Source organism: Enterococcus sp. AZ103 (assembly GCF_051714685.1).
Taxonomy (GTDB): Bacteria; Bacillota; Bacilli; order Lactobacillales; family Enterococcaceae; genus Enterococcus_A; species Enterococcus_A alishanensis.
Window position 1 is genome coordinate 403,700 of the sequence record NZ_JBIOSI010000001.1, and the last position, 461,373, is coordinate 865,072.

The following is a 461,373-nucleotide window of genomic DNA, read 5'->3' on the forward strand; positions in this document are numbered from 1 at the left end:
TGCTGTGTAATGTCTGAGAAGCTACTTGACCTAGCGATTCACCGTTGATAATTACTAAACCTTTTCGCATTTCACGAATGGCATCCGTTATTCGCAACATCATACGACGGGTAATGGTCATCCAATAACCTTGAGGCGTATGTTTTTTAATTTCTTCTTGAATTTCTGTAAAAGGAACTTCAATAAATTGGATGCTACCAACATATGGTGTTAGTTTTTCTGTTAAATCTTTGGCCTTTTGTAAAGCTTGTTCGCTGGTATACGGTGGCGATGCAAAATGGACCGCTTCAATTTCGACACCACGTTTCATTGCTAAATATCCTGCCACTGGCGAATCAATTCCACCTGACAACATCAACATTCCACGACCGCTTGTTCCCACTGGTAAACCGCCAGCACCTTTAATTGTTGCAAAGGACAAAAAGGCTGCATCACGACGAATTTCCACACGTAAATTAATATCTGGTCGTTTCATTTGAGCTTTGATGTCTGGAAAAACATCTACGACTGCTTGACCTAAAAATTGTTGTAAATCATGGGTATTCATTTCAAAACCATGATCACTTCTTTTAGCTGTGATTTTAAAAGTTTCTTCACCAGTATAAATTTCTCGCATAATATCTTCTGCTACTGCTCTTAATGCTTCCGGTGTTTTTTCAACCCGGATACTAGGAGAAAAATTTTGAATTCCAAAAACTTTTTGTAGCTTTGGAATCACCAAGTTAGAATCTTCTCCATTTAAAATTAAATGCATCCGATCACGGTCGGCATGAATTTTTAAAGCAGGAAACTCAATAAGCGCACCGCGAACATTTTGTGCCAGTTGCATAATAAAACTCCGGCGATTTTTTCCTTTTGTTGATAGTTCACCGTAACGAACCATAATTTCTGTATATTGCAAGAGAATCCCCCTAATTAATTTTGTTGAATTTTTCGTAGATATGATTGAAAACCACCATAAATTGTTCTATTTCAGCCATCGTATTACTTTCATCTAAGCTGACGCGAATTGCTGTTGTCGCCAATTCATGTGGAACCTTCATGGCGCCTAAGGTTGAACTATCAGCTTTTTTCTTGCTAGAACAAGCACTGATAGTCGAAACAAAAATTTGTTTTTCCTCCAAAGCATGAACCAATACTTCCCCACGAATATCTTTAATCCCAAAAGTTAAGATATGGGGCGCGGCATGTTCATCTCCCGAGAAAACGGTGACTTTATCATAGCGCTTCAATGCAGCTTTCAAAGCTTGACGCAAGCTATTCAAATGATCTGGATACACTTTTTCTAAATGAATCCGTAGCGCTTTACTCATGGCAACAATTCCCGGTGTATTTTCGGTACCACTACGTTGCCCATTTTCTTGTCCGCCGCCATTAATTAAGGGCATTAATTTTCGGCCAGTTTTCCAATAATTAAAACCAACACCACGAGGACCATGAAACTTATGGGCTGAAAAAGTAGCAAAATCTACCCGTGGTGTTAGCCACAAGCTTTGATCAACTTTCCCAATAGCTTGCACAGCATCAACATGAAAGTGAATGGTTGGAAAATCTGCCAATAGCTCACTAATTTCTTGAATCGGCTGTAACGCGCCCATTTCATTATTCACGGCCATCACTGATACTAGAATAGTTTCTGGACGAATCAATTTTTTCAATTCAGTAATCTCCACTCGGCCAGATGAATCTACTGGTGCAACACTGACATCAAATCCTTGCGTTGCTAATTGTTCCGCCGTATTTCTAACAGCCGAATGTTCAACACTGGAGATAATCAAATGATTACCAAAATCTTTTTTGGCCCACGCAGTACCTTTAAGGACCCAGTTGTCCCCTTCTGTCCCACCACTAGTAAAGAAAATTTCTTGTGGTTTGACTTGAATTAATTCAGCAATTTGTTTACGAGCTTGTTGCAGTAAACGATGCGCTTGACTCCCCAAGTCATGTAAACTTGAGGGATTTCCTATGATACGTTGACTCGTTTTTACATATGTATCTAAAGCTTGGGGATAAATCGGCGTGGTAGCACTATTATCAAAATAAATCATTTATTTACCTTCCTTCAAAAATTCTTTCTCATTATAACGGGTAATTCACTCAACGTAAAGCGCAGATGTCTTCATAAATTAAGGACAAAAAAAGCAGTTTAACCGAATAAAATAAAAAATTCTGTTTAATCCCTCTCCTGCCAATAGATTAATTCCTCCGGTGAAAAATAGAATTGCTGATCTGAGCCAAAACGTACCAGGATTTGATTTTTCTCTTGATAGAAATAGACAATTGTCCCATACTCATTTTTCATTGGTCCGGTTACTGGTGTAACGCCATCGCCAATTTTAAAACTTTTCATCAATATTTCTCCTCATTATTTTTATTGTTAAAAAAAGAAGCTGGAATGAAATCATTCCAGCTCCCTAATTTTAAGCTAAATCACGATTATTAAAGTAGAAATCCTCAATTCGTTTAAATGCGCCTGGTTCAACTCTTTCTAAAGCTGTGCCAATTTCATCTAAAGCATCTTGATAGCGGAATTCCTTATTAAATAAATCGTAGCTAATTTCGATCGCTTCTTTCACATCCGCATGGGTGTGGCGGTAACGATTCGCATATTGCATCATTTGTTCAGTCAGCGCAGCTGCGTCCACCAAATCATTGGTTTTTTCATCCAATGAAATCATATCTTCATCACACAGAGCAACAAGTTTGTTGATGTCTGTCATGTTGATACGGATTTGGTTAAGCGAACGGCTTAACTCTTCCACCCGATCAGTCGCAATGAAGAAAAATTCTAGATAATCTGAAGGTAACCCTGGCAAACGTTGGTGTTCAACATAACGTTTAAAACCTCGAAGACGGAATTCATATTCCTCAATCCGGTCTTGTGCCACTTTTTCCCCTTTACGCAACTCCTGTAAGTCATTACCAATCTCAACTTGCTTCGCTTCAATATCTTCCAACACTTTGTAAGCATCTTGATAGAAAACTTCCACTTCAGAAAAAGCGATTTGATGTTTATCAATCATTGGTTCTAAGTTACGATTGCGACGTTCAAGTTCTTCGATTTCTGTTTGGAAACCGCGTGCCCGACCTAACTCATTGTTGTTTAAGGTATAGCTTTGGGAAGTGTGATCCAGTTCCACCATCAATTGATGATTGTTAGCTGCTGCATGTTGGATAAATTCAGCAATTAATTTGCGGTTTTTTTCCACATATTGGCGAGCGTTGAATTCTTTTTCAAGAATACTATATAACTCGTCGATTTTTTCAGCAGTTTCTTTGTTGGCTGTTTCCACTGTTTCCAGTTCAACTTTTTCTAAATCTTCCAACGCATGAGTGACTCTTCTGCGAATCTGCTCAAGTCGTTCTTCAAAGTCTTCTTCTGGTAAAACAACATCTTCATCCATCATCGTTTGATAGGTTTCTTCGAGTTCGTCAATTTGTCCTGGGAATGTTGCACTTAATTCTTCAAATATACTAGGAATTTTTTGGATCGTGGCTTGCACTTTGTACGTGTTGGCCTCAGCATCGTCTAGTACTTCACGGGCTTCAACTGGGTCACCTGATGTATTTAAGGTAACAAATTGGGTAAATTCAAGTTCGACATTTTTGACTTGTTTTTGAATCTCAGGTAAAGCTGGACCAAATTGATCATTGTTTTCCTGTAATTCTTTTTTCAATTCTTCAAAAATATCTAAGGCTTGTTGGACCGCTAATGAATTGCGCTCTTCAGTTTCACGGAGTTCTTTCAAACCCAGCTGCACTTCTTCAGCACTGGCTTCCATCTCATCCATTGTTTTTTCAGCAGCTTCAATTGCTGCTTTACTTTGGAATAAGCGGAAAGTCTCATTTTGGCTTTCGACTTCAAAGATTTGGCTTTCTAATTCAGCAAAATCATTGATGTAAACGTCGTTCCATTTTTGATTCCATTCGCGAAAGGTATTTTGACTTTGGCCTACAAGATGCATCTTTCTGACCTCATCAATTTCTTCCACGATCGGTAAATCAAACCAAGCTTCTTTGCGTTCCTCCAACTTTTTCAGTCGTTCTTGGTTTTTCTTGCGCATAAAATACCCAACCAAGTATAAAGCGGCCGCTATGATAGCTAAACCAATGATGATACCAATAATCAAATTGCTTCCCATGAATGATTTTCCTTTCAACTCATAATAAAAAGATTATTGTTTAGTATAATTGATTCCTATGTTTTTTTGACGAAAACATCTAGCTTAGATTATAGCATAAACTTTGCAAGCCTACACTAATACTTTTCAAATATTCTTCATTTTTTTATGTAAAATCTTTTGAGATAACGATTCTTTTCTGAAATTTTTTTAGTCTATTCGATTAAATAAACAAATATTTTTTCATTTTTCCTTTAAAAAGAACCTTGAAGTCATCGGGCTTTTCGGCTATGATTAAGCTTACATTAAAATAAGAGGTGATTAAAGTGAAAGTAATCAAATTTGGTGGGAGCTCGGTCGCTTCAGCCACACAATTAAAAAAAGTCTTAGCTATTGTGAAGAATGATGTCACGCGACGTTTCGTTGTTGTTTCAGCACCAGGCAAAAGAAATAATGAAGACCAGAAAGTCACCGATTTATTAATCGCCTATTATGAAGCTGTAAAAGTCAAAACAGATACAACTGAAATCACCCAAGCTATCTTACGTCGCTACGGTGTGATGGCGGAAGAATTGGAAATATCAGAAGAATTATGCCAACAATTTCAAGCTGAATTAGCTGAGTTGAAAAATAATTTTGATGAAAACAATCCTTATACGCTAGACGCTTTCTTAGCAACTGGTGAAAACTTAAATGCGCAATTAATTGCTAACTTTTTTAAAAATAGTGGCCTAGATGCCCGCTACATTAATCCTAAAGAATTAGGCATTCAAGTTTCTGCACAACCTCATAATGCCAGAATATTAGAAAAATCCTATGAAAAAATCTACCAATGGCGCGACAGTAAAGATATTTTAGTCATTCCGGGATTTTTTGGTTTTACCGAAGAAGGTCAGATCTGTACCTTTTCTCGAGGTGGTTCCGACATTACCGGTTCGATTGTTGCCGCAGGCTTAAAAGCGGATTGCTATGAAAACTTTACCGATGTCGATGGGATATTTGCCGCCAATCCCAAGTATATCCATGACCCAGAATTAATCGACGTTTTAACTTACCGGGAAATGCGCGAATTAAGTTATGCAGGCTTTAAAGTTTTCCACGATGAAGCCTTAATGCCTTCTTATCATGCAAAAATTCCGGTTGTGATTAAAAATACCAATAATCCTAATTGTACTGGAACAATTATTACTGAATCTTACAACAAAGCGAAACACCATAATGAAGTAGTCGGTGTTGCTAGTGATGGCGGTTTTTGTAGTATTACCATTGCTAAATATTTATTAAACCGAGAAATTGGGATTGTTCGTAAAATCCTCCAGGTTTTTGAAGATTTAGATATCAGCTTTGAACATATGCCATCAGGAATCGATGATATTTCGATTGTTTTACGAGAAGAACAATTGACTCCTGAAATTGAAAAAGCATTATTAGAAAATATCGAAAATGCTATTTCGCCAGACCTAATGGAAATAGAACATGATTTGTCCGTGCTTGCGCTAGTAGGTGAAGGCATGCGAGATCGTCCAGGTACTACAGCAGAGAGTGCAGCTGCTTTAGCTAGAAAAAATATTAGCTTGCGAATGATCAGTCAGGGCGCTGACGAGCGGAGTATCATTTTTGTTATCCGAGGAGATCAGGAAAGACAAGCTGTACGATCCATTTATTACACTTTTTTTGATTAAAAAAAGACTTGGCAGCTGATTAGCTAGTCAAGTCTTTTTGTCTGTTTAATTCTTTAGAAATAAGTGGTTCTGGCGCAAAATCTTCTGCCCAATTTTCAGGTTTCATGACTTTATGAGTCACTGGATGATAATGGGCTTTGCCATCTGGAAATAATTTACCCATATTTGCTCGATGAACAATTTCAAAAATTGGTTGTGGGTCAACGCCCATCAAAGCAAAAGAACCATAAGTAAAATACAACAAATCAGTTAAGGCATCCACTTCTGCAACCAGCGGATCTGGTACGGCTTCAGCTTTGTTTAAGATTTTAGTTTTAGCTGTCTCAATACTTTGATGAAGCTCCTCGGTTAAGGCTGAAAAAAGCTGTTCCTCTCCAGCTGCCGCGCCATATAAATATTCAACGATTTCTTCTACTTTAAAACCTGCCCGAAAACTTGCAGCACTACTTTGATAAGCTTGCGGCTTGTTAGGTGGATGCGGTTCAAATTGCTGATGAAATTCTTGGGCCATTTCATAAGGTGTTTTCATAATTTCTCCTTCATCAAATAATATCAAAATGTTTTAATGCTTTTTCAATACCATCTGCTTCATTGGTGTCCGTTACATAATCTGCACTAGCTTTCGTTTCTGCCTGACCATTACCCATGGCAACACCGATTCCAACATGGGTGAGCATTTCTATATCATTAAAATGATCGCCAAAAGCCATCACTTCTTCCGGTTGAATATCAAAAGCGGTTAAAAATTTTTCAATCCCATGATATTTTGAGCCATTCTTAGGAATAATGTCTATCGAATAAGGATTGGAACGCTGAAAGGAACAGTTAGGCAATAATTCAGCCAATTTTTGATTTTCTGATTCGGCAGCGAACAAGACACATTGATAAATCGGTTCCTTTAAAATTCCTAGTTTGGCAAAACGCTCTCTTTTGCGATTCGAGCTGAACTTTTGCATAAATTTCCTCGTCATTCTTACTGGAAACCAAGAAGGTATAAAACCTGCAATTTTTTTCACAGCAGCTGACTGAGAGAATTTCATAATACTACTGCCTTCAACATGATGGCGCCCGCCAAAAATAATCTGTCGCCGTTCACGATCAGCAAAATCAACGATTTCATCCAATACCCCTTGGGAAAAAGGCTCGGCAAAAATAGTTTTTTCTTTGGTAAATACAATTTGTCCATTATAGGTCACAAACATATCCATCGGTAAGTGATCAATGCGTTCTTCAATATCTACCGGTCCACGTCCAGTCGCAATCCCACATAAAATACCTTTTGCTTGAGCTGCGGCAATCGCTTTTCTAGTACTATCCAAAGCTTTTGATTCAGTTGTTACTAATGTCCCATCAATATCAAAAAAAATTGCTTTAATCATGTTCATCCCTTTTTCTAAAATAAGCCTAACTGACTAGGATTTAAGGCTTGATAATCTAAATTTAGTATCTCTTTTAATGTTAAAGCATTTCCGGCCGCATCGCCACCAGAATTATTATTAAAAATAATTGCCACTTCATCCACTTCGGCTGCAACTTGTTGAATTTTCTCTGCCAAGTCATTTAATTCTGTTTGATTATAGCGATAAAGAGTTCTTTTTTTACGCCATTCAGGACTATTATCTTTCCAAAAAGTTTGATTTCTGCCATGAAAACGAAATAGTACGAATTCTGGATTGGTAATCGTCAGATCCAACGGAACTGTATCTAATAATTTCGGTTCATCCACCATTACTAAACTATATTTTAATTTCTTCATGAGCGCCATAGTTTTATCGTGAAAGCCCTCTGTATACCAGCTAGCATCTCTTAATTCTACTGCTATTGGTAATTCCTGAAACATTTCTCGTAACCCTTCCAAATAACGCACGTTTTCTTTCGTTAATTTAAACTGCGCTGGAAATTGTGCCAAAAAACAATAAAGTTGCCCATTTTTTATGATAGGTGCCATCACTTTTAAAAATTGCTGGTAAATATCTTGCAGGCTTTCTTCTGGCGCCAAATCTTTTTGTTTGGTTAATGGACTAGGTAATTTTATAATAAAGCGAAAAGTCTGAGGTACTTGCGTCAGCCAATTTTCAACGGTTTTTGCTGCGGGAATCCCATAAAAACTGGTATCTAATTCCACCAAAGGTAAAAAACCAGCGTATTCAAACAGGCTGCTTTTCTTTTTACCAGTTAAAGTATCATGTTCACTAAAAGAAGTTAAGCCAATTCTAATCATATCTCTCTCCAATTATTTTTTTACTAGTATACAATATCTTTAGAAGATAGAAAAATTTATAAGAAGGTGATCAATTGAAAAAGATTTTGATTTTACATACTGGCGGGACAATCTCCATGAGCCAAGATGATCATGGTACCGTTCGTCCAGATGAAAAGAATCCTTTAGTCGCTGCCGGTCATGAGATGAATGTTCCTAATAATATTGAGATTGTGGTGGAAGAGTTCTCTAACTTACCCTCTCCCCACATTACTTTAGAAATTATGTTGCAGCTAAAAGAAAAAATTAAAGAAGCTAAAAAAAATGGTTTTGACAGTGTAGTCATTACTCATGGCACTGATACATTAGAAGAAACCGGCTACTTTTTAGACCAAACGATCGGCAAATTAATGCCGGTCATTATCACTGGTGCGATGCGTTCAATTAATGAATTAGGTTCAGATGGTTTGTATAATTTTGCTAGCGCTATTCGAGTGGCTGCTAGTGACGACGCACAAGGCAAAGGTGTGATGGTGGTAATGAATGATGAAATTCACTCTGCTCGTCACGTAACCAAGACCCACACAACGAATGTGGCGACATTTCGGACACCAACTTTGGGGCCCATTGGTTTAGTCACCAAGACCCACATTTTATTTTTACAAGAATTACCAGATACCACCCACTATGATATTCAAAGTGTCGACAGCATGATTCCAATTATCAAAGCTTATGCTGGGATGCAAGGTAAATTTTTTGAAATATTAACCCAAACTGATTGGGTGGACGGCTTAGTAATCGAAGCTTTAGGTGCTGGTAATCTACCACCACAAACTTTAGGCGCACTGGATACCTTGATTCAAAAAAAGCTACCGGTGGTTTTAGTTTCTCGTTGTTTCAACGGCATTGCAGAGCCAGTCTATGATTATCATGGCGGCGGTGTGGAACTTGCCGAAAAAGGTGTAATATTCTGTCCTGGAATCAATGGCCAAAAAGCCCGCATCAAATTATTAATTGCTTTGAATGCTGGCTTAAACTTTGAAGAATTAAAAGCTTATTTAGAAGAATAAGAAAAAAGCCTTCTGAAATTCAGAAGGTTTTATCTTTTTTTCCATAAAAAGTTCGCTTCACAAGCTAATTGATCGCCAAAACGAATCGCATGACGGCTTCGCAATGCCTCTTCTTCTACTAAATCATAATAACTATCGATATCTACACCGTATAAAACTTCTTTATCAAACTTCAGATTAGCATAAGTCGGACGATATGTTTCCATAAATTCTCTACCTAACACATCAATTAACCAATTAAAATAAATAGCATTATTCACATGATGGTTGCTATCCAAATCATAATAGCGAACATGATAAGGACGGCTGACTTCTGATTCAACCTGCTCAATCTTTTCCCAGCGGTGAATTTTCTTAATTTGTTCTGATTCGAAAGGTGCCATTAATTCAGCGGAAACACTGGTGATTTTCCGTGCCTTCACGTCCATTAAGGCAAAAGCCATATTAATTTGCACCAATTCTTCACCGGCTTCATTGTATATCCAAAAAGAACGATAACAGAAAAATTTATTAAAAGCCGTCGGTTCAGTCACAATCTTGATAGTTTGATCGACTTTCGGCAGTTGTTGAATGATCACTTCAGTCTGGGTAATCACCCAAGTAATTCCTAGCGTATTGATGTAATCTGAGCCTACTCCTAGAATATCACTTTGTTCTGATGATACTTTTATCGCTACACTAATCATCATTGGAAAAGTCATTTCTCCGTTGAGATCACATTCATAATAACTGACTTGATGCATGGTTTCGTGTTTCTTACCCACCTAAATTTCCTCCTAAAATTTTATCTACAGCTCCGCCATAGCTTTCGCCAAACATATTTAAGTGAGCCAATAAATAGTACAGTTGATATAATGGCAAGCGTTCTTCAAAACCTGTCGTCAACAAATATCCTGCTTGATAAGTTTCCAAAAATTCATTGCGAAAACCACCAAATAGTTGCGACATGGCGATATCTAATTCTCGATGTCCAAAATATACTGCTGGGTCAACAAAAATAGGTTGTCCCGCTTGATCAAAGAAAGTATTGCCACTCCAAAAATCCCCATGTAACAAGGATGGTTTGAAGGTTAAATCGCCCCAATTTTTATAGGCAACTGCCTTTAAATGTGCATAATCTGCCGCTCTTTCCGGTGTCCAATGATTACGGTTTTTAGCAATTTCAATCTGGACTTCTAAACGATTTTTAAAATAAAAATCCCACCAGTTTGCTTCCGGATGATTGATTTGTGGTAATAAACCAATAAAATTATCCTCTGACAAACCGAACGAATCTGATTTGACTTGGTGAATTTTGATTAAATCTTTTGCCAAATCTCTTTGATCACCATTTCCTGGTTCAATCCATTCCAATAAAAGAAAGGCATTCCCTTCAAAATCGCCAACTTGAAAAACTTTTGGGACCCGCACGATTTGTCCTAGCTGTTCAAGACCAAAAACTTCCGCTTGAAAAAAGGCAGCATCAACATGGGGATGATATTTTAAAAAATAATCGGTCTTTCCATCGGTAACACGATAGGCTTGATTAATATCGCCACCAACAATTGGTAACGATTTTTCTTTTAACCCTAATTGCTTTAAAATCGGATCCATTTCAAGCCACCTCTTATTCTAAATATAATCGCTGTAAATCTTTCAGATCTGCTGCATGTAAGCCAATACCATCGATTAAGAAATTGTCTACTGTACCATAATTTTCATCAATCAAATTTAGGCTTTTTGTTAAATATTCCTTGCGAGCCATTGTCATATCTTTAACGCTGGCTAATAAAGCGTCAGGCACACCATTTTCTTTTGCATGTTGCAACATGTTATCAGTGAAGCCCTTTAAAAATTCATTGGTAGCTAAATAATCGGTCATGGCAGTATCACGGTCTACACCTAAGCCACTCAATAACAATAATGCTCCAAAACCAGTCCGGTCTTTTCCAGCAGTACAATGAAATAAGACACTTTCATTAGGATTTTCATTGGCTAACACAATCTCAAAAAATTTGTGGTATTGTTTTCTAACATAGTCATCTAATACAAAACTTTCATAGGCATCCATCATTTGTCCAAAGGCTGATTCACCGTTTTCCATGCGCTTCAATAAGGCTTGCGGAGAGGCGGTTGACTCTTCCTTCTTCTCTTGTTTTTCTGGAAAAATTGGCAGAAAAATATTTTCCGCTAAAGTAACGTCTTTGTCTGGTTGAGAAGAACGTTCATCCGTTGAACGAAAATCGACAATCTTACGAATACCATATTTTTCTAAATAATTTTGGTCAGTTTCATCTAATAAATTAATCGCAGCTGAGCGAATCAACTTTTGACTAGCCACTTTTTTTCCATCTTTATTGGTATAGCCACCCAGTTCTCGCATATTTTCAGCATGTTTTACAGCTAAGGGTTTTCCCATTTTTATTCCCCCTCGGTCAAATTTATTTTCTTTAAGTATAGCATAGAAAATTATTTTCGCTGGTGAAAACAAAAAGACCGACTCCTCTAGAGAAGTCGATCTAGTATTTTTAGGCTAAGGCACCCATCGGATCCCACGGTGCTAAAACTTTGGGCTCTGCTTCAAAAGCAGCCCGTTGTTCTGGTGATAAGAATTCTTTTCTCACAACGATTTGATAGGTGTATTCGCTCATCCAGTCATCACTCATGACAAAATAACCTTTTTCACCGACTTTTTCGCCCCAGCTATTTTCTACTTTCCATTTCGCTGATTCACCGTTAATTACATCCACACCGGTTAGAACCATCGCATGAGTCATCATACTTTCACCATAATCTAAGCGTTCTGCTTTCGTCATAGCAAAATCTGTATCGAATAGATCATCCATGTCAAAAATGTCCAATGCCATGATACCATCTTTGCTGACAGAAGACTGACCCACATCACAACCAAACCAAACTGTTTCGCCTTGTTCCAATTGTTGTAAGGCTAATTTTTTCAATTCAGGCATTTCCAAGTTAAGATACTTCACTTGTTTACCACCGACTACATTACCTAGCATGTCGACAGTGTAAGATTGGTTAAATGGTTTATCGTCAGTTGGTGCATGGATAATGCTGACATATTCGTCTAAATCCACATCAACATATTTCTTATAAAAACTTTGTGGCGTCATGCCTTGATCAATATGGTAATTTTTTTCTTCATCCCGATATTCAAAATCAAATTCCTCTGGTGGTGTACCTAGAGAAATGGCCAAGAAATTATAAACTTCTTGTAACATCGCTTGGCGATTGTCTTCAATTTGTTCTGGAGAAGCATTTTCAGCCACCAATTGACGTAAGATTACCGCGTGTTTCCGCAATAATTTATTTAAGTAATTATTTAAATTGCGTGAATTGATACTGTTTTTACTTTCTGGCATCACAGCTTTTGGTACAACACCATATTTTTGGAAAATAGAAACAATCATGTCCCATTGCCCGCCATCTTGTTGCGGTGTTTGCATCAAAAATGCAACTTCTCTGCTTGCCGTTGGTTCTTTGGCAGTATTTAAAATATTTTGATAGAAATAATTAGCCTTCTCATATTTGTCCCAAAAGAAAGTATAATTCTGTGACAATTCAAAATCCTTCAGTTGATAACTAGTAATCATTTTGTGGCGGAAAGTATTCAAAGCGGCAAACATCCAGCAACGACCTGATTGTTTTTGGTCAGATACTTTTCCGGTAGTTAAATCAATGGAGAAGACTGGTGCATTTTTTACGTGAGCGCTGACATTTTCAGCTGACTCCACAATCCCATTTTTAACTACACCCCGTTGTAACGCGACTTGTTTACGATTCATTAAAAATTCTTCACGAAATGTTTTTGTAAGTTCTTGATTAATTTCTGTCATGTCAAAAACCTCCTTGCTCTTATTCTACGACTAAAATGCTTGTGAAACAATCCTAACACTCTTGCTTTAATGCCCACAAAAAAACAGTTGAAAAAGTTTCTTCCAACTGTCTCATTTGTTCTATAATCCATTTTCTACAAAATCTATCATTTCATCTACGCTGTCTTCTGCTTGTGCCCAAACGCCAATTTTATCTGCAAAGCCATGACCTAAGCCACGATATTCGATGATTTTCACTGGTACGTTGGCTTTGTTTAATTTTCTAGCAAAGGCTTCATCTTCAATACGTAAATAATCAAATTCTCCCACTATCAAAAGAGTCGCCGGCAAATCTTGTAGCTCGCCTAAATAAGGACTTAAATAAGGATCTTCCAAATTTTCTGCTTTTAACATATAACCTAAATTGTCCGATGCCGTTAAACGCAAAGCTTCCAGAGATACTTCAATCAAATCTTTTTGTTCAGTAGCTGGTTTAAAATCAAAAGCTTGGTAATTTAGATTTTCATCTTCTTTAGTGGACATATTAACACTAGGATAATACAGAACTTGTTGATGGACCATTTTTGTTTGCTGGTCGCGATCCATCATGCTACAAACCGCTGCCAAATTTCCGCCAGCTGAGTCACCAGCAATAGTAATTTTTTGGGGATCGCCTTGATATGTTTGAATATTTTGATAGACCCAAGTTAAGCCTTCAAAGCAATCTTGTAAACCCGTCGGAAATGGATTTTCCGGCGCCAAACGATAATCGATTTGCACTGCTAAAAATCCAGTCTTCTCAACGAACAATTTACACAATTCTTCCACCACTTCTGGTTGCCCCGCAGAAAAACTACCACCATGAATATAATATAAAACCGGTGCGTTTGGTTTCGTATTTTTTCGATACAAACGTAAGGGAATTTGATTATCGGTGGTTAAGTGAATCGTCTCAATGCCATCAGTAATCGGCAGACTCTTAACCCCATTATTCACCATGCGAGTCAAAGTACCGTCGGGTTCACCACTGCGTTGCCCTAATTGACTCATAAATGCTAAAGTTTCTGCGCCACCGTCCTTTTCAAAGCCAGGCAAAATTTCCGCGTAGTATTTAGGATCCAAAACGCCTTTCGCTGAAACATTGGGAATCGGCTTAATCGTTTTTTCAAGTCCGTCTTCTACGATTATTTCCGTTTCTTTTTTTAAAGTAGCTAAATTTAAATTTGTATATTCTCTTTTCAAAAAACTCACCTCATTAAGCTTGTTCGCGTTTTTCTAAGTCAGACATAACTTGTGGATAAATTTTATCTAATTTGTAGAATAGATAAATGATTGGAATAACAATCAATACTGGCAATGGTAAATATAAATATAAAAAGTTAATCGCGTCGATTGCTTTTGTTGCCTGTTCAGCTGCTACACCATTGTAGCCAGCTGCGCCTAAAATTCCTAAAGCAACCGCTGGCGCCAAACCCGCGCCCACTTTTGCACCAAAAGTAGTAGTAGAATACAACATTCCTTCAACTCGCGTACCGGTTTTCCACTCACCGTATTCAATCGTATCGGCTACCATGGCAAAAATAGTTCCCATCAAAGTGGATAATGCCAGACCACGAACGACTGAACAAACAAGTAACCAAGTGATATTGGTTGGATTGATAATCATTAAAACTTGTACGACAACTAAACCAACGCCACCGATTAATGAAAGATTTCTTTTACCAATTTTACGAACAAAGATTGGTAATAAGACCATCGCTAAAATGGCTGGTAATAAAGTTGCAGATAGTAACAATCCACCTAAGTTTTCGTCACCTAAAATCCATTTGCCATAATATGAAGCCGTCAACATTGATAAATTAATAAAGAAAGATAAAAACACCCAAACAACGACTAACAATAACCAATAGTTATTTTTGATAATAATTTTGAAAGAAGCGATAAACGATAAATTCGTTTTTTGTTCTTCAGAAACGGTCACGCGTTCTTTGGTATTACTGTAACAAAATAGGAAAATAAGTGCTGCTAGCACGCCATAAATAGCGCCAACGATAATCCAGCTCTTTTGATAGCCAGAACCACCTACAAAGTTCACCAATGGCAAAGTAACACCAGAAATGACCAACTGACCAATCTGTGCCATAAACATTCGAAAAACATTAATCACCATACGTTCGTCTTGGTCGCGAGTCATTAATGAATTCAACGTTCCATAAGGCACATTAATCATGGTATAAAAGAACGTACTCACTAGGTTATAAGTAATCGCAACATAGATATATTTGCCGATAGTTCCCAAATTCGGTACGGCAAACATCATAACTGTGGCAATCCCAATCGGAATCGCTAACCACAAAATCCAAGAGCGCGCCTTACCGTGTTTGGAATGCACGCGATCCATCACAAAGCCCATCAAAATATCACTGGTACCATCTAAAAGTTTTGATGCTAATAAAATACCGCCAATAATTCCGGGATTCAAACCTAATGCATCGGTATAAAAGAATGTTGCATACGTAGTAGTTAAAACTAAAACCAAATTACTGGCTAAATCCCCACTACCATAAGCAAGTTTCTCGAGAAAACTAATCTTCCCTGGTTGTTTTGTTTGTTTTTGACTTAATTGCATTTTTTTCACTCCTCCTGATTTAATTGCTTCAATAATTGCGTCAGATCATCTTCACTTACTGCGCCTGCCAATTTAAAACTGCGTAAAGGCATGGTTTCAATACTGGCCATCAACATCTGATAAAGTGCTGGATCTCCTCCAATGGCTTGTTCTAAATTACTAATTAAACTTTGGTAAATCATTTCACCGCCGACTGTTTTCACATCAGCTAATGTGCTATCCACTGTCAATTTTTGACTAGCCGCCATGGTTGGCATTTTTTCAGCTGGAAATAATTCCGCAAAATCTTTTTCCGTAATCGCAAAAGGATGCTCATTTGAATGATTGCTAGGATGAATTTTTTCACCGGGAATTTTTACATCAGTAACGGCTGAAAGAGCTAACTGCATTTCGGCTAAAATATTTCGACTAGAATTCGCTAGATAAATCGTATATTGATCTTCTACTACCTGCCATTTTTTTTCTGAAACATCAAAATAAGCAAAATCGTCTCGCTGCAATTCAAAATGAATACTTTTTTTCTCGCCAGCGGTTAAATGGACTTTTTGGAATGCTTTTAAAGTTTTTTCAGCTGTTGGAATTTTTTTGCTGCCACCTACATAAACCTGTAGAACCTCTGCACCGGCAATCGAGCTTGTGTTTTCAATTTCTACGGTGACTTGAATATTGTTATTTACTTTTTCTATTTCTGGTGTGGCAACTTTAAACTGACTATAAGAAAGACCAAAACCAAAAGGATAAGCGACTTCCCGTTTATTCGTGTCATAAAAGCGATAACCGACATAAATGCTTTCCCGATACTGACTATTTTTAACATCTTTGGCAAAGGTCAGTGCACTAGGCGTATCGCTATATTTTTTAGGCCAAGTTTCCGCTAATTTCCCTGACGGATTTGCTTTACCTGTCAATAAATTTGCAACGGCTGAACCGACTGCTTGACCGGCAAGGTAAGTTAATAAAATACTTTTGACTTTTTCAGCCCACGGTAAAATGACTGGTCCACCACCCATTAAAATTACTGTGATATTTGAATTTACTTCCGCAATTTTTTCAATTAAATAATTCTGATTCTGTGGTAAATCTAAATGTTGGCGGTCATAACCTTCCCCTTCAAAACTATCTGGTAACCCGGCAAAAATTACTATATTGTCAGCTTTTACAGCATTTTCTAAAGCTTCAGCTAATAATCCTTCTTCAAATAATTCCTCTGAATCTAGTTGATAGCCTTGACTATAAGTCACATCATTTCCAGTAATAAAATCAATCGGACAATCTAAACGAGTTGGGTTAATTTTGCTTGAACCAGACCCTTGAAAACGTGGTGTTTTTGCTAAAGCACCGACGACAGCTGTTTGATTAAAATTAGTTAGTGGTAAATGATCATCTTGATTTTTTAACAAAACCGCAGATTCTTCAGCAATTTTTCTAGCTATTTGATGTTGTTGTCCCTCAGTAAAAGTTGATTGATGGATATTTTGTTGCGTTTTTTTGACAAAAGTTAAAATAGCGGTTACTGCTGTATCTAATTTTTCGATAGGTAGTTCACCAGATTCGACTGCAGCGATTATTTTTTCAGCATTGGCTTCATCTTGGTAAGGCATTTCTAAATCCATGCCAGCTAACAAAGTCGCTACTCGATCACTGGTACCTCCCCAATCTGAAACGACCATGCCTTGATAATTCCAATTTTTTCGTAATTTTTCTTGCAATAATTCTTGGCTTTCGCTGGTATAAATCCCGTTCAATCGGTTGTAACTAGTCATCACACCCCACGGTTGACTTTCTTTGATGACCGCTTCAAATTGTGGCAAATAAATTTCTGCCAAAGCCCGCTCATCAATCACAGAATTATTAATCAAGCGTGCCGTTTCTTGACTATTGGCAGCAAAATGTTTGATACAAGCGCCAACACCCTTTGCTTGCAACGCTTTAACTAAAGGAATCGTCAGTTGACTCGTTAAATAAGGATCTTCACTCAAATATTCAAAATTTCGTCCGCCTAATGGATTCCGTTTAATATTTATTCCCGGACCTAATAATAAACCGACCTTTTCTGCCAGTGCTTCATTAGCAATCGTGTCGCCTAATAATGCAGTTAATTCTGGATCAAAACTACAGCTATAACTAGCTGCAGTCGGAAAACAAGTCGCCGCTTTACTATCATTAATACCTAGATGATCCGTCGCATCTTCTTGAATCCGCAAACCATTTGGTCCATCTGCCAACAATACCGCTGGGACTTCCGCTGCTGGTAAACTTTTCGTATGCCAAAAATCTTGTCCACAGACAAAATCAGCTTTTTCTTTTAAACTCATTTGTGGGATAATATCTTTAATCTTTTTTTTCAAAATAAAAACTCCTTTAAAAAATAATCGAGGTAAACTCATGGCAAATATCAATCACGAGGAAGATTTTTCCCTCACTTTAAAACGTGTTGCTAAAAATTTTCAGTTCCAACCAATCAAACTAGATAAGCAACCTTCTGATCAGTTTTTCTTTGAACAGCGGGAAAATTTGAACACCCACGACTATTCAGAAAGTTTCAATCTCTTACTAAAATTAATCAAAAACGGCGATACGGAAAAAATTGCTGAAGTTTTAAGTAATCCAGATCCTTCACTACGAGTAGGAAAAATGTCTGCCGATCCTTTACGTCAAGCCCGCTATTCTTTTGTCGTTTTAGTGACATTAATTTCACGGTTGGCGATTGAAGGGGGTATCGATAGCGAAAGCGCATACAATTTGAGCGATTTATACATTCAAAAAATGGATTTACTGACGACTTCTCAAGAAATTGCTGAAATCACCTATAGTATGATTTACGATTACACTTCTCGCATCAATCTCTTACGTTATCCGGCAGAATATACCCAGCTGACGCGTATGACGATTGATTATATTTTAGGTCATTTGCATTATCCGATTCGGATTGAAGAGCTGGCTAATTACGCTTCTGTCAGTAAAAATTATTTGTCGACAAAATTCCATCAAAATACTGGCATCACCATCACTGATTTTATTTTAGAAGCCCGTTTGAAAGAGGCTGCTGAGTTATTGCGTTTTACCCAACAAACGATTCAGGAAATCAGTATGAGTGTTGGTTTTTCGTCGCCCAGTTATTTTGCCAGTCGCTTTAAAAAAATCTATCAAATCAGTCCCAAAAAATATCGTGAACGTTTTCAATAATTATCTTGTCTAAAAATTATCAAATTATCTACGCAAATTATATAAATATTTTACGATTGCTATCATTATTCTATTTTAATAACGCAAAAAAAAAGCTGTGATGTTTTTAAACATCACAACTTTTTTAATCATCATAAGCTTCATCATCAACATCGACACCAACCACATCGCCAGTCAACGCATTAATTGTTACTTCTGTTTCATAAGTACCATCAATAACTTTGACTTCCCAAGTCGTACCGTCAGTAGACGTTTGATCTAGCGCCCATTCTTTTGCTTCACCACGCTTGGCTTGGTCTTCGGCGATTTTACTTGCTTCATCACGGGTGATAATGCCGTCTAAATTCAACGTATATTCAGCTTCTAGCATATCTTCTTGATCTTTCGGATCGGTTTCATGACCTACAACACTTCCTGTTTGTGCATCAATTTTCAACGTGTAATCAGTCGTGTCGTCAAAACCTTCCACTGTATAAACATATCCTGCGCGAGAAACTTCTAATTCCACTTGATTTAATTCTTTGCCTTCAAATTGTTGATTGAATTGTTCAATTGCTTCTTCTTGAGTTACTTTAATTTGACTCGTATTTACAGTTGCCATTTGTTTTGTTTCACTTGCATTACTGTTTGCGTAAACCAAACCTCCTGCAATTCCTACTACTGCGACTGCTGCAACACCTGCGATAATTTTTTTCGTATGTTTAATCATTTTAAATTCCTCCATCTCTTTGATGACTTTATCTTATCAAGTTCCGAAAAGATAAAAACCAAGATTTAAGTGAAGGTAAATGAAGAATTCTTCATTTTAGAGAATAATCGTAAAAATCGTTCCCTGTCGCTGATTATCTGTCACAATAATTTCTCCTTGATACTTTTTAACTAGGGCATAAACAATCGATAAACCAATTCCTGAACCTTCAATCACACTAGAATGGGCATCATCTACCCGATAAAAACGTTCAAAAATTTTAGTCTTCTGATCATCTGAAATCCCAATTCCTTGATCAATCACCGCTAATTTAATTTTCCCATCAACATTTTTTAAAGTTACTTCGATAGGTTGTTTGTCTGGCGAATATTTCACAGCATTTTCCAATAAGTTTTGCAAAATTTGATTTAAATCATTTTTGACAAAGGTACCCGTAACATCCGGTGCGATTTGGTAACTAATCACGTGATCACTAATCGTTTGGATTTTTTCGATTGATTCCTTAACTAACTGAGATAAATTAACTGTCTCGGTGGCTTCGTCTTTTTGGCTACGACCTAATGTTAATAATTGATTACTCATGACTTCCATCCGTTTTGATTCTTGGTCAATAAAGGCCAATGATTTTTCCACTACTTCTGGATGTTCTTGACCACGACGTTTAATTAGATTAACATGCCCACGAATTGCTGCAATCGGCGTCCGCAATTCATGAGAAGCATCAGTAACAAACTGACTTTCTCTTTCCATAGCTGCTTTTTGTTTGATTAACAACTGATTAAAACTTTGGGTCACCGCCTGCATTTCCACTGGCTCATTAATTTCGGTCACTTGGGGTAAATCTTCGGTTTCTACTAAATGAATTTCATTTGCTAAACGACTTAATTTTTGGCTCCATTTGCCCACTACGTAATAAATCAAGGTTGCACCAACAACGATCGTCACGACATTAAGGAAAATATTTAGCATCACCATGCTACTGGTAATATCTAAAATCGTTTCACTATTGACAGCGACCTCAATTTGTCCACCGTTATATTTCTCACTCTGATAAAGATAAATCCCTTCTTCGCTGGATAATAAATCACTAAAGAAAGGCAGATAGCGGCCTCGTGACAATTCGGAAAAAATTTCTTCGGCATCGTCAGAATAGTAAGTCGTGCCATCAGTTAAAATCACCCGCACCGCATCCTCATCGTCACTGGAAACTGTCGCATCTAAAATTTGCTGCAAATTATCTTGGCTGCCCTTTTGAATCGCTTCAATCATATTGTCGCTACGATCTTCTAAATATTCATAAGCCGAGAAAAATGAAAGTAAGACAAAAAATAAATTGCCAATAATTAGCAGTAGTAATAACACGCCTGTTAAATTTCGGGTTAATTGTTTTTTAGCAGTAATTTCTTTCTTCTTTTTCATTCTCCCGCCCTCAAAACATAGCCAACACCACGAACCGTCTGTAAATAGTTCTCGTCGTCGACTGCTTTCAATTTATTTCGCAATGTTCGAATATAAACGTCTACGACATTGGTTTGACCAAAATAATCATAGCCCCAAACTTCATTTAATAATTCATCACGGGTTTTTACGGCTTCGGGTTCTTTCATTAATTCATATAAAATACCAAATTCTTTGGGCGTCAAATCAATTATTTGCTCATTCAATAAAACTTGGTGTTTCGCCACATCCATCGTAATGCCATGATATATTAAATGTTGCTCCACTTGCTTTTGTTTTTCTAATCGTCGCTCAATTACCCGAATCCGAGCAAATAATTCTTCTATTTCAAATGGTTTGGTTAAGTAATCATCCAATCCTGTGTCTAAACCTTGGACAATATCTGTGGTTTGGTCTCTTGCCGTCATCATAATAATCGGCACTTCTGATTGTTTGCGGATTCTTCTGGCAACGGTAATTCCATCAGTTTTTGGTAGCATCCAATCTAATAAAATTAAATCGATCGCTTCAGGGTTTTCAAAAAAGATCGTTAGCGCCTCTTGCCCATCGCTAGCCCAAACAGTTTCATAACCCTCAAATTTTAATTCTGTTTCAATAAAATTTGCCAAACTTTCTTCGTCTTCCACGATTAAAATTTTCATACTGATCCAACCTCCTTAGTTCTTCTCACTTATAGCATACTAGATTATCACAAATAATCCGTCTTTTTTTTAATAAACAAGATGAAGATTTCATCATTTAAGCAAAAAAAGACAATCCATTAAGGACTGTCTTTAAAAAAAGCAATTAATTTTCTTCTTGTTTCACTTTCTTTTTCTGCCGGTCAGTGTAAATTTTTCTAAATAAGACGATTAATGCCGATAAAGCAAATAAAATCATTAACGCACTCACCAACATACCAGCGCCGCCAGTTAACATGCCGCCCACATAAGAATAAATAATCGTCGCCGGTAACTGCCCTAGTCCTGTCGCAATTAAAAAACTCCCAAAGGACATCGCCGTCAAACCCGCCGCGTAACTAACAATATCAAAAGAAATGAAAGGCAACAGTCGCGCAATTAAAATACTCAAGCGACCATATTTTTCAAAAAAAGTATCAATTTGTTGCAAGCCACCCTTACTGGTTAATTTCTCAACCACATCCCGCCCTAAAATGCGGGCAATCCAAAAACACAAGGCAGCTCCGGCCATCGAGGACACCCAAGAAAGGATCGCACCTTGCCACCAACCAAAAAGATTGGCATTGGCAAAGGTGATCAAAAATGCCGGTAAAGGTGCTGCCACTGACTGAAAAATCATTAAGAAAAATGAAATCAGCACGGCATAGCCACCATATGAAGCTATAAATTGCCGTACCACGGTAAAATCTCCACTGGCAAACATACCGACAATTTGGCGTACTATTTGATTCACACTAGGTACAAGAAAATAGATCAGTACCAAAATAACGACAACACCAACAACAATCAATTTACTAACTAAACTTTTTTTTGTTTCCTTTTTCATAGGCTCTCCTTTTGTAAACGTATTTCAAACGCCACAAAAAAACCATCCATCGACTACCTATTACTACAAATATACTTACAACAATTGGCAAAGGGATTTTTTGTGGAAAAACTTAGAAACTCTAAGTGTATGGTAACTCAATTTTTTCTCATAAAAATCCCTCCCAATCTAAAATAAAGCGCTTTTTTCTTATTATAAGTATAGCAAAACAAAAAACAGCTATCAATGAATCTTTCTATTTGAAGTCAACTAAAAATAACTAATTTATAAGCCTTTGAAAACTTCCAATTAGGACCAAATTTTTTAAATTTAAATTTGATTGACTTTTAAAAAAAGCTTTTATATAATTATTTGTGCAGCTTAATAAGATAACAAATGCCGCCTTAGCTCAGCTGGTAGAGCGCCACCATGGTAAGGTGGAGGTCGACGGTTCAAGCCCGTCAGGTGGCTTTACAAAAACCAATCCTTTGCAGATTGTTTTTTTTGTATCCAAGCAAATTATTTTTTTCTACCTGGCATTTCTCGTATACTGAAATAAAAAAAGCAGGAGATTCCTATGGACTTACAAGTATCCATCGAAAAAAACGAGATTAACATTATTCATCAAAATATAATGATTAGCATCAGCTCAAACCCTAGCAATATACCTCTCAACCATCTATTGCTTTACACTAAAAATCGTCAATTAAACGGAATTGGTATCGACAATCATCAGCCAAGTGTAGATTTTGATACGCTGATTACGATTAGCTGTGACTTTGATTTTCCATTAGCCGACTATGGTGAGTTTTTCTATCAACAGTTAACTGATGCAAAATTAACGATTGCCCGCGAGTTTCCAGCGAAAAAGATTCCACAAAATTATATCAATCAATTAGACGACTTTTACGAATCGGTTGCAACAATTTTAACGGCTTTTGGTTATCCTATGAAAAAAATCAAAAAAGCACCCGCAAAGGCGCAACATCGCTGGCGTAAAGAAATCAGTACCGTTGAATTTTTTATTGATTATAATGAAGCAAAAGGCACTGCCATTTGGCAAAAGCGCAAAGAGTTAAAACTTTTAGCCGGCGCAACATTAAAAAAAGAACCCCCTTTAAACAAAGACGGTTCTCTTGGTTTTGCTGCCAAATTCACTCAGAGCTTGCGAGCAGAGCATGCTAAACAAATAAAAAATTTTACTACTACCGAAGATATTATTTTCAAAAGCGTCAATGAGATAGGAAACTTCTTATATTTTGCCGGTACCAACAGCTGGCTCATCTTAAAAGATGTTAACGGTAAAACGATTGATGACTACACATTAGTTAAATAATCTTTCGGCTTAAACCAGTCCTTCAAAAAATGACTGGTTTTTTATTTGATTTTTTTTATCGCAAAAGGTAATTCAGTGACAGACTCGATAATTTCATCAGCTCCGGCAGCCGTTAGCTCTGTACGATCACCAAAACCATATAATACACCAATTGTTTTTAAATGGTTTTCCCTTCCACCAAGGATATCAAATTCACGATCACCCACCATTATTCCCTCTGTCGTGTCCAGCTGATCCAACGCATACTCGATGACTGCTGTTTTACTTGATAATTTCCCGTCCATATCGGCACCAAAAACACCTTCAAATTGATTTAATCCTAGGTTTTTAATAATTTGTTTCGCATATTTTTCAGGTTTTGAAGTGGCTACAGCCAATCTATTTTCTTTTGCCAAACTAGTCAATGTCTCAGCAATATTGGGGTACATCGTTAATTCCTTCAAACCAGCAACCGCAAAATGCTCACGATAAGTGGCAATCGCTTGGTCGATTTCCAGCGGATCAGTCACTTCTAAATATGTTGATAAAGAATCTTTCAAAGGTGGTCCGATAAACAAACGTAAAGTTGCTTGATCTAATTTTTTTAAGCCTAACCGATCAATCATATAGTTTAAACTATTAATGATTCCTTCACTGGAGTCTACCAAGGTGCCATCCAGATCAAATAATATTGTATTTTTCATAAGAGCGCCTCCTTGTTTTCATCCTAGCGATTTTTACTTGAATTATCAAGCGGAGTTGAAATTCTTGCTTTAAAAAATTAATCCTGTATACTTACTTTTAGTAAGAGTTAATCAGACAATCAAGGAGGATTTTTCAATGGATACACAAATTAGAGGATTACACCACGTTACTGCAATGACTTCCAGCGCCGAAAAAAATTATCGTTTTTTCACTGATGTACTAGGTTTGCGCATGATTAAAAAAACAGTCAATCAAGATGACATCAGCGCTTATCATTTATATTTTACTGATGATATCGGTGGTGCCGGCACAGACATGACTTTCTTTGACTTCCAAGGACTACCAAAAGGCCAAAAAGGAACGAATACGATTGCTCGAACTGGCTTCCGTGTAGCAACTGATGCTAGTTTAGCTTATTGGGTAGAACGTTTTGATCGTTTAAATGTTGAGCATGGTGAAATCAAAGAACGTTTTGGTAAAAAGTATTTGGAATTCAGTGATTTTGATGATCAATTAATGCAATTGGTTTCCGATGAACATAACAAAGGGGTTGCAGCAGGTATTCCTTGGAAAAATTCAAATGTTCCCGCTGAACACTCAATTATCGGCTTAGGCCCAACCATTGTAGTTGTTTCAAACTTTGATCATATGAAACTTGTCTTGAAAAATGTTTTAGGCTTTGAAGAAACAGCTTCAGACGGCACGATGCATTTATTTGAAGTTGGCGAAGGCGGTAACGGGGCTACTATCATCGTAGATCATCGTGAAGATTTGCCACCAGCAATGCAAGGCTTTGGTAACGTTCATCACCTAGCTTTACGAGTTGCCGACGATGAAGCTTTACGTTTTTGGATTAAAAAAATTAATGAATTAGAATTCCCAAATTCAGGTTTTGTTGACCGCTTCTATTTCCAATCTGAATATTTCCAAGCAGCACCTGGAGTTTTATTTGAATTAGCAACAGATGGTCCTGGCTTCTTACAAGATGAAACTTACGAACACGCAGGTGAAATCTTATCATTACCACCACACTTACAAAGTGAACGGGAAGAAATCGAAGCATATGTACGACCGTTTGATACATCCGACGCCAATACAAAACGTCAATAAAAAAAAGGCTGGACCATTTATACTGGCCCAGCCTTTTTTAGGAGGAAAAAGATGATTGAATATGAAGCAAATAACTTAACTACAAAACAGCATTATAAATTTTTAACTGGTAGTATTATCCCACGCCCAATTGCTTGGGTCACAACATTTAATAAAGCAAAAGAGGTAATAAATGCTGCCCCTTTTAGTTACTTCAGTGTCATCGCCAAAGATCTACCCTTGGTCAGCCTGTCAATTAATCGACAACCCAATCAACAAATGAAAGATACTGCCAAAAATTTATCTGAAACAAATGAAGCAGTTATTCAAATTGTAAACGATGACGTCCTAGAATTGATGAATGCAACAGCTGCGACCTTATCAGAAACAGAAAGTGAATTATCAAACCTACCCGTCACTATGATCGACAGCAAAAAAATAGCCGTTCCAGGCATCCAAGAAGCGCCAATTCGTCTAGAAGTAAAAGTCCATCAATACATTCCTATTACTAATAATCAAACAATTATCAGCGACTTATTCATCTTAGAAGTATTGCACTATTCATTTTCAGAAGATGTTTTCGATGCTGATAAAGAATACATTTTACCTGAAAAATTATCTCCAGTTGCCCGATTAGCCGGAGAAACATATAGTCATATTTCAAATCTTATCGATATCAAAAGACCTAAATAAATATAAAAACAACGCTTTGCATTGACAAAGCGTTGTTTACTATAGTTATTTAATTTAGTTGCTAATTTTTTCTCTCAAATCAACAATCTGTACGTTTCCATCAATCATACCACTTGGACCTTTTAACTTAATTAATGACATTCTGGGGTCATAATCCAAAATTAAATTGTCTTCCAAATACATTTCAGAATGTTTTTTTATTGGCATTTCACCAATATCACTAGAAATTACTTCAGTATAATCGGATTGATCTTGACCTTTTCCTAATACCAACAATCTGAAACTTATATTTATAGCACAAGTTCCAAACTTAGAGTATTTGCCCACACCATCATCTAAATCGAGAACAATCGTCCCGTTTTTTTGATAGTCTTTCAACTGGTCTATTAATGATTCAGAAATTTTCATGTACATAATTTCATCCCCTTTATGTAAGAAGAATAACATCAAATCAATCTAAACCACAGAAATTTGCTCACAAAAAAAACAATTCAATTTATGAATTGTTTTAATGACTCCGGCAGTAGGACTCGAACCTACGACATCATGATTAACAGTCATGCGCTACTACCAACTGAGCTATGCCGGAATAAATTACGCGTGGCGACGTCCTACTCTCACAAGGGGCAACCCCTCACTACGATCGGCGCTAAAAAGCTTAACTTCTGTGTTCGACATGGGAACAGGTGTATCCTTCTTGCTATCGCCACCACACTATTTAATTGAGTAAACTTCGCTCACTCAAAACTGGATCAAAAAACATTCCTTACTTTAAAACTACCAAGTCCATTTTGTTTTGGTTAAGTCCTCGATCGATTAGTATCAGTCCGCTCCGTACATCACTGCACTTCCACTTCTGACCTATCTACCTGATCTTCTCTCAGGGATCTTACTTTCTTTAAGAAATGGGAAATCTCATCTTGAGGTGGGCTTCACACTTAGATGCTTTCAGCGTTTATCCCTTCCCTACATAGCTACCCAGCGATGCCTTTGGCAAGACAACTGGTACACCAGCGGTAAGTCCATCCCGGTCCTCTCGTACTAAGGACAGATCCTCTCAAATTTCCAACGCCCGCGACGGATAGGGACCGAACTGTCTCACGACGTTCTGAACCCAGCTCGCGTGCCGCTTTAATGGGCGAACAGCCCAACCCTTGGGACCGACTACAGCCCCAGGATGCGACGAGCCGACATCGAGGTGCCAAACCTCCCCGTCGATGTGGACTCTTGGGGGAGATAAGCCTGTTATCCCCAGGGTAGCTTTTATCCGTTGAGCGATGGCCCTTCCATGCGGAACCACCGGATCACTAAGCCCGACTTTCGTCCCTGCTCGACTTGTAGGTCTCGCAGTCAAGCTCCCTTGTGCCTTTACACTCTGCGAATGATTTCCAACCATTCTGAGGGAACCTTTGGGCGCCTCCGTTACTCTTTAGGAGGCGACCGCCCCAGTCAAACTGCCCATCTGACACTGTCTCCCATCACGATTAGTGATGCGGGTTAGAGTGGCCATAACACAAGGGTAGTATCCCACCATTGCCTCCGTCGAAACTAGCGTCCCGACTTCTACGGCTCCTACCTATCCTGTACATGTGGTACAGACACTCAATATCAAACTGCAGTAAAGCTCCATGGGGTCTTTCCGTCCTGTCGCGGGTAACCTGCATCTTCACAGGTACTAAAATTTCACCGAGTCTCTCGTTGAGACAGTGCCCAAATCGTTACGCCTTTCGTGCGGGTCGGAACTTACCCGACAAGGAATTTCGCTACCTTAGGACCGTTATAGTTACGGCCGCCGTTTACTGGGGCTTCAATTCGTACCTTCGCTTACGCTAAGCACTCCTCTTAACCTTCCAGCACCGGGCAGGCGTCAGCCCCTATACTTCATCTTTCGATTTTGCAGAGACCTGTGTTTTTGATAAACAGTCGCTTGGGCCTATTCACTGCGGCTGATCGTTAGATCAGCACCCCTTCTCCCGAAGTTACGGGGTCATTTTGCCGAGTTCCTTAACGAGAGTTCGCTCGCTCACCTTAGGATACTCTCCTCGACTACCTGTGTCGGTTTACGGTACGGGTCATTGTTTTCTCACTAGAAGCTTTTCTTGGCAGTGTGACATCAGAAACTTCGGTACTTGTATTTCCCTCCCCATCACAACTTGTCCTTAGAAAGATAAGCATTTGACTCATCTTAAGACTCATTGCTTAGACAGACATTTCCAATCGTCTGATTTCTTAGCCTACTGCGTCCCTCCATTGCTCAAACAAAAACAACGAGTACAGGAATATCAACCTGTTATCCATCGCCTACGCCTTTCGGCCTCGGCTTAGGTCCCGACTAACCCTGGGCGGACGAGCCTTCCCCAGGAAACCTTAGTCATACGGTGGACAGGATTCTCACCTGTCTTTCGCTACTCATACCGGCATTCTCACTTCTAAGCGCTCCAGCAGTCCTCACGGTCTACCTTCAACGCCCTTAGAACGCTCTCCTACCATTACACCCTAAGGTGTAATCCACAGCTTCGGTAATATGTTTAGCCCCGGTACATTTTCGGCGCAGGGTCACTCGACTAGTGAGCTATTACGCACTCTTTAAATGGTGGCTGCTTCTAAGCCAACATCCTAGTTGTCTGTGCAACCCCACATCCTTTTCCACTTAACATATATTTTGGGACCTTAGCTGGTGGTCTGGGCTGTTTCCCTTTCGACTATGGATCTTATCACTCACAGTCTGACTCCCAGAGATAAATGTATGGCATTCGGAGTTTATCTGAATTCGGTAACCCGAGATGGGCCCCTAGTCCAAACAGTGCTCTACCTCCATCATTCTTACTCTGAGGCTAGCCCTAAAGCTATTTCGGAGAGAACCAGCTATCTCCAAGTTCGTTTGGAATTTCTCCGCTACCCACACCTCATCCCCGCACTTTTCAACGTACGTGGGTTCGGTCCTCCAGTGCGTTTTACCGCACCTTCAACCTGGACATGGGTAGATCACATGGTTTCGGGTCTACGACCACATACTCATTCGCCCTATTCAGACTCGCTTTCGCTACGGCTCCGTCTCTTCGACTTAACCTCGCATGGGATCGTAACTCGCCGGTTCATTCTACAAAAGGCACGCCATCACCCATTAACGGGCTTTGACTTGTTGTAGGCACACGGTTTCAGGATCTATTTCACTCCCCTTCCGGGGTGCTTTTCACCTTTCCCTCACGGTACTGGTTCACTATCGGTCACTAGGGAGTATTTAGCCTTGGGAGATGGTCCTCCCGGATTCCGACGGAATTCCTCGTGTTCCGCCGTACTCAGGATCCTCCTAGGTGTGATTCAAATTTCATCTACGGGGCTTTTACCCTGTCTCGCAGACCTTTCCAGGTCCTTCGATTATTTCAATCAACTACCATATCGGAGTCCTACAACCCCAAGAGGCAAGCCTCTTGGTTTGGGCTTTTCCCGTTTCGCTCGCCGCTACTCAGGGAATCGATTTTTCTTTCTCTTCCTGCAGGTACTTAGATGTTTCAGTTCTCTGCGTCTACCTCCATTCAGCTATGTATTCACTGAACAGTAACATCCTGTTAAAGATGCTGGGTTTCCCCATTCGGAAATCTCCGGATCAAAGCTTACTTACAGCTCCCCGAAGCATATCGGTGTTAGTCCCGTCCTTCATCGGCTCCTAGTACCAAGGCATCCACCGTGCGCCCTTATTCACTTAACCTTATCAACCTTGCGGTTGGGTCTTTATCTTCCCTCTAGCGATAGAGTTCCAATAAATAAAAAATAAGCAATTGAACTATTAAAAAACTCATTCAACGCGGTGTTCTCGGTTTGTTTTAAAAATTTTTGGTTTGTTTTTTGTATCCAGTTTTCAATGAACGAATATGATGACCAATGTCATCAATGGAGCCTAGCGGGATCGAACCGCTGACCTCCTGCGTGCAAAGCAGGCGCTCTCCCAGCTGAGCTAAGGCCCCAAAAGTATCTAATTTTTAAATAGACCTCTCAAAACTGAACGAATAAAGATAAACTTGTGTAGTCTCCGTAATTTTCCTTAGAAAGGAGGTGATCCAGCCGCACCTTCCGATACGGCTACCTTGTTACGACTTCACCCCAATCATCTATCCCACCTTAGGCGGCTGGCTCCATAAAGGTTACCTCACCGACTTCGGGTGTTACAAACTCTCGTGGTGTGACGGGCGGTGTGTACAAGGCCCGGGAACGTATTCACCGCGGCGTGCTGATCCGCGATTACTAGCGATTCCGGCTTCATGTAGGCGAGTTGCAGCCTACAATCCGAACTGAGAGAAGCTTTAAGAGATTAGCTTAGCCTTGCGACTTCGCGACTCGTTGTACTTCCCATTGTAGCACGTGTGTAGCCCAGGTCATAAGGGGCATGATGATTTGACGTCATCCCCACCTTCCTCCGGTTTGTCACCGGCAGTCTCGCTAGAGTGCCCAACTAAATGATGGCAACTAACAATAAGGGTTGCGCTCGTTGCGGGACTTAACCCAACATCTCACGACACGAGCTGACGACAACCATGCACCACCTGTCACTTTGCCCCCGAAGGGGAAGCTCTATCTCTAGAGTGGTCAAAGGATGTCAAGACCTGGTAAGGTTCTTCGCGTTGCTTCGAATTAAACCACATGCTCCACCGCTTGTGCGGGCCCCCGTCAATTCCTTTGAGTTTCAACCTTGCGGTCGTACTCCCCAGGCGGAGTGCTTAATGCGTTAGCTGCAGCACTGAAGGGCGGAAACCCTCCAACACTTAGCACTCATCGTTTACGGCGTGGACTACCAGGGTATCTAATCCTGTTTGCTCCCCACGCTTTCGAGCCTCAGCGTCAGTTACAGACCAGAGAGCCGCCTTCGCCACTGGTGTTCCTCCATATATCTACGCATTTCACCGCTACACATGGAATTCCACTCTCCTCTTCTGCACTCAAGTCTCCCAGTTTCCAATGACCCTCCCCGGTTGAGCCGGGGGCTTTCACATCAGACTTAAGAGACCGCCTGCGCTCGCTTTACGCCCAATAAATCCGGACAACGCTTGCCACCTACGTATTACCGCGGCTGCTGGCACGTAGTTAGCCGTGGCTTTCTGGTCAGATACCGTCAAGGGATAAACTTTCCACTCTTATCCTTATTCTTCTCTGACAACAGAGTTTTACGATCCGAAAACCTTCTTCACTCACGCGGCGTTGCTCGGTCAGACTTTCGTCCATTGCCGAAGATTCCCTACTGCTGCCTCCCGTAGGAGTTTGGGCCGTGTCTCAGTCCCAATGTGGCCGATCACCCTCTCAGGTCGGCTATGCATCGTTGCCTTGGTGAGCCGTTACCTCACCAACTAGCTAATGCACCGCGGGTCCATCCTCCAGTGACGCAATTGCGCCTTTCAAAAGAAAACCAGGCGGTTTTCTCTGTTATGCGGTATTAGCACCTGTTTCCAAGTGTTATCCCCCGCTGGAGGGTAGGTTACCCACGTGTTACTCACCCGTTCGCCACTCCTTTTCTTTCGGTGGAGCAAGCTCCGGTGAAAGAAAAAGCGTTCGACTTGCATGTATTAGGCACGCCGCCAGCGTTCGTCCTGAGCCAGGATCAAACTCTCATTAAAAAGTTTGCACAGTCTTGCGACTGTTAGCTCAATTGTATTAATTGACTTGTTGCTAGCATATTGCTTGCTTTGTATTGTTTGTTCCTATAAATAGGAACGCCCTACACATTTGGTTCGTCTTATTCGTTCAGTTTTCAAAGGTCTATTTCTGTTGCATCAGCAACTTTTATATCATAACAGCTGACCAAATGAATGTCAACAACTTTTTGAAATATTTTTTTCGAAACTTTTTAAATCATTTCAAATTGTTTGCCTTCGTCATTTGACAGCTTAGTTAGATTATCATTTCATTTACAGTCCGTCAATAGTTTTTTTCTGAAAAAATAAAAAAATCTGAAAAGAAATTTTTCTTTCCAGATTTCACAGTATTTTATTTAAATAATGGTACGCCTTCAATTTGTACACTGCTTAAAATTTCTCTCAAACTATCTGGTGTTTCCCAAAAATAATCTTGGGGTAAAGCGGTGGTTGTACCTTGCATTTCAAATACATAAAGCGGCATGCTTTGTCCTCTACTTTGCGTATTTGTTAGCTCCATTAAATTAATATTGTTGACATCAATTAGCAACTTTTCCTTCAAAAAGTTCAAAAAGCTTGCTAAAACAGTGTTTCCAGTTTGGGTATCCGTGCGAGCGAATTCTTTCGTACTTCCATCTTCGTGAACTAAAAAACGTTTTGAACCATCTTCCAGATGTAACATAATCGTTCCAGATATTTGTTTTGTCACAATATTCACCTCTAAGTTTTACTGGTTAAAACATTGTAACATCTTTTCTGAAAAAATGGAATTTCCAAATGAAAAATATCATTGGTTTCCATCTTTTATTTTCGCAGCAGCATTTTCTTGTAATGCTTCATAGGTTTCTTTTGTCCAGATAGGCATGTTTTCTGCTAATGAACGAAAACCGATATGCTTGTTACGGTTGGTAAAGTATCTTTTTCGATGCAAAGATGGCGGTGCTGGATGCATCATTAAAGTTCGTAAAGACAAACTGATTTTTTCAGTATACTCGTCAATATCAATGATTTGAACCTTGACTGTCTCACCGACATTTAAATATTGATGAATATTTTTAGTGTAGCCAGATTGGATTTCGGATACATGAATTAGTCCTTGTGTCTGATCATCTAATGATACAAATGCACCGTATGGCTGAATACCGGTAATTTTTCCTTTGATAACTTGTCCTATTTTATAACTCATTTGATTCCCTCTCTTCGCTTTTTCATTATACTTGAAAAGTTTAATTTATTATAGTTTTTTAGAAGAAAGCATTTTTTATTACTATTTCTTGCTTGTAAAACGTATACTGTTAATGAGAGAGATCATGTTACGAATAGGAGGATTTTTTTTATGGTAAATTTTGATCAAGAAATTAATCGGACCGGAACACAAAGTATTAAATGGGACGAAATTAATAAGATGCACAATGAAAGTGGCTTACTTCCTTTGTGGATTGCCGATATGGATTTTAAAGCTCCTGAAGGGGTGATTGACAGCTATCAAAAATTATTGAATCACGGAATTTTTGGTTATACGGCAGCCAGCGATGATTTGTTTTCCGCTTTGATAAATTGGGAGAAGAAAAGATATAATTTATCATTAACCACTGAGAATATTTTACTTTTCACTAGTGTATTAGCAGGAATTACAACGGCGATTCAAACCTTCACACAAGCAAATGACGCTGTTTTGATTCACGATCCCGTATATCCACCCTTTGCTGACATTGTAAAACGAAATAAAAGAAAATTGGTCCGTAGTCGTTTAATTGAAGAAAAGGGACAATTTAAAATGGATTTTTCTGATATGGAAGAAAAATTCAAAAAGCAAAATATCAAAGCTTTTATTCTATGTAACCCCCATAATCCCGGTGGACGTGTCTGGTCGAAAGCGGAACTTACACAATTAGGCGAACTATGTAAAAAATATCATGTTATCGTGTTGGCAGATGAGATTCATCAAGATCTAGTATTTGAACCAGCCGAAATGACTTCATTTCTGACAGCCGGTTCCTTCGATGACTTTGCGATTAAATTTACTTCAGTCACTAAAACATTTAATTTAGCTGGCATCAAAAGTGCTGTAGCCATCGTTAAAAATCCTGCCTTGAAGACACGCTTGGAACAATATCAACAGATGAACTTCCAACACGAGGTCAATACTTTTGGAATGGTGGGCATGCAAGCCGCCTATGAAACCGGTGGAGAATGGCTAGCCGAATTGCTGCTTTATTTAAAGAAAAACATTGCTTATACTTTAGAATTCTTTGCTGAAAATCTTCCAAAAGTCAAGATCATGCAGCCGGAAGGAACCTATCTCTTGTGGTTAGATTTTTCTGAGTATGGTTTAACTGATGAGGTATTAGAAAATAAATTGGTTCATGAAGGGAAAGTCGTTTTAAATCCGGGGATTAGCTATGGTTCTGGTGGCGCCCATCATATGCGTTTGAATGTTGCTTGTCCGCTAAAAACATTGCAAGCAGGTTTAGAGCGCATCAAGAAATATTTGTAAAAATTAATTCATCTAAATAAAATGCCCCTCAAAAGCTGACTTAAAAACCAACTTTTGAGGGGCATTATTTTTTATTCTACTTCGATTGATTCGATGATTACATCGTTGACTGGTTTATCTTGTGGTCCACGTTTCACTGCACCGATGGCGTCGACAACGTCCATTCCATCAATGACTTGACCGAAAACAGTATGGCGACCATCTAACCAAGGTGTTCCGCCATCTTTATAAGTTTCGACAATTTCATTTGGGAAACCAGCATCAGCCAATTGACCTAACATATTATCTGGTACATTTTGGTTGTTTACGATGAAAAATTGGCTACCATTAGTGTTTGGGCCAGCATTTGCCATCGATAATGCACCACGAACGTTAAATAATTTTTGTGAAAATTCATCTTCAAATTTTGCACCATAGATACTTTCACCACCCATACCAGTACCGGTTGGATCGCCACCTTGAATCATGAAATCAGGAATAACACGGTGGAAAATTACGCTATCGTAGTAACCTTTGTTAGCTAATTCAATAAAGTTTTGAACCGTTCTTGGTGCTTCGTCGATAAATAATGCGACTTTAATATCTCCCATATTGGTTTTGATTGTTGCTTTTGGACCAAAATGAGCATCAATGTTTAATTGTGGAAACAAATTAATTTCCTCCTTTAATTTTACTGATTATATTTTATCAGATTTTCGCCAGATTTCACATTAATTCATTTCTCATAAAAGATTTGTTACAATAAGAGCTCGAAAGGAAGTTTGTTATGGAAATATATGATGTAACAATTATCGGAGCCGGACCAGTCGGTATGTATGCCGCTTTTTACGCTGGAATTCGACAAGCAAAAACTAAAATCATCGACTCTTTACCACAGCTTGGCGGACAATTAACCACACTCTATGCCGAAAAATATATTTATGATATCCCAGGATTTCCTGCAATTAAAGCCGGTGACCTGATTCATAATTTAGAAGAACAGCTACAAACTTTTTCTCATACTTATTGTTTAGCTGAAGAAGTCCTACATTTAGAAAAAAAAGAAGATTACTTTATCTTGACCACCAATAAAGACGTTCATTATAGTAAATCGGTCATCCTTGCCTTAGGAAACGGTTCTTTCCAACCGCGAAAATTACAAGTGGAAAAAGCGGATTACTTTGAGAATAATGGGATTGCTTACTATATAAATGATTTGATGCAATATGCTGGCAAGAAAGTTGCGATTGCTGGTGGAGGTGACTCGGCGATTGACTGGGCTTTAATGCTAGAACCAATTGCTGCAGAAGTCTCCTTAATTCATCGCCGCCCAGAATTTCGGGGGCATGAACACAGTGTGACAAAATTAAAAAATTCAACTGTTAAGCTATATACCTCGTATTTAATTAAAGAACTCCATGGTGAACAAAATTTAACGGGAATTACTTTGCAAAAAGCTAAAACAGATGAGTTTGAAACTTTAGACGTCGATACTTTGATGGTCAATTATGGTTTTACTTCTTCATTGGATCATTTGACAGTTTGGGGAATTGACAATTCTCGCCGTGGGATTGAAGTGGCTTCAAATATGGAGACTTCCTTAAATGGCGTCTTTGCTGCTGGTGATATTGTCGACTATGATGGCAAGGTAAAACTAATTGCTACTGGTTTTGGTGAAGCACCGACAGCCATTAACAATGCGCTATTTTATAATGATCCTAAAACAAGACGTCAACCCGTCCACAGTACCAGCTTATTTCCAAAACTAAAAGAACAGGAGAATTAATATGGTTTTTGAGACAGATCATTTAGAAGAATTTGCTCGCGGTTTATTGGTAGAACGAGGTGTTTCAATCAACGACATCGCCGAATTGGTTTTCTTTTTACAAAAAGATTATGTGGTGGATTTAACCCTTGAACAATGTGCTTACAGCGTTGATCGAGTGTTGACTAAGCGAGAAGTCCACAATGCGATTATTACCGGTGTGCAACTGGATAAATTAGCCGAAGAAAAAAAACTAGACTCACCCTTGCAGGAAATCATCGAGGAAGATGAGGGCTTGTATGGCATTGATGAAATCATGGCGTTATCGATCGTCAATGTGTTTGGTTCTATTGGTTTTACTAACTATGGCTATATCGACAAAGTCAAACCAGGGATTTTAGAAAAATTAAACAGCCATGATGGTGTTCATGTTCATACTTTTTTAGATGACTTAGTGGGCGCAATTGCGGCGGCGGCGGCCAGTCGTTTGGCCCATGAAGAACCACAAAAATTAGATGGCTCAATGAAATAAAACGAGACAGCACTAGATTTTTTCTAGCGCTGTCTCATTTTTATTTTACTGGTATTTGAATTTCCGTCAGCCATTCTTCAGTCGATTCTTTATTCCAGATACCGTCAATATAATTTTCTCGTGGCAAATCAGCTATTTCGAAACCATGGGCTTCAATATAATTCAATATCGCTGCGTAGGCTTGTGGTAGATTTTCATAAGCGCCTCGATGCATCGTACAAACGGCTCGTGGAACTTCTTTGATCATCTTAAATTTCAACTCGCCAAAATCTGGCTTCATTTCGGTGACCGCTTCACAAATTTCGTAATCAATTTCACTTTCACGATATTCCTGATCGTGGTAAATGTTGAAACAATATTCAGGAATCCGACATTCGCAGCCAGCTTGTTCCATTAAGCGCCCCATTTCTGGCACAACGGTTAAAAGTTCCTGATAAGTATTGACTGTTCTGCGAACGGAAGCAATAATCACTTCTGGCAGCGCCTTTACCACCATGTGATAAGTCTGCAAATAATCTTGTTGCATATAGCTTTCAATCATCGATAACATTTGAGTCTTCTCGGCAATTTCACGTAAAAGTTGTACCTTTTTGTGCTGCAACAGATTATTCTCTGCTTTCCCCTGGGTGCTGGCTTGAATTTCTTCAATCGAAAAACCAATCTTTTTTAGTGCCAATAATTGATGCAACTGTCCTACTTGACCTGCACTATAATAGCGATAACCATTATCGGGATCAATAAAACGTGGCTTCAACAAGCCAATATCATCATAATAGCGCAATGTTTTAATCGTCACTTGATTCATTTTAGAAAACATGCCGATCCGATATAATTTTTCTTCTTCCATCTCATCTACTCCCAACGAAAAATTTTGATTGCCACAACGAAGGTAATAATACCTAGAAGGACTAGGTAGCTAATGATCATCCCTTGATTTTCTAACGGCTGCGCTAAAGTGATACTCTTTAAAAGTTTGATACCTTGGGTTAAAGGTAAAACAGAAGCGACCTGTTGAACCACTTTAGGAAATAATTCAAAAGGAATCACCGCTCCCGATAAAAACAACATTGGAAAATAAACAAAGGTACAAACAACATTAGCAATCTTCAAATTTTTACACAAGCTAGCAATCAATAAACCTAAACCATACATACTGAACATCACTAAAAAGTAGCCGCCAATTAATTTTAGCCAACTGCCCTGCATTTGATAATTCAAGAAGACAATCCCTACAAATATCACGATAACCGCTGAAGCAATCGCGGTCAAGGCTGCTACGATAAATTGCGCCAATATAACTACCAGCGGAGAAACCGGAGTCACAAAAAAGTGTTTCAAAATCTTTTTGTCCCGATAATCACAGATCGTCAGCGGAATCCCCATAAAAGCTGTTGCACAAATACCGACAGCCAACAAAGAAGCAAAACTACTGTCTAAAAAAGTATAATCCGCACCGTTTGCCGAATGATTACCAGCAATCATCGCAATCAAAAGTAATACACAAACAGGCATACCAATCCCAAAAATAATGCCATCCAGCGTTCGCGTCGCTAATTTCCCTTGAATTTTTGTTAAGGTTAATAAACTATGCATGCTTGTTCCCTCCCATATAAAAAAGATACGCCTCTTCCAAATTGTCATACATTGTTTGTTGAATGACTTCCTCCACTTCACCTGTGATCACTTTTTGCCCATCCTTTATTAAAAATACCCGATCACACAACATTTCAGCCTCTTCCATATAATGAGTTGTCAAAATAATCGTCAAGCCTTGCTTCTTTAGATCTAGCAACGTTTGCCAAACCTCTCGCCGCGCTTCAGTATCTAAGCCAGTCGTTAGCTCATCTAGAAAAATCACTTGCGGTTGCGGAATGAGGGCTAAAATAATTGAAAGCTTTTGTCTTTGTCCACATGATAAATCTGCTACTTTTTGTTTCAAGAATGGTTCAAGACCAAATAATGTCAGCAATTCTCGATAGTCTCTCGGCGCTTCGTACAAGCTAGCCATCTCTTCACACAATTCCTGCACCCGAATCATATCCTGATAACTGGATGATTGTAGCTGAACCCCGACCTTTTGAAAAACAGTCTGACGATTCTTTCTAGGATTGCTACCGAAAATTTTAGCTTCTCCAGCATCCAGTTTGCGAATCCCTAGGAGACATTCAATTGTAGTAGATTTCCCAGCACCATTAGGTCCCAACAACCCAAAAACTTCTCCCGCCTTGACTGAAAAGCTTAAGCCCTTTACAACTGTTTTCCCTCCATATTTTTTGGTTAGATTTTTTGCTTCGACACAGATTGTCATCATCGACCGCCCCTTTCATTTACTAGGATATAATCTCCCCTAAGTGGAGGGTCAACCGATTTTTGAAAAAAAAAAGCAACGAAAATTCGTCGCTTACAAGACATCTCTTTTTAAAGAACGTTTGCCAATGAAAATCTGCACCAAGAAAAATACCTCTAGTAATACAAAAAATAAAATAAAACAATACATAAAGAAATCTTCTGGTAGCACATTGATAATCGGATCAGTCACCGGATTAAATATCCAGTCATCATTACTGAAAAATGTTTCATGGAATAAGACAAAGAACTGATTAAAATTCAACGCGCCAACAGCTGCAATTACCAAAGGAATGACAAAAGCAATTTTAAAGGGTCGCTGCATGGTCCATAAACGCTTCGTCTTCACTAAATGACGCAAATAAAAAATACTGGGAATGATGGTCACAATTAACACACCATAATTCAGTAGAAATAACTTTTTCACATCTACAAAATGCACGGCACCACTTTCAGAGACTGGAAAATCAGACATCTTTAATTGATCTACCCAAGGTAAATTCAAATAATGCATCAGCTGATCGAAGTTTTTCATCAGTTGATCTTTTGAAAAAGTTACATAGTCCAACACATTTAAATGATCTACCGAAAAGCTATATAACCAACGAGCATTAATCGTTAAAGTAATCGCTAAAGTCAACAAGGTAAAAATCCAACAAATTAAACCTAATCGCTCCAGCCATTTCCAGCTATTCAAATGACCACTCGTCTAAAGAATCCACTACATATGTCGGTGCTTCTGGTAAAGTGGCTACTTCAGCTTTTTGAGTGAAGCCTGATAGGACAAGGAGTGAATCAACTTGATTATTGATTCCTGCTAGGATATCCGTCGTGTAGTTATCCCCTACCATTAAGACTTCTGATTTTTTTAAATTAAGAATTTCGATGGCTTTATCCATGATGATGGCTTCAGGCTTACCGATGTAAGTCGCTTTTTGTTGCGTCGAAGCTTCCACCATGGCAATCACAGAACCAGCACCTGGTAAAAGTCCACGTTCTGTCGGAATGTTTTTATCTGGATTGGTGCCGATAAATTTCCCGCCTTTTTGAATGGCTAAAGTAGCTTTGACAAATTTCTCATACGTTAATTCTGTATCTAGGCCAACCACTACGTAGTCTGGAGTTTCTTCATCCCAAACAAAACCAGCCGCCAAAATCGGCTCAACCAAACCGGGTTCACCGATAATATAAACCATGTTGCCCAAATGTAAATCCTTCATATAATCAATCGTTGCCAAGGTAGCGGTATACACCGTTTCTTCCGGTACATTAATCGCGAATTCATTTTTCAAACGACTAGCCACCATCGCTGGAGTTTTCGTTGTGTTATTGGTTAAAAATAAAAACGGAATTTCTTGTTTTTGTAAGCTTTCTACGAAGCGGCGTCCCGCTGGAATCGGCTCTGTTCCGCGATAGATGGTTCCATCTAAATCAATTAAATACCCTTGATATTTCACATACTCACTCTTCTCTTTGTCGAATCACAAAACGACCTTGGTTATCTTGTTCTTTTGGTTTACTAGTTGTTTCTTTTTTCGGTTTGCGATTTTTAATCACTGGTTTTTTCTTGGATTGATTACTAACGGCCACCTTTTTTTCTTCTGTGTAGGCTTGGTTAGTCACTTTTTTATTTTTTGGTCGTTTACGTTTCTTACGATTGGCATTACTTCTTTTACCACCAGTCCGCTCAATCACAAAAAAAGCACAGCCAAAGTTACAATATTCATATAAATAGTCTTCTAACGTATCAATCCGTTGTTCGGGATTGCTTTTACGATCATCACTTCTAAAGAAACCTTTTAAACGTAATTTTTCATAGCCCCAGTCACCTACGACATAATCATAGCGACTCAAGACATCGCTGAAGCGTTCACCTAACATGTCGGCATCAAAGCCGTCACGATAATTTTTTACTAGTTGATATTGGCGTTCGCCTACCAGTAGATTTTTGTCGTCTACCATGGTTACCAACTCGCCTTTTTTCTTTTCTTCAACGGGGGTTTCTACGATTTCTTCAAGTACAGATGTCATTTCATCTGTGACATTTTTTTCTTTTGTTTCTGACATCTTCTCACCACCTGAAAGTTATTATACCTTGTTTTTATTGGATTGGGTAGTGACGATGGAGATAGTCTCCCAGAACTGTCCGAATAAAAGCCGGAAATAAAAATTGATAATCACCAGCAATTTCAATCGTTGGGAAAAAGGGGACAAACATAAAATGATCCACCGTAACAATACTATACGTACCAGCTGGATCCACCAGCTCACCCAAATAACGGACTTGATGATTAACGGCGTCATATTCGATACCGTCATAAACCAAATGACCAAAAACCTTTCCACGAAAGCCCATGCCCATCACAGGAAATTGAATTAGAAAATGACGATTCTTTTCCATTTCAAAAATCAAACGAATCAAATCACTGCCGCTAAAAGTTACTTTGATTAAATGCATCGGATGAGGCAAAGCTTCGTGAAGCTGATCTTGGTTGACGACCCCTTTAGGTAAATCTGCTAAAAATAAACCGGTGTTCAAAATAGCCGCCTCTGTATTTGCGGATTCTTCCACTGCCTTCAAAGCATATTTAATCATGGGATGATCGCCAAAAGGTTTTTGGGTCATCTCAAAAGGAATCTTGGCGACGGTCTTTTCTGCTAATAACTGATGCCCTTCTGCAAAATAGCCAGCAATTTCTTCTTCATCCTCTGGTAATGCCAACATATCAGCTGTCGCAAAAGTATCGGCTTTGGTCTTAACAATCTTATGATCATCATCTAAGTAGAGATCGACTTCACCGACATACTGACCGAATTTTCCAGCAGCCGCTAGCTGAACATTGCCGATTTTTTCGCCTTTTTCAAATAAATGATGGGTGTGAGAACCTAAAATCACATCGATTTGAGGAAATTCTACCGCAATGCGGCGATCGACACTAATCCCTAAATGGCTCAGCAAAATTAGTACATCCACTTTCGGACGCATATCTGCCACCAAGCGGGGTAAAATATCCGTTTCTTGGCGAATATCCCAGCCATTGGGATTATAAGTCAGTGGAAAAGGCGCAGTAAAAGCGATTAAGCCAATTTTGGTCCCTTTTTCTGTCGTCATTATTTTACTTGATTGCGCCCACTCCGGCGGTTGTAACGTATTTTTATCAAATAAATTATCTAATAAAACATCAAAATTTGCTTCATCATATAGATGGTTTAATTCCGCTTTTGAATTGCCCACCCCTTCATTATTACCGATGGTGGCAGCATCATAATGAATCTGATTCATTAGGTGGACATTCGCCTGACCATTGGTTGCTTCAGTTAAAGGATGCCAGCGATCCACAAAATCACCTAAATCCACGGTAATAATTGGACCATCGGTAGTTTCCGCTTGTTTACGACTCAATAAAAAGCGGCGAATTTTAGGCCAATTTTCTAAATGGGAGTGCAAATCATTCGTATGTAAAATGTTAATTTTTTCCATAACAAGCCTCTTTCTCACTAGTTTAAACTGTTTTTATAGTACCATAGAGTTATAAAAATCCCGAAGTAAAGGAGCCATTGCCATGAAATTTTCTTCTATTCTTGGTCCGATTTGGTTAGATGCTGATGAAACTAGCTTGACGCAGGTTTCCTACAGTGAAATTCCTGAAACTGCTGAGGCTAATCAAGCGATTCTATTGCAAGCCAAAGATGAAATCATCGCCTACTTAGCTGGCGAACGAATTGACTTTAGCGTACCAATAAAATTTTTAAGTGGCACACCTTTTCAACAAGCTGCTTGGCGGGAATTACAAGCCATTCCTTATGGAGAAACCCGCAGCTATCAAGAACAAGCGACAAATATCGACCGACCAAAAGCTGTCCGAGCGATCGGTCAAGCCAATCGCAACAATCCCCTGGCAATCATTGTCCCTTGTCACCGCGTCCTAGGAAAAAATGGTCAATTGACTGGCTATTCCGGTTCTGGTGAAAAAGGTTTAGCCATCAAAGCCCAATTATTAAAGATCGAAAAAAGCCGAGAAAGCTAATCACTTTCTCGGCTTTTTCTAACTACTAGAACCTGAGCTGCTATTCGCCGATTCATCTGCTTTTACCCGATCAATGGCAATCACAATCGACAAGATCATAATTAAATAGTCTTCATCAAATATCTTAATTTCGTAGGTATCGCCCCACGAAACCCATTTTTTGTGAATTTCTGCCAAGGTTTTTCCTTTACGTTCAACGCTAAAATCCATGTCCCACCAATTGCCATCAACACTGACACCGTCAGCATTGATTTCATACTTAGCTTTTAAAAAAGTCAGTTTCTTTTGAATCTCCACCATTTCTTTACCGTCAATTTCAACAAAGAATTTTGGTAATAGGCTGATGGTTTTCTTAGTGATCTTACTGACTTCTCGGCCTTGTTCATCGGTAATTTCAAAAGTTTTTGGAATCTTCATAAAGCTACCATTCACGTAAAATCGTGGTTGCTGATTTTCATCAGTGACAGTAAATTTTTCGCCAATACTAAAGACTTTTTGCTTAATGTATAAAGTTTTCATTGGTCACCTCGCTAATTGTCCACATCGCCAGTATTAATCACTGGTTGAGTTCCTTTATCGGTAATAATAGACACCAGTAAATTATTAATCAATTGAATTTTTTTATCGTCGCTAAAAGCGATTTGTTGACCAGCTTCGATTTGTTCTAAAGCCATTTGCGTCATGGTCACTGCACCTTCCACGATTGTTTGTCGTGCAGATAAGATTGCTTTGGCTTGCTGACGTTGAAGCATTGCGTTGGCAATCTCAGTAGCATAAGCCAAATGATTCAAGCGGGTTTCCACGACTTCTACACCAGCAATTGCTAGACGTTCTTGTAATTCAAAAGCCAATTTTTCAGAAACTTCTTCAGTATTTCCCCGCAAAGTTAAATCATTTTCATCAAAGGTGTCGTAAGGATATTGAGTGGCAATATGACGAATCGCCGTTTCACTTTGGATTTCAACAAAATCCAAATAATAATCCACATCAAACAAAGCTTTCGCCGTATCGACTACTTTAAAAACAACCACTGCTGAAATCTCAACTGGATTACCATCAGAATCATTAACCTTCAACAATGAACTATTAAAGTTACGTACCTTCATTGAAATATTGGTTTTTTGGGTCAAAGGAGTTGTGATAAACAAGCCATTATCCTTAATCGTGCCTAAATATTTTCCAAAAAATAAAACTGCTTTGGCTTGATTCGGTCCGACAATCGTTAAAGAACTTAAAAATAGAACTGTAATAATCCACAAAACAATCCCGATAACTACCAAGCCGCTACTTTCACTCAAGGTTCCCCGTAAAAACAATAAGCCCCCGGCAACAAATAATATTACCAAGCCTAACAAACCAACATATCCATTCATATGAAAAGCTTTTTTCTCTTTCATTTTCAAAACCCTCCTCTTAAGTTGCCCTTAATTCTACGCCTCTTTCAAGTGGGTTTCAAATTTTTGTACAACAAAAAAGCACCTTCCAACGAAGATGCTGAGTCAACAATATAATCAGGCACATAGCAGATCCTGCTTAGTGCTGCTTCCTTCCGGATCTGACACAATTCACAAGCCTGCCATTGCCCTAGCCTTTCGGCAAAAGTTAGTATAACAAAAACTACTCTTTTTGACCAGTCTTTTTTTTCTTAGCTCTAATTTGTCTAAAAAAATTGGTCAATAAAGTGCCACATTCTTCAGCTAAAATATCGCCTTCTACATACGCTCGATGGTTAAACCGCTGATCTGTCAACAAGTTCATCAAGGTTCCGGCAGTTCCACCTTTCGGATCAGCTGCCCCAAAATAAACTTCCTCCACTCGTGCCAAAATCATTGCGCCACTACACATGGGACAAGGTTCTAGTGTCACGAAAAGTTGGCACTCTTCTAGGCGCCAGCTTTCAATTTTTCGGCAAGCCTCTTGAATCGCAAACATTTCAGCATGGCTGGTGGCATCTTGACTGTGCTCTCTTAAATTATGTCCGCGACCGATAATCTCACCTTGATACACGACGATTGCTCCGATGGGAACTTCGGCGATGGCTTCCGCTTTTTTTGCTTCCTTAATCGCTTCCATCATAAAAAACTCTTTTTCTACTTGATTAAACGAACTGATTCTTTCCATAAAAACTCCAATAATCATTTTCTTTTACTATAACAAAAAAACCAATGGAAATTATCCACTGGTTCAAAATTTTACATCATTTTATCGACAAATTGGAACAAACGATCTTTTAAATCTTCTGTACTGTCTTTGATGGATTCACCATAAACAGATACACGTTTTTTGCCGACCTTTATCTTCGCTAGGATATTCATCAGATTTTCTAAATCTTCATCTGATAATTTATCCACGATTCCTAGAAGTCTTTCGCTACCATCGAATTTATCATTGACGAACCGTTTCACTTTACAACGGTTTGACAGATGATGGGCTTTTTCAATGACCTTCCCAGAAACCACTGCAACACTTGCGACACCGACAACAGCTAAAGCACTGACACCAATTTTGATTTTTGTTGAATTTTTCATAGTTTTCGCCCCTCTTTTTCATCATACCACAGGTTTGAAATTTGTAAAAAAATTCAGTGTTAATTTCGGCGATTGTTGCCGCCAAATAATATGACTAGCCGCAATAACTGCAAGAAAGTCGCCATCGCACCAGCGACATAAGTCAAAGCTGCCGCAAATAGTACTTTTTTGGCTGCTGCTAGTTCTTCACTATCTAACAAATCCCCTTGACCTAAAATTTTCAAGGCTCTTCTTGAAGCATCAAATTCCACTGGCAAAGTGATTATTTGAAATAATAAAGCCAATGAAAAAGCAAAAATCCCGATATTGATCAAGGTTTGATTCCAGCTCATAAACACGCCGATTAAAATCAAAGGAAAGGCCAAGGTCGATCCTAAGTTTGCAACAGGAACGATCGCACCACGAATCTTCATCGGTATATAATGTTTAGCATCCTGAACCGCATGACCGCACTCGTGAGCGGCTACACCAATCGCTGCAACTGATGTTGATTGTGCGGTTGATTCCGACAAACTCAACATTTTATTGCCACTATTGTAATTATCAGTTAAATCTCCCGAAATTTGGGTCACACCGACATCATTGATTCCTTGGTTTTGTAAAATATAGCGAGCAGCTTCTGTCCCAGTCACGCCTTTGCGACTACGAACTTCATCGTATTTTGCATATGTTGATTTTACATAAGCGGAAGCAGCACCGGTAATGACTAAACCAATAATCACTAAAATAAAGGTTGGATCAAAAAGACTAAATAATCCATAACCACCGTACATAACTTGTCACTCTCCTATTCTTCACTAATACTCTGACGACTAATTTATCATTTTTTAGTGAACTTATTGTGAACTGTTTCCTAAGAATTGCTTTGTTTAAAGTCCCGACACAAGGCTTGAATTTCTTGATAAATTTCTTGGGCTTCTTTTTTATCATGGGCATTGGCACCACTGGCTAATGGATGTCCACCACCGTGATGTTTTTTGGCTAATTGGTTAATCACTGGTCCTTTAGAACGCAATCGCACACGATAATAACCTTCCGGCTGTTCTACAAAAACACCCCAAGCCAAGACTTCATCAATCACACCTGGTAATGGTACCAGCGCTGAAGTATCGGCATCGGTAATCCCATATTCCGTCATGATTTCTTTGGTTAAATAGACATAAGCTGCCCCATTTTCATCAACGGTTAAATGTTGATACAGATAACCTGAAAGTCTCGCTACACTAAAGGAGATTTGCTCGATTTCACGATTTAGTTTTGCGGCATCAATCCCATAATCTAAAAGCTCCGCGGCTATTCTTAAAGTATGACTAGTGGTCGCTGGGTATAAAAATCGTCCGGTATCACCAACAATTCCCGCATAAAGTAATCGCGCGGCATTTTCCGACATATTTAAATCTGTTTGATTAATCAAATCTGCAATCATTTCACTACTACTACTGGCACTCGTCTTAACCCAATGGATATCTCCATAAGGTTCATCATTGGGATGATGGTCAATTTTTATTAAAAAATCCCCAGTATGATAACGTTGATCGCTAACCCGCGGAGTATTGGCTGTATCAGTCACAATCACTAGGGCAGTTTGATAATAATCATCAGGAATTTCTTGCATTTCCGCTAAAAATTCTAAGCCTTCTACTGGTCCACCGACTTGATAGACTTCTTTATTCGGAAAAGTAAAACGAATCGCTTCTGCCAATCCGACTTGTGAGCCTAAAGCATCTGGATCCGGCCGTTGATGACGGTGAATAATAATCCGTTGATATTCTTTTATCTTGCTAAAAATCTCTTCTAAAATTTCCATACGTTCTCCATTCTGTCTCAAAAAATATTAACTCCGTTCCATTACTTGCATCACAACAATGGCTTTAGCTACAATCATTTTATCAATATACACTTCGACATCTAAACGCCCCGAACGACGTCCTAATTCTAAAATTTTCTGATGGATTTCAATCTCACTTTCCAACTGAATCAAGCGTAAATAATGTAAATTAATCTGTTCAATCATAGTATTGCGGCGTTGGTCCATAAAAATCGAACGTTGGGCTACATTGGCGACTAACTCACTTAATACGCCAAACGAAATCGTTCCGACACTATTAACCATCTGAGGTGTCACATCAAATTTGAAGTAAGGTGTTTCTAAAGAATTGCCCTCGCGGTCGGTATCGATTGTTTGTAGATCCCCAATAATTTGATCGGAAATCGTATTAGACATTTGCGGCTGTCTTTGGACTAGCTGCATCGCCTTCATGACATCTTGCCGAGAAACCATCCCAATGATGGTTAAATCATCTTTTACTACTGGCATCATTTCTAAGCCATCCCAAATCATTTGATGGCTGACTGAAGCGACACTGGTATTTCCTTTAACGGTCAAAGGGTCTCTCGTCATGACTCGATCGATTAATTGATTTTCCGGTTTTCCAATCACGTCTTTTGCGGTAACGACACCCATCACTCGCAAGTTTCGGTTCACTACTGGAAAACGTGAATGTCCCACTAAATCAGATGTTTGATTATAATCAGCAATCGTATCGCCTAATTGTAAATAAGAGGTTTTTTCTAATGGCATAAAAATATCACTGACTTGCATGATATCTTTTTTGATTAACTGGTCACTCAAAGCCCGGTTAATCATTGTCGCTACCGTAAAACTATCGTAAGTAGTCCGTAATACGGGTAATTCTAATTCATCGGCTAAAGCAGCAATCTCTGCTGATGTATCAAATCCACCGGTAATTAAAACAGCGGCACCATCTTTTAAAGCCAAACGCTGCGCACCTAGACGGTTCCCCACAATCAGTAAAGCGCCTGGCGTAATGTAGCGTTCCATAGCTTCTTCTGTCATGGCACCAATCACAAATTTATGTAAGTCTTTGTCTAAACCACTGGCTCCGCCTAAAACATCCCCTTCGATAATTCTGACTACTTCACCAAAAGTTAAACGCTCAATATTCTTTTTAAGTTTTCTCTCAATCCGAATCGTTCCTACCCGTTGAATGGTTGAAACCAATCCGATATTTTCCGCATCTTTAATAGCACGGTAGGCTGTTCCTTCACTGACTTGTAAATTTTTTGCTATTCCACGGACTGAAATTCTTTCGCCGACTGGTAAGCTTTCTATGTGTTCTAAGATTAAATCGTGCTTTGTTGCCATAATCCACCCCTGATTTCTATTTCATGAAAATAGTACAGCTTTGCGAATATAGTATAACAGAAGTAATACAAAAAAAGAAGTTAATCGCCATCGATATGGTAGCGATTAACTTCTTTTTAGACTTTTAATAAATCAACCACCGACGATTGTAACAGTTCTAATAAATCAGTCACAGCAATTTCAACAGCGTGACCTAATTCACCACTGGAAATAATGACTGACGGATAATCCTTGATACTTTGGTCAATTAACAACGTATATTCAGGATGGTGCATTTGGATACCAATCGGTGTGTTGGCTCCGTGAACATAGCCGGTATGCTCTAAGACAAAATCCATTGGCGGAAAACCAATTTTGCGATTTCCCGTTGCTTTGGCTGCTTTCTTATAATCTAATCGGGCTTGCCAAGGTACTAAAGCGATCACGACACCGGTTTTATCCCCTTTCAAGACTAACGTTTTAAAGATTTTTTCAGCATCCTTTGGCACTTCAGTTAATTCTTCATCTTCAACTGGTAGTGTGATTGCTGTGAAAGGAATCTTTTTTTCAATTAAATAAGTTTCAACTTCATTGGCCATCTTTTCCACCCTTTCTAAATCTGAAAATTGATAAAATCAATGCGACAAAACACAAAACAAAGGAAGCAGTGAAAGTGACGCGCATCCCAAAAATAAAAATGTCGGGACGATTGGTCAGATAAGTCGTTACTTTTTGACCATAAGCTGCGCTCATGCCGCTATACAAAATCGTGGTAGATAAAGAAACCCCGATCACCATCCCCAAATTACGAGCAAAAGAATTCAAACTACCAGCTACGCCTAGATTTTCTTTGGTGACACTACTCATCACCATTGTATTATTAGGTGACTGGAATAATGAGTTACCTAGACCCATCAACGCAGTGGTAATGATGAAATACCACAACGCCGTTTTAACATCCATAAAGTTATACATCAATTGCGCTGCCGATAGTAAAACCAAACCCGTTAGGATTAACATTTTAGGACCGATTTTATCAGTCAAATAGCCACTCAAAGGAGAACCAATAATCATCAATCCAGGAAAGACCATCATTAATAATCCAGCAAAGCTCGCACTTAAACCGCGGGCATCTTGTAAATAAAACGGCAACACGACGTTGATAAAGAAGTTTGATGAAAAAATCAAGACAGCTGTAATCAAACTAATAGTGAACATTTTATTTTTAAAAATACTAAAAACAATTAATGGATTGACTTTTTTCTTTTCAATTTGGATGAATGCTACAAAAGCAATCACCGCAACAACCACTAAACTCACTGGTAAAGCGTGTAAATAACCGACTTCTTGTCCGATAAACACTCCGCCAAAAAAGGTCATGATGGTTACAGAAAAAGTCACAAAGCCCAGCCAATCGATTTTTTTGCGGGACATCGTTAAATCTTTTGGTAAGAAATAGTTACCAACTAAAATAGTAATCAAACCCACTGGAACATTGATCCAAAAAATGTATGACCACGGTAGCTGAGATAAAATCAAACCACCTAGTCCCGGACCGGCAATCGAACCTAACGAAACAAATGCTCCGATGGAACCTAGTGCGCGACCTCGCTCATTCATTGGAAAAATTTCAGTAATAATACCTGAATTGGTCGCCATCGTCATGCTAGCGCCGACTGCTTGAACAATCCGTCCAAACAATAAAAAGGCCAACGAATGATTGAATCCACATAATAATGAACCAATCGTAAAAATAATCGTGCCTACTCGATAGACTTTAATTTTACCGAAGCTATCGCCGACTTTCCCAAATAATAATAGACAAGAACAGACCACCATCAAATAAATTGAGACAACCCATTCCGCTTGATTCATTGGTACCTTTAAATCTTTCGACATGGTAGGTAAAGCAATGTTTACGATGCTGCCATCCAATGTCGACATAAAAGTAAATAATGCAACTGATACCAAAATCCACCAACGATTTTTTTGGACTTTGGTATCTTCTTGATAAGTGCCCATGAAAAACTTCCTTTCAAATTCATTCCCTTTCATATTATCGCTAAATTTCTAATTATTGCTAGTAATAAATTGTGAAAAACAAAAAAAAGCAGGAGAAAACGGATTCTCCTGCTTTTTGTTAACGATAAATCGCCAACGATTGATATGGTTTTAAAACTAATTCTTTTGTCAGTTCTGTCGCTGGATAATTATTAATCAGGACTTCACCCTTCATAAATTTTTCTGGGAGTTCAATCACGACTTCTTCAGCAAAAAAGTTATTTAACACCAGTAATTCTTGGTCTTGATAGCTACGAAGATACCCATAAATCGCCGGATGCTCTGCTAAGAAGGCTTGATAGGTTCCTTCCGAAATAACTGGATACTCTTTTCGCAATTGAATCAGTTGCTGATAATAACTAAAGATTGATCCTTCTTTCAGCTCTTTTTCTACGTTGATGCTGTCTGCCGTTTTTCCTAGCGATAGCCACGGTGTTGTCTCTGAAAAACCGCTGTAAGTGGTTTGATCCCACTGCATTGGCGTCCGAGAGTTATCACGGGATTTAGCTTTGACGATTTCAAACGCTGCTTTTTCCGTTTTACCAGCAGCGATTAATTCTTGATAAGCATTTAAGCTCTCTACGTCGACATATTCTGTCATAGAATCAAAATCAGGATCTAGCATGCCGATTTCTTCTCCCATATAAATATATGGCGTACCACGATTTAAATGGATCGCACTGGCTAACATTTTGGCGCCTGCAACCCGATATTCTGCCACTTCGATAAAACGATTCAACGCTCGTGGTTGATCATGATTATTCCAGAAAAGTGCATTCCAACCGTTTCCAACACTCATTTGTGTGCCCCAGCTATGGAATAGCTCCTTTAATTTTTCAAAGTCAAAAGGCATCTGGGTCCATTTCTTACCGTCTTGATAATCAACTTTCAAGTGATGGAAATTAAAGGTCATATTTAATTCTTCCCGTTGGGGTTCTGTGTACAAAATACAATTTTCAATTGTCGTTGAACTCATCTCTCCAACAGTGATCACTTCAGGATCATGACCAAAAGTAGCTTGGTTCATCATATGAATAAATTCGTGATTAATCGGGCGATCGGTATAGGCTGGCTTGCCATCATTTTCGGGACAATCCTGTAAGACTTGATCTTTACCAATCACATTAATCACATCAAAACGGAATCCTTTGACGCCTTTATCCAACCAAAAACGTAAAACGTTGAATAGTTCATCCCGTACTGCTGGATTATGCCAATCTAAATCAGCTTGCGTTTCATCGTATAGATGTAAATAATATTGATCGGTATCACCAAAAGGTGCCCAAGCATTGCCACCAAATTTTGATACCCAATCCGTTGGCTGATCTCTTAAAATAAAGTAATCCTGATATTTTTTTTCACCCGCCAAGGCTTTTTGAAACCACTCATGATCTGTCGAAACATGATTGAAAACCATGTCCAGCATAATTTCAATACTCAAGGCTTTTGCGGCTGCCATCAAGTTTTCAAAATCTTCCATAGTACCAAACAACGGATTAATCGCCGTATAATCTGCAACATCATAGCCATTATCATTTTGTGGGCTAGGATAGATTGGGCTCAACCATAACATATCCACCCCTAATTTTTTTAAGTAAGATAATTTTTTTTGAATCCCTAACAAATCGCCGACACCATCTTGATTGGTATCTAAAAAGGATTTGGGATAAATTTGATAAATGACTTTGTCTTTAAAACTCATATTTTCCTCCAGTTTTTATAAGGCAGTTGCCGTTAAGATTTTTTCATCAGTTGTAACTGGTCCATCTGCTACCAAAGAATCCACTTGGAAATCCGTTCCGTTAGTAACGATGACTGGTGTTTGAATTTCATAACCAGCGGCTTTGATAGCTGCAACATCAAACTCCATTAATAACTGACCTTTTTTAACAGGGTCTCCTTGACTCACATGACTAGTAAAATATTTTCCATCTAATTGAACAGTATCGATCCCGATGTGAATCAATACTTCAGTGCCTTCTGTGCTAATCAAACCAATCGCATGTTTAGTCGGGAACAATAAACTAATGTTGCCATCAAATGGCGCATATAATTTCCCTTCACTTGGATCAATGACCACACCTTGTCCCATCAATCCTTCAGCGAAGACGGGATCTTTGGCGCTACTTAATGGTGCTAAATTACCAGCCAATGGTGAAAATAAATCAACGATAGCGCCCATTTTTTTAGGTGCTTCATTATCTAAAGTTGGTACATTAGCTGCTTCAATCCGGTCAATTTTATTAAAGATACCCATTCGACGAAAAGCAATCGTTAAAATAAATGGAACGACAATGGCAATCACCATGCCTATTGCAAAAATTAAATAGTTTTGCGGTAGAATTGCTAGAATTCCAGGAAGTCCGCCGACACCGATAGACAAAGCCCGAACTTTAAATAAAGTAATAAACAAACCAGCAATCCCACTACCAATCATGGCAGCTAAAAATGGGTAAGCATATTTTAAATTGATCCCAAACATCGCCGGCTCAGTGACTCCTAGCCAAGCAGAAATGACTGAAGGAATCGATACTTGTTCTTCTTTTTTGTTGCCGCGGTGTTCAAATACAACAGCTAAAACAGCGGCCCCTTGGGCAATATTTGATAAACAAATCATCGGCCATAAATTCGTTGAACCAAAATCAGCAATTAGCTGCGTATCAATCGCTAACGTCGTATGATGCAATCCCGTAATAACCATCGGTGAATACAGCGCCCCGAACAATCCACCAAACAACCAACTAAAGTTAGAAGTTAACCCTGCATTCACTACATTTGAAATAGCAGTTCCGATTTGCCAACCAATTGGTCCTAAAACTAAATGAGCAGCCATGATAGTAGGAATCAATGATAATAATGGAACAAAAATCATTGATACAGCTTCAGGAATATGTTTTCTGAAGAAACGCTCTAGATAAACTAGTAGGAACCCAGCTAACATTGCTGGAATGACTTGCGCTTGATACCCAATTTTATCAACTGTAAAGAAACCAAAGTTCCAAGTCCAATCGCGGGCAATTTCTGCGGCAGTCGTACCGTTTACCGCATAGGCATTTAATAACTGTGGTGAAACCAGCGTAATCCCTAAGACAATCCCAAGAATTTCGGTAGCACCCATTTTGCGGGCGATACTCCAAGTAATCCCCACTGGTAGGAAATGGAAAATCGCTTCTCCTGGCAACCATAAGAAACTATTAATACCACTCCAAAATTGTGAAACTTCAACAATTGTCTGACCATTCAGCCAGCCCATCGGTACCGCTTCTAAAATATTACGAAAACCTAAAATCAAACCACCGACAACAATGGCAGGTAATAATGGCGTGAAAATTTCTGCTAATACGGCAATTCCCCGTTGAACTAAATTTTGATTTTGTTTAGCTGCAGATTTAGCAGCTTCTTTGGAGATGCCTTCGATTCCTGATACACCTTTAAATTCATTGTAAAAAACCGAAACATCATTTCCGATAATGACTTGAAATTGACCAGCGTTGGTAAAAGTTCCCTTCACACTAGGAATTTCTTCAATCTGTTCTTCGTTTGCTTTTTTAGGATCATTTAAAACAAACCGCATCCGAGTAGCACAATGTGTGACTGCTGAAACATTTTCTTTTCCACCAATTGCTGCCAGCAAGTCTTTTGTATCCTTTTCATATTTCCCCATCTTTTTTCCTCCGAATTTAGTTAACTTGTATGGACAAGTTTTTATTATGGATTAAATATAAACGCTGTCTCTTGATTTGTAAAACGCTTACAGCTTCGACTTCTTTTCAATTATTAGTAAATTCTCATTTAATTGAAAATCTTTTTAAACATTACGCAATTTGTCGGTATTAAGTTTACCAACAGGTTGGTAGTATCCCCTACAAGTTTCGGCTAAAATAAAAATTTCCTCATTTATATTTTTAATTCTATTTTGCCATATAAAAATTTTACTTGTATAATAACATACATATACGGACAAGTTAGGAGGATTGGATGAAAAGTTATGAAGTAATTTATCAGGCGATTGAACGAGGTATTTTAAAAGGAAATTATGAGGCAGGGACATTTTTACCTAGTGAAAATAAATTGCGAGAAACCTATCATGTTTCCCGCGATACGATTCGTAAAGCCTTGTCACTTTTAATGGCTAATGGCTATATTCAAAAAATCCAAGGTAAAGGGTCTCTAGTCTTAAAAAGGGAACAATTACGTTTTCCAGTATCTGGTTTAACGAGCTACAAAGAATTGCAAAACTCTTACGGCTACGATAGCAACACTGAAGTCGTCAGTCTAAAAAAAATCACGATCGATGAAAAAAACAGTCGCATAACTGGTTTTGAGGAAGGTGCGGTTTGTTGGGAATTAATTCGGACGCGGGCAATTGACCAGAAAAAAGTAATCCTCGATAAAGATTTATTGCTAACTACGCTCGTACCGGAATTAGACACTGAAATTGCTAAGGATTCAATTTATCGCTTTTTTGAAAATCAATTAGGCCTAAATATCGCTTTTGCTGAAAAAGAAATCACCATCGACGCGTTAACCGACGAAGACCGCAATCTATTGGATCTGAATCAGCATGACATCAATATTGTTTCGGTAAAGAGTCGTGTCTTCACCAATGATGCCAAGCATTTTCAATATACCGAAAGCCGCCATCAAGTGGATAAATTCCGATTCTTTGATTTTGCCAGACGCCATCCTTCAACCATGTAAAAAATCTTATTGAGTATCTCTCTACTCAATAAGATTTTCTGTTTATTTTAAAGATCGTTTTATAAAACTTTGCCCTCGTTCAGTTGCGGGACAATCAAAGAATCGTTCTGGCGAACTATCTTCCACAATTTCACCGTCTACCATAAATAAGATCCGATTGGCGACTTCTCTAGCAAAACCCATTTCATGGGTAACGATAATCATGGTCTTGCCTTCTTCAGCCAAATCTTGCATCACATCTAAGACATCTCCGACCAATTCAGGATCTAAGGCAGAGGTTGGTTCGTCAAATAGCATAATTTTAGGATCCATAGCTAAACTGCGGGCGATTGCTACCCGTTGCTTTTGTCCACCTGACAATTCATCAGGAAAATCATCCGCCTTATCTGCTAAACCGACTTTTTCCAGCATGGCTAAAGCTTGTTTTTTGGCGAGGGGTTTGTACATTTTTTTAACAATTTCCAGTGGCATCAGCACATTTTCTAGGACAGTTTTTAAAGGAAATAAATGAAAAGATTGAAAAACCATCCCAATTTCTTCTCGCATCTTTCTGACATCATATTCTGCAGTGATAGTATTTTCCCGATTATAAAAGATTTCGCCTTCGCTAGGAGCTTCTAACTGATTGATACATCTTAAAAATGTACTTTTCCCAGCCCCTGATGGCCCTAAAATGCAAGTCACTGTCTGAGATTCAATCGCGACAGAAATATCTTTTAGAACAGCTTTATCTGGTCCGAAATCTTTATTTAAATGTTTAATTTCAAGAATTGACATGACGCTTTTCCTCCTTTGCCAGTAACTGAATTTTTTTCAAACGGATACTTTTCTTACGAGCGGGTAAGTTTAGACGTTTTTCTAATTGCTTTTGCCCTAAAATCAACAGACTAATTAAGGCTAAATAAAAGACTGCTAGCACGCTATAAGTATTCACATAATCAAAACTCAAAGATGCATAGTTCATCGCTTGCTGAGTCATTTCACCCACTGCTATCACGGTTAATAACGAGGTATCTTTGACTGAAGTAATAAATTGATTGCCTAGTGCAGGTAAAGCAGAGCGAAATGCCGGCGGAATAATAAAATGAAACAAAATCTGACCATCTGTCATTCCAAGAGAACGTCCTGCCTCCCATTGTCCCGGATCGACACCAGCCAATGATCCTCGGACAATTTCCGAAATAAAAGCACCAGAATTTAAAGCAATCACAATAATTCCTGCAGACGTATTATTTAAATCGATATTCAATAAGTTGGGAATAACAAAATAAACATACAAAGCTTGCACAATCAATGGTGTGCCACGAATTATCCAGATATAGACACTCGCTATGCCGCGTAGTATCTTATTATTGGCATTTAATGCGATACCGGTAAGGCTACCGATTAAAAAGCCAATTCCGATACCAATAATTGCAACTAACAGTGTTAAACGTAAGCCATTCAATAAAAGGGGTACTAAAGTTGTTAAGGTCAAATTCATCTAATCATCCTCTATTCTAACCATTTTTCTTGCAGTTTAGCTAAGGTACCATTTTCTGCTAATACTTCTAATGCTACTTCAAAATTTTCTTTGTAAGGACTATCTTGCGCTAATGCCACGGCATAAGGCGCTTCTTCTTTATTAAATTCATCACCCACACCAGCTAATGTTGTATCAGGATTGGTTTTTACGTAATAAGTTACATTTGGTGCATCTTGAATCACCGCATCGACTTTATTTTGATTTAAAGCTTCGTAAGCTCCGGATATTTTGTCATAAGTTAAAAGTTCAGTATCAGATAGATTTTTTTGTGCATAAGTATGAGAAGCAGTCCCTTTTTCAACTGCCACAGTCTTTCCTGACAAATCATCGACCCCAGTAATTCCTGTATCAGCTTGATTATTTATCATGACCTTTTGACCAGAATTTAAATAAGGTTCTGTAAAATCCATCACTTTTTGTCGTTCCGAAGTCGCACATAAGGCAGCTGCCGCTACATCAATTTTCCCTTGGGTCAAAGAAGTAACTAAAGGTGCATAATCTTGGACTTGATATTCTCCACCCTTCACTTCATAACCTAGTAAAGTTTGCAGTTCATTTAACAAGTCAATATCATAGCCAGTCAAAGTTGTCCCATCTGCTTCATAATAAGAAAAAGGTGCAAAGACGCCTGAAGTCCCAATCGTAATCTTTTCTCCTTCCATCGATGCTTCAACATTTTCTTTGGTAATTTTTTCACCGCTATTTTCACTATCTGCATTTCCCGCACTACAACCAGTAACAAATAATGCCGCGCTAAATATAATAAAACCACTCATCATCTTTTGAATTCTTTTCATCGAAGGTCCCCTTTTCCTCTTTAAAAGTATTTTTTAAATTTATGTTAGATATTATAACACGAAATATTCGTTTTTCTAGTAATTTTTCCATCATTTTGCCATTTTTTTTAGTCTTCTACTTAATATCATTTTTTTATTTTTTTGAAATAAGCATCATTAAGCGGTATATAAGCATAAATAGAATGTATAGAATAAAAAATAATTCCTTGACTGTCTTTTTAAAAGATGTTACTTTTTTTAACATAAAAAATATTTTTCTCATGAAAGGTTGGATGATGATATGAAATTGAGGGATACTTCTTACACCGCAGAAGAAATTATGGCTTTAACAGACAAATATTTGATGGAAACTTATGAACGGTTTGATTTTGTGGCTGAATCAGCCAGTGAAATGTATCTTTACGATGATGCTGGACGAGCATTTTTAGATTTTTATGGCGGCGTCGCTGTTAACAGTGTCGGTAATTCTAATCAACGTGTCATTTCAGCGATTATCGATCAAGCCCAAGATCTTTCTCATACTTTTAACTATCCTTATACGATTCCTCAGGCTTTATTGGCAAAAACGATTTGCGAAGCCATCAAGATGGATAAGATTTTCTTTCAAAATTCAGGAACTGAGGCCAATGAAGCCATGATTAAATTAGCTAGAAAATACGGTACAGATCATTTTGGACCAAATAAATTCCAAATCATTACCGCCACAAATAGCTTTCATGGTCGTACATTCGGCTCATTATCTGCCACCGGTCAACCAGATTCAGCCAACCAATTAGGTTATTTGCCTGGTGTGCCAGGATTTTCTTATGTTCCTTTCAACGATTTGAAAGCTATTAAAGAAAGCTATAACGAAAATGTCATCGGTATTATGTTAGAACCTATTCAAGGAGAAGGCGGCGTTAACCCAGCAGAATTGGAATATTTACAAGGTGTTCGTAATTTTTGTGACGAAAAAAATATTTTACTTTTATTAGACGAGGTCCAAACTGGTTGGGGGCGAACGGGGGAATTAATGGCTTACATGCATTATGATATTCGGCCTGACATTGTTTCGATGGCCAAAGCTATGGGTGGTGGAACGCCAATCGGAGCCATTTGCGCCACAAAAAAAGTGGCAACAGCATTTTCTCATGGCGCTCATGGTTCAACTTTTGGCGGTAGTCCACTATGTTGCGCCGCTAGTTTAGCAGCCGTTAGCGAGATTATTGAGAGAAATCTTGCTATCAATGCACATTTAGTTGGCAAAGATTTTATGGCTAAATTAACTGATTTACCTGGCGTAAAAGAAGTGCGGGGGCGCGGCTTAATGATTGGGATTGAATTTAAAGATCCGATTGCTTATGACGTAAAACATCACGCCTTTGATCACCGGTTATTAGTCACCGCAATCGGTGAACATACAGTTCGTTTAGTGCCACCTTTGATCGCCACTGTAGAAGACTGTAATGAGGCTTTAGCAATTTTGATGGAGTCCAGCCATACTGCCTTGGAAAAACTGGAAGAAAAAAGAAAATCAGCCTAGCAAAAACACCTGTGACTTCAAAATTGAAATCACAGGTGTTTTATATTTCAAATTGATAACCCCGCGAGGCTAACGGTGTGGAAAAAACAATTTGGGTATTGGTTGGTCCGAAATGTTGCATTTGATTCACAAAATGATCCAGCTCTTCCGTGTTACAAAATATAACCTTCATCAAAATCGAATAGGATCCCGTCACACAATCACATTCTAAAATATTAGGAATCTTTTCAATGTAAGGATAAAATTCCGTTTTGTCTTGCGGATCCAGATTCAAACGAACATAGGCTTTGATCATCAAACCATTTTCGGCATAATTCAACTGCGCTTGATATTGTTGAATAAGCCCTGCCTCTTCCAGTTGGCGTAGTCGTTGAGAAACTGCTGGCCCACTGATAAATAATTTTTCTGCCATTTTTTTAATCGATAGACGGCCATCTACTTGCAAAAGATTCATGATTCTCTGATCTAATTGATCCATTTACTTCACCTTCACTTTTTTATTTTACTTTGTTTAACAAAGCAGTTTGTTTAAAATCCCGATTTAAACAAACAATTGCTCAATTTGACTAGTCAGCCAAACTCTTATGTGATATTTTATCACATATAGTAAAGGAGTGGTATTCGATGATGCGAATGGAAGAGGACCAATTTGGAAAAATGCCGATTTATCAAGAAGCTTATTATGGTATTGCTAGTTATCGACAACGTAGAAAAAAAGAATTGGCAGTTGATCAAAAACTGATTCAAGTTTATGGTGCAATCAAACAAGCCGCAGCTTTTGCTAACTTTAAAACAGGAAAATTAGCAGCAGCAGACTATCTTTTATTAGAACAAAGCAGCCAAGAAATGAAACATGGACAATTTAATCAAGAAGTCCTTGTGGCGGCAACAAAGCAAGGCACGGCTGAAGCATTAAATCAAAATATCAATGAAATTTTAGCCAATCGCAGTTTGGAGCTGGCTGGTAAAAATAAAGGTGCCTATCAAGACTTCCCCCTTGATCAGGTTAACCACAATCAGGCCAGCCAAATGCTGTATACCACAGGTGTAATTCTAGCTAGTCGGGCTTATCAACAGCAATTAGCTGAAAAACTCCATCAGTTTTTTATATACGTAAATAAATTACCAGAAATGAATGCCACGACCTTAGCAGAATTGCAAAAAGCTTTGCACTTCTTACAGGATGCTCGTTTCGAGACAACCTTTATTCCGATAATTCACCTGAAACAAGCAGATCCGATTTGGTCAACGATTTATTTAGAAAAATTAAATCAAGTGAGAGAAATTAAGCTAAAATTTCCTGCTGAACAAATCGTGGATTACACGCCATTGCCTTATTTAGCCGTTTTGGCAGAAGTTACCGAAGCAGTCTTAAACTTTTTGACTACTCACATTACTTCTAATATCGGTGTGATGCGCGAACTAAGTCTGCCGTTTGAAAATATTGAAGCCCATAGCTATCACCGACTATTTGCTATTCATGATGATTTTTCTCAAGTATTAACCACTTTGATTTCCGAAAATTTGTTCCAAACAGCAACCGATAAAATCGCCAAACTAGGTCTAATCAGTTGTCTCCATCAAGTCAATTTTCTTAAGAGTCAAATTAGTGATTTACAAGACGAAATCATTCAGCAGCAACAAAAGAAATCTAGTTAAAAAAGAGAGTCAAAAGTTTTTCAACTTTTGACTCTCTTTAAGCTTTCATAACCCCTAATAAAACCCCACCGAGGATAATTGCGAGACAACCGCAAATGACGTAGACCATTTCTTTTTTTGTTTTTCGTTCTCCCAATAAGAAGATACCTCCCAAAGTTGAGATGATAATCCCCATTTGTGACAAAGAAAAACCAATTGCTAAACCAATGCTACGAACGGTCAGTAACATACAAATATTTCCGACACCCCATAAAAGACCGGTTAAAATATTCCGGGCCACAAAACGATCGATTTTTACTTTTTTAAAGGCAAAGAAGCTAGCACCAATTAACATGCCGCAACTTTGAGGTAAAACAATTGCTAAAGGATCTAAGTGGGCCCAAGTAATCACAATCGTATAAGCACCAAAACCAATAGTTGAAAAAATTACGGCCCGAATGCCACGACCAAAATTTAACATCCCGTCACTGGTTGCCACACCTGAATCATCATCTTTACGGGCAGTTAAGTAGGCGCCAAAAATTAATAATGCTAAGGCACTAAGACCTAAAATATAATCTCTGCTACCCCGCCACTCGCCAAAGAAAACGGCACCGGCAATCGTATTTAAAATCAATTGAAAACCAGTCGATACAGGCAAACCGACAGAAATCCCCATATATTTCATGGCATGAAACTGACCGTTTTGCCCAGCACTCCAAAAAGCACCTGATAAAAAGCCGACCAAAAATATCCATGGACTCACAGTCACGCCACTAATGAAAAATACTGCAATGGCAAAAACAAAGGCACCAATTGTCATGCCTAAGGTTTGTTGGTTGGCGTCGCCACCTAATTTTCCGCTTACCAAGCCAATACTTCCCCATGCAATCATGGGCACTAATGCAATTAATACTGCCATTCATCTACTCCTTAACGTTCTTCTTGAAAATAACTTAACTGAGGAAAAAATAATGTCATGGTGGTTCCGACATTTTGTTGAGAAGTGGCTGACAACTCTACGCCTATTTTTTGACTTAATGTTTTAGCCAAATACAAACCAATACCGGTTGAATGCTGTTGTGCTCTACGCCCATTCTCGCCGGTAAAACCCTTATCAAAAATTCGTCCTAAATCCTCTTTTGGAATACCAATCCCAGTATCACTTATTTTGAGTGTGACCCCTTTTTCTTGCGGGACAATTTCGATAGTGATCTTTCCATTAGCTGGTGTATATTTAATCGCGTTACTTAACAATTGACGAAAAATAAAACCTAGCCATTTGCTGTCTGTTAAGACTTTTGCATCATTTTCCGGCATCACCAATTGTAAACTGTTTTGAATAAAGTAATTGGCTTGACTAGAAATAATTGGCTGAATCATTTTCTTCAGACTATATTCCTGAATCAAATAATCATTGATAAACTCATCTGAACGAGAATAAAAAAGCACTTGCTCGACATATTCATCAATTTTTTGTACTTCATTTTGCAAAGTAACAAATTGTTGGTCCTCAATCTCAAACTCGATACGCTGCAACAATAGATCAACAGCTGCCAGCGGAACTTTAATTTCATGAATCCAAGAATCCATATAATCCTTTTGTTCACTTTGGCGAGCGACAACCTGTTCTAAGGTCTGATGATGCTCACTGACTTGCTGATTCAAATAACTTTGCAGCCATCTTTCTTCATTGGTTTGCGCCTTTTCAACAAAGTGCTGCAAACTATCCTCTGCTTGAAATTGGTCATACCATGGCTTCTTACGATAATAATCAATTGCTAAAAAAACCATCAAAAAAAAGAACTGCAACACAAATAAATAAAACAGATTATCCCAAAAATTATTGACCTCTGGTGTCAGCCAAACCATTAGGACTAACAATAGACTCAACACCAACCAGCCAATAAAGATCAAATAGCGGTCTTTCAAATACTTCAAAAAAGTCATGATTTTCTCCTAAGGCACGATGTAGCCTTGACCTACTTTCGTCACAATATAATCCTTGATTCCAGCATCTTCAATTTTTCGACGGAGACGATTGATATTTACCGTTAACGTATTATCATCTACAAATCGCTCGTCGTCCCATAATGCCCGCAATAATTTATCCCGGCTCAAGATTTTTCCATGTTGCTTCATTAAAATATACAATAACCGGTATTCATTTTTTGACAGATCAATCATTTCACCATTAATTTCCATACTGCTATTGTCTAAATTCAAGGTGATATCATTGTGGCTCATGATTTCTCCGCTCTCGGCATAATTGTATGAACGACGCAATAAAGCATTGATTTTAGCCATTAAAATATCCACTTGAAAAGGTTTCGTAATATAATCATCGGCCCCCATATTCATCGCCATAATTTGATCCATATTGGTATTTCGCGAAGAAATAAAAATAATCGGTACTTTTGAGACTTCACGAATTTTTTGACACCAATAATAACCATCATAAACCGGTAAGTTAATATCTAATAAAACCAACTGAGGTTCTTCAATTTCAAAATCTGCAAAAACATCATTGAATTGCGTGACTTGAAAAACATCATAGCGCCACTTTATTAATTCATCGCGAATCAAGCCAGCGATGACGGCTTCATCTTCCACAATCATAATTTTCGCCATTTTCTTTCCTCCTATTTCATATTCATAGTATCAAAAAAAAGCCAAAAAAGAAAAGGAGTGCCTAACACTCCCTTACCTTATTTTTCAGTAAAATCAATAAAACCTAGATTATCATCAATTACGCCAACTTCTCCACTTAAAATGAGATTGTCTAAACGTTCATTTAATTTGATCGTCATTAGCTCTTGCAAATCTTCCTTTGAATAACCTTTAATCCAAAAATCACCGATATTTGTAGGAATTGTTTCATCGTATCCGGCTTTATCCATATCTTTAGAAATAATATTGATACTAAACTGTGTTTGCATATGAATCATCGCATGTTGCGAATAAGCCCCCACACCATCTTCAAAGGTTAATAAAACCAATTTATCTGGTGACAAATGAGCGGTAATTTTAGCTTTTGCACCTTCATCTAGCGTAATTTTCATAAAATCCCTCTTTTCAAATCTTATGATGAATCGCCTAACAAAAAAATGCAAGAAAATTGCTTTTTAGCCTTTGATGATTGCGTCTAATTTAGTTAAATCAATCTGTTTGTCTGATGCTAAAATATCTCGTAAGATTGGTAAGATTTTTTCAATTTGTCCAGCTTGATCATTTTCAACTTGTAAAACCAATAACGGCTCATGGAGACTCATCCGCAACAATAACCAACCTTGACCAAAAGGTGCGCTGACACTAAATCGTACCCCTTCTTCATTTTCTGGATTCACGGTAAAACCCTCAACTTTTGCCAACTCATTTTTGAAGGTTTCAATCATTGCTACGCCGGTATTTTTATAATCTTCTCCAGCAATCTTGAAACGAACTTCCAATGTTTCTTCTGGTTGGACCAATTCAGCCATTAAATCCGTTAACGTTTGACCATCTTTTTGTAACTGAGGTAACAACATCAAAATTTTGGCAATAACATAGGCACCATCATCTAAGAAATAATTTTCTTTAAAAGCCGCATGTCCACTTGTCTCAATCGACAATGGTGTATTGATACCAGATGCATTTAAATCCATTCCTTTATTAATTACATTGCGGTACCCTGAAATATAGCGGTATTGTTTGCCGCCTTTTGCCTCAATGAAATCTTTCAAATGATCTGTCGTTGGAGAATTGGTCACAATTGTTGCACCCGGTTCTGCTTGTAAAACAATCGCTGCTAAAACGGCAATCAAATTATTGCGATTAATCATTTGACCATCTTTTGAAACGATGGCAGAACGATCCACATCAGTATCAAAAATGACCCCTAAATCAGCTTCATTTTCTAAAACAGCAGCTTTGATACTAGCCATCGCTTCTTTGTTATCAGGATTTGGGATATGGTTAGGGAAATTGCCATCTGGTTCTAAAAATTGTGAACCCGTTGTGTCGGCGCCTAAAACAGCTAAGACTTTCTCTGCAAAATAGCCTCCAGCGCCATTACCAGCATCCACAATAATTTTAAAATCTTTTAGTGGTTGATCGGTCTCAGAATCAATTCCAGCTTTGATTTTTTCCACTAAATCTTGGGCATAGCGAGACAGCAAATCAGCTTGGCTCACTTTTCCATCGCCGCTTGGTAAACTTTCCGTGTGAGCTAAAATATAAGCGATATCTTCTTTTTCAGCACCACCCGTTTGACTAAATATTTTGATCCCATTGAAATAATAAGGTAAATGACTGGCTGTTAGCATAATACCAGCATCTACAGCAAATTCATCAAACTGAGTCGCCATAAATAATGCAGGTGTGGTAGCCAAACCAAAATCCAATACTTCTACACCAGCGGCTACAAAAACATCTATCATTGCTTGTTTTAAGCTGGGTCCAGTTAAACGACTATCATGACCGATCCCAATTCTAAAAGGTTTTTTAACCCCTTTATTTTCTAGCCAATGAACAATTCCGTTTGCAACTAAAGCGGCTTCATTTTCTCCCAGATTTTTTTCCAAATCCTCTGTTGTGATTGCAATTCCACGAATATCTGAACCATTTTGTAAATCTGCTAAAGTCATCTGCGTGCCTCCTAGGCATTTTTTCTTTTAAGTATATCATACCAAAAAAGCCAGGAAAACATTTTCTGTTCTCCTGACTTGATTTGTTTTAAGTAAAAGGCCGGAATTTTCTTCGTTGCCAGCGTCCTCGCCAATTCACCACGTGATGCATCATGCTAGTTAAGAAATTAAAGAACCAGAATCCGCCAAATGCCAATGGAATGACAAAGAATAAATCACGGTCCAATAACTGGTCAAAATTAAAGAAATCTCTAAATACTAAGAAGCAAGCCAAGTATAGTCCTGACATGACTACAATTAACAAGACTTTATTTTGATCAAATGGTTTTGAAACGGTGTAAAGTACAAATAATCCTACGCACCCAGTAAAGAAAACGGAAATCGTTGAAGTAGACAACGTCGTTAAATTAAACGACCAGCCAGCCAATTGTGCCAGCATAATTCCTACGACCACCGTAACCGCTCCAGGAACCGAGACACGCAAAATATTATTTAAGAAATCGCCTTTGATTCGTTCGTAGCTAGGTTTCAAAGCTAAGAAGAAGGACGGAATACCTACTGTTAACGCGTTTATTGGCGTTAATTGAATCGGTTCAAATGGATACGGCCACGTCACTAGCATGAAAATCACTGCCAAAATGACGGAATAAATTGTTTTGACTAGATACATCGAAGCTACACGCTCGATATTGTTAATCACGCGCCGGCCTTCTTTTAAAACATCCTGCATCTTTTTAAAATCAGAATCTAGTAAAATGACATCTGATGCGGCTCGGGCAGCACTACTGCCATTCGCCATCGCCACACCAATATCTGCTTGGCGAAGTGCCAAGACATCATTGACCCCATCCCCAGTCATACAAACCGTATGTTTTTGTTTTTGTAAAGCTTCCACCAAACGCTGTTTTTGTTCTGGTGATACTCGGCCAAAGACAGTATTTTCTCGTGCCAAGGTTTGATAGCTTTCACTACCTAATAAACTCGACATATCAACATAACTATCAGCATCTTTAATGCCAGCTTTTTGTGCAATTTTAGAAACGGTTAATGGATGATCTCCCGAAATAACTTTTAAAGTCACATCTTGTTGTTCAAAATAGCCGAAAGTTTCTGCTGCATTTTCTCGTAAATTATCTGAAATAATTAAAATTGCTAATAATTCGACTGGTTCAGTTAATTCAGTTGTTAAAGTTTTCGGATAACTCGCTAAAACTAGAATCCGATAGCCTTCTTCCATAAAAGACTGGGCATGTTCATAGACAATCGCCGGTACCCGAGTAAAAACAAATTCTGGTGCACCAATCACATAACTGCCATCATCTTCGAAACTAACGCCGCTCCATTTACGAGCAGAAGAAAAGGGGATAATTTTTTTCTTGTACCAATTACTTTTTTGCTTGAAGCGTTCTCGTAAAGCATTGGCTGTCGCATTCGTATCTGGTAATTGGGTCATTAAGGCATTCATAATTTGTTCAAAACGTTGCCCACTAACTTTTTCTAAAATGGCTTTTTCAAATTTCAAGGTACCATCTGTAATCGTCCCAGTTTTATCGAGACAAATCGTATCTACTCGCGCCAAGGTTTCAATTGAAGACATTGATTGCACCAAGACTTTTCGTCGCGCTAGATTGGCTGCTCCGACGGCAAAGGCAACACTCGTTAACAACATCAATCCTTCTGGAATCATGGAAACTAATGAAGCCACTGTACCTAAGACCGCTTGCTTGAAAGAATCTGTACTTAAATATTGAGAATACATCATCCCTAAACCGACAGGTACGATTAAAACCGTTAATACTGCAATCATTCGTCCTAAAATTTTAACTAAATCCGAAGAAGTATTTTTTTTACTTTTGGCTGCTTGGGTTAATTTTTGGGCAAAATTATCTTTTCCGACAGCTGTCGCTTCATAAAAAGCTGTTCCCGCTGTCACAAAGCTACCACTAAAAACTTTGTCTTCTATATTTTTTGAGACCCGATCACTTTCACCAGTTAGTAAAGATTCATCGACCTCTAAACCTTCTGTCTGAATAATTTTGCCATCAACTGGAATTTGATCGCCATTTCGTAGGAGTAGCGTATCGCCTAAAACAATTTCATTTTGATCCACCAAGGTTTCATAGCCATCTCGAATAACGGTAGCTTGAGCTTTGGCTAAGACTGACAACTTATCAATGGTGTGTTTGGCTTTTAATTCTTGGAAGACACCAATACACGTATTGATAATTACTACACCAAAGAACAGCGCATTTTTAGGAGAACCAACAAAAATAACCAATGCTGCTAAGACTAAGTTCAATAGGTTAAATACGTTAATCGTATTTTCTTGAATGATTTGGCGGTCAGATTTCAAGAGATCTTCTTTGACTTGGTTAGTCTGACCGGCAGCCGTCTTTTCCTTCACCTCATCAGCTGACAGTGAAGCAATATCGATTTTTACACGTTCTTCTGTTTCTGTTTTTTTCTCTACATTTTCACTATCCATCTTCATGTCTCCATTTTCTTAAACATCTTTAGGAACATAAAAACTACGATTATCCATACCAAAAATTCTTTCCGTATATGTTCCCGGCTCCGCATTTTTGACCGCGCTAGTCATCATCTGCATTGAAGCATCAATATTATCAATTTGATGTAAGATTTCTGCTTCCATAATTCTTGGTCGTACCGGAGAACCATATTCCAATAAGCCATGATGAGCTAAAACCATATGCCGTAAAACTACGACATCTTCATCAAATTCGCTAATCTTTAATTCTAGACAGGCCTTCGTAATTTCTTCGTCCACCAATACTAAATGACCGATTAAATTTCCTGCCACCGTATATTCAGTAGCTGCTGCACCGGTTAATTCCAACACTTTTCCTAAGTCATGTAAAATAATGCCCGCATATAACAATGATGCGTTAATTTGTGGGTATTCTTTGGTAATAGATTTACCCAAGCGCAACATAGTCAAGGTGTGAAAAGCCAATCCACCAGAAAAAGCATGGTGGTTACGCTTTGCCGCTGGAAAGTCGAAAAATTCTTTTTGATATTTGTTCAACAAAAAGCGGACAATTCGGTTCCAATGAGCATTCGTGATTTCAAACAAGGTTTGATTGAATTCTTCTTCCATTTCTTCTCGTTTGACAGGTGCCTTTTCCATATATAAGCCTGGATCACTCGGTTCATCTGGACGCGTCAGCCGTAAATGTAAAATTTTGACTTGAGGATTGCCTTGGTAGACTTCTCGTTTACCATTCAAAGCCACTACTAAACCAGCTTTAAAGCGGGTAATTTCATCTTCTGACGCATCCCAAAATTTACCATCAATGCTGCCAGAAGTATCTTGGAAAGTAAAGGCGATGAATTTTTTCCCATTTTTTGCTAATCGAACATCGGCATTTTTAATTAAGACATACATCTCAAAAGTTTCATCTACCGTCAACTCTTTAATTTTTTTCATGTCATGCTCCCTTCAATTCCCAAACTGTCTGATGGAGTTCTTGATAATAGCTTACCATTTCTTGATCAGATGACAAACAGATCACTTGATATTTTTGACTAAATTTTGCTAAAAGTTCGGCTAATTGTCGTTTTCTTTGGTGATCATAATGTAACCAGCCGTCATCAATTATAATTGGCCCCACTGGATCTGCTGATTCGACTGCCAAATAAGCAAAACGAAAAGCCATAATAAGCTGATCTTTAGTACCTGTCGACAATTGATAAACTGAACGTTGATTGACTGTCAATGTTCCCTCATAAAAATCTAAACAGGCTTTTTTACCAGTTAAAATTTGGAAGTATTCCGCTGCTTTAGTAACTAACTCCGGTAACTGCTGTTGAGATAACTCTGTCGCGATATCTTGCAGCAACTGTCCTTCAATTTTTGCTATCGCATATTCTTTTAACAAGTCGCTGATAACTGCTTGTTGCTGACTTTGTTGCTGGTACAACTGATCCAGCGTACCATCCTTTTGCATCTGTTGAATTTCAATTCTCAAGCGTTGTTCTTTTTCTTGGGCTTGTTGCAACTTCAACTGAGTTTCCTCTAACTGTCGTTGTACAGCTATCATTTGTTGATTTATTTGTGTCAACTCCACTGTTTCTGGAAACAATGGCGCTACTGTCTGACTTAAATCTTGTAAACGTTGTTGCTGCTGCATAATTTTTTGTTGCTGCGCCAAATAATCATTAATCTCAGCTGGATAGCTTAACCCGCTACTCTTTAACAATTGCTGGTGCTGATTTAACAACAATTGTTGCTCTTTTTGATTTTGATGAATCCGTTGCTGTAAGACTGCATTTTCTTGATACGTTTCCGCAAAGCGAATTTGTTCCATTTCTTGCGCAAAATCATTCAATTGTTGAAATTGGGCCACTATTGGTTTATCTTGCAGCGGTAACCACTCTGTCAGAAATTGAAATTGTGCAGTTAGCTGTACCAGCTGCTGATTAATTTCTTGATTGCGTTTTTTTAAGTTGGTTTGCTTTTGTCGTTGACTTAAAAATTGCAGCGCTTTTTGATTACTGGCTAATAAACGAACTTCTTCCAATTCTGTTGAAAGATTTCGCCGCTTTAATTCCTGCTGAGCATTTGCTGCTAAATTACTCTGTTGTTCAGCTAAAATAGCGACTTGCTTTTTCACAGTCATTAGCTGTTCATTGATTAAATCCAATTGATTTAAGCGATCTTGCCAAGTTTCTTTATTCCCACTAGCGACTTTCGGCTTAATTGCAAAAATAATGGCAACTAGTGCCATTGCAATAAACACAAAGCGAACAGGAGACGGTAAAAATACCGCGGCTAGCACACTCACACCAGCTAACAAAAATCCCCATGGTTGTTTTTTCTTAGGTTTAAAGACTTCAGGATGTTTTTTCTCGTAAGCATTTAGCTGCTCTTCCGCTGTTTGTTGCTGTTCTGTCAGTAAATTTAGCCGAATTTGATATTCTTGTAATTCTTGATTCACCGCTTTTACTGGTTTTAAGAAGTTTAATACGGCTGTGTCATTTTCAAAAGGTTCTGGCAGATTTGTCTGCCAGAAAGGATCGGTTGTTTCTCGCAGCTGTTGCTGATTATGACTTTGTTCATCCATCAGACGATTAACTGGCAGTTGTTGCGCCAATAATTCTTTGATTTTTGTCTCATTTTCTAAATAAAAATAATAGCGAGCTGACGCTTGATTACCACTGAATTTTTGCAAAGCTTGATGGAGTTGTTCTTGCTCTTTCATTAATTGCTGGTAGGTTTGATAATACTCCTGCAAAGCCGTCTGTTCAGCTGGAGTGCTAGTCAAAGAAAGATCTGTTTGTTGCAATTGACGTAATTCTTGATAATTATCAAAGTTCAGTCTTTGTTGCTCAAGTGTTACTTGTTTTTTTCGCAACTCCTGGTCAGTGGTTGATAAATGCGTTACTTGTTTTTTAGCTTCATCAGCCGCGACTACCAACTCTTGGAAATTTTTTTCCTGTTGCTCTTTTTGTTGGATCTTTTCTGTTAGTTGTTCCAGTTTTTCCAAGGCAAGATTTAATGGTAATTTGCGTCCTCTTGGTCGATAAAGGGTTTCGGCTTGTTGCTGTAACTGATTTTTTTGAGTGAACAATTGATTGCTACCTGATAATCCTAGAGAAATCAGCGCATCATGCAATTTATTTTCTTGCAGCTGCTCTAATTGTTGCAACTGTTCCTGTTGAAAAGTAAATACATCTTGAAATAAGTTGATGTTTAAAGGATACAACAGTTGCACTAAACGCCCCTCATCTCCGACTGTTCCATCAGCAAAACGTAATTGTGCTTTGCCTTTATTTTTATTTTTAAAACGTTCAATTTGGATTTCTCCTAAAGTGCTATGGACAATCGTCAGCTTACCACCAAAACCACTTCCGTCAGTAGGTGAATAATCAGCACCTTTTTTCTTCTTTGTTGGAAAACCAAAAAGCATTGCTTGAATAAATTGATATAATGTGGATTTTCCTGCTTCATTTAAACCAAAAACCAGCTGATTATTCGCTTCAAAGAGAAATTTCTGCTGTTTTAATTTACCAAAACTAGTAATTTCCGCTTTTTTAATCCACATCTTTTTCCCTCCTGAAGCGATAGGCCTGCTTGATTTTTTCTTGAACATTTTGTAACACTTCTGTTTGGAAATCAGCTGTCAAAAGTCCCTGTAATTTAGGATTAACTTCCGCTAACTGTTCTGTAAAAACTGCCTCCGACTGATAAGTTGTTAACAATTGATCCACTAAGCACTCATCGACTGCCAAATAATGTCGCTCATTTGTCGTGGAGGTGAATGCAACCTCAGTCACAAAAATTTCTGCCGGTAAAGAAGTGTTTAAGGTTTCCAATAATTCGCCAGAGGCTAATTGATATTGAATTTCTTCTGCCAGTGTCGGATTATCGGTTAATTTAAGTTGAATTAGGGTCGGTTGCGTCATCGCTATTTGACTCACTAAATAAGGTAATAATTGATTACTACGACGAATTTCTTTTAAGGAAATAGTCAGTTCCTGCCACACAACAGGTGCGACTGGTACTTTTTGTAACTTGATTTTTCCTGCCAGCTCCTCAACTAACAATACACCTGCTAGATTTTTCTCTTTTTTAGTATGACCTAATGGTGTTCCCGAATAATAAGCTGGAGGCATTTCAGAAACCATTTGTGGTACATGAATATGGCCCAGTGCCCAATAATCATAACCTTTTTCCGCTAGCTTTGAGGTAGTAAAAGGCGCATAAGGAAATTGACCTCCATGATACATACCGATATGAAAGTTACTTGTTTTTCTAGGAAACTGATCAATTTTTTCAGCTTCAATGATGGGACCTTCAAAACTAAAACTGCTAATTGCAATTTCTTGTCCGTTTTTTAATTGTAGTTTTTTAGTGGCTACTGTTTCATCAGTAAACAGCTGCATATTTTCAGGGAAATCAAACCAATACCGTTGACTTTGATAATAATCGTGATTACCAAAGTTCATCACCACTGGAATATTTTTTTCCGCTAAACAATTCATTTGAGCAAAAAAATGTTGTTGTGTTTTCAGAGTAGGACGGTGTTGATGAAAAGTATCCCCCGCCAATAAAACAAAATCCACGTCCTCAGCAATCGCCAAGTCGACGATATTTTCCAACATTTTTTGATTTGCTTCCATTAAATAAGGTTGAAAGGCATTTTTTACATTGGTTAACCCTTCAAATGAACGGTCTAAATGCAAATCTGCCCCGTGTAAAAATTTCATCCTATCCTCCCCAATCTGATTTATTTTACCACAAAAAACGAAAACTTGTTCGTATTTTTATTGAGAAAAAAACCGCTAAATTTAGCGGTTTTCTGACAATAATTCGAATAAATGATTGTTTACAGCACCTAGATCCGTTTGGTTAGTATTTCCCAACAGCACAACATAAATTTTCCCATCTCGACTGATACTATTCATCGTATTGAATCCACCGATAACCCCATGAGATGTATATTTTGTCGGTTCAGCATAAAATCCTGCTCCGTAAGTGGAGCTGCTGCCAGAAGTTAACATCTCCGTACGTTCTTTTTCATCGATTAAAGTTCCCTTCATCAAAGCTTGATCGAATAAATATAAATCTGTCGCCGTCATAAACATATCCCCTGCACCAAATAATTGACTCATATCTGGCATAACTTGTTGATCATACTGACCATCTTTTACCCGATAGGAAGTTACAGGTGCCGGTAAATCTCTTGGTGCTTCACCAAAACCAGCATGTTGCATCTTGGCTTTGTCAAAAATATGTTCTTGAATATATGTTTTTAAATCCATCTGACTAACAACTTGTACAATATAGCCTACCAAAGCATAATTACTATCTGTATACGACCAATTTCCTGGTTCTTCTTTAATTCCTTTGGCTGCAATTTCTGACACAACTTGTTGTGGAGTAACTGCTAGACTGCCTTCAGAACGACCATTAATACCACTAGTGTGATTCAACAAATTTTTTAAGGTAATTTTGTCTCCATTCGGAAAATCAGGAATATATTTTCCAATCGGATCAGTAATTTTTAATTTGCCTGCTTCTTCTAACTGTAATAAGGCCGTAGCCACAATAGCCTTTTGCGCAGAACCAATATAATAACCGTCTGCCACTGTATTTTCTTCTCTTGTTTCACGATTGGCTAAATCAAAACTTTTACTCAACAAGACTTGATTATTTTTCACAACCAAAACGGTGCCAGAAAAATGTTGTTGCGTCAAATAATCACTTAATTCTGGTGCTTTATCTACTGCTGCAATCGTATTGTCTTTTTCTTTTTTTTCAACCACTTCAGACTTAGGTACACTCTTCTTCTCTTCCGTCTGCTCAGTTTTCGCTAAGGTGACTTCCTTTTTGGGATGATATGCAAAAAACATCCCCGCTAAAAGAATCATCCCTAACAAAGTCAATGTCGTCAAAAAAATTTTTATCCCACGCATAATCTAGCCTCTTTATACTATTTTCCTTATCCTATCACAAGAAAAATTTTTAACAGCCCAAAAACCATCGAAGTGACGAAAATGTTCGTTAAAAAACGCCCTTACCGTAGTAAGAGCGTTCACTTTAAATTTCTGGATAATTTGCTAGTACATATTCTTCTGCCGCTTTACTCCAGATACCATCGGTTTGACTTAAGATTTCTGCCAATGGACTATTTTCTGGTAATTCTGCCAGATTAGTTAAATCAGCTTTTTTGTGGGTATAAACTAATTTTTTTCCACCACCGATAGCTGGTTGATCTAATGTAGTTTCTGCCACTGCATTTAAACCTAAGATATGAGTCACTACATTGGCAACTTTTACTTGTTTATTTTCAATCAAAGCCACCGCTTTTCGCATGTCTTCTGTATTTCCACCAGATGTACCGACAAAATGCGTTGCTGAATAATGAACATCATAAAAGTTCACCGTTGCAGTAAATTCTTTATCCTGTGGTCCGGCAAAAAAGTTTAAACAGCCGTCAGGATTCAATGCTTTAGTCGCTTCCGTCAACACTTCTCCGATAGGTATCATCACAAAAATATCATCAAAGCCGCCGCCAACAATTTCTGATAATTTTTCTGCTTGATTAGGTAAATCTTTTACATTTACATAACTAACTTCAATACCATTTTGACTAGGATACAATTTAGCTGCACGATTTAATTTATCGTCATGTTGATCAGTCACTACAATTTTTTTAGGTTTGACTGGTCCATTTAGTGCATAATCAATCGCCAATAATCCCATTGGACCGGTTCCACCCATAATTAACAAATTTCCATCGGGTTTGATTCCCATGTGGTGTTCATAGCTACTATTTTTAGTATGATAATTTGCTTCAAAAGCACCGATTACGCAAGACAACGGTTCGATTAATGACCCTTCAAAATAAGTTTCTCCATTATATGGAATTAAACAATCCTGATTCATCACATCTTCTGAAATAACAATATACGTCGCATCACCACCCGTATAAGGATAAGAATAACCAGGACAATCTGGTCGATCTGGCAGTTGTAAATTTGCCTGAACAACGTAACGTTCACCTTTTTTATATTTGTGAGACCATTTACCCCCAACTTCTAGAATTTCCCCACAAAATTCATGTCCAATAATAATGGGGTTTTCAGCCAAATCGTTCGGTGATTTTTTATGATCTGCTCCTTGATTGGCCAGTTTCCAAGTGGACATACAAATACTGTCTGTCACAACTGAAGCTAAAATCTCATTTTCTTTAATTTCAGGTAATTCAAATTCTTCTAAACGCAAGTCCTTTTTTCCATATAAGCGAACTGCTTTTGTTTTCATGACTAAATCCCCCATTTTTTTATGCTAAAATACCTAACCAGTAACCAATAATCCCGACAGCAAATAATGTAAAAATCAAAACAATCGGACTGACTTTTTTCTTTAATAAATACATCATTAACAAAGTTAAACCTAATGCCGGCAAACCTGGCACCAAATCATCTAAAACATTTTGAACAGTTGTGATTACCGTATTGCCATCGGTACCTGGTGTTCGAGAAACCACCAATGGAATATTAATTGTTGTCCATTTAGTTACCAAGACACCCATAATAAATAGTCCTAAAATAGTTGCACCCTCGGTTAATTTTTGTAATAAATTTCCCGATAAATCTTTAACAATGTCCATTCCTTTGCTGAAACCATAAGTTAAACCAAACCATTTCATCGATAATCGAACAGCGTTAAAGGCCACGAAGAATAAAATTGGTCCCATAATATTTCCGCTTAAGGCTAACGAAGCACCCAATGCTGCTGTAATCGGCCGTAAAGTTCCCCACACAAGTGGATCGCCTACCCCTGCTAAAGGCCCCATCAAACCAACTTTCAAACTATTAATGGTACCCGCATCAATATCTGCCCCAGTTGCTTTGGCTTCTTCCATCGCCATCGTCACACCAATTACTGGTCCACAGACAGCTGGTGTCGTATTAAAGAAGGTCATGTGTCGCTGCAAAGCTTCAGCCTGCTCTTCTTTCGTGTGATAAACTCGTTTGATTGTCGGAATCATATCAACACAAAAAGCTAATGCATGAATTCGTTCGTAGTTAAAAGAAGCTTGTTGGAAGTTTGAAAAAACAAAAGTTGTCATTAAATCTTTTTTAGTTAATTGTGATTGCGAATAAATATTTTTTTTAGTTTTTACTGTTTCGGTTATCTCCATTTGATCTTCCTCCTAGTCTTCTAACTCATCGTCAGCTAATTCGCCTGCGACAACGGCTGCTACGTAATTTCCTTGTACTTCATTTTTCTTGAAGTTAGGATTTAATTGAATGTAAATCAAAGCTGTAATTAATCCGACAACCCCAAATGCCAACAAACTAAAATCAAGATAACCAGCTAAAACGAAACCTAGATAGAAGAATGGCATCAAATAAGCAACGCTCATCATATTTAAGACCATCGCGTAACCTACCACTACGATAAAGCCACCGGCAACGGCCAAACCACCAGTAATAACATCTGGAATCATATCTAACATTTTAGTCACCATCTGCGCATTAACGAAGGTCGCCACGATAGTAGCTGGAATTGCAACCCGTAACGCTTGTACAAATAAGGCGCTAAAGTGTATGAAAATAATTTTATTAAAATTGGCTTTTTCAGCTTCTTTGTCTGCTGCGTGTTGGAATGCAACTGTGATAGTGCGGGCAATTACCGTCAAGACTTGACCAGCTGCTGCGACCGGTAAAGCAATCGCAATGCCGGATTGAATATCTTGCTGCCCTACTACTACTAAAATCGTTGAAATGACACTAGCCAGCGCAGAATCGGGTGATTGAGCTGCTCCGATATTCATCCAACCTAGCGCAATTAATTCCAGCGTACCGCCTAAAATAATACCTGTTTGAACATCCCCTAAAATTAAACCAACTATCGTACAAGCAATCAGTGGGCGATGTGTCTGAAATTCATCTAGCACACTGCCCATTCCGCAGATACATGAAAAAATAAAAATAAGTACAATTTGTAGAGTTGATATTTCCATTTACACTTCCTCCTCTGATTAAAGCCCCGCTTCTTTTAATTTCCCTTCAAAATCTCCTTTTGGATCAGTTGCCACCACTCGTAAATCTAGTTCAACACCCATCTCTGCTAATTTTCTAAAGGCTGCCACTTCTGTTTCATCCACTGAAACAGCTTTTGTAACTTGTGTTCTACCTGTTTTAAATTGCATTCCGCCGATATTAATTGATTGAATTGGAATTCCCGCTTCAATCATAGTTACCACTTCCATTGGATTGGTAAATAAATAGAAAACCGTCTCGTCAGCATATTTAGCATTGTTGTATACTTTTACCGCTTTTTCCGGATCGACAATGTTCACCTTAATTCCCGGTGGTGCTGCTTGTTTCACTAAGGTTTTACGAATATCATCTTCACTAACCTCCTGGCTGACTACAATAATGCGACCAGCTCCCGCTTCTTTTGCCCAAACAGTGGCAACTTGCCCGTGGATCAGGCGATCATCAATTCTTGATAGTTTAATTTTCATTTTTAAAAATCCTCCTCATCTTCGATTACTTGTTGACTAAAAGCTTGAACTGTTTGACTAGGAATAGTCGTCAGGTGAGTAACAATTTCTGATAACTGACTATTTTCCAGCATACTAGCTGCTTCTAAAACTAAAGGTAATGACATTCCAGATACAATTTCAATTTTTTGATCGGGCTGTTCTAACACTAATCCACAACTGGCGTTATACGGTGTCCCACAAAATAAATCACATAGAATTAAATAATTGGCTGCGTCCGTCATTGATTCTTTAATTTTTTCCTGTAAGGTCTGTAAACCATCGCCATTTAGAAACTCGACTGTCTGAAAATCTTTTAATTCACCAAAAATCATTTCGGCTGAATTTTTCATTTCATGTGCCAATTTTCCGTGGGCAACTAAAATGACTTTATTCATAATTAAACTCCTTATCCTCTGGTTTTTCCTCCAGCTACATTGACGGTCACTCCAGCGATGTAACTTGAACGATTGGACATAAAGTAAGCAACTAAATCAGCAACTTCAGATAATTTTCCATCTCGTCCTAAAGGAATTGTTTTGGTATTGGTATAGCCTGCTCGTAATTCTTCTACTGTAATACTTCTGGTGTAGGCTAAGGCCGTCTCATAATCAATGGTTCTTAAACCTGTTTCTTCCATAATGCCAGGAGCAATTCCGACTACTCGTACACCTTTTTTTCCTAATTCTTTCGCCCATGACCGTGTCAAACTATTTACTGCCGCTTTGGTTGAAGCATACACACTTTGACCTTCAGAACCCTCCAGACCAGATTCAGAAGACATATTGATAATCACGCCATCACCTTGTTTCACTAAAACCTTACCGACCGCTTGTGCCATTAAATAAACACCCTTTAAATTAATATCAACCATCTTGCTAAAAATACGTTCATTCACTTGAAACTTACCATCGTCTGTTAATTTTTCATCTACCAAAAGTGCTGGAATATTTACGCCTGCATTGTTAACTAAGGCATCAATTCTTCCAAATTTTTCCACGGCTAGATCAACTGTTTGATTGACTGAATCAGCTAGAGTCACATCCGTTTGGCTAAATAATAAATTTTCATGGCTAAACTTGCCTGCTTGAATATCGGCATTTACCACGTTAACCCCTAACTCGCATAATTCTTCGACAATCGATGCACCAATTCCTGAAGAACCACCTGTCACAATCGCTGTTTTTCCACTAATTTCTAACCAATCCATTTTTTCGCCCACCTTTTTAACATTTGTGATTTCGTTTTAACATTTGTTATAAGTTAGTTTAATCCCTTATGTAATCGTTGTCAATAACTATTTTCACTTTTTTTATTCTTAAATCACAAATGTGCAGATTTAAGCAAAAAAAATAAGCGGTTTTTAAACCACTCATCTCTTTAAAACTTCTTTGGCTGTTTCTTCGGTAGTCACTAATACATTAATGTAGCCACCCTTTAAAGCTGCAGCGATAGAATCGGCTTTTTCCACTGATTCAGCAACACCAATCCGATAGGCAGCACGTTTTAAATCTGTGCCATCAATGCCAATCAGACGCTCATCCAATTCATTTTCAATATGTTCACCAGTAATATTATAAAACCGAGATACTACATCACCAATAACTTTTTTTCCTTCCAAATAAGCTAGCACATCTTCGCCATAAAATTGTTTCCAACTTTCGCTAGCTTTTAAACTAGGTGAGCCAATTCCTAAAATAGCAATATCAATTCTGCGCCAATAGGTAATTAACTCTTGATTAAACTCATTTTCCATCAACGCTTTTTTTAGTGAGACCGTCTCAGGAAAAGCTGGCGAATCAATTAGTAATGCGCGTCCATTTAATTTTTTTGAGGCTTCATAAGTGATAGTGTTAACGTGAAAATCACTACTTAATCTGCCAGAGGGCCCACCAATCATAGGTACACATAAAATATTTGAAGCATGATGATCCGTCAACCCCGAAGGAATGGCAGACATGGTCTCGCCCCACGAAAACCCGATAATCATATCATCAGCAATAATTTCCTTCAAATAGGAATCCAAACCGTCAGCCAATAAAAGATCTTTTTGTCCGCGGCTTAAGTCGTTCGCCGCTGGTACAATGATCGCTTTTCTTAATCCAAATTTCTCTTGTAACTCTTTTTCAATGTGATAGGAACCAGCCTTATCATAGTTGATGGAGATATTCACGATTCCTTCATTTCTCGATCGTTTTAATAAACGGCTAATGGTACTACGGTGAATATTTAGTTCTTTAGAAATTTGATTTTGATTTTTATCTTCTTGGTAATACATTTCGGCAATTCTAACCAATAATTTATCTTCTTCCGTACTCAAAACGACATCCCACCTTTTCACGTTTGTGCATAATTGTAACTAATGTGATTATACCTTTTTATTGCACAATTGTGAAGTTGTTCGAACTGCCAAGCCTTTTTTTATCATTTAGTTAACTGATTCAATTCTTCCACTATCTTTTTATTTTGAAATTTACGGTAAAAATAAAAACCAATTACGTGTAAAACTAGACTAATCAATAAAAATAATCCCCAAAATGGCAAGATAATTTGAAACATTTCCACTGAGAATAGATAAACTGCTAAATAACCAGCAGCAAAATTTATCAAAGTTGTAATCACAATATTCACCGGTGCCGACCATGTCCCAAAATTCCAAAGATAAGGATAAATTACGCCAAAAACACCACCGATAATTATTGCGATAACAATAATATGCCAAAAATAAGAAAATTGTACTCGTGGATTGCCAAAGCCGAGATTGATGATGATTAATAACCATACCGTAGTTAAAAACGCTGCTTGCATAAACTGATTTTTTAAATTTTTCATTGTAATGCCTCCTTGATTTGTTTTGCGTAATGACGACTGACTGAAAAAGTTTGTCCATTTTTAGTAAATACTTCTAGCCTGGCATACTGACCATTTTTGAAACTAGTCACTTGCGCCAAATTTAAAATGACTGAGTTATTAATCCGAAAAAGTTGAACTGCTTGTAAATCAGTAAAATCTTTCAAACGACCTTTCAAATAAAACACTTGATCATCATTTGTATAAACTTTTGATAACTGGTCCATCGCTTCAATCATAAAGATCGTTTGAGAATCTATTTTAAAGCGTCGTTCATTTACTGGTTGAATGACTTCTAATTCAACCGTTTTTGTAAACAATGACTGAAGTTTGTTGGTCAACTTTTCATTGACTGGATGTAGTGTTACTCCCAGTTCTTCTTTTGGATAGTTTTTATCCCACAACCAATTAATTTTCATCTTGCTCCCCCTCTGTATTGATAATTTAGCATTAAACTAAACCAGAAGCTTCTGTTTTTTAGTTTGTTGCAAAAGATGCTTCCTTTGTTGCAACAAAAAAAGACTAGAACAAAAATGTCCTAGTCTTACAAAAGTTTTGCTTAGCCTTGGTAAAGATCACGAATCGGTGTCATAATGATGCGATTTAAGTCGTTGATAATTACGCTGAATGCTTGTTCTTTTTCCATCAAGCTGTTGATTAATGCTTCTTGTTGGACTTTCATTGCGATTTCTTGCGCTTTGTCTGCATCTTCATCAGTGAAAGCTTCACCATTCATTTGTTTTTCTTGTAAAATTTGTTGCATTTCTTGGAATTCTTTGAATAAAGCGAAAGCTGCTTCGTCTGCTTGTAATGTTGCAAAAGCTGCTTCTAATGCTTTAAATTCGTCTAATTCTCGTAATTCTTGTTCTAATCCATTTGCTGAATCATAAATGTTTGCCATGCTTATATCCACCTTTTCTTAAAGAAATTTACACTTGATTGTAACATGAAACTGCTTTATCGGCTAATTTCCTTGTATCCTTTGCCAAAAATTATTGATTCCTTGACGAGCCTTGTCGACAGCCGAATCAATCCCTTCACTAGCTTTATCGCCGAATTCTTTTATTTTGTTTTCCCAATCAGTCGTTCCACCATCAGTAGTATTTGGATCAACGGCTTGTTCATTGACTTCATCAGGTGTCATTACTTCACCGCCAGTCACGTATGCATCTGCTACTTCAAAATTGGCTGTCTCGACATGAGGTAAGATGCCTTCTGCTTCTGATTTGAAAATTTGACCGACTTGTTGTCCACTTGTACCGGTTAAGTAATGGGATTCACTAACATTTTCATAGCCTAACCAAGTCGAAATCACCACATTCGGTGTATAACCGACAATCCATTGGTCGTTAACTTTAGTGGCATCAAAGTTTGTTTCTGTCGTACCCGTTTTTCCTGCCACAGTATAACCATACGGTGCAGCCTCTACGCCGGTTCCGTTACTAAAGACACCCAACAACATACTGGTCATTTCATTAGCTACTTTTTTCGACACCACTTGTTCGTATTTCGGTTTCGTATTATCAACAATCACTGCGCCGGTCGAATCAATAATTTTAGTAATTAAATAAGGATCATACATTTTTCCTTCATTCGCAAAAGCACCATAAGCTCGAGCCATTTCAAGGGGCGAAGCACCAGTTTTTAATCCACCTAAAGCCAAGCCATAATATTTATCGGAATCATCTAAATCAATCCCAAATTCTTCAACTTTATTAAAGCCCTTCTCAATCCCCATTTCATGCAGCAACCAAACGGCTGGAATATTCAAACTTTGAGCTACCGCTTGATACATAGCGGCTTCCCCAGAATAGGTGCCATCATAATTTTTCACATCATAATAATCTAATGGTGAGTCTTGTAAAGTACTGCTAGGAGTATAACCAGATTCTAAAGCTGGCGCATAAACACTCAGTGGTTTCAAAGTTGAACCTGGTGAACGGCGCATTTGAGTAGCAAAGTTAAATTCTCTAAAGACGTGCTCGCCACGACGACCAACTAATGCTTGAACGCCTCCGTTTTGCGGATTTAAGGCAACTGAAGCGGATTGTGGTGCAACACCATCAGCAGCAGCGGCAGGAAAGTTATAATCATTATCATAAGTACTTTCCATTTGTTTTTGATAATCTTGATCCAACGCAGTATAAACTTGATAACCGTTGTTTAATAATGCTTTTTCGCTAATGCCATATCGATCAACGGCTTCATTAATAACCGCATCAAAATAAGATGGGTAAGTATATCCGGCCTCTTCAGATGAATAAGTATCATTTAACAAACTACCTAAATCAACACTAGCTTGCTGAGTTTGTTCTTCGGCACTAATTTTGCCGTTTTCTGCCATTAAACTTAAGACCGTATTGCGGCGATTGGTGGCATTTTCTAAATTATCGATCGGATTGTAAATACTTGGTCCCTTCAACATCCCGGCAATTGTCGCGGATTCTCCCACAGTTAATTGACTAGCATCTACACCAAAATATTTGTGGGCTGCATCTTGGACACCCCAGACTCCGTTACCAAAATAAGAATTATTTAAATACATCGTCAGAATTTCATCTTTGCTGTATTTTTTTTCGATTTCCAGTGCCATGAATAATTCTTTGGCTTTTCGCTGAAAAGTTTGATCTTGACTGAGATAGGCATTCTTAGCCAACTGCTGCGTAATAGTGGAACCACCGCCAGTAATCCGACCACTAGTCACAATTCCTAAAGCCGCTCGGGCGATCCCTTTAATATCAAATCCATGATGCTCGTAAAATCTTCGGTCTTCAGTCGAAACCACCGCATTTTTTACTGAGTCAGATATTTGATCTGCTTCAACATAGGTTCCTTTTTGACCGTATAAAGTCCCCGCCTTTTGACTATCCTGATCATAAATCACCGTGGATTGTTTTAAGCTAGACTCCAAAGTTTCTACATCAACTGACTTAGCTAAAACAAAAAGGTAAATACTGGTAACTAATATCCCTACCAATGCTAAAAGCAGCAAGATTTTATTGATATAAAACTTTTTCCAAATTCGTTTGCGCCAATGGTGAAAAGTAATTAAATGTGGTTTCAACCAGCGCCAAAAAATCCCTATACCACGTCCGATAGCGCTAAAAAAAGCTTTTAGTTTGTCTAAAATCGTTTGAAAATCCATCAATCGATCTCCATTTCTATAAGTTCTATTCAAAAGTGTAGCATATTTATGTTTTGTTTGACCTGAGTCTTAAGACCGAGAGTCATAATGACACGATTTTACCACGAGAAAAGTAGAAAAAATTAATATTTTCCTTAAATAATCGTTAAATGATACAATATCCAAGATATGAGGTGAAATAAAATGGAATTTACCATGACATTAGCAGCAGATTTTAAAGCTATGACGGTCAAAGAATTATTGGAAGAAGAATGGCTGGTTCCTAGAAAAGTCCGTCATTTTATCCGAATTCGAAAAAGTATTTTAGTCAATGGACAACCAGTGCATTTCCAAGACCAAGTAAAAGCCCACGACCAAATTGATTTAGAAATTGCTGACAGCGATTATCCTGTCCGTAACATTTTATTAGGCGATGCCAAACTAGTGCAGCCTTTATATGAAAATCAACATTTCATCATTGTAAATAAACCTGCTGGTATGAAAACTCATCCTAATCAGCCAGCAGAACAAGATACTTTATTGAATCATTTAGCTGCTTATTTAGCGCCAGATTTCCAGCCCCATGTGGTCCATCGCTTAGATAAAGAAACTAGTGGCGCTATCTTATTTGCAAAAAATCAATTCGTACTACCAATTTTGGGGCGATTATTAGAAAGCAAACAAATTTATCGTCGCTACCAAGCGCTTGTTTGGGGAAACATCACCAATGATTTAACAATCAACCAAAAAATTGGGCGTGATCGTCACGACCGTCGGAAACGCCGAATTGATCAAAAAAATGGACAACCAGCCATTACCCACGTCACAGTCGCCCAACATTTAAAAAAACAAACTGCAATTTATTGCCAGTTAGAAACTGGTCGCACTCATCAAATTCGCGTGCATTTGGCTAGTATCGGGCATCCTTTAGTTGGGGATCCGCTATACAGTAAAGACGCCACTGGTCGTTTAATGTTACACGCCTGGCAACTTCATTTGACTCACCCTTTTACCCAAGAAAAAATTTCTGTTACGGCGAGACCAGGAATTTTCGCGGAGGAAAGCATATGAAAAATAAGCTAATTTTAGTTATCGCACTGTTCCTATTCGCCGTCGGTTTTGATTATGAATTATTAGGGTTAGCTGCCTTACCAATTAAGAATCAACAATATTTGATTTTGCTCATCTCCTTTTTATTAGTGGCACTTTTTTTAATTCCAGCGACTTATTTATTTTACCGGTTAGAAAAGAAATTTAAATTACCTTATTATTTTTTTCCACTAGCTCTTGTTTGTGGCTATTTCATGCCTGGTTGGTTGGCAGCTTACGGCAATCAAGCTGGTGTCGAAATTTTGCATCTGGTTTTTGGTAATGGAAAGTTTATTAAAGCTTGGCAAGATGCATTAACTGCACCGATAGTAGAAGAAAGTGTTAAATTTTTAGTGGTCTTTCTTTTATTGAAATTGTTAAAAGTTAGACGTTCGGCAGCTGTCTTTATTTTAGGTATGGCGGTCGGATTAGGCTTTCAGTTTTCAGAAGATGTCTCTTATTTAGTTAATCAAGCTAGTCAGGATTTTTCGCAAATTTTTGCCGTTGCCTTTTCACGCCTTTCTGGTGCCTTAGCTTCTCACTGGATTTATACCGGACTCGTCTCTTTAGGTGTATTCACTATCTATAGTAAAAATCGTCTGTTTAGTAAAAAATGGGGCTTTTTCTGGGTAATCGCAGCCGTATTGCTACACTTTGTTTGGGATACACCAATAAATGATTTCCAACTTGGTGAACTTTCTATCGTTGCTGACAGTTTAACCGCCTTTAGTTTATTTTTAATTTTTCAGATTATCTATCAACTTTGGCAACAAGAAAAAAGCAGTTTAATTGGTTGACAGAACTGGCACTTCCTATTATTATTTTTATTCTGTATGACAAATTAATAAAGTAATAAGGGAATGGTTTTACATGAAACAACGACTACTAGAAAAATGGCAAGAACGCAAATGGCTCTTACTTAGCACTGGTTCGATTGCCATCATTGATGTATTTTATGCTTACTTAACCCACTAAAATAAAACAGCTGTAACGAAACAGATTTTTCTGTCCCCGTTACAGCTGTTTTTAAATGACTTTTCGTTCAAAAGCATCCTCAGAAATACCTTCTGCTAAAACTTTTTTAGACCATTCTTTCGCCGAAAAGAGCGAATGATCGCGATAATTGCCACAACTTCTGATATCGACGCCTTGCACGTCATCCCAAGTCACTTTGTCGGCAATTTCAATCAAAGCTGCTTTAAATGCCAGCGCCACTTCTTGCGCAGTCGGTTCTCCCCAAGTAATTAGATGAAAGCCTGTCCGACAGCCAAACGGTGAACAATCGATCACACCTGATAATCTTTCCCGTAATAAATCTGCCAATAAATGTTCAATCGTATGAATCGCCGCTGTTGGTAATGCTGTTTCATTCGGTTGCGTCAATCGTAGGTCAAAATTAGAAATTTTATCTCCTTCTTTTCCTTGCGACACCGTAATCAGACGAACATAAGGTGCTTTAACTTTTGTATGATCCAAACCAAAACTTTCAACTTCTGCCATTTGCCGATACCTCCTCATCAATCTTTAATTTATAATTTCTCATGATTTAGAGATTCTTTCAAGTAATTTATTTTATGCATTCAACAAATAGTTATTTGATTCTTTTAGGTATTAAGATTTTGAAGCTCATGGCTCAATTCTTTTGTGGCATGATAAATTTTTTTATAAAGTACATAATACTTTTTATAAACATTGACTGTTTCAGTTGGAAAATAACTTGGACCATATTGAACAAAAGTTTGAATCATTTCATTAACTGAATTAAACCAGCCGCATCCCAAAGCTGCTAGCATTGCTGCACCTAGACCTGGTCCTTGTTCCGTTTGCAGGGTGATAATTTCTGTTTCAAAAATATCCGCTTGGATTTGTAGCCATACTTTATTTTTAGCACCACCACCAATTGAAACGATTTTTTTTAAACGTTTTTGTTGGATGCTTTCCATAATCATTTGACTATCTTTCAAAGAAAATGTTATCCCTTCAATAACGGCACGAACAAAGTGCTCCTGATGATGCCGATTATCTAATCCAATAAAACTTCCACGAATTTGACTATCCACATAAGGTGTTCTCTCTCCCATGATGTAGGGAGCAAACAATAACCCCTCAGATCCTGCTGGAACATTTTCAATTTCAGCTAAAAAATCAGTGAAGATTTCTTTTTTTGCAAAGTTTTGTTTAAACCAATTTAAACTTTGACCAGCTGCTAAAGTAACACCCATTGAATAGTAAGCGTTTGGTATAACATGATTAAAAAAATGTAATTTCCCTTGATAGTCGCGAATATTCTCGCCTTCAAATGTAAGGAATACACCCGATGTGCCGACACTCACTAGACCTTTATCTTCAGAATCTATCCCTGCACCAAGAGCTGCACAAGCGTTATCTGCTCCTCCTGCAACTATTTTAATCTTAGGAGACAATCCTAATTCTTTAGCTAAATCTTGACGAATTGTACCAATAATTTCTGTAGCATCTACAAGTTTAGGAAAAATATTTTTAGGTAACTCAAAAATATCTGCAATTTTCCAGTCCCATGTCTGATGAATCACGTCCAGTAGCAATGTACCTGCAGCATCAGAAAAATCGGTTTGAATATTGCCAGTCATCCAATAACCTAGATAATCTTTTGGTAGTAAAAAGGTTGCTACTTGTTCCCAAATATCTGGCTCGTGCTCTTTAACCCATAACATTTTAGGTAAGGTAAATCCTTCTAATGGGCGATTCTTAGTTTGTTCTAAAACAAGTTCCCCCGCATGCTCCATAATGTATTGACATTCCTTTGTTGTGCGAACATCATTCCATAAAATAGCAGGTCTTAGAATATTTTGTTTTTTGTCTAATAAAACTAAGCTATGCATTTGTCCTGAAAAACTAATTGCACTAATTTTATCCATGGCTTGCGGTTTTTCAGAAATAAGTTTTTGAATCACTGTTTTAGCTGCAGCAACCCATCCTAAAGGATTTTGTTCGCTATATCCAGCATGAGGATTACTCAAAGGATAATCTGCACTAGCTGAAACAATCATTTCTCCCTGTTGATTCACTAATAATCCTTTCAAGCTACTTGTTCCAAGATCTAAACCTAATACATATGTCAATGTGCTCTCCCCTATTATTTATTTGTATTTAAAAATTCAAACACAGTTTTGCTAGAATATGTTTTATTTGGTTCTAAAATTATTTTTGGATCAGCTTGATGAATAGCATCTGGCAGGTTTTGTGTTTCTAGGGTCACACCGCTGTGTTTAGACAGCCAACCATTCTCTGCTAAAAATATCTGATTCGGTAGCTTATTTCCCGTATAGACTACAATACTTTCTTCTGAAGTTGTTAATTTAATCATTATTCCCGTTTCTTCATTTTCTAAGATTGCCCCTTCAGGAGAATCAGTATTTATCAGGTAGGCTAAATCAATTCCTTGAGAACCAAGTGTCAATTGTTCATGCTCATCATTAAATGTCTCTTCAAGTCTTCCACCTTGCAACTGTAACCTTTGATTCCCTTCAACCGTGAGATTTAATAAATGACCTGTCGGTAATGTTCCTTGTTTAATTTCCTGAACTTTCTCTGCATTTATTTTTAAGCTGTGATTTTTGACAGATTCGGTTCTCGGATTAAGATTAAAATAGGTATGATTTGTCGGATTAAAAATTGTTTTTGCATCGGCTTTTGCTTGATATAAAATTTTAAAAGAATTGTTACAATCTAGTGAATAAGTCACTGAAAAATCAATTTTCCCAGGATAGCCTTTTGTTTGATGGTTAGTTAAGTAAAGAATCAACTGATCCCCCTGTTCATTTGTTGCTGTTTCTACTTGATAAAATTGTTTATGGTAACCACTAAAGCCACCATGCAAATGATTATCACCTTCGTTTTTTTCTAGTTGATAGCTAGTACCATCTAATTCGAAAGTGCCAGCTGCAATTCTGCCAGCTACAGGGCCTATGACCGCACCAAGAAATAAAGGATTTTCGTAATAATTTGAATAGTCAGCATAATTGAGTACACAATTAAACTTGTCGCCATTTTTATCAGGAACCTTAATACGTGTAATGACTGCACCATAGTTTAAAACAGAGATACTCATCCAGCCGTTGTCTAAGATGTATTCCACTAAATCGTCATTTATTTGTTTTTGAAAAATCGTCATTTTTATTCTCCGTTTCTGGAAATTAGCTTATTCCTTCACTTCATTTTTAATTTTCAAAACTAAGTCAACAATTTCTTTAAAATTTTGTGGATCATGACCAAAACGCCCAACAAAAACACCATCAACATTTTCATCTTTTACGATCGCTTCAGTATTCTCTTTACTTACCGAGCCACCATAAATAATTCTAACTGCTTGAGCAACTTCATCACTGAACAAATCAATCATTTCTTCACGAATAATTCGATGGGCTTGGTGCACATAATCTGCTGAAGCAGCCTCTTTTTGACCAATCGCCCAAATTGGCTCATAAGCTAGAATAACTTTTTTTAACTGTTCCTCAGGAATGTCTGACAAATCGGCCCTTAATTGTCTATTTAGTTGTTCTCGTAATCGTTTTTTTTGTGTTTCGTCTTCACCAATACATACTACTGGTGTAACTTGATTAGCTAAAGCCAATTTAATTTTTTTAGCAATACACTTATCTGTTTCGCCTAGCTCTTGGCGTCTTTCAGCATGACCGACTTCAACAAAATCGGCTTGCCAATCAATTAAAGACTCGATTGATAATTCTCCTGTCAATGCACCATTAGCAATCGGTGCAATATTTTGTGCACCAAAATGGATTTCTGTATTAACTAGATAATTACTAGCTACAGCTAATGTTCCCATGCTTGGAAAAACAAATAAATCTGCCTCAATAGTTCCAACACACGATTTTTTTAACTCGCCCAGATATGTCTCCATGTCCGTTTTTTTATTTTTGTATATTTTAAAACTAATGCCAATCGCAGGTTTCCGCATAAATTTACCTCACATTTATTTTTTTGCTTCATATTGACTGATTTGATTAATCTTTGGTTCTGATCGTGTTCCTGGTTCAAAGGTGTGAGATAGGTACTCTGCTAACAATAATTTAGCTGAGTCAATTCCTTGAACAAATGCTCCAAAAGTTGCTATTTGCGCATTATTACTTAATTGTGCCCGTTCAGCTGAATATATATCAGTAATTTGAGCAGCACGAATACCTGCGACTTTATTAGCAGCAATCGCCATACCAATACCTGTTCCACAGCATAGTACACCACGGTCAATTTCTTTATTTTTAATCGCATGAGAAACATCAAAAGCTACAGCTGGATAATCCACTGAACTATCTACCGGTACACCGAAATCAACTACTTCATAGCCTAATTCCTCAGCATATTTTTTTAAATCATCTTTAAATTCAACGGCGTTATTATCTGCGCCAAAACCAATTTTCATTTGTCTTCCCTCCATATTTTTTTCTATATCAGTATTTTCAACACTTTTTAAATAATCATACATAGCTGTAAAAATAATATTAACTGAAGTAGCGCCAGCATCTTGATAACCAACCGTTCGATCACCTAAAAATTTTGATCGACCAAATTTCGCAGGATATTTTTTTGTTTTTTCGACACCGACAGTTGCACTTTCACTGGCTTTTTCCAAAGCAATCATGAAATCAGCTGTTTTGTAATTATTTAGCGTTTCTGTTGCAGGGATTAGTGCATCTAACATGGTTTTATCTCCAAGCTCAGCTTTCCCTCTTTTTTGAATGTCCTTAATTGCTTGCGCCATACCGTCATGTAAATCTTCTACTGAAATTGTTTTTTTATCTTTTGTCGTTTTAGCCAGTCCAAGAAATAAAGAGCCAAAAATTACTCCAGAAGCACCTCCCATCGATCCCATCATTGCCATACCAGCTTTTTTAAATATGTCACCAACAGTTGCTTGCTGTTCTTCATGTAAAGTTACTAAAATGGCCTGTGCACCGTTCCTCATTCCAATCCCATGATCACCATCGCCAATCTTTTGATCAATTTCACCTAGCTGTTCTTCATTTTGAATCAAAGCACTAGCAATTTGTGAAAGCATTTCATAAACTTGTTGTATGTTTAACTGCTTCATTGTTTTACCTCTCTTTTAAAGAAACAAGGACTATCGGCTGCCACTTGGTATAACTCAGCCAATTCCTGATTTAAACTTTGAATTGTAATAGAAAAACCAGCCATTTCTTGTGTAGTACAAATATTTCCAATTACTGTATCCACTGTTTTCAAGCCCTTTTGGCTTAACAGTTGTTGAATTTCATTATTGATAATATATAACTCCATCATCGTCGTAGATCCCAGGCCGTTGACACAGACAATAACTTCTTTTTCTGGATAAGTTGCGAGTTCTCCTTCTAAAGCTACAAACATTTTTTCTACTAATTCTCGTGCTGGTAATAGTTTCATTCGTTCCAGTCCCGGTTCCCCATGTATTCCTAAACCAAATTCGATTTCATCTTCAGCTAATTCAAAATTTGCTTTTCCATTCATTGGATTTGTTCCTGGAGCAATCCCTACACCAATTGAAAAAGTTCGTTTATTTGCTAACTGACCAAGCTGATGGCAGCGTTCTAATGAAAAACCTTGGCTAGCAGCGGCGGCAACTTCTTTAATAACAAATAAGTCTCCAGCGATTCCTCGACGTTCTGTTCGTTTCTCATAAGTAGCTGAAGCCACATCATCAATAATAGGTAAATTACATACTTCTATTTCTTCAAGTTCAGCAAGTTCTGCTGCTACTTCGAAATTTAAGACATCCCCTGCATAATTACCAAACAAACAAATAACTCCAGCTCCTTGATCAGCCTCTTTAATTGCCTCAAGAACTGTATCAGGAGTGGGAGCTGTGAAAATATTTCCAACAGCTACAGAATCAGCAAAATTTTCACCAATCAATCCAAAAAAAAGTGGTTCATGGCCACTACCGCCACCCACAACCACACCTACTTTACCTGGTGTTTTATTTTTTTTATAAAGTACTCTTGGGTTATCATCTGATTGGATGATTTGGCCTTTTTCAGCGGCTAAAAAACCAGCCAACATATCTTCAATCAATGTTTCCGTTGTATTTATAATTTTTTTCACAAAGCAAACTCCTTTACTCACTGAATTCAATTAAAGCGCCTTATAAAATGTCCTATCTGTCCATTTTAAAAGCGCTCTAAGTTTATTTATCGATCTCTGACATTACGTTTAACAGAAGGATTCGTAAAAAGATCATATTCATCGTAACTAGGCGATGAAAACTCACTAATTACAGCTCCCTCATTTCCAGCCTGAAACCAATGCTTAATTTTAGGATCAATCGTATATTGTTCCCCAGGTAATAAACGAATTTCTTTTCTAGCTGTATAATATTCTTTACTTGATTCAGGGATAGTTACGCTAATTTTACTAGTATCTATGGTTTCTTCCGCTTCAACATATAAGTAAACTTCTCCCCAACGACAACGAAAAGTTTCTTGCTTTCCTTCTAGTCCATTTTCTAAGTTAGGATGCAAATGTTCTGGGCAAGTTTGATTAGGTAAGAGGACCATTTCTTTTGCACAATAACGTTTATTATTAACATAAAGAATCAGATTTAAGGCTTCTTTTTCGATATTATTTAAACCAAAATCAGCATAGTCAATTGATGCTAATTCCTCGTCAGTTAAAACAATTTGAGACTTTTGATAAAGATCTTTTACTCTTTTTTTATAATCTTCAGTTACTTCACTCATTAACTATTCCTCCAATTATATTAGCTAATTTTTAATTCACTAAAATCAATATCTTTTTCATCTTCTTCAGTCAGCTCTTTGACATCTTCATAAGCAACTGGTCTTTTAAGAACAAATAGAATAATTGCATCAACTAAAGAACCAATTAGCAATGCTGCTAACCACGAAAGGGGATGTGTCATTGTTACCATCGCAAATAAACCACCATGAGGAACGGGAGAACCTGCATTCCAGATCATGCTCAACGCACCACCCACTCCTGCACCAATTCCTGTTGAAACAATACAACGCCATAAATCATTGAAAATAATCGGGTAACACCCTTCAGTAATCATGCAGACCCCCATTGGGAAAGCTGTCTTCAGTGTTTCAACCTCTGTTTTTGTATAGATATTTTTACCCACGATTTTTTGAAAGAAGTAAGCCATGGTCATGCCAAATGGTGTGACCATCGAAGCTAACATTAAAACCGCCATTGGTTCATTGATACCATTGGATTGTAAAGACAATAAGAAGGCAAATACGACTTTATTAATTGGTCCACCATAATCCACAGCTGACAATACGCCCACGATTAAACCAAACATTAATTTTTGATTAGTGTCTAATCCCAGTAAAAAATTATTTAACGCTTCAGTCAATGCAGCAATTGGAAAACCTAGAATATAATACATCACAAAACCAATCACAATTGAGGAAATAAAAGGAATAATCAACATCGGTTTTAATCCGTCTGCCCACATAGGAACTTTCAATCGATCTTTTAAAAATTTAGTAAAATAACCCGCAATATAACCACCGATAAAACCACCAATAAAACCTGCATTCATATTAATTGATATCATACCCACTAAAAACCCTGGTGCAATTCCGGGTTTGTCTGCAATCGAAAATGAAATTCCAGTTGCAATTACGACTGGTAACATGCCTAAAACTAATCCACCCATTGTGTACATTACGTCAAAAAAATTGTAAGGGTTATCAATACTTTCAATTGTTACGCCTCCCAAAAGACTACCAATTGCTAGCATGAAACCTGCACTAACAACTACTGGAATCAGATATGAGATTGCCGTTAGTGCATGTTGCTTAACGTTTGTAAAGAGTTTCCCACTCTGCTTGACTTCTGCCATTTTTTAAACTCCTCCTTTAACCACTTCTTCGACTTTTTGAATAAATTTGTTAGGAGATTTAATCACTAATTCAGTTGGTACTTCAATTATTTTCATCCCTTCAAAACGATCCTTTCCACTCACCTTTACATCAGCAGCAATGACCGCAACATCCGCTTCTTTTAGTACTGCTTCTGGAATAGCATCTTCTGTCCCAATAGTCCCTTGTGTTTCAATATGAATTTCATGTCCCGCCTTTTCAGCTGCGTTTACTAACTTTTCTCTAGCAATATAAGTATGGGCAATTCCCGCAGTACACGCTGCTATACCTACTATTTTCACAATATATTCCTCCTATATCTTATAAAAATGCTTGTTTTACTTCTTCAACCGTCGTCGTACTCATCAATTGTTCAACTACGTTATCATTACCTAACTTTCCTGCCAATGCTGCTAACATTCTTAGATGTTCACTTTCACCACCATCTCCAGCCTTTACACAGAACAAACAAACAATTCTTACAGGTTTATCATCTAAACTTTCCCAAGGAATTTCATTTTTGAACATTCCAATGGCTATACCATTTTTGATAACGCTTTCACTTTGTCCATGAGGAATAGCTATTCCATTTCCTATACCTGTTTTACCAAGTGATTCTCTGTAATAAATATCTTTCTCAAATGAGGGAATACTCGAAATATAATTTTGATCTGACAATAACTGTGCCATCTGTGTTATCGCCTCTGCTTTTGTACTACCAGTAAGATTCACAGCTATAATTTTCTCATCTAAAATATTGTTTAAATCTACTTGTTGCACGTTTGAACCCTCCTTTTTTAAGATTCTTCTACGTCAAGTGGTAAACAGCGCTTGACGTAGAAAGAACAAGCTTAATTAGTAATATAAATCTAACTTATTGTCTGACTTGAATAAATTAATCTTGTGTAAAGCAGTTTCTTTAGCAGCTAAATTACAGTCGGGGAACACCACATTAGGTTCACGAATTTCTGCATTTCCACTATCCAAAACTTCTCTTAATTTATCGGCAAAAGAAATTTTAATATCAGAAGAAATGTTAATTTTAGCGATACCTAAATCAACAGCTTGGCTTATTTCTTTATCTGGATTGCTTGATCCTCCATGAAGAACCAACGGAATATCAACAATTTTAGCAATTTCTGCCAAAATATCTAAGCGTAACTTAGGTTCTACATTTTTTGGGTAGATTCCGTGAGCAGTACCAATCGCAATTGCTAAAGAATCAATCTCAGTCCGTTCAACAAATTCTTTGGCTTTTGTCGGATCGGTGTAAATAATTTCACTTACGCCACCCTCAACCGTGTTTCCCGTATCACCGATTGTTCCTAATTCTGCCTCTACTGAAACCCCAACTGCATGAGCAGCTTCAACGACTTTTTGAGTCATTGCAATATTTTCTTCAAAAGGTAAATGAGAACCATCAATCATAACGGAGGTAAAACCTAATTGAATAGCATGAATGACTTGTTCAAAAGATGCACCATGATCTAAATGAATTGCTACTGGTACTTTACTGTGATTTGCTTCGTAGATTACCTGACTAACAAAGCTGTCTCTGAGAAACTCTAATTCTAACGGATGAATTGCCATCATAAAAGGAGATTTTGCTTCTTCACAAGCTTCCATCACCGCCGTTAGCAATTGACCACTTCCTGCATTAAAAGCTGGAACTGCAAAATGATTTTCTTTTGCAACATCTAACATTTGTTTTCCCGTAATTAACATGACAGTACCTCTTTCTTTTTTTTGTTTTTTCATTCTTTAATTTTCTTTTTATTTCTTTTTACACCCATAATATACAACTGAACACAAAAAATGTCAATGATTAATTTCTATTTTTTTCTTTTGTTTTTCTTTTGTTTTCTTTTGAAATGATTTATAATAACGATGAAGGAGTTGATAACTCATGTTAGCTACCGAACGTGAATCGCTAATCAGAGAAAAAATCATAACGAATGGAATAGTTTATGTGTCGGACTTAGTAAAGGAAATGAACGTAACTAGTCCAACAATTAGAAATGATTTAGACAAGTTAGTAAAAAAATATGATGACTTAGATCGTATTCATGGGGGAGTCATTTACAAATCGAAAGAAGAAAATTCTTTATCAGAAGTTATTACAGGTTATAGTGAACGATCTTTTGAAAACATTTCACTAAAAAAAACCATCGCAAAACGGGCTTTACTATTGATCGAGAACGGAGACACCTTATTAATGGATTCTAGTTCCACATGTTTTGAATTGGCCTCACTGTTGGCTGAATCAAATAAAAAAGTTACTATCATAACAAATGGCTTGTCTACCGGCACAGTTTTAAAACAAAATCCCAAATTAACTGTCTTAGTCATTGGTGGTTTGCTGCACCCTAGCTCGAATACTATTTATGATGAATTCAATAGCCCCATTTATACCATGTTTAATATTGATAAGTATTTTTTTTCTGCATCAGGTCTTTCTATCAAAAGTGGTTTTTCTGAATTTAATATTATGGAGGTTAAAAATAAGAAAGCAAATGTTGATAAGTCTCGCATTTCAATTGCATTAGTAGATAGTACAAAATTTGATAAAGACTCAACCTCAACCTTTTGCACGCTGGCTGAAGTTGATTATTTAGTCACCGATGATCAACTCGAGAACAATCTTGCGAATGAGTACCGCAAAGAAATCAATTTGCTAATTGGTTAACTGTTACTAATTTGATATTTAACATGGACTGACAATAGCCTCTGGTTTTATATAATAAAAAAAAGCTCTCGACATTTTTGTCGAGAGCTATATTTATTATCTTTATCTTAATACCAGCCGTTTGCTTGCCAGAAAGCTTGTGCGCCTGTCCATGAACCGTAACGAGAAGTTACATATTGGTCAGCTACTGCTTCTTGGTTTGCTGCAGAATAGTCACCATTTAAGTATGAGTTAGTTAATTGGTAACGTCCAATGTATTGACCGTTAGTTGCAGTATATGAACCGCCTGATTCTTTTTGTGCAATCCATTCTTTTGCTGCTGCATCCGAACCAGATACAGTGGCAGCTGGTGCTGCTGTTTCAGCAACTGCTGGAGCTGCTTCTTCTACTGCTGGAGCTGGTGTTGCTTCTGGAGTTGCTTCTTCTACTACTGGCGCTGGAGTTGCTTCAGTCGCTGCTGCAGTATCAGTTGCTGGTGTTGCTTCAGTATTGCCTGAGTTAATAGTTAAAGTTTGACCAGCATAAATCATGTTTACATCAGTAATGCTGTTTGCTTCTGCAATAGTGTTAACTAAGCTGTTATCACCAGCAATTTTTTGAGAAATTTTTGATAATGTATCGCCTGATTGTACTGTATAGTTTTCAGCGGCTTGTGCTTCTGTTGAAACTGCTAAACCAGCACCTGCTGCCAATACTGAACCAAATAAAAGTGTTTTTCCTAAATTCATGAATATATATCCTCCGTTGTTTGAGTAAATTCTGTCTTATCGACTACGTTAGTAACTTTAACAGCTTTTTGTATTTCGTGGGTAAAAATACAATGACATTTGGTTACAGTCTGATGTAACAATGTAACAAAAAACTATTTCAATCTTCTTTCTGTCACAATTGATTTTTGCGGATTTTTCCTAAAATGCTTGTAAAATAAAGGAGAAAGCGGATTTTTCAGGATTTTCATTTTCTGCTTAGATTACGAGAATGTATCGGTGCAATATTTCTGTAAAAAAACGAGAGAAAAATTTATAAAACGCGACTTATAGTTTTTTTCATACTGAAAATAATTATTGAAGAATTTTAGCTTTTTGATGATATTTATAAAAAAAGACCTACTTATAACCTTTACTTTACCTAAAGAAAACTAAATTTAGGCTAATACCCACTGTTTAAATATTACAAATTAATCAAATTTACTTATTTGCACCCAAAAAAAAGCGGCTGTAATATTCGCCGCTACTTACTTAATATGGAATTTTTTACGCCACTGTCGTACTTCTGGTCCAAACAGTTGATCCAGCAAGCGAATTTTCAAAGATATAAAAAAATAACTGAAGGCGGCCACCGCAATAACTACAACAATATTTATTACTGCTTGCCAGGGTTCATTAAAGTTTAAGCGTTTCAACAAAAAATGAGCACAGCCTGTCGCCAAACCAAAACTAAACAACGTCAAAACAAGAATCAATAGGATTCGTCGCCCTAGCATCTTGTAATTAGCCGGATTTGATTGAATTAAATAAGCGCTCATTAAAAGTACACTAACTAAACAACCTACTAATGAAGCAGACAATGGTCCGAAAACTTCTAGTAAATTAATGGCTGGTAATTGAAGAATTAATTTTACAATTAAACCAATTAGCCAAAAAACAATCACTTGTACTTCGCCACCGGTTGCCTGTAGAGCACCACTAACTAATACAAAAAAGCTAAATACTAACTGAACAATCACAGCTAAAATAAATACTTGACTGGCTAAAGTCTCTTTTTGATAAAACAATTGGTACAATGGCCCACCTAATAGCAGTGCGAGCAAACTAGGCAGCAATAAAAAATAAAATCCCAGCTGAAAATTCACGCTAATTGCTTCACCACGAGGTCGCCAATTGGTTAAAAGGGATAAATTAGCCACCACTATTAATTGTGCCAATGCGGGTAAGAAATTGAGCAAATGCAGTGGCTGACTAGTAAACAAACCTTGCAAATGTAGTAGTTGTTCTTGACTATAATTAGTAAAGCTTCTCATTTGATTCATAAAAGTCACTTGATCAACTAACCGATAACTTAATAGTGCTACCAGTGTCACGGCATAAGGAATGACTTTTTTAAAATCAAAGGATAAAACTTCCTTTTTTTCCAGATGTACTTTAGGTTCCAATATTTCCACCTGATGACGTTCTCTTAATAGTAGAAAAATAAAAATAAAGCAGGCGGCTAATAAGCCAGCAAATTGTGCAAAAGCCGCTTGGACTAAAGCAGCGTGATTATTTTCTTGCCAAATCAACTTAATGGTAAAGCCGCTAATTAATAAATAGATCGTGGTAATCACTGCTTGTGTCGTAAAGGAAAAATAAAAAGCTGGTTCCTTCGTTTGAAAATAGCTGCGTAAAACTTGTAAGCTAGGATAAATCAAGACACTAAAAGCCATCACTCTTAAGACGGAAATCGTATTTGCTAACCCGCCAGAAATATGAACCAAGACGGGCGCCAATAACCATAAAGCAGCTGCTAATAGGACACCCGATAAAATAGCAATTTGTAAATACCAATATAGAATTTTACGTCGATTCAAATAAGCATAACGAGATAAATTACGATAAACCATTCCAATTACCGGAATACTTGCTAAAAACATGAAAAACAGTCCCCAGTTTAAAACCACTTGCCACAAACTGAAACTAACTTGGTTTCGCTCACCTAGCCAGTAATACCAAAAAAACAACCCGATTAAGTAAAATAAATTGGAAAAGACAGTTTGGGTACTTGTTAAGGTGAAATTTTGAATAATCTTGATTTTTGATGAATCATTGTTTAACATCTTTCCCCTTCTTTCTTTTCATTGTTTTTATTTTAGCTTAAGCTGGTCAATTTTACACGGGTCTTTTTGGGATATGCTATAATGTCTGAGAATAAAAATGATGGAGGTTTCAAAATGGGACTAACTTTAACAGAAGTCCAAAACCTATTGGCAAAAGAAAATTTATTACGTGAATTTATTACCCCTGATACTTGGACACTTGAAGCGCCGATGCAACATATTTTCCGCCATCTTTCTTACAATTCTAAAGATGTCGATGTGGAAACTTTATTTTTTTGCAAAGGCAATCATTTTAAAAAAAGCTATCTAGAAGATGCTTTAACCCATGGTTTGCAAATTTATATTGCAGAAAAAGATTACGAAGTCGCTGCCCCTTTAGCTATTATCGTAACAGATATTCGTAAAGCTTTGGCTGTTTTAAGCATGGCATTTTATGACTATCCCCAAGAAAAATTAACTTTGATTGGCATTACTGGTACAAAAGGAAAGACCACCGTCGCTTATTTTACGAAAGAAATCTTAGCTGAAAGTACCGGGCAGAAGACTGCTTTACTTTCTACGATGAATACTACTTTAGATGGTGAAACGTATTTCAAATCAGCTTTAACCACACCAGAATCACTTGATTTATATCGGATGATGGATGAAGCCGTAAAAAATGGCATGACCCATCTGATTATGGAAGTCTCTTCTCAAGCCTACAAAGTCGATCGAGTTTATGGATTAACCTTTGATTTGGGCGTCTTTTTAAATATTTCACCTGATCATATTGGTCCGATTGAGCATCCTACTTTTGAAGATTACTTCTATTGTAAACGACAATTGGTAAATCATTCAAAACAAGTCATTGTTTATCGTGAGATGGATCATTTTAATTTGATTGCTGAAATGGCGAAACAAAATAATATTCCTTTGATTACCTATGGTGGTCAAGATGCCGACTATCAAGTAACACCGACAGATTCTTTACATTTTAAATTAACTAGTTCTGCTGATCAATTAAAACTTGATGGTACTTATGAAATCAAACATGCTGGTGATTTCAATAAAAACAACGGTGCTGCGGCTGCCATTACAGCAAGCTTAGTCGGTGCCAACCAAACAGCAATTCAATCTGGTTTGAAAAAAGCATTGGTTCCTGGGCGAATGAATTTACTACTTAAACCAAATGGCGCCCATATTTATATTGATTATGCTCATAATTATTTAAGCATGCAAGCAATCTTAGCTTTTGCTAAAAAAGACCATGGCGGTAAAGTAATTGTGGTTACCGGTTCTGCTGGTGGGAAAGCCGAATCTCGCCGGGAAGATATCGGAAAAGCCATCGGTGAACTAGCCGATGTGGTTTATTTAACGACTGACGACCCCGATCATGAAGATCCTAAGGCGATTGCTAATCAGATTCTTCGAGGGATTAATCAAACGTTATATCGCCGTGATTTAACTATTAATTATGAATTTGATCGTAGTCAAGCAATTGTTCAAGCAGTTAAAGCTGCTGAAGTTGACGATGCCGTCATTATTGCTGGTAAAGGAACTGAAATCTTTTTGACTATTGCTGGTAACAAGCAGCCTTATGAAGGCGACTACCAGATCGTTGAAAGAATTCTAAGAGAACAATAAAAACATCGTGATTTTTTTAACTGTTGCTTTTATATCAAGGAGGAGGACACATTATGTATTTTTCCGTTGATCCAAAAGTTTTTCAACAATTACCCAACGCTGTTTTCGCTGTGGTCATTGCTCGGGGCATAGACAATGCAAAGCCGCAAGCAGATATTCAACAGCTACTCGCAAAAAATATTCAGCTTGGCGAAGCGTATTTTGCTGATAAAAATCTAAAAGAATCACCTGAGATTGTTCCTTATCGTGAGGCTTTCCGAACATTAGGCATCAATCCTAATAAATTCAAATGCTCAATCGAAGCCTTGTTAACGCGAATCGCCAAACAAAAAGGACTACCTGTTATCAACCCTGCCGTTGATTTAGGTAATGCCGTTTCTATCAAACATTTTTTACCTATTGGTGCCCATGATTTAGCGACTATCAATGAAGGCTTAGAAGTGCGTTTTTCTCAGCCAGAAGATACTTTTATTCCTTTTGGCGGAACTGAATTTGAAGTGCCTGATGAAGAGGAATTATTATATGTCGCAGATCATCAGATCAGAACCCGTCGATGGACTTGGCGGCAAAGTGAAGTAGGAAAAATTACGGAACAAACAACCGATATTTTGTACCCGATTGATGCTTTTGCAGGAATCAATGATGAAAAAGCACTGGCATCTGCGAATGATTTAGTCACTTATCTGCAACAATACTTTGATTGTGAAGCACAATTTGGTTTTGTCGATCAAAAAAAACCTCGTTTTGACTTTTAAAAAAACCGTTCAAAGGTAAGCCCTTAAGCTACTTTTGAACGGTTTTTTGATTAATTTGCGACAATATTTACTAATTTATTCGGTACTACAATCACTTTGCGGATCGTTTTACCATAAATATTACGTTGAATTGCTTCATCGGCCATCGCAATTTTTTCCAATTCTTCTTTGTTGGTATCTAAAGCTACTTGGATTTTACTGCGTAGTTTGCCATTAACTTGTAAAATGACTTCCACTTCATCTTCGACTAGCGCACTTTCATCATAAGTAGGGAATGGCACATAAGAAATGCCACCTTCATGACCTAATATTTCCCATAATTCTTCTGCGATATGTGGTGCAATCGGTGCTAATAATTGTACAAAGCCTTCCACATATTCATAAGTCAATGCTTCCGCTTTATAAGCATCATTTACAAAGACCATCAATTGTGAGATTGCTGTATTAAAATGCAATTGCTCATAATCTTCTGTGACTTTTTTAACTGTTTGATTATAGACTTTGGTTAAGCTACCATCATTAAAGTTCGTAATATGATCCCGCATTTTGCCTTCTTCATCGACTAATAAACGCCATACACGGTCTAAGAATTTACGACTGCCTTCTAAACCATTTTCACTCCAAGCGATCGAAGCATCCAAAGGTCCCATAAACATTTCATACATTCTTAAAGTATCGGCACCATATTTGTCGACCACATCATCAGGATTGACTACGTTACCCCGAGATTTAGACATTTTTTCATTATTTTCTCCAAGGATCATTCCTTGGTTGTATAATTTTTCAAATGGTTCTTTTGTTTGAACCACACCGATATCATATAAGAATTTATGCCAGAATCGCGCATACAATAAATGTAAGACTGCATGCTCCGCTCCACCAATGTACAAATCAACTGGCATCCAGCGTTTTAGTTTTTCTGGATCAGCGATCATTTCTTTATTATGAGGATCAATAAATCTTAGGTAGTACCAAGAACTACCGGCCCATTGTGGCATCGTATTGGTTTCACGACGACCTTTTTTTCCAGTTTCAGGATCAACCACATTCACCCAGTCAGAAATGTTGGCCAAAGGTGATTCACCAGTGCCACTTGGTTGGATATTTTCAGCAATAGGTAATTCCAATGGCAATTCTTCTTCCGGAACTACTGTAGTCGTGCCATCTTCCCAATGAATAATTGGAATTGGCTCACCCCAATAACGTTGACGAGAAAATAGCCAATCTCTTAAGCGATAGCTAATTTCTTTTTTACCGACACCTTTTTCTTCTAGCCAAGGAACAATTTTATCAATCGCATCTTGCTTGTTTAAACCATCTAAAAAGTCAGAATTAATATGCTCACCGTCACCAGTATAAGCTTCTTTTTCAACATCGCCGCCAGCTAAAACGGGAACGATTGGCAAATCAAAGGTTTTAGCAAATTCATAATCTCGTTCATCATGGGCTGGTACCGCCATAATCGCACCAGTTCCATAAGAAGCTAAAACATAATCCCCAATCCAAATTGGCATTTCTTTTCCATTAACAGGATTGATTGCGTACGCACCAGTGAAGACACCAGTTTTTTCTTTAGCTAAATCCGTCCGGTTCAAATCAGATTTTTTAGCTGCTTCGGCAATATAAGCATCTACAGCTGCTTTTTGGCCAGGACTAGTAATACGTTGTACCAAATCTAATTCAGGTGCTAGAACAGCATAAGTTGCCCCAAATAAAGTATCTGGACGAGTCGTAAATACGGTAAATTCTTCTTTCGTGTCTTTAATATTAAAAGCTACATTGGCTCCTACAGAACGGCCAATCCAGTTCCGTTGCATTTCTTTAATGCTTTCTGGCCAATCTACCAAATCTAAATCATCTAATAAACGGTCAGCATAAGCTGTAATTTTTAACATCCATTGACGCATTGGTTTACGGACAACATCATAGTTCCCTCGTTCACTCTTACCATCAATGACTTCTTCATTTGAAATAACTGTTCCTAATTCTGGTACCCAGTTAACTGCGACTTCTGCTTCATAAGCCAAGTCATGTTCATACATTTTTTCAAAAATCCATTGGGTCCATTTGTAATAATCAGGATCAGTCGTGTTAATTTCACGATTCCAGTCATAACTAAAACCTAGTGAATTAATTTGGCGTTTAAACGTTTCAATATTTTTCTTAGTAAATTCTGCGGGATCATTGCCAGTATCTAAGGCATATTGTTCTGCCGGTAAACCAAAAGCATCCCAGCCCATCGGATGTAAAACATTAAAGCCTTGTGCTCTTTTTAAGCGAGAAACAACATCCGTTGCCGTATATCCTTCTGGATGTCCGACGTGTAAACCTTGTCCTGATGGATAGGGAAACATATCTAAGGCATAAAATTTTGGACTGCCAACTTCATCTTTTGTGTTAAAAGTATTATGTTTAGCCCAATACTTTTGCCACTTGCGTTCAATAGTTTTGTGATTGTAACTCATCATGTTCCTCCTTATAATAAAAAAAGCCCCATAGAAGCAACTTCTATAGGACGTTATTAACGTGGTACCACCTATTTTTATCTGCCAATGCAGACCTTAAATGACGATAACGGGTCTCCCCGGAAAAATCAGCTCTAAGGTAAGTTCGAATTTCAAACCTGTGCACTCACAGCCCCGTACACTCTCTGAAAAGTTGGCCTTCTACTACTCCTTGTCAACACTTATATGAAATTAATTTAATCTTAGCAGATTCAAATAGTAAATTCAATTTAATTCCATCGATAAAACCTAAGAAAAATCCATTTTTCTGCTATAATAGTCTCGTTTAGTAAGAAAACATCATGAAACGATGTATTTTAAGGAGTTCCTATGAAAAATAAAATGTACTATCAATTAGCCGGCAGTTTTACTTTACTGTTTTTTGTGGCTTTGTGTTATATCCTACGTTTTTATCCAGATACCTTGACAGGTTTTGATCGTGGCATTATTTCAGTTGTCCACAGTTTATCCCCAGGTGCCGACAGCTTTTTTATCTGGCTAACTAAATTTGGCAATCCAGTATCAGTAGTGATTTTAACTATAGTCTTTCTTGGACTATTTTGGTTCAATCGACAAAAGTTAACAGCCTTATGGTTTGGAATAAATATTGTTGGAATCTGCGGCATCTTAAATCCTGTTATCAAACAATTTTTCAAACGTCCACGTCCAACTATTTTACCCCATCTGGTTGAAGAACACAGCTATAGTTTCCCCAGCGGACATGCGGTAACCAGTATGATTTTATTTGGCACCTTGATTTTTGTCATGCCACTATTTTTCAAAAATACTTCTTTACGATTAGTAGCGCAAATTGTTTTAGGACTGTTAATTTTGGGAATTGGTGTCAGTCGAATTTACGTTGGCGTGCATTATCCTAGCGATGTGCTTGGCGGCTTTTTACTAGGGATTAGCTGGCTATTATTTAGCTTTCCTTATTATCGTGAAAAAAAACTGATTTATGATATGAAACAGATTGGAAGAAAATAAAATGTTTGAATATAGTGATGATCCAAATAAACGATACCATTCTTGGAATTATGCGTTACGGCAAGAATTCGGTGGAAAGATTTTTAAAGTGCCGATTGACGGAGGCTTTGATTGCCCAAATCGAGATGGCACTGTTGCCCATGGCGGTTGTACATTTTGTAGCGTTTCTGGTTCTGGTGACATGATGGTCGCCCCGACTGATCCGCTACCAGCACAATTTAGTAAAGAAATCGACATGATGCATTTAAAATGGCCTAAAGTCGATCAATATATTGTTTATTTCCAAAATTTCACCAATACTCATGCACCAGTAGAAGTTATCCGTGAACGCTTTGAACAGGTAGTGAATCTGCCGGGTGTTGTTGGTTTATCTGTCGGTACTCGTCCCGATTGTTTGCCGCCTGAAGTCGTTGAATATTTAGCTGAATTAAATCAAAGACTTTATCTATGGGTGGAATTAGGATTACAAACAACTTATGAGGAATCTAGCAACTTAATCAATCGTGCCCATGATTATCCCACGTACATTGATGCTGTCGAACGTCTACGTAAGCATAATATTAATGTCTGTACCCACTTAATTAACGGATTGCCAGGCGAAAATTTAGAAATGATGCGGGAAAATGTCCGCCGGACAATTTTAGACTCAGACATTCAAGGCATCAAATTGCATTTATTGCATTTAATGAAAAAAACGCGGATGTTGCGAGATTATTCAGAAGGTCGTCTCCAACTGATGAGTAAAAGAGATTACGTTTCGGTCATCTGTGACCAATTAGAAATGATTCCGCCAGAAATTATTATTCATCGTTTGACTGGAGATGCCCCTTGGGATGCATTAGTCGGTCCCATGTGGAGTCTGAAAAAATGGGAAGTTCTTAATGCGATTGATGATGAAATGACACGTCGCGATTCTTTTCAAGGAAAATTTGCCGTTCGAGGTGCTTTCTCATGTTAAAAACAGCTTTGCATTTCAGCCACCAGTTATTAACCGACATTGTGGAAAAAGGTGATACGGTGATTGATGCTACTATGGGTAATGGCAATGATACTCTTTTTCTCGCCAAACTTGTGGATAAAACTGGCAAAGTTTATGCTTTCGATGTACAAAAACAAGCTGTCGAAAATACTGCCGACAGGTTAGGCACAGCTTATCCCCAAGCCAGCTTATTTTTAGCCGGACACGAAGAAATCAATCAAAAGTTATCCCCTGTGGAAAAAATCAAAGCAGCGATTTTCAATTTAGGCTATCTACCAAAAAGTGATAAATCCATTATTACTCAAGAAGACACAACTATTCCTGCGATGAAAGTCGTTTTAAATCGCCTTTTACCCACAGGTCGAATGATTCTAGTGATTTATTACGGCCACCCCGGTGGAGAACAAGAAAAAAATGCTGTACTAAATTTTTGTAGCCAACTGCCACAAGAAGATTTCAGTGTCTTGACTTATCAATTCATCAACCAAAAAAACAATCCACCGATTTTAGTTTGTGTGGAAAAAAAATAAGCCTCGAGAATTAATTTTCTCCAGGCTTTTCTTCTAGCATCCAAACCAATACTCGCTGAATCCATTGATCCCAAAAGACCCAATCATGTTGACCAGGACCATCTTCAAAAGTCACTGGCATCTCCGCCTGCCTCATTTTATGAGCCATATATTGACTAGCTGGATGCAAACCATCTTCGGTACCACAAGCTAAGAAAAAGCGTGGACTCATTTTCCCACTGGCAATAAAATCCTTCAACATTTGACTAGGATTATTTTTCGAAGTCATAAACTGATCAAATGGCCCTAAAACACCTTCCCAATAAGCAGCATCTCGAACTGCTAAAAAGTTCTCGATATCATTAAAATAGACTGCTCCTGATAAAGAAGCCACAGCAGCAAAATTATCTGGTTTCAATAGACCTAATTTAACTGCGCCATAACCACCCATTGAAAGTCCAGCTGCAAAAGTCTTTTCTCGTTTATAGGTAATCTGTGGAAAAAATTCATGAACGATTTTCGGTAATTCCTCTGAGATATACTGCCAATATTTCATATCGTAAGTGGTATCCGTGTAAAAACCTAAATCCGTTGAGGGCATCACCACAGCAATTTCATGATGACTAGCATAACGCTCAATCGAACTTTTTCTTAGCCAAATACTGTGATTTTGACCCATCCCGTGTAATAAATAAAGCACTGGAATATCCTCTGTCACACCGCGGGTTGCTGTACCAGCCGTTTTTTTAGTGGCTTGTGGTAACAACACATTAAAAGAGACTTCCATTTCTAAAACATTTGAATAGGCACCAATTTCTAATAAAGCCATCTAACAACCTCCAATTTATTATAGTTTATCACTTTTCAGTGATTTGCCCATCAATAAAGTCAAAGCTAAAGCCATAATAATCAAGACAAACCCGCCAATATAAATAAAATGTAAACTTTCAAATAATATTCCCCTTAAAATTTCCCGTAAATCAGTGGCAATTTGCATCGCTGTATGAGGATTGATTAATTTGTTCATAATGTCTGGATCCAATTGTTCCCCAATTTGAGGCAATCGTCGAGCAATATCCCAATTCATTAAAATACCGAAGATTGAAATCATAACTGTCTGTCCAATCGTCCGTGATAAAGTATTAAAAGATGTAGCCACCCCAACATCCTTTGCTGGCACACTACTTTGCGCTTCCACCGTTGTTGTTGTCATGGACAAACCAAAGCCTAAGCCAAAGATTGATGAAACTACAAAAAATAAAAAGAAAGGTGTATTTTGCGGAAACATTACCATCATGATTGCACCAGCCAAGATAATCGTCAAACCAATCGTTAAAACTTTGCGGGGCGAGTATTTTGCTAACAATCGTCCTGATAGAAAAGAACCAATCATCCAAACTAAGGATAAAGGTGCCAATACCAAACCGCCAATCGCCGCACTTCTACCAGCAACTCCTTGCATCCACATAGGAATATAGACATCCAAACTCATAATAAAACCACTCATTAAAGCTGCTACTGCATTAACCACTAGAAAATTTCGATTTTTAAATAAAACTAAATTAATCACCGGATCGTCGGCAGTTTTTTCTACCTTACGAAAAATCAAACCAAAAGTCAGTGTCAAAATAAATAATAAACCGACTCTTAAAGACAATCCATCGTCACCTAAAAATTGAAAACCCAACAATAAACTCACTAAAGTCAACATTAAAAAAAGACTACCTAAGACATCCATTTTTTGCTTAGTTTGCTGACGCGGTTTTTCCACAAAATAATACTGCATCATAAAAATCACAACAATTCCAATCGGTACATTGATAAAGAAAATCCAATGCCAACCGATTGTATCAACAATCAAGCCGCCAGCCAAAGGTCCCACAACACTAGAAATACCCCAAGCTGCACTATTTAAGCCTAAAACCTTAGTCCGCTGTTTAAAATCATACATATCAGCAATCATAGTCAAAGAAACCGGCATAATCGCTCCAGCACCAAATCCCTGTAATCCACGTGCTAAAATCAAGGTTTCCATCGTATTAGACAGTCCCGACAAAGCAGAGCCCAATACAAATAAACTAATTCCAAAAATCATAATTGACTTACGTCCAATCTTATCTGCCAATTTCCCATAAATCGGCGTAACAGTCGCACTGGTCAACAAATAAATAGTAAACACCCAATTCATAATTTCAATTCCGTGCAAACTTCCCACAATCGTTGGCATTGCTGTCGTAACAATTGTCCCTTCAATGGCCGATAAAAAAGTTACAATAAAAATCCCAATCGTCACCATTTTTACATTTGTTTCTCGTTTCATTTTATCCTCCTAAAAATCCCACAAAAAAAGAGAGTCTCCGTTAATATCTTAACAGAAAACTCCCCTTAGATAATCTTATAAATTTAAACTTTTTTTCAATCCGTCGACTTTATCCAATTTTTCCCATGGCAAATCGATATCTGTCCGACCAAAATGTCCATAAGCCGCTGTTTGACTATAAATAGGACGTTGCAGATCAAGCATTTCAATGATGCCCGCCGGACGCAAATCAAAATTCTCCCGAATCGCTTCCGTCAGTTTTTCTTCAGAAACTTTACCCGTTTCAAAAGTATTCACTGCAATAGAAACAGGCTGTGCCACACCAATCGCATAGGCCAATTGTACTTCAACCTTATCAGCTAGACCAGCAGCAACAATATTTTTTGCAATATAACGAGCTGCATATGAAGCTGAGCGGTCTACTTTCGTAGCATCTTTTCCAGAAAAAGCACCACCGCCATGACGAGAATAACCGCCATAAGTATCAACGATAATCTTACGTCCAGTCAGGCCAGCATCCCCTTGAGGACCACCAATCACAAAACGGCCAGTTGGATTAATAAAGTATTTGGTTTTTTCATCTAACAATTCAGCTGGAATTACATAATTAATCACTTTTTCAATCACATCACGCCGAATTGTTTCATTATCAACCGCATCATTATGCTGTGTGCTAATAACAATTGCATCGACACGACTAGGTTTTCCATTTTCATCGTATTCAACAGTTACTTGAGATTTCGCATCCGGTCCATAATAAGAAACCTCACCCGATTTTCTCAAATCTGCCAATCGTTTCACTAAATGATGACTTAATGAAATAGGTAAAGGCATTAATTCAGGTGTTTCATCCACTGCAAAACCAAACATTAAACCTTGGTCTCCAGCACCGATGTCATCTAAATCTTCATCTTTATCCCGAGTCTCTAGGGCATCATCAACCCCTTGAGCAATATCCGGTGACTGTTCATCGATTGCAACTAAGACTGCAACATTGTCGCCATCAAAACCAAATTTCGAACCAGTATAACCAATTCGTTTGATCGTTTCTCTGACAACTTTTTGGATATCTACATAAGCTGTTGTAGAAATTTCTCCAAAAACTAAAACAAGCCCAGTTGTCACTGATGTCTCGCAGGCAACTCTGGCTTCCGGATCTTTTGCTAAAATAGCATCCAAAATTGCATCACTGATTTGATCAGCAACCTTATCTGGATGTCCTTCTGAAACAGATTCAGAAGTAAATAAACGACGTTCTTTCATAATAATCATTCCCCCTAATTTTTTTCGGTTACAAGGCACCTCTGAAACTTTTTCAGAGCCTATCGGGAACTTGCAACGAACCTATTGTAACAGAAAGCACTAACAAGTCAAAGCTTTTTTGATTACACAAAAAAAAGACGCTTAAACGTCTTTCGAACAAATGACCCGTACGGGACTCGAACCCGTGTTACCGCCGTGAAAGGGCGGTGTCTTAACCGCTTGACCAACGGGCCTAAATTTTAAAACGGAGAAGGAGGGATTTGAACCCTCGCGCCAGTTTCCCGACCTACACCCTTAGCAGGGGCGCCTCTTCAGCCACTTGAGTACTTCCCCAAAAATCATTAGAAATGATTTTTTAATGGGCCTAAATGGACTCGAACCATCGACCTCACGCTTATCAGGCGTGCGCTCTAACCAGCTGAGCTATAGGCCCATATAATAAAACTAGCAAAGCGGGTGACGAGAATCGAACTCGCGACAACAGCTTGGAAGGCTGTGGTTTTACCACTAAACTACACCCGCATGGCGGTCCCGACGGGATTTGAACCCGCGATCTCCTGCGTGACAGGCAGGCATGTTAACCCCTACACCACGGAACCAAAAGGCTAGTTTTATTAAATTGCGGGAGCAGGATTTGAACCTACGACCTTCGGGTTATGAGCCCGACGAGCTACCAGACTGCTCCATCCCGCGATAATATTAAAAAAGGAGGATAAGGGATTCGAACCCTTGCACGGTTTTACCCGCCTGACGGTTTTCAAGACCGTTCCCTTCAGCCGGACTTGGGTAATCCTCCAAGTATAACTATGAAACAAATGACCCGTACGGGACTCGAACCCGTGTTACCGCCGTGAAAGGGCGGTGTCTTAACCGCTTGACCAACGGGCCATAAAAATATCGATGGGCCTAAATGGACTCGAACCATCGACCTCACGCTTATCAGGCGTGCGCTCTAACCAGCTGAGCTATAGGCCCCAATCAAAAAACTAAAAAAGCGGGTGACGAGAATCGAACTCGCGACAACAGCTTGGAAGGCTGTGGTTTTACCACTAAACTACACCCGCAAAGCTATTATGGCGCGGGACAGAATCGAACTGCCGACACATGGAGCTTCAATCCATTGCTCTACCAACTGAGCTACCGAGCCGTAAAAAGCGGTCCCGACGGGATTTGAACCCGCGATCTCCTGCGTGACAGGCAGGCATGTTAACCCCTACACCACGGAACCGTATAATTTAGTTTAATTGCGGGAGCAGGATTTGAACCTACGACCTTCGGGTTATGAGCCCGACGAGCTACCAGACTGCTCCATCCCGCGATAATATTAAAAAAGGAGGATAAGGGATTCGAACCCTTGCACGGTTTTACCCGCCTGACGGTTTTCAAGACCGTTCCCTTCAGCCGGACTTGGGTAATCCTCCATAAGAAAGTCACGATGGACCTTGTAGGACTCGAACCTACGACCGGACGGTTATGAGCCGTCTGCTCTAACCAACTGAGCTAAAGGTCCAAGCTCGAAAAACAATCGCGGCGGAGGGGATCGAACCCCCGACCTCCCGGGTATGAACCGGACGCTCTAGCCAGCTGAGCTACACCGCGAAAATAAAATGAAAATGGAGCCTAGCGGGATCGAACCGCTGACCTCCTGCGTGCAAAGCAGGCGCTCTCCCAGCTGAGCTAAGGCCCCATGACAATGGTATTTCTATTAATCGGGAAGACAGGATTCGAACCTGCGACCCCTTGGTCCCAAACCAAGTGCTCTACCAAGCTGAGCTACTTCCCGAAATACGCGCCCAAGAGGAGTCGAACCCCTAACCTTTTGATCCGTAGTCAAACACTCTATCCAGTTGAGCTATGGGCGCATCATTATTCGTACTAATGCCGAGGACCGGAATCGAACCGGTACGGTGATCACTCACCGCAGGATTTTAAGTCCTGTGCGTCTGCCAGTTCCGCCACCCCGGCATGTCCCTGGTCTTTTCAGAGAAAGCGGAAAACGGGGTTCGAACCCGCGACCCCCACCTTGGCAAGGTGGTGCTCTACCACTGAGCTATTTCCGCAAACTTTCGTTGCTTTTCTTAAAAAAGTGCCGGCTAAAGGACTTGAACCCTCGACCCTCTGATTACAAATCAGATGCTCTACCAACTGAGCTAAGCCGGCGTTTTATTTAATGCGGGTGAAGGGACTTGAACCCCCACGCCCGAAGGCGCTAGATCCTAAATCTAGTGCGTCTGCCAATTCCGCCACACCCGCATATCTTTATGAGCCGTACAGGGCTCGAACCTGTGACCCTCTGATTAAAAGTCAGATGCTCTACCAACTGAGCTAACGGCTCATATGGAGGTTAACGGGTTCGAACCGCTGACCCTCTGCTTGTAAGGCAGATGCTCTCCCAGCTGAGCTAAACCTCCATAAATCAAAAAATTCGCGTGGCGACGTCCTACTCTCACAAGGGGCAACCCCTCACTACGATCGGCGCTAAAAAGCTTAACTTCTGTGTTCGACATGGGAACAGGTGTATCCTTCTTGCTATCGCCACCACACTATTTAATTGAGTAAACTTCGCTCACTCAAAACTGGATCAAAAAACATTCCTTACTTTAAAACTACCAAGTCCATTTTGTTTTGGTTAAGTCCTCGATCGATTAGTATCAGTCCGCTCCGTACATCACTGCACTTCCACTTCTGACCTATCTACCTGATCTTCTCTCAGGGATCTTACTTTCTTTAAGAAATGGGAAATCTCATCTTGAGGTGGGCTTCACACTTAGATGCTTTCAGCGTTTATCCCTTCCCTACATAGCTACCCAGCGATGCCTTTGGCAAGACAACTGGTACACCAGCGGTAAGTCCATCCCGGTCCTCTCGTACTAAGGACAGATCCTCTCAAATTTCCAACGCCCGCGACGGATAGGGACCGAACTGTCTCACGACGTTCTGAACCCAGCTCGCGTGCCGCTTTAATGGGCGAACAGCCCAACCCTTGGGACCGACTACAGCCCCAGGATGCGACGAGCCGACATCGAGGTGCCAAACCTCCCCGTCGATGTGGACTCTTGGGGGAGATAAGCCTGTTATCCCCAGGGTAGCTTTTATCCGTTGAGCGATGGCCCTTCCATGCGGAACCACCGGATCACTAAGCCCGACTTTCGTCCCTGCTCGACTTGTAGGTCTCGCAGTCAAGCTCCCTTGTGCCTTTACACTCTGCGAATGATTTCCAACCATTCTGAGGGAACCTTTGGGCGCCTCCGTTACTCTTTAGGAGGCGACCGCCCCAGTCAAACTGCCCATCTGACACTGTCTCCCATCACGATTAGTGATGCGGGTTAGAGTGGCCATAACACAAGGGTAGTATCCCACCATTGCCTCCGTCGAAACTAGCGTCCCGACTTCTACGGCTCCTACCTATCCTGTACATGTGGTACAGACACTCAATATCAAACTGCAGTAAAGCTCCATGGGGTCTTTCCGTCCTGTCGCGGGTAACCTGCATCTTCACAGGTACTAAAATTTCACCGAGTCTCTCGTTGAGACAGTGCCCAAATCGTTACGCCTTTCGTGCGGGTCGGAACTTACCCGACAAGGAATTTCGCTACCTTAGGACCGTTATAGTTACGGCCGCCGTTTACTGGGGCTTCAATTCGTACCTTCGCTTACGCTAAGCACTCCTCTTAACCTTCCAGCACCGGGCAGGCGTCAGCCCCTATACTTCATCTTTCGATTTTGCAGAGACCTGTGTTTTTGATAAACAGTCGCTTGGGCCTATTCACTGCGGCTGATCGTTAGATCAGCACCCCTTCTCCCGAAGTTACGGGGTCATTTTGCCGAGTTCCTTAACGAGAGTTCGCTCGCTCACCTTAGGATACTCTCCTCGACTACCTGTGTCGGTTTACGGTACGGGTCATTGTTTTCTCACTAGAAGCTTTTCTTGGCAGTGTGACATCAGAAACTTCGGTACTTGTATTTCCCTCCCCATCACAACTTGTCCTTAGAAAGATAAGCATTTGACTCATCTTAAGACTCATTGCTTAGACAGACATTTCCAATCGTCTGATTTCTTAGCCTACTGCGTCCCTCCATTGCTCAAACAAAAACAACGAGTACAGGAATATCAACCTGTTATCCATCGCCTACGCCTTTCGGCCTCGGCTTAGGTCCCGACTAACCCTGGGCGGACGAGCCTTCCCCAGGAAACCTTAGTCATACGGTGGACAGGATTCTCACCTGTCTTTCGCTACTCATACCGGCATTCTCACTTCTAAGCGCTCCAGCAGTCCTCACGGTCTACCTTCAACGCCCTTAGAACGCTCTCCTACCATTACACCCTAAGGTGTAATCCACAGCTTCGGTAATATGTTTAGCCCCGGTACATTTTCGGCGCAGGGTCACTCGACTAGTGAGCTATTACGCACTCTTTAAATGGTGGCTGCTTCTAAGCCAACATCCTAGTTGTCTGTGCAACCCCACATCCTTTTCCACTTAACATATATTTTGGGACCTTAGCTGGTGGTCTGGGCTGTTTCCCTTTCGACTATGGATCTTATCACTCACAGTCTGACTCCCAGAGATAAATGTATGGCATTCGGAGTTTATCTGAATTCGGTAACCCGAGATGGGCCCCTAGTCCAAACAGTGCTCTACCTCCATCATTCTTACTCTGAGGCTAGCCCTAAAGCTATTTCGGAGAGAACCAGCTATCTCCAAGTTCGTTTGGAATTTCTCCGCTACCCACACCTCATCCCCGCACTTTTCAACGTACGTGGGTTCGGTCCTCCAGTGCGTTTTACCGCACCTTCAACCTGGACATGGGTAGATCACATGGTTTCGGGTCTACGACCACATACTCATTCGCCCTATTCAGACTCGCTTTCGCTACGGCTCCGTCTCTTCGACTTAACCTCGCATGGGATCGTAACTCGCCGGTTCATTCTACAAAAGGCACGCCATCACCCATTAACGGGCTTTGACTTGTTGTAGGCACACGGTTTCAGGATCTATTTCACTCCCCTTCCGGGGTGCTTTTCACCTTTCCCTCACGGTACTGGTTCACTATCGGTCACTAGGGAGTATTTAGCCTTGGGAGATGGTCCTCCCGGATTCCGACGGAATTCCTCGTGTTCCGCCGTACTCAGGATCCTCCTAGGTGTGATTCAAATTTCATCTACGGGGCTTTTACCCTGTCTCGCAGACCTTTCCAGGTCCTTCGATTATTTCAATCAACTACCATATCGGAGTCCTACAACCCCAAGAGGCAAGCCTCTTGGTTTGGGCTTTTCCCGTTTCGCTCGCCGCTACTCAGGGAATCGATTTTTCTTTCTCTTCCTGCAGGTACTTAGATGTTTCAGTTCTCTGCGTCTACCTCCATTCAGCTATGTATTCACTGAACAGTAACATCCTGTTAAAGATGCTGGGTTTCCCCATTCGGAAATCTCCGGATCAAAGCTTACTTACAGCTCCCCGAAGCATATCGGTGTTAGTCCCGTCCTTCATCGGCTCCTAGTGCCAAGGCATCCACCGTGCGCCCTTATTCACTTAACCTTATCAACCTTGCGGTTGGGTCTTTATCTTCCCTCTAGCGATAGAGTTCCAATAAATAAAAAATAAGCAATTGAACTATTAAAAAACTCATTCAACGCGGTGTTCTCGGTTTGTTTTAAAAATTTTTGGTTTGTTTTTTGTATCCAGTTTTCAATGAACGATTTGAGAGTAGACCTCTCAAAACTGAACGAATAAAGATAAACTTGTGTAGTCTCCGTAATTTTCCTTAGAAAGGAGGTGATCCAGCCGCACCTTCCGATACGGCTACCTTGTTACGACTTCACCCCAATCATCTATCCCACCTTAGGCGGCTGGCTCCATAAAGGTTACCTCACCGACTTCGGGTGTTACAAACTCTCGTGGTGTGACGGGCGGTGTGTACAAGGCCCGGGAACGTATTCACCGCGGCGTGCTGATCCGCGATTACTAGCGATTCCGGCTTCATGTAGGCGAGTTGCAGCCTACAATCCGAACTGAGAGAAGCTTTAAGAGATTAGCTTAGCCTTGCGACTTCGCGACTCGTTGTACTTCCCATTGTAGCACGTGTGTAGCCCAGGTCATAAGGGGCATGATGATTTGACGTCATCCCCACCTTCCTCCGGTTTGTCACCGGCAGTCTCGCTAGAGTGCCCAACTAAATGATGGCAACTAACAATAAGGGTTGCGCTCGTTGCGGGACTTAACCCAACATCTCACGACACGAGCTGACGACAACCATGCACCACCTGTCACTTTGCCCCCGAAGGGGAAGCTCTATCTCTAGAGTGGTCAAAGGATGTCAAGACCTGGTAAGGTTCTTCGCGTTGCTTCGAATTAAACCACATGCTCCACCGCTTGTGCGGGCCCCCGTCAATTCCTTTGAGTTTCAACCTTGCGGTCGTACTCCCCAGGCGGAGTGCTTAATGCGTTAGCTGCAGCACTGAAGGGCGGAAACCCTCCAACACTTAGCACTCATCGTTTACGGCGTGGACTACCAGGGTATCTAATCCTGTTTGCTCCCCACGCTTTCGAGCCTCAGCGTCAGTTACAGACCAGAGAGCCGCCTTCGCCACTGGTGTTCCTCCATATATCTACGCATTTCACCGCTACACATGGAATTCCACTCTCCTCTTCTGCACTCAAGTCTCCCAGTTTCCAATGACCCTCCCCGGTTGAGCCGGGGGCTTTCACATCAGACTTAAGAGACCGCCTGCGCTCGCTTTACGCCCAATAAATCCGGACAACGCTTGCCACCTACGTATTACCGCGGCTGCTGGCACGTAGTTAGCCGTGGCTTTCTGGTCAGATACCGTCAAGGGATAAACTTTCCACTCTTATCCTTATTCTTCTCTGACAACAGAGTTTTACGATCCGAAAACCTTCTTCACTCACGCGGCGTTGCTCGGTCAGACTTTCGTCCATTGCCGAAGATTCCCTACTGCTGCCTCCCGTAGGAGTTTGGGCCGTGTCTCAGTCCCAATGTGGCCGATCACCCTCTCAGGTCGGCTATGCATCGTTGCCTTGGTGAGCCGTTACCTCACCAACTAGCTAATGCACCGCGGGTCCATCCTCCAGTGACGCAATTGCGCCTTTCAAAAGAAAACCAGGCGGTTTTCTCTGTTATGCGGTATTAGCACCTGTTTCCAAGTGTTATCCCCCGCTGGAGGGTAGGTTACCCACGTGTTACTCACCCGTTCGCCACTCCTTTTCTTTCGGTGGAGCAAGCTCCGGTGAAAGAAAAAGCGTTCGACTTGCATGTATTAGGCACGCCGCCAGCGTTCGTCCTGAGCCAGGATCAAACTCTCATTAAAAAGTTTGCACAGTCTTGCGACTGTTAGCTCAATTGTATTAATTGACTTGTTGCTAGCATATTGCTTGCTTTGTATTGTTTGTTCCTATAAATAGGAACGCCCTACACATTTGGTTCGTCTTATTCGTTCAGTTTTCAAAGGTCTATTTCTGTTGCATCAGCAACTTTTATATCTTATCAGATTTCAAAATTAAAGTCAAACACTTTTTTGAAATATTTTTTAAGATTTTTTTGAATTGCTTCAATGCGACTTTGTTAGAATAGCTGATTTACAGCCGTCTGTCAACAAGTTTTTTAAACTTTTTTTGAGCGACTCGCGCTCTTTTTAAGACATAAGATAATATACCAACATAATGCCTTAGGGTCAATCAAAATCTATACTTTTTTTGATATTTTTTTAGATGCGATTACTAATAAAAAAGTTCGATAAATCGTTCGGAAAAACATAAAAAAAAGCCCGAATTTTCTTTTTTAGAGAAAATTCGAACGTGTTTTTTTCTAGCGCATGGTTGGGAAAAGTAATACATCACGGATTGATTGGACATCAGTTAACAACATTACTAAACGATCAATCCCAATTCCTAATCCACCGGTTGGCGGCATACCATATTCTAAAGCTTCTAAGAAATCTTCATCCACACCATGGGCTTCATCATTTCCCTGTTCTTTTTCTTTTTCTTGTTCTTCAAAACGTTGTCTTTGGTCAATTGGATCATTTAATTCAGTAAAGGCATTGGCGAATTCGCGACCAACAATAAATAATTCAAATCGATCAGTAAAACGCCCATCTTCCGCATTTTTCTTTGCAAGCGGCGACACTTCTACTGGATGCCCAAAAATAAAGGTCGGTTGTTCCAAAGTTTCTTCAACAAAAGTTTCAAAGAATTCATTGATAATGTGGCCGACTGCCATGTTATTATTGATTTCTACATCGTGGGCTTTAGCTAGTTCACGAGCTTCTTCAATCGACATTTCTGGCCAAAAATCAACACCAGTTTGTTCTTTTATTGCATCTACCATATGGATTCGTTTAAATTCTGAACCCAAATCAATAGAAGCACCATCATAACTGATCGTAGTTTCTCCCAAGACATTTACTGCGACATCACGAATGATGCCTTCTGTTAAATTCATAACATCTAAATAATCGAAATAAGCAGTATAAACTTCCATCATAGTAAATTCAGGATTGTGTGTTGTATCTAAACCTTCATTTCGGAAGACCCGACCAATTTCATAAACTTTTTCCATACCACCAACGATTAACCGTTTCAAATGTAGTTCCAAAGCAATACGCAGATATAAATCAATATCCAAAGCATTGTGATGAGTAATAAATGGACGAGCAGTCGCACCACCAGCTTCATTGTGTAATACAGGTGTTTCGACTTCAATATAACCTAAACCATCCAAATAACGGCGGATTTGACTAATTATTTGACTGCGTTTTGTAAAGCGGTCAAAGCTTTCACGGTTTGAAATCAAGTCTAAATAGCGTTGGCGATAGCGTTGTTCGACATTGGTTAGACCATGATATTTTTCTGGTAATGGACGTAAAGCCTTTGTTAATAGTGTGATTTCTTGGGCTTTAATAGAAACTTCACCGGTATCAGTTTTCATAATTTCACCAGTCACACCGAAGAAATCACCTAGATCGCCTTTTTTAAAAATAGCATAGGGTTCTTCGCCAACTTCATCTTTACGGACATAAATTTGAATTTGGCCTTCACGGTCTTGTAAATGAGCAAAGCCCACTTTCCCTTTACCCCGTTTGGTCATCATGCGTCCAGCAACAGTTGCTGTTAATTGCATTTCTTTTAATTCTTCTTTGGTATCTTTATCATATTTTTCGTGTAATTCTTTTGAGTTTGCTGTGCGTTCAAAACGTTTACCAAATGGATCGATGCCTTCTGCTTGCAAGTTTTCCATTTTTTCACGGCGCACTAACATTTGGTCGTTCATTTCAGTTGTATGTTCCTCAGCCACGGATATTCCTCCTTAAAAATAGTTGTTCTTTCCTATAATGCCAATCAATTTAAAAAAAATCAAGGCGTAAGAGAGATTCTCTTACCCTTGATTGGTGATTTAGCCAATTTTTAATCGTGCTTCACTAACATCAGCAAAATTATCTAGTAAATCCAGCATCACTTGGCGGTCTTCCGTTTTATTAATTTCCGCTTTGACTTTAGCAGCTCGAGAAATGCCTTTTAAATAATAGCTAGCATGCTGACGAAACTCACGACAAGCGATTTTTTCACCTTTTAAATTGATTAACCGTTCTAAATGTAGTTTTGCTGTTTCGATTTTTTCTCTTGGTGTTGGTTCAGCGATTAATTCACCTGTTTCCAGATAATGTTGGGTGCGATGAATCATCCAAGGATTGCCTAGTGCTGCTCGCCCAATCATTACAGCATCAACACCAACTTCTTCAATCATTCGTTTGGCATCTTCGGGAGTTTTTATATCGCCATTTCCCATGAATGGAATGGAAATCTCGTTGGCAACTTCTTTTAAAATTTCCCAATTGGCTTTCCCTTCATACATTTGTACACGGGTACGGCCATGCATTGCAATAGCGGAAGCACCGGCTTTTTCTGCTGCCAAGGCATTCTCAACTGCAAAAACGTGTTGATCATCCCAACCAATCCGCATCTTGACCGTCACTGGAATATCCACTGCCTGAGAGACAGCTTCTACCATTTCATAGACTTTATCGGAATCTAATAACCATTTAGCACCAGCTTCAGCTTTAATTACTTTATTGACGGGACAGCCCATATTAATATCGATCATGTCAGCTTTCGTATTGGCTTGAACAAATTCCGCTGCCTCTACCAAAGAATCCTTACTACCGCCAAAAATTTGAACACTTAAAGGATGTTCTCGTTCATCAATGTGTAACATCTCTAACGTTTTTTTATTTCTAAAGTGAATTCCTTGGTCACTAATCATCTCCATCACCACTAGACCAGCACCAAATTCTTTGACAGTCACTCGAAACGCTGCATTAGTAATTCCAGCCATCGGTGCCACTACGACCCGATTAGGAATCTCTACGTTACCGATTTTCCATGTACCACTCAACGGTTTCACTACGCTTCCCCCAGTGCTGCTTGTTTCAAGACTTCTAGATCAGCTTCGCTATATTCATATTTGTCGCCACAAAAACGGCAAACGGCTTCCGCACCATGATCTTCATCAATCATCGCTTGAATTTCATCGGCTCCTAAAGTAATGATCGCCTTCGCAAATTTTTCTTTGGAAGAATCACATTTGAATTGAACAGGCATTTTTTCCAAGAAATTAATGTCATCGGTTGCTAATAAATTTTGTAAAATTTCTTCGGGTGTTTGACCTTCATCCAGCAAATTAGAAATCCGCGCTGTTTCATTTAAACGGGCTTCAATTGTGTCGATGACTTCATCTGTCACTCCCGGCATCATTTGAATCATAAAACCGCCAGCAGTTTTAATCGTGTCATCGGTATCAACTAATACAGAAACACCGACAGCAGATGGCGTTTGTTCAGAGACGGCTAAATAATAAGTAAAGTCTTCGCCAATTTCACCAGAGACAATCGGTACTTGACCAGAAAAAGGATCTTTTAAGCCCAAATCTTTAATGACAGTGAAGAATCCTTGCGTTCCTACTGCCCCACGAACATCAATCTTACCAGCTTCATTCAATGGCAAACTAATATGGGGGTTATCGATATAACCTTTTACATCACCTTGGCCGTTACTATCCACCACAATCTGACCCGCTGGACCATCACCTTGCACTTTAACGGTTAATTTATCGTCTCCTTTTAACGTTGCACCTAACATTAACGCACCTACCATCGTTCGTCCCAGTGCGGCTGAAGAGGTATTCCAAGTATCGTGACGGCGTTGAGCTTCTGCTACAGTCGAAGTTGCATCCACTGCATAAGCTCTCACATAGCCATTATATGCTAAAGCTTTTACTAAATAATCTGTCATTATATTCTCCTTTGTATGTAAACAAGATTCGCCATTCATCTTACTAGGTGTCGCCATTTTTTTCAACTGACGAACTTCTTTCTTAATAGAAGTACAAAAAAAGACGAAGGAAAATTTCCTCCGCCTCATTTTAATTATTGTTGATCATCACTAGTATCATCTGGTTCAATTGGGCCTGCTGGTTTTTCATCAGAAGCTTGTTTTTCAGCATCCTTTTGTTCCAAGGCGCGTTTAGCTTCTTCAAAAGTTGTTGCGTCAGCTTTCTCACTTGGATATAAGCTGTCGTTTTCAGGCATCTTGCCATCTTCAAACAATGATTTGATTGCTTTGGCATCTAATGTTTCGTACTTCAATAGCATTTCTGCAATTAAAGCATGTTGTTCGCGATGAGATTCGATGATTTCATGTGCTTTATCATGAGCATCCATCAAGATCTTACGAACTTCTTCATCAATTTCAAAAGCAACTTGTTCTGAATAAGCTTTAGTTTGTCCATAATCACGGCCAACAAAGACTTGATGATTGCCTTCGTATTGAACTGGACCAAGTTTATCACTCATTCCGTATTCAGTCACCATGCTGCGGGCTAAACCAGTTGCTTGTTCAAAGTCATTAGAAGCACCTGTTGATTGTACGTTGAAGATGATTTCTTCAGCTGTCCGACCACCAAGTAAACCAACGATTTGTTCAAACATGTCATCTTTAGTCATTAACATTTGATCTTCTTTTGGTAAAGCAATCATGTAACCACCAGCGCGACCACGTGGAATAATTGTTACTTTATGAACGACACGGGCACGGTTTAACACCATCCCAATGATGGTATGACCGGCTTCATGGTAAGCCACCATTTTGCGTTCACGTTCACTAATCACACGATCTTTCTTCGCTGGTCCAGCGATTACGCGATCTTCCGCTTCATCTACATCAGAAGCATCAATTTTTTTCTTGTTACGACGTGCAGCTACTAAAGCCGCTTCATTTAAGACATTTTCCAAATCCGCACCGGCAAAACCTGGTGTTTGTTGGGCAACGACTTTCAAATCAACATCGTCTGCTAAAGGTTTGTTACGAGAATGGACACGTAAAATGGCTTCCCGACCTTTAACATCTGGACGACCAACTAAGATTTGACGGTCAAAACGTCCTGGACGAAGTAAGGCTGGATCCAATACGTCTGAACGGTTCGTTGCAGCAATAACGATGACACCTTCGTTGCCACCAAAACCATCCATTTCAACTAGCAATTGGTTCAAGGTTTGTTCACGTTCATCGTGTCCGCCACCCATACCAGCGCCTCGTTGACGACCAACTGCATCGATTTCATCGATAAAGATAATCGCTGGTGCATTTTTCTTCGCAGTTTCAAATAAGTCACGTACTCGACTGGCACCGACCCCAACGAACATTTCCACAAAGTCAGAACCAGAGATTGAATAAAATGGTACGCCTGCTTCACCAGCAACTGCTTTAGCTAATAAAGTTTTACCAGTTCCGGGAGGTCCTTCTAGTAAGACCCCGGCAGGAATGCGGGCACCTAATTCAACGAAACGACGGGGATCTTTTAAGAATTCCACGACTTCTACAAGTTCTTGTTTTTCTTCTTCTGCGCCGGCTACGTCAGAGAAACGGACGCGATTGGCTTTTTTATCGGCTTCTTTGGCTTTCGATTTACCGAAGTTCATCACTCGGCCATTGCCGCCACCGCCGCCACCTTGTTGACCCATAATCATGTAGAAGAAGAAAATCATGATTAAGATTGGTAGGAAGCTGACTAATAATGTCACCCACATGCCGCTAGATGATTCTTCAGCTACATCGGCTTTGACATTTTGGTCACTGGCTGAACTAGTAATTTGGTCTAAAGTGGAGTCATTTGGTAAAGCAATTGTTGTAAAGCGAGTAGTATTAGAATCAGTTGATCCGATAATACTTAAACCGCCGCTGTTTTCAACTTTTTGGCTTTCTTTATACTCCCCAGTAATCCGGTACACACCGCCAGCTGGTTGGATCGTAAAGTTTTTTACTTTTCCATCTTCTAATTGTTCTGTGAAGGTAGAATACTCGATATCTGACGAAGATGAGCGATTGTCTCCAAATAAGAAATAGACAACCATCACCATTGCCAAGATTACGAGGATGTAATAGAGGGCGTTTTTGACCCCCTTATTATTTTTGTTCATAGGGTTCCTCCTCGAAGTTCTGATTCAAATTTGTTTTATCAATCCTGACCAATACAGTATATCATATAGTCTTTCTTAGCTGTCACTAATTTGATTGATAAACTTCTGGTTTTAAAACTCCAACATATGGTAAATTACGATAATCCTCAGCGTAATCTAAACCATAGCCGACAACGAATTCATTTGGTACATCAAAACCAACAAAATCGGCAGTAATATCTACTACACGGCCTTCTGGTTTATCTAACAAAGTCACAATTTTTACCGATTTGGCTTTACGATATTTAAATAAGTCTACTAAATAACCTAAAGTCCGACCGCTATCGATAATATCTTCTACAATTAAAAGGTCGCGACCTTCAACATTTGTATCTAAATCTTTGACGATTTTCACCTCGCCAGAAGAAACCGTTTGATTGCCGTAACTTGAAACATCCATGAAATCCATTTCCATATGAATGTCCATCTCCCGGCAGATATCTGCCATAAATGGTACAGCACCTTTTAAAATGCCAACTACCAGAGGGTTTTTATCCGCATATTCAGTGGTTAATTCTTTTCCTAATTCGACACAACGCTTTAAAATATCATCTCTAGAAACTAAGACTTTTTCGATATCGTTTGCTAGCATGCGTGTTCTCCTTTCATTCTCAAACTTAATCAAAATAATCAAGTATGTAGAGTATTTTATCAGTTTCCAAACTATTACTCAAACAAGAATTAACAAAAGGTAAAATTGCTAATATTTCTCCATTGGCATCTTCCACCAACCAGGCTTTCTCCCGTAAATCCACAGAAATTTTTTGATCAATAAAATAACGTGAAACCTTTTTTCGTAAATCTTTAGTTAGTTGAATACGATCGCCGGTTTGACGCTTGCGAATCGTTAGTGGAAAAGCCGTAGTTGCTGGTAAAAAAACTTGAAAGTTAGCCTTTTCAGCACTTATTTGCGTCTTTTTCCGTAAATTAAAACATGTACCATCTGACAACTTTTTTTCTTGGTGGAGGCCGATTTGAAAACTTTCTGTCACAACCATTTGTTTAGGCGTCAATGAAAATTGCTGATAACTTCTACGAAACTGCCAATCATCGCCTAAATCTTGCGACCATTGACTCGGTCCATCGTTAATTAAGGCCAGCATTTGTTGTAACTGTTGTTGAGAAATAAGTAAATTTGTATCTTCGGCAATCATTTGAAAGAAAAATTGCAAAAAATAATAACGTGAAGCACTTATTTCAGGCAAATCTGATAACTTAAAATTCCAACCTTGATCAGTTTTTTTAACGTTGTTTAAATTTTCTTTTAGTCCCCATTTCAGAGCCGTTTCAGCATCATTTAACTGTTGCTGGAACTGTTGAATGTGGCGTAAAAATTGTGGGTTTTCGGCTTTCAAAAGCGGAACTACCTTTTGTCGAATCCGATTGCGAAAATATTGTTCACTTTGATTACTAGCATCTTCAAAATAAACCAGTTGATTTTCTTTCGCATAGGAAATTAACGATTCTTTAGGTTCATTTAGTAAAGGTCGTAATAATCTCCCTTTGGTAAAAGGTTGAATTCTCTGAATACCCGCGTGAGCTTGTAAGCTACCACCACGAACTAAGCGCATCAACATGGTTTCAGCTTGGTCATCACTATGGTGAGCCGTCACTAAAAGATCATAGTTCTCTTTTTCCATCACATCTGCGAAAAACTGATAGCGAAATTTGCGGGCGCCAGCTTCCATGCCTTTTTCAACTGGTTGTTGCCACAGTGTTTGATAGAAAGGTAGTTTTTTTTCGCGACAATAATTTGCCAAAAATACTGCTTCTATTTCGGATTCTGCTCGCAACTGATGATTCACATGAGCAACTCCTATTGGCAATGCAAGTTTCTCCAATAGATCAAGTAAAACCATCGAATCCACACCAGTTGAAACAGCTACTAAAATTTTTTGAGCTGTAAATAATTCTGGGTTTAATTTTTTTAAATTTCTTTCCATCATATCCCTCAATTACAAAAAAAGCCGAGACAAATTTGTCCCGACTTGATTGATTCACTAGCTACGACGACCGCCACGGCCACCGCGTTTTCCTTCTGTATTACGGCGCAATGATAATAAGCGATCATCGCTGTCTTTCAAAAAGGAACTCATTAATGTATCGAAGTCTTCTTTTTTGTTGCCAAAATCTTTGTTATTGCCTTTTGAAAAGTTACCTTTATTTTGTGGTTTGCTAGGTCGTGTATCGCGACGTTCTCGGTTGAAAGTTTTTTTCTCAGGTTGCGGTCTTTCTGGTTGATCTTCCGCTTTGCGAATTGATAAACCGACTTTTCCGTCATCACCAACTGAGGTCACTTTGACCGTCACTTCATCACCAACAGTTAATACATCGTGAATATCTTTAACAAAACCATTTGAGATTTCGCTAATATGGACTAACCCAGTTTTCCCTTCACCTAAATCAATAAATGCACCAAAATTAGTGATGCCAGATACTTTCCCTTGTAGTTTTGCTCCTACTTCGATTGACATAAAAAGATTGTTCCTCCTACTTTATTTCCCAATTTATTATTCACTGCAACATTGCAGTTTCAGACTTTTGTTTTATTTTGCTGAGCTGTTACTTGAACTATCAGTCGATTCTTCTGGTAAAACAAAAATCAATTCACCATCTTTTGAGTAGTAGTAACGACTACGGGCCAATTTCGCAACATAATCGTCATTTTTTAATAAAGCGACTTCTTGTTGTAATGTTTCAACTTTATCATCTAATTTAACTGACTCTGCCTGGGTAGTTACTTTGATATCTTGTAATTCACTCAATTTTTGGCGCTCACTAAAAATCTGAACACCCATCACAATAAAAATAACCGCAGCAACCGCAAAGAAAACAGCTAAACGTCGCCGTTTAAAAATTAATTGACGGTGTTCTTTTTGAAACTTTTGAAATTGTTTTTTTGCGTAGGGATTACTAATCGTGGCAAGTTTTTTCTTTTCTTCTGCCATATAACGACTCCCTTTCGATTAATTTTCTCAACTATTATAACAACATTAAAGTTCATTGTCTATGTCATTCGTTGACTAATTCTCGTTATCTTCTCTACGTGTTTCGCTAATAATGCGATACATTTTCGCGGCATCTTCTTTTTTAGTTGATTCGTGTAACGCTTCCACAGCTACCTCTAACACTTTATTTCCAAATTGAATTTTAATCGTATCATCAACTTTAACATCACTAGAAGACTTAGCTAGTTTTCCATTTACATAGATTCGACCTTTGTCTGCTACTTCCTTTGCAACAGAACGCCTTTTAATAATTCTCGAAATTTTTAAAAATTTATCTAAACGCATGTAATTTCCTACTTTCTTAAACGTAATCGCAATATTTTTTTACCAAATGGCAACATTAACCATTCACGAATACTCAACAAGTGTAACCGAATCGCTGCAAAAACAAAAGTCCCTCCACCGAGCATCACACCAATTAAGCAAATAATTAAGGTGGCTAGCCGTGATTCAACTTGCCCAAATAATATTTGTAAAACACCATAATAGCCAAATAGGCTAGCTGCCATTAGTAATAAGCAATAAATCAGATGCCGCAAAAAGCCTTGCTGATTTAAGTACTTCAAATTACCTAAAGCTGATTTTTTCTGCAAAAATAGCAGTGCTGCCAATAAACCTAATAAGGTAGCCAAACTAGCACCTGCATTTCCCCAAAGTTTAGTCAGCCAAATAGTCGTTAATAATTTAATCACTAAGCCAATTCCTGCCGCTTGAAAGGAGCTGCTATAAGAATTTTGGGCTTGGGCAATACTTTGATAAGCTTGAATCATCGCCATAAAAAAAATGGCAAAGACAAATATCACTAAAGTTAAATTGCCACGATAATCTTTAAACAATGTGTAATTCACATAAGGCAAAAGTAACGCTAAGCCTAGCGAGGCTGCTGCTGCAATCCCACAAGTCAACCGTAGAAAAGTACCACTGGTTTGTTTAAATTTATTTTTTTCCTCACCAGATAAGTACTTTGTTAATAAGGGTAAAAAACTAGCACTTAAGGCTAAAGCGACTACTAAACCTAATTGAACCAAGGGCTGACCGCGATCATAAATTCCTTTAGCAACTTGTGCAGCATAGTCGGTTAAACCGTGATCAACCAAAGCTTTTTTAACAGTGAAAGAATCAATCAATTGAAACAAGATTAAAAATCCACTGTAAACAGTCATTAATCCCCCTTCAATCGTCATTCGTTTTATTAACTGCCAAGGTGCCGCAGCTTTTTTAAAGCCAATCGCATGACTATTTAATTTTCTTTGATAATAAGCTAAAATCAAACAACCACAAATACCGCCAAAAACTGCTCCCGACATTGCAAAAACACCGGTCTGATAAACATCCCAAGCATATTTTTGAAAACACCAAGCAGCAGCTAAAATAATACTGACCCGAACGATTTGTTCCACCACTTGAGAAATGGCTGTTGGTACCATCTGCAAACGTCCTTGAAAACCGCCACGAGTAATGGACAAATAAGGCATTAATAGAAAAGTAAATGAAACCACTTGAATCAAAGGCGTTAATTGTTGATCACCCATTAGGCTTGCCAACATGGGACTCGTAAAAAAGACCATCGTCCATAAAAAAATCCCTAGACTACTTATAATCGGAAATAATTCTTTTAAAGCAGTTGCTTCATCCTTTATGCTGTTTCTTTCGGCGACATATTTCGAAATAAATTGAGGCAAACCAGATAAGGCTAGTGTCATCGCCAAACCATAAATTGGATAGACTTGTTGATACACATAAAAGCCTACATCCCCTGCTAAGTTTTGGTACGGTACGCGATAAATTGCACTTAAAATCTTGGCGACAAAAGATGCTAACGTCAAAATAAAGGCGCCTTGCATCATATTTTTCATGTCTTTATTCACCAAGGCGACCACCACCTACTCTTTGTACTTTTGTTCTCGTAAAGCTGCGATAAACAAGCCAATTTCCCGTAACCAGACAGCTTGATCCATATTTTTATCAATACTTAATTTAATGACCATCTGCTCTTTTTCAACGCCCAGAGTCGCTTTTAATTTTGTCGCCGAGAGAGCCTCAAAAATTTGTTCAACTTGATAAGCTTTGGTACCTGCTTTACTCAAAGCAATCCGAATCTGATTGTCATTTTTCACGATACTTTCCACCAGTGCCCGGTCGCCGTCCATCTTAATTTGACCAATTGTCAATAAGTGGGCGACCTCATCAGGATAATCTCCAAAACGATCAATCATATCTTCTTCTACTTCATTTAGCATATCGCTACTTTCCAATTCACGAATCCGTTTGTAGATTTCAATTTTTTGTCGTTCGTCTTCAATATAGTCACCAGGAATATACGCATCAATGCCCAAATTAATTTCAACTGAAGTCTTTTCAATTTGAACATTTTTTCCTTGTTTACGACTGACTGCTTCACTGAGCATTTGTGAATACATATCAAAACCAACGGCATCAATAAATCCATGCTGTTGTGCGCCTAATAAATTCCCAGCGCCACGAATCGATAAATCCCGCATGGCGATTTTAAAACCAGAGCCCAACTCAGTAAAGTCTTTAATCGCTTGTAGTCGTTTTTCACTGACTTCATTTAAGACTTTTTGCTGTTCATACATGAAGTAAGCATAAGCTACTCGATTACTCCGTCCTACACGACCACGTAATTGATACAAAGTAGATAAGCCCATATAGTCGGCGTTTTCAACAAACAAGGTATTCACATTAGGGATATCCACACCCGTTTCAATAATCGTCGTCGTCACCAAAATATCATATTGGCCATCGATAAAATCAAGCAAGGTATTTTCTAACTGAACTTCCGTCATCTGTCCATGGGCAAAACTAATTCTGGCATCAGGAACCAACATTTGCAGCTCTTCGACTTTTCGTTCAATTGTTTCCACCCGATTATATAGATAGAATACTTGACCACCACGTGCCAACTCCCGTTCAATCGCTTCTCGAATCGCCCCCGGGTTAAATTCCATTACATATGTTTGGATCGGATAACGATTTTCTGGTGGCGTTTCAATGACAGATAAATCTCTCACACCTAGCATAGACATATGCAAAGTTCGGGGAATTGGCGTAGCTGTTAAAGTTAAAACATCGACTTGAGAGCGTAATTGTTTTAAACGTTCTTTATGTTTTACACCAAAACGTTGCTCCTCATCGACGATTAGTAAGCCTAAATCGGCAAACTGGATATCTTGTGACAACAAACGATGGGTACCAACCACAATATCAATTTGACCTGTGCGTAGTTTTTCAATCGTTTCATTTTGTTGTTTTTTTGTGCGGAACCGACTTAATACAGCAACATTCACTGGGAAATTCTCAAAACGTTCCAGCATGGTTTCATAATGTTGCTGCGCCAAAATCGTTGTGGGCACTAAAAAGGCTACCTGTTTATTTTCTTTGATGGCTTTAAATGCTCCCCGCAAGGCCACCTCAGTTTTACCAAAGCCGACATCTCCTACTAACAAGCGATCCATTGGTCGTTTCTTCTCCATGTCGTGCTTAATTTCGGCACTAGAGCGTAATTGGTCATCGGTTTCGGTATAAGGAAAAGCATCTTCGAATTCCTTTTGATATTCATCATCTGGACCAAAAGCATAGCCAACTTCAGCCTCACGTTTGGCATACAATTCGATTAAATCATCGGCAATATCTTCAATTCGAGCAGAAACCTTACTTTTGGTTTTGCCCCATTCACTGCCACCAAGTTTATTAACTTTTGGCGGTTTTGCTTCAGAAGAAACATATTTTTGGATCAAGTTTAACTGAGTAACTGGAATAAACAATTTATCATCTTTTTGGTAAAGAATCGTCATGTAATCTTGGTGAACGCCATCGATTTCAATTGTCTCCATACCGATATACTTACCAATCCCATGATTAGCATGAACAACAAAATCTCCGGCTTTTAACTCATTATAACTTTTCAAACGCTCTGCATTAGAAATCGTCTGACGGCGTGCCCGTTTTTTTGTTACCTTTTGGAAAATTTCTCTTTCTGTTACGACCACCAGTTTTTCTTGAGGTAATTCAAAACCACTTAAAACAGTTCCTTGCATGATTTGAGTCTGTTCAACTAACAAATCATCTGGTGTCGTTTGAAGGGCTTTGATTTCAACATCATGAAATTCTTGGGTTAATTTTTCTTTACGTTCATCATCGGAAACATAGAAAATTACCGTTTGGCCTTGTTTTTGCCAACGGTCTACCTCAGTTTTTAGTAAGTGCATTTGTCCAAAAAACTGTTGCATCGAACGATATTGAAAATGATGCAATCCTTCAAAACGCAGATTGCCCATTCCTTTTTGAAAGAGTGAGAAGAAAGTGGTCGTCAAGTTTGTTTGCTTTAATAAATCAAGTAAATTCTCACCAAAAACTTGTTCTGAAAACACACGCAATTCAGCAATTTTTTGGGTTTGCCATTCAGCTTCTTCTCGTTCGATTTCACGATTGGTTTCCAATAAGCGGGTATAATCATCCACATAAAGGAAACTTTCTGAATTAAAATAGTCCAATAATGAATTTTTCTTACTATATAATAGGTCAGTATAGAAACGTGCATTTTCTGTTGGAATCCCGTCTTGCCAGCTAGCGATCAGTTGACCATAATAATCACTTAAAAAATCCTTATCATTTTGATCTTTCGTAACTACTAAGCGGTTCGATAACAACTGATTAACTTTTTCAGCGCCTTGCTTCAAATCTTCATCTGAAAAAACCAATTCCGTTGTCGGTGCAATCAAGACTTCTTGTAAATTCTCCACTGAACGTTGTGTATCAGCTTCAAAATATCTCAAGGAATCTATTTCCACATCAAATAACTCAACACGAACAGGGTATTCGGTAGTTAACGGGTAAATATCAATAATACTTCCCCGCATACTGAATTCACCGGGTTTTCCAACCATACTTTGACGTTCGTAACCCATTAAAACCAATTTTTGCGGTAAATTTTCTAAGTCAATTTCACTACCAATTTCCCATTTAAGCTGGCTAGCTTGCCAAGTTTCTGGGGTGGGTAAATATTTCCGCAAGGCAGCAGCTGGCACAATATAAATACCCTTTTCTTGCTGACTTAATGCCGTTAGGGTTGCCACCCTTTCACTTCGAGCTTCTGGTGAAGCAAAAGCCATCTCAGCTGACAACACTTCATCCACTGGGAAAACATGAACATCCTCAGTCAATTGGCGTAATTCTTCCGCCAATTGACCGCTGTAATACAAGTTAGGCACAACAATTATTATTTGATTTTGGAAAGTTTGAAAACTTCCTGCCATTACTAAAGCTTTAGCTGAACCAGACAATCCAGTGACTAATTGACGTTTGGCTTTTGCGGCTAATTGTTGTTGCCACTCTTTAACCAAAGAACTTTGATTAATAAATTCTACTATATTCATAAAAGGACTCTCCTAGTTAAAACGATTCATCGTTTGGACGAAGTCGTCAGTCTCTATGTAATCTTCAATTGCTTCTTTAGCCCGCATAACTGTATCAGTGATAATAGCTGTTTCTTCATTATTAAAAGAGCTTAATACATGATTGACAACTGTCTTATTATTCGACCGTCCAATTCCAATTTTCACTCGATCAAAAACAGATGTCCCTAAATGAGAAATTATACTTTTTAAACCATTATGTCCACCGGCACTACCTTTTTGACGCAAGCGTAATTTTCCTAAAGCCAAATCCAAGTCATCTGATACAACCACCAACTCTTCTGGATAAACACCAAAGTACGTCATCAACGGTCCCACCGCACGACCAGATTCATTCATAAAGGTTTGCGGCTTCACCAATAAAATCTTTTCACCATTAATAAAAAAGTCAGCTACTTCTGCTTTAAAAGTATTCTTTTTAAAAGTTGCACCATGAGATTTAGCTAATTCATCTACCACCATAAAACCCACATTGTGTTTGGTATTTTCATATTTCCTACCAGGATTTCCTAATCCAACAATCATTTTCATTTATTTTTCCTCACTATCTTAAACATGACAAAAGGCTGGATAATCAAAATGATTATCCAGTCTACTGGTTCATTATAGCACAAACTGCCACTTTTTGACGGTAAACGCTCCTGCTAAAATAGGTTTTTTTTACTAGATTTTCCAAAAACTTTATAATTCTTCTATCCCTTTTAATCGATACTAAAACGGTTTCTTATGAAACAGCAAAAAAAACTGTACTAATTGATGTGTTATTACGTGACAAATTTCATAAACTAGTGTTATTATCACACCAGTGAAAAGTTTATTTGAAGGGATTGGTCTAAATGACTGCCAACACAGTTAAAAAAGCACATCAAAAAGTGATCTTAGTAGGGGATGGCGCTGTCGGGTCAAGTTATGCGTTTGCTTTAGTCAACCAAAACATCGCACAAGAAATTGGCATTATTGATATTGATAAAAACCGCACAGAAGGAGATGCTATTGATTTATCACATGCATTAGCTTTTACTTCTCCTAAAAAAATATATTCAGCAAGTTATGCTGATGCCCATGATGCCGATTTAGTTGTCATCACAGCTGGCGCGCCACAAAAACCAGGTGAAACTCGTTTGGATTTAGTAAACAAAAATTTACGGATCAACAAAGGTATTGTAGAACAAATTGTTGCTTCAGGTTTTGACGGTATCTTCTTAGTTGCCGCAAATCCAGTCGACATTTTAACTTATGCCACTTGGAAATTCTCAGGTTTTCCTAAAGAACGCGTAATCGGTTCTGGTACTTCATTAGATACTGCTCGTTTCCGTCAAGCCATTGCTGAATTAGTCGACGTGGATGCACGTAACGTCCATGCTTACATTTTAGGTGAACATGGTGATTCAGAATTCCCAGTTTGGTCACACGCAAATGTTGCCGGCTTGCAAATTTACGAATGGATTAAAGACAATCCAGAAGTTAATGAAGAAGAATTAGTCAACCTATTCTTTGGTGTTCGAGATGCAGCTTACGAAATTATCGAGAAAAAAGGCGCAACTTTTTATGGAATCGCCGTAGCTTTGGCAAGAATTACTCGCGCTATCTTAAATGATGAAAATGCAGTTTTCCCATTGTCTGTTTATTTAGAAGGGCAATATGGACAAAATGATATCTTTATCGGAGCTCCCGCTGTTGTTAACGCCAAAGGAATCCAAAATATCATTGATGTACCATTAACTGATTCTGAACAAGAAAAAATGGATGCTTCGGCAAAACAATTAAAAGAAATCATGGATAAAGCTTTCGCTGATTTAGAAAATGAAAGTAAATAAATGAAGCTATTAGAAACTGTTGAGAAAATTCTCAACAGTTTTTTTAAATTTTACATTTAATTCAGACAGATGGCTCGCTTTTTCATATCAATATGTTATAGTAAATTGCGTACATATCTTTTTAGAATAAGGAGTTATTTCTAATGAGCCGAGCAGAAAAAAGAAAAAATTCAAGAGGCAAAAAAGGACTAATCATTGGATTAGGTTTAGTAGCCGTTGTGATTGTTGGTGGTTACTCCATTCGCAGCGTCCATTATAGTCAAAGATTTTTACCTAATACTGAAGCTAGTGGCGTTGATATCAGCAATTTAACTGTTGACGAAGCCAATCAAAAATTAGAAAAAGAACTTTCTGATACAGCTTTCATGATCAAAATTGATGGTAAAAATTGGAAAGAAATTAACCGTGACGATGTTGGTTGGAAATCTGATTATACTTCTGATTTGCAAAATATTAAATCAGAACAAAATCCATTTTCATGGGGCACTCAATTGGTTTCAGCGGCTAGTACCACTGATCTAGAAAATACAACAGTAGATTCTGATCAATTAAATGCCGTTGCTGCAGTAGTTAGAAATGATATACAAGCAACGAATGAAAGCCGCACACCCTCGACTGATGCAACCATCAATCAAAACGATAGTGGTGACTTTGAAATTGTTGCCGAAAAACAAGGAACCCAGATCGATGTAGATAAGGCTGCCAAAGCTTTCGAAAGTGCCGTTGAATCTGGAAAATCAACTATTGATTTTTCAAATTACTATACCAAGCCAGCTGTTACTAGCAATTCAACTAAGTTAAAGAATACTTTATCTAGCATTGATAAAATTGCTAATGTCAAAGCAACTTACAGCATCAATGGAGAATCGATTCAGATACCGTCAGAATCAATTAAAAGTTGGTTAACTACTGATGAAGCTGGTAACGCAACATTGGATCAAGAACAAGTCACAAACTATGTCACAGAATTAGGCAACAAATATAACACTAGTACGAACCCAACTAAATTTACTAGCACTAGACGTGGCGAAGTAGAAGTCCCGGCTGGAACTTACGGTTGGACGATTGATACAGAAGCAGAAGTAACTGCTTTAACTGATCAAATTTTAGCAGGCGAAAGCTTCACTCGTTCACCAAAAACAAATGGTTCGACAACCGCTGATCATAAATTAATTGACAACACTTATGTTGAAGTCGATTTAGAAAATCAGCACATGTGGTTCTATCAAAATGGTGAATTAAAACTTGAAACTGATATTGTCAGCGGAAAACCAACCACACCAACTCCTGCAGGTGTAAATTATATTTGGAGCATGGAAACCAATACAACTCTACGAGGCACAAATGATGATGGCAGTAAATATGCCAGCCCAGTAAGTTATTGGATGCCAATTGATTGGACCGGTGTTGGTATTCACGATTCAGACTGGCAAAGTGCTTACGGTGGTAGCCGTTGGTTAACTTACGGATCTCACGGTTGTATTAATACCCCACCAGGTGTAATGAGCCAATTATTCGGGATGGTTTCTGTCGGTGTACCAGTCTTAGTCTTTTAAAAATAAACGCTTAGTCCATTGTGACTAGGCGTTTTTTATTGCTGCAAAACACAATAAAAGGACTGATCAACGACCAATCCCTTTTGCCTTATTTATTCTGCTGAAGTAAAGACCTCTGACACATCATCGTCATCTTCCAGTTTATCAATTAATTGTTCGAGTTTTTCTTTTTGCGCAGTTTCTAAAGCAACTGTCGTTTGCGGCACCATTGTTAATTCTGCTTGTGCCAAAGTTAAACCGTCAGCTTCCAACTGATCGCGCACAGTCGTAAAGTCTTCAGGTGTTGTATAAATTTCAAAAACCTCTGGCGATACTTCCAAATCTTCCCCACCAGCTTCTAACACATCTTCAAACATTTGATCTTCATCAATAGCTAGTCCCTCACGCTCAATCACAATATATCCTTTTCGATCAAACATATAACTAACCGAACCCGTTTCACCTAAATTGCCACCATTTCTGGTGAAAGCTACTCGTACATTGGTTCCGGTCCGATTACGATTATCTGTCAAAGTGTGAACTAAGACGGCTACACCTCCAGGTCCATAACCTTCATAAGTAATTTCGTCATAATTTTCATTATCGCCAGCAGAAGAAGCTTTTTTTATTGCACGATTAACATTATCGTTTGGCATATTCGCCGCTTTAGCTTTATCCATTACCAATCTTAATGAGGGATTATCGGACGGATCAGGACCACCAGCTTTGGCAGCCATATAAATTTCTCGCGATATTTTTTGGAAAATCTTCCCTCTTTTGGCATCTTGTGCATTTTTTCGCCCTTGAATATTGTGCCATTTGCTATGTCCTGACATACTTCATTCCTCCTAAATTATTCATCTTAATAATTGTCTCGCGAACCAGCATTTCCGTCAAGAATAAATCATTTTCTTCGTTGTTTGAAAGATAATATTATCGTAAGAATGACCGTTGCTGTTAATGCACCCACCGCATCCAGCATAACATCTTGAAATAATGGTGTTCGTCCACCAGTTAGCATTTGGTGAAATTCATCTGTTGCTGCATATCCAGTAGCTGCCAATGTAGCAAAAATCAGACTTAAGCCCTTAGCGGAATTTTTCAAATTTGGATATAATCCTAAATATAAGCTACCACCTAATACAAAATAAGTGAAAAAATGCGCGCCTTTTCGAATGAAAAATTCGATAAATTTACTATAACCTTGTGCCTGAATACTTACTTCGCTATCTCCGTACTGAAATGCAATTTGGCTCAGTTGAGTTTTAAAAGGTTGCGTAGTTAAAAATTGCTGAATCGTCGATACTTGACTTTGTTCTTGATAAGTCATCGATGAACTATAAAATAAAATTATCATTACTGCTAAAGCAACAACAAAATAAAGTCGCCCATTACGATGGTTTTTTATAAATAATTCCTTCACTTGATACTCCTTCTAAGATACAAAAAAACTGAGCCAAGAAGACTTGGCCCAGTTTGTATAGTTTTGAATTAACCTAAAACATTCACAGCAAAGCTTGGTGCATAATAAGCAGTGCTTCCGATTGTTACGCTTTCGCCTGGTTGAGGTGCATGGATATATTGTCCTCCACCTAATGCGATTGCTACGTGGTAAGAACCACCTTGGCTACCCCAGAAATATAAATCTCCCGGTTGAGCAGCACCTACTGAGATAACTGTTCCAGCTGATTCTTGAGGAACTGTCCAGCCACCGATACTCATGCCAACTTGTGCAAATACGTAAGAAGTGAAACCTGAGCAGTCAAATCCTGAAGGAGTTTTTCCGCCCCATACATAAGGAACACCGATATATTGTTGTGCAATTGAAGTAATTGATGCGCGTGATGCACTTGCTCCAGTACTTGGTGCTGGTGTAGGAGTTGTTGGTGCTGGCGTTTCAACTACAGGTGTTTCTACTGCTGGTGTTTCAACTACAGGCGTTTCTGTAGTATTTGTATTGTCATTGCTTACTTCTGGTGTTGAAGGTTCAGTCACACTCGGTGTAGTTGGTTCAGTTACACTTGGTGTTGTTACTTCAGTTGCTGGTGCTTCAGTTGTAACAGAAGTAGAGCTTTCACTTGATGCTTGTTGTTGTGCTGCTTCAGCTGCTGCTTGCGCATTTGCTGCCGCTTGTTGTTCTGCTGCAACTTGTTGTTGCTCAGCAACTGCTGCTTGTTGTTCTGTTTGTAGGCTTGCTTTTTCATCTTCTGCTGTTGCTTGATCAGCAGCATAAGTTGTTTGTTGTACTTTCAAATCAGCTTGCGCTGAGATTAAGTTACCTTTTTGTTGTTCTAATTCAGCTTGGTTAGCTTGAATTTGTTGTAATTGTTGTTCGTTTTCAGCTTGCTTTTGTTGAACTGCTTCTTTATCCGCTTTTTGTTGTTCAACTAAATCATTGTTCGCTTTAACAATTGTTGTCATCGCTTGAATGCGACCAACAGCATCTGAGAATGATTCTGCATTTAATACCACGTCAACTACATTTGTAGAATTTTGTCTTACTTGGACTTGACGTGCTTGTTTTTGGATCATTGCAGAACGTTTGTCAATGCGCTCTTGTAAAGTAGTAATTTGGTCTTGCAAGTCTTGAGAATTTGCTTGCAATTCTGATTGTTGGGCTAATAAATCTTGTGCCTTTGTATTAATGTCTGCAACGTCTGATTCTAATGAACTGATTTGAGACTGAGCGTCAGTCTGTTGGTTTTGTAAACTAGAGATTTTTGAATCTTGATCGGCTATTTTACTATCAAATTCATCGGCTGAAGCTGCATATGGAGCTGCTAGGGCACTTAATGTTACTGTAGTTAGCATTAATGCTGATAACAAACTTTTTTTCACTTTATAAATCCTCCGACTACTGTTTAAGTTTTTTATTTTTGAATTTTATTAGACTTTTTTTCTAACACAATGCAAAGGATACCACAGCTTTGTGTCATAGAGATAATAGCTTTGTTACAAAAGTGTTTCATTTCAAATATAAATTGTTGAGGGTTTGTCACAATAAAAAAAACAAAGGATTGCCCTTTGTTTTTTTCTCTTCATACGATTTGATCAATGACTGCTAAATCAGAAATTGGCATCCTCGTCTGGGTTATTTAAAATCGCTTCGATTGGAATAATTACAATAATAAAAACCACAATGTTGGCAATCAAACTTGGCCACAAATTTTGAGTAATAAAGTACAACAGATTCACTGAGACCAACCTAAAAACTAGCTGCAGCAATAACAACGCCACATTCCAAATTGTCACAAAAATAATCATACCAAAAAACATGGTAAAAATATTTTGATGAATTATCTTGCCAAATTTATACATTAACCAAACAATAAGTGGCATCACAGCCGCATAAATACCAATCATACCTGTGTAATAAATATCGATAATCATTCCGATAACAATCATAGTAATGATTAAAAATTGTTCGTTGACTAATTTAGAAATAACTAATAAAAAAACCAAGGTAAGATGAACACTTACTAAATAGCGGTTATCAAAAAAACTAGCTATTACTGATGAGATATGGGCATCTAGCAGTAGTGAGAGAAATAAAATGAATGGAGCTAAAATTTTTACTTTGTCTTGTCGAATCATTCGCTAGCATCCACCGATCGTTGAATAATTGTCACTACTGAAAAATCAAACATATCGGCATAAGGTTTGATATAAATTTCTTTTGCCAAACCATAACCAGTCGTTTTGACTTCGGTTACTTCACCAATTGGCAAGTTCGCTGGCGAGTTACCTCCCAAACCTGACGTTTGCACGATATCCCCTTTTTTAATATCAGAAGTTTCTGTTAAGTCATCAGCGATCAACTCTTGTTTTTTCTTACGATAGCCAGACAAAACTCCATAACTATCACCATCATCCGTTGAAATTTTAACTGGGAAACGATTGACGTCATTGCTGTCAGTCGTTAACAACTCCACTTTAGAAGAATTTGCACTAGCTTCTACTACTCTTCCTACTAGTCCCGCTTGAGACATTACCGCCATATCTTTTTCAATACCATCGGTGGTTCCTTTATCCACCACCAAATTATCTTGCCACGAATTTGGTGAGCGGGTAATGACATTGGCAGTTACTTTATCGTAATCGCTCAAAGTTTCGTTTAATTCTAATTCATCTTGTAATTGACTAATTTCTTTTTCTTGGTTCTTATTACGCTGTTCTAATTCTTCGTATTCATCAATTTTTTCTTTTAAACGTTGATTTTCAGTATATGTTTCAGTCAAGTTTGAGACTGTGTCGATTCCCTCAACAATCCAACGACCAGGCGCAGAGATAACTTTATCGACCGCACCGACGATGTCATTGACACCAGATTGGAGCACATTTGTTTTAGAACTTTTCGAGCGCGAATACGCCGTCAAGCTTACTGTTGCAATCACCACGATGATAATGATCAAGATGATGATGATATTTTTATTTGGATTGAACTTTTTCACGTAGGCACCTCAAGATATTATAAATATAGATTAAATTTTACCACTAAATTAGGCTTAACTAAAGGATTGACAGTCGCCTTTAAAGAATTTTATTATCTCAAAAAATAAAAAAAGATTGAGCAAAAATTCTCAATCTTACGCGTCTTTATTTTGGGTGATCGCCACAATTCCACTAGTAAATGAAACCGTTGCGGGTTTTCCAATAAATTCGTTGCTTCCTAAACTGATCGGAATGGCAAAATTAGTTTGAGTCAAAGTATATTTGGCCTCATTGATTATTAAATTATCAACAGCAGTCAAACAAATAATACCTAGATATTTGGTTTCAGGTAATTGCTGAATCAAATGTTCGCCTGGCGGTAAATAAGAAAAATGATTTTGTTTATCTTGAATGACTAATTGTTGTAGAAACGGAAAAAAGCGTGGTTCCAATCCTAACCACAAATTCGACAACAGATGATCTAAGCGGCCACCCGTTGCGCCGATTAATTTAATTTTAGCGTTTGGAAATTTTTCAAAAACCTTGCTCACAGCTAATTGCGTATCCGTTTCATCTTTTTCTGCCGGCGAAGTAAGAATCTCTTTGGCTTGCGCAAATACAAACCCCTGCTCTTCTTCGGTCAGTGAGTCGAAATCACCAATTGTTAGATCAGGAATGATATTTCGCTCTAGTAAAAATAAATTTCCGCGGTCAATTCCTACAACATAATCAAACCCATCAACGGAAAAAGCTGGCCAGTCTTCCGGACTTCCGCCAGCTACTAATAACACATTCATTACTGAATCACTTCTCTTAAATCATCAATCGCTTTTTTAATATCTTTAGCGCCGTAGATGTAAGAACCTGCTACAAAAACATCGGCGCCCGCTTGGCGACAAAGTTTTGCTTCTTCTACTTTGATGCCACCATCGACTTCGATTTCATAATGATAACCTTGTTCTTTTCGCAACGCCGCTAATTCGGCAATTTTATCTAATTGATTTTCAATAAAGCCTTGACCACCAAACCCTGGGTTAACAGTCATAACTAAAACTTGATCACAGTCAGCCAAAACGTATTTTACATCTTCCACTGGTGTACCTGGATTCAGCACTACTCCTGATTTAACACCAGCTTGTTTAATCATTTGAACAGCGCGGTGTAAATGAGGTGTTGCTTCTGCATGCACCATGATAATATCTGATCCTGCTTTAGCGAAATCCTCAATATATTTTTCTGGATCGCTGATCATTAGGTGGACATCCAATGGTAATTTGGTAATTGGGCGTAACGCTGCAACCACGCTAGGACCAAAAGTAATATTCGGTACAAAATGACCGTCCATTACGTCGACATGAATATAATCCACACCATAACCTTCCACAAGTTTTACATCTTCTCCCAATTTGGCAAAATCCGCGCTTAAAATCGATGGTGCAATTTTCATAATACCTACTCCTTTTTCTTTTTATATACTGGACGTCGTTTTTCGATGTCCTGTAAAAATTGTAAATAATTATCATAACGAGATTGGGCAATTTCCCCCTGCTCTACTTCGGCTTTGACCGCACAACCTGGCTCTTTCACATGACGACATTCTCTAAACCGGCAATTGACAGAGGCTCGCACAAATTCAGGAAATTCTTTAGGTAAAGTTTCAGAGGTTAAATCCAAAAACTCAATCGAGCTAAATCCCGGTGTGTCAGCTACTAAGCCACTAAATATAGCTAGTAACTCAACATGTCGAGTAGTGTGTTTACCCCGTCCCAGCGCTTCCGAAATTTCTCCAGTAGCCAAATCTAACTCGGGCACCAATTCATTTAAAAGAGTTGATTTTCCAGCACCTGATTGACCCATAAAAACTGTCAGTTTATTTTTAAATAACGATATTAATTTATCTTTTTCATCTAGCCCCGCGATTACAGAGTAACCAATGCCTTGATAGAGTTGCTTAATTTGATTAACTAATGGCTGATCTTTAGCCAAATCAACTTTTGATAAATATATAACTGGTTCGATATTTTTTTCCTCTAAGGTGACTAAAAAACGATCCAGTAAATTATAAGAAAAATTCGGTTCAACTAAACTAATAACTACGACACCCAAATCAACATTTGCCACTGGTGGTCTGACTAATTCATTTTTTCGCGGTAAAAGTTCCAGCAAATATCCCTCACTGTTTTTTTCACTACTAAAAACAACTTCATCACCAACCAGCGGTGTCAGCTTTCTTTTTCGGAAATTTCCTCGACCTCGCGTTTGATAAGTTTGACCATTACTGTATACATAATAAAAACCACTTAGCGCTTTGCGAATCTGTCCTTCGATGATATCGCCTCCGTTCTTTTCACTTCGTATTGTATCATAGTTTGTTGATTTATTATTTGAATTTAATCATTTAAGTAAAAAATACCTTCCGCCAAATCAAGGCGAAAGGTATTTTAAAAGAAATTAACTACTGCTTGAAGAACTACTTCCACTGGAGACAACGACATTAATTGTTTCTCCTGATTTAATTGTGGCACCACCACCTGGGCTCGTTCGAATAACATTGCCTACTGGAACTGAGTCCGAGGCTTCTTCACTAATTGAAGCAGTTAAGCCTAAACCTTGTAAATAACTTTCAGCGGCTGCGCGACTAGAACCGACCAAATCTTTTAAGGTAAGTTCGCCTGAACCGCTTGAAACGACAACATTTACTGTGCCGCCCTTTTGAACAGTTCCACCACCGCCAGGGCTCGTCCGAATGACTATACCAGCCGCAACAGAATCAGAAGCTTCTTCACTGATTGAGGCGTTCAGACCCAAACCTTGTAAATAACTTTCAGCAGCCGACTGACTAGAACCAGTTAGTTCATTAATCGTGATGTAGTTTGAACCAGAGCTCACTTTTAAAGTCACTGTATCTTCAGCTGAAACTTTACTACCGTTTACTGGCGATTGACTAATTACTTGTCCAACAGGCACCGTTTCACTACCTTCATCCGTTCGATTAATCTGACTATCACTCAAACCTAATTCGATTAATGCTGCATAAGCTTCATCGTAGGTCATCCCTTGATAATTGCCTAGTTTATATGTTTTAGGTCCACTAGAAACTCTGAAAGTTATTGTATCTTCCTTAGGATCTAGCTTTTCTCCCGCTTTTGGTGATTGACTAATAATATCCCCTTCAGCAACTGTATCACTAGCGCTACGTCTAACTTTGATATTTCTTAAAACAAAACCACGTTTTTGCAAGTCACTTTGAGCAGAGGTTAAAGATTCTCCCTTATAATCTTTCAAAGTAATTTTTTTCGAGCCTGTACTAACAAATAATTGAACTTCAGAATTACGATTGACACTTGTTCCAGCTTCGGGACTAGTGCGAACTACATTGCCTTCGTCGACAGTATCATCAGCGATTTCTATAACTTCACTGTCGACCGTAAGATGAGCATTTTCTAGGGTTGAGGTTGCTTGCTCGACCGTCATATTCTGTACTTGCGGTACCGAAATATCTCCTCGGCCAAAAGCAAAATAACCAATCCCTAGCAGGGCTATTAAAGCGATAATCCCACCAATAATCAATCTTTTTTTCCGTTTATTTTTCTTTTTAGGCTTATTGTTCTTTTTTGGTTTTGTCGATTTTTCCAGTTCAACTTTAGGTTCTGGCATTACTTCAGCTTCGGCTTCAATTGGGGTAATTGCTTTCGTTTCCCCCATCATTGCCATCGGTGTCCAAGGCATTTGGTTGAGCCCCGCACTAGTTAATGCTACTGACAAATCAGCTGCCATCTCATCCACCGTTTTATAACGATCTGCTGGATCTTTAGCAGTTGCTTGTAAAACAATATTTTCAAGAGATTGAGGAATTTTAGGGTCCAATTGTTTTACTGAAGGAATCGGTTCTTGAAAATGTTTTAAAGCAATTGTTACCGCTGATTCCCCATCAAAAGGTACATTACCAGTAATTAATTCGTATAAAATAATCCCTAATGCGTAAATATCTGATTGTTTGGTAGCCATACTTCCACGGGCTTGTTCTGGTGATAGATAATGCACTGAACCCAGTAAAGAATTGGTCTGAGTTAATGAAGTCTCTGACAATGCAATGGCGATTCCAAAATCAGCAATTTTCGCGACGCCTTCTTCATCAATTAACACATTTTGTGGTTTTAAATCCCGATGAATAATGCCGTGTTCATGAGCCAAACTAACTGCTGATAAAATCTGCTCCATGATATCCACAATTTTTGCATAAGGAATTGGGCTGTGGGTTTGAATATATCGCTTCAAATCCATTCCTTGCACAAATTCCATAACTAAATATTGCATGCCACCCTCTTCATCAACGTCATAAACACTGACAATATTCGGATGAACTAATTCGGTTGCAGCTAAAGCTTCCCGCTGAAAACGTCTGATAGCTGTCTGGTCATTTTGAAAATCAAATCTTAGTACTTTGATTGCAACGTCACGATCTAATATTAAATCATGCGCTAAAAATACATTCGCCATGCCTCCACTACCAATACTAGCCAAAATTTTGTAGCGTCCATTGACTAGCGAGCCGATGTTTATCATGACTGATCCTCCTTCTCAAAGTGAATCAGCAAAACAGTAATATTATCAGAACCGCCCGCTTCATTAGCCGCTGAAATGAGACTCTTGGTTTTTTCTTCGATTGTCAAATCACTCGTAATCGTCACTAAAATGTCTTCTTCACTGACCATATTAGTCAAACCATCTGAACATAATAACAAGTAATCGCCTGTCTGATAAGTAAACTCAGAAACATCCACTTCCACACTTCCGAAAACACCGATGGAACGAGTCAGAATATTCTTTTGTGGATGGACCGCCGCCATCTCTTCAGTAATTTCTCCTGACTTCACTAACTCATTGACTAGGGAATGGTCATCCGTTAGTTGAACGATTGTGTCTTCGCTAATTTGATAAGCGCGACTATCTCCCACATGAGCCAAGGTAAAGCCATCTTCAAATAAAGCAGCTGAAACAATTGTTGTTCCCATTCCCTTGAGACTTTCATTAGTGTTTCCTTCATGATAAATTGTTTCATTCTCTTTTTGAATTTCGGTTACAAACCATTCATTGATTGTCTGATCATCAGAGATATTTGATTGGCTCCATGCTTCTCCTAAACCATCAACAATCATCTTACTGGCAACATCGCCAGCTTGATGCCCGCCCATACCATCAGCTAAAATTGCTAATTTCAGATCTGCCTGATTAGTAAAAACATTCGCGTAATCTTGATTAGTGTGGCGTCTTTTGCCAATATCTGATTGAAATTGAATTTCCATAACAGGTACTTCACCTCTACTCTTTTTTTTCATTCCGCAAATAAAAAAGCCGTCAGTCATAAAATCTTGTGGGTACAAGGTTAACATTTGATCTTTGATTTGCTCAGCAAGTGTCTCATTCACAGCTAAATCAATCTTCTCGAATTCTGGATGATCTTGCAAAAAGCCAGCAACCACTTGTTGATTTTCTTCAGGTGCAATTGTACACGTACTATAAACTAAAATACCATCAACTTTTAAAGTTGGCGCACAGCTGTCTAAAATAGCCCGTTGAATTTTTGGTAATTGGACAAAGTCGGCCGATTTTTTTTGATATTTCAAATCGGGTTTACGACGCATTAAGCCTAAACCTGAACAAGGCGCATCAATTAAAATACGATCAAAAGATTCTCGCTGAAACCGATTTTCCACCTCTCTTGCATCCATCTCGATTGTTTTAATTTGCTCTGAGACGTGTAGACGTTCGGCATTTTCTCTTACTAATTTTAACTTATGGGCATGAATATCTAAAGCGGTAATTTCTCCAGTGCCATCTAACAGTGCTGCAATATGGGTGGTTTTTCCTCCAGGTGCAGAACAAGCATCTAGAACTTTTTGCTCTTTTTCCAATTCCATTACTGGTGCAACCAGCATTGAGCTTTCATCTTGAACCGTTATCAGGCCTGCTTGGTATAATTCACTACCTGCCAAAAAGCCTTTTTCAGCAACGATTCCGTAAGGTGAAACCAAGCTTTCCCAAGCATCAATGCCTTCTTCCGCTAATTTATTCAAAGCCGCTTCCCGACTAATTTCCCTTAAGTCTACTCGAGCACTAACATGACTAGGTTCTAATAATGACAAACCTAACTCTCTAGTCTCTTCTTTGCCGATTTCTTTAATGAATTTTTCGACTAAAAAGCGAGGCATACTGATTTCAGTCGCCAAACGCTCGATTGGATCTTTGATCGCTTCAATCTCTGGAAAGCCACGTCGCTGCATGCTACGTAATACACCGTTAACGAATTTACCAATTCCAGCATTTCCCTTGGCTTTGGCAATTTCGACGGCCTCATTTAAAATGGCATGGTCTGGTACCCGATCCAAATAAATCATTTGATAAGCAGATAATTGTAATAATTGATTGACCCAAGGTTCAACTTTTTTTGCTCGTTTGATGAAAGGGGCCACAAAATAAGCCAACGAAATTTGACGGCTTAAAGTGCCGTAAACAATCTCTGTTAACAAAGCTGCATCTCTTTTATCAACTTGATTTTTTTTAATTAATTCATTTAATAATAAATTAGAGTAGGCACCGCCATGGTTGATTCGCTCTAGAGCTTCCAAAGCGGTAAATCTAACGGAGTGCAATAATTTTTTAGGAACTTTTGCCATTATTCTACCTTTTGTCCTTCTTGAACTTTTTGTCCACTACCATTTAAAAACGCTTGAATTGTTTGTTGCGCCTTGCCTGCTGGTTGTAATTCATCGATTTGTAAAACGGTCCCTTCACCACTAGCTATTTTCAAAGCTTTTTTACTCCGTTCGATAATTGTACCAGGAGCTTGATCGGTTTTTTCAGCTGTGATTGTGGCTTTAAAAATTTTCCAGTGGGTACCTTGGTAAGACGTATAAGCAACTGGCCAAGGATGCATGCCGCGAATTTGATTATTAATTTCAGTTGCTGTTTTTTGCCAATCAATCACTTCTTCTTCCCGCGTAATATTTGGTGAGAAAGTCACTTGGCTTTCATCTTGCGGAGTAGGTTGCAAAGAACCAGCCACAATCTTTGGTAAAGTAGCTAATAATAACTCTTTTCCGACACTACTTAATTTGTCAAACATCGTACCAACATCATCTTGATCAGTAATCGGAATACTTTTTTGACTGTAAACACCGCCAGCATCCATTTTTTTGATCATTTCCATGATGGTTACACCGGTTTCTTTTTCGCCATTAATGATGGCGTAATGAACTGGCGCACCACCGCGATATTTTGGTAATAAAGAAGCATGCACGTTGATTGCACCAATTTTTGGGACTTTCAATAGTCGTTCTGGTAAGAATTGACCAAAAGCAGCTGTCACGATTACATCCGGCTGCAATTGTTCAATCTGATCTAATTCTTCTGAACCACTAATTTTTTCTGGCTGTAAAACCAATAAATCGTGTTTCAACGCAGCCTCTTTAACAGGCGTCGCAGTAATTATTTTTTTACGTCCCACTGGTCGATCTGGTTGCGTGACGACGGCTAAAACCTCATAGCCTTCAGTCAACAAACCTTCTAAAATAGGCACAGAAAAAGCTGGTGTACCCATAAATACTATTTTAGTCATCTTCGTGTTCCTCCATATATTTTTCTAAATCGGCTGGCGCAATTTTTTCAATCATTTGGTCGATAAACAATTTACCATCTAAGTGATCAATCTCATGTTGGAAACAACGAGCTAGATATCCATAAGCAGTCACTTCCATTTGATCACCCTCACGATCGTAATAACGGATCGTAATTTCATCTGCTCGCTTGACCGTTCCAAAAGTTTCTGGAATCGATAGACAGCCTTCTACATCAATTGTTTCCCCTTTTTTTTCGATAATTTCAGGATTAATCAGATCAAAGCGGTCGCCCTCTTCGATTTCAACTACCGCAATCCGTAAGTTACGTCCAACTTGTGGTGCCGCGATGCCAATCCCATCATGAGCCAGCATTGTTTCATACATATTATCTAATAAATCAATCAATTCGTCCGTCATATAAGGGACTTCTTCCGCAACTTTTCTTAATTTATCATCCGGATGCAGTAAAATTGGTAAACGCATATTTTCTCCTTTAAATAAAATACATCGGTTCATTGTCTAAGGCAATTAACAGTCCTTGTCGTTGATCCTTTTGACTCGTCTGTAAAATGTCTTCCAGCACCGCATGTAAATTAGGTTCGTGTTTATATTTAATAATCATTTGGTAATAGTAACGATTTTTAATCCGCATAATAGCCGCCGGAGAAGGTCCTAGCACAATACTTTGAGGACTAAGCGAACTTTTTAGTTGTTCCGCCAATTGGAAAGCCTTTTGGGCTGCTTTGATTTCTTCTTGGTGAGAAACGGTTACTTTGACAGTGAAATAATAGGGCGGATAAGCTGTCTGATGGCGCATCCGCATTTCCATTTGATAGAACTTTTCATAGTCATGTTCTTTTGCCAACTGAATTGTATAATGCTCCGGATTAAAGGTTTGAATGACTACTTCACCGGCTTTTGCACCCCGGCCTGCACGACCGCTAACTTGGGTAAGTAATTGGAAAGTCCGCTCGCTAGCTCGAAAGTCAGGTAAATTTAAAGCCGTATCGGCATTCAAAACACCTACTAACGTTACATTAGGATAATCCAGTCCTTTCGCAATCATTTGCGTCCCTAGTAAAATATCAGCCTCTTTATTTTCAAAAGCAGTTAAGATTTTTTCGTGAGCTCCTTTACGGCGTGTCGTATCGACGTCCATTCGTAAAATTCGTGCCTCTGGAATGAGCTGTTCTAACTCTTCTTGGACTTTTTCGGTACCTGTACCAAAATAACGAATTTTATCTTTGCCACAATTGGGACAGCGATGAGGAATTCCTTCTTCATGTCCACAATAATGACAACGCATCGTTTTCGTATCCATATGTAAAGTTAACGAAATATCACAATTGGGGCAAGGTAAAACATAGCCACAATCCCGACACATCACAAAGGAAGAATAGCCACGGCGGTTTAATAGTAAAACACTTTGTTCACCCTTAGTTAAGCGATCTCGAATTTTCATTTCTAAACTGGCTGAAAACGCCGAATTCAAGCGATTTTTCATTTCTTCCCGCATATCAATAATTTCTGTTTGCGGTAAGGTAGCTTGCGGATTGGCTCTTTTGGTTAACGTTAATAATTGATAAACACCTTTTTGGCTCCGGGCCCGCGATTCTAGTGAGGGTGTTGCTGAACCTAAAATGACAGGACAATGATGAAATTTTCCTCGCCAAATAGCTAAATCTCTGGCATGATAGCGAGGTGTTTCATCTTGTTTATAACTTGTTTCATGTTCTTCATCAATAATAATTACACCCAGATTGGTTAGCGGAGCAAAAACTGCTGAACGAGCGCCCACAACAACTTGAGCTTCGCCCCGTTCTAGTTTACGCCATTCATCATACTTTTCACCTTGTGATAAACCACTATGTAAAACTGCAACAGCTGAGCCAAAACGCGATTTAAAGCGGGTCACCATCTGAGGTGTCAAAGAAATTTCCGGTACTAACATCATGGCTGTTTGTTGCTTTTTCAAAACATCAGCAATTACTTGTAAATAAACTTCTGTTTTACCACTACCGGTGACTCCTTCTAGTAAAAATGTCCGGTGTTCCTCTGTTTGAACCTTCTCAGTTATCGCTTGATAAGCAGTTTGCTGTTCATCATTTAATTTAATCGCCGTGGTTTTTTGAAAATCTCTTTCAGCAAAAGGATCACGATAGGTTTCGATTTCTTCAAAAGCCAACCAGCCTTTTTCTTCAGCTTGATTTAAAATACTCAAACTAAAATTTTCTTTAACCTCTTTGACAGCAATTTTCTCTGCTTCTGACAAATTAGCTAAATAATCTAACAATGCCAGTTGTTTTTTTGCACCTTTGCGGATCGTTGCAACCAATTCGTCTTTTGCTGATAAATCAAAAGTCCGTTTGAGATAACGTGTAGTTTTTACTTTATTTTTGGTATGAACTTCATACCGCAGTTCAACCAAGCCATCCTCTCGTAATTGAGCCATTTCTTTTAACCAACCATTATTTTGTGCTTCATCAAAATCAATAAAATCGCCGTTATTGAAATATTTTGCCTTTAATTCAGCAGCATCATTCAATAAGTATAAGCGTTTTTGGTAATTGGCTTTCATAACACTTGGCAACATGGTTTGTAGACAAGTAATTTTAAAAGCGAAAGTTGTTTCTTTCATATAGTCAGCTAATTGTAATAATTCTTCAGTTAAGACTGGCGCTAAATCTAACACTCGGGTAATTTCTTTTATGTTATCTGGTAACGGTTGTGGGGCTGGTTGAATCCCAATAACAAATCCTTGGAGTTGTCTAGAACCAAAACCAACTTCTACCCGCATACCTGGTATTACTTTCATTTGAGGCGGAATCAAGTAACTGAAAGGTTGATCCGTCTGCATTGCTGGGACATCGACTATCACATCTGCTAAATTCATTTTTCCGCCTCCATTCTTATGTAGTGTACTAAATAATTACAAATTTTTCGTAAAGTTGTGAAAAACTTTTTTTCATAAAAAAGGGAGCTGGAATATTTTAACAACATCCCAGCTCATTCTTTGATTATTTTTCGTTGTTTACACGGTTTTCAACTTCACGTTGTTCCCGTTCACTTTGTAAGCGGCGTTCTTCTGCTTCTAATTTCATTCGTTCACGTTTAATTTCTGGATGCGGATCATTGATTACTGTGCCAGCATCAATTTCTTCTAATGCCTGGCCGACACTTTTAACAGATTCGAATGATTCAACCGTTGGCTGTGCTCCGGAATCTATTTCATGAGCTCTTTTACTAGCAAGAATCACTAATGAATACTTTGAATTTACTTTATCTAATAAAGTATCGATGGAAGGTTTTAACATCATAAGCTTTAAATCTCCTTTAACATTTTAATATATTTTCCGATTACCCGATCAACTCGGTAATGTTCTGCGACAATAATATCTTTGATTCGGTCAACTGCTAAGGGTACTTGATCATTGACCACAGCATAATCATACAGAGACATCATCTCAATCTCTTCACGAGCAGCTGCCATTCGTTGATCAATTACTTCTGGGCTGTCCGTCCCGCGTCCAACAATACGGGCTTTTAATTCTACTAAATCAGGCGGTGTTAAAAAAATAAATACGCCGTCAGGAACTTTTTCTTTGACTTGTCCGGCTCCTTGGACTTCAATTTCCAAAAAAACATCTTTGCCTTCGTCTAAAGTTTGATTGACATAATTTAGTGGCGTACCGTAGTAATTGCCGACATACTCTGCATATTCCAGCATTTCGCCAGCTTCAATAAGTGCCTCAAATTCTTCTTTCGTACGAAAATGGTAATCAACTCCGTCTACTTCTCCCGGCCGCATTTGGCGCGTCGTCATGGAGACAGAATATTGAAAATCATTGTCGTCTCGTTCAAAAATTGCTTTTCTGACAGTGCCTTTTCCGACACCAGAAGGTCCAGACAAAACAATTAAAAGTCCTCTTTCAGACATAAAAACGCCCTTTCATAGTCTTTTTTAGCTAAGTTGTATTGTGCACTTTTTTTTCAAAGATTTCAAGTGGCATTTTGCTGTAAAGAGCGTCCTTTCGGAAAACTTACTCGACATTTTGAATTTGTTCACGTATTTTTTCTAGAATCGTCTTTAATTGTACCACAATATCTTTGATTTGAATGGGACTCGACTTAGAACCGATGGTATTCACTTCACGATTAATTTCTTGTAATAAAAAGTCTAACTCACGCCCAACAGGGATGTCTTTTTGTAAAAGTTCCGCTAATTTAGTCAAATGAATAGTTAGACGATCCAATTCTTCGTGAATATCTCCTCGTTCCAATAAGATAGCCAATTCAGTCAACAAACGATCTTGATCGACTGTATTTCCAAGATATTCCTGCAATTTGGCTTCGTAACGCTTTTGATAATCTGCTTCGTAAAGGGTGACAAAAGATTTTAATTCTTCTACTAACTCAAAAACCTTTTGCTGATAATCTACTAAGACTGCCAAAATACCAGTACCTTCTTGGCTGCGGCTGGCAATCAGTTGATCAAAAGCTTGCTCTGCAGCTTCAATCACTAAATCTGCTAACGAATCTGAGTCCGTTTTTTGTTCCTCCAGCTTGATATAATCTGGTTGACCCACCAGCTTGATTAAAATATCTTCTGTCGATAAATTAATCGCCCCTATATGTTTCGCACCTGTTTGCATTTTTTCAATCAATTCTGTAATCAGTGACCAATCAATCGCAACTTGTTTGGTACCGCTATTGATTGGTGTTAAATTTAAATATAGTTCCACTCGTCCTCGCTGCACTTTTTCTTTGGCAATTTGCCGCAAAGCCGCTTCGTGAGGATTTAATTCTTTAGGTAGCCGAATTTGTAAATCTAAAAATCGATTGTTAACACTTTTTATTTCTAAAGATAATTCGTAAAAATCATTGCTAACAACTGCTTGGCCGTAGCCAGTCATACTTTTCATCAAGATAGCTCCTTACATTTTAGTTAACTGCTCTTTTAGTGCTTCGAATTCTTCATTGGATAAAGTAACTCCCTTACCCATTTTTTCATGATTTGGTGCCCAATCTCTTAAATCAAACTTCGGTGGTCGCCCATTCCAGCTAATTAAATTTAGCTCTTTACGCCAGCCTTTGGGATTTTCTGATAAAACCACAATTTCTTCTACAATTTCATAGCTAAAATCTGCCATGAGCATTCCTCCTCAAATAAAATTCTATAATTCTTCAATCATCAACGCGATCAATTGATAGCAATCAAAATAATTGGTTCTTTGGGCTCTGCCAAAATGCCAGCGCACCCGATCATTTAATTTTGCGCCAACTTCCAGTTGATTTTTAATCGCTTTTTTAAAGGTATCTATATCATACACTTTAACTGGATCAACTTGTAATCTGGCGGCTAAATATTCTAAAATAACCAGACTGATTTCTTCAATCTCGGTTGCCTCACCAAAAAAATCACTGACTTTTTTTTGCAGTTCATTCAGAGAAACAATTGGCAATTGCTGGTTGGCTTTTTTCAAAAAGTCGCGACTAGCTTTTACAAAGTCTGTTTCTAAAGTAAAACAATAACGTCGGCCTTTAAAATCACCTAAGCTTCGTTTTGCTTCTAAATAGCCTAGTTGCAAATTCTTTTGTGCCGTATTTTTTTGGAAGATTAAAAAATCACCTAAATTCCAATGACTTTTCAAACTGACATCGACAATCTCTTTTGAAAAAACCGGACGTTTGTTAAATCCTGGGCCTTTTACATCGATACTAATAAGCCTTGTAGCACCTAAAGAAACTGCCACATCCTGCGGTAGATTATTACGATAGCCACCATCAATATATTTATTGCCGTCAATTTCCGTTATAGCCATGACTGGAAAAAAACTAGAGGAAGCCAGCATCCACTGAATTTCTTGCTGTGGTTTATCTAACAAATTGACGATTGTTTCTTTAAACTGCGGAAGTTTGGTTGTCACAACATAAACAGGACATTTCAATGGTCCCTTGGCTAAGAATTTTTCCAACAGTTCTTTTAAAGGTGCTGTTGAGATCCCTCGTTGTTCCAATGACGCACTCACCAATTGCTGAATTTGTTTTCTTTGAGTCGCATAATCAATCTCTTCCGCTTTTTCAAAGGCTAACTCTAGGACTTGCTGAGTAGAAATTTGTTGCCATAATTTTTGTGCTGCTGAAAAATCCCCTTGCGCAATCAACGCGCCGTTCAAGGCACCAACTGACGTTCCCACAATAAAATCAAACTTGATTCTTTTTTCCAACAACGCTTGCCAAACACCTATTTGATAGGCTCCTCGGGCACCACCGCCCCCCAAAACTAAAGCCGTTTTATCAAACAGTTCTTTTTGATAGCTCCCATTAACAAAAGTATAATTATAGTTTTGCAGTAAATCTGTCACAACGATCTCTTCTGCTAGTTCCAATGAAATTTTTGAAATAAACTGTCTGCGAGCAGCTTGTTCAATCTGTTGCAACCCCTCACTAAGATTGAGATTGGCTAAAATTAAAATATTTTCAATTTTCCAGCTTTGAGCAGTTTGTTTTACCACTAGCCAAAGATCTTTATTAATAGCAAAGGCCTTCTCTTGTTTCACTGCGACTGAAAAAGCTTCCCGGCCTTTTTGATGAGAAGAAAAAAAAGGTAAAAGTAGTTTTGCTTCAGAAAAGCCAGTCATTATTAATTGCGAACCAAATACCTGCTTCATTTTTCTCCTCCTTTTTTAGTTAATTATAGCAAAAAAAATCAGAAATTTAGTTGGGCTAAATTTCCAATTTTTTTAGAAAGTTTTTTGTTCCATTTCAAATGCTCGCTTCATTTTTTTGGTAGCTTTTTTTATTGGAGTGGTTTTCTTTAAATCCCCTTGAACAATAATTCGAGTGACACCATTCATCTCACCACAAGTAATCAAAGTAATTTGTTTCTTGCCAGGTGTTGTCTCGATGTACTCTACTTGAGTTGGCTGAACTCGTACTTTCAGACTCACCTTATATGTATAAATCTTTTTTAAATCAGTAATATAAACGATATTTCCGGCTTCAACATTTTCCAACGGAGTAAACAATAAATCCTTCCGCGAAGCCCGGTGACTGGCTAACACATAATTGCCTTTTCCCATTTTTTGATCTTCGGCCAGCGTTCCCGCGCCATAAAGCAGCGCTTCATTAGATAAACCTTTGAAGATTGGCAAACTTATTCCAACGTTGGGTACGGCGATACCACCAATTACCGGCAAACGTTTATTACTTAGCTGCGCCCGCAAAACAGCTTCTGTACTAGCAGGTTCAACCGCATCAAAGTCAAAAGACGCATTAGCATTTTCATTTTTTCTTAGTTGGTCTTCATCGAGGTTGGAAATACCATAACGATCCCCGTTTAATTGAATTAAAAAATCTTTGATTTGATTATTAAAAATCAAAGCCAATCCAACAATAAATAATAAAACTAAAAAGCTATTTAATAGCCAATTTCGCTTTTTCTTCTTAGTTTTCGTCATTTTCCCACCTCATTTCGATTTAATCATAACATATTTTTTCAAGTTGTCCTATAGTCTACGACTTAAAATGAAAGCGATGTTTTATGAAAATATCATCGTTATCTTTTCAAAACAAGTAAGAATTTCACTAATTAATTCACACGGATTCAGCTCTTTTTTCTCTAATTTAAATATATTTGTAATGTAATTTTAAAATAAAAGTTACAAGCTTTTTTTTGATGCATGAGGTAAAATAAAATTAACGAAAGAAAAAGGAAGCGTGAAGAGTGTGGCTGAAATGTTATTTGTATATATTGATACAACCAGTAATGCTGTTTTTTCTAAAGGGCTCTCACCACAAGATTTTGTTGAAGGGATCGTCCACCAGCCGGAACATCTATTACTGTTAAATCCTGCAGCAAGCGCCGGCGAATTTGATTCTCACACCGGGTTAAAAATTATTAATGGTACTAATGCTGTCAGCAATTTTTTTAGTATCCGTCAATTGAATAGTCCCAGTGCAGCAAAATGGATTGATTTCACTGATCCAGCACTGCTAAAAGAATTATCTCCTTTAGAGATTTCTGAGTTGTTGTATTTTGGTCATATGAAGACCCACTTACATTCACCTTTTTTTTACAAACTTCAAAATAACTTTGTCTATTTTAATTTTGGTAACGATACAATGCGGGTTTATTATCGCTATTTAGATGAGTTCTATCGGATTTTGGCCAACAAGCTTAGTAAGATCGTTTTAGAAAAAAACAATTTTCGTAGAACACTTTTTGCTCGTGGTCCACAAGTTGCAAAATTGGATGGCGAAATTTTAAAACAACTTTATCCTTTCTTTCAAGAAGGAGCAATTTTTAATATTCCGCAAGAGCCAGTTGAAAACCAACAATTCCACATTCCGATTTACTTATCAGATGAAAAAGGCTGGCGCCGTAGTCAAATCAACTTACGGAAAGAACAAAAAGTAGCTGAATTAACTTATGATTTAAATAAAAAAATCTGGCATTTAGAGGTTGAAGATGATGATTTAGCCTTTTCATTCCACTAAAAACAATCTGGAAAAATATTTCTGGATTGTTTTTTTGCAGCAAAAAAACGCCATCTGATGGCGTTTTTCCAATTAATTAGTAGTTTTTTCTAATTTAGCTGCAGACTTTGGTAAAAATAATTGTGGTGTTTTTTTGGCAATGATGACAATGACGATGCTAGTAACCGTTCCTGTGGCAATAAAATTGATCCCGTTAGTGACGAAAGAAAATAGTACTGGTCCCATACCCCAAACAGCATAGCTGCCCCAAAAGACAACACCGGCAATAAAATGCCAAAAGAAACGGGCAAAACTTCCAGCAAAACTTCCTAAAATGACACTTCTTGTTACGCCACGACTATCTTCAGCAATTAAAGACTGTTTTAAAGAGTCTGAAAAAAGTCCCGCAAAGCCTGCAAAAGTAAAGGCAATCGGATATTCAATCAAGACTTGCGGTACGCTTAAGAAAAAAACATTCCCCATTGGAAAATGTAAAATCCCCCAAATGAATGCTGCGATTAAGCCAGCCTTCAAGCCTCTTCGTAAAGCGAAAATAGTTAATGGAATCATTCCTAACGAAACCGTTAAGCTACTACCAATGTTGGTTGGTACCATCGACAATAATAGTGATAATGCGGCAAAAATTGTAGCTTCCATCATAATTCTAGTTCTTTCATGCATAAAAAAACTCCTCCTTTTTTGAACATACAGCTCACAAAGGAGAAGCAACAGCTATTACTTCTTCACAATTCCTACGTTCGAATTACCGAAACAGGTTCTAGGGTTTAGAGTAGACTCAATCTCAGCCCGAAGGCTCCCCTTTGCGAAAGTATTATTCTATTTTGACAAATTCATTGTAACATAAGTTGAAAATTTCACCAATATTTTTACAATTAACGGGAAAAAGTTTTTTGATCATCACTGTCTAAACGAGTTGTCACTTTTTTTACATCTGCTAAATTCAACATTAATAATTGCTGATCAGTAGTTTTTAACATAAAAGTTTCTCCTCTAACATGGCTTGGCAGCCAGCCAGAAACAGTTCTAAATTTTTTATTCTTTTTAGGTGCTTCAATTTGTAAAATCACATAGCTTTTCTGCAGAGACGCTAACTGTAACTGACGAAAAATCGTCGAAGTTGCTTCAGCTGCCTGCTTCTTTTCCGCAGTGTCATTGACAAAATCTGAAATAAAACGCAACGGAGTGGCAGAAAGTTTTTTGAAAAAATTTTCTTTTTCGGATTTTTTCATCTAGTTAACCTCCTCTAAAAAGTTACGATTATTTTAACATGGATACTTATTTTTTTTCAAGATTTCTAAGCCTGATTAAAAAAACTTAACCAAGGCTTTAAACCTGCCGTAATCAATCCGTATGTCTCCTCAAAATCACCAGTGTACCATGGGTCTGGAATGCTTTGGCCTTGTTTTTCTGGCAAAATATCTAAATATAATAAAATTTCAGCTTTACTATCAGCTGGCGCCATTTCCTTTAAATCAGATAAATTTTCGTTATCCATTGCAATAATATAATCAAAGCGATCAAAATCAGTTAGTTTTATCTGACGAGCCACAATCCCTTTAGTTGAAATATTGTGTTGTTTTAATATTTTTTGTGTCCCACGATGCGGGGGATTTCCTACTTCCCAAGAACTGGTGGCAGCAGAATCAACTAAAAAATCAGCTTGCTGTCTTTCTTTCACAAAAGCATCACGAAAAATCGCTTCGGCCATTGGTGAACGACAAATATTTCCCATACAAACAAATAATATCTCTTGCATATCTTTCCTCCATTTTTTTATTTCGTGCTATCATGAAAGCAATTCAATCAAAGCGAGGTCCTTTTCATGAGTCAAATTTTTATTTCTGCAGAAATCCCAGTCGCCGGCTATCAAGTCCTCGATCAAGCCAAAGTTGACTATCGAGTTTTTCAAGGTGACGGTTTAATTTCAAAAAAAGAATTACTAGAAAATGTAGCTGATATTCAAGTTTTGATTACGCCACTTTCAACTACTGTTGATCAAGAAGTGATTGACGCGGCACCCCATCTAAAACTAATTGCTAACTACGGGGCTGGATTTAATAATATTGACAGTGCTTATTCTGCCACAAAAAATATTTACGTCACCAATACACCGCTAGTTTCTACTAACGCCACTTCTGAGTTAGCTGCTGGTTTAATTATCGCTTTATCCCGTAGAATTGTCGAAGGTGATGACTTGATGCGGCACGAAGGTTTTTCTGGTTGGGCACCTTTATTTTTCCGCGGTCATGAATTAGCTGGGAAAACTTTAGGCATCATTGGTATGGGACAAATTGGACAAGCTTTAGCTGAAAAAATGCTGGCTTTTGGCATGAACATTATTTATACCCAACGCCATCCATTAACTGATGCGCTTGAACAAAAATTACACGCCCGTTACGTCAGTCAATCTGAAGTGATTGAACAAGCAGATATTATTTCAATCCACGCACCGTTGACTGATCAAACACAACATTTATTCAACCAAGCTACTTTTGCGAAAATGAAAAATTCTGCCTTTTTGATTAACGCAGCCCGCGGGCCCATCGTTGATGAAGTAGCCTTAGTGGAGGCACTTAAACAAAATGAAATCGCCGGTGCTGCCTTAGACGTTTTTGAATTTGAACCAAAAGTTACCGAAGCTTTAAAGGATTTTAAAAATGTCATTTTGACTCCTCACATCGGCAATGCCAGCTTTGAAGCCCGTGATGCCATGGCAGAAATTGTGGTTCAAAATGCCCTAGGTGCTTTAAATAATCAACCCATTAAATATGTCGTCAATGACGTAAAATAATTGCCAAAAAAGTGATTAGGACTATCTTAATCACTTTTTTCTGTCTCTGATTGATACAATCGATAAGCAAAAAATTCAATATCTTTGGCGAAACGAAAAAGCTGGGCGGCAATTTCCATCGGTGTCGCCTGAACCTTTTTCAATAACCAATCAACTAAGATGCCCCCACAACCGTATGCTAGAAAACGCGAATAAAAATCTTTATCAGCTGCACTCAATTGGGCTTCATGATCGACGTCTTCAAACAAACGGACAAATAATCCTTGAGTCAAAGCGGTAAATTCTCGAACCAATACCTCAGAATCACTAGTAACAGTTTTAAAATAAAAAGTTTGATACTTTTCCATTGTTCGCAACATCTTTAAAACGGCCTCTTCCCAGTTGTCTAAAGATAAATCATCCGCTTGTAAATAATTTAACCCTGTCACAAAATAGCTATAATGCAATAAATCCTCTTTATCTTTGAAATGATAATAAAAGGTTTGTCGATTTAATCCCGTCGCTTGTGTAATATCTGAAATCGAAATTTTTGCAAAATCTTTTTTTTCGATCAGTGTAAGTAATGCTTGTGCTAATTTATCTTTGGTCTTTTTTCCTTCAATCATCCATTCACCTGCTTAGTTGGGATAAGGATAGTTAAAATGCTGATAGGCAAGTTCAGTCGCTACTCGACCACGAGGAGTCCGTTTGATAAAACCCTTTTGAATTAAGAAAGGCTCGTACATATCTTCTACCGTTTCTCGTTCTTCACCAATATTTACAGCAATCGTACTTAATCCCACTGGACCACCATGATAAAGTTCAATCATCGTTTTCAATAATTTTTGATCAACTAAATTTAAACCAGCTTTATCCACTTGTAGTAATTGCAACGCCTGATCAGCAATTTCTTGATCAATAACACTATCTGACTGAACCTCTGCGTAATCCCGAATTCTTTTCAACAAACGATTGGCAATTCGGGGAGTTCCCCGTGAGCGACGGGCAATTTCCACCGCACCGGTATCAACAATTTCCGTTTGAAAAATATCAGCTGAACGTAAAACGATTTCCCGCAAATCACTTTCCTGATAATATTCCATGTGACTGATAATCCCAAAACGATCTCGTAAGGGTGCAGATAACATACCTGCTCGCGTCGTTGCCCCTACTAATGTGAATGGCGGTAAAGGAAAATGCACTGGATGTGCCGTCGGACCTTGCCCTACCATGATGTCTACATAATAATCTTCCATAGCTGAATATAATGTTTCTTCTGCAATGCGAGGTAGCCGATGAATTTCATCAATAAATAAAACATCTCCAGGTTCCAATTCATTTAAAACCGCTACTAAATCCCCTGGACGCTCAATCGCAGGTCCACTAGTTGAACGGATTTGTACGCCCATCTCATTGGCAATCACCATCGCCATAGTCGTTTTACCTAAACCAGGAGGTCCATATAATAAAACATGATCTAATGCTTCTTCACGATTTTTAGCTGCTTCAATATAAATACTTAATTCTTGTTTGACTTTATCTTGGCCGATATATTGCGCCAAATACTGCGGACGCAAAGATTTTTCCAGACTTTTATCACCAGTTTCTAGCTCTGGGGAAACGATCCGTTCTTCTTCCACTACTGATCCTCCTGACAATTATTTTTTCATCATTAATTTCAATGCTTGTCGCAAGTACTCGTCTGTGCCAGAAAGTTCTTCTTTCTCTAAGACTTTTTGGACTTTGCCGATTTCTTTGGCAGAATAACCTAAAGCGGCCAGAGCTTCCATCGCTTCTTCCAAATCATTGCCAGTCATTTTCATAAACAGTTGGCTATCATTTAATAATTCAGCTAATTTGCCTTTTAAATCTAACACAATTTGATTGGCAGTTTTTTTACCGACGCCGGGGAATTTAGTTAAATAAGTAATATCCCCTGCTTCGACAGCGCCAATTAATCCTTGCTGATCATCATTTGCTAAAATAGCTAGCGCACTTTTCGGTCCAATGCCAGAAACGGAAACTAACCGTAAAAATAATTGTTTTTCTGCTAAATCTTCAAATCCATATAATAATTGCGCATCTTCCCGCACAATTTGTTGTAAATAAATCGTCACCACTTGTTCTAGCTTACCGGTATAGCGATAAGGATTGGCTAAATAAATGAGATAGCCTAAACCATTGACCTCTATTACAACATAGCTTGGTGTAATTGCCGTTAATTTTCCCGTAATATATTCGTACATGACTATTCCTTTCTGCACATATGTTCTCATTATTCTAGCACAAAAAATCATGAAAAGAAAAAAGCTGTGACCGCAGCCACAGCTTTCATTATTTGACGATATCTTTATATTCTCCGTAACCGGCTTTTTCCATTTCCTCCAATGGAATGAAACGTAAGGCTGCGGAATTAATGCAGTAACGTAATCCGCCTTGATCTTGGGGACCATCATTGAAGACATGCCCTAAATGCGAATCAGCATCTTTACTGCGGACTTCTACTCGGTGCATACCATGAGAGAAATCAGCTTTTTCTTTGACACCGCGTTTTTCAATTGGTTTTGAAAAGGCTGGCCAGCCACAACCAGCATCATATTTATCACTGGAAGAAAACAAGGCCTCACCACTAACGACATCTACGTAAATGCCTTTTTGATAAAAATCATCGTATTTACCAGTAAATGGTTGTTCAGTCGCACTTTCTTGAGTCACTGCGTATTCGATATCTGACAAATTTTTCTTTAATTCATCTTTATTCATTGCAATCCCTCCTTAGTGACACCAATCATAATCCTTTTTTAAAAAAAATCGAGTTATTTGCTTAGACCTCAAAATTTTTTAACATTTGATTTACTTCACCGACCGGAAAACCGACAATCGCATAATAATCGCCAGTAATTTTTTCAACGAACACGCCAGCTTCATGTTGAATGCCATAGCCCCCAGCTTTATCAATATAGTCATCCGTGTCTAAATAACGATATATTTCTCCATCCGTTAAAGGGAAAAACTTCACCTCGGCTTGCGTTAATTTTTCAGCCATTTGTTCACCTTGACGTAAAATTACTGAAGTATAAACTAAATGACTGCGATTACTTAACATTTTCAACATTTTATAAGCATCAATTCGATCTTTCGGCTTACCCAAAATAATGTCGTCCGCCACCACAACTGTATCACAAGCAATTACTAAATCTTCGGGATGCTCAGCAGCAATTGCGGCTGCTTTTTCTTGCGCCATCTTCATGACATATTCTTTTGGTCCGTATAAATCTTTAACGTCTTCATCGATATCCGCTGGTTGAACTGAAAAATCCGAAACTAGCCAACGTAATAATTCTTGGCGACGTGGAGACTGTGAAGCTAAAATAATCATAAGTTTTCCATCCTTTTTAATGGGGATCTTGAATTCGTTTAAACATATGCTCCATATCTGTATTACTAAAATGAATCAACACTGGACGACCGTGGGGACAATTAAAAGGATTTTCACATTCTGCTAAATCTCTTAATAGAACTCGCGCTTGTTCTGGATTTAGATGGTGATTGGCTTTAATTGAACGTTTACAGCTCATCATAATCGCTGTTGCTTCACGGAATTTTTTTACACTGACACTACCAGTAATCAGCAACATATCGATCATCTCACGAATAATACTTTCTTCTTGTCCGGCAGGATACCAAGTGGGATGTGCTCGCACAATAAAACTATTAGCGCCAAATTCTTCCAAATAAATTCCAACATCTTGTAATAATTCCAACTGTTCCTTTAATTTAATTGCATCACTGTTAGGATAATCTAAAACAAACGGAACCAATAATTCTTGTAAATCATTGCTGACATCACCTATTTTTTCACGGAAGTATTCATACTTGATTCGTTCTTGTGCTGCATGCTGATCGACAATGTATAACCCATCCCGACTTTGTGCAAATAAATAGGTACCATGCATCTGACCAAAATACTCTAACATCGGAAAACGTTCAGTTGGTACTTCTTTATCTAATTTTGTCATTGCTTGTTCGACTAATTTTTCACCAGCCGCTGTATTTAAATCAAATTCAGGATGCTCAAAATTTTCTTCCACTTCAATCTCAGCTTCAGAAAAATCAGTTGACTCATTTACTGGTACCGGTTCATCTGTTGTTTCAAAGACTGGCGTTTTTTCTGGTGCAATTGTCGTTGTTTCTTCAACAGTGACTTTCGGTTGTTCCTGCTCCACATAAAAAATGCCGGTAGTCGGATCAAAACTAAGATCGCTTTTCTTTTTTTCACTCGGTTTTTCCAGCGGCAAGTTTATTTGTTCCGTTTGAATTTGTTCGACTTTTCGTTTAAAGGTCGCATTTTCTGCCACATCAGGGATTAAATTAATCTCTCGTAAAGCTTCCGCGATGCTTTGAATGATCAGTGCTGTTAGTTCTGTTTCTTTTGACAAACGAACTTCTTGTTTTGTTGGGTGCACATTGACATCCACTAACAGCGGATCCATCTCAATTTCAATCACGGCAATCGGAAAACGGCCCACCATTAATTTAGATTGATAACCACTGACAATCGCTTTATTTAATAGGAAATTTTTAATGTAGCGACCATTAATCATGACCGACAAATAATTGCGGCTTGCTCGCGTGACTTCTGGTAAAGAAATATAACCATTCAGTTTAAAATCCAAATCTTCAGCTTTAATCGGGATCATTTTTTTTGCAGTTGCTACTCCATAAATACCGGCAATTGTCTGTTTCAAATCTCCTTGACCACTTGTCGTCAACATTTTATGACCATCATGAACTAAACGAAAGGCAATTTGCGGATGACTCAGTGCCATCCGGTTCACAATATCACCAATATTTGATAATTCTGTTTGTAAGCTTTTGACGTATTTCAAACGGGCTGGTGTATTGTAAAACAAATTTTCCACAGTAATTTTGGTACCCGTTCGCGTAGCAGTTGGACGTTCTTCTTCAATTTTACCGCCTCGTAAAAAGATATACGAGCCCACTGTTTCATCTGCCGTTGCTGTTTCTAAGGTTAATTCAGAAACAGAAGCAATCGAAGGTAAGGCTTCTCCGCGAAAACCTAATGATCGAATTCGAAACAAATCATCACGACTATGAATTTTACTGGTGGCATGACGTTTAAAGGCATTTTTTACATCCTCTTGCGGAATACCTTCACCATTATCGGTAATTTGAATTTTTTTCAATCCGGCTTCTTCCAACAACAAATCAATTTGTGTAGCTCCAGCATCAATCGCATTTTCAATTAATTCTTTTACTACTGAGGCTGGGCGTTCCACCACTTCCCCGGCGGCGATTTGATTGGCTAGTTGTTCTGAGAGTTCTTGAATTTTTGCCATGAAAACCCTCCTATTTTTTAAATCCGTTTTTGCAACTCAATTAATAAAGTAAAGGCATCGATAGGGGTCATATTTAATAGATCTGCTTTTTTCAATGCATCCACTACACTAAGTTCAGCCGTCGAAACTTCGCTAAATAAAGATAATTGCTCATTTTCGGGTGTTTCTTCAATTTTTTCTACCGGACTATCAGCTTCTAGCATAGTTAAAATAGTGGTTGCCCGTGACAATAGTTCTGTTGGCATTCCAGCAATTTTTGCTACGTGAATCCCATAACTCTTATCAGCGGGACCATCCATCATTTTATGCAGGAAGACCACCTCGCCATTTTGTTCTACTGCACCTACATGAATATTTTTTAAATGAGGCAAGGCTTCTTCTAAAACAGTTAATTCATGATAATGGGTTGAAAATAAAGTTTTTGCCTGTACATTTTTATGGATGTACTCGATGATTGCTTGCGCCAATGCCATCCCATCATAAGTAGCTGTTCCACGACCTAATTCATCAAATAAAATCAAGCTGTTGGGTGTCGCATGGCGTAATGCTTGATTGGCTTCCATCATTTCCACCATAAAGGTTGATTGACCGGCAATTAAATCATCACTGGCACCGATCCGAGTAAATATTTGATCAAAAATCGGCAGTTCAGCTTTTTCCGCTGGAACAAAACAACCCATTTGGGCCATAATAACCGTCAACGCCAATTGTCGCATATACGTACTTTTCCCAGACATATTTGGACCAGTGATTAATAAAATCATTTCGTCTTTATTCATTTTAACGCTGTTAGGAATATACTCTTGATGTCCTAAGACTTTCTCAACGACGGGATGACGACCTTCAATAATTTGCAACTCGTGACTGGCAGCTTTCATTTCTGGTTGAACATATTGATAACGTTCACTGACAGTCGCAAAGCTTTGTAATACATCGGTGGCACTGATACTTTTTGCTAATTTTTGTAATTGGGTAATTTCTTTTTTTACTTCTTCTCGGACACCTAAAAATAGATTGTATTCTAAAGTCACCGATTTTTCTTCGGCTTCTAAAATCAAAGTTTCCAGACGTTTTAGTTCTGGTGTGATAAACCGTTCTGCATTGGCCAGGGTTTGTTTACGCTCATAGCGACCTTCTGCTAAATTAGCAAGATTAGATTTTGTAATCTCAATATAGTAACCAAAAATACGATTATAACCAACTTTTAGATTCTTAATGCCCGTTTCTGCCCGCTCTTTGGCTTCTAATTCTGCCAGCCAAGTTTTGCCATTTTTCATCGCTTCACGATATTCATCTAGCTGCTGATTAAAACCATCTTTAATCACATTTCCTTCTGTGATTTGCAGTGGTGCATCTTCGTTAATGGCATGATTGATTAAATCCACCAGTTCTTCCATCGGATTCATATCAACCAATAAGTCATTCCATTCTCCTTGGTTAATCCCTGTTAATAATCCACGAATTTGCGGAACTTGGGCTAAAGAAGTTTTTAGCTGTAATAAATCGCGGCCATTAACACTGCCAAAAGCAACTCGACCTGCAAGTCGTTCTAAATCATAAACTTTAGTCAAGGCTTCTAATAAATCCATCCGTTCAAAATATGCATTCAATAAAGAAGCCACCATTTTTTGGCGAGCATCAATCTGACGTTTTTGAATCAAAGGACGGTCAATCCATTGTTTTAATAATCGTCCTCCCATAGCCGTTTTGGTTTCATCCAATAACCATAAAAGAGTGCCTTGTTTTTTTCCAGTTCGAATTGAACGTGTTAACTCCAAATTGGTTTTAGAGAAATAATCCAATTTCAAGAAATGTTCTGGCTGATATTCCTCAGCTTTTTGCAAGTGACCTAGGCTACGTTTTTGCGTCACGGCTAAATAAGTCAGCAAGATACCCGTAGCTTCTTTTTCCCATTCATCTTGAATATCTGCAGTTAGAAAATTAAACTCGGCATTATCTTCGACCGTTTCCTGAATAGAAAAAACTAGTCCCAATCGTTCTGCCAAATTTTTCTTCAAGGTTTCATCAATTTCAGTGCCTAAGACAATTTCTTTTGTTTGTAGAGCTGTGGCTTCATTCATGACTGCCTCGTTATCGGCTAGTAGGGCAGTTTTTAATTCACCTGTCGATAAGTCTACATAAGCAAAACCAAATCTATCTTTTTTCTGAATTAAAGCCGTTAGAAAATTATTGGTCTTTGCTTCAATTCCTTTACCTTCCATTAAGGTTCCAGGAGTTATTAATTGGACAACTTCCCGTTTCACCATGCCCTTGGCTTCTTTGGGATCTTCCATTTGTTCGCAAATAGCGACTTTATATCCTTGTTCGACTAGAGTATCTATGTATCCTGCCGCTGAATGATGGGGAACACCGCACATTGGAATTGGATCATCAGCGTTACGATTACGACTAGTTAAAGTTAATTCCAATAATTGTGACACATCTATCGCATCTTGATAAAAAAGCTCGTAAAAATCACCCAGTCGATAAAATAAAAAGGCATCAGGATATTGGGCTTTGATGGCTAGATATTGCTCCATCATCGGTGTATTTTTTGTTTTTTGAGGCATTAATACTCCTCCTCCATTGCGTCATTGACTTCTTTTTGAATCATTGTGGTTAAATGTTGTAATAAATCATTGGCTTCATATAAAGCATCCCGATAAGCAACTACTTGTGGATGCGTATCAATCTGTTTTTTCAAATCATCTGCTCTTCTAATTGCTGCTTGTTCGGCTTCTGGTTTGCCATAATGAGCAAACTGAACCGCTTCTTTTTGAGCTGCTTCCATCGCGTCTTCTAGTGCTCGTAAATTTTTATTTTGATCGACTCGCTGTTTTATTTGCTGGTAGTTTTGAATGATTTCATTTTCTTGTAAAAGGTTGGTCAACTGTTCTAAAACTTCATTTACTGCTTGCTCATCTGCTAAACTCATCGCTTACTCCCTAAACGGATGGTCTTCATTAATTAAAATATTTTCAATTTTTTTAGCACGACCATCTTTATCTAAATCAATTACACAGCCGGACAAAACAAATCGGCCTTCTTCTACTACTTCAAAACGTTTTGGCAAAGCTGTCATAAATTTCTCAATCACCGGCCCACGCTTCATTCCTAAAATACCATCATAGGGTCCAGTCATACCCACATCCGTTAAATAAGCCGTTCCTTTTGGTAAAATTCTGGCATCATTGGTTTGGACATGAGTATGGGTACCAACAACGGCAGAAACTTGCCCATCTAAATACCAACCCATCGCTTGTTTCTCACTAGTCGTTTCTCCATGAAAATCAATAAAAATGTATTCTGTCCGCTTGCGAGCTTCAGCCACCAATTCATCGGCTTTTCTAAAAGGATCATCCAAATCGTTCATGAATACCCGACCTTGCAAATTAATTACCGCTAGTTCTAATTCATTTATTTTAATAAACACAATTCCTTGACCTGGCGTTCCTGCTGGAAAGTTTGCTGGTCGAATCATTTTTTTTGCATCACCAATAAATTCAAAAATATCGCGATTATCCCAAGTATGATTGCCTAAAGTCACCACGTCGACACCATCTTGTAAAAACTTTTTATAAATTTTTTCAGTAATCCCCCGACCGCTAGCTGCATTTTCGCCATTGACAATTGTTAATTGCGGATGGTATTTCTTTTTTAACCGTGGTAAATATTCTGTTATGGTGTTACGACCTAAAGAGCCTACAACATCGCCAATAAATAATAAACGCACATCTTTTCCTCTTCTCTAGTTAACTTCTTGCCCCATTATAAAGGTTTTTCTTTTTAAATAAAAGGCAACCAAAAAAAGCAACCGAGTGATTAACAAACGGCTGCTCTTACTTTACTTAAACTAATTCTAACTCTACTAATGCGTTCCAAATACCATCATGGTCATTTGTGTCGGTCACAATATCCGCGGCCGCTTGTACGTTTGCACTAGCGTTACCCATCGCCACACCGAAACCAGCTGTCCGTAGCATTTCAATGTCATTGTTACCATCACCAAAGGCAATCACATTTTTTTGTTCAATGCCAACTTTTTTTGCTAAAGCTAAAATGGTTTCTGCTTTAGAACCTCCGCGAGGAACAATATCCACACTATTTTTATGCCAACGAACGAATCTAAATTCTGGAAATGCTTCTTTAAACTCGGCATCGCTTGATTCATCAAAGTATAAACAACCTTGATAAACATTATGTTCAGTTAAAAAATCTGGATCTAATGGTGGTAGCGGTCCACCAAAAGATTTCATCGCATCTGATAGTAAAGGGAAGTTGTAATCTGTCACACGTCCCACTGAATCTAAACCAAATAAAACCGTATCAATTTGTTTTGAACTAGCGTAATCAATCAAACGTGTCAAAGCCTCACGATCTAATAGATGTTGATAGACTTGTTCATGCTCTAAGAAGGCCGCTGAACCATTACAAACAACATAATTACCACAAGCTAGTTGATGAATCACTTCGTTAGCTAATAAACGAGAACGTCCTGTTGCGATTGTTACTAAATGTCCAGCTTTTCTTAATTCACGAATTCCTTTTAATGTACTATTCAACGGTTCCTTTTGACTATTTAACAACGTACCATCAATATCCAATGCGATTAATTTTCGTTCCATCATTATTCCCCATTATATGTATTTACCTAGATAGGCAATTTCCATTGTATGAAATTTTAAAGCAGATTGCAAAATATATTGTACAATAATCTTTATTATACCCCGATAAATCTGTTTCTTTTAAAGAATATCCTTGACTCTCCACTAGAAAATCGCTTATACTGGAACTTGTGTAAAATAATGCAGCAGAAAAGTAATAGCCCGTCCCCAGTTTCTTGCCGTACTCGGTTCAATTGCGTAACCGCGGCTGCAAAGGTGAAGATTGAAGAAGGAACTGCACGGATATGAATTTTTCAACGGATTATTTTACTCCAAATAAACTTATTGGAGGAATTTTTCAATGTCTCGTTATACAGGACCATCTTGGAAACAATCTCGTCGCCTAGGTATTTCATTATCTGGCACAGGTAAAGAATTATCACGTCGCCCATATGCACCAGGTCAACATGGACCAAACAGCCGTGGTAAAAAATCAGAATACGGCTTGCAAATGGCTGAAAAACAAAAATTACGTTTCACTTACGGTTTAAATGAACGTCAATTCCGTAACATGTTTATGCGCGCTAGCAAAATCAAAGAAGGTAAACACGGTGTTAACTTCATGATCTTACTAGAACGTCGTTTAGATAATGTTGTTTACCGTCTAGGTTTAGCAACTACTCGTCGTCAAGCTCGTCAATTAGTAAACCACGGTCACGTGACTGTTGATGGCAAACGCGTAGATATCCCTTCATACGAAGTGGAAGTTGGCCAAGTTATTGGTATCCGCGAAAAATCTAAAAACAATTCTTCTATTAAAGAAGCAGTTGAATCAGCTTTAGGTCGTCCAGCTTTCGTAAGCTTTGACGATGAAAAATTAGAAGGTTCATTATCTCGTTTACCAGAACGTGAAGAACTAAACCCAGAAATCGACGAAGCCCTAGTCGTAGAATACTACAACAAATTACTTTAAGATTTCATGCAAAACATCCCAAATCCTCTCGAGGATTTGGGATGTTTTTTTGTTTTAAAAATATCTGAAATATTGCTGTTTATTATATCGGATATTATAATAAAAGAATTCAAACGGAGAAAGTTTATAGTTCCAAATATCTATACTAGAACGGAGGCTTATCTTGGAAGAACGAGTGAAACATCTTCAGTTTTTAAAAAGAGCAATTGAATTGTCAAAAAAAGCACGAGCACATGGAAATACGCCTTTTGGTGCACTGTTGGTGGACGACCAAGGAAATATTCTATTAGAACAAGAAAATATTGAAATTACGGAACATATTTGTACTGGACATGCGGAAACGAGTTTAATGCAACGCGCTTCCCAACAATATGACAAAGATTTTTTATGGAATTGTACAATGTATACGACTGCCGAGCCTTGTGCAATGTGTGCTGGTGCCACTTATTGGACTAACGTAGGTACAGTTGTTTTTGGGATGACTGAAAGAAAGTTACTGGAATTAACTGGCAGTAATGAACAAAATCCTACCTTTGATTTGCCTTGTCGCGATGTTTTTGCAAAAGGACAAAAAGAAATTACCGTCATTGGACCCTTTCCCGAAATCGAGAGAGAAGCTGCGGCTGTCCATGAAGGCTATTGGCAATAAAATAATTGATCCTCTCTCGCTATTTTTTTAGCGAGAGCTTTTTTTGGTTATGAAAAATTAAAAAAAATTTTCTTTACATATCGTTAACCTTATTTTATAATTTGGTTAACGTTTTTCAGAAAGAAGGTTATCATTTGAAATTATCCACTCGGGAACTTGTATTAGCAGGATTATTTGCTGCAATAATTAGTATTTTGTCACAATTTACCATTCCTTTAGGCACCATTCCCTTAACTTTACAAACTTTTGCAGTCGGTTTTGCCGTAACTTTGTTAGGGAAAAAAACTGGTACCATTGCTGTACTTATTTATTTATTACTAGGATTGATTGGCTTACCTGTATTTGCTGGAGGTAATGCTGGATTTGCAGTCTTATTTGGACCGACTGGTGGCTTTTTAATTGGTTTTATTTTTAGTGCCTTTGCTACTGGCTGGATTCTTGAAAAAACGCATTTAAATTTTTTCAACGCTATTTTGGCAAACTTGGTGGGTACTTTTATAACGCTACTATTTGGCGCTGCCTGGTTAAAAGTTAGCGGCAGTATGACTTGGACCGGAGCTTTCGCCGCTGGCTTAATTCCTTTTATTCTCCCTAGTATCATTAAAGCTTTTGCGGCTGGTTATTTGGCTGTAATAATTGGACGTAGACTAAGTTACACTCGGATGCTTTATCAATAAAATTTTGCTCCTGCTTTTGTAGCGGGAGCTTTTTTCCTGTAAAATACTCTACAGGAGGTTGTCATGTCTAAAAAAATTAATGGGTTTCACTTAAAAATTATTGCAATCATCGCCATGACCTTAAACCATATCGGGACTGGTTTTCATTTGGGTCAGTATTCTCAAGCCGGCTACTTTTTCACTGAAACAATTGGTAAGCTGACTTTTCCCATCATGGCGTATCTACTGGTGGAAGGATTCCACTATACCCGTAATCGAAAAAAATATGCTTTACGGCTAGCGGCTTTTTGGCTAATTTCGATTGTTCCTTTCCAGCTGCTTTTTCATCCAACTCAGCCTTTTTTAGTTACCAGCTTAGTGAATAATATCTTCTTTAGTTTGTTGATGGGCTTGTTGCTGATGATGGTCACAGAAAAAATCGAGAGCTCTGCTATTCGCGGTTTGTTAGTTTTCCTTTTTGCTTTTGCGACAATGGTATCTGATTGGTCAATTATTGGCGTTCTGATGATTTACGGTTTCTATCGGATCAAGGATCCTAAAAAGAAAATCATTATCCCTGTCCTTTATACGACTGCTGGTTTAGTTTTTCTATACTTCAGTGCCTATTTAGTTGAGCCGGCAACAGTACCGTTGTATATTGTCCTCTCGGGATTAGGTATTTTATTAGTTATTCCGTTGCTACTTTCTTATAATGGTAAGCGAGGATACTCGCCAGCTTGGGTAAAATGGGGGTTTTATCTTTTTTATCCAGCCCACCTATTACTATTAGTCTTGATCCGTTTTTGGCTAAGTTAAAAGGAGCGAATTTATTTCGCTCCTTTTTGATATTTCTGTAATTGTTGCGATTGACGTCTTTTACTAGATCGATAGATTACTTGTAAAATACCAGAAACAATCAATACTAAAATAAGTAAGATAAACAGCTGCCAAGGTAACTCAACTTTGAACTGTTCCAACAAATCATTGGTAGCGGCAATACCATTCAATAGTCCCGCTATCGCTACAAAAAACCAAGCAGTTGCCTTGTTCATAAATGGCTGCATCACAAAAAAGTTTTTTTCACTATCAATACTATCTCTCAATATCCGCTTTATTCGTTGCCGTTCCAAAAAAATTTTATATGGTGGCAGCAACCAATACCAAAGAGAAATATCTGGGTACTTCTTCCCTTTTTTCATGAAACGCCTGAGGGCTTTTTTTTGTTCCGTAATTTCTAAAACGCCTTGGTACATCGGGAAAATGAACAACAACCAATCTCCTAAAAAGGCCAATAATGCCATCACTTGATCTTTCATGCTTTTCTACTCACTTTCAGTGCTGACTAATTGATAAATAGGCAATAATGCTTGATAAGTTTCTAGCATATATTTTTGTGCTTCCTCCGGTTGCTGCCATAACTCGCTTTCTTTCGGAATTATTCGTCCAATTTGAAACTCACCTTTTTTAACATCACGAAAACGAATCAATGTCTTTTCGATATTTTCAATTGTTGCCGGTAATACTTCTGGCTGAGTATGGTCTTTTGAAACGACAAAATCAGCTGGTAATTTCGTAAACAACTCTAAATGATCCAGCATTTTTTGGGCGATTACTTTTTCGTTTTTTGGCTGATCAATCAAAGATAACCACATAAATACATACTCCGGCCAAATACCTAATTGAAAATGAGGCTCCATTTTATAACCGCGTTTTTTTCGACTAATGGCTGACCATGTATTTTCTGGAGGATAAACACTACGACGACGGTGCTGAGCGATATGAATATACAGCTCCTCGTTAATTACAGGTTCCAAATTAACTTTAAAATATTCATTTAGTGTTTGAAAAACTGGCTGGATTTGACTGCGAATAACGGTCATTCGTTCATCTAATCCGTCCACTTCGAAAACTTTAAAACTTTCTTGATTAAACATTTATAGACTCCTCCAACTTATTTCTGATTTCGACGATACAAATAGTATAAACTCCCAAACAAAAAACTCAATGCTAACCAAATACCTAACAAACTGACTAAAAATAAGCCCTTATTACCAATTAAACTGGCAGAAAAGTTAGGTTGAAACAGCAATCTGCGACCTATGACCAATAATAAAATAATCAACAAAAGGACGGCTGCTTTTTTAAGTGAATTGAAATACATGAATGTCTCCTTTTTCTTCCATTATAGGCTAGAGTTTTTTTATCGGCAAAAGTTTTCATTGTTTTATTTATGAACATTTTTTCACAAAATTATTTATTCTTTTACGAAAACGTTTTTTTATCCGATTAACTCTTTGTTTTACTCTTCACCTATCATTTTTTAATTGTTTTTTTATATATTTTTATTTGCCATTGGCGTCAATAAAGCTTATAGTATAAAATGGAATTTTCATAATATTTTCATGATTTATTTTAGGAGGAAAAAATGGATTATTCACTGACAACGCGCTTAGCAGCCGAATTTATCGGAACAGCGCTTTTAGTAATGTTAGGTAATGGCGCAGTAGCAAATGTTGACTTAAAAGGAACTAAAGGACACGGTAGTGATTGGATGCTGATTGCTGTCGGTTATGGTGTCGGGGTAATGTTACCAGCAATGATGTTTGGTGCGATTAGCGGCAATCATATTAACCCTGCGTTTACTTTAGGTTTAGCAATGAATGGATTGTTCCCTTGGGCAGAAGTTTTACCTTATATTGGTGCGCAACTTTTAGGAGCTTTCATCGGACAATTAATTGTGGTTATTACTTACAAACCTTATTTTGATCAAACGACGAATCCTCGTCATATTTTAGGAACATTTTCAACAATTGACAATACCGACTCAAAATTATTTGGCTTCATCAATGAATTTGTCGGTTCATTTATATTATTTTTGGGCGCGTTAGGAATAACAAAAGCTCCTTTCTTCCAAGACAATCTGGGAACAGCTCATTTGGCTTTAGGTTTCTTAGTTTGGACTTTAGTTGCCTCTTTTGGCGGACCAACTGGACCAGGTCTAAATCCTGCCCGCGATTTTGCACCACGGGTTTTACATGCTATCTTACCATTGAAGCACAAAGGTAGCTCGAATTGGGACTACGCTTGGGTACCAGTCGTTGCACCAATTGCTGCATCTATTTTAGGTATTTTCATTTATAAAAGTTTATTCATGTAGTCTTAGGATTTTCCTAAGGCTTTTTTATTTGCTGTCATTATGATAATTTTAATAAAGAAAAAGGAGTGACGCAGATGGCTTTAACCAATCAAACTTCAAAAAAAGAAGTCAATCAAATTTTTGATGGGATCGCTAACAATTACGATAAAATGAATAACCTGATAAGTCTTGGCATGCACGACCGTTGGCGAAAAAAAGCCAATAGTAAACTTGATTTAGTTGAAGGGGCACAAGTTTTAGATGTATGTTGCGGGACCGGTGATTGGAGCTTGTCTTTAGCCGAAATGGTAGGAGCTACTGGTAAAGTGACTGGTTTAGATTTCAGTCGTGAAATGTTAAAAATTGCACAGCAAAAAATAAAAGTCAAACAATGCAAAAATGTCACATTAATAAAAGGCGATGCCCAACAACTGCCTTTTCCTGATGATAGCTTTGATGCTTGTGTGATTGGCTTTGGATTACGAAATGTTCCTGATGCTGGATTGACTTTGGCAGAAATGCGAAGAGTCGTCAAACCAGGCGGAAAAGTCATTGTCTTAGAAACCTCGCAACCGCAAAAAATTGTCATTCGTTTCGGGTGGAAATTATATTTGGAAAAAATCATTCCTTTAATGGGCAGCTTGATTCATCAAATGTCGGCTTATGATTATTTACAAAGCAGTACACAAAAGTTTTTGACTCCCGTTGCCTTAGATAAATTATTCCTGCAACAAGGCTATCAAAAAGTACAGCATCAAAGTCTAGCTTTAGGTGCTGCTATGATTCACACAGGAGAAAAATAAAAAAGCCCCAACACCTAAATGTTGGGGCTAAACCAGTATCTAAAAAGATAGAAAAAGATTTCTCCACAAAAACTTTTTCCGACACCCTGCAAATCCGGCAGGTGAAATAAATTTCGTGTGCCTCTGGGTAAACGAATCAAAAATGATTCATTCGGCTCATCGCATGAAGCTAATATTAACAGATTGCCCAACAATTGCAAGCTTTAAAAAGCTTTATGTATGATATAAACAACTAAATAGCCATAACTAGCTACCGACCAAATTTTAAAGGTCAAAACAATCTGCAAATAATTTTTCAGTGGTAAATCTGTCATCCCGGCAACCAGACACATAATATCATCTGGTAAAAACGGAAAAATAAAACAAACAATCAGTGTTCGTTTAATTTTTTTTTCGTGTTTTAAAAGTCCCGTTTCAAAAGTTTGATAATTTTTTGGCGATAAAACAAAGCGAGCAAATCTTCGCCCAAATCGACGGATAAGTAAGAATAACAGCACCTCACCCACCACTAGTCCAATGTAGCTATAAATAATTCCCGGTAGATTGCCAAACATCCACATCCCTACGACGGTCGCAATCCCCCCAGGTAAAAATGGAACAATCGGCTGAATCACTTGGATAATAATAAAGACTACTACCGCAAAATTGCCAAACTGTTTAATAAAATTTTGTAAATCTTTCGCAGTAGTAATACCGCTGTTACGAACATATAACAAAATTACCACGAAAGCGATCAAGCCAATCACTGGCAATATTTGAATCAGCTTCTGAGACCATTTCGTACTCCTTGAATCCATCCATTATTTCTCCTGTTTCTCACTAAAAAATTCACCGATTTGATCGATGTAAGTCAATGATTCTTTTAGGGGATAAACCACAAAATCATGCATCATATCGGGAACCACCGTCAATGTCATCTCTGTATTTTCACTCCGTTTAATTCGCTCTTGCAAACGTAAAACATCAGGATATAAAATTTCATCCGTTCCAGCAATTACAAACAACCGACCCAAATCGTCAAAATTGCCATAAATTGGTGAAACCCGCGGATCAGTCACTGCCCAAGTTCCAGCATAGTTTTCCCCAGCTTCAGTTAACAAGTCTTTTTCTAACAAAACATCTTTTTCTTGCAATTCATTAGATCGCGGATCACTAACTGTTGCATCTAACCACGGAGAAACCAAAGCAATTTTTTCCGGACGCTGTTCCAAATCGATGTCCCGTAATAATTGTGCCAGACTCATTGCTAAACCGCCACCAGCCGAATCACCAAACAAATAGAACTTGTCATCTGGATAGAGAAAATTTAAATGACGAAAAGCTTTTTCTGTCAACGGTAAAGTTTTTTCAGCAGTATTTTCTGGTGCTAAAGGATAGTCAAAATAGCTGACCTTTAAATTATATCTTTTTACAAAACGTTCTTGTAAATTTTTATGAAAAGGTGAAGCTTCTAAAGCATAACCGCCACCATGCAAATAAAAGACGTGGCGCTTCGTCGGATGGGCCGGTAATAACGTAATCAACTGATGACCATCAAGACTTTGAACCTTTTGCGGAATATCGATCCGCTTTAATTGTTTGGCGATAATATTGCGGCGCTTAGGTGGATCAATCATAGAGATTCCTACAATTTTTTTCATATTTAAGACTTTAAATAAGCCTTTAACAAATTTAGCGGAATAACGCATTGCATACCTCCTGACAATCAACTAGAGTATTTTTTAGCCGCTCGTGCTAAAATAGTAAAAGAAAAATGTTTCTTCATTTTACCATACTATTAAAGGGGAAAGGAGAATCTGCTATCGAAAAAAATGGACGGGATTTGTCGTTTGATAATATTCGTGGTGTCTTAATTTCGTTGGTTGTTTTAGGACACGCGTTAGAATATTTTCGCTTAGATAGCCCGATTGGTGAATTTTTTTACGTCTTTATTTACCTATTTCACATGCCAGCTTTCATTTTTATTTCTGGCTACTTTTCAAAAAATTTAGCTAAGGGGCGAAAAACTGCGGTTGAAGCTTTTTTAATCCCTTATTTATTATTGAATTTAGTTTTAAGCATTATTTTATTACTGATGGGTAAAATTCAAGCCATCATGATACTAAGCCCTGGATGGACCCTCTGGTATTTGTATTGCATGTTCATCTGGCGATTATTATTGCCAGATTTAGTGAAGGTGCGGCGCATTTTATTGTTAAGCTTTATCGTTGGTATTTTTTCTGGGTTCCTCACCGAATTTGGAACGTATATGGCCATGGCAAGAACATTAAGCTTTCTGCCTTACTTTTTAGCCGGTTATTATACTACTTCAGAAAAAATCGCCCGTATTCGCAATATTAAATGGAATAAGCCCATCAGTGTCGGCGTGATTATCGCTGGTATTGTAATTGCTTATTTCTGGGTGCAAAGTCATCTACCACCAGAAATTTTATGGGGCGATCGCGCTTATAATCTTTTTACCTTACCGCTGTATCAAAATTTAATTGCCGATATTTTATTGTATATTGTTGGTTTTGCCTTTATCTTTGCCTTTTTAAGCTTGGCTAATAACAAACCCCACTTTTTTTCTTCTTGGGGGCAAAAAACCTTGGCAATTTATCTGTTGCATATTTATCTCGTCGCACCCTTAGTCCAATTTACTCAGAGTGTCCGTAATCCTTGGATCCATCTCGGTTTGATCGTAGCTGGTTCTGCCGGTATTTTATACATTTTATCGCGACCAAAAGTAACCGTTACCTTAAACAAAACGATTGCTCGTATTTTACATTTTATTATGCCCGAAAAAAAAGAGTAGCTGATGAATTTTTCATCAGCTACTACTTTTTATCTTAAAATATCAATTAAATCTTTCTTAGCTGCTTCTGATGCTGGCATAACTGAGAAGATTAACCCAATTCCACCAGAGACACCAACTGCTAACGCAACTGTAAAGAAGTCTACTGAAACAGAAATATCCATTGCACTACCAATTGCATAAGCGACAATCATACCTAATAGATAGCCAATAAAACCACCTACTAAAGTTAAGGTCACTCCTTCTAGTAAGAATTGCGTGCGAATCGCACCTCGTGTAGCGCCTAAAGCACGGCGAATTCCGATTTCCTTGGTTCGTTCAGAAACTGAAATGTACATCATGTTCATAACACCGACACCAGCAATAAATAATGAAATACCTGCTACGGCACTAATGAATAAAGTAATCGTATTTAAAACACTACTGATGCCATCCGTCATCATCGCCATATCAGAAACACTGTAGGTTCCTTGATCTCGCAGGGCACCATTTTTTTCTAAAAGTTTTACGGCTTTATCAGTTACTTGAGAAGGTTTGGCTGCTGAATCCAAAGTTAAAACAACCGCGCTAGTTTCTTGAACGTTTTGGAAGAATTTTTCGTAGGTTTTTTTAGGCATCTCAATGCTGGCTTCCTCTGCCGAAAACATCGTCATCCCCGCACCTGTCGGATACACACCAACAATCGTATAAACCTCCCCGTTAATTTCCAGTCCACGACCAACGGCAGAATTTGCATGGCTAAATAAATCCTTGGCCGTATCGGCATCAATTGTAATTACTTTGTTGCCCACTTGATTATCATAACTAGTTAATTTACGACCACTTTGGACACTTTTCCCATTACTGGTAATGGCACCGATTCGTTTATTACGAGTTTTCCCACGAACATTAATATCTTGATAGATATATTCCAAATCTGTTTTAGGATAGCTAACTTTTTCCACACCATCAATTGTCTCCAACAAAGAAAAATCTGAACTTTGAATCAAATCCATATTGGAGTAATATAACGCTGGATCATCAGGTGCAAATTGTAAATTAATTTCAATTTCTTCAGACTCGTTAGGTGTCAAACTTTCAATGGTATCTTTTTCAAAACCACGACCGATTGACAAAATTGCTATTACCGCCGCAATCCCAATCACAATCCCGAACATTGTTAAAGCACTTCTTTTTTTATTTTTAAAGATCGATCCTAGAGATGACCGCCAGTTTACATAAAGTTTCACTCATGAATCACCGCCCGATCTTCAATAATTGCCCCGTCACGAATACTAATCAGACGGTCACAGTAAGGAACAACCTCCGGATCGTGGGTCACTAGAAAAATTGTCGCACTTTCTTTGCGATTCAACTCACGGAAAAGTTCCATAATCTCAGTTGAGGTATGCGTATCTAATGCACCGGTTGGCTCATCAGCAATAATAAAACTAGGCTGATTTATCAAAGCCCGCGCAATTGCAACCCGCTGTTGTTGCCCCCCAGAAAGTTGTTTGGGATGTTTATCAGCTTTATCAGCAATCCCAACTTTAGCTAAAGCATCCATAACTCTTTCTTTAGTCTCATGAAACCCGTAGCCATTATACAAAAGTGGCAATTCAACATTCTCATAAACGGTATTATTTTCAATTAAACTAAAATTCTGAAAGACAAAACCGACGATTTGATTCCGAACTTTTGATAGCCGATCATCAGAAGAAGTTACTAAGTTTTCTCCTTCAAACAAGTATTCGCCGTCAAATTTTGTATCAATAAAGCCCAATGTGTTAATCAAAGTCGATTTACCCGAACCAGATGGGCCCATGACAGCAATCATTTCACCAGCTTCAACCGACATATTAATATCTTTTAAAACATGTAGTTCCTCTTCATCATTGCGGTAATACTTGTTAACGTGTTTTAATTCAATCATTTTAGTTCACCGCCAATGTTTGACCATCAGAAATCTCACTATCGGGATTTGACACAATACGGTCATTTTCTTTCAAACCGCTGACTACGATTAAATAGCCGTCTCTATCTTCTGTTTCGACTTTTGTTCGTTTCGCTTTGCCATCTTTAACTAAATAAACGTATTGTTCGTCGTCAGCATTTACTACAGCTTTTCTCGGCAGACGAATCTCATCGACTGGTAAAGAAATTTGTACATTGTAGCCATACTGAAGATTTTCAGCTGGTTTTACGGTAAAGCTATAATTTGAAACACTACTACCAGAACTTGCTTGTGTTGTAGTAGCTGGTGCCTGTTCAGGTAACTGCCCAACTCGAGTGATTGTCCCGGCAATTTCTTGATCGGTTACATTCGGACGAATGATCACACTCTGATCTTGTTGCAAACGTGAATAATCATATTCTGTTGCCGTTCCTTCGATTGAAACTTCATCGCTGATCACTTGAACAACTGGTGTCGTAGCATCATTTTTTCCTTTTTCATTGACGTAGACCTTACCAGCTGAATTACTAGTCACCGTTTGTGTCACTTTTTGTTGTGCTTGAGCGACACTTTGGTTAGCAGAATTAAGATCAACATTAGCTAGATCCAATGCTTGACGAGCTTGTAAAACACCATCTTGTGCTGTTTCCAATGATGCTTGATATTGGTCTCTTTCTTGCTTGTACATTTCTTTTTGAGTAGGGTCACTCGTCACATTATAATTATTAGTAGCTTCGTTTACTTGTTGTTGTGCACGGGCTTGTCGCGTTTGAGCTGCAGCTAAACTTTCTTGGGCACTTGTAACTGCTTGGGTCAACTTAGCAATCGTTTCGCTTTGTTGTTCTGCTTGGTTTTGATATTCTTGATTTTCATAAGTTAATAAAACCGTATTTTCTGCAATTTCTTGTCCATCAGTTACATTAATCGTAGTAATTTTTCCTAAACTTTGGTCCATATAATAATCTTGAGTAGTGGTTGCTTCCACCACACCTTTAAAGGTCAGATCATCTGCTTTTTTCAGCTCCACAGTATCATAAGTGTCTTCTGTGGTTTGACTGCGGGTCTGAGAGAAGATTACAGCCCCAATCAACAAGACTAATAAAACCACTCCCCCGATGATACTGTAACGAATTTTTTGTTTTTTCGTTAATGGTTTTTTTAATGATGGTCGTTTAATTTTTTTCATGTTTTACTCCTCTGGTTCAATTTTAAACAATTGGATGATTACAATGACTGCTGGGACTAATAAAATAATTTGAAAAATAAGACTAGGAAGCACTGAAGCAATTGAAGTCTGAGCGCCAGTAATATTCACATTTGGTTGTGTTAAATAAGTGATTACAGTATTGATTATGCTCCAGCCGATCTTTAAATAATATGGCCATTTAGCTGGTGCATTGCCTTCTTTCAATGTTTTGTTTGCTCTCACAAATAAAATGACAATCACAATTGATATTATTACACTAACAATCGTAATCACTTTTGTCATGGGACTTTGGAGGTATTTATACAATATTTCTCCAGCACTACCTAAACTGTAATACATATCACGATTAGGATTTATTACTGTTGGTAAACCTATCAAACTAATAATTGTTACAATTAATTCGATTACCAATAAAACCATATTCCAAGTTTTTACCTTTTTTAAATGTTTTTGCAACTCTTCCATTTATAAACTCCCCTTAAAAATATTTAATATTTTCCTATTTTACCACAACATTCTCGTTAAAAATAATCAATATTCAGACAATAAAATAAAGATAACAAAAAAACAGACCCCAATTTGAGATCTGTTAAAATTTATTTGCTTATTCGAAGTTTCTTTCTACTAAAGATTGGCGTAAAATTTCTTCCACAGCAGCTTCATCTAATGGTACATAACCATTTTTATCAATGCTACTATGAGCTACAGCTTGTTTGGCCATCAAACTAAATTTCTCATCATCAATACCAACTTCTGGTAATGTCATCGGAATTTTACATGCCTTAAAATAATCATATAACTTTTGAATACCCATTCTTGCAGCCATCCGATCAACGCTTTCTTCAACACCGAAAACATTACGGGCAAACTGAGCCAATTTGCCAGCTGTTTGCTCATTTAAGACATATTCCATCCAACGAGGGGTAATAATTGCTAAGCCGATCCCATGCGTAATATCATAAAAGGCACTTAATTCATGTTCAATTGCATGACACGACCAAGACCCTTGTTTTCCATTACCAGTCAGGCCGTTTAATGCTAACGAACTTGCCCACATAAGATTTGCTCGCGCATCATAATCATCTGGATATTTCAAAGCGATTGGACAATTTTTTATCACTGCACGCATAATTCCTTCAGCTACAAAATCTTGCACATCGGTTCCCTCAGTTTTATTAAAATAATTTTCAATTAAATGACTCATAATATCAGCCGAACCTGCTGCGGTTTGATATTGATTTACGGTAAAGGTATTTTGTGGATCTAAGAAAGAAGCTTTCGGCAACATCGATGGACCGGCTGTTCCTAACTTTTCCTTGGTTTTCCAGTTAGTAATTACAGCATTAGTATTCATTTCCGAACCTGTCGCCGCCAAAGTCAAAATCGTCACTAAAGGAAGTGCTGGACCTGCAAAACCTTTTCTTTCCAACACTAAATCCCAAGCACTGCCTTGATAGAAAGCTGCTGCCGCAATTACTTTAGCAGCATCAATAACAGAACCGCCGCCAATCGCTAAAATCACATCAACCTTTTCTTGACGACAAATTTCTGCTCCTTTTTCAACCGTTGTCACCCGTGGGTTAGGTTCAACACCCGCTAATTCAAACACTGTATTGCCGTTTTCTTTTAGTTCGTTAGCCACTTTATCGTACAAACCATTTTTCTTAATACTACCGCCGCCATAAACAATCAGAACTCTTTTCCCAAATTCGTTTAATACTGTTGGCAGTTCGTCTAAGCGATCTTTTCCAAAACGGATATCAGTTGTTACATGAAAATTAAAATTTTCCATGGTTGTTGCCTCCTCTTCAAATTGAAAAACTGGATTCATTGATTTCTTTAAAATTGTATCATACATCCAAAATTTTCAACAAATTAACCAAATAGATTTTCGTGGAAAAAATCTGTAATTTGGTCCATCGTTTGTCCTTTAACCATATGCCGCTCATCGGCACTTTCAAAAATCACATTTTCTTGTGGATTTCCCGATACAAATGTTGCTACATCCTCATAAGGAATTTTTTCATCTTCTCGACCATGCCAAAATAGTAACGGACGACCAGCTAAGCTTTCTGGTTGTTGTGACAAATCATACTCTTCAATCCAAGCCAATAATTTTCGATAATCCTTTGGTAAATAAAAACCCAATTGACTGGCATGTTCTTCAATCCGTGCACGATATGTCAAAGGTGCTGGCGAGCCCATTACGCAAGCTGCGACATTTATCTCCGGATGTTGAGTTAATAACATGCAAGTAGTCATCCCACCCATCGAAACACCACCAACGCCAATCTGTGCTGTAACTAAATCTAATTTTTTAAAATAATCCACTATGTAACCAAACTCAAACAAATTACCTTGAATACTATCAAAAAAGGTCAGCGATGGAATCTTAGAAACTGCTTGTCTGCGTTCACCATGATTAGGAGCATCAGGTAAAAGCACTCGCATTTTTTGTTTAGCAAGTTTTCGTCCTTGAGTCAGAACCAATTCTTTTGCCGTTTGCCAGCCATGATAATAAATCACTAATGGCAGCGGTGTGTGAACATACTCTTCTGGTACTACTTCTAGTAAAGGAATATTTCCCACCATTCGTCTGCGTACAGCAATTTTCATATTATATTTCACCTCTTCGTCTTCTTTTAAATTGTAACTAAGAATATCGATTAGGACAAATCTTAGCGCAGATTACAAACTCCTGCTATACTGGGACAGGATTTGATGAGGTGAGAAAATGACAAAAAAAATGACAACCGCAAAAGCACAAAATTTTAACTGGATTAATTTAGATTCTGATACATTTGGTGAGGATTCAAAAGTTTATCAAGAATACGGCATTGACGAAGAGGTCTTAAATTATGCCCTCGATAAAAATGAACGTGCACGGGTAGAATATGACGATCAGCTACAAATGTTTATCTTGATCTACAATGTACCGAAATTGAAAAAAATTTATAATCACTATGAGACGGTTCCGCTAACTTTTTTAGTTCGAGGACAAAATCTAATCACTATTTCCAACCAAGAAAATGGTTATTTGGTCGAAACTATCAAAAATTTATTGATGAAACATCCAGATTTGTCTTTGTATAAATTTCTTTTTACGATTTTATTTATTATTTCTGATTTGTATTTTCCAATGGTAGAAGAAATGAATGCTGATCGCCAATTGATTAGCAATCGCTTAAAAGAAAAAACTAGCAAAAATAATTTGCTAGCTTTATCCGATTTAGAAACCGGGATTGTTTATTTAATTTCAGCTGCTAAACAGAATACGGTTCTGCTAGAACAAATCAAAACCAATCCTATTTACCATTCGATTAATGCCATCGAAAGAGAACAACTAGAAGACACTTTAATCGAAGCTAAACAACTAGTTGAAATGACTGAATTGGCCTCAGAAATTTTACACGGTATCTCTGGAACCTATAACAATATTTTGAATAATAATTTAAATGACACTATGAAAATCTTAACTGTCTTGTCTTTATTATTGACCATTCCCACCATCGTTACTGGTTTTTTTGGCATGAATGTACCCTTGCCCTTTGAGCATGATTTGTCCGGTTGGTGGTTCATTATTATCATTAGTGTTGTTGGCTGGTTTGGTTTTTCCTTTATTTTGCGGCAGATCTTAAAATAAACCAGATCTGCTATTTTTCTTTGTGAATTTCTTCGTAGAGTGAAGCACCACTAAACATTAAATATAGAAGATTTTGTGGGTCTTCTATTTTCACACCATAAGAGCTTAGTAAAACTAACAACTGTGGTAAAAAGTCCCGTGGTTTACTTAAGATACTTAAACTATAGGTTTGATTATTTTTTGTCGTAATAACTAAATCAATCGGGTCGGAAAACCAAATATCAAATGCTGAAAAACGGGGTCTTTTGGTGTAAGACAAACAGGCAGTATCAATTTCTTCATAAGGAATAATTATTTTCTTCTCTGTATTAGTCAATCTTTGATATTGAACAACTAAAGGCGTGTAAGAAAATTCGTGAACCACTATTTGTTTTGCTTCTATCACCCAATAGTTTCGAATCAAGGCCGCCAAGCCAAAAATAGAAAGCAACAACATCAATACTAACCAGATAAACCACAAATGCGTAAAATCAAATTGCATAAAACTAGCTGTAATAAATCCAGCAATTAAAAGAAAAAATAACAAAGAAACCCCGCTAAAAAAATGACCCACTGTATAAGGTAGTTTTAATTGGTCAATTAGTTCATCATAAGATACATCTAGTGTAGTGCATAATTTTTCCAGTTCAACCTTGGTTGGAATAGCTTGATTTTTTATCCATTTTTCAACAAATGCTACTTCCACATGTAAATCACTCGCCAATTCCTCAGTTGAGAGATGTAAAACTGCTTGTCTTTTTAAAATCAAATCTCCTAACATCTTTTCCCCCTCCTTTATTCAATTAAATAATAAGCCTATAAGATAAAAAAACCAATCAACTGACAGTTGATTGGCGATTTAATCAGCTTTATGGAATTCTTCATAGAGAGAAACATCTTTTAACAATAACTCAACAATCTCGTCATCGTCCTTGACCTTCACGCCTCGATGCTCTAAAAACATCACAAATTGAGGTAGATAATCTCGAGGCTGATTCAACAAATCAAACGAAACAAACTTGCCATCTTTTTTTGTAACGTCTAAATACATCGGATCCGCACTCACATCTACAACGGAAAAACGAGCTTTTTTAGTATAACGTATCTTAGCTTCGGCCATCTCAGTATAGATGATTCTTGTTACTTTAGCTTTACGCATTATTAATTGAAACATTCCCCAAAAAGGAACGCTTGAATAACCTACTTGATAAATTTCCTTTTGATCAATCACCCAATAATCTCGAATCAAAAACGGAAGAATCATACCAGAAATTATGATAAAGTAGATCACACCCGCTAACCATAAATCGATTCGGAAACCAATCAAAAAACCCGTGACTAATACATCTAAAAGCAAAAAATTTCGCAATCGTTTCATAGTAAATTTTTTCCCCACGACATAAGGCTTTTTAAAAAAGGGACTCCCCCGTAAAAGCTCATCAATCGAAAGGTTAAACACTTCACTTAACGCGATTAAATTATCAATCGAAGGCACAGCTAAATTTTTTTCCCATTTCGAAATAGCTTGTGGCGTCACAAAAAGCTGCTGCGCCAATTCAACTTGGGTCAAGCCAGCTTTTGTCCGATATATTTGTAACAACTCCCCTAAACGCACAACTATCACTCTCCTGCTTTCATTATAAACTTTTTTATCCCCTAAAAGTAAAAAAAGACTGGATCAAAAGTTATTTAACTTTCAATCCAATCTAAAGGTTATATTAGTGCTTTCCCAGTCATATCTTCGTAATCTTTTTTCATGATTTCCCAAGATTTTTCAATCTTATCATCTAGTCCAAATAAACCGCTGCGACCAACAATATAGATGTCTGGTCCGGCTGCATCAATTCGTTTGAATGATTTCCGATTTGATGAACCGTCCATTTCGATAACATATTTGTAACCTTTTTCTTCTCGTAATTCCCGTAAAGCAACAATTTTATCTAAGGTACTTTCGATAAAGCGTTGTCCAGCAAAACCTGGATCAATTGTCATAATGGTAATTTTATCCAACAATTCGATATATGGAAAAATTGTTTCAATCGGTGTTTCTGGATTTAAAACAATTCCTGCTTTTAAACCTGCATCATGAATTTGATCGATTAAACGAAATGCCATGCCATCTAAAACTTCAGCATGCATACAAATCCATTCACATTTTTGAGCAACTAATTGATCTACCCAAAAACTTGGATTTGTCACCATCAAGTGTGCTGACATTGGTAAACTACTGATTTTGCGTACTTCATCAATAAACCACGGTGATAAAGTAATATTTGGCACATAATGACCGTCCATAATATCAATGTGATAAGAATCTACCTTATCATTTAGAAAAGTAATTTGTTCTTTAAATTTATCTAAGTCCATCGTCATTAATGATGGTGAAAATTCTACTTTGTTCATACTTAACCTCGCTTCATTTTTTTAGAAAATTTGAATATCGTCTAAACTAATTTCATCTTCTTCCACTTCTACCGCTGTATCTAATTCTTCTAACGGTACATTTTTCTTAATCACCGCTAATGCTACAGCGGTCACTACAATATTTACTAAGAGCGCCATCACGCCAGCCATTGGACGCGACATGGTTGGAATCATCAAGACACCACCAAATGGAACTGTTGCATCGGCACCTAAGACCATTGATACGGCACCACCTGCTGCACCACCGATTGCAGTTGCGACAACACTACGAACAATATCATTCATTACTAAAGGAATAACACCTTCGACAATATTGATTACACCCATCGGTACGGCAGATTTTAAAGTTTCAACTTCCACTGAAGAATAAATATTTTTTCTAAATAATTTCGCAATAAAATAAGCTAAACCGAAACCGATTGGTGTGGCAGTATTGACTAGTTGTAATGCAGTAATTGGTCCATTCAACCCTTCTGCTTGCATCGTTAATACAAAAGCGAAAACTGTTTTGTTGATTGGTCCACCGTAATCGACACCACTTAAAATCCCGACAACTGCACCAAAAATTAATAATGACGAAGAACCTAAACCATTTAATAAGTCCGTTAATAAATTAGTAAATGCGGCAATTGGAATCCCGATAATGTATACCATGATTAATCCGCCGACAATTGATGTTAAAAATGGTACTACTAAAGTTGGCATCAAACCTTTTGCCCAGTTTGGTAATTTTACATATTTTAAGACGGCCAATACTAACCAACCCGCCATGTAACCACCAATGATACCGCCGATAAATCCAGCGCTGATTGCGTTTGCTGTCAAACCGATGATAAAACCTGGTGCAATCCCTGGTTTCGCTGCAATCGAATAAGAAATTCCGGTAGCAATCACGACTGGTAATAATCCTAAACCAGCTGCTCCCATCGTTGCTAAAGCATCCCAGATTGAAAATTCTCCTTGTACTAAAGCTGATTGGTTACTTCCGCCAAAAGCCATCCCAATGGCAATTAGAAAACCTGCGCCACAGACAATCGGGATTAAATAAGAGATCGCCGTCAGCAAGTGTCCTTTTAAATTTAACCGTTTGATAAGTTCCATTTTTGTTTCCCCCTAGAGTATATTATGCTTGTGCCACCACTTCGGCCGCCTTTTCAATAAGTTTGTTAGGTGATTTCACGGCAATTTCTGTTGGAACTTGGATAATGCGTTTGCCCTCGAAACGTTCCCGACCAGAAATTTTTACATCTACCGCTAAAATAACCACGTCTGCTTCATTGATTTGTTCTGGTGATAATTCATTTTCCACACCAATTGTTCCTTGCGTTTCCACTTGAATCTCATAACCGGCTTTTTTTCCGGCATTTTCTAATTTTTCTTGCGCAATATAAGTATGGGCAATTCCCACGGTACATGCTGCTACTCCGACAATTTTCATCAATGATTCCTCCAATTTTTAGACAAAGGCCGTAACGATTGCGTCTTGATCTTTGGCTTGTAATAAGTTTGCTACGACTTCATCATTACCTAATTTGCGGGCAAACATTGCTAATAATTTTAAGTGATCTTTAGCGGCTTCAACGTCATCTCCAACAGCAAATAAAATAATTCCTTTAACGCCTTTGCCATCTAAAGTTTCCCATGGAATTTCTTCGTTGTTAATACCGATTGCAACACCAACGTCTTTTACAAAAGCACTTTTTCCATGAGGAATTGCGACATAATTTCCGATTCCTGTTTGGCCTTCTGCTTCTCGCGCGTAAATATCTTTGATAAAACCTTCGATGTCGGTAATGTTGCCATTGGCCAACAATAATTCTGCTAATTCATGTAAAACTTCATCTTTAGATTTTGCATTCATATTAGTTTTCATCAAATTTTTGTTTAAAATTTCGGTCATTTCCATTTTGTTCTCCTCCTAATAATTATCCCGCAACAACTTCAGCGGCTTTCTCAATTAATTTATTTGGTGATTTTACTGCTACTTCAGTTGGTACTTGGATGATGCGTTTGCCTTCAAAACGTTCGCGACCAGAAATTTTTACATCCACTGCTAAAATCACGACGTCTGCTTCTTTAATTTGTTCATCTGACAATTCGTTTTCCACACCGATGGTTCCTTGTGTTTCTACTTGAATATCATAGCCGGCTTTTTTACCAGCGTTTTCTAATTTTTCTTGTGCGATATATGTATGGGCAATTCCCACGGTACATGCTGCTACTCCGACGATTTTCATAAATGATTCCTCCTAAATTTCTCCAACTATTTCAGTTATTTGTTTGATATGATTGGCTGCCAACAAATTTTCGACAAATTCATCATCAGCTAATTTTCGAATAAATAAAGCAATTCTTTTTTTGATTTCCACCGCTTCATTTTCTTTTAGCAAGATGGCAATCACAAATGCTACGTCTCCTTGTTTCTCCCAGTCAAAAGTTTGCTGCAACTTCACTAATAAAACTTGGCTCGTTAAAATATCAGGACTTTCAATATGGGGCAAAGCAACTTTTTCCGCCACCATAATACTGCCTAAATCCACCCGCTCTTTTAACTGTTGACTGACTTTTTCAGGCGCAGTAGTCGCAGCTTTCTGACTTAAAAACTGATAGATTTCTTGAACATTGCTAAACGTATCAATCATTGCTACTTGATATAATTTATTTTCGCTCATGATAAATCTCCTCAATTTTATTTTTCAGCCGTTCTTCATCTTCCTTTGAAAACATCGCACTAACTAATAAATTATTGATGGGCACTTGCTGATTCAAATCAATCGTGGATAAAATCAATTCCACGCCGGCATAATTTTGCGAAGTTTGATCGTAATCTCTCGTGGCCAAAACATCGACAATTTCCAACTCAGGAAACTTCTTAGCAATTTTGACTCGTAATAATTCCGAAGTTCCAATCCCAGTAGTACACATAATCAAAGTTGGAATCGGTCGCCGATCAGTTTCTAACACTCGAGCAAAGTACAACGTGATAAAACCATTTTCATCATCATTGATGGTTGCCAGTTGAAATTTTTGACTCGCTAACACTGAGACTTCTGTGACTTGCTGAAAAATATTGTCGTAGACACTTTTAATTTGGTCTAATAAGCCATTTTTCACACGGATTTGATTTTCTAAACGATTCAACATCGGTTTTATGTGATTAGCAAAATCATTGAAAAATGTTTCATTCACCATCGCAATTCCTAAACGTTTGGTCATCTCTTCCAAATAGAAATAAGTCACGTCGTTCACTTTGTCAGAAAAATGATTGTTTTTCTTATTATTCCCTTCAATTCTCGAAGAAACCAAGTATTGATAGAGATGATAAATTTCATTTTCCGGTAACGGCTCATTGATATATTTGCTAATGTTATCAATCACCGTTTCAGCAATTTTCTTTAACTCAGGATCTTTTGCCATCTCTTGTTCTTCTTCAGTCGTCACTTCTCGTTTAACAATTTGCGAAGATTTACGAGAACGACTGACTAAAATATACAAGTGAGAAAAAATATTCACGTTATAAGGATAAGGAATTTGCAATTTCATCTTGCGCAGTTGATCCAAGATATACAAAACATCATAACTATTGAAGTTTAAACTTTGATTGTTGCGCAATTCTTCAATATCAACAATGTTCATGTTTTGAATCACATCGCCAATCGCTTTGCGGATATTTTTCTCTTCTCCGACGATCGCCAACTGCCGATTTTTTCGCTCCAAAACTAAATCATACTGCGCCAACTCATTCGTCAAAATCTGTTCATCACTGGCCACCACTGAATCACCGACATAATACTCATCGAATAACTCATAAATTTTTTTCGGATGCGGTGCCGCTAATAACAAAGCTTCTAGCACGCGTTCTCTCCGTTGTTTCGGCGTGAAGTCTATTTGCTTTTCACTTTTTACCACTGGATTGCCTAAATATTTTTCATAGTTTAGTTTAAATCCGCGACCTTTCTCAGAAAAAATCATGATATCATCAGTGACTTCATCATTAATTTTTTTGACTAAGCGATAGACCGTTTTAGGTGAAATATTAAAATGTTTGGCAATCTCTTCCCCCGTCACAAAATCTGACTTGTTAGAAAGATACAATAATAGCTGCTTTTCGCGATTTCCTTTTTTACTCATAACTATTACTCCTTCGATATCTTTATAATAAAGCACTTTCAAGAAAGCGTTTCACTTATAAATGTCCAATGCACTGGACATTTTTTTAGCGGACAAAAAAATACTAAGAGTAATAGGTTTGTCCCCTACTACTCTTAGTATAGTTTTTTTTATTCACCAATCAATGTTTCTAAACCAACATGCATCATATCTTTAAAGGTATTTTGGCGTTCTTCTGAAGTAGTTTCCTCACCAGTCAGCATATGATCACTAACCGTCATGATGGCTAAGGCTTGTACATCAAACTTAGCAGCTAAGTAATATAAAATTGCTGCTTCCATTTCCACACCTTTGATACCGTAATTCGCTAAATCAAAAGTTGGTTTCAAATCATCTTTGTAGAAAGTATCTTCTGATAAAACATTTCCCACATGAGTTGTAAAACCTTGCTCTTTAGCAATATTATAAGCTCTTACCATCAAATCAAAATCAGCAATCGGGGTAAAATGGAAGCCTGGAAAATGCTTAGCTACCATTGATGAACTCGTTACCGCGCCTTCAGCAATAATCAAGTCTCGCACATGAACATCTTTTGATAAAGCACCACAAGTACCTACGCGAATTAATTTTTTCACGCCATAAGATTCAATTAGTTCCTGTGCATAAATTCCTGCAGAAGGCATCCCCATACCTGTTCCTTGAACAGAAACTCGTTCGCCTTTATAGGTACCAGTATAACCTAACATCCCTCGCACATTATTATAAATTTTTGCATCTTCTAAAAAGTTCTCTGCAATAAATTTTGCTCGTAATGGATCTCCCGGCAATAAAATTTTATCTGCTACTTCTCCAGCTTTCGCCTCAATATGAACGCTCATCGTATTCCTCCTAAAACTATTTTTAATCATGATTTAGCTACATGATTTTTTAAAGTTCCTGCAATGTTTCTTTCACTAAGAATTTGAAATCTTCTTTTACTCTTTCAGTTGTTTCGACAACTTCTGCATGATTTAAATTAGCTTGCATTCCTGCAGCCAAGTTCGTAATACAAGAAATCCCCAAAACTTTCAAACCACTGTGAACTGCAACAATCACTTCAGCCACGGTAGACATACCCACAGCATCAGCACCCATCGTGCGAGCCATATGAATTTCAGCTGGTGTTTCATAAGTTGGCCCACTAAAACCCATATAAACCCCTTCACGTAAATTTAAGCCCACTTTTTTGGCAGCTGCTCTAGCTACGTCTTGGTATTCTACTGTGTAAGCATGGCTCATATCAGGGAAACGAGGACCCATTTCATTATCGTTGGGACCAATTAAAGGATTGGTTCCGGTGAAATTAATATGATCATTAATCAACATTAAATTCCCTGGCTCAAAGTTTTTATTTACCCCGCCAGCTGCATTGGTTACGATTAATGAGTGAATTCCTAACGCTGCCATCACTCGCACAGGATAAGTCACACTTTCCATTGGATAACCTTCATAAAAATGGAAACGTCCTTGCATCGCTAAAACTTTTCTGCCTGCTAAGGTTCCATAAACCAACTGCCCTGCATGTCCTTCAACCGTTGAAATTGGGAAATACGGAATATCGCTATAGGCAATCTTCACCGCATCTTCAATTTCATCAGCTAATTCCCCTAAGCCAGAACCTAAAATTAAACCAAATTCAATTTCATTAACGCCTTTTTCTTGGATATAACTGGCTGTTTGCTGCAGTTTTTCTTGTAAACTTGTCATATAAGTCAGTCTCCTTTTTTATTTTAATAGTTTTAAGAAGCTTTCGCCATTTTCAGTTGCCGGTACATCAAAGTTTTCAGCAATTGTTGCTGCAATATCAGAATAATAACCTTGTGGTAATTGGCCCTTTTCTTGCATTTTTTTGCTGTAAACTAACAATGGTACATATTCACGAGTATGATCTGTTCCAGGGAAAGTTGGATCATTCCCATGGTCAGCTGTAATTAATAATAAATCATCCTCTTCTAGTGCATCCAAAATTTCTGGAATTCTTAAATCAAAATCTTCAATCGCATGTGCATAGCCGACAACATCCCGACGATGACCATATAAAGCATCAAAATCTACTAAGTTGGTAAAACTTAAGCCTGTAAAATCTTCCTTCATGACCTTCAATAATTGATCTACTCCGTCCATGTTACTTTTCGTACGGACAGAATCCGTGATTCCTTGACCATTGAAGATATCATTAATTTTCCCTACAGCAATTACATCTTTACCATTGTCTTTCAATGAATCTAAAACAGTTTTACCAAATGGATCTAAAGCATAATCATGACGATTACTTGTCCGAGTAAAATTACCAGGTTCACCTAAGTAAGGACGGGCAATAATCCGACCAATCATATAAGGATCATCCTTTGTGATATCTCTAGTATATTGGCAAATCCGATACAGTTCTTCTAACGGAATAATTTCTTCATGAGCAGCTATTTGCAACACTGGGTCAGCAGAAGTATAAATAATTAAATCCCCAGTTTTCATTTGTTCTTCACCATAGTCAGCAATTACTTCTGTTCCACTATAAGGCTTGTTAGCGCCCATAATAATTCCTCGTCCAGAAAACTCAGAAATTTTGTCTAATAATTCTTGCGGAAAACCTTCAGGAAATACACGAAATGGTGTTTGAATATTTAATCCAGCAATTTCCCAATGACCAGTCATCGTGTCTTTACCAACCGAAACTTCTTCTAATTTAGTCGCATAACCGTCGTGATCAGTAATATTTTTTACGCCATCTAATGGTCGAATTGAACCTAATCCAAGTTGTTCTAAATGAGGAATGTTTAGCCCCGCTTCTTTGGCAATATGACCTAAAGTATCGCTACCAACATCATTAAATTTATCAGCATCTGGTGCTTCACCAATTCCAACAGAATCCATAACTACTAAGTGCATACGCTTAAACATATTCTTCCTTCTTTCTCATTTTTATTTACAAAAAGGGCGACACTAAGCAACGCTGTCCCTTAGTCCCACCCTTAAAAACAAAACTTATTTTGATTTAATATAGTTCACACCGTCTGCTTTTGGTGCAGCGGCTTTACCTAAGAATAATACTAAAACGATAATCGTCAAAACATAAGGGGCTGATTGTAAATACACATCTGGAATTTGTGAAATCACTGGTAAATTTGATCCAGCAATACTCAAGTTTTGGGCAAAGCCGAAGAAAACAGCCGCTCCCATCGCACCTAACGGATTCCATTTACCAAAGATCATCGCAGCTAGTGAGATAAATCCTTGGCCGGCAATCGTTGTTGCGGCAAAACGTCCAGCGATTGATTGAGCGAAAACAGCACCACCCATACCACCTAAGAAACCAGAAATTAACACACCTGAATAACGTAAGGCGTAAACATTCATCCCTAAAGTATCTGCTGCTTGTGGATTTTCACCAACTGAACGTAAGCGTAAACCAAAACGTGTCTTGAAGATGACAAACCAAGCTAAAACAGAAATAGCAATTGCAAAGTAAGCCGGTAAACTAGTTGAAGCAAAGAATAAATCTCCGATTACTGGAATCTTACTTAACACAGGAATATTTGTATATCCAAATTGATGTGAAATTGTATCAGTTTGTCCTTTATTATAAAGTACTTTAATAAAGAATATTGTTAAAGGTGGCGCCAATAGATTCATTACAGTCCCACTAATGATGTGATCTGCTCGGAATGAGACGGTTGCTACTGCATGTAGTAGCGAGAATAACATCCCTGCCAAACCGCCGACTAATACTCCTAGCCAAGGGGTCCAGGCTCCAAACTGACCAGCAAAACTTAAGTTAAAGACAATCGAACTAAAGGCACCAAAAACCATAATTCCCTCTAGACCAACGTTAACGATCCCGCTCCGCTCAGAGAAAACACCACCGAGGGCTGTTAAAATTAACGGTGCAGAATAAACCAATGTTTGCGTAATTAATGAACTAAGCATTTGTAAATTCATTATAATTCGCCCCTTTCTTTATTCTCATGTTCTTTCGCGGTCTCGTCCTCATTTAGAATTTCCTTAACAACGGCTTCTTCCTTTTTACCGCCAGAAACTCTAGCTAAACCTACTTGAACGATATATTTAATTGCAACGAAGAAGATAATAATTGGAATAACACTATTTGCTAATTCACTTGGTACACCAGCGAACTGCATTCCTTGACCACCCAGTTTTAAAACACTGAATAGTAAAGCCGATAACAAGATTCCGATTGAGCTACCATTACCCAATAGCGATACGGCCATCCCGTCAAAACCAATACTAATCGAAGAACCTTGGACAAAGTAATTCATGAAGGTTCCTAACCCTTGAACCACGCCACCTAAACCAGCTAAAGTACCAGAGATAACCATCGAAATAACGATTGTACGTTTGCTACTCATACCAGCATATTCAGAAGCAAATGGGTTCAAACCAACGGAACGAATTTCAAAACCTAAAGTTGTTCGTTTCATCAAGAACCAAACCAATACTAAGAATACTAAAGCTAAAATGAAACCTGTATTTACCCGTGAACCACCAAAAATATTTGTTAACCACTGTGCTCGAAGCGAGCCGTTGGCACCGATAATTTTGGTTACCCCTTTATTAGAAATAATATCAGGATTCATGACGTTATTAACAATGTGATTGGCTACATATAAAATCACATAGTTCATCATGATAGTAACGATAACTTCACTTGTGCCAAAGAAAGCACGTAAAACACCAGGAATTGCTGCAGCTAGCGCACCCGCTAAAGCACCAGCAATAATTGCTAATGGTAATACAATAGCTTTTGAGGTATCTGGCATGCTTAAAGCGACCCAGATACTAGCAACCCAGCCACACAATGCTTGACCTGATAGCCCGACGTTAAAAAATCCCGCTGAATTCGCTACTGAGAAGCCTAACGCTGTAAAAATCAAGGGGCCTGCGCCAACAAGAATTTCCCCAATGGACATCTTGCTCTGGAAAGCAGAGTTAAACATTGCCTGATAACCCGTTACCGGATTAAAGCCAAAGATTAACATCAATACTGCACCTAAGGCAAAACCTAAAATAACTGAAATAACTGGTACTAAAATATTTCTAATTCGCTCTTGGCGATCATTCATTTGACTCACCCGCCTTTAATTCTTTCCGTGCTTCTTCTAAACTATAACCAGCCATTAATAAACCAAGTTCGTTTTCAGAAGTCTCTTTCGGATCAACAATCCCGACAATTTCACCGGCATGAATTACAGCGATACGGTCAGATACGTTTAAAATTTCATCTAGTTCAAAACTGACTAACAGCACACCTTTATTTTTATCCCGTTGTTCGACTAATCGATTATGAATATATTCAATCGCTCCGACATCTAATCCACGAGTTGGCTGTGCCACAATTAATAAATCTGGGTCACGATCAACTTCTCGAGCGATAATCGCTTTTTGCTGATTCCCACCTGATAATGAACCGGCAGGCGCTTTTTCACTTGTTGTACGGACGTCGTATTCTTCGATTAAACGTTTGGCGTATTTGTCAATTTCACCGTGATTTAAAACACCCATTTTACTAAATGGTGCATGATAATATGATTGCAATGTAAGATTTTCAGATAATGGCAATGGTAAAATTAATCCGTATTTGTGTCGATCTTCTGGCACGTGTCCTACACCTGTTTCGGTGATTTTACGAGGACGTTTATTAGTAATGTCTTCGCTACCTAAAGTAACTGTGCCGCTTTCTACTTTTCTCAATCCGGTGATTGCTTGAATCAGTTCGCTTTGACCATTTCCATCGATACCAGCGATTCCGACCACTTCACCACGACGAACATCTAAGCTTAGGTTTTTTACCGCTTCTAAACCACGACTTTCTTTCACTGATAAATTCTTAATCGAAAGAATAACTTCACCTGGTGTTGCAGGTATTTTATCTGTTTTAAAGGAAACTGAACGACCAACCATCATATCAGCCAATTGTTGTGAAGAAACATCTTTCACATCTACCGTCCCGATTGATTGTCCACGACGGATAACAGAACAGCGATCTGCCACTTTTTTGATTTCATCCAACTTATGGGTAATCAAGATAATCGATTTGCCTTCTTTTACTAGGCTACCCATAATTTCGATTAATTCATCAATTTCTTGCGGTGTTAATACAGCTGTCGGTTCATCAAAAATCAAGACATTGGCTCCCCGGTATAAAGTTTTCAAAATCTCAACCCGTTGTTGCATCCCAACTGAAATATCACGAATATAAGCATCAGGGTCTACTTGTAAACCATACTCTTCAGATAAACGTAAAATTTCCTGACGGGCTTTTTTCTTGTCTAAAATGCCCAAATGCGTCAGTTCACTACCTAAAATAATATTTTCTGTTACTGTAAAAGCTTCTACTAACATGAAATGTTGGTGAACCATCCCGATTCCTAACTGGTTCGCCTTGGTTGGACTAGAGATATCTACTTTTTGTCCATCCATCAAAATCTCACCTGAAGTTGGTTGCAATAAGCCTGACAATACGTTCATTAAGGTTGATTTCCCGGCACCATTTTCTCCTAACAGTGCATGAATTTCGCCTTTGCGAACTTTTAGATTGATATTGTCATTGGCTTTAAACGTGCCAAATTGCTTGGTGATATTGCGCATTTCAATGACATACTGTTCTTCTGTCACTATTTTTCACATCCTATCACTTTTTAGACCTGAGCAAACAGATTTACCTAAAGGGATTCTTCCCTTAGTCAAACAGTAATTACTTTACTGCTTGACTAAATAAAGAATAAGGAAAGGAGACAAAAACTGGTAAAGCTTTTGTCTCTTTTTCCAAAAGTACATAAATTATTTTCCTGGTGTTTCTGGTACTTTTACTTCACCATCAGCAACTCGTTTTTCAGCTGCGTCAACTGCAGTTTTAACATCGTCAGTTAAGAAACCATCAGTAAGTGATACCCCACCGTCTTTTAGACCATAGTTTAAGTGTTCGCCGCCAGGGAATTTATCGTTTAATGCGCGAGTAGAAATATCTTGTACTGAAGTACCTACACCTTTAAGTGTTGAAGTTAAAGTGAAGTTGCTTTCTGTACCTTCTGAATCTGTGTATTTACCATCATCTTGTTGGTCGCTATCAACACCGATAACCCAAACTTTTTCAGCTTCTGGCACTTTTTCGTTACGTGCTTTTGCTTCTGAGAAGACACCCGCACCAGTACCACCTGAAGCATGATAAATAATGTCAGCGCCATTGTCGTACATGTTAGCAGCTAGAGCTTTACCTTTTGAAGGATCTCCAAATGATGCTGCGTACTGTACATCAACAGAAATATCTTTACCTAATTCTTTAGCTGCATCAGCAACACCTTTTTCAAAACCAGCTTGGAAACGGTCGATTACTTGACCTTCTTCACCACCGACAAAACCTAGTTTATCAGTTTTAGTTGTATATGCTGCTGCAACACCCGCTAAGTAAGCTGCTTCGTTGTCTTTAAATGTTACAGAAACAACGTTGTCTTTGTCTTCGATAACTGAATCGATAATCGCAAAGTTTGTGTTTGGATTAGCATCAGCTGCTTGAGTGATTGGATCTGCTAATAGATAACCTACACCAAAGATTGTATGGAAGCCGTTTGAAACAGCTGAATCAATATTTGTTGTATATTGAGAAGCATCATTTGATTGGATATAGTCATATCCGCCAGTACCGCGACTAATGTCATGTTCTTTACCCCAAGCTTGCAGACCTTCCCACGCGCTTTGGTTAAATGATTTGTCATCTACACCACCGATATCAGTTACAATTGCCACACTGTGTTCTGCATCTGCACTGCCTGAACCGCCACCTGATGAATCAGTTCCACTGTCGTTACCTCCGCCACAAGCTCCTAGTACCAATAAAGATGCTAGAGCCACAGCGCCTAGACCAAATAATTTTGCTTTTTTCATTCCTGTAAAGCCTCCTAAATAAATTATGGTTTTTTTCAACAGTCAAAAGACTGAATGAACATGGTTTATAAATCCTTTTCAGTAAACATGTATGGTAAAAGTTGTTCTACGGTCATTTCTTTTTTTACCCCATGATCACCGATTAAAGTTACGGGCATCTCTGGTGCACAAAATTCTGCCATCACTTGTCGACAAGCACCACAAGGAGAAATCGCTTCTGGTGTATGTCCTGCTACTACTAAATGTGAAAACTCTCTTTCGCCTTCAGAAACAGCTTTGAAAAAGGCGGTTCTTTCAGCACAATTACTCAATCCATATGAAGCATTTTCAATGTTTAGCCCTTGGTATATTTTTCCATCTTTTGTTACTAAACATGCGCCTACTGGAAAATGCGAATAAGGTACATAAGCTTTATCCAGTGCTTCAACGGCTACGTCAATCCATTCTTGTTTCGCTGTCATCTTTTATCTCCTAATAACCTGAACCAGATAATCCGTTCATGATCGCAACTCCTGAGCTAGCACCTAAGCGTGTTGCACCAGCTTCGATCATTGCCAAAGCTTCTTCTGCATTATGGATACCACCAGAAGCTTTCACACCCATTTCAGGGCCAACAGTCGCTCTCATTAATTTTACATCATCAATTGTTGCACCACCAGTTGAGAAGCCTGTTGAAGTCTTAACAAAGTCAGCACCAGCTACTTTAGCTAATTGACTTGCTTTGATTTTTTCTTCATGGTTTAACAAACTAGTTTCAATAATAACTTTTACTAAAGCTTTATCTTTAGCTACCGCCACCACAGCTTCAATATCTTTTTGAACTTTATCATAATCTTGATCTTTTAAAGCACCGATATTGATTACCATGTCAACTTCATCTGCACCATTTTCAATGGCATCGTTGGCTTCAAACGCTTTTGTTGCAGTTGTGTTGGCACCTAAAGGAAAGCCGATTACTGTACATACAGCCACTGGTTCACCTTTTAATTCTTTGGCTGCTAGTTCAACCCATGTTGGATTTAAACAAACAGAATAAAAACGGTATTTCTTTGCTTCTTCGATAATTTTTAACACTTCAGCTTTGGTTGCATCTGCCTTTAACAACGTGTGGTCAATCATGCGATTTAATTCCATAAAAACGATCCCCTATTCTGTAATAATTGCATGAATCAATGTTGGCTCAGTGAACTGGTCGCTAATTTTAATGTTGTCATATAGCAATTCTTTCACGTTCTCGACATTTTCTTCATTTGCATAAATTGTCAGCAAGCTTTCTCCTGCTGCAACTTTGTCACCAATTTTTTTGTGAAGCTTAATACCCACAGCATGATCAATCGCATCTTCTTTGGTTTTACGTCCAGCACCCAGTAACATAGCTGCGATCCCAATTTCATTTGCGACTAACTCTTCTACATAGCCAGACATTTTTGCTGGCAAGGCAATTTCATATTTTGCTGTTAATAGTTTTTCTGGTTGATCGATTACAGTTACGTCTCCACCTTGATCAATCACCATTTCACGGAATTTTTCTAAAGCCTTACCTGATGCTAAAGCTTCTTCCAACATTTTTCTAGCATCTTCTAGGCTGTCTGCTTGCTTGGCGAGTACGACCATCTGACTACCTAAGACGTAGCACATCTCAGTTAAGTCTTCTGGACCTTGACCTTTCAAAGTATCGATTGCTTCAACAATCTCAAGACTATTTCCAATCGCTTCACCCAAAGGCTCTGACATATCAGAAATTACCGCCATTGTCTGACGGCCAGCTAGATGGCCAATTCTTACCATGGTTTTGGCTAAGCGTTTGGCATCATCAATGTTTTTCATAAAGGCACCTTCACCAGTAGTCACATCTAAGACAATTGCATCCGCACCAGCCGCAATTTTTTTACTCATGATTGAGCTGGCAATAAGTGGAATTGAATCCACAGTCGCAGTTACATCTCTTAAAGCATATAGTTTTTTATCTGCCGGTGCGAGATTCCCAGACTGACCAATGACTGCTACTTTACTTTTATTTACAATATCAATAAATTCTTGTTCAGATAATTCAATCTTGAATCCTGGAATCGATTCAAACTTATCTAAAGTTCCTCCGGTAAAACCTAACCCACGACCTGACATCTTCGCAACTGGGACACCGACACTAGCAACGAGTGGCGCTAAAACTAAAGTCGTCGTGTCACCTACACCACCTGTTGAATGTTTATCTACTTTGATTCCTTCAATTGAGGACAAGTCAATAATTTCTCCAGAATTTGCCATTGCCATTGTTAATGAAGTAATCTCTTCATCAGTCATATCTTGATAAAATATTGCCATCAACAAGGCGCTCATTTGATAATCAGGAATTGATTCCTCGGTATAACCCGAAATAATAAAATCAATTTCTTCTTTGGTTAAGGTCTGTCCGTCACGTTTTTTTTCGATCAAGTCAACCATTCTCATTTTATAAATCCTCCAAACTTAGTGACATTATACAACAAAAACGCAAAAGGTAAACCACTTTAGTAAAACAGTTTACTAAAGAACAAAGCGCTTTCGGAAAACGCTAACAACGTTATTGTATAGAGGGCTAGGTGATTTGTCAAGCCTCATCTAATTTTTTTACACTCTCACGAATAATTAATTTAGTTCGAAAGATTTTATTCGGAATTCGCTGTGAAGGGAAATTAATCGCATCTACTAAAAACTTTGCAGCTGAAAAACCAATTTCGAAACTTGGTTGAAAAACCGTTGTCAAAGGTGGAACCATATATTCACTAATTTCTAATCCATCGAAACCAACCACTGAAATATCTTCAGGAATTTTCAAACCAGCTTCATAAATTGCTTGATAAGCACCAATCGCCATTTCATCATTGCCGCAAAAAATAGCAGTAATTTCTTTATTTTTTAAAACTTCTCTGGCAGCGTGATAACCACCTTCAATAGTTAAATTACCTGTCGCAACATAACTTTTCTTGAAGGGTAATTGATTTTCAAAAATAACTTGCTTATATGCATTTTCCCGTTCAGAAAGCTGGTAATAGCCTTCATTTTCTTTTAGCATACCGATATGGCGATGTCCTTGTTTAACTAACATACGAACCACTTCTTGTGCTCCGGCATATTCTTCCACCAACAGTTGTCCCCAATCACGGTCATTAAAACCACGGTCAATTAAAACCACTGGATGATTACGATAAAATTCACTATCTAAAGCTTGCTCCGGTGACAATTTATGCGGCGTTGCAATTAAAATACCGTCCACCGAACGATGAGATAATTCGTTCAATAACAATCTTTCTTGTTCACGATCATGACGGGAATTGCACAAAATGATCATGTATCCTAAAGGATTTAAATAACTTTCCACCCCTTCAATCACTTTCGAGAAAAAAAAGTCAGTCACATCTGGAACAATCATGCCAATTGTCTTAGAATGACGGTTAATTAAATTAGCCGCAAAAAAATCGGGTTTGTAATCATATTCTTCAACGATATCCAAAACTTTCCGGCGTGTCTTCTCGCTAAAGCGATTACCTTTATTATTTAAAATTTGCGAAACAGTGGTGACAGAGACGCCTGCCAATTCAGCAATTTTTTTAATTGTGATTTTCATAGAGGACCTCCTTTGCTTTTCGTCATCAGTTTAGCAAAGCTATCTACGATTTGAAAGCCTTTTTTTACACAAAAATAAGGGCAGCTAAGCTACCCTCATTCCTTGATACTTTTTAAAATAAAATAACCCTTATCTTTAGCAATTGTTTCGACATTTCCAAATACTTCAGCCATTTTATTTTTGGCGCTAGGCGCCCCTTGTTTTTTTTGAATCACAATAGTCAAGCTGCCTTGCGGTTTTAATAAATCAAAGGCCCCGCTTAAAATTTCGTGGACTACTTTTTTTCCGGCACGAATTGGTGGATTGCTAATAATTGCAGCATATTCTTTTTGGTGTAAATCGGCATAGATATTGGATTGATGAATATCTGCAGTCAGTTGATTTTTTTCAGCATTTTGTTTTGCTAGTTCGACTGCTCGATTATTTACATCAATCATTTCTACTGGAAGTTTTGTATCATAGACCAAAGCTAAACCGATTGGACCATAACCGCAACCAACATCTAAAATAGTACCTGCTGGTAACTCGTTAGCATCAAAAGATTCAATCAATAAACGTGAACCAAAATCGACAGTTTCGCGGGAAAAAACACCACTATCCGTTACAAATTGAAATTCTTTTCCTAATAATGGAAATGACCAATACTTTAATTGATGCTCTGTTTCGGGATTTTCTGAATAATAATGATTTGTCATAAAATTTTTATCCTAATAATTTATTTTTTATATCACGGGCAATTAAGGCACCGATAAAATCATAGCCTTCTTCTGATGGATGCAAGCCATCACTACCTAAAAATTCAGTTGGCACCGGATAAACAGTCATATGATGATATAAATCAATCATATTCACACCCATTTCTCCAGCAGCCTCTTTAAGCGCAGCAACATATTCTTGTTGTCGTTGATTATTGCCATCGGCACAAACTTGCTCATCGACATAACTTGGTGAAAGTACAATAACTTTTTCTGCTGGAAATTTTCCAATAATTTGTTTCATCGTCTTAGCATATTCTTCAGGCGTGGCACTTTGATTTAATGAATCATTTGAACCCAACATGATAGCAACAAAATCTGGGTTTTCTGCCACTGCTTGATCTACTCGATTCAAACCTTCTGCTGAAGTTTCTCCTGGAACACTTAAATTAACGATTTGATAGCCAGGAAAGCCCATGCCAGTTAATTCTTTAATAGTAATTTCGTCTAGCATATTGGTACTGGCACCTTCATAATAGCCTGCTGCCAAACTGTCACCGAATAACACAATCTTTTTCATCGTTACGCCTCCTAGAAATTTACTTTAATGATACCATGAAATGAAAAAAATCAAAGCGTCGACTCTCTCAGTATTTTTTCTGAATCAGTCGGCAAAGTTCGGCGTTTTATGATAAAATAAGCCCAGTATTCGAAGTTAGGAGAAGCAAATGAATGGAAAAGGTAATTACTATCAAATTCCCCGTGAAAAATGGCAAGATTTTTATTCTGGCGACACGCCCTTAACACAAGAAGAACTAGATAGTATTAAAAGTTTAAATGACCGGATTTCTATGCAAGATGTAGCGGATGTGTACATTCCTTTATGTCATCTGATTCATCTATACATGAAAGATTTCGAGTCGTTGACTTTAAGTAAAGGTTTATTTTTACATCGTTACGTAAAAGTTCCACCATTTATTATTGGGATTGCCGGTAGTGTAGCCGTCGGAAAAAGTACAACAGCACGCTTGCTGCAAACTTTGTTAGACCGACTATTTCCCCACAGTTCTGTTCAGTTGATTACAACTGATGGCTTCTTGTATCCTAATGCAGAGCTGGAGAAAAAAGGCATCATGGATCGTAAAGGATTTCCTGAAAGCTATGATATGGAAAAACTAATTGATTTCTTGAATGCAGTCAAATCTGGCGAAAAGAATATCGAAATTCCGAAATATTCCCATAACGTCTATGACATTATTGAAGACGAAGTGGAAATCATCGACCAACCGGACATTTTAATTGTTGAAGGGATCAATACTTTACAATTGCCAGCTAACCAACAGATCTATGTTAGTGACTTTTTTGATTTTTCAATTTTTGTAGATGCAAAACCTTCATTAATTGAAAAATGGTATTTGGAACGCTTTGAATCCTTGTTGGATACAGCTTTTCAAGACCCTACCAATTACTATTATGAATATGCGATTGGTGACCGCAAAGAAGCCTTAGCTATGGCTGAAGGTGTTTGGCAAAATGTCAATTTGAAAAATCTGATGGAATACATCCTACCGACACGTGGTCGAGCAGACGTGATTCTCCATAAGACGATTCATCATAATATTGATGAGATTTTTATTCGGAAGTACTAAACTTTGCAAAAGAGCATCTGCTTTTTTAGATAAAATAATGAAAGAATAGAGGTAATAACTGTGACGAACGTTTCCGCAGAAATGACAGACGTTGAAAAAATTATTGTACTAGATTACGGTAGCCAATATAACCAATTGATTACGCGCCGCATCCGTGAATTTGGCGTTTTTTCTGAACTACTAAGCCATCGGATTACTGCAGCTGAAGTCAAAGCTATGAATCCTAAAGGTATCATCTTATCTGGTGGTCCTAATAGTGTTTATGACGAAGGAGCTTTTTCAATTGATCCAGAAATCTTTGAACTAGGCATTCCTGTTTTAGGTATTTGTTACGGCATGCAACTGATTACTTATCAATTAGGTGGAAAAGTTGAACCCGCTAAAAACCGTGAATACGGAAAAGCAACTTTAGAAGTATTAGACCAAGAAGCTATTTTGTTTGCCGGCACACCAAAAGAACAAACTGTTTGGATGAGCCACGGTGATTTAGTCACAGAAGTCCCAACTGGATTTGAGACAGTCGCAACTTCTATTGATTGCCCAATCGCTTCAATTCAAGATACTAAACGCAACTTTTATGGTATCCAATACCACGCTGAAGTTCGTCATTCAGAATATGGAAATGAATTATTACGCCATTTTGCTTTTGACGTTTGTCACTGTAAAGGCGACTGGAGTATGGATAACTTTATCGACATGCAAATCGCAAAAATCCGTGAACAAGTCGGCGATAAAAAAGTCTTATTAGGCTTATCTGGCGGCGTTGATTCAAGTGTTGTCGGTGTTCTTTTACAAAAAGCCATCGGTGATCAATTAACTTCTATTTTCGTTGACCATGGTTTATTACGTAAAAATGAAGGCGACCAAGTAATGGAAAGTCTAGGCGGAAAATTCGGCTTAAACATCATTAAAGTCGACGCGAAAAAACGCTTTATGGACAAACTTGCAGGTGTTTCTGATCCAGAAACTAAGCGTAAAATTATCGGTAACGAATTTGTTTATGTGTTTGATGATGAAGCAACAAAATTAGCTAAAGATGGCGTTGGCTTCTTAGCACAAGGAACTCTTTATACCGATGTCATTGAATCTGGGACTGAAACTGCCCAAACCATTAAATCTCATCATAACGTTGGTGGATTACCAGAAGATATGCAATTTGAATTAATCGAGCCTTTAAATACTTTGTTCAAAGATGAAGTCCGCGAGCTAGGAACACAACTTGGCATGCCTGACGAAATCGTTTGGCGCCAACCTTTCCCTGGTCCAGGCTTAGGTATTCGAGTAATCGGTGATTTAACTGAAGAAAAACTAGAAATCGTTCGTGAATCAGATTGGATTTTACGAGAAGAAATTGCTAAAGCTGGACTTGACCGTGACATTTGGCAATACTTTACTGTCTTACCAGGCATTCGTTCTGTAGGTGTTATGGGAGACGGCCGTACGTATGATTACACCATCGGTATCCGTGCGGTCACTTCAATCGATGGGATGACAGCTGACTTTGCAAGAATCCCTTGGGACGTCTTACAAAAAATTTCCGTACGAATCGTTAATGAAGTCGATCACGTGAACCGGATTGTGTACGATATTACGAGTAAGCCACCAGCAACTGTGGAGTGGGAATAGAAGAACTAGATGGGATGAACAAAAAAACTGTGATATAATGCTATTTTCAATTTTTTAGAGATAGTTCATATTGTCTTAAACAACTTGAACTGTCTCCAAAAATGTCTCCAAAATAAAAAGAGTTTGTCAGTGACAACTTGACAAACTCTTTTTATTTTTTTGAAATTACGAGCAGTTGTGTAAATACTTCTAACAATTGTACCCTATCTTCAGACTTTTGTAATAGTTCCAAGAATAAGGAAAGTTTTTCATCATTTCCCTGCGAATAAGGTAGAAAAAAGTCGCTTAAAGAAATTTCTAAAGTTTCTAGCAACTTAATTAATGTATCCAAAGATACTTTACGCTTATTATTTTCTATTAAGTTAATAAAAGGTAGACTAAGCTCACTTTTTTCAGCTAATTCTTGCTGAGTTAAATTCTTTCTTAACCGTAGCTCACGAATTCTATTACCAAAGTCATCAGCTATATCACTCACAACCTCACCTCCAAACCCACGTCTTCATTTTAATTGCAAACCCATCCTCCTTTATATAGACAATTGTATTTATTTATTTATATATATTCACTTGTAGATAATTAGATGCTAAAATATATGCATTAGATAAAAGTAAATAGATATCTCATTTCTTAGTTCTATGGGGGGTAACAACTATGTTAAAAAACAAAAAATTAATAGGTCAATCAGCTTTTCTGTTAGGTGCTATCGCACTTGGCATGACTTTACATTCTACCGAGTCAGATGCCGCACAAACTATGTTTCGTGTATACAATCCAAATTCAGGAGAACATTTCTATACTGATAACTTGAGCGAGCGAAACATGCTTGTAAAAGAAGGTTGGAAAAGCGAAGGCGTTGGTTGGTACGCACCAGACAGAGGTGATGTCGTATACCGAGTTTATAATCCAAACGCCGGTGACCACCATTACACTTTAGATGCAAATGAGAAAAACTATTTAGTATCTAAAGGTTGGCGTGATGAAGGTATCGGATGGTATTCAGACTTTAACAAATCAGTTCAAGTTTACCGTTCATACAATCCAAACGCTTGGTCAGGAACTCACAATTACACAACTAGCTTAGCTGAAAAGCAAAACCTAGAACGTGTTGGTTGGCGTGGTGAAGGTGTAGGTTGGTACGGTGTACCTAAGGATGATACAAGTATTGATGACAATGAAGGTTCAGGAATTTCTGATATTGGTTTACAAACTGAAATTTCTAAATTAGTATTTCAAAAAATCAATGCTTATCGTGCTGAATTAGGTAAGCAACAATTACAAACCTCTTCATTACTACAAGGTTGTGGAAATATTCGTGCAAATGATTTAACTGAACGATATGACCATGTTAGACCTGATGGAATGCGTGTTAATACTTTTGTAAATGAAAGTATGGATTATAAATCATCAGGTGCATTTACAGGTGAGAATATCTTTACTTTTCCTTATGAAGTTCGTACAGCTACTCCTGATGAATACGCAACAAAAGTATTTGAAGGTTGGAAGTCAAGCGATGGTCATAACAAAAACATGATTAACGGTAATGCTAATGACGGTACAATTGGTGTAAAAGTATTAAAGGACGGTACTAATTATTGGAATACTTATGTTGTACTAATTACTGGGTATAACAAAGACTATGTTTCTGAAACACCCGAAGTTACAGAATAATTGAATTAAATTTAACAAACGTAAGGAATGGTCATGAGACCATTCCTTACGTTTGTATTACAAAAAAGACTATCTTCAAAGTCTATGGATACTTCTGAAGCAGAATTAACAAAGCAACATATCGTTTGTGATATAAACTTCTTTTTCAAAAAATAAATTTAGGAGGGACCATTATGAACTCAATCAAAGAAGAAATTGCTAAAAAAGGGGCGGATTACCTTATAAAACTTTTTTTAGAAAGGGAGATTAAACATTTAGAGACAATAACAAAACGTTCAAAATATGCTATTGAGAAAATTCTTGAATGTAGAGAGTTGAAGACCAAAAATAAAGATTTAGAATATCAATTAATGAAATTAGATGAAGAAAACAAGTTGTTGAAAAAAATTAAATAACGAAAAATTAGAAACAGTGAATTTATATAATAAATTAAATTCATACTACAGATTATTTTAAAAATAGATTTGTTGAGGATTTAAATTAAAGCTCTCTTTTTAAAAAAATAGTAGCCTAATGACAAATAAATATCATTTTTTTCAAAATACGTGAAAATTAATAGTCACTTTTTTTCAAAGGATGTGAATACTATATGATTGATAAAATTTATAATATTTACCTTGTATATGTTCAAACCATCGAATTTGAAGAGGTAGCAATGCCTGAATTAATAGTTTTCAACAAATTAATTCATTTTATACAAAATGGTGAATATACTGAACGGCGTAATAAAAGTATAATTTTAGATCATTGGTTTAAATTTAGCAACAAAGAACTAGCAGACTTTCTCAACGTGTCAGTATCTGCCATCTCCTACGCAAAAAAGGATATCACTTATGATTTAATTAACTCTATTGGCAGTGACATAGTTAGCTTACTTGAAAATAAACAATTCGGCAAAATTAATAGTATATTAGATACAGAAGTAACTTATTTAAAAACCAATACACTTATTCCAATGGAACTGAGCAAAATAATTTATAGTCAATATAATAAAAATTTAAACAAGAGTCAAAATTCCTATCAAGCTGTTTTAAGTACCCTGTCAAATCAGTTACTGGGGCGTTCAGATTACTCGACCGAATTAAATTACTGTATCCAACTAATCCATCAGTTGTTTCTTCCTAGATTAGGTCAAACTATAGACTACTTCAATATCGAATATCTTCACGGACTTGTGGATATTTTACTAGGTAGAGAAGGTACTTCAGAAGCAAGACATGCACTGATCTATTTATTAAATACTGAGTCAAAATTAGAAAACCATTTAAGAATTGGATTAGCTTTAATTTTTAATAACCAGATAAAAAATCTTATCATTAGTCAAACAAGTGAAAATTATCAAGTTTCCAATGTAACAAAAAAAGAAATACATGAGAATCAAAATAAGAAAGAAACATTTGATTTTGATGGAGTGCAACCTATTATTAGTGAAGCTGTATTAAGAGCTAAATTATCTAACAAACGTTTACCAGTTATTGGTGGAGTAGCGATACCTAGCGTAGCTATCAATTTACCCATATTTAAGGGATTATCCAACGAAGCATTGCTGTGGGGTGCAGGCACGACCAAAGAAGATCAACAAATGGGAGTGGGTAACTATGGATTAGCAAGTCACCATGCTTATGAGGATGACTTATTATTTTCATCTCTAGGAAAAGTTAGTTTGGGCGTAACTGTCTACTTGACTGACTTAGAAAATATTCATGAATACAAAGTCACTTCAAAAGAAAAAGTTGATCCGACAGCAGTTCAATGGCTAGATGAAGTACCCGATAAGTCACTCGTTACTTTAGTTACATGTGGAAATGTTAGCGGAGTAAACAGAGTAATAGTTCAAGGAGAGCTACAACAAATAGTTCCTGTATCAAATGCTAATAAAAGCATGGTCAATGCTTTTAACTTGGAAGAAAAGACCTGTTAAAATTATATAAATCACATTATACTAAGTAAAAATTTAACTATCCGGTGTATTATATGCATAGAGCATTAAAAAGCAATTGAAGTTTACTCCATGATTAATAAAAGTATGAGAATATTTTATTAAATTTCAGTGAATGAATTTCTTTATATTGGAGGAAAATAATGAACAATAATTTTATTCACATTGTCAACGCTACACAAAATAATTTAAAGAATATATCGGTAAAGATCCCTAAACATAAACTGACTGTAGTAACCGGTGTATCTGGATCGGGAAAGTCTTCTTTAGTTTTTGATACATTAGCTGCAGAATCGCGAAGAGAATTGAATGATACTTTTTCTAGTTATATTCAACACATGTTGCCTAAATATGGTCGGCCAACTGTTGAAAGAATTGACAATTTGCCGGTAGCAATTCCTATAGAGCAAAAAAAATTATCAGCGAATTCTCGTTCCACCGTTGGAACATACACAGAAATTTATACTTTTTTGCGATTATTATTTTCTAGGGTTGGAAAACCATTTATTGGATATTCAGATTCCTTTTCATTTAATCATCCAGATGGTAAATGTCCTAAATGTGATGGATTAGGTTATGTAACAGAAATGGATATCCACAAGTTGATTGATTTCAATAAGTCGTTAAACGAGAGTCCAATTGATTTTCCAACATTTGGCTTTGATGCTTGGCGTTGGAAACGGTATGCATACAGTGGTTTATTCGATTTAAACAAAAAGATTAAGGACTATACACCAGAAGAACTGGAGCTATTATTATATGCACCTCAGCAAAAACTAAAAAGTCCGCCTAGCCGCTGGCCAAAAACAGCTTTATACGAGGGTATTATTCCTAGAATGAATCGTAGTATTTTGCACAAAGATGATGCTAAACGGCATAAAAAAAAGATTGATTCTTTTGTTACAACTAAATTCTGTCCTGCATGTCATGGCAGTCGGGTTAATGAAAAAGTTAGAAGCTGTAAAATAAACGGTAAAAATATTGCTGATACGGTTAGTTTTCCCTTAGAAACTTTAATTGATTTCCTAAATTCGATTCAGGATGAATTAGCCAAAGAAATTAAAGTAGAAATAATTAGCCGTTTAAGATCGCTTAATAATCTGGGATTAAGTTATTTAACACTGGATCGCTCAACGGGGAGTTTATCTGGAGGAGAGGCTCAACGAATTCGTATTGCAAAATATATTACTAATGCATTGAATGATGTGTTATATGTTTTAGATGAACCAAGTGCAGGTTTACATCCAAAAGATATTGATCGAATTAAGCTGGCCTTAGGTACTTTAAGAGATAAAGGAAACACGATTGTTTTAGTAGAACATAATCCGCAATTAATTGAAATTGCTGATTACATCATTGATGTAGGGCCTGGGGCAGGAGAATTCGGTGGGCAAATTCAGTTTGCTGGACCTTATACTGAGTTTGTAAAACAAGATACAGCTACAAGTGTGGCACTAAGAACCAAGGTTGCTTTAAAAACAAAACCACGTAGAGCAAAAGATTATTTAGTAGTCAACAGTGCAAAGGAACATAATTTAAGAGGATTTTCAACAAGCATTCCTTTACAAACTTTGACTGTTTTATGTGGTGTAGCTGGTTCAGGTAAATCATCATTGGGGGAAATAATACGCAAAACTGCGATTGATAAACAATTAGAAGTAGTTGCTATATCACAGAAGAGTATAGGCATTAACTTACGATCGACTCCATTAACTTATCTGGATATTTTTGGTAAAATTCGTCAATTATTCGCGAATGCAAACAATGTTAGCTCAACTTTGTTCAGTTATAATTCTCAAGGAGCCTGTCCCCATTGTAAAGGAAAAGGGGTTGTTACATCAAATATGGCTTTTATGGATGATGTTGTCACTACTTGTGAAGTCTGTAAAGGTTCACGATACAAATCCGAGGTATTGAACTACACTTATCGAAAAAAAACTATTGTAGATATTTTAGATATGACAGTTATGGAAAGCTGTACTTTCTTTCAAGATGCTTCATTTGAATCAGATCTACAAACACTTATTGAAGTTGGCTTAGGGTACTTAAGACTGCATCAATCTCTGACTACCCTTTCCGGAGGTGAGCTACAACGATTAAAGCTAGCTAATCAGTTACACAAAAAAGGGGCTTTTTATTTACTAGATGAGCCTACGGATGGACTACATTTAAAAGATATTGAATACTTAATGGAATTATTCAATCGATTAGTTGAAAAAGGTAATACTGTCGTTTTATTGGAGCATCATCTAGATGTTATTAAGCAGGCAGATTGGATAATTGAGCTAGGTCCCGAAGGCGGTACCAAAGGTGGTGCATTAATATTTGAAGGTACTCCATTAAAATTAGCCGGTTCGAATGACAAGATTACAGGTGTTTATATGTAAAAAATGACTCAAAAAATCTAATGCCCACTAATCCAAGTTTATTTTGTTTAAAATAGCCTGTCGACTATAAAGAATATTTATTTTAGTAATAGTGATATACTTAACATAACTTTGAATATTAAAAGCAGACCCACCTGGGTCTGCTCTTTTCTGTTTATTTACGTAAATCGCATTAATCAAAGGAACAAGTCCATCAATGATTTGGTTAGCTTCTTTTGTAAATTTAATTAAGGAAAGCAGATAGGTATCATTACTTTTTAATCAGTTCATGAAGTTTTGAATAATGCAAAAAGAAAAGCGCAGAAAGAAGTAATCTCTAAGTGCAGTTGTTGTAATTGAAAGAATTTCGTATGCGGTATTAATATCCTATCCTTTCCGTTAAAAAGCAATCCTGCTTCATTTCTTCTCTTCCACAACATCCAAAAGGGCGCCATTTCCTTATAGACAAAGTCTTCGGATTCATACTAAAATTTAGAAAGCAAACTGCTCTGCTATAAAATTAATTACTTTTCTAATTTTGCATTTTTAAGAATTTCGGATAATTGTTCTGGAGAAATAGGTTCATCAGAGGTAGTTGTTTCATCTAGATGGGAAAGATCTTCCATATACATTTCATTAATTAAGGAATCGTCTATATCGAATAGCTCGTCCAAAACATTTATTTGATTATCAATAACGGCTATTGAATCGTCTGTATCTACCTCTAAAGATGGATCATTCTTTTCCTGGGTTTCTGTCTCTTCAAAGAGATCAAATAATTGTTCTGAAGGATCGATACCGTAGATAGCTGTCGTCTCATCAGGAAGAGAGACCCCCTCAAGGTATCCTTCACTAATCATTGAACCATCTGTGTTCTTTGACTCTTCTAAATCTGTTACCGGCTCGCTCCCTATAAAGTCCCAGATTCTTTCAAGAGGTGATTTAGCTGTACTACTAGTTAATTCTAAAGAGCCCCCTATGGAATCAATTGATATTTTTTTATGTTCCCCCAGCGGTAATAAAGTAGTGTCCATATAAGAAAATTCTGATTGAACAAATGACAATAAATGTATTTTTTTAGTGGAGGTGTTTTTTAATACCTTGATTAGTTGAACATCAAAAAAATAGTTCAATATGAGACCCAAAAAAATAAATAGTAAAGCAGAAATACCTACAGATTTTATCATATAAGGGAATAACCCGAATAAACAAACCATACTAAATATAAATCCTAAATTAATTAATATAGTAAACATCTTTATTTGATCTTCTTCTTTACTTAATTGAACGCTTACTTTCTCAATAATTTTTTTGAGTTCTGTATGCCCTAACTGCTCATCTATAAGCAACTGACTTAGTTGATTTTCATAGCGGTTACTTCTTCTTTTTATTAAAAACCGTCTGACTAAATAACATAAAAAAGGGGCTAAAAGAAGAATAGACACTTCATATAGAATAAGTAATTGTTGACCATTCAAGTATCTAATTGAAGTAAATAAAAAACTAGTGATTACATAACATAATCCAAACAACCCCATAAGAAAACAGACAAATGAAACGGTAGGAAAGTACCAAAAGGATTGAACCCCATATCTGTACACTTGTTTATAGATCTGATTAAACTCTGTTTCCTTCATATTTATAATCTCCATTCCAATTGGCATGTGAAATAAACTATGTAGGCTACTCATTCTAAACCAAGCAGCCCCATAGTTTACTTTGTATGCTTATTTTTTCTAATCTTCTCTAACAAAGTGTAATAGCTGTTTTTCCATTTTTTCATAGATTGTTTGGCACTCTTGTTGTGAGACTACTAAGCTTTGATAAAATTCTTTTGATTCATCTTTTTGTTTTTGTACTTTTTTTTCTGCGGCCAACATGATTTCCTCTGCCTGTTTTTGTGCATCTTGAATGATGCCGTCTCCTTGCCTTCTGGCAGAAAGTAAAATTTTGCTGACCTCTTCTTGATGGAATAATTTATCTTTTTCTTGTTGCTTTATCTTATTGTCTAATTGTTGTGTCTTTTGTTTTTCCTCCTCATAAGTGCTTTGTAGTTCTGCCATTTTTTTATTTAATTCATTCAATTGTTCACCAGTAGCTATCAAATGATTATTTTGATCTGATAATTGTTTATTTAGTTCATGTTCAATAGCCGCTTTTTCTAGACTTTTTTTGTGTAAAGATTCTACAGTATTGGTTAATTCGATATTCTCTCTTTTTAAAATGTCAGAATGCTCATGTTCCTTCTTGACTTGTTCCTGCAACTGGATAATATTTCCGTGTGCAGTATATAGGGCTTCTTTTAATTGACTGAATTCTTTCTCAACTTCTTCATTTGATGTGTTTTCTGTAGAAGATATCAATTCTTCTATCTTTGTTGTTAATGTTTTATTTTGTGAAATGAGCCCTTCTTTTTCACCTAATAGCTGCTGCTGCCTTTCTTTTAGTTCTTCCATTTTATTTGATAACATTAAGATTGCACTTTTTAATTGTTTCTTTTCATGTAATAGTTCCTGATTTGCTATATCATCTTGTTGTTCTTCTGAAACTTGTTTCAACAGTTTCTTATTTTCTGTTTCTAACTGCTCTTTTTGCAACGTTAATTTCTTTGTAATGGTGGTAATTTCAGACTGATTATTCACCATGTCTTGTTGTATCTTTTCTAAAAATTCTAGTTGCTTTCGTAATTGCCGATTCTCATCTTTTAATTTTTGAATATCGCCTTTTTCTTCTTTATTTTTCATAGGTAATATTTTGGGAACTGTTGCGTTTACTTGCTGATTCTTTTCGTCTATAGGTTTGCTCACAACTGCGATAGAACTAGCTTTTTCCGCCATTTCTTTCTGCGATTCATTTTTTTCCTCTTCTTGTTCTTCTTCAACTTCCTCAGATAATTCATTTATCTCTTGCAATAAACTTTTACTAAAGAACCAACCGTCCTTTTTCTGTTTTCTTGTCATGTCCACATCATTACTCCTTTTATTTATCAGTTGTTTCATCAACTAATTTAAACGATTGTTTATCATCCTTACGATCATACGTACAGCTATAAACGGTCGTATTTTTTTCTGAACTATTATTAATCTGAAAATGTACCTGTGTCAGTTTAGGAACATCCTTTGCTTCTGCCACAAACTTCTTCATATTTTCCTCAATAATCTCTTTACTAGATGATTGGTTTAAATCACCCACCAGAGATAAACTAAGCGTTTTAGTTGGGATATTTATAGATAATATACATGTAGAATAGCCAAAATAAGGAACTAATTTTTCACTCAAATCATTTTCAATACTTGACTGTAATTGATTTTCTTTTTTGTCTTGAAATAATTGCTCCCAAGAATAATCTACTAAATTTAAGCCTTTTTTAGGATAGTTTTCCACTGGTATTTTTGTAACAAGCTGCTTTTGTTCCTTTTTCAATGCGTAAGTTTCGTCATTTAATCGTCTACTCTCTGCCTGTAGTACTTCCACGTTCCTCTCTGTCTGAAAGGAGTACATAGATACACATAAGATGACTAATCCAATAAGAAATCCGTTGACTAAAAAAACTTGGATGTGTTTTGATTGTTCTTTTTCCTTAATATATTGCAGCTTTTTCTTCGCTTGATTAGATAAAACTCCCTGTTGCTCCACTTTTCGAATGCGTAAATTAATAAAGAACCGATAACCGTTCAACATTAATATAATCAAAACTAAAAACACAATAGCTACTTTTAGAATAATCGATAGAAACATACTGACTCTCCTTTCTTAGTTAATTGGTCGCAATTTGTAAAATGGATAAAGGCTGTACTGTACTTTTCCTTCTATATCTGATAACTGAACGAGCCCGAAAGAGCGACTATCTTTTGATACAGCTGTATGATCTCCTAAAACAAAATAATAGTCCTTAGGAATTGTTGTTTTTCCTGAAAGTTGATAGGCTACTCTAGGATCTATCTCAAAGATATAAGTCGTTGAAAACTCTTTATCTCCTATACTTAAGATTAAACGATTTCCTTGGATGAGTATGGCATCTCCAGGTAGTCCTATAATTCGTTTAACAAACATTCCAGATTCCTTTGGTATAGAAAAGCCAATAATTGAATAGCGACTAATAGGTGATTTTTTATTAACTAACACATAATCTCCATCCTGTAGGGAACCTTCCATAGAGGTTCCCGCCACAGGATGAATTAAATAATTTGTATGCACCCAAAACACCATAATAGCAACCATACAACAACTAAAAATAACTAAAAGTGTTTTTTTTAAAGACTTCTTTTTTGTCTTTCTTGTTCTTTTCATTGTGGTTTTATATAGGAAACTAGCTGAGATTTGGCTAAATTATTCGGGATAACTCGGTAGGATATGACTGTCCCTCCTATAACATTACCTTCAGAAATTAAAATACCCTGATCCGTTACAGCTTCCACAAAAGCAACATGTCCATATCTAGCATCTGAACCAGCTGTCCCAGGACTAAAGGATATTAAATAACCTACTTTAGGTGTCTGAATAACTTCATAGCCTAGCGAACGTCCTTTTGTTCCCCATTCTCCTCCATTTCCCATATAGTCATCTACGTGACCGCCTAACTGAGTTGCACGATTATAAGCGTACCATGTACATTGCCCCACAGGATATGAACCTGAAAGATTGTAGTTTTTTCCATCATAGTCTGGTAAAGTCATTTTTTTTCGATAAGCTTCAGGAATACTGTCTTTACTTTGTAAGACAACGCCAGTGGCTGCTCCTTCTTCTGGGAGTTTTTCATCATACTTTGTTAAATGATAAGCTGAAATGATAGAGCTAATCTTATGGTGATATAAAGTATCTGTTGCGTACTTCCCAGTAAGGGATTGCGCAGCTCTTAAATAATTTTTAGACTCTGATCGCCAAACTTCTTGATAATAATTAGAATTCTCAGAGATACCTTCTCTAATAAGCGTCACATAATCTCCAAGGGATTCTGAGTAACTAGGATATTTCCGAAATGCTGCAGAAATTGTGTAAAGTTCACCTGCTCCATTATCTTCTTGTGTTGCCAAGTTAACTGTCTGACCTTCATAACTTCCTTTTACACCAAATAAATTGTAGTTAGGTGCAGATGATAAGCCACTTGATCCAGAGCCACTCTCTAAAATCGCTTGTGCAATCATGACAGAGGCAAAGACATCATATTTTAATCCTAATTTTTGTGCATCATTTCCTATCTGCTCAATAAATTGTTGTGTATTTTCTGAAATATCTATTTTAATATTTGATGGGTACGATGATAATATTTCTTTCCCATAAGTTGTTTGATTGAACTTGGTCATTCGTTTACCAACAATAGTTTCCTCAGATTTTCTTTCAGATAATAAAGCAACCTCCACACTATTTTTTATTTCTTCTGTATCTTCTTCTTTCGCATTTTCTGTTTTAACAGTTAAATAGTGGTCTTCCCCTAAATACATCCCTATCGGTTTGTTTTTTACCAATAAAGTATCTCCAGGTTGTAACTCTTCTAAATGGTCAATTAATTGGCTCTCTATAGCGGTGAATTCTTGATTGAATAATTGAACATACATTTCAGACAATAACTGCTCATTTGTATAATTTTCTTCCTTTTCTCCCAATTGTCTCAATCCTTCATACACAAGAAGTCCTTGATTCTCGTTATTAAAAGAAGAAAGTAGTGGGAGTTCATAACCATTTAAATCAGATTCAGCCACTTGACTCACTTTTAAATCTTCATTTAATGTCACCTCATGTTCTCCTAATGGGTTTGTATTCCCAATAGTAGGTACTGGTGAATAGTTTGTTGATACTGATGGTTGATACGGATAAGGAACAATATTTGGTTGTTCTACACTGGGAACTACTGCTGTTTCATCTTTTCCACTTTCCTGATGAGGTTTTGTTGTGCTTTCTGTAGTACTGGAACTACTACTCGGCTTTGTTGTACTTTCTGTAGTGCTGGAACTGCTACTCGGCTTTGTTGTACTTTCTGTAGTGCTGGAACTACTACTCGGCTTTGTTGTACTTTCTGTAGTACTGGAAATGCTACTTGATTCCGTTGTATTCTCCATAGCGCTAAAACTATTATCTGAATTTACGGTGCTTTCAACACTAGATTGTGGCACTGATTGTTCGGGTGTAACTTCTTTCACCGCTTCAGAAAAGGAGATAGAACTTTCCTCCCCTGAAGGTGTCGTTGACTCTACAGTTTCTTCCAAAATGGTGGCTTCAGTTGTCTCTACACTTATTTGGCTACTTTCGCTTATTTCTATCTCATCACTTGCTTTAAGACTTTCTCCCTGGGCCATATAAATAACCCCTCCTAAAGCGACTAACAATAGACTACTTCCTAAAATTATTTTTTTCATTTCTATCTCCTATCTTATTAGTGCAAAAAATAGTATGGGTAAAACTAGGAAAATAAACATTGGTACCATAGTTTGAAGAGGTTCTGATACAAATTTCCCAGCAATCATCATGGCAAATTGATTAAAAGGAGATACTGGTTGTTTCTTTACTAACTCTTGGGAACTGGCTCCTTTTTCTTTCCTAAGTCCTAATTCCTTCAATCTTTCTTTAGAGACGTCATTCACAGATTCTTGAGTGACTAATTCTCCTTGGACAACTTCTCGATAAGTAGTCCCTATGTTTCCTTCACAGCGAAGTAACGTAATTAGTGGTGCGCCATTGACGTTTTTTTCCACTACACCTACTTCTGTATCCTTAATTACTTCATTACGTACTACTTTATACGTATAAACATTTTGAAAATCGGTAGCATAAATCAAATCACCCTCATTTAATTGCTTAATACGATGAAGCAAAACATCCTGATCATAAATATTATGGGCAAGTAAAACATAATTATCCTTACCTAACTGTTGATCAGAACGATAAGTAGCTGCTCCTGTCAAAAGATTCTCATTAGTCAAACCCGCCAGAATAGGCAAATCAATAGATACCTTAGGTATCGCTAGCTTACCTACCCCCCAATTATTTGTAGATTCCATTAACATACTTTTTGCTTTTGCATAATCTGATACATTGACACTGGCAATTTGCCGCTCTTCATAGTTTGCCCGCTGAATTTTATCCAGATTATAATTACTTAGACTCTCCGTTTCACCAATCTCTATAGGTGCAACGGCTGTATCTTCTTGCATGGTGAGATAACCATAAGTCGCAATTCCTAAAATCGTTAACATAAATAAAAAGATGAGAATAAAGTATGACTTTGTTATTAAGAACAAACGTTTCAACCGTTTTCGGCCTTTATTCACTTTCTCCGGGTTCAATGAACGAAATTGTTTTAAGTAATGGCGATAAAGAATCAATAAAAGTAAAAATAGGAAGAAATTAAATAGGAGAGCAAATAAAACAATGTTTTGATAGCTCCATAAATTTCTTTTTTTCACCTGTTGTTTTAACGCTTTTTGATAAGGAATACGGTGGCCGGTTACTAATAAACGATAAGTGTTTATTCCAGGCGGCGTACACGTCAATAAAGTAACCTGATCCTTGCCTGGATTAATATGAACCTTCTCAACTTCATTTGGCAATATTTCTTCAAATGAGTCGATTTTATAAGCTAATTTTTTCCCTAAAATATTAATGTAGAAAATATCACCTTTTTCTAAGCTTTTAATATCACTAAAAAGCACCTGATTTTTAACGCCACTATGACCAGTAATCACCGATCGCGTATTTTTTCCACCAATCGGAATTGAACTATCTTCATAGTGACCCAAGCCTTTATCTAAGGTTTTATATGACGTGCCGTGATAAAAAGGCATTTGTTTAATAGATATCGCTGGAATATCTATGGTTCCCATCACTTTAGAGGATTGTTTAATGACCTGTTGATAATCAATTTTCGGCACTTCATTTCCTTGTTGCTTTTGAAATATGTAATGATTATATTGTTGTGCCAATTGATATTGTTGTGCTCTTTCTTCTTTTGTTAAATGTTTTAATTCCTCATTATATGAACTTGATGCAGAACTGCGTTCACGGTTTGCCAACAGGTTCCCTACAATCGGATATAATAAAACGAGAACACCAGAGACAATCATAATGATGGCAAATACCATTAATCCAGATATTTTCTTTTTAGGTTTTGTTCCTTCTTGTTTAGCCACAGATGGTCTCCTAACTTTTTAGAAAATTAGGAGTAACCTTTCGGTTACTCCTATTGTTACTATTTGTAATGATTTTTTTTTCTGATAGTCCACAACCCTAACATTCCCATGATTATAAGAAATCCTAAAATCATAATTAATGATAAATATGTGCCTATATTGCCACTTGTTTGAGGTAGTCGACCAGAAGCTGTATTCCCTCCTCCAGTTTTTGTTCCTGTAGAAGGAACCTTAGTATCAATAACACTGGATTTTGGATAAAGATAAACATCATTTAATGCCGGACCTGAACGTTGTGGTAACGGAAGTTCCAAAATAACTGGATCCATCACTTTAGCTAATAAGCTATTGCTTTGCTCTTCTACCCTGTATGTTCCTTGCGCCAAGTGGCTAACTTTAGCTAATCCATTACCATCTGTCGTAATAGTCGTTGAAAAAGCATCTGTTCCTTCTACTGGTTGAAAATCTGTCGTTTCCTGTACAGGAGAAACACGCGTAATAACATAACTAATACCGGCTAAAGGTGCTAGACTATCTGAGCCAACTTCTGCTTTTGTCCCATCTATAGGAAAGGCCTCTGTCTGTTTACTGTCAGTAATTTTATATTTGACAATCGTAATAGATAAGTCCGTTTCTTCAGCTTGAACCTTTTCTGAAGCGAATGTCAGACAACTGATTGGAAGAAGAAAGAGTGTCAGTAACCCTAAAATCATTTTTTTTCTCATCTTATTTTCTTCCTTTCATTTTTCTGGGACGATAGTAGAACATTACCACTAGAAATCCTACCAAAGTAACACTTGTAGCGACAATCAGAAGAAGCATGAATACACTATTTCCTCCAGTAAATGGTAAGCCTGTTTTTTCATTATTAGCCACGTACAGGGGAATCGTTTGATCTCCTTGACTAACGGTTATTTTAATTGGGTCTTTTAATTTTTCATATCCACTAGGTGCTTTTGTCTCTACTAAGGTATAATCTCCTGGAAAAAGTTTATCGAAAATAATCATTCCGTCTGCATTCGTCGTAGCAGTATCAATTTTTTCTTCTTGATCTCCTGTATAGATATCAAACACAGCACCTGATAATGGTGTACCACTATCCTTTTCCGTATCACTTAACTTACCATCTTTATTGGCATCAACTGCTGTTCCTTCAATATATTTGAATAATCGAACATTTCCTGGACGAATCAAGCCAATATTTACATCTGTCACATGGTAAACAGAATCATCTACCCCATAGACCGCAGCTAAATCATTGATTATAGGTAATAGATAATCGGGTGTTTTATAATTTGTTGGACTAGCTTTTGAATTTAACTTGGGATCACTTCCTACTAATTGTTTGGTGACTTTTACTTCTTTTCTAGTCACCATGCCATCCACCATAAATTCTGCGACATAGTCCCCTTCCGGTAAGTTTTTAAAGATATATTTCCCATTAATATCTGTTTTGATTAAGGAATTGCCGGAGGCATCCACAAACTTCTCACCTGTGAGGCTTTCCTTAACTAACTCATCTTTATAACTAGTATTATCTTTGCTGGTGCGATAAAGTTTGACAGGAATATCTTTAGCATAATCTTCTGGTATGGTACTAGAAGTTTGATTCCCAATTAATCCATCTAAACTATCGTCATACCAAGCGACGCCAGAGATATCTCGACCGATCACGCGAACCCCTCGGTTTACCCCCTGAACAAATTGATTCAAACTAGAGTTTAATGATGGAGAGTTCACATAAATATCTCCCGCCTGTTGTTTATCTGGTCGTAAGGTAATTTTGAAGGATAGTGTCTCTCCAGGCTCCAGTTTGTCATAGGTAAACATAATCGCTTTCGCATTTTTTACGACAGATAAATCACTGCCAATGGTATACCAACCGGAATTCAAAGCAATGCTATTGGGATCTCTATCGACAGCTACGGCGTTATTGGTGTATCGTTTTGTTCCTGTCGTACTGCCGGATACTTGATCAACATTCACTACAGAATAGCTACCATTATAATTCGTCCCACGGTCGTCCCCTATAAAAGGTAAAACATCCAATACCCGTATATCACTCATGGCCACGGTTGAGTGGTTTTTAAAGGAGACCGTATACGTAAAGTCTGTTGGGTGGGTATCACTACTATTGGCAGGGTCCACTTGATTTCCTGCTTCAATATATGGTTTATCTACCACTTTATCGACGGTGATGGTCCCTGAGTTGGTGACAATCACACTCGTTCCTGCCGTTCGTTGACTTTCTGTAGAAGAATCTCGAATGGTATCATCCTTTTCTAGCCAAATATCACTGACCACAGAAGCTTTTAACGTGGCAGAATTTAAGACGAAATTCAACTGAGAAGGGATGATTGATGTATCAAAGGTTATCTTAGGATTATAGGTACTCCCTGCTGCATAATCTAATTCCCAAGTCAGTATCCAACTACCGTCGGAATTTTTTTCCATCCCACTGGGGTCTGGTAAGGGGTTTCCTTGATAGTCTATCGCCGTGCCATTGGTATATTGGACTTCTTTTGGAATCGTCACTTTAAATTGAACCTTATGATTTGAGTCTGCGCCACTATTTACATTCCCATCAACCGTCCATCGAATCGGCTCTGATGGAATATAAGCGGTTTTATTGGCACTAATAGTTGGACGAATAGTCATGGATCGAATGTATAAGGAGTCTGTCCATCCTTGTTTAGGTGTCATTCCTGTCTTTATGACCCCATCATCTGTATAAGTAGGTGCTTGATAGTTTAAATCACTGGAGGTAGATGGATAATACTGAACTTGTTTTCCATCTGAATCATAGACAAACGCATTGGTGAATAACCCATTGGGATTACCAGAAGCATCTTGAATACCTACTTTTCCATTAGCAATTAATGGAACTAGTCGTCTTGGCAAAACCGCTCCATTAGGTGAGTCAATCGTATAAACTGTCTTTATTGCAGAAATTTCACCATTAGCTTGTGCGGTAGCCACATCTGGATACCATGTATATTCTTTGTCAATTTGGTTCTGTGTACGATACATAATATCAGGAGAATTGCTTCCTACTCCATAATATTGTTCTGAGATTTTGCTTCCTGTAGTGCCATCATCGAAAGTAACTAATCTACTTGAATCATATTGAAAACTGTTACTATTCCACCTACCATATTGAATCATTTTCTTTGAACGATAATCTGTTGAACTTGTATAGATGCTTCCCCAAATATTACTTCCTTGAGTAATCGATCCGTCACCATTAGAGGCATAATTCACAGTATTTGACGGAGCAGTGCTTAAACCTGTTTTGTATCCATTTAAGAAGTCACTATAATTCTTCATGGATCCAGGCCATTCTTTGTTCCACGATACTAAAAGGCTAGCATCAACATCTTGTTCAACTCCTTCGTATTTTACTTTTGAGACACTTAAGGTATAGTCCATACTGACTGAGGTAGCACCAGTCCCTGTTTGTTTCTCTAAATATTCATAAGGAAATAGTACCTGCATAGCTATGACCGAAAAAGGTTCCGCATTAGAAGACATTTGATTTCCATCTAAAAACCACTTGTTTTTCCCTACACTAGCTGGTGTATAATCAGTATTTGTAATTTTCATGGTATTACTTGAAGCTATATTTTCTGCTTTTGGAAGACCAGTGTCATAAATACCTATTAAAGTACTAGATTGTTGAGTGGGAGGATACGTTTTTCGAGTATAACCTACTGGAGCTTTTACACCCTGACGAGACATTGGTTTATAAACAGAGGCATAAGAACTATATTCAGAAGTATATTTGGGATTATTAGATAGCCAATTGTTTAAGCCATCATACATGATTACTTCCATGGGATCCGTATCCGTTCCAATAGACAAATTTTTACTTGTTCCATTTCCTTTGTATACCATCTTTTGGCTAAGTGAATACTCTATTCCACCTACTGGGTAAGTGCTTCCTTTTATGCTGTAAGTTGTTGAACCAGTCCTTCCCGGTAAAGGCTTTAACTGCGCATAAGCTGCCACATTTCTTATCATTGTATCGGGTTTATCTTTGCTCCCAGTGGCTCCTTCGAAAGAAGCCATTGAAGGAGTTGAAGCCAACTTTATATCCACATAAGGCTTCGCTGTGATCTTTGCTTCTGCTCCTGTAGCCATCTCTGGAATCACACTACTATCCACTACTTGATTAACAGCTACCGTTGTCCCATCAGTTTTCTTCGCACTTACAATAGTTATAGAAAACTGTGGTTGTATTAAGTCTCCATTAACGCCTCCATAGGTGTCGACATTCTCTGTAAACCATCCTTGTCCTGTCCCTGCTAAAGTTGTCGTTACACTATGTTTAGAAGTTTTTGAACCATTTGCTTCTGTCGTGACTGTCCCATTAGTAATTTCTGCAGTTTGTCTTAACTTACCAGAAGAATCTTTTCTCCACGCATTCGGTAAGACCGTATCTAAACGAACCTCTAAAGATTCGTAATCTGAACTAACTGGAATACCATAATTAATCGTATATTGGACGGCATCGAAGGTACGAACTAAATCATTGTCTTTCCCACTGTCATATCCATCCCCACTTTTTGTATCAAAGGGGGCAACACCTGTTTCTTTTCCTACATCTACAGTCACTTTAAAAGGGGTATCGTTACTAACTGCCCGTGATTCTAATAGGGCATCGTTTGATAATTCTTCACCTGCTTCTTCAGGAGTACCTTCTTCTGTAATCTCATCTTCAGTTTCTTCTGAAGGATTTTCCGGGGGCACTTCAGGAGTCACAGGATTGGCTTCTATCGATTCTTTTTTTACAAATTTCATTAAGGTTTGTTGATTCTCAGGCGCAAATGCTTCTTGAATAAATAGTTCCATTCCTTCTTCATTGTGTTTCGTCACCCGAATTTTTTGTCCTTGATTGGCTTCTAATTTCAAATATAAATCTTTGTTTCCGTTCCCATTGTCCACTTGCAAGTAAGGAACTAATTCCACTTTAGGGATCTCAGAAGAAGTTGTTGTTTCCCCCGTTTGTTCTGTTTCTTCGGCTATTTCAGTTAATTGAGACTGCCAACTCTTGAGGGTTTCTGTTTGCGCAAATTCTTCTTGGCTCATCTCAGGAAGAGAAACTTCGTTTCCTGACTCACCAATAGGAAGAACTTCGAATTGTTCATTTATTGGAATCTTAACTATCGTGGTTGTAGTCGATTGTAAAGTCAAATCGGTTGACTCTTCTTGTGTTTCATAGCCTGTCGCAGGAGCGGCTTCTTCTCCTACAGTAATAGATACAAAAGGATTTTCATTAGAGGCTTTTAGTCGATCGCCACGAGGAATCATTACTACCAATATACCTATAATCACTAGGAGGGGTAAGACGATTACTCCTACTCTTTTAAGATTTAATTTCTTCCGCATCATTTTCTTACCTTTCTTCCTTTCTTCCTAAAGAGAAACTTTAGATAACATTATTTCCTTCCTCGCTATAGCAATAATTCTTTCTATAGGGGCTAAGAGATTTCAATAGATAAACTATTAATGACATACTTTTTTTATTGTGACGTCTTATGATTCATTAGTTTTCTATGGCTAGATCACTCAAAAATAAAAGACGTATATTTTCATTAATTATTTAAGACTGTTGACTGAATAACTGAATAGATATCATAGCTGAATCAATACACAGTATTCTTTCCATTACATGCTGTTGAAAATGTTACGCATGAACTATTTTTTACGAAGAATAAGATAGTCGATTGTACTGTTTATAAGAATGTGTATCTTTGTATAGCATCTTTAATCGTTTTTTTTTGACAAAAAATAATTAAGGATAGTGAATATACTCACTATCCCTAAAAGGTATTATTTAGGAATAAGAAAAATATTTCTGAAAAATATTCTTTTTACTTTTCCTTTCAACTCTTAAATTATACAGCGCGACGTTTCTTTTCAATTACTACTGCTGCAGTACCTACAGTAATCGCCCCTAAAGCAATCACAATCAATAAAGTCATACCAGCGCCACCAGTAAATGGTAAATCACTTTTCTTTTTATTCTCTACATCTACTACAAGATTTGTATCTGTATCTAATTTGACTGTCACTTGTACTGGTTTTTTCAATAATTCATATCCTGACGGTGCTTTTGTTTCCACAATCCAATAATCTTTTTGAATTTTGTCTTTTGCCCATGTCGCTTCACTATCGATATTTGGATCTTGTTTGCCATCGCCATTAGAATCTGTAAACCAATTAAGAGCTAGTCCATCAAATTGTGCTACTCCGCTGGCATTAGAAGTTGAAATAAGGTACGTAACACCACTCGGTAAAACAGGATCTGATGATCCATCATCTTTTAATGTGTAAGATTTACCATCTGAAGCCAGATATTTTTTAGCATTGGCATTCGCTTCACTATCTGCGATATAAAATTCAGCACCTTCTAATTTAGTATCCTTAGATTCTGCTGTTTTATTAATCTTAAATCCACCATTATAAGATTCTGGTTCATTACTTTCTTTATCCACTGGTTTTTGTCCAGGTATTAAATAATTCAATTGGTATTTATTTGAAATTGTTCCGTTAAAATCTTTATTCACGTGGGTTTTATAAACCACTCGTAGATAAGGCATCTTCTTCTCAGTTAATTCTTTCATCCCTGCTTGTGTTAAGTCTACAACTACCTTTTTAGCATCTCCTGCAGTTGTGTTAGTCACAGGGTCTCCAGCTGCCACCTTTGTACCATTTAAAGTAACTGTATACTGGTTGTCATTTGTTAAAGTAGTCCATGAAGAGCCATCAGTAGAAGATTGTACTTCAATATCGTCTAGTAATAAGGCCGTATTTAAATCATCGGTTACAGTTACATAGTTGGCATAAACTTCGTCTCCTATTGCCACTGGCTTATCTGAAGTTGTTCCTGATGTTGGATCGTATACATCAGTAATAATCATTTCCTTATCTGCTTTATAATACAAACCATCAGGTAGCTTAGTTGTTGCTTCCCATTGGAAATTATTACCCGCTTTAATCGAATATCCTTGCCCTTCTTCGATCGTCTTATCTAATTCAGCATCTGTCACAATATTTTTGGGATAGACATTCACGTCGTAAATAAGTTTGCTTGTATCATCTCTTTTTGTTTGTGGTAACCACACGAAGAATGGATCCATTGGCTTCGCCACTTCACCAGTTTTACCTTCTGTATCTGTATAACTATATTTACCACTAGAATCTTTCACTTCTCGAACCAAATAGATGCCATCTGCTTCTTTTTTATTGGTTAAATCTTTACTTACATTAAATGTTAAGCTACCGTCGGCAGCCGTCTTGCCAGTCATTTTCGTAAAGCTTGAGTCTACTGTATAATCGGTTCCCTCTTTTTGTTTTAATGGGTCTGTTAACGACACGCCATCTTTCGGTATCACACGGACCAATTCAAAATTGACATCCTTCATCACTTTTTTTCCATCTAAATCAGGTGCTGAACTAGGATCCAAAGTCTCTCCATCTCCTCGACCGCCTAAATCAGAATTACTTTTAATTTCATATTTCCATACTGTAATTGTCCGATCTGTTGTTGTATCTGAGCTGGCATTACTGCTAATTGTTTGTTCTGCATAAGCGCTTGCACCTAATCCTATAGGTAAGCCACCACCTAACATCACCAATGCAGCTGTGGTCACTACTAATTTTTTTGTGAAACGAATTTTTTTATTCATTTTCCCACTCCTTTTATTATTTATATTAATAAGACAACCTACTGTTATTCCTTCGTGTATGTTGTTTATAAATATCGATCTTTCTAAAACCTTTAAATGACTTTTAAATCAGTATTTAATTCTTTGTAATGTACTTTATAAAACTCTTCATTTAAGCAATAACCTTTTCCCCAATTCGTCATAATGGCATCTGCGAAGTCAAACACTTCCTGTATTTTGCGATTTAATTTTTTTATTCGTAAAGAAAGTTGACTCAAAGTAGAATTATTGCTTTTATGCCAAACAACATCAGACAGTGCTTGTCTCGTAACAGGCTTATTTTGCGAATCTATCAATGTACCAATGATTAACTGATCTTTAGGAGATAACTGTTTATAAAAAACATCAAAGGTCGTTACATAACTATTCTGATTTCCTAAAGCAGTCACGTTGGCACTGTATTTAAACATCATTTCTCTCATTTCAGAAAGCGAAGCTCTCGCTGAAAAGCAGTGGATAATTCCTTTATTGAGCCACTCCTCTTCCTCTTCTACAGATAAAAAGCCATCTATTTTTAATAAAACAACGTGTTTATCCCTACTTAATTGAACACTCATTTCTTTAGCTTCTGCTTGAGGAATTGTTTCGCTAATAATAATCACTGGAAATATGTCTATCCAAACAGGTAAAGATCTATTTTTTTGCCAATAAATAAATAAGTCGTTGGTTAAGAAAGCTTCGTGACTTAAGCGACGTAATTGTTCATAAAGAATCATTTCATTTTCTACATTTTCTGTTAAAACAAGCGTTCTAACCATCTCACTCCCCCCTCTACTTTTTTTTCATTTAAAAGCGTATAATGAATTACTTAACAATTTTTCATACTTGGTATAGAGAATTCTAAGTACAAGACTATAAACCTTGATATCAATAGTTTTTGAATAAGCTCATTGACGACCATTGACGGCTATTACGGAATAACGAGGTACTTTTTATCTTGAAAGCTAGCGATAACATAAACGGAAAATGTCACAGTCTTAAAAGAGGAAGAATCTAAAAAAAAACAAAAAAAGCCCCCCTCAGTTTTCTCATTTCATTTTTTAAATGAATATTGAAGAAAAATGACGTTAGGCGATTTGTTCTTTTTTTAAGATTGCTTGTTGGCGACTTTTTAAATTTGCATCAGTATAGACATCCAGGGTCATTTGAGTAGATGCATGACCAAGAATTGCACTTACTGCTGTGATACTCGCATTAGCTTCAATACACCTCGTAGCAAAAGTATGACGCAATTGGTGAAAATGAATATTTTTCAAGTCACATTTCGTTAAAATTTGGTGGAAATAGTAAGTAATTTGCCTAGGCTCTTGAGGTAGTTCCCGAGAGGAACAAACGTAAGGTCCCATTGCTTTTCGTGCACCCTTTTTTAACCATTTGTAAAGATTTCGACCGATAGGAACAACCCGTATTGATTGTGCACTCTTTGCCGATGTAAATAATAAAGTTGTTTTCTGTTGTTCCTGTTGTAAAGGAACCCGTTGGTAAGATTGAGTAACACGAAGTGTTTTTGCCTTAAAATCGATATCTGACCACTTTAAAGCTGATATTTCTCCAATCCTTAACCCAGTATGTAGCGCTAAAATAATAGGTAATCCCTTAGACAAGGGTAGTTGCTTTGCAGCAATTTCAACCTTTTCTTCTTCCTCAGTAGACAGAGATCGAATCATCTTTTTTTGTTTTTTTGGTAAGTCTATATGGTGACAAGGTTGTTGATTAATTTTTCCTTTTGTAAGAGCATCTTGTAAGCTCTTTTTAACAATTTGATAGATAACGTGAATGGTTGAAGCGCCAAGATTTTGGTCACTTAAGGTATCAATAACTTGTTGAATACTCTCTTTTGTTAACTGATTTAAAGGCATATTCCCTATATGAGAGAAGACATAACGCTTTAACTTATAAAAATATGTGGCATAGGTACTTTCCTTTAGCGTCTTTCTTCGTTCTTTTAGCCACTGATAGACCCATTCTTCATAGGATTGCGCACTTATCCCATTTTGTTGACAGACCTTTTGATAAGTCAATTTGTAATAATAAAGCTTCTCCTTTACTTCTTTATAGCTGCGTCCATAAATATAGCCATAATGGATTTTCCCATTTTCTTTGATTCCTTTTTTATATCGGCCTTCCCACCGTAAGTCTTTTCTTTTGTAGATATTTTCGCCTCGTTTAGGCATTAAAAAACACTCCTTTTTTTGACGGCTTAATTGACGGTTGTTAAAAATATTAAAAAAACAAAAAAAATCGAATTTATTTGTTAATTTTCAACTAACAATTATTTTTATTTGAAAAAAGATTGAAATAAATATGAATTTTGGTTACTATACAATTATAGTCCTGCATTTTAATCGCATTTTAATCGCATATATTGATTTATACTTGGTATTCTCTATACCAAGTATAAAAATAGTGAAAAAAAATAAAAAACTTGCACAAAAATCTACTCTTAGAAAGAGCAGATTTCTGTGCAAGCTTTTTCATATCTATGACACCTATAAACAGACTAACTAAATAACCATTGTGATAAATCAACTTCAAAAATACTTATAAAAATCAAACGTAAATCTTACACTATTTTAAATAACAATTAAAAATAGTATAAGGTGCCTAAAGGAGTAATAAAATCCATTTATATCAAAAAAAGATGCCTCAAATTTGAATACCAACATTACACGCCTGGCTTGTATAACTTTGGTTATGCCCTTTTTTTCAGAAATTTCTCGGTTAGGGTTTGTTCTATCCGTTTTTAATATACGCATATTAAAATTTGTTTATTTGAAAATCTACATTTAAAATACACGAAGCTGTCTTGATTTAATGAACATAAATTTTGGACACTAGAGTAGACTAATACATTTAGAGTAAAATAAAAAGGGCAAAACTCTTAAGTTTCAGTCCATTTTTTACCACATATCTATAATTCCGACTAATCAGAGTTTAAATAGAATTTAACAAATTTTTTAGTCACTGTTTCAAATTCAGATTTACTCATAACATTGATATATCTATGTTTATACAAAGCTTGTATAGGAACTACTCCTGAATTTTTTAATAAACGGATCATTAATTCAAATGCTTGTTTTTGTTGATTGGTTAAAGGAATCATAATACACATTCAATCCTATCGTTTACAAATTTTTTAGATAAAAGTGTTTTTATTGTTATTCTACACGAAAAACAAATTTTAAGCTTTATATTTAATAGAAAAGTAAAATAGGCAATTGAGATTATTACTATATTAACAACAAAAAATCCGTTATAAGTATACCTATAATGGACATAGACTATAGATAAAGAGGAAAGAAACCTATAAGTTTCTTTCCTCTTAAGGAATAAATTTTATTTTTTATTCAGATACCTGTGCAGTATCTTCTTGTGTAATGGTAAAAGAGGCAACTTGTGATCCATCAGGATTTAAATAATTAACTTCTATTTTAGCATCAGGCACAAATCCTTTTAAACTGTCTAAGGTAGGCTTCATCGCCTTAACTAAAGTAGGTTTCATTGCTTCAGCATCAATAGCCACTCCAGGTGCTTGAGCAAAAGTGTAGTTATATATTACAGTACTATCAGGACCTTCTTCTATTGTGATATCTGCAACGGAATCACCAGCTTGTGCCTTCAAACTTGGTAACTGTGATTGTGCTGCTTCAATCATCAAACTAAGGTAGTCTGACGAACTACTTTCTGTAGAGGCAGTAGTAGAACTCGTAGTAACGTCACTACTTTTACTATTTTTTTCCGAAATGATTGTTGAAGTACTAGAACTTGACGGACTTGTTTCCTTATTAGAGCACGCTGTTAAACTTAATAATGTCACAATCCCTAAAAATATTACGCCTATTTTTTTCAATTTTATTCTCCTGTTTTCTCTATTTTTTTACAAATTAGTAAATAATCACAAACTCCCAATATTTTTGTGGTCATTTACCTATGAATATTTTAGATTATCTGGAATTTCATTACAATAAAAAGTGCAAAAATTATTTTTATAAAAATATCGTGTATCTACATTTTTCTAATAATTATAGAAGTTCTCCTTAAAATGAAAGAAAAAAACAGGAACCCATAGAGGAACCTGCCTTGGCTTTATAATTATTTTTCTGTAAAGATTGCAGTCAATATAGAATTTTTACTGCTTGTAGTAAATATATCTGTAGGTAAAAAAGCACTGATAGTTATAAATATAGATAATAGCATAGTGAGAAATGTAATTATTGGTGATCCAGAAAAGTTTAGACTAGCTAAAGATGGGGTTACATCCGAATAACCGCCATACACAGAAGCCATACTAGATACTGAGTTTAATACAGATGAATATAAATTCATACCCCAAGTATAACTAAGTGCATAGTATACAATGTATAAGACTAAAATTGCTTTACTTTTCAAGCCAGTATCTCTTAGTCTTCTTACTGACAACGCGATAGAAGGAATGATAATTGCTAATGAAAATACTAATATTATAAATAGCATAAAACCATTGATAGGTGATTCATAATATTCTCTATTACTAGAAGAAACAACGGTAATAATCGTTAAAATAAGATAAACAACTAAAACCCCCAACATTGCAAACCAATAACCTCTACGTGTAGACCGTCCTCTAAAGTCAGCATATCCTTTAAAAAAATCACTGAAAGCTTGAGAAAATGATACTTTTCCTTGTTCTGATATTCTTTTCATAATAATCTCCTTTCAAAGATATAATATTATCAGAAAAATTTATTTCAATCTATCTAAATTTGAATCATTTACAAGATGCTGCTTCAAAATGACTCAGTTAATTAATGTAGCACTTAAAGGCTACAGATTAAAAATTCAATTAAAGGGAATATATAAAGCATCACGTCACAATAAAAAGCGTTACCTATGGGTATACCCATAGGTAACGCTTTATTCTATATTCCATTAAAGAACTACTGGATACCATACCAACCAATACCTTCATCTCGCCATCCAATTTTAATCAAACTGTTTTGTTCTGATAAGCTAGAGGTGTAGTTGTGTGTTCCTGTCCTAGCATTTGGATTATAGGACCTATAAAGTGGTACGGATCTATTGATATCAGAATACCAACCTGTCCCTTCGTCCTTCCAACCCGCTTTGATAAGAGACTCTCTTTCAGAAGTTGAAGTTGTATAATGGTGATCTCCAGAGTTTAAGTTGTAAACTCTATACACATTAATGCCCGAGGTAGGCGCTTGCCAGCCGATACCTTCATAAGACCATCCACTATTTTCTAAATTGTTTCTTTCTATGACTGAATTCGTATAGAAATGTTCTCCAGAATTAGGGTTATACAAGCGATACATACTTTTTACTTTAGAATTTTCACTTGAGTTATAAGGAACAAGCGTTTCATATTTACCTACATCCGTTAAATATGAAGAAGTTACAACTACATTATTACTATTAGTTAAAGTAAATTTTTGAGTCTCATTTATACGGACATATTCATTTGGAACATTACCATATCCAAAATTCATATATGGTGATAGAGATAGATAAACAGAGAAGTCACTCCCACCATTCCTTGAGACAGCTGTACCCGCAGGATATTTATATCCTGTAGAGTCCTTTAAATCAATTGTTGTAACTCCTATATCTACTTGCTTAGTAACATTTGCAGCATATGTCTTCTCGATGTTGACAAATAAACTCAGAAATAATATCAACATAGAAATTAAAGTAATTTTTTTAATCTTTATCATACAAATACCTCCCCAAATTTCAATTAAAATGACGTAAACCTACAGAATAATAATTTCATTAAGTCTTACCTGCACGTATCCCAAAAGTAATACTCAGAAAATACTAGATACTATTATTTTATTTCCAAATTATATTGCTTTCATCAATGACAATCTGATAACTACCACGGTCTTCTGTATGTGTAATAGCAGGGTGTGTCACATTTTTATAAACATCACGAGTTGCAACGTTGTTTAGTTTTCCTTCTGAATCAAGTTTATCTGCGTAGTCAGTAATAGCTTGCTGTTCTGCATCACCTTCAGTAGTCCCAATTTGATGATACGACTTGAATTGTTTTCCATCTGGGAATGTGTATAAAGTATAAGCCCAATCATTTGTTGTGTACTCTGGTTGGTCAATAACGGTTACAATATTAGGAACCCAAATCTCTTTTGTTCCGTATTCCCAATCTCCTTGTTTTAAAGAGTACCAACCGACACCTTCATTTTTCCAACCTTTACTTACTAAAGACTGTATTTCATTTTGATAAGCTGAATAGTGGTGTGAACCAGCTTTGGCGTTAGAATTGTACGAACGATAAATTGGATAGGTTCTAATTTCAGAAGAATACCAACCAACACCTTCGTCTTTCCAGCCATTTTTCACTAAATTATTTGATTCATCACGGGATGTTGTATAATGATGGTCACCTGAGTTAGGATTATATACTCTAAAAACTGCATTTTTGCTTTTTTTAGGCGCATTCCAACCGACACCTTCATCTTTCCAGCCAGCCGAGATTAAACCTATTTTTTCATTGTTATTTGCCGTATAAAAATGTTCTCCTGAGTTAGGATTATACACTCTAAACATTTTTTGAATACCTTCATCTGCTGCGAACACTTGTGAGCCGAAACAAGCAAGTGAAAATATTGTTACCAAACTTCCCAAAACTATCTTCTTCATTTTCTCTCCTCTAATTGAAAATATTACCAGTAGCATAGTCCAACGTATAACCATCTTCCACATTAAAGATAAACACATTGTAACTGATCGTGCTGTCTTCCACGCTTTGCGCTTCCATATGCACCCCACGACAAAGTAACTCATTGTCTTTGAAATAAGGCGTCACACGGTACCGTACATGATTTTTCGTCTGTCTCATATAGTCTGCTACTTGATTCTCATATTGTACCATGGTTTCTTGGTTCATTTGTTCTGTCCCTGTAAAAAGGTTCTTCCAGTTGTCATTTTCTCCAGCCAGCTGATAGCCAACTAAATGTGATCGATTATACAAATATTTATCGATCGATAATTTTCTTTGTTTCCACCCAGTAGGATAAACTGACGAAATATCTCCTCTTTTTTCTGTAGGCATTAAATCCTAACAAGGCATTTGCAACACCAACACGATTCAAATTGTCGAAGTTTGAAAAAGTCTGCCATGATCCGTTAGCCAGGGACAAATCTTCCTGATTGAAATTCGGTTAATTATTGCAATGTTACTATCTTCAACGTATGTAACTTCCGTATCATCTGGCAAATAAGGGATAGTAAGTGTAGAAGTACCATTTTGATTCATCGCTGAATTGCTGATCTCAGCGTTTATAGTTGTATTGGTCTGGTCTTTAAGTGTCTCTTCAGTATCTAAGTAATTACTTCCCTCCATGCAAACAATCCTACAGCTAATGGGATCAATACACCTAATAGACCCTTACTGTTCTATCTTTTTCCACAATACAGTGAAATAATATAGGCTATTTTGGTTCCTATAATAAAAATACGAGCAAGACAGGCGATATAATCTATAAAATGAGCCCTTTTTGAATGTGACGTAACAATGATTTCTGAGAGGAAGTTTTTTTGTTAGAAAACAAGTGAAATTCTCATTTATTTTTCATTTTTAAAAAGACAAATGAAGAAATCTCACGTATAATCAAAATTCATAGAGGGAGGAATTAAATATGGAAAATAAAAATAAAGCACAGCCATGGTATAGTCTAGCATTTATTTGGGGTGGTTCTATGGTATGTGTCCCAAGTTTACTAATCGGCAGTACATTAGTTTCAGGTATGAGTTTGGGGAAAGCTTTATTAGTTGGATTAGTCGGTTATGCAATTACGGTGATTATTATGGTTCTTCAAGGTTCCCAAAGTGTGGATTTGCATAAACCAACTGTTCAAATTGCAAAACAAGTTTTTGGTGAGGTAGGTTCTCAACGAATCATATCAATTGTACTAGCCATTGCTTGTTTAGGATGGTTCGGAATTCAAACTAATGTTGCAGGATCTGCTTTTGCTAATCTCTTGGCTCTCTATGGAATTCATATTTCTATCCCAGTTTCTTCAATTATTTGGGGAGTTATCATGCTGGTTACTGCAATTTACGGTATTCAACTGATTCGTTTAATTAATTACATTGCGGTTCCTTACTTGGTATTAGTTTGTTTATATGGCTTGTTTGAAGCCCTGTCTTCAGGACAAGGGACACAACTTTTACAAACATATCAGCCCAGTACAAACCTTTCTTTTTTTGAGGGATTAGCAATTACTATCGGATCTTTTGCTTTAGGCGCTGTGATTGCTGGAGATTATTCACAATACTCAGAAAAGCGATCTGATGTTGTTAAAGCTGCTGGTGTAGGAATTATTCCAGCCGGTGTTCTGATGATTGCAGTAGGAGCCATTTTAGCGATTGTCAATAGAACATCTGATATTAGCAGTGTTTTTATGAATATTGGTTCTCCTCTGATAGGTGGAATCGCTTTAATTTTAGCTACTTGGAAAACAAATGTGATTAATGCTTTTTCGGGTGGTTTAGCAATTATAAATGTTTTTGGCATATCAAAGGAGAAAGAAAAAATTGCGGTTGCAGTTGCTGGAGGTATTGGAACATTGCTAGCAGTTGTAGGGATTTTGAATTATTTCGTTCCGATTATGTCTATTCTTTCAGCCATGATTCCTGCTGTTGCAGGAGTAATGATTGCTTCTTATTGGGTTATTCAAAAAGGGAATCCAGAAAAATGGGCACCAGTTTCAGGAATCAACTGGTTAGGAATAAATTCATGGTTAATTGGAGCAATAATCGCAGTTATCCCTGTGTTATTAGGTTTTTTCCCTTCTTTGCCGCAATTTCCTAATCAGCCGCTGATAGGAATTGTATTATCTTTCATCTGCTACTTAGCAGGATATAAATTTTTTGCAAAAAAATCAAATAATCATCATGTGAATACAAGAGAAATGGAGGAGTAAATATGCGTTATTTAAATGAAAAAGCAGTTGAGAATATTGCTGTAGGAGCAGCTTTTTTAGGGACAGGTGGGGGTGGCGACCCTTACATTGGTAAAATGATGGCTTTATCTGCAATCAAGCAACATGGTTCCGTCCAATTAATTTCTTCAGAGGAAGTTACTGATGATGATTTTTTTATCCCTTCAGCAATGATGGGGGCACCATCAGTACTAATTGAAAAATTTCCTAAAGGAGATGAATTTCTCCGGGTATTTCAAAAGTTAAGCAGCTATTTAAACATTGAAAAAATTTCTGGAACATTCCCAATGGAAGCGGGAGGTGTTAACTCTATGATACCTATCGTCGTGGCAGCGTCACTAGGTATTCCAATTGTAGACTGTGATGGAATGGGTCGGGCATTTCCCGAATTACAAATGACGACCTTCAATTTGGGAGGTGTATCATCGACACCGATGGCCATTACTGATGAGAAAGGAAATATCGGTATCTCAGAAACGATAAATAATAAGTGGACCGAAAGACTTGCAAGGGTTCAGACAGTTGAAATGGGTGCTAGTTCATTAATTAGTATCTATCCGTCAAATGGACGTCAACTAAAAGACCATGGCATTCACGGGATTGTAACTTTGTCGGAAAAAATTGGTGAAGTGATTTGTAGCAATGAATCAGAAGAGACGATTAAACTTAAAAATTTATTAGATTTAATTAATGGAGTTGAACTGTTTCAAGGGAAAATAATGGATGTCATTCGAAATGTTAAGAACGGGTTTAACCTTGGCGAAGCAATGTTAGAGGGGCTACATGAAAATACCGGTTCATCAATGAAAATTAGTTTCCAAAATGAAAATTTAATTGCTGAAAAAAATGGTGAAGTAGTAGCTATGACGCCAGATTTGATTTGCATGGTTGATTTGGAGACTCTGATGCCTGTAACAACTGAAACACTGAAATATGGAAAAAGGATTCGAGTAATAGCTTTACCGTGTCATGAAAAGTGGCAAAGTGCAAAAGGAATTGAACTTGTTGGTCCACGTTACTTTGGGTATGATTTAGACTACATACCATTAAAAGAATTAGTTACAAGAGGAGGGAGTCAGTATGTATAAAATTGGAATTGATGTTGGAGGAACGAATACTGACGCAGTAATAATTAATGAAAAATTGGAACTCGTACATGGAGTGAAAGTTCCTACTAGTAGTGACATTCAATCAGGGATTGAAAATGCTTTGCAAAAAGTAATGAGTGAATCCGAAATTACGCCAAGAAAAATAAGTCATGCAATGCTTGGAACAACTCAATGTACAAATGCAATTGTAGAACGAAAAAAGCTATCCAAAGTAGGTGTCATTCGTTTAGGATATCCAGCTACCGCATCAGTAAAACCGTACACAGCCTGGCCTGAAGATATGGTAGATACTCTAGGTGGAAAATATGAATTGTTGCATGGTGGATACGAATATGATGGACAGATTCTTTCAGAGATAGATGAGAACGAAGTTAAAAAAGTTTTGGATAGTTGGAAAGGTAAAATTGAATCCTTAGCTATTGTGGGTGTCTTCTCTTCCTTAAAGGATGATCAAGAATTATTAGTAGAGAAATGGGCCAAGGAAATTTTAGGTGATGAAATACCAGTTTCTTGTTCATCACAAATTGGATCTGTGGGTTTTTTAGAAAGAGAGAATGCAACTATTTTGAACGCCGCTTTAGATAAAGTCATGAAATTAACGAGCCAAGGGTTTAAAAAAGCTTTGGAAAAGGAAGGCATTCGAAATGCAAAGGTATTTCTTTGTCAGAATGACGGGACGCTTATGTCGCTTGAATATGCAAACCGTTTTCCAATTCTAACGATTGCATGTGGACCGACTAATAGCATTCGAGGGGCTTCTTACTTAGCTAAAATCAATAATGCCATTGTTTTAGACGTTGGTGGGACAACCTCTGATTTTGGAGTACTAGCTGCAGGATTTCCTAGAGAATCTTCTTTAGCAGTTGATGTTGGTGGAATTAGAACAAATTTTCGGATGCCGGATATTGCGTCTATCGGGCTTGGTGGAGGAAGTATCGTGAGACAAGTTGGAGATCAAGTTACTATCGGACCAGATAGTGTAGGATATCGAATAACCGAGGAAGCCCTTGTGTTTGGAGGAAATCAATTAACGGCGACGGATATTGCTGTAAGATTAGGTATTTCTGATATTGGGGACGCGTCTCTTGTCGCGAATATTCCCAAGGAATTTGCGGAAAAAGCATATGAAGAGATTAGAACAATGGTAGAAGAAGCTATTGATAAAATGAAAACAACCTCTGGAGATGTTGATGTGATTCTAGTTGGTGGAGGATCAATTATTATTCCTCAAGAATTAAACGGGGTCGCGAACGTTTATCATAACCCACATGGTGGAGTAGCAAATGCAATTGGTGCTTCCATCGCTCAAATAAGCGGACAATACGAGCAAATATATATTTACTCAAAGCTTCCACGTCAAGATAGTATGAGTGATGCAAAAGAAAAAGCGACTTATCAAGCAAAATTAGCCGGAGCAATAGAAAATACAATTGAGCTGGTTGAAGTAGAAGAGACACCCTTAGCCTACCATCCGGAAAACGCAACACGCTTACGTGTCAAAGTAGTAGGGAAAATGGAATAGTTTTTATTAATTCTTTTAATAGATTATAAAGAAATTTATTTTTTTGACAATATGATTTTAAGTACTACAAGTAGCCCTAGTAACAATCACTGACAGGGATTTTCTTGTCATATACAAAATCCATAAATCTTGATTTCTAAATAGTTTTAACCTTTTATATCTTTGTACAATAATGAAGAATTTTGAAATTCAACAAAGCAATATTGTAACAAAAATTTCTAGTGTTTTTTGCAAATATAGATAATAACAAAATATGTAATAAGGGGCAGAAAACTGAGAGTTTCTGACCCTTGTTTTTTTAAATTGATATATTCGAACGGCGTCAAAAACTTGTGTTCAGAAAGAAAGTAAAAATTTTGTCGGTTCATGGGTATTCTATAGTAAGTACTAGTGACCAAGATTATAAAAACAGATTGCAAAACTAGAAAAAGCTTGGACGATAAAAATCTTTATCGAAAAATATACTGGAACGAAAAAAGAAGATAGAAAAACAGTTAAAGAGATAATTTCTGTTGTGCAGAGTGGTACCCAGTTATTAGTCACTAATATAGATTTTCTTACAAGAAATATTGTTGCTTTGAATTAGATTATTTCTTCTTTCAATCAATCTATTGTCACCGTCATATTTTTAGAAAATTCATTGATATAAAAGACAAGTTGAGAAGAAAACAAATATTTCATTGTCTAAGCTAAAAAGGATTAAAAAACAGACGTAAACTGAATCTCTTAAAAAGAATTTATTGTAAAAATATATATTTCACTATATAATTCGAAAAAACTTATTTAGAGGTAAAATATATAGACTTAGAAGTCGGTGAACATTATGAAGGAAAGGATTCTCACAATGTTTGAGTTTCTGTAACCCTCATCAAAATTTTAGAGAAGACCTTTGTTGTCAGTTCCGGTACAGAAAATTTTCTTGTTAAAAAGACAAACACTAAAACAAGGAGCATTTTTAAATTACCTCAAGTTTTTATCATTAAAGTTCATGTACTAAAACCTGAGCCATTTGTTCATTAATAGGTTCGAATCCGATAAATTACAATGATGGTGGATAATAATTTACAATTGTCTAGTTTTAAAATAAACTAACCTATATAAACTAGTAATTTTAAAAATTTTGATTTAGAAATGAGGTCTATCATGAAAGACAAGATTTTAGTTTTAGTTGAAAGTTCAGGCAATCCCAAAGGTGCTTTAAAAAAAGCAATTAAATTAGCTAATAAAGACAAAAGTGAATTGCATGTCTTAATATATAACACAACTTTAAAAGAAACTATGGCATTAGAAGAAACTGAAGAAGATTCTTACTACTCAGGGGCTTTCGTAGCTCAAAATGGAAAACTAATCGAAGAAATTGCAAATGAAAATAATGAAGAAACAAAAGAATTCCTATCACAAATAAAATTAGATGAACAAGATGATTTGATAATTTCATATGTATTCAATGGTTTAAAGAAAACAATTGTCAACTATGCACAAGAAAAAGCAATTGATTTAATTATTTTAGGACAAGACGAAGAAATTTATGGGCATTTAGCTTTAGGTTCTTTAATAAAGCACATAATTAAAAATTCACAGAGTGACTTATTAATCATAAATTAAGGTATTAAATCTATTTTTTACTAATAAACAATAAAAATAAAGGAGGATCGTGATATATGCCTACAAATTATAAAGAAATATTGGTTCCAGTCGATGGATCAAAAAACTCCCAAGATGCTTTAGAAGAAGGAATTAAGATTGCAGAGATGAACTCTGCTAATTTAACGGTTTTATTCGTGCGAGATAAAACAAGCACTTCTGAAAATCCATATGAAGCGGAATTAGCTTATGAAGACCTTGGCGAAGAAGAAAAAATAATTATGAATACTTCAAATGAATTGATTAAAAATCATGATAATACTTCTTCAAAAATTTTGGTAGGTTATACTAAACCAGCTATAATTAAATATGCAAAAGAAATAAATAGTGACCTTATCATCATGGGAGCAACAGGAAAACATTCTTTTGAAAAATTATTGTTAGGTTCAGTAACCTCTTATGTCCTTAATCATTCAAACTGTAATGTTTTGGTGGTAAAATAGTTACGTATTGTATAAAATAACTAATTCGGATAAACATTTAAGACACACGAACTGTAAACCAAAAAAAATTTAACCATCCAACATTAATGAAGGCTATCTCGGGATCCTTAAGATAAAATCATAACTTGTAGTTCTCGTTTGAAACGAGAACTATTTTTTTTAATCTAATTTTGTAGACTTTTTTCTAATTACTGTGGTTACTCCCCCCATACTTATAATGGACAGACTCGAATTTAATGTATATACACGCAAAATGATTTATTCAAATAGTTTTTATAATGAGTAATCGAGTACTTAAAAGCGCCTAAACTACTCGCAACCCTTGATATAAAAATCTTTTTTATTTTGATAACCTCAGTTAAGAAGACTATTATTTACTCAATCTGATGAAAGAATTTAATAATCAATTAAAATGACGCAGAACGAGTAGAACAAATGTTGATGGTAACGCTATGAAGAAGCTCTTGGTTTTTATGGCGCAATTACAAGAATTTATTGATACGTCCATGACTATATTATTGATTAATTAAACTATATATATTGCCATCTAAGCTACCCCTTATCTGTATATTAATAGCTCCAAGTAAATCACACTTATTAGTAAAAGAATATTCTCCATTATTAATAAATAATTCTGTTAACCCCTTATCTAAAAACAGTCTTAATGATTGAACTTTTATATCTTTTACTTTTTGTATTCCATGTCTGATACTATCTTTAAACATTATAATTAGTTCATTTTCTTTGAAAATGATGGAAAACAAAACATTATTTTTTTTTGAGCTCACATTTATCTCAAAACTATCCTGGTGATTCGTTGCATCTAATTCAATCGTGTCAGGTAATTTAACGTGGTCATGTAAATCATATTGGTTTAAGCGCAATTTTTTCATCTCTTCTATAGGGAAAAAATGCAATTTTTTATTTATATATTTTATTTCTCGTGGTAGAGTTAAGGCCCCTACTTGGGGGTTGTTCTCTTTTTCTTGCAGACCAGGCATACCAAACCACGCAATCATTAATTGACGTTTTTTTATTGGATCATAAAACGTCTGAGCAGCATAGAAGTCTTGACCTTGATCTATTTTTTCCATATGATAGTCCGTTACTTCAGATTTAAATAAAAAATTATTTTTTATCCACATGCTACAAAACTCATTAGTCCCAGTGTTCTTCAATCCTTTTGGGGACACCAATAAAAATTTTTCATTTGACAACTCAAAATAATCTGGGCATTCCCACATAGTACCATCGCCATCTCTTGCTTTAATCAAGATACCTTTATAAGTCCATTGATCCATTTCTCCATTAGATTCATATAATTGAACTTGTCCAAAACCTTCCTTTGAAGATTCACCTCCTACAATCATGAATAGAGAATTTTCAACTTTATAGATTCTGGGATCTCTGAACCGTTGCGTATTATTTTGAGGTCTATTAGAAATAATTGGATTAGATTTTAACTTTTTAAACTGGATACCGTCATTTGAAATAGCCACGCACTGTTTTTCTTCATATGTAGTTCCCATATTTTTATGACCAGTATAAGCTAGGTATAACTGTTCTCCTTGGACGTATGCTCCCCCAGAGTAACAGCCATTCTGATCATAGTCCTTATCTGGTGATAAAGCATAAGGAAGGGCCTTCCATTTGATTAAATCTTTTGATATAAAGTGACCCCAATAAATATCACCAGGTCGATTGTCATGTGGGTTAATCTGATAAAACACATGATAATGATTTTTATAAAAAATTAGTCCGTTAGGATCATTCATCCATCCATTTTGGGGAGATAAGTGATAGGCATATCTATAATTAATTATATTATTATCCATTTATATTCTCCTTATGTGAATTTAATACAGCCAGTAATAAATTTTTAAAGATCTATTACTGGCAACTTTTTTATTCATCATCATCATTAATATTTGATTCCTTTATCTTTTGTGAAAACAAGTCAACCTTACCAAGCGTAACTAATTTGGGCAATACATCAGTCAAACTAGCTCCTTGCTCCTGATAATTTACTGCTTCAATCATTATTGGCATATTTACACCAGTAATTATGTCAAAATTACTTGATAGTAATATTGCTCTTTTTGATAATTCATTAAAGGGTGTTCCATACAAAAGATCAGAAAAGAATAACACATCTTGTTGTCCTAATTTTTGAAATAATTCATCAAGCTTTTTTTGAAAAGGGATTAAACCATTTTTATCTAATGTTACCACAATGACATTTGATAAATCATTATAAAAATAACTTAAAGAATTTTTTATTCCATTACCAAATTCACCATGACTGGCAATTACTATTTTATACATTTATATCCCACCTAAATAACATCCTTTAAAAATACCTTACTGTCTCCTGGTACCATAATCGTTGTAATTTCAACACCTTTGTTTAATAATTCTTTAAAAGCTGATTCTTCAGACTCGTTTATACTCACAGTGGGTCTAATATGCCGGGTACCCTCTCTAACAGACATGTTCCCTACATTAATATTAGTAATGTCTAATCCCATATTAATTAAGTTTAGCGCATCCACAGGGCTCTTCATTACAATCAATACTTTTTGCCCTTTATATTTACCACTGTTTATATTATCAACAGCTTTTTGTTTTGTGATTATAGAAGTGGAAACATTTGGAGGGGCTGCCATTCGTAATACTGTCTTTTGTACATCATTATTCGCCACTTCATCGTTAATGACCATAATTCTTGTCGCTCCAAGCTCATTAGTCCATTGTGTTGCTACTTGGCCATGAATTAACCGGTCATCTATTCGTACATGAATTATTCCTTCCATTATTACCATCTCCTAAACTTATTTTAAAATACCTAAAACATATAAAATAACTGATATAGCCATAATTAATAAAATAATATAAATCGGCTTTACTTTCTTTCCTAACAAATAATAAACTGCAAAAACAAGAACTGCTGGAATTAGTCCTGGCATAATTTGGTCTAATATTTCATTGCCAGTCATTTTTAATGAACCTTGCTTGAACGTAAATCCTATATTCGATTTGATTGCTGTTGGAATTAATGCCCCAACGACCATTAATCCTAAAACAGAGATGCTTTCAGTAATTGCTTTTAATTTAGTCTCAATTGAACTAAGTAGGCTAGTTCCTGACTTAAGGCCACCTTTGAATAATGGAATACCTAGTACTTTTAATATCCAAGTTACTATAAGCCAGATTGCAATCCCTACCATGCTACCATCTAATGCCATATTTGCCGCAATAGCACCAAATATAGTCCATGGAATAACAACAAATACACTGTCCCCTAGCCCAGCCAGTGGTCCCATTAGCCCTGTTTTTAAAGCAGCAATAGTATCAATTGAACTAGCCTTCTCAACTTCCTCTATCCCAATATTGACACCCATAACATAAGGCGCAACATATGGGTTAGTATTAAAAAATTGCAAGTGTGTTTTGACAGCCTTTTGTAGTCCATCTGGATCGTCTTTATAATTCTCCTTCAGGAAAGGCATTAAGGAGTAACAATAAGACATTCCCATCATTTTTTCATAGTTTAATGACGCACCACCGTTTAACATCCATCTAAACAATACTCTATTTTTAGTTTTTTTACTTACTTGTTCACTCATCTTCATCCATTCCTCCTGCTGTTTGTGTCATAGAAATTTCTGAACTATTCTTCTTAAATAGAATTAATGCTATTGCTGCACCTGCTAAAGCAACTCCTAAAATAGGCATATTTAAATATACTGCACCTACAAATCCTATAATAAGATAACCAAAATATGCCTTGACTGGTAAATATCTTAATAATAGGCCAATCCCTAGAGCTGGCAATAATCCACCTGCTACAGTTAATCCTCCTGTTAACCAATCTGGAATGTATTCAATTATTTTACCAACTACTGTGGGTCCAACAATTACTGTTAATAAAACTGGGATTCCTGACGTTAACATTGTATTGAATACACCACAAAGATGCATCAATTCAACTTTTTTATAGTTTCGCTGATCTGCGTACGATTCTGCTTTATTTTGGAAATAAATATTAGTAGTCCATTTAAGTACATCTAGTTGAACCATCAACATAGCAACTGGGATCGCTAAAGTTATACCTATTGAGGCATTTTGACCTGTCGTTATGGCAATATACGTTCCCACAAGTGATGCTGTTTGATAATCAGGAACAGAAGCTCCACCAAAACTCGAAATACCCAGTGTCATGAGTTGTAATGTTCCACCAATATATAATCCTGTTGTAATGTCACCTAATATGGCACCAACTATCAAACCAGCCGTAACGGGTTGAGATGTCCCTATCATTGTTCCATTCTTATCATAGTTAATAAAAAATCCATATATTACGATTAGTGCTATTTGCCAAAACTGTACATCCATAATCTTTTCCTCCTTGTTTGCTTTATACATTATATTAAGCAAATTAGATGCCAACTTTTATTTCTTACTAAATTGCTTAAATTTAGGGCTTTACACGTAAAAAAGCTAGTGTTTTTTTCCCGTCAACACTAGCTTTTTTCTATAAACACTATTAGTTTAAGCTCAAAATAGTCTGTATATATTCATATTCTTTATCTGGAATTACTATATTATACTTTTCTTTTATTGGTTGGAAGATACTATCAGCTTTTTTCAAAAAGTTGATAGTATCTTCAGAATAATAATTGTTCTTGATTTCTTTTGAAGAGTCTCCAATTAGTATACGCTCAATCATTGATGAGAGATGTAAAAATAAATTAATACGTATAAAATTTTCTAATTTTATATCAAATGATTGTTCTAAACTTGAGATAACTATCTCAATCTCATTTATAACCATATCAGGATTTAAAAATCTCAGTCTTTCACTTGCGCCCTCAATGGAAAATAATTTTATTATATCTTTAGTGATATTATCTAGCTGATCAATTGTATATATTTCATTGAGTTTATTCAATGAATCTGAACCATTCACTATATGCTCCAAATTAAAGCATTGGATACCGGGAATATTAATACTAGTAGTACAGACAATTGCACTCGTATTTTTAAAGGAATTAATATTGGATTTCTTTTCTAGGTCTAAAATCCTGTCAAAATCCAGAGTGATTATTTCCAATGGATTCTCTGTTTTTTGCGACACAAAAATATCTTTCACTTTTCTAGATATTCCTTCTCCAGACATACACGAAATAACAATATTGTTTAGTTGAGATAACCCTTCAAAATATTGTGGACGAATATTAAATTCACTGTAGTCTATGGAAGTGTAATAGTCCATTGGCTTATTCTGTAATAAAGAAAATCCTAAGTGTAACGCTACTGAAGTAGAAATGTTATTTAAAATTAATAAATCACCTGAAACATTATCCTTGATTTCCTCGTACATCTTCTCCAATGACCCCATATCAACTAATAATAGCAATCCATCTCGTGTATCTCTATCCGTAACATAATCATTTACTAATTTAACTATCTCTTGAGTATCAACTTGCATGGGCATATCAATGGCGTCAAAAACATAATCTCCTATTAAGTTATTTAATTCTAAAGCCATATTCGATGCAATACTATTTCCATGCATGACAATTAATGCATTTTTTTTACTTTTTATTGGCTTAGCATATTTTAAATACTCTAACATCATTCGTTTCATTTCATAGTTTTTTTCTTTCAAATGTAAACAATTTAATACATATTCTATTATTTGATTATACTTTTCATATGTTTGGGACAATCCTTTTAATTTTTCATCTTCTATCCCACTAAAAACAGTTATAATATATGCAATATCTTCAATATGATCTATTGAAAAAAGAATACCAAATTTATTTCTATTCAATAAGCTATTTTTCAAAGAAGATACATTTGCATAGTAATCACTAAATAAAAGACTGAAGTCATTTTTTATGTTTGAAGAGTACTTCAATATTTTTAAATCAAAATTACTAAAATCTTTATCATATGAATTTAAAAGAGGTATATTTTTATAACCAGATGTAAATGATATATGTAACATATCAGTCAGTATCGTTTTACTATCAAAAGGGACTTTTATAAATTCCAAATCTTTATTTTCGTTATATGATGTTGCACAATACACTTTCACTTTATTTTGTATGGCCCCTACATTTCCATCTAAATTTAGATCAATTAGTTTTTGAAACAACTCCGGTTCAATATAAATATCTTTTGCTATTCTTTCTGACTCAGATTTGAAAAATTGAAAGACTAGCTCTATTCTCTCTTTCCTAGTTCTTTCTGTGAAATCTGGTATAGTAATTTCTAATGGAATACGTCTTCTAAAGGTTTTTAATAATTTCTGATCAATATCTTCCGTAGTAGCTAGTATTAGACGAATATCAACCGAATGCCAATGTTCATCATCACCTAATTGTCTGTATCTTTTCTGGTCAATTAATAAAAATAATTTTTCTTGGTTTTCTTGTGATAGGTTATGTACTTCATCTAAGAAAAGATATCCTTTATCAGCAAGTTTGAGTAATCCCAGTTTATTCTCATCAGCTCCAGTATATGCTCCTTTAACATGTCCAAATAACATAGAGGATAATAGCTCTGGATTATTAGCATAATCAGCACAGTTGAGAGTAACAAAAGGAGCATTTTTTTCTAATATTTTACTATTCTTAGCATATTTATATATCAACTTGGCAATCATACTTTTCCCCACACCACTATTTCCCTTTAGTATGATTGGAATACCATTGGGTGGATAATTAGCAGAGGCTTTACATTGTTTTAAAATATGTGCCAGACTACCATCGTTACCAACTAATTGACTAAATGCATCCTCTTCTTCATCATACCAAAACACCACGGGCCTCGAGTTGCTTTTTTTTAGGTATCCCTCATTGACTAATTGATTTAAATAATTCGATGACATACTTCTAGAAACCATTAATATAGCTGAAAATTCATTGGTATCAAACATTTGTTTAGGCTGAAAGTTTTTTTGTACTATATCAAATAAATTCGTTAGTTTTTTCATCTTATCACCTCTTAAAATTTTCAAACACTCATAAATATTGGAACATATTTTTAACATAATATATGATTTTATCAAAAAAATCACTATACTAAAAATTAAAAATAGTAATTAATATTCACTCATGAGTTACAGTGAAAAAATTTTCAAAATGGCTCTAGAATAAGTTTGTCGATAAAACAAAAAGTGTAACTTATGAGTATACCCAAAAGTAACACTCTTGTTTCATTAATTATTTTTATTTTAGGCAATTGCTTCTAAATATCGATTAGCTCGAATAATGACAGATTCATAAAAATAGCTATTTACTTCATCATACCAAAAAACTCTAAAACCCACTAAAATGTTTTCATTAGAATAAACGGTTTTTAAGTTATTTACTCTTTTGTATTCCTCATTCAATTTTGATATATCTTTAGCTAAAACATCAGACAGTACATTTAAATTTGTATCATAAACTACTTTATCAAAAGGCATTGAAAAAGTATTTCTAATTAATATGAACATATCTTCTTGTTTAGAAGGATCATCTACAGTATTAATATAATTAATATCATCTAATAAACTACGAAATTTTTCTTTATGAATTTCGTCTATAACTTGCTTGCTAATTACCTTATTTTCTTTCATTAATTTACTCTCCGTTCTCGACTATTTAAAATGGTAAATCATCATCCGAAATATCAATTTGTGACCCACTAAATGGATCAGAATTGCTTGCAGCTGGCGCTTGATTAGAATTTTTAAAATTATTTGGATTTTGAGAACGTTGCCCTGTTGAGTTTCGAGGCTCTAACATTTGAAAATTCTCTACTAACACTTCAGTTACGAAAACCTTTTGTCCTTGTTGATTGTCATAATTACGAGTTTGAATGCGACCAGTAATACCCATGAGTGAGCCTTTTTTGGCAAAGTTAGCTATATTCTCTGCCTGTTTACGCCAAATGACGCAATTAATAAAATCAACTTCACGATTCCCACTTTGGTTCGTAAAATTGTGATTCACAGCCAAGGTAAAAGTCGCTACGGCAAGTCCAGTATTGGTATATCTTAAATCAGGGTCTTTGGTTAAACGACCCACCAAAACTACCTTGTTGATCCTGCTGTCAAATCCTTATACTTTGATTTTTTTTTGCAAAATTGCTTCAGTTAAAGTTTTAGAAAAGTTCAAGTGCAAATCTGAGCCTAATTTATCCGCCCATCGTGGAATAGTTAAAGTTTTTTTTATAGAATCATTACTACCAAGATAGTCTGATAAATCAACAGCCACCATTGAAATAAAAGATTTTTCAGAGTCGTAAACTAAAGTAAAATGAAGGTAGAGGGAAATTTTTAGGACTGTTTGAGCGGCAAAACTTAGTGGGCATGATTTATTATTCTGAGTATCAAGGAACCATTTATATTTTCTATTTTGCAATTGATCAACAGCTCCAGTCTCACGGATATGGAAAAATCATGCTAGATTATATGTTTGAAACCTTTCAGCAGCACAAAATTATCTTACTTGTTGAAAAAATTAATTCGAAGGCTGAAAACAATGAACAGCGAATTAGAAGAAAAAAGTTCTATCTTAAAAATGGCTTTACCAGCAATCAGCAATTCTTACAAACTTTGGGACTTAATTTTGAGTTAATCCATCGCGAAGGAAATACCGCATATGTGGCTGACTATCAAAAAATTCGAGAATATTTTTACAGTGCTGCAAAAAATGATTAAAACATTAGCTAAGGTTTATTAAATTCCCTTCAAAAAAATGACTCTCACATAGCCAATACCAAACGATTCATTTAGTAATTTTTTTCACAAAATTACCACTCTTGAATTAGCCTTTTTGAATTGACTAAACTCCGTAAAATAATCTCAAAACATCTTATTGAATTGATCAACAAATCTGATATAATTCCTATTGTATAAATAAAAATACAAAATAAAATAGTTACAAAATTAAGAAGTAGGCCATTTTATGACCTACTTTAAATTTATATACATTTGTCAGAATTATTTGACATTAAAAAAGGGGGAAGTTTTATTGGAGAAGGAAAAACATTTAGAAAGTCTCGCTACAACAGAGACTAAGTTCAATCGGGAATTAGGCATTTTTGGTGGTGTTAGTATCATCGGAGGAATCATGATTGGTTCCGGTATTTTTTATTTGGGTTCGTATGTTTTACAACGGACAGGTATGAGTTTAGGTCTAGCTTTGCTTGCTTGGATTGTCGGTGGGTTAGTCACTTTATTGGCTGGTTTGTGTTATGCAGAATTAGGCGTAAGTATGCCTCGTGCGGGAGGTTCAACCGTTTACTTAACAGAAGCTTTTCATCCAGCTGTTGGATTTTTGAGAGGTTTTACTGATTGGTTGATTGGTGGTCCAGGTTCTATTGCGGCGATGGCAATTGCATTACCGACAGCCATGAGAAGTTTTTGGACTATCTCTGATATGCAAATTAAACTGATTGCAACCGCTCTAATCATTATACTGACTGTTTATAATTTATTTGGAATTAAACAAGGCGCTTTCTTACAAAATATTTCAATGGTCGCTAAATTAATTCCAATTTTGGTTATTTTGTTTGCTGCCTTATTCTTAGGTAGAGAAAGTCCAGATTTATCACTAACTCCTGTCACAAATCCTGATGCTTCTTTTTCTAGCATTATCGGCATGATTGCTTTTGCAACAGTTGCCAGTCTATGGGCATACGAAGGTTGGACCAATCTGAATTCCATGACTGAAGAAATGAAAAATCCTAAGAAAAATTTGCCAAAATCATTAATTATCGGCATTGGTGGCATAACTGTTTTGTATACCTTATTTAATTTTGCTATTTATAAAGTGTTACCTTACGATGTGATTGTCAATAATATTGCTGATGGAAACCTATATTTAGGCACAGAAGCTGCCATTAGTGTTTTAGGAAACTGGGGCGGTATTATTGTATCTTTAGGGATGGTTTTAGCTATGTTTGGTGGCTTGAATGGCTTAACAATTGCCCAACCTCGAATGTATTATGCAATGGCTGTTGAAGGACATTTTTTCAAGTCCTTTGCGAAGTTACATCCAAAATATAAAGTACCTACTGCTGCTATGTTGGCACAAATGGTCCTATCGATAGTACTAGTTTTTTCACGTAATTTAGATCAATTAACCTCTTTGGTTGTATTTACAGCAATGCTATATAACTTATTAACAATTATTGCTGTATGGGTAATGAGAAAAAGATTCCCAGAGTTACAAAGACCTTATCGAGTGGCTGGTTATCCATGGACCGTCTTGATCACAGCTATTTTATTTATTGGATTACTAATCAACACTTTTACAGAAGATATCCAAAATGCTCTTTTAGGCATGATTGTTCAAGTGATTGGGATTTTAGTTTATTGGTATTTCGATCGACAACTTAAAAGAAAGAAGGCTTAAGCTATGCGTAAATTACTAGTCGGCGGCAAATTTTATATTAATAGAGATAAATTTGCTGAAGCAGTATACATTGAAAATGATAAAATTATGGCTGTGGGCACCACCAATTATTTAAAAACATTGCCTTATGATGAAATAATTGATTTAACTGGAAAGACAATTTTACCTGGTTTGAATGATTCACATTGTCACATTTCCAGCGTCGGTGCAGCTTACTTACAAGTTGACTTATCTGATTGTCATTCAATTGATGAAATCATAGCCTTGACTAAATCTTTTATCGCTGATAATCCTGAGCTCACTAAGCACGGTGTAAGAACTATGGGTTGGAATCAAGATTTATTCACTTCAGGCGAGAAAAGATTACTAAATCTTCAGGACGTTAATCAAATCTCAACTGAAATCCCTGTTATTCTAGAGCGTGTTTGTGGTCATATTTGTGCTGTTAATTCTAAAGCATTAGCTCTGAAAAACATTACAAAAGATACACCGGCACCTCGTGGTGGAACGATCGAATTAGATGAGAATGGCCAACCAAATGGTATTTTAACTGAAAATGCTGTTCAGTGGATTGAAGAAGTCATTCCAAATTATACCCCTGAAGAAAAAGTGAGCTTCATGGCTCAAGCATTAAATTATGCTGCCAGTGTTGGTCTCACTAGCGTCCAATCAAACGATGTCGCTGCTCCAAACACTTACGGAGACTTTCAATCAATCCGTGCTATTTATGAACAACAATTAACTAAAGTACGTTATCGTCATCAAATTTGTGCCTATTCTCCAGAAGAAATGGATTTCATCCTAAATAAAGAAGCATTAGAGCCAATTTATCAGGGAGGATTTTTAGCATTAGGTCCAATTAAAATGTTTAAGGATGGTAGTCTTGGAGCTAAAACCGCTATGATGCGTGACGGTTACATTGACGAACCGGATAATCATGGCGTTTGTGCTTTAGAATATGATTTACAAGTTGATTTGGTTAAGGCAGCTAGTCAACACGGATTGCAGGTGGTTACACATGTTATTGGTAATGGAGCCATTGCTGAAACTATCTCAGCTTATCAAACCGGATTTATCGATGGAAAAAATAAATTGCGTCATGCTTTGATTCATTGTCAAATTACTGATCAAGCATTGCTAAATGAAATCGCCCAGCAAGATATTGCTGTCTTTTTCCAACCCATATTTTTGGATTATGACATGCAAATTCTTGAAGATCGTGTTGGGCAAGAACTAGCTAGTACTTCCTATGCTTTTAAAACCTTGGAAAATCTTGGTGTGCATATTGGTTATGGTACAGATGCTCCTGTTGAAGATTTAAATCCTTTTCCTAATATTTATGCCGCAGTCGCCCGCAAAAATAAAAATAATGAACCCGTTGACGGATTCTATCCAAAAGAATGTGTTGATCTTTATACTGCCATTGATGCATATACTATTGGCTCCAGCTATCTGGAATTTAAAGAGGATGAAAAAGGACGAATTGCAGAGAACTATTTAGCAGATTTTACGGTTTTAGATGAAGATATATTCAATATTCCGCTGGAAAAAATAAAAGATATTCAACCAAGAATGACTATTATTGGTGGAGACATTGTTTTTGAGCGTGAGTAATTTCTAAGCTTTACAAAGATAAAAACATCATTAAGAGGGATCGGAAACTTTTTTAAAAGAGTTTCAGTTCCCTCTTGTTATACTTTTTTACTCACTTCCAAAACCTCATTTTACTGATAGTTACAAACATACAACCATAAAAAAATTGTTTCTTGAATAGAAGTCCGGTTTTTATCTTTTATTTTGCTCTTGTAAAGGGCCCTTTTGGTGCAATTAATTCCAAATTTGTACCATCTGGGTCAGTAAAATAAGCAACTCCTGTTCCAAAACCAGCTTTCAACCCATCCTGTGCTTCAAAATAAATCGGCTCACCTTCTGGCTCAATATCAATTTCTTTTAAGCGAGCCATTGCAGCTAGTAAATCCTCTACTTCAAAACACATATGCATAGCGCTAATTTGATCATTTGAATAGTTGGCGCGACTAGATTGAGGTGTGACATATTCTAAAAGATCGATGTTCACATTTCCTAATTGCAAATTCGCATACTTAATTAACGTATCTTTTAGTCCTTGTGACTGAGCCATCCGCTCGCCGCCAATTTGATCTTGATTGGCAATTTTTTTCCCCGTTAAAGCTTCATAAAATATAATTGATTTTTCTAAATTACTGACGGTGATCCCGATGTGATTCACCAGTGAAAAACCTTGATTCATCATTTTATCCTCTCCTTTTTTATTAAAAATCAAATGTCATTGGATCAGGACCACTACGTAATCCTTCATCTAACTGATTTAGCTTTTCGATATCTTCAAGTTCTATATTAAAATCAAAGATTGCTGCATTATTTTTCATACGCTCTTGATGAATTGATTTCACTACAAGTAAAATTTCCTGTTGTACATCCCAACGCAAGATAATCTGTGCTGGTGATTGACCATATTTTTGAGCCAATTCAACGATTAGCGGATGATCAAGTAACTGACCTTGCATCAAGGGTGACCACGCTTGAATTTTAATCTTGTTTTCTGCAGCAAAATCACGCAGTTCTGTCTGTGCCAATTTAGGATGCAATTCAATTTGATTAATCACCGGCACAACTTTTGCGAAAGATAACAAATTCTTTAAATGGGAAATTTCAAAGTTACTCACACCAATGGCCTTAATTTTCCCTTCAGCATATAAATCTTCCAATGCTAACCAAGATTCTTTATATGCATCCTTTCCTGGCCAATGTATCAGAAATAAATCTAAATAATCTAACTGTAATTTTTCCAAAGACTCTACAAAAGATTGCTTCGTTTCTTCATAAGTTAAACGCGCATTCCAGACTTTCGAAGTTACAAATAAGTCTTCGCGTTTTAAACCAGTGGCCGCTAGTCCAGCTTTAATTCCTGCTCCTGTGCCTTTTTCATTGCCATAAATTTGTGCGGTATCAATCAGACGATAGCCATTTACTATTCCGTTTTTTACTACTTCCGCCGTTTCTTGATCAAAAATTTGAAAAACACCTAAACCCAATCCTGGAATTTTAATACCATTATTTAATTCAACTGTATCTGATAATTTTTGAATCATGTCATTTCCTCCTTGCTGAATACAGGAATTAATATATAATGAGAGTATATTTTTGTATAGTACGCACTTTAAAGTGATATACGCACTAAAAAGTTCCTATTGTGAAATGAAAGGATTTAAATAGATGATGACCAGCGAAAAAATTTACAATATAGGTGTAGAAGCCACTATGGAAGCCATTGGTGGAAAATGGAAACCTATTATTTTGTGTAACTTGCGCCACGGTGCTTTGCGAACGAGTGAATTAAAAAAGAAAATTCCCGGCATTAGCCAAAAAATGCTGACCCAACAATTAAGAGAATTAGAAGAAGTTGAGATCATAAACCGTAAAGTCTATAACCAAGTGCCTCCAAAAGTAGAATATTCATTAAGTGAATACGGCGAAACTTTGGGCACCGTATTAGACAATTTGTGTAATTGGGGAGAAATGCACATCAATACTTTACAAAATCAAGGTAAAGCTGTTCGCTTAATTTGTGACTAGTTAAACCTGTCTAAATTGGCAGGTTTTTTTAGTTTATATTATCTGCGAGAACAATCATTCGCCAATAATTTCAATCCATAGTAAGATAACAATTGTTATACATAATAAAAATTTCGAATAAAAAGGAGGAAATACATATGAAAAAAATTGGATTTTTGAGTTTTGGTCATTGGATGGATCGTGGTTCATTGGTTAAAACGGCTAGTGAAGCTTATCTACAATCGATTGATTTAGCTGTTGAAGCTGAAAAAATTGGTGTGGATGGTGCTTGGTTCCGGGTGCATCATTTTGCACCGCAAATTGGGTCACCTTTTCCATTACTTTCTGCAATTGGCGCTAAAACCAGTACAATTGAAATTGGTACTGGCTTGATTGATATGCGTTATGAAAATCCTTATTACATGGCAGAAAATGCTGGTTTGACAGATGTTATTACTGAAGGTAGAGTGCAATTAGGTGTAGGGCGTGGGTCACCTGAGCAAGTTTTAGATGGCTGGAATTATTTTGGTTACGACTACAGTGAAGAGGAAATTAAAGACATTGCTCGTCAACGTACTTTAGACTTTTTGAAAATTATCGAAGGCAAACCTTTTGCCGAACCAAATCCAATGCCGATGTTTCCCCAAGACCCGGGAAAATTACGAATTGAACCTTATTCAGAAGGATTAGACAAACGCATTTGGTGGGGAGCTGGTTCACAAGAAACTGCCATTTGGGCAGCGCAACATGGAATGAATTTGCAATCTTCTACTCTAGTCAATCATGAATCTAATGAACCTTTCCACATTCAACAAGCCAAACAATTACGGGCTTATAAAGAGGCCTGGAAAAAAGCGGGACATGATTTTGAACCACGTACTCTGGTGACTCGTTCAATCCAACCGATTACGACTGATTTAGATCTCAAATTATTTGGCCGTGACAGTGAACAAGAAGATCAAGTTGGCTTCTTAGCTTATCATCAAAATCCATCCATTTTCGGACGCACCTTTTCTGGTGAGCCGGAAAAAATTGTAAAAGATCTGGCTGAAGATGAAGCAATTAAAGAAGCTGATACTGTATTAGTAACCATTCCTAATACTTTGGGAGTCGAATATAATCTTCATTTACTAAATACTATTGTAAAAGACATCGCACCTGATTTAGGTTGGCGTTAAACAATGATAAATCTCACTCAATCTTGGGTGAGATTTTTATTTTTACAATTTTTTTTAGCCTAAATAAAAATAATTTTACGAAAGCGTTGACATTGGTAGTTATATACCTTAAACTTTTTTTAAATACCAAAAAATATTTTAGCAAGAGAAAGGAATTATTTATGACCAAAGACAACGTAGTATTAGCAAGAAACACTCAAGAGGCACCAATCGACAAATTTGCTTCACAGTCAGTAGCTTTTTCTCATTACAACAATCTTTCCGCTCAATTACCGATTGATCCTCAATCTGGCAAATTAGTAGCTGGTGGTATCACGAAACAAGCTGAACAAGCATTTAAAAATGTTGCTGCCATTGTTCAAAGTATCGATCATGTGATGAGCGACGTCGTTCGTTTAACTATTTTTGTTAAAGATTTAAGAGATTTAGATGCAGTTGATGCAGTCTATAAAAAATATTTCGCTAATTACCTACCTACTCGAACTGTTGTAGCAGTTGACGCATTACCGTTAGATGCCTTAGTTCAAGTAGAGGCGCTACTTTCAAATGGCGAAGGCACTATTCCAAACGCACCACAAGCAGGTGATTTAATTAAATTAACGAATCACACTGAAAATGCCCCAGCTGATGTATTGTCTAGTCAAATTGTTGCTTTTTCTCATTACACAAATCTCTCTGCACAATTACCAATTGATCCAGAAACAGGTCGGATAGTAGCTGGTGACATCAAAGTTCAGACAGCTCAAAGTTTGAAAAATATTAAATCAATTTTAACTAGCGTAGATGTTCCGGTAGACGATATTGTTAAAATTACTATTTTCGTAAAAGACTTAAGCCAAATGCCAGCAGTTGATGAAGTGTATAAAACTTTCTTCCCAGATTCAGCTATTGCTAGAACGGTTGCTTATGTACCAGCACGGACAGTTGCTGTAGTCAGTGATCTACCGATGGGTGCAGATGTTCAAATTGAAGCGGTGGTTTCTTACGGTGATGGCACACCGCCACAAGCAATTGAAGATCGCCATGGTTTAATTTTAGAAGCCAACAATACAAATGACGCTTGGAAATGTCCATTGGCTACGCAATCAGTTGCTTTTTCTCATTACAATAATATTGCTGCTCAATTGCCAATTGCACCAAATACAGACGATGTTGTCTCTGGCGGTATCAAAGCACAAACTGAACAGTGTCTGAAAAATATTAAAGCTGTCATCGAAAGCGTCGACCACGTGATGGCTGATACTGTGAAAATCAATATTTTCGTAAAAAATCTTGCAGATATGGATGCTGTTAATGAAGTGTATCAAAACTTCTTCCCAGAAGGCACACCTGCTCGCCGAGTAGTCGGTGTTAGTGAATTACCAAAAGGTGCTTTGATTCAGATGGATGCAATTGTTGGAAATGCTGAAGGCACACCGCCATTGGTTTAGAATTTATCTACTTCTAAAAAAAATTAAGAGGCATCTTATTCAGAGATAGAATAAGATGCCTCTTTTTAGTTGGTATTTATCAAAATAATTTCGACTTTATGGCAAAGTAATGACCTCTTCTGTTTCAGCATCGAAAAAGTGTGCTTTATTCATATTAAAAGCCAACTCAATCATCTCACCTGGTTTATGGAAATCACGAGCGTCTACTTTAGACACAAATTCTGTCGCACCTGTTTTGGTATACAACATTGATTCGGCTCCAAGTAACTCAGAAACCACGACTTCTGTTTTTACCACTGATTCTGGCGAAGCATCAATCACGACTTGTTCACTTTGAATAGCTTCTGGTCGAATACCAAAAATTAAGGATTTACCTTCATAACCTTTTTCTTTTAAAATTTTATTTTTTCCTTCTGGGATACGCAAATGCAAACCCTGTTCGTCATTAATGAATCCCGCTTTTAAATTAACCGAAAAGAAATTCATTGCCGGTGAGCCAATGAAACCAGCTACAAAAACATTTTTAGGTGTATTGTAAACTTCTTGTGGTGTGCCAACTTGTTGAATAATACCATCTCGCATAATCACAATTCGATCAGCCATTGTCATCGCTTCAGTTTGATCATGGGTGACATAGATAGTGGTCGTTCCCAAACGTTGATGAAGTTTGGCAATTTCAGCACGCATTGACACACGCAATTTAGCATCTAAATTTGATAAAGGTTCGTCCATTAAGAAAACTTTCGCATCTCGGACAATAGCACGACCTAAAGCGACCCGCTGACGTTGCCCACCAGACATGGCAGCTGGTTTTTTCGCTAAATATTCAGTCAATCCCAGAATTTCAGCGGCATTTTCCACACGTTTTTTAATTTCTTCTTTATTATATTTTCGCAATTTCAAACCAAAAGCCATGTTATCAAAAACAGTCATATGAGGATACAGAGCATAGTTTTGAAAAACCATGGCAATATCACGGTCTTTGGGTGCAGCATCATTCACCACTAAATCACCAATCATTAATTTTCCTTCGGTAATATCTTCTAAACCAGCTATCATTCGTAAGGTGGTCGACTTACCACAACCTGATGGTCCGACAAAAACAATAAATTCCTGATCATTGATTTGCAAATTAAAATCTTTTACGGTGGACTCGGTTGCCCCATCATATTTTTTATAAATATGTTCCAAAGTTAACTGTGTCATTGTCTATTTCCTTTCTTAACCAGTCGTTTTCTAGCGCTAAATTGAAAGTGTCTGTCCATTTTGATAAATCATAAACTCTCTTGTCGACAAATCAGCTATTAATTTAACTTGCTGCGTTTGTGTTCTATTTTGACGAATAATTTCAATTTTTTGATCTGTTGGAGTTTCGACGGTAATGGTTCCATTCAAATCAAAGGCGTCATCAGTATTGCGAAATGCCAATAATTTCAATAATTTTTGCACAACTGGTCGCTGTACTTCAGTAGAAATTTCATTTAAATCATAATAATGACGATTAATATTTCGACCTTCTTTGGTTGCTTCTAACAAGGCGATATCATTTTTACCTGCCAACAAACCGACATAATAAATTTGTGGAATTCCTGGGGCAAAAATCTGTAATGCTCGTGCTAATAAATAACTGTCATCTTGTTCGCCTAATGCACTGTAATAAGTACTATTGATTTGATAAATATCTAAATTATTGTAACTGGCCGAAGAATAGATTTTTTTAACGTTGGCGCCGACCTCGTAAAGCTTCTCAGAAGTATAATTTAATTCCTGATCCGTCAATAAATCTTTGGCATCTACTACGCCAATTCCATCATGAGTATCGAGCGTTGTAAATTGTTTCATTGGACTTTGTCTCAACCAAGCCGCTAATCTTTCTGATTTACCACTATAGATCCCATGTAACACTAACATTGGCAACGCAAAATCATAAATGAAATAATCGTGTTGGGCAATTTTAAACTGAATCGAATAATGTTCATGAATTTCTGGCAACAACTCAATCTGGTATTTGTGTGCTTCTTGCCGCACTTCTGCTAATAATTCCCAAATATCTGGTTCTACAAAGAAATCATTGGTATCCAATTTTTTTATAGCATATGCAAATGCGTCCAAGCGAATGATCGAACAGCCATGACTGGCCATGTCTTGAATCGTTTGACGAATAAATTGTTTCGTCACTTCTCTGGTTACATCTAAATCAATTTGTTCTTCACCAAAAGTATTCCAAACCTCTTCCACGCTACCATCTGCAAAATGAACCGCCTGAAAAGGTGCTTTATCTTTACGTTTGTAAATCAAATCAATGTCAGCTTCTGTCGGTCGATTTTCAGGAAAGAATTGATTGATTCGAATAAACATCTCTTTATATTTAGAATCTTCATGCTTATTTTTAAAGTCTTGGAAAAAAATTGATTCTCGAGAAATATGGTTGATCATAAAATCAAACATCAAGTAATACTTTTCCCCTAGTGCTTCAATTTCTTCCCAAGTTCCAAAACTTTCATCTACCACGGTATAATCTCTAGGTGCAAAACCACGATCACCAGTTGAAGGGAAAAATGGCAATAAATGAATTCCGCCAATCGCTTCAGCTAAATACTTGTCCATTACTTGCTCAAGTTCACTTAAATTTTTTCCCAGGCTATCTGCATAGGTAATCAATATTGCTTTATTTTCAATCGCCATTATTTTGACTCCTCTGACTTTTTACCTAACACTAGACTCCCGTAAGGCACCAGCTTTATTTGTTCTAGATTAGTTTGATAAGCTTGATTTCCAATTAATAATTCATAGCTTCCATCTAATTTGACGGTTTGATGATTCGCTGAAAAGTTAACAATAACTAATACTTCTTCCTCAGCTGTACTACGTTTATAGGCAATAATTTCTTCTTGCGGAACTTCGTAAGGAACAACTTCACCAAAAATAATTGCCTCTTGGTACGGTCCTGCTTGACGGCGCAGTGCGATTAATTTTTGATAAAAGGCTAAAACTGACTGGTCATCGTTTAATTCTGCCTCTACATTAATCGTTTGGTAATTTGAATTGACTTTTATCCATGTTTGCTCGGCCTCAGAAAATCCAGCATTTTTTTGATCGGACCATTGCATCGGTGTGCGGTTATTATCACGACTCCGTAGATACATGCCTTCAAAAGCTTCTTCAGGACTCATACCAGAAAGCATTGCTCGACGATATTGGTCGTGGGTGGCAATATCATCATAATCACTCATCTCGTCCATCCGAATATTGGTCATACCGATTTCTTGTCCTTGATAAATAAAGGGTGTGCCTTGCAGCATCATGAATAATGTAGCCAGCATTTTTTTACTGTGATCATTTTGATATTCATTAGGTAAATATTTATTGATTGAACGTGGCTGGTCATGATTTTCTAAATATTTTGCCCCCCAACCAAATTTTTGAGTCGTTAATTCATTTTGTAAAATATTTTCTTTTAATTCTTTAACAGTCCAATTACTTTGTAAAAACCATTCTCCTGTTTCAGGAACATCGATATCGGTATAGCTAAAATCAAAAATCATTCGAAAATAACCATCTTCACCAATATAACGACTCAATTGATCTTCTGGTACATCAGCTTCAGCAACTGTCAGCGCATTATATTTTCTGAAAGTTCGTTGGTCAATTTCCGCTAACCATTCTTCAATCCCTGGTTGGTTCAAAATCCAATGACCGATAAAGGCTAACCCATCTTCACCGTCAACCGGTAATTGTCCATACTCAATTCTTTTTTTCAGATTTAAAATAGCATCGATTCGAAAGCCACCTAAACCTTTTTCTAACCACCAGTTAATCATATTGATACATTCTTCTCGTACTTCGGGATTTTCCCAATTTAAATCTGGTTGTTTTTTTGAAAAAGCATGTAAGTAAAACATATTTTCTTCATTTGGAACTTTTTCCCAAGCAGAACCACCAAAATAAGATCGCCAATTATTAGGGGCTTGTCCATCAATCCCTTTTCGGAAAATATAATAATCCCGATATTTACTGTTTGGATCAGTTAGAGCTTCTTGGAACCACGCATGTTCATCCGAAGTATGATTAACCACTAAATCCATTAAAATTTTAATTCCTCTTGCATCAGCTTGTTCGATCAATTGATCCATGTCTTGATTGGTACCAAACATTGGATCAATTTGATAATAATCGGCAATATCATAGCCGCCATCATCCATCGGTGACTGGTAAACCGGACAAAGCCAGATAACATTCACGCCTAATTCTTGAAAATAATCTAGATTGCTAATAATTCCTTGAAGATCACCTACACCATCACCATTTTGATCCATAAAGCTACGGGGATAGATTTGATAGACAATCGATTTTTTCCACCATTCTTTTTCATTCATATCAATTCGAGTGAAATTTGCTTGTTTGAAAGTTTGCATTTCAGTCATAAATTTCTCCTTTTAGCCTTTTACGGCGCCATTGGTAATACCTTCGACATAATATTTTTGTAAGTAGATAAATAGTAACGTAATCGGTACAGCAATTAATAAACAACCGGCAGCAAATGTGGTATACATCGTATTAACCGTCGTTTGATTAATCATGGAATACAATCCAATGGATACGGTATATTTTGGTACATTGTCTCCCATAATTACTTTCGCGAAAATGAAATCCATCCACGGTTGCATGAAGGCCATCAATGCAGTATATACAATGATTGGTTTTGACATAGGTAAAGTAATTTTAGTGAAAATTTGAAATTTTGTTGCGCCATCAATCATCGCCGATTCATCCAAAGATTTTGGAATCGTATCGAAAAAACCTTTTGCAATATAGAAGGTTAACGCCGCTGTTGATGAATAAATTAGCACTAGTGCTAGTAAAGTTTGTGTCAGATCAAAAGCTTTCAAAATATAATAAACGGCAATCATGCTCATAAAAGCTGGAAACATATTCAAGACCAGAGCTGTCTTTAGAATGGTCTTTTTTAAACGAAAACGTAAACGCGATAATACATAAGCCATCGAAACAGTAATAAAGGTACTTAATAAACAAGAACAAATCGATACGATTAAAGTATTCTTCAACCACAGCATGAAAGGAAAATTGGCATTGTTGCTAAAAAGATATTTGAAATTTTCCAAGGTGTATTCTTTGGGGAAAATATATGAAACAAACTGCCCACTCTCGCTACGGAAGGCGGTTAAAATCAACCAGAAAATTGGAAACATCCAAACTACTGCCAGCAGAACCAACAATAAATTGGGCCATAATCTATGTTTTTTCATTTAATTACTTCCTTCCTTATAAGCATTGGTTCTGGTATAGGCAAACAACGAAAATACAGCACTTAACACAAATGTAATAATCCCAATAACCGACGCCAAATTGTAATCTGCTGATTCCACAGTTAACTTGTATAACCAGGTCACTAACAGATCGGTGTCGCCAGCGCCATAATAATTACTATTTGACGGACCGCCACCGGTTAATAGGTAAATTACATTGAAATTATTGATGTTACCGATAAATTGCTGAATCAAACTTGGTAGCATCACAGCTAAAATTTGCGGAAAAGTAATAAAGCGGAAAATATGAAAGCTATTAGCTCCATCAATCCTAGCAGCTTCTAGTTGATCTTCTGGTAAATTAATTAAGATCCCAGTAGAAATCAACATTGTTACGGGAATCCCAATCCACATGTTAACGACAATAATTGAGACTTTTGCTAATAATGAATCGGTTAAAAACGGTATCGGCTCGGTGATCCAACCCCAATTTTCCAACAAAGTATTGATTGGTCCGGCCGCGTGCAATAAATTTTGCATCACTAACAAAGAAACAAAAGGTGGTACTGCCATAGTAATAACAAAAATGGTCCGCCAAAACTTTTTAAATTTGACACCTTTTTGATTAATTAATAATGCCAACATGACGCCAAAGAAGAAACAAGTAATTGTTGCAAAGAAGGCCCAAATTAATGTCCAACCTAGCAATGGAAAGAAAGTTCCAGAAATATCTCCATTTAAGACATTTTTAAAATTGACTAACCCTACCCAACCAAACAAATTTCGTGGCGGTAAGTGATTGTGATCATAATTTGTAAATGCTAAGAGAATCATATAAATAATCGGCATAACCGTGAACACAATCGCACTAATAACCGGAATCGATAATAATGTTAAATGGAATTTCCCATCCAATAAATTTTTTACGTCTTGAATAAAAGAAGGTATCGCCAACTTTTTTTCTTTTAATTGCTGTGCCTGGAAAGCACTTTGAATATTTGAGCGGTAAAAGAAGAAAAATAAAACCACTACCATACAAGTCATAATGCTGTAAATCAACATAATCATGGAATTATCTCCAGGCGTTCTAACAAATATTCCTAAATTTCGATTGAAATTCCATGCTTGCTTTTGCGTCCCTAAAGTTAGCATTCCTTGTAAAAACCAACGACCTTGCGTCAGCATAAAAGCTATAAAACTAATTTCTCCTAATAAATACAACAACCCTTTAATGCGTTGTCCTTTTTCAAAGTTGCCAAAACCCATCAAGATAAAAGAAAGTCTGGTTCCGCGATCTCCTTGAGAAAAGATATTTTTTAATTTCATACTTTTTTGCATCCCATAACCTCCACTATTCCTTTTCTGGTGTGATTTCATCAACTAATTTATCTAATGATTTAGGAAAATCCGTCTGCGGAATTTTACCTTTATAAGCGTCCACCAATAATGAATTCATATGTTGCCAAAAGACATTCATTTCAGGGATTTTCGGCATTAAGACTGAATGTTCTTCTGTTGTCATTTCAATCACCGCCTCAGCTACGGGATCATTTGCGACAGCTTCATTTTTTCGTGCCATTTGATTGCTTGGAACTTTTCCTAGTTCTTCAAAAGCTTTTACTTGTACTTTTTCACTCGTTAAGTAATTAGTTAATGCCATCGCATCTAACGGATATTGGGTGAATGCGTTAATACAAAAAATATTACATTGTTGAAAAGCATACAAAGGAACTTCACCGTTTCCTAAGTCAGCACTTGGATACGCAGCGACGCCCATATTTTTTCCTAAAACTTCTTCAATTGCTTCAGTATTCCAAACACCACTGAGGACAGCATTAATTTTTCCAGATCGTAGTGCATTGATTTCATCAGCGTTAACAGGGACAACATTTTTATTTTTTTGTAAGTTAGCAATCCATGTCAGGGTTTCTACGCCTTCAGGAGAATTAAAAGTCGTACCATAAGGATCTTCGCCATTTTCACCATATAAGCTAGAACCGTTGGACATAAACCAAGGTGTCTCACGAAAATCTGCACCGGCTTCCTCTAAGTTAATCCCAATTTTTCCTTTAGTCGTAATATCATTAAAATTTTGAACCTCTTCTTCTGAGAAAACTCGTTTGTCATAATACATAAACATTGATTCAGAAGTTGTCGGGAAGCCATAAATTTTGTCCTGATAAGTTGCTGCTTGCACTGATGTTGGCGTATTTTCTTGTTTAATTTCATCGGTATACTTCGTTAATTGATAGACTGCACCAGATTCAACCATTTGTCCCAATCGATCATGAGGTGTCACAAAAATATCGGCTGCTGATTCAGGATCTTTTTGTAAATATTCCTGCGCTCTACCTGATTCAGACTCAATGACAGTAATATCGTATTTTTTTTCGGGATGTGCTTTTTTAAAATCATCCACCACACTACGATAATAATCACCTTGATTCAAATCTACCCAAACTTTTAACTTTACTTCTTTAGCATCAGTTTTAATTTCTGGTTCATACGTTTGATTTCGTTGTCCGCAGCTACTTAAACCAATTAATAATCCAAAAAATCCAATCATTGCGACCCACTTTTTCATGATTTCCTTCCTTTCAGTCAGCTGATCTTTATGAATTGACAACCGTTTTCATATCAAAGCAAAACAAATTGACAACCGTTTTCATATTTGGAGAATAACAGCAATTTTTCTATATGTCAACCGTTTTCATAAAAAAGAAAAAAAGATGATTCCTGTTTAAGTTGTTCCACGAATCATCAATTTTGTTGAAAAATTTGGTATTTCAGGTAATTCTTGATTGTGTAAATGGGCTAGCAAAACTTTTGCTGCATGTTCACCGATTTCTTTAATTGGTTGGTGAATAGTTGTTAAAGCAGGATTTAACACAGCAGCAATCGGCTGATCATCAAAACCAATTAAGGCTAAATCGGCTGGTATGTTCAAGTCATTTTTTAGTGCTTCGCTTAGTATTCCCGCTGCTACCTCATCTCCGTTAGTAAAAACCGCATCTGGTAAGGATTTTTTTTGATTCAATCTTTGCTTCAGCCAGTTTTCTCCGTCTTCAATATTTAACATTTTAGGGAAAAATAAGTTTTCGTCAAAAGTCAGTCCTGCCTCTTCTACTGCTTGCATAAAACCAATGAAACGATGGTCGTGCTGATTTTTTACTCCTCCACTACAAAAAGCAAGTTTTTTGTAGCCAGTATCAATCAAATATTTAGTTCCTTCATAGGCTGCTTGTTGCTCATTAATTTGAATAATTGGCAGATCTTCATCTCCCAAATAGCGATTACATAAAACAATCTTGCCATTTTTTATTAATTCCACTACTTCTGGCTTATCATTCTCCAAGTTAGCCATAATTAAGCCATCAAGTTGTTTCTTTTGTAACATTTCTATATATTTTAATTCTTTTTTTGAATTTTCCAAGGTTTGGAGAATCACGACTTGGTATCCTTCATCAGATAAATAGCGTTCAATCGCATCAACTAAGTAGGCAAAAAACGGGTTTGTGATAAAAGAAATAACCACACCAATCATTTTTGTTCCTTGGCCTCTCAGTTGTTGAGCAATATTATTCGGATAATAATTCAATTCCCGCATAGCAGTAAAAATTTTTTCTTTGGTTTTGTCAGAAACATAAGGATGTCCATTAATCGCCCGAGAGATTGTTGTAATGGAATACCCCGTTTTCTTTGCTACATCTTCTATTTTAGCCATAATAATCTCCTAAAAATTACTTTGTTCAGTTGTTCTACTTAACTTTGTAAAATACATCAAATTTTGAAAAGTTATCTATTCTACAGACTTTATAGTCAAATCAAATAATTCTGTTATGGATGACAAGCGATATTTTCCAGCGCTCTCATCTTCTCTTCTATCAAAATAGCATTGTTTTCCGCATTTTCCAATGAAATTAATAGCGTATCACAAACTGAATGGATATAGTCGTTATCACTTAACCGATTTAAAGTCAGTTGAATTTCTTGTTGGGTTAACATGTGTTTCTGCTCTAACGCTTGCATAAATCGTAGAATGGCACTTAAAGAGTAATTTGCGTTACGTAGTGTTCGGATGATTTTCAGCAACGCGATGGTTTGTTCATCGTAACTACGATAATGATTTTTCTGACGGGGCACAGTGATTAAACCATTCAATTCCCAATTTCTCAGTGTATCAATAGTAATGTCTAAATAATCGGCCGCTTGTTTACGCGTAAAGGTTTGCTTTTTATTATTTTTCAATTTTTGCAAATCAACTGAGGTGAGTCGAATGGCTTCTTCTGCTTTAGATTGCTCTGTTTCAATGAGCTGAAAATATTCTGTCAATAATTTTCTAGCTTGCTGAAAATCATAGCTAGCCAAGCTGTGAATCACTTCGGTAATTTTCTTTCGCAAATTGCCGTGAATAATTTCTACTGAAAAACCAATTCGCGCAATTTGAATAAGTTGAATGTGATACTCCGTATAAATCCGATAACCATTTTTTTGTCGCAACGGTGCTGGAATCAATTGCCACTCTTCATATTTCCGTATTGTATTAGGATGAAGTTTGACTGCTCTTGCGACTTCACTTGTTGAATATTTTTTCAAATCAATTAACCCTCCACTAAACCACCAGAGTTCTCTTGTCATGATAGCATGAAAAAGGAGGGATGCGTATGACTTTATTAACTGAGAAAAAATATTTAAATAAAGTAATTCAAACGGTGCAAGAGAAAATAATGCAGCTAGAATTGTCTTTAGATCAAAGTGAACAAGAATATCGGGCGGTAAAAAAATACACGGTTGATTACAGCCACGAACTGGATAAATATGAGGTTTATAATCATCATCAAAACCTAAAATTCATTGATTCGCGTAATATTTTAGAAAGCCAACAAATCGGCAAATTAACTTACCAAGAAAATAGTCCCTACTTTGCTAAAGTGGTTTTTCAATTTGACGATGATCCAGTCCCTGAGGATTTTTATATTGGTCGTTATGGTTTATCCGATGAACTGGGAAATCAATATGTTTATGATTGGCGGGCGCCTATTGCAACTTTGTATTATGACTTTGGTTTGGGCAAAAGCGGTTATCAAGTTGGGAAGCATTATTTTAGCGGTGAAAATTTAAAAAAAATACAATTTGATATTCAGTCTGGTGAGTTAGTGAATCTATTTAATGTTGCAGAAGGAATTAGTGATGTGTTTTTGACTGAAACATTAAGCAAAACCAGTAGTCAGCAAATGAAAAATATCATTCAAACGATTCAAAAAGAACAAAATACTATTATTCGTCAACCAAAAGATGTCGATATTATCATGCAAGGTGTGGCTGGCTCAGGAAAAACTTCGATTGCTCTGCATCGCTTGGCTTATTTACTCTACCAAGAGCGAGAAACCTTACAAGCTGAAAATATCCTGATTTTATCTCCAAATAAAGTTTTTTCTAACTATATCGCTAATGTCTTACCTGAACTTGGAGAAAATGATTTGCGGCAATTAACTTTTGAAGAATTGGCGCAAAATATCCTACAATTACCAGTCCAACTAAGTTATCAGCAAGAATTGGCAACTGTTCTAGCGGAACCTGATTCAGCTTTTTCACAAGCATATTATTACAAACAATCGACTGACTTTGAAAAAGATTTAACTGCTTTTTTAAATGCCGAAAAAGCCAAACTTTGGCAGACAGATTTAAAAGTTGGAACTAACGCTATTTCAGCCGAAGAACTAGAGACTCTTTTTGCTGAATCCCTACCTTTAATGTCACTAATTTCAAAAATAAGTCGTTCCTTTACACAAGGTCAAAAAAAGCTACAAACCAATCTGGAAAAAAGCTTAACAAAACGTTTAGCTTATCAAAATGAAGTAGCCACCTATTTGAAATTCACTCAAAAAACTGCGGAACAATTAAATGCTAGTGATTTATATCCAATTCTCTACATCAAAGATTTTTTTGAAGGCTTAACCGTCGATACCTCGGTAAAATATTTAGTCGTTGATGAGATGCAAGACTATACCCTTTTACAATTTACAGTTCTGCAAAAGCTTTTTTCTGCCAAAAAAATCTATTGCGGCGATATTTATCAGATTCTTATTCCAAAAGATGCTGGTTTTTTAACTGATTTGTCCGAATTATTAACTAAGCCAAAAACTTTTTTCTTGAAGAAAAGCTATCGTTCTTCTTTTGAAATTATCCAATTTGCGCAACAATTCGTTCCAGAAGATACTTTGGAAGCTATTCAACGGCACGGAGAATCAGTAATCATTGAAAACAGAACCGATTCTTTCAACCAGCAAATAAAATCCCAAATAAATAGATTTCTTAAAGGTAAGCTACAAACTTGCGGAATCATTTGCCAGAGTACAGCCGACATAGAGCATTTACAATCTGTTTTAGCCGATTACAAAGTTCAGACAATTTCTGCTGAATCTACCGCCGTTACACAACCAATCGCCATAACTTCGCTACAATTTGCTAAAGGTTTAGAATTTGATTCGGTGATTTTACTTGTTTCTGATAAGCAGCAACAACCTGCTTTTATGTATATCGGGGCCACGAGAGCTTTGCATGAATTAATCATTTATAAATAACTCTTGCATCATTTAATTTACAATATAAAAAGACAAACAAGCAGCAAAAACAAGCTACTTGTTTGTCTTTTCTTATTTATTTTCAGCTTTAAATTTTTCGACAATTTGCATCAATTCTTTGGCATGTTCCGTTAAAACATCGAATTGTTTAGATTGGATAAATTTCTTGTTTGTTAAGTAGCCACTGATTCCAGAGCCAGAAAAGCCAGCTGCTAAATAGTCCTTCAAATTATCCGGTGTAACTCCTGCTGTAGCAATTAATTTAACATGATTAATCGGCCCTCTAATGTCTTTGACATAACCTAAACCTAATGCCCCCACAGGGAATACTTTGACAAAATCTGCGCCAGCTTCATGAGCAGCCAAGATTTCAGTCGGCGTCATTGCCCCTGGCATAGAAACCATCCCTAACTCTTTCGTTCTTTTGATAATAGCTGGATTTGTATTAGGAGAAATGATGTATTTGGCTCCCGCTTGATAGGCTGTTTCGACTTGCTCTAAAGTAACCACCGTACCTGCACCAATCACCATAGAATCATTAAATTTTTGAGACAATTTAGCAATTGCTGTGCTGGTTTTACTTAGACAATCAGGATCTCCTTGATCAAAGGTGACTTCTACTAGCTTTACGCCTCCTTTTTCCAATGCTGAAACAAGTTGGAACAACTCTTCACCGTAAGTTCCTCTGCAAATGGCTATAATTTTATTTTCTTCAATTACATTTATGATATTTTCTGTCATTTTACTTTCTCTCCAGTGAGCTTCATAGATTTTTTAACGACTTCTTTAGTTTCGGTTTCGAGACTCGGTTTCAAAAATCCTAAAATCCCAGCTGTTACTAATGAACCAATTACGATAGCTGCAACAAACCAGATTTTATTTTCAACAACTGGTAAAACAATAAAACCACCATGAGGAACAAAACATCTCACATTACCAATCGCACCGATCACACAACCCACTGCTGTTCCAATCATCGTTGAAGGTAAGATTCGTTTGATATCACTTACTACAAAGGGAATGGCTCCTTCAGTTATTCCGATACAACCCATAATTCCCGCTGCCACAGCAGCGTCACGATCGCCTTCAGTAAATTTCTTTTTAAAGAATAACGTTGCTAGAAAAATGCCAATTGGTGGAATAGCTACAGCAATTCTAAACATGCCATTTGGTTCGTAGACGCCTTCATTCATTAAAGCTAGGGTAAACATCGAGACTGATTTGGTAATTGGACCGCCCATATCTACTTCTCCAAACAATCCGATAAAAACTGCTAATAAGATGGCACTACTACCATTTAAACTACTCATAATATTTGTTAAGCTGTTCATTAAAAATGCTAACGGACTAGCAATTACGTAGATATACAGCATACCCAGAACCAGTACGGTGATTGTAGGAATAATTAAAATTGGTAAAATGGTTTTAATAGTTTTGCTGACTTTCCATGTCTTAATCCATTTAACAAAATAACCGGCTGCAACACCTAAAAGCATCGCTCCTAAGAAACCAGATTTCACTTCAACTTCATTGATCATTACTGGATTATTGGCTAGAAATCCTAAAATCATCCCTGGCGCCAGACCAGGTTTACCAGCGATAGAATAAGCGATGTATCCTCCTAAAATAGGAATCATCATAGCAAAAGCTGCTTTTCCAAGAATATTAATATTTTGCATCAATTCGCTAGTTACTACAACACCAGTCTCACTTTTTTCTCCTGTTGCTAAAGATATTGCCAGCATGATACCACCAGCTACAACAGCCGGCATCATAAACGACACGCCACTTAAAAATGATTTCTGAATTTCTTTTAATATTGGTTTTATATTCATCTGCCTAACTCCAGTCTATGCTTGATTATTGACTAACGCTTCAGCTGCATCTAATACTTTTTCTGGATGAGAAATGGCTTCATTGACATCGGCATTTAAAACTAAGCGGTCTTCAAAACGTTCTTCATTTTCAATAAACACGGAAACTGCCAAGATGATAACATCTGCTTCTTCTACTTCTTCTTCACTCACTTCATTTTCAATCCCAATACTTCCTTGAGTTTCGATTTTGATATCATACCCTCTTTTTTTACCTTCTTTTTCTAAAGCCTCTTGTGCCATATATGTGTGGGCAACTCCTGTTGGACATGCTGATACGCCTACAATTTTCATTTTATTTTCCTCCTATTTGATAATGTTATTTTCTATATTATTTAGTAATGCCAAAATAGATTGCTTGTCTCCATTGATTAATTCTGCTCGAAATTGTTCATCCATTAATCTTCGACTAATTTCAGCCAAAATTTTTAAATGTAATTTGCTTTTTTGTTCTTCTGGAACACCTAGTAAGAAAACCAAGCGAACCGAATTACCATCTTCATCCCACTGGATTTGGTCCTTTGTTCGCATAAAACAAACAAATGGAGTCCGAACTTCAACTGATTTTCCATGGGGAATACTGACGTCGAAGCCAACTGCTGTCGAAAATTCAGCTTCCCGATGATTTACAGCTTCTAGGTAATTATCCTTATTTTCTAAGTAATTCAAGCGCTTGGCTTTTTCAGATAAGAACTCGATAATGGATGCCTTATTGTCTAATGGCGAATCCAGCACGACTAAACTTTCATCAATCAAAAATTTTTCCTCCTAATTCAATAAATACTGCTTTTTTACTTTTATTAAAGAAAAGCAGCTCAATCGTTTTTTTAGATTCGACGATACTGTATAGTTCTGACAACATACTTTTGACTGATTTCAAATCTTCCTCAGCAATACAGATCATCAAGATGGTATTAATCATTCGGGTATGCCAACGAATTGATTTTTCTAAGGTCATCACAACTAGTCGACTTTCTTTTACTACTTCTGGTGGTGGATGGGGAATTGCGGCTCCCGTAGGCAAATCAGTCACACCTAACTTTTCCCTTTCCCAAATTGATTTTTCAAAATCAGCTGTCACCAGATCAAATTTCAATAAATCCTGTGATATGCGCGCAATGCATTCTTCCTTTGAAGAGAAGTTTTTATTTAAATAAATGAGACGAGCATCGATTATTTTTCCTAATGAGGCAAATTTTTTCACAGGTTGCGGTTCGATTTGATCATAAAACAAATCTAAATACATAGAAGAAACTTTCTTTAAATCTTCTTTACTCATCAAAGCCGAAACATAGACAACCGGCACACTACTTTGATTAATTTTGACTGGTGAGATAACTAAATCAACATTTGATAAGTCTCGTTGATAAAAAGTTCTTAAGGAAACAACTTCTAATATATCTTGCGGAAAAAGAATTCTTCTCATTCGATTAGCAATCAATTCTGAAGTCCCAATACCTGTTGGGCAAACAATCAAGATTTTTTTGTTTTTTGACGCTCGATCAATCGCTCCTTGAAAATGAATCATGATAAAAGCAATTTCATCTTCTGGGATTTGAATAGCTAATTCAGTTTCGACTTTGGTTAAAATTAGCCAAGTTGTGCTATAAAGGACCGAATATTCTGATTTTATTTCAGCTAAAAGTGGATTTTTAACTGGAATATTCATCTTCAAACGATAAATCATTGAAATCAGATGGTACATTAAATTACTGTATAACTGCTGATCGTTCGTTAAATCAATTTTTACTGAAATGCTCATATCGGCAATAATTTTTTTAACTAAGGCATCATACTGTTCCTTCAAAATAAAATCTTTTAACTTCGGTTCAAAGCCGTGAGCAATTAATTGTTTATTCAAATAGTCAAAGTCATTTTCAGTCATCTTAAAATCGGTTTCGCTTTGCAGTTGATCCACCAGCTCTTTAGTGAGCAGATATGTTTTCAGAGATTCAACATCTTCAAACAAAAAATAGTCTTGTTTTTCCAAATGGAAACCATTTTTTATGCGAATCAATAAGATACTTGTCGATAGAATCAAGGATTGAAAATAGTTATCCGATAATTTCTCAATGTTAAAATTTTGGTTGTGTTGTAATAAAAATGTGATTTTTTCGACCATTTCCCTTGCTAAAAATTGATAACATAATTCAGGAAATTTTAGCCTAAAATCATTGGCTTGATCCGCTTGTTCAATAATTGAATAGGCAAAGTTTTTAATCGCTTTTTGAATATTAGATTCTTTACCGACAATCCTTGTTCCTAAATTATCAGAAACTAAAGTCACATCTGAACTCTTAATCATCCGCTCAATTTGTAAAAAATCATTGGCAATTGACGTCTTGCTAACTAAAAATTTTTCTGAAAGTAATTGGTAAGACAAAGTTTCGCTGTGAATCAATAAATCTTTAGCAATCAATATTTGTCGTTCAAAAGGTGAATGATTCCACTCATTGATTTGATATTCCGATTGATTGCTGACTGCCTCTTCCAAATAGTCTTTATTAGTCAAAAAAATTCCTTTACGGGGAACTTTTTCAATTACTGCCTTTTTTGAAAGGACAAAAATTTCTAGTTGCTTTAAATCTTTATGGGCGGTTCGTTCGGAAATACCAAGAATCGCCGCATAATCTTTAATTGGTACAAATGATTCATTTTTTAATAATAAGTTTAAAAACTTACTTTGGCGTTGTGTTAATCCATGCATGATTAGCCTCCCGGAGTAAGCGTTTTCTCTATATTTGTATCCTAGCATTTCTTTTTAAAATCGGATATGACAGAATGATGCAACATTATTATTGAACCTTACTGAACACCTCTCAAACCAATTTAAGAAAAATTGATAACAAAAAAAGAGTGGATTGCTCCACTCTTGATAGATTGGCTAGCATTGTTAAATTTATTTCAAGCCATCACTAAAACCTTTCAATTCCGCTTTCAGCTCTTCTGACAATTGATTGTAGTCGGTCCCGTCAATCACACCTTGCAAAGTATATAAATGAACTAAACAAACTTCTGGAAAGGCCATCTTCAGTCGGACAAAGGCTTCTTTACTACCCATCTGTTGTAGATCTTCGGCTGTTTGAACACCGATATGTTGCAACTTACGAGACATTTCTTTCCCAATATTATTTAATGCTGTCAACTCCATTTAATTCCCTCTTCCCCTTTGATATCTCTGATAAACATTTCGCGGCACTTGACGAATATAATCCATTCCTTCAGCAACTGGCTGACTTCCCAGCAACAAGGTAATGCCAAAACTAAAAATTAAAATAAACAACAAGCCAATAAAATTAATTTGCAGCCCTCCAAAATCAAAAGAACGAAAAATTCTAACGATAAAACCATGTAATAAATAAACATTAAAGGTATGACGTCCTAAATCTGTGAAAAATGTTTTTTTCGTTGGAACAAAACTTAGAAAACTAAAAATGCCAATCACTCCCAGCAGTAAAACTATTCCGCGAACAAGCGCGCCTAACTCTGGAAAAGAAAGAAAATCTTCATAAGGTTTTGAACCGAAGAGCCAATATTTATTGATACTTTCATTAACATAAATAAAGCAAAAAACGAAGACAAGCCCAATCGCAGCTTTTATCCTGGCTGAGTTATTTTGTACCTTCTTAAAGGCTTTTGGTGAAAGATAATAGCCTAATAAAAAGAAAGGAAAAAATACCAATGTCCGCTGCATAGTTAACTCGCGGTTAATAAATGGCAAGTAACCAGCAATCAATGCGATTAAAAAGCTCAAACTAAGTCCAATCGGCGGTTTTAAACGACCAAATAAAAATAATAAAGCATTCCAAAAGAACATCGAGACTAAAAACCACAATGACCAGTGAGGAACGGTGAAATTAACATTAAAGGAACCGGCATTGCCAAAGAGCCAGTAATATAACGAGTAAATTATTTGAAAAACCAAATAAGTGACAATAAAAGTTTTAAAGCTTTTCCATAAATAACCTGGGCGGCGATAATTTTTCGAAAAGAAACCAGAGATCAAAATAAAAGCCGGCATATGAAAAGTAAACATTGTATAGTACATGTCGTGAACAAATCCGTCGTCTCCAATAAACGGTTGAATCAAATGCCCAAAGACAACTAGTACCATTAACATAAACTTTGCATTATCAAAATAACTGTCCCGTTCTTTCATTCGCTTTCTCCAATCAATAGTCTTCTATTTTATTATAATACATGAGCAAAAAAGCCGCGACTAACATTTATAGATAGTTGCGACTTATTTATAATTATTTACGAAAAAATGTCAAAACTTTGTAAAAGTTTTTTTAAGTTCTCCGCATCCCATGGCAAATATTCTGCAATAGTTAACCCGACAATCTCGCTTTCTTGTTGGATGGCTGCCATCGTCTCGCCAACTTCTTTTAAACTCATTTTTCCTGACTCAGAAGGAAATTCACTAACACCCGGCTCAGTAAAATACAATGATTTAAAAATTGCTGGATCCAACACATCTAAATCAAAGTGGACCCCTGTTTTGGTGAAACGACCTTTTTTTAAAAGAAAAAAAATAAAAAAAGTATCTTCTACTTATCCCACGTAATAAAAAGTAACATAAAATGTTCTTTTTTTAGAAAAACTTTTTGTTCATGTAACAAAATATCACATGAACTATTGAAAACTTGCTTGAAAATTTATATGATAGAAAAAAATATCCAGAAACAGTTACCTGCCGGGGTAAGTGTTTTACATGGAATTTGCTTAGCACTGGTAGGCCTCTGAGTGCGAGAGGTCTATCAGTCTTTTTTTTAAACAGAAAGGATGAGAAATTATATGAAAATGATTCGTGCGATTGTACGTCCAGAAAAAGCAGATGAGGTTTTAAATCAATTAGCGGAGGCGGGTTTTGTTTCAGCCACCCGTTTTAGCGTTTTAGGTCGAGGGAAACAACGGGGCTTAAAACTGGGAGATGTCTACTATGATGAAATTCCCAAAGAAACTATTGTGATTGTGGTGGAAGACACGGATGAAAAAACAGTGATTGATGTCATTCAAAAAGTTTGTCGTTCAGGTACAGATGGTTCTTTCGGAGATGGCAAAATTTTTGTTGTACCGGTGGAAAAAGCGATCACCGTTAGTAGCGGCGTAGAAATTTTATAACGAAAGTTTTTTATAAAGGAAACTAAGGAGGAATTCAATGAAGTTAGTCACAGTTATTATTCGAGATAATCAATATTATGCTACGAAAGCTGCTTTAATTGCTGAAAATTTTTTCGCTTTAAATAGTCATCGGGTCTTAGGTCGTGGTAAGGAACAGCAAAATTATGCAGTTAATCAAAGCGTCAACAGTAAAAAAATCGTGGATTATCCTTTCGTTAGTAAACGGATGATTGAACTTTATGTAGAAGAAAAACATGTGGAACGTTTAATTGCGACGATTTTAAAAGTGAATCAAAAAGGTAACAAAGGTGACGGGAAAATCTTTGTAACACCTTTAGAAGAAGCGATTCGTATTCGCACAAACGAAACTGGCATCGAAGCGTTAGCATAAAAAATGAGGAGTGAGTCTATGAAAAAAATAATGAGTTGGTTAACGATAATTGGTTTAGCAGGTTTTTTAGCCGGTTGTAGCAATAATACAGAAGGTAGCAGTGATTCTTCTAGTTCAGGTTCAGACGATACGATTCAAATTGGTGTCAGTGCTTTTCCAGGTTGGTACACATGGTATGCAGTGGAAGGTTTTAATCAATTTGAAAAAAATGGTGTCGATGTCGAATTGGTTTGGTTTAATACTTACAGTGATTCGTTACAGGCGTTTAACAGTGGCAATATCGACGGTGTCTGTGCCGCTTTGAGTGATACGATCTCGCCAGCGTTAAACGATGTCGATTTTAAAGTTGTTTTAGTCAATGATAATTCGGCCGGTGCTGATGGCATCGTCGCTCAGTCAAAATATGAATCGTTAAAAGATTTACGCGGTCAAACGGTTGCGACTGAAGTTGGTACGATTGAACATTTCTTCTTATTAAGTGCTTTGGAAACAGTTGGCATGGATGAAAATGATATTAATTTAACTAATATGACGGTAGAAACTGCTGGCCCTGCGGTAATTGCCGGACAAGTTGAAGCAGCAAGTTTATGGGAACCTTCATTAAGTTATGCCGCATCTGAAGGTGACACTAATTTATTATTTGATTCTTCTGAAACACCTGGATTAATTCCTGATACTTTGATGATGAGTGGCGATATGTTGGAAAATCGTTCTGATGATGTTCAAAAAGTTGTCGATGCTTATTTTGATGGCATGGCAGATTATGTTGAAAATCCTGATGAAGCATTAGGGTTTATGGCAGAACAGGCTGACATCAGTACAGATGAAATGGCAGCGGCGATGGCTGGCGCTAGATTATTTTCAGTAGCTGATAACAACTCAGCTTTCCATGATGAAGCAGAAGATTATACTTACTTGCCTTACACAGCTGAAAAGACCGCTGAATTTTTATTAGAACAAGAGATGGTTTCAAAGGAATTAAGTGATCCTACTAGTATTTTTGATTCAACTTATATTGATGCTCTTTACGAAGAAAATCCTGATTTAGCAGTACCAGATACTCAAGCTGAATAGTGAGGAGAAACTTATGGAAATAAAAGTAACCGCCAGAACTGGCACAAAAATAAAATTAAGAACAACTATTTCAAAACAAAAATATTCTTTATTAGCCGCCGCATCTTTTATCGTGGTCTTGGCTTTGTGGCAAGTTTTAAGTACTAGCGGTTTAGTCAGCCAGATATTTTTGCCAACCCCTGCAGCGGTAGTAGAAGTATTTATTACTAGTTTGCAAGATGGTAGTTTGGCGACAGATACGTGGATTAGTTTTTCGCGGATTATTCAAGGATTTTTATTAGCGATTGTGATTGGGGTGCCGATTGGAATTTTAGTCGGCTCCTTTGCTAAAGTGGAAGCCTTCGTTTTACCTTTAACAGAATTTTTTAGATATTTACCGGTCCCCGCCTTTGTTCCTTTGATTATGGTTTGGGTGGGAATCGGTGAAAATGCAAAAGTTGCCGTGATTTTATTAGGGATTTTATTTCAATTGATTCCAATGGTAGCTGATAATGTCAAAAGTGTCCCGTCAAATCTAATCAATGCAGCCTATACTTTAGGGGCAAAATCTAGCACCGTGATTTTTAAAGTCATCGTGCCAGCGATGTTACCGAAGTTAATGGAAAGTTTGCGGATGATTATGGGTTGGGCTTGGACGTATCTAGTGGTGGCGGAATTAGTCGCAGCTAGTTCAGGTTTAGGCTACAACATTTTAAAAGCCCAACGCTTTCTAGATACACCGTCGATTTTCATGGGAATTTTAGTGATTGGCGTCTTAGGTTTAATCACGGATCGGCTCTTTGGTTTATTAAATAAAGTGCTATTCCGTTGGGTAGAAGAATAGGAGGACAATCATGGCAGCAATCACAGGTGAATTTGGTTTAGAAGCAAAGATGGCCAATAGCAAAATTTCTTTTGAAGGCGTCAATAAAATTTATCGCGCCAAAAAGAAACAAGTGGTGGCTTTACAAGATATTGATTTAGAAATTTTAGACAATGAGTTTTTATGTGTAGTCGGTCCTTCCGGCTGTGGCAAATCAACTTTGTTGCGGATGTTAGGCGGCTTGGAAGAAATTAGTTCCGGCAGTATTGTGTTAAACGACCAATCATTGGTGGGGCCAGGTGCTGATCGCGGCATGGTTTTTCAAGGTTATTCACTTTTTCCGTGGCTAACCGTTGAAGAGAATATCGCCTTTGGGTTGAAACTTAGTAAAAAACCTAAAAAAGAAATCAAAGAAATTGTCGATCGTTACATTCAAGTCATCGGTTTAGAAAAATTTCGAAAAAGTTTGCCGAAAGAATTATCTGGTGGAATGAAACAACGGGTAGCGATTGCTCGCTCGTTAGCCAATAGCCCAGAAATTTTATTGATGGATGAACCTTTTGGTGCGTTGGACCCTGAAACCAAAAATAATATGCAGTTGTTGATGCGGGAAATCTGGGAAGTTGAACGGCCGACGATTTTGTTTATTACCCATGATATTGAAGAAGCTGCTTTCTTAGGTCAACGAGTAGTGGTGATGAGTGCTGGTCCAGGTGAAATCAAAAAAACAATTCCCGTTTATTTACCTTATCAGCGGAATCTACAATTAAAAGAAGCCCCTGAATTTATCACAGTTAAAAAAGAAATCGATCAAATTATTCATGGCTAACCGTCGTTTGATTGACGGCGCCAAGTTTAAATCCAATCCTTAAAACGAAGGAGACAAATCTTATGACTTTTGTAGCAACGTTAAGTGAGAAATTATCAGAAAATTGCGACTATAAAAAAGAAATTTTAGCTGGTGACGGCTTCATGCAGGAAATAAAAAAAGGTGACACGATTCGAATCGTTGATCAAGCGGGAAATCAAGCCGCCGATACGTTGTTTTTTTTAACCGATGATCCGGCTGATCACTACAGCGCTAGTATGACGATTCAGCAACAAGCCAATCTTTATTTAACCACCGATAGTATTTTAATGAGTGAATCAGGACGGGAAATGTTAAAAATCACCGCCGATACTTGTGGGCAACACGATACGATTGGCGGCGCTTGTTCTTGTCAAAGTAATACAGTTCGTTACCAACGGGAAAAAGTTTATATGCACGCTTGTCGCGATACTTTTATGTTGGAGATGAGTCGCTTTGTCAGCTCATATCCATTCAGTAAACATGATTTAGCGCCAAATATTAATTTCTTTATGAATGTTCCAGTGGCACCAGATGGTGATTTGGATTTTAAAGATGGCGTGTCAGGTCCAGGTTTTTATGTCGAATTAGAAGCTTTGGAAGATGTGATTGTTTTAATCAGTAATTGTCCACAGTTAAACAATCCGTGTAACGATTATAATCCGACACCGATTGAAGTTTTGATTTGGGAGGGAAATAAATGAGCAATCAATTATTGTATCGCAAAGAATTATTACCAGGAGAAAAATGGTCAGAATATATCGGCGCAGGGAAATTCATTCGCCTGATTGCCAAAGACAGTACTTGTAATGTTGTTATGGGAGCGTATCAAGCCCAGCATCTCGAAGAAAAATATAATATGCCAGATTCATTAAAAGCCCAACATACTTTTTTCTTAAGTACAAACGATTTATTAATGAGTGACAATGGCAAGATGTTGTTGAGTTTAATAAAAGATACTTTTGGCTGGCATGACACGGTTTGTGGACACACCTTAAACCGCAGTATTCAAAAACAATATGGACCTTCCAGCTATCAGACGGATCGCAATCAACGGCTGCGAAACAGCTATGATAATTTTTCGATTGAACTTTTCCGTCGGGGATTACAAAGACGGGATCTTTCTTCAGTGGTGAATTTATTTTCTAAAGTAGTGGCGGATGATGCCGGGAATTTAACTTATCAAAGTCAAAATACTTTAGACAAAGAAGTGATCTTGCGAGCTGACGCGGATGTTTTATTATTGTTGTCTAATACGCCGCATCCGTTAAATTTAACCGAAGAATATCCAGCCGGTGAAGTTTTATTAGAGATTTATCAAGGGGAGCCAGCTGATTTAATTGATCCAGTGGTGACTAAGTGTGGGGAAAACACACGGGCATTTGAAAATAATTTAGTTGAAAAACAAATCAAAGGGTGATAGCGATGTTTAAAAAAGTTTTGATTGCCAACCGCGGTACGATTGCCGTTCGAATTATCCGCACATTAAAAAAAATGGGGGTTACAGCCGTAGCCGTCTACGCCCCCGCCGATGAAAAAAGTTTACACGTGGAGTTAGCTGATGAAAGTTATTTGTTGAAAGGGCAAACGGTTAGCGAAACCTATTTAGATATCAAACAATTATTAAAAATCGCCAAAAAAAGTCAGGCGGAAGCGATTATTCCTGGCTATGGTTTTTTAAGTGAGAATGTTGATTTTGTGGAGCAATGCGCTGCCAATAATATTGTCTTCATTGGTCCAGAGAGTCAACATATCCGCGAATTTGGGATGAAACATTTGGCCCGTGATTATGCCAAAGCCGCAGATGTTCCCATGATTGAAGGAACTGATTTATTAACCGATAAAAATACCGTCGAAAAAAAGGCCCAGCAAATTGGTTTTCCTTTGATGTTAAAAAGTACCGCAGGCGGTGGTGGTATCGGGATGAAAATTTGTCGCGATCAAGCTGAACTGTTAGATTCTTACGATGCGGTGGTGAATCAAGCCCAAGCCAATTTTGGTAACGGCGGTGTCTTTCTTGAAAAATATATTGAGAATGCGCGCCACATTGAAGTTCAAATTTTTGGGAATCGTTTCGGTGAATTGGTGACAGTTGGGGAACGCGATTGTTCGCTGCAACGCCGGAATCAAAAAGTCATTGAAGAATGTCCGGCTTTTGGTATTTCAGAAACTGTCCGGAAAAATCTACACCAAGCAGCAAAAAAATTAGCGGATTCTGTTCAATATCGTAGTGTTGGAACGGTGGAATTTTTGTATGATACCGCCACTGAAAACTTCTATTTTTTAGAAGTGAACACGCGTCTACAAGTGGAACACGGCATCACTGAAGAAGTTTTTGGTATCGACTTAGTGGAGTGGATGGTGAAAGAAGCCGCCGATGGTTTTGCTGAGTTGGATCAAATAACTTTAAGTCCTAAGGGTTCAAGTTTTGAAGCACGGGTCTATGCAGAAGATTTTTATCATGATTTTCGTCCTAGCATGGGAGAGATTGATGAAGTCATTTGGAGTCCGGAAGCGCGGATCGAAACTTTCATTCAAGACCACAGTACGATTAGTCCTTTTTATGATCCGATGTTAGCCAAAATTATTGTGAAGGCTGAGAATCGTGAGTTGGCACTAAAAAAATTACAAACTAGTTTAGCAGAAACTAAAATTTATGGCTTAGAAACAAATCTGAATTTCTTACAAGCTGTTTTACAAGAAAAAATAATTAAAACCGGTCGGACAACCACTAAGACTTTAGAAAAATTAAGTCTCGAAGTGCCAGCACTAGAAGTTTTGGAACCAGGATTAAGCAGTACTTTGCAAGATTATCCTGGGCGAATTGGTTACTGGGGTGTTGGGGTGCCGCCGTCAGGTGCGATGGATGCACTTTCCAGCCGACTGGCCAATAAAATTTTAGGCAATGACGAAACGGTTCCAGTGATTGAACTCACTTTATCTGGTGGTCGTTGGTTATTCCGCGGCGCAACTGAATTTACTTTAACCGGCGCTGATTTTCAACCAACTTTAGATGGTAAAAAAATTCCGATGTATCAAAAAATTTCGGTTCAAGCCGGACAAGTTTTGAGTTTTGGTGAAGCGCAGTTTGGCATGCGGAGTTATTTTGCGATTAAAAATGGTTTTGAAGCAGCCAAAGTTTTAGGAAGTGCCTCTTGTTTTACTTTAGGGAATTTTGGCGGCAAGAATGGACGTGCTTTACAAACGGGGGATATTTTAAATATTTTACCGCCAACTCAAGAATCAATTGCTAGTCCAGCTTTAGCATTCAATTTGCCACAACAAAATAATTGGCGCTTGTATGTAACACCTGGACCGCATTCTTCTACGGAATTTTTAGCGGCAGATTTTCTAAAAAGTTTTTGCGAAACAAAATGGGAAGTTCATTTCAACAGTTCGCGAACCGGTGTCCGTTTAGTTGGACCGACGCCAAAATGGAGTCGGACAGATGGCGGCGAAGCAGGTCTGCATCCATCAAATATTCACGACAATGCTTATGCGATTGGCACGATTGATTTAACTGGAGATATGCCGATTATTTTAGGACCGGATGGACCCAGCCTCGGCGGTTTTGTTTGTCCAGCCACCACAATCACTAGTGATTTATGGAAAATTGGGCAATTAAAACCTGGCGACACGGTTCAATTTGATCTAGTTGATTTAGCAACTGCCACCGTGTTAAATGCCCAACAAGAAAAATTATTAGCTGAACCTTTGACGGCGGCCAGTGTCGCTAAGTTATACCGCAATCAAAAACCAAATCAAACTGCAGAACTAATCCATAAACCAGAATATCCGATTTTCTATCAGAAAAAAAATCTAGCCGGCATCGAAATGACGATTCGTCTATCGGGGGATCAATATTTATTATTGGAATACGGCGAGATGGAACTGGATTTTATTTTGCGGGTGCGGATTCACGCGTTATATCGTGAATTGAAAAAGATCAACCTGCCATTGATTAATTTGACGCCGGGAATTCGCAGTCTGCAAGTTCACGTCGATGTCAAAAAAATTAATCTAGCTACCGTGATGGAAAAAATTATTGCCTTAGATCAACAATTGCCTGATTTAGAAAATGCGGTCTTTCCGTCACGAGTTGTTAAATTACCGCTGTCGTGGAATGATCCTCAAGCAGTCAAAGCGATGGAACGTTACCAAGGAAATGTCCGCGCAGATGCGCCGTGGTGTCCGGATAATATCGAATTTATTCGCCGCATCAACGGTTTAAAAAATAAAATGTCAGTCCAAGATACAATTTTATCAGCGAAATATATGGTGTTAGGTCTAGGGGATGTCTACTTAGGTGCTCCGGTTGCTGTGCCATTAAATCCGATTCATCGTCTAGTGACCACTAAATATAATCCGGCCCGTACTTGGACACCTGAAAATGCGGTGGGAATCGGCGGCGCTTATCTATGTGTTTACGGTATGGAAGGTCCCGGCGGTTATCAATTATTTGGTCGCACGATTCAAATGTGGAATTTACAAAAAGAGACGGATTATTTCAGTAAAGAAAAACCGTGGTTGTTAGATTATTTCGATCAATTGCAATTTTTCTTAGTCTCACCAGAAGAATTGTTGCAGTATCGTAAAGACTTTATTAACGGCAACTACCAAATCGAAATCGAAGAAACAGAATTTTCCATCAAGGATTATTTGGCGCAATTAGATCAACATGCCGAAGAAATACAAACCGTCAAACAGCGACAACAAACCGCTTTTGAAGCAGAACGAGAAGATTGGCGAGAAAAAAGCTTGTTGGAATTTGTACCGGAACAACACGAAGAAACCAACCAGCTAGAATTAGCAATCCCAGAAAACAATCAAGTCTTAAAATCATCAATTCCCGGCAGTGTCTGGAAAATTTTGGTGGATAAAGGTGACTACGTAAAAAGTGGCGAACCAATCGTTATTACTGAAAGTATGAAAACAGAAGTCGCATATGCAGCACCTTGTGATGGGAAAATTTCCGAAATTTTAATCAAGCAAGGAGATATTTTACAGTCAGGAACATCATTGGCATTTATCGAGGGGGTATAGCATGAAAAAATTAACAATTCAGCAGCTGCATAGAGGCTATCAGACTAATTTATTCAGCGTCGAAGAGATTGTCGATCAGATTTTGTTAAAGGCCGAAACCTACAGAGATTATAATATCTGGATTCATTTGTTAAGCAAAAAAGAAATTATGGACTACGTAGAAAAACTTAAACAATTTTCACTGATAGAAAAACCATTGTGGGGAATTCCTTTTGCCATCAAAGATAATATCGATCTAAAAAATATTCCTACCACAGCAGCTTGTCCCGAATTTTCTTATATTCCCGAAAAATCAGCGACGGTGGTAGCGCAATTAATTGAAGCCGGTGCGATTCCCATCGGCAAAACCAATCTCGACCAATTTGCCACCGGATTAGTCGGCACCCGCTCACCTCATGGGGCCACCAAAAATTCTTTGAACCCAGAATTAATCAGTGGTGGTTCCAGTTCTGGTTCAGCAGTCAGTGTTGCGTTGGGTCAAGTTTGTTTTTCTTTAGGGACTGATACAGCTGGATCGGGTCGCGTCCCGGCTGCCTTAAATAATATCGTCGGCTACAAAGCTGGCGTTGGACATTATAGTACGGAAGGTGTAGTTCCTGCCTGCGAATCAATTGACTGCGTGTCGGTTTTTGCTAATAACATGGCTGATATTAATCTAGTTGATCGCCAGATTAATCAACAGAAAAAAATTCCGACGCTAACAAAACCGAAAAAGATTTTAATTCCTGATAAGCTAGAATTTTTCGGTCCCTTTGCCAAAACATACGAGCAAGCTTGGCATAAGACGGTTACTTTTTTCAAAAAGCAAGAGAACACTGAAATTTTTCCTATGGCAGAAATTCAAAAAGTTGCCAAATCTTTGTATGAAGGCCCTTTTGTCACAGAACGAACCGTTGCAATTGGTGAATTTGCTTCAAAAAATCCCCAAGCTATCGTCAAACCGCTAGCTGAAATTTTACGGATCGCAGAAGAATCTGAGTATAGCAGTAATGATTTATTTGAAGGGCTACACTTTAATCAGAAAATTGCTAAGCAAGTCAAAAAAAAGTTAAAAGATAGCTTTTGGTTGTTACCTACCTCCACTGGAACCTGGCACATCGATGAAGTCATTAAAGATCCTATCACCACCAATAGTTTGATGGGACTCTACACCAACCACTGTAATTTATTGGATTTAAGTGCGGTTGCTTTGCCAATGCCCACGGAAGGACAGCTACCGTTTGGCATTACTTTTTTTGCGACACCGGAAAATGAAGAACCTCTAAAAAAATATGCAGCCCAAATCGAAAATGCGTCAAAATATATTGAACTGGTTGTCTGTGGTTTGCATATGCGCGGTTTCCCTTTAGAAAAAGATTTGCGGATACGAGGTGGTGAATTTGCTTATGAAACAACGACGACTGAAAACTATCGACTTTTTCAGTTAGACACGGTTCCTTGTAAACCCGCTTTAGTGAAAAGTCAAGGTATCGGCGAGAAAATCACTGTAGAAATTTGGCGCTTGCCACAAGATTCACTAAGTAGTTTTATCGAAACAATCGCTTATCCATTAGGAATCGGTAAAGTGGTTTTAGAAAATGGCAATGAAAAATTAGGCTTCGTTTGTCAAAATTTAGAACAAACTGATTTTTTAGATATCACTGAATATAAATCTTGGCGAAATTATCAAAAAAGGATTTAAATAAATGAAGAAGTTTGCAGTCTATGAAAGAAAAAATATGACAATAAAAGATATAGCCAAGTATTCAGGTGGGCAATTGTTCACAATCAAACGCCAATTTAGCAATTAGAATCATGCTACTTAGAAAAGTTGAAGCTATTCAAGCTTCTAAACTCTAACGAGTGAATCATTTCGAAAATACACTACTGAAGTTATCGGAAGCTTTTATCTATCAACAGCATCTAACAGTATTTTTTTCGAAAAATCAACTCTTTTAAAGCAGACTATGGTTTAGATGCATTAATTATTGATGTAAAAAAATTTGAAGAAACTACTACTATCGCTGAAAAATTTATTTGTGCTAGAGACGATCACAATCATCATTTCATTTTTGACGAGTAAACTTCTAAATCAAGATTTAAATGAACAAACAAAAAAGACGACCAACATCGTCTTTTTTGTCCGTTATAAAATCGATTTTAATCCATCAACAACGATACGCGATACATACCTTCTCTCGAAGCGTATTCAAATGCCGCTTGAATATCTTTTTGTAAAAATTTTATTTCAATCAATGGGCTAGGGTCGATTAAATCAAGACTTAGTAATTTTGCTGCTAAACAAAAATCGGTTACTTCCGCCACATAGGCGCCAATCAATGCCCAGCCCAACAACCTGCTCTTTATTTGCCTTCAAATAAATGTTTCTCTCTGATTCCCATCATTCCTCGCACTTTCAGCACCAATTGCAAAATCCAGGCCACTTCCGGCTCGTCAATTTCCAAATCAGTAATGTCACGAATTTTATTTAAACGATAAATTAATGTATTACGATGAATATGTAGCTCTTTAGCAGTTTGATTAATATCATTTCGCTGGTATAAATAAATTTCTAGTGTTTTAACTAATTCTGTTTCATGGGCATGATCATAAGAAAAAAGCTTCCTTAACGAAGTGGGAACGATACTTTCCCAAGAATATTTCTCCAAAGGCTGTAACAATAAAATTTCTGGCAATGATTTTGAAAAATAAGTACATTCTCGATTCCTGTTTAAAATTGCTGCTGTCTCAAAAGCCAATTCTGCTTGTTGAATATATTTTCTCCGTTGATTCAAACCTGTGAAAACATCACTGGCCCCGCAATAAAGATTGTACTGGTGGACAATGCTCAATAAATTTTCTTCAAATTCTACTAGTTGCAAATGGTGAAAAAGTATATATAAACGATGTTTTTTCACTAAAAATAAAACATTGCTACCGTCTTTGACAATCCTGCTTTTAATATGAGACAGAATCTGTTCTTCCTGATTTTTTTCTGCTAAAACTACAATACAATATTGCGGTGTTAAGCGTAACGTATCGACATATTCTGTTAGTTTGTTAATTTGCGGATAATTGGCTGTATCAAAAAATTTTTGCGCCAATAATTCTTTCACAGGATTGATAGCATGTTTTAGACGAAAGTTTTTAGAACGCATCAAAATCGTACAAAACCGACACAATAAATCATTCAATCGCAAAGAAAATCTTAGCAATTTTTCTTCCATAAACAACACACTAACAAAACCTTCTAAGTTGTCATCAATATAAATTGGTCCGCTAGTTTGCGGATAGTCTTTACAAACACCCCAATTAATATTTATTGCCTGTCGCGAACCAGTAATCGCTTGCATCAAACCATCTTCAATATAATAAGCCATAATAGTGTGGTCGGTAGGTTCTCCATGCTCAATAATTTGTTGCCAAAAAGGATCTGTGACTTTTTGGTCTCCTGCCGAAGTAATCCAACGATAGCCTGGATCTGCAACAATCAACGGCAGGCGAAAAGTTTGATACGTATAATCAATCAATTCTTCAATTGTCGAACCTTTGGCAATATTTTCAATCATTTGATTGGTATACTGCGTTAAACTTTTTTCACTGTATCGCGCCATCTTGCTCTCTCCTGAAATTTTATTTAATTAATTTTATCATCTATTGGCATTTTTGACGATAAAGTACCGGAAAAATCATTTATTTTGCCGATGGTTTTAGTCCGTCTGCATGTTATCATTTTCACAATGATTAAATAAAAGGAGTCGACACTTATGGAAAACTTTGAATTAAAAAAATTTAAGATTGAGCATTTATTCACTTACTCAATTGATGTAAATGCAGACATGTTTATCCAAAAATTGCCAACAGGCGGTACTCGTGTCACTGGAACAATCGCTGGTGGAAAAGTTTGGGGACCGAAAATCCAAGGGAAAATTTTACCAGTCGGTGCAGATTGGTCAACCGTTTATCCCAATGGCATTGTTGATGTAGACTGTCGCACCATGATTGAAACAGGTGATGGTGCCAAAACATGTTTTACAAAGGACGGATTGATTTAGGGTCAGAAGAAGCAGCGGCAGATTATGCTAACGGAAAATTCCCTGCTGTGATGGGCACACAACCGATGCCGGTTTTAGATACTGATGATGAACGCTATGATTGGTGTAATCATTATGCTTGTTTTGGCATCGGTCGGGTAGATTTCACGAATGACCCGATTGTGATTCAATATGATGTTTACCGTTACTATGCAACACCATTTGCTGAAAATTAGTTTGAAAGGATGAAAAAAATGAACTATGATGCATTATTTACCCCATTTAAAATTGGAAATATGGAAGTTAAAAATCGCATTGTCATGTCACCGATGGGAACCAACTCCGCATTTATTAACGGACGAAAAGATGAACAAGAAATTGATTACTTTGTAGAAAGAGCAAAAGGTGGCGCCGGCATGATTATTTTAGGTTGCCAGCCTTTGAATGAAGAAATTGCCCAAGGTTCAATGGAAGGAACGCTGGATTCTTTTAGCGTGTTACCGGCTTTAACATCTTTAGTTGATTCAGTTCATCGCTATGGAACCAAAGTGGTCTGTCAAATTACTTGTGGAACTGGACGGAATGCCTTTCCTGATACTTTAGGTCGCCCGCCAATGTCCGCTTCAGCAATTCCCTCTGCTTTTGACCCGAATGTTCCTTGTCGCGCGATGACAAAACAGGATATTCAAGATGTGATGGACGGTTTTACTTTTGCGGCTGGTTTAGCAAAAGATGCTGGTTTTGATGCGATTGAAATTCATGCCCATGCTGGTTATTTAGTTGATCAATTCATGTCACCTGTTTGGAACAAACGAACGGATGAATATGGTGGTTCACCAGAAAACTTTGCCCGTTTCCCAAGAGAAATTGTGCAAGCGATTCGCAAAGCTGTGGGTAATCAACTACCGATTTTATTCCGTATTTCACTAGACCATCGTTTTGAAGGTGGCCGGACGTTGGAAGATTCAATTCCATTGATTCAACTTTTAGAAGAAGAAGGCGTTGATGCGTTTGATATTGATGCTGGTTGCTATGAAACACTAGATTATATTTTCCCACCATCTTATCTAGGGGAATCTTGTATGTCTTATGTTAACGAAGCAGCACGCCAAGCCGTTAATGTTCCACTATTAAATGCCGGTACTCATAATCCTGAATCAGCAGTTGAAATCATTGAATCAGGAAATATTGATTTTGCTATGATTGGTCGTGGCTTGATTGCTGATCCAGATTTACCTAATAAATTATTAGCTGGACATAGAGAAGATGTTCGACCGTGTATTCGTTGTAACGAAAATTGCATCGGAAGAATTTGGAACAACCATACGAAATTAAGTTGTTCTGTGAATATTCAAGCGATGGAAGAAAGACGTTTCAAACTAGAACAAGCCAATGAAGTCAAAAATATCGTGGTTATCGGTGGCGGGGCTTCTGGTATGGAAGCAGCTCGTGTGGCTGCCACTCGTGGTCATAAAGTGACTTTATATGAAGCAAGTCATCGCCTTGGGGGTATTATGCGGGATGTTGCTACTGCGAAATTTAAAAATAATATCCAATTATTAAGTGATTGGTATGAAACACAATTAACTAAATTAGGCGTCGATGTGCAATTAAATACTTTTGTTTCATCAGACGATGCTATTTTAGCTGAATGCGATCAAATTTTTGTTGGTTGTGGTGCCGAACCAATCGTGCCAAACATTCCTGGAATTGATTTACCCATCGTTGAAACTATGGTTGCGGCTCATCGTGACGAATCATTAATCAAAGGTGATAATATTATCGTTTGTGGTGGTGGTTCAACTGGTTGTGACGGCGCATTGGAAATGGCAAATGAAATGGGTAAAAATGTTACCATCATCGAAATGAAAGATGAAGTCGCTCAAGATGCGATGTTTATCAACCGCATTTCATTGCTGAACGCTTTAAATGCTAACAATGTTACCATGCTAACAAAAACTGTCGTTCAATCAATTGAAGAAGATGGTGTCATTGTTGAAAAAGCAGATGGCTCAACTGAAAAAATTTATGCCGACACCGTCTTAAATGCTTTCGGGATGAGACCTTTGTTAAATACCGTTAATGGTATCAAAGAAAAATACCACACGAAAACTCGCGTGGTTGGTGACAGTCAAAAAATCGGAAAAATCGGTGATGCGATTCGTGCAGGCTTCTACGCCGGTAGTGCTGTCTAATTAAAAAAAGCAATTAGTACCTTTTCGATACTAGTTGCTTTTTTTCTTCGTCATTTTATATAAATAACATAATTAATCATCAGAATTCTTCCATAAATAACCTTTTCCCCATACAGTTTGCAAGTGTATATTCTCACCAAACTTATTTTTTAATTTATATTTAATTCGAGTTGTAATATTTGATAATTCGGACAAACGAGAAGCACTGACTTCATTCCACAAGATTGTACATAGTAATTTTCTTTCTACTACTACTCCTTCATTTTCGATTAAATAGTCTAGTGTTTTTCTTTCCGTTTTGCTTAAATTCAAGTCGGAAATAATATCAGTGCTCACTTCACTACTCATTTCTTTTGATTTAACAACTTCTTCTAACAATAGTCGGAGTCCTTCCAATGTAAAGTTAGTTTGAATATTTAAAATTTCTCTACCATGAATTTGTTGCTTAATCATTTGGTCGGATTTACGCATAAAATACTTACGTTGGAAAGCTGTTTTTTGAATCGCATAAGCCACTTCATCATCTGATAAAGTTTCACTAAAAATAACTATTGGAAAATATTTTAAAAAATCACTACCTGATTGTTCTAGAAACTTTTCATAATTGTTCAATGTTAATGAAACAGAACAAAAAACCTCATGCCCCAACAATTGTAATGCTTGCTCCATCGGTCTCTCAGTCTCAAAATTTTTACTTAAAATCAAAATATTAGCCATCATTTTCTCTCCTATTTTATAAATGTATTATCATAATATATATTAATCATATTTATTAACAAATTTCAATAAATATTATCGAAAAAAATATATTAGTTAGTTTCCTTTTTTTGATATTTTTTCAAGATAAGATAATTTCGATTTGATAAAGAAGCATTAATAATAATTTATTCCTCTTTAATTTAGTGAATAATTATGGTTTCTCAATAAACCCTCCAGACAGTTCTCTTTACATATTAATATCACAAATTATGTATTTATAATTTTTATAACTCTATTCTTTCAAATTCGTATAGTTATCTACTAAAAATTATTTTTTTACACTGTTTAATATATTCATAATTCATACATTTCTAGTTTTTTTTCTTTTTTCATAAAAAATATAGACAAAAAAACTCCTTAATGTTAACATATATTTGCAAAGATTAATTTAATATATCTTTAAAGGTTATATTGAGTTATCTTATTGGCTGTATTTTGCTTAAACTAAGTTAACGAATAGCAGCTTGCACATTAAAGATTACGGAGGTATAGAATGAATATCAAAGAAAAAAAGGCGTTTAAGTTAGGTGTAGTGGCGGTTGCCAGTTTAACTTTCGGCGTTGCTACTGCCGTGCCTGTCTTGAGTACCCATACAATTATGGCAGAGGCAGCAGTAATTAATGGGAACATTAACGAGAAAACAGATTTCTCAACTGATTTCCCAACCATTGCTAGTTTTGGTTCACACACTGGTAACTTCACAGTGCAAAACTCATCATTAGCAGAGTTCCAATTAATTTTGAAAGGGAACAAAACAGCAAAAATTCAAGTTCCTTCTCAATTAGCAGGTTTAGTAAGTGCAACAGGTGATGCAGGAGTTACAGTACAAATGGGGCTGGATTTGTCTGAAAATATCCCGTTAATCGACCAATTCTTGAATACAACTGATGAAAAATTAAGAGCCCTTATGCAATTAATTGACGATCAAAGTATTCTTGGTTGGAGTGTAAATGCTGAAGAAGTTTACAATGCAATGGACGCAATTGGTCAATTACGTAACCTTGATGTTGCTGCAACATCATCAGCTATTGGTGTTTCTCAAGATGGCAGAGTATTATCTGCACAATTTGATGATGCAACAGTTCGCTTTATTGCAAACAAAATCAATGATCTTGTTACTGCATTACAAAATGCAATTAATGCATTCCAAGTGAACAATCCTAGTTTCCCAATTATGACAATTATTATTAACACTATCTTTGAACCAATTAAGAAACTTGCAAATGGTGTGTTAGGTTTATTACCTACTGGTGCTAACGCAGTTGCTGATTTCGTTAAATTGATTGGTGATGCAGCAGTCTTGAAATCATCAAGCGTAACTTTCCCAGTTGCAATGAATACTGATGAAAATTGGTTTAAAACAAACGCTCCTAATGGTTTAACTGTTGATTTCACTGGTGCTGTTGACGAACCAGAAATTATTTCATTTGATATCTTTGAAAAACAAGGCAATAACACTGTGCCAATTACTTTCGCTGATATTGTTGCTCCAAATGCACCAATCGTTGGCACTGTTACTGGTACTGAAAAAGCTGGCTATTCATTTGACGTAACTGCTGAATCTGGTTCAATCGTTACAGTTACTGATAAAGATAATAAAACTGTTGCAACTTCAAGCGCTGTTCCTGGAACTGTTGACGGTAAAACAACTGGTCGCGTTTCATTCAAAGACTTAAAAGTTGATGCAGGTAGTGTATTAACAGTAAAAGCAACAGATAAAGCTGGTAACATCAGCGATGCTGCTACAGCAACAATGCCTGGTACTAAAATTACTAAAGTACCATTATACCGTGCTTACAACCCTAACTCTGGTGAACATTTATACACCATAGATAAAGGCGAGTTTGATGGCGTAATCGCTGCTGGATGGAACGATGAAGGCATTGCTTGGGTATCTCCTTCTCAAGGTGATACAGTTTACCGTGCTTACAACCCTAACTCTGGCGAACATTTCTATACGAAAGACGCTACTGAATTTGCAGGAGTTGTTGCTGCAGGTTGGAACGATGAAGGAATCGGCTTCTACTCTAGTACAGAAAAAGATGCTAAATACTCTATCTACCGTGTATTCAATCCAAATGCTACCGGACCAGGTTCTCACCATTATACAAAATCTGAATCTGAAAAGAATGGTCTTGTCCGTGAAGGCTGGGCTGATGAAGCTGTTGGTTTCTACGGTATCGCAGAATAATAAACGCTTTAACAACCTTTGTATTCATTAGAATTCTAAAAAACACTTCAACGCTCTTTGTTGAAGTGTTTTTTTGTCCTTTAATTTTATTGTTTTAATCATTTTCTCTTCTACTATTTCATTCCTATCTTCCTGCAACATAATAATTAGACGAAAAAATACATCATGTAATAAAAATATTAATTAATTAAATATAAAAATATATGAACAAAGATTGATAAACGTTCAATCACGTCATTTAGCATTGATGGTAAAATATTTTTACGTTATCCATTAGAGAAATATTAATTAATTCTTATACTCCGGTATTATTCACTGATATGGTTTGCCAATTTTATTCTTTCCATATAGCATATAGAAGCCCCAAAAAAATCTCATTCTAATAAAAAAATGTTTATTTTGAATCCCAATAACCAATAACGATGGTTATTGAAACCAAAAATCAATACTAATCATTTATAATAAATGCTAAAATACAGTATAATCTAATAATAAAGTTACAAAACTCGACTATTATGGTTGATTGTACTTACGAAAGGAAATTTTTTATGAATATTTTATTACTTACAAAAAGCGTGTCGTTTGAACAATCTTTCTCCCAGCAGCTTAATTTCATGGGCCATGAAGTTTTTAGTAGTAACCAATTGTTAAAAAGTCTAGAAGAAAGTTGGCCAGTCAAAAGTATTTTTGATTACTTTGATGCGATTATTTTTAGCGAAACAGTCTCAAATGAAGAGGTCCGTAGTATTCTATCGGAGCAGAAAGAAATATTTAAGGATGCACTAGTTTTTAGAAAGACAAGTCAAACCCTGAACGACGAAGAGCAACAGTTGTGGAAACACATTGGTATTTTTGGCTTTATTTCTAAGGATACCTCATTTGAAACGATTCGTGATTTATTATTTTTAAAAGAAAAAAACAATTTAATAATGGGTTCTTTTCAACAAGAATCGTCAGCAACATTACAAGATGATGACCCAAATAAATTTCTAGAATTTACTTATACGAGTTTGTCTTCGCAAGAGCGAACGGTCTTCAATATTTTATGGCAATCAAAAGATGAATACGTGACTCGGGAAGAACTTGCTCAAAGTATTTGGGGTGGTGAGTTAACAAAATCTAAGGAAAGTCGGTTATCAGGAATCATTAAAAACGTAAATAAAAAATTGGTTGAAGCTGGATTTTTTGAATATCAAATCACTACTTCTTGGGGTAAAGGGTACAAATTAGGCAATTCTTATCGCTAATTTTTTATGCAACCTTCCAAAAAAAACTGCTGACTCGCTATTTTAAACGAGTCAGCAGTTTTTTGGCTAAAACATGAATTCATTTTCCCAATCAAAATCGCCTGAGCTTTCATAATTTTCTGGCCAGTGAGCACTCCATTCTGGGACACCAGGCTGCTCCACTTTATCGGCACTTGGCGTATAAGGCTTTAAATCTAAAAACTGGCGTACCATCAAACGCATCAATATAGGGCACGATAATCCGTCCAGTTGTTTCATCGATAGATAAAATATCGACAACCGTCATCGCAATCGGATTCGGACGAACTGGTGAACGTGTAGCAAAAATCCCCATCGTATCTGGTGCATTCTTATATGGTTTAGGAACTTCTAACATGCTACGCGCCTCGTCAGAGTCCATCTGATTGGGCCACCAAAGTACCACCAAATGACTAAAGCCGTTTAATCCACTTAATCCTGCTACATATTCTGCCGACAATTGAATGGCTATCTCTTCTTGATCGTTAACCACCTGACCAATTGATTTTACTGAAAAATTCTTCATTCAAATTCCCCCTTCTTATTAATTTCAGTTTAGGGTCTGACACCATGTGAGGGTCAATAATAAATCCAACAATTTTAATTGCTGGATTTTTCTTGAATCGGTATTTGAATTTCAATTAAATAATTGTCGGGGTTTTCTTCATTCCAAGGACCGCGATGAACGATTTGACGGCTATGATTTCCCATTTGATATTGTTGATGCTCCGTCAGCCAACCGGCAAAAGCCAAATAAAGATCATTTATTTTTTCGAAAGAACCATACACCATTGAGGAAGCCATTAAAGGGACTGCTTTTATTTGGTGACAACTAAACGGTGAGGGGCATGCGATTAGTTGATCAGTAACGAGACAAATTTCCATATCAACATCTTGATTTTTATATTCCGGGTCATGATAAATCGTTAACGATTCCTCACCGCTAGACAATGAAATTTTTTGTTCTTCGATAAACATACCCAATTCTTTCCAGAGTAACCCTTCCTGAAAATAATCTTTGACTATTTTCCTTAAAGACAAGACTTGATAGCTAGGAACAGATCTAATTGTAATATTGGAATGAAGCTCGATTTTTTCTTTCACTAAGTCTTGTTTGGCGATGGCTAGTTTAGTTAGTCGTTTTTGCTCTAGTGATAGTTGTTTTTCAAGCATTAGTTGTTTTTGATCGAGAAGTTTAGCAATATTTTCCGGCTGCCATTTTTTTACGGCTGTACTAATTTCTTTTACATTAAACCCTAAATCCCGCAAAAATATAATTTGATTCAGCATAGGAATTTGCTCAGTAGCATATAAGCGATAGTTATTTATTGAATCAATTGCGGCAGGTTTTAATAATCCAACCTCATCATAGTAACGTAACATTCGAATCGATACGTGCGTTAATTTGGAGAACTCACCAATTCTAAACAACGTTATCCCTCCTTCGCTTATTATTTCCTTTAAATTTTATCAAAAGGCAGTTAAAACTACCAATCAGATTTTTTAATATAATCAGCTGATAGTGTTAAAATGAAGGAAAAACTAGGAGACTTTCAGATGAACAGGCCCTTATCAAAAAGAGAATTAGCGACACTACTAATTATTCCACTAGAGTTATTAATTGGCTGGTTACTTAGTTTAACCGACTTGATCAAACTACCAGTAGCTGGTCCACTTTTAGTTTTTGGTATATTCTTTTTAGGCTTTTTAGCCGCGATTTTATTGAATCGGACGTTTTTGAAAAACAGCTGGCAGCAATACAAAGAAAAACTATTCAGGAATTTTATGTTGAGTGTCTTGTTTGCAGTTATTTTTGGTGTGATTCAGCAAGTCGGTCGAGGACTAGTGCAGCCAGCAAGTATCCATGGCAACTTACTCACCATGACTATTTTGCCGACTTTGATTGGTGCATTAATCCCTATGATGGCACCTTTTACTGAAGAATTGGTCTTTCGCCACATCTTGTTTTTCAAATGGACAACTTCAAAAACTATGACGATTCTCATGCTGTTTGTGTCTTCCATTTTATTTGGACTAGCGCACTTTAACAACTTTCAAGGTCAGCTTATTTATACTTTACCTTTAATGGCTGGCGGGTTCTTGTTTGCCCTTTTCTACTATTGGAAGAAAAATATTTGGTTTAGTTTGATGGCGCATTTTATTTACAATGCAGCATTTTCATTTATACCAGCCGTTGTTATTTTATTTTTCCAACTTTTTACTAACTAAATAATGATTAAGATCAGCTGGAACAATCAACAACACTTGATTATTCCAGCTGATCTATTTTTATCTCAATTCGTATAAAAAAATAATTCCTCAGGAAATGCCTGTCTTTCTACTTCAGTCAAGTTTCTTTCCACAATGACAACATCTAAATTCTGATAATCGACATAAGAATATAATCCAGTATTCTCTAGTTTTGCTGAATCTGCTAAAACGATATTTTTTTTGCTTTGCTCCACCATTATTTTTTTGATTTCCAATTCTTGATAAGAACGAATGGTTGGACCTGTCGCTGAGAATCCATCACAGCCAAGAAAAGCAACATCTAAATTCATTTCTTTAATAGCTTGAATTGCCCAATCTCCTACATACGAATTGCTTTTCTTTCGATACAATCCGCCTGTTAGTAAAATTTGATTGTCAGAATTAGCTAGTACTTGACTGATTTGAAGTGAGTTAGTAACGATTGTCAAATCATCTCGCATCACTAATAATTTAGCCAGCTGTAACACAGTGGTGCTGGTATCTAGTAATATTGCCGCATTCTCTGGAATAAAATTTAAAGCCATTTCTGCGACTTTAATTTTTTCTGGTAGTTGGGTATTTTCTTTAACAGAAAATTCATTTTCAAAAAAAGTATTGGCCTTTGTTACTAAACCGTGCTTCTTCTCAATTAAATTTTTTTCATCTAAAAAACTAACATCTTTACGAATGGTCTCCGTCGTTACCCCCAATTCATCTGCTAGCTGATTGATACTAATTTCTCCTTTGGTAATTACTTCATGTAAAATTTTATTTTTACGCTCTTCACTGGTTAACTTCATTTGTTTTCTCCTTGAAATCATTTTGTTTATTATAGCATATCCAACTTATAAATTGGTATTTATCGATAAAACCAAATTTTTGCTTGAGTTTTTTCTTATCAGCGTTTATAATTTGTTTAATCACAGAAAACAAACTTAAGGAGTTGGTTTTAATTGGAAAAACAAATTTATAAAATCTCACCATTCCTCGAACCAAGAATTTGGGGTGGCGATCGCATCTTAAAAAACTTCAATTATCAAACGGATTTATATCCTATTGGTGAAGTTTATAATGTGGTGGCTCTTCCTGGTGAGGCCGATTGCAAAGTTGAAGGAACAGATCTCACTTTGTCAGAGCTTTATCGAGATTATCCAGATTGGTTCAAATGCGATACTGAACAATTGCCGATTCGCGTGAATTTATTGGATCCACTGGCTGACTTATCTGTCCAGCTGCATCCTGATGATGCTTACGCATTGGTTCATGATCATTCTCGTGGCAAACCAGAAGCTTGGGTCATTTTAGATACACCAGAAGATGGAAAAATAGAATTTGGTCACCACGCTCACACTAGAGAAGAATTTAAAACTTTAGCAGATGCTCATGATTGGGGAAAATTATTAAAATATCTTCCAGCTAAAAAAGATTATTTTATTGATATTCCAGCTGGGACATTACACGCTATTGGTCGAGATGTACTAACTTACAATATTTCCCGCAATGCTGATTTAACTTATCGTTTATTTGATTATGATCGGATTGATCCTAATACAAAAGAACATCGTGAATTACACATCGATAAAGTTGTAGACAATGTCTTAGTTCCTGATACATCAAAAGGTTTTGTTTGGTATGAACCTTATTTAAAATCTAATTGTGAAGTGACTGATTATTGGGATGAACCTGGTTTATATGGTTTAAGTCGTGTAAAAGTAAAAGATTTTGGTTTTTATGATCTAGCTCGTTTTGCTTTTATTACTGTTGTTGACGGTGAGGGAACAATTAACAATACACCAGTGATAAAAGGTGAAACAGTCTTAATTCCAGATGGTATTTCACAGTTAAAATTTACTGGTTCATTAGATATGTTTATTGCTAGTTATAAAAATTTAGCGGAAACGAGGGAATAAAAAATGGAAAGCTTTCAAATAGCTGTACAAGCAGCCAAAGAATTAAGCGAAACTTTAAGTAAGGTTGATAAAACTGAAGTTACTAAACTAGTGCAAGCCATTCGCCACAGTAAGCGTATCTTTTTAACTGGAGCAGGTCGTTCTCGCTTGATGTTACAAGCCTTTGCTATGCGTTTAATGCATATCGGATTTCAAGTTTATATTGTTGGCGAAGTTACTACACCCGCCTTTTTAGCAGGAGATTTATTAATCGCAGCAAGTGCTTCCGGCGAAACCAAATCTATTTTACAGACAGCACAAAAAGCCAAAGAATATCAAGGGCAGGTTGCTGTCTTCTCGATTTTCCCTGAATCTAGTTTGGGGGAAACAGCTGATATATTAGTAAAAATTCCAGCATATACTGATAAATTACCATCTTCGGCAGAAAACAAAATGGGTATTTTACCTGGTGGCAGTATGTTTGAAGAAGCCGTTTTGCTTTTAGGAGATGCCCTCATTGTTGAACTTGCTAGCGAGCAGCAGGTCGACACTTCAAAAGCTTTTGCCAATCATGCCAATTTAGAATAGGAGAAAAAAATGAAATTACAACTTGCGATTGATGAATTGAACCTAAACGAAGCCTTGGAACAACTAGAATCGTTAGCCCCGTATATTGATATTGTTGAGGTAGGTACGCCCTTCTTAATTGATGCAGGTCGTGAAGCCGTTCGTCAAATCAAACAAAAATTTCCTCAACTAGAAGTTTTATGTGATGCAAAAATTATGGATGCCGGCGCCTATGAAGCCGAACTCGCTTATGATGCCGGGGCTGAATATGTCACTGTGCTAGGCATCACTGATGATTTAACTATCCAGGGTTGTGTGGATCAAGCTAAGAAACAAAAGCGGAAAGTCATGGTAGATATGATTTGCGTCACTGGTTTTGCCAAACGAATTCCAACATTAGAAAAAATCGGCGTCGATATCATTGCCGTTCACACCGGTGCAGATCAACAACACGCTGGTCGAACACCATTAGAAGATTTAATCGAAATGAAAAAATATACTAAACATACAAAAATTGCTGTCGCTGGTGGAATTAATAGTCAAACCATTGCTGAATATGTTGCTTTAAAACCAGACATCGTCATTGTCGGCAGTGGCATCTTAAATGCAGAAGACCCTGTCAAAGAAGCAAAGTTAATTAAAACTGCTTTAAAATAAAAAAAGGCTGTCCATCTGAAAAATAGATGAGACAGCTTCTTTTTTACTATAAATTAATCGCCTCGCCACCAGTTACACCGTAAATCTGAGCGGTGACATAGCTGGCTTTATTGGAAGCTAAAAACACATATACGGGAGCCAGCTCAACTGGTTGTCCTGCGCGTTCTAATAAACTAGATTGACCGAACTCAGGCAAGGCGCCTGCTGGTTGTCCTTGATCTAATTGTAATGGTGTCCAAATTGGACCGGGAGCAACGCCATTCACGCGAATTCCTTTAGGTGCCAATTGTTTGGCTAAACCAACCGTAAAATTAGCAATCGCACCTTTAGTTGAAGCATAATCCAATAGGTTTTCACTAGGATTAAAAGCTTGAACAGAAGTCGTTGTCACAATTGCACCACCCGCTGGAATATAGGCTTCCACCGCTTTAACAATCGCAAACATCGCAATAATATTAACTTGATAAGTATCTTTGACCTGTTGCATTGGTAGGTCTTTTATTTCCATCCGAGAAATTTGTTGTCCAGCGTTTAGGACTAAAGTATCTAGTCCGCCTAGCTCATTAACAGCTTGACTGACGATTTCTTCTGGCGCTTGCTCATTTCTTAAGTCTGCAGGTAATAAAACTATTTTACGACCGGCAGCTTCAACATATTGTGCTACTTCTGCAGCATCTTTTTCTTCACCTGGTAAAAATTGTAAAGCAATATCGGCACCTTCTCTTGCAAAAAGCAATTGCTGCTGCCCTGCCGATACCAGAATCTCCACCAGTAATTGATACCCGTCGATTTTCTAATTCATGATTGCCTTGATAGCTTTCTTCACCACAATCTGGTTTTGGTTGCATCTTTTCACCTAAAGCGGGGGTATCTTGTTCTTGATTGGTAAATTTATCAGTATAATATCGTTTTCTTGGATCAATTAAATTTGGTTCAGTCATTTGGTAAACTCCTTTGGTTTTCTAAATATTGAAAAGCTGTTTCTTCAGCGTATTTTTTATAGTATTTTTGCGTAAAGCAATCGAAATCTTGGTCCCATGGTTTTACATGTCCAGAATAATGAATGATGGATGGATGCTTTCTTGTTTCTTCATATTCCCGCTCACCTTGCGCCAACGGATGGACCACGTCTTGATTCATAATATAACCTTGGGCGTTCCATCTAGGATGTAAGATTAACCATTGATCATGTAAGATAGCATTTAAAGCATCTTGATCGTGGAACCGTAATTTTTCAGGGTTTTCACTAATAAAATTCAAAACTTTACTAGTCACCTCGTTTTTCAACCATTGTTTGATATTAATAAACATAAAGCCAGAATTAAAATAACGATCTGATAAAGTTGGAATTTGCATTTTTGCCAAACGATTATGAAATCCAGCATCTTCTACTGCCGCTAAAATCGTATCATCTAGTTTTAGCTGCCATAATTTCGTAATATCATCTAAAACGATCATGTCACAATCTAGATATAGGATACGGTCGATGCCCGTCCCACGAAATAATTCGGGAATAGCAATCCGGTAATAGGCTGTTTTCGGTATTCGCTCACTCACAACTACGTTTTCGAAAAACTTAGGATCAATTTTCATGAAATCCACAGTTGCATGGTTGCAATAATTTTTTACAGATAGTCGTAGCAACTGACGATTGTTAAAATCAAGTTCATCATCAATCACGTAAAAATGAAAAAAATCCTTCGATGACTGAACTTGGTCTAAAATTGAAACAAATAATGCCGCTAAGTGAGGGGCAAAATCTGAATTAGTACTAGCTACAATAACTCGCTCATGCTTATCCATTTACCTTTCCTACTTTCTTCATCCGGTTGTCAGCCAACTGGGTTAAATATTGTTGCGTGTATGGATGACCAACCAGGGTATTCCATGGCTTATCGTGTCCAGTAAAGTGAACAATGGCCGGCTGCAGGTGACATTCTTGATACCAAGTTTGATAATGGCTATCAGGGGCAGGAAATTTGTTAAAAATTAAAGCTGTTTGGGCATTCCATCTAGGATGGAGCGGTTGCCATTTGCCGTGTAAAACAGCATTCAGTGCATCTTGATCATGATAGACAATCCGATCATTAAAAATTGTTAAAAAATCAATGGTCTTTTCGGTAATCGCCTGAGCATTCCATTGGATAACATCAATCAATAAAACACCCGAATTAAAATAGTACCCATCGACATCGCCGATTAAACGTTTTAAACCGTTTACTTCACCTACATCAATTACTGCACCGACGATATTACCATTTAAGGGCTGATCATATAATTCAGCGACATCTGCCAAACATAATACATCTGCATCTAAATATAAAATTTTATCGTATGGTCCTCCGGCTAAAAGTTTCGGTAACGAAATGCGTAAATATGCTGTTGTTGTAATGTGATCACTAACTAAAAAGTCTTGATAAATATTTCGATCAATCGTTAAAAATTGAATGGTTGCGTGGTTTGTCTTACGGCTAATCACCGTTTCAAAATGACGCTTACTTGTTTTAGAAAGTCCATCGTCGATAACATAAAAACAAAGCGGACGGTTTTCTGGATTATTTTCAACAACTGAAGTAAGCATGACACTAAGGTATGGCGCATAATTTTCATCAGCTGCAGTGACTATCGGAATAACACTATTTTGATTTTCCATTTCAACCTCTCCTTTCATTTCAATGAACTTTTCACATTTAACTAGCTCATATGCCTCACCCTAGTCTCGTTACGAAAACTTTACAAAAATTGTTTACTTTCATTTTTTTATATGATTGAAAAAAATGATTTCTATCGAGAAATAATCCTTATTTAATAAGGATAAAATCAACTTTTAGGAGCTATTTATCAAAAAAAGTAAATTTTTTTGTAAAAATGATTCTATTCAATTATTACTAAAAACCTTCATAGAGATGTTAAAATAATTGATGAGGTGATTGTTATGTCATACACACTTGATTTGGAAGAAAAAATTGCCGTATTACCATTTTTCTTGAAACATTACCCTGCTAAAAACCGATCCTTTCTATTAGAAGCGCAAAAAATAATTCAGCAGCAGATCCAAGCAAAAATTTGGCTACAGCAAAAAAAACCTGTCTTAAAACAAGAAAAATTGGTACCTATATTCTCTTTACAGCCTGAAATAGCAGCCTTGAATAATTTAGTTAACGAAAACATCCCTGCACTTAAAAATTATTTGCTCCACGCAGAAGATTATTTTTTGACTCTCGGTGTTCTGCCTTGTTTAAAACAATTAGGATGGCCAGCTATTAGCCAAGCCGCTTATCTGACAACAAACCAAGAAAATCCCAGTTTGTTAGTTGGTTCAGAAACTTTTTTATCCATGTGGAATGCCTGGAATACGCAACAGCAAACGAAAAATGCTCGAAACAAACTAACGGTCTTACTAAAATGCTTAGACTTTCCCCCAGAGTTAACGCAGGAATCTTCGGTCATTCAGCATTTACTAAGTCATTTTAGTTCTGAATTGGCACCAGATAATCCTTTTTGGCATAGTTTAGCATCGGAAGTCCAGATTGCATTTCCTGCACCTCTGACATTGACTGATTCGTTAGGAAAACAAATCCATCAATTACGCTATCTCATTTCATTACAACAAACTGAATTTATTCGCCGACAAAAATTTGGTTTTAGTGATCAAACCAAGTTGGCCTATTTTTTAAGAAATCGAAACTTCTCACTTTCAGACTCTGATCGTTTGCATCAAAAAAAGGCTCACGCCGGTTTAGGAGCCTATCCTAGCGGGTATGATGGAGGGAATTTTAAGTTGTTAATCGCTTTTCATAGTGAATTTATTATCAACCGTGCTGGAAAATTTCAAAATATTTTAGATCTCGATAATTTAAATGGTGTAGTCAACGGAGCTAGTTTCAATTATGCTAATAAAAACGATAGGACTCATACTAGATTAGACGTAAAATTTGGCAAGAGTGATCCGCAATTTCGCAGAAAAATTTTAAAAAAGAATCAATACAAAGCACCTACAAAAACCAGTGGGAATTTTTCTTATACTAATAAAACAGGTGCTTACGCCATCAATGGCCGTTCCTCCAAAGAAAATAGCCAGCTATTAAAAGAACATTTCAAAAAATTTATGAGGTGATATGATGATTATCAGAAAATATCAAACCAATGATTTAGACGAGCTTTTTGCTTTAATGACCCGTGAAGGACCGGAATGGACCTACAATACGCCAGAAAACCAACAAAAATACGCCCACGCTTTAGACCGGTCAATATCTTTTGTCTTAACAGATCAACAAAAAATTTACGGCTATATTCGTGGACGTAATGATGATGGATTTGGTTTATATATTTTAGATTTGTTAGTTGATCCAGCTTATCGCGGTAATAGCTACGGTCAACAATTAATCGAACATTTCCAGCAAGAATTTCCAGAAGAATCTTTGTATGTGACTAGTGATGCCGATCCTTATTATTTAAAGTTAGGCTTTAAAATTGTCGGCTCTGTTTTAGAAAAGTAAATACTCTTCCACCTTACTGATTAGTTGCGGCCAACTGCTTTTTAAGATTTCCGTTGCTATTTCAGTCGGGATTTTTTTGTTTTCTTTAACCGCTAAGATTTGCTGCTCCAAGGCTGCACCTAAGGCTTGATAAAATTGCGGTAAATCTTCAGCTACTGGTTCATCCTGATTGTGCATCCGAGGTAACGGTACATAACTAATAATCCCGCTATCATTCACTGTTTTACCTAATTGTTCCTGCAAAGCCGGAATCTCTGTCACAACTACCCGCAAGTCGCAAGCCAGTGCTTCAATCGCTACTAAGCCCAAACCTTCAAAAAAAGAAGGTAAGACAAAAATATCGCCTTTACGAAATTCGTCAGCCAATAACTTTTGGTTGGCGACATTATATAAATGCAACTGTGGATTTCCGATATAAGGTGCTAAATGCTCCTGCGCATCTTCAGCCGCATGACCAATTAAATGCAAATGAACTTCGGAATGCTGTTGACTGATTTTTTCAAAGGCTTGTGCCAAAGCAAAGGTGCCTTTTGCTGCGGAAATTTTACCAGCATATATTAAATCAATGGTTTCTTTATGTGTCTTTTCTACTGGATAGAAAATTTCTGGATCAAATCCGCCACCTAGTACGGTAATTTTTTCTTTTGGTATCTGATAAACCGTTTGAATATCTTGAATTTGCAGATGACTCAGTGCAAAGACACGGTCCAATTGATCTAAATTAGTGACGTACCTTTCTAACAAATGGGGATGTTGGCGCGCTTGGCGAATGTCGGTTCCATGACAAAAAGCAAAAATTGGTAATTCAGGAAATTCTGCTCGTGCCAACGATGTTAAAAACCATAAATGATGACAAAAAATCACATCAGGTTGAAATTCAGCAACAGCTTGTTTGACAATTTTTCGAAAAGACTTTTGCCAAGCAGCAATCATCTCTTCTGTCATCTCTCCATAAATCGTACTTTCATACGGCATGATATCGCTCATTCCAGGTAATGAAAAAGCCAGATCTTGATTAGGGAATTTGACTGTATATTGTTTCTCTTGTGGAATTAAATCATAGCTAAAATCACCAAAAGTGCCATATACACAAGCTTGATCATATTTTTTTAACCCTTTAATTAAATTGGAAAAGTAAACACCGCTCCCAGTTTTAGCCGGCAATTGTGCTTGTACATGTAATATTTTCATTTATTTACTCCTGTCTGTTGCTATTTTTTGACTTTGATAATTCACACACACTCTTTGTCCGATAGAAAAATAGCTGCCATTATTTAAAGTAGTGACTATTAATTTATTTCCTTGAACCAGGACCTCGTAATCAATGGTTGCTCCTTGAAAACGCTGCTGAATAATTTCTCCTTCACCTTCTTTGTCAGCTACTAATTGGATCTGTTCAGGGCGCACATATTGCTGCTGACTCAATAAGTTATTTTCTCCAATAAAGGTCAGGGCAAAGGGATTTTGTGGATGATTATATAATTCTTCTCCCGCCGCAATTTGTTGAATTTCTCCTTGATTCATCAATAATATTTGATCAGCAATAGCAAAAGCTTCTTGTTGATCATGAGTGACAAACACCATTGTCATGCCCAATTCCTTTTGTAATCGACGAATCTCTGCCCGTAAAGATATCCGTAATTTTTCATCCAAATTAGATAGAGGTTCATCTAGTAATAATAGTTTTGGTTCAACAATTAAGCTACGACCCAACGCTACCCGTTGTTGCTGTCCACCACTTAAATCTTGAATTTTACTTTCAGCATAATCACTTAAGCGTAGCAATGCCAACATTTCTTCAGCTTTTTTTCGAGCCTCTCCTTTTTTTATTTTTTTGAATTTTAGTCCATACATTAAATTTTCAAGTACATTTAGATGAGGAAACAGACTATAAGACTGAAAAACCGTTGTAATGTCCCGCTCTTCTGGTGAAACTTCAGTAATATCTTCTTCCGCTAATAAAATCTTCCCACTATTTACTTTTTCAAAGCCATTTAAACAACTAAGTAAAGTACTTTTCCCACAACCACTGGGACCTAACACTACCAGCATCTCCCCTTGTGGCAAGGTAAAAGATATATCTTTTAGAATCTTAGTATCACCATAAGATTTATTTAGCTGTTGTACGGAAAGAAACATGCCGTTTCCTCCTTCCATTTAAATTAAAAATAAGAGCTATCAAACCTGCTACCACTAAACAAATAATGATAATCAGGCATGCAATCACTGATGCCACACCATAAAGTCCTCTTTGCACCACATCAAACATCACCAAAGTTAACACTTTTTGTCCCGGTCGAATCAAGAAAATAATCGACCCGATCGTTGTCATAGTGGCAATAAATCCATTGATAAAGGTCAAGGCAAACCCTTGTTTAGTCATTGGAAAAAAGACATCTTTCCATTCATTTAACGTATGTCCGCCTAAATCATGAACTGTTTTATAATAAGTCGGATCAACTTGGCTAACACTAGCGCTAGCAGCTTTTGTAGCAAAAGCCAATTGTTTAAAAATCACATTAATAATGACAATCATACTGGAACCCGTCCATGAAAAAGGTTCTCCGGAAAAAGCATAAAGATAACCTAATCCAAAAAAAGTACCCGGCAATAAATAAGGCAAGGTCCCGATCATTTCGATCCCTTTCATCAGTTTACTATGGCGGACCTGACTATAATAAATAATCAAAAAACTCAGTAGACTGCCAATAAAACCCGCCAACAGGGAATACACAATCGTCCGAATAATTGTGTCACTAATATAGACGCGTGTATCTAAAATCGGCTGTAAAGACCAATAAAAGTTTCCCATTCGTTTTACCGTTACGGCATTCACCACAATCGTTACATACTGCAAAATGAGCAATAAATAAAATACACCTGAAACCAAACTACTACCATAAAAAAACAACCCTTTGCGCGGCAAAGCCAAACTGCCTTGTTCTTGACCATGGCTTTGACTTGCCACATTCTTTTCAAAATGATTATAAATAAAAAAGACAATTAATGCTGGCAGACACAATGTTAAGTTAATCAGCGCCGCTTTATGAATATCTCCTTGGCTAATGACGGCAAAATATCCTTCACTTGCCAACACTCGAAAACCGCCACCGATAATTGTCGGTGTCTGAAAATCCGCCAAACTGCGAATAAAACTAATTAGTGCCACTACAATAATTCCCGGTCGCAACAAAGGAATAATCATATCCTTCACCACTGCATCTGATTTTGCTCCTAACGAACGGACACTTTTAATCATCGAAGTATCGATATTTTTTAACATCCCAATCAAAACTAAGGCATTCAATGAAGCAAAACTAATTGTCTGCATCATAATAATCCCTTGAGGACCGTAAGGATTATAGCTTAATTGCAGCAAGTCATGGGTAATAAATCCCCGTCGGCCAAATAAAGTAATATAAGCCAAAGAAGTCACAAAAGGCGGGGAAACCATCGTTGCCAACAAACCGATGCGAAAAATCTTTTGCATTTTCTCACTCAGAAATAAAAAGCAAATCGTCAAGCTTAGCACAAAAAATAATGACGCTACTGTCGTTAAAGTTGCCACAAACAAAGAGTTTTTTAACAACATCATATTTTCGCTTAAATATTCAGTAATTCCAAAAGAGCCACTCGTAAAAGCTTCAGCAAAAATTTTTATGTAAGGATATAAAATAAATAAAAGGACACCCGCGACAATCAATAGATAAATGATCTCTTCACTGATGCGGTTAATCATTTTATTCAACTTCATCTGGCATCCCTCCTAGTATAGTATGTAAATAGTCTGTGACATCATTCAATCATGCCACAGACTATTTTTAATTATTTATTTGCAGCCATTTCAGCCCATTGGTTTAAGATAGCTTCTCGATCAGAACCAAAAGTAGTCAAATCTTCATCGATTAAATCCTTAGATTCCAATCCTAAATCATAGCCATCAACCCCTGGCATAATAATTTGGTCGGTATCTTTACCATCTAGTTCAGCCAATTCTTTCATATTTTCTGGTTGCAACATGAAATCAATAAAGGCTTCAGCCATGTCTTTTCCAGGGGCATCTTTGAAGACTGCTACACCTTCTGGGACCCAAGGAATACCATCTGATGGATAAACTACTGAAAGATCATTTTCTTCTGCCGCATCAAAGGCAGATTTATCAACTGGAATTAAACCAATCCCAAATTCACCAGCAGTAACTTTTTCTTGTGGATCTTTACCCCGCTGACCATAATAAGGAATATTTTCATTGACACTTTCCCAATATTGCCAGCCAGCATCATTACCATCTTTATCTAAGATACCTTTAACAATCGCATACATTGTTCCTGAAACAGCTGGATCACTCATAATGATTTCATCTTTATATTTTTCATCGGCTAAATCTGCCCAAGTTTCTGGTGCCGCTAAGTCTTTTTCTTCCAACACATCATTATTGATCAATAATCCACCCACAGTTAAGCCTTTAGACAACCAATAATCTTCTGGATCACGGTATTTTTCATCGATTGATTCAACAGCATCCGATTGATATTGTTCCAACAAACCATCTGTCTTCGCTTGCATGAAAGCATCTAAACCGCCTCCAAACCACAAATCAGCCATTGGTTCACTACTTTGATCCGCTTGTATTCGTGATAACACTTCGCCACTAGACATCGATAAAAATTCTACTTTGGCTCCAGTTTCGTCTGAAAACTTATCAAACAATTCTTTGTAAGCATCAGAAGTTGTTACAACATTTAGCGTTTGACCTTCAAATTGTTTTTCACTTTTGGCAGTTGATGAGCCGGTTGTATCTGTACCACTAGAATCATCACTAGCGCCACAAGCTGATAAAGCAAACAAACTAAATAATACGGTAACTAACACACTTAATTTCTTCAAATTTTTTCCTCCTTTAAATTTAGCAAAAATGCACGTAAGCGCTCTTATTTGCATTTTTATGAACAAATAAATTATAACGTACTTCAGTTTCTTAAACAATCGTAAAAAATAACGGTTTCAAAAGATAATAAGCAAAATCTCTTAGTAATAAAATGAGAAATGTTATACTGATTGTCAGTTACTCAAAAGAAAGTTAGGAAAAATAATGAAAATAACACTACTATCCGCCTCAATTACCGGTAGTAAAAGCCGGTTAGCCTTAGAAGATGCTAAAAAATATTTACTCAAACACGCTCCCGCTGCTGAAATTACTTTGCTGGATTTAAAAGAAATGACGATTCTCTTTGCCGATGGTCGTAATTATGTTGACTATCCTGCAAATACGGGGATTTTAACAAAAAATTTAATGGATGCAGATATTATCGTAATTGCTACACCAACATTTCAAGCTTCAATTCCTGGTACTTTGAAGAATGTTTTCGACTTATTACCACAACAAGCTTTCTTTCATAAAATTGTTAGTCTAATTATCAGTGCCGGCTCACCAAAACATTTTTTAATGGCTGAAAATCAATTAAAACCGATTTTACACTATATGAAGGCTAATACATTACCAAATTATTTATTTATTGAACAACAAGATTTTGCTAATGGAACCATCATCAATTCTGAGGTTCATCGTCGTTTAAATAACTTGATGGAAGAAACAATTGTCCTATTCGATGCTTACCAGACGATCTGGCAAAAACAAAAAAATTAACATAAAATTGAGCTTGCATTCGCTGCAAGTCTTTTTTTTCATTCTAAATGACAAATAACACAGAATTATTTAATTTTTTATTCATTTTTTGATATTCATTTCCACATTTTTCTGATAAAATGCTATTCAATAGCTCATTTTTTGAGGGGGAGAAATGATGGATGCAAGTTTAGATATAAGAACTGGTGTTAAAGAGACGATGCCTACGGTTTTTGGATACATCGGGATTGCTCTTGCTTTTGGGATTGTTGGTAAAGCAGCTGGACTCAGTCCGCTAATCGTCTTATTGATGTCGATGTTTATTTATTCAGGGACTGCTCAATTTGTTGTGGTTAGTATGTTCATTAGTCATAGTCCATTGCTATCGATTGTATTATCCACACTGTTAATTAGTTCTCGAATGATCTTAATTAGCGTAACTGTCGCTCCATATTTTAAAAATGACAGCCTGTGGAAAAACATTTTATTAGGAACTTTTTTAACTGATGAGAGTTTTGCACTAGGGATGAATAAATTAAATTTCACCAATCATACTTTGAGTTTTCAGTGGTTAAATACAGCTAATGTCATTTCATTTTTAACTTGGTGTTTTTGGAGTTTTGTTGGTGCCATTATGGGAAATTTTGTTGGTAATCCAGAAGCTTTGGGATTGGATTTTGCGATTGTGGGGATGTTTATTGGCTTATTGTACATGCAAGTCATTGCCGATCGCTCATTGAATCGTAAATTACAGCTAATTGTAATTGCCTTTACTTTATTTTTAACCTATATTGGCTTTATTTTTATTCCTAGTAGCTTATTGATCTTAGTAGTGACCTTAATTGGTTGCGGATTTGGGGTGGTGATTAAACGTGCCTACTTTTAGCTTTACTCTACTCACTATTTTCAGCTGTGGCATTGTCACTTGGCTTTCACGGGTATTACCTTTTATTTTGTTAAAGAAGTTTACTTTGTCTAAAGGCGTTGCCGAATACCTTAGTTTTGTGCCGATTGTCATTATGTCGTCTTTGTGGTTTAGCAGTCTATTTGTTCAAAACTTAGGCCACTTACCCACAGTCAATGTGGAAAACTTATTAGCCTCTCTCCCCACCTTAATTGGCGCCGTAATTTCTAAAAATCTACTGGTGATTGTGATCGTCGGTGTTGTTTCACTTGCAGTTATTCGTTTAGGAGGATTTTAAAAATGACGGAATTAATATTCAAACCTTATGACCCAAAAAATCTAAGCCAAATGACCGATATTTGGAATGAAGTACTGTTAGCAGGAGATGCTTTTCCTGGTGAAGAGCTCTATTATGAAATAGATTTCCACGAATTTTTGCTGGAACAAACCGCCACCACTTGTCTATTTATTGATGACAAATTAGCTGGCTATTATATCCTGCATCCCAATAATATCGGGCGGTGTAGCCATATTGCTAATGCCAGTTATTGTATAGTACCAGAGTTTCGAGGACAAAAATTAGCTGATCCTTTAGTCAAATACTCCTTAAAAGAAGCTCGTGAATTAGGCTTTGCCGGTATCCAATTTAATGCTGTTGTAGTTTCCAATCAAGCCGCCTTAAAAACTTACACCAAAAATGATTTTAAGTTGATTGGTACGATTCCCGCCGGATTTTTATTGAAAGACGGCACTTATTCAGACATCCAAATTCTTTATCATCAATTCAAATAGTTATCCACTGTGGAAAAAGGAAGTTGAGGAATTATTCAGCTTCCTTTTTCAAGTTATCCACAATCTTTCGAATCGATCGCCGACTCGGATAAAAGCTTCGTTCACCATGTGAATTTCTCCTAGTAGCTTCTAGATCAAACAACCCTAAATCGGAATAGTTTTTTAAATCCTCTGATGTTTTTCCCAATCGATCAGCCAATGTCCACATCTCATCCAAGTCTTGATTTTGTTTTTTATTATAAGCACGTGTTGTAAAAATAAGTATAAACCAATAAAAGATTTGTACGACCCAAGATATTTTTCCAATCCCTATTCGTAGCAAAATTGCACCTAAGACAAAAAGTCCGACAATCAGCCAAATGTACGTACTTTTTTTCATTTGCTTTACCTCCTGTTAAGAAAATCATAACACAAAAAAACTCTTCTGAATTTTCATTCAGAAGAGTTAATTTTTTATAGATTGTTTAAAGCATCTTCAGCAGCCATTTGTGCTTCAATGTCAGAAATTGAATAGACATTTTCGCTAGCAACAACGACTTCTTTTGGCTCCATGTTACGGTATGTTGCCATACCAGTACCGGCAGGAATAATCTTACCGATGATAACATTTTCTTTCAATCCAAGTAATGGGTCTTTCTTACCGCGAATTGCAGCATCGGTTAATACCCGAGTTGTTTCTTGGAATGAAGCAGCTGACAAGAAGCTGTTTGTTTCTAATGACGCTTTAGTAATACCTAATAAGACTGGACGACTTGTTGCTGGTACGCCACCAGTAATAATGGTTTTGTAGTTTTGATCTTTGAAATCAGCAATATCTAGTAAAGTACCTGGTAAGATGTCAGTATCACCTGGATCCATGATCCGGACTTTACGTAACATTTGACGAACCATTACTTCGATATGTTTGTCGCCGATTTCTACCCCTTGCATCCGGTATACACGTTGTACTTCACGTAGCAAGTAAGTCTCAACTGAAATCACATCCCGCACTTGTAATAAGTGTTTAGGATCAATTGAACCTTCAGTTAGGCGAGCGCCACGATGGATCATGTCGCCTTCTGCCACTTTCATACGAGCAGTATATGGAACTGTGTAAGTCCGAGTATCAGTTTCACCTTTGACAGTAACTTCTTTTGTCCGGGTTGAGGCTTCTTCAACGATTTCAGTTACTACACCAGTAACTTCAGTAATCACAGCAAGACCTTTTGGATTACGCGCTTCAAAAATTTCTTGAACCCGAGGAAGACCTTGAGTGATGTCGTCTCCGGCAACCCCGCCGGTATGGAAAGTACGCATGGTTAACTGAGTACCTGGTTCACCGATTGATTGGGCAGCGATTGTACCAACTGCTTCACCAACTTCAACATCATCACCAGTTGCCAAGTTACGACCGTAACAATGTTTACATACACCGTGTTTCGTATTACATGTAAAGACTGAACGAATCGTCACAGTTTCAACACCAGCATCAAGCACAAGCTTAGCATCTGCTTCGCTAATCAAAGCATCTGCGCCTAGCAATACTTCGCCAGTTTCTGGATGACGAACAGTTTTTTGAGTATAACGACCCACTAAACGTTCTTCTAACGCTTCGATAATTTCGTTACCTTCACGAATTGTAGAGATTTCTAGACCACGGTCAGTACCACAATCTTCTTCTCGTACGATTACATCTTGGGCAACGTCAACTAAACGACGTGTTAAGTAACCTGAATCGGCAGTCTTCAAGGCAGTATCGGTCATCCCTTTACGCGCCCCGTGAGTAGAGATAAACATTTCCAAGACTGAAAGTCCTTCTCGGAAGTTTGAGATGATTGGTAATTCCATGATTTGTCCATTCGGAGCGGCCATCAATCCACGCATCCCAGCAAGCTGAGTAAAGTTGGAGATGTTACCACGGGCTCCAGAATCTGACATCATGAAGATTGGGTTTTTCGCATCTAATGATTCCATCAGTTTTTGTTGGATTTCATCTTTTGCAGCATTCCAAACGCCAATTACACGTTCATAACGTTCATCATCAGTAATCAAACCACGACGGAATTGTTTCGTGATAGTACCCACTTGTCCGTGAGCATCATCAATGATTTGATGTTTTTCAGCCAAGGCAGAAATATCAGCAATCCCTACGGTCATCCCAGCCATTGTTGAATGTTTGTATCCTAAATCTTTCATGCGGTCAAGCATCATTGAAGTGTCTGTTACTTTGAAACGTTTGAAGACTTCAGCAATGATATTACCCAGATTTTTCTTCTTGAATGGTAAGATGACCTCTTGTTCAGCAATTGCTGCTGGAATATCACTACCACGTTCAACAAAATATTTATCTGGTGTTGCTTGCGTTAAGTTTGCATCAGTTGGTTCATTTAAATAAGGGAATTCTTGTGGCATAATATCATTGAAGATAATTTTACCAACGGTTGTAATTAATAACCGTTCTTTTTGCCATTCTGTAAATGGTTTGTCCCCTAAAGTATTTGGATCAACAGCTACACGTGAGTGTAAATGGACATAACCATTGCGCCATGCTAAAACAGCTTCATTCATGTCGCGGAAGATCATGCCTTCGCCTTCGCGGCCTTCTTCTTCCATTGTTAGGTAGTAGTTCCCTAATACCATATCTTGAGATGGTGTAACGACTGGTTTACCATCTTTTGGATTCAGAATGTGGGTAGCAGCTAGCATTAACATCCGAGCTTCGGCTTGAGCTTCTTCACCTAAAGGTAAATGCACCGCCATTTGGTCTCCATCGAAATCGGCATTGTAGGCTTCACACACTAATGGGTGCAAGCGAATGGCGCGACCTTCAACCAAGATTGGTTCGAATGCTTGGATACCTAGTCTGTGTAGCGTAGGTGCCCGGTTAAGTAACACTGGATGTTCTTGAATAACTTCTTCTAATACATCCCAAACGACATCTTCTTGACGTTCGATTTTACGTTTTGCATTTTTGATATTTGAAGCAATTTCTCGTTGTACTAATTCTTTCATCACGAAAGGCTTGAACAATTCGATTGCCATTTCTTTTGGTAAACCACATTGGTACATTTGTAAAGTTGGTCCTACAACGATTACTGAACGTGCTGAGTAGTCAACCCGTTTACCCAGTAAGTTCTGACGGAAACGACCTTGTTTCCCTTTCAACATATGAGAAAGAGATTTCAATGGGCGGTTACCTGGACCAGTAACTGGACGACCACGACGACCGTTATCGATTAAAGCATCAACGGCTTCTTGTAGCATCCGTTTTTCATTTTGAACAATGATATTGGGTGCATTTAAATCTAATAGACGTTTCAAACGGTTATTCCGGTTAATTACTCGACGATACAAATCATTTAAGTCAGAAGTCGCAAAACGACCACCTTCTAATTGCACCATTGGACGTAAATCTGGCGGGATAACAGGGATAACATCCATAACCATCCAGCTTGGACGATTACCAGAAGAACGGAAAGCTTCTAAAACATCTAGACGACGAATTGCTCGAGTCCGTTTTTGTCCTTGAGCTGTTTTAAGCTCTTCTTTTAATTCAGCAGATTCGCCTTCTAGATCAACTTGATCTAACAATTGTTTGATTGCTTCTGCACCCATTGCTGCGTGGAATTCTTGACCGTATTGGTCACGTTTTTCGCGGTATTCGCGTTCAGTTAGTAATTGTTTCTTTTCTAAACTAGTATTACCAGCATCAATAACCACATATGAGGCAAAATAGATAATTTCTTCTAAAGCACGAGGACTCATATCTAAAATAAGACCCATTCTTGAAGGAATTCCTTTAAAGTACCAAATGTGTGTTACAGGTGCAGCTAGTTCGATATGACCCATCCGTTCACGACGAACTTTTGAGCGTGTAACTTCTACACCACAACGATCACAAACAATACCTTTATAACGAATTCTCTTATATTTACCACAGGCGCATTCCCAGTCTTTGGTTGGCCCAAAAATTCTTTCATCGAATAAACCTTCACGTTCAGGTTTTAAAGTACGATAGTTAATGGTTTCAGGTTTTTTAACCTCACCATATGACCAGCTTCTGATTTTTTCAGGAGAAGCCAAACCTATTTGCATACTCTCGAATTTATTTACATCGATCAAAAGGGTTTCCCTCCATTTCATTTTAAGGCAGGACTAAATCTTTTGGTTTAGTTCTAACGGTTAAGTGGCAGTCGGCTTCGCAAGGAAACCGACTGACCGGCTATTTTATAAGTCTTCTGCAGTTTCGATTTCTTGGACTAAGTCAGATTTTTCTTCAGCCACCTGTGCTTTTGCTTGTTGTTCTAAATCTTTTGCTGTTTGTTGTTGCTCAGCAAATTTAGTCAAAGCATCGACAGTGATTAAATCATCGTCATCATCATCCATGTCACGAAGTTCGATTTCTTTGTCTTCGATATCTAAAACTTGCATATCTAAACCAAGGGCTTGTAACTCTTTCACTAATACGCGGAAAGATTCAGGTACACCTGGTTTTGGAATTGGTTCACCTTTGACGATGGCTTCGTATGTTTTCACCCGACCAACTACATCATCTGATTTGTAAGTCAAGATTTCTTGTAATGTATAAGCAGCACCGTAAGCTTCTAGAGCCCATACTTCCATTTCACCAAAACGTTGTCCACCAAACTGTGCTTTACCACCCAATGGTTGTTGGGTAACAAGTGAGTAAGGTCCAATTGAACGAGCATGCAATTTATCATCAACCATATGGGCCAATTTAATCATGTACATAACACCGACAGAAATCCGATTATCAAAGGCTTCACCAGTCCGACCATCATATAAAACAGTCTTGGCATCGCCAGCTAGACTTGCTTCACGAACCGTTTCCCAAACATCTTTATCCTGCGCGCCATCAAATACTGGTGTCGCAACGTGGATACCTAATGAACGAGCAGCCATTCCTAAATGCAATTCTAATACTTGTCCGATATTCATCCGAGAAGGAACCCCTAATGGATTTAACATGACATCGACTGGTGTACCATCTGGTAGGTAAGGCATGTCTTCTTCCGGCATAATCCGAGAAACGACCCCTTTGTTACCATGACGTCCGGCCATCTTGTCACCTTCATGGATTTTACGTTTTTGTACGATATAAACCCGAACTAACATATTTACACCTGGAGATAATTCATCGCCAGCTTCACGAGTAAAGATTTTCACATCGTGAACGATCCCGCCGCCGCCATGAGGCACACGTAATGAAGTATCACGAACTTCACGGGCTTTTTCACCGAAGATTGCATGCAATAGACGTTCTTCAGCAGATAATTCCGTAACCCCTTTAGGCGTCACTTTACCAACTAATAAATCACCATCATAAACTTCAGCACCAATGCGAATAACACCCATTTCGTCTAAGTTTTTCAATGCGTCTTCCCCAACGTTCGGGATTTCGCGAGTGATTTCTTCAGGTCCTAATTTTGTATCTCTGGCTTCTGATTCATATTCTTCAATATGGACAGAAGTATAAACATCATCTTTTACTAAACGACGGCTCATAATAATCGCATCTTCATAGTTGTAACCTTCCCAAGTCATGAAGGCTACGACAACGTTTTGACCTAAAGCCAATTCGCCATTTTCCATTGAAGGGCCATCAGCTAAGATATCACCAGCTTCAACTTCTTCACCAAGGCCAACTAAAGCACGTTGGTTATAGTTAGTGCCTGAGTTTGAACGACGGAATTTAGTAATGTCATATTTATCTAATGCATCGTTTGCGCGACGCACACGAACTTCACTCGCATCAACGAATTCAACGACACCATCGTGTTTACAAATTAAAGCAGCGCCTGAGTCATGAGCTGCTTTATATTCCATACCAGTCCCAACCCAAGGAGAACGAGGGTTAATCAATGGCACAGCTTGCCGCTGCATGTTGGCACCCATTAAGGCACGGTTTGAGTCATCGTTTTCTAAGAAAGGAATACACGCTGTCGCTACCGCAACTACTTGTTTTGGTGACACATCCATGTAATCGATCTTATCTACGGTTACTTCTAAGTTTTCTGAAGTGGCACGGGCCATTACGATATCATCCACAAAAGTACCATCATCATTTAATTTACTGTTTGCTTGAGCCACTACGTAGTGATCTTCAATGTCAGCAGTTAAATAATCAATTTTATCGGTTACGCGACCAGTTGAACGATCTACGCGACGATATGGTGTTTCAATAAAACCAAATTTATTTACTTTAGCGTATGAAGCTAGTGAGTTGATCAACCCAATGTTTGGACCTTCGGGTGTTTCAATTGGACACATCCGGCCATAGTGGGAATAGTGAACATCTCGTACTTCATAACCCGCACGGTCCCGAGTCAAACCACCAGGCCCTAAGGCTGATAGACGACGTTTATGCGTCAATTCACCTAATGGGTTCGTTTGATCCATGAACTGTGACAACTGAGAAGAACCAAAGAATTCTTTGATACTTGCGACAACTGGGCGAATATTAATTAATTGTTGCGGTGTCAAAGTTTCAGTATCTTGAATTGACATTCTTTCACGTACTACACGTTCCATCCGCGCCAAACCAATCCGAAATTGGTTTTGTAATAATTCCCCAACCGAACGAATACGACGGTTACCTAAATGGTCGATATCATCCACATTGCCGATACCTTCCATTAAGTTTAAGAAATAACTCATTGAAGCGATAATATCCGCTGGACGTACTGTCCGAACAGAAGAATCAGGATAGCCATTTCCGATAACTGTAATGACTCTTTCAGGATCTTTTGGAGAATAAACTTTAATTGGTTGAACCACCATGTCGTCAGTTACAACAGCATCATCTGATGGGAAATAAGTTACTTTATTTAAACCATTTTCCAAATGTGGTCCTAATTCATCCATCACTTGGTGGGTTAAAACAGTATCTTTTGCAACGATTACTTCACCTGTTTCAGCATCTACTAAAGTTTCCGCTAAAGTTAAGTTTAATAAACGTGTTTTTAAATCTAATTTTTTATTTACTTTGTAACGACCAACATTCGCTAAGTCGTAACGCTTTGGATCGAAGAAACGGGCTGTTAACAAGCTTCTTGAGCTATCAGCTGTTTTAGGTTCACCTGGACGTAAACGTTCGTATACATCTTTCAAACCTTCTTCAGTTCTTGAATCACTAGGGTTTTTGTGTAAATCTTTTTCAATCGTATTGTGTAATGATTCGCTTTCGCCGAAGATTTCCATGATTGTATCATCAGAACCAAAACCTAAAGCACGAACCAAAGTTGTTAATGGAATTTTACGCGTACGGTCAATTCTTACATAAGAAATATCTTTTGCATCAGTTTCCATTTCCAACCATGCACCACGGTTAGGAATGACAGTTGAACCAAAACCTTCTTTACCATTTTTATCCACTTTTCCATGGAAATAAACACCTGGTGAACGAACTAATTGTGATACGATTACCCGTTCTGCTCCGTTAATAATAAATGTGCCTTGTTCAGTCATTAATGGGAAATCACCAAAGAATACTTCTTGGGATTTGATTTCTCCAGTTTCACGATTGATTAATCGTAAAACAACATGTAATGGTGCTGAATAGTTTGCGTCATGTTGACGTGCTTCTGCAACAGTATATTTAGGCTCTTTCAAATCATAATCTACAAATTCAAGTGACAAGTTTCCGTTAAAGTCATCAATTGGCAAGATGTCTTCAAACATTTCTCGCAAACCCTCATCTAGGAACCATTGGTATGAATCTGATTGGATTTCAATCAAATTTGGTAATTCCAACACTTCACTGATTCGTGCGAAGCTTCTGCGTTCTCGGTGTTTCCCGTATTTTACTACGTGTCCAGCCAAGTTCTTCACCCCTCTTAAAAAGTCTGAAAACTAGCTCGAAAATTAAGTTACATTTTAATTACAAAAATTAAAATTATGTAACAACAGACATTTTTTGCGGCTTTTAGGCGAAAAAAAAACCAAAAATAGAACGTTCTTCGGTTGAAGCTTCTACTTTTGTTTTCCCTATAGAGCCGGAACGGACAATATTTCGCTCCTGCCTTAATCATTTCAAATAGTTTTTGCAACTTCGAATGATACAGCATACGAACAAAAAAGTCAAGGGCTGATGAAGGCCCTTGACTGACTTTTGTCTATTATTATAGATTGGTGTTTTTTTTTAGATCTTCTATAATGAAAAGTAAATTATTTTAAAAGAGGGTGTAATTATGAAAAAAACGATTAATGTTGTAGGTGCAATTATTTTTAAAGATAATAAGATTCTTTGTGCAAAACGTGGACCTGGAAAATCCTTAGCTAATTTCTGGGAATTTCCAGGTGGTAAAATAGAATTAGATGAATCTCCAATAGCAGCTTTGAAAAGAGAACTAAATGAAGAACTACAAATCTCGGTATCTGTTGATCCAGAAAAATTTGTTTCGACAAGACATGAATACGATTTTGGTATCATTCATTTAACAACTTTTATTTGTCACTTAACTACTGGGGAACCAAAATTAACAGAACATATTGAAATTAGATGGTTATCTGTGAAGCAGCTGACCCAATTGGAATGGGCCCCTGCTGATATACCAACTGTAAGCAAACTCATAAAAGATAATACTTAAGGAGATTACCAAATGGATGTTTTAGAACAATCTTTAAAAAAAGGGTTTATTAATAAAGAAATAGAGAGTTCAAAATATGACCCTCAACTGATTATTAATCAACCCGCTAAAAATAATTATGTCTTGAATACTATACAAAATGAAATCGACACATGTACTAATTTTTTCTTTTCAATTGCTTTTATTACACAAGCAGGCATAAATGGATTGAAATCTCATCTTTCTGATTTAAACAGACGTGGTATTACTGGAAAAATTTTGACTTCTACCTATCTGCTTTTTAATCACCCTGACGTTTTCGAATCCTTACTAAATATTCCTAATTTAGAAGTTCGAATATCAAAAAAAGTGGGATTTCATGCTAAAGGTTACTTATTTGATCAAGCAGATTATCGTACTTTCATTATCGGTAGCTCAAACCTAACAATGAATGCTTTGAAACAAAATTATGAATGGAATATTCGTCTAACTTCTTATGAGAATGGTGATATTATCCATCAAGTTACCAATCAATTAAAAGAAGACTGGGCTACTGCCGTACTGTTAACTTCTGATTGGATAAAACAGTACAGAGTAATTTATAAACCAGTAAATTACTCATCCGATTTCTCCACTACTCAGGATCAGACTCTAAATTCTAATGATTACATTGTTCCTAATCAAATGCAAAAAACAGCATTGACTAATTTAAAAAATCTAAGAAAATCTGGCGCTGAAAAAGCTTTGATTATTTCTGCAACAGGTACTGGAAAAACATACTTAGCAGCTTTTGACGTTTTACAATTTCAACCTAAAAAAATGTTATTCATTGTTCACCGCGAACAAATTTTAAATAAAGCAAAAGAATCTTTTGAAAAAATCATTGGTGGAGATTCATCCGACTACGGTGTTTTGTCTGGTAATACAAAAGAATTGGATGCAAAATATCTCTTTGCGACTATCCAAACTATCTCAAAACCTAAGTATCAAGAACTCTTTAATAAAAAATTTTTCGATTATATTTTAATTGACGAAGTTCATAAAGCTGGTGCAAAAACGTATTTATCGACTTTAAATTATTTTGATCCTGATTTTCTTTTAGGTATGACAGCTACGCCTGAGCGAACAGATAATTTTAATATTTTTGAGTTATTTGACTATAACATCGCCTATGAAATTCGTTTGCAAGAAGCTTTAGAAGAAGATTTTTTATGTCCTTTCCATTATTTTGGGGTAACCGATTACGAAAAAGATAATGAAATTATTTCAGAAACCTCCGATCTAAATTTGTTAACTACATCAGAGCGTGTAGACTTTTTAATTGAGAAAATTAATTACTACGGCTGTTCCCATAATGACCCAAAGGGATTAATCTTTTGCAGTCGAAAGGAAGAAGCAATAAACCTTTGTAATCAATTTAATCAAGCCGGGATTAAGAGTAGCTATCTTATCGGTGACAACTCTATTTTAGAAAGAGAAATAGAAATAGAAAAATTAGAAGCAGGTTTAATTCATTATATTTTTACTGTTGATATTTTTAACGAAGGAATTGATATTCCAAAGATAAATCAAGTGATAATGCTGCGGAATACAAAATCAAATATTATTTTTATCCAACAACTTGGTCGCGGATTACGAAAAGATTCTTCGAAAGAATTTGTAACAATCATTGATTTTATCGGAAACTATAAAAATAACTATATGATTCCAATGGCTTTGTCCGGTGATCTTTCTAGAAATAAAGATTCATTACGAAAAGATACTTTCGACACAAATTTTATTACTGGAATCTCTTCAATAAATTTTGAAGAAATTGCTAAAGAACGGATATACAAGTCAATCAATCAAGCTGCTCTGGATTCAATGAAAGAGCTGAAAGAAATTTTTCAGAGTGCTAAATATCGCTTGAATAGAACGCCAATGCTAATAGACTTTTTAGATTTAGAAAGTATTGACCCTTATGTTATTGCCGCTAAGTACAAATCTTATTATAATTTTTTAGTTAAACTAAAGGAGCAAAAAGAAGTTTTATCAGATCGAGCAGTTCTTTACCTAAATTTCTTGACAAGCGAATTATTACCAGGGAAGCGGCCACATGATAGTTTATTATTAAAAAGATTATTAGTAAAAAAAAGAATGACTTTAAAACAAGTTTCACAATTGTTTTCTAGTGAAAATTTAGTATCTTCAGAAGATCTTGTATTATCAACGTTGGATACTTTATCCTTAAACTTTTATACAGGAACTTTTAAAAAAAATTATGAACAAGCTACATTTATCTCTTTTGATCAAGAAAACGTTTGGCTCACAACTGATTTTCTAGAAGAGCTACACAATAAATATTTTCAAGAATTACTCATTGATACACTAAATACCGCATTAAAAAAGTCTAAATCTTTTAATCAATCACAATTATTAACACCTTATCTAAAATATCGTCGTAGAGACGTTTTAAGATTATTAAACTGGTCTACACAAATGGTTGATCAAAATATTGGTGGTTATACGTATAAAAATAATAAGTTCGTAATTTTTGTTACTCTAGATAAAGGGGCTTCTTTTAAAGGGGCCTTAATGGCCTATGAAGACGAACTTATTGACGAACAAACAATGCGGTGGTTTACAAAATCTCCAAGAACTTTAAATTCCCCAGAAGTTAAAATTTTGAGTAATCCAATTGATTGGGATTTTTTTGTTTTTGCAAAAAAATCTGATGATGAAGGTACTGAATTTTACTATTTAGGTAAAGTATCACCAGTCCTTGATTCCATTCAACAACTTAAGAAACCACTCCAAGAAGGGAAAGAACAAAATGTTGTCGAACTAGATTTGAAATTTCATCAGCCCATTGAAACAACGCTTTATAAATACCTACAAAAATAAAAATTTAATCTAGTCATATTTTCTTATTAGAACATATGACTGGACTTTTTTATTTACACACATTATTTTCTTTACTAGAGAAGGTGAAGAAATGAATCAACTAGTCAGTGTGATTGTTCCGGTTTACAATATTGACGCGTATTTAGCGAAGAGCGTTGCAACTATTCTGTCGCAAACTTATTCGAATATCGAAATTTTATTGATCGATGATCATTCAAAAGATAATAGTTTTTCAGTCATGGAAAATTTGGCTGCTCAAGATGATCGCGTAAAGATTTTTCGTTTGGATCATCATCGTGGTGTTTCTAGTGCTCGCAATTTTGGTATTAAAAAAGCAAAGGGTACGTTTATCAGCTTTGTTGATGGCGACGATTTATTGGCACCTCAGTTTATTGAAGCTTTAACTGAACAGATGAATGATGAGATTGCCTTGGCTACGGTGGGTTATCAATGGGGCTATCGTAATGCTGCTTCATCAGAAAAGGTCCAGTTACTTAGTCGAAAAGAAATCTTCACTGCGGTGAACTCTTTTGACAGTCCAATTGGTGGTTATATTTGGAATAAATTATTTCGTCATGCTGTTTTATTAGATGAGAAAATTCTTTTTGATGAAAAAATAGCTTTGGCAGAAGATCTATGGTTTACTGCTGAATATATTGCTAAAGCGCCCCAAGCTACCTTTAGTTTTCTACCACAAATGCTTTATCAAAAGGTCAATCGACCTACAAGTACGATTCATCAGGCTAGTCGGGATATGCGTCAAATGGAACAGATTATTCGCCGCAAAATTGATACTCTGGGTAAACAAATCAAAAACTGATTTGGGTCTTGACTCTTTTAGTAAATTGTTTTACTTTAAATAGTGAATAAATCGTACAGATAACACAGCGATAAGTTGTGTCGAGAGAGAGGCGGTTTCTATTAATTTAGAAGCCGACTCTCTTTTTTTATGAAATTTTGAGGTGATTGAATGAAAGAGAAAAAAATCCATTTAACGATGGCGGTTTTGGCAACCGGAATAATGTCTTTTGCCGGGGTTTTGATTGAAACTGCTATGAATGTTACTTTCCCCACATTGATTAAACAATTTGGCATTTCTACTGGGACGGTGCAATGGGTAACCACTATTTATTTATTGGTGATTGCCATTATGGTGCCGTTGGCGAATTTTTTATTGAAAAACATGACCTTACGTCGCTTATTTTTTATCGCTAATGTGATTTTTATTTTAGGTATCGTGACCGATTTCTTGGCCTTTAATTTTCCAATTTTATTGTTGGGACGGATTTTACAAGGAATTAGTACGGGAATTGCTTTGCCGTTAATGTTTCATATTATTTTGAAATACTCTCCGCTAAAAATGCGCGGAACCATGATGGGTTTAGGGACACTAACAACCTCGATCGCCCCAGCGATTGGCCCAACCTATGGTGGTATTTTAACTTCGGCGTTATCTTGGCATTATATTTTTATTTTCCTAGTGCCGGTGCTGTTACTTTCTTTAGTTTTAGGCTTAATTGCCATTCCTGATTTACCAATTGAAAAAAGTGGAAAATTGGATTTAGTTAGCTTGTTAGGTTTGGCTTTATTGTTTAGCGGAAGCTTAATTTTCTTAAATCAAATTGGTAGCTGGTTGAGCATTATTCCTTTAGCTGTCGGTATCTTAGGCTTAGTAATCTTTTATCGCCAAGCAACTCACACAAAAGAACCTTTAGTTAGTTTGAAAATTTTAAAAAATTCAGCTTTTCGGACCTTTTTATTAGCCTTTTTAGTTTGTCAGTTTTTACTATTAGGTGTTTCTTTTGTTTTACCAAACTTTGTTCAAATCGTTTTAGGTAAAGATGCTTTTGTGGCTGGTTTAGTGATGTTTCCTGGAGCAACCGTTGGGGCTTTATTAGCACCCATCTCGGGACGGATGCTCGATCAGTTTGGTCCAAAAAAACCAATCTTAATTGGTTTGGCGCTGGCTGCTATTGGCTGGACGGGATTAACAATTATTTTACGGGCACCGATTTTGTTAGGATTAGTTGCAGGACATGTATTTTATATGATCGGTATAGGTTTTGCTTACAGTAATTTAATGACCAGCGGCATGAGTCAAATTGATGATGCTGATTTTGGCGATGGCAATACAATTTTTAATACTTTACAACAATTTGCTGGTGCTGTAGCGACAGCAATTGTGGCTACCATTATCAATTTTGTCCAAAATCATCAAGCTGATTTAATCAGTGGAACTATTTTAGGTTCTCAATTGGCATTAGCCTTTTTATTAGTCTTATTATTGTTAGTTTTTGTTGCTGTTTGGCGAGAATTTCAGCGTCAAAAAAAATAACTATTTTCGAGCCGCATTTTTTCCAAAAATTTCATGAAAGTGCTAGTATACAGTCATCATAAAGGAGACGATATTTATGGCTACACTTACACAAGAAATGAAAGATATGATTGGCGCACAATTAAGTTTTATTGCAACAACTGATGCAACAGGTTATCCTCAAATTGGTCCTAAAGGTACCTTACGTGTTTTAGATGACCATCATTTGATTTATAACGAACACACTGGCAAACAAGCTTGGCAAAATGTTCAAGTCAATCCGCGAGTAGTTGTTGCGACAGTTGATCATCCTAAATTTAAAGGCTTCCGTTTTGAAGGTCCGGTAGAAATTCACACAGATGATGAAATTTTTGCATCCGCGAAAAAATTCGCAGCTGATTCAGGGCATTTACCTGAACCTAAAGCAGCGATTGTTGTCGACATTACCAAAATCTATTTGTTAGATGCTGGTCCACACGCCGGAGATTTGATTGAAGGCTAAATAGCGGTACACTAGACGTAGACGATTTTAATCGTTTGCGTCATTTTATTTCATTTAGAAAAGAGGAATTTCATGAAAAATTTTACGACAATTCACCATGTGGCAATTATTGCTTCTGATTACAAAAAAACCAAACAATTTTACGGTGAAATATTATCGTTGCCACTGATTAGAGAGCATTATCGGAAAGAGCGCAACGACTACAAATTGGATTATCAACTAGACAACGATGCAGAATTAGAAATATTTGTAGTCGAAAATCCGCCAAAACGTCCTAGTTTTCCTGAAGCTAATGGTTTACGACATTTGGCCTTTAAAACTGAAAATATCGAAGCTGCCGTTGCATATTTAGAGGAAAAAGATGTTCGTTGTGAGCCTTTGAGAGTGGATGATTTTACTGGAGAGAAAATGACTTTCTTTTTTGATCCTGATGGCTTACCGCTGGAATTACACGAATAAAAAAAGGATGCCCACCAGTCGGGGAACTGGTGGGCTAGGAGTTAAAAATGAAAAAAAGTGTTAGGGTTTGTTTGTTGGTATGCTTATATATTAATCACAAATTGTGAATATCTTATGAATAAAACTAGGAAATCTTGGGGTTTATTTATAAAGATAAGTTCCTGCTTGTTGCGGAACCACTTCCATATGCCAGCTGAAAATTTGTTGTCCACTATTTTGTGGTGTACCGCCGCCATTGACTGCCGCCGATATAATTTCACCTCTTTCAACGAATGGGTGCAGATAATGATTAAAAGCTTCTTCTAGGGGTGAATTTTTTGTCACACCGACACTCGATTGACTACCTTGACGGTGACTAGAAATATTAAATAGTGGTAGCTCTCTAGTCTCTTGATTTAAGAAATCTTGCATCGCCAGAACTGCTTGATCTAATTTTTGATTTAAGGCTGGTGAAAAATCTTCACTAATAAATTGGATCGTCAAGGGTAAATTGGTTTGCTGAATCACAGCTACTTTATATTTATATGTCATATACATCACCTTTCTTTGTTGTATTCTATTAAACACGAACTTCAAGAATAATTTTTAATCAAAGATAGGGGATTATATGAATGATTGTTTAAGAAAAGGTAAGCAAGTCAATTAAGACAAAAGGATGCCCGCCAGTCGGGGAACTGGCGGGCTAGGAGTTAAAAATGAAAAAATATAGGGTTGTTTGTTGGTATGCATTTATAATAGTCGGAAAATGTGACGAAGTGATGAATAAAATAGGTAAAAAATAGAAAGTTTATTCGACGAAAAATCGGAATTGACAATTTTTTATTTAAGAGTAGAATAATAAAAACATTAAAATTTATAACTGATGACGAGGAAAGTAAATTTTTGCCTTGCTTAAGAGAAGCTCTGGTTGGTGCAAAGAGTCAGCAAAAAGAAGATTGAAAATGGCCTCTGAAGTTTTTTTGGCGATAAGTAGTCAAAAACGTCTGGTCTGCGCTAACAGACCGCTGATTGATTGATCAGGCAGAGGGGATTTTTCCCGAACAAAGGTGGTAACACGATATTTTCGTCCTTTTACTAGAAATAGTAAGAGGACTTTTTTTATTTTAAAAACAGAAAAGAGGAATTTATATGACAAAACAAACTATTCCATTCACCGTTGACCATGTAGGTAGTTTTTTACGTCCCCAAGCAATTCACGCGGCCCGTCGACAAGTAAAAGCTGGCACCTTATCACAAGAAGGACTACGAGAAATTGAAGATGCTGCCATTTTAGAATTAGTCGCGCAACAAAAAGCCGCTGGCATAAAAGGGATTACTGATGGTGAATTTCGTCGTGGTTTTTGGCACATTGATTTTCTAGAAAATTTAAATGGTGTGACTGGTTACGTGCCAGAAGCTGGCTACAATCAAACTTTTAAAGGTAAAGCAGCCCCTTCTTACAATATTCGGGTCACTGGACCGATTTCCTTTAATCAAGAACATCCTTTTTTAGCAGATTTTGTTTTCTTAAAAAATGCGGTAGAAACAGATGGTGAACATTTGGCAAAAGCGACCATCCCTAGTCCGACAATGATTTTACGCCAAGAATTATTAGCCAATGATGGTTCCGGTAAAATTCATGAAATCTATCCGAATTTAACCGATTTTTACACTGATTTAGCCACGACTTACCAATCAGCTATCCAAGCTTTTTATGCTTTAGGTTGTCGTTACTTACAATTTGATGATACTAACTGGGCCTTTTTAGCTGATGCTAATAAGCGGAATGAGTTAACGAAAAAAGGCATCAATCCCGATGAAATTGCTGATATTTGTCGCGATATTATTAATCAAGCATTGACGAATAAACCAGAAGATTTAACAATCACCACTCATATTTGTCGCGGCAATCACGCTTCCTCTTGGCTGTTTTCTGGTGGTTACGAACCAATTGCTGAAGCTTTATTTGCTACAAATTATGATGGTTTCTTTTTAGAATATGACAGCGATCGTTCTGGTGATTTTTCACCTTTACGCCACTGGCACTCACCAAATAGTAAAGTTGTTTTAGGCTTGGTGACTTCAAAATTCCCTGAACTAGAAGACCGACAAGCGATTGAAGCCCGAATTAATGAAGCAACTGAATTTATTCCATTGGAAAATTTAAGTATCAGCCCCCAATGCGGCTTTGCTTCGACTGAAGAAGGCAACCATTTAACAAATGAAGAACAATGGGCCAAAATTCAACTATTACAAGAAATTGCCAAAGATATTTGGTAAGCAAAAACAGCTTGAGGACAACACCTCAAGCTGTTTTTTATCTTTGAATAAAGTAACTGATCAAAGCAAAAATGAAAATGTGGGCAGGATAGAAAATGTAAAAGAAATTCCGCATACTCTTCCCTTTTGTTCCGTCATATAAAATAATCGGGATAGCAGAAAGTAGCATCATCCATTGATAATTATCCGTAAAAGGATTGCCCCCGCCAGCAAAATATGAAATCGCCGCAATCATGACTAAACTCAAGACCTGCCAGATTTTCTTACCGTGGAATAAATAAAACAATACTGCTAATAAAACAAATAAAATACCGCCTTCAGCTAACAATAAACTTGGTAAAAAGAAGCCCGAGAGTATCACAATCCAGTTAACTATTGTTGAATCTCCACCAGTAAAAATGCCTAAAAAAGGAAACACACTAGTTAAAATTGGTAATAAAAATAAACCAATACCACTTAAAATATCTTTATTGGATTTATTTTTAACACCTGATTTCAAAAATTCAATACTTTGCATATAAATTGTACCGACTAACAAGGTGCCAAAAATATTATTAATCACAATCGCATTACCTATTGCAAAATATGTATTTAAAATCCAATCACCAACACTCATAATCCAGAAGCCGATTAACAAACGAAACATATATTTTTTTCGATTACTAGTATGGATAAATCCTTCTGAGCTTTCAAATAAGAAAAGCGGTGCTGCGATTCGACCAATCCAATGAAACCACAATGGAATGCCTAAAAATGAGAAAAACTGTCCCAAATGATCGAAGACCATCGTAATAACACCGATGACTTTAATTTGAAACCCATTTACTTTTGTCTTCATATAAATCCCCTTTTATCTTTTTTTCTATCTTAAAGGAAATTCTTTTTTACGACCATCGAGACAGCTAACAACCGTCTTACATTTTTGTTCGCAAAAAAGACTATCCAAAAATTCGGATAGCCCTATCTATTATTTTCTTTTTAAACGAATCATTTTATCAATTTCAGTGATGACTAAAATAATCACACCAGAAGCAATCGCAATCCCCCAAGCAGTCCATGACATACTTGCTGTATGGAAAGCCTGCTGCATAAATGGTACGTAGGTTAACAACAGCTGCAAGATCAGCATAATCCCAATAATCAAAAATGCTTTCGGATTACTAAAAAAGGACTTCGATATCACTGGTTGACTGGTACGAATATTAAATAGATAGAAAATTTTACTCAAGACAACAATATTTACCATCATCGTACTAGCCACAACTTGACTGACTCCTTGATCCAATAGCCAATCATGAGCGACTATACTGATTAAAGCCATAATCACTGAGACATAAGCCATCTGCCAAATATCATGACGATTCAACAAACTACTACCGGTTTTTCGTGGTTTACGTTTCATTAAGCCAGCTTCTGCCGGTTCGAAAATAAAGGCAAACTGAATGGTGATTGCCGATACCATGTTAATCCATAATAATTGAGTGGGTTGTAAAGGCATCTCTTTTTGCATCAAAATTGTAAAAGCAATAATCAACCCTTCTGCAAAGGAAGTAGGCAATAAAAACAAAATACTTTTCTTAATATTGTCATAAATCCGTCGCCCTTCACGAATCGCCACCGACATTGTCCCAAAATTATCATCAGTCAAAATCATATCGGCGGAATCTTTGGCTACGTCAGTCCCTTTCATCCCCATTGCTACACCGATGTCCGCCCGTTTTAAAGCTGGTGCATCGTTGACTCCGTCACCAGTCATGGCAGTTACCTTGCCGCTATCTTGGAGGGCTTCAACGATATCCATTTTATTTTTTGGCGTGGTGCGGGCAAAAACTTGATTATTTAAAACCGCTTGTTTAAAATCTTCACCGGTTAATTCATCTAATTCGCCGCCAGTAATGACTTTAATTTTAGGCGCCAATCCTAATTTTTCACCGATTGCCTTAGCAGTTAAAGGATGGTCACCGGTAATCATTTTGACTGCAACACCAGCATCGTTCATTTCTTTCAAAGCTGGAATAACTTCTTCTCGTGGCGGATCGATAATTCCGGCGACACCGATTAGACAAATCCCTGCTTCTAATAATTCATGGGTAACTTCCGTCACACTGGCTGGCATTTTTTGGTACCCAACCGCCACCACCCGTTTGCCTTCTGCCGATAAATCAGTGACATGTTTTTGCCAATAATTTTTATCAAAATCACTTTCTGATTCTTCCGCCATCACAAATAATTTATCTGGCGAGCCTTTGATAAATAAGATTTTTTCACCTGCAGGATTTTCGACTAATTTTGCCATGTAACGATAATCGGAATCAAATGGCAGCATGTCAATCTCTTGATATTCAGGTGCGTCACAGCCTAATGCTTTATAGTATAAAGTTAAAAATGAGCCATCAGTTGGTTCACCATTGATTTGCCAGCGTCCGTCTTCTTCTACCAAAACAGTGTCATTGGCTTCATAACCAGCCTCAAGAAAAAGTGTTAGTTGTTGGCTGATTGTCGCTTTTTGACCTTCTTGCAAAATTTCACCGGTTGGCTGATAACCATCACCAGATACTTGATAATGACAATCGCGGAAAATAATATCTTTAACAGTCATTTCATTTTTTGTCAGCGTACCAGTCTTATCAGTAGCTACTACGTCAACTGAACCTAACGTTTCAACTGCCGGTAAAGTTTTAACAATTGTGTGTTTATTTTTTGCCATGTCACTAACACCCATTGCTAAAACCACTGAGGTTGTTGCTGGTAATCCTTCTGGAATTGAACCAACAATCATTGTCACTACCGCTAACGATAAAACGGAAAGGGAATAAGTTTTCAAAAACAAACTCACAATAAACAAAACAATCGCGACACCCATAATCACATAGGTAATCCCTTTTCCTAAGCCATCAATTTCTTGCATCAATGGCGTTTTACGATCATCAGCATTATTGACTTCAGTGGAAATTTTCCCGATCTCCGTTTGAGCGCCGACAGCAACTACAACACCCTCACCACTACCAGAAGTGACTGAAGTCGAAGCAAACGCTAAATTATTTTGCTCAGCTAAGGGAGTTTCACTATTTTCCAACGCTTCGATTTCTTTTTCAACGGAATCGGGTTCACCTGTCAACGCTGATTCTTGAATGCGTAGATTATCAGCCTCAACAATTCTCAAATCTGCCGGCACATTGTCCCCAGCTTCTAAGAAGACTACATCGCCTACAACAATGTCTTCTGCTGGCACATCGGTTCGAATGCCTTCACGATAAACCGTTGCCTCTGCTGACATCATTTCCTTAATTCGTTCTAATGCGTCAGAGGCGTTGGCTTCTTGGAAATAACCAATCAAAGCATTGACGATGACTACAATAGCAATAATCATCGCATCAGAACGGTGCCCCATGATTAACGTTAACAACGCTGAAATCATCAAAATACAAATAATCATATTGTTAAACTGTCGTAAAAACAAACGCCATTTTGGTGTTTTTTTACTTTCAATTTTGTTGGGACCATATTTGGCCAATTGTTCTTTGACTTGTTGTTCTGACAAACCTTCTGTTAACTCATTAATCTGATATTTTTCTAAAGTTTCTTCTACATTTAATTGAAAATCTTTTTTATTCATGTGTCTCTCCATCCTATTTTTTAAATTCAAACAAACAAAATAAGCCCCTTAAACCACACTTAATAAAAGTGCCGATTAACGCGCCAAAGCCTGTCTATTCACGTAAAAAATAAGTTAAAGCTACTAAGATTTTCTGCTCACCGTCGGGGGAGTCACTACTCATGATTTTACCACCTCCAAATTTTTTTGATGACTAAATCATAACAGCAGTTCTGGCCAAATGTCAAATTCAGAGAAAACATTTTAAAAAAATGCTCTCTCTAAAAAGTAATCTCAAACACCGAAATTTCTGGTATCACAACAAAACGAGCGTGCACTGAGGTCGTACCAATTCCAGTGTTAACATACAGTTTGGTGCCGTCAGCTAAAGTATACAAACCACGAGTATACTTTTTGGCTAACACATTGGTAACTTGATAAAAAGGTAACCAAACTTGTCCACCATGACTGTGTCCAGCCAAAACTAACTGGGTATCCGTTCCAATAAAATCATCCGCCACGTCTGGTTCGTGAGTCAGTAAAATCGAATAATCGACTTGTGAACGATAACTTAATGTAGCATCGACTGATGGATTTCCTAACAACGAATCATCCAATCCGCCAATAAAAACTTGCTTCCCATTTACATCAATCGTTTCGCCATCATTTTGCAAGACAGTAAAATCGGCACTATTCATCACATAGCGATAAATATTGGCGGCACCCCCACCATAATCATGATTGCCCCAGACAGCATACTTACCAATTGTTGCTTGCATATTTTTCAGCTGTTGAATAATTTCTGTTTCATTGGCATATTGACTGTAATTATCAAATAAATCACCGGTAAAAACAATGATATCTGGCTTTTTTTGATTTACTTTATCGACAATTTTGGTTAAACGATTGGCTTGATAACTTTCTGAAACTTGAATATCTGATAACTGCAGAACTTTTAATTCAGTCTTCGCTTCCCCGTAAGACAAAGGAATATGATGAACCACTGATAACCGAGGTTCAATTTTAAAAGCGTAAATCGGAATGAATACGACGATTAAAAAAAGTAACAGTAGGATTTTTTTGATTATTTTTCTTGTCTTCATTTATTTCTCCCGACTGGCACGATCGTCCCAATGTTTTCAGCTAATTTTTGATAAAGGATCACAATTGATAATCCGATAGTCACAGTTAAAGCGATCGCTAGTATTTTAATAATTAATTGTCTTTTTTGTTTGTTGGTCATGTTGTCATCTCCTCTTTAAAAAGAATAAAGAAGAAATGTGCAAAACTTGTGCAAAAAAAGAAGCAATGTCAAAAACATTACTTCAAAGGTAGTTTTATTACTGCAATAAATTGATTGTCTGCTTGCCTTAATTCCAACTGTCCACCTAAAGCGACCAAAGCTTCTTGGACAATCGACAAACCTAAACCTGTTCCAGCTAGATGCTGATTACGAGAAGTTTCTCCTACCACAAAAGGATCTGCTAAATGCGCCAACAGCTCAGCTTCAAGATTATTGGCATTATTCTTGAAGGTTACATAGTAAGCCCCGTTTTTTTCTTTGCCACTAATTTCCAATCTTTTATCTAAACTATATTTCATACCATTCGTAATCAAATTCAATAAAATAATTCGCAACAATTCTAGATTCGTTGTTAACTGACAATCTGCAATCTTTACCGTAAATTGAAATTTCGGATCAATTTTCTGGGCTTGTTGGATTTCTTGCAGGATTACTGGCTGAATCGCTACTTCAGTCATCGTTAAGGCTTCTTTCTCCTGTTGACTAAAGTTAAGTATTTGGCCAACCAGTTGATTCATTTGGTGAATCTGCTGATCTAAATCAGCTAAAAAAGTTGGACTAGTGATACCCATTTTTTCACTATCCACCAGTAGCTGCATTACCGACATGGGAGTTTTAATTTCATGAGCTAAATTACCGGCAAAATTTTTTAATTGCTGATTGCGTTTTAGTAGGCTGGTTTCATGTTGTTGCAGTGATTGATTCATTTGATTAATTGACTGACTTAACAATTTTAACTCATTGGTTTCTTCCACTGGGGTTTCCGCAAAATCTAGTTGCGAGATTTGACTCGTCCGCTGAACCAACCGATTAACCGGTTGAATGATTTGTTTGCGGACAATCAAGTACAATAAACCACTTAAAATCAATAAAAACAATACGACAGCCAATAAAACCAACGGTAACATAATACTCAATGCCTGACGGAAATTAGGAATACTCGTCCCCACCAAATACAAGGTTTGCCCTTTGTGGAAATAACGAGTATAAAAATCGGTTCCTTGGCGACTCTGATTATACAATCGTTGCACCGCTTCTTGTTGGGTCAACTGCGCTAAAGAAGCTTGATCCACCCAAAATTTATTTAAAGAAATACCTTGTCGCTGTAATTTAAAGCTGATCGCATCATTCAAATCGGTCTCTGAAAAAGATTGATATTTCGGTATTTTGACAATTACGACGGCGGAATCCAGCTGAGCCTCTTGATTATTTTGAATCATTTCTTCGGCTGTTTTTACTGGCTGTTCCATCTTCCAATAATAATAAGTAGGGAAAAGATAGCGATAGAACAAACCAAAAACTGCCAACATCAAAACAAAGACTACTAAAATGCGCTTCATCAATGCCACCGTCAAACTATTTTTCGGGAATTTCAAAACGATACCCCCTGCCGTAAACTGTTTGAATCAGTTCTTTACCGAACTTGTCCCGCAAAATCCGCACAAAACTATCAACCGTTCTTACGTCATTTTCATTATCCATGCCCCAGACCGCTAATAAAATTTGTTCTCGTGATAAGACTAGCGCTTGATTTTGATAAAAATAGTAAAGCAATTCATATTCTTTTTTACTCAACTTTATTTCTTGATCTTTAAATAAAACTTGCTGCTTATCAGGAACCACAACCAATTTCTGGTTAGGAGTTTGACCTAAAATACCTAGTAATTTTGCAACCCGCGCTAATAAAACTTCTGCATGAAAAGGTTTGGCTAAATAGTCGTCTACACCCGATACTAGGGCTTCAACTTCATCATTGGGTAAATTTTTAGCCGTCAGCATCAGAATTTTGATGGTTGTTTCTTGTTTCATCTGTTTTGCTGCCGTTAAACCGCTGATTTTTGGCATCATCCAATCCATGATGACCAAATCAAATTTTGTTTGATAAAAATAATCCAATGCCTCTTCACCATCCCGTGCTTCCACCACTTGATAACCTTGATGTAGTAAAATACGACTAATGAGCTGACGCATCTGATCTTGATCTTCACATAATAATATTTTCATTTTTTTCCTCGTATCATTAATTATCCGCTTATTTTATCGGATTTTTATTCCAGTAGATAGTCCCTTTACAAAAAAATAAAAACCTTCTCGCTCTTGAGAAGGTTTTGACTTAAATCACTTGATCCATTTGCTGCAAAGTCTCTTTGACTTCACCTAGCAACTGTAATTTTCGAATTTTGCTAACAGCTTGTCGTTGCTTTAACATGGCATAATCTTTTTCGCGAATCACTGACAATTGTTCGCGATAAATCATTGCTGCGGCCAATAAAGCTGGTCGACAATCAGCATCGATTAACGGCATCATCACTAAAGAATCATCATATAGAGTTTCGGCATAATTAGCCAATTCTTCCCAGACAGTTACTAAAGCTTGCGTTGGTTTGCTATTGTTAAACATCTTTTCCGTTACGCCAAAAGCCGCTAACTGATCTTGCGGTAAATAAATTCGGCCCATCTGATAATCCTCACCAATGTCTCGTAAAATATTGGTAATCTGCATAGCTTCACCTAATTTTTTCGCTGGTTCTTGAATCTCAGCTGCATGACTAGAAAGAATTGGCAACAGCATCAAACCTACGCTACCAGCAACATAATAACAATATTCTGTTAGCTCAGCTAAATCTTTCGGTTGCTTAAAATCAATGTCTCTTCTTTGACCAGCAATCATGTCATAAAAGGGTTGAATATCCATCGGAAAAGTCGCAAAAACAACCGCTAAAGCCCGCCAAATGGGATCATCAGCTACTATCCCATTTTCAAAATCAACTAATTGATCAGCTAATACTTGCAATTGGGCTTCATCTTGCGCCAAATCAATCAAATCATCGGCCCGTCGACAGAATGCATAAACCGCATAAACACTTTGGGCTTTTTCTTTAGGTAATTGGGAAAAAGCCGTGTAAAAAGTTTTCGAATGTTTTTTGATAACTGTCTCGCAATAGGAAAAATCTTGTTTGTGGGCGCTAAAATTGGTTGAATTATTCTTCATCCTTTAACAACTCCTCTACTGCTAATTTGGCACTTTGCATCACAATCGGCACGCCAGCACCAGGATGGGTACTACTACCACAGAAATATAAGTTTTCCGCGTAGGCAAATTTATTATGGGGACGATAATAATTACTTTGCTTCAAAGTTGGTTTCAAGCCAAAAGTGGCGCCATTATACGCATTGAAATTTTCCTTAAAATCATCAGGCGTGTAATACGATTCTGAAATAATATGTTGATCAATATCAGTAAAATCGGTTTTAGTTTTGATTTTCGCAATAACTTTGTCACGATATTTTGCTACGGCTTCATCTGACCAATCATCATATTTCGACAATTCTGGTACCGGAACCAAGACATACAAACCCTCTTGATTTTCTGGTGCTAAACTCTTATCCATTTTAGAAGGTCGGTATAAATAAAATGAAGGGTCTTCTGGTAAATGACCTAGCTCAAATAAATCATCAACATTTTGTTTAAAGTCATCAGCAAAATAAATACTATGGAGATTTTTACCGGCATATTCTTTATCCAAACCTAAATACAGCAAGAAACAAGAACAAGAATATTCCATTTGCTGAATTTTTTTATCAGTATATTTACCGCGTTTTTTCTCGTCAGGAATCAATTTCTCCATCGCATAAGGAAAATCAGCTCCACAAACTACCGCATCCGCTGAAATTTTTTCACCATTTACTTTTACCCCAGTCGTTTTTTTATCTTCGATTACAATTTCTTCTATCGGTGTATTGTAATGAATCGTGCCGCCTAATTCCGTCAATAATTTTGCCAATGAGGTCGCTAAAGTGAACATGCCACCTTTAATAAAATAAACGCCATAAAATAATTCAATCATGGGAATAATGGTATAAAGTGACGGACCTTGATACGGCGAAACGCCAATATATAACGTTTGAAAAGCCAATGACTTTCGCAGCCGTTCATCTTTTACAAACTTAGAAATTGAACTATATGCATCGTTAAAAGTCCGTAATTTCAAACCCGACCATAAAGATTTTGGATTATAAAAATCCCAAACACTACGAAACGATTTATTAATAAAAGTATCTTTGGCAATAATATAACGTTTATATATATCTGCTAAAAAGGCAAAATAACCTTGTGCATCTTCTTCTGAAATGCTTTCTAACGTCTTCGTCAATTCCACCAAATCATTGGATAAAGTCAACGGTTCTTCTTGGGAAAAATACAGTTTCAACATCGGCTCCACTTTTTCCATCGGAATATAATCATCTGGATTAACGCCAGCAAAAGTAAAGACCTCTTGATAAATGTCCGGCATCATAACAATCGTCGGACCTACGTCAAAAGTAAAACCATCTTTTTTAATTTGATTCATTTTTCCGCCAGGTTGACTATCTTTTTCAAACAATTCCACTTGATAGCCTAATTTTTGCAAACGAACCGCTGCACTAAGCCCCGCTACTCCTGCACCAACCACGATTATTTTTTTCATTTTTTCGAACTCCTTAAAAATTTATCATTTGATTAAAATTATAGCAGTTTTCATCAATATTGTTTGTTTTACTGCTCTAAAAGAACTTTTTAAAAAAAGAAAAAATACCTAATCACAAACCGAAAGATTGTGGTTAGGCACTTTATCACTTTTTTTTATGGCATAGAATTTTTGATTGTATTTTTTATTTAAATAATTTTGAAGCCAATAGATTTTTCAACTCAAAGCCAGTATTCATCTTCGAATAAATTGAACACACTACAAATAAATCCTTGTCAGCAAATTTGACAATTTTATAACGCCCAGAAGAAGCAGGAATATGATGATGTCCATGAATTGCACCGATAATCCGATAATCAGCAAATAATTGTTCAATCGCCGGATCTGAACAAGCATAATCTTGATTGTAAGCCTCACTAGTAGCTGAAAGCATACTTAACTCATTAAACAACGGCGCATGAGAAACAATCACCGTTAGAATTTGATGATCCTCTGCCAGTAATTGCTGCAATGTTTCCAGAATAAACTTCTGCTGCTCCTTCTTGCGATCAACCAACGAAACTGGAATCGTTAAACCAATATAGCACGTCCCCTCATGAATCACACTGCTATTATGTAACACCGTCATTTGCGGAAATCTATTTTCAAGCTCAGCTTTTACTACTTGATAAAATGCATGATCTCCCGTCGGCAATAAATACCACGCTTCATCAGGATCAATTAAAAGCTGTTTGAACCATGCATAATTTTTAAATGGCTGCCACTTTTCAGCCGTCGGATCTTCATTCAAAACATCGACAATATCATGATGACCAATCAAATAAATCCCGCGGATCTCTTTATCCGTTACTTGTGAATCAGAATTATCACCAACTAAAATATTAAAATGCTGATTACTAAAAGGCAATTTGCCATCTGTTGCGTGAACATCAGAAACAACATTTATCAAATTGGCATTTTCAGTCTCATGAACATTTTCAAAATGAGTCGTTAATTCATCTGGATGAACACTATGAGCAATATAGTTTTCCCGCACTTTAGCTAGTTCAGCACCATATTCTGAGCGTAACAATGGTTTGATGTTAACCTTTGGTACTTGATTTTCACCAACAATTGAATGTTGTAATTCCTGCGGCAATAAAGCCAAAGCAGAAGAAATATCAGAATCAAAAGCCAATAACTGCTGCTGTTTCGCTTCACTTTGCGCTTCAGTAGCCAATAACTGGACACTTTTCCCATCGGTCATCAATGGCAATGACTGAGTCAGCTGAACCACAAAATTCAAATACTCCGCCAAATAACCAGCAATCCCCGTCTTCACATTCTCACTAAATAAAAATTTCCCCGCCAAGTTCGCCGACAACGGTCCCGTCTCATCATGCTGCAACAAACGCCCCAAAATCTGAATCTCCAACAAAGGATTATCCAAAATAGCCTGATACGCCTCAATCACTTCAGACGAATCAGCATCGACTCTTTTTCCCGTCACTTGAAAAATACTCAACGATAAATATTTCTCCAAGTTCGCCTTGTGAGACACAACATATTTCCGCACTTCCTCCGGATGAAGCAAATACTGAATCGCTCCCCGCTGAATATAATTTCTCGCTGTATCATAAGGAATCGCCGAATACACCAAATCCCCTCTTGAAGAAATAGCCAAACTGTTTTCCCCCACATTACAAGTCAGTTGAAAATAATCATTTTTAAATAATGTCTTGTTGACGGGACGACGGGCGTTTTCTGGGTAGAGAGCGAAACGGGTGGTGAGTTCGGGTGGAAGAGGTTGGATTATTTCGGATGGGAGGAAAGGAGATACATTCCTTTTTATTAAAGCATCGTTTGGTTTTTTTGAGTTCATTAGGTGATCTCCTTTACTAGTCATTCAATAATAACGATCATCTTGAAAAAAATTTTCCAATTAGTTTAAAAATAGCATTGAACAATTTCTTCAACATTTGATTTAAAACAGTGTCTCTCAGAATTTTTCATTTGTGCTTTGAACCAGTTGCTTATTTCTGGAATATTTTTAGCATCATATTCATCAAATAGCTCTTCCCAAATCTCGAATAGCAACAGACCAATTTCAAAAAGCTCGCCTTCCTCATCTTCGATATCAATAAATCCAATTTCATTTAAGTATGAGAATACTGAATTCAAATTAATTACGTTTATGTAGGTGTTTTCTTCCAATCAAAATAGGTTCTTCGATTAATACTATTTTACTACATCAATAAATCAAAAAACACCTAGCTTATAAGCTAAGTGTCAGTAGTTGATACTCATAATACAGTGATCATATAAAAACTGTTTAATTTTTGATCGATCAGCAGTTTCGTAAAATGCAATCTAAACCCTTCCTAATTCCTAGTCGCCAGATTCTAATCTATCTAGTTTTTTACTGCCAAACCATAAAATAATTCCAAATAAAATCACTACAGCTCCTACTATTCCGTAGTTTCTTTGGAATAAAATTGGATTATTCGTCTCTATTAATGAATATATTTTAGGATATATCATCGTAGAGAAGAAAACTGCTACTGGCCAAAAACCTAATAAAAATCCCATCAGTTTTGCTGGGGCTAATTTAGTTATAAAGGCGTTCCCTAAAGGAGAAAAAACCATTTCACTGATTGAGAATAACAATCCAATTATCACAAACCAACCAAAAGAAGCATTCCCATTTCCAATTAAATCGGCTACAACCATGACTACGTAAATTAAGCCTGCAAAAATTAAACCTAATGCAGTTTTTTTGAACATACTTATATCACCTTTTGGACGATTTGCCATCCTAGTCCAAAAACGTCCTATTATGGGACCCATGATTATACATCCTAATGCATTTATGGAGTCAACGTAAGATGTTGGAACTTGGAAACCAAAAATAATCCAATTTGCTCGCTCCAGAAATCCTGGCCCATCTCCATAACCAAAATAATAATATACAGGCATAAAAGCCATATACCATACCGCCCAAAAAACGATCGATAGTAATGTCACTAAAACAATTGCTAATATTCTTTTCTTATCCCCAGAAGACAAAGAGGCTTGATCATTATTATTTTTTCCTGCAGAATCATATTTTCTTTGATCTATTTTAAATGGGTATTTACCTGCATCACCTAATGATTTCATATTTAAAATAAACCATAGCGCATCAATAAAAAGAATGATGGCACAGACTAAAAATACTAGATTATATCCGATTACTGGAATTAATAATACTAAAAATGTTGTTCCAATAAACATACCTATGTTTACAAATGAATATTGAATTGAAAAAGCTTCGTTCAGCTCTTTTTCATCATTAAATAATAAAGCATTAACTCCAGATAAATTTCCTTTAAATAGTCCTGTGCCTACAGAAACAAACGCAATCATTAACCAAACCATCGACAAAGAGTTAGCTTGCCATGTAAATAAATATCCGACACCCATTAAAATCATTCCTATAGCTACACACAATCGAGGGCTTATCCAATAATCGGCTAACCAACCACCTAGCATCGGAGTTATATAAGTCATCGCTACGAAAGCGCCGGAAACAGCAGCGCCTTCTGCCGTAGTCAATCCTAACCCTCCAGCACTGACTTTTACAGCAATCCATATCGCTAACATATATTTAACTGTATAAAATGATATTCTTTCAAAAGAGAAACCCAAAGAACATACATAGAATCCAAACGGTTTTTTTATAATTTCCACCTTCTAACTCTTAAAATTTAAATTGTAGATTAATTATGATCCTGCATTTAAAATGCCAAAAGTTTCAGGTATAGTACTACCACCATCAATTACAATACCCTCTCCTGTTATATATGATGATTTATCTGATGCAAGAAATGCTGCTAGATTCCCGATGTCATCAATCGTCGCAAGTCTCTTTAATGGCACTGGTTCAGCCATATCTTTCAAAGCACTTTCTGGATCATCTGGTCTACTAATCTTTGCAGATCTTTCAGCCATTGGTGTTCTTACGTATCCAGGCATGATTGCATTAACAGTTATTTGATATTTAGCAGCTTCCACAGCTAACGCTCTTGTAAAACCTAAAATTCCTGATTTTGTTAGAGAATACGCACACATTCCTTCATCGCAAACGATTGGACCTGTTACTGATGAAGTATTTATAATACGTCCATATTTTTGTTCTTTCATATATTTATAAACGACTTGTGTCATGTTCCAAACACCATAGATATTCACACCGAATATAAAATCTGTAACATCTTCTGTTTGATCTTCAAACTTGGCTCTTTTGTTTACTCCGGCATTATTGTGCAATATATCTATTTTCTTATATTTCTTAATTATTCTTTCGATAGTCTCCTCAACGTTACTCTTATTTCTAACATCAACAATCATACCTTCAGCTTTGTATCCATCCTTCATGATTTTTTCAGCACTGGAGAAAACGTTCTCATTAATGTCTAAAAGAATCACTGTTGCGCCATCTTCAGCCATCATTCGTGCACTTCCATAACCTATTCCCGATGCCCCTCCTGTAATAACTGCAATCTTATTTTCTAAATTCTTCATACAAACTCTCCTTTTCTTATTTGTAAGTTATTTCACAATACAACTTATTATACATCTTTATTATCATATATCAATAATAATCAATTTCTTCATATATATATTTCGTAAATTTATCTCAGTCAATATATATATATTATTTACATGCAAGAATAATCAAAATTAATTTAAGTAAAAAAAGACGCTTCGCAAAATGAATTGCGAAACGCCTGAAATTGTCGATATATAAAATATATTAACGTTTTGAGAATTCTATGATTGGAAACGAAGAATACTCAATACCTATTAATCCTTTTATATCAATAATTACTAAACATAAAAATACTTACTCGATGATAAAAATCCATTGGTTTGGATAAAGTTAACACCAAGTAACACCATAAAATAGACTAGTCATTCTTTAAAATATTACTCTTATGATAATATCGAAATATAAGTATCAAGTCTATCTTCAATAATTTCAAATTGAGAAGATATTATATCTTCTTTTCGGATTAAATATCTAAAAGGAAACATAGATGCATGATTGTTAATTTGTTCAATAGTTAATGTATCACCAACGTAATTTTGTATAACTACAAGTACCAAGAGATTTAGTTGAAACTCATTACTAATCTCTAATAAGTTCTCCTTAAAAACATAATGATTCTTACTACTTCCTTCTGATAATATCTCCCAACTCTTCAAACCATTTAAAACAGCATTGACTCCCTTATAAACTGACTCTGCACTTCCATATGAATTTCTCATTTCAGATAAAATTATGCTAGATTTAAAAGTATCAGACATTTTTAAGTACTTCCCAACAAAGATGGTCGTTTCACTAAAGAATGGAAATGCTAAAGAAGTCATCAAATATTGATAGATAATCTTATTATTTTTATCTGATACATTATATTTGGCTAATACTTCTTTTTGAAAAGTAGATGGTTCTTTTTTACCACCTGACCATACTCTAGTTAAATTATTTATTATCTTTCGGCGACCTTCCTTACCTTTAAACTCTTTGGCTAAAACATCATCTAATATTTCAAATGTATCAGGTATCGAATACTTAACTAAAAGCTTAGCTGTTAAATCTAAATGATCAAATCTCAATGGGCGAAATAAACCGACTGTTTTCCTCATTCTATTCATTCCTTATCTTGTTACTTTAACAAATGGTACATATACTTCTTCAATACTTGTCCCACCGTGCCCGACAATTTTATCATTTTTAGTGATAAATGCATAATTTTCTTTCGCAATTAAAGGATAATAATTCTGCGGTAAAAACTGGCTATCCCAATTCTCACTTACTCCAAAATAATCTTCTCTAGTTCTATTTCGTATACTTTTATCATCATATACTCTGACTCTTTCTCCTTTTGAATTTGCTAAGATACCTTGGTTAATCCTTCCAACACCTTGGGATTCGATATTTCCATGATCTGAAGTTATATATACTTCAAAATCATTCTCAATCAAATCTTTTAAAAATGATACTAAGAAGTCTTTATTCAACCAATAATTTAATTCAGAATGAACTGACCATAAACCTTGTTGAGCAGCATGCATAAATCTGTCTATACTATCTATCACACAACCAACAATTTTTTTATTTCTTAGTATATGTTGTAAATCCATTTCCAAATAATTATCACTTCCTAGAGCCCTTTGATAAAAAATATCAGACTTGTCAAACCCTTTATCTATCCAGAAATCCTTCCATTGTTTTTCTTCATAATTTGTTGTATTAATAGTATCGCTAAAATTCAACGGTGGTTTTCCAGAAAAAATAGATTGTCTTGATACTGAAGTTATCGAAGGAATCCATGCTAAAGTTGGAGATACTTCTGTTTTAAATTGATTATTTATAAGATAGGCGTTTATTATATTCCACTGAGTAAAACTCATTCCATCCATTACAATTAATGCCTTTTTCTGATTATAGTCACTATGATTCATAAAATCAGGAATTTGATGAACCATTTTTGGTTTAGGATACGATGGTAAGGAAACTGTTTGATCAAAATTTTGAATTAACCAATTCTGAAATTTTGAATTAACATCATTAATACTTGAAATTTGTTTGTCATTTAAAGTATTATCTCCACTTCTCCATTGGCCAATAATCATAGCTACTAACCCAAAAGTTGTAATATCATTAGCTACAGGTAAAACATATTCTTCACTGTCCTCACGTGATTGTTCTTTAGATAACAATCTCTTAGTTTCCTCATAATTTAACGTTTTATTTTGAAATGAGTCAATATCCACTAATTCAGATATCCCGATTTTACACTCTTTAATTGCTGAGTAATCCAAAAACGTTATTACATCTTTTAAATTAATTTGTACCTGAAAAGATTTATAGTAAACATCGTAAGATATTTCAGAATAATTATCAGTTCGAATAATCAATGTATTAGTTCTTTCATACTTATATTTAGTTTCATAGGCATATCGAAAAATAATTGGATCAAGAAAATCGATATAGTCAATATTGTTCCGACTAAACATGTCTATTACACTCGAATCATCCAAGATTTTATCGATATCTTTCACGAGATATATTTCTCCTATTCTAGGAAACATGTTTCTTATCTTATCTTCCCAATCCATCATATAACCTCCTAAATATCTAATCTCATTAATGCATGAGTGAAGAACATTAATAATTTATCATCTTCTTGAATAATTTTTTCTGGTAAATATTCTGCTACATCTACAATTTTTTGATAATCTTTTTCGCTCCAAGCCTTTTTAAAACCTACTCGAATAGCTTCAGAACGGAAAAGTTTTAATTTTTTCTTACTCCCACTAACTTCTTCTACGTAATGATTAAATTCTCTTAACAAGCTCTTTTCTCTTAATTTTTCTAAATCGGCTTGTTTATTTGGATCAGGAACATACCATCTATTTTTAGCCTTACTCTTTAGCTTATCGTCTTGATTTTCTAAACCACGCATATCATGATAATTTTTTCTTAAATAGGCAGCAATTTGATCTGGCACAACATCTTCACTATCATACAACAAGAAATTTTCTGTCAAAAGTTTATCTAGTTCAGGTAGCTCCTCATGTTTTGCAATATATTGAATTTCTTTCATAAATTGAGGATGAATATCCTGTCTACTTTGTGGTTTCTTCATTAACTGTTGACGTAACCATTCGATTGCACTACTTTCATCTGAGACGAATAATGACTGTTGCGAAAATTCTTTCGCTAATATTCTTTTTTTATCGTATTCAGCTACTTGTGACTCTAAAAAGACCATTCCATCTCTAACAACATATTTCTGAGTGATTTTTTCTTGAAATTCAACTGACGAAATAGGTATTTGAATCCCTTTTTGTATATAATATGCAACCATTCGGTCGAAAATTATTCGAGGAGTTCTTTCAACATTCAATACAACATTCCCCTTGGTTCCATTAAAAACAGTAAGTTTTTCTAAATGTTGACTTATAAAACTCCATAATGACGCCTCTTCTCCAGCTCTAATCAAGTTCTCCGCTGAATCATCAGGCTTATATGCAGATATTACCAAGTCTTGTTTTACAGCTGTGGTTGTAATCATAGAATGAAATCCTCCCCTTTTTTTATCAAGAGCATCTACACTTGCAATGATAAAACCTGATGACTGTATCACATATTGTAAAGCATTCCATATTTTGGCAGAAGTATTTGAAAATTCAACAGTTATCCATTTTTGCGGTTTTAATAAACGATAAAATTCTTTAAACGAATCTCCCATCAAACTCACATACTCTAAAATATCTTTTCCTATTGCATTATTCTCAACTGCTTCTTTTTTGTTATTTGTAAATACAGATAACCAGGCTTCCCTGATAAAATTTAATTCTGAATACATAATATTAGCTCCAAACGGTGGATCAATAAATATATAATCAACACTATTATCAGGTAAATTAATACTTGTTGAACTCTGTGTGGATATTATTGTTCCCTCATAGGATGTCCAGGCTTTATTAATTTTTTTAAGCTGAAATTCAAGTTGTGATAATACATTATTTTCTACAGATAGAGGGGGAAAGTACATGGCATTTGCCATAGGACCAACCAATGCTCTACTCCCATGTTGAGGCATAAATCGATTCATTTTGGTTAGTTTCGGCAGTGTACTTCCCAATAAAAATTGTGCATCACTATTATTAGATTGTGTAATGTAAGAATCTAATATACTTAAAATTCTATTCGTATAAATTTGATGAACATATTCATATCCAATCTTTATAGGTCGCTTTATTTCATTTCCTAACCTCTCATCAAATTTTTTTAAAGGTACTGTTTTATTTTCGCTAAACGTTTCAAAATACTCTATTACTTCTTTATCATACCAATCGGGTTTTTTATTAAATCTTTTTTTATTTACAGTATAATTAATCTTCACAGGAATTATATCAGGTATATTAACGATCTTTCCTATCAAGTTATCAAATACCTTCTTTTTTTTCAAAGTTAAGTTTTTCTTCTCATGTTTTGAATTACAATCCGGACAAGTTAACATTTTTGAAACAATGGTTTCATCTTCTGAAACCGCGCCTTCCCAAAACGAAAAAAGATTACTACATGTTGAACATATGTACTGTTCACTCCACACAATATAGTTTACTTCGCCAAACTCTTGCTTATTAGAATTATAGAAATTTTCTAAACTATTAAAATTACTTGGTTTTTCTTGGTAACTAGACTGTGTTGAAAAACACCAGTTAAATTCTCCTCTTAATTTAGAAATTAATTTAGCTACTTCTGCGTCACCCGCTTCTGTTTTTTTCTTATTGTAATTATAAGCTATGAAAGTTGCTGCCGGAGATAAATCGATATTTACTGCATTCCTTTTTCCAACCTTATCAACACTATATTTTTCAGTTAAAAGTTCCATAACTAATTCTTCATCTTGACACATTTCAGATGCTACACCTGTCATTCCGCTTCCACAAAAACCATCTAGTACTATATCACCAGGCTTTGTATAATGTAATAAGTATCTCATAATAGCTTTATAAGGAACCTTCGTATGATAACTGTGAGCATTATATATAGCATCATTTTTACCTTCAGTTATATCAACAGATAATGGTTCATTTACCACACCAGATTTATTTTTCATTCTATGAATGTACACATACTCATTCATCCACGGATTTGGGCACGCTGTATAATACGGTGGATCAGATAACTCAATAATATCTTCATCCTCACCAATAGGAAATCCTTCAATATCTTTTAAGTCAGGTAATTTTTTACGCAACTCATTCCTAAAATACTCTCTTCTCTCATCCTCATTCTTAAATGTCATTCCTAAACATTCAACAGGTCTGTTCTCTTCTTCAAATAATGAACCTTGATCCATAAAATCATCATCCTTTATACATTATTCTCACTTTATCTTTATCTTTGCCATCAATAGCTGTCTCTATTAATTCACGAATTCTACCTTCCAGTTCATTAATACTCATAGGACTACCGTTTCCAAGCATTTTTATAATATCTTCTTTAGATAGTTCTACTTTTTCAAATCCATCAAAAAGGTTCTTTATCATATCTATAAATTTCTGATCTAATGGTAATGGTAGTTCTTTGTTAGATATTAACAATTCAACGGATTTTTGCTCATCATTGGTTAAAAGTGATAATCCTTCTTGGATAGAATCCTGTTTTAAATTGTCTACTAAAATATTTAGCCAGTTGTCATAAATATCAGTTAACTCATCCATTGCATTCTCAATGATATCTCTTGAATCACGTCTATCTACACTTAATAAAAAATTACAATGTGGGCAAGTCGGACTCATTTCTAAATCCGTTTTCTTTAATTGATAACACGTTTTTGTTTTTTCCAGATTTTCTTGCCAAATATTTAACTGCTCTCCTGGTAGTAAAGATATGCTTGATTGTAGGCGTCGAAGCATATTTAACTGTGGGGATCGTAATATTTCTTGTTTTTTATTATCTTCAGTCGCTGTTAGTCTTGATTGTTCATGAATTGTATAGTATTGCGTAATATACTCTTCCTTTAATTGACGTAATTCAGAAAGATTAGACATATATGATTGTCCATCAGAAATATTTGAACGTAATTTAGATACAGTATCATCAATAGTTTTAGACCAATCTGAATTTTGTCCATAACTATATTTTGCTTGATCAAGATAATTTACTAACTGACTTACTTCATCTACATTTTTTTTCAAAATATTTAATGATTCAACAAGTTCTTTATTTTGTTTTTGCTTTTCTATTTCAGAAATAGATACATTTAAATTTTTCATTTTAGGAATACTATTATAGCGTAGTAGTTGTTCACAAAATAATTTAAACGACTCTAATTGATCTGCATATTCGCTTCTCGTATTGTTATCTAAAACATCTAAATTACCAACAAGATATCCTATTGATAGGTCACGTTTAACTTTTAGTACTTCTTCAATAAAAATATTCAACTTAGAATTCATTCGGCGGATTGATCCTTCTAATACTTCTTCATTATTATTTGGAGCTGATTCACCAAATAAATTTAAAATTTCATTGATTTCTATTAAAGGTAGTCCTGATGGCTTTTTAATATATGAGAATTTAGTTAACTTCTCCATAGATAATACTGCAAATTCTGAAAAATTCATTGCTGTATATGTTGTTCCATCAATATTGACTTCAATTTTCCCTGTACTTAACAACGCACCTAGTAAAACGACAACTAATTCAGGTTCCAGATCAAAGGATTTTGATAGTCGACGATCCTCAACGCCACGAACAGCATTAATATTAAACAGTTCATCATTGTTTAATACTTTACCATTTCCTTTTATTTCTAATGTTTCAATTATCCAACGTGCATAAGCTGAATTTGTAACAGATTCACTAGTAATTGTCTTTTGATTACTTAGAAGAACTAAGCCTTCTAAAACTGACTCACCTTGAGTACTGTTTCTACCATTTATTCTTTGTAATGCGTCAGAAGCAACAACTTTAATATTATTACTAGAAATAAATCCTGGTCTATAATTTCTAAAACTTGGGTATTCTGGATATTTCTCAGAAAAATGTTCTGCAAGAAATTCCTGTGCAGAAAAATTGACTAAAGACTTTACGTTATCTTCTTGAGGTAAGAACATTCCAAAATCATTTAAGTATCCTGTTTTTCCTTTATAAGTTATTTTAAATGCATCCACAAAGTGTTCTGTTAACCATTTATTTAGTTTTTTAAAATAACTATCTATTTTGTCTTTATATAATCTTTTTTGAGCTGAAGTGGTTTCATTATATAACTCGTTAGCCGCAGCATAATTCAATAAATTCATTTTAAAATTTTTATCTTCTAAACTAAGTTCAAAAAATACCTCATCTGATTTCAATTCATCTTTATATTGAACTTTTTCAAACGGTCTCAACATATAGACATAAAAATCACGTTCTGGTTGAGCTGTAGATCTTTCGTTAGGTGACCCAAAGAAAAGATAGCCTCTTCTCATTACCCTTCTTTGTTCCCAAGGTAACTCATGTTGCCAAATACGATAGCCTGAAACGTAAGTGTTATCATCCAATGCAACAGCATTTTGTAAAATTTTATAATAGTAACTATCTAAAGTAGCGTTTTCTATGATTTCTGTTCGTTCACTAATTAAACTTTCTATATCAATATCTTTCTTTAAATCAAGATAATATTGTCCATTCTCTTGATTTACTGAAATATACTGATAGCTTACAGTTTCCATGATCATTTTTATTGCAACAGACACACTTGTTTCTAAAAATGCTGATGGATCATCATCTTCCAATAAAAAATCTAATTGTCCTGGAATTACAAGAAATAGATCATCTTTCAAAGTTGATGCTGTTAATCCCACAGGACTATATATATCATCCATTGTTAGTCTATTCAACGCCAACCCATTAATAACTTGAAGTGAAACATCTTTATACATCTGCCCTTTACGATCACTAGGAAATGATGAATTGACTTTATCTTTTAAAATAGCTGTTTTTTCTAAAACTTCCCGAACAGATGGGATAGTTTTGTTAGATGGATCTTCTTCAATAAAAGACCAATAATTATCGTATGCGATTACTCCTGTGCTATCTACAGGTACATCGTGATCAATTATTTTCTGAATTTCCATAGTAATGGTTTTTAATGCTACTCGTTTTTCAATATTGTGAACTTTCTCAAAAGCAGTTAAGTAACTTGGATGAATCGGATAAAGATCCACAAACTTATCCATATCTTCAGCTAGTCTACTGTATAATTTAGTGAAACTAGTTAGATGCTCCCTAACAAGAGCTTTTTGCTTCTCATCTTTCTTTAAAAGTCTTTCAGATATGACATATGAAATATCTTCTTTCACAATTCTTACTTGTTCAAAGCGCTCTTTTACACGTCTCAAAGAATCCGCTACAAAACTAAATCTTGGATTATCAAAAAGCATTTCTTGAATACCCGCAATAAATCGAAATCTTGTATTGTGTGCAATTTCACCAACTTCTCGTAAAAATCCTAAATCTAAAGTTAACTCTTGCTCTTTTCTTCCTCTTAAATAATCTAGTAACTCATCAACTACTAGTAATAAACCTTTGTCAGGATATTTTTCATTAAAAAGTGACATCATCTCTAGTAAAGAATTTTTATTACTAACAATTTGATCTGCATTAGGAAATTCGAAAGTAATTCCTAACTCCAATAATCCGAGTTCCAATTGTTGTGTTATTATTTCTCGTAATGACATTTCTGTACTTCCGATTTCAAATCGAATAACTTTAAATTTTCCTTCAATCTCCTGTGCTTTTTCAGCAACGGCTTCATTTTGAAGGTGCTGACTTGAATCACTATACTCAGCAATTGTAGAGATAACACTCATTAAATGAGATTTACCACTTCCGTAATTACCTACAATCATCAATCCTTTATTATCTGCGGGTTTGGAAAATTGCAACTGATTAATAATAGTATTATTAATTGTATCAGCCATTCTGTCGGATATAACAAAGGTATCTAATAAGTGAAGAGCTCTATCTTTATTGTTTGCATCTGTTAGTTGGATGACTGAATCTATTGGTTCAAAATTAACTAAATCTCTATATTTCATTCTTCATTCTCCTAATTGATAATCATTTCATTTTTATTTATCTGTGTTTCCTGATATTCAGCATGTTCTGGAACAGCATAAATTAATCTATTGTTTTCATAAGAGTAACGCCAAATAACAATAATTGTTTTATAACGACTCAGTTCTCTAAATAATTCTATTGGTTTAACTTTTAATATTGGACTAAATAATATCTCAAAATTATCAATAATAATAACCTTTTGAGGATTATTTCTAATAACTTCAGTGATAATTTGCTGTGTTTTTATAGCTTGTAATTTAGAAGGTATATCTAATAATTGCTCTGATATGATTACATTGATATTAAGTATAGAAGAATCTATTTCTTCAAAAAGATGTTTAATCTCGGTATTATTCCATAACAAAACCATGAATTGATTATAATCTAAATTCTTTTCTTCTATTTTTTGTTCAAGCATCTTTACTAACCATTCAATATCTTCCATCTAACCACCACCTGTAAGATTTACTTTTTAAACCACATGTACTTATTATAACATCTGAAACGACTAATATAGTTTGTTTTAGAATATTACCTTCTTAAGCTGTTCAAATTTTTCTGAATAATAATTTAGATGAAAGCAATCTAACCTATATATCCAGTATAATTTTTATCTAATTCCTATGTTGTCTAATGAGCTTAATAATAATTCATTATCATAATGTAACTTTTCTACTTGCTCTCTAAGTGTAATTCCAAATATATATCTAAACTGTGCTGCTTCTGAAATGATACTATTATCTTTTGAGATTTCTATTTCAAGTTTTTCTAACTGATACTTCTCATATGAATAAATTGAAGATGAAATACTTTTTATTTTATCTTCTGTAAACATAAAATCTTTATATTTATCACTCAGCTTTTCTTTTTCTTTCTTAATATTCAAATCAAAAATAAAGGAATTACTTAACTCGGATTTTATCTTGAAGAATTTTTCAAATAATTCCTTTTCCTTTAAACTACTAATAATTTGATCTATTGCTTCTGGATAAGTATTTTGCCATTTAATAAAAAAGTTATCAATATTAAAATATCGCTCTATTTCAACATCTTTAGCTCTATTATGTGTAATTACTAAATTTTCTATTTTTTCATTGAAGTCCTTCAAAAGAATATCTGAATTTTGTAAAATATCATAATCATATTTAGTATTCGATAAATTTTTAGTTATTTCTTTGGGTGAGTGAGGTTTTAAATACACTATTTTAGTAGGATACTCTCTTCTCTCTAATTCATGCTTCAATGCAAATAAATACGATTCATTCATAATATATGCAGTATTTCCCCTAGTATCTAATTGAGATACTTTCTCATATACTTCTCTCATAAAAACTTTCATTGCAGTATATTCATCTTCCCCTAACCGTTCATCCCACGTAGAAAGAATCATACTACTTTCATTATTAGGAAACAACCTATCATATTTTGGAAAAACATGAAGCTTCTCTGTGTACTCTTCCTCAATAATATCGTCTCTTTCTGAATCATAATACTCTAAATAAAAGGTTTCTTCCGCAGTCCACCCGTATAATTTCTTCATAAATATTTCCTCTTCAGTAATCCCAACTTCTCTTTTATCCATTTCTAAATATGTCCCTATAATATCTGAGCGTAAGATTTTTTGAATTTGTCTTCTTTTTATCTTTAAATAATCACCATCTTTATCATAGTCAGAATTCCAATGTTTTCTTAATTCATTTTCGGCTTGTTCGTATGTAAACCACTTATTGGCTTTAACAAACTCTTCTATCTCTTTTTTGTTCATCACTTCTGCTCCTATTCAATTTCATTTTTCTTATGAAGACCATAATACACATGTAGACTAATAATTTAATAATATAAGTATACAAGATAACCTCTTGTACACAAATTATTAAAGTCCTTATAGTGCGCACTAAACGGACGGATTGAAACAAATATGATGACTAGACAACAACAGTCTTGTCTTTGCTAAATATTGTTTATCCGTTTATTTGGTGTGCTTTTTTCACCAAAGGTTCAATTACTAGCTCGTGTATGTTTCTTTCTGTCCGCTAAGGCGGAAAGGACATAATCATGTCAAAAGTAGATAAAAATAGAAATCAAAAGATTCAAGAAGCAAGTCGTAACAATAACTGGGAAGAAGTATCTCGATTACTTGATCAACCGTTAGAAAATTCTCTACGGAAAGATCGTCAGTATAAAACAGTCAGTATGAATAATTATATTTCTTACAATGGCAGTTCGAAGGAATACGGTGATAATATTGCTGATACTAACCCCAACCCATTGGAGCATTTAATTGTCCAGGAAAACAATCAACAACTAGAAGAAGCTCTTTCAAAGTTGTCAGAACAAGAGCGACAAATCATTCTAGGTTATCATGTGTTTAATAAATCGTATTCTAATCTTGCGAAAGAATTGGGTATTAGCGATAAGACAGTGAAGAAACGACTTGAATCAACATTACAAAAAATGAAGAACATTCTTTTAGAAGAATAATAAAATACTTAATGCTGAGGATTCCGAATCCTCAGCATTTTTTCTCCTTAAATAGTGAGGAGGTAATTCTACTGTAACAATAAGCTCAAATAAAGTGAGTTAATAATCTTATAAAGAGGTAAATATTATGAAAACACGATACAAAAAAGGTGGCTACTCATCCCAAGTAGCAAGTGAATATATCAACAATAAACAACCCATTCGTTCACTGAGCACTGAATTAGAAAAGCAATTTCGATTTGAAGATGGTAAACCTACGAAAGAAATCACTGGCTATAAAGCTTGGTTTACTCAAGAAGGTCTCCCACCTTTTGTTGTGAAGTTCACAGAAGAAATCAAGCTTCCTGACTATTTATCACTACTACAATTCAATAATTTAGAAGCCGTTGAAGTCAATTATAATGTCTACTTCCGAGCAACAGGCTTTACGGAGGTAAAATAATGACTAAAAAGGAACTTGAACAATATCTGTTACAAAGCTTAAATATGGCATTAGGAACATTAATGCAAGGTGAAACTAGTTATACTAATAGTTTTGACTGTCAAGTGATGGAAGAAGGGTTTCTCTTTCTTCCCCGCTTGCCGGCAGGATACATTATCGATGACGATTTGTATCAAAAAATATTTTTGATTGCAAATGCATCTCTATACCCTCGCTTTACTTTACTAAAACAGAATTCAGCTTATTTTGTTCCTAGAAAAACAAACGATATTCACATACAACGTGGGCTATTCTTCCCTTGGAAAAAGGGTATCTCAGAACGACTAGTTATACCAGATTTGGACCATTTCGCTTCTTCCATAAAGGATACAAATATTCCAATCATGAAAAATTATTCAGTTTCCTATGATAAAATTACATCGATGTTGATTGCAGGAAACTCTGGTTCTGGGAAGTCATATGCTTTAACTTATTTTTTAAGCATATTACAAAAATTTTCTGATCTTATTCTTGTAGATCCTAAATTCGATACTCCTAGTCGCTGGGCACGAAACCATAGTGTTCCAGTAATCCGTCCACAACAGAATCGTTCAAAATCAGATTTTGTATCAGAGATCAATGAAAATTTGAGTAACTGCTTGAATATCATTCAAAAGCGTCAAGAAATTCTGTATGAGAATCCTGACCATGAATTCACTCATTTAACTGTGGTGATTGACGAAGTCCTGGCATTATCTGAAGGAGTTAACAAGACCATCAAAGATTCATTTTTTTCTTTGTTGTCTCAAATTTCTTTATTAGGTCGTGCAACCAAAGTTCATCTTTTGTTAGTAAGTCAACGCTTTGACCATACTTCGGTTCCAATCTCTGTACGTGAACAGGCAAATGTACTTATACAAATCGGAAACATCAATAAAAAAACAACACAGTTCCTTTTCCCCGACTTAGATCCAGAAGGTATTGTGATACCCATTGGTAAAGGAACCGGGCTAATTCAAATTATTGATAACGAGCATCCCTACCAAGTATTACCTTTATTATGCCCAACCTATTACACGAAGCGAGGTATTTTATAATGAAAAAGTCTTATTTTATGCGAAGTTTAAATTTAACTATTTTCTTATTTATTACTGCATCACTTGCTCTATTCTTAGGAGTTTCAGCTAAGTTTATTATTAGTTCTCTTGCCAAAAATGATATAGTATTTATTCAACAAGTTTTGAATATTATAAAACAAATTAGTCGATTTTTAGTAAGTATTGCTCTTTTAGAAACTTGTGTTGTGATTTTAATTACAACAATTGAATTAATTCATAGATTTAAATCTGATAAAATTATTTATTACTTCAAATCAGTCTATAGTACTATACTATTCCGTCGCTTCTTAACTCAAACTGAAAGAACCGAAAGAGTATTTACTATCGAAACTCAAACTATCTCCACATATAATCCTATTAATCGTACTTTCAATCGCGCTGTTAATAAATGTGTTGTGGATATTCGCCAAGACAGTGTAATTATATTTATTAAAGCTCCAAATAATCAACAGGCACAAAAGTTACTAAAGGAAATGGAATCACAAATAAAAGAAGAGATTGCAAATCGAAATCCTAATTATTATTTCTCTGCACCCACTAGAGTAAAAAATGCTCTTTGGTTCGAAGGTAAAAAAAGATAAAAAAGTTGGCGCCGTGGCTCACGAAGTGAAAGCCACAGGCGCCTTTTATTAACATTTTAATTCCTATAGAAGGAATGGGGATACTACGACCCCCATTCCTCCAATAATCAATAATCAAATTTTATTAGATATTCCGAATATCTATCCAACTTTCTCCTAATTATATAGAGGCATAAATTTAACAGAAAGAGGACAATAACATGACTAAAGAACGACGCTCAAATAAATGGGCATTCCTGATATATAAAGAAAGTGCTCCTGATAACTATTTGGAGATTCTTAATGGATTGCATGTACCTTTTGTACTTAGTCCTTGGCACGACAAAGATATTTACTCAGATACAGGTGAGCTTAAAAAATCTCACAAACATGGTGCATTTTACTTTGATTCCTTAAAAAGCTACACACAAGTGTCTGAAATGGTAAGTGACAAATTAAATGGTCCCGCTCATGTAGAAGTTGTCATGTCACCTAAAGGGATGTTTGATTATTTCACACATGCAGAGAATCCTTCTAAAACACCTTATGATGTCGAAAACATTGAAAGTGGTGCTGGGTTTGAACTAGATAAATTTCTATTGGAACAGAATACCGATAATTTTATGAATGACGTTATCGATATTATCGAAGAAAATAACTTCATGGAATTTGAAGATCTTGTACGTTACGCTCGTGAACATAATTATCTTCTTCTTGGTCTCATTGTTGAACGAACCTATTTTTTTGCTAAATATTTAGACTCACGTCGTTACAGTAAGGGAAAAAAGCCATACAAACAACAGGAGGAAAAGACAGATGAATAAAGAACCTATCTTATTAAACAGACAGCAAGCCTCTGAATTTCTCGGAGTTGACCCAAAATCGTTCGATAAATACATCCGCTGTCACCCTGATTTTAAATGCTTTATGGTTGGTAGGCAGGAACGATTTACAAAATCAGAACTACTTAAATTCATAGATAATCACTGTGTAAAATAATCCTATTATTGATAAAATATGACGATTCATATATCCTATTATTGACTAGTCTATTTTATCAATTTTTCTATAAGAAAGAGAGCTGATAAAATGGCAACAATTACTAAAAGAAATAATTCATATCGAGCAACAGTTTCACTTTATAAGAAGGGAGAATACAAGCGAGAAACAAAAACCTTTAAGAATAAGAAAGATGCCGAATTATGGACTCTAGAAATGGAATTAGAAAAAGGACGAGGAAAAAATATTGCAGAACGTTCTACCCTATTCACTGAATTTTATCGTACATGGATAAATACAGTTAAGAAGAATGATGTTCGTGAAGCTACATTCATCAATTACATGCGAACTATCACGGTTATTGATACACTATTTGAAGGTATTAAGCTAAAACACCTTGATGATATTGTCATGCAAAAAAAATTAGATTACTACGCTGAAACACATTCCAAGAAAACAACTAGAGAACTGGTACTCAAAATCAGAGGTTCACTTAAATATGCTTATGCGAGAGGTTTAATTACAAATGACTTCGGGTCACTTCTGAAATCAAAAGGACAAGAACAAGCCAAAAAGAATATTGCACTTTCTATCACTGAGTTTAAAAAATTAAGGCAATACTGTATTAATCATCAAGAAGATGAATTCAATGTCCTTGTGTTGTTAGCTTTAGAGACCGGGGCACGCAGAGGTGAATTATTAGGCATACGAAAAGAAGACATATTTGATTCTGGTATCTACATTAGACGTTCTATCAGTCCCACTAATAATGATACTCAATTGAAAACAAAGCATTCAAAACGTGATATTTCTATTAATAAAGACGTTTATAACGCTCTTATCACATTAGCTGAAAGTAAACCAGAGTATATCTTTGACTGGAATAGTTTCAGACAATCTCAACAACTTCAAAAATTACTAAAACAATTAGAGATTACAAAAACTACTTTTCATGGTCTAAGAGATACACATGCATCTTTTCTGTTTTCAAAAGATATCAGTATTGATTATATCTCTAGAAGACTTGGTCATAACTCAATTTTAACTACTCAAAATTATTATCTTGAATTAATGCCAGAAAAAAAGCACCAGCAAGATGCCGATGCTTTAAATCTATTAAACGAATTATCATAACAATTAACACCAAACGACACCAAAAAGTTGGTTGAATCGTTGATATAACAATATTTTGATTAACGTTTTGAGAACTGTGAAGCTTTACGAGCTTTCTTAAGACCTGGTTTTTTACGTTCAACCATACGTGAATCACGTGTAAGTAATCCAGCGCGTTTTAAAGGTGTACGGAAATCAGGATCTACTTCTAATAAAGCACGAGAGATACCATGACGGATTGCTCCGGCTTGGCCTCCGTAGCCTCCACCGTTTACGTTTACGAAAACATCGTATGAACCAGTTGTTTCAGTAATGCCGAATGGTTGGTTGATTACTAAACGTAGGTCAGCATGTGGGATGTATTCTTCAACGTCTTTTTTGTTTACAGTAATTTTGCCAGTTCCTGGTACTAAACGTACGCGAGCAACTGCATTTTTACGACGGCCTGTGCCGCTATATTGTACTTGTGCCAATGAAATTCCCTCCTTAAATTAAGTTTGTAATGTCTAATACTTCTGGTTGTTGCGCTGCATGTGGGTGTTCTGCGCCACCGTATACATGAAGCTTCATGCCTTGAGCACGGCCTAAAGTGTTTTTAGGTAACATGCCTTTTACAGAAGTTTCGATCAAACGACGAGAATTTTTAGCACGCAATTCTCCAGCTGTAACAGATTTTAATCCGCCTGGATACATTGAGTGACGGTAATAAACTTTATCATTTGCTTTATTACCTGTTAATTTTACTTTGTCTGCATTGATGACAATTACAAAGTCACCTGTGTCAATGTGTGGTGTGAATGTTGGTTTATTTTTTCCACGTAGCATTGATGCAACTACTGTTGATAGACGTCCCATAGGAACATCTGTTGCGTCTACTACGTACCATTTACGTTCTACTTCGCCTGGCTTAGCCATATATGTTGTACGCACGATTTCTTCCTCCAATTTCAGTTTCGAATGTTTGACAAACACTTGAGTTTCCGGGGCTCTCATGGGGCAAACAATACCATTTACCATAATACTTGCGAAAGTGCGCCATGTCAATCTTTTTCTCAGCTAAATAAAAATAAATATTCTCATTCATTTCCCATCTCTTCTATTGTATAAAAAATTTCTTGTTCAACAAAAATGAATAAACAAACATAAAAACAAAACTTTTTTGCATAAATATTTAAAAAGTGCTTGCGTTTTGTATTTTATGGTGCTAATATGACTACATCGCAAAGATGAAAATTGCATGAAATTTATTAACAAGGGAGAAATGCAGGATGAAAGAAAAAGTAATTTTAGCTTACTCAGGTGGATTAGACACCTCCGTATCAATTAAATGGTTAGTCGACGAAGGTTATGATGTGGTGGCTTGCTGCCTAGACATCGGTGAAGGTCGGGATACCGAATTTATTAAACAAAAGGCTTTACAAGTTGGCGCGACTGCCTCTTATGCGATTGACGCTAGAGAAGAATTCTCACAAGATTTTGTTTTGATTGCATTACAAGGTAATACTTACTACGAGAACTCTTACCCATTGGTTTCTGCTTTATCACGGCCGCTAATTTCTAAAAAATTAGTTGAATTAGCTCATGAGACTGGTGCAACAACAATTGCTCACGGTTGTACTGGTAAAGGAAATGACCAAGTGCGGTTTGAAGTATCAATCCAAGCATTAGATCCTAATTTAAAAATTATTGCGCCTGTTCGGGAATGGAAATGGTCTCGGGAAGAAGAAATCAATTATGCTGCTGAAAAAGGTGTGCCAATTCCAGCTGACTTAGATAATCCTTACTCAATTGACCAAAACTTATGGGGTCGGGCTTGTGAATGTGGTGTGCTAGAAGATCCTTGGGCAACACCGCCAAAAGGTGCTTATGATATCACTGCTGAATTAGAAGACACTCCAGATGTTCCTTCTATGGTAGAAATTACTTTTGAAAAAGGTGTGCCAACTGAATTAAATGGTCAAAAAATGTTGTTGTCTGATTTAATCATGGAATTAAATGCAAAAGCTGGTAAACATGGCATTGGTCGGATTGATCATATCGAAAACCGCTTAGTCGGCATCAAGTCACGGGAAGTTTACGAATGTCCTGGAGCGGAAGTTTTATTGAAAGCTCATAAAGAATTAGAAGATTTAACTTTTGTACGGGAAATGGCTCACTTCAAACCAGTGATTGAGCAACAATTATCACAAATGATTTATGATGGTTTGTGGTTCAACCCGATTATGGATTCATTGATTGCTTTCTTGAAAAAATCACAAGAAGTTGTAAATGGTACTTTGAGAGTGAAATTGTTTAAAGGCAACGTGATTGTTGAAGGACGGAAATCTCCAAACAGCTTATACAATGAAAACTTGGCAACTTATACTTCTGCTGACACATTCGATCAAGAAGCAGCGATTGGTTTCATTAAATTATGGGGTCTGCCAACAAAAGTGAATGCTGAAGTGCAAGCTGAAAGCAAACAACCAACTGTTTAAAATTTGAAAAATGCGGGTGTACTTGATGTGAGGTAGCTTTTACTTGCCGGTAAATAATGCTATCCGGTACACATCGCCATTGCTCTAGGCGAGTTTCTTTTCCCTGTAAGGAAATAAGGAAACCAGCAATGTTTTTTTCATCCTGAGGTATCTTTATGATGCCTCCTCCCTAAAAAATGAAGAGAATTTATGATAAAATCAAGAAAAAGGCCGCTGAGACGGTCTTTTTTGCTAAAAAAATGACGAGGTGAATTATGGCAAAACTTTGGGGCGGTCGTTTCGACGGCAAAAACGAAGCTTGGATTGATGCATTTGGCGCATCGATTCCTTTTGATCAAAAATTAGCCAAACAAGATATTATCGGCAGTCTAGCCCACGTAAAAATGCTAGGCGCAACTGGTATCATTACCACTGAAGAAGCATCTGAAATTACCAAAGGGTTAAATATCTTAGCTGAAAAAGTAGCGAATAACGAAGTCACTTTTACCATCGAAAACGAAGACATTCATTTAAACTTAGAAAAAATGTTAACTGACGAAATTGGCCTTGTCGCGGGGAAACTTCATACTGCCCGTTCACGTAATGACCAAGTAGCAACTGATATGCATTTATATTTGAAGGAACACGTACAAGACATCATCGAAAAAATGACTGATTTCCGAAGAGTTTTAGTGGAAAAAGCCGAGGAACATGTGGAAACCATCATGCCTGGTTATACCCACCTGCAACATGCCCAGCCGATTTCTTTTGGTCATCATTTGATGGCTTATTACGGAATGCTTAGTCGCGACCAAGCTCGTCTAGAAGAAAGCTTGAAGCGAATTGATCTGTCTCCTTTAGGTTCAGCAGCTTTAGCCGGAACAACTTTTCCGATTGATCGCTTTATGACAACAGAGGAATTGGGTTTCGCGGCACCATATAACAATAGTTTAGATGGTGTAAGCGACCGAGATTTTATCTTGGAATTTTTAAGTAACAGCTCGATTTTAATGATGCATCTTTCGCGGTTTTGTGAGGAAATCATTTTATGGTGTAGTAATGAGTTTAAATTTGTAGAATTAACCGATACTTTTTCTACTGGAAGCTCGATTATGCCTCAGAAAAAAAATCCTGATATGGCTGAATTAATTCGAGGAAAAAGCGGCCGGGTCTTTGGTGATTTGATTGGTTTATTGACTGTCATGAAAGGTTTGCCGCTAGCTTATAACAAAGATTTGCAAGAAGATAAAGAAGGCATGTTTGATACCGTCCATACTGTGGCAACCAGTTTAGAAATCATGACTGGAATGATTGCAACTATGTCTGTCAATACTATTCACATGGCCGAATCAACAGAAAAAGATTTCTCAAATGCGACTGAATTAGCTGATTATTTAGCTACTCGTGGGATTCCATTCCGTCAAGCCCATGAAATTGTCGGCAAATTAGTCTTAGATTGCACGCAAAAAGGCATTTATCTACAAGATGTGCCGTTGGAAGAATACCAAGCGATTACGCCGTTAATCGAAGTTGATATTTATGATACTTTAGCGTCTAAAACAGCGGTCATCCGTCGTCATTCTTTTGGCGGAACAGGTTTTGATCAGGTCAAAGCTCAAATTGACTTAGCAAAAAAAGAATTATAATTTTATTTCCCAGCGGTTTTTTACCGTTGGGATTTTTTTGCGTATATTTTTTGAGAAGGGACTGAGACGAACTATGGACAACTGGTCAAAAAAAATCACTAAAACACAAAATCATCTAGATCGCATAGGTATCACTACGATCGAAATTCATCTGCAAACGGATATTCTTAATCAAGCCATCCGAGTAAAAAGTATTTATGATCTTTCTCGCTTATTACACAAACAAGAATTCATTTATAAAATACAATATTTTGTTAAACCACGTGAAGTCTATGTCACACAAAATCATCAGCAAGCAATTCCAAAAATTTATTTAGAAATTTTAACTAAAAATATCTCTGAATATAATCAGGCCGTGGAAGCATTTGACTTTAATTTACCGATAAAAGTAGATTATCTTTGTAATGTTGAAAATAAATGGTTTTTATATCGAATCATTCATCCAACAGAATTTAAGCTAGGCGGCATTGTCTTGCAAGAATGGATGGGTCAGCTTGATCAGCAAGCACCACAGATATCGATTGAATTGGCTTGCCAAATTGAAGCAAAACTCAAATCGGTCTTCTTTTCAATGAAAGAAGAAGCTGACTATATCACCACCACTAGAAAAAATAAACGCACAAAATTTGTCAAAGAATTTTTAGATGATGCATATATTGATGAAGATCTTAAGGAATTGCGGAATTTTCTTTATCGAAGTCATGGTGAAATTAAAACGATTGATGCGCTATGCCATATGATAAAAGCAGACCATGCTAAAAATAACCGCCGAAAAACAAAAGTAAATTTTCAGTAATCTCAGTATTTCGCGTACCTTTATCTAAAGGGGGCAAATCGTCATGCTGCGTTTTATTTTTGGGACAATCATTGGGTCTTTTCTATGTTTAGTTAGTCAACGGTTACCACAAAAAATTTCCGTTGCTCGCCCTGCTTCTTATTGTTTTGACTGTCAGACTCCTTTGAAACCACTCGAAATGATTCCGATTGTCTCAATTTTACGTCAAAAATTCCGCTGTCGTCATTGTGGCAGTAAAATTCCTTTGGAAACCTTCTTGTTCGAACTTTTTTGTGGCGGGGCTTGTTGGTTTTTTCTAACAGAGTATACGTTTGAAAATTGCTGGTATTTATTTTTTATTCTATCTGTACTCGTTTTAGCAGTCATTGATTATCGTTATTTGATTGTGGAAATGCGCTGGTTTATTTTGACTAGCGGGGTTATTTTATTAGCTGCTATTCCTTTAAATATTCAAATTTACTGGGCCCATCCATTGGTCATTGTAGTTTGTTTTCTCTTTTTACAAATTGTCTTGCCAAAAAGTATCGGGTTAGGGGATTTGTGGGTGGTAGGATTTTGGAGCTTATTTTTAAGTGGCTTTGAATTATTGCTCTTACTTTTTATTGCTTCTTTGACTGGAATTATTTATGCTGTCTATCATAAAAAAAGACAGAAAGTGTTACCTTTTCTGCCTTTTTTATTTATTGGATTATTATTTATTTTTGTCAGACGCTATTTTTTCCAGTTTTGACGAATAAAGCCGGCACGGCCAGATCCTTCAGAATAGGCATTATAGTGGGCTGAGTTGGTACGGTAATAATCTTGATGATAGTCTTCTGCTGGATAGAAGGTTTGAGCAGGTTCAATTTTAGTAACGATCGGCTCTTTAAAACGCCCACTATTTTGCAGTTTTTCTTTTGAAGCTTCGGCGATTTCTCGTTGGTCTTCATTTTGATAAAAGATAACTGGACGATAAGAATCTCCTCGGTCAGCAAATTGACCAAAGGCATCCGTTGGGTCGGTTTGTTGCCAATAGGTTTCGACTAATTGATCATAACCAATCACATCGGGATCATAAGTAATCTCAACTGCTTCCGTATGACCAGTTAGACCACTGGAAACTTCTTGATAAGTCGGGTTTACAGTATGTCCACCGGTGTACCCTGAGACAACTTTCTTAATACCAGATTGACTATCAAATGGTTTTACCATACACCAGAAACAGCCACCGGCAAATATTGCTTTTTCTTCTGCCATATTATTCTCCCCCTTTTTCTACACTATAATCAGATTCCAACAGATACGGTAATAATTTGCTTGAAAAATAATTTTTTAATTTTTTCTTACTATATAAGATGGTTCATCGTAAACTAAATTGTCAGAATTTTGATATTTTATTATTGACTTCTAATATTTCTTATCGTATACTCATATACATCAAACAGTTGGAGGTTATTTTTTATGAATCAGCAATTAAATAAGTGCCATTCACAACTGAATAACCGCTATTACTTTAGCTATTTTAGATAGTGTTTGTATTCATCAAGATGGATGCAAACAGTCAAGGTTTGTGTTTATCTATGATGGCTAGAGCTTTTTGCAATACCCAGCCACGTAGACGTACTAAGTGGCTAAGGGGAATTATAAACTCTTGGTAGATTCATCACCCACTTAGTCTTTCTAGGTGGGTGATTTTTATTTAAAAAAGGAGAGAATAATTATGAAAAAAATATTAGCAGGCATGGGATTAATTAGTTTATTGGTATTAGGAGCATGTGGTTCAAACAATACGGACGGAGACAGCGAAACAAAACGGGTCGGTGTTTTACAATTAGTTGAACATGCTTCATTAGACAATGCTTATGAAGGATTCAAAAAAGGGCTTGAGGCTGGTGGTTATACCGAAGGCGAAAACTTGGAAATTGATTATCAAAATGCCCAAAACAACCAAGACAATCTAAAAAGTATGAGCGAAAAATTAGTCAAAGAAGATCCAGACTTACTTTTGGCGATTGCTACACCAGCAGCACAAAGTTTAGCAACTGCGACAACCGAAATTCCAATTACCGTAACAGCAGTCACCGATTTAAAAGAAGCAAAATTAGTTAAAAGCGACAAGAAACCTGGCGGCAATATCACTGGAACAACTGACATGGTGCCTATCGACAAACAAATTGCTTTACTACTTTCAATCGTACCTGACGCTGAAACCATTGGCATTATGTATAACGCAGGTGAAGCCAATTCAAAAATCCAAGCAGATTTAGCTGAAGAAGCGTTAAAAAAAGCTGGCGTTAAGGTCGAAGTCAAAACAGCCAACACCACTAATGATGTCCAGCAAGTAACAGAATCATTAGCAACATCAACTGATGGCATTTACGTTCCAACTGATAATACCTTTGCCTCTGCTGCCTCAGTCATCGGCGAAGTCGTAAAAGAACATAAAATTCCGCTAGTTGCTGGTTCTACTGAACAAATCGATACTGGTGGTTTAGCAACAGTCGGCATTAACTATGAATCATTAGGTGAACAAACTGGTAAGATGGCTGCTAAAATCTTAGATGGCGATGCAACACCTGCTGATATGCCTGTTGAAGAATCAGATAATTTAGAATTAGTCGTGAATAAAGATATGGCCGAAGCATTAGGCATCGACCCTGAAACAATCAAAGAACCTTAAAAAGAAGAACCAGAAAGAAGGATGAATCATGAGTAATATTTTAGGATTATTATTATCAGCCACATCGCAAGGATTATTATGGTCGCTGTTGGCGATTGGGGTCTGGTTTACTTTTAGAATTTTAGACATTGCCGATTTAACAGCTGAAGGTAGTTTCCCATTAGGCGGGGGGATTGCAGCAGTCGGAATCGTTAATGGTCTAAATCCAGTTGCTGCTACTTTATTGGCATTTGTCGGCGGGATGGCTGCTGGCTTAGTAACCGGTATTTTAAACACAAAATTTAAAATACCTCCTTTATTGGCAGGGATCATCACCATGACCGGTTTATACTCAATCACATCTCGTGTGATGGGGGCACCAAACATTGCTTTATTAGGAGAAGATACTTTGTTTAGCGGGGTTCAAACTTTAGGGCTTTCCCGTAACAACTCAGTCATTTTAATTGGTTTGCTGATTGCATTAATTGCTATCATCTTATTGATTTTATTCTTCCGGACAGAGATTGGTTTAGCAGTTCGTGCGACTGGCGACAATCCTGATATGAGTGAAGCTAATGGTATCAAGATTGAAAACATGAAATTATTAGGTTACATGATTTCAAATGGTTGTATTGCTTTATCTGGTGCTTTATTAGCCCAAAACAATGGCTTTGCTGATTTAAACTCTGGTGTTGGAACCATCGTTATCGGCTTGGCTTCAATCATCATCGCTGAAGTATTATTACGTAATAAACCAATTGCGATTCGTTTAGGAACTATCGTAGTCGGTGCTATTTTATACCGTTTCATTTTAGCTTTGGTTTTCGAAATGAATGTCGAACCGTCAGATTCTAAATTAGCGTCTGCCATAGTCTTAGTCATTTGTCTATCATTACCGCAAATTCGAGAAAAATTAAACTTAAACATCGGAAAAAGCTCGAAACGAGAAAACAAAAAAGGAGAGAAAAGTAATGCAGCCAGTCTTAAAAATTAGTAACTTACATCAAACTTTTGAAAAAGGTACTGTCAACGAGAACCATGTATTGCGCGGCATTGACTTAGCTCTCGCACCTGGTGATTTCGTTACAATTATCGGTGGAAATGGTGCTGGTAAATCGACTTTATTAAATAGCGTGGCAGGAACTTTGCCTGTGGAAGATGGTCAACTATTCCTAAATGATACTGAGATTACCAAACAATCAGTCACTAAACGCTCAAAATATATTAGCCGGGTTTTCCAAGATCCTAAAATGGGTACAGCTGTCCGTTTAACAGTTGAGGAAAATCTTGCTTTAGCTATGAAACGTGGTCACAAACGAGGATTCAGCCGTGGCGTAAAAAGTAAAAACCGCAACTTCTTCAAAGAACAGTTAGCGACTTTAAACTTGAATTTAGAAAATCGCTTAGATGCTGAAATCGGCTTATTATCAGGTGGTCAACGCCAAGCCATCACATTATTAATGGCTACCTTACAACGACCAGATTTAATTTTACTAGATGAGCATACCGCTGCATTAGATCCAAAGACTTCCATTACGGTAATGGAATTAACGCAAAAATTAATCACCGAGCACCATTTGACAGCTTTCATGGTGACTCACAATATGGAAGATGCGATTCGTTATGGCAATCGTCTGATTATGCTACATCAAGGGCAAATTGCCTTAGATTTAAAACAGGAAGAAAAACAAGATTTGACGGTGCCAAAATTAATGACGCTTTTCCAAAAAAATTCCGGTGTGGAATTAAAAGACGACGCTTTATTATTAGCCTAGAACTGGTTCATCCTTCTTTAGGACGAGAAGATTTTTCTTCTCGTCCTTTTTTTGATACACTGAGAAAAATAGACTAGGAATAAAACAGTTCCTAATAAAAAAGGAGACGAGCCTGTGTCAACCAAAGAAATCGTATTACAACGCTTAAAGACCGCTGATCATGTCTTATCTGGCGAAACATTAGCCAAAGAAATTGGTGTTTCCCGTACAGCCATCTGGAAAGCAATCAAAGAACTGGAAAAAAAAGGCTATCTAATCCAACATACTGCTAATGGCTATCGCTATCAGCCTTCTGATATTTTAGAGCAAAAAGAAATCCAGCAAGGCTTAGACAACCGAGTGGCTGTAAAAGTATTGGCGACTTCTACTTCTACTATGAAAGACGCTCAGCTCTCTGTCTTAGAAGGCACGCCGACTCCTTTACTTGTCATAGCAGACATGCAAGAAGCACCTCGTGGACGCTTCAATCGTCCCTTTTTCGCAAAAGAAAAAGCTGGTATCTATATGAGCATGTTATTAGAACCAAAAGAACGATTAGCTGAGTTACCACAATATACAGTGCTAATGGCAGCTGCAGTTGCTGAAGCCATCGATGCATTAACGCAACAAGACAGCCAAATCAAATGGGTCAACGATATTTATCTAAACGGTAGAAAAATCGTCGGTATCTTATCTGAAGCGATGACTGATGTGGAGACAAATTCACTCAAATACATCATTATCGGCATGGGCATTAATTTTTCGATTCCCCAAAATAGTTTTCCAACAGAACTTCAAGACAAAGCGAGCTCAATTTTTCCTGATGGCCAGCCAACAATTACCCGCAATCAATTAATCATTGAAATTTGGCAACGTTTCTTCAAACTATTAGCGGCCGACCCCGATGAATACTTAGAAACTTATCGTAAAAAATCTTTTGTCTTAGGAAAAAAAGTCAGCTTCATTCGTCAAAAAGAAACTCATTACGGCACAGCTATTGCCATTACTAATACCGGCGAACTAGTGGTGGATGTCGATGGTGAACAAATGACCTTGTCTTCTGGAGAAATTAGTTTAAGCAGCATCCAATAAAAAAAGCAAATCCTCGTTGGATTTGCTTTTTATTTTCTAAATTTTTGGAAGCGACGAACTTCTCGCAAACTAAAGATCAAACAACCGAACCAACTCACCACACTCACCGCAAAACTCAAATAAATATACCACGGTACCAAATATTTCACTGTCAATTGATTTTTTCCAACCTTTTCAGTTACTGTCGGACTACCAATTTCTGATAAATCCGTATATTTTAATGGTTGGCCGTTTTGACTTAATTGCGTGCGGCGATAGACAATTACCGGCAAACGAGCCATGCCAGCTGTTTTACTCTCCCAAGTGACCGTCAATTCACCATTTTTAGCGGTTTTTTCAAAATTCTTATCGTTTAAAATTATTTGTTCTCCATATAATTGGTAACTATTTTTCTGATCGCTGTCATAGGTTGGCAAATAGTCTGGACTAGATTTTTGCATATCTTCTAAAGCCAGCTGTAAATCTTTACTGTAAAAATCCTTTTTGGTTTCCTCAACGTTTTTCATCCGATAAGTATGAGGTTTATTTAAAGAAATATTATCCCATCGAGCCAAGCGCAAATTAATTGTTGAAATCGATCCGAGGACACTCAGCAAACAAATGACTGCCATCACTCCATGCCACCAGCGTTTGAACATCAATTGCTCCAACATACTAGCTGCAAAAAATAAGAACAACATCGTAAAAGGCTCAAAGAAACGGAACGGAAATTGAATCAAAGACACAAAAGGTACATGATGCTGGACTAAAAAAGTCCACGGAATCAAACTAGTCGACAACAATAAAAAGAACAAGCTCGTGCCTAGCAACTGTTTGGTAAAGCCTTGAATTTTTTTATGGGTCACAATAAAGATCAGTAGCATCACAATTACTAAAGGTACTAGTATTTGCGGATAATCCAACCAATAACTTCCTTTTAAATTAATTGCCTTGTCACTCATATGATAATTAACAAACGGAAACTGCAAATGATTACCTAAATTCATCATTAATAGACTAGCCCAGACATTGACTGTTAATAATACATACAGCCCGATTGCTTTTACAAGTTGCCATAGTGTTTTTTTAATATCTGACTTTATTAAATAGCTAATGAAAAAAGGTATATAAATCCAACCTAACATAATAGCCGACAACATATGAATCTGGGTCAATACAGCTACGCTCAAAGCTACTTTTACTACTGGAAAACGATGGCGCATACTCATATCGACAATCGGCAACAAACATAAAGGCATCAAGCTAGTTCCCCAACTAGTAAAGCCTTGATTAATCGTCCAATATAAAACCGTATAAGTAGTCATAAAAATAATTGCTGTCAATGTCGCCAAAGGTCGTTTAACTTTTCCATAACGTAATAAGCCATACATAGAGAAACCTGAAACTAAATATAAAATAAAATTCGACAGGATTTGATAGCGAAACCAAGTCCCTGCCGCTAAAACTAATAATCCTTGAAAATAAGCAAATATTGGTCCATAAACCGCATTAACCACTCGAGCAGACTGCTGAAAACCATATAATGAAATAAACGGCGAAAAATTATGATGCTTTATCTGCATCGCAGTCTCATAAAAACGATTGTAATGAAAAAGCGCGTCCGCCCCTAATACCATATTTTGACTAATAAAATGCGGCATAATAAATAAAATTGCTACCAACACAATAATCCCTGGATAAATTGCACGTTTCATTTACTCAACTCCTCCGCCTTATTGTACCGAAGTTAGCATTTTTTGAACAATAAAATGATAGATTTGAGAAAAAATTAAAAAAAACAAGACTGTCTTCTGACAGTCTCGTTCTCGTCATTATACTTTAGCTGGAACTTTTTCTTCAGTAGCATTTTTTACCGTCAAAGTAATCTTTCCTTTGCTGGCACCAATAGTCACTGAATCACCTAATTGAATTAAGCCCGACAATAAAGCTTCAGCCAGACGGTCTTCGACTTCTTTTTGTAGTGCCCGACGAATTGGTCTTGCGCCATATTCCGGATCAAAACCAACTTTTCCAATCACATCGATTGCTGCCGGTGTAATTTTAACTTTGATTTCGTGCTCGGTCATCCGCTCAACAATTGACTGGCTCATGATTTTCACGATTTCATGAATTTGATCTTGATTAAGGGATTGGAATACTAGTGTTTCATCAATTCGGTTTAAGAATTCTGGACGATAAGTCCGTTTCAATTCTTCAAAAATACGTTTTTCCATGCTGACATGATCTTGCATAATATCTTTAGCTCCAAAGCCGACACTCTTTTCTTCGCGGACTTCTCTGGCGCCGATATTTGATGTCATAATTAAAATTGTATTTCTAAAGTCTACTCGCCGACCCTTTGCATCGGTTAAGTAGCCATCATCTAAAACTTGTAATAAGATATTGAAAACATCTGGATGGGCTTTTTCAACTTCATCTAGCAAAATGACAGCATAAGGTTTTTGACGGATTTTTTCAGTTAGCTGACCACCTTCGTCATAACCAACATATCCTGGCGGTGAACCAATCAACCGACTCGTACTGAATTTTTCCATATATTCAGACATATCTACTCGAATCAATGATTCTTCAGAACCAAACATCGCTTCTGCTAATGCTTTCGCCAATTCTGTTTTACCCACACCAGTTGGACCTAAGAACATAAATGAGCCAATTGGTCGGTTTGGATCTTTCAGACCACTCCGAGCCCGACGAATTGCCCGCGAAATAGCTTTAACGGCATCTTCTTGTCCTACCACACGTTTATGCAATACATTTTCTAAATCCAATAACCGTTGACTTTCTTTTTTCTCTAATTGTTGCAATGGCACACCGGTCCACTGAGAAACCACTGCAGCGACATCTTCTTCTGTTACTTCATTCGCATAGCCTTTTTCTTGTTTGGCTTCTTTTAAAGCTTCTGCTTCAACAGCCTGTGCCATTTGCTTTTCTTTCAAACGTAGACGAGCAGCTGATTCAAAGTCTTGGTTTTGAATCGCTTTTTCTTTTTCTGCTGATAAGTTTTCTAATTCTTGTTTCAATTCTACCAATTCAGATTCTTCATCTGTCGTATCTAAGCGGACTTTCGCACCACTTTCATCCATTAAGTCAATGGCTTTATCTGGTAGTTGACGAGAATTAATATAACGAACTGATAAAGATACCGCCGCATGTAATGCTTCGTCAGTAATCTTAATCCCATGATGTTCTTCATAACGTGGGCGTAAGCCTTTTAAGATTTCTTCTGCTTCTTCAGGAGTTGGTTCTTCCACCTGTACCCGGGCAAAACGACGTTCCAATGCAGAATCTTTTTCAATATATTTTTGATACTCATCTAAAGTCGTGGCACCAATTGTTTGCAATTCACCACGAGCCAAAGCTGGTTTCAAAATATTTGAAGCATCGATCGCACCTTCTGCACCACCGGCACCAATTAAAGTATGCAGTTCATCAATAAATAAAATAATTTGGCCATCGTTATAGATTTCATCAATCACTTTTTTCAAACGATCCTCAAATTCACCACGATACTTTGTACCCGCTACTAATGCGCCCATATCTAACATCATTAGACGTTTTCCACGCATGTCTTCTGGCACATCATCCGTAATTATTCGTTGAGCTAAGCCTTCTACAATGGCTGTCTTACCAACACCGGGTTCACCCACTAAAACTGGATTATTTTTAGTTCGGCGACTTAAAATTTGAACAACACGACGAACTTCACTATCGCGACCTACCACTGGATCTAAACGTTTTTCCCGAGCTAGTTTGGTCATATCACGGGCCAAACTATCAAGCGTTGGCGTCCCTTGTGAATTGGTTGTCGCTTGTTTCGCCGGTTTTCTACGATTGTTTTGACCATTGCTACCAGTCATCGATTCGTTGACGCCCATTTTACGTAATAGCAATTGACGCATCTTAGGTAAGCTTAATCCAAGATTGACTAAAATATGAGAAGCCAAAATCTCATCATCCCGCAGTAAGCCCAATAAAATATGTTCAGTTCCAACCAATTTAGCATTGAAACGTTTGGCTTCATCATCAGCAAAAATCAAAATTTGTTTTGCTCGCGGTGAATAAGGTAAATAACTACCTTCTGCATAATTGGTCACTGAACCATAACCAGTCATATTTTCAATTTCTTCACGAATATCTGCTTCTGTAGAATTCATTTGACGCAAGGTTTTTCCGGCAATTCCCTGTTGTTCAATAACTAAAGCCAATAATAAATGCTCTGAACCAACTGAACGATGTTTAAAATACTTCGCTTCTTGTTGGGCAATCGTCAAGACTGCTTTCGCTCTTTCAGTATATAATTGATCCATCTATTTCACTCCTTTTTTTCATAACTCAAACGTTCTAAAAATCCATGTAATACACGTGCCCGTAATCTATTTTCAATTTGACTAATTCCCAATGTGTTTTTCGACAATGCACTCAGCATTAAATTTCCTTCATTTTCCGTCACAATTTTCTCTTCAAATAATTTTTGAATAATTCCAAAAGCATTTGCTTCCGAAATTTCCGTTCCAAAAGAATTCATTAACTGTTCTAAGAAATAGTGTTGATCGGAAATCTGCACTTTGCTAATCCGAATATAACCACCGCCACCCCGCTTACTTTCAACAATATATCCTCTTTGAAAGGTAAAACGAGTATTGATCACGTAATTAATTTGGGAAGGTACGCAATTAAACAATTGAGCCATTTCCGCTCGCCTGATTTCAATTATTTCATGGTCTTCTAAGATACCCTTCAAATATGCTTCGATTGAATCTGAGGTATTTCGACTCACTATTATCCTCTCCCATTATCTATTTCTGTTGACTATTTCTGACCTTAATTATAACGAATTTAGCATGTGAAAGAAAGAGTAATAGCTTATCTGTTTAAAAATGAGTAAAAAAAATAGAAGGTTTTCACCTTCTAAGAATCGGGAAGACAGGATTCGAACCTGCGACCCCTTGGTCCCAAACCAAGTGCTCTACCAAGCTGAGCTACTTCCCGTAAAAATAAAAAAAGACTACGCGCCCAAGAGGAGTCGAACCCCTAACCTTTTGATCCGTAGTCAAACACTCTATCCAGTTGAGCTATGGGCGCATCATTATTCGTACTAATGCCGAGGACCGGAATCGAACCGGTACGGTGATCACTCACCGCAGGATTTTAAGTCCTGTGCGTCTGCCAGTTCCGCCACCCCGGCATGTCCCTGGTCTTTTCAGAGAAAGCGGAAAACGGGGTTCGAACCCGCGACCCCCACCTTGGCAAGGTGGTGCTCTACCACTGAGCTATTTCCGCAAACTTTCGTTGCTTTTCTTAAAAAAGTGCCGGCTAAAGGACTTGAACCCTCGACCCTCTGATTACAAATCAGATGCTCTACCAACTGAGCTAAGCCGGCGTTTTATTTAATGCGGGTGAAGGGACTTGAACCCCCACGCCCGAAGGCGCTAGATCCTAAATCTAGTGCGTCTGCCAATTCCGCCACACCCGCATATCTTTATGAGCCGTACAGGGCTCGAACCTGTGACCCTCTGATTAAAAGTCAGATGCTCTACCAACTGAGCTAACGGCTCATATGGAGGTTAACGGGTTCGAACCGCTGACCCTCTGCTTGTAAGGCAGATGCTCTCCCAGCTGAGCTAAACCTCCATAAATCAAAAAATTCGCGTGGCGACGTCCTACTCTCACAAGGGGCAACCCCTCACTACGATCGGCGCTAAAAAGCTTAACTTCTGTGTTCGACATGGGAACAGGTGTATCCTTCTTGCTATCGCCACCACACTATTTAATTGAGTAAACTTCGCTCACTCAAAACTGGATCAAAAAACATTCCTTACTTTAAAACTACCAAGTCCATTTTGTTTTGGTTAAGTCCTCGATCGATTAGTATCAGTCCGCTCCGTACATCACTGCACTTCCACTTCTGACCTATCTACCTGATCTTCTCTCAGGGATCTTACTTTCTTTAAGAAATGGGAAATCTCATCTTGAGGTGGGCTTCACACTTAGATGCTTTCAGCGTTTATCCCTTCCCTACATAGCTACCCAGCGATGCCTTTGGCAAGACAACTGGTACACCAGCGGTAAGTCCATCCCGGTCCTCTCGTACTAAGGACAGATCCTCTCAAATTTCCAACGCCCGCGACGGATAGGGACCGAACTGTCTCACGACGTTCTGAACCCAGCTCGCGTGCCGCTTTAATGGGCGAACAGCCCAACCCTTGGGACCGACTACAGCCCCAGGATGCGACGAGCCGACATCGAGGTGCCAAACCTCCCCGTCGATGTGGACTCTTGGGGGAGATAAGCCTGTTATCCCCAGGGTAGCTTTTATCCGTTGAGCGATGGCCCTTCCATGCGGAACCACCGGATCACTAAGCCCGACTTTCGTCCCTGCTCGACTTGTAGGTCTCGCAGTCAAGCTCCCTTGTGCCTTTACACTCTGCGAATGATTTCCAACCATTCTGAGGGAACCTTTGGGCGCCTCCGTTACTCTTTAGGAGGCGACCGCCCCAGTCAAACTGCCCATCTGACACTGTCTCCCATCACGATTAGTGATGCGGGTTAGAGTGGCCATAACACAAGGGTAGTATCCCACCATTGCCTCCGTCGAAACTAGCGTCCCGACTTCTACGGCTCCTACCTATCCTGTACATGTGGTACAGACACTCAATATCAAACTGCAGTAAAGCTCCATGGGGTCTTTCCGTCCTGTCGCGGGTAACCTGCATCTTCACAGGTACTAAAATTTCACCGAGTCTCTCGTTGAGACAGTGCCCAAATCGTTACGCCTTTCGTGCGGGTCGGAACTTACCCGACAAGGAATTTCGCTACCTTAGGACCGTTATAGTTACGGCCGCCGTTTACTGGGGCTTCAATTCGTACCTTCGCTTACGCTAAGCACTCCTCTTAACCTTCCAGCACCGGGCAGGCGTCAGCCCCTATACTTCATCTTTCGATTTTGCAGAGACCTGTGTTTTTGATAAACAGTCGCTTGGGCCTATTCACTGCGGCTGATCGTTAGATCAGCACCCCTTCTCCCGAAGTTACGGGGTCATTTTGCCGAGTTCCTTAACGAGAGTTCGCTCGCTCACCTTAGGATACTCTCCTCGACTACCTGTGTCGGTTTACGGTACGGGTCATTGTTTTCTCACTAGAAGCTTTTCTTGGCAGTGTGACATCAGAAACTTCGGTACTTGTATTTCCCTCCCCATCACAACTTGTCCTTAGAAAGATAAGCATTTGACTCATCTTAAGACTCATTGCTTAGACAGACATTTCCAATCGTCTGATTTCTTAGCCTACTGCGTCCCTCCATTGCTCAAACAAAAACAACGAGTACAGGAATATCAACCTGTTATCCATCGCCTACGCCTTTCGGCCTCGGCTTAGGTCCCGACTAACCCTGGGCGGACGAGCCTTCCCCAGGAAACCTTAGTCATACGGTGGACAGGATTCTCACCTGTCTTTCGCTACTCATACCGGCATTCTCACTTCTAAGCGCTCCAGCAGTCCTCACGGTCTACCTTCAACGCCCTTAGAACGCTCTCCTACCATTACACCCTAAGGTGTAATCCACAGCTTCGGTAATATGTTTAGCCCCGGTACATTTTCGGCGCAGGGTCACTCGACTAGTGAGCTATTACGCACTCTTTAAATGGTGGCTGCTTCTAAGCCAACATCCTAGTTGTCTGTGCAACCCCACATCCTTTTCCACTTAACATATATTTTGGGACCTTAGCTGGTGGTCTGGGCTGTTTCCCTTTCGACTATGGATCTTATCACTCACAGTCTGACTCCCAGAGATAAATGTATGGCATTCGGAGTTTATCTGAATTCGGTAACCCGAGATGGGCCCCTAGTCCAAACAGTGCTCTACCTCCATCATTCTTACTCTGAGGCTAGCCCTAAAGCTATTTCGGAGAGAACCAGCTATCTCCAAGTTCGTTTGGAATTTCTCCGCTACCCACACCTCATCCCCGCACTTTTCAACGTACGTGGGTTCGGTCCTCCAGTGCGTTTTACCGCACCTTCAACCTGGACATGGGTAGATCACATGGTTTCGGGTCTACGACCACATACTCATTCGCCCTATTCAGACTCGCTTTCGCTACGGCTCCGTCTCTTCGACTTAACCTCGCATGGGATCGTAACTCGCCGGTTCATTCTACAAAAGGCACGCCATCACCCATTAACGGGCTTTGACTTGTTGTAGGCACACGGTTTCAGGATCTATTTCACTCCCCTTCCGGGGTGCTTTTCACCTTTCCCTCACGGTACTGGTTCACTATCGGTCACTAGGGAGTATTTAGCCTTGGGAGATGGTCCTCCCGGATTCCGACGGAATTCCTCGTGTTCCGCCGTACTCAGGATCCTCCTAGGTGTGATTCAAATTTCATCTACGGGGCTTTTACCCTGTCTCGCAGACCTTTCCAGGTCCTTCGATTATTTCAATCAACTACCATATCGGAGTCCTACAACCCCAAGAGGCAAGCCTCTTGGTTTGGGCTTTTCCCGTTTCGCTCGCCGCTACTCAGGGAATCGATTTTTCTTTCTCTTCCTGCAGGTACTTAGATGTTTCAGTTCTCTGCGTCTACCTCCATTCAGCTATGTATTCACTGAACAGTAACATCCTGTTAAAGATGCTGGGTTTCCCCATTCGGAAATCTCCGGATCAAAGCTTACTTACAGCTCCCCGAAGCATATCGGTGTTAGTCCCGTCCTTCATCGGCTCCTAGTGCCAAGGCATCCACCGTGCGCCCTTATTCACTTAACCTTATCAACCTTGCGGTTGGGTCTTTATCTTCCCTCTAGCGATAGAGTTCCAATAAATAAAAAATAAGCAATTGAACTATTAAAAAACTCATTCAACGCGGTGTTCTCGGTTTGTTTTAAAAATTTTTGGTTTGTTTTTTGTATCCAGTTTTCAATGAACGATTTGAGAGTAGACCTCTCAAAACTGAACGAATAAAGATAAACTTGTGTAGTCTCCGTAATTTTCCTTAGAAAGGAGGTGATCCAGCCGCACCTTCCGATACGGCTACCTTGTTACGACTTCACCCCAATCATCTATCCCACCTTAGGCGGCTGGCTCCATAAAGGTTACCTCACCGACTTCGGGTGTTACAAACTCTCGTGGTGTGACGGGCGGTGTGTACAAGGCCCGGGAACGTATTCACCGCGGCGTGCTGATCCGCGATTACTAGCGATTCCGGCTTCATGTAGGCGAGTTGCAGCCTACAATCCGAACTGAGAGAAGCTTTAAGAGATTAGCTTAGCCTTGCGACTTCGCGACTCGTTGTACTTCCCATTGTAGCACGTGTGTAGCCCAGGTCATAAGGGGCATGATGATTTGACGTCATCCCCACCTTCCTCCGGTTTGTCACCGGCAGTCTCGCTAGAGTGCCCAACTAAATGATGGCAACTAACAATAAGGGTTGCGCTCGTTGCGGGACTTAACCCAACATCTCACGACACGAGCTGACGACAACCATGCACCACCTGTCACTTTGCCCCCGAAGGGGAAGCTCTATCTCTAGAGTGGTCAAAGGATGTCAAGACCTGGTAAGGTTCTTCGCGTTGCTTCGAATTAAACCACATGCTCCACCGCTTGTGCGGGCCCCCGTCAATTCCTTTGAGTTTCAACCTTGCGGTCGTACTCCCCAGGCGGAGTGCTTAATGCGTTAGCTGCAGCACTGAAGGGCGGAAACCCTCCAACACTTAGCACTCATCGTTTACGGCGTGGACTACCAGGGTATCTAATCCTGTTTGCTCCCCACGCTTTCGAGCCTCAGCGTCAGTTACAGACCAGAGAGCCGCCTTCGCCACTGGTGTTCCTCCATATATCTACGCATTTCACCGCTACACATGGAATTCCACTCTCCTCTTCTGCACTCAAGTCTCCCAGTTTCCAATGACCCTCCCCGGTTGAGCCGGGGGCTTTCACATCAGACTTAAGAGACCGCCTGCGCTCGCTTTACGCCCAATAAATCCGGACAACGCTTGCCACCTACGTATTACCGCGGCTGCTGGCACGTAGTTAGCCGTGGCTTTCTGGTCAGATACCGTCAAGGGATAAACTTTCCACTCTTATCCTTATTCTTCTCTGACAACAGAGTTTTACGATCCGAAAACCTTCTTCACTCACGCGGCGTTGCTCGGTCAGACTTTCGTCCATTGCCGAAGATTCCCTACTGCTGCCTCCCGTAGGAGTTTGGGCCGTGTCTCAGTCCCAATGTGGCCGATCACCCTCTCAGGTCGGCTATGCATCGTTGCCTTGGTGAGCCGTTACCTCACCAACTAGCTAATGCACCGCGGGTCCATCCTCCAGTGACGCAATTGCGCCTTTCAAAAGAAAACCAGGCGGTTTTCTCTGTTATGCGGTATTAGCACCTGTTTCCAAGTGTTATCCCCCGCTGGAGGGTAGGTTACCCACGTGTTACTCACCCGTTCGCCACTCCTTTTCTTTCGGTGGAGCAAGCTCCGGTGAAAGAAAAAGCGTTCGACTTGCATGTATTAGGCACGCCGCCAGCGTTCGTCCTGAGCCAGGATCAAACTCTCATTAAAAAGTTTGCACAGTCTTGCGACTGTTAGCTCAATTGTATTAATTGACTTGTTGCTAGCATATTGCTTGCTTTGTATTGTTTGTTCCTATAAATAGGAACGCCCTACACATTTGGTTCGTCTTATTCGTTCAGTTTTCAAAGGTCTATTTCTGTTGCATCAGCAACTTTTATATCTTATCATCTTACCAAGTGAAAGTCAACAACTTTTTTGAATTAATTTTCAAAAAAATAATTTGAAGATTTTCTATTTAATGGCTCTGATTGGCATGTCCTCAACGAGAACATAAAATAATATAACAGTTTTCAAGGCGTTGGTCAACGAAAAAAAAATATTTTTATTCACTTTTTTTAAACCCGATGTATAAATATAAATCAGTGTTTTTTCGTTCGTTTTTTTTGCTTTAATTGATGGAAATCAGCGTTCCCTAAATTATATCTTTCGCTATTTCTATTATTGATTTTTCCTTAACCTATAGTGATGTTTTTTCACTTCCTTAAGATTCTTTGGTAAAATGGAATCATACCCTTATATAGGAGGAATTAGACAGATGAGAATTTTAGTTGCAGACGATGATAAAGAAATTGTTGAACTATTGAGTATCTATTTACACAATGAAGGTTACGAAGTTGTGAAAGCTTATGATGGCAAGGAAGCATTAAGTAAATTACGGACAACTACGGATATTGATCTTTTAATTTTGGACATCATGATGCCAGTGATGGATGGAATGCAAGTTGTCAAAGAATTGCGGAAAGAATCGCAAATCCCAATTATCATGTTGACTGCCAAAACAACCGACATGGATAAAATTAAAGGTTTGGTTGCTGGTGCAGATGATTATGTAACAAAACCATTTAATCCTTTAGAAGTAATGGCACGGGTAAAATCTTTGTTACGCCGAACAAAAATGGCAGTTGCCGAAGAACAACCGGATATTTTAGAAATCCAATCATTGATTATTAACAAAGATTCCCATGAAGTTAAAACAATGGATGGCAAAGAAATCCAGCTAACAGCTTTAGAGTTTGGAATTTTGTATTTATTAGCTAGTCATCCAAATCGGGTTTTCTCAGCCGATGAAATATTTGAACGAGTGTGGAAACAAGAAAGTATCGTTTCAGCAAAAACTGTTATGGTTCACGTAAGTCACTTGCGGGATAAAATTGAAGACGCAACCGACGGTGAAAAAGTCATTCAAACAGTTTGGGGTGTAGGATACAAGATTGATGCCAAATAGAGTAGAAAAAAAACGGCGAATCACTTTAACTTCAAAGGAAATCAGTGAATTAATTGCTGAAGGGATCGTGACGGTAATTATTTTACTTCTATTAAATGTCGCATTAATGGTACTGATTTCTCAATTATTAAATAATTCGCCAGATTTACAAGATGCAGTCTACCGTTCTAGAAATATTTTTGCTAACAACTACAACAGCGATATTTTTTTAAGCGGCCGCTATTTTATTATTCCTTTTTTCTTAGTAGTGGATGCTTTAGTCGTCTTTTGGCGTTTGATTCGTCGTTATCGTCAAATGCAGCTGCGTCACATCATCAATGAATTACATTTTATTGCTAATGGCAATTATAATTACCGGATTCCTTTCGAATTGCGGGGGGATTTGAGTAAAGTAGTTTCAAGTATCAATGGTCTAGTTGATAGTACTGTTGCTGCAATTGAAGATGAGCGGGCAATTGAAACTTCTAAGGATGAATTAATAACAAACGTCAGTCACGATATCCGTACTCCATTGACTTCAATTATCGGCTATTTAGGTTTAATTGAAGATGGTCAATATCAAAGCGAAGAGGAATTACGTAAGTATACTGGCATTGCTTATTCCAAAGCTAAACAGATGAAATCTTTAGTAGAAGATTTATTTGAATATACGAAAGTCCGTCAACCAAGCGTCCCTGTGAATTTTATTTCCTTTGACATGGTGCAGTTATTAGAGCAACTAGCTACTGAATTTGAACTAGAAGCTACCAAAAAAAACGTCACGATTCAAGTGAAAACTACAGAGAAAAAACTCTTTATGGATGGGGACACAGAAAAATTAGTGCGGGTTTTTAATAACCTCATTTCTAATGCTTTGAAATACGGTGGCGGAGCTGATCAAATTATTATTTCGATTGAGAGAGAAAATACAGAAGCTGTTATCACAGTTAAAAATAACGGTATACCAATACCGCGTGAATCGTTAGATCAGCTCTTTGACCGTTTTTATCGGGCGGATACTTCTCGCTCGCAAGAAATTAGCGGAACTGGTTTAGGCTTAGCGATTGCTCAAAATATTGTGAATCTTCATGGTGGTTATATTTTTGCTCAGTCGGATGAGAATTGGACTTCGTTTATTATTCACTTGCCTTTAGTCAGTAATGTAAAAAATTTAGAAAAGCGTTGACAATAAATTTTTGATTGCTTATACTGTAGTCAATTCATAACAAGCAGGAAACCAAGTACTTCCCTTTTCTTTTTAGAGAGTTGATGGTGGGTGAAAATCAACAGTTAAAGGTTAGGAAATCCAGTTTCATTATTCTGTGCTTTTTGAAAGAGAAGCCGGCCAGCAACCGATATCTGCTACGAGGAGCAGCTGAGTACAGCTGAACTAAGGTGGTACCGCGAAATTCAACATCGTTTCGTCCCTAGACAATAGGGATGAGACGGTGTTTTTTTATTTTAAAGGAGGAAAAGGAAAATGTTAGACGTAAAAATGATTCGCAACAATGTAGAAGAGGTCAAAGAAAAATTAGCGACTCGAGGTGTAGAAGCTGACGTTTTAACTAGATTTATTGATCTAGATGAAAAACGCCGCGAGCTTTTAGTCAAAACCGAAGAGCTTAAAAAATATCGTAATGACGTTTCCAATGAAATTGCCAACTTAAAACGTGAAAAACAAAATGCCGATGACAAAATTGCTGAAATGCAAGAAGTTGGTGTGAAGATTAAAGATTTTGACGAAGAAGTAGCTGCTATCGATGCGCAATTAACTGAAATTGCGACTACTTTACCTAACTTGCCTCATGCTGATGTGCCGATTGGTGAAGATGAAGATGCCAATGTAGAAAATCGTCGTTGGGGTAAGCAAACGACTTTTGAATTTGAACCAAAACCTCATTACGAAGTAGCGGAAGCTTTAGACATTTTAGATTTCGAACGGGGAGCAAAAGTTGCTGGTAGCCGTTTTGTTTATTACAAAGGTTTAGGCGCTCGCTTAGAACGCGCTGTTTATAACTTTATGTTGGATCAACATATTTATGAACACGGTTATACTGAAATGATTACGCCTTATTTGGTAAACAGCCAAGCAATGTTTGGGACGGGTCAATTTCCTAAATTTAAAGAAGATGTTTTCCAAGTAGAAGACCGCGATTTGACTTTGATTCCAACTGCTGAAGTACCATTAACTAATTATTATGCTAACGAAATTTTAGAAGGCCGTGACTTACCGATTTACTTTACGGCAATGTCTCCTTCTTTCCGTTCTGAAGCTGGTAGTGCTGGTCGCGATACTCGGGGATTGATTCGATTGCACCAATTCCACAAAGTTGAAATGGTAAAATTTGCCGACAAAGATACTTCTTATGATGAATTGGAAAAAATGGTCGAAAATGCTGAAGACATCTTACAAAAACTAGAATTACCATACCGCGTAATTACTTTATCAACTGGTGATATGGGCTTCAGTGCAGCGAAAACTTATGACTTAGAAGTTTGGGTACCTGCTCAAAATACTTATCGCGAAATCAGCTCTTGCTCTAACTGTGAAGATTTCCAAGCCCGTCGCGCAATGATTCGTTACCGCGATGCAGATGGTAAAGTCCAATATGCCCACACTCTAAACGGTTCTGGTTTAGCTGTTGGTCGGACAGTTACTGCCATTTTAGAAAATTACCAAAATGCGGATGGTTCTGTGACTGTTCCAGAAGCATTGGTTCCTTACATGGGTAATGTGCGCGTAATTACCAAAGAAGCTTAATAACAGGAAAAAGATTGATTGAATCGATACTTGATTCAATCAATTTTTTTGTTTAGGATAATTCATTTGGGTTTGCCAAACTGCATCGGAAATCGTTGATATCACCATCTCAGCATCTGTTACTTGATTAGTGTACACCGTTAATATATAAGGATGTTCACCATAAAAAATGCCTACATCATGAACATACGTATCGTTGGTCCCGATTTTATGGGCTACTTGATTGACAGTATTCTCAGTTGCCAAACGTTCATTGAAAATAGTTTGTTGCATGTCCTTAATCAAATTTTGATAACCTTGATTATCAGCTGCATGCGCATTTAAAATCGCTAGAAGCTTCGCCATATTAGCAGAACTGATTGTATTTTCGCCATTGCTTAGACGCTTTAAATAAGTAACATACCAATCTTTTACGCCTGTCTCATAACCGCCAACTAAATCATAGAGCATATTTTTGGCAATATTATCAGATACTGTAATTACAAGTTCAGTTAATTCCTCGACTGTATAATCAGGCTGAATATCATTTTGAATCGTACCTGTACCTGATTCAAAGAAAGCCTCTTGATAGGGAATTTCCTGCTCCCAAGATAGATTTCCAGCAGCTATTTGATCGCTTATCAGCATTACTAATGGAACTTTTGTTGTGCTGGCAGCTACAAAAGTTTGTTCACCATTAATAGAAGTTTCTTGACCAGTTGCCAAATCCAAATATGTAACGGCAATTTCACCATCGATTTGCTGAGCTTGATTTTCTAGCGTAGTTTGCATTGTTTGATAAAACTGTTTTTCCTCGGTTGTTGGTGTTTTTTTTTTATAGTCGCTTGTATCATTTACGGTAACTTTGAGTGTTTTTGTATCACTGGCTTGACTGCTATCTGGCTGCAGTTGAATAAAATACCAAAAGATGCTGGTAATAATCACTGCACTGGTGGTAAGCCACTTCATTATTTTTTTACTCTTCACTTAATCGACACCTTATTGTTATCATTTTTTCGTCTGTCGCTTATTTTAGCAAACTATTCAGAAAAAAACAGGAATAAATCATAAAAATATGGCGAAAATTAGCCAATCTTGCGTTGAGTAAATTTCCAACTACCATCAATTTTTACTAAACGATGGTTAATTTGGCTAACGTCAGCAATCGTTTTGTTTTCTTTTTCGACAATTAACAAAATCGAAGTCGCTTCCGCGGTCTGATCTGTTAGCTGTGTAATCATGATTGAGTTCGTAAGGTGAAGATCATCGGACTCTTTTTCCCAAGTGCGAGCAATAAAATTAGCCAATTGTTCTTGACCTGTAGTACTACCTAAAACTCCGGTAATTTCACCATCTTCTGTAAACAAAGCAAGATATTCTTTAACTTTTCGCTGATTGGCATATTGATCAGCCAAAGTAATTAATTGATGGATTTCCATGTAATCTTGATTATTCATTTTTTTCACCTCGCAAGGATTGGTTGATTTGTTGAGTTAATTTTTGGTCGAAAACATTTTTTGGAATTTTAACATGAATTTCTTTTGGCGGTTTAGTGGCATAAGCTGTCTGAATTTGGTTCGCATATTGTGTCACTCTGAAATCCATCACCATTGAAGCTAAAGAATAAACTTCTGATTCATCTAAATCAGTGGTAATCGACAGCCAATCAATTACATTTCTTAAACCATTAACTAAAGCATCATCTAAACTTTCATCAGAAAAACCAAAAGTATACCAAGCATCTTCAGTTTCAACGACTGGTACTTTGATGCTACCTTTACGAATTGTTACCTTCAGATCTAAGCGTTCTGCCGCTGTTTCAATTCCAGTTTGATCCACCACACCCTCGCCTTCTCGGGCATTGATATTTCCAATCCACAAACGTCCACCTGGTTTAAAAACCGGCAAGAAAAGTGTTGCTCCCACAACAAATTGCGGCAACACTAAATTTCCTCCGTAATTTCCTGCTAAAATCGCACTGGTTTCCTCTTCACCTGCTGGCTCTACGCCAATCACTCCTAAAAAAGGTCGTAAATCAAAACTCACCCCTTTAACAAAATGAGTATGCGTCCGGGCTTCATTGAACTTAAAATAATGCAAATAAGGTTCTTTAAAATCTTCAGGTAAAGCACCGACACCTAAAGGAAATGAGTTCCACCCCCAACTAATTGGTCGTAATTTAGTCAAATTTATTTCTAAAATATCGCCTGGCTGTACTTCTTTCACTACTACTGGGCCATTCATTGAATAAGGGCCTTTAGGATATTTATGACGTAACGGTTCTCTTGAGGCAAAATCCAACCCGTAAGTTGCTTCATTACCCCAATGGGTCCATGTGTTAACGTAACTAACCGTTTCACCAGAATCAATTTCAACTGCTGGTGGTGCTTTAGGGTCTAAAAAACCTGAACGAACGGTATCTTGGTTAGAGACTATTTCTTTCATGATAATCACTCCTGACATTTTCGCCATTATACACCTTTTCGTAAAATTCCAATAAAAAAAGAGCTAAGCACAAGCTTAACTCTAAAAATATCATTGTTCTACTGAATAGTTTGGTGCTTCTTTTGTGATTTGAACATCGTGAGGATGTGATTCCCGTAAGCCATTGCCACTCATTTGAACAAATTGGGCATTGTCTCGTAAATCTTTCAAATTCGCCGCTCCAACATAACCCATACCAGCTTTTAATCCGCCAGTCATTTGGAAAATAATGTCTGAAACTTCACCTTTGTATGCTACACGACCCTCTATTCCTTCAGGAACCAATTTATTAGCTTCATTTACACCACTTTGGAAATAACGATCACTTGAGCCTTTTTCCATCGCACCTAATGAACCCATGCCACGATATGTTTTAAAGCGACGGCCTTGATAAATTTCAAATTCACCCGGTGATTCATCCGTTCCGGCTAACATTGAACCTAGCATGACGGCATGTCCGCCAGCTGCTAGAGCTTTAACAATATCACCAGAATATTTGATACCGCCATCGGCAATAATTGCTTTACCATATTGACGCGCCACTGAAGCGGCATCGTAAATAGCCGTTAATTGAGGAACCCCAACACCCGCAACTACTCGAGTTGTACAAATTGAACCAGGACCGATACCAACTTTTACCACATCTACACCAGCATCATACAAAGCTTTTGCACCTTCAGCTGTCGCAATATTTCCAGCAATCAAAGTCGCTTCTGGGAAAGTTTTGCGGATTTCAGAAATCTTGCGAATAACACCAGCACTATGACCGTGGGCAGTATCGATGACAATTGCATCAACACCTGCTTTAATCAATGCTTCAGAGCGTTCAAAAGTATCACTCGTCACACCAACAGCAGCTGCTACTAACAAGCGACCATGTTCATCTTTGGCAGCATTAGGAAATTCAATTACTTTTTCAATATCTTTAATTGTAATTAAACCACTCAAACGACCATCTTCATCAGCAATCGGTAATTTTTCAATTTTATGTTGTTGTAATAAGACTTCAGCATCTTCTAGTTTCGTCCCAACCGGTGCCGTCACTAGATTGTCTTTAGTCATTACTTGGAAGATTTGTTGATTGTAATCTGTCACAAAACGCATGTCACGATTGGTAATGATTCCAACTAATTTGCGATTTTCCATTGTTTCAACAATTGGCACACCGCTGATACGATAACGACTCATTAAGTTTTCAGCGTCTTGTACTTTATGTTCTGGTGTTAAGAAGAACGGATCGATAATTACGCCGCTCTCTGAACGTTTTACTTTACGAACTTCGTCTGCTTGGTCTGCAATGCTCATGTTTTTATGAATCACGCCTAAACCACCTTGGCGCGCCATGGCAATTGCCATTTTACTATCCGTTACAGTATCCATACTAGCACTCATTAACGGTATATTTAATTGCAAGTTCTTTGCTAATTTGACACTCATGTCTACTTCATTTGGCAATACATGACTTTCCGCTGGAATCAATAGCACATCATCAAAGGTTAATCCTTTTTTTGCAAATTTCGTTTCCCAATTAGACATTGTTCGTTACCACTCCTTGATTGATTTTATTTTTATCAATCAAAGTAACAGATGAAAAGAAACTAGTCAATAAGTTCCAGTAAATTCCTCATCTAACCTTCATTATTTTTCATGAAATTGCTTAAATCTTCACTAGAGAGCGAATAATTTTTCGACAAAACTTCAAAATATACTTTTTCTGTTAACTGATCACGAATCAATAAAAGCTCTTCTTCTCCTTCAAAACCAGCCAAATGAACAGTTGTATAGCGATCATTAAAAGTGTTGATGCCGCGATAAATTAAATGAAATAAAATTTTCGCCTGATGAATATCCCGTTGCTGCTCTTGAGCTTTTTCAACTGCAGTAGTCAAAGTAAAACCTTCATCTAAATAACTTTTAATCATTTCAACTTTTACCACAACCGGCAAACGATAACGACGATTGCCTTTATTTTCTGTATCTATCGATTCGATATAACCTTTTTCCTCCCAATAACGCAATTGGCGAGGAGAGACTTCTGTCATTTTACTTAATTCACTGATACCGACTACTAAATCATCGCTTTCCAATAATTGTCTGACCGTCGATTTTTTCATTCAGTGCACCTCATTTCATTTATAAATTATACTTTCTCTAACAAGCGTGTCAAGTAAGTTGACAAAAATCACAAGTAGCAGTAAATTAACAAACGGATATTAATATTTCAGAAAATTTTCACAAGAGAGGATGTGAAGATCGTGAGTAAATCTCAAACGGTCGATATTTATGGAAAACCTTACAATCGTTCCTTATTAGTAATGGTCTTATTAATTGGAACATTTTGTACGGTTTTGAATCAAACTTTACTAACAACAGCCTTCCCAACTTTAATGAAGGCTTTTAACATTTCAGCCTCAAGTGTCCAATGGTTGACGACTGGTTTCTTACTAGTCAATGGGATTATGATCCCCATCAGTGCTTTTTTAATTAATCGTTTCGAATCAAAGAAACTTTATTTAGGAGCCATGAGCATCTTTTTAGCAGGAACAATCATTTGTTTCTTCGCTCCTAGCTTTGCTATTTTGTTAACTGGACGTTTAGTACAAGCAGCTGGCGTTGGTATTTCAATGCCCTTATTACAAAACATTATGTTGTCGATTTTCCCACCTGAAAAACGTGGTTCCGCCATGGGAATGAGCGGGATCGTTATCGGACTTGCACCTGCCTTGGGACCAACTTTATCTGGTTTTATTATTGATAATTATCAATGGCGAGATCTTTTCGGAATGGTTATTCCGATTGTGGTGTTAGTTTTAATCTTGGCTTTCTTCTTAATGAAGAGCGTCATCCAATTAACACATCCTACAATTGATGTTTTATCTGCTTTACTATCAACGATTGGATTTGGTAGCTTACTTTACGGCTTCTCTTCTGTTGGAGATGATGGTTGGGGCAGTGCTAAAGTATTAGGCTTTTTATTTGTCGGTGTTGTGGTAATTATAGCTTTTGCATGGCGTCAATTGCATTCTGAACACCCATTCTTAGAACTACGGGTATTTAAATCCCCTACCTTTACAATCGCTGCTATCTTATCTGGAGTAGTTAATATGGCCATGGTAGGAGCAGAGCTAGTGCTTCCATTATATATTCAAAATATTCGCGGTGAATCAGCCTTTCATTCTGGCTTAATGTTATTACCAGGTGCTTTGGTAATGGCGCCAATGATGCCAATTACAGGTGCTATTTTTGATAAATATGGTGCCAAACGCTTAGCCATTAGCGGCATGTTTATTTTAACGGCGGCAACTTTACCTTTTGCCTTTTTAACAGCTGAAACACCAATTGCCATGATTGTGATCTTATATGCCATCCGGATGTTTGGGATTTCAATGGTCATGATGCCCGTCACAACTTCTGGGATGAATGCTCTGCCAATGAATTTAATTTCTCATGGTACAGCAGTGAATAATACTTTCCGCCAAATTGCCAGCTCCATCGGGACAGCTATTTTAATTAGTATTTTAACAAATGTTACTAAAGGGAATTTACCTTCTAATGGTTTATTAAAAGCTTTACCATTGCAATACAAACATCAAGCTCTTAACGCTACTTTGTCTGGTTATCATGCAGCCTTTTATACAGCCGTAGCATTTGGATTAGTTGGTTTTGCTATCACCTTCTTCTTAAAGAAAAAAGAAGTTCTTGTTAAAGGAGGCGTAGCAAAATGATTTTATTGCTTACTGTATTAAGTGTTGTCGCCTTTGCCTTTACTAATATTTTTGCTAAAAAAACTTGGCAAACATTTCTATCGGTCATTTTTGCAGGAGTTTTTATTTTAAGTCTTGGTTTAATTGTCGCAAATGATCAATATCATTACGGTATGAAAAAAGAAACTGTGACAACCACAAAAACATTGAAATCTAGTAGTCCCAATTCACCAGTCAACATGCTTTTATATCAGCCTTTAGGTAATGGTACAGAAAAAATTTATTTGTATAAAACCAATGAATCACAAAAAAAATTAAGTCAAACTGGTACGGATAAAGTCACCAACAAAGTGAACGAACACGCTGCTAACAATCAAATTGTTACGAAAAAAATACGTTGGGTTTATCAAAATGATACAATGAAAACACTCTTTGGTTTAACTAGTAAAAATAAAGAAAAGATCAAAGAAATAAATACATTTGATGTTTCTGATAACTGGCTCGTTTTAAGTACTACCCAAGCAAAAAAGCTAGCTAAACAAGTGGAAGAAAATCAAGCAAACATGCAAACAGAAGCACAAGCTTTTGTAACAGACAGGATAAAAACCGCCTTGATGGCAAATCCTAGCTTAACTGCTGATCAACAAAAACAAATTCAAGCAGAAGCAACTGCTGAATATCAACAACAAGCAATTGCAAAATTAGTCACTGAAATCAAATAAAAAAGACTTGAGAAACCTAAATTATAGGTATCTCAAGTCTTTCTTTTTATTCTTGAACGACGTGGACTTTAATCACACTACTCACCTGAGTGTGTAATTTTACCGGTACATTCGTATAGCCTAATGCACGAATTGGATTTTCCAATTCAATTTTTCGTTTGTCCAATTTTAAATCATATTGTTTTTTCAAGCCATCTGCAATTTGTTTTGATGGAATCGAACCGAACAGTCGGCCATCTTCCCCTGCTTTAGCCGTTAATTCTACAACTGTATCTTCTTGGGCTAAAAAGTCAGCTTGCTTTTGAGCAGCTGCTAGGTTCTCGGCATCTTTTTTATCTTGTGCTTTCTTCTGAGCACTTAATTCCGCAATTGCACCTTTATTAGCTTCTTTAGCTAAATTATTTTTCAGTAAGTAATTTTGCGCGTAGCCAGTCGGTACTTCTTTAACTTCGCCCTTTTTACCTTTGCCTTTTACATCTGCTAGAAAAATTACTTTCATTCTAATCTTCCTCTCCTTCTGACAATTGCTTGTGAATCGCATCTAATAATTGTTCTTTTGCGCCTTCAATGGTGGTATCAGCTAATTGAGCTGCTGCGTTGGTAAAATGACCGCCTCCGCCTAATGCCTCCATCACCAATTGTACATTGATATTGCCTGCACTTCGAGCTGAAATAGCTGTGACGCCATCTTCACGTTTGACGATCACAAAAGCAGCATTGATGTCCACCATAGCCATTAAAGTATCCGCCGTCTTAGCAGCTGTAACACTGTCATATTGTTTCGTGTCACTTCCAGTTGCGATGACGATATCTTTGCTGACATATTCACTCTCACCAATCAGCTTACTAATTTCAAGATACGATTGAATGTCAGTACTTAATAAATATTGTACTAAAGAAGCATCTGCCCCACAAGTTTTCAAATAACTTGCTACATCAAAAGTTCTTGATGTCGTTCGAACAGCAAAATTCTTCGTATCCACCGTAATACCCGCTAATAATAAAGTTGCTTCCAGTTTAGACATCCGTTGATGATCATTACTTTCAAACTGAATTAATTCCGTCACCAACTCTGATGCTGAGGAAGCTGAAGACTCAATATAAGTCAACAAAGAGTTCTCTGGAAACTCTTCACCGCGACGATGATGATCAATAATCACGATATTATCAAACTGTTCATATAATTCTTGAGAAATCGATAGTGATGGCCTATGGTAATCAACCATAACTAATAAATCTCCTGTTTTACGTTGGCGTTTTGCTGCTTCTGGAGAAATTAATAAGCCTTCTAATTCCCCACTTTTGTGAATTTCAGCCAGACAACGCTCCACATCAGGAATTGTTTCTTTTTCATTAATCACAACTTGGACTTTCTTATCATGGAAACGTGCTAAGCAAGCAACACCAAAAGCCGAACCAATCGCATCCATGTCAGGAAAACGATGTCCCATCACAAAAACATTTCCAGTTTGTTTAAACACATTTTTTAAAGCCGTCGACATTGCCCGTGATCTGACTCTAGTTCTTTTTGTTGCACTTGCAGAGTTACCACCATAAAATATCGGTCTAGACCCATCGCTCGTATCTTGTACAACAACCTGATCACCGCCTCGCACTAGAGCAATATCTAAATTATTTTGTGCCGTATCACCAATGACCTCTAAAGATGATTTACCATAACTAATACCCATACTAACGGTTAATACCATATCTTCTTTTTCAGCCGAAATGCGAATATGTTCTAACAGATCAAAATTATCTTCAATCATTTTTTCTAAATCTTCGTAACGTGCTAAAAAGAAAAAACGTTCAGCGTTGATTCGTTTGTAATAAATTTGATAAGAATCCATCCAGTCAGAAATAATAGTTGTGATGAACGAGTTGACGTAAGATATTTCTTTGTCATCTCGTTTATCTGTCACATCATCATAATTATCCACAGATAATATACCGACAACTGATTGCAAATTCTTCTCTTGTTTTTCTAAATCAACTTCTTTGGTAATATCAATCAAGTAAACAATTCGCTTATCTAAATCTAAGTTGAAACGAAATATGGTATCATCCAGTCGGTAATTATATTTCTCTTTTTCATTTCGCTGAATTAATTCATTGACCATATCTTGTTGATCAGCTTGATTTAATTCTGAAATCTTATCTGTGATATAGGGATTGGTCCAAGTAAACATTTGTTTTTCATTCCAAACAATAATCCCCACAGGCATTTCTTTTGAAACATAGGTAAGAGCATCCTCAGCAACTTGACTCGCTTGAGTAATTTTTTGTTGATTAGTAATCATGACATTATTGCGCTCAACAAACAAAAAACCTAATAGCATTATGTCAATTAAAACAACAATTATTATGGTAATAAGATTAATTGGTAAAAAAGCAATTGCTAAAAATTGCATTACCAATAGAACTAAGAAGATTAAAAAAGGCCAGTTTAAGTTGGCAGTTTTTCTCATATAAAACCTCCTAACAAGCCTTATTTTACCACATTCTATGCTTTGAGGCGAGACTCTATGTTTCACGTGAAACTTACAATTATTTTCAAAAAAAGAATCGATTAGCAACGAGCCAATCGATTCCTGTCTGCATATTATTCGTCAACGCCAACCATTACTGATGTTGCTTTGACAATTGCATAAGCTTCTTTTCCAACTTCTAATCCTAAAGATTTAATTGAATCCATAGTAATTGATGAAATAATCTCTTGTCCATCTGCAATTTCGATTGTTACGATGCCATTTACGGCACCTTCTTTAATATTAGTGATTTTACCTTTAATTTGATTGCGAGCACTAAATTTCATTATTTTTCCTCTTTTCTATTTTCTGATTTCTTATAAATTATATCATAAATAAGAAAAAGATATAAGAAAAAAGATTAGCTTTTCAGCTAACCTTCATTATTTTTAATTTATTCTTCTGAAACAAATGGTAAAAGACCCATAATACGAGCGCGTTTAACTGCGATAGTAATTTTACGTTGGTTTTTAGCGCTTGTGCCTGTTACACGACGAGGTAAAATTTTACCACGTTCTGAAATGAATCGTTTTAATAATTCAGTATCTTTATAATCAATATATTCAATATGGTTCGCTGCAATATAGTCTATTTTACGACGTTTGCGACCTCTTCTTTGTTGTGCCATCCTGTTTCCCTCCTATCAATTGTTAGAATGGTAAATCATCATCTGAAATATCAATCGCGGAACCACTAAATGGATCACTGTCACGATCGAAATTCGGCATGCTGTTATTTGCTGACTGTTGTGGTGCTTGTCCTTGATCAAAATTGTTGTTGAAATTATTGCCACCAGCATTCGCAGTATTACCAATATTATTGTTAGGATTTGGTTGGCGTTGCTCATTCGCTCCGCGCGGTTCTAACATTTGGAAATTGTCTGCAACCACTTCGGTTACATAAACTTTTTGTCCTTGTTGATTTTCATAATTTCTCGTTTGAATTCGACCAGTCACACCAATAAGTGAACCTTTACGAGCAAAGTTCGCAAAATTTTCAGCTGCTTTACGCCAAATTACACAATTGATAAAGTCTGCTTCACGATTACCACTTTGGTTCGTAAAATTACGATTAACCGCTACGGTAAAAGTTGCTACAGCTTGACCACTAGATGTATAGCGCAAATCGGGATCCTTAGTTAAACGACCTACTAAAACAACATTATTAATCAAGTAAAGCCAGCTCCTCTCTCTTTAACTGTTTCACGTGAAACAATTACTCTTCAATTTTAACGATCATGTGACGGATAATGTCGTCATTGATTTTTGCAAGACGATCAAATTCGTTTAATGCATCAACTGAAGTTGGAGCAGTTGCATTGATGATGTGGTAGATACCTTCATTGAAGCCGTTAATTTCGTACGCTAAACGGCGTTTTTCCCAATCTTTAGAATCGATAACTTCGGCACCGTTATCTTTTAAGATCGTATCAAAACGTTCTACTAAAGCAGTTTTTGCTTCTTCATCAATGTTTGGACGAATGATGTATGTGATTTCATACTTCGTGTTCATTGATTTTCACCTCCCTATGGACTTTGGACCCTTAAGCTTTCTTAAGAGTAAGGAGAGTTATCTAAAATTATAGATACTCACAATCATTCATTATACACTTTGCTCTTGCAAAAATCAAGTTTCATAAATAAGATACGAAAAACAATCAAATTATTTTTATTTAATCACGTAAAAATAAACATTTCTAAAAATAAGCAATCAGCCGTTTACCAATCTGATTAACCATTATATAAAATAAAACCAGTAATATATAACGTTTCATTAGTCTTTGTCATTCTGTTTCTGTAAAATACTCCTTAAATTCTTCTGTAGCATTTGTATTAAATAAATCTCTCTGCTCACTTTTTTCTTGATAATAATTATTTCTCAATGGCTAATTTACAGCGGATTTGCCACACTATAATTAATTTTAGACCATAAATAAGCTCATGCTAACAATAAAAGTTTTGTCTGAAAAGTACAAAAAACAGCCGGAAAAATTTAATTCTCCAGCTGTAAAAATTATTTTTTATTCTTGTGAATCAGAATTTTCTTCAATTGTTTCAATCACTTCAGTTGAATCGGTTTCTTCAATCAATTCTTCTTTTTCCACAATTGCCATGGTGACTACTTTTGCATCGTCTTCCATCTTCATTAAGCGTACACCTAAAGTTGCCCGCCCAGTTTGAGAGACAGCTGCTATATCAAAGCGGATGATTACACCTTTATTGGTAATCAATAAAATATCTTCGTCGCCACTGACACTAGTTAAGCCAGCTAATGGTCCATTTTTAGCAGTAATATTAGCCGTTTTAATTCCTTTACCACCACGACCTTTGATTGGATACTCAGAAGCTTTAGTACGTTTACCATATCCATTTTCAGTAATGACTAAAACTTCTTGATCTTCTTTCAAGACTGCCGCGCCGATTACGTAATCGTCATCTCTTAGACGAACACCACGAACACCACTAGCAGTTCGGCCCATATCTCGAACATTGACTTCTTTAAAGGTCACTGAGTAACCAGCATGGGTACCTAAAATAATTGTTTCTTCTCCATTGGTTTGTAAAACATTAACTAATTCGTCTTCCTCTTTCAAGCCAATCGCAATTAAACCATTACTGCGAATGTTAGAAAAAGCATTAACCGTTGTCCGTTTTACTGTCCCTTTCTTAGTAACAAAGAATAAGAAGTGATCTTTATCCGATTGTCCAGAAACTGCAATAACTGCTTGAATAGTCTCATTAGAATTAACTTCTAATAAATTAATGATTGGAATCCCTTTAGCAGTTCGACCGTATTCAGGGATTTCGTACCCTTTGGCGCGGTAGACTCTACCAGTATTGGTGAAGAATAACAGCGTATCATGAGTTGAACATGAGACAAGATTTTTAACAAAGTCATCATCATGAATGCCCATTCCTTGAACACCTCGGCCGCCACGACGTTGGGCTCTGAACTCGCTTGACGCTACTCGTTTAATATAACCATTATTGGTTAATGTAATCACGACATCTTCTTCTTCAATTAAATCTTCATCTTCTAAACTTAATACTTCTCCGACTAATAACTCAGTTCGGCGATCATCACCATATTTTTGAGAAACTTCACCTAATTCAGTTTTGATGATTTCAATCACTCGCTCAGGACGGGCTAAAATGTCTTCTAAGTCGCTGATTGTTTTCAGCAGCTCTTGGTATTCATTTTCTATTTTCTCACGTTCTAAGCCTGTTAAACGGCGTAAACGCATATCTAGGATTGCTTGTGCTTGCCGATCAGACAATTCGAAGCGTTCTATTAAGGTACTTTTTGCTACATCATCTGATTCAGAACCACGAATAATCGCAATAATTTCATCAATGTGATCTAGCGCAATTCTTAATCCTTCTAAGATATGTGCTCTTGCTTCAGCCTTGCGTTTATCAAAATTAGTCCGACGAATAATAACTACTTTTTGATGTTCAATATAGTTCACCAAAATTTGTTTTAAGTTTAAAATTTTTGGTACGCCATTTTCAATCGCCAACATGTTAAAGCTAAATGATGTTTGTAATGATGTTAATTTATACAAATTATTCAAAATAACTGATGCACTCATATCACGGCGGACATCTATCACGATCCGCATACCTTCACGAGAAGATTCATCCCGTAAATCAGTAATTCCTTCAATCCGTTTGTCACGATGCAATTCAGAAATTCGTTCGATTAATTTCGCTTTATTGACCATATATGGTAATTCAGTGACTAAAATTCTTTCTTTACCATTTTTTTGTTCAACAATTTCAACTTTTGCTCGAACTGTAATCGAACCGCGACCTGTCTCATAAGCCCGGCGAATACCGGATTTTCCCATCACCAAACCACCTGTTGGAAAGTCTGGTCCAGGAACGCATTCCATTAATTCAGCTGTTGTTGCATCCGGATTCTCCATCAATAAACCCACTGCTTGACTGACTTCTCGCAAATTGTGGGGTGGAATATTAGTCGCCATCCCTACGGCAATCCCAGTTGCTCCATTGACTAAAAGATTCGGAAAACGAGCTGGTAAAACATCTGGTTCTTGTTCGCTATCGTCGTAGTTACCGTGGAAATCAACTGTATCTTTATTGATGTCTCGTAGCATTTCCATCGCAATTTTACTTAAACGGGCTTCCGTATACCGCATCGCTGCTGCACCATCACCATCGACTGAACCGAAGTTTCCATGGCCATCTACCAACATATTACGGAAACTAAAAGGTTGCGCCATCCGTACCATTGAATCATAAATTGCTGAGTCACCATGGGGATGATATTTCCCCATTACATCGCCGACAATCCGAGCTGATTTTTTATGAGGCTTATCAGGTGTCACTCCTAGTTCATTCATACCGTATAAAATACGACGGTGAACTGGTTTTAATCCATCCCGCACATCTGGTAAAGCACGGGCAACAATCACACTCATGGCATAATCAATGAAGGATTCTCGCATTTCACTGGTTAGATTGACGTCTTGAATATTCTCTCTTCTATCTTCCAAAATTGATCCTCCTCATTAAATATCTAAGTTCTTCACATAGTGGGCATTTTCTTCAATAAAGGCCCGGCGTGGTTCTACCCGATCGCCCATCAACATTTCAAAAACTTGATCGGCTTCAATCGCATCTTCTACACTCACTCGTAACATCAAGCGATTTTCTGGATCCATCGTAGTTTCCCATAGTTGATGATCATCCATTTCTCCCAAACCTTTATAACGTTGGACGTTTGGTTTTGGTGAAGCTGGTAGAGCATCGATTTTTTCTTGTAATTCAGTTTCAGCATTTTTGCTTGGTTGAATATACGTAATATTTTTTCCTTGTTTAATTCCGTATAAAGGTGGTTGTGCAATATAGACATAACCCGCTTCAACAATTGGGCGCATGTAACGATAAAATAACGTTAATAACAAGGTCCGAATATGGGCACCATCGACATCGGCATCGGTCATAATAACTAATTTATGATAACGAGCTTTAGCTACATCAAAATCGGCACCAAAACCGGTACCCATTGCAGTAAATAAAGAACGAATCTCTTCGTTGGCTAAAATTTTATCCATTGAGGCTTTTTCAACATTTAGGATTTTTCCGCGAATTGGCAAAATAGCTTGGAATTCTCGGTCACGACCTTGTTTAGCTGATCCACCGGCTGAATCTCCTTCGACGATAAATAATTCACATTTTTCTGGGTCATTTGATGAACAATCAGCCAGTTTCCCAGGTAAGTTAGAAATTTCTAAGGCACCTTTACGGCGAGTCACTTCACGGGCTCTTTTGGCGGCTAAACGCGCTCTAGCCGCTAACATACCTTTTTCAACGATTTGACGACCGATAGAAGGATTTTCCATCAAGAATTTCGTGAAATTTTCCGAGAACAAACGATCGGTTACGGTTCGAACTTCAGAATTACCTAATTTAGTCTTGGTTTGTCCTTCAAATTGTGGTTCTGGATGCTTGATAGAAATAACCGCAGTTAACCCTTCTCTAACATCTTCACCAGAAAGATTTTCATCATTGTCTTTCATAATTTTTTGTTTGCGGGCATAGTCATTGATGACCCGAGTCAAGGCTGTTTTGAAACCAAACTCATGAGTCCCACCTTCATAAGTATGAATGTTATTAGCAAAACTTAAAATATTTGTATGGAAACCGTCGGTATATTGCATAGCTACTTCTACAATAATATCTTGCTGTTCACCTTCAACAAAAACTGGTTCTGGGAAAATAACTGATTTACTAGCATTTAAGTGCTCAACATAGCTCTTAATTCCGCCTTCATAATGGTATTCTTTCAAGACAGGTGTTTCTTCACGCTTATCTTCAATCGAAATTTTTAAACCACGATTTAAAAAGGCTAGTTCTCTTACCCGTGTTGCTAATTTATCAAAATTAAAAACAATACTTTCAGTAAAAATTTCAGTATCGGGAATAAAATGAACTTGAGTCCCATGTTTTTCCGTTTCACCGATAACTTTTAAATCGTCAACTACTGCACCACGACGATATTCTTGGAAATAAATTTTGCCGTTTTTGAAAACACGGACATCTAAGCTACTAGATAAAGCATTAACTACTGACGCTCCGACACCATGCAAACCACCAGAAACTTTATATCCGCCACCGCCGAATTTACCGCCAGCATGTAAAATAGTGTAAACTGTCTCAACCGCTGGTCGACCAGTTTTGGCTTGGATATCAACCGGAATTCCTCGGCCATCATCACTGACAGTGATACTATTATCTGCTTCAATCACCACATGAATATGTGTGGCAAAACCTGCTAAAGCTTCATCAATCGAATTGTCGACAATCTCCCACACAAGGTGATGTAAACCTTCCGTTGAAGTAGAACCAATATACATACCTGGACGCTTACGAACGGCCTCTAAGCCTTCTAAAACCTGAATCTGGCTGGCGTCGTATTCAAGCGCTCGTTCTTGTAAACTTTTTTCTTCTTCTGCCATTTAATTCTCTTTCCTTTCAATCTGACCATTAGATACTTGAAAAATGTCTGGATGAACCGTTAATTTGCCTTTAACGTGGTTTAAAGTTGTCGTTGTTAAAAACGTCTGAACTTTATTCTCAATCGTCTCTAGTAAGTGAATTTGACGGCTGTCGTCTAGTTCACTCATCACATCATCAAGTAATAACAAAGGGTATTCACCCGTTTCTTGTTTCATTAGATCAATTTCTGCAAGCTTAACGCTTAATGCGGTCGTTCGTTGTTGCCCTTGAGAACCATAAACTTGGACATCTAAATCATTCACAAAAAAATGCAAATCATCACGATGTGGTCCAATAAAAGTGTTCCCTTTAAATAATTCACGGCTGCGATTTTTCTTTAACTCTGCTAAAAAAACTTCCGCAATAATTGTTGGATCTTCCGAGTCAATCGGAAAGCTCGCTTGATAAGCCAGCCGTAGCTGTTCTTTTTTATTGGTAATTTTTTGATGCAATTCATTTGACCAGTATTCCAACTGTTTAATGAATTTCAAACGCTGTGCCAAAACTTTACTGCCAAAATCGACTAGTTGTTCACTTAAAACGTCTAAATAAATCTCATCATTGGCTTTCTTTTCTGACAATTGCTTTAAATATAGATTTCTCTGTTTTAAAGTTTGTTGATACTGCGCCAAATCATACAAATAGATCGGATTGATTTGCCCTAATTCCATATCAATAAAACGACGTCTGACTTGCGGCGAACCCTTGACTAAAGACAAGTCTTCTGGCGCAAATAAAATCACGTTTAACTGACCGATATAACTACTGAGTTTTTTTTGCTCGATATGATTAACTTTTGACTTACGGCCTTTTTTTGTTAGCTGTAACTCCAATTCAACTTCTGAGCTTCCTCGTGATATTCGGCCAACAATTTTAGCAAAATCATCCTGCCAACCAATCAATTCTTGCTCACTATTGGTACGATGGCTTCGTGTTAAAGCCAAAACATAGATACTTTCCAATAAATTGGTTTTTCCTTGGGCATTTTCACCTAGGAAAATATTTAATCGGTTAGGAAATTCCATACTCAACGAAGCGTAATTTCGATAATTTGTCAGTTCTAGCTTATTCAGCTGCATCTTTTTTATCTCTGGTCATAAAAAAAGTACCTACTGTAGGAATCTCAATCATCATTCCCGAGTAGAGCTTTCGACCGCGGCGATTTTCTGGTTCACCATCTACAAAGACTGTTTCTTCTGCTAAAAACCATTTCGCTTGTCCACCACTAGAGATTAGATTAATCTCCTTTAACAGCTGGCCAAGTGTCATGTACTCTGTTTCTAGAAAAATTTTTTGTTTCACATTCATCCCTCATTTTCATTTCAGAAACACCTCTATATTATACCCTTTTTCTAAGGATAAAACAAATTTAGCTAGCTTATTTTTCGATTTAAGCAATTTTGATCGTTTTAAGGTTTTTTCCTTAGAAAAGAGTAAAAGGTCTTAAAATTAAATTTAAGACCTTTTACTCTCGTTTTTCTTATTTTAGAATATTTTCAAGAAATTTGTGGAACAAATGAATAACATTTGTTTCTAACTAAGTTATTTCTTAGCTTAGTTTGTTCGAACTGGAGTAATTAATTGAATAAATGACGCTTCTCCTTCAGTTGGCTCTAAAGTAAATGGACGAATCGGCGAAATGAAACGAATTTTAATACTCATATCACCAAAAGCTCTTAAAGCGGCTTTCATATAATCTGGATTAAATGAAATTTCTAATGGATCACCAGTGACTTCTTCATAAACCAATTCTTCCTCAACTTTTCCGATTTCTGGTGAGTTCCCAAATAGAACCACTGAATCTGCATTGATGGCTAGACGAACAATATTATTGCGGCCTTCATGAGAAAGTAGCGATGCCCGTTCAATTGCTGCTAATAAAGCTGGTCCAGAAAAATTAATTTCAGTGTTAAAACTGTTAGGAATTAAACGATTGGTATCAGGATAATTTCCTTCTAACAAACGAGAATAGAAATACATAGTTGGCGTTTTAAATAAAACTTGGTTATCCATAATTGAAACTTCGATTTCAGCTTCTTCATCAGGTAGTGAACGAGAAAGCTCCACTAATGCCTTACCAGGAATCACGATATTAAAATCAGCTGTCGCATTTTCAATAGGTACGATTCTTTGACTTAAGCGATGAGAGTCAGTAGCAACCGCTAATAATTGACCATTATCTAAAGTAAAGTGAACCCCAGTTAAAATTGGTCGACTTTCATGAGCAGAAACAGCAAAAACGGTTTCGCTGATTAACTTTGTCAACATGTGGACAGGTAATTTTAATTGATTTTGTTCTTCCACAACAGGTAGGTGTGGATAATTATCGGCGTCTAAACCATTAACGGTAAACTCAGCTGCACCTGAAGTAATTGCTACTTGGTAGTTATCTAAAACTTCTAAAGTAAATGTATCTTCTGGTAAACGACGAATAATTTCACTGAAAAAACGAGCCTGTAAAACAATTTCTCCAGGTGATTCAACCATCATTTGAGCTTTCTCATCATCAACAGCTAAAAAAGTTTCGATTGAAATATCAGCATTACTCCCAGTCAGATTTAAACTTTCACTGGTTAAAACAATTTTTACCCCAGTTAAAATCGGAATGGTTGTTTTAGAAGAGATAGCTCTTTGGACTGTTTGTAGCTCTTGAATGAAGCGAGAACGATTGATTGTAAATTTCATTTGGTTGCGACTCCTTATATATTTATTTATTAGTAAAATTAATAGTAATAGTAGTAGGTCCTGTGTATCATGTGGAAAACTTAAAAAATGCTATATTCTACAGGGTTTTTAACATGTGGAAAAGCTGTGCATAAAAATTTAATTTTTCCACACTTATTCACAGCTAATTTAAGAGTAGATTTTTCAGTTCAGCAATTTCTTGTTGGAATTGATTGTCTTTTTTTACTAACTGAGCAATTTTCTCATGGGCGTGAATCACAGTTGTGTGATCTTTTCCGCCAAATTCAGCACCAATTTTTGGCAACGAGCTGTCCGTCATTTCTCTCGATAGATACATAGCAATTTGGCGTGGCACAACGATAGTTTTGACACGTTTTTTCCCTTTTAAATCTTTGACATGGACGTGGTAATATTTTGCCACTTCATCTTGGATTTTACTAATGGACAATTGTGTATTTCCAGTTCCTTTTAAACTTTTCAGAGCATCTGCCGCCACACTTGTTGTAATTTCAGTCTTGTTCATCGCTGAAAAAGCTTGAACACGAACTAAAGCACCTTCTAGTTCACGAATATTGGAATCAATTTGACCGGCAATATAACTTAAAGTATCGTCAGGAATTTCTAAATTCTCCGCTTGGGCCTTTTTCCGTAAAATGGCTGTTCGAGTCTCTAAATCTGGTGGTGTAATATCCACTGATAAGCCCCAAGCAAAACGGGAAACTAACCGATCTTGCAGCTTTGGAATTTCATTTGGTAAACGATCACTCGTTAAAACAATTTGTTTACTATCATTATAAAGATTTTCAAAGGTATGGAAAAACTCTTCTTGTGTTCCTTCCTTATCAGCAAAAAATTGAATATCATCGACTAACAATAGATCAACGTTACGATACTCTTGTCGAAATTCCTCAGATGTTTTGTTTTGAATAGATTTAATGAAATCATTGGTAAAAGTTTCACTGGAGACATAGCGAACTTTTGCCTCTGGATTGATTTCAAGCATTTGATGACCGATGGCGTGCATCAAATGGGTTTTTCCTAAACCAACACCACCATAGAAAAATAGCGGATTGTAAACAGATCCTGGTGATTCAGCAACAACTAGGGCAGCAGCATGAGCCATTTGATTGCCTTTTCCGATAACAAACGTATCAAATGTGTATTTAGGATTCAGCATGCTTTTTTTCACAGTACTTTTGGCAGCCGGTATTTCTGGTTCTACTTTTTTAGCAATACTTACCTGTGGTGCTTGATCTGGTGTAACAAAAATAGGCATAATTTCTTCACCGGTTATCTTATAACCGATTTCAACGATTTTTGCTGCTAGATTTTTCTCCCAATAGGTTTTATGAAGATCGCTAGTTACTTCAATCGTTAATTGTTGATTATCTAAAGACAATGGATTTGCGGTTTCTATCCATGCGTCATAGCTAGCAGGATTCAAGTCCTCTTTGTAGCTAGCTTTTAATTCCTTCCACAGATCTTGTACTGAGGTCAAAGATGTCGCCTCCTAATAAAAAAATTCAGACAGAATTACTTTATCATTTTTTTTAGAAGTTTTCCACAGACAAAGTAAGAAACACTAATATTTTTTAGTTATACACACAGTGGATAAGCTTTCAGTCAAGTTTTTCACAGTTGTAAAAAAAGAAAATGATTTTCTTTGTGGATAATTGTGGATAAAAAATGAATATACACATTTTTTTCACAACGTATAATATTTTATAAAGCCTATAAAGAAAGCACAAATAAAAGTTATCCACAAAAGTTATCCACCTTGTGCATAGATTATTCAGAGATGTTTTTCCTGAGGATAATTTTTCGGAAAAAGCTAAAAAAGAAAAAAATACTCGCTGATTTTTCCACAAAAAAAATTTTTTTATACCCAGAAAATGTGGATAAATCAATTATTTTTTCTGAAATTCTTGATTGACAAACCTCTATAAGAGTCGTTATACTACTATGGTATGTCTATGTACTGAAACAACGGAGGTGTAATTAATGAAAAGAACTTACCAACCAAATAAACGTAAACGTCAGAAAGTTCACGGTTTCCGCAAACGTATGAGCACAAAAAATGGCCGTCGGGTCTTAGCTTCACGTCGTCGCAAAGGAAGAAAAGTACTTTCTGCTTAAACCACTGCTGAATCAGTGGTTTTTTTTTGTATTTTTTGGCTTTTTTAAGATCAAGGATTTCTATTAAAAAAGCTGATTCCTGAAATGGAAATATGGTATTATTGGGAAGTATTAGATTTAAGAGAAGTGAAGGAAACTAGATGAAAAAATCGTATCGTGTCAAAAAAGAAAAGGATTTCCAAAGAGTGTTCGATACAGGGGACTCGTGTGCAAATCGTAAATTTGTCGTTTATCGTCTAGCAGATTCTGATCAAACTCATTTTCGTGTGGGTCTATCGGTGGGCAAAAAAGTTGGTAATGCCGTCAATCGTAATCGGATCAAACGACAAATTCGGGCAGTGTTACAAGAATTAAAGCCTGAGATTGCATCGGTTGATTTTATTATTATTGCCCGACCTAGCACAAGAGATTTACATCATGAGGAAATCCGTTCGAATCTGATCCACGTCTTAAAACTAGCGAAAATAATTAAATAGGAAGGAAACAGAGTTAGTGAAGAAAAAACACAAGAAAATAGTATTAGCGATGAGTCTATTAGCGCTAGTATTATTATTATCGGCCTGTGGAACTGGGACAGTCGATCAAAATAGTACTGGTATCTGGAGTCGTTACATCGTTTATTATTTTGGTGAAGCGATTAAAGGATTGTCATTTGGTAATGTTGGGGTAGGGATTATCCTATTTACAATAATCATTCGTATTATTTTATTACCATTAATGCACTTCCAAACAAAAAGTATGCGGAAGACCCAAGAGCTTCAGCCAAAAATTAAAGCATTACAAGAAAAGTATTCTGCCCGCGACACAGCAACACAACAAAAGATGCAAGCAGAACAGAAAAAATTATATGCCGAAAATAATGTTAATCCTTATATTGGTTGTTTACCATTATTAGTGCAAATGCCGGTAATGATGGCCTTGTATCAAGCCATTTTAAGAGTACCAGCTTTAAGCCAAGGACAGTTTCTATGGTTGAATTTATCTGAACACGATCAATTTTACATTTTGCCTGTTTTAGCGGCAGTTTTTACATTTTTAAGTACGTATTTATCAAGTATGAGTCAGATCGAAGTCAATGCTTCGGTGAAAATCATGAACTTTGCGATGCCAGTAATGATTTTTGTGATGGCGTTGAATTTAGCCAGCGGGCTAACTCTTTACTGGGTAATTTCGAATGCTTTCCAAGTGGTACAAACATTGTTGATTAACAATCCATTTAAAATTCGTCAAGAGCGTAGAGCAGAAGCAAAGCGAATTCGTGACAAGGAACGGGCTTTAGAAAAAGCCAAAAATCCTAAGAAGAAGAAAAAGAAATAAGGAGGGGTCTTGATGCCTGTCTATGAAGGACCAACTGTTGATGAAGCAATTATGCATGGGTTACGGTCTTTAGGATTGTCTAAAGCTGATGCAGTAATTGAAATTTTATCGGTCGGAAAGAAAGGTTTTCTAGGTGTTGGTAGAAAAAATGCGCAAGTCTCAATCGAACCAACGGTAGCGGAAGAAGTAGCAGAAGCGGTAGAAGAAGTCGTGGAAACAATTGTTGAAGCTGACAATGCCGTTAAAGATGAAATTCCAGTGGCGATTGAAGCTGCCAGTCAAAAATCAACCGCATCAGAGTTAACTGAACTAGAAGATAATGAAGCATTAACTGAATTGGCGCTATATTTAACAAATATTACTCGTGAAATGGGCGTTCCAGCTTTAGTTAAAGTAAAACATGAAAACAACGGTTTAATCGTAATGGATCTGGAAACAGATAAACAAGGGATGTTAATTGGTAAACACGGCAAGATTTTAAATGCTTTGCAATATTTAGCGCAAGTATTTATTCATCGAGCGGCTAAGAATAAATTGTCAGTGATAGTAAACGTTGGTAACTATCGTGAAAAACGGCAAGAAGTTTTGACTCGTTTAGCTAAAAGAACTGCTGAAAAGGTCAAAGAAACTGGTCGACCAGTTTTCCTAGAACCAATGCCAGCTTTTGAACGGAAAATGATTCATTCCGTTCTGGGCCAAGATGACTACATCAAGACCCACTCAGAAGGCGATGAACCTTATCGTTATTTGGTTGTTGAACCGGCCAAAAAATATTTCTAAAATAAAAAGCGTTTGAGTCCTTAACGGGGGCTCAAACGCTTATTTTTTTGGGTTAATAGATAAATGATATAGCTGATGATTAATAAAGAAACAGCTAGTATATTCTGCTTAATTGAACCGGGGTTACTGATGACAGCCAATAAATTAAATAAAGTGTGGAATATTATACTTAAATAAATTGTTTTGCTACTGAGGTAAAGAACTGCAAAAACCAACCCTAATAACAATGCGTTTATGACCTGTAAAACAACTAAAATCAGAGCAGTATCAGGATTTAAACTACTTGCAAAGTGTAATAAACCAAAAACTAAACTTGAAAACAAAAGATAAATTATGGTTCCTTTTGCTTGTAAATAATAATAAAAAATACCTCGAAATAAGACTTCTTCCACATAACCAACTAAAATCATTTGAAGTAACATGAGAACTAAAAGCGAAAAAGATAGTTTAGATTGTAGACCCAAAACAAGTGGTTGAATCAAAATAATTATGAACATGAACAGCCAATTTTTTCCAGCAATCTTCCTTTTTTGAAAACCAAAATTGGTTAATTTTCTTTTCTTCATAAACAATGTCAAAATAATAGCAGCTACTAGAAAAGCACCTATTTGACATAGAATTAAACCTGACTCATTTAATCCTAGAATGGCTCCTGATGCTGTAAAAATACTGATTAATAAAGTCAAACCAAATCCTGCACCAATTAATTTTAAATACATAATAAATTCCTCCAATTCGTTGTTTTTTCAAGATTACCATGGTGGTGATACTAAGATTTCGCTATAATTCCTGTATACCGGAATTTTGAGGGGTTGTAAGTGTGCAAGGGTCTATAATTAAAGAGATACGCAAGAAAAAAGGATTAACACAAAAAGAAGTTTATTCAGGAGTGGTTTCAAAAAGTTTTTATAGTGATTTTGAAGCAGGCAAACATGATGTAACTGTCACAAAATTTGTTGGATTATTAAATAATTTGAACATCTCATACCAAGAATTTGAGAACTTTCAGCAAGGAACTACAGCAAATAAAGTGGATGAATTATATAAAAAAGGACAGTTTGAAGCTCTTTATCAATTTTATTTAGAAAATAGCGATAGTCCCCAAAAAGAAATTCGTTACGATGCCATTCATGCTTATTTACTGGTTTTGTTGACTTATACGAATTTTTATCGTTTTTCGCGAGATCCTTTTAGAGAAATAACAGCAGAACTAGAAAATGCTAAAATGTGGACCTTAAAGGAGATCAAACTAGCGAAATTAGTCTTATTATCGTTGACTGAAGGAGATAAGACAGATGCAAAAAAAATGTTTCACCGGATCAATCAAGAATTAGCCAAATACCTAATATTGGATAGAAAAATCTATTATCAAGAAAGTGCTGATTTGTATTTTAATCGTTTGCAAAGTTTACTTATTCTTAATGATTTAACTTCTGCAAAAGAAACCTTACAGGATTATCAAAAAATGCTGCGTGAGAGTGATGACTTATATTTGCTTTTACAATTAAAATTCATCACCAATTTAGTCAATCTTTATTTCGATTTTCCTAATTATCAAAAGAAGATTGAACAATTTATGTTAATGATGAGAGAAATTCCAACTTCGGAAACTCATTTTTATCAAATTATTTTAGATTTACATCTAGAAAAAGCCCGCAATTTTTATCAGCGACAACAAAAGCTTTCTTAAACAAAATAAAAATACTGGCGGCAATTCTTGAAAAGTAACAAAAATTATGCTAACCTAGCAACTGAATTTAATATGTAGCAGTCAAAGTGCTATCCAGCTCAATTGAGGGGTGGAGTGGGCACTTTTTTTGTGCCGTTAACTACATAAAAGGAGAAAGACAATGGCAGAGATTACTTTAGAATTCGATACAATTGCAGCAATTTCGACCCCGCCAGGTGAAGGGGCCATCAGTATTGTCCGTTTAAGCGGCGATGATGCGGTAGAAATCGCCAGTAAATTATATAAAAGTGGTAGTAAAAATTTACAAGAGGTAGCAAGTCACACGATTCATTATGGTCATATGATTGATCCGCAAACGAAACAAGTGGTAGATGAAGTCATGGTTAGCGTGATGCGAGCGCCAAAAACTTTTACCCGTGAAGATATTGTTGAAATTAATTGTCATGGCGGAATTGTGGTAGTGAATCAATTATTGCAGTTGATTTTACGTTCGGGTGCACGTTTAGCAGAGCCGGGAGAATTTACCAAACGAGCCTTTTTGAATGGTCGAGTGGATTTATCTCAAGCAGAAGCAGTTATGGATTTAATCCGTGCTAAGACTGATAAAGCAATGAATGTGGCAATTAATCAACTTGATGGTAACTTATCAAAATTAATTCGTACTTTACGCCAAGAAATTTTAGAAACATTGGCACAAGTGGAAGTAAACATTGACTATCCTGAATATGATGATGTAGAAGAAGTTACAACCCGATTATTATTGGAAAAAACGCAATATGTGGAACAACAAATTGAAGCGTTACTACAAAATGCCAAACAAGGAAAGATCTTGCGAGAAGGGTTAAACACTGCTATTATCGGTCGCCCAAATGTCGGCAAATCTAGCTTGTTAAATTATTTACTCCATGAAGAAAAAGCCATCGTTACTGAGATTGCCGGAACAACCCGCGACGTGATTGAAGAATATGTTAACGTACGCGGTGTGCCATTAAAATTAATCGATACTGCAGGCATTCGTGAAACTGAAGACGTGGTGGAAAAAATTGGCGTAGAACGTAGTCGTAAAGCGTTGAAAGATGCAGACTTGATTTTATTGGTTTTAAACCAAAGTGAAGCTTTAACCAAAGAAGATGAAGCGCTATTGATGGCAACAAAAGGCTTAAAACGAATTATTTTGTTAAATAAAACCGATTTGCCTAGTCAAATGGATCCCATTAACTTAGAAAATCTATTACCAACCGATCAAGTTTTTGCGATTTCTGTTTTAGAAAATGATGGTTTGGACAAACTGGAAGAAGCTATTTCAACATTATTTTTCGGTGGCCAAACAGGTGAAAAAGATGCGACTTACGTCTCTAACACTCGTCATATAGCGTTACTTGAAAATGCTCAACAGTCCTTAAAAGAAGTTCAAAATGGGATTGCCATGGGGATGCCAGTTGATTTGGTTCAAATAGATATGACCCGTTGCTGGGATTATTTAGGCGAAATTGTCGGTGATAGTGTCCAAGATGAGCTGATTACACAATTATTCAGCCAATTTTGTTTAGGAAAATAAGTTTATTAAAGGAGAAATCTATGGAATATCAAGCAGGCAAATATGACGTAATCGTAGTCGGTGCTGGACATGCTGGTTCGGAAGCAGCTTTAGCAGCCGCACGGATGGGCGCAAAAACGTTATTACTGACAATTAATTTAGATATGGTGGCTTTTATGCCTTGTAATCCATCTATCGGTGGACCAGCTAAAGGAGTGGTAGTCAGAGAAATTGACGCACTAGGCGGCGAAATGGGTAAAAATATTGATAAAACCTATATCCAAATGCGGATGTTAAATACTGGTAAAGGTCCAGCTGTGCGAGCTTTAAGAGCACAAGCGGATAAATATGCTTACGCCAATGAAATGAAACACACGATTGAAAAAGAAGACAATTTAACTTTGAAACAAGGAATTGTTGATCGTTTAATCGTCGAAGATAATGTTGTTAAAGGTGTAGTAACTTCAACTGGAGCATCTTATAGTGCCAATGCTGTGATTATTACAGCAGGAACGGCATTACGGGGTGAAATTATCATTGGTGATTTGAAATATTCTTCTGGTCCTAATAATTCTCAACCATCAATTAAGCTTTCGGATCATTTAAAAGAATTAGGCTTTGAAATTCATCGTTTTAAAACAGGTACGCCACCACGGGTGAAATCTGGTACGATAGATTACTCAAAAACAGAAATTCAACCTGGAGATCTGGCACCAAATCATTTTAGCTTTGGCACACCAGATAGTGCTTATAATCAAGAACAAGTTCCTTGCTGGTTAACTTACACAAATCCGATGAGTCATCAAATTATTCAAGAAAACTTACATCGTGCACCAATGTTTACTGGAATAGTTGATGGTGTGGGTGCTCGTTATTGTCCATCGATTGAAGATAAAATCGTTCGCTTCGCCGATAAAGATCGTCACCAATTATTTTTAGAACCTGAGGGTTTAAATACGGAAGAAGTCTATGTGCAAGGTTTATCGACTTCTTTACCAGAAGATGTTCAAAATGAAATGTTACATTCGGTAGCAGGTTTAGAGAATGCTGAAATGATGCGAACAGGCTATGCAATCGAATATGATATGGTAGCACCTCATCAACTACGTCCCACATTAGAAACTAAAGTAGTAGAAAATCTTTATACTGCCGGTCAAACCAATGGGACGAGTGGTTATGAAGAAGCGGCTGGACAAGGGTTGATTGCTGGCATCAATGCCGCTTTAAAAGTACAAGGAAAAGATCCGTTTACGATGAAACGTAGTGATGGATATATTGGTGTAATGATCGATGATTTAGTGACTAAGGGAACCAATGAACCATACCGTTTATTGACTTCTCGGGCAGAATACCGTTTGATTTTACGTCATGACAATGCTGATTTACGTTTAACCGAAGCTGGTCATGAGATTGGTTTAGTTAATCAAGCAGAATACCAAGCTTACTTAATTAAAAAAGCCAATGTTGAAGCTGAAATTGCTAGATTAAGTAAAACGAGAATCAAACCAACTGCAGAGGTACAAGCGTTCTTGGCAGAAAAAGGTAGTGCGCCATTAAAAGATGGTGTTTTAGCAGCTGATTTCTTACGTCGACCAGAAATTTCTTATGCTGACATTATGCAATTTATTGAAGCTAATGATTCATTAAATAACAAAGAAATCGAACAGGTTGAAATCCAAATCAAATATGAAGGCTACATTAAAAAGGCGCAAGAAAAAGTTGAAAAATTAAAACGGATGGAAGCTAAACGAATTCCTGAACGTATTGACTATGAAGCAATTAATGGTTTAGCAACTGAAGCTAAACAAAAATTACAAAAAATCCAACCAGAAACGATTGCTCAAGCAAGCCGAATTAGTGGTGTGAATCCAGCTGATATCAGTATTTTAATGGTATATGTTGAAAATGGTCGGATTGCAAAAGTCGAAGTTTAAAAAACGTTTCACATGAAACATCTAAAAAATCCAACGGTTAGTCCGTTGGATTTTTTGTTTGGTCTAAATAATCAGCAATCGTTTCATCAATAATTAAATCAGTCACAAATCCCATTTTTAAGAGTGTTTCAATACTCTCTGCTTTCTCTTCTCCAGTAGCAATAATAACAACTCTTTTTAATTTTAGAATATCCTCTAAAGAAAGACCAATCATTCTTTCAGATAAGTCAGTAAATACTGGAGCTCCATTTTTATCAAAAAATGTACTACCAATATCGCCAATGGCATTTTCTTTGGCAAGAATTTCGGTATCAGTTTGATCGATATAGCCTAACTGATGATAGGTAGAAGATAAAATTGGATTCCCAATCCCTAAAATAGCTAGATCGACATTTTTACCTGCTGTTAAAATTTCTTTCAGCATATTAGTTTTTAATAATGTTTCTTTAACTTCTAAGCTTTCCGCAATTGCTGGTGCATAAAAATATGAAACCTCAGAATGATATTTTTGAGATAACATAAAAGCTAAGTGATTAGAATGATATTTAACATGTGATAAACCAACACCACCTATTAAAGGGATGATTTTCATATCAGGTAAATTCAGATAATTGGCTTGTGACACATACTGATAAACAGTCGTTCCCCAGCCCAAACCAAGATTTTTAATTTTTGGCAATAAAGGCTCAATTAAGTTGGTACATAATTCTCCAGCAATGGCTTTAATATCTTTTTGATTACTATTTGTTAACGTAGCGATTTCTAAATTTTGCAAATGATATTTTTTCCGAATACTAGCTTGCTTTTGGAGTAAATCATGTTCGGCATGTTGAATCATGATTTTTACGATACCTTTTTGTCGAGCTTCTTTTAGCATACTGGCAACAGTCGGTCGTGATAAATTTAACATTTCGGCAATTTTACTTTGGGTGATTTCTTCTTCATAGTATAAAAGAGCAATTTTTAAAAGTAGTTCATCTCGTTCAGCCAATGACATCCCTGCTTTCTTTTTACATTTGTGAAATATGTTTATTTTTGTAAAAAACAATTGACTTTTAAATTCTTCCACGTTATCATTTTATCAAAAGTAAATCAATTTTACAAATGTTAAAAAGGAGCTGGAGAATATGTTAGTAAATACAAAAGAAATGTTTGAACAGGCACGTAAAGGAAATTATGGGATTCCGGCAACAAATTTTATTGATTTGGATTCTGCTAGGACATTCGTGGCAGTAGCACAAGAACAAAATAAACCGCTGATTTTACCATTTGCTCAAGCCCATAAAGAATATATTTCATTAGAAGAAGCCGCTTTAATCGGAAAATATTTGGCAGAAAAAGCCAACGTACCGGTTGCCCTTCATTTAGATCATGGTGAAGATTTTGAATTTATCAAACAAGCGATTGATTTAGGTTTTACGTCAGTCATGATTGACGCTTCCAAAGAAAGTTTAGCTGATAATATCGCTATTACAAAAAAAGTCGTAGCTTACGCGCATCCCAGAAATGTAACAGTAGAAGCTGAATTAGGACATGTCGGGGCAGGCACAAATTATGAAAATCATGAAGTGACCGATTCTATTTATACGGAAGTAGCTGATGTAGTGCATTTTGTTGAAGAAACCCAAGTTGATTCTTTGGCCATTTCAATTGGAACCGCTCACGGTGCTTATAAAGGTACGCCAGTATTGAATTTCCAACGATTGAAAGAAATTAGAGAAATGACGGAAGTGCCATTAGTATTACATGGTGGATCTTCTTCGGGTGAAGATAATTTAAATAAATGTGCCATTGGAGGCATTTCAAAAATCAATATTTTTACCGATTTCCTACAAGCGGCATATCAAACGATTGAATCAGGAGATCCGCAAGATTATATTCAAATAAAAAATTTAGCCAATCAAGCAATGGCAGATGTTTTGCGAAAATATTATCAAGTTTTTGAAACAGCGAGCATAAATTAAGAAAGGAAGAATACTGATGACTAAAATAAAAAAACCTTTTTTCGTGTTTAATCCAAAATCTTATCTATACGGTGAAGAATTATTAAAACTGGCGCAAAAAGCTGATGAGATGGCGGCTAAATATCCAGAGATAACAGTAATGGTAACTGTTCCATTTGCTGATATTTCTAATGTTGCTAATCAGACAGAAAATATTATTGTGACGGCGCAACATATTGATGGGATTACGCCAGGACGAGGAATTGGTCATGTACTGCCAGAATCAGTTTATTATGCCGGTGCTAGAGCTGTCTTTTTAAATCATGCCGAACGTCCATTGACTTTGACGGAATTAACGAAAAGTATGCAGAGAGCACAAGAATTAGGGATTGAAACAATTGTCTGTGCCGATAGTTTGGCGGAGGCTCGCGCGATAGCAAATTTAAAACCTACAGCAATTTTATGTGAACCAACTGAATTAATTGGGACTGGTCAAACCAGTGATGAAAGTTATATTACGGCTACTAATCAAGTAATTAAAGAAGTGGATGAAAACATTTTAGTGATGCAAGCCGCTGGAATCAGTACACCTGAAGATGTTTATCGGACTATGAAATTGGGCGCAGATGGCACGGGGTGTACTAGTGGCATTACCAATGCTGATTCGCCTATTCAAATGTTAGAAGAGATGATTGTTGCCCTAAATCAAGCTTATCAGGAAAGAGGTTAGACATATGAAAATCCAACACGAGCAATTACTATTAGAAACAGCTGCCGCAAAAGTGACTTATTTAAATATGACAGATCAAATTAAAGAAGTAATTGAAAAAGCTGGCATCAAAGATGGTTTATGTACAATAACGACTCCTCATACGACTTGTTCAGTAGTCTTTGAAGAATATGTTCATGATGTAGATTGGAAAGGGGATGAATTCTTACATGTTGATCAAAATCGCATCCTAGATAAAATCATTCCTCGCCAGTTAACGGAGTCAGATTATCTTTATCCAGGACCAAAACATGTGGAATTTTTAGTAGAATTGGCTGCTGAAGATCCTAGCTATGAAGCTGATCCAGTGACAATTTTAAATGCCGATGCCCATATTAAAGGAAGTTTATTTGGCGCAAGTGAGACAATTATTATTAAAGATGGGGTGCCACAAATTGGCTCCGTCGGTTATTTATACTTTATCGATTGGGATCAAAATCGCGAACGGACCCGTAAATGTAATTTGTTATTAATGGGAGAATAAAAATTGGTTCATTTTGTCAATTAGTTGTATCATGAGTAGAATCAATCAAGATAGAGGGTGTTTTCAATGTCACAATCTTACGATGAAATCAGTAATCAAGAACAACAAGATGCACTAGAATTAATTAAAAAATTACAACAGTCGATTAAAATGAGTCAAACTGATTTAAAGCAAACTACTGAACCAGAACGATTTTTTGAGTTGTATCAAACACTTCAAGCCGATCAGTTTGATTACGATGCATTGTTACGGGACTATCCAAATGAAGAAGAAAATTTTTTCAAAGAAGCAACCCAAACAATCGTGTCAGAATATTTAAAAACAAACTTTGAAAAATATTTAAGCCTTGTACAAGCAACAACAGATGCTACTGAAAAAAGTCAGCTAGCCAATCAATTTAAAGCAACTTTTTATCCGTATATTAATTTGTTAGACAATGGAAATATTGTTGATTTAGCTGGAATGTACGAAGCGTTGACTTTATTTTAAAAGCGCGAATAGATTTAACTAATTAAAAATTATTTTAATAATGATCCTTTCAAGGGCTAGCCTTGGAAGGATTTTTTGTTTTAACAGGAGAAAAAGAAAGCTTGCGTAGCTTATTTAAAAAGGGTTTTCTAAGTAATATTTTAAAACAAGGCAGTGTTTTTTTGAATTGAAGGGTGTGCATTTTTTTGTAGCTATAGCTATTCTCTATTTTTTCAATTTCCTACTTTGTTGGTGGAAGCCAAGCAAAGTGAAGGAAAAGTTGATTTTTCTGAAAATACTGCTCAAACAGGTAGTTTTACATCTGTCATCAGATGGCTCTTTACAGCAGGTGCCAGTAGTTAATCCAAGAAGGGGGAAATAAATAGTGAAATTATTGAGATTATTTTTGTCTTTAATATTAGGGACATCAACGCTAGTAGCACCAAATTTTACAAAAGCAGCTGATACAGGCGCAGGCTATAGTATTTCAAAAATTAAACCTCCAATTGAAGAAGCTAATTCAGAAAGCTCTTTTTTTGATTTAGTTGTTTATCCAGGACAAGAATTTGTTATTCAAACCCAATTAAAAAACTATAGACAAAATGAAACAATAATCAAAAGTGAACCATATACGACCTTTACTAATAATCACGGAGAGATTAGTTATACTGCTCCTTTAAGTGTAAAAAAACAAGATAAAAGTTTAAAGCTACCATTTGCTTCGGTTGCCGAAATTGAAGATGGTCCGCTCGTTATATTAAAGGGAAATGAAGAAAAAGTAGTCTCAATGAAAATAAAAATCCCTGCTACTGCTCAAAATGGAGTGATTTTAGGCTCTTGGTATTTTGAAAAAGAAGAGCAAGCAACGAATCAGCTAGAAAAAGAAAATAACACTCAAATGGATAATCGTTTTGCTTACGCTTTAGCCGTCAAACTGACAGTTAATCAAGAAATAGCAGCGCCCAATTTGAATCTACTGACAGTGGCGCCAGCCTTAAATAATTATCGAAAGGTGATTCATGCTCAAGTCCAGGCTGATCAAGCGGCGATTGTGTCAGAATTGGATTTTGAAGGCAGGATTACCCGTAAAGGAAAAACTGATACTTTATTTAACACACAATTAATTGATCGTACAATGGCCCCCAATTCTAATTTCAATATCCCATTTTTTTTAGCCAATCAACAATTAGTAGCTGGAGAATATACCTTATATTTGACGGCTAAAACCACAGATAAAAAATGGGAAAAAGAAAGTTGGCGATGGACCAAAGATTTTAAGGTATCAAAAAATAACGCAGAAAAAATAAATCAAGCAGCGATTAATGATCCCGAACCAGAGAAAAAATACTTGAAATATATTTTGTTAGCTATCATCATATTGTTGTTTTTCACTATTTTATTCATGTGTTTAAGAAATAAAGGTAAGTTAAAAGTACTACGAAAATGAGGGTTAATGATGAAAAACTACTGATTTAAGTGTTATGTTTCAAGTCAAATGGAGATAGGTGCATTAATTATTTTTTCGAATGAAGAATCATCAATACTAGCATTCAAATAACTAAACTATTATAAACTGGCGAAATCTTGAATAGCTTTTACTCTTTGATTGGTTTAATTTTTATTTTGTTAATTTTCTTAATTAAAGAAAAGCAGAAAAAAATAGTGGCGCATCTGGCTAAAGATGTACCACTATTTTGCTCTATATCATTGAATGAATAATTTTATTCTTCGCTAAACAATAAATCTTTAATATAAGCTACGGGCATTTCTTCACCAGTAAACAGTTTAAAGGCTGCTGCACCTTGATAAAGCATCATCCCTAAACCATTGATGGCTTTTTTAGCGCCGTGTTCTTTCGCAAAACGCAATAATTTGGTTTCTCTTGGCGCATATACTACATCAAAAATAACTAAATCAGGACGAATCACTTCAGGATCATTGATTAATGAAACATCTTCTAATGGTTTCATACCAGCGCCTGTTGCATCAATGTAGATAGAACTTTCAGCGATTGATTGTTTGAAAGCCGCTTGATCTGCTAAGTCAGTGACAGTTGCTTTCGCGTTAGTTTTTTCAGTAATTTTTTTGGCTGTTAATTTTGCGTTTTCAAAGGCTTGATCGGCAATATTAAAAATTCGGATTTCTTTAGCTCCGTCAAAAGCCGCTTGTACCGCAACTGCTGTACCTGCGCCGCCAGCACCAGTCAATGTAATAACTGCGTCTTTTACTTCAACACCTTCATCTTTTAAAGCTTCCATTGCGCCGATACCATCAGTATTATAACCAACTAAATGACCTTTGCCCTCAAGATTTGTTACAGTATTTACTGCACCGATTAATTCAGCTTCTGGTGAAATTTCATCCAAATATTGGATAATTTCTTGTTTGTTAGGCATTGATACGTTCGAACCACGAATTCCCATTGCACGAATACCCTGAACGGCATCTGCTAATTCTTGATTGCCAACTTCAAAAGCTAAATAAGCGTAATCTAATCCTAATTTAGCAAAAGCTTCATTGTGCATCGTTGGTGACATACTGTGGCGAATCGGTGTAGCGATTAAACTAATTAATAAAGTGTGTCCAGATAATCTTTCTGTCATGATAGTTCCTCACTTTTTTCTATTTTCTTTAATTTTACCAAAATAAACGATTAGGACTAATGTTTTATTTACATACTTTAGATAATTATTCTTCATAAGAATTCTTTTACTAAACTTTTGTGAAACGGGTAGAAAGCATTGCAAGAAAAGGCTTTTTGCGTTAAAGTAGAAGATAGTCTGTGAAACATTTTCTGTTTCACAAATTAGAAGGAGTTTTGTATGATACCAGAAGAATTCCAGAGAGAATTGGCCAAGTTAGAAATCGTCTTAAATCAACAACAATTGGACCAATTTGAGCGTTATTATCAACTTTTAGTCGAGTGGAATCAGAAGATGAATCTAACGGCGATTACTGATAAAAAAGAAGTTTATTTAAAACATTTTTTCGATTCAATTACGTTAAGCTTGTCGGCGCAATTTGAACCTACAGGCAGTTTATGTGATGTTGGATCTGGTGCAGGTTTTCCTAGCCTCCCACTAAAAATTGTTTTTCCAGAATTAAACATTACGATTGTTGATTCTTTAAATAAACGAATTACTTTTTTAACTACTTTAGTTGAAGAATTAAAGTTGGAAAAAGTCGCTTTATACCATGATCGAGCAGAAACATTTGGTCAAAATCCGCAGTTTCGTCAGCAGTTTGACTATGTGACAGCTAGAGCAGTGGCGCGATTAAATGTTTTAACTGAGTTATGCTTACCGTTAGTAAAATTAGATGGGTACTTTTTTGCTTTAAAAGCAGCAAAAAGTGATGAAGAATTAGCAGAAGCCAAACCAGCCATTGCTTTATTAGGCGGAAAACTTATTTCAGCTGATGATGTTTCACTACCAAATGGCGATACACGTCATATCATCACGATTCAAAAGAAAAAGACAACATCCAAAAAATATCCACGAAAACCAGGTTTGCCCAACAAGCAGCCATTAGTAAAATAAAAAATTTATTACCTTAAAATGAAATAGGTGCCAGTTCTTCTTAAGCACTTTATAGAAGAATGGTATCCGTAATGAAAATCAGACTAAATTTTTGTAAAAAAATTTATTACCTTAAAATGAATTAGGAGGAAAGCAAATGGCACGGATTATATCTGTTGCAAATCAAAAAGGTGGCGTAGGGAAAACAACCACTACCGTTAACTTAGGTGCTTGTTTATCGGCACTGGGCAAACGCGTCTTGATTATCGACAGCGATGCACAAGGAAATGCAACCAGTGGTTTAGGTATTAGGAAACCAGATGTCAAAATAGATATTTATGATGTCTTAGTGAATGAAGTTCCGATCGAAGAGACAATTTTACCAACTGCTCGGGAAAATTTATCGATTGTTCCGGCAACATTGCAATTAGCAGGGGCTGAAATTGAATTGACTTCCATGATGGCTCGCGAGTCTCGCTTGAAAACAGCGTTGGCTGATGTGCAAGATAATTATGATTACATTTTAATTGATTGTCCACCATCATTAGGTCATTTAACGATTAATGCTTTTACTGCCAGTAATGCGATTTTGATTCCAGTTCAAAGTGAATATTATGCTTTGGAAGGATTGAGTCAGTTGTTAAATACTGTTCGCTTGGTTCAAAAGCATTTCAATCCTGATTTAGAGATTGAAGGTGTGCTATTGACAATGTATGATGCACGAACCAATTTAGGAGCGGAAGTAGTGGAAGAAGTCCGCCGCTATTTTGCTGAAAAAGTCTATGATACGATTATTCCACGGAATGTCCGTTTGTCAGAGGCGCCTAGTCATGGGCAGCCGATTATTGATTATGATCCCCGTTCAAAAGGTGCAGAAATGTATGAAGCTCTAGCAAAGGAAGTGTTAGCCCGTGAGCAAGAATAAAGGATTAGGTCGAGGAATCGACGCAATATTTCAAGATTTACAAGGTATTGAGGAAGTTGATATGAAAAACGAACAAGTAGAAGAAATTCCCTTAAGTGAGCTCCGTCCCAACCCTTATCAACCACGAAAATCTTTTGATGAGGGCAGTTTGCAAGAATTAGCCAATTCAATTGAACAATCTGGTGTATTTCAACCAATTATTGTGCGAAAATCGCAAGTTAAAGGCTATGAATTAATCGCGGGTGAGCGGCGTTTCCGCGCCTCTAAATTAGCGGGCAAGAAAACTATTCCAGCAATTATTCGCGACTTTGATGAAGAATCTATGATGCAAATTGCGGTATTGGAAAATTTACAGCGGGAAGATTTAAATCCGTTGGAAGAAGCCGAAGCTTACGAAATGCTAATGAAAAACTTGAAATTAACCCAAGCCGATGTAGCCGCTCGTTTAGGAAAAAGTCGTCCTTACATTGCTAATTATTTGCGCTTGTTGACTTTACCGAAATTAGTCAAAGAAATGGTCCAAGATGAACGTTTATCAATGGGTCAAGCCAGAACTTTATTAGGTTTAAAGAAAAAAGATCAAATTTTAAAATTAGCCAATCGTGCCGTTAAAGAGAACTTAACCGTTCGTCAATTGGAACAAATTGTGAACGAATATAACGAAGGCAAAACCAAAGAAAAGAAAAAAGCACCGCGCTTAACGAAAGAAAAACCGTATTATCTAAGAGAAAGCGAAGATCGTTTGATGGATAAATTCGGTACCGGTGTTGAAATCGTAGAAAATGATGGCAAAGGAAAAATCGAAATCGAGTACTTGTCACCAACTGATTTAACCCGTATTTTAGATATTTTAAACATTCATTTTGATGAAGAATAGATAATGGAGGAGACAGATGTACGATTTAGGCGATATTGTTGAAATGAAAAAGCCCCATGCTTGTAAAGCGAATCGCTGGGAAATTATTCGTATGGGTGCCGACATTAAAATCAAATGTACCAACTGTGGTCATATCGTAATGATGACACGGCGGGACTTTGAGAAAAAAATGAAAAAGATTTTAGAGAAGAAAGAAGCGTAATTTCAGCGAAATAGCTGATTCCTATGTTTTAATAGAATGATGAATTTTGAAGTTTTGTTTAACAAAGCTATCCTTGAAATGAAGAAAGAGTGAAGTAAATCATGGCCTTAACAGCCGGAATCGTAGGTTTACCAAATGTAGGTAAATCAACTTTATTTAATGCAATTACTAAAGCTGGAGCAGAAGCTGCCAACTATCCATTTGCGACGATTGACCCGAATGTGGGAATGGTAGAAGTTCCAGACTGGCGTTTGGATCGTTTAACAGAACTGGTTCAACCGAAAAAAACAGTACCCACAACTTTTGAATTTACTGATATTGCTGGAATTGTAAAAGGTGCTAGTAAAGGTGAAGGACTAGGGAACCAATTTTTAAGTCATATTCGCCAAGTAGATGCGATTTGTCATGTGGTCCGTTGTTTTGACGATGAAAATATTACCCATGTCGAAGGTCGCGTTGATCCGATTGATGACATTGAAGTTATTAATTTGGAATTGGTGTTGGCTGATTTAGAATCAGTGACTAAACGTCATGCCCGAGTGGCGAAAATTGCGAAAACAAAAGAAAAAACGGCTGTTGCTGAATTAGCGGTTTTAGACAAATTAATTCCGGTATTAGAAGCAGGCAAATCTGCTCGTACCATCGAATTTTCAGATGATGAAGAAAAGATCTTAAAAGGCTTTTTCTTATTAACAGCAAAACCAGTTTTATACGTGGCAAATGTGGCAGAAGACACAGTCGCTGATCCAGATGATAATAAATATGTCCAAGAAGTTCGTAACTTTGCAACGACTGAAAATTCAGAAGTGATCGTTGTTTCTGCACAAGCAGAAGAAGAAATTGCTGAATTAGATGATGAAGACAAGGTAGAATTTTTAGAAGCTATGGGAATTGAAGAATCTGGTTTGGATCAATTAATTCGTTCAGCTTATGATTTATTAGGTTTAGCAACTTACTTCACTGCAGGTGTTCAAGAAGTACGAGCTTGGACGTTTAGAAAAGGAATCAAAGCACCTCAAGCAGCTGGAATTATCCATACAGACTTTGAACGAGGCTTCATTCGAGCAGAGACTGTTTCATTTGAAGATTTGAATCATTATGGCAGTATGCATGCCGCTAAAGAAGCTGGTCGTGTAAGATTAGAAGGAAAAGATTATGTCGTGCAAGATGGCGATGTTATGTTATTCCGTTTCAATGTCTAAGGAAAAGGGGTAAAAGGATGGAAGAAGAATTATTGGCTCAACTAACTCAAGAAAATGTCGAACTAGAAAGCCAATTAACTAAAAGAAATGAACAATATATTTTTGACTTAAAAAAAGCCCTGGCTGCGGCCAACTTTTCTCAAGAACAAACCACTACGGAATTAAACGAAATGTTAAGAACCTTAGTGGAAGAACAAAAACGTGGAGTAACTGCCCGTCAGCTTTACGGTACGGTAACGGAACGAATGGAAGCAATTGTGAACAAACCCGTAGTAAAGACAAAATCTACCCAACCATTTTTGATGTGGTTAGATAATTTCTTGATGTTCTTTGCATTACTTGCGGCTTTATCTGGGATCATGAGTTTCTTCATGCCAGCTGGACAATCAGTTAGTACTTATGGATTGACGGCGATTATTTTAGCAGCTGCTTTAGGTGGCGTGATTTTCTACATGATGTATCTATTTTTCTATCAATATGACGAACCCGGTGCTGATAAATCGAAGAAACCGAAAACTTGGAAATCGATTTTAATCATCGTAGTCGCATTTGTCTTATGGTATATCATTTTTAACGCGACAGTTTACTTACCAACAAGCTTAAATCCAATGTTAAATCCAATTGCTTTAATTATTTTAGCAGCGGCATCATTAGGATTGCGCTTCTTCTTGAAAAAACGTTTCGGTGTGGTTTCAAGCTTCTCAAGCCGTCCACCAAAGCGGTAAAAATATAAAAATGTACAACCAACAAATTTGTTGGTTGTTTTTTTTTTGAAAAATCTTGCAAAGTGTTAACTACTGTTATGCACTGTTTATGAAAAGGAGGCTAAGATTTGTGCAAATAATTATTCAACATAATTCAATGGTGCCAATTTATGAACAAATTACTAATAAGATTAAAGCGGAAATTTTAGCAGGTCAATTAGCTGAAGGAATGGCCTTGCCTTCGGTGCGACAATTGGCAAAGGATTTAAAAATCAGCGCTTTAACAGTTAAAAAGGCCTATGATTTATTGGAAGAAGAAGGTTTTACCCAAACGGTTCATGGCAAAGGTAGTTTTGTTTTAGCAGTAAATGCGGACACGAAAAAAGAAGATCTGCTTTTTAAAACACAGGAAGAACTAGAAATAATAATCAAAAAAGCGCAACAGGCAGGAATTACCAATCAAGAAATTACTGAAATGATTCAGCTGATATTGGAGGGATAATTATGTTAAAGATGGAAAATGTTGTAGTGAAATATTCGCAATTTGAATTAAATTGCTCATTAGAAGTAGCCAATGGTCAGATTACTGGAATTGTAGGCGAAAATGGTGCCGGAAAAACTACTGCTTTTAAAGCAATCTTAGGTTTGACTGAGATTAGTAGCGGTAAGATTTTGATTGACGGACAGGAAAAAACAAAAGAATCTGCAAGCATGAATATCGGCACCGTTTTAGCAGAATCATTTTTCAATGAACTATACACAGTTAAAGATATCCGAATGATTTTGAAAAATTTCTATCCAACTTTTGATGCAACGTATTTTACAAAATTGTGTGACAATTTTGGTTTGCCTTTTAAACAGAAATATAAAGATTTTTCTAGTGGCATGAAGGCTAAATTAAAAACGATTAGCGCTTTGTCTCATGGCGCCCAGCTATTAATTTTAGATGAGCCTACCAGTGGGTTGGACGTTAGTGCGCGAAATGAGATTTTAGCCTTGTTGCAGGATTATTTAGACCAATACCCTGAGAGTGCGATTTTGATTAGTTCTCATATCTCTAGTGATCTACAACAAGTTTGCGATGATATTTATTATTTGAAAAATAGAAAAGTCTTATTACATGAAGAGACGGATATTTTGTTGGATCGTTATGGTATTTTAAAAGTTACGACGGAAGAGTATCCTCAGTTAGCACCAGAATTATTGTTATATCAAAAACAACAAGGCTATGGTTTTGATGTGTTAACCAGTCAACGAAATTATTTCTTGGAGAATTTTCCGCAAATGGTCGTGGAAAAACCAACAATCGATGAGATTTTATTACTGATGATGGAGGGGGAGAAAATATGAAAGGCTTATGGGTGAAAGATTTATTAATATTGGCTAGTCAGTGGAAGTTGTTAATTGGATTTATTTTGATTGCTGGTTTAAATGGGGTAATTAGTGGCGGTGGAAGTAATATCTTTGTCTTTTTCTTTATGGTTTTCTTTTTTATGTCCTTAGCAACTACTTTAATTGCTTATGAGCAACAAAATAATGGCTATGATTATTTATTTACACTTCCAATCAAGCGGAGTACGTATATCTGGGAGAAACAATTGATTATGGTTACCTTGGCTGTTTTTGCTAGTGTAATTAGCATTATTGTGGTGTTTATTTTGAGTTTTTTAGAAGCTTCAATCATTTTTAATCTAACGAATCTTTTATATTTAGCTTTTGGTGCTACTTTATTCGGTTGTTTCTATGGTGCATTAGCGATGCCGTTGATTATTCGCTTTGGTTCGGAAAATGGTCGAATTGTGATGTTTGGAATGGTGGCCTTGTTTATCGTTGGGGGCGTATTAATTGAGAAGACCAATCTATTTAGTGGTATTTTACAAAGTGGCTGGTTCCAACAAATTACTCAGTTAACTATTCTTCCTTTTGCCGGATTGATTCTCATATTGATGGCTTTAATTATTTTAATTTCGGCATTTGCCAGTCAGCGTAGTTTAAAAAATGTTTTAACTTAGTTTTGGCAGTTTGGAGGGAATAGAAATGGATTCAGTAGTACTTATTTTATGTTGTATCTTATTTATTCTATCAGCCTATACTTTGGTTTTATTTGATCGAACGTTACGTCAGATGTATCTGTCTTGTTTCTTTGCAATGGCTTCGATTGTTTTATATTATTTTTATTTTGCTGGTGGCGAACCGTTTTATTTTACGGTTTTGTATTACGGCGTAGTCGTTGGTTCAGCGTTTATTTTTGCTTATTTTCAAAAGAAATGGCAAAAATAAATTAAGCTCCTTTATATCTTATTTTGTTCCCATTGTATTTATGAACTATATTTTGTAGAATTAGGGGATGTAAAGGAGCTAAAAAAATGAGTGAATTACTACAAGATCGCATCCCGCCGCAAAGTGTGGAAGCCGAACAAGCGACTTTGGGTTCGATTTTTTTAGATGCTGATGCGCTAATTACCGCGATGGAGTACATAACACCAGCTGATTTTTATCGTCGGAGTCATCAAGTGATTTTTCAGACGATGATTGCATTAAGTGATCGTAATGAAGCGATTGATGTCATTACAGTGAAAGAACTGCTGGAGCAAGATAATTTATTAGAAGATGCAGGCGGTGTCAGTTATTTATCAGAACTGGCGATTAATGTGCCGACTGCTGCCAACGTAGCTTATTATGCCAAAATTGTCGAAGAAAAATCCCTGTTGCGAAACTTGATTCAAACAGCGACCAATATTGTGACAGAAGGTTTTGAGCAAAGTGACGATGTTCAAACGATTTTAGATACCGCAGAGCGTAGCATCATGGAAGTCTCGGAACGCCGTAACAAAAGTGGCTTTTTAGCGATTTCTGATGTGTTAACTAGTGCGATTGAAAATATCGACCAACTGTCTCGCAATAATGAAGATATCACTGGTTTGCCGACTGGTTATGTGGCACTAGATAAAATGACCGCTGGTTTACAACCAGAAGAATTGATTATTTTAGCTGCTCGTCCAGCTGTTGGGAAAACCGCTTTTGCTTTAAATATTGCCCAAAATGTCGGAACCAAAACCGATCAATCAGTTGCTATTTTCAGTTTGGAAATGGGGGCGGAATCTTTAGTGAATCGGATGCTTTGTGCAGAAGGTTCGATTGATGCCAGCCATTTAAGAACCGGTCAATTATCAGAAGAAGAATGGCAAAGTTTGATTGTAGCAATGGGAAGCTTATCGAGAGCTAATATCTTTATTGATGATACACCGGGGATTAAAATTTCTGAGATTCGCGCAAAGTGTCATAAATTAGCTAAAGAAAAAGGTAATCTTGGTCTGATTTTGATTGATTATTTACAATTAATCGAAGGAACTGGTCGAGAAAACCGCCAACAAGAAGTTTCTGAAATTTCTCGTCAGCTAAAGAAAATTGCCAAAGAATTAAAAGTACCTGTGATTGCTTTATCACAGCTTTCTCGTGGTGTGGAACAACGACAAGACAAACGTCCGGTGTTAAGTGATATTCGTGAATCTGGTTCGATTGAGCAAGATGCAGATATCGTGGCTTTCTTATACCGTGAAGATTATTATGAACGTGAAGGCGAAGAGAGTGAAGACTCAGCAGCTAATCGTAACGTCATCGAAGTCATTATCGAAAAAAACCGAAGTGGCGCCCGAGGAACGGTTGAATTACTCTTTATCAAAGAATACAATAAGTTTTCTTCTTTAACACCAAGACAAGAGTTTTAAGTCGATTTCAATTGAAGTCGGCTTTTTTATTTAAAAGGAGTTTGCGATGGATAAAAAACAAACCTTTGGAGCAAGAATCAAACAAATCCGCAAAGAACAAAAGCTCTCTCAGAAAAATTTGGCTAATGGTTTATGCTCGCAACCGATGTTGTCAGCGATAGAAAACGGCCAATATTTACCTAATAGCAAGTTACTGATTCAACTATGCCAACGATTAGGTATTCAAGCGGATTTGTTGGTTTTACAAGATCATTTTATGATTAGTCAAAATAAAAATTTTAGTGAAATAGCTGAAAAACTATGCAATCAACACCAGTACCAAGAGTTGCAGGATTTTTTACTGAGTTCCGAAGTATTAGAAGCGATTGAAACAGCTGAAGAATATAGCGCTTATTATTATTATTTGGCATGTAGTTATTTTCATTTAGCAGCTGATTTGTCGGAATGTTTACAGGCTTTTAAATTGGCGTTAGCGGAAAATTCTACTGAAACAACTACCTTAGCCCGTTTGATTCAAGTTAGTTTGGGAGTAGTATATGCTAAACAGACGCAGAAAAAACTAAGTCATGATTTTTTAGCAGCCAGCATAAAAAATTTGACCCAAACCCCTTATGAAGAGAATCTAAATATCTTGTTTTATTTAAAGGCTTTGGCAGAATTTGAGATGACTGAATACTTAGCAGCCGCTGCGACAATTAATCAGGGTATTTTATATATCACTGATCATTCTTCTACTTTTATGATTGCCAATTTATATTATTTAATGGCATTGATTGCAGAAGAAACGATCCAGCTGAATCAAGTGACAGAAGCAAAGAAACGCAGTGACATTTTCGCAGAATTGTATAAAGAGGCTGTATTTAAAGAAATATAAGTATGCTTATTTTTTTATTACTAGCTGATCCGCTATCCTATGTTTATCAAAACAAAGGAGGCGGTTTTTTTATGAAACCACTATTTATCAATCAAATAACTATTCAAGCAGAAGTAATGGCGGTCACTGATTATCTAATGGATGTGACCAATTTACCAGAATGGAATCCCTCAATTCAAGCCATCAAAATTAACGAAGATAATTATCAAATTATCCGTATGGAGCAGGCGATCAATCAAACGGAAACAGTAACTGTCAGCAAGGAATCACAGAAAATTATTTTCCAAATTTACGGTGACATCTTAAGCTATATTTTGACTTTTGAATTAGAAAAAAATGCAGAAAATACAAACGTAACGGAAAAACTAACTATCTTAGAAAATCACAAACTACACTTACCAATAGTATTTTATAAACCAATTGTGAAACAAGCATTTGCCAAAAATTTAACGTTCTTGAAGCAAAGATTGGCGAATGAAAATATAACTATTTAATCACTTTCAGCAAATTATAGTGAAAATTATGAATCATAAAAAAAACGTTCGGTTTTTACCTTGTTTTCAAAAATTATTTGTATAAATATTCGAATATTGATTGAATCCCCCTGCCATAATTGATACAATGTCGATGGAGCCAAAAAAATCTTAAACGAGGTGTTCAGATGTCATCTGTAGTAGTTGTAGGAACTCAATGGGGCGACGAAGGTAAAGGAAAAATCACGGACTTTTTAAGTGAAAATGCGGAAGTGATTGCTCGCTACCAAGGGGGAGACAATGCCGGCCATACCATTAAATTTGATAACGTCACTTATAAATTGCACTTAATTCCATCAGGGATTTTCTATCCTGAAAAAATCAGCGTGATTGGTAACGGTGTGGTGGTCAATCCGAAATCTCTAGTAGAAGAATTGGCTTATTTGCATGAAAAAGGCGTTGCAACAGATAATCTAAGAATTTCAGATCGGGCCCATGTGATTTTGCCTTATCATATTAAATTAGATCAATTGCAAGAAGATGCAAAAGGTGATAACAAAATCGGTACAACAATCAAAGGGATTGGTCCTGCATATATGGACAAAGCCGCTCGAGTAGGAATTCGGGTTGCCGATTTATTAGATAAAGAAATCTTTGAAGATCGTTTGAAAATGAACTTAGAAGATAAAAACCGTCAATTTGTAAAAATGTTTGATGATACTGAAATGGATTTTGAAGATATTTTTGAAGAATATTACCAATATGGTCAAGAAATCAAACAATATGTGACTGATACGTCAGTTATTTTAAATGATGCGTTAGACGAAGGTAAACGAGTTTTATTTGAAGGTGCCCAAGGCGTTATGTTAGATATCGACCAAGGAACATACCCATTTGTTACCTCTTCGAATCCAGTTGCCGGTGGTGTGACTATCGGTAGCGGTGTTGGACCAGCGAAGATTAATAAAGTCGTAGGTGTATGTAAAGCTTATACTTCTCGTGTCGGTGACGGACCGTTTCCAACTGAATTACATGATGAAGTCGGTCATGCGATTCGCGAAGTGGGTAAAGAATACGGTACAACAACTGGTCGTCCTCGTCGTGTCGGCTGGTTTGATTCAGTTGTAATGCGTCATTCTAAACGTGTTTCTGGGATCACAAATCTATCTTTAAACTCAATTGATGTGTTAAGTGGATTGGATACAGTGAAGATTTGTACAGCTTACGAATTAGATGGTGAATTAATTTATCATTATCCAGCAAGTTTGAAGGAATTAAATCGCTGCAAACCAGTTTATGAAAAATTACCAGGCTGGTCTGAAGATATTACTGAATGCCGGACTTTGGCAGAATTACCAGAAAATGCCCGTAACTATGTCCGTCGTGTTTCAGAATTAGTTGGTGTTCGTATTTCAACTTTCTCAGTTGGACCAGATCGTAAACAAACCAACATCTTAGAAAGTGTTTGGGCACAAGTTTAATTTGAATGATGAAAGAGTTGTCGTTATGACAACTCTTTTTTGATGTTGGCAATAAATACTTTACTGGCTAAAGAAAGCGCATCTTGATTTTTGTAGACTAAACCAATTTGGCGTTGTGCAAAGAAGTCTAGTGGTCGAAGAGTGACTTGATAATTCAATTTATTTAAGATTAATTCTGGTAAAATACTGATTCCTAGATTATTTTCCACCATAGCTAAAATTGAATAGTCATCCCAAGTTCGATATTGGATTTTAGCGTTAATATATTCTTGTTGGAAAAGTTCGATAATATCAGAATTGCCTTTTCGTTCTTGCAAAATGAAGGGATAGTTGACTAAATCATTTTTACTAATACTTTTCTTTAAGGTTAAAGGATGATCTTTGGGTAAGACAGCTAAAAAAGTCTCAGTTTTTAAAGCGACACTTGTTAATGCCGGTAAGGTAGGTAGACGCAAGAAACCAAAGTCAACACGTCCTTCAATAATCCACTGTTCAATCTCCTGATAATCACCTAGCAACAATTCAAATTCGATAGCAGGATATTTTTGATTAAAATCGGCGATCCATTCTGGTAACCAGTGAGTAGCCACACTAGAAAAGGTGCCAATTCGAATCGTGCCGGTTTGCAGATCCGTTAATTCTTCTAAGCGATTTTGCAGATGCTGATATTGTTCACTGAGTTCTTCAGCTAAGGGAAAAATTTTTAATCCGTCAGAAGTCAGTCTTAAACCAGCACGGTTTCTCTCTAGCAAAGTCACGCCCCAATCTTTTTCCAAATCATGAATCATGCGACTAATTCCCGATTGAGAATAGTTAAGTAACTGGGCTGCCTTGGTAAAACTACCTAATTGAACGGTTTTAACAAAGGCAATATACTTTTGAATGTTCATATCCATATCATTTCCTACTTTCATCTGAAATCGTCATGTTAAAGATGCTAAAAATTCGTTTTTGTAATCTTAATAATTATGTTAACGTGTTTTTATCTTAGTAACAAGAAAAGAGTGAAGAAATGTTTTATGTAAGTGAGATAACAAAGGAAGCCCCACAAAAATTTTTAACAGAACTACAGAGAGAAACTTATCAAAATTTAAAAAAATTAGCGATTCCTTTTGAACGAGTGGAAACTGATGAAGCGATTACGATGTCAGATTGTCAGGTAATTAATCAAAAGTTATCGATGGAGATGGTGAAGACACTATTTTTAACGAATCGTCAGAAAACGTCATTTTACTTATTAGTGACTACTGGCGAAAAACCCTTTAAAGCTAAAGAATTTAGTCAGGCTTTGGGTGTGGCACGGGTGTCGTTTGCTAGTATTGATTTGATGGAGGAAATATTGGGGACTAAAATAGGTGCCGCAACAATTTTCAGTGGCTTATTAGACTCTGCTAAGAATGTGCAAATTATTATAGATGAAGAAGTGACTCACCAAATTTTTTATGGCTGTAGTGATGGTACAACAACAAATTATTTAAAAATAGATACCCAAGATATTTTAGCAAAATATTTACCATCAATTAAAAATAAAGTTAAAATAATTGAACTTAATAAATGAAATAAAGTTTTTTTGCGTAATATTTTCCAATCCTGTTAATTATCGAGTAAAATAGAGATAGTTAAAAAGTGGGAGGGGAAAAAATGTATCAATTATTAACTGATTCATGTTGTGATATTCCTTATGAGATATTGAATGAACATCACGTTGATTTTATTTCAATGTATGTCAGCATAAATGGTGAAGAATTTGCCGATGATCTAGGTAAGACATTTAAGATTCAGGATTTTTACGAAGAAATCAGAAACGGCGCAATGCCGACAACCTCACAAGTAAACGTTGGCCGTTATGTAGAATTTTTCAAGAAATATGCAGAAATGAAGATGCCAATTTTGTATTTATGTTTTACTTCTGGAATGAGCGGCTCTTATCAGAGTGCGCTGCAAGCTGTGGAAATTGTTAAAGAAGATTTCCCCGAGGCGGAAATTCATGTATTTGATACTTTAGCAGCTAGCGGTGGACAAGGTTTAATGGTTTATGAAGCTGCCCAAAAAAAACAAGCAGGAATGACTCTATCAGATTTGTTAAGTTGGCTAAAAGAAAACCGATTGCGTTATCAACATTGGGTAACGGTGGATGATTTAAATCACTTGCAAAGAGGCGGTAGAATTTCAAAAACCAGTGCTGCAATTGGTGGATTGTTACACGTGAAACCAATCATCGATGTTGATACTGAAGGAAAATTACGTACTTTAGAAAAAATTCGTGGTAGAAAAAAAGCGTTACAATTTTTAGCTGACAAAATTATTTCAACAACTGAAAATTCGACTGAACAATCTATTTTTATTACGAATAGTGATGCGATGGAAGATGCTTTAACCTTGAAAGAAATGATCGAAGAAAAAATCTCGGTGAAAGAAGTTCAGATATTTCCACTAGGGACAACAATTGCCAGTCATACTGGATTAGGATGTATCGCCGTCTTTACACGAGGCGTCGAAAGAGTTTAAAAAAGAATCAAGCAGCCAGCGATGGCTGCTTATTTTTTTGTCAAAAAATAACAAACTAAAAAAATGACATTGATTAATAAAAGCATACGCTTCAATAAAATAGGTTTTTCTATTTTTTTAAGCGTTTTTTTAAAAGTATTTAAGTTGATATAAATAGTAAAATCTATATATGTTTATGTTATTAATTGACGCATTTTAAGTGTAGCGCTTACATTTTTGCAAAAATAAAGTGCAAACATATCTACTTATCAAGGAATATATAACGGCTATATAATATGGTCAGACAAGGGGATGACGCCATGAAAGAAAGAACACTTTCAATTTTGTCAGTATTTATTGCTTCAGACTATCCTTTAGAATTAACCAGTTTGGAAAAAGATTTCAAGGTAAGCATCAGAACTATTCGGAATGAATTAAAAGAAATCAATCAATTTTTAAAAGAGAAAAAAATATCTGAAATCAAAAGTATTCGTCAAAAGGGTTATCAACTTTCATTGTCTAAAGAAGAACGAAATCAACTAGGAATATATTTAAAAGAAGCCAGCGAAAATGAATATCTTGAAAGAGAAAATCGCATTTTTGATTTGATTTTAACTTTCACTTTAGGTCAGAAAAATACTTTTTTATACCAAAAGGAAGAGGAATATCAGATTTCTAAAAGCACTTTGGATGAAGATATGCGGCGTGTTCGAAGTGAACTGGAAGAATATGGAATCGAAGTCATGAGTGTTCCTAAGCAAGGAATTGTCTTAAGAGGTGCCGAGCGTTCGGTTCGCACCATGATTTATGACGTGATTAATCGAACTGTCGGAGTGCTTAATTTAACCAATATCGATAAAAAAGCCTCACTTAATCGGTTGCTATTAGATAAATACATTTCCAATCATTTGTTAAAAAAGCTAGATGATCTCTACATACAAACCGTCTCTTTTGTGGAGGATGATATTTATCGCAATCAGCTAATTATTTTCACGGCTGTTTGGTTAAGTCGCTATATGCGCCAAGATTTAATTGCTAGTACTGCTTGGGAGACAGCGGATGTACCGACAGGCGACATGAGAAATTTTGTCAACGCTGTTTGTGAGACTTTTCAAATTAACCCCCCCGAAATTGAGATTAAGTACATTGTCTTTATGCTAAATACCTTTAATTCTCGGGACATGAATAATTCAATCGAATGGGTGCAAGCACAATTACTATCGATTCAATTGATTGAATACGTGGAAAATGAAACAAAAATTCCCTTTACCCGCAAGGAAGAAGTTTTGCAAGAAGGATTGTACAAACATATTGCCGGATTAATCAATCGCGTAAAAAGTCAGATTCAAATTGTGAATCCTTTAAAAGAGAATATCAAGAAAAATTATTTTGGAATTTATCAAGCCATTCAAAATTTCATGAAAAAAAATCAATGGTGGGGTGAAAAAAAGGTTAGTGATGATGAAGTAGCTTTTCTAACTATTCATTTTTCCACTTCGGTTAGTGCAATCAATCAAGATTTGCATTATATCTACAAAGCGGTTGTGGTTTGTAATCATGGCGTAGCGACGGGAAAATTACTAGCTGAAAATCTTAAAGAGCTGTTTAATATTGAGGTTTTGGCAATATTGAGTTCTCGTGAGACTGAATTAATTGATAAGTTGGATGTTGATTTAGTTTTTTCATCCGTGGCACTTAATTATCAGAATCGTCCATTGTTAGAAGTCAATCCTATTATCCGCGAAAAAGATAAACAACGAATAATTGATTTTTTACAACAACATGCCAGTTTACGACGTTTGGTAAACAATACGGCTGATGCAACTGAGATGTTTTATTCACTGATAAATATTATTGAAGCCAGTGGTGGCAGTATCACAGGTGAGATTTATAGTCAGCTGGAAAACACATTTGATAAAAATAATTTAACTATAAACAAGAAGGAGATTCAGCCTATGTTAGAGGATGTCTTAAAGGACAGTCATATCTTATTAAACCAACAAGTAGATGATTGGCAAATGGCTATTCAACGAGTGTCAGAACCTTTATTAAAAGAAAAGGTGATTGAAGAAAATTATGTGACCGCCATGATTGATTCAGTCAAACAATATGGGCCTTACATTGTGATCGGAAAGCATCTGGCACTGGCTCATGCGCGACCAGAAGATGGCGTAAATAAATTAGGGGTGAGTGTCGCGACTTTAAAAGAGCCGATTGTTTTTGGCAATCCCGACAACGATCCAGTAAAAATCATTTTTTGTTTAGCAGCAATCGATTCATACTCTCATTTAAACATTATGAAAAATCTGATTGCTCTAATCAATGATGAAGAAAAACTAGATTATTTGTGTCAATTGGACTCAGTTGATGCTTTTAAAGATACATTATTTCAATAAAAAATAGAATGGAGAGAAAAAAATGGGTAAACAAGTCAGTATTTTATTCGTATGTGGTGCAGGTTTAGGAAGTAGTTTTGCGGCTCAAATGGCAGCTGAGGATGTATTAAATGCAAGAGGTGTTAATGCAAAATTAGATCATGTGGATATTTCAACGGCAGCGTCGGTTCAACCAGATGTGATTATTACAGCAACTAATTTCCAATCACAATTTGAAAAATTTTCAATTGATGAAAGCAAGACAGCTGTTGTCTTCTTAAAAAATATTGTTTCTAAAGCAGAGATTGAAGAAAAATTAATTCCAGTTTTAGAAGCAAAAGGCGCTATCTAATCAAAATTGAGGGGGAGTAATAATGGGCGTTATAACTTTTATTATTGAAAATATTTTGACACAGGCATCGATTACGATTGCATTAATCGCCATGCTTGGTCTGGTGTTACAAAAGAAATCAGTCGGTCAAATTATTTCAGGTACATTGAAGACGTTGCTAGGTTTTCAAGTTTTAAGTGCAGGTTCTAGTATTATTGTCGGAAGTTTAACTTATTTTGGTGAAATTTTCCAAGAAGGTTTCAAGATGCAAGGGATTGTCCCATCGATTGAAGCCATTAATGGTCAAGCCATGAACGAGCTAGGTTTAGGTCGCGATATCGCCTTAACATTTTTAGCAATTTTTGTTTTTAATATTTTAATTGCTCGTTTCACTAAGTGGAAATACATTTTCTTAACCGGGCAAGCCATTTTATGGATGGCTACCATGACGACTGTTTTTGGATACTTTGCAGGTTTGCGAGGGATTGCCTTAATTTTAGTCGGTGGTTTTATCGGTGCCGTTTTCGCAGTTGCTATGCCAGCGATCGCCCAACCAATTATTCGCCGTGTAACTGGTTCTAACGATATTGCTTTAGGTCATTTTTGTACGATTGGTTACTTGTTTGAAGCCGGTGTCGCTTATATTTTTGGTCAAAAAGGTGAAAATAAAAAATCAGCTGAAGATTTAAAATTACCTTCTTCTTTTGAATTTTTACAAGATACGTATCTATCTGTGATGGTGGTAATGGTGCCACTATATATTATTACGGCAGCTTTTGCCGGTCCTGGTGTTGGTGACCATGGCGCGCAAAATTATTTGATGTTTGCATTCTTGCAAGCGATTCAATTTGTTGTGGGTGTCTATGTATTACTTGCTGGTGTCCGCTTATTGTTAGGTGAAATCGTTCCAGCCTTCCGCGGAATTGCTATGAAATTAGTGCCAAATGCGATTCCAGCATTAGATTGTCCCGTCTTTTTCCCATACGCACCGAACTCAGTTATTTTAGGCTTTATTACGACAACGATCGGAACCGTGATTGCCATGTTTGTTTTACCAATGTTTGGCTTAGCGATGATTCTACCTGGTATGTTAACCAACTTCTTTGCCGGCGGTACGGCTGGGATATTTGGGAATGAAATCGGTGGTCGTCGTGGCGCAATTATTGGTGGGATTGCCCATGGGTTCTTCATTACCTTACTGCCAGCATTACTAGTCGGAATTTTCAATAGCATGGGCTTCATTAATGCCACCGCAACCGATGTTGATACAGTGGCAGCCGCATTACTATATGCTTGGATCTTTAGCCCGTTACTAAAAATGTTCTAATTAAAGGAGAGATTCGATGTTTGGCTTTTTGAAAAAAAATAAAGAAAAACAGCCTGCTAAACTAGTCCCAGAAGAACCACAACTTTCTGAAACAGAACAGGAGCAGCTGAAAGATCAAATTGAAAGAATCAAGATTCAAGTCAAAGAACTTGAAGCCGCTGATCCTTTGCAAGATGCTGAATTAGCGAAACTTTATGAATCATTAGGTTTGGCTTATGAAAAATTAAGTCAAGTTGACGAAGCCATCCTTGCTTTAGAAAAAAGTTTGGACTTGAAATTAAGTATTGGTGATGGCTACAAGAAATTAATGAGTTTATACAATGCCAAAAGAGCAGAAGCTGCTAGAAATGGTGACGACGAAGGTATTGAAAAATATATGAACAAAATGGATGACATGCGCCAAATCGCTAAAAAAGTAACCGTTGGCGGAAAATAAAAAAGAAGAAGGTAATGATGATATGTATAAGAATTTAAAACAAGTAACTGAGACAGCAGAAGCGTTAAATATGACCATTGGGGCTTTCAATACTCATAATTTAGAAATGTTGCCAGAAATGATTCGTGCCGCAAAAGAAATGGGGGCACCAATTATTATTCAAACAAGTATCGATACAGCTAAATACATTGGCTACAAAGTGTTAGTTGCAGTCGTTAAAGAAATTGCTGAGGATGAAATGGTAGATGTGGTCTTACACTTAGACCATGCCCGAGATTTTAATGAAATCAAGGCAGCAATTGATGCTGGTTATTCAAGTGTCATGTATGATGGTTCTCACTTACCATTTAAAGAAAATATCGCTAAAACCCAAGCAGTAGTGGAATATGCGCATCCCCGTGGTGTGTCAGTCGAAGGTGAGTTAGGGACAATTGGTGGCACCGAAGAAGGTATTTCTGTTGCTGAAGATGATAAAGTTTATACTCGTCCTGAAGATGCGGTAGAATTTGTTAAAGCCACTGACGTAGATGCGTTGGCTATTGCGATTGGAACCAATCACGGTCAATTTAAATCAAAAACCGAAGTCAATATTCCATTACTGAAAGAAATTCATGCCGTAGTTGATTGTCCATTGGTTATTCATGGCGGTACCGGTGTAAAAGAAGAAGATTATCCAGAATTAATTAATAACGGTATCCGTAAATTTAACGTCGGTACAGAGTTATTAGTAAATTGGACAAAAACAGCCAAAGATTCATTTGGTGAAACCGAAGTCAATAAATCTCTACGGCATAATGTTATCCCTGCGAATATCGCCGTGAAAAATATTGTGAAACACAAAATTGGCTTATTTATGAATGTAGAAAGTCCCATCAAACAAACAATCTAATGAAAAAATATTTGATTTTAATCGCAGGTAGCCCAGCAACGGGTAAGACTTATTTAATCGATCGAATCAAAGAAGTTATTCCTGATCCATTTGTCATTACGCCAGATGAAGGTAAAGAAATTTTAGCTGATTCAGTCGGGTTTGATAATCTGGCTGAAAAAGCTCAATTAGAAAAACGCGTGTGGAAATTTTATTATGGTGTATTAGACTTATATATGGAAGCAGGAAAACGGGTCATTGTATCAGAATATCCCTTCAGCTATAAACAAGCCGATCGGCTAACTCATTTAGCCGAAAAACATGACTATCAAATCATTACGATTCGTCTGACTGCGGACTTTGATATTTTATGGCAGAGACGTAAAGTCCGTGATGTCGAAAATGATCGTCATTTAAGTCATATCATGAGCCAGTATCATTTTGGCGATGAATTAATTAATCGGACAACAGCTGATAGTTTAATTACCGAAGAAGAGTTTAAGCAAGTCATCGAAAATAGAGGATACAATCATTTTCAATTAGGTGATTTGTATGAATTCGATGTATCTGATTTTTCTAAAGTTGACTATGATTCTTTTTTAATTGAATTGGCTGAACGAATCAATCAAAGATAAATTCTTAAACTAATCTAGACTGTAGACCATCTTCAAAAAAGGAAGATGTCTACAGTTTTTTTGTCTAAAGAAAAAAATCACCATATTCAATGACACGCAACTGATTTTTTGATTTGTTGAGTCGGGTAAGAAAGTAAGAAAAATTCCGTAAATCTTTTATGACGCATCTGATCATTTACTCTTGATTTAGCAACGATTCAACTCATCGTTGAGTTGGAAAAGTGCCCGTCAACAAAATAGTTACCCACATTTTATAGTAAATGAATAAACAAGCTTGCTATAATAAAATAAAAGAGGTGGCCGTCAATGATTCGAATTGGAGAACAGCTAAAATATTATCGTCAGCAAAAACAGCTTACCCAAAAAGAAGTGGCTGAAAAATTACACGTGACCCCTCAGACCATTTCCAAGTGGGAATTAGATAAAAGCTATCCTGATCTAGATCAGTTAAGTCGTTTAAGTCAATTATATGGAAAAAAAGTGGATGTGTTACTTGGTCAAGGAAAACCTAGCTTTTTTGATTATTTAATGGGTGCGGATAATTTTCGAAAAAGTTATGGGCTTCCGGCAAAGAGGGGAGTAGAAAAAGATGGTGAAAATCAATAGAATGATTGCTGTTTTGTATAATCTTTGCGGGGTAGCGTTACTGGCTTTAGCAGGCGGCGGTATGGCACCGCCTGTTGGTTATGTTCCTCCGTGGCTTTGGATCTCATGTAGTATTCCGTTTATTTTTTTACTGTTGGCTCATGTCTATCGTTGGCGCTTAGCCAAGCAAAATTAAAAAGCATGTACCGGTGAATTTTTTTCCGGTACATGCTTTTTTTAAAGCGCTAATTGGTTAATCAATCCAATTAATTCTTGTCTGATACTTGAACTGGTAGCCGTATCTCGTTGAACCAATGAAATCAAAAAATGCGGCTGCGGTGTGTCTTCGATCGGCAGACAAACTAAATGGTCTTCCTCGTTGACTGCGATTTCGGTCAGAAAACCGATCCCGACTTGCTCACGAATCATGCCTTTTAATATATTCAGATTGTTATTTTGATAGATAATAGTTGGTTCGAAACCGGCTTGTTGAGCCATCATCTTAAAGGCTTCTGGATGGACATAATGTTCATTTAAGATGACAAAGTTTTCAGCTTTTAATTCAGCAAAAGCAACACTTTTTCGTTGCGCCAGTGGATGTTGTGGACTAACAACAATCATAAAATTCTTTTTGATTAGTAAATGGCTATTTAACTGATGATCACGAATAGGAGAGATTGAGCCCAATAAGGCTAAGTCAATTTTTCCTCGTTGTAACATGGTAACCAAGTCAATTGAACCAGCATCCACTAAATTAATCTGATTCATTAAATCGTGTTCAAAAAGCTGCGTTGATAATTTAGGAAAATAATAGTTACCAATAATAGGGGGTAAACCAAAGGCGATCTTCTCGTCTTTTAAACGATTAATTTCCGTACTGGCAACATAAAGCTCATGTAGGATTGTGCTAATATGTTGTGACAATATTTGACCAGCAGGTGTAATGGTCAGCTGCTTATGACTTTGATCACGGTAAATTAATTTCGTCCCAAAAATCTCTTCTAATCGTTGTACGGCGTAGGTAACAGTGGGTTGACTTACTTTAAAGGCTTCTGCGACCTTTGTATAATTACGCTCTTTTACAAGGCGTTGAAAATATTCTAAATCTTTTAAATTCATAGAAAAGCTCCTCTTAAAATGTTCCGTTACTCATATAAAAATAGTTTATCATACTTCTATGTTTTGACTATATTAACAAATTACGACTAGAATAACTGTGCACTTAACAAACGGATATAAACAGCAAAAAAGCCAAAATAAGCTGAAAATGATACCGTCATATTAAGCGAAAGGTTTTTATCGAGAAGTGGATATTAGGAGGAGTGAATCATGGTTTTCTTTCAATCGATTGAAAGTGTTATTAGTATTATATTAATGATTGCTTTAGGTTATATCTTAAAGCGTCAAGGTTGGTTTGATGAAAGTTTTGGTAAAAGTATTTCGTCATTAATTACGAAAGTAGCTTTGCCGGCATCAATTTTTGTGTCAGTTTTAAAAAATTTGACAAAAGACAGTTTAATTTCCCTATCAGGTAGTCTGATTTATCCTGTCGGCGGTGTAATTATTTCCTATATCATTGCTTACATCTTAGTCAAAGTGTTAAAGATACGCCCTGGACGTCGTGGTATATTTATGAATGCTATCGCTAACGCCAATACAATTTTTATTGGTTTGCCGTTAAATATGGCATTGTTTGGTGATAAAGCCTTACCTTATTTCTTAGTTTATTATGTCACCAATACTGTATCCACTTGGGCATTTGGGGTCTTCTTGATTTCCAATGATGATCCGACAAAAGTAAAAGGTGGACCAAAAGCCAAATTAAATTGGAAAAAATTATTGCCACCACCATTATTAGGTTTTATTGTTGCGCTAGTTTTCTTACTATTAAGTATTCCAGTGCCAGATTTTATTAACAATACCTTGAGTTATGTGGGTGGCATCGTGACACCATTATCACTACTTTATATCGGGATTGTTTTATATGATGCTGGCTTGAAGAGTATTAAGTTTGATCGTGATACGGTAGTTGCTTTGATCGGTCGTTTTGTGATTGCGCCAGCTGCGGTCATTTTATTGATTACTATAGGTAGTAATTTGTTTGGCGCAGATTTAGCACCATTATTACGTCAAACCTTGATTGTTCAATCAGCTACACCAATGTTAGCAGTCTTGCCTATTTTGGCGAATGAAGCTCATGGTGATGTAAAATATGCGACGAACTTAGTGACAACCTCAACCATTTTATTCGTGGTCGTGGTACCAATCTTGATGCAAATCATTCAATTTATTTAATCTAAAAAGGAAGTCGCTTGATTTAAGCGACTTCCTTTTTTCTAGTTTCCAGTAAATAAATGTTTCATTTTTTGTTGTACATCAGGATTTTCTAAGAATTCGTCATAAGTGGTTTCGGCGCGATCGACTAATCCACTGTCAGAAATAGCAATAATCCGATTAGCAATTGTTTGAATGAACTGATGGTCATGAGAGGCAAATAATAATGAGCCTTTGTAAGCCATCAAGCCATCATTCAATGCTGAAATGGATTCTAAATCCAAGTGATTGGTTGGATCATCTAAAACCAAGACATTTGATTTTGCTAACATTAATTTTGATAGCATACAACGAACTTTTTCACCACCGGATAAGACATTGACCGGTTTTAATACTTCATCACCTGAAAAGAGCATCCGACCTAAGAAACTTCGTAAGAAAGTATTGTCGTCTTCTTCTTTAGAAGCATATTGACGTAACCAATCTAAGATAGTTAAGTTTGTGTCGAATTCCTTACTTGGATCTTTTGGTAAATACGCTTGACTGGTAGTGACACCCCAACGAACGGTACCGCGGTCAGGTGTTAAATCACCCATGATTACTTTGAATAAAGTAGTTGTGACTAAGTCGTTTTCAGCTACAAAGGCAACTTTATCGTCTTTATTCAAGGTAAATGAAATATTGTCTAAAATCTTTTTGCCATCAATTGTTACGCTAACATCGTCTACTTGTAATAAATCATTGCCGATTTCACGTTCAGGCTTGAATGCCACAAATGGATAACGACGAGAAGATGGCTGAATATCGTCAATCGTGATTTTTTCCAACATTTTTTTACGAGATGTTGCTTGTTTAGATTTTGAAGCATTGGCACTAAAACGTGCGATAAAGTCTTGTAATTCTTTGACTTGTTCTTCTTTTTTAGCATTTTGTTGTGATTGTAATTTTGCGGCTAATTGACTAGATTCTAACCAGAAATCGTAGTTCCCAACATATAGTTTAATTTTACCAAAGTCTAAGTCAGCCATGTGGGTACACACTTTGTTTAAGAAGTGACGGTCATGGGATACGACAATCACGGTATTGTCAAAGTTGATTAGAAATTCTTCCAACCAATTGATAGATTGGATATCTAAACCATTGGTAGGCTCATCTAGTAATAGTACATCAGGCTTACCAAATAATGATTGTGCCAGCAAGACTTTGATTTTTTGTCCGGCGGTTAGTTCACTCATTTTTTGTTGGTGTAATCCTTCTGGAATGTTTAGCCCTTGTAATAAGACAGCCGCTTCTGGTTCTGCTTCCCAGCCATCTAATTCAGCAAATTCGCCTTCAAGTTCAGCAGCTTTAATCCCATCTTCGTCAGAAAAATTTTCTTTCATATAAATGGCATCTTTTTCTTGCATCACTTGGTAAAGACGTTCATGGCCCATAATTACTGTTTGTAAAACAGTGTAGTCTTCAAAGTCAAAATGATTTTGCTTTAAGACAGCCATCCGTTCGTTAGGTCCTAAGGTTACGTTACCAGTGGAAGGTTGGATTTCTCCAGACAAAATTTTAAGAAAAGTCGACTTCCCTGCACCATTTGCGCCGATTAGGCCGTAGCAGTTGCCGGGAGTGAATTTAATATTTACGTCATCAAATAATTTACGGTCAGGAAATTGTAAACTGACATCACTTACTGTAATCAATGATTGTCCTCGCTTTTTATGTATTGGCGTAAAGCCTCCTTGAATTATAGCTACCAAATGAAGAAGTTTCAAGGGATGTTTGAGATTACTTGAGAAATAAGTTAGACTTATCTGTAAGGGAGGTTGGAAAATGATTGGTATAATTGTGGCGACCCATGATCATTTTGGCAAAGAATTATTAAAAACAGCTGAATCGATCGTTGGCACCCAAGAGGATGTCATCACTATCTCTGTGGCACCTGGCACGATTGGAATGAAAGAACATTTTGTCGAATTAGGCGAGGAAACATTAGAGCGTAATGATGAATTGTTGTGGTTGGTCGATATTTTTGGGGGCACCCCCTTTCGTTATGTGAGTCAGTGTGTTGTAGATGATGAACGACAACACTTAGTTACCGGCGTGAATCTACCGATGTTAATGGAAGCTTTAATGAACCGCAAAAAAACTGGTAGCGAGTTAGCAGAATTATTAGTAAGCGACAGCCAAACCGGTATTAGAAAAATGTAAATTTAAATAAATTTAAAGATAAATCACCCGTCAGCTGCTTAGTCATTGATCTGAAATGATAAGCGGCTGTTTTTTTGTTTGTTTTTAAATATTGAAAATCAGCACTTTTTGCTAATATTAATTGTTATCATAAAGGTCATATGCTCAAAATTTAAAAGTTATATTTTTTGTAAGCGTTATCTTTTTTGTCCGTAGATTAGGACAGTCTTTTAAATTTATGATTAAAATTTGAGCTTATAATTCAATTAAGGAGTTGGTTGACATGCAGCTTAGTAAAAAAGAGAGCAGTTTGATCGAGATTTTTCTTTCAACCAAAAAAATCTTAACTGCGCAAGAAATTGCTGACAATCTGAGAATTTCTACTAAAACTGTCTATCGACTAGTAAAAAAAATCAATGAACTAAGTAGCAATGGTCCAGTGATTGAAACACAAACAGGTAAGGGGTTGTCGTTAAATTACAAAAGGTATCTGAAAGTAATCAACGAACAAGAAAATACCCAAGAAGATAATGCTGAAGGGCGTCGTAACCGGATCTTATTAGAGTTGCTATTTAAATCGCCTCATCCCATGGATATTCAAACTTTATATGAAGGACAATTCGTCTCAAATGAATTGATTATTAAAGACATTGAAAAAATGCGGGAAACAGTTAAGCCTTATCAATTAGCAATAAAGAAAAAACGCAATCTAGTTTCGTTAGTTGGTTCGGAAAAAGAAATTCGTCATCTGAGTTATAAACTTATTTCAATGGGTTCTTTTTTAACAACTGAAACCTATGTCGTAAATGATGAGACGATGAACTCCTATGATGCGGATTTAATTACTTCATTATTGGAATACATTGAAAAAATGGTGGGGAACCCGATTCCTTATCCGTATAATGTCAATATTTTTTCTCACATTTATATTTTGTTGTCACGGTTTCGTAAAGGTAAAGTCGCCAATCCAGAAGTCAGTAAGTTGTCAGAACTAGATGGGGAAGAAAAAAACCTGATTCAACAAAATCAAGAAAAATTTGAAATCGCCAAGAAAATCATTCAACGAATTGAAGACTATCTAGTAGCTGAAATTGATGAGATCGAAGTGTTTTATTTATTTCAATATATTATGGCTTCAAGAGTTAGCACAAACGAAAACGCTCAAGCTATGACGAACGAATCGGAAGAAGTGACTATACTGGCATTGCACTTAGCCAAGTATTTAAAAGCTGAATTGAATTTTTCCTTCATTGAAATTATTGATGACGCCAGCTTTTTAGAACATCTACGCTTAATGCTTTACCGCAGTAAGAACGGCATTATTGTAAAAAATGAATTGATTCAAGATATTCGGCGAGAGTATAGCGAAATCTATGTGGCCTTGCAAAAAGCTTTGGATGATTTGTCGTCAGAATTTGAAAGTTTAAATATCTCAGATGATGAAATCGGTTTCTTGGTTTTGTATTTTGCCCAAATTTTAGAAAAGAAAAGATTCCAACGGAGAGTTTTAATCATGTGCAGTAGCGGCGTTGGTACCAGTGAATTATTAAAAATTAAGGTCCAAAGAGCTTTTCCTGATTTAGATATTGTCGATGTAGTGTCATTAAATCAATACAAGAAAAATTATGAAAAACTGGGAAAAGAAAGCTTTGATTTTATTTTGACGACAGTCAGTTTGGATAACAAAAGCAATGTGCCAAGTTTGTTAGTTAATTTCATGTTTACACAGCGCGACCAAGAAAATGTCGCTAAATTATTGGAGGGGTTATAAATGGATACGTTAGATATTAAAGAAGTTGTCAATAAGAATTTAATCATTACTGGATTGGAAGGAACTGACAAAGAAGCAGTCATTCGAGAATTAACTAAAAGATTACATGATCAAGGCTATTTATCAGATGAAGAAACTTTTGTCCAAGATGTTTTAGCTAGGGAAAAAGAAGGCATCACTGGTTTAGGTAATGGAATTGCGATTCCTCATGGAAAATCAGATGGTGTCAAAATCACAACCATCGCCGTAGGAACGACTAAGAGTCCCATCGAGTGGGAATCCTTAGATGATGAACCAGTCAATGTGGTTATTCTGTTTGCTGTCAAAAAAACAGATGAAACCACCACTCATATTAAATTATTACAAAAAGTCGCGATTTTATTAGCTGACGAAGATTTATTAACCAATTTAAGAAATGCTCAATCGAGTGATGAAATTTTTGAACTATTAACAGCAGAGGAGGAATAGGTTTATGAAAATTGTAGGAATTGCCGCATGTACATCAGGAATTGCCCACACCTATATTGCACGGGAAAAATTAGTTAAAGCAGGTGAAGCTTTAGGGCATGAGATTCACATCGAGACACAAGGAACCATCGGTACTGAAAATGAATTGACCAATGAGCAAATCAAAGAAGCAGATGTAGTCATTATCGCAGCTGACATCAAAATTGGCGGAAAAAATCGTTTTGACGGAAAAAAAGTGGTAGAAGTTCCCACTAATACAGTGATTAAAGCACCACAAGGATTGATTAAAAAAGTAGAACAATTAGTTAACACATAAATAATGAGGGGGAAGTTACATGTTAAAAAAATTAGAGTTGAAGAAGCACGCCCTAACAGCCATTTCCTACATGTTGCCAATCGTTGTTACTGCCGGACTTTTAATCGCCATCGGAAATTTAACTGGCGGGGCAGTGATTGAAGATTACAGTGCAGCTTATTCAATTCCTGATGCCTTAGTTTCTTTAGGTGTACTAGGAATGGGATTATTGGCGCCAGTTATTTCCGGTGCGATTGCTTATTCAATTGCTGATCGACCAGGGATTGGACCAGGTTTATTCATGGGTTTGATTGCTAACAGTATCGGCGCAGGTTTCTTAGGTGGAATGCTAGGTGGTTATCTAGTTGGTTTCTTAGTAAAATTCATCATCAACAATTTGAAAGTACCAAAATGGGCAGAAGGTTTAATGCCGATGATGATTGTGCCATTAGTATCAACTTTAGTTATGGGATTATTAATGTATTTCGTAATTGGTGTGCCGATTGTCTGGGCGACAGTAGCCTTAACCAATTTCTTAAATAGTCTGCAAGGTAGCGGCCGCTTCTTATTCGGTGCTATTGTAGGCGGCATGGCAGCCTTTGACTTTGGTGGACCAGTCAATAAAGTCGCTTCATTATTTGCAGATGGTTTATTACTAGAAGGTGTTTTCGAACCAGAAGCAGTGAAAATTTTAGCATCAATGGTCCCACCGTTTGGCGTAACAATTTCATGGGTATTATCAAAAGTATTCCGCAAGAAAAAATATTCTAAAGGCGAAGAAGACAATATCAAAATCGCTTTTCCAATGGGTATTTGTATGATCACAGAAGGCGTTATTCCGATTGCCGCAGTCGATCCATTACGAGTAATTTTCTCTTGTACTGTCGGTGCTGCTGTAGGTGGCGGATTAAGCATGATGTGGGGCATTGGTTCTCCTGTTCCTTCAGGCGGACTGTTTATTGTTCCAGCGATGACTAATCCATTATTGTTCATGTTGGCATTATTAATTGGTTCAGCAATTACCGGTGTGCTCCTGTTTGTACTGAAAAAAGAACCGGTCGAAGAAGAACAGTTCGAAGCAGAAGAAGAGGAAGAAATGGACTTGTCAGATATTACTCTTTCTTAGGAGGACAGTAAAACATGTATGTCTCAATGAGAGAAATGTTGCAAAAAGCCAATCGTGAAAAGTACGCAGTCATGGCAATAAATTGTTTCAATTTAGAAACTGCTCAAGCCGTGATTCACGCAGCAGAAGAATTACAGGCACCGATTATCGTTGATTTATTACAAGAACATCTGGAAATGCATCTAGGATACGAATATTTAACTTTGCCTATTAAACGGATGGCAGAAAAAGCCAGTGTCGATGTAGCGATTAATTTAGACCACGGACAAGATGTCGCTTTTGTGAAGCAATGTCTGCATGAAGGATTCTCCAGTGTAATGATGGATGCTTCCATGTATGATTTAGCGGAAAATATTCGGATTACTAAAAATATGGTGGACTTTGCTCAAACTTATAATGCCAGTGTCGAAGCGGAAGTTGGGAATATGGGAGCGGTCGCTGGTGACAATTGGACCAACGATCAGATGTTTACTGATGTAGATGAAGCCATCCAGTTTATTAATGAAACGGGTGTTGATTGTCTCGCCTTATCTTATGGCTCTACTCACGGCGATTATCCAGAAGGTTTCGTGCCAGAATTTCGTTTTGATATCGTAGAAAAAATCAAAGCAGCAACCAATTTACCACTCGTGTTACATGGTGGTTCTGGTGCTGGTGAAGAAAATATCAAAAAATCTATTGAATTAGGGATTAACAAAATCAATGTCGGCTCAGATTTTATGGCAGCACAAGCAGCCTTTTTAACCGAAGAATTGGCTAAAGGGGAAAAAGTAGACTACCCAGCCTTGGTTCATCAAAGTATGGCTGCCGGAAAAGAAATGGTAAAAAAATATATTCGACTTTCAGGGTCAATAAATAAATCAAAATAGGAGCGTATTAAATATGTTATTAAACATGAAAGAATTATTAACCGTCGCACAAGAAAACAACTTTGCAGTAGGAGCCTTCAATGTGGCAGATAGCAACTTCTTCCGAACTGTAGTGGAAGCAGCAGAAGCAAACGATTCACCAGCGATTATTGCCGTTCACCCAACTGAATTGGATTTTACTAAAGATGACTTTTTCCAATATGTGATGACACGAGTAAAAAATTCTAGCGTACCTTTCGTAGTGCACATGGATCATGGCGATAGCTTAGCAAGTATCATGCGGGCCATTCATTGTGGTTTTAGCTCAGTCATGATTGATGGGTCACTATTACCATTTGAAGAAAATATTGCTGTGACAAAAGAAGTGGTGGATGTTTGTCATAAGTTAAATGTTTCAGTTGAAGGAGAATTAGGTACGATTGGTAGTACCGGGACTTCGGTTGAAGGCGGCGTGAGTGAAGTTGTCTATACTAAACCAGAAGATGCTGAAATCTTTGTAAAAGAAACGGGTATCGACACTTTAGCGGTGGCAATCGGTACAGCTCACGGAATCTATCCAAAAGATGTAAAACCAGAATTGAAAATGGATGTTTTAGAAGAAATCAAAGAAAAAATTTCGATTCCATTAGTTTTACACGGAGGGTCTGCTAATCCAGATGAAGAAATTGCTAAAGCAGTTGCAATTGGTATTCAAAAAGTTAATATCTCTTCCGACTACAAATACGCTTTTTACAAAAAATGTCGTGAAATCTTAGCTTCGACAGAGCTTTGGGATCCGAATGCGATTTATCCAGATTGTATTGATGCAGCCAAAGAAGTAGTCACACAAAAAATGGGACTGTTTAACTCAACTGGTAAAGCAAAACTATATCGTGAAGCCAATCAACAACCATGGCGCAGTGATTTACAATAAACAATTGAGACAGGCAGTTGACAACTTATGTTGACTGCCTGCTTTTTTTCCCATATCATAAATAAAATGATTTCTATGAGGTGAAGAGATGACAAAATTTTATGGCAGTATCGAAGCTGGTGGGACAAAATTTGTCTGCGCCATTGGTGATGAAAATTTTAAAATCATTGAACGGGTTAGCTTTCCAACTGAAACACCTGAAGAAACAATGCCAAATGTGATTGCTTTTTTTCAGCAACATCAAACAGACTTAGCAGCTATCGGCGTTGGTTCATTCGGTCCGATTGATATTCACAAAGATTCAAAGACTTACGGATATATCACTTCTACGCCAAAACTTCCTTGGCAACATTATGATTTTATCGGCGAACTAAAAAAACATTTCTCGGTTCCAATGACTTGGACAACCGATGTAAATGCAGCTGTTTATGGTGAATACGTGGCGGGTAGCGGTAAAGGCTTAAATAGTGCCGTTTATTATACGATTGGGACCGGGGTTGGCGGCGGCGCAATTCAAGAGGGCCGTTTGATTGAAGGCTTTAGTCATCCTGAGATGGGCCACATGCAAGTCAAACCCCATCCAGAAGATGATTTTGCTGGCGCTTGTCCATTTCATGGAGATTGTCTTGAAGGAATGGCAGCTGGCCCAGCCATTGAAAAACGTTTAGGGAAAAAAGGTCAAGATTTAGCTGCTGATGATCCTTATTGGGAAATTGAAGCTTATTATTTGGCACAATGTGTTTATAATACGACGTTGCTATTACGTCCAGAAGTAATTATTTTGGGCGGCGGTGTGATGAAACAACAACAAATGATGAAAAATGTCCGTCAAGCCTTCACAAAATTAGTTAATGACTATGTGGAAGTACCAGCTTTAGAACAATACATTGTATTTCCAGCATTGGAAGATAATGCAGCCACTGTCGGTTGTTTTGCGATGGCGAAAGAAGCTGCTTTACACAATTAAAAAAATCGCCCGTCCAAATTAATGGGCGAGGCGATTTTTAGTTTATTTCAATAATTCATTTAAAGTTGGCATATCATGAACTTGATATTTTTCTTTGAAAGCTTGAATTTCTTCAGCCGAGAATTTTTCAGGATCTAATATTAATTCTTCCACTGGTAAAGGTCGTGCATCTTCAATTTTAATATCAATCACAACAGGGCGTTTGCTAGCTTTTGCAGCAGTGAAAGCTGGTTCTAATTGATCGTAGCTAGTAATTGTAAAACCATCAGCACCTAAAGCTTCACCAACTTTACCAAAATCAGCATCATCTAAAAAGACACCAAATTTTTGTTGTTCAGTATCTTCTTGTTCAGCTTCGATGAAACCAAAGGCTTGGTTAGAAAATACGATATTGATAATCGGTAAGTTATATTTTACTTGAGTGATGATATCTTGCATTTGCATCGCAAAACCACCATCACCAGCTAAGGTAAAGATTTGGCGATCAGGATAAGATAATTGAGCAGCAATTCCGCCAGGTACGCCATAACCCATCGTAGCAAACCAACCAGAAGTGGTAAATTTTTGTTTGCCGTTCATATTTAAATGACGAATGCTGTTGACTGTTACATTCCCTACGTCAGTTACAAAGATGGCATCATCTTCAGCAATACGGTTGATTTCTTTAAAGATTGGTTCAGGGCGTAAAGGTGTTTGTGCATCATTATCAAAGCTATGACGCCATGCATGCCAGTTTTTAATATTTTCTTGGTTAGCAGCTAACCATTTGTCAGCAGGCCGTGCTTTTCCTAACGCGACTAATTTTCTTAAAGCATTGGCACCATCACCTAAAATAGAGACATCTGTTTTGTGGCGGCGACCAAATTTTGTTGCATCAATATCGATTTGTACGAATTTCGCTGCAGGATTGAAGAAGTAAGCAGCAAATGGAAAATCACTACCAACAAAAACAATCAAATCAGCAGCTGCTAAAGCTTCGTTAGCTGGTTTTGTAGCTACCCGAGCAGCAAAACCTAAGAAGTTTTCATAAGCATCAGGAATAATTCCTTTTGCTAAAACAGCAGCGGCAACTGGCATTGAAAAATGTTCAGAAAATGCTTTAACGGCATCGAATCCACCACGAACGCCTTGTCCAACATAAAGAACTGGTTTTTGAGCGGCTTCAATTAATGGTAAAGCTTCTTTTAAATCAGTATCTTCTGGTTGTAAGACACCAGTTTTATGATTGGCAGCAGTCGAAATAGATAAATCTTCAATCTCAGCAAATCCAAAATCAACTGGAATTATTACAACGGCAACACCATTATTTTGATAAGCTGCTTTAATGGCTTCATCGACAACGTGAGGCAAGCTTTCTGGTGTCATCACTGTCCGATTATAAACAGAAACATCCGCAAACATTGGATTTTCGTTTAGTTCTTGGAAAGAATTATAATTCATTTGAGTTGAAGCAACTTGACCTAATAAAGCAACCACGGGTACATGATCCATTTGTGCATCATATAAACCGTTGATCAAATGAGTTGCACCTGGTCCAGCGGAACCAAAAACAGCACCGACTTTTCCAGTTAATTTTGCATCAGCGGCTGCGGCAATTGCGCCAGCTTCTTCATGACGCACTTGAACATATTTGACTGAATCTCTTTCTTTATATAAGGCATCCATTGTTGAGTTGAAAGAACCACCAGGAATACCATAAATATGATCAATTCCCCAAGATTCAAAAACTTTTACCATTGCGACACCAGCATTAATTTTAGCCATCATTGTCACTCACTTTCTTTTTGTAAGTATTTTAATAATTTTTATTATACTCTTAATTATAATCACTACCAAAGAAAAGCTCTTGAGAGAGTTTGCAGGTGCACCTAAACTTATGATAAAATCATATTATAGTAAACGTTTTATTTTTATTGAATGATTATAATAAAATAGTAAAAGTTGGAAGGGGCAGAAAATGACGACTTGGTTATTAAGCTTAGCTGCTTGGCAGCAAGCATTAGTGGGTACTTTATTTACTTGGGGAATGACCGCATTAGGTGCGGGGATGGTTTTTTTCTTTAAAAATATTAATCGGAATGTTCTAAATTTAATGTTGGGTTTTGCTTCAGGTGTAATGATTGCTGCTAGTTTTTGGTCTTTATTAGATCCGGCGATTGAAGCAGCAACTGAAAACGGATCGATTCCTTGGCTAGTTGTCAGTATTGGTTTTGGTTTAGGTGGGGTCTTTTTATATATTGCTGATAAGACAATTCCTCACATGCATTTTGGACCAAATCATGAAAAAGAAGGGATTCCTAGTCATTTAAAAAGAACAATTTTATTAGTTTTTTCGATAACTCTGCATAATATTCCAGAAGGTTTAGCAGTCGGCGTTGCTTTTGGCGCAGCCAGTGAAGCAGCTAATCCAGCCGCTGCAGTACTAGCGGCCATCTCAGTTTCATTAGGAATCGGGATTCAAAACTTCCCAGAAGGTGCTGCTGTTTCGATTCCTCTACGACAAGAAGGTTTAAGTCGTACGAAATCATTTTTATATGGACAAGCTTCTGGTTTGGTAGAACCAATTGCTGCAGTAATCGGAGCATTATTAGTTACTCGAGTGGAACCATTATTACCTTATGCTTTATCTTTTGCAGCTGGAGCGATGATTTATGTAGTAGTAGAAGAATTAATTCCTGAGGCGCAAGCAACTACTGATAGTAAACATCATTCGGGCGTGCTTGGTGCGATGACCGGATTTATTATTATGATGATTTTGGATGTTGCGTTGGGGTAAATGATAAATATAGCTAGAAACCTTGTTGTGTGAGGTTTCTAGCTTTTTTGTTTAAAAGAGGTGAGGTCTGTGAGTTGGTTAAAACTGGGTCATTCGTTCTTGTTCAAACAGTCTAGCTTTTTTAAACATAGATGCTAATTCCATATTTCGCAGAAAATCCATTACTACTGATGAAATAATTATCAAGTATTAGGAGAATGAATTGTTAGTGTTATGCTAGCTATTGTTTATAGAACTTTAAAAAATATTTCTAGTTTTTGTAGAGTTTGCTACATTTACTCTGCTGACATAGATTAAATAATTCTATATTTATTTCTTTAATGGATTATATTCTTATAAAGAAAATCCTAATTCCCGTTTATCTAAAAATAAAAACGTAGTATTATTTAGCAAAAAAAAGACTTTGAGGAAATTTTTTCCTACAAAGTCTTTCATTTATTTTTAGGAGATAAGCATTACACCGCTGTCCAACCACCATCAATCGCAATGGTTTGACCAGTTGTATAAGCTGAATTTTCAGAAGCAAACAATAATAGCTGACCTAATAGTTCTTCGATTTTACCAGGACGGCCGACTGGTGCGCGGAATTTTAATAATTGTTCTACTGAGTCGTCCATAACCATCATTTCACTTGGGAACATTCCTGGTGCGATGGCGTTCACAGTAATATTATATTCTGCCCATTCTTGTGCTAAGCTGCGGGTAAAGTTTGGTACGGCACCTTTTGTGGCATTGTAGGCCAAGTTCGTCATGTGGAATCCGGCAATTAATCCAAACATAGAAGCTGTATTAATAATGCGACCGTAATTGTTTTCAATCATATGTTTACCGACTTCTCGAGCCATCAGGAAATAACCAGTTAAACTAACATCTACGACTTTTTGCCAATCTGCTAATGTTAATTCAACCGATGGTGTTACTTTAATTGCACCAGCATTATTGACTAAAATGTCAATTTTGCCAAAGTGATCTACGACTTTTTGAACAGCTGATACGACAGCATCTTCGTTAGATACATCCACTGGAACTGGCAAACATTCTCCGCCAGCGGCTTCAATTTCATTTTTTACTTCTTCTAAACGTTCGACACGGCGAGCCATAATGGCAACTTTGGCACCATTTTCAGCTAAAGCTTTAGCATATTCACGACCTAAACCAGATGAAGCTCCTGTCACGACTGCCACGTGACCAGTTAAATCTAAATAGTTTTTCATAATAAAATTCCTCCTTGATAGTATTTACTTTTATACCGTAGCAAATTGTAAGCCTTTTCTCAAATAAAATGGCTGAAATTATTACGATAATATAAGTTTATTCTTTAAATAAGAAGATTTTAGCCGTAAATTTGTCTTTATCCTTTCAATAAAACTTCAATTTTCTTCTTTAATATGACGTTATTGAGGAGTGAACGCATGAAATTACGAAAGAAGAATCTACTTTTGCTTATTAACTTGACGTTAGTAGCCATCGTTTATTATTTATATCTTTGTCCAGAAAATCCAAATGCTTCAGCAAAAAATGTCACCGCACTGACAGATGACGAGGTAGAAACTTATTCAGGAATAGAGGATTTAGACGATAGTGACGGAACAATCTTGATTGATGTACCGCTAGAAAATCAGTTTACTGATAGTGCGTTAGGAAATGGTTGTGAAGTGACCGCTTTATCGATGTTACTGAATACCTATGATTATCAAGTGGATAAGAATCAACTGGCAGATCAATTAACTTATGAACCATTGATTACTGCTTCAGGAAATTATGGCAATCCTCATGAAGGATTTGTTGGAAATATTTATGGAGGCACGCAAGCAATGGGTGTAGCGGTAGAACCGATTGCTGAATTGGCGGAAGAATTTGTTGACGAGAGTCAGTACCAAGTAATCAGCAGTAGTGAAGCAGATGTTATAGATATTTTGGCAGTCGTTGCAGGCGGGGATCCAGTTTGGACCATCGTGACCGCTGATTTGGTTGTACCGACAGCAGACGATTTTCGAACTTGGGAAACAGATGAAGGAACTTTTACCGTTAGTCCTTTGATTCATTCGGTGGTGATTACTGGTTATGATGAATCAGCAGAAGTGGTTTATTTAAATGATCCTTTTGGTTATAAAAATCGCGTAGTCAGTTATGATGATTTTGCAACAATTTACGAAGCAATGGGCAGTCAATCTCTCTATCTTGAAGCAGCTTAGCAAATATTTAAATACATAAATGAAGTCAACATGTTACTATACTATTACTGATAGGAAATAGAGGTTTAACGATGAAATTTTCCAAAAAAATAGTATTAGTGATGATCACTTGCTTGTCTATAATTAGCATAATTGGTTATTTTTTGGCTGAAGATACAGCCGCGCCAACGGCATCTGAAAAAGTCAAACAGCAACCGACGCCCACTGAAAATTCTTTGGATTCCGAAAAATCAATTGTATTAGATGTGCCGTTAGAAAATCAATTTGAAGATGATCCCTTAGAAAATGGTTGTGAAGTTACAGCTTTATCGATGTTGTTAAAGTTTTATGGCTATGATACGGATAAAAATCAATTGGCGGATGAACTTACGTATGTTCCTTTTACAACAGAATCGGATAATTATGGTAATCCCCATGAAGGTTTCGTTGGAGACATTGAAGCTGGTGAGTTGGCAATGGGCGTAGCAGTGGAACCTATAGCACAACTAGCAAAACGATATGTTGCAGACAGCTATCAAGTAGTTGCGGGAGATGGAAAATATTCTTTCGATGAGCTTTTACGGCAGGTTCAAAACGGAAAGCCAGTTTGGATTGTGGCGACCGTTGATTTGCAAGTGCCTACCGAAGAAGATTTTGAAGATTGGCCGACTGACGAAGGACTTCTCAGTGTGACGCCACTGGTTCATTCAGTTGTACTTACCGGCTACGATCCAGCGACAAATGAGGTGTTCGTCAATGACCCTTATGGAATAAAAAATCGCAGCGTGGCTTACGATGAATTGGTAGATATTTACCAGCAATTGGGCCAACAGTCACTTTATCTAGATAAATTATAAAAGCCAGTCGAAAAATTTTCGACTGACTTTTTTTTAGCGGTAGTTACTGCGGCGTCTATTTGTTAACCAATTAACCAAGAAATATGCAATGGCTAATGGAATAACCAATTTGAAGAACAAACTAAAGCCAACTGATAAAACAACACCTAAAAGTCTCAAAGCAATACTTGCAACAACAAAGAAACCAATGACCATTAATATTCTGACAACGATACTATTATTTTTCATATTTATTTCCCTCTTTCATCTTTACCCATAGTTTAGCAGAACAATTGTTACTTGAAATCCAACTTAAGACGGATAATTGACAATCAGAAAGATTACTGTTTAAATAATGGAGATTATTAATGGAAAGAAGGGGACAAGCGATGTCAAAATCACGAATTGAAGCTTTTACTGATGCAGTAATTGCGATTGTGATGACCTTGCTAGTGTTGGAGTTACCGATACCTAAAGACGCTAGCTGGGCAGCCCTAGGAGAAGACGGTCACAAGCTAGCAATCTATTTTATTAGTTTTATCTTTTTAGCTATTTACTGGAACAATCACCATCATTTATTCCAACTAGTCAAAAGAGTCGATGGTGTCGTTTTATGGGCTAACAACTTATTAATTTTGATGATGACACTTTTTCCATTCACCACTGCTTGGGTAGGAGAACATCCGCTAGCTTGGCCACCACAAGCATTATTCGGGATGCTTATTTTAGGGACAGATGTGGCTTACTACTTATTAGTGAGAGCTTTAGTGAGAGTAAATGGTAAACAATCACCAATTGGTCAATTATTCAATCATTATCCTAAATTGAAATGGTCAATTGTATTACCAGTACTGGCTTTGATTGCTGGAGCATTAATTACACCACTTGCTGTTTTGATTGTGAATGTATTTGTGTTATTACTGTGGTTTATCCCTGAGAAAAAAGTTGAACAAACATTGTAACTTGCAATAAGAAATAAGCTATTTAGTTGCTGAAAATTCCAGTGACAAATAGCTTATTTTTTTGGTGAATTTTTAATAACAAAAAATTTTTCTCGTCTTTGTTTGATATTTTATAGTGTACGTTTAAGTAATAATTTCGAACGATTAGGACATAAATTCAAAACGATTCTTCCTCTAAATTATAATAAGATAAAGTAGAAAAGTTGAAAAAAATAGTGGGAGGAGATCTATGAGAAAAAGATAAATCGGTTTGATTGGAACTTTATTCAATTATCAAAGCACTACCTCTCATAATAACAGGAGTACAATTATGAACTGAAAATAGCGCATTAAAAATGGTATGGAAACAAGATTTGATCGGTATAAGTCTGGTTATGGATTAAAGATGTAATCAGGTGAATGAAGCATTATGGGGATTTAACAATGGGGTAATAATGAAAAAGTTAAAATAAAACAAGTTACTAGATTCAAATATAGGTCTTTAAAGCACAAAATAAACGAGGTGAATGATTGTGAAAAAAATTAAACCAGGACTAGGATTAATTTTTGGAATCGGGTTATTTGCATGTGGAGTGACAAACGTTAACACCGAGGAAACAATCTTTAATAATTTTTATTGTGCGTACTAATAAAGACAAATATGATGAATTGATTAATGTTAGCTGGATTAATGACAATATTTAATTTTACACAATTTCAAGTTATAAACAACTAGAGGCTCAAATTGAGTACTGTAAAAAATATCCAGCAGCAATCAATAAAGTACAAGCAGTTTTGGAGAATTCAAATTCGAATGAACAAGATTTTCTAGATAAATTAATTATTTTAAATGGTGCTGTTATTACGCTACATGATGGGGATTTTAGCGGAAGTGAGAGGTTAGTTAAACAGTTGAAAAGTGTTTTAAAAAAGCAGGAGAGCCTAGTGTGATAGGCTTCTCCTGCTTTTATGTTGATTTCTCTGAAAGTAAGAACATTGAGATTGTTTGACTTAGAAATATACTCCTATATAGCCTCCAGCATACTTATAATAATCAATTCTTATTCTTCCGTTATAATTTTTGGGTGGTATACCATTAAACCAATATTTTATTGTTGCAGCTCGTGGTTCTGCATTAACAGAAGAACTCGAAATTCCTGTAACATTTTCGTTGGCAAAAACCTCTGAAGTAAAGAAAGATGAAGAGATAAAAAACAATAATAATAGAACACTTAGCTTTTTTTTCATTTTATTCCTCCTATTAGTGATTTTTTCTAATGTTAGTATATGACAAGGTCATAATAATTTATCAAATGCAACTTGTTCGTTGATTTAGTATACCTGAACGTATAAAAAAATATATTTTTAGACAGAATTTATTCTATTTTCGGCTTAAAACAACTTTGAGTAATTGTAACTTTGAAAATAATCAATTATACTTTAGAAAGGTTTACTTCAATGAAGACGGGGTGTCAGTAATGGTAAGCTTATTTATTCAATACATTAGTATCTCACATTTAATAGTATTTTCATTTGCTTATTTTCTCTTAAACGATATCTATAAAAAACAAACTCGAGTTAAAGTTATATTTTTTTTGGTTTTAATTTTGAGTCTTTTGTTAGGAAGAGGATTTTCCAATCTAGACTCTTTGTTTTTACTGGTTTGTTACTTTCTACTTAGTTTGTATTCCACCGAAAAAAAATATAGCAGTTCTTCTTTACTTTTTTCAATCGTTCCTTATCTGATTGAGAGTATTACTACAGTTGTTACAAGGATTCCTATGTCATTGCTAATAAGAGCAAATAGTGGAACAAAACAGTTATTTTGGATGACAGTTATTTTAGTGGCTACTTTTGGTCTTGTTGTAGTATTAGTAAGATGTTTCAAAAAAATCATATATCCATATATAGAAAAGAAAAAAATTATTTCTTATGTATCTATTTTTTTGACATTACTTATTTTTATTTACGATACCTATTGGTTAGTTGCTAACTATGTAGAGAATCTTTTTCTAAAATATTTTATTATTATTATTTATCTATTTCTAATTATTTTTCTCTTCAGTATTCTCTATTTCGAAAATAAAAATAACGCTTTAAAATATGAAATGAAGAGTAAAGAGGCTGAATATATATTGATGAAAAAATATGAGGAAGAGACTGAGAGACAGTATAATGAGCTGCGGAGTTTTAGACATGATTATTTAAATATCATTTCTTCACTGGAATATTTTTTTACCAATGATGACATGGAGGGTGCCCACGAATATTTTGACAAGGTCATTCAACCAACCAGATCAATGTTTCAAAGTAATTTGCTAAAGCTAAATAAATTGAATCAAATAAAATCGCCAGAGCTAAGAAGTCTTTTCACTACTAAATTAAGTTTCGCTCAAAATAAAGGGATAGAGATTATTCTGGATATTCCTGAAGAAATTGCGATTAATCAGAAATTTGATTTTTTAAAGCTAACTCGTATCTTTGCCATTATTTTAGACAATGCGATTGAGGAATTGGCGGATTTAAAAGAAGGAAAATTAATTGTTCTTTTTTTGAATGAAGCAGATCATGTTGTGATTGTTTTGAAAAATTCTACACGAGCGGATCTGTTGCCTTTACATGCTCTTTCAGTGAAAGGTTATTCTTCGAAGGGTGCCAATCGTGGTTTAGGTTTAAGTAATTTGGAAATGCTAGTAGAATCAAGTGAGAACATATTTATTGATACTGAAATAGCTAACAATACTTTTTCACAAAAAATTATCTTAGAAAATGGAGATTGACATGCTTTCAATAATCATATGCGAAGATGACCAAATACAACGAACTGAGCTGAATAAAATCATTGAGAATTATGTGATGATTGAAGAATTAAATATGCATGTTCAACTCTCTACAGACAACCCAAATGAAGTGATTCGTTATGTAGAAGAAAACAAAATAAAAAATGGTATTTATTTTTTTGATATAGATCTACAAGCATCAATGAATGGCATCGAATTAGCTGCAGAGATTAGAAAGCTAGACGGATTGGGAAAAATAATTTTTGTGACGACTCACGAAGAATTTGCGCCATTGACCTTCATTTATAAAACGGAGGCACTCGATTATATTCTTAAAGATGACGTCGCACATTTTAAAAACAGAGTAATTGAAGCCCTTAATCATACAAATAAACAATATTTTTCTGAAAACAATACTCAAGAAATATTTTTAAAAATAAAAATAGGCAATCAAATCCAATTTATTCCTATTAAAGAAGTTATGTTCATTGAAACCTCTACTAATTCGCATAGATTAAAGCTTCATTTGGAGAACAGGACGATTCATTTCTATGATAAGATCGAAAATCTAGATATTTATCCAGACTACTTATACAGAACTCACAAGTCCTATTTAGTGAATATTAATAACATTGTTCTGCTGGATAAGACTGATCGGAGTTGTACATTTTCTAATGGTGAGAAGGCCTTCGTTTCTGTAAGAAAAATAAAAAAACTGGAACAAAAATTAATAAGTATTGGGAAAAAAGTTTGATTTTAAGTCCACCAAAGAAGCGTTGAAGGAAAATCCAGGGATTTTCTTTCAACGCTTTTTAATAGGACTTATTTTTCGATTTCTTCAATTAAATTTTCATCTGCTGGGCGTTCGTAATGAATTTTTTGCAGATAAAGTTTCCATAATTTATCAAATAATTCACTTTGGTATTCCTTGCTTGCTTCGATTGGTACGATAAAATAAGGTTTTTCTTCTGGCTCGAGTAAATCCGAGAAAGTTGTTAAATAACAGTCAGCAATAAAGTTGTTTGGTTGATGATAGTAAATTTCGACAAAATCTAAATGTTTTAAAAACATGATTAAATAATTAACCATGACAAAGTTAGGCGATGGCACCAAGGCAACCTTTAATTTCTCAGTCACCTTTTCATCCATTAAGAAAAGATAAACAATTTCACCTAAATCATCAACAAAGTCATCATGACAATCAACTAGCCATTTCAATTCTGGCTTTTCTTCAATAGCAGGCAAAATATCCGAAATAATTTCTTTGATATATTGATAATCTGGATGTTCATAATCCATTCGGGCGCTCATTTGATGAAAGATTGGTGTTGTACCATGTAAAATAGATAAGTTTAATAAAGCAGAAAAAATATTTGCTCGCATCAATTGTTCTTCTTCGATGGATAATTGTTGCCGCAGAATTTTATTGTTAATTTCTTTAGATAAATAATCTGTTGCTGTCGCCAAAGGGTCTCCTTTGAATTGCAGCTTTTGATAGTAATAACTAATGACAGATAAGCGTTTGTCAGGATGATTTACAAAATGAGGGACATAAAGTAACATGTAACCGACAAAACGAACTTCTCTTACTAGTGTATTTTTATCTTCAATATAATCCTCTGCCACATCTTGAATTTCCCATAAAGCTTCAGGGAAAAC

At 36.8% G+C, this 461,373-nt stretch carries 423 protein-coding genes, 36 tRNA genes, 9 rRNA genes, 1 other RNA gene, 5 pseudogenes, 2 riboswitches and 2 other annotated features (2 of these 478 only partly in view); of the genes and pseudogenes, 155 read left to right on the top strand and 319 right to left on the bottom strand.

Features of this window, described 5'->3' with window-relative positions; all coding sequences use genetic code 11:
- From thiI to ID741_RS02015, 4 genes are all read right to left on the bottom strand, one after another.
- Window positions 1-901 carry the 5' portion of a tRNA uracil 4-sulfurtransferase ThiI gene (thiI, locus tag ID741_RS02000; protein ID WP_438718880.1) on the bottom strand. It extends 314 nt beyond the left edge of the window, so only the first 901 of its 1,215 coding nucleotides appear in the window; its start codon is at window positions 899-901; its stop codon lies beyond the left edge, outside the window.
- 10 nt (window positions 902-911) lie between these two features.
- Window positions 912-2,048, bottom strand: coding sequence for a cysteine desulfurase family protein (locus ID741_RS02005; protein WP_438718881.1), 1,137 nt, complete (start codon window positions 2,046-2,048; stop codon window positions 912-914).
- 125 nt (window positions 2,049-2,173) lie between these two features.
- Window positions 2,174-2,350 carry a hypothetical protein gene (locus ID741_RS02010; protein ID WP_438718882.1) on the bottom strand — a complete coding sequence of 59 codons (177 nt, stop codon included), beginning with the start codon at window positions 2,348-2,350 and terminating at the stop codon, window positions 2,174-2,176.
- Window positions 2,351-2,420: 70 nt separating this feature from the next.
- Complete coding sequence (locus ID741_RS02015; protein ID WP_218324141.1) at window positions 2,421-4,142, bottom strand: septation ring formation regulator EzrA; 1,722 nt, start codon at window positions 4,140-4,142, stop codon at window positions 2,421-2,423.
- A 305-nt stretch (window positions 4,143-4,447) separates the two neighbouring features.
- On the opposite strand from ID741_RS02015, the gene ID741_RS02020 reads away from it, so the two are divergent.
- Window positions 4,448-5,803, top strand: coding sequence for an aspartate kinase (locus tag ID741_RS02020; RefSeq protein WP_438718883.1), 1,356 nt, complete (start codon window positions 4,448-4,450; stop codon window positions 5,801-5,803).
- Between the two features lie 19 nt (window positions 5,804-5,822).
- On the opposite strand, the gene ID741_RS02025 is transcribed toward ID741_RS02020, so the two are convergent.
- Genes ID741_RS02025 through ID741_RS02035 form a run of 3 tightly spaced genes read right to left on the bottom strand, consistent with a single transcriptional unit; the run spans window position 5,823 to window position 8,024 of the window.
- Entirely contained in the window at window positions 5,823-6,332 is a 510-nt protein-coding gene (locus tag ID741_RS02025; RefSeq protein ID WP_438718884.1) for an HAD family hydrolase, read from the bottom strand.
- Between the two features lie 13 nt (window positions 6,333-6,345).
- Entirely contained in the window at window positions 6,346-7,182 is an 837-nt protein-coding gene (locus ID741_RS02030; protein ID WP_438718885.1) for a Cof-type HAD-IIB family hydrolase, read from the bottom strand.
- 14 nt (window positions 7,183-7,196) lie between these two features.
- Window positions 7,197-8,024, bottom strand: a complete 828-nt coding sequence (locus ID741_RS02035) for a DUF72 domain-containing protein (protein ID WP_438718886.1) — start codon at window positions 8,022-8,024, stop codon at window positions 7,197-7,199.
- Between the two features lie 74 nt (window positions 8,025-8,098).
- On the opposite strand from ID741_RS02035, the gene ID741_RS02040 reads away from it, so the two are divergent.
- Window positions 8,099-9,073, top strand: coding sequence for an asparaginase (locus ID741_RS02040; protein WP_438718887.1), 975 nt, complete (start codon window positions 8,099-8,101; stop codon window positions 9,071-9,073).
- A 29-nt stretch (window positions 9,074-9,102) separates the two neighbouring features.
- Here ID741_RS02040 and ID741_RS02045 read toward each other — a convergent pair whose 3' ends face one another.
- From ID741_RS02045 to ID741_RS02075, 7 genes are all read right to left on the bottom strand, one after another.
- Window positions 9,103-9,837 carry an acyl-[acyl-carrier-protein] thioesterase gene (locus ID741_RS02045; RefSeq protein WP_438718888.1) on the bottom strand — a complete coding sequence of 245 codons (735 nt, stop codon included), beginning with the start codon at window positions 9,835-9,837 and terminating at the stop codon, window positions 9,103-9,105.
- Window positions 9,830-10,666: a fructosamine kinase family protein gene (locus tag ID741_RS02050; RefSeq protein ID WP_438718889.1), complete on the bottom strand. Its 837-nt coding sequence runs from the start codon at window positions 10,664-10,666 to the stop codon at window positions 9,830-9,832. Before ID741_RS02050 ends, ID741_RS02045 begins: the two co-directional genes overlap by 8 nt.
- 13 nt (window positions 10,667-10,679) lie before the next feature.
- Window positions 10,680-11,471 (bottom strand): tyrosine-protein phosphatase, encoded by a 792-nt coding sequence (locus ID741_RS02055; RefSeq protein ID WP_438718890.1) that lies wholly within the window; start codon window positions 11,469-11,471, stop codon window positions 10,680-10,682.
- Between the two features lie 109 nt (window positions 11,472-11,580).
- Entirely contained in the window at window positions 11,581-12,909 is a 1,329-nt protein-coding gene (locus ID741_RS02060; protein WP_218324132.1) for a C1 family peptidase, read from the bottom strand.
- 120 nt (window positions 12,910-13,029) lie between these two features.
- Window positions 13,030-14,130, bottom strand: a complete 1,101-nt coding sequence (locus ID741_RS02065; protein WP_438718892.1) for an alpha/beta hydrolase — start codon at window positions 14,128-14,130, stop codon at window positions 13,030-13,032.
- Between the two features lie 13 nt (window positions 14,131-14,143).
- Entirely contained in the window at window positions 14,144-15,517 is a 1,374-nt protein-coding gene (locus tag ID741_RS02070) for an MFS transporter (protein WP_438718893.1), read from the bottom strand.
- A gap of 5 nt (window positions 15,518-15,522) precedes the next feature.
- Window positions 15,523-17,865, bottom strand: coding sequence for a beta-glucosidase (locus ID741_RS02075; RefSeq protein ID WP_438718894.1), 2,343 nt, complete (start codon window positions 17,863-17,865; stop codon window positions 15,523-15,525).
- Window positions 17,866-17,902: 37 nt separating this feature from the next.
- On the opposite strand from ID741_RS02075, the gene ID741_RS02080 reads away from it, so the two are divergent.
- On the top strand, window positions 17,903-18,703 hold the full coding sequence (locus ID741_RS02080) for a helix-turn-helix domain-containing protein (RefSeq protein WP_438718895.1): 801 nt from the start codon (window positions 17,903-17,905) through the stop codon (window positions 18,701-18,703).
- Window positions 18,704-18,827: 124 nt separating this feature from the next.
- Here ID741_RS02080 and ID741_RS02085 read toward each other — a convergent pair whose 3' ends face one another.
- From ID741_RS02085 to ID741_RS02100, 4 genes are all read right to left on the bottom strand, one after another.
- A complete protein-coding gene (locus ID741_RS02085; RefSeq protein WP_438718896.1) occupies window positions 18,828-19,412 on the bottom strand; it encodes a PepSY domain-containing protein in 585 nt (194 codons plus the stop codon).
- A 96-nt stretch (window positions 19,413-19,508) separates the two neighbouring features.
- Entirely contained in the window at window positions 19,509-20,831 is a 1,323-nt protein-coding gene (locus tag ID741_RS02090; protein WP_438718897.1) for a sensor histidine kinase, read from the bottom strand.
- On the bottom strand, window positions 20,828-21,511 hold the full coding sequence (locus ID741_RS02095) for a response regulator transcription factor (RefSeq protein WP_438718898.1): 684 nt from the start codon (window positions 21,509-21,511) through the stop codon (window positions 20,828-20,830). The genes ID741_RS02090 and ID741_RS02095 overlap by 4 nt, the downstream gene beginning before the upstream one ends.
- 145 nt (window positions 21,512-21,656) lie before the next feature.
- The gene (locus ID741_RS02100; RefSeq protein ID WP_218324124.1) at window positions 21,657-22,376 is read right to left on the bottom strand and encodes a TVP38/TMEM64 family protein; all 720 of its coding nucleotides are present in this window, start codon (window positions 22,374-22,376) and stop codon (window positions 21,657-21,659) included.
- A 377-nt stretch (window positions 22,377-22,753) separates the two neighbouring features.
- Here ID741_RS02100 and ID741_RS02105 point away from each other — a divergent pair.
- A tRNA-Thr gene (locus ID741_RS02105) sits at window positions 22,754-22,826 on the top strand.
- Between the two features lie 106 nt (window positions 22,827-22,932).
- Window positions 22,933-23,691 (top strand): hypothetical protein, encoded by a 759-nt coding sequence (locus ID741_RS02110; RefSeq protein WP_438718899.1) that lies wholly within the window; start codon window positions 22,933-22,935, stop codon window positions 23,689-23,691.
- Window positions 23,692-23,732: 41 nt separating this feature from the next.
- Here ID741_RS02110 and ID741_RS02115 read toward each other — a convergent pair whose 3' ends face one another.
- Window positions 23,733-24,374 carry an HAD hydrolase-like protein gene (locus ID741_RS02115; RefSeq protein WP_218324122.1) on the bottom strand — a complete coding sequence of 214 codons (642 nt, stop codon included), beginning with the start codon at window positions 24,372-24,374 and terminating at the stop codon, window positions 23,733-23,735.
- A 136-nt stretch (window positions 24,375-24,510) separates the two neighbouring features.
- Between ID741_RS02115 and ID741_RS02120 the strand changes: the two genes are divergently transcribed.
- A complete protein-coding gene (locus ID741_RS02120) occupies window positions 24,511-25,485 on the top strand; it encodes a ring-cleaving dioxygenase (protein ID WP_438718900.1) in 975 nt (324 codons plus the stop codon).
- Window positions 25,486-25,536: 51 nt separating this feature from the next.
- Window positions 25,537-26,157, top strand: coding sequence for a flavin reductase family protein (locus ID741_RS02125; protein ID WP_438718901.1), 621 nt, complete (start codon window positions 25,537-25,539; stop codon window positions 26,155-26,157).
- Between the two features lie 54 nt (window positions 26,158-26,211).
- Here ID741_RS02125 and ID741_RS02130 read toward each other — a convergent pair whose 3' ends face one another.
- From ID741_RS02130 to ID741_RS02165, 8 genes are all read right to left on the bottom strand, one after another.
- Window positions 26,212-26,571, bottom strand: a complete 360-nt coding sequence (locus tag ID741_RS02130) for an iron-sulfur cluster biosynthesis family protein (protein WP_438718902.1) — start codon at window positions 26,569-26,571, stop codon at window positions 26,212-26,214.
- A 101-nt stretch (window positions 26,572-26,672) separates the two neighbouring features.
- Window positions 26,673-26,746 (bottom strand) — tRNA-Asn (locus tag ID741_RS02135).
- Window positions 26,747-26,755: 9 nt separating this feature from the next.
- A 5S ribosomal RNA gene (gene rrf / locus ID741_RS02140) occupies window positions 26,756-26,871 on the bottom strand.
- Between the two features lie 82 nt (window positions 26,872-26,953).
- A 23S ribosomal RNA gene (locus ID741_RS02145) occupies window positions 26,954-29,866 on the bottom strand.
- 183 nt (window positions 29,867-30,049) lie between these two features.
- A tRNA-Ala gene (locus tag ID741_RS02150) sits at window positions 30,050-30,122 on the bottom strand.
- A gap of 81 nt (window positions 30,123-30,203) precedes the next feature.
- Window positions 30,204-31,763: ribosomal RNA gene (locus ID741_RS02155) — 16S ribosomal RNA — on the bottom strand.
- Together the 16S, 23S and 5S rRNA genes with 2 tRNA genes alongside form the textbook arrangement of a ribosomal RNA operon.
- 370 nt (window positions 31,764-32,133) lie before the next feature.
- Window positions 32,134-32,490 carry a hypothetical protein gene (locus ID741_RS02160; RefSeq protein ID WP_218327506.1) on the bottom strand — a complete coding sequence of 119 codons (357 nt, stop codon included), beginning with the start codon at window positions 32,488-32,490 and terminating at the stop codon, window positions 32,134-32,136.
- A gap of 78 nt (window positions 32,491-32,568) precedes the next feature.
- Window positions 32,569-32,967 (bottom strand): CvfD/Ygs/GSP13 family RNA-binding post-transcriptional regulator, encoded by a 399-nt coding sequence (locus tag ID741_RS02165; protein ID WP_438718903.1) that lies wholly within the window; start codon window positions 32,965-32,967, stop codon window positions 32,569-32,571.
- Window positions 32,968-33,117: 150 nt separating this feature from the next.
- Between ID741_RS02165 and ID741_RS02170 the strand changes: the two genes are divergently transcribed.
- Window positions 33,118-34,278 carry a MalY/PatB family protein gene (locus ID741_RS02170; RefSeq protein WP_438718904.1) on the top strand — a complete coding sequence of 387 codons (1,161 nt, stop codon included), beginning with the start codon at window positions 33,118-33,120 and terminating at the stop codon, window positions 34,276-34,278.
- Window positions 34,279-34,349: 71 nt separating this feature from the next.
- Here ID741_RS02170 and ID741_RS02175 read toward each other — a convergent pair whose 3' ends face one another.
- Window positions 34,350-34,934: a peptidylprolyl isomerase gene (locus tag ID741_RS02175; protein WP_438720434.1), complete on the bottom strand. Its 585-nt coding sequence runs from the start codon at window positions 34,932-34,934 to the stop codon at window positions 34,350-34,352.
- Between the two features lie 110 nt (window positions 34,935-35,044).
- Between ID741_RS02175 and ID741_RS02180 the strand changes: the two genes are divergently transcribed.
- Together ID741_RS02180 and ID741_RS02185 are read left to right on the top strand one after the other, a co-directional pair.
- Window positions 35,045-36,043, top strand: coding sequence for an NAD(P)/FAD-dependent oxidoreductase (locus tag ID741_RS02180; RefSeq protein WP_438718905.1), 999 nt, complete (start codon window positions 35,045-35,047; stop codon window positions 36,041-36,043).
- A gap of 1 nt (window position 36,044) precedes the next feature.
- Window positions 36,045-36,554 carry a phosphatidylglycerophosphatase A family protein gene (locus ID741_RS02185; protein WP_218327510.1) on the top strand — a complete coding sequence of 170 codons (510 nt, stop codon included), beginning with the start codon at window positions 36,045-36,047 and terminating at the stop codon, window positions 36,552-36,554.
- Window positions 36,555-36,594: 40 nt separating this feature from the next.
- Here ID741_RS02185 and ID741_RS02190 read toward each other — a convergent pair whose 3' ends face one another.
- The 7 genes from ID741_RS02190 to ID741_RS02220 form a co-directional block, all read right to left on the bottom strand.
- Complete coding sequence (locus ID741_RS02190; protein ID WP_438718906.1) at window positions 36,595-37,401, bottom strand: MerR family transcriptional regulator; 807 nt, start codon at window positions 37,399-37,401, stop codon at window positions 36,595-36,597.
- A gap of 5 nt (window positions 37,402-37,406) precedes the next feature.
- Window positions 37,407-38,147 carry an ABC transporter permease gene (locus ID741_RS02195; RefSeq protein ID WP_438718907.1) on the bottom strand — a complete coding sequence of 247 codons (741 nt, stop codon included), beginning with the start codon at window positions 38,145-38,147 and terminating at the stop codon, window positions 37,407-37,409.
- A complete protein-coding gene (locus ID741_RS02200) occupies window positions 38,140-38,862 on the bottom strand; it encodes an ABC transporter ATP-binding protein (RefSeq protein WP_438718908.1) in 723 nt (240 codons plus the stop codon). The genes ID741_RS02195 and ID741_RS02200 overlap by 8 nt, the downstream gene beginning before the upstream one ends.
- Before the next feature lie 93 nt (window positions 38,863-38,955).
- Window positions 38,956-39,597, bottom strand: coding sequence for a TIGR01906 family membrane protein (locus ID741_RS02205; RefSeq protein WP_438718909.1), 642 nt, complete (start codon window positions 39,595-39,597; stop codon window positions 38,956-38,958).
- Entirely contained in the window at window positions 39,590-40,357 is a 768-nt protein-coding gene (locus ID741_RS02210; RefSeq protein WP_438718910.1) for a TIGR01457 family HAD-type hydrolase, read from the bottom strand. The genes ID741_RS02205 and ID741_RS02210 overlap by 8 nt, the downstream gene beginning before the upstream one ends.
- Window positions 40,358-40,361: 4 nt before the next feature.
- Window positions 40,362-40,967, bottom strand: a complete 606-nt coding sequence (locus tag ID741_RS02215) for a YutD family protein (protein ID WP_218327516.1) — start codon at window positions 40,965-40,967, stop codon at window positions 40,362-40,364.
- Between the two features lie 34 nt (window positions 40,968-41,001).
- Complete coding sequence (locus ID741_RS02220) at window positions 41,002-42,381, bottom strand: bifunctional metallophosphatase/5'-nucleotidase (RefSeq protein ID WP_438718911.1); 1,380 nt, start codon at window positions 42,379-42,381, stop codon at window positions 41,002-41,004.
- A gap of 82 nt (window positions 42,382-42,463) precedes the next feature.
- Between ID741_RS02220 and ID741_RS02225 the strand changes: the two genes are divergently transcribed.
- Entirely contained in the window at window positions 42,464-42,928 is a 465-nt protein-coding gene (locus tag ID741_RS02225; protein ID WP_438718912.1) for a methylated-DNA--[protein]-cysteine S-methyltransferase, read from the top strand.
- An 18-nt stretch (window positions 42,929-42,946) separates the two neighbouring features.
- Here ID741_RS02225 and ID741_RS02230 read toward each other — a convergent pair whose 3' ends face one another.
- The 12 genes from ID741_RS02230 to treP all read right to left on the bottom strand — a co-directional run bounded on the left by ID741_RS02230 (window position 42,947) and on the right by treP (window position 54,326).
- Complete coding sequence (locus ID741_RS02230) at window positions 42,947-43,447, bottom strand: LURP-one-related/scramblase family protein (RefSeq protein ID WP_218327519.1); 501 nt, start codon at window positions 43,445-43,447, stop codon at window positions 42,947-42,949.
- An 11-nt stretch (window positions 43,448-43,458) separates the two neighbouring features.
- On the bottom strand, window positions 43,459-44,325 hold the full coding sequence (locus tag ID741_RS02235; RefSeq protein ID WP_438718913.1) for an SPFH domain-containing protein: 867 nt from the start codon (window positions 44,323-44,325) through the stop codon (window positions 43,459-43,461).
- A gap of 107 nt (window positions 44,326-44,432) precedes the next feature.
- Window positions 44,433-44,519, bottom strand: an RNA gene (gene ffs, locus ID741_RS02240) — signal recognition particle sRNA small type.
- A 26-nt stretch (window positions 44,520-44,545) separates the two neighbouring features.
- Complete coding sequence (tadA, locus tag ID741_RS02245; protein ID WP_438718914.1) at window positions 44,546-45,049, bottom strand: tRNA adenosine(34) deaminase TadA; 504 nt, start codon at window positions 45,047-45,049, stop codon at window positions 44,546-44,548.
- 71 nt (window positions 45,050-45,120) lie between these two features.
- A complete protein-coding gene (locus ID741_RS02250) occupies window positions 45,121-45,456 on the bottom strand; it encodes a hypothetical protein (RefSeq protein WP_218327522.1) in 336 nt (111 codons plus the stop codon).
- Window positions 45,457-45,515: 59 nt separating this feature from the next.
- A complete protein-coding gene (locus ID741_RS02255) occupies window positions 45,516-46,229 on the bottom strand; it encodes a zinc metallopeptidase (RefSeq protein ID WP_218327523.1) in 714 nt (237 codons plus the stop codon).
- A gap of 80 nt (window positions 46,230-46,309) precedes the next feature.
- Window positions 46,310-47,263 carry a DHH family phosphoesterase gene (locus tag ID741_RS02260; RefSeq protein ID WP_438718915.1) on the bottom strand — a complete coding sequence of 318 codons (954 nt, stop codon included), beginning with the start codon at window positions 47,261-47,263 and terminating at the stop codon, window positions 46,310-46,312.
- Between the two features lie 27 nt (window positions 47,264-47,290).
- Complete coding sequence (locus tag ID741_RS02265; protein ID WP_218327524.1) at window positions 47,291-48,622, bottom strand: DRTGG domain-containing protein; 1,332 nt, start codon at window positions 48,620-48,622, stop codon at window positions 47,291-47,293.
- Between the two features lie 116 nt (window positions 48,623-48,738).
- A complete protein-coding gene (locus tag ID741_RS02270) occupies window positions 48,739-49,200 on the bottom strand; it encodes a YbaK/EbsC family protein (RefSeq protein ID WP_218327525.1) in 462 nt (153 codons plus the stop codon).
- The gene (locus ID741_RS02275) at window positions 49,190-50,623 is read right to left on the bottom strand and encodes an MFS transporter (RefSeq protein ID WP_438718916.1); all 1,434 of its coding nucleotides are present in this window, start codon (window positions 50,621-50,623) and stop codon (window positions 49,190-49,192) included. The genes ID741_RS02270 and ID741_RS02275 overlap by 11 nt, the downstream gene beginning before the upstream one ends.
- Window positions 50,624-50,741: 118 nt before the next feature.
- Complete coding sequence (gene treC, locus ID741_RS02280; RefSeq protein WP_438718917.1) at window positions 50,742-52,364, bottom strand: alpha,alpha-phosphotrehalase; 1,623 nt, start codon at window positions 52,362-52,364, stop codon at window positions 50,742-50,744.
- 15 nt (window positions 52,365-52,379) lie between these two features.
- Window positions 52,380-54,326, bottom strand: coding sequence for a PTS system trehalose-specific EIIBC component (gene treP, locus ID741_RS02285; RefSeq protein WP_438718918.1), 1,947 nt, complete (start codon window positions 54,324-54,326; stop codon window positions 52,380-52,382).
- Between the two features lie 314 nt (window positions 54,327-54,640).
- Between treP and treR the strand changes: the two genes are divergently transcribed.
- Entirely contained in the window at window positions 54,641-55,363 is a 723-nt protein-coding gene (gene treR, locus ID741_RS02290) for a trehalose operon repressor (protein ID WP_438718919.1), read from the top strand.
- Window positions 55,364-55,405: 42 nt separating this feature from the next.
- On the opposite strand, the gene ID741_RS02295 is transcribed toward treR, so the two are convergent.
- Genes ID741_RS02295 through ID741_RS02305 form a run of 3 tightly spaced genes read right to left on the bottom strand, consistent with a single transcriptional unit; the run spans window position 55,406 to window position 57,685 of the window.
- Window positions 55,406-56,140 (bottom strand): amino acid ABC transporter ATP-binding protein, encoded by a 735-nt coding sequence (locus tag ID741_RS02295; protein WP_438718920.1) that lies wholly within the window; start codon window positions 56,138-56,140, stop codon window positions 55,406-55,408.
- Window positions 56,127-56,846: an amino acid ABC transporter permease gene (locus tag ID741_RS02300; RefSeq protein WP_438718921.1), complete on the bottom strand. Its 720-nt coding sequence runs from the start codon at window positions 56,844-56,846 to the stop codon at window positions 56,127-56,129. The genes ID741_RS02295 and ID741_RS02300 overlap by 14 nt, the downstream gene beginning before the upstream one ends.
- A gap of 11 nt (window positions 56,847-56,857) precedes the next feature.
- The gene (locus ID741_RS02305; protein WP_438718922.1) at window positions 56,858-57,685 is read right to left on the bottom strand and encodes a substrate-binding periplasmic protein; all 828 of its coding nucleotides are present in this window, start codon (window positions 57,683-57,685) and stop codon (window positions 56,858-56,860) included.
- 280 nt (window positions 57,686-57,965) lie between these two features.
- On the opposite strand from ID741_RS02305, the gene ID741_RS02310 reads away from it, so the two are divergent.
- A complete protein-coding gene (locus ID741_RS02310; RefSeq protein ID WP_438718923.1) occupies window positions 57,966-59,207 on the top strand; it encodes an aspartate aminotransferase family protein in 1,242 nt (413 codons plus the stop codon).
- Between the two features lie 40 nt (window positions 59,208-59,247).
- Here the strand turns inward: ID741_RS02310 and ID741_RS02315 are convergent, their stop codons facing one another.
- Window positions 59,248-59,685: an Lrp/AsnC family transcriptional regulator gene (locus tag ID741_RS02315; protein ID WP_438718924.1), complete on the bottom strand. Its 438-nt coding sequence runs from the start codon at window positions 59,683-59,685 to the stop codon at window positions 59,248-59,250.
- 146 nt (window positions 59,686-59,831) lie between these two features.
- Here ID741_RS02315 and ID741_RS02320 point away from each other — a divergent pair, with 146 nt between their 5' ends.
- The gene (locus ID741_RS02320) at window positions 59,832-60,866 is read left to right on the top strand and encodes a lyase family protein (protein WP_438718925.1); all 1,035 of its coding nucleotides are present in this window, start codon (window positions 59,832-59,834) and stop codon (window positions 60,864-60,866) included.
- A 37-nt stretch (window positions 60,867-60,903) separates the two neighbouring features.
- Here the strand turns inward: ID741_RS02320 and ID741_RS02325 are convergent, their stop codons facing one another.
- From ID741_RS02325 to ID741_RS02425, 21 genes are all read right to left on the bottom strand, one after another.
- On the bottom strand, window positions 60,904-61,767 hold the full coding sequence (locus ID741_RS02325) for a GRP family sugar transporter (protein WP_438718926.1): 864 nt from the start codon (window positions 61,765-61,767) through the stop codon (window positions 60,904-60,906).
- Between the two features lie 11 nt (window positions 61,768-61,778).
- Window positions 61,779-62,795 carry a sensor histidine kinase gene (locus ID741_RS02330; protein ID WP_438718927.1) on the bottom strand — a complete coding sequence of 339 codons (1,017 nt, stop codon included), beginning with the start codon at window positions 62,793-62,795 and terminating at the stop codon, window positions 61,779-61,781.
- Window positions 62,796-62,804: 9 nt separating this feature from the next.
- The gene (gene sapR / locus ID741_RS02335; RefSeq protein ID WP_218327537.1) at window positions 62,805-63,476 is read right to left on the bottom strand and encodes a two-component system response regulator SapR; all 672 of its coding nucleotides are present in this window, start codon (window positions 63,474-63,476) and stop codon (window positions 62,805-62,807) included.
- Window positions 63,477-63,553: 77 nt separating this feature from the next.
- Window positions 63,554-63,907, bottom strand: coding sequence for an iron-sulfur cluster biosynthesis family protein (locus ID741_RS02340; protein ID WP_438718928.1), 354 nt, complete (start codon window positions 63,905-63,907; stop codon window positions 63,554-63,556).
- Between the two features lie 63 nt (window positions 63,908-63,970).
- Window positions 63,971-65,470, bottom strand: coding sequence for a phosphomannomutase/phosphoglucomutase (locus ID741_RS02345; protein WP_438718929.1), 1,500 nt, complete (start codon window positions 65,468-65,470; stop codon window positions 63,971-63,973).
- A gap of 88 nt (window positions 65,471-65,558) precedes the next feature.
- Entirely contained in the window at window positions 65,559-67,955 is a 2,397-nt protein-coding gene (locus ID741_RS02350; RefSeq protein ID WP_438718930.1) for an HAD-IC family P-type ATPase, read from the bottom strand.
- Between the two features lie 18 nt (window positions 67,956-67,973).
- Window positions 67,974-68,918: a 3'-5' exoribonuclease YhaM family protein gene (locus tag ID741_RS02355; RefSeq protein ID WP_218327541.1), complete on the bottom strand. Its 945-nt coding sequence runs from the start codon at window positions 68,916-68,918 to the stop codon at window positions 67,974-67,976.
- Window position 68,919: 1 nt separating this feature from the next.
- Complete coding sequence (locus tag ID741_RS02360; protein WP_438718931.1) at window positions 68,920-71,535, bottom strand: AAA family ATPase; 2,616 nt, start codon at window positions 71,533-71,535, stop codon at window positions 68,920-68,922.
- A complete protein-coding gene (locus ID741_RS02365; protein WP_438718932.1) occupies window positions 71,525-72,700 on the bottom strand; it encodes a metallophosphoesterase family protein in 1,176 nt (391 codons plus the stop codon). Before ID741_RS02365 ends, ID741_RS02360 begins: the two co-directional genes overlap by 11 nt.
- 81 nt (window positions 72,701-72,781) lie before the next feature.
- The gene (locus ID741_RS02370; RefSeq protein ID WP_438718933.1) at window positions 72,782-73,909 is read right to left on the bottom strand and encodes a serine hydrolase domain-containing protein; all 1,128 of its coding nucleotides are present in this window, start codon (window positions 73,907-73,909) and stop codon (window positions 72,782-72,784) included.
- 124 nt (window positions 73,910-74,033) lie between these two features.
- Window positions 74,034-75,260, bottom strand: coding sequence for a zinc-binding dehydrogenase (locus ID741_RS02375; protein ID WP_438718935.1), 1,227 nt, complete (start codon window positions 75,258-75,260; stop codon window positions 74,034-74,036).
- A 19-nt stretch (window positions 75,261-75,279) separates the two neighbouring features.
- On the bottom strand, window positions 75,280-76,143 hold the full coding sequence (locus ID741_RS02380) for a mannose/fructose/sorbose PTS transporter subunit IID (protein ID WP_438718936.1): 864 nt from the start codon (window positions 76,141-76,143) through the stop codon (window positions 75,280-75,282).
- A gap of 12 nt (window positions 76,144-76,155) precedes the next feature.
- Window positions 76,156-76,968: a PTS mannose/fructose/sorbose transporter subunit IIC gene (locus tag ID741_RS02385; protein WP_438718937.1), complete on the bottom strand. Its 813-nt coding sequence runs from the start codon at window positions 76,966-76,968 to the stop codon at window positions 76,156-76,158.
- A gap of 18 nt (window positions 76,969-76,986) precedes the next feature.
- Window positions 76,987-77,475, bottom strand: a complete 489-nt coding sequence (locus ID741_RS02390; protein ID WP_218327548.1) for a mannose/fructose/sorbose PTS transporter subunit IIB — start codon at window positions 77,473-77,475, stop codon at window positions 76,987-76,989.
- Window positions 77,476-77,477: 2 nt separating this feature from the next.
- The gene (locus ID741_RS02395; RefSeq protein ID WP_438718938.1) at window positions 77,478-77,891 is read right to left on the bottom strand and encodes a PTS sugar transporter subunit IIA; all 414 of its coding nucleotides are present in this window, start codon (window positions 77,889-77,891) and stop codon (window positions 77,478-77,480) included.
- A gap of 11 nt (window positions 77,892-77,902) precedes the next feature.
- A complete protein-coding gene (locus ID741_RS02400; RefSeq protein ID WP_218327550.1) occupies window positions 77,903-78,703 on the bottom strand; it encodes an SDR family oxidoreductase in 801 nt (266 codons plus the stop codon).
- 162 nt (window positions 78,704-78,865) lie between these two features.
- Complete coding sequence (locus tag ID741_RS02405) at window positions 78,866-79,813, bottom strand: sugar-binding transcriptional regulator (protein WP_438718939.1); 948 nt, start codon at window positions 79,811-79,813, stop codon at window positions 78,866-78,868.
- 104 nt (window positions 79,814-79,917) lie between these two features.
- Complete coding sequence (locus tag ID741_RS02410) at window positions 79,918-80,325, bottom strand: hypothetical protein (RefSeq protein ID WP_438718940.1); 408 nt, start codon at window positions 80,323-80,325, stop codon at window positions 79,918-79,920.
- Window positions 80,322-80,762 carry a LytTR family DNA-binding domain-containing protein gene (locus tag ID741_RS02415; protein ID WP_438718941.1) on the bottom strand — a complete coding sequence of 147 codons (441 nt, stop codon included), beginning with the start codon at window positions 80,760-80,762 and terminating at the stop codon, window positions 80,322-80,324. The genes ID741_RS02410 and ID741_RS02415 overlap by 4 nt, the downstream gene beginning before the upstream one ends.
- A gap of 140 nt (window positions 80,763-80,902) precedes the next feature.
- Window positions 80,903-81,244, bottom strand: coding sequence for a YlbF family regulator (locus ID741_RS02420; RefSeq protein ID WP_438718942.1), 342 nt, complete (start codon window positions 81,242-81,244; stop codon window positions 80,903-80,905).
- 63 nt (window positions 81,245-81,307) lie between these two features.
- Window positions 81,308-83,488, bottom strand: coding sequence for a PBP1A family penicillin-binding protein (locus tag ID741_RS02425; protein ID WP_438718943.1), 2,181 nt, complete (start codon window positions 83,486-83,488; stop codon window positions 81,308-81,310).
- 183 nt (window positions 83,489-83,671) lie between these two features.
- On the opposite strand from ID741_RS02425, the gene ID741_RS02430 reads away from it, so the two are divergent.
- Window positions 83,672-84,538, top strand: a complete 867-nt coding sequence (locus tag ID741_RS02430; RefSeq protein ID WP_438718944.1) for an RluA family pseudouridine synthase — start codon at window positions 83,672-83,674, stop codon at window positions 84,536-84,538.
- Window positions 84,535-85,353 (top strand): PrsW family glutamic-type intramembrane protease, encoded by an 819-nt coding sequence (locus tag ID741_RS02435; RefSeq protein WP_438718945.1) that lies wholly within the window; start codon window positions 84,535-84,537, stop codon window positions 85,351-85,353. The genes ID741_RS02430 and ID741_RS02435 overlap by 4 nt, the downstream gene beginning before the upstream one ends.
- Window positions 85,354-85,582: 229 nt before the next feature.
- Here the strand turns inward: ID741_RS02435 and ID741_RS02440 are convergent, their stop codons facing one another.
- From ID741_RS02440 to ID741_RS02490, 11 genes are all read right to left on the bottom strand, one after another.
- Entirely contained in the window at window positions 85,583-86,056 is a 474-nt protein-coding gene (locus ID741_RS02440) for an S-ribosylhomocysteine lyase (RefSeq protein ID WP_218327558.1), read from the bottom strand.
- A 104-nt stretch (window positions 86,057-86,160) separates the two neighbouring features.
- Window positions 86,161-87,657 carry a xylulokinase gene (xylB, locus tag ID741_RS02445; protein WP_438718946.1) on the bottom strand — a complete coding sequence of 499 codons (1,497 nt, stop codon included), beginning with the start codon at window positions 87,655-87,657 and terminating at the stop codon, window positions 86,161-86,163.
- A gap of 14 nt (window positions 87,658-87,671) precedes the next feature.
- The gene (locus ID741_RS02450; protein WP_438718947.1) at window positions 87,672-88,709 is read right to left on the bottom strand and encodes an aldose epimerase family protein; all 1,038 of its coding nucleotides are present in this window, start codon (window positions 88,707-88,709) and stop codon (window positions 87,672-87,674) included.
- 27 nt (window positions 88,710-88,736) lie between these two features.
- Window positions 88,737-89,513 carry a triose-phosphate isomerase family protein gene (locus ID741_RS02455; RefSeq protein ID WP_438718948.1) on the bottom strand — a complete coding sequence of 259 codons (777 nt, stop codon included), beginning with the start codon at window positions 89,511-89,513 and terminating at the stop codon, window positions 88,737-88,739.
- A gap of 15 nt (window positions 89,514-89,528) precedes the next feature.
- Entirely contained in the window at window positions 89,529-90,644 is a 1,116-nt protein-coding gene (gene dhaL / locus ID741_RS02460) for a dihydroxyacetone kinase subunit DhaL (protein WP_438718949.1), read from the bottom strand.
- Window positions 90,641-91,651, bottom strand: a complete 1,011-nt coding sequence (locus ID741_RS02465) for a dihydroxyacetone kinase subunit DhaK (RefSeq protein WP_438718950.1) — start codon at window positions 91,649-91,651, stop codon at window positions 90,641-90,643. Before ID741_RS02465 ends, dhaL begins: the two co-directional genes overlap by 4 nt.
- 86 nt (window positions 91,652-91,737) lie before the next feature.
- Window positions 91,738-92,286: a D-lyxose/D-mannose family sugar isomerase gene (locus tag ID741_RS02470; protein WP_438718951.1), complete on the bottom strand. Its 549-nt coding sequence runs from the start codon at window positions 92,284-92,286 to the stop codon at window positions 91,738-91,740.
- A gap of 20 nt (window positions 92,287-92,306) precedes the next feature.
- Window positions 92,307-93,419: a PTS fructose transporter subunit IIC gene (locus tag ID741_RS02475; protein ID WP_218327565.1), complete on the bottom strand. Its 1,113-nt coding sequence runs from the start codon at window positions 93,417-93,419 to the stop codon at window positions 92,307-92,309.
- A 3-nt stretch (window positions 93,420-93,422) separates the two neighbouring features.
- Window positions 93,423-93,740: a PTS fructose transporter subunit IIB gene (locus tag ID741_RS02480; protein ID WP_218327566.1), complete on the bottom strand. Its 318-nt coding sequence runs from the start codon at window positions 93,738-93,740 to the stop codon at window positions 93,423-93,425.
- Window positions 93,741-93,759: 19 nt separating this feature from the next.
- The gene (locus ID741_RS02485) at window positions 93,760-94,218 is read right to left on the bottom strand and encodes a PTS sugar transporter subunit IIA (protein WP_218327567.1); all 459 of its coding nucleotides are present in this window, start codon (window positions 94,216-94,218) and stop codon (window positions 93,760-93,762) included.
- Window positions 94,219-94,293: 75 nt separating this feature from the next.
- Window positions 94,294-95,163, bottom strand: coding sequence for a ketose-bisphosphate aldolase (locus tag ID741_RS02490; protein ID WP_438718952.1), 870 nt, complete (start codon window positions 95,161-95,163; stop codon window positions 94,294-94,296).
- 181 nt (window positions 95,164-95,344) lie between these two features.
- On the opposite strand from ID741_RS02490, the gene ID741_RS02495 reads away from it, so the two are divergent.
- Window positions 95,345-96,124 carry a DeoR/GlpR family DNA-binding transcription regulator gene (locus tag ID741_RS02495; RefSeq protein ID WP_438718953.1) on the top strand — a complete coding sequence of 260 codons (780 nt, stop codon included), beginning with the start codon at window positions 95,345-95,347 and terminating at the stop codon, window positions 96,122-96,124.
- 107 nt (window positions 96,125-96,231) lie between these two features.
- On the opposite strand, the gene ID741_RS02500 is transcribed toward ID741_RS02495, so the two are convergent.
- The gene (locus ID741_RS02500) at window positions 96,232-96,852 is read right to left on the bottom strand and encodes a LysM peptidoglycan-binding domain-containing protein (RefSeq protein ID WP_438718954.1); all 621 of its coding nucleotides are present in this window, start codon (window positions 96,850-96,852) and stop codon (window positions 96,232-96,234) included.
- A 506-nt stretch (window positions 96,853-97,358) separates the two neighbouring features.
- The gene (locus ID741_RS02505; protein WP_438718955.1) at window positions 97,359-98,936 is read right to left on the bottom strand and encodes a hypothetical protein; all 1,578 of its coding nucleotides are present in this window, start codon (window positions 98,934-98,936) and stop codon (window positions 97,359-97,361) included.
- 114 nt (window positions 98,937-99,050) lie between these two features.
- Here ID741_RS02505 and ID741_RS02510 point away from each other — a divergent pair, with 114 nt between their 5' ends.
- Window positions 99,051-100,559: a UDP-N-acetylmuramoyl-L-alanyl-D-glutamate--L-lysine ligase gene (locus ID741_RS02510; RefSeq protein WP_438718956.1), complete on the top strand. Its 1,509-nt coding sequence runs from the start codon at window positions 99,051-99,053 to the stop codon at window positions 100,557-100,559.
- Window positions 100,560-100,612: 53 nt separating this feature from the next.
- Window positions 100,613-101,314 (top strand): B3/B4 domain-containing protein, encoded by a 702-nt coding sequence (locus tag ID741_RS02515; protein WP_438718957.1) that lies wholly within the window; start codon window positions 100,613-100,615, stop codon window positions 101,312-101,314.
- A 50-nt stretch (window positions 101,315-101,364) separates the two neighbouring features.
- Here the strand turns inward: ID741_RS02515 and leuS are convergent, their stop codons facing one another.
- Entirely contained in the window at window positions 101,365-103,779 is a 2,415-nt protein-coding gene (gene leuS / locus ID741_RS02520) for a leucine--tRNA ligase (protein WP_438718958.1), read from the bottom strand.
- Window positions 103,780-103,822: 43 nt separating this feature from the next.
- Window positions 103,823-104,006, bottom strand: a binding site (T-box leader).
- A 142-nt stretch (window positions 104,007-104,148) separates the two neighbouring features.
- On the opposite strand from leuS, the gene ID741_RS02525 reads away from it, so the two are divergent.
- From ID741_RS02525 to ID741_RS02535, 3 genes are read left to right on the top strand one after another with little or no spacing between them, the layout of a single operon-like run.
- Window positions 104,149-104,805: a phosphatase PAP2 family protein gene (locus ID741_RS02525; RefSeq protein ID WP_218327575.1), complete on the top strand. Its 657-nt coding sequence runs from the start codon at window positions 104,149-104,151 to the stop codon at window positions 104,803-104,805.
- A gap of 1 nt (window position 104,806) precedes the next feature.
- The gene (locus ID741_RS02530) at window positions 104,807-105,763 is read left to right on the top strand and encodes a TIGR01212 family radical SAM protein (protein WP_218327576.1); all 957 of its coding nucleotides are present in this window, start codon (window positions 104,807-104,809) and stop codon (window positions 105,761-105,763) included.
- A complete protein-coding gene (locus ID741_RS02535; RefSeq protein ID WP_438718959.1) occupies window positions 105,757-106,314 on the top strand; it encodes a class I SAM-dependent methyltransferase in 558 nt (185 codons plus the stop codon). Before ID741_RS02530 ends, ID741_RS02535 begins: the two co-directional genes overlap by 7 nt.
- A 10-nt stretch (window positions 106,315-106,324) precedes the next feature.
- Here ID741_RS02535 and ID741_RS02540 read toward each other — a convergent pair whose 3' ends face one another.
- The 43 genes from ID741_RS02540 to pth form a co-directional block, all read right to left on the bottom strand.
- Window positions 106,325-107,122 (bottom strand): alpha/beta hydrolase, encoded by a 798-nt coding sequence (locus tag ID741_RS02540; RefSeq protein WP_438718960.1) that lies wholly within the window; start codon window positions 107,120-107,122, stop codon window positions 106,325-106,327.
- Window positions 107,123-107,140: 18 nt separating this feature from the next.
- The gene (locus ID741_RS02545) at window positions 107,141-108,613 is read right to left on the bottom strand and encodes an MDR family MFS transporter (RefSeq protein ID WP_438718962.1); all 1,473 of its coding nucleotides are present in this window, start codon (window positions 108,611-108,613) and stop codon (window positions 107,141-107,143) included.
- A 75-nt stretch (window positions 108,614-108,688) separates the two neighbouring features.
- Window positions 108,689-109,876, bottom strand: a complete 1,188-nt coding sequence (gene metK, locus ID741_RS02550; RefSeq protein ID WP_218327580.1) for a methionine adenosyltransferase — start codon at window positions 109,874-109,876, stop codon at window positions 108,689-108,691.
- Window positions 109,874-109,957: riboswitch (SMK box riboswitch) on the bottom strand. It overlaps the preceding gene by 3 nt.
- Before the next feature lie 80 nt (window positions 109,958-110,037).
- A tRNA-Glu gene (locus tag ID741_RS02555) sits at window positions 110,038-110,109 on the bottom strand.
- A gap of 12 nt (window positions 110,110-110,121) precedes the next feature.
- Window positions 110,122-110,209: transfer RNA gene (locus tag ID741_RS02560), tRNA-Ser, on the bottom strand.
- Window positions 110,210-110,235: 26 nt separating this feature from the next.
- Window positions 110,236-110,309 (bottom strand) — tRNA-Ile (locus ID741_RS02565).
- Window positions 110,310-110,327: 18 nt separating this feature from the next.
- Window positions 110,328-110,398: transfer RNA gene (locus ID741_RS02570), tRNA-Gly, on the bottom strand.
- 1 nt (window position 110,399) lies between these two features.
- Window positions 110,400-110,475 (bottom strand) — tRNA-Asp (locus tag ID741_RS02575).
- Window positions 110,476-110,495: 20 nt separating this feature from the next.
- Window positions 110,496-110,569 (bottom strand) — tRNA-Met (locus ID741_RS02580).
- A 13-nt stretch (window positions 110,570-110,582) separates the two neighbouring features.
- Window positions 110,583-110,672: transfer RNA gene (locus tag ID741_RS02585), tRNA-Ser, on the bottom strand.
- Between the two features lie 20 nt (window positions 110,673-110,692).
- Window positions 110,693-110,764 (bottom strand) — tRNA-Glu (locus tag ID741_RS02590).
- A 13-nt stretch (window positions 110,765-110,777) separates the two neighbouring features.
- Window positions 110,778-110,851 (bottom strand) — tRNA-Ile (locus tag ID741_RS02595).
- 18 nt (window positions 110,852-110,869) lie between these two features.
- Window positions 110,870-110,940: transfer RNA gene (locus ID741_RS02600), tRNA-Gly, on the bottom strand.
- 10 nt (window positions 110,941-110,950) lie between these two features.
- A tRNA-Phe gene (locus ID741_RS02605) sits at window positions 110,951-111,023 on the bottom strand.
- Window positions 111,024-111,031: 8 nt separating this feature from the next.
- A tRNA-Asp gene (locus ID741_RS02610) sits at window positions 111,032-111,104 on the bottom strand.
- A 16-nt stretch (window positions 111,105-111,120) separates the two neighbouring features.
- Window positions 111,121-111,194 (bottom strand) — tRNA-Met (locus ID741_RS02615).
- A 13-nt stretch (window positions 111,195-111,207) separates the two neighbouring features.
- Window positions 111,208-111,297: transfer RNA gene (locus ID741_RS02620), tRNA-Ser, on the bottom strand.
- 15 nt (window positions 111,298-111,312) lie between these two features.
- Window positions 111,313-111,386 (bottom strand) — tRNA-Ile (locus ID741_RS02625).
- Between the two features lie 15 nt (window positions 111,387-111,401).
- Window positions 111,402-111,475, bottom strand: a tRNA-Met gene (locus tag ID741_RS02630).
- A gap of 15 nt (window positions 111,476-111,490) precedes the next feature.
- A tRNA-Ala gene (locus ID741_RS02635) sits at window positions 111,491-111,563 on the bottom strand.
- Between the two features lie 22 nt (window positions 111,564-111,585).
- Window positions 111,586-111,659, bottom strand: a tRNA-Pro gene (locus ID741_RS02640).
- Between the two features lie 5 nt (window positions 111,660-111,664).
- Window positions 111,665-111,738: transfer RNA gene (locus ID741_RS02645), tRNA-Arg, on the bottom strand.
- Window positions 111,739-111,755: 17 nt separating this feature from the next.
- A tRNA-Leu gene (locus tag ID741_RS02650) sits at window positions 111,756-111,841 on the bottom strand.
- Between the two features lie 23 nt (window positions 111,842-111,864).
- Window positions 111,865-111,936: transfer RNA gene (locus ID741_RS02655), tRNA-Gly, on the bottom strand.
- 27 nt (window positions 111,937-111,963) lie between these two features.
- Window positions 111,964-112,036, bottom strand: a tRNA-Thr gene (locus tag ID741_RS02660).
- 11 nt (window positions 112,037-112,047) lie between these two features.
- A tRNA-Leu gene (locus tag ID741_RS02665) sits at window positions 112,048-112,129 on the bottom strand.
- Window positions 112,130-112,138: 9 nt separating this feature from the next.
- Window positions 112,139-112,211: transfer RNA gene (locus ID741_RS02670), tRNA-Lys, on the bottom strand.
- A 3-nt stretch (window positions 112,212-112,214) separates the two neighbouring features.
- Window positions 112,215-112,287, bottom strand: a tRNA-Val gene (locus ID741_RS02675).
- A gap of 16 nt (window positions 112,288-112,303) precedes the next feature.
- Window positions 112,304-112,419, bottom strand: a 5S ribosomal RNA gene (gene rrf, locus ID741_RS02680).
- A gap of 82 nt (window positions 112,420-112,501) precedes the next feature.
- Window positions 112,502-115,414, bottom strand: a 23S ribosomal RNA gene (locus tag ID741_RS02685).
- Window positions 115,415-115,644: 230 nt separating this feature from the next.
- Window positions 115,645-117,204 (bottom strand): 16S ribosomal RNA (locus tag ID741_RS02690).
- 497 nt (window positions 117,205-117,701) lie between these two features.
- Window positions 117,702-119,165, bottom strand: a complete 1,464-nt coding sequence (gene lysS / locus ID741_RS02695; RefSeq protein WP_438720435.1) for a lysine--tRNA ligase — start codon at window positions 119,163-119,165, stop codon at window positions 117,702-117,704.
- 123 nt (window positions 119,166-119,288) lie between these two features.
- Window positions 119,289-120,287 carry a tRNA dihydrouridine synthase DusB gene (dusB, locus tag ID741_RS02700; protein WP_438720436.1) on the bottom strand — a complete coding sequence of 333 codons (999 nt, stop codon included), beginning with the start codon at window positions 120,285-120,287 and terminating at the stop codon, window positions 119,289-119,291.
- Window positions 120,288-120,295: 8 nt separating this feature from the next.
- Window positions 120,296-121,183, bottom strand: a complete 888-nt coding sequence (gene hslO, locus ID741_RS02705; protein WP_218326956.1) for an Hsp33 family molecular chaperone HslO — start codon at window positions 121,181-121,183, stop codon at window positions 120,296-120,298.
- Window positions 121,184-121,317: 134 nt separating this feature from the next.
- Window positions 121,318-123,366, bottom strand: coding sequence for an ATP-dependent zinc metalloprotease FtsH (gene ftsH / locus ID741_RS02710; RefSeq protein WP_218326957.1), 2,049 nt, complete (start codon window positions 123,364-123,366; stop codon window positions 121,318-121,320).
- A gap of 85 nt (window positions 123,367-123,451) precedes the next feature.
- Window positions 123,452-123,997, bottom strand: a complete 546-nt coding sequence (hpt, locus tag ID741_RS02715) for a hypoxanthine phosphoribosyltransferase (RefSeq protein WP_218326958.1) — start codon at window positions 123,995-123,997, stop codon at window positions 123,452-123,454.
- A gap of 25 nt (window positions 123,998-124,022) precedes the next feature.
- Window positions 124,023-125,348 (bottom strand): tRNA lysidine(34) synthetase TilS, encoded by a 1,326-nt coding sequence (gene tilS / locus ID741_RS02720; RefSeq protein WP_438718963.1) that lies wholly within the window; start codon window positions 125,346-125,348, stop codon window positions 124,023-124,025.
- A 57-nt stretch (window positions 125,349-125,405) separates the two neighbouring features.
- Complete coding sequence (locus tag ID741_RS02725; protein WP_218326960.1) at window positions 125,406-125,879, bottom strand: S1 domain-containing RNA-binding protein; 474 nt, start codon at window positions 125,877-125,879, stop codon at window positions 125,406-125,408.
- A gap of 72 nt (window positions 125,880-125,951) precedes the next feature.
- Window positions 125,952-126,353 (bottom strand): FtsB family cell division protein, encoded by a 402-nt coding sequence (locus ID741_RS02730; protein ID WP_438718964.1) that lies wholly within the window; start codon window positions 126,351-126,353, stop codon window positions 125,952-125,954.
- Window positions 126,354-126,428: 75 nt separating this feature from the next.
- A complete protein-coding gene (locus tag ID741_RS02735) occupies window positions 126,429-126,698 on the bottom strand; it encodes an RNA-binding S4 domain-containing protein (RefSeq protein WP_438718966.1) in 270 nt (89 codons plus the stop codon).
- An 8-nt stretch (window positions 126,699-126,706) separates the two neighbouring features.
- On the bottom strand, window positions 126,707-128,257 hold the full coding sequence (locus tag ID741_RS02740) for a putative polysaccharide biosynthesis protein (RefSeq protein WP_438720437.1): 1,551 nt from the start codon (window positions 128,255-128,257) through the stop codon (window positions 126,707-126,709).
- 39 nt (window positions 128,258-128,296) lie between these two features.
- Complete coding sequence (gene mfd, locus ID741_RS02745; RefSeq protein WP_438718967.1) at window positions 128,297-131,809, bottom strand: transcription-repair coupling factor; 3,513 nt, start codon at window positions 131,807-131,809, stop codon at window positions 128,297-128,299.
- A 12-nt stretch (window positions 131,810-131,821) separates the two neighbouring features.
- The gene (gene pth / locus ID741_RS02750; RefSeq protein ID WP_438718968.1) at window positions 131,822-132,379 is read right to left on the bottom strand and encodes an aminoacyl-tRNA hydrolase; all 558 of its coding nucleotides are present in this window, start codon (window positions 132,377-132,379) and stop codon (window positions 131,822-131,824) included.
- 305 nt (window positions 132,380-132,684) lie between these two features.
- On the opposite strand from pth, the gene ID741_RS02755 reads away from it, so the two are divergent.
- Both ID741_RS02755 and ID741_RS02760 read left to right on the top strand, forming a co-directional pair.
- Window positions 132,685-133,665 (top strand): L-lactate dehydrogenase, encoded by a 981-nt coding sequence (locus ID741_RS02755; protein WP_218326965.1) that lies wholly within the window; start codon window positions 132,685-132,687, stop codon window positions 133,663-133,665.
- 143 nt (window positions 133,666-133,808) lie between these two features.
- On the top strand, window positions 133,809-135,221 hold the full coding sequence (locus ID741_RS02760) for a L,D-transpeptidase family protein (RefSeq protein WP_438718969.1): 1,413 nt from the start codon (window positions 133,809-133,811) through the stop codon (window positions 135,219-135,221).
- 92 nt (window positions 135,222-135,313) lie between these two features.
- Here ID741_RS02760 and ID741_RS02765 read toward each other — a convergent pair whose 3' ends face one another.
- From ID741_RS02765 to ID741_RS02860, 20 genes and pseudogenes are all read right to left on the bottom strand, one after another.
- Complete coding sequence (locus tag ID741_RS02765) at window positions 135,314-136,036, bottom strand: YebC/PmpR family DNA-binding transcriptional regulator (RefSeq protein WP_218326967.1); 723 nt, start codon at window positions 136,034-136,036, stop codon at window positions 135,314-135,316.
- 68 nt (window positions 136,037-136,104) lie between these two features.
- Window positions 136,105-136,608, bottom strand: a complete 504-nt coding sequence (locus tag ID741_RS02770) for a VanZ family protein (protein ID WP_218327157.1) — start codon at window positions 136,606-136,608, stop codon at window positions 136,105-136,107.
- 83 nt (window positions 136,609-136,691) lie between these two features.
- A complete protein-coding gene (locus ID741_RS02775) occupies window positions 136,692-138,038 on the bottom strand; it encodes a C40 family peptidase (RefSeq protein WP_218326968.1) in 1,347 nt (448 codons plus the stop codon).
- Window positions 138,039-138,266: 228 nt separating this feature from the next.
- A complete protein-coding gene (gene mreD / locus ID741_RS02780; protein WP_218326969.1) occupies window positions 138,267-138,794 on the bottom strand; it encodes a rod shape-determining protein MreD in 528 nt (175 codons plus the stop codon).
- Window positions 138,791-139,651 carry a rod shape-determining protein MreC gene (gene mreC / locus ID741_RS02785; RefSeq protein WP_218326970.1) on the bottom strand — a complete coding sequence of 287 codons (861 nt, stop codon included), beginning with the start codon at window positions 139,649-139,651 and terminating at the stop codon, window positions 138,791-138,793. The genes mreD and mreC overlap by 4 nt, the downstream gene beginning before the upstream one ends.
- A gap of 135 nt (window positions 139,652-139,786) precedes the next feature.
- Entirely contained in the window at window positions 139,787-140,428 is a 642-nt protein-coding gene (locus ID741_RS02790) for a thiamine diphosphokinase (RefSeq protein WP_438718970.1), read from the bottom strand.
- Window positions 140,428-141,078: a ribulose-phosphate 3-epimerase gene (rpe, locus tag ID741_RS02795; RefSeq protein ID WP_218326972.1), complete on the bottom strand. Its 651-nt coding sequence runs from the start codon at window positions 141,076-141,078 to the stop codon at window positions 140,428-140,430. Before rpe ends, ID741_RS02790 begins: the two co-directional genes overlap by 1 nt.
- 5 nt (window positions 141,079-141,083) lie before the next feature.
- Window positions 141,084-141,962 carry a ribosome small subunit-dependent GTPase A gene (gene rsgA / locus ID741_RS02800; protein ID WP_438720438.1) on the bottom strand — a complete coding sequence of 293 codons (879 nt, stop codon included), beginning with the start codon at window positions 141,960-141,962 and terminating at the stop codon, window positions 141,084-141,086.
- 120 nt (window positions 141,963-142,082) lie between these two features.
- Window positions 142,083-144,197: a Stk1 family PASTA domain-containing Ser/Thr kinase gene (gene pknB, locus ID741_RS02805; protein WP_218326973.1), complete on the bottom strand. Its 2,115-nt coding sequence runs from the start codon at window positions 144,195-144,197 to the stop codon at window positions 142,083-142,085.
- The gene (locus tag ID741_RS02810; protein WP_343214733.1) at window positions 144,194-144,970 is read right to left on the bottom strand and encodes a Stp1/IreP family PP2C-type Ser/Thr phosphatase; all 777 of its coding nucleotides are present in this window, start codon (window positions 144,968-144,970) and stop codon (window positions 144,194-144,196) included. Before ID741_RS02810 ends, pknB begins: the two co-directional genes overlap by 4 nt.
- A pseudogene (rsmB, locus tag ID741_RS02815) lies at window positions 144,959-146,308 on the bottom strand (16S rRNA (cytosine(967)-C(5))-methyltransferase RsmB); the annotation flags it as partial. The pseudogene rsmB and the gene ID741_RS02810, both read right to left, overlap by 12 nt.
- Window positions 146,308-147,249 carry a methionyl-tRNA formyltransferase gene (gene fmt, locus ID741_RS02820; protein ID WP_438718971.1) on the bottom strand — a complete coding sequence of 314 codons (942 nt, stop codon included), beginning with the start codon at window positions 147,247-147,249 and terminating at the stop codon, window positions 146,308-146,310. The gene fmt and the pseudogene rsmB, both read right to left, overlap by 1 nt.
- Window positions 147,242-147,733, bottom strand: coding sequence for a peptide deformylase (def, locus tag ID741_RS02825; protein ID WP_218326976.1), 492 nt, complete (start codon window positions 147,731-147,733; stop codon window positions 147,242-147,244). The genes fmt and def overlap by 8 nt, the downstream gene beginning before the upstream one ends.
- A 10-nt stretch (window positions 147,734-147,743) precedes the next feature.
- Window positions 147,744-150,143, bottom strand: a complete 2,400-nt coding sequence (gene priA, locus ID741_RS02830; protein ID WP_218326977.1) for a primosomal protein N' — start codon at window positions 150,141-150,143, stop codon at window positions 147,744-147,746.
- Window positions 150,144-150,267: 124 nt separating this feature from the next.
- Complete coding sequence (gene rpoZ, locus ID741_RS02835) at window positions 150,268-150,567, bottom strand: DNA-directed RNA polymerase subunit omega (protein WP_218326978.1); 300 nt, start codon at window positions 150,565-150,567, stop codon at window positions 150,268-150,270.
- Between the two features lie 5 nt (window positions 150,568-150,572).
- Window positions 150,573-151,187: a guanylate kinase gene (gene gmk, locus ID741_RS02840; protein ID WP_218326979.1), complete on the bottom strand. Its 615-nt coding sequence runs from the start codon at window positions 151,185-151,187 to the stop codon at window positions 150,573-150,575.
- Window positions 151,188-151,290: 103 nt separating this feature from the next.
- Window positions 151,291-152,172: a YicC/YloC family endoribonuclease gene (locus tag ID741_RS02845; RefSeq protein ID WP_438718972.1), complete on the bottom strand. Its 882-nt coding sequence runs from the start codon at window positions 152,170-152,172 to the stop codon at window positions 151,291-151,293.
- 12 nt (window positions 152,173-152,184) lie between these two features.
- A complete protein-coding gene (locus ID741_RS02850; RefSeq protein WP_218326981.1) occupies window positions 152,185-152,400 on the bottom strand; it encodes a YdbC family protein in 216 nt (71 codons plus the stop codon).
- 24 nt (window positions 152,401-152,424) lie between these two features.
- A complete protein-coding gene (locus ID741_RS02855) occupies window positions 152,425-153,921 on the bottom strand; it encodes a patatin-like phospholipase family protein (protein WP_438718973.1) in 1,497 nt (498 codons plus the stop codon).
- Window positions 153,922-153,993: 72 nt separating this feature from the next.
- Entirely contained in the window at window positions 153,994-154,710 is a 717-nt protein-coding gene (locus ID741_RS02860; protein ID WP_438718974.1) for a class A sortase, read from the bottom strand.
- Between the two features lie 268 nt (window positions 154,711-154,978).
- Here ID741_RS02860 and ID741_RS02865 point away from each other — a divergent pair, with 268 nt between their 5' ends.
- On the top strand, window positions 154,979-155,749 hold the full coding sequence (locus ID741_RS02865; protein WP_218326984.1) for a hypothetical protein: 771 nt from the start codon (window positions 154,979-154,981) through the stop codon (window positions 155,747-155,749).
- 72 nt (window positions 155,750-155,821) lie between these two features.
- Here the strand turns inward: ID741_RS02865 and thiT are convergent, their stop codons facing one another.
- From thiT to ID741_RS02880, 3 genes are all read right to left on the bottom strand, one after another.
- Entirely contained in the window at window positions 155,822-156,409 is a 588-nt protein-coding gene (gene thiT, locus ID741_RS02870) for an energy-coupled thiamine transporter ThiT (protein ID WP_438718975.1), read from the bottom strand.
- Between the two features lie 51 nt (window positions 156,410-156,460).
- Window positions 156,461-156,559: riboswitch (TPP riboswitch) on the bottom strand.
- A 62-nt stretch (window positions 156,560-156,621) separates the two neighbouring features.
- Entirely contained in the window at window positions 156,622-156,978 is a 357-nt protein-coding gene (locus tag ID741_RS02875; RefSeq protein WP_218326986.1) for a hypothetical protein, read from the bottom strand.
- 65 nt (window positions 156,979-157,043) lie between these two features.
- Window positions 157,044-157,505: a low molecular weight protein-tyrosine-phosphatase gene (locus ID741_RS02880; RefSeq protein WP_218326987.1), complete on the bottom strand. Its 462-nt coding sequence runs from the start codon at window positions 157,503-157,505 to the stop codon at window positions 157,044-157,046.
- 66 nt (window positions 157,506-157,571) lie between these two features.
- Between ID741_RS02880 and ID741_RS02885 the strand changes: the two genes are divergently transcribed.
- Window positions 157,572-158,540: a 2-hydroxyacid dehydrogenase family protein gene (locus ID741_RS02885; RefSeq protein WP_218326988.1), complete on the top strand. Its 969-nt coding sequence runs from the start codon at window positions 157,572-157,574 to the stop codon at window positions 158,538-158,540.
- 26 nt (window positions 158,541-158,566) lie between these two features.
- Here ID741_RS02885 and ID741_RS02890 read toward each other — a convergent pair whose 3' ends face one another.
- The 10 genes from ID741_RS02890 to ID741_RS02935 all read right to left on the bottom strand — a co-directional run bounded on the left by ID741_RS02890 (window position 158,567) and on the right by ID741_RS02935 (window position 168,504).
- Window positions 158,567-159,145, bottom strand: coding sequence for a TetR/AcrR family transcriptional regulator (locus tag ID741_RS02890; RefSeq protein ID WP_218326989.1), 579 nt, complete (start codon window positions 159,143-159,145; stop codon window positions 158,567-158,569).
- Between the two features lie 12 nt (window positions 159,146-159,157).
- Window positions 159,158-160,159: a Holliday junction branch migration DNA helicase RuvB gene (ruvB, locus tag ID741_RS02895; protein ID WP_438718976.1), complete on the bottom strand. Its 1,002-nt coding sequence runs from the start codon at window positions 160,157-160,159 to the stop codon at window positions 159,158-159,160.
- An 18-nt stretch (window positions 160,160-160,177) separates the two neighbouring features.
- Entirely contained in the window at window positions 160,178-160,765 is a 588-nt protein-coding gene (ruvA, locus tag ID741_RS02900; protein ID WP_438718977.1) for a Holliday junction branch migration protein RuvA, read from the bottom strand.
- Between the two features lie 88 nt (window positions 160,766-160,853).
- Window positions 160,854-161,282 carry a peptide-methionine (R)-S-oxide reductase MsrB gene (gene msrB, locus ID741_RS02905; RefSeq protein WP_218326992.1) on the bottom strand — a complete coding sequence of 143 codons (429 nt, stop codon included), beginning with the start codon at window positions 161,280-161,282 and terminating at the stop codon, window positions 160,854-160,856.
- Between the two features lie 61 nt (window positions 161,283-161,343).
- Window positions 161,344-161,898, bottom strand: a complete 555-nt coding sequence (locus tag ID741_RS02910) for a Maf family protein (RefSeq protein WP_438718978.1) — start codon at window positions 161,896-161,898, stop codon at window positions 161,344-161,346.
- A 16-nt stretch (window positions 161,899-161,914) separates the two neighbouring features.
- Window positions 161,915-163,879, bottom strand: coding sequence for a DNA mismatch repair endonuclease MutL (gene mutL / locus ID741_RS02915; RefSeq protein ID WP_438718979.1), 1,965 nt, complete (start codon window positions 163,877-163,879; stop codon window positions 161,915-161,917).
- Window positions 163,880-163,896: 17 nt separating this feature from the next.
- Complete coding sequence (gene mutS / locus ID741_RS02920; RefSeq protein ID WP_438718980.1) at window positions 163,897-166,449, bottom strand: DNA mismatch repair protein MutS; 2,553 nt, start codon at window positions 166,447-166,449, stop codon at window positions 163,897-163,899.
- A complete protein-coding gene (locus tag ID741_RS02925; protein ID WP_438718981.1) occupies window positions 166,449-166,814 on the bottom strand; it encodes a YlbF family regulator in 366 nt (121 codons plus the stop codon). Before ID741_RS02925 ends, mutS begins: the two co-directional genes overlap by 1 nt.
- 3 nt (window positions 166,815-166,817) lie before the next feature.
- Window positions 166,818-167,612: a TIGR00282 family metallophosphoesterase gene (locus tag ID741_RS02930; protein WP_218326997.1), complete on the bottom strand. Its 795-nt coding sequence runs from the start codon at window positions 167,610-167,612 to the stop codon at window positions 166,818-166,820.
- A 115-nt stretch (window positions 167,613-167,727) separates the two neighbouring features.
- Window positions 167,728-168,504: an HAD family hydrolase gene (locus ID741_RS02935; protein WP_438718983.1), complete on the bottom strand. Its 777-nt coding sequence runs from the start codon at window positions 168,502-168,504 to the stop codon at window positions 167,728-167,730.
- Between the two features lie 340 nt (window positions 168,505-168,844).
- On the opposite strand from ID741_RS02935, the gene rpsD reads away from it, so the two are divergent.
- From rpsD to ID741_RS02955, 4 genes are all read left to right on the top strand, one after another.
- On the top strand, window positions 168,845-169,456 hold the full coding sequence (gene rpsD / locus ID741_RS02940; protein WP_218326999.1) for a 30S ribosomal protein S4: 612 nt from the start codon (window positions 168,845-168,847) through the stop codon (window positions 169,454-169,456).
- Between the two features lie 163 nt (window positions 169,457-169,619).
- Entirely contained in the window at window positions 169,620-170,105 is a 486-nt protein-coding gene (locus ID741_RS02945; protein ID WP_218327005.1) for a nucleoside deaminase, read from the top strand.
- Window positions 170,106-170,239: 134 nt separating this feature from the next.
- Window positions 170,240-170,782: a biotin transporter BioY gene (locus ID741_RS02950; RefSeq protein ID WP_438718984.1), complete on the top strand. Its 543-nt coding sequence runs from the start codon at window positions 170,240-170,242 to the stop codon at window positions 170,780-170,782.
- 63 nt (window positions 170,783-170,845) lie between these two features.
- A complete protein-coding gene (locus ID741_RS02955; RefSeq protein WP_438718985.1) occupies window positions 170,846-171,577 on the top strand; it encodes a TraX family protein in 732 nt (243 codons plus the stop codon).
- 11 nt (window positions 171,578-171,588) lie between these two features.
- Here ID741_RS02955 and ID741_RS02960 read toward each other — a convergent pair whose 3' ends face one another.
- The 3 genes from ID741_RS02960 to ID741_RS02970 are packed head-to-tail and all read right to left on the bottom strand — an operon-like array spanning window position 171,589 to window position 172,922.
- Window positions 171,589-172,077, bottom strand: coding sequence for a hypothetical protein (locus ID741_RS02960; protein ID WP_438718987.1), 489 nt, complete (start codon window positions 172,075-172,077; stop codon window positions 171,589-171,591).
- 6 nt (window positions 172,078-172,083) lie between these two features.
- Complete coding sequence (locus tag ID741_RS02965) at window positions 172,084-172,695, bottom strand: DUF1054 domain-containing protein (RefSeq protein WP_438718988.1); 612 nt, start codon at window positions 172,693-172,695, stop codon at window positions 172,084-172,086.
- Window positions 172,696-172,712: 17 nt separating this feature from the next.
- Entirely contained in the window at window positions 172,713-172,922 is a 210-nt protein-coding gene (locus tag ID741_RS02970; protein WP_218327010.1) for a hypothetical protein, read from the bottom strand.
- 264 nt (window positions 172,923-173,186) lie between these two features.
- Between ID741_RS02970 and ID741_RS02975 the strand changes: the two genes are divergently transcribed.
- Window positions 173,187-173,918 carry an MIP/aquaporin family protein gene (locus ID741_RS02975; RefSeq protein WP_218327011.1) on the top strand — a complete coding sequence of 244 codons (732 nt, stop codon included), beginning with the start codon at window positions 173,187-173,189 and terminating at the stop codon, window positions 173,916-173,918.
- A 74-nt stretch (window positions 173,919-173,992) separates the two neighbouring features.
- Complete coding sequence (locus tag ID741_RS02980) at window positions 173,993-174,700, top strand: demethylmenaquinone methyltransferase (RefSeq protein ID WP_438718990.1); 708 nt, start codon at window positions 173,993-173,995, stop codon at window positions 174,698-174,700.
- A 203-nt stretch (window positions 174,701-174,903) separates the two neighbouring features.
- On the opposite strand, the gene ID741_RS02985 is transcribed toward ID741_RS02980, so the two are convergent.
- A complete protein-coding gene (locus ID741_RS02985; RefSeq protein ID WP_438718991.1) occupies window positions 174,904-175,497 on the bottom strand; it encodes a VTT domain-containing protein in 594 nt (197 codons plus the stop codon).
- 3 nt (window positions 175,498-175,500) lie between these two features.
- Entirely contained in the window at window positions 175,501-176,388 is an 888-nt protein-coding gene (locus ID741_RS02990) for an alpha/beta hydrolase fold domain-containing protein (protein WP_218327014.1), read from the bottom strand.
- A 65-nt stretch (window positions 176,389-176,453) separates the two neighbouring features.
- On the opposite strand from ID741_RS02990, the gene ID741_RS02995 reads away from it, so the two are divergent.
- Complete coding sequence (locus ID741_RS02995) at window positions 176,454-177,494, top strand: acyltransferase family protein (protein WP_438718992.1); 1,041 nt, start codon at window positions 176,454-176,456, stop codon at window positions 177,492-177,494.
- 29 nt (window positions 177,495-177,523) lie between these two features.
- Here ID741_RS02995 and ID741_RS03000 read toward each other — a convergent pair whose 3' ends face one another.
- From ID741_RS03000 to ID741_RS03025, 6 genes are all read right to left on the bottom strand, one after another.
- Window positions 177,524-178,723 carry an ABC transporter permease gene (locus ID741_RS03000; protein ID WP_218327016.1) on the bottom strand — a complete coding sequence of 400 codons (1,200 nt, stop codon included), beginning with the start codon at window positions 178,721-178,723 and terminating at the stop codon, window positions 177,524-177,526.
- Window positions 178,720-179,406: an ABC transporter ATP-binding protein gene (locus ID741_RS03005; RefSeq protein WP_438718993.1), complete on the bottom strand. Its 687-nt coding sequence runs from the start codon at window positions 179,404-179,406 to the stop codon at window positions 178,720-178,722. Before ID741_RS03005 ends, ID741_RS03000 begins: the two co-directional genes overlap by 4 nt.
- A 1-nt stretch (window position 179,407) precedes the next feature.
- The gene (locus ID741_RS03010) at window positions 179,408-180,613 is read right to left on the bottom strand and encodes an efflux RND transporter periplasmic adaptor subunit (protein WP_438718994.1); all 1,206 of its coding nucleotides are present in this window, start codon (window positions 180,611-180,613) and stop codon (window positions 179,408-179,410) included.
- A 3-nt stretch (window positions 180,614-180,616) separates the two neighbouring features.
- Complete coding sequence (locus ID741_RS03015; RefSeq protein WP_218327019.1) at window positions 180,617-181,099, bottom strand: hypothetical protein; 483 nt, start codon at window positions 181,097-181,099, stop codon at window positions 180,617-180,619.
- 139 nt (window positions 181,100-181,238) lie between these two features.
- The gene (locus ID741_RS03020; RefSeq protein WP_218327020.1) at window positions 181,239-182,426 is read right to left on the bottom strand and encodes an iron-containing alcohol dehydrogenase; all 1,188 of its coding nucleotides are present in this window, start codon (window positions 182,424-182,426) and stop codon (window positions 181,239-181,241) included.
- 83 nt (window positions 182,427-182,509) lie between these two features.
- The gene (locus ID741_RS03025; protein ID WP_218327021.1) at window positions 182,510-183,250 is read right to left on the bottom strand and encodes an alpha/beta fold hydrolase; all 741 of its coding nucleotides are present in this window, start codon (window positions 183,248-183,250) and stop codon (window positions 182,510-182,512) included.
- A gap of 118 nt (window positions 183,251-183,368) precedes the next feature.
- Here ID741_RS03025 and ID741_RS03030 point away from each other — a divergent pair, with 118 nt between their 5' ends.
- Complete coding sequence (locus ID741_RS03030) at window positions 183,369-184,277, top strand: magnesium transporter CorA family protein (RefSeq protein WP_246601541.1); 909 nt, start codon at window positions 183,369-183,371, stop codon at window positions 184,275-184,277.
- 10 nt (window positions 184,278-184,287) lie between these two features.
- Here ID741_RS03030 and ID741_RS03035 read toward each other — a convergent pair whose 3' ends face one another.
- The 22 genes from ID741_RS03035 to ID741_RS03140 all read right to left on the bottom strand — a co-directional run bounded on the left by ID741_RS03035 (window position 184,288) and on the right by ID741_RS03140 (window position 203,604).
- Window positions 184,288-185,037 carry a helix-turn-helix domain-containing protein gene (locus tag ID741_RS03035; RefSeq protein WP_438718995.1) on the bottom strand — a complete coding sequence of 250 codons (750 nt, stop codon included), beginning with the start codon at window positions 185,035-185,037 and terminating at the stop codon, window positions 184,288-184,290.
- Window positions 185,038-185,115: 78 nt separating this feature from the next.
- Entirely contained in the window at window positions 185,116-185,871 is a 756-nt protein-coding gene (locus ID741_RS03040; protein WP_218327023.1) for a helix-turn-helix domain-containing protein, read from the bottom strand.
- Between the two features lie 98 nt (window positions 185,872-185,969).
- Entirely contained in the window at window positions 185,970-186,659 is a 690-nt protein-coding gene (gene alsE / locus ID741_RS03045; RefSeq protein ID WP_218327024.1) for a D-allulose 6-phosphate 3-epimerase, read from the bottom strand.
- 21 nt (window positions 186,660-186,680) lie between these two features.
- Window positions 186,681-187,781: a PTS fructose transporter subunit IIC gene (locus tag ID741_RS03050; protein ID WP_218327025.1), complete on the bottom strand. Its 1,101-nt coding sequence runs from the start codon at window positions 187,779-187,781 to the stop codon at window positions 186,681-186,683.
- A 22-nt stretch (window positions 187,782-187,803) separates the two neighbouring features.
- The gene (locus tag ID741_RS03055; RefSeq protein WP_218327026.1) at window positions 187,804-188,118 is read right to left on the bottom strand and encodes a PTS fructose transporter subunit IIB; all 315 of its coding nucleotides are present in this window, start codon (window positions 188,116-188,118) and stop codon (window positions 187,804-187,806) included.
- An 18-nt stretch (window positions 188,119-188,136) separates the two neighbouring features.
- Window positions 188,137-188,586, bottom strand: a complete 450-nt coding sequence (locus tag ID741_RS03060; RefSeq protein WP_438718996.1) for a fructose PTS transporter subunit IIA — start codon at window positions 188,584-188,586, stop codon at window positions 188,137-188,139.
- 19 nt (window positions 188,587-188,605) lie between these two features.
- On the bottom strand, window positions 188,606-188,917 hold the full coding sequence (locus ID741_RS03065) for a PTS fructose transporter subunit IIB (RefSeq protein ID WP_218327028.1): 312 nt from the start codon (window positions 188,915-188,917) through the stop codon (window positions 188,606-188,608).
- A 12-nt stretch (window positions 188,918-188,929) separates the two neighbouring features.
- Complete coding sequence (locus tag ID741_RS03070) at window positions 188,930-189,352, bottom strand: PTS sugar transporter subunit IIA (RefSeq protein ID WP_438718997.1); 423 nt, start codon at window positions 189,350-189,352, stop codon at window positions 188,930-188,932.
- Window positions 189,339-190,811: a BglG family transcription antiterminator gene (locus tag ID741_RS03075; protein WP_438718998.1), complete on the bottom strand. Its 1,473-nt coding sequence runs from the start codon at window positions 190,809-190,811 to the stop codon at window positions 189,339-189,341. The genes ID741_RS03070 and ID741_RS03075 overlap by 14 nt, the downstream gene beginning before the upstream one ends.
- Window positions 190,812-190,960: 149 nt before the next feature.
- The gene (deoD, locus tag ID741_RS03080; protein ID WP_218327031.1) at window positions 190,961-191,668 is read right to left on the bottom strand and encodes a purine-nucleoside phosphorylase; all 708 of its coding nucleotides are present in this window, start codon (window positions 191,666-191,668) and stop codon (window positions 190,961-190,963) included.
- A 49-nt stretch (window positions 191,669-191,717) separates the two neighbouring features.
- Window positions 191,718-192,536, bottom strand: a complete 819-nt coding sequence (locus ID741_RS03085) for a purine-nucleoside phosphorylase (RefSeq protein WP_438718999.1) — start codon at window positions 192,534-192,536, stop codon at window positions 191,718-191,720.
- Window positions 192,537-192,554: 18 nt separating this feature from the next.
- On the bottom strand, window positions 192,555-193,727 hold the full coding sequence (gene deoB / locus ID741_RS03090) for a phosphopentomutase (RefSeq protein WP_218327033.1): 1,173 nt from the start codon (window positions 193,725-193,727) through the stop codon (window positions 192,555-192,557).
- Between the two features lie 84 nt (window positions 193,728-193,811).
- Window positions 193,812-194,765, bottom strand: a complete 954-nt coding sequence (locus tag ID741_RS03095; RefSeq protein ID WP_218327034.1) for an ABC transporter permease — start codon at window positions 194,763-194,765, stop codon at window positions 193,812-193,814.
- Window positions 194,765-195,907 carry an ABC transporter permease gene (locus ID741_RS03100; RefSeq protein WP_438719000.1) on the bottom strand — a complete coding sequence of 381 codons (1,143 nt, stop codon included), beginning with the start codon at window positions 195,905-195,907 and terminating at the stop codon, window positions 194,765-194,767. Before ID741_RS03100 ends, ID741_RS03095 begins: the two co-directional genes overlap by 1 nt.
- Window positions 195,900-197,432, bottom strand: a complete 1,533-nt coding sequence (locus ID741_RS03105) for an ABC transporter ATP-binding protein (RefSeq protein WP_246601554.1) — start codon at window positions 197,430-197,432, stop codon at window positions 195,900-195,902. The genes ID741_RS03100 and ID741_RS03105 overlap by 8 nt, the downstream gene beginning before the upstream one ends.
- A 192-nt stretch (window positions 197,433-197,624) precedes the next feature.
- A complete protein-coding gene (locus ID741_RS03110) occupies window positions 197,625-198,725 on the bottom strand; it encodes a BMP family lipoprotein (protein ID WP_218327037.1) in 1,101 nt (366 codons plus the stop codon).
- Window positions 198,726-198,790: 65 nt separating this feature from the next.
- Window positions 198,791-199,186 (bottom strand): cytidine deaminase, encoded by a 396-nt coding sequence (locus tag ID741_RS03115; protein ID WP_438719001.1) that lies wholly within the window; start codon window positions 199,184-199,186, stop codon window positions 198,791-198,793.
- A 10-nt stretch (window positions 199,187-199,196) separates the two neighbouring features.
- On the bottom strand, window positions 199,197-199,859 hold the full coding sequence (deoC, locus tag ID741_RS03120) for a deoxyribose-phosphate aldolase (protein ID WP_218327039.1): 663 nt from the start codon (window positions 199,857-199,859) through the stop codon (window positions 199,197-199,199).
- Window positions 199,860-199,871: 12 nt separating this feature from the next.
- Window positions 199,872-201,173, bottom strand: a complete 1,302-nt coding sequence (locus ID741_RS03125; protein WP_438719002.1) for a pyrimidine-nucleoside phosphorylase — start codon at window positions 201,171-201,173, stop codon at window positions 199,872-199,874.
- A gap of 139 nt (window positions 201,174-201,312) precedes the next feature.
- Window positions 201,313-202,329, bottom strand: a complete 1,017-nt coding sequence (locus tag ID741_RS03130) for a LacI family DNA-binding transcriptional regulator (protein ID WP_218327041.1) — start codon at window positions 202,327-202,329, stop codon at window positions 201,313-201,315.
- A 95-nt stretch (window positions 202,330-202,424) separates the two neighbouring features.
- Window positions 202,425-203,024: a class I SAM-dependent methyltransferase gene (locus ID741_RS03135; RefSeq protein WP_438719003.1), complete on the bottom strand. Its 600-nt coding sequence runs from the start codon at window positions 203,022-203,024 to the stop codon at window positions 202,425-202,427.
- A gap of 7 nt (window positions 203,025-203,031) precedes the next feature.
- Entirely contained in the window at window positions 203,032-203,604 is a 573-nt protein-coding gene (locus ID741_RS03140; protein WP_438719004.1) for an SGNH/GDSL hydrolase family protein, read from the bottom strand.
- 148 nt (window positions 203,605-203,752) lie between these two features.
- Here ID741_RS03140 and coaA point away from each other — a divergent pair, with 148 nt between their 5' ends.
- Window positions 203,753-204,673 carry a type I pantothenate kinase gene (gene coaA, locus ID741_RS03145; protein WP_218327044.1) on the top strand — a complete coding sequence of 307 codons (921 nt, stop codon included), beginning with the start codon at window positions 203,753-203,755 and terminating at the stop codon, window positions 204,671-204,673.
- A gap of 60 nt (window positions 204,674-204,733) precedes the next feature.
- Entirely contained in the window at window positions 204,734-206,299 is a 1,566-nt protein-coding gene (gene guaA, locus ID741_RS03150) for a glutamine-hydrolyzing GMP synthase (RefSeq protein ID WP_438719005.1), read from the top strand.
- Window positions 206,300-206,450: 151 nt separating this feature from the next.
- Here guaA and ID741_RS03155 read toward each other — a convergent pair whose 3' ends face one another.
- Window positions 206,451-206,774 (bottom strand): helix-turn-helix domain-containing protein, encoded by a 324-nt coding sequence (locus ID741_RS03155; protein WP_438719006.1) that lies wholly within the window; start codon window positions 206,772-206,774, stop codon window positions 206,451-206,453.
- A 176-nt stretch (window positions 206,775-206,950) separates the two neighbouring features.
- Between ID741_RS03155 and ID741_RS03160 the strand changes: the two genes are divergently transcribed.
- The 4 genes from ID741_RS03160 (at window position 206,951) to ID741_RS03175 (ending at window position 212,293) form a co-directional block, all read left to right on the top strand.
- Window positions 206,951-207,967 (top strand): CAP domain-containing protein, encoded by a 1,017-nt coding sequence (locus ID741_RS03160; protein ID WP_438719007.1) that lies wholly within the window; start codon window positions 206,951-206,953, stop codon window positions 207,965-207,967.
- 173 nt (window positions 207,968-208,140) lie between these two features.
- Window positions 208,141-208,362: a hypothetical protein gene (locus tag ID741_RS03165; RefSeq protein ID WP_438719008.1), complete on the top strand. Its 222-nt coding sequence runs from the start codon at window positions 208,141-208,143 to the stop codon at window positions 208,360-208,362.
- An 827-nt stretch (window positions 208,363-209,189) separates the two neighbouring features.
- On the top strand, window positions 209,190-209,888 hold the full coding sequence (locus tag ID741_RS03170) for a class A sortase (RefSeq protein WP_438720439.1): 699 nt from the start codon (window positions 209,190-209,192) through the stop codon (window positions 209,886-209,888).
- A gap of 161 nt (window positions 209,889-210,049) precedes the next feature.
- Window positions 210,050-212,293, top strand: a complete 2,244-nt coding sequence (locus tag ID741_RS03175; RefSeq protein WP_438719009.1) for an ATP-binding cassette domain-containing protein — start codon at window positions 210,050-210,052, stop codon at window positions 212,291-212,293.
- Window positions 212,294-212,796: 503 nt separating this feature from the next.
- Here the strand turns inward: ID741_RS03175 and ID741_RS03180 are convergent.
- From ID741_RS03180 to ID741_RS03255, 16 genes and pseudogenes are all read right to left on the bottom strand, one after another.
- Complete coding sequence (locus ID741_RS03180; RefSeq protein WP_438719010.1) at window positions 212,797-213,909, bottom strand: hypothetical protein; 1,113 nt, start codon at window positions 213,907-213,909, stop codon at window positions 212,797-212,799.
- 99 nt (window positions 213,910-214,008) lie between these two features.
- Window positions 214,009-215,232: a hypothetical protein gene (locus ID741_RS03185; RefSeq protein WP_438719011.1), complete on the bottom strand. Its 1,224-nt coding sequence runs from the start codon at window positions 215,230-215,232 to the stop codon at window positions 214,009-214,011.
- A 19-nt stretch (window positions 215,233-215,251) separates the two neighbouring features.
- A complete protein-coding gene (locus tag ID741_RS03190) occupies window positions 215,252-216,010 on the bottom strand; it encodes a hypothetical protein (RefSeq protein WP_438719012.1) in 759 nt (252 codons plus the stop codon).
- Between the two features lie 15 nt (window positions 216,011-216,025).
- Window positions 216,026-216,562 carry a signal peptidase I gene (lepB, locus tag ID741_RS03195; RefSeq protein WP_438719013.1) on the bottom strand — a complete coding sequence of 179 codons (537 nt, stop codon included), beginning with the start codon at window positions 216,560-216,562 and terminating at the stop codon, window positions 216,026-216,028.
- Window positions 216,559-218,625 (bottom strand): glucosaminidase domain-containing protein, encoded by a 2,067-nt coding sequence (locus ID741_RS03200; RefSeq protein WP_438719014.1) that lies wholly within the window; start codon window positions 218,623-218,625, stop codon window positions 216,559-216,561. Before ID741_RS03200 ends, lepB begins: the two co-directional genes overlap by 4 nt.
- Before the next feature lie 9 nt (window positions 218,626-218,634).
- Entirely contained in the window at window positions 218,635-220,347 is a 1,713-nt protein-coding gene (locus ID741_RS03205) for a class C sortase (RefSeq protein ID WP_438720440.1), read from the bottom strand.
- A gap of 107 nt (window positions 220,348-220,454) precedes the next feature.
- The gene (locus ID741_RS03210; protein ID WP_438719015.1) at window positions 220,455-221,120 is read right to left on the bottom strand and encodes a pilin N-terminal domain-containing protein; all 666 of its coding nucleotides are present in this window, start codon (window positions 221,118-221,120) and stop codon (window positions 220,455-220,457) included.
- Between the two features lies 1 nt (window position 221,121).
- Window positions 221,122-225,786: a SpaA isopeptide-forming pilin-related protein gene (locus ID741_RS03215; RefSeq protein ID WP_438719016.1), complete on the bottom strand. Its 4,665-nt coding sequence runs from the start codon at window positions 225,784-225,786 to the stop codon at window positions 221,122-221,124.
- A 506-nt stretch (window positions 225,787-226,292) separates the two neighbouring features.
- The gene (locus ID741_RS03220) at window positions 226,293-228,086 is read right to left on the bottom strand and encodes a SpaH/EbpB family LPXTG-anchored major pilin (RefSeq protein ID WP_438719018.1); all 1,794 of its coding nucleotides are present in this window, start codon (window positions 228,084-228,086) and stop codon (window positions 226,293-226,295) included.
- 92 nt (window positions 228,087-228,178) lie between these two features.
- The gene (locus ID741_RS03225) at window positions 228,179-228,883 is read right to left on the bottom strand and encodes a helix-turn-helix domain-containing protein (protein ID WP_438719019.1); all 705 of its coding nucleotides are present in this window, start codon (window positions 228,881-228,883) and stop codon (window positions 228,179-228,181) included.
- 309 nt (window positions 228,884-229,192) lie between these two features.
- Complete coding sequence (locus tag ID741_RS03230; RefSeq protein WP_438719020.1) at window positions 229,193-230,299, bottom strand: tyrosine-type recombinase/integrase; 1,107 nt, start codon at window positions 230,297-230,299, stop codon at window positions 229,193-229,195.
- Window positions 230,300-231,468: 1,169 nt separating this feature from the next.
- On the bottom strand, window positions 231,469-231,975 hold the full coding sequence (locus tag ID741_RS03235) for a hypothetical protein (RefSeq protein WP_438719021.1): 507 nt from the start codon (window positions 231,973-231,975) through the stop codon (window positions 231,469-231,471).
- 242 nt (window positions 231,976-232,217) lie between these two features.
- Window positions 232,218-232,808, bottom strand: a complete 591-nt coding sequence (locus ID741_RS03240; RefSeq protein ID WP_438719022.1) for a DUF805 domain-containing protein — start codon at window positions 232,806-232,808, stop codon at window positions 232,218-232,220.
- A gap of 233 nt (window positions 232,809-233,041) precedes the next feature.
- Window positions 233,042-233,836 (bottom strand): hypothetical protein, encoded by a 795-nt coding sequence (locus ID741_RS03245; RefSeq protein ID WP_438719023.1) that lies wholly within the window; start codon window positions 233,834-233,836, stop codon window positions 233,042-233,044.
- A gap of 118 nt (window positions 233,837-233,954) precedes the next feature.
- Window positions 233,955-234,782 (bottom strand): hypothetical protein, encoded by an 828-nt coding sequence (locus tag ID741_RS03250; protein WP_438719024.1) that lies wholly within the window; start codon window positions 234,780-234,782, stop codon window positions 233,955-233,957.
- A 10-nt stretch (window positions 234,783-234,792) separates the two neighbouring features.
- Window positions 234,793-235,303: pseudogene (locus ID741_RS03255) on the bottom strand (DNA/RNA non-specific endonuclease); the annotation flags it as partial.
- Window positions 235,304-235,780: 477 nt separating this feature from the next.
- On the opposite strand from ID741_RS03255, the gene ID741_RS03260 reads away from it, so the two are divergent.
- From ID741_RS03260 to ID741_RS03285, 6 genes and pseudogenes are all read left to right on the top strand, one after another.
- Window positions 235,781-237,067: a cytosine permease gene (locus tag ID741_RS03260; RefSeq protein WP_438719025.1), complete on the top strand. Its 1,287-nt coding sequence runs from the start codon at window positions 235,781-235,783 to the stop codon at window positions 237,065-237,067.
- Window positions 237,068-237,069: 2 nt separating this feature from the next.
- Window positions 237,070-238,173 (top strand): DUF917 domain-containing protein, encoded by a 1,104-nt coding sequence (locus tag ID741_RS03265; RefSeq protein WP_438719026.1) that lies wholly within the window; start codon window positions 237,070-237,072, stop codon window positions 238,171-238,173.
- Window positions 238,166-239,716 carry a hydantoinase/oxoprolinase N-terminal domain-containing protein gene (locus ID741_RS03270; protein ID WP_438719027.1) on the top strand — a complete coding sequence of 517 codons (1,551 nt, stop codon included), beginning with the start codon at window positions 238,166-238,168 and terminating at the stop codon, window positions 239,714-239,716. Before ID741_RS03265 ends, ID741_RS03270 begins: the two co-directional genes overlap by 8 nt.
- 332 nt (window positions 239,717-240,048) lie before the next feature.
- Window positions 240,049-240,299: pseudogene (locus ID741_RS03275) on the top strand (recombinase family protein); the annotation flags it as partial.
- A gap of 560 nt (window positions 240,300-240,859) precedes the next feature.
- Window positions 240,860-241,321 carry a universal stress protein gene (locus ID741_RS03280; protein WP_438719028.1) on the top strand — a complete coding sequence of 154 codons (462 nt, stop codon included), beginning with the start codon at window positions 240,860-240,862 and terminating at the stop codon, window positions 241,319-241,321.
- Between the two features lie 56 nt (window positions 241,322-241,377).
- Entirely contained in the window at window positions 241,378-241,803 is a 426-nt protein-coding gene (locus ID741_RS03285; RefSeq protein WP_438719029.1) for a universal stress protein, read from the top strand.
- A 515-nt stretch (window positions 241,804-242,318) separates the two neighbouring features.
- On the opposite strand, the gene ID741_RS03290 is transcribed toward ID741_RS03285, so the two are convergent.
- The 9 genes and pseudogenes from ID741_RS03290 to ID741_RS03330 form a co-directional block, all read right to left on the bottom strand.
- Window positions 242,319-243,638, bottom strand: coding sequence for a glycoside hydrolase family 32 protein (locus ID741_RS03290; RefSeq protein WP_438719030.1), 1,320 nt, complete (start codon window positions 243,636-243,638; stop codon window positions 242,319-242,321).
- 70 nt (window positions 243,639-243,708) lie between these two features.
- The gene (locus ID741_RS03295; RefSeq protein WP_438719031.1) at window positions 243,709-244,128 is read right to left on the bottom strand and encodes a PTS sugar transporter subunit IIA; all 420 of its coding nucleotides are present in this window, start codon (window positions 244,126-244,128) and stop codon (window positions 243,709-243,711) included.
- 11 nt (window positions 244,129-244,139) lie between these two features.
- Complete coding sequence (locus tag ID741_RS03300) at window positions 244,140-244,616, bottom strand: PTS system mannose/fructose/N-acetylgalactosamine-transporter subunit IIB (protein WP_438719032.1); 477 nt, start codon at window positions 244,614-244,616, stop codon at window positions 244,140-244,142.
- A gap of 18 nt (window positions 244,617-244,634) precedes the next feature.
- The gene (locus ID741_RS03305) at window positions 244,635-245,429 is read right to left on the bottom strand and encodes a PTS system mannose/fructose/sorbose family transporter subunit IID (RefSeq protein WP_438720441.1); all 795 of its coding nucleotides are present in this window, start codon (window positions 245,427-245,429) and stop codon (window positions 244,635-244,637) included.
- Window positions 245,422-246,198 (bottom strand): PTS mannose/fructose/sorbose/N-acetylgalactosamine transporter subunit IIC, encoded by a 777-nt coding sequence (locus ID741_RS03310; RefSeq protein WP_438719033.1) that lies wholly within the window; start codon window positions 246,196-246,198, stop codon window positions 245,422-245,424. The genes ID741_RS03305 and ID741_RS03310 overlap by 8 nt, the downstream gene beginning before the upstream one ends.
- Window positions 246,199-246,349: 151 nt before the next feature.
- Window positions 246,350-248,806, bottom strand: coding sequence for a sigma 54-interacting transcriptional regulator (locus ID741_RS03315; RefSeq protein ID WP_438719034.1), 2,457 nt, complete (start codon window positions 248,804-248,806; stop codon window positions 246,350-246,352).
- A 240-nt stretch (window positions 248,807-249,046) separates the two neighbouring features.
- The gene (locus ID741_RS03320) at window positions 249,047-249,433 is read right to left on the bottom strand and encodes a hypothetical protein (protein WP_438719035.1); all 387 of its coding nucleotides are present in this window, start codon (window positions 249,431-249,433) and stop codon (window positions 249,047-249,049) included.
- A gap of 25 nt (window positions 249,434-249,458) precedes the next feature.
- Window positions 249,459-249,902 (bottom strand): single-stranded DNA-binding protein, encoded by a 444-nt coding sequence (gene ssb / locus ID741_RS03325; protein ID WP_438720442.1) that lies wholly within the window; start codon window positions 249,900-249,902, stop codon window positions 249,459-249,461.
- Between the two features lie 15 nt (window positions 249,903-249,917).
- Window positions 249,918-250,115, bottom strand: a pseudogene (locus ID741_RS03330) (type II toxin-antitoxin system HicB family antitoxin); the annotation flags it as partial.
- A gap of 53 nt (window positions 250,116-250,168) precedes the next feature.
- Here ID741_RS03330 and ID741_RS03335 point away from each other — a divergent pair.
- The 3 genes from ID741_RS03335 to ID741_RS03345 all read left to right on the top strand — a co-directional run bounded on the left by ID741_RS03335 (window position 250,169) and on the right by ID741_RS03345 (window position 253,832).
- Window positions 250,169-250,519 carry a GNAT family N-acetyltransferase gene (locus ID741_RS03335; RefSeq protein WP_438719036.1) on the top strand — a complete coding sequence of 117 codons (351 nt, stop codon included), beginning with the start codon at window positions 250,169-250,171 and terminating at the stop codon, window positions 250,517-250,519.
- A gap of 313 nt (window positions 250,520-250,832) precedes the next feature.
- Entirely contained in the window at window positions 250,833-252,218 is a 1,386-nt protein-coding gene (locus ID741_RS03340) for an APC family permease (protein WP_218327076.1), read from the top strand.
- Between the two features lie 3 nt (window positions 252,219-252,221).
- Window positions 252,222-253,832 carry an amidohydrolase gene (locus tag ID741_RS03345; protein ID WP_438719037.1) on the top strand — a complete coding sequence of 537 codons (1,611 nt, stop codon included), beginning with the start codon at window positions 252,222-252,224 and terminating at the stop codon, window positions 253,830-253,832.
- 178 nt (window positions 253,833-254,010) lie between these two features.
- Here ID741_RS03345 and ID741_RS03350 read toward each other — a convergent pair whose 3' ends face one another.
- Window positions 254,011-254,487 carry a VOC family protein gene (locus tag ID741_RS03350; protein WP_438720443.1) on the bottom strand — a complete coding sequence of 159 codons (477 nt, stop codon included), beginning with the start codon at window positions 254,485-254,487 and terminating at the stop codon, window positions 254,011-254,013.
- Between the two features lie 22 nt (window positions 254,488-254,509).
- Window positions 254,510-255,349: an aldo/keto reductase gene (locus ID741_RS03355; RefSeq protein WP_438719038.1), complete on the bottom strand. Its 840-nt coding sequence runs from the start codon at window positions 255,347-255,349 to the stop codon at window positions 254,510-254,512.
- A gap of 127 nt (window positions 255,350-255,476) precedes the next feature.
- Here ID741_RS03355 and ID741_RS03360 point away from each other — a divergent pair, with 127 nt between their 5' ends.
- The 3 genes from ID741_RS03360 (at window position 255,477) to ID741_RS03370 (ending at window position 258,420) form a co-directional block, all read left to right on the top strand.
- Window positions 255,477-255,833: a winged helix-turn-helix transcriptional regulator gene (locus ID741_RS03360; protein WP_218327161.1), complete on the top strand. Its 357-nt coding sequence runs from the start codon at window positions 255,477-255,479 to the stop codon at window positions 255,831-255,833.
- Between the two features lie 137 nt (window positions 255,834-255,970).
- Window positions 255,971-256,990, top strand: coding sequence for an LLM class flavin-dependent oxidoreductase (locus ID741_RS03365; RefSeq protein WP_438719039.1), 1,020 nt, complete (start codon window positions 255,971-255,973; stop codon window positions 256,988-256,990).
- A gap of 161 nt (window positions 256,991-257,151) precedes the next feature.
- A complete protein-coding gene (locus tag ID741_RS03370; protein ID WP_438719040.1) occupies window positions 257,152-258,420 on the top strand; it encodes a Rid family hydrolase in 1,269 nt (422 codons plus the stop codon).
- A gap of 96 nt (window positions 258,421-258,516) precedes the next feature.
- Here ID741_RS03370 and ID741_RS03375 read toward each other — a convergent pair whose 3' ends face one another.
- The 8 genes from ID741_RS03375 to ID741_RS03410 all read right to left on the bottom strand — a co-directional run bounded on the left by ID741_RS03375 (window position 258,517) and on the right by ID741_RS03410 (window position 268,283).
- The gene (locus tag ID741_RS03375) at window positions 258,517-259,626 is read right to left on the bottom strand and encodes an ABC transporter ATP-binding protein (RefSeq protein ID WP_218327081.1); all 1,110 of its coding nucleotides are present in this window, start codon (window positions 259,624-259,626) and stop codon (window positions 258,517-258,519) included.
- Between the two features lie 36 nt (window positions 259,627-259,662).
- Window positions 259,663-261,105 (bottom strand): sucrose phosphorylase, encoded by a 1,443-nt coding sequence (gtfA, locus tag ID741_RS03380; RefSeq protein ID WP_438719042.1) that lies wholly within the window; start codon window positions 261,103-261,105, stop codon window positions 259,663-259,665.
- Window positions 261,105-262,844, bottom strand: a complete 1,740-nt coding sequence (locus ID741_RS03385; protein ID WP_438719043.1) for a glycoside hydrolase family 13 protein — start codon at window positions 262,842-262,844, stop codon at window positions 261,105-261,107. The genes gtfA and ID741_RS03385 overlap by 1 nt, the downstream gene beginning before the upstream one ends.
- A 12-nt stretch (window positions 262,845-262,856) precedes the next feature.
- Window positions 262,857-263,687: a sugar ABC transporter permease gene (locus ID741_RS03390; RefSeq protein ID WP_438719044.1), complete on the bottom strand. Its 831-nt coding sequence runs from the start codon at window positions 263,685-263,687 to the stop codon at window positions 262,857-262,859.
- Entirely contained in the window at window positions 263,688-265,025 is a 1,338-nt protein-coding gene (locus ID741_RS03395; protein ID WP_438719045.1) for a carbohydrate ABC transporter permease, read from the bottom strand.
- A gap of 13 nt (window positions 265,026-265,038) precedes the next feature.
- Window positions 265,039-266,271, bottom strand: coding sequence for an extracellular solute-binding protein (locus ID741_RS03400; protein WP_438719046.1), 1,233 nt, complete (start codon window positions 266,269-266,271; stop codon window positions 265,039-265,041).
- 156 nt (window positions 266,272-266,427) lie between these two features.
- Window positions 266,428-267,411 carry a LacI family DNA-binding transcriptional regulator gene (locus tag ID741_RS03405; protein WP_218327086.1) on the bottom strand — a complete coding sequence of 328 codons (984 nt, stop codon included), beginning with the start codon at window positions 267,409-267,411 and terminating at the stop codon, window positions 266,428-266,430.
- Between the two features lie 113 nt (window positions 267,412-267,524).
- On the bottom strand, window positions 267,525-268,283 hold the full coding sequence (locus ID741_RS03410) for a MerR family transcriptional regulator (RefSeq protein WP_246601543.1): 759 nt from the start codon (window positions 268,281-268,283) through the stop codon (window positions 267,525-267,527).
- A 68-nt stretch (window positions 268,284-268,351) separates the two neighbouring features.
- On the opposite strand from ID741_RS03410, the gene ID741_RS03415 reads away from it, so the two are divergent.
- Window positions 268,352-270,271 (top strand): HelD family protein, encoded by a 1,920-nt coding sequence (locus ID741_RS03415; protein ID WP_438719047.1) that lies wholly within the window; start codon window positions 268,352-268,354, stop codon window positions 270,269-270,271.
- Window positions 270,272-270,343: 72 nt separating this feature from the next.
- Here ID741_RS03415 and ID741_RS03420 read toward each other — a convergent pair whose 3' ends face one another.
- The 8 genes from ID741_RS03420 to ID741_RS03455 form a co-directional block, all read right to left on the bottom strand.
- Window positions 270,344-271,012, bottom strand: coding sequence for a bifunctional 4-hydroxy-2-oxoglutarate aldolase/2-dehydro-3-deoxy-phosphogluconate aldolase (locus ID741_RS03420; RefSeq protein ID WP_218327089.1), 669 nt, complete (start codon window positions 271,010-271,012; stop codon window positions 270,344-270,346).
- Complete coding sequence (locus tag ID741_RS03425) at window positions 271,009-272,106, bottom strand: PTS fructose transporter subunit IIC (protein ID WP_438719049.1); 1,098 nt, start codon at window positions 272,104-272,106, stop codon at window positions 271,009-271,011. Before ID741_RS03425 ends, ID741_RS03420 begins: the two co-directional genes overlap by 4 nt.
- 15 nt (window positions 272,107-272,121) lie before the next feature.
- Window positions 272,122-272,439 (bottom strand): PTS fructose transporter subunit IIB, encoded by a 318-nt coding sequence (locus ID741_RS03430; protein ID WP_218327091.1) that lies wholly within the window; start codon window positions 272,437-272,439, stop codon window positions 272,122-272,124.
- Window positions 272,440-272,451: 12 nt separating this feature from the next.
- Window positions 272,452-272,901, bottom strand: coding sequence for a PTS sugar transporter subunit IIA (locus tag ID741_RS03435; protein WP_218327092.1), 450 nt, complete (start codon window positions 272,899-272,901; stop codon window positions 272,452-272,454).
- Window positions 272,894-274,852: a BglG family transcription antiterminator gene (locus tag ID741_RS03440; protein WP_438719050.1), complete on the bottom strand. Its 1,959-nt coding sequence runs from the start codon at window positions 274,850-274,852 to the stop codon at window positions 272,894-272,896. Before ID741_RS03440 ends, ID741_RS03435 begins: the two co-directional genes overlap by 8 nt.
- Before the next feature lie 192 nt (window positions 274,853-275,044).
- Window positions 275,045-275,296 carry a TfoX/Sxy family DNA transformation protein gene (locus tag ID741_RS03445; protein WP_438719052.1) on the bottom strand — a complete coding sequence of 84 codons (252 nt, stop codon included), beginning with the start codon at window positions 275,294-275,296 and terminating at the stop codon, window positions 275,045-275,047.
- The gene (locus ID741_RS03450) at window positions 275,297-276,304 is read right to left on the bottom strand and encodes an acyltransferase family protein (protein WP_218327095.1); all 1,008 of its coding nucleotides are present in this window, start codon (window positions 276,302-276,304) and stop codon (window positions 275,297-275,299) included.
- 98 nt (window positions 276,305-276,402) lie between these two features.
- Entirely contained in the window at window positions 276,403-276,543 is a 141-nt protein-coding gene (locus ID741_RS03455; protein ID WP_438719054.1) for a hypothetical protein, read from the bottom strand.
- 399 nt (window positions 276,544-276,942) lie between these two features.
- On the opposite strand from ID741_RS03455, the gene ID741_RS03460 reads away from it, so the two are divergent.
- The 9 genes from ID741_RS03460 (at window position 276,943) to ID741_RS03500 (ending at window position 287,107) form a co-directional block, all read left to right on the top strand.
- The gene (locus ID741_RS03460) at window positions 276,943-277,269 is read left to right on the top strand and encodes a P-II family nitrogen regulator (protein ID WP_438719055.1); all 327 of its coding nucleotides are present in this window, start codon (window positions 276,943-276,945) and stop codon (window positions 277,267-277,269) included.
- A 37-nt stretch (window positions 277,270-277,306) separates the two neighbouring features.
- Window positions 277,307-277,660 carry a P-II family nitrogen regulator gene (locus ID741_RS03465; RefSeq protein WP_438719056.1) on the top strand — a complete coding sequence of 118 codons (354 nt, stop codon included), beginning with the start codon at window positions 277,307-277,309 and terminating at the stop codon, window positions 277,658-277,660.
- A gap of 18 nt (window positions 277,661-277,678) precedes the next feature.
- Window positions 277,679-278,734 carry an ABC transporter substrate-binding protein gene (locus ID741_RS03470; protein WP_438719057.1) on the top strand — a complete coding sequence of 352 codons (1,056 nt, stop codon included), beginning with the start codon at window positions 277,679-277,681 and terminating at the stop codon, window positions 278,732-278,734.
- A 13-nt stretch (window positions 278,735-278,747) separates the two neighbouring features.
- Complete coding sequence (locus ID741_RS03475; RefSeq protein ID WP_438719058.1) at window positions 278,748-279,557, top strand: ABC transporter permease; 810 nt, start codon at window positions 278,748-278,750, stop codon at window positions 279,555-279,557.
- A gap of 10 nt (window positions 279,558-279,567) precedes the next feature.
- Window positions 279,568-280,365 (top strand): ABC transporter ATP-binding protein, encoded by a 798-nt coding sequence (locus ID741_RS03480; RefSeq protein ID WP_438719059.1) that lies wholly within the window; start codon window positions 279,568-279,570, stop codon window positions 280,363-280,365.
- A 62-nt stretch (window positions 280,366-280,427) separates the two neighbouring features.
- Window positions 280,428-281,087 carry an urea amidolyase associated protein UAAP2 gene (locus ID741_RS03485; RefSeq protein ID WP_438719060.1) on the top strand — a complete coding sequence of 220 codons (660 nt, stop codon included), beginning with the start codon at window positions 280,428-280,430 and terminating at the stop codon, window positions 281,085-281,087.
- A complete protein-coding gene (locus ID741_RS03490; RefSeq protein WP_438719061.1) occupies window positions 281,084-281,803 on the top strand; it encodes an urea amidolyase associated protein UAAP1 in 720 nt (239 codons plus the stop codon). Before ID741_RS03485 ends, ID741_RS03490 begins: the two co-directional genes overlap by 4 nt.
- Window positions 281,804-281,808: 5 nt before the next feature.
- Window positions 281,809-285,426, top strand: a complete 3,618-nt coding sequence (uca, locus tag ID741_RS03495) for an urea carboxylase (protein WP_438719062.1) — start codon at window positions 281,809-281,811, stop codon at window positions 285,424-285,426.
- A 1-nt stretch (window position 285,427) separates the two neighbouring features.
- A complete protein-coding gene (locus tag ID741_RS03500; protein WP_438719063.1) occupies window positions 285,428-287,107 on the top strand; it encodes an allophanate hydrolase in 1,680 nt (559 codons plus the stop codon).
- 458 nt (window positions 287,108-287,565) lie between these two features.
- Here the strand turns inward: ID741_RS03500 and ID741_RS03505 are convergent, their stop codons facing one another.
- A complete protein-coding gene (locus ID741_RS03505; protein ID WP_438719064.1) occupies window positions 287,566-287,757 on the bottom strand; it encodes a hypothetical protein in 192 nt (63 codons plus the stop codon).
- Between the two features lie 11 nt (window positions 287,758-287,768).
- Window positions 287,769-289,019 carry a PucR family transcriptional regulator gene (locus tag ID741_RS03510; RefSeq protein ID WP_438719065.1) on the bottom strand — a complete coding sequence of 417 codons (1,251 nt, stop codon included), beginning with the start codon at window positions 289,017-289,019 and terminating at the stop codon, window positions 287,769-287,771.
- Window positions 289,020-289,172: 153 nt separating this feature from the next.
- Here ID741_RS03510 and ID741_RS03515 point away from each other — a divergent pair, with 153 nt between their 5' ends.
- The 3 genes from ID741_RS03515 to ID741_RS03525 are packed head-to-tail and all read left to right on the top strand — an operon-like array spanning window position 289,173 to window position 291,634.
- Window positions 289,173-289,460, top strand: coding sequence for a DUF3237 family protein (locus tag ID741_RS03515; protein ID WP_438719066.1), 288 nt, complete (start codon window positions 289,173-289,175; stop codon window positions 289,458-289,460).
- Complete coding sequence (locus ID741_RS03520) at window positions 289,433-289,675, top strand: hypothetical protein (RefSeq protein ID WP_438719067.1); 243 nt, start codon at window positions 289,433-289,435, stop codon at window positions 289,673-289,675. Before ID741_RS03515 ends, ID741_RS03520 begins: the two co-directional genes overlap by 28 nt.
- 18 nt (window positions 289,676-289,693) lie before the next feature.
- Window positions 289,694-291,634: an NAD(P)/FAD-dependent oxidoreductase gene (locus ID741_RS03525; protein ID WP_218327099.1), complete on the top strand. Its 1,941-nt coding sequence runs from the start codon at window positions 289,694-289,696 to the stop codon at window positions 291,632-291,634.
- Between the two features lie 72 nt (window positions 291,635-291,706).
- Here ID741_RS03525 and ID741_RS03530 read toward each other — a convergent pair whose 3' ends face one another.
- Window positions 291,707-292,351 (bottom strand): winged helix-turn-helix domain-containing protein, encoded by a 645-nt coding sequence (locus ID741_RS03530; RefSeq protein WP_438719068.1) that lies wholly within the window; start codon window positions 292,349-292,351, stop codon window positions 291,707-291,709.
- A gap of 535 nt (window positions 292,352-292,886) precedes the next feature.
- On the opposite strand from ID741_RS03530, the gene ID741_RS03535 reads away from it, so the two are divergent.
- Together ID741_RS03535 and ID741_RS03540 are read left to right on the top strand one after the other, a co-directional pair.
- Window positions 292,887-294,584, top strand: a complete 1,698-nt coding sequence (locus tag ID741_RS03535; protein WP_218327101.1) for an adhesive domain-containing protein — start codon at window positions 292,887-292,889, stop codon at window positions 294,582-294,584.
- Between the two features lie 548 nt (window positions 294,585-295,132).
- The gene (locus tag ID741_RS03540) at window positions 295,133-295,831 is read left to right on the top strand and encodes a helix-turn-helix domain-containing protein (protein ID WP_218327102.1); all 699 of its coding nucleotides are present in this window, start codon (window positions 295,133-295,135) and stop codon (window positions 295,829-295,831) included.
- A gap of 163 nt (window positions 295,832-295,994) precedes the next feature.
- On the opposite strand, the gene ID741_RS03545 is transcribed toward ID741_RS03540, so the two are convergent.
- Together ID741_RS03545 and ID741_RS03550 are read right to left on the bottom strand one after the other, a co-directional pair.
- Window positions 295,995-296,375 (bottom strand): SAM-dependent methyltransferase, encoded by a 381-nt coding sequence (locus ID741_RS03545; protein WP_438719069.1) that lies wholly within the window; start codon window positions 296,373-296,375, stop codon window positions 295,995-295,997.
- 74 nt (window positions 296,376-296,449) lie between these two features.
- On the bottom strand, window positions 296,450-297,280 hold the full coding sequence (locus ID741_RS03550; RefSeq protein ID WP_438719070.1) for a MerR family transcriptional regulator: 831 nt from the start codon (window positions 297,278-297,280) through the stop codon (window positions 296,450-296,452).
- Between the two features lie 126 nt (window positions 297,281-297,406).
- Between ID741_RS03550 and ID741_RS03555 the strand changes: the two genes are divergently transcribed.
- The gene (locus tag ID741_RS03555; RefSeq protein WP_438719071.1) at window positions 297,407-298,078 is read left to right on the top strand and encodes a lysostaphin resistance A-like protein; all 672 of its coding nucleotides are present in this window, start codon (window positions 297,407-297,409) and stop codon (window positions 298,076-298,078) included.
- Window positions 298,079-298,143: 65 nt separating this feature from the next.
- On the opposite strand, the gene ID741_RS03560 is transcribed toward ID741_RS03555, so the two are convergent.
- Window positions 298,144-298,899, bottom strand: a complete 756-nt coding sequence (locus ID741_RS03560) for a DeoR/GlpR family DNA-binding transcription regulator (RefSeq protein WP_438719072.1) — start codon at window positions 298,897-298,899, stop codon at window positions 298,144-298,146.
- A 153-nt stretch (window positions 298,900-299,052) separates the two neighbouring features.
- Here ID741_RS03560 and ID741_RS03565 point away from each other — a divergent pair, with 153 nt between their 5' ends.
- From ID741_RS03565 to hxlA, 3 genes are read left to right on the top strand one after another with little or no spacing between them, the layout of a single operon-like run.
- Entirely contained in the window at window positions 299,053-300,009 is a 957-nt protein-coding gene (locus ID741_RS03565; RefSeq protein WP_438719073.1) for a class I mannose-6-phosphate isomerase, read from the top strand.
- A 3-nt stretch (window positions 300,010-300,012) separates the two neighbouring features.
- Complete coding sequence (hxlB, locus tag ID741_RS03570; RefSeq protein WP_438719074.1) at window positions 300,013-300,576, top strand: 6-phospho-3-hexuloisomerase; 564 nt, start codon at window positions 300,013-300,015, stop codon at window positions 300,574-300,576.
- Window positions 300,577-300,585: 9 nt separating this feature from the next.
- Entirely contained in the window at window positions 300,586-301,212 is a 627-nt protein-coding gene (gene hxlA / locus ID741_RS03575; RefSeq protein ID WP_438719075.1) for a 3-hexulose-6-phosphate synthase, read from the top strand.
- A gap of 46 nt (window positions 301,213-301,258) precedes the next feature.
- On the opposite strand, the pseudogene ID741_RS03580 reads toward hxlA, so the two are convergent.
- The 3 genes and pseudogenes from ID741_RS03580 to ID741_RS03590 form a co-directional block, all read right to left on the bottom strand.
- Window positions 301,259-302,153, bottom strand: a pseudogene (locus ID741_RS03580) (SDR family oxidoreductase).
- Window positions 302,146-303,015, bottom strand: coding sequence for a glycosyltransferase family 8 protein (locus ID741_RS03585; protein ID WP_218327110.1), 870 nt, complete (start codon window positions 303,013-303,015; stop codon window positions 302,146-302,148). The pseudogene ID741_RS03580 and the gene ID741_RS03585 overlap by 8 nt, the downstream one beginning before the upstream one ends.
- Window positions 303,008-303,865 (bottom strand): glycosyltransferase family 8 protein, encoded by an 858-nt coding sequence (locus ID741_RS03590; RefSeq protein WP_438719076.1) that lies wholly within the window; start codon window positions 303,863-303,865, stop codon window positions 303,008-303,010. The genes ID741_RS03585 and ID741_RS03590 overlap by 8 nt, the downstream gene beginning before the upstream one ends.
- Before the next feature lie 282 nt (window positions 303,866-304,147).
- Here ID741_RS03590 and ID741_RS03595 point away from each other — a divergent pair, with 282 nt between their 5' ends.
- Complete coding sequence (locus ID741_RS03595; protein ID WP_438719077.1) at window positions 304,148-305,329, top strand: DUF3114 domain-containing protein; 1,182 nt, start codon at window positions 304,148-304,150, stop codon at window positions 305,327-305,329.
- Window positions 305,330-305,333: 4 nt separating this feature from the next.
- Window positions 305,334-305,711, top strand: a complete 378-nt coding sequence (locus ID741_RS03600) for a GNAT family N-acetyltransferase (RefSeq protein WP_438719078.1) — start codon at window positions 305,334-305,336, stop codon at window positions 305,709-305,711.
- On the opposite strand, the gene ID741_RS03605 is transcribed toward ID741_RS03600, so the two are convergent.
- The 4 genes from ID741_RS03605 to ID741_RS03620 form a co-directional block, all read right to left on the bottom strand.
- Entirely contained in the window at window positions 305,700-306,902 is a 1,203-nt protein-coding gene (locus ID741_RS03605) for a glycosyltransferase family 4 protein (protein ID WP_438719079.1), read from the bottom strand. The two genes, ID741_RS03600 and ID741_RS03605, sit on opposite strands and share 12 nt — an antisense overlap.
- On the bottom strand, window positions 306,903-307,850 hold the full coding sequence (locus ID741_RS03610; protein ID WP_438719080.1) for an ABC transporter ATP-binding protein: 948 nt from the start codon (window positions 307,848-307,850) through the stop codon (window positions 306,903-306,905).
- Window positions 307,822-309,465, bottom strand: a complete 1,644-nt coding sequence (locus ID741_RS03615; RefSeq protein ID WP_438719081.1) for an ABC transporter permease — start codon at window positions 309,463-309,465, stop codon at window positions 307,822-307,824. The genes ID741_RS03610 and ID741_RS03615 overlap by 29 nt, the downstream gene beginning before the upstream one ends.
- Before the next feature lie 71 nt (window positions 309,466-309,536).
- Window positions 309,537-310,598: an ABC transporter substrate-binding protein gene (locus tag ID741_RS03620; RefSeq protein ID WP_438719082.1), complete on the bottom strand. Its 1,062-nt coding sequence runs from the start codon at window positions 310,596-310,598 to the stop codon at window positions 309,537-309,539.
- A gap of 205 nt (window positions 310,599-310,803) precedes the next feature.
- On the opposite strand from ID741_RS03620, the gene ID741_RS03625 reads away from it, so the two are divergent.
- The 4 genes from ID741_RS03625 to ID741_RS03640 all read left to right on the top strand — a co-directional run bounded on the left by ID741_RS03625 (window position 310,804) and on the right by ID741_RS03640 (window position 313,033).
- Window positions 310,804-311,358 (top strand): NADPH-dependent FMN reductase, encoded by a 555-nt coding sequence (locus ID741_RS03625; protein WP_438719083.1) that lies wholly within the window; start codon window positions 310,804-310,806, stop codon window positions 311,356-311,358.
- Window positions 311,359-311,515: 157 nt separating this feature from the next.
- Window positions 311,516-312,223 carry an AzlC family ABC transporter permease gene (locus ID741_RS03630; RefSeq protein ID WP_438719084.1) on the top strand — a complete coding sequence of 236 codons (708 nt, stop codon included), beginning with the start codon at window positions 311,516-311,518 and terminating at the stop codon, window positions 312,221-312,223.
- Complete coding sequence (locus ID741_RS03635) at window positions 312,210-312,539, top strand: AzlD domain-containing protein (protein WP_438719085.1); 330 nt, start codon at window positions 312,210-312,212, stop codon at window positions 312,537-312,539. Before ID741_RS03630 ends, ID741_RS03635 begins: the two co-directional genes overlap by 14 nt.
- 2 nt (window positions 312,540-312,541) lie before the next feature.
- Window positions 312,542-313,033: a GNAT family N-acetyltransferase gene (locus ID741_RS03640; RefSeq protein ID WP_438719086.1), complete on the top strand. Its 492-nt coding sequence runs from the start codon at window positions 312,542-312,544 to the stop codon at window positions 313,031-313,033.
- A 31-nt stretch (window positions 313,034-313,064) separates the two neighbouring features.
- Here ID741_RS03640 and ID741_RS03645 read toward each other — a convergent pair whose 3' ends face one another.
- From ID741_RS03645 to rpoB, 3 genes are all read right to left on the bottom strand, one after another.
- Window positions 313,065-313,412 carry a hypothetical protein gene (locus ID741_RS03645; RefSeq protein ID WP_218327122.1) on the bottom strand — a complete coding sequence of 116 codons (348 nt, stop codon included), beginning with the start codon at window positions 313,410-313,412 and terminating at the stop codon, window positions 313,065-313,067.
- A 74-nt stretch (window positions 313,413-313,486) separates the two neighbouring features.
- Window positions 313,487-317,134, bottom strand: a complete 3,648-nt coding sequence (gene rpoC, locus ID741_RS03650; RefSeq protein ID WP_281419043.1) for a DNA-directed RNA polymerase subunit beta' — start codon at window positions 317,132-317,134, stop codon at window positions 313,487-313,489.
- Between the two features lie 105 nt (window positions 317,135-317,239).
- Window positions 317,240-320,854, bottom strand: a complete 3,615-nt coding sequence (gene rpoB / locus ID741_RS03655; RefSeq protein ID WP_218327124.1) for a DNA-directed RNA polymerase subunit beta — start codon at window positions 320,852-320,854, stop codon at window positions 317,240-317,242.
- A 368-nt stretch (window positions 320,855-321,222) separates the two neighbouring features.
- On the opposite strand from rpoB, the gene ID741_RS03660 reads away from it, so the two are divergent.
- The 6 genes from ID741_RS03660 to gloA2 all read left to right on the top strand — a co-directional run bounded on the left by ID741_RS03660 (window position 321,223) and on the right by gloA2 (window position 327,758).
- Window positions 321,223-321,621, top strand: coding sequence for a (deoxy)nucleoside triphosphate pyrophosphohydrolase (locus ID741_RS03660; RefSeq protein WP_438719087.1), 399 nt, complete (start codon window positions 321,223-321,225; stop codon window positions 321,619-321,621).
- Between the two features lie 12 nt (window positions 321,622-321,633).
- On the top strand, window positions 321,634-324,483 hold the full coding sequence (locus ID741_RS03665; protein ID WP_438719089.1) for a DUF3427 domain-containing protein: 2,850 nt from the start codon (window positions 321,634-321,636) through the stop codon (window positions 324,481-324,483).
- Between the two features lie 91 nt (window positions 324,484-324,574).
- Entirely contained in the window at window positions 324,575-325,303 is a 729-nt protein-coding gene (locus ID741_RS03670; protein ID WP_438719090.1) for a glycosyltransferase family 2 protein, read from the top strand.
- A 150-nt stretch (window positions 325,304-325,453) separates the two neighbouring features.
- Window positions 325,454-326,818 (top strand): MFS transporter, encoded by a 1,365-nt coding sequence (locus ID741_RS03675; RefSeq protein ID WP_438719091.1) that lies wholly within the window; start codon window positions 325,454-325,456, stop codon window positions 326,816-326,818.
- A 76-nt stretch (window positions 326,819-326,894) separates the two neighbouring features.
- Window positions 326,895-327,299: a pyridoxamine 5'-phosphate oxidase family protein gene (locus ID741_RS03680; RefSeq protein ID WP_438719092.1), complete on the top strand. Its 405-nt coding sequence runs from the start codon at window positions 326,895-326,897 to the stop codon at window positions 327,297-327,299.
- Between the two features lie 72 nt (window positions 327,300-327,371).
- On the top strand, window positions 327,372-327,758 hold the full coding sequence (gene gloA2, locus ID741_RS03685; RefSeq protein WP_438719093.1) for an SMU1112c/YaeR family gloxylase I-like metalloprotein: 387 nt from the start codon (window positions 327,372-327,374) through the stop codon (window positions 327,756-327,758).
- A 141-nt stretch (window positions 327,759-327,899) separates the two neighbouring features.
- Here the strand turns inward: gloA2 and ID741_RS03690 are convergent, their stop codons facing one another.
- Window positions 327,900-328,289 carry a hypothetical protein gene (locus tag ID741_RS03690; RefSeq protein ID WP_438719094.1) on the bottom strand — a complete coding sequence of 130 codons (390 nt, stop codon included), beginning with the start codon at window positions 328,287-328,289 and terminating at the stop codon, window positions 327,900-327,902.
- A 322-nt stretch (window positions 328,290-328,611) separates the two neighbouring features.
- Window positions 328,612-328,832 (top strand) — a binding site (T-box leader).
- 54 nt (window positions 328,833-328,886) lie between these two features.
- Between ID741_RS03690 and ID741_RS03695 the strand changes: the two genes are divergently transcribed.
- Window positions 328,887-330,017: a 5-methyltetrahydropteroyltriglutamate--homocysteine S-methyltransferase gene (locus ID741_RS03695; RefSeq protein WP_438719095.1), complete on the top strand. Its 1,131-nt coding sequence runs from the start codon at window positions 328,887-328,889 to the stop codon at window positions 330,015-330,017.
- A gap of 37 nt (window positions 330,018-330,054) precedes the next feature.
- Here the strand turns inward: ID741_RS03695 and ID741_RS03700 are convergent, their stop codons facing one another.
- The 18 genes from ID741_RS03700 to ID741_RS03785 all read right to left on the bottom strand — a co-directional run bounded on the left by ID741_RS03700 (window position 330,055) and on the right by ID741_RS03785 (window position 354,800).
- Window positions 330,055-330,855: a TraX family protein gene (locus ID741_RS03700; RefSeq protein ID WP_438719096.1), complete on the bottom strand. Its 801-nt coding sequence runs from the start codon at window positions 330,853-330,855 to the stop codon at window positions 330,055-330,057.
- A gap of 129 nt (window positions 330,856-330,984) precedes the next feature.
- Entirely contained in the window at window positions 330,985-333,633 is a 2,649-nt protein-coding gene (locus ID741_RS03705) for an HAD-IC family P-type ATPase (protein WP_438719097.1), read from the bottom strand.
- Window positions 333,634-333,893: 260 nt separating this feature from the next.
- Window positions 333,894-334,715 (bottom strand): metallophosphoesterase, encoded by an 822-nt coding sequence (locus tag ID741_RS03710; RefSeq protein WP_438719098.1) that lies wholly within the window; start codon window positions 334,713-334,715, stop codon window positions 333,894-333,896.
- The gene (locus ID741_RS03715) at window positions 334,712-334,855 is read right to left on the bottom strand and encodes a hypothetical protein (RefSeq protein WP_218327135.1); all 144 of its coding nucleotides are present in this window, start codon (window positions 334,853-334,855) and stop codon (window positions 334,712-334,714) included. The genes ID741_RS03710 and ID741_RS03715 overlap by 4 nt, the downstream gene beginning before the upstream one ends.
- 77 nt (window positions 334,856-334,932) lie before the next feature.
- Window positions 334,933-336,291 carry an ATP-binding protein gene (locus ID741_RS03720; protein ID WP_438719100.1) on the bottom strand — a complete coding sequence of 453 codons (1,359 nt, stop codon included), beginning with the start codon at window positions 336,289-336,291 and terminating at the stop codon, window positions 334,933-334,935.
- Entirely contained in the window at window positions 336,272-336,919 is a 648-nt protein-coding gene (locus ID741_RS03725; RefSeq protein WP_438719101.1) for a response regulator transcription factor, read from the bottom strand. Before ID741_RS03725 ends, ID741_RS03720 begins: the two co-directional genes overlap by 20 nt.
- Window positions 336,920-337,028: 109 nt before the next feature.
- Window positions 337,029-337,907: a phytoene/squalene synthase family protein gene (locus ID741_RS03730; RefSeq protein ID WP_438719102.1), complete on the bottom strand. Its 879-nt coding sequence runs from the start codon at window positions 337,905-337,907 to the stop codon at window positions 337,029-337,031.
- Window positions 337,897-339,384 (bottom strand): phytoene desaturase family protein, encoded by a 1,488-nt coding sequence (locus tag ID741_RS03735; RefSeq protein WP_438719103.1) that lies wholly within the window; start codon window positions 339,382-339,384, stop codon window positions 337,897-337,899. The genes ID741_RS03730 and ID741_RS03735 overlap by 11 nt, the downstream gene beginning before the upstream one ends.
- A 184-nt stretch (window positions 339,385-339,568) precedes the next feature.
- Window positions 339,569-341,245: a metallophosphoesterase family protein gene (locus ID741_RS03740; RefSeq protein ID WP_438719104.1), complete on the bottom strand. Its 1,677-nt coding sequence runs from the start codon at window positions 341,243-341,245 to the stop codon at window positions 339,569-339,571.
- Between the two features lie 65 nt (window positions 341,246-341,310).
- A complete protein-coding gene (locus tag ID741_RS03745; protein ID WP_438719105.1) occupies window positions 341,311-341,577 on the bottom strand; it encodes a hypothetical protein in 267 nt (88 codons plus the stop codon).
- A gap of 174 nt (window positions 341,578-341,751) precedes the next feature.
- Window positions 341,752-343,092 carry a peptide MFS transporter gene (locus ID741_RS03750; protein WP_438719106.1) on the bottom strand — a complete coding sequence of 447 codons (1,341 nt, stop codon included), beginning with the start codon at window positions 343,090-343,092 and terminating at the stop codon, window positions 341,752-341,754.
- A gap of 33 nt (window positions 343,093-343,125) precedes the next feature.
- The gene (locus tag ID741_RS03755) at window positions 343,126-343,926 is read right to left on the bottom strand and encodes a glucose 1-dehydrogenase (protein WP_438719107.1); all 801 of its coding nucleotides are present in this window, start codon (window positions 343,924-343,926) and stop codon (window positions 343,126-343,128) included.
- Window positions 343,927-344,337: 411 nt separating this feature from the next.
- A complete protein-coding gene (locus ID741_RS03760; RefSeq protein WP_438719108.1) occupies window positions 344,338-345,051 on the bottom strand; it encodes a hypothetical protein in 714 nt (237 codons plus the stop codon).
- A gap of 12 nt (window positions 345,052-345,063) precedes the next feature.
- Complete coding sequence (gene pglZ, locus ID741_RS03765) at window positions 345,064-346,527, bottom strand: BREX-3 system phosphatase PglZ (protein ID WP_438719109.1); 1,464 nt, start codon at window positions 346,525-346,527, stop codon at window positions 345,064-345,066.
- 11 nt (window positions 346,528-346,538) lie between these two features.
- Window positions 346,539-349,283 (bottom strand): DNA methyltransferase, encoded by a 2,745-nt coding sequence (locus ID741_RS03770; RefSeq protein ID WP_438719110.1) that lies wholly within the window; start codon window positions 349,281-349,283, stop codon window positions 346,539-346,541.
- Window positions 349,284-349,290: 7 nt separating this feature from the next.
- The gene (locus ID741_RS03775; RefSeq protein ID WP_438719111.1) at window positions 349,291-353,013 is read right to left on the bottom strand and encodes a DUF6079 family protein; all 3,723 of its coding nucleotides are present in this window, start codon (window positions 353,011-353,013) and stop codon (window positions 349,291-349,293) included.
- Between the two features lie 11 nt (window positions 353,014-353,024).
- The gene (gene brxF, locus ID741_RS03780) at window positions 353,025-353,480 is read right to left on the bottom strand and encodes a BREX-3 system P-loop-containing protein BrxF (RefSeq protein WP_438719113.1); all 456 of its coding nucleotides are present in this window, start codon (window positions 353,478-353,480) and stop codon (window positions 353,025-353,027) included.
- 165 nt (window positions 353,481-353,645) lie between these two features.
- The gene (locus ID741_RS03785) at window positions 353,646-354,800 is read right to left on the bottom strand and encodes a hypothetical protein (RefSeq protein ID WP_227259066.1); all 1,155 of its coding nucleotides are present in this window, start codon (window positions 354,798-354,800) and stop codon (window positions 353,646-353,648) included.
- Window positions 354,801-355,090: 290 nt separating this feature from the next.
- Here ID741_RS03785 and ID741_RS03790 point away from each other — a divergent pair, with 290 nt between their 5' ends.
- The 7 genes from ID741_RS03790 (at window position 355,091) to ID741_RS03820 (ending at window position 359,748) form a co-directional block, all read left to right on the top strand.
- Window positions 355,091-355,516 carry a sigma-70 family RNA polymerase sigma factor gene (locus ID741_RS03790; protein ID WP_227259067.1) on the top strand — a complete coding sequence of 142 codons (426 nt, stop codon included), beginning with the start codon at window positions 355,091-355,093 and terminating at the stop codon, window positions 355,514-355,516.
- Window positions 355,517-355,643: 127 nt separating this feature from the next.
- Window positions 355,644-355,958: a hypothetical protein gene (locus ID741_RS03795; RefSeq protein WP_094518435.1), complete on the top strand. Its 315-nt coding sequence runs from the start codon at window positions 355,644-355,646 to the stop codon at window positions 355,956-355,958.
- Window positions 355,958-357,034 carry a cell division protein FtsK gene (locus ID741_RS03800; protein WP_227259068.1) on the top strand — a complete coding sequence of 359 codons (1,077 nt, stop codon included), beginning with the start codon at window positions 355,958-355,960 and terminating at the stop codon, window positions 357,032-357,034. Before ID741_RS03795 ends, ID741_RS03800 begins: the two co-directional genes overlap by 1 nt.
- Complete coding sequence (locus ID741_RS03805) at window positions 357,034-357,636, top strand: hypothetical protein (RefSeq protein WP_438719115.1); 603 nt, start codon at window positions 357,034-357,036, stop codon at window positions 357,634-357,636. The genes ID741_RS03800 and ID741_RS03805 overlap by 1 nt, the downstream gene beginning before the upstream one ends.
- 200 nt (window positions 357,637-357,836) lie before the next feature.
- Complete coding sequence (locus tag ID741_RS03810) at window positions 357,837-358,439, top strand: replication protein (RefSeq protein WP_438719116.1); 603 nt, start codon at window positions 357,837-357,839, stop codon at window positions 358,437-358,439.
- Window positions 358,432-358,614, top strand: coding sequence for a helix-turn-helix domain-containing protein (locus tag ID741_RS03815; protein WP_057086587.1), 183 nt, complete (start codon window positions 358,432-358,434; stop codon window positions 358,612-358,614). The genes ID741_RS03810 and ID741_RS03815 overlap by 8 nt, the downstream gene beginning before the upstream one ends.
- Before the next feature lie 90 nt (window positions 358,615-358,704).
- The gene (locus ID741_RS03820) at window positions 358,705-359,748 is read left to right on the top strand and encodes a site-specific integrase (protein ID WP_438719117.1); all 1,044 of its coding nucleotides are present in this window, start codon (window positions 358,705-358,707) and stop codon (window positions 359,746-359,748) included.
- A 59-nt stretch (window positions 359,749-359,807) separates the two neighbouring features.
- Here the strand turns inward: ID741_RS03820 and rpsI are convergent, their stop codons facing one another.
- Entirely contained in the window at window positions 359,808-360,200 is a 393-nt protein-coding gene (gene rpsI, locus ID741_RS03825) for a 30S ribosomal protein S9 (protein WP_218327142.1), read from the bottom strand.
- 13 nt (window positions 360,201-360,213) lie between these two features.
- The gene (gene rplM, locus ID741_RS03830; RefSeq protein WP_438720444.1) at window positions 360,214-360,660 is read right to left on the bottom strand and encodes a 50S ribosomal protein L13; all 447 of its coding nucleotides are present in this window, start codon (window positions 360,658-360,660) and stop codon (window positions 360,214-360,216) included.
- A 335-nt stretch (window positions 360,661-360,995) separates the two neighbouring features.
- Here rplM and ID741_RS03835 point away from each other — a divergent pair, with 335 nt between their 5' ends.
- The 4 genes from ID741_RS03835 to ID741_RS03850 all read left to right on the top strand — a co-directional run bounded on the left by ID741_RS03835 (window position 360,996) and on the right by ID741_RS03850 (window position 365,355).
- Window positions 360,996-362,204: an argininosuccinate synthase gene (locus ID741_RS03835; protein ID WP_438719118.1), complete on the top strand. Its 1,209-nt coding sequence runs from the start codon at window positions 360,996-360,998 to the stop codon at window positions 362,202-362,204.
- A 254-nt stretch (window positions 362,205-362,458) separates the two neighbouring features.
- Entirely contained in the window at window positions 362,459-363,829 is a 1,371-nt protein-coding gene (argH, locus tag ID741_RS03840) for an argininosuccinate lyase (protein WP_438719119.1), read from the top strand.
- Window positions 363,830-363,902: 73 nt separating this feature from the next.
- On the top strand, window positions 363,903-364,625 hold the full coding sequence (locus tag ID741_RS03845) for a hypothetical protein (RefSeq protein ID WP_218327146.1): 723 nt from the start codon (window positions 363,903-363,905) through the stop codon (window positions 364,623-364,625).
- A gap of 43 nt (window positions 364,626-364,668) precedes the next feature.
- A complete protein-coding gene (locus ID741_RS03850) occupies window positions 364,669-365,355 on the top strand; it encodes a prepilin peptidase (RefSeq protein WP_218327147.1) in 687 nt (228 codons plus the stop codon).
- Here ID741_RS03850 and msrA read toward each other — a convergent pair.
- Entirely contained in the window at window positions 365,337-365,861 is a 525-nt protein-coding gene (gene msrA, locus ID741_RS03855; RefSeq protein WP_438719121.1) for a peptide-methionine (S)-S-oxide reductase MsrA, read from the bottom strand. The two genes, ID741_RS03850 and msrA, sit on opposite strands and share 19 nt — an antisense overlap.
- Window positions 365,862-366,321: 460 nt before the next feature.
- On the opposite strand from msrA, the gene ID741_RS03860 reads away from it, so the two are divergent.
- The 4 genes from ID741_RS03860 to ID741_RS03875 all read left to right on the top strand — a co-directional run bounded on the left by ID741_RS03860 (window position 366,322) and on the right by ID741_RS03875 (window position 370,109).
- Window positions 366,322-367,284, top strand: a complete 963-nt coding sequence (locus ID741_RS03860) for an ABC transporter substrate-binding protein (RefSeq protein ID WP_218327165.1) — start codon at window positions 366,322-366,324, stop codon at window positions 367,282-367,284.
- Between the two features lie 28 nt (window positions 367,285-367,312).
- Complete coding sequence (locus ID741_RS03865) at window positions 367,313-368,257, top strand: ABC transporter permease (protein WP_218327149.1); 945 nt, start codon at window positions 367,313-367,315, stop codon at window positions 368,255-368,257.
- Window positions 368,235-369,038: an ABC transporter ATP-binding protein gene (locus tag ID741_RS03870; protein ID WP_438719122.1), complete on the top strand. Its 804-nt coding sequence runs from the start codon at window positions 368,235-368,237 to the stop codon at window positions 369,036-369,038. Before ID741_RS03865 ends, ID741_RS03870 begins: the two co-directional genes overlap by 23 nt.
- Window positions 369,039-369,152: 114 nt before the next feature.
- On the top strand, window positions 369,153-370,109 hold the full coding sequence (locus tag ID741_RS03875) for a biotin--[acetyl-CoA-carboxylase] ligase (RefSeq protein WP_438719123.1): 957 nt from the start codon (window positions 369,153-369,155) through the stop codon (window positions 370,107-370,109).
- Between the two features lie 29 nt (window positions 370,110-370,138).
- Here the strand turns inward: ID741_RS03875 and ID741_RS03880 are convergent, their stop codons facing one another.
- From ID741_RS03880 to ID741_RS03945, 14 genes are all read right to left on the bottom strand, one after another.
- Window positions 370,139-371,803, bottom strand: a complete 1,665-nt coding sequence (locus ID741_RS03880) for a hypothetical protein (RefSeq protein ID WP_438719124.1) — start codon at window positions 371,801-371,803, stop codon at window positions 370,139-370,141.
- 117 nt (window positions 371,804-371,920) lie between these two features.
- Window positions 371,921-374,416, bottom strand: coding sequence for an ATP-dependent Clp protease ATP-binding subunit (locus ID741_RS03885; protein ID WP_438719125.1), 2,496 nt, complete (start codon window positions 374,414-374,416; stop codon window positions 371,921-371,923).
- A gap of 5 nt (window positions 374,417-374,421) precedes the next feature.
- On the bottom strand, window positions 374,422-374,889 hold the full coding sequence (locus tag ID741_RS03890) for a CtsR family transcriptional regulator (RefSeq protein ID WP_218327166.1): 468 nt from the start codon (window positions 374,887-374,889) through the stop codon (window positions 374,422-374,424).
- Window positions 374,890-375,024: 135 nt separating this feature from the next.
- A tRNA-Pro gene (locus ID741_RS03895) sits at window positions 375,025-375,098 on the bottom strand.
- A 19-nt stretch (window positions 375,099-375,117) separates the two neighbouring features.
- Window positions 375,118-375,191: transfer RNA gene (locus tag ID741_RS03900), tRNA-Arg, on the bottom strand.
- A gap of 17 nt (window positions 375,192-375,208) precedes the next feature.
- A tRNA-Leu gene (locus ID741_RS03905) sits at window positions 375,209-375,294 on the bottom strand.
- Between the two features lie 23 nt (window positions 375,295-375,317).
- Window positions 375,318-375,389 (bottom strand) — tRNA-Gly (locus tag ID741_RS03910).
- 27 nt (window positions 375,390-375,416) lie between these two features.
- Window positions 375,417-375,489: transfer RNA gene (locus ID741_RS03915), tRNA-Thr, on the bottom strand.
- Between the two features lie 11 nt (window positions 375,490-375,500).
- A tRNA-Leu gene (locus ID741_RS03920) sits at window positions 375,501-375,582 on the bottom strand.
- 9 nt (window positions 375,583-375,591) lie between these two features.
- Window positions 375,592-375,664: transfer RNA gene (locus tag ID741_RS03925), tRNA-Lys, on the bottom strand.
- 3 nt (window positions 375,665-375,667) lie between these two features.
- Window positions 375,668-375,740, bottom strand: a tRNA-Val gene (locus ID741_RS03930).
- Between the two features lie 16 nt (window positions 375,741-375,756).
- Window positions 375,757-375,872, bottom strand: a 5S ribosomal RNA gene (gene rrf, locus ID741_RS03935).
- Window positions 375,873-375,954: 82 nt separating this feature from the next.
- Window positions 375,955-378,867: ribosomal RNA gene (locus ID741_RS03940) — 23S ribosomal RNA — on the bottom strand.
- A gap of 230 nt (window positions 378,868-379,097) precedes the next feature.
- A 16S ribosomal RNA gene (locus tag ID741_RS03945) occupies window positions 379,098-380,657 on the bottom strand.
- Between the two features lie 547 nt (window positions 380,658-381,204).
- Between ID741_RS03945 and ID741_RS03950 the strand changes: the two genes are divergently transcribed.
- The 3 genes from ID741_RS03950 (at window position 381,205) to serS (ending at window position 384,634) form a co-directional block, all read left to right on the top strand.
- Window positions 381,205-381,894: a response regulator transcription factor gene (locus tag ID741_RS03950; RefSeq protein WP_218327423.1), complete on the top strand. Its 690-nt coding sequence runs from the start codon at window positions 381,205-381,207 to the stop codon at window positions 381,892-381,894.
- Window positions 381,884-383,059: a sensor histidine kinase gene (locus tag ID741_RS03955; protein ID WP_438719126.1), complete on the top strand. Its 1,176-nt coding sequence runs from the start codon at window positions 381,884-381,886 to the stop codon at window positions 383,057-383,059. Before ID741_RS03950 ends, ID741_RS03955 begins: the two co-directional genes overlap by 11 nt.
- A gap of 294 nt (window positions 383,060-383,353) precedes the next feature.
- Window positions 383,354-384,634 (top strand): serine--tRNA ligase, encoded by a 1,281-nt coding sequence (gene serS, locus ID741_RS03960; protein ID WP_438719127.1) that lies wholly within the window; start codon window positions 383,354-383,356, stop codon window positions 384,632-384,634.
- Between the two features lie 39 nt (window positions 384,635-384,673).
- Here serS and ID741_RS03965 read toward each other — a convergent pair whose 3' ends face one another.
- The 5 genes from ID741_RS03965 to ID741_RS03985 form a co-directional block, all read right to left on the bottom strand.
- Window positions 384,674-385,582, bottom strand: coding sequence for a serine hydrolase (locus ID741_RS03965; RefSeq protein WP_438719128.1), 909 nt, complete (start codon window positions 385,580-385,582; stop codon window positions 384,674-384,676).
- Between the two features lie 116 nt (window positions 385,583-385,698).
- Window positions 385,699-386,070 carry a nuclear transport factor 2 family protein gene (locus ID741_RS03970; RefSeq protein WP_218327419.1) on the bottom strand — a complete coding sequence of 124 codons (372 nt, stop codon included), beginning with the start codon at window positions 386,068-386,070 and terminating at the stop codon, window positions 385,699-385,701.
- A complete protein-coding gene (locus tag ID741_RS03975) occupies window positions 386,063-387,058 on the bottom strand; it encodes an acetamidase/formamidase family protein (protein WP_438719129.1) in 996 nt (331 codons plus the stop codon). Before ID741_RS03975 ends, ID741_RS03970 begins: the two co-directional genes overlap by 8 nt.
- A gap of 90 nt (window positions 387,059-387,148) precedes the next feature.
- Window positions 387,149-388,633, bottom strand: coding sequence for an IMP dehydrogenase (gene guaB / locus ID741_RS03980; RefSeq protein ID WP_438719130.1), 1,485 nt, complete (start codon window positions 388,631-388,633; stop codon window positions 387,149-387,151).
- Window positions 388,634-388,725: 92 nt separating this feature from the next.
- A complete protein-coding gene (locus tag ID741_RS03985; protein ID WP_438719131.1) occupies window positions 388,726-389,211 on the bottom strand; it encodes a MerR family transcriptional regulator in 486 nt (161 codons plus the stop codon).
- Window positions 389,212-389,352: 141 nt separating this feature from the next.
- Between ID741_RS03985 and ID741_RS03990 the strand changes: the two genes are divergently transcribed.
- Together ID741_RS03990 and ID741_RS03995 are read left to right on the top strand one after the other, a co-directional pair.
- Complete coding sequence (locus tag ID741_RS03990) at window positions 389,353-390,822, top strand: MDR family MFS transporter (protein ID WP_438719132.1); 1,470 nt, start codon at window positions 389,353-389,355, stop codon at window positions 390,820-390,822.
- The gene (locus tag ID741_RS03995) at window positions 390,819-391,523 is read left to right on the top strand and encodes a DUF4811 domain-containing protein (protein ID WP_438719133.1); all 705 of its coding nucleotides are present in this window, start codon (window positions 390,819-390,821) and stop codon (window positions 391,521-391,523) included. The genes ID741_RS03990 and ID741_RS03995 overlap by 4 nt, the downstream gene beginning before the upstream one ends.
- A gap of 46 nt (window positions 391,524-391,569) precedes the next feature.
- Here the strand turns inward: ID741_RS03995 and rplI are convergent, their stop codons facing one another.
- The 12 genes from rplI to dnaA form a co-directional block, all read right to left on the bottom strand.
- Entirely contained in the window at window positions 391,570-392,022 is a 453-nt protein-coding gene (gene rplI / locus ID741_RS04000; RefSeq protein WP_438719134.1) for a 50S ribosomal protein L9, read from the bottom strand.
- Between the two features lies 1 nt (window position 392,023).
- Complete coding sequence (locus tag ID741_RS04005; protein ID WP_438719135.1) at window positions 392,024-393,991, bottom strand: DHH family phosphoesterase; 1,968 nt, start codon at window positions 393,989-393,991, stop codon at window positions 392,024-392,026.
- A 134-nt stretch (window positions 393,992-394,125) separates the two neighbouring features.
- Window positions 394,126-394,338, bottom strand: a complete 213-nt coding sequence (locus tag ID741_RS04010) for a TOBE domain-containing protein (RefSeq protein WP_438719136.1) — start codon at window positions 394,336-394,338, stop codon at window positions 394,126-394,128.
- 107 nt (window positions 394,339-394,445) lie between these two features.
- The gene (gene rpsR / locus ID741_RS04015; protein WP_438719137.1) at window positions 394,446-394,679 is read right to left on the bottom strand and encodes a 30S ribosomal protein S18; all 234 of its coding nucleotides are present in this window, start codon (window positions 394,677-394,679) and stop codon (window positions 394,446-394,448) included.
- 22 nt (window positions 394,680-394,701) lie between these two features.
- The gene (gene ssb / locus ID741_RS04020; RefSeq protein ID WP_218327409.1) at window positions 394,702-395,223 is read right to left on the bottom strand and encodes a single-stranded DNA-binding protein; all 522 of its coding nucleotides are present in this window, start codon (window positions 395,221-395,223) and stop codon (window positions 394,702-394,704) included.
- Window positions 395,224-395,266: 43 nt separating this feature from the next.
- Complete coding sequence (gene rpsF / locus ID741_RS04025) at window positions 395,267-395,563, bottom strand: 30S ribosomal protein S6 (RefSeq protein ID WP_218327408.1); 297 nt, start codon at window positions 395,561-395,563, stop codon at window positions 395,267-395,269.
- A 508-nt stretch (window positions 395,564-396,071) separates the two neighbouring features.
- On the bottom strand, window positions 396,072-398,570 hold the full coding sequence (gyrA, locus tag ID741_RS04030; RefSeq protein WP_438719138.1) for a DNA gyrase subunit A: 2,499 nt from the start codon (window positions 398,568-398,570) through the stop codon (window positions 396,072-396,074).
- Between the two features lie 15 nt (window positions 398,571-398,585).
- Window positions 398,586-400,535 carry a DNA topoisomerase (ATP-hydrolyzing) subunit B gene (gene gyrB / locus ID741_RS04035; protein ID WP_218327407.1) on the bottom strand — a complete coding sequence of 650 codons (1,950 nt, stop codon included), beginning with the start codon at window positions 400,533-400,535 and terminating at the stop codon, window positions 398,586-398,588.
- The gene (gene recF / locus ID741_RS04040; RefSeq protein ID WP_218327406.1) at window positions 400,536-401,654 is read right to left on the bottom strand and encodes a DNA replication/repair protein RecF; all 1,119 of its coding nucleotides are present in this window, start codon (window positions 401,652-401,654) and stop codon (window positions 400,536-400,538) included.
- A complete protein-coding gene (gene yaaA / locus ID741_RS04045; protein ID WP_218327405.1) occupies window positions 401,641-401,877 on the bottom strand; it encodes a S4 domain-containing protein YaaA in 237 nt (78 codons plus the stop codon). The genes recF and yaaA overlap by 14 nt, the downstream gene beginning before the upstream one ends.
- Window positions 401,878-402,129: 252 nt before the next feature.
- Window positions 402,130-403,260, bottom strand: coding sequence for a DNA polymerase III subunit beta (gene dnaN / locus ID741_RS04050; protein ID WP_218327404.1), 1,131 nt, complete (start codon window positions 403,258-403,260; stop codon window positions 402,130-402,132).
- Window positions 403,261-403,423: 163 nt separating this feature from the next.
- Window positions 403,424-404,740: a chromosomal replication initiator protein DnaA gene (gene dnaA / locus ID741_RS04055; protein WP_425514627.1), complete on the bottom strand. Its 1,317-nt coding sequence runs from the start codon at window positions 404,738-404,740 to the stop codon at window positions 403,424-403,426.
- Window positions 404,741-405,261: 521 nt separating this feature from the next.
- Here dnaA and rpmH point away from each other — a divergent pair.
- The 4 genes from rpmH to jag all read left to right on the top strand — a co-directional run bounded on the left by rpmH (window position 405,262) and on the right by jag (window position 407,493).
- Window positions 405,262-405,396: a 50S ribosomal protein L34 gene (rpmH, locus tag ID741_RS04060; RefSeq protein WP_002293121.1), complete on the top strand. Its 135-nt coding sequence runs from the start codon at window positions 405,262-405,264 to the stop codon at window positions 405,394-405,396.
- A 140-nt stretch (window positions 405,397-405,536) separates the two neighbouring features.
- Window positions 405,537-405,872 (top strand): ribonuclease P protein component, encoded by a 336-nt coding sequence (rnpA, locus tag ID741_RS04065; protein ID WP_218327402.1) that lies wholly within the window; start codon window positions 405,537-405,539, stop codon window positions 405,870-405,872.
- A gap of 49 nt (window positions 405,873-405,921) precedes the next feature.
- Window positions 405,922-406,713, top strand: a complete 792-nt coding sequence (locus tag ID741_RS04070) for a YidC/Oxa1 family membrane protein insertase (protein ID WP_438720445.1) — start codon at window positions 405,922-405,924, stop codon at window positions 406,711-406,713.
- A 12-nt stretch (window positions 406,714-406,725) separates the two neighbouring features.
- On the top strand, window positions 406,726-407,493 hold the full coding sequence (gene jag, locus ID741_RS04075) for an RNA-binding cell elongation regulator Jag/EloR (RefSeq protein ID WP_218327401.1): 768 nt from the start codon (window positions 406,726-406,728) through the stop codon (window positions 407,491-407,493).
- A 20-nt stretch (window positions 407,494-407,513) separates the two neighbouring features.
- Here the strand turns inward: jag and ID741_RS04080 are convergent, their stop codons facing one another.
- Window positions 407,514-408,212, bottom strand: a complete 699-nt coding sequence (locus tag ID741_RS04080) for a lysostaphin resistance A-like protein (protein ID WP_438719139.1) — start codon at window positions 408,210-408,212, stop codon at window positions 407,514-407,516.
- A 101-nt stretch (window positions 408,213-408,313) separates the two neighbouring features.
- On the opposite strand from ID741_RS04080, the gene ID741_RS04085 reads away from it, so the two are divergent.
- The 3 genes from ID741_RS04085 to mnmG all read left to right on the top strand — a co-directional run bounded on the left by ID741_RS04085 (window position 408,314) and on the right by mnmG (window position 412,654).
- Complete coding sequence (locus ID741_RS04085) at window positions 408,314-409,183, top strand: helix-turn-helix domain-containing protein (protein WP_438719140.1); 870 nt, start codon at window positions 408,314-408,316, stop codon at window positions 409,181-409,183.
- Window positions 409,184-409,343: 160 nt separating this feature from the next.
- On the top strand, window positions 409,344-410,741 hold the full coding sequence (gene mnmE / locus ID741_RS04090) for a tRNA uridine-5-carboxymethylaminomethyl(34) synthesis GTPase MnmE (RefSeq protein ID WP_438719141.1): 1,398 nt from the start codon (window positions 409,344-409,346) through the stop codon (window positions 410,739-410,741).
- A 20-nt stretch (window positions 410,742-410,761) separates the two neighbouring features.
- A complete protein-coding gene (mnmG, locus tag ID741_RS04095) occupies window positions 410,762-412,654 on the top strand; it encodes a tRNA uridine-5-carboxymethylaminomethyl(34) synthesis enzyme MnmG (protein ID WP_438719143.1) in 1,893 nt (630 codons plus the stop codon).
- Between the two features lie 37 nt (window positions 412,655-412,691).
- Here the strand turns inward: mnmG and ID741_RS04100 are convergent, their stop codons facing one another.
- The gene (locus ID741_RS04100) at window positions 412,692-413,645 is read right to left on the bottom strand and encodes a sugar-binding transcriptional regulator (RefSeq protein ID WP_438719144.1); all 954 of its coding nucleotides are present in this window, start codon (window positions 413,643-413,645) and stop codon (window positions 412,692-412,694) included.
- 136 nt (window positions 413,646-413,781) lie between these two features.
- Between ID741_RS04100 and ID741_RS04105 the strand changes: the two genes are divergently transcribed.
- The 5 genes from ID741_RS04105 to ID741_RS04125 all read left to right on the top strand — a co-directional run bounded on the left by ID741_RS04105 (window position 413,782) and on the right by ID741_RS04125 (window position 417,765).
- Window positions 413,782-414,618, top strand: coding sequence for a class II fructose-bisphosphate aldolase (locus ID741_RS04105; RefSeq protein WP_438719145.1), 837 nt, complete (start codon window positions 413,782-413,784; stop codon window positions 414,616-414,618).
- A 16-nt stretch (window positions 414,619-414,634) separates the two neighbouring features.
- Complete coding sequence (locus ID741_RS04110; RefSeq protein ID WP_438719146.1) at window positions 414,635-415,327, top strand: triose-phosphate isomerase; 693 nt, start codon at window positions 414,635-414,637, stop codon at window positions 415,325-415,327.
- A 4-nt stretch (window positions 415,328-415,331) separates the two neighbouring features.
- The gene (locus ID741_RS04115) at window positions 415,332-415,850 is read left to right on the top strand and encodes a YjbQ family protein (RefSeq protein ID WP_218327394.1); all 519 of its coding nucleotides are present in this window, start codon (window positions 415,332-415,334) and stop codon (window positions 415,848-415,850) included.
- Between the two features lie 66 nt (window positions 415,851-415,916).
- Window positions 415,917-416,339, top strand: a complete 423-nt coding sequence (locus ID741_RS04120) for a hypothetical protein (protein ID WP_438719147.1) — start codon at window positions 415,917-415,919, stop codon at window positions 416,337-416,339.
- Between the two features lie 364 nt (window positions 416,340-416,703).
- Entirely contained in the window at window positions 416,704-417,765 is a 1,062-nt protein-coding gene (locus ID741_RS04125) for a DUF916 and DUF3324 domain-containing protein (protein ID WP_438719148.1), read from the top strand.
- 274 nt (window positions 417,766-418,039) lie between these two features.
- On the opposite strand, the gene ID741_RS04130 is transcribed toward ID741_RS04125, so the two are convergent.
- The gene (locus ID741_RS04130; protein WP_438719149.1) at window positions 418,040-418,921 is read right to left on the bottom strand and encodes a shikimate dehydrogenase; all 882 of its coding nucleotides are present in this window, start codon (window positions 418,919-418,921) and stop codon (window positions 418,040-418,042) included.
- A gap of 219 nt (window positions 418,922-419,140) precedes the next feature.
- On the opposite strand from ID741_RS04130, the gene rsmG reads away from it, so the two are divergent.
- The 14 genes from rsmG to ID741_RS04200 all read left to right on the top strand — a co-directional run bounded on the left by rsmG (window position 419,141) and on the right by ID741_RS04200 (window position 430,302).
- Window positions 419,141-419,857, top strand: a complete 717-nt coding sequence (rsmG, locus tag ID741_RS04135; protein WP_438719150.1) for a 16S rRNA (guanine(527)-N(7))-methyltransferase RsmG — start codon at window positions 419,141-419,143, stop codon at window positions 419,855-419,857.
- Window positions 419,858-419,993: 136 nt separating this feature from the next.
- Window positions 419,994-420,761, top strand: coding sequence for a ParA family protein (locus tag ID741_RS04140; RefSeq protein WP_218327389.1), 768 nt, complete (start codon window positions 419,994-419,996; stop codon window positions 420,759-420,761).
- On the top strand, window positions 420,748-421,638 hold the full coding sequence (locus tag ID741_RS04145; protein WP_218327388.1) for a ParB/RepB/Spo0J family partition protein: 891 nt from the start codon (window positions 420,748-420,750) through the stop codon (window positions 421,636-421,638). Before ID741_RS04140 ends, ID741_RS04145 begins: the two co-directional genes overlap by 14 nt.
- Window positions 421,639-421,654: 16 nt before the next feature.
- On the top strand, window positions 421,655-421,840 hold the full coding sequence (locus ID741_RS04150) for a DUF951 domain-containing protein (RefSeq protein WP_218327387.1): 186 nt from the start codon (window positions 421,655-421,657) through the stop codon (window positions 421,838-421,840).
- Window positions 421,841-421,941: 101 nt separating this feature from the next.
- Window positions 421,942-423,042, top strand: a complete 1,101-nt coding sequence (gene ychF, locus ID741_RS04155; RefSeq protein WP_218327386.1) for a redox-regulated ATPase YchF — start codon at window positions 421,942-421,944, stop codon at window positions 423,040-423,042.
- Between the two features lie 17 nt (window positions 423,043-423,059).
- Entirely contained in the window at window positions 423,060-423,767 is a 708-nt protein-coding gene (locus ID741_RS04160; protein WP_438719151.1) for a DUF1129 domain-containing protein, read from the top strand.
- Between the two features lie 109 nt (window positions 423,768-423,876).
- Window positions 423,877-424,248 carry a GntR family transcriptional regulator gene (locus tag ID741_RS04165; protein WP_218327384.1) on the top strand — a complete coding sequence of 124 codons (372 nt, stop codon included), beginning with the start codon at window positions 423,877-423,879 and terminating at the stop codon, window positions 424,246-424,248.
- A gap of 2 nt (window positions 424,249-424,250) precedes the next feature.
- Complete coding sequence (locus ID741_RS04170) at window positions 424,251-425,096, top strand: ATP-binding cassette domain-containing protein (protein ID WP_438719152.1); 846 nt, start codon at window positions 424,251-424,253, stop codon at window positions 425,094-425,096.
- Complete coding sequence (locus ID741_RS04175) at window positions 425,093-425,758, top strand: ABC-2 transporter permease (protein ID WP_438719153.1); 666 nt, start codon at window positions 425,093-425,095, stop codon at window positions 425,756-425,758. The genes ID741_RS04170 and ID741_RS04175 overlap by 4 nt, the downstream gene beginning before the upstream one ends.
- Before the next feature lie 25 nt (window positions 425,759-425,783).
- Window positions 425,784-426,026, top strand: a complete 243-nt coding sequence (locus tag ID741_RS04180; protein WP_438719154.1) for a hypothetical protein — start codon at window positions 425,784-425,786, stop codon at window positions 426,024-426,026.
- An 86-nt stretch (window positions 426,027-426,112) separates the two neighbouring features.
- A complete protein-coding gene (dnaB, locus tag ID741_RS04185) occupies window positions 426,113-427,474 on the top strand; it encodes a replicative DNA helicase (RefSeq protein WP_218327380.1) in 1,362 nt (453 codons plus the stop codon).
- 46 nt (window positions 427,475-427,520) lie between these two features.
- A complete protein-coding gene (locus ID741_RS04190) occupies window positions 427,521-428,348 on the top strand; it encodes a helix-turn-helix domain-containing protein (protein ID WP_438719155.1) in 828 nt (275 codons plus the stop codon).
- A 71-nt stretch (window positions 428,349-428,419) separates the two neighbouring features.
- On the top strand, window positions 428,420-428,842 hold the full coding sequence (locus ID741_RS04195) for an SRPBCC family protein (protein WP_438719156.1): 423 nt from the start codon (window positions 428,420-428,422) through the stop codon (window positions 428,840-428,842).
- A 167-nt stretch (window positions 428,843-429,009) separates the two neighbouring features.
- On the top strand, window positions 429,010-430,302 hold the full coding sequence (locus tag ID741_RS04200) for an adenylosuccinate synthase (protein ID WP_438719157.1): 1,293 nt from the start codon (window positions 429,010-429,012) through the stop codon (window positions 430,300-430,302).
- Window positions 430,303-430,325: 23 nt separating this feature from the next.
- Here the strand turns inward: ID741_RS04200 and ID741_RS04205 are convergent, their stop codons facing one another.
- Window positions 430,326-431,216 (bottom strand): LysR family transcriptional regulator, encoded by an 891-nt coding sequence (locus ID741_RS04205; protein WP_438719158.1) that lies wholly within the window; start codon window positions 431,214-431,216, stop codon window positions 430,326-430,328.
- 98 nt (window positions 431,217-431,314) lie between these two features.
- Here ID741_RS04205 and ID741_RS04210 point away from each other — a divergent pair, with 98 nt between their 5' ends.
- The 10 genes from ID741_RS04210 (at window position 431,315) to ID741_RS04255 (ending at window position 439,542) form a co-directional block, all read left to right on the top strand.
- Window positions 431,315-431,860 (top strand): YbaK/EbsC family protein, encoded by a 546-nt coding sequence (locus ID741_RS04210; RefSeq protein ID WP_438719159.1) that lies wholly within the window; start codon window positions 431,315-431,317, stop codon window positions 431,858-431,860.
- 83 nt (window positions 431,861-431,943) lie between these two features.
- A complete protein-coding gene (locus ID741_RS04215; RefSeq protein WP_218327375.1) occupies window positions 431,944-432,810 on the top strand; it encodes a DegV family protein in 867 nt (288 codons plus the stop codon).
- Window positions 432,811-433,109: 299 nt separating this feature from the next.
- Complete coding sequence (locus ID741_RS04220; RefSeq protein WP_438719160.1) at window positions 433,110-435,185, top strand: BglG family transcription antiterminator; 2,076 nt, start codon at window positions 433,110-433,112, stop codon at window positions 435,183-435,185.
- A gap of 22 nt (window positions 435,186-435,207) precedes the next feature.
- Complete coding sequence (locus tag ID741_RS04225) at window positions 435,208-435,516, top strand: PTS sugar transporter subunit IIB (protein ID WP_218327373.1); 309 nt, start codon at window positions 435,208-435,210, stop codon at window positions 435,514-435,516.
- Window positions 435,517-435,538: 22 nt separating this feature from the next.
- Window positions 435,539-436,822, top strand: coding sequence for a PTS sugar transporter subunit IIC (locus tag ID741_RS04230; RefSeq protein ID WP_218327372.1), 1,284 nt, complete (start codon window positions 435,539-435,541; stop codon window positions 436,820-436,822).
- Window positions 436,823-436,838: 16 nt separating this feature from the next.
- The gene (locus tag ID741_RS04235; protein WP_438719161.1) at window positions 436,839-437,258 is read left to right on the top strand and encodes a tetratricopeptide repeat protein; all 420 of its coding nucleotides are present in this window, start codon (window positions 436,839-436,841) and stop codon (window positions 437,256-437,258) included.
- Window positions 437,259-437,280: 22 nt separating this feature from the next.
- Window positions 437,281-438,147, top strand: a complete 867-nt coding sequence (locus ID741_RS04240; protein ID WP_218327370.1) for a class II fructose-bisphosphate aldolase — start codon at window positions 437,281-437,283, stop codon at window positions 438,145-438,147.
- Window positions 438,147-438,761: an AAA family ATPase gene (locus ID741_RS04245; protein ID WP_438719162.1), complete on the top strand. Its 615-nt coding sequence runs from the start codon at window positions 438,147-438,149 to the stop codon at window positions 438,759-438,761. Before ID741_RS04240 ends, ID741_RS04245 begins: the two co-directional genes overlap by 1 nt.
- Window positions 438,762-439,067: 306 nt before the next feature.
- Window positions 439,068-439,367, top strand: coding sequence for a helix-turn-helix domain-containing protein (locus tag ID741_RS04250; protein WP_218327368.1), 300 nt, complete (start codon window positions 439,068-439,070; stop codon window positions 439,365-439,367).
- A complete protein-coding gene (locus ID741_RS04255) occupies window positions 439,351-439,542 on the top strand; it encodes a hypothetical protein (protein ID WP_218327367.1) in 192 nt (63 codons plus the stop codon). The genes ID741_RS04250 and ID741_RS04255 overlap by 17 nt, the downstream gene beginning before the upstream one ends.
- Before the next feature lie 41 nt (window positions 439,543-439,583).
- Here the strand turns inward: ID741_RS04255 and ID741_RS04260 are convergent, their stop codons facing one another.
- On the bottom strand, window positions 439,584-440,465 hold the full coding sequence (locus ID741_RS04260; RefSeq protein ID WP_438719164.1) for a LysR family transcriptional regulator: 882 nt from the start codon (window positions 440,463-440,465) through the stop codon (window positions 439,584-439,586).
- A gap of 210 nt (window positions 440,466-440,675) precedes the next feature.
- Here ID741_RS04260 and ID741_RS04265 point away from each other — a divergent pair, with 210 nt between their 5' ends.
- Entirely contained in the window at window positions 440,676-441,641 is a 966-nt protein-coding gene (locus tag ID741_RS04265; protein WP_438719165.1) for an AEC family transporter, read from the top strand.
- 41 nt (window positions 441,642-441,682) lie between these two features.
- Here the strand turns inward: ID741_RS04265 and ID741_RS04270 are convergent, their stop codons facing one another.
- Window positions 441,683-443,311 carry an ABC-F family ATP-binding cassette domain-containing protein gene (locus ID741_RS04270; protein ID WP_438719166.1) on the bottom strand — a complete coding sequence of 543 codons (1,629 nt, stop codon included), beginning with the start codon at window positions 443,309-443,311 and terminating at the stop codon, window positions 441,683-441,685.
- Between the two features lie 130 nt (window positions 443,312-443,441).
- On the opposite strand from ID741_RS04270, the gene ID741_RS04275 reads away from it, so the two are divergent.
- The 8 genes from ID741_RS04275 (at window position 443,442) to scrK (ending at window position 450,207) form a co-directional block, all read left to right on the top strand.
- Complete coding sequence (locus ID741_RS04275) at window positions 443,442-443,819, top strand: PTS sugar transporter subunit IIA (protein ID WP_218327363.1); 378 nt, start codon at window positions 443,442-443,444, stop codon at window positions 443,817-443,819.
- A 262-nt stretch (window positions 443,820-444,081) separates the two neighbouring features.
- Complete coding sequence (locus tag ID741_RS04280; protein ID WP_438719167.1) at window positions 444,082-445,569, top strand: BglG family transcription antiterminator; 1,488 nt, start codon at window positions 444,082-444,084, stop codon at window positions 445,567-445,569.
- Window positions 445,570-446,037 carry a PTS sugar transporter subunit IIA gene (locus tag ID741_RS04285; RefSeq protein WP_218327361.1) on the top strand — a complete coding sequence of 156 codons (468 nt, stop codon included), beginning with the start codon at window positions 445,570-445,572 and terminating at the stop codon, window positions 446,035-446,037.
- A gap of 4 nt (window positions 446,038-446,041) precedes the next feature.
- Window positions 446,042-446,353: a PTS fructose transporter subunit IIB gene (locus ID741_RS04290; protein WP_218327360.1), complete on the top strand. Its 312-nt coding sequence runs from the start codon at window positions 446,042-446,044 to the stop codon at window positions 446,351-446,353.
- A gap of 19 nt (window positions 446,354-446,372) precedes the next feature.
- Window positions 446,373-447,458: a PTS fructose transporter subunit IIC gene (locus ID741_RS04295; RefSeq protein ID WP_218327359.1), complete on the top strand. Its 1,086-nt coding sequence runs from the start codon at window positions 446,373-446,375 to the stop codon at window positions 447,456-447,458.
- 14 nt (window positions 447,459-447,472) lie between these two features.
- Window positions 447,473-448,327 (top strand): class II fructose-bisphosphate aldolase, encoded by an 855-nt coding sequence (locus ID741_RS04300; protein ID WP_218327358.1) that lies wholly within the window; start codon window positions 447,473-447,475, stop codon window positions 448,325-448,327.
- 13 nt (window positions 448,328-448,340) lie between these two features.
- Window positions 448,341-449,240: a ketose-bisphosphate aldolase gene (locus ID741_RS04305; RefSeq protein ID WP_218327357.1), complete on the top strand. Its 900-nt coding sequence runs from the start codon at window positions 448,341-448,343 to the stop codon at window positions 449,238-449,240.
- Between the two features lie 88 nt (window positions 449,241-449,328).
- Entirely contained in the window at window positions 449,329-450,207 is an 879-nt protein-coding gene (gene scrK, locus ID741_RS04310) for a fructokinase ScrK (RefSeq protein ID WP_438719168.1), read from the top strand.
- Between the two features lie 42 nt (window positions 450,208-450,249).
- On the opposite strand, the gene spxB is transcribed toward scrK, so the two are convergent.
- Window positions 450,250-451,971: a pyruvate oxidase gene (spxB, locus tag ID741_RS04315; protein ID WP_438719169.1), complete on the bottom strand. Its 1,722-nt coding sequence runs from the start codon at window positions 451,969-451,971 to the stop codon at window positions 450,250-450,252.
- Between the two features lie 193 nt (window positions 451,972-452,164).
- On the opposite strand from spxB, the gene ID741_RS04320 reads away from it, so the two are divergent.
- Window positions 452,165-452,983, top strand: coding sequence for a ZIP family metal transporter (locus tag ID741_RS04320; RefSeq protein ID WP_218327354.1), 819 nt, complete (start codon window positions 452,165-452,167; stop codon window positions 452,981-452,983).
- A gap of 455 nt (window positions 452,984-453,438) precedes the next feature.
- Here the strand turns inward: ID741_RS04320 and ID741_RS04325 are convergent, their stop codons facing one another.
- The gene (locus ID741_RS04325; RefSeq protein WP_218327353.1) at window positions 453,439-454,197 is read right to left on the bottom strand and encodes an SDR family NAD(P)-dependent oxidoreductase; all 759 of its coding nucleotides are present in this window, start codon (window positions 454,195-454,197) and stop codon (window positions 453,439-453,441) included.
- A gap of 198 nt (window positions 454,198-454,395) precedes the next feature.
- On the opposite strand from ID741_RS04325, the gene ID741_RS04330 reads away from it, so the two are divergent.
- Together ID741_RS04330 and ID741_RS04335 are read left to right on the top strand one after the other, a co-directional pair.
- A complete protein-coding gene (locus ID741_RS04330) occupies window positions 454,396-455,178 on the top strand; it encodes a C39 family peptidase (RefSeq protein WP_438719170.1) in 783 nt (260 codons plus the stop codon).
- A 71-nt stretch (window positions 455,179-455,249) separates the two neighbouring features.
- A complete protein-coding gene (locus ID741_RS04335; protein WP_438719171.1) occupies window positions 455,250-456,014 on the top strand; it encodes a C39 family peptidase in 765 nt (254 codons plus the stop codon).
- A 33-nt stretch (window positions 456,015-456,047) separates the two neighbouring features.
- Here ID741_RS04335 and ID741_RS04340 read toward each other — a convergent pair whose 3' ends face one another.
- On the bottom strand, window positions 456,048-456,242 hold the full coding sequence (locus ID741_RS04340; protein ID WP_218327350.1) for a hypothetical protein: 195 nt from the start codon (window positions 456,240-456,242) through the stop codon (window positions 456,048-456,050).
- Between the two features lie 140 nt (window positions 456,243-456,382).
- Between ID741_RS04340 and ID741_RS04345 the strand changes: the two genes are divergently transcribed.
- On the top strand, window positions 456,383-456,955 hold the full coding sequence (locus ID741_RS04345) for a TMEM175 family protein (protein WP_438720446.1): 573 nt from the start codon (window positions 456,383-456,385) through the stop codon (window positions 456,953-456,955).
- A gap of 990 nt (window positions 456,956-457,945) precedes the next feature.
- Here the strand turns inward: ID741_RS04345 and ID741_RS04350 are convergent.
- Window positions 457,946-458,182 carry a hypothetical protein gene (locus tag ID741_RS04350; RefSeq protein ID WP_218327349.1) on the bottom strand — a complete coding sequence of 79 codons (237 nt, stop codon included), beginning with the start codon at window positions 458,180-458,182 and terminating at the stop codon, window positions 457,946-457,948.
- A 230-nt stretch (window positions 458,183-458,412) separates the two neighbouring features.
- Between ID741_RS04350 and ID741_RS04355 the strand changes: the two genes are divergently transcribed.
- Window positions 458,413-459,714: a GHKL domain-containing protein gene (locus tag ID741_RS04355; protein ID WP_438719172.1), complete on the top strand. Its 1,302-nt coding sequence runs from the start codon at window positions 458,413-458,415 to the stop codon at window positions 459,712-459,714.
- A gap of 1 nt (window position 459,715) precedes the next feature.
- Window positions 459,716-460,468, top strand: a complete 753-nt coding sequence (locus ID741_RS04360) for a LytR/AlgR family response regulator transcription factor (RefSeq protein WP_218327347.1) — start codon at window positions 459,716-459,718, stop codon at window positions 460,466-460,468.
- Between the two features lie 68 nt (window positions 460,469-460,536).
- Here the strand turns inward: ID741_RS04360 and ID741_RS04365 are convergent, their stop codons facing one another.
- Window positions 460,537-461,373, bottom strand: partial view of a helix-turn-helix domain-containing protein gene (locus ID741_RS04365; protein ID WP_218327346.1) — the 3' portion only. 675 nt of this gene lie beyond the right edge of the window; the window shows 837 of its 1,512 coding nt (coding positions 676-1,512); its start codon lies off the right edge, out of view; the stop codon is at window positions 460,537-460,539.

Coding starts and splice junctions, on each gene's coding strand:
- ID741_RS02005 (WP_438718881.1), bottom strand. CDS start 2,048: ATGATTTATTTTGATAATAGTGCTACCACGCCGATTTATCCCCAAGCT.
- ID741_RS02010 (WP_438718882.1), bottom strand. CDS start 2,350: ATGAAAAGTTTTAAAATTGGCGATGGCGTTACACCAGTAACCGGACCA.
- ID741_RS02015 (WP_218324141.1), bottom strand. CDS start 4,142: ATGGGAAGCAATTTGATTATTGGTATCATCATTGGTTTAGCTATCATA.
- ID741_RS02025 (WP_438718884.1), bottom strand. CDS start 6,332: ATGAAAACACCTTATGAAATGGCCCAAGAATTTCATCAGCAATTTGAA.
- ID741_RS02030 (WP_438718885.1), bottom strand. CDS start 7,182: ATGATTAAAGCAATTTTTTTTGATATTGATGGGACATTAGTAACAACT.
- ID741_RS02035 (WP_438718886.1), bottom strand. CDS start 8,024: ATGATTAGAATTGGCTTAACTTCTTTTAGTGAACATGATACTTTAACT.
- ID741_RS02050 (WP_438718889.1), bottom strand. CDS start 10,666: ATGGATCCGATTTTAAAGCAATTAGGGTTAAAAGAAAAATCGTTACCA.
- ID741_RS02055 (WP_438718890.1), bottom strand. CDS start 11,471: ATGGGAAAACCCTTAGCTGTAAAACATGCTGAAAATATGCGAGAACTG.
- ID741_RS02060 (WP_218324132.1), bottom strand. CDS start 12,909: ATGACAGAAATTAATCAAGAACTTACAAAAACATTTCGTGAAGAATTT.
- ID741_RS02070 (WP_438718893.1), bottom strand. CDS start 15,517: ATGCAATTAAGTCAAAAACAAACAAAACAACCAGGGAAGATTAGTTTT.
- ID741_RS02080 (WP_438718895.1), top strand. CDS start 17,903: ATGGCAAATATCAATCACGAGGAAGATTTTTCCCTCACTTTAAAACGT.
- ID741_RS02085 (WP_438718896.1), bottom strand. CDS start 19,412: ATGATTAAACATACGAAAAAAATTATCGCAGGTGTTGCAGCAGTCGCA.
- ID741_RS02090 (WP_438718897.1), bottom strand. CDS start 20,831: ATGAAAAAGAAGAAAGAAATTACTGCTAAAAAACAATTAACCCGAAAT.
- ID741_RS02095 (WP_438718898.1), bottom strand. CDS start 21,511: ATGAAAATTTTAATCGTGGAAGACGAAGAAAGTTTGGCAAATTTTATT.
- ID741_RS02100 (WP_218324124.1), bottom strand. CDS start 22,376: ATGAAAAAGGAAACAAAAAAAAGTTTAGTTAGTAAATTGATTGTTGTT.
- ID741_RS02110 (WP_438718899.1), top strand. CDS start 22,933: ATGGACTTACAAGTATCCATCGAAAAAAACGAGATTAACATTATTCAT.
- ID741_RS02115 (WP_218324122.1), bottom strand. CDS start 24,374: ATGAAAAATACAATATTATTTGATCTGGATGGCACCTTGGTAGACTCC.
- ID741_RS02120 (WP_438718900.1), top strand. CDS start 24,511: ATGGATACACAAATTAGAGGATTACACCACGTTACTGCAATGACTTCC.
- ID741_RS02125 (WP_438718901.1), top strand. CDS start 25,537: ATGATTGAATATGAAGCAAATAACTTAACTACAAAACAGCATTATAAA.
- ID741_RS02130 (WP_438718902.1), bottom strand. CDS start 26,571: ATGTACATGAAAATTTCTGAATCATTAATAGACCAGTTGAAAGACTAT.
- ID741_RS02165 (WP_438718903.1), bottom strand. CDS start 32,967: ATGAGTTATAAAATAGGACAAGTTATCAAAGGAAAAATTACCGGTATT.
- ID741_RS02170 (WP_438718904.1), top strand. CDS start 33,118: ATGGTAAATTTTGATCAAGAAATTAATCGGACCGGAACACAAAGTATT.
- ID741_RS02180 (WP_438718905.1), top strand. CDS start 35,045: ATGGAAATATATGATGTAACAATTATCGGAGCCGGACCAGTCGGTATG.
- ID741_RS02185 (WP_218327510.1), top strand. CDS start 36,045: ATGGTTTTTGAGACAGATCATTTAGAAGAATTTGCTCGCGGTTTATTG.
- ID741_RS02190 (WP_438718906.1), bottom strand. CDS start 37,401: ATGGAAGAAGAAAAATTATATCGGATCGGCATGTTTTCTAAAATGAAT.
- ID741_RS02195 (WP_438718907.1), bottom strand. CDS start 38,147: ATGCATAGTTTATTAACCTTAACAAAAATTCAAGGGAAATTAGCGACG.
- ID741_RS02200 (WP_438718908.1), bottom strand. CDS start 38,862: ATGACAATCTGTGTCGAAGCAAAAAATCTAACCAAAAAATATGGAGGG.
- ID741_RS02215 (WP_218327516.1), bottom strand. CDS start 40,967: ATGTCAGAAACAAAAGAAAAAAATGTCACAGATGAAATGACATCTGTA.
- ID741_RS02220 (WP_438718911.1), bottom strand. CDS start 42,381: ATGGAAAAAATTAACATTTTACATACGAATGATTTGCACTCCCATTTA.
- ID741_RS02225 (WP_438718912.1), top strand. CDS start 42,464: ATGAAATTTTCTTCTATTCTTGGTCCGATTTGGTTAGATGCTGATGAA.
- ID741_RS02230 (WP_218327519.1), bottom strand. CDS start 43,447: ATGAAAACTTTATACATTAAGCAAAAAGTCTTTAGTATTGGCGAAAAA.
- ID741_RS02235 (WP_438718913.1), bottom strand. CDS start 44,325: ATGAAAGAGAAAAAAGCTTTTCATATGAATGGATATGTTGGTTTGTTA.
- tadA (WP_438718914.1), bottom strand. CDS start 45,049: ATGGAAAGAATCAGTTCGTTTAATCAAGTAGAAAAAGAGTTTTTTATG.
- ID741_RS02250 (WP_218327522.1), bottom strand. CDS start 45,456: ATGAAAAATTCAACAAAAATCAAAATTGGTGTCAGTGCTTTAGCTGTT.
- ID741_RS02255 (WP_218327523.1), bottom strand. CDS start 46,229: ATGTACGGTGGTTATGGATTATTTAGTCTTTTTGATCCAACCTTTATT.
- ID741_RS02260 (WP_438718915.1), bottom strand. CDS start 47,263: ATGGAAATTTTAGAAGAGATTTTTAGCAAGATAAAAGAATATCAACGG.
- ID741_RS02265 (WP_218327524.1), bottom strand. CDS start 48,622: ATGGCAACAAAGCACGATTTAATCTTAGAACACATAGAAAGCTTACCA.
- ID741_RS02270 (WP_218327525.1), bottom strand. CDS start 49,200: ATGGCCAATGAAGTTGAAACTTATTTAATTGAAAAAAAGATTCCTTTC.
- ID741_RS02275 (WP_438718916.1), bottom strand. CDS start 50,623: ATGGGCACTTATCAAGAAGATACCAAAGTCCAAAAAAATCGTTGGTGG.
- treC (WP_438718917.1), bottom strand. CDS start 52,364: ATGAGTTTTAAAGACAAAGTCATTTATCAAATTTATCCCAAATCCTTT.
- treP (WP_438718918.1), bottom strand. CDS start 54,326: ATGGGGAAATATGAAAAGGATACAAAAGACTTGCTGGCAGCAATTGGT.
- treR (WP_438718919.1), top strand. CDS start 54,641: ATGAAAAGTTATGAAGTAATTTATCAGGCGATTGAACGAGGTATTTTA.
- ID741_RS02295 (WP_438718920.1), bottom strand. CDS start 56,140: ATGTCAATTCTTGAAATTAAACATTTAAATAAAGATTTCGGACCAGAT.
- ID741_RS02300 (WP_438718921.1), bottom strand. CDS start 56,846: ATGAATTTGACCTTAACAACTTTAGTACCCCTTTTATTGAATGGCTTA.
- ID741_RS02305 (WP_438718922.1), bottom strand. CDS start 57,685: ATGAAAAGAATTCAAAAGATGATGAGTGGTTTTATTATATTTAGCGCG.
- ID741_RS02310 (WP_438718923.1), top strand. CDS start 57,966: ATGAAATTGAGGGATACTTCTTACACCGCAGAAGAAATTATGGCTTTA.
- ID741_RS02315 (WP_438718924.1), bottom strand. CDS start 59,685: ATGGATCAATTAGATCAGAGAATCATGAATCTTTTGCAAGTAGATGGC.
- ID741_RS02320 (WP_438718925.1), top strand. CDS start 59,832: ATGATGCGAATGGAAGAGGACCAATTTGGAAAAATGCCGATTTATCAA.
- ID741_RS02325 (WP_438718926.1), bottom strand. CDS start 61,767: ATGGCAGTATTAATTGCATTAGTGCCCATGATTGCATGGGGAAGTATT.
- ID741_RS02330 (WP_438718927.1), bottom strand. CDS start 62,795: ATGACTTTTTTGAAGTATTTGAAAGACCGCTATTTGATCTTTATTGGC.
- sapR (WP_218327537.1), bottom strand. CDS start 63,476: ATGGCGAAAATTATGATTGTGGAAGATGAAGCCGTCATCGCTGGCTTG.
- ID741_RS02340 (WP_438718928.1), bottom strand. CDS start 63,907: ATGAAAATTACGCTAGATGAAGGTGCAAAAGCTAAAATTACCGCTCAT.
- ID741_RS02345 (WP_438718929.1), bottom strand. CDS start 65,470: ATGACTTTAGCAGATTTACAAAATGGTTCAGATATTCGTGGAATTGCA.
- ID741_RS02350 (WP_438718930.1), bottom strand. CDS start 67,955: ATGGATAGTGAAAATGTAGAGAAAAAAACAGAAACAGAAGAACGTGTA.
- ID741_RS02355 (WP_218327541.1), bottom strand. CDS start 68,918: ATGAAAAAAATTAAAGAGTTGACGGTAGATGAAACTTTTGAGATGTAT.
- ID741_RS02360 (WP_438718931.1), bottom strand. CDS start 71,535: ATGTGGATTAAAAAAGCGGAAATTACTAGTTTTGGTAAATTAAAACAG.
- ID741_RS02365 (WP_438718932.1), bottom strand. CDS start 72,700: ATGAAATTTTTACACGGGGCAGATTTGCATTTAGACCGTTCATTTGAA.
- ID741_RS02370 (WP_438718933.1), bottom strand. CDS start 73,909: ATGCGTGGGATAAAAATTTTTTTGACGACATTGACTTTGTTAGGGATG.
- ID741_RS02375 (WP_438718935.1), bottom strand. CDS start 75,260: ATGAAAACAAAAGCAGTTCGCTTATATGGAAAAAAGGACTTGCGTTTA.
- ID741_RS02380 (WP_438718936.1), bottom strand. CDS start 76,143: ATGGAGATAACCGAAACAGTAAAAACTAAAAAAAATATTTATTCGCAA.
- ID741_RS02385 (WP_438718937.1), bottom strand. CDS start 76,968: ATGGAAATATCAACTCTACAAATTGTACTTATTTTTATTTTTTCATGT.
- ID741_RS02390 (WP_218327548.1), bottom strand. CDS start 77,475: ATGAAAATTAAACTATCAAGAATTGATGATCGCCTGATCCACGGGCAA.
- ID741_RS02395 (WP_438718938.1), bottom strand. CDS start 77,891: ATGAATAAAGTCATTTTAGTTGCCCACGGAAAATTGGCACATGAAATG.
- ID741_RS02400 (WP_218327550.1), bottom strand. CDS start 78,703: ATGGATTGGTTAGAAATTAGTGGAAAAACAGCGATTGTGACAGGTGGT.
- ID741_RS02410 (WP_438718940.1), bottom strand. CDS start 80,325: ATGAAAAATTTAAAAAATCAGTTTATGCAAGCAGCGTTTTTAACTACG.
- ID741_RS02415 (WP_438718941.1), bottom strand. CDS start 80,762: ATGAAAATTAATTGGTTGTGGGATAAAAACTATCCAAAAGAAGAACTG.
- ID741_RS02420 (WP_438718942.1), bottom strand. CDS start 81,244: ATGGCAAACATTTATGATTCAGCAAATGGATTAGAACAAGAATTACGA.
- ID741_RS02425 (WP_438718943.1), bottom strand. CDS start 83,488: ATGGATTTTCAAACGATTTTAGACAAACTAAAAGCTTTTTTTAGCGCT.
- ID741_RS02430 (WP_438718944.1), top strand. CDS start 83,672: ATGGAATTTACCATGACATTAGCAGCAGATTTTAAAGCTATGACGGTC.
- ID741_RS02435 (WP_438718945.1), top strand. CDS start 84,535: ATGAAAAATAAGCTAATTTTAGTTATCGCACTGTTCCTATTCGCCGTC.
- ID741_RS02440 (WP_218327558.1), bottom strand. CDS start 86,056: ATGGCAGAAGTTGAAAGTTTTGGTTTGGATCATACAAAAGTTAAAGCA.
- ID741_RS02450 (WP_438718947.1), bottom strand. CDS start 88,709: ATGACGATTTTTCAAAAACAAATAAATGACGATTTAGTGGAATACATC.
- ID741_RS02455 (WP_438718948.1), bottom strand. CDS start 89,513: ATGCGGAAACCTGCGATTGGCATTAGTTTTAAAATATACAAAAATAAA.
- dhaL (WP_438718949.1), bottom strand. CDS start 90,644: ATGAAGCAGTTAAACATACAACAAGTTTATGAAATGCTTTCACAAATT.
- ID741_RS02470 (WP_438718951.1), bottom strand. CDS start 92,286: ATGAGTGAAGTAACTGAAGATTATAAAAAAAGAGTAAAAGATCTTTAT.
- ID741_RS02475 (WP_218327565.1), bottom strand. CDS start 93,419: ATGGCAGAAGTCAAGCAGAGTGGGAAACTCTTTACAAACGTTAAGCAA.
- ID741_RS02490 (WP_438718952.1), bottom strand. CDS start 95,163: ATGTTAATTACGGGAAAACAAATGTTAGATGTTGCAAAAGAAAATCAT.
- ID741_RS02495 (WP_438718953.1), top strand. CDS start 95,345: ATGTTAGCTACCGAACGTGAATCGCTAATCAGAGAAAAAATCATAACG.
- ID741_RS02500 (WP_438718954.1), bottom strand. CDS start 96,852: ATGAATTTAGGAAAAACACTTTTATTTGGTTCAGTATTGGCAGCAGGT.
- ID741_RS02505 (WP_438718955.1), bottom strand. CDS start 98,936: ATGTTAAACAATGATTCATCAAAAATCAAGATTATTCAAAATTTCACC.
- ID741_RS02510 (WP_438718956.1), top strand. CDS start 99,051: ATGGGACTAACTTTAACAGAAGTCCAAAACCTATTGGCAAAAGAAAAT.
- ID741_RS02515 (WP_438718957.1), top strand. CDS start 100,613: ATGTATTTTTCCGTTGATCCAAAAGTTTTTCAACAATTACCCAACGCT.
- leuS (WP_438718958.1), bottom strand. CDS start 103,779: ATGAGTTACAATCACAAAACTATTGAACGCAAGTGGCAAAAGTATTGG.
- ID741_RS02525 (WP_218327575.1), top strand. CDS start 104,149: ATGAAAAATAAAATGTACTATCAATTAGCCGGCAGTTTTACTTTACTG.
- ID741_RS02530 (WP_218327576.1), top strand. CDS start 104,807: ATGTTTGAATATAGTGATGATCCAAATAAACGATACCATTCTTGGAAT.
- ID741_RS02535 (WP_438718959.1), top strand. CDS start 105,757: ATGTTAAAAACAGCTTTGCATTTCAGCCACCAGTTATTAACCGACATT.
- ID741_RS02540 (WP_438718960.1), bottom strand. CDS start 107,122: ATGGCTTTATTAGAAATTGGTGCCTATTCAAATGTTTTAGAAATGGAA.
- ID741_RS02545 (WP_438718962.1), bottom strand. CDS start 108,613: ATGAAACGAGAAACAAATGTAAAAATGGTGACGATTGGGATTTTTATT.
- metK (WP_218327580.1), bottom strand. CDS start 109,876: ATGAAAGAACGTCGTTTATTTACTTCTGAATCTGTTTCAGAAGGACAT.
- lysS (WP_438720435.1), bottom strand. CDS start 119,165: ATGAACGACCAAATGTTAGTGCGCCGTGAAAAAATGGAAAACTTGCAA.
- hslO (WP_218326956.1), bottom strand. CDS start 121,183: ATGACAGATTATTTAGTAAAAGCTTTAGCATATAATGGCTATGTGAGA.
- ftsH (WP_218326957.1), bottom strand. CDS start 123,366: ATGAACAAAAATAATAAGGGGGTCAAAAACGCCCTCTATTACATCCTC.
- hpt (WP_218326958.1), bottom strand. CDS start 123,997: ATGCTAGCAAACGATATCGAAAAAGTCTTAGTTTCTAGAGATGATATT.
- tilS (WP_438718963.1), bottom strand. CDS start 125,348: ATGGAAAGAAATTTAAAAAAATTAAACCCAGAATTATTTACAGCTCAA.
- ID741_RS02725 (WP_218326960.1), bottom strand. CDS start 125,879: ATGTCAATCGAAGTAGGAGCAAAACTACAAGGGAAAGTATCTGGCATC.
- ID741_RS02730 (WP_438718964.1), bottom strand. CDS start 126,353: ATGGCAGAAGAAAAGAAAAAACTTGCCACGATTAGTAATCCCTACGCA.
- ID741_RS02735 (WP_438718966.1), bottom strand. CDS start 126,698: ATGCGTTTAGATAAATTTTTAAAAATTTCGAGAATTATTAAAAGGCGT.
- ID741_RS02740 (WP_438720437.1), bottom strand. CDS start 128,257: ATGCAAGGCGCCTTTATTTTGACGTTAGCATCTTTTGTCGCCAAGATT.
- mfd (WP_438718967.1), bottom strand. CDS start 131,809: ATGAATATAGTAGAATTTATTAATCAAAGTTCTTTGGTTAAAGAGTGG.
- pth (WP_438718968.1), bottom strand. CDS start 132,379: ATGAAAATGATTGTTGGATTAGGAAATCCTGGTAGGAAATATGAAAAT.
- ID741_RS02755 (WP_218326965.1), top strand. CDS start 132,685: ATGACTGCCAACACAGTTAAAAAAGCACATCAAAAAGTGATCTTAGTA.
- ID741_RS02760 (WP_438718969.1), top strand. CDS start 133,809: ATGAGCCGAGCAGAAAAAAGAAAAAATTCAAGAGGCAAAAAAGGACTA.
- ID741_RS02765 (WP_218326967.1), bottom strand. CDS start 136,036: ATGTCAGGACATAGCAAATGGCACAATATTCAAGGGCGAAAAAATGCA.
- mreD (WP_218326969.1), bottom strand. CDS start 138,794: ATGATTCGACAAGACAAAGTAAAAATTTTAGCTCCATTCATTTTATTT.
- ID741_RS02790 (WP_438718970.1), bottom strand. CDS start 140,428: ATGAATGTGTTATTAGTAGCTGGCGGAAGTCCGGAAGACTGGCCAGCT.
- rpe (WP_218326972.1), bottom strand. CDS start 141,078: ATGAAAATTGCACCATCGATTTTAAGCGCGGATTTTGCCAAATTGGGA.
- pknB (WP_218326973.1), bottom strand. CDS start 144,197: ATGATAAACATCGGCTCGCTAGTCAATGGACGCTACAAAATTTTGGCT.
- ID741_RS02810 (WP_343214733.1), bottom strand. CDS start 144,970: ATGAAAAAAAAGAGTAGAGGTGAAGTACCTGTTATGGAAATTCAATTT.
- fmt (WP_438718971.1), bottom strand. CDS start 147,249: ATGACTAAAATAGTATTTATGGGTACACCAGCTTTTTCTGTGCCTATT.
- def (WP_218326976.1), bottom strand. CDS start 147,733: ATGCGTTTACCAATTTTACTGCATCCGGATGATAAATTAAGAAAAGTT.
- priA (WP_218326977.1), bottom strand. CDS start 150,143: ATGAATTTAGCAGATGTGATAGTCGATGTCCCAGCAATGCAGACGGAT.
- rpoZ (WP_218326978.1), bottom strand. CDS start 150,567: ATGATGTTAAAACCTTCCATCGATACTTTATTAGATAAAGTAAATTCA.
- gmk (WP_218326979.1), bottom strand. CDS start 151,187: ATGTCTGAAAGAGGACTTTTAATTGTTTTGTCTGGACCTTCTGGTGTC.
- ID741_RS02845 (WP_438718972.1), bottom strand. CDS start 152,172: ATGAAAAGTATGACTGGCTACGGCCAAGCAGTTGTTAGCAATGATTTT.
- ID741_RS02850 (WP_218326981.1), bottom strand. CDS start 152,400: ATGGCAGATTTTAGCTATGAAATTGTAGAAGAAATTGTGGTTTTATCA.
- ID741_RS02855 (WP_438718973.1), bottom strand. CDS start 153,921: ATGAAGCAGGTATTTGGTTCGCAATTAATAATGACTGGCTTTTCTGAA.
- ID741_RS02860 (WP_438718974.1), bottom strand. CDS start 154,710: ATGACGAAAACTAAGAAGAAAAAGCGAAATTGGCTATTAAATAGCTTT.
- thiT (WP_438718975.1), bottom strand. CDS start 156,409: ATGCATGAAAGAACTAGAATTATGATGGAAGCTACAATTTTTGCCGCA.
- ID741_RS02875 (WP_218326986.1), bottom strand. CDS start 156,978: ATGAAAAAATCCGAAAAAGAAAATTTTTTCAAAAAACTTTCTGCCACT.
- ID741_RS02880 (WP_218326987.1), bottom strand. CDS start 157,505: ATGCAAGAGATATTATTTGTTTGTATGGGAAATATTTGTCGTTCACCA.
- ID741_RS02885 (WP_218326988.1), top strand. CDS start 157,572: ATGAGTCAAATTTTTATTTCTGCAGAAATCCCAGTCGCCGGCTATCAA.
- ID741_RS02890 (WP_218326989.1), bottom strand. CDS start 159,145: ATGATTGAAGGAAAAAAGACCAAAGATAAATTAGCACAAGCATTACTT.
- ruvA (WP_438718977.1), bottom strand. CDS start 160,765: ATGTACGAATATATTACGGGAAAATTAACGGCAATTACACCAAGCTAT.
- msrB (WP_218326992.1), bottom strand. CDS start 161,282: ATGAATAAAGATGAATTAAAGAAAAATTTGTCAGATATCGAATACGCA.
- ID741_RS02910 (WP_438718978.1), bottom strand. CDS start 161,898: ATGATTATTTTAGCTTCACAGTCTCCACGTCGCCAAGAATTATTACGT.
- mutL (WP_438718979.1), bottom strand. CDS start 163,879: ATGGCAAAAATTCAAGAACTCTCAGAACAACTAGCCAATCAAATCGCC.
- mutS (WP_438718980.1), bottom strand. CDS start 166,449: ATGCCTCAAAAAACAAAAAATACACCGATGATGGAGCAATATCTAGCC.
- ID741_RS02925 (WP_438718981.1), bottom strand. CDS start 166,814: ATGAGTTTAGCAGATGAGCAAGCAGTAAATGAAGTTTTAGAACAGTTG.
- ID741_RS02935 (WP_438718983.1), bottom strand. CDS start 168,504: ATGGAACGAAAATTAATCGCATTGGATATTGATGGTACGTTGTTAAAT.
- rpsD (WP_218326999.1), top strand. CDS start 168,845: ATGTCTCGTTATACAGGACCATCTTGGAAACAATCTCGTCGCCTAGGT.
- ID741_RS02955 (WP_438718985.1), top strand. CDS start 170,846: ATGTCTAAAAAAATTAATGGGTTTCACTTAAAAATTATTGCAATCATC.
- ID741_RS02960 (WP_438718987.1), bottom strand. CDS start 172,077: ATGAAAGATCAAGTGATGGCATTATTGGCCTTTTTAGGAGATTGGTTG.
- ID741_RS02965 (WP_438718988.1), bottom strand. CDS start 172,695: ATGTTTAATCAAGAAAGTTTTAAAGTTTTCGAAGTGGACGGATTAGAT.
- ID741_RS02970 (WP_218327010.1), bottom strand. CDS start 172,922: ATGTATTTCAATTCACTTAAAAAAGCAGCCGTCCTTTTGTTGATTATT.
- ID741_RS02975 (WP_218327011.1), top strand. CDS start 173,187: ATGGATTATTCACTGACAACGCGCTTAGCAGCCGAATTTATCGGAACA.
- ID741_RS02980 (WP_438718990.1), top strand. CDS start 173,993: ATGGCTTTAACCAATCAAACTTCAAAAAAAGAAGTCAATCAAATTTTT.
- ID741_RS02985 (WP_438718991.1), bottom strand. CDS start 175,497: ATGGATTCAAGGAGTACGAAATGGTCTCAGAAGCTGATTCAAATATTG.
- ID741_RS02990 (WP_218327014.1), bottom strand. CDS start 176,388: ATGCGTTATTCCGCTAAATTTGTTAAAGGCTTATTTAAAGTCTTAAAT.
- ID741_RS02995 (WP_438718992.1), top strand. CDS start 176,454: ATGTTTCTTCATTTTACCATACTATTAAAGGGGAAAGGAGAATCTGCT.
- ID741_RS03005 (WP_438718993.1), bottom strand. CDS start 179,406: ATGATTGAATTAAAACACGTTAACAAGTATTACCGCAATGATGAAGAG.
- ID741_RS03010 (WP_438718994.1), bottom strand. CDS start 180,613: ATGAAAAAAATTAAACGACCATCATTAAAAAAACCATTAACGAAAAAA.
- ID741_RS03015 (WP_218327019.1), bottom strand. CDS start 181,099: ATGGAAGAGTTGCAAAAACATTTAAAAAAGGTAAAAACTTGGAATATG.
- ID741_RS03020 (WP_218327020.1), bottom strand. CDS start 182,426: ATGGAAAATTTTAATTTTCATGTAACAACTGATATCCGTTTTGGAAAA.
- ID741_RS03025 (WP_218327021.1), bottom strand. CDS start 183,250: ATGAAAATTGCTGTACGCAGACGAATGGTGGGAAATATTCCTTTACTA.
- ID741_RS03030 (WP_246601541.1), top strand. CDS start 183,369: ATGACAAAAAAAATGACAACCGCAAAAGCACAAAATTTTAACTGGATT.
- ID741_RS03035 (WP_438718995.1), bottom strand. CDS start 185,037: ATGTTAGGAGATTTGATTTTAAAAAGACAAGCAGTTTTACATCTCTCA.
- alsE (WP_218327024.1), bottom strand. CDS start 186,659: ATGAACAAAGTAGAATTTTCACCATCATTAATGACGATGGACTTAGAT.
- ID741_RS03050 (WP_218327025.1), bottom strand. CDS start 187,781: ATGGAACTTATCAAACGGTTAAATTTAAAAGGACACTTGCTGACGGCG.
- ID741_RS03055 (WP_218327026.1), bottom strand. CDS start 188,118: ATGAAAATTGTCGGAGTAGCAGCATGTACCGTGGGAATTGCCCATACT.
- ID741_RS03060 (WP_438718996.1), bottom strand. CDS start 188,586: ATGGAAATGACCGAAATTTTAAACAAAAATTTGATGAAAACTAATATG.
- ID741_RS03065 (WP_218327028.1), bottom strand. CDS start 188,917: ATGAAAATCGTCGGAGTAGCAGCATGTACCGTGGGAATTGCCCATACA.
- ID741_RS03070 (WP_438718997.1), bottom strand. CDS start 189,352: ATGAGCGAAAATAAATTATATCAAGTAGCAATGATTGATACGTTTAGC.
- ID741_RS03075 (WP_438718998.1), bottom strand. CDS start 190,811: ATGAGTAAAAAAGGAAATCGCGAAAAGCAGCTATTATTGTATCTTTCT.
- deoD (WP_218327031.1), bottom strand. CDS start 191,668: ATGAGCGTTCATATTGAGGCGAAAGCTGGAGAAGTAGCAGATAAAATT.
- ID741_RS03085 (WP_438718999.1), bottom strand. CDS start 192,536: ATGACAAGTTTACAAGAAAAACTGCAGCAAACAGCCAGTTATATCCAA.
- deoB (WP_218327033.1), bottom strand. CDS start 193,727: ATGTTTAAGCGTATGCACTTAGTAGTTATGGATTCTGTTGGAATTGGT.
- ID741_RS03095 (WP_218327034.1), bottom strand. CDS start 194,765: ATGAATTTACAAATGCTTAGTTCATTAATTACGCAAACATTGGTTTAT.
- ID741_RS03100 (WP_438719000.1), bottom strand. CDS start 195,907: ATGAATGATCGCCAAGAGCGAATTAGAAATATTTTAGTACCAGTTATT.
- ID741_RS03105 (WP_246601554.1), bottom strand. CDS start 197,432: ATGCGCAATATCACCAAGCAATTTGGCACGTTTAAAGCCAATGACAAT.
- ID741_RS03110 (WP_218327037.1), bottom strand. CDS start 198,725: ATGAAAAAAGCAAAATTATTTGGTCTAGGCGCTGTGGCTCTAGCATCT.
- ID741_RS03115 (WP_438719001.1), bottom strand. CDS start 199,186: ATGACAGCGAAACAAGAATGGATTGACGTAGCCGTTGAAGCACTGGAT.
- deoC (WP_218327039.1), bottom strand. CDS start 199,859: ATGGAATTAAATCGCATGATTGACCACACGTTGTTAAAGGCAGATGCA.
- ID741_RS03125 (WP_438719002.1), bottom strand. CDS start 201,173: ATGAGAATGGTTGACTTGATCGAAAAAAAACGTGACGGACAGACCTTA.
- ID741_RS03130 (WP_218327041.1), bottom strand. CDS start 202,329: ATGAAAATCACAATTAAAAAAATTGCTGAATTGGCAGGCGTCTCTGTC.
- ID741_RS03135 (WP_438719003.1), bottom strand. CDS start 203,024: ATGACAAATCATTATTATTCAGAAAATCCCGAAACAGAGCATCAATTA.
- ID741_RS03140 (WP_438719004.1), bottom strand. CDS start 203,604: ATGAAAAAGATTGTGTTATTCGGTGACAGTTTGGCAGCAGGCTATTAT.
- coaA (WP_218327044.1), top strand. CDS start 203,753: ATGAATGGAAAAGGTAATTACTATCAAATTCCCCGTGAAAAATGGCAA.
- ID741_RS03160 (WP_438719007.1), top strand. CDS start 206,951: ATGTTAAAAAACAAAAAATTAATAGGTCAATCAGCTTTTCTGTTAGGT.
- ID741_RS03165 (WP_438719008.1), top strand. CDS start 208,141: ATGAACTCAATCAAAGAAGAAATTGCTAAAAAAGGGGCGGATTACCTT.
- ID741_RS03175 (WP_438719009.1), top strand. CDS start 210,050: ATGAACAATAATTTTATTCACATTGTCAACGCTACACAAAATAATTTA.
- ID741_RS03180 (WP_438719010.1), bottom strand. CDS start 213,909: ATGAAGGAAACAGAGTTTAATCAGATCTATAAACAAGTGTACAGATAT.
- ID741_RS03185 (WP_438719011.1), bottom strand. CDS start 215,232: ATGACAAGAAAACAGAAAAAGGACGGTTGGTTCTTTAGTAAAAGTTTA.
- ID741_RS03190 (WP_438719012.1), bottom strand. CDS start 216,010: ATGTTTCTATCGATTATTCTAAAAGTAGCTATTGTGTTTTTAGTTTTG.
- lepB (WP_438719013.1), bottom strand. CDS start 216,562: ATGAAAAGAACAAGAAAGACAAAAAAGAAGTCTTTAAAAAAAACACTT.
- ID741_RS03200 (WP_438719014.1), bottom strand. CDS start 218,625: ATGAAAAAAATAATTTTAGGAAGTAGTCTATTGTTAGTCGCTTTAGGA.
- ID741_RS03205 (WP_438720440.1), bottom strand. CDS start 220,347: ATGGTATTTGCCATCATTATGATTGTCTCTGGTGTTCTCGTTTTATTA.
- ID741_RS03210 (WP_438719015.1), bottom strand. CDS start 221,120: ATGAGAAAAAAAATGATTTTAGGGTTACTGACACTCTTTCTTCTTCCA.
- ID741_RS03215 (WP_438719016.1), bottom strand. CDS start 225,786: ATGATGCGGAAGAAATTAAATCTTAAAAGAGTAGGAGTAATCGTCTTA.
- ID741_RS03220 (WP_438719018.1), bottom strand. CDS start 228,086: ATGAATAAAAAAATTCGTTTCACAAAAAAATTAGTAGTGACCACAGCT.
- ID741_RS03225 (WP_438719019.1), bottom strand. CDS start 228,883: ATGGTTAGAACGCTTGTTTTAACAGAAAATGTAGAAAATGAAATGATT.
- ID741_RS03230 (WP_438719020.1), bottom strand. CDS start 230,299: ATGCCTAAACGAGGCGAAAATATCTACAAAAGAAAAGACTTACGGTGG.
- ID741_RS03240 (WP_438719022.1), bottom strand. CDS start 232,808: ATGAAAAGAATATCAGAACAAGGAAAAGTATCATTTTCTCAAGCTTTC.
- ID741_RS03245 (WP_438719023.1), bottom strand. CDS start 233,836: ATGATAAAGATTAAAAAAATTACTTTAATTTCTATGTTGATATTATTT.
- ID741_RS03250 (WP_438719024.1), bottom strand. CDS start 234,782: ATGAAGAAGATAGTTTTGGGAAGTTTGGTAACAATATTTTCACTTGCT.
- ID741_RS03260 (WP_438719025.1), top strand. CDS start 235,781: ATGGAAAATAAAAATAAAGCACAGCCATGGTATAGTCTAGCATTTATT.
- ID741_RS03265 (WP_438719026.1), top strand. CDS start 237,070: ATGCGTTATTTAAATGAAAAAGCAGTTGAGAATATTGCTGTAGGAGCA.
- ID741_RS03270 (WP_438719027.1), top strand. CDS start 238,166: ATGTATAAAATTGGAATTGATGTTGGAGGAACGAATACTGACGCAGTA.
- ID741_RS03280 (WP_438719028.1), top strand. CDS start 240,860: ATGAAAGACAAGATTTTAGTTTTAGTTGAAAGTTCAGGCAATCCCAAA.
- ID741_RS03285 (WP_438719029.1), top strand. CDS start 241,378: ATGCCTACAAATTATAAAGAAATATTGGTTCCAGTCGATGGATCAAAA.
- ID741_RS03290 (WP_438719030.1), bottom strand. CDS start 243,638: ATGGATAATAATATAATTAATTATAGATATGCCTATCACTTATCTCCC.
- ID741_RS03295 (WP_438719031.1), bottom strand. CDS start 244,128: ATGTATAAAATAGTAATTGCCAGTCATGGTGAATTTGGTAATGGAATA.
- ID741_RS03300 (WP_438719032.1), bottom strand. CDS start 244,616: ATGGAAGGAATAATTCATGTACGAATAGATGACCGGTTAATTCATGGC.
- ID741_RS03305 (WP_438720441.1), bottom strand. CDS start 245,429: ATGAGTGAACAAGTAAGTAAAAAAACTAAAAATAGAGTATTGTTTAGA.
- ID741_RS03310 (WP_438719033.1), bottom strand. CDS start 246,198: ATGGATGTACAGTTTTGGCAAATAGCACTAATCGTAATATATGGATTT.
- ID741_RS03315 (WP_438719034.1), bottom strand. CDS start 248,806: ATGAAAAAACTAACGAATTTATTTGATATAGTACAAAAAAACTTTCAG.
- ID741_RS03320 (WP_438719035.1), bottom strand. CDS start 249,433: ATGAAAGAAAATAAGGTAATTAGCAAGCAAGTTATAGACGAAATTCAT.
- ID741_RS03335 (WP_438719036.1), top strand. CDS start 250,169: ATGATTTATTATTCTGAGTATCAAGGAACCATTTATATTTTCTATTTT.
- ID741_RS03345 (WP_438719037.1), top strand. CDS start 252,222: ATGCGTAAATTACTAGTCGGCGGCAAATTTTATATTAATAGAGATAAA.
- ID741_RS03350 (WP_438720443.1), bottom strand. CDS start 254,487: ATGAATCAAGGTTTTTCACTGGTGAATCACATCGGGATCACCGTCAGT.
- ID741_RS03355 (WP_438719038.1), bottom strand. CDS start 255,349: ATGATTCAAAAATTATCAGATACAGTTGAATTAAATAATGGTATTAAA.
- ID741_RS03360 (WP_218327161.1), top strand. CDS start 255,477: ATGACCAGCGAAAAAATTTACAATATAGGTGTAGAAGCCACTATGGAA.
- ID741_RS03365 (WP_438719039.1), top strand. CDS start 255,971: ATGAAAAAAATTGGATTTTTGAGTTTTGGTCATTGGATGGATCGTGGT.
- ID741_RS03370 (WP_438719040.1), top strand. CDS start 257,152: ATGACCAAAGACAACGTAGTATTAGCAAGAAACACTCAAGAGGCACCA.
- ID741_RS03375 (WP_218327081.1), bottom strand. CDS start 259,626: ATGACACAGTTAACTTTGGAACATATTTATAAAAAATATGATGGGGCA.
- gtfA (WP_438719042.1), bottom strand. CDS start 261,105: ATGGCGATTGAAAATAAAGCAATATTGATTACCTATGCAGATAGCCTG.
- ID741_RS03385 (WP_438719043.1), bottom strand. CDS start 262,844: ATGACTGAAATGCAAACTTTCAAACAAGCAAATTTCACTCGAATTGAT.
- ID741_RS03390 (WP_438719044.1), bottom strand. CDS start 263,687: ATGAAAAAACATAGATTATGGCCCAATTTATTGTTGGTTCTGCTGGCA.
- ID741_RS03395 (WP_438719045.1), bottom strand. CDS start 265,025: ATGCAAAAAAGTATGAAATTAAAAAATATCTTTTCTCAAGGAGATCGC.
- ID741_RS03400 (WP_438719046.1), bottom strand. CDS start 266,271: ATGAAAAAGTGGGTCGCAATGATTGGATTTTTTGGATTATTAATTGGT.
- ID741_RS03405 (WP_218327086.1), bottom strand. CDS start 267,411: ATGGCTAAAATAGAAGATGTAGCAAAGAAAACGGGGTATTCCATTACA.
- ID741_RS03415 (WP_438719047.1), top strand. CDS start 268,352: ATGACTTTATTAACTGAGAAAAAATATTTAAATAAAGTAATTCAAACG.
- ID741_RS03420 (WP_218327089.1), bottom strand. CDS start 271,012: ATGACAGAAAATATCATAAATGTAATTGAAGAAAATAAAATTATAGCC.
- ID741_RS03425 (WP_438719049.1), bottom strand. CDS start 272,106: ATGAATATAAAACCAATATTAAAAGAAATTCAGAAATCATTTTTAAGT.
- ID741_RS03430 (WP_218327091.1), bottom strand. CDS start 272,439: ATGAAAATTGTAGGCGTATCAGCATGTCCAACAGGAGTTGCCCACACA.
- ID741_RS03440 (WP_438719050.1), bottom strand. CDS start 274,852: ATGCATGGATTAACACAACGCCAAAGTAAGTTTTTAAACTTATTATTA.
- ID741_RS03445 (WP_438719052.1), bottom strand. CDS start 275,296: ATGGAGTTGACAGCATTAAATAATATTGGGAAAGAAATGTCTCGTAAG.
- ID741_RS03450 (WP_218327095.1), bottom strand. CDS start 276,304: ATGAAAGAACGGGACAGTTATTTTGATAATGCAAAGTTTATGTTAATG.
- ID741_RS03455 (WP_438719054.1), bottom strand. CDS start 276,543: ATGAGTTTAAAAGAAGTTGGCGAGACGATGGCAGCCATCCAACAAGAA.
- ID741_RS03460 (WP_438719055.1), top strand. CDS start 276,943: ATGAAAATGATTCGTGCGATTGTACGTCCAGAAAAAGCAGATGAGGTT.
- ID741_RS03465 (WP_438719056.1), top strand. CDS start 277,307: ATGAAGTTAGTCACAGTTATTATTCGAGATAATCAATATTATGCTACG.
- ID741_RS03470 (WP_438719057.1), top strand. CDS start 277,679: ATGAAAAAAATAATGAGTTGGTTAACGATAATTGGTTTAGCAGGTTTT.
- ID741_RS03475 (WP_438719058.1), top strand. CDS start 278,748: ATGGAAATAAAAGTAACCGCCAGAACTGGCACAAAAATAAAATTAAGA.
- ID741_RS03480 (WP_438719059.1), top strand. CDS start 279,568: ATGGCAGCAATCACAGGTGAATTTGGTTTAGAAGCAAAGATGGCCAAT.
- ID741_RS03485 (WP_438719060.1), top strand. CDS start 280,428: ATGACTTTTGTAGCAACGTTAAGTGAGAAATTATCAGAAAATTGCGAC.
- ID741_RS03490 (WP_438719061.1), top strand. CDS start 281,084: ATGAGCAATCAATTATTGTATCGCAAAGAATTATTACCAGGAGAAAAA.
- uca (WP_438719062.1), top strand. CDS start 281,809: ATGTTTAAAAAAGTTTTGATTGCCAACCGCGGTACGATTGCCGTTCGA.
- ID741_RS03500 (WP_438719063.1), top strand. CDS start 285,428: ATGAAAAAATTAACAATTCAGCAGCTGCATAGAGGCTATCAGACTAAT.
- ID741_RS03510 (WP_438719065.1), bottom strand. CDS start 289,019: ATGGCGCGATACAGTGAAAAAAGTTTAACGCAGTATACCAATCAAATG.
- ID741_RS03515 (WP_438719066.1), top strand. CDS start 289,173: ATGGAAAACTTTGAATTAAAAAAATTTAAGATTGAGCATTTATTCACT.
- ID741_RS03520 (WP_438719067.1), top strand. CDS start 289,433: ATGTTTTACAAAGGACGGATTGATTTAGGGTCAGAAGAAGCAGCGGCA.
- ID741_RS03525 (WP_218327099.1), top strand. CDS start 289,694: ATGAACTATGATGCATTATTTACCCCATTTAAAATTGGAAATATGGAA.
- ID741_RS03530 (WP_438719068.1), bottom strand. CDS start 292,351: ATGGCTAATATTTTGATTTTAAGTAAAAATTTTGAGACTGAGAGACCG.
- ID741_RS03535 (WP_218327101.1), top strand. CDS start 292,887: ATGAATATCAAAGAAAAAAAGGCGTTTAAGTTAGGTGTAGTGGCGGTT.
- ID741_RS03540 (WP_218327102.1), top strand. CDS start 295,133: ATGAATATTTTATTACTTACAAAAAGCGTGTCGTTTGAACAATCTTTC.
- ID741_RS03545 (WP_438719069.1), bottom strand. CDS start 296,375: ATGAAGAATTTTTCAGTAAAATCAATTGGTCAGGTGGTTAACGATCAA.
- ID741_RS03555 (WP_438719071.1), top strand. CDS start 297,407: ATGAACAGGCCCTTATCAAAAAGAGAATTAGCGACACTACTAATTATT.
- ID741_RS03560 (WP_438719072.1), bottom strand. CDS start 298,899: ATGAAGTTAACCAGTGAAGAGCGTAAAAATAAAATTTTACATGAAGTA.
- hxlB (WP_438719074.1), top strand. CDS start 300,013: ATGGAAAGCTTTCAAATAGCTGTACAAGCAGCCAAAGAATTAAGCGAA.
- hxlA (WP_438719075.1), top strand. CDS start 300,586: ATGAAATTACAACTTGCGATTGATGAATTGAACCTAAACGAAGCCTTG.
- ID741_RS03585 (WP_218327110.1), bottom strand. CDS start 303,015: ATGGATAAGCATGAGCGAGTTATTGTAGCTAGTACTAATTCAGATTTT.
- ID741_RS03590 (WP_438719076.1), bottom strand. CDS start 303,865: ATGGAAAATCAAAATAGTGTTATTCCGATAGTCACTGCAGCTGATGAA.
- ID741_RS03595 (WP_438719077.1), top strand. CDS start 304,148: ATGTCATACACACTTGATTTGGAAGAAAAAATTGCCGTATTACCATTT.
- ID741_RS03600 (WP_438719078.1), top strand. CDS start 305,334: ATGATTATCAGAAAATATCAAACCAATGATTTAGACGAGCTTTTTGCT.
- ID741_RS03605 (WP_438719079.1), bottom strand. CDS start 306,902: ATGAAAATATTACATGTACAAGCACAATTGCCGGCTAAAACTGGGAGC.
- ID741_RS03610 (WP_438719080.1), bottom strand. CDS start 307,850: ATGTTTCTTTCCGTACAACAGCTAAATAAATCTTATGGTGATACTAAG.
- ID741_RS03615 (WP_438719081.1), bottom strand. CDS start 309,465: ATGAAGTTGAATAAAATGATTAACCGCATCAGTGAAGAGATCATTTAT.
- ID741_RS03625 (WP_438719083.1), top strand. CDS start 310,804: ATGAAAATAACACTACTATCCGCCTCAATTACCGGTAGTAAAAGCCGG.
- ID741_RS03630 (WP_438719084.1), top strand. CDS start 311,516: ATGGATGCAAGTTTAGATATAAGAACTGGTGTTAAAGAGACGATGCCT.
- ID741_RS03640 (WP_438719086.1), top strand. CDS start 312,542: ATGACGGAATTAATATTCAAACCTTATGACCCAAAAAATCTAAGCCAA.
- ID741_RS03645 (WP_218327122.1), bottom strand. CDS start 313,412: ATGAAAAAAAGTACGTACATTTGGCTGATTGTCGGACTTTTTGTCTTA.
- ID741_RS03660 (WP_438719087.1), top strand. CDS start 321,223: ATGAAAAAAACGATTAATGTTGTAGGTGCAATTATTTTTAAAGATAAT.
- ID741_RS03665 (WP_438719089.1), top strand. CDS start 321,634: ATGGATGTTTTAGAACAATCTTTAAAAAAAGGGTTTATTAATAAAGAA.
- ID741_RS03670 (WP_438719090.1), top strand. CDS start 324,575: ATGAATCAACTAGTCAGTGTGATTGTTCCGGTTTACAATATTGACGCG.
- ID741_RS03675 (WP_438719091.1), top strand. CDS start 325,454: ATGAAAGAGAAAAAAATCCATTTAACGATGGCGGTTTTGGCAACCGGA.
- ID741_RS03680 (WP_438719092.1), top strand. CDS start 326,895: ATGGCTACACTTACACAAGAAATGAAAGATATGATTGGCGCACAATTA.
- gloA2 (WP_438719093.1), top strand. CDS start 327,372: ATGAAAAATTTTACGACAATTCACCATGTGGCAATTATTGCTTCTGAT.
- ID741_RS03690 (WP_438719094.1), bottom strand. CDS start 328,289: ATGACATATAAATATAAAGTAGCTGTGATTCAGCAAACCAATTTACCC.
- ID741_RS03695 (WP_438719095.1), top strand. CDS start 328,887: ATGACAAAACAAACTATTCCATTCACCGTTGACCATGTAGGTAGTTTT.
- ID741_RS03700 (WP_438719096.1), bottom strand. CDS start 330,855: ATGAAGACAAAAGTAAATGGGTTTCAAATTAAAGTCATCGGTGTTATT.
- ID741_RS03705 (WP_438719097.1), bottom strand. CDS start 333,633: ATGAATAAAAAAGATTTTCAATTAAATGTAGAAGAAACTTTAGAAAAA.
- ID741_RS03710 (WP_438719098.1), bottom strand. CDS start 334,715: ATGAAGACAAGAAAAATAATCAAAAAAATCCTACTGTTACTTTTTTTA.
- ID741_RS03715 (WP_218327135.1), bottom strand. CDS start 334,855: ATGACCAACAAACAAAAAAGACAATTAATTATTAAAATACTAGCGATC.
- ID741_RS03725 (WP_438719101.1), bottom strand. CDS start 336,919: ATGAAAATATTATTATGTGAAGATCAAGATCAGATGCGTCAGCTCATT.
- ID741_RS03730 (WP_438719102.1), bottom strand. CDS start 337,907: ATGAAGAATAATTCAACCAATTTTAGCGCCCACAAACAAGATTTTTCC.
- ID741_RS03735 (WP_438719103.1), bottom strand. CDS start 339,384: ATGAAAAAAATAATCGTGGTTGGTGCAGGAGTAGCGGGGCTTAGTGCA.
- ID741_RS03740 (WP_438719104.1), bottom strand. CDS start 341,245: ATGAACTCAAAAAAACCAAACGATGCTTTAATAAAAAGGAATGTATCT.
- ID741_RS03755 (WP_438719107.1), bottom strand. CDS start 343,926: ATGAAGAATTTAGAAAATAAGATTGCAGTTATTACAGGAGGGGCATCG.
- ID741_RS03760 (WP_438719108.1), bottom strand. CDS start 345,051: ATGAGGAAAACAGTCGGTTTATTTCGCCCATTGAGATTTGATCATTTA.
- pglZ (WP_438719109.1), bottom strand. CDS start 346,527: ATGGATTGGGAAGATAAGATAAGAAACATGTTTCCTAGAATAGGAGAA.
- ID741_RS03770 (WP_438719110.1), bottom strand. CDS start 349,283: ATGGATCAAGGTTCATTATTTGAAGAAGAGAACAGACCTGTTGAATGT.
- ID741_RS03775 (WP_438719111.1), bottom strand. CDS start 353,013: ATGAAATATAGAGATTTAGTTAATTTTGAACCAATAGATTCAGTCATC.
- brxF (WP_438719113.1), bottom strand. CDS start 353,480: ATGGAAGATATTGAATGGTTAGTAAAGATGCTTGAACAAAAAATAGAA.
- ID741_RS03785 (WP_227259066.1), bottom strand. CDS start 354,800: ATGAACAAAAAAGAGATAGAAGAGTTTGTTAAAGCCAATAAGTGGTTT.
- ID741_RS03790 (WP_227259067.1), top strand. CDS start 355,091: ATGTCAAAAGTAGATAAAAATAGAAATCAAAAGATTCAAGAAGCAAGT.
- ID741_RS03795 (WP_094518435.1), top strand. CDS start 355,644: ATGAAAACACGATACAAAAAAGGTGGCTACTCATCCCAAGTAGCAAGT.
- ID741_RS03800 (WP_227259068.1), top strand. CDS start 355,958: ATGACTAAAAAGGAACTTGAACAATATCTGTTACAAAGCTTAAATATG.
- ID741_RS03805 (WP_438719115.1), top strand. CDS start 357,034: ATGAAAAAGTCTTATTTTATGCGAAGTTTAAATTTAACTATTTTCTTA.
- ID741_RS03810 (WP_438719116.1), top strand. CDS start 357,837: ATGACTAAAGAACGACGCTCAAATAAATGGGCATTCCTGATATATAAA.
- ID741_RS03815 (WP_057086587.1), top strand. CDS start 358,432: ATGAATAAAGAACCTATCTTATTAAACAGACAGCAAGCCTCTGAATTT.
- ID741_RS03820 (WP_438719117.1), top strand. CDS start 358,705: ATGGCAACAATTACTAAAAGAAATAATTCATATCGAGCAACAGTTTCA.
- ID741_RS03835 (WP_438719118.1), top strand. CDS start 360,996: ATGAAAGAAAAAGTAATTTTAGCTTACTCAGGTGGATTAGACACCTCC.
- argH (WP_438719119.1), top strand. CDS start 362,459: ATGGCAAAACTTTGGGGCGGTCGTTTCGACGGCAAAAACGAAGCTTGG.
- ID741_RS03845 (WP_218327146.1), top strand. CDS start 363,903: ATGGACAACTGGTCAAAAAAAATCACTAAAACACAAAATCATCTAGAT.
- ID741_RS03850 (WP_218327147.1), top strand. CDS start 364,669: ATGCTGCGTTTTATTTTTGGGACAATCATTGGGTCTTTTCTATGTTTA.
- msrA (WP_438719121.1), bottom strand. CDS start 365,861: ATGGCAGAAGAAAAAGCAATATTTGCCGGTGGCTGTTTCTGGTGTATG.
- ID741_RS03865 (WP_218327149.1), top strand. CDS start 367,313: ATGAGTAATATTTTAGGATTATTATTATCAGCCACATCGCAAGGATTA.
- ID741_RS03870 (WP_438719122.1), top strand. CDS start 368,235: ATGCAGCCAGTCTTAAAAATTAGTAACTTACATCAAACTTTTGAAAAA.
- ID741_RS03880 (WP_438719124.1), bottom strand. CDS start 371,803: ATGAAACGTGCAATTTATCCAGGGATTATTGTGTTGGTAGCAATTTTA.
- ID741_RS03885 (WP_438719125.1), bottom strand. CDS start 374,416: ATGGATCAATTATATACTGAAAGAGCGAAAGCAGTCTTGACGATTGCC.
- ID741_RS03950 (WP_218327423.1), top strand. CDS start 381,205: ATGAGAATTTTAGTTGCAGACGATGATAAAGAAATTGTTGAACTATTG.
- ID741_RS03955 (WP_438719126.1), top strand. CDS start 381,884: ATGCCAAATAGAGTAGAAAAAAAACGGCGAATCACTTTAACTTCAAAG.
- serS (WP_438719127.1), top strand. CDS start 383,354: ATGTTAGACGTAAAAATGATTCGCAACAATGTAGAAGAGGTCAAAGAA.
- ID741_RS03965 (WP_438719128.1), bottom strand. CDS start 385,582: ATGAAGTGGCTTACCACCAGTGCAGTGATTATTACCAGCATCTTTTGG.
- ID741_RS03970 (WP_218327419.1), bottom strand. CDS start 386,070: ATGAATAATCAAGATTACATGGAAATCCATCAATTAATTACTTTGGCT.
- ID741_RS03975 (WP_438719129.1), bottom strand. CDS start 387,058: ATGAAAGAAATAGTCTCTAACCAAGATACCGTTCGTTCAGGTTTTTTA.
- guaB (WP_438719130.1), bottom strand. CDS start 388,633: ATGTCTAATTGGGAAACGAAATTTGCAAAAAAAGGATTAACCTTTGAT.
- ID741_RS03985 (WP_438719131.1), bottom strand. CDS start 389,211: ATGAAAAAATCGACGGTCAGACAATTATTGGAAAGCGATGATTTAGTA.
- ID741_RS03995 (WP_438719133.1), top strand. CDS start 390,819: ATGATTTTATTGCTTACTGTATTAAGTGTTGTCGCCTTTGCCTTTACT.
- rplI (WP_438719134.1), bottom strand. CDS start 392,022: ATGAAAGTAATTTTTCTAGCAGATGTAAAAGGCAAAGGTAAAAAGGGC.
- ID741_RS04005 (WP_438719135.1), bottom strand. CDS start 393,991: ATGAGAAAAACTGCCAACTTAAACTGGCCTTTTTTAATCTTCTTAGTT.
- ID741_RS04010 (WP_438719136.1), bottom strand. CDS start 394,338: ATGAAATTTAGTGCTCGCAATCAAATTAAAGGTAAAATCACTAATATT.
- rpsR (WP_438719137.1), bottom strand. CDS start 394,679: ATGGCACAACAAAGAAGAGGTCGCAAACGTCGTAAAATAGACTATATT.
- rpsF (WP_218327408.1), bottom strand. CDS start 395,563: ATGAACACGAAGTATGAAATCACATACATCATTCGTCCAAACATTGAT.
- gyrB (WP_218327407.1), bottom strand. CDS start 400,535: ATGGCAGAAGAAGAAAAAAGTTTACAAGAACGAGCGCTTGAATACGAC.
- recF (WP_218327406.1), bottom strand. CDS start 401,654: ATGCAGCTGAATAAGCTAGAACTGACAAATTATCGAAATTACGCTTCG.
- dnaN (WP_218327404.1), bottom strand. CDS start 403,260: ATGAAATTTACAATCAATCGTTCTCGCTTCATTCAAGAGCTACAAACA.
- rpmH (WP_002293121.1), top strand. CDS start 405,262: ATGAAAAGAACTTACCAACCAAATAAACGTAAACGTCAGAAAGTTCAC.
- rnpA (WP_218327402.1), top strand. CDS start 405,537: ATGAAAAAATCGTATCGTGTCAAAAAAGAAAAGGATTTCCAAAGAGTG.
- ID741_RS04070 (WP_438720445.1), top strand. CDS start 405,922: ATGAGTCTATTAGCGCTAGTATTATTATTATCGGCCTGTGGAACTGGG.
- jag (WP_218327401.1), top strand. CDS start 406,726: ATGCCTGTCTATGAAGGACCAACTGTTGATGAAGCAATTATGCATGGG.
- ID741_RS04080 (WP_438719139.1), bottom strand. CDS start 408,212: ATGTATTTAAAATTAATTGGTGCAGGATTTGGTTTGACTTTATTAATC.
- mnmE (WP_438719141.1), top strand. CDS start 409,344: ATGGCAGAGATTACTTTAGAATTCGATACAATTGCAGCAATTTCGACC.
- mnmG (WP_438719143.1), top strand. CDS start 410,762: ATGGAATATCAAGCAGGCAAATATGACGTAATCGTAGTCGGTGCTGGA.
- ID741_RS04105 (WP_438719145.1), top strand. CDS start 413,782: ATGTTAGTAAATACAAAAGAAATGTTTGAACAGGCACGTAAAGGAAAT.
- ID741_RS04110 (WP_438719146.1), top strand. CDS start 414,635: ATGACTAAAATAAAAAAACCTTTTTTCGTGTTTAATCCAAAATCTTAT.
- ID741_RS04115 (WP_218327394.1), top strand. CDS start 415,332: ATGAAAATCCAACACGAGCAATTACTATTAGAAACAGCTGCCGCAAAA.
- ID741_RS04120 (WP_438719147.1), top strand. CDS start 415,917: ATGTCACAATCTTACGATGAAATCAGTAATCAAGAACAACAAGATGCA.
- ID741_RS04130 (WP_438719149.1), bottom strand. CDS start 418,921: ATGACAGAAAGATTATCTGGACACACTTTATTAATTAGTTTAATCGCT.
- rsmG (WP_438719150.1), top strand. CDS start 419,141: ATGATACCAGAAGAATTCCAGAGAGAATTGGCCAAGTTAGAAATCGTC.
- ID741_RS04140 (WP_218327389.1), top strand. CDS start 419,994: ATGGCACGGATTATATCTGTTGCAAATCAAAAAGGTGGCGTAGGGAAA.
- ID741_RS04150 (WP_218327387.1), top strand. CDS start 421,655: ATGTACGATTTAGGCGATATTGTTGAAATGAAAAAGCCCCATGCTTGT.
- ychF (WP_218327386.1), top strand. CDS start 421,942: ATGGCCTTAACAGCCGGAATCGTAGGTTTACCAAATGTAGGTAAATCA.
- ID741_RS04160 (WP_438719151.1), top strand. CDS start 423,060: ATGGAAGAAGAATTATTGGCTCAACTAACTCAAGAAAATGTCGAACTA.
- ID741_RS04170 (WP_438719152.1), top strand. CDS start 424,251: ATGTTAAAGATGGAAAATGTTGTAGTGAAATATTCGCAATTTGAATTA.
- ID741_RS04175 (WP_438719153.1), top strand. CDS start 425,093: ATGAAAGGCTTATGGGTGAAAGATTTATTAATATTGGCTAGTCAGTGG.
- ID741_RS04180 (WP_438719154.1), top strand. CDS start 425,784: ATGGATTCAGTAGTACTTATTTTATGTTGTATCTTATTTATTCTATCA.
- dnaB (WP_218327380.1), top strand. CDS start 426,113: ATGAGTGAATTACTACAAGATCGCATCCCGCCGCAAAGTGTGGAAGCC.
- ID741_RS04190 (WP_438719155.1), top strand. CDS start 427,521: ATGGATAAAAAACAAACCTTTGGAGCAAGAATCAAACAAATCCGCAAA.
- ID741_RS04195 (WP_438719156.1), top strand. CDS start 428,420: ATGAAACCACTATTTATCAATCAAATAACTATTCAAGCAGAAGTAATG.
- ID741_RS04200 (WP_438719157.1), top strand. CDS start 429,010: ATGTCATCTGTAGTAGTTGTAGGAACTCAATGGGGCGACGAAGGTAAA.
- ID741_RS04205 (WP_438719158.1), bottom strand. CDS start 431,216: ATGAAAGTAGGAAATGATATGGATATGAACATTCAAAAGTATATTGCC.
- ID741_RS04210 (WP_438719159.1), top strand. CDS start 431,315: ATGTTTTATGTAAGTGAGATAACAAAGGAAGCCCCACAAAAATTTTTA.
- ID741_RS04215 (WP_218327375.1), top strand. CDS start 431,944: ATGTATCAATTATTAACTGATTCATGTTGTGATATTCCTTATGAGATA.
- ID741_RS04220 (WP_438719160.1), top strand. CDS start 433,110: ATGAAAGAAAGAACACTTTCAATTTTGTCAGTATTTATTGCTTCAGAC.
- ID741_RS04225 (WP_218327373.1), top strand. CDS start 435,208: ATGGGTAAACAAGTCAGTATTTTATTCGTATGTGGTGCAGGTTTAGGA.
- ID741_RS04230 (WP_218327372.1), top strand. CDS start 435,539: ATGGGCGTTATAACTTTTATTATTGAAAATATTTTGACACAGGCATCG.
- ID741_RS04235 (WP_438719161.1), top strand. CDS start 436,839: ATGTTTGGCTTTTTGAAAAAAAATAAAGAAAAACAGCCTGCTAAACTA.
- ID741_RS04240 (WP_218327370.1), top strand. CDS start 437,281: ATGTATAAGAATTTAAAACAAGTAACTGAGACAGCAGAAGCGTTAAAT.
- ID741_RS04245 (WP_438719162.1), top strand. CDS start 438,147: ATGAAAAAATATTTGATTTTAATCGCAGGTAGCCCAGCAACGGGTAAG.
- ID741_RS04250 (WP_218327368.1), top strand. CDS start 439,068: ATGATTCGAATTGGAGAACAGCTAAAATATTATCGTCAGCAAAAACAG.
- ID741_RS04255 (WP_218327367.1), top strand. CDS start 439,351: ATGGTGAAAATCAATAGAATGATTGCTGTTTTGTATAATCTTTGCGGG.
- ID741_RS04260 (WP_438719164.1), bottom strand. CDS start 440,465: ATGAATTTAAAAGATTTAGAATATTTTCAACGCCTTGTAAAAGAGCGT.
- ID741_RS04265 (WP_438719165.1), top strand. CDS start 440,676: ATGGTTTTCTTTCAATCGATTGAAAGTGTTATTAGTATTATATTAATG.
- ID741_RS04275 (WP_218327363.1), top strand. CDS start 443,442: ATGATTGGTATAATTGTGGCGACCCATGATCATTTTGGCAAAGAATTA.
- ID741_RS04280 (WP_438719167.1), top strand. CDS start 444,082: ATGCAGCTTAGTAAAAAAGAGAGCAGTTTGATCGAGATTTTTCTTTCA.
- ID741_RS04285 (WP_218327361.1), top strand. CDS start 445,570: ATGGATACGTTAGATATTAAAGAAGTTGTCAATAAGAATTTAATCATT.
- ID741_RS04290 (WP_218327360.1), top strand. CDS start 446,042: ATGAAAATTGTAGGAATTGCCGCATGTACATCAGGAATTGCCCACACC.
- ID741_RS04295 (WP_218327359.1), top strand. CDS start 446,373: ATGTTAAAAAAATTAGAGTTGAAGAAGCACGCCCTAACAGCCATTTCC.
- ID741_RS04300 (WP_218327358.1), top strand. CDS start 447,473: ATGTATGTCTCAATGAGAGAAATGTTGCAAAAAGCCAATCGTGAAAAG.
- ID741_RS04305 (WP_218327357.1), top strand. CDS start 448,341: ATGTTATTAAACATGAAAGAATTATTAACCGTCGCACAAGAAAACAAC.
- scrK (WP_438719168.1), top strand. CDS start 449,329: ATGACAAAATTTTATGGCAGTATCGAAGCTGGTGGGACAAAATTTGTC.
- spxB (WP_438719169.1), bottom strand. CDS start 451,971: ATGGCTAAAATTAATGCTGGTGTCGCAATGGTAAAAGTTTTTGAATCT.
- ID741_RS04320 (WP_218327354.1), top strand. CDS start 452,165: ATGACGACTTGGTTATTAAGCTTAGCTGCTTGGCAGCAAGCATTAGTG.
- ID741_RS04325 (WP_218327353.1), bottom strand. CDS start 454,197: ATGAAAAACTATTTAGATTTAACTGGTCACGTGGCAGTCGTGACAGGA.
- ID741_RS04330 (WP_438719170.1), top strand. CDS start 454,396: ATGAAATTACGAAAGAAGAATCTACTTTTGCTTATTAACTTGACGTTA.
- ID741_RS04335 (WP_438719171.1), top strand. CDS start 455,250: ATGAAATTTTCCAAAAAAATAGTATTAGTGATGATCACTTGCTTGTCT.
- ID741_RS04340 (WP_218327350.1), bottom strand. CDS start 456,242: ATGAAAAATAATAGTATCGTTGTCAGAATATTAATGGTCATTGGTTTC.
- ID741_RS04345 (WP_438720446.1), top strand. CDS start 456,383: ATGTCAAAATCACGAATTGAAGCTTTTACTGATGCAGTAATTGCGATT.
- ID741_RS04350 (WP_218327349.1), bottom strand. CDS start 458,182: ATGAAAAAAAAGCTAAGTGTTCTATTATTATTGTTTTTTATCTCTTCA.
- ID741_RS04355 (WP_438719172.1), top strand. CDS start 458,413: ATGGTAAGCTTATTTATTCAATACATTAGTATCTCACATTTAATAGTA.
- ID741_RS04360 (WP_218327347.1), top strand. CDS start 459,716: ATGCTTTCAATAATCATATGCGAAGATGACCAAATACAACGAACTGAG.